At 63.6% G+C, this 461373-nt stretch carries 411 protein-coding genes, 3 tRNA genes, 12 pseudogenes and 1 riboswitch (2 of these 427 cut by a window edge); of the genes and pseudogenes, 203 read left to right on the top strand and 223 right to left on the bottom strand.

The annotated features are described in order from the left end of the window. Both LK03_RS17140 and LK03_RS17135 read right to left on the bottom strand, forming a co-directional pair. Nucleotides 1-426, bottom strand: the 5' end (the start) of a protein-coding gene (locus tag LK03_RS17140; protein WP_038413599.1) for a FecR domain-containing protein. The gene continues 522 nt to the left of window position 1, outside the view; only the first 426 of its 948 coding nucleotides appear in the window; it begins with the start codon at nt 424-426; its stop codon lies beyond the left edge, outside the window. Further along, complete coding sequence (locus LK03_RS17135; protein ID WP_038413598.1) at nt 423-938, bottom strand: sigma-70 family RNA polymerase sigma factor; 516 nt, start codon at nt 936-938, stop codon at nt 423-425. Before LK03_RS17135 ends, LK03_RS17140 begins: the two co-directional genes overlap by 4 nt. A gap of 169 nt (nt 939-1107) precedes the next feature. Here LK03_RS17135 and LK03_RS17130 point away from each other — a divergent pair, with 169 nt between their 5' ends. Next, the gene (locus LK03_RS17130; RefSeq protein ID WP_038413597.1) at nt 1108-1470 is read left to right on the top strand and encodes a glyoxalase superfamily protein; all 363 of its coding nucleotides are present in this window, start codon (nt 1108-1110) and stop codon (nt 1468-1470) included. Between the two features lie 155 nt (nt 1471-1625). Further along, nucleotides 1626-3203, top strand: coding sequence for an ABC-F family ATP-binding cassette domain-containing protein (locus LK03_RS17125; protein ID WP_038413596.1), 1578 nt, complete (start codon nt 1626-1628; stop codon nt 3201-3203). 33 nt (nt 3204-3236) lie between these two features. Here the strand turns inward: LK03_RS17125 and LK03_RS17120 are convergent. Beyond that, nucleotides 3237-4043: pseudogene (locus tag LK03_RS17120) on the bottom strand (sugar phosphate isomerase/epimerase family protein); the annotation flags it as partial. Between the two features lie 244 nt (nt 4044-4287). On the opposite strand from LK03_RS17120, the gene LK03_RS17115 reads away from it, so the two are divergent. The 3 genes from LK03_RS17115 (at nt 4288) to LK03_RS17105 (ending at nt 7983) form a co-directional block, all read left to right on the top strand. Continuing rightward, entirely contained in the window at nt 4288-5649 is a 1362-nt protein-coding gene (locus LK03_RS17115) for an MFS transporter (RefSeq protein ID WP_038413594.1), read from the top strand. Nucleotides 5650-5857: 208 nt separating this feature from the next. After that, nucleotides 5858-6454, top strand: a complete 597-nt coding sequence (locus tag LK03_RS17110) for a cation transporter (RefSeq protein WP_049870541.1) — start codon at nt 5858-5860, stop codon at nt 6452-6454. 167 nt (nt 6455-6621) lie between these two features. Then, nucleotides 6622-7983, top strand: coding sequence for an APC family permease (locus LK03_RS17105; RefSeq protein ID WP_038413593.1), 1362 nt, complete (start codon nt 6622-6624; stop codon nt 7981-7983). 63 nt (nt 7984-8046) lie between these two features. On the opposite strand, the gene LK03_RS17100 is transcribed toward LK03_RS17105, so the two are convergent. From LK03_RS17100 to LK03_RS17080, 5 genes are all read right to left on the bottom strand, one after another. Then, nucleotides 8047-8925: a DMT family transporter gene (locus LK03_RS17100; protein WP_038413592.1), complete on the bottom strand. Its 879-nt coding sequence runs from the start codon at nt 8923-8925 to the stop codon at nt 8047-8049. Nucleotides 8926-9109: 184 nt separating this feature from the next. After that, nucleotides 9110-11212 (bottom strand): putative bifunctional diguanylate cyclase/phosphodiesterase, encoded by a 2103-nt coding sequence (locus LK03_RS17095; RefSeq protein ID WP_038413591.1) that lies wholly within the window; start codon nt 11210-11212, stop codon nt 9110-9112. A gap of 129 nt (nt 11213-11341) precedes the next feature. Continuing rightward, a complete protein-coding gene (locus tag LK03_RS17090; protein WP_038413589.1) occupies nt 11342-11806 on the bottom strand; it encodes a GNAT family N-acetyltransferase in 465 nt (154 codons plus the stop codon). Between the two features lie 65 nt (nt 11807-11871). After that, nucleotides 11872-12624, bottom strand: a complete 753-nt coding sequence (locus LK03_RS17085; protein ID WP_038413587.1) for an anti-sigma factor family protein — start codon at nt 12622-12624, stop codon at nt 11872-11874. Further along, nucleotides 12621-13142: a sigma-70 family RNA polymerase sigma factor gene (locus LK03_RS17080; RefSeq protein ID WP_038413586.1), complete on the bottom strand. Its 522-nt coding sequence runs from the start codon at nt 13140-13142 to the stop codon at nt 12621-12623. Before LK03_RS17080 ends, LK03_RS17085 begins: the two co-directional genes overlap by 4 nt. A gap of 126 nt (nt 13143-13268) precedes the next feature. On the opposite strand from LK03_RS17080, the gene LK03_RS17075 reads away from it, so the two are divergent. The 8 genes and pseudogenes from LK03_RS17075 (at nt 13269) to LK03_RS17040 (ending at nt 24948) form a co-directional block, all read left to right on the top strand. Further along, complete coding sequence (locus LK03_RS17075; RefSeq protein WP_038413584.1) at nt 13269-14315, top strand: catalase family peroxidase; 1047 nt, start codon at nt 13269-13271, stop codon at nt 14313-14315. After that, nucleotides 14312-14851: a cytochrome b gene (locus LK03_RS17070; RefSeq protein ID WP_038413583.1), complete on the top strand. Its 540-nt coding sequence runs from the start codon at nt 14312-14314 to the stop codon at nt 14849-14851. Before LK03_RS17075 ends, LK03_RS17070 begins: the two co-directional genes overlap by 4 nt. 67 nt (nt 14852-14918) lie before the next feature. Further along, nucleotides 14919-16118 (top strand): MFS transporter, encoded by a 1200-nt coding sequence (locus LK03_RS17065; protein WP_038413582.1) that lies wholly within the window; start codon nt 14919-14921, stop codon nt 16116-16118. A gap of 79 nt (nt 16119-16197) precedes the next feature. Continuing rightward, nucleotides 16198-16743, top strand: coding sequence for a cupin domain-containing protein (locus tag LK03_RS17060; RefSeq protein WP_038414800.1), 546 nt, complete (start codon nt 16198-16200; stop codon nt 16741-16743). A 29-nt stretch (nt 16744-16772) separates the two neighbouring features. Then, on the top strand, nt 16773-17039 hold the full coding sequence (locus LK03_RS17055; protein ID WP_038413581.1) for a DUF7693 family protein: 267 nt from the start codon (nt 16773-16775) through the stop codon (nt 17037-17039). A 94-nt stretch (nt 17040-17133) separates the two neighbouring features. Further along, nucleotides 17134-22002 (top strand): annotated as a pseudogene (locus tag LK03_RS22735) (NEL-type E3 ubiquitin ligase domain-containing protein). Nucleotides 22003-22259: 257 nt separating this feature from the next. Continuing rightward, nucleotides 22260-23969, top strand: a complete 1710-nt coding sequence (locus LK03_RS17045) for an amidase (protein ID WP_038413580.1) — start codon at nt 22260-22262, stop codon at nt 23967-23969. 55 nt (nt 23970-24024) lie between these two features. Continuing rightward, entirely contained in the window at nt 24025-24948 is a 924-nt protein-coding gene (locus LK03_RS17040) for a pyridoxal-phosphate dependent enzyme (RefSeq protein WP_038413579.1), read from the top strand. A gap of 10 nt (nt 24949-24958) precedes the next feature. Here the strand turns inward: LK03_RS17040 and LK03_RS17035 are convergent, their stop codons facing one another. Next, on the bottom strand, nt 24959-25459 hold the full coding sequence (locus LK03_RS17035; protein ID WP_038413577.1) for a GNAT family N-acetyltransferase: 501 nt from the start codon (nt 25457-25459) through the stop codon (nt 24959-24961). A 132-nt stretch (nt 25460-25591) separates the two neighbouring features. Here LK03_RS17035 and LK03_RS17030 point away from each other — a divergent pair, with 132 nt between their 5' ends. Next, nucleotides 25592-26089, top strand: a complete 498-nt coding sequence (locus LK03_RS17030) for a hypothetical protein (protein WP_038413576.1) — start codon at nt 25592-25594, stop codon at nt 26087-26089. A gap of 15 nt (nt 26090-26104) precedes the next feature. Here the strand turns inward: LK03_RS17030 and LK03_RS17025 are convergent, their stop codons facing one another. Then, a complete protein-coding gene (locus LK03_RS17025) occupies nt 26105-26548 on the bottom strand; it encodes an NUDIX hydrolase (protein ID WP_038413575.1) in 444 nt (147 codons plus the stop codon). 146 nt (nt 26549-26694) lie between these two features. Between LK03_RS17025 and LK03_RS17020 the strand changes: the two genes are divergently transcribed. Continuing rightward, nucleotides 26695-27720, top strand: a complete 1026-nt coding sequence (locus tag LK03_RS17020) for a UV damage endonuclease UvsE (RefSeq protein WP_038413574.1) — start codon at nt 26695-26697, stop codon at nt 27718-27720. Between the two features lie 57 nt (nt 27721-27777). Next, complete coding sequence (locus LK03_RS17015; protein ID WP_038413573.1) at nt 27778-28248, top strand: hypothetical protein; 471 nt, start codon at nt 27778-27780, stop codon at nt 28246-28248. A gap of 94 nt (nt 28249-28342) precedes the next feature. Here LK03_RS17015 and LK03_RS17010 read toward each other — a convergent pair whose 3' ends face one another. The 3 genes from LK03_RS17010 to LK03_RS17000 all read right to left on the bottom strand — a co-directional run bounded on the left by LK03_RS17010 (nt 28343) and on the right by LK03_RS17000 (nt 31078). Beyond that, entirely contained in the window at nt 28343-28699 is a 357-nt protein-coding gene (locus tag LK03_RS17010; protein WP_038413572.1) for a VOC family protein, read from the bottom strand. Between the two features lie 82 nt (nt 28700-28781). Further along, nucleotides 28782-30107 (bottom strand): LLM class flavin-dependent oxidoreductase, encoded by a 1326-nt coding sequence (locus LK03_RS17005; RefSeq protein ID WP_038413571.1) that lies wholly within the window; start codon nt 30105-30107, stop codon nt 28782-28784. Next, on the bottom strand, nt 30104-31078 hold the full coding sequence (locus LK03_RS17000; RefSeq protein ID WP_038413569.1) for an ABC transporter substrate-binding protein: 975 nt from the start codon (nt 31076-31078) through the stop codon (nt 30104-30106). Before LK03_RS17000 ends, LK03_RS17005 begins: the two co-directional genes overlap by 4 nt. Nucleotides 31079-31377: 299 nt before the next feature. Between LK03_RS17000 and LK03_RS16995 the strand changes: the two genes are divergently transcribed. From LK03_RS16995 to LK03_RS16985, 3 genes are all read left to right on the top strand, one after another. Beyond that, nucleotides 31378-31986 carry a cysteine dioxygenase gene (locus LK03_RS16995; RefSeq protein ID WP_038413568.1) on the top strand — a complete coding sequence of 203 codons (609 nt, stop codon included), beginning with the start codon at nt 31378-31380 and terminating at the stop codon, nt 31984-31986. Next, nucleotides 31983-33602: a rhodanese-related sulfurtransferase gene (locus LK03_RS16990; RefSeq protein WP_049870538.1), complete on the top strand. Its 1620-nt coding sequence runs from the start codon at nt 31983-31985 to the stop codon at nt 33600-33602. Before LK03_RS16995 ends, LK03_RS16990 begins: the two co-directional genes overlap by 4 nt. Before the next feature lie 235 nt (nt 33603-33837). Continuing rightward, complete coding sequence (locus LK03_RS16985; protein ID WP_038413567.1) at nt 33838-34980, top strand: MFS transporter; 1143 nt, start codon at nt 33838-33840, stop codon at nt 34978-34980. Between the two features lie 11 nt (nt 34981-34991). Here LK03_RS16985 and LK03_RS16980 read toward each other — a convergent pair whose 3' ends face one another. Both LK03_RS16980 and LK03_RS16975 read right to left on the bottom strand, forming a co-directional pair. Continuing rightward, nucleotides 34992-36233, bottom strand: coding sequence for an MFS transporter (locus LK03_RS16980; RefSeq protein WP_049870537.1), 1242 nt, complete (start codon nt 36231-36233; stop codon nt 34992-34994). Nucleotides 36234-36396: 163 nt separating this feature from the next. Continuing rightward, complete coding sequence (locus LK03_RS16975) at nt 36397-38736, bottom strand: FdhF/YdeP family oxidoreductase (RefSeq protein WP_038413564.1); 2340 nt, start codon at nt 38734-38736, stop codon at nt 36397-36399. A 239-nt stretch (nt 38737-38975) separates the two neighbouring features. Between LK03_RS16975 and LK03_RS16970 the strand changes: the two genes are divergently transcribed. The 8 genes from LK03_RS16970 to LK03_RS22420 all read left to right on the top strand — a co-directional run bounded on the left by LK03_RS16970 (nt 38976) and on the right by LK03_RS22420 (nt 44836). Continuing rightward, a complete protein-coding gene (locus LK03_RS16970) occupies nt 38976-40097 on the top strand; it encodes a catalase family protein (RefSeq protein ID WP_038413563.1) in 1122 nt (373 codons plus the stop codon). Nucleotides 40098-40201: 104 nt separating this feature from the next. After that, on the top strand, nt 40202-40756 hold the full coding sequence (locus LK03_RS16965; RefSeq protein WP_038413562.1) for a type 1 glutamine amidotransferase domain-containing protein: 555 nt from the start codon (nt 40202-40204) through the stop codon (nt 40754-40756). A 153-nt stretch (nt 40757-40909) separates the two neighbouring features. Beyond that, the gene (locus LK03_RS16960) at nt 40910-41314 is read left to right on the top strand and encodes a response regulator (protein WP_049870536.1); all 405 of its coding nucleotides are present in this window, start codon (nt 40910-40912) and stop codon (nt 41312-41314) included. A 98-nt stretch (nt 41315-41412) separates the two neighbouring features. Continuing rightward, entirely contained in the window at nt 41413-42234 is an 822-nt protein-coding gene (locus tag LK03_RS16955; RefSeq protein ID WP_038413559.1) for an alpha/beta fold hydrolase, read from the top strand. Continuing rightward, complete coding sequence (locus tag LK03_RS16950) at nt 42221-43420, top strand: PAS domain-containing sensor histidine kinase (protein ID WP_049870535.1); 1200 nt, start codon at nt 42221-42223, stop codon at nt 43418-43420. Before LK03_RS16955 ends, LK03_RS16950 begins: the two co-directional genes overlap by 14 nt. Continuing rightward, nucleotides 43417-43647 (top strand): hypothetical protein, encoded by a 231-nt coding sequence (locus tag LK03_RS16945; protein ID WP_038413558.1) that lies wholly within the window; start codon nt 43417-43419, stop codon nt 43645-43647. Before LK03_RS16950 ends, LK03_RS16945 begins: the two co-directional genes overlap by 4 nt. 105 nt (nt 43648-43752) lie before the next feature. Further along, entirely contained in the window at nt 43753-44271 is a 519-nt protein-coding gene (locus tag LK03_RS22730; protein WP_038413556.1) for an alcohol dehydrogenase catalytic domain-containing protein, read from the top strand. Then, nucleotides 44258-44836, top strand: a complete 579-nt coding sequence (locus tag LK03_RS22420; protein ID WP_049870534.1) for a hypothetical protein — start codon at nt 44258-44260, stop codon at nt 44834-44836. Before LK03_RS22730 ends, LK03_RS22420 begins: the two co-directional genes overlap by 14 nt. A 128-nt stretch (nt 44837-44964) precedes the next feature. Here the strand turns inward: LK03_RS22420 and LK03_RS16930 are convergent, their stop codons facing one another. The 5 genes from LK03_RS16930 to LK03_RS16910 all read right to left on the bottom strand — a co-directional run bounded on the left by LK03_RS16930 (nt 44965) and on the right by LK03_RS16910 (nt 48570). Further along, nucleotides 44965-45474 (bottom strand): DUF4142 domain-containing protein, encoded by a 510-nt coding sequence (locus tag LK03_RS16930; protein WP_028694283.1) that lies wholly within the window; start codon nt 45472-45474, stop codon nt 44965-44967. 108 nt (nt 45475-45582) lie between these two features. Next, nucleotides 45583-46107 (bottom strand): hypothetical protein, encoded by a 525-nt coding sequence (locus LK03_RS16925; RefSeq protein ID WP_038413555.1) that lies wholly within the window; start codon nt 46105-46107, stop codon nt 45583-45585. 134 nt (nt 46108-46241) lie between these two features. Next, nucleotides 46242-46421: a hypothetical protein gene (locus LK03_RS16920; protein WP_038413554.1), complete on the bottom strand. Its 180-nt coding sequence runs from the start codon at nt 46419-46421 to the stop codon at nt 46242-46244. 53 nt (nt 46422-46474) lie between these two features. Continuing rightward, on the bottom strand, nt 46475-47581 hold the full coding sequence (locus LK03_RS16915; protein ID WP_038413553.1) for a Gfo/Idh/MocA family protein: 1107 nt from the start codon (nt 47579-47581) through the stop codon (nt 46475-46477). Nucleotides 47582-47676: 95 nt separating this feature from the next. Continuing rightward, nucleotides 47677-48570 (bottom strand): PA4780 family RIO1-like protein kinase, encoded by an 894-nt coding sequence (locus LK03_RS16910; RefSeq protein ID WP_038413551.1) that lies wholly within the window; start codon nt 48568-48570, stop codon nt 47677-47679. A 238-nt stretch (nt 48571-48808) separates the two neighbouring features. Here LK03_RS16910 and proP point away from each other — a divergent pair, with 238 nt between their 5' ends. Both proP and LK03_RS16900 read left to right on the top strand, forming a co-directional pair. After that, nucleotides 48809-50311 (top strand): glycine betaine/L-proline transporter ProP, encoded by a 1503-nt coding sequence (gene proP / locus LK03_RS16905; RefSeq protein ID WP_038413550.1) that lies wholly within the window; start codon nt 48809-48811, stop codon nt 50309-50311. A gap of 210 nt (nt 50312-50521) precedes the next feature. Next, the gene (locus tag LK03_RS16900) at nt 50522-51247 is read left to right on the top strand and encodes a TorF family putative porin (RefSeq protein ID WP_038413549.1); all 726 of its coding nucleotides are present in this window, start codon (nt 50522-50524) and stop codon (nt 51245-51247) included. Between the two features lie 72 nt (nt 51248-51319). On the opposite strand, the gene mqo is transcribed toward LK03_RS16900, so the two are convergent. Beyond that, nucleotides 51320-52966 carry a malate dehydrogenase (quinone) gene (gene mqo, locus LK03_RS16895; protein WP_038413547.1) on the bottom strand — a complete coding sequence of 549 codons (1647 nt, stop codon included), beginning with the start codon at nt 52964-52966 and terminating at the stop codon, nt 51320-51322. A gap of 337 nt (nt 52967-53303) precedes the next feature. On the opposite strand from mqo, the gene LK03_RS16890 reads away from it, so the two are divergent. Together LK03_RS16890 and LK03_RS16885 are read left to right on the top strand one after the other, a co-directional pair. Then, on the top strand, nt 53304-54524 hold the full coding sequence (locus LK03_RS16890) for a putative DNA modification/repair radical SAM protein (RefSeq protein WP_038413545.1): 1221 nt from the start codon (nt 53304-53306) through the stop codon (nt 54522-54524). Next, on the top strand, nt 54515-55354 hold the full coding sequence (locus LK03_RS16885) for a TIGR03915 family putative DNA repair protein (protein WP_038413544.1): 840 nt from the start codon (nt 54515-54517) through the stop codon (nt 55352-55354). The genes LK03_RS16890 and LK03_RS16885 overlap by 10 nt, the downstream gene beginning before the upstream one ends. A gap of 44 nt (nt 55355-55398) precedes the next feature. On the opposite strand, the gene LK03_RS16880 is transcribed toward LK03_RS16885, so the two are convergent. Further along, nucleotides 55399-56295: a polyprenyl synthetase family protein gene (locus LK03_RS16880; RefSeq protein ID WP_049870532.1), complete on the bottom strand. Its 897-nt coding sequence runs from the start codon at nt 56293-56295 to the stop codon at nt 55399-55401. Nucleotides 56296-56474: 179 nt separating this feature from the next. Here LK03_RS16880 and fni point away from each other — a divergent pair, with 179 nt between their 5' ends. From fni to LK03_RS16855, 5 genes and pseudogenes are all read left to right on the top strand, one after another. Continuing rightward, nucleotides 56475-57512: a type 2 isopentenyl-diphosphate Delta-isomerase gene (gene fni, locus LK03_RS16875; protein WP_038413542.1), complete on the top strand. Its 1038-nt coding sequence runs from the start codon at nt 56475-56477 to the stop codon at nt 57510-57512. After that, the gene (locus LK03_RS16870; RefSeq protein ID WP_038413541.1) at nt 57509-58774 is read left to right on the top strand and encodes a glycosyltransferase; all 1266 of its coding nucleotides are present in this window, start codon (nt 57509-57511) and stop codon (nt 58772-58774) included. The genes fni and LK03_RS16870 overlap by 4 nt, the downstream gene beginning before the upstream one ends. Continuing rightward, nucleotides 58761-59930, top strand: coding sequence for a lycopene beta-cyclase CrtY (gene crtY / locus LK03_RS16865; protein WP_430962049.1), 1170 nt, complete (start codon nt 58761-58763; stop codon nt 59928-59930). The genes LK03_RS16870 and crtY overlap by 14 nt, the downstream gene beginning before the upstream one ends. Beyond that, the gene (locus LK03_RS16860) at nt 59927-61417 is read left to right on the top strand and encodes a phytoene desaturase (RefSeq protein ID WP_038413538.1); all 1491 of its coding nucleotides are present in this window, start codon (nt 59927-59929) and stop codon (nt 61415-61417) included. The genes crtY and LK03_RS16860 overlap by 4 nt, the downstream gene beginning before the upstream one ends. Further along, nucleotides 61414-62346: pseudogene (locus LK03_RS16855) on the top strand (phytoene/squalene synthase family protein); the annotation flags it as partial. The gene LK03_RS16860 and the pseudogene LK03_RS16855, both read left to right, overlap by 4 nt. Here LK03_RS16855 and LK03_RS22040 read toward each other — a convergent pair. Then, complete coding sequence (locus LK03_RS22040; protein WP_038413537.1) at nt 62267-62824, bottom strand: sterol desaturase family protein; 558 nt, start codon at nt 62822-62824, stop codon at nt 62267-62269. The pseudogene LK03_RS16855 and the gene LK03_RS22040 sit on opposite strands and share 80 nt — an antisense overlap. 241 nt (nt 62825-63065) lie before the next feature. Here LK03_RS22040 and LK03_RS16845 point away from each other — a divergent pair, with 241 nt between their 5' ends. From LK03_RS16845 to LK03_RS16805, 9 genes are all read left to right on the top strand, one after another. Beyond that, a complete protein-coding gene (locus LK03_RS16845) occupies nt 63066-64232 on the top strand; it encodes a DUF1624 domain-containing protein (protein WP_038413535.1) in 1167 nt (388 codons plus the stop codon). Nucleotides 64233-64259: 27 nt separating this feature from the next. After that, a riboswitch (cobalamin riboswitch) is annotated at nt 64260-64458 on the top strand. A 127-nt stretch (nt 64459-64585) separates the two neighbouring features. Then, the gene (locus tag LK03_RS16840) at nt 64586-65593 is read left to right on the top strand and encodes an ABC transporter substrate-binding protein (protein ID WP_038413534.1); all 1008 of its coding nucleotides are present in this window, start codon (nt 64586-64588) and stop codon (nt 65591-65593) included. Between the two features lie 20 nt (nt 65594-65613). Then, the gene (locus tag LK03_RS16835; RefSeq protein WP_038414793.1) at nt 65614-66609 is read left to right on the top strand and encodes a FecCD family ABC transporter permease; all 996 of its coding nucleotides are present in this window, start codon (nt 65614-65616) and stop codon (nt 66607-66609) included. Continuing rightward, nucleotides 66606-67394 (top strand): ABC transporter ATP-binding protein, encoded by a 789-nt coding sequence (locus LK03_RS16830; protein ID WP_038413533.1) that lies wholly within the window; start codon nt 66606-66608, stop codon nt 67392-67394. The genes LK03_RS16835 and LK03_RS16830 overlap by 4 nt, the downstream gene beginning before the upstream one ends. Before the next feature lie 16 nt (nt 67395-67410). After that, nucleotides 67411-67851 carry a pseudoazurin gene (locus LK03_RS16825; protein ID WP_038413531.1) on the top strand — a complete coding sequence of 147 codons (441 nt, stop codon included), beginning with the start codon at nt 67411-67413 and terminating at the stop codon, nt 67849-67851. Beyond that, complete coding sequence (locus tag LK03_RS16820; protein ID WP_038413530.1) at nt 67848-69194, top strand: OprD family porin; 1347 nt, start codon at nt 67848-67850, stop codon at nt 69192-69194. The genes LK03_RS16825 and LK03_RS16820 overlap by 4 nt, the downstream gene beginning before the upstream one ends. A 1534-nt stretch (nt 69195-70728) precedes the next feature. Further along, the gene (gene nspC / locus LK03_RS16815) at nt 70729-71826 is read left to right on the top strand and encodes a carboxynorspermidine decarboxylase (protein ID WP_038414792.1); all 1098 of its coding nucleotides are present in this window, start codon (nt 70729-70731) and stop codon (nt 71824-71826) included. 30 nt (nt 71827-71856) lie between these two features. Further along, nucleotides 71857-73101 carry a saccharopine dehydrogenase family protein gene (locus tag LK03_RS16810; protein WP_038413528.1) on the top strand — a complete coding sequence of 415 codons (1245 nt, stop codon included), beginning with the start codon at nt 71857-71859 and terminating at the stop codon, nt 73099-73101. Between the two features lie 280 nt (nt 73102-73381). Beyond that, nucleotides 73382-74743 (top strand): hypothetical protein, encoded by a 1362-nt coding sequence (locus LK03_RS16805; protein WP_049870530.1) that lies wholly within the window; start codon nt 73382-73384, stop codon nt 74741-74743. A 9-nt stretch (nt 74744-74752) separates the two neighbouring features. On the opposite strand, the gene LK03_RS16800 is transcribed toward LK03_RS16805, so the two are convergent. From LK03_RS16800 to LK03_RS16780, 6 genes are all read right to left on the bottom strand, one after another. Continuing rightward, nucleotides 74753-77308 carry a bifunctional diguanylate cyclase/phosphodiesterase gene (locus tag LK03_RS16800; RefSeq protein WP_038413527.1) on the bottom strand — a complete coding sequence of 852 codons (2556 nt, stop codon included), beginning with the start codon at nt 77306-77308 and terminating at the stop codon, nt 74753-74755. Nucleotides 77309-77401: 93 nt separating this feature from the next. Beyond that, entirely contained in the window at nt 77402-77941 is a 540-nt protein-coding gene (locus LK03_RS16795; RefSeq protein ID WP_038413525.1) for a histidine phosphatase family protein, read from the bottom strand. 10 nt (nt 77942-77951) lie between these two features. Continuing rightward, nucleotides 77952-80156, bottom strand: coding sequence for an OsmC domain/YcaO domain-containing protein (locus LK03_RS16790; protein WP_038413524.1), 2205 nt, complete (start codon nt 80154-80156; stop codon nt 77952-77954). A 119-nt stretch (nt 80157-80275) separates the two neighbouring features. Further along, nucleotides 80276-82033, bottom strand: coding sequence for a BCCT family transporter (locus LK03_RS16785; protein WP_038413523.1), 1758 nt, complete (start codon nt 82031-82033; stop codon nt 80276-80278). Between the two features lie 243 nt (nt 82034-82276). Next, nucleotides 82277-82411, bottom strand: coding sequence for a hypothetical protein (locus tag LK03_RS22670; RefSeq protein ID WP_276203306.1), 135 nt, complete (start codon nt 82409-82411; stop codon nt 82277-82279). Continuing rightward, nucleotides 82398-83051 (bottom strand): TetR/AcrR family transcriptional regulator, encoded by a 654-nt coding sequence (locus tag LK03_RS16780; RefSeq protein WP_038413522.1) that lies wholly within the window; start codon nt 83049-83051, stop codon nt 82398-82400. Before LK03_RS16780 ends, LK03_RS22670 begins: the two co-directional genes overlap by 14 nt. Nucleotides 83052-83162: 111 nt before the next feature. Between LK03_RS16780 and LK03_RS16775 the strand changes: the two genes are divergently transcribed. From LK03_RS16775 to LK03_RS21625, 12 genes are all read left to right on the top strand, one after another. Then, nucleotides 83163-84950 (top strand): ABC transporter ATP-binding protein, encoded by a 1788-nt coding sequence (locus LK03_RS16775; protein ID WP_038413520.1) that lies wholly within the window; start codon nt 83163-83165, stop codon nt 84948-84950. Further along, the gene (locus LK03_RS16770; protein ID WP_038413519.1) at nt 84944-86701 is read left to right on the top strand and encodes an ABC transporter ATP-binding protein; all 1758 of its coding nucleotides are present in this window, start codon (nt 84944-84946) and stop codon (nt 86699-86701) included. Before LK03_RS16775 ends, LK03_RS16770 begins: the two co-directional genes overlap by 7 nt. Then, nucleotides 86698-87648 carry an ABC transporter permease gene (locus LK03_RS16765; protein WP_049870529.1) on the top strand — a complete coding sequence of 317 codons (951 nt, stop codon included), beginning with the start codon at nt 86698-86700 and terminating at the stop codon, nt 87646-87648. The genes LK03_RS16770 and LK03_RS16765 overlap by 4 nt, the downstream gene beginning before the upstream one ends. Continuing rightward, nucleotides 87633-88586, top strand: coding sequence for an iron chelate uptake ABC transporter family permease subunit (locus tag LK03_RS16760; RefSeq protein ID WP_081951627.1), 954 nt, complete (start codon nt 87633-87635; stop codon nt 88584-88586). The genes LK03_RS16765 and LK03_RS16760 overlap by 16 nt, the downstream gene beginning before the upstream one ends. Then, nucleotides 88583-89359: an iron ABC transporter ATP-binding protein gene (locus tag LK03_RS16755; RefSeq protein ID WP_038413516.1), complete on the top strand. Its 777-nt coding sequence runs from the start codon at nt 88583-88585 to the stop codon at nt 89357-89359. Before LK03_RS16760 ends, LK03_RS16755 begins: the two co-directional genes overlap by 4 nt. After that, complete coding sequence (locus LK03_RS16750) at nt 89356-90330, top strand: siderophore ABC transporter substrate-binding protein (protein ID WP_038413515.1); 975 nt, start codon at nt 89356-89358, stop codon at nt 90328-90330. The genes LK03_RS16755 and LK03_RS16750 overlap by 4 nt, the downstream gene beginning before the upstream one ends. Nucleotides 90331-90448: 118 nt before the next feature. Next, nucleotides 90449-92680, top strand: a complete 2232-nt coding sequence (locus LK03_RS16745) for a TonB-dependent receptor (protein WP_156109545.1) — start codon at nt 90449-90451, stop codon at nt 92678-92680. Nucleotides 92681-92755: 75 nt separating this feature from the next. Then, nucleotides 92756-92911 carry a DUF2986 domain-containing protein gene (locus LK03_RS22035; RefSeq protein ID WP_081951626.1) on the top strand — a complete coding sequence of 52 codons (156 nt, stop codon included), beginning with the start codon at nt 92756-92758 and terminating at the stop codon, nt 92909-92911. Nucleotides 92912-93091: 180 nt separating this feature from the next. Continuing rightward, nucleotides 93092-93316, top strand: a complete 225-nt coding sequence (locus LK03_RS16740) for a hypothetical protein (RefSeq protein WP_038413514.1) — start codon at nt 93092-93094, stop codon at nt 93314-93316. A 125-nt stretch (nt 93317-93441) separates the two neighbouring features. Further along, the gene (locus tag LK03_RS16735; RefSeq protein WP_038413512.1) at nt 93442-94293 is read left to right on the top strand and encodes a LysR family transcriptional regulator; all 852 of its coding nucleotides are present in this window, start codon (nt 93442-93444) and stop codon (nt 94291-94293) included. 117 nt (nt 94294-94410) lie between these two features. Beyond that, a complete protein-coding gene (locus LK03_RS16730; protein ID WP_038413511.1) occupies nt 94411-95406 on the top strand; it encodes an aldo/keto reductase in 996 nt (331 codons plus the stop codon). Nucleotides 95407-95704: 298 nt separating this feature from the next. Next, nucleotides 95705-96745 (top strand): hypothetical protein, encoded by a 1041-nt coding sequence (locus LK03_RS21625; RefSeq protein WP_049870528.1) that lies wholly within the window; start codon nt 95705-95707, stop codon nt 96743-96745. 4 nt (nt 96746-96749) lie between these two features. Here the strand turns inward: LK03_RS21625 and bla are convergent, their stop codons facing one another. Together bla and LK03_RS16715 are read right to left on the bottom strand one after the other, a co-directional pair. Next, on the bottom strand, nt 96750-97622 hold the full coding sequence (gene bla, locus LK03_RS16720; RefSeq protein ID WP_081951625.1) for a class A beta-lactamase: 873 nt from the start codon (nt 97620-97622) through the stop codon (nt 96750-96752). A gap of 78 nt (nt 97623-97700) precedes the next feature. Continuing rightward, nucleotides 97701-98105, bottom strand: coding sequence for a hypothetical protein (locus LK03_RS16715; protein WP_038413510.1), 405 nt, complete (start codon nt 98103-98105; stop codon nt 97701-97703). Between the two features lie 82 nt (nt 98106-98187). Between LK03_RS16715 and LK03_RS16710 the strand changes: the two genes are divergently transcribed. Then, nucleotides 98188-98553, top strand: a complete 366-nt coding sequence (locus LK03_RS16710; protein WP_038414786.1) for a MerR family transcriptional regulator — start codon at nt 98188-98190, stop codon at nt 98551-98553. 19 nt (nt 98554-98572) lie between these two features. Here LK03_RS16710 and LK03_RS16705 read toward each other — a convergent pair. Then, nucleotides 98573-99090, bottom strand: a pseudogene (locus LK03_RS16705) (MFS transporter); the annotation flags it as partial. Between LK03_RS16705 and LK03_RS16700 the strand changes: the two are divergent. Continuing rightward, nucleotides 99089-99529, top strand: a pseudogene (locus LK03_RS16700) (LysR substrate-binding domain-containing protein); the annotation flags it as partial. The pseudogenes LK03_RS16705 and LK03_RS16700 sit on opposite strands and share 2 nt — an antisense overlap. On the opposite strand, the gene LK03_RS16695 reads toward LK03_RS16700, so the two are convergent. After that, a complete protein-coding gene (locus tag LK03_RS16695; RefSeq protein ID WP_038413508.1) occupies nt 99526-100056 on the bottom strand; it encodes a helix-turn-helix domain-containing protein in 531 nt (176 codons plus the stop codon). The pseudogene LK03_RS16700 and the gene LK03_RS16695 overlap by 4 nt on opposite strands. A gap of 127 nt (nt 100057-100183) precedes the next feature. Between LK03_RS16695 and LK03_RS16690 the strand changes: the two genes are divergently transcribed. The 3 genes and pseudogenes from LK03_RS16690 to LK03_RS22565 form a co-directional block, all read left to right on the top strand. Further along, the gene (locus LK03_RS16690; protein WP_038413507.1) at nt 100184-100966 is read left to right on the top strand and encodes an aldolase; all 783 of its coding nucleotides are present in this window, start codon (nt 100184-100186) and stop codon (nt 100964-100966) included. Nucleotides 100967-101000: 34 nt separating this feature from the next. Beyond that, entirely contained in the window at nt 101001-101912 is a 912-nt protein-coding gene (locus LK03_RS16685; protein WP_038413506.1) for a dihydrodipicolinate synthase family protein, read from the top strand. A 224-nt stretch (nt 101913-102136) separates the two neighbouring features. Beyond that, nucleotides 102137-102574: pseudogene (locus tag LK03_RS22565) on the top strand (AraC family transcriptional regulator); the annotation flags it as partial. On the opposite strand, the gene LK03_RS16675 reads toward LK03_RS22565, so the two are convergent. Both LK03_RS16675 and LK03_RS16670 read right to left on the bottom strand, forming a co-directional pair. Further along, nucleotides 102530-103558 (bottom strand): sterol desaturase family protein, encoded by a 1029-nt coding sequence (locus LK03_RS16675; RefSeq protein WP_081951623.1) that lies wholly within the window; start codon nt 103556-103558, stop codon nt 102530-102532. The pseudogene LK03_RS22565 and the gene LK03_RS16675 overlap by 45 nt on opposite strands. Before the next feature lie 74 nt (nt 103559-103632). After that, nucleotides 103633-104397: a hypothetical protein gene (locus LK03_RS16670; RefSeq protein WP_038413504.1), complete on the bottom strand. Its 765-nt coding sequence runs from the start codon at nt 104395-104397 to the stop codon at nt 103633-103635. Nucleotides 104398-104527: 130 nt separating this feature from the next. Here LK03_RS16670 and LK03_RS16665 point away from each other — a divergent pair, with 130 nt between their 5' ends. After that, entirely contained in the window at nt 104528-105298 is a 771-nt protein-coding gene (locus LK03_RS16665; RefSeq protein WP_038413503.1) for an SDR family oxidoreductase, read from the top strand. A gap of 56 nt (nt 105299-105354) precedes the next feature. On the opposite strand, the gene LK03_RS22910 is transcribed toward LK03_RS16665, so the two are convergent. From LK03_RS22910 to LK03_RS16635, 7 genes and pseudogenes are all read right to left on the bottom strand, one after another. Next, nucleotides 105355-106218, bottom strand: a complete 864-nt coding sequence (locus LK03_RS22910; protein WP_430962083.1) for a methyl-accepting chemotaxis protein — start codon at nt 106216-106218, stop codon at nt 105355-105357. Further along, nucleotides 106210-106980: pseudogene (locus LK03_RS22905) on the bottom strand (MCP four helix bundle domain-containing protein); the annotation flags it as partial. The gene LK03_RS22910 and the pseudogene LK03_RS22905, both read right to left, overlap by 9 nt. A gap of 149 nt (nt 106981-107129) precedes the next feature. Beyond that, a complete protein-coding gene (locus LK03_RS16655; RefSeq protein ID WP_038413500.1) occupies nt 107130-107891 on the bottom strand; it encodes an amino acid ABC transporter ATP-binding protein in 762 nt (253 codons plus the stop codon). Beyond that, on the bottom strand, nt 107888-108790 hold the full coding sequence (locus LK03_RS16650) for an amino acid ABC transporter permease (protein ID WP_038413499.1): 903 nt from the start codon (nt 108788-108790) through the stop codon (nt 107888-107890). Before LK03_RS16650 ends, LK03_RS16655 begins: the two co-directional genes overlap by 4 nt. Further along, nucleotides 108787-109683: an ABC transporter substrate-binding protein gene (locus tag LK03_RS16645; protein ID WP_038413498.1), complete on the bottom strand. Its 897-nt coding sequence runs from the start codon at nt 109681-109683 to the stop codon at nt 108787-108789. The genes LK03_RS16650 and LK03_RS16645 overlap by 4 nt, the downstream gene beginning before the upstream one ends. Nucleotides 109684-109686: 3 nt before the next feature. Beyond that, nucleotides 109687-111036: an LLM class flavin-dependent oxidoreductase gene (locus LK03_RS16640; RefSeq protein ID WP_038413496.1), complete on the bottom strand. Its 1350-nt coding sequence runs from the start codon at nt 111034-111036 to the stop codon at nt 109687-109689. Between the two features lie 12 nt (nt 111037-111048). After that, complete coding sequence (locus LK03_RS16635; protein WP_038413495.1) at nt 111049-112362, bottom strand: MmgE/PrpD family protein; 1314 nt, start codon at nt 112360-112362, stop codon at nt 111049-111051. Between the two features lie 377 nt (nt 112363-112739). Here LK03_RS16635 and LK03_RS16630 point away from each other — a divergent pair, with 377 nt between their 5' ends. Further along, entirely contained in the window at nt 112740-113117 is a 378-nt protein-coding gene (locus LK03_RS16630) for a hypothetical protein (protein WP_081951622.1), read from the top strand. On the opposite strand, the gene LK03_RS16625 is transcribed toward LK03_RS16630, so the two are convergent. From LK03_RS16625 to pedF, 3 genes are all read right to left on the bottom strand, one after another. Beyond that, nucleotides 113103-114356, bottom strand: coding sequence for an arsenic transporter (locus LK03_RS16625; protein ID WP_038413494.1), 1254 nt, complete (start codon nt 114354-114356; stop codon nt 113103-113105). The two genes, LK03_RS16630 and LK03_RS16625, sit on opposite strands and share 15 nt — an antisense overlap. Before the next feature lie 176 nt (nt 114357-114532). After that, nucleotides 114533-115084, bottom strand: coding sequence for a hypothetical protein (locus LK03_RS16620; RefSeq protein ID WP_049870526.1), 552 nt, complete (start codon nt 115082-115084; stop codon nt 114533-114535). Nucleotides 115085-115357: 273 nt separating this feature from the next. Then, the gene (pedF, locus tag LK03_RS16615) at nt 115358-115795 is read right to left on the bottom strand and encodes a cytochrome c-550 PedF (RefSeq protein WP_038413491.1); all 438 of its coding nucleotides are present in this window, start codon (nt 115793-115795) and stop codon (nt 115358-115360) included. A gap of 259 nt (nt 115796-116054) precedes the next feature. On the opposite strand from pedF, the gene exaA reads away from it, so the two are divergent. Together exaA and LK03_RS16605 are read left to right on the top strand one after the other, a co-directional pair. Beyond that, complete coding sequence (exaA, locus tag LK03_RS16610) at nt 116055-117914, top strand: quinoprotein ethanol dehydrogenase (protein ID WP_038413490.1); 1860 nt, start codon at nt 116055-116057, stop codon at nt 117912-117914. A gap of 83 nt (nt 117915-117997) precedes the next feature. Beyond that, the gene (locus LK03_RS16605; protein ID WP_038413489.1) at nt 117998-118654 is read left to right on the top strand and encodes a pentapeptide repeat-containing protein; all 657 of its coding nucleotides are present in this window, start codon (nt 117998-118000) and stop codon (nt 118652-118654) included. Here LK03_RS16605 and LK03_RS16600 read toward each other — a convergent pair. Continuing rightward, nucleotides 118651-119286 (bottom strand): response regulator, encoded by a 636-nt coding sequence (locus tag LK03_RS16600; RefSeq protein ID WP_038413488.1) that lies wholly within the window; start codon nt 119284-119286, stop codon nt 118651-118653. The two genes, LK03_RS16605 and LK03_RS16600, sit on opposite strands and share 4 nt — an antisense overlap. 205 nt (nt 119287-119491) lie before the next feature. Here LK03_RS16600 and LK03_RS16595 point away from each other — a divergent pair, with 205 nt between their 5' ends. The 6 genes from LK03_RS16595 (at nt 119492) to LK03_RS16570 (ending at nt 126259) form a co-directional block, all read left to right on the top strand. Further along, nucleotides 119492-120157, top strand: a complete 666-nt coding sequence (locus LK03_RS16595; RefSeq protein ID WP_028694027.1) for a response regulator transcription factor — start codon at nt 119492-119494, stop codon at nt 120155-120157. 675 nt (nt 120158-120832) lie between these two features. Next, nucleotides 120833-121918 (top strand): 3-deoxy-7-phosphoheptulonate synthase, encoded by a 1086-nt coding sequence (locus LK03_RS16590; protein WP_038413486.1) that lies wholly within the window; start codon nt 120833-120835, stop codon nt 121916-121918. A gap of 106 nt (nt 121919-122024) precedes the next feature. Further along, nucleotides 122025-122306, top strand: coding sequence for a peptidylprolyl isomerase (locus tag LK03_RS16585; RefSeq protein WP_028694025.1), 282 nt, complete (start codon nt 122025-122027; stop codon nt 122304-122306). Nucleotides 122307-122376: 70 nt separating this feature from the next. Next, nucleotides 122377-124188, top strand: coding sequence for an extracellular solute-binding protein (locus LK03_RS16580; RefSeq protein WP_038414782.1), 1812 nt, complete (start codon nt 122377-122379; stop codon nt 124186-124188). Beyond that, entirely contained in the window at nt 124185-125243 is a 1059-nt protein-coding gene (locus LK03_RS16575) for a microcin C ABC transporter permease YejB (RefSeq protein ID WP_038413485.1), read from the top strand. The genes LK03_RS16580 and LK03_RS16575 overlap by 4 nt, the downstream gene beginning before the upstream one ends. Continuing rightward, a complete protein-coding gene (locus tag LK03_RS16570; protein ID WP_038413484.1) occupies nt 125243-126259 on the top strand; it encodes an ABC transporter permease in 1017 nt (338 codons plus the stop codon). The genes LK03_RS16575 and LK03_RS16570 overlap by 1 nt, the downstream gene beginning before the upstream one ends. Before the next feature lie 35 nt (nt 126260-126294). Here LK03_RS16570 and LK03_RS16565 read toward each other — a convergent pair whose 3' ends face one another. The 6 genes from LK03_RS16565 to LK03_RS16540 form a co-directional block, all read right to left on the bottom strand. Continuing rightward, the gene (locus LK03_RS16565) at nt 126295-126849 is read right to left on the bottom strand and encodes a DUF4174 domain-containing protein (protein ID WP_038413482.1); all 555 of its coding nucleotides are present in this window, start codon (nt 126847-126849) and stop codon (nt 126295-126297) included. 206 nt (nt 126850-127055) lie between these two features. After that, nucleotides 127056-131576 carry an NEL-type E3 ubiquitin ligase domain-containing protein gene (locus LK03_RS16560; RefSeq protein WP_038413480.1) on the bottom strand — a complete coding sequence of 1507 codons (4521 nt, stop codon included), beginning with the start codon at nt 131574-131576 and terminating at the stop codon, nt 127056-127058. A 73-nt stretch (nt 131577-131649) separates the two neighbouring features. Further along, a complete protein-coding gene (locus LK03_RS16555) occupies nt 131650-134010 on the bottom strand; it encodes a DNA polymerase II (protein WP_038413479.1) in 2361 nt (786 codons plus the stop codon). Between the two features lie 206 nt (nt 134011-134216). After that, nucleotides 134217-134948, bottom strand: a complete 732-nt coding sequence (locus LK03_RS16550; protein ID WP_038413478.1) for a hypothetical protein — start codon at nt 134946-134948, stop codon at nt 134217-134219. Between the two features lie 103 nt (nt 134949-135051). After that, on the bottom strand, nt 135052-135843 hold the full coding sequence (gene hisN, locus LK03_RS16545; protein ID WP_038413477.1) for a histidinol-phosphatase: 792 nt from the start codon (nt 135841-135843) through the stop codon (nt 135052-135054). A 49-nt stretch (nt 135844-135892) separates the two neighbouring features. Next, on the bottom strand, nt 135893-137218 hold the full coding sequence (locus LK03_RS16540; RefSeq protein WP_038413476.1) for a sigma-54 dependent transcriptional regulator: 1326 nt from the start codon (nt 137216-137218) through the stop codon (nt 135893-135895). A gap of 327 nt (nt 137219-137545) precedes the next feature. Here LK03_RS16540 and LK03_RS16535 point away from each other — a divergent pair, with 327 nt between their 5' ends. The 4 genes from LK03_RS16535 (at nt 137546) to LK03_RS16520 (ending at nt 144461) form a co-directional block, all read left to right on the top strand. Further along, nucleotides 137546-137812: a hypothetical protein gene (locus LK03_RS16535; RefSeq protein WP_028694015.1), complete on the top strand. Its 267-nt coding sequence runs from the start codon at nt 137546-137548 to the stop codon at nt 137810-137812. A gap of 209 nt (nt 137813-138021) precedes the next feature. Next, the gene (locus LK03_RS16530) at nt 138022-139671 is read left to right on the top strand and encodes an MFS transporter (RefSeq protein ID WP_038413475.1); all 1650 of its coding nucleotides are present in this window, start codon (nt 138022-138024) and stop codon (nt 139669-139671) included. Then, nucleotides 139668-140795, top strand: coding sequence for an HlyD family secretion protein (locus LK03_RS16525; protein WP_038413473.1), 1128 nt, complete (start codon nt 139668-139670; stop codon nt 140793-140795). The genes LK03_RS16530 and LK03_RS16525 overlap by 4 nt, the downstream gene beginning before the upstream one ends. A 2691-nt stretch (nt 140796-143486) precedes the next feature. After that, complete coding sequence (locus LK03_RS16520; RefSeq protein ID WP_038413472.1) at nt 143487-144461, top strand: endonuclease; 975 nt, start codon at nt 143487-143489, stop codon at nt 144459-144461. A 9-nt stretch (nt 144462-144470) separates the two neighbouring features. Here the strand turns inward: LK03_RS16520 and LK03_RS16515 are convergent, their stop codons facing one another. Next, nucleotides 144471-145550: a metal-dependent hydrolase gene (locus LK03_RS16515; protein ID WP_038413470.1), complete on the bottom strand. Its 1080-nt coding sequence runs from the start codon at nt 145548-145550 to the stop codon at nt 144471-144473. Between the two features lie 172 nt (nt 145551-145722). Here LK03_RS16515 and LK03_RS16510 point away from each other — a divergent pair, with 172 nt between their 5' ends. After that, nucleotides 145723-146481, top strand: coding sequence for a PIG-L deacetylase family protein (locus LK03_RS16510; protein WP_038413469.1), 759 nt, complete (start codon nt 145723-145725; stop codon nt 146479-146481). 12 nt (nt 146482-146493) lie between these two features. Here LK03_RS16510 and LK03_RS16505 read toward each other — a convergent pair whose 3' ends face one another. Next, nucleotides 146494-148194, bottom strand: coding sequence for a sulfatase-like hydrolase/transferase (locus tag LK03_RS16505; RefSeq protein WP_038413467.1), 1701 nt, complete (start codon nt 148192-148194; stop codon nt 146494-146496). A 382-nt stretch (nt 148195-148576) separates the two neighbouring features. On the opposite strand from LK03_RS16505, the gene LK03_RS16500 reads away from it, so the two are divergent. From LK03_RS16500 to LK03_RS16420, 17 genes are all read left to right on the top strand, one after another. Next, nucleotides 148577-149926, top strand: coding sequence for a UDP-glucose dehydrogenase family protein (locus tag LK03_RS16500; protein ID WP_038413465.1), 1350 nt, complete (start codon nt 148577-148579; stop codon nt 149924-149926). Continuing rightward, the gene (locus LK03_RS16495) at nt 149923-151017 is read left to right on the top strand and encodes an NAD-dependent epimerase (protein ID WP_038413462.1); all 1095 of its coding nucleotides are present in this window, start codon (nt 149923-149925) and stop codon (nt 151015-151017) included. Before LK03_RS16500 ends, LK03_RS16495 begins: the two co-directional genes overlap by 4 nt. Continuing rightward, the gene (locus tag LK03_RS16490; protein WP_038413461.1) at nt 151014-151760 is read left to right on the top strand and encodes a sugar transferase; all 747 of its coding nucleotides are present in this window, start codon (nt 151014-151016) and stop codon (nt 151758-151760) included. Before LK03_RS16495 ends, LK03_RS16490 begins: the two co-directional genes overlap by 4 nt. 1 nt (nt 151761) lies before the next feature. Beyond that, the gene (locus LK03_RS16485; RefSeq protein ID WP_038413460.1) at nt 151762-152409 is read left to right on the top strand and encodes a CpsD/CapB family tyrosine-protein kinase; all 648 of its coding nucleotides are present in this window, start codon (nt 151762-151764) and stop codon (nt 152407-152409) included. 21 nt (nt 152410-152430) lie between these two features. Further along, nucleotides 152431-153504: a polysaccharide biosynthesis/export family protein gene (locus LK03_RS16480; RefSeq protein ID WP_049870525.1), complete on the top strand. Its 1074-nt coding sequence runs from the start codon at nt 152431-152433 to the stop codon at nt 153502-153504. Beyond that, nucleotides 153501-155099, top strand: coding sequence for a GumC family protein (locus LK03_RS16475; RefSeq protein WP_038413458.1), 1599 nt, complete (start codon nt 153501-153503; stop codon nt 155097-155099). Before LK03_RS16480 ends, LK03_RS16475 begins: the two co-directional genes overlap by 4 nt. Further along, nucleotides 155096-156184, top strand: a complete 1089-nt coding sequence (locus LK03_RS16470; RefSeq protein ID WP_038413457.1) for a glycosyltransferase — start codon at nt 155096-155098, stop codon at nt 156182-156184. The genes LK03_RS16475 and LK03_RS16470 overlap by 4 nt, the downstream gene beginning before the upstream one ends. Beyond that, nucleotides 156181-157584, top strand: coding sequence for an O-antigen ligase family protein (locus tag LK03_RS16465; RefSeq protein ID WP_038413456.1), 1404 nt, complete (start codon nt 156181-156183; stop codon nt 157582-157584). The genes LK03_RS16470 and LK03_RS16465 overlap by 4 nt, the downstream gene beginning before the upstream one ends. Further along, nucleotides 157572-158537 (top strand): glycosyltransferase family 2 protein, encoded by a 966-nt coding sequence (locus LK03_RS16460; RefSeq protein WP_038413455.1) that lies wholly within the window; start codon nt 157572-157574, stop codon nt 158535-158537. Before LK03_RS16465 ends, LK03_RS16460 begins: the two co-directional genes overlap by 13 nt. Continuing rightward, nucleotides 158530-159666 (top strand): glycosyltransferase, encoded by a 1137-nt coding sequence (locus LK03_RS16455; protein WP_038413454.1) that lies wholly within the window; start codon nt 158530-158532, stop codon nt 159664-159666. The genes LK03_RS16460 and LK03_RS16455 overlap by 8 nt, the downstream gene beginning before the upstream one ends. A gap of 9 nt (nt 159667-159675) precedes the next feature. Further along, entirely contained in the window at nt 159676-160686 is a 1011-nt protein-coding gene (locus LK03_RS16450; RefSeq protein ID WP_038413453.1) for a polysaccharide deacetylase family protein, read from the top strand. After that, on the top strand, nt 160683-161987 hold the full coding sequence (locus LK03_RS16445; protein ID WP_038413452.1) for a lipopolysaccharide biosynthesis protein: 1305 nt from the start codon (nt 160683-160685) through the stop codon (nt 161985-161987). Before LK03_RS16450 ends, LK03_RS16445 begins: the two co-directional genes overlap by 4 nt. Next, nucleotides 161984-163942: a hypothetical protein gene (locus LK03_RS16440; RefSeq protein ID WP_038413451.1), complete on the top strand. Its 1959-nt coding sequence runs from the start codon at nt 161984-161986 to the stop codon at nt 163940-163942. The genes LK03_RS16445 and LK03_RS16440 overlap by 4 nt, the downstream gene beginning before the upstream one ends. Beyond that, a complete protein-coding gene (locus LK03_RS16435; protein WP_038413450.1) occupies nt 163939-164631 on the top strand; it encodes a GNAT family N-acetyltransferase in 693 nt (230 codons plus the stop codon). The genes LK03_RS16440 and LK03_RS16435 overlap by 4 nt, the downstream gene beginning before the upstream one ends. Nucleotides 164632-164634: 3 nt before the next feature. Then, the gene (locus LK03_RS16430) at nt 164635-165729 is read left to right on the top strand and encodes a GNAT family N-acetyltransferase (protein WP_049870524.1); all 1095 of its coding nucleotides are present in this window, start codon (nt 164635-164637) and stop codon (nt 165727-165729) included. A gap of 260 nt (nt 165730-165989) precedes the next feature. Then, nucleotides 165990-167060, top strand: a complete 1071-nt coding sequence (locus LK03_RS16425; protein WP_038413449.1) for an enoyl-CoA hydratase/isomerase family protein — start codon at nt 165990-165992, stop codon at nt 167058-167060. Between the two features lie 14 nt (nt 167061-167074). Further along, nucleotides 167075-168226: an acyl-CoA dehydrogenase family protein gene (locus LK03_RS16420; protein ID WP_038413448.1), complete on the top strand. Its 1152-nt coding sequence runs from the start codon at nt 167075-167077 to the stop codon at nt 168224-168226. Between the two features lie 1282 nt (nt 168227-169508). Here the strand turns inward: LK03_RS16420 and LK03_RS16415 are convergent. Further along, the gene (locus LK03_RS16415) at nt 169509-169706 is read right to left on the bottom strand and encodes a hypothetical protein (protein WP_038413447.1); all 198 of its coding nucleotides are present in this window, start codon (nt 169704-169706) and stop codon (nt 169509-169511) included. A 289-nt stretch (nt 169707-169995) separates the two neighbouring features. On the opposite strand from LK03_RS16415, the gene LK03_RS16410 reads away from it, so the two are divergent. Beyond that, the gene (locus LK03_RS16410; protein WP_038413446.1) at nt 169996-170811 is read left to right on the top strand and encodes an AraC family transcriptional regulator; all 816 of its coding nucleotides are present in this window, start codon (nt 169996-169998) and stop codon (nt 170809-170811) included. Between the two features lie 76 nt (nt 170812-170887). After that, on the top strand, nt 170888-171262 hold the full coding sequence (locus LK03_RS16405) for a cupin domain-containing protein (protein ID WP_038413445.1): 375 nt from the start codon (nt 170888-170890) through the stop codon (nt 171260-171262). 5 nt (nt 171263-171267) lie between these two features. Here LK03_RS16405 and LK03_RS16400 read toward each other — a convergent pair whose 3' ends face one another. The 4 genes from LK03_RS16400 to LK03_RS16385 all read right to left on the bottom strand — a co-directional run bounded on the left by LK03_RS16400 (nt 171268) and on the right by LK03_RS16385 (nt 176438). Continuing rightward, nucleotides 171268-172347 carry a lipocalin-like domain-containing protein gene (locus tag LK03_RS16400; protein WP_038413444.1) on the bottom strand — a complete coding sequence of 360 codons (1080 nt, stop codon included), beginning with the start codon at nt 172345-172347 and terminating at the stop codon, nt 171268-171270. Beyond that, entirely contained in the window at nt 172337-174799 is a 2463-nt protein-coding gene (locus tag LK03_RS16395) for an ABC transporter permease (RefSeq protein WP_038413443.1), read from the bottom strand. Before LK03_RS16395 ends, LK03_RS16400 begins: the two co-directional genes overlap by 11 nt. Further along, nucleotides 174796-175464 carry an ABC transporter ATP-binding protein gene (locus LK03_RS16390; protein WP_038413442.1) on the bottom strand — a complete coding sequence of 223 codons (669 nt, stop codon included), beginning with the start codon at nt 175462-175464 and terminating at the stop codon, nt 174796-174798. Before LK03_RS16390 ends, LK03_RS16395 begins: the two co-directional genes overlap by 4 nt. Before the next feature lie 86 nt (nt 175465-175550). After that, the gene (locus tag LK03_RS16385; protein ID WP_038414779.1) at nt 175551-176438 is read right to left on the bottom strand and encodes a LysR substrate-binding domain-containing protein; all 888 of its coding nucleotides are present in this window, start codon (nt 176436-176438) and stop codon (nt 175551-175553) included. Nucleotides 176439-176588: 150 nt separating this feature from the next. Here LK03_RS16385 and LK03_RS16380 point away from each other — a divergent pair, with 150 nt between their 5' ends. Further along, nucleotides 176589-176906, top strand: coding sequence for a DUF2388 domain-containing protein (locus LK03_RS16380; protein ID WP_038413440.1), 318 nt, complete (start codon nt 176589-176591; stop codon nt 176904-176906). A gap of 111 nt (nt 176907-177017) precedes the next feature. Here LK03_RS16380 and LK03_RS16375 read toward each other — a convergent pair whose 3' ends face one another. Further along, nucleotides 177018-178070, bottom strand: a complete 1053-nt coding sequence (locus tag LK03_RS16375; RefSeq protein ID WP_038413439.1) for an NAD(P)-dependent alcohol dehydrogenase — start codon at nt 178068-178070, stop codon at nt 177018-177020. Nucleotides 178071-178252: 182 nt separating this feature from the next. Here LK03_RS16375 and LK03_RS16370 point away from each other — a divergent pair, with 182 nt between their 5' ends. Then, complete coding sequence (locus LK03_RS16370) at nt 178253-179155, top strand: AraC family transcriptional regulator (RefSeq protein WP_038413438.1); 903 nt, start codon at nt 178253-178255, stop codon at nt 179153-179155. 5 nt (nt 179156-179160) lie between these two features. On the opposite strand, the gene LK03_RS16365 is transcribed toward LK03_RS16370, so the two are convergent. Beyond that, nucleotides 179161-179973, bottom strand: coding sequence for a substrate-binding periplasmic protein (locus LK03_RS16365; RefSeq protein ID WP_038413437.1), 813 nt, complete (start codon nt 179971-179973; stop codon nt 179161-179163). A gap of 148 nt (nt 179974-180121) precedes the next feature. Here LK03_RS16365 and LK03_RS16360 point away from each other — a divergent pair, with 148 nt between their 5' ends. From LK03_RS16360 to LK03_RS16350, 3 genes are read left to right on the top strand one after another with little or no spacing between them, the layout of a single operon-like run. Then, nucleotides 180122-180889 carry a 3-hydroxybutyrate dehydrogenase gene (locus tag LK03_RS16360; RefSeq protein ID WP_038413436.1) on the top strand — a complete coding sequence of 256 codons (768 nt, stop codon included), beginning with the start codon at nt 180122-180124 and terminating at the stop codon, nt 180887-180889. A 15-nt stretch (nt 180890-180904) separates the two neighbouring features. Next, the gene (locus tag LK03_RS16355; RefSeq protein WP_038413435.1) at nt 180905-182854 is read left to right on the top strand and encodes an acetoacetate--CoA ligase; all 1950 of its coding nucleotides are present in this window, start codon (nt 180905-180907) and stop codon (nt 182852-182854) included. 45 nt (nt 182855-182899) lie between these two features. Continuing rightward, nucleotides 182900-183175: a peptidylprolyl isomerase gene (locus LK03_RS16350; protein ID WP_028693992.1), complete on the top strand. Its 276-nt coding sequence runs from the start codon at nt 182900-182902 to the stop codon at nt 183173-183175. Between the two features lie 8 nt (nt 183176-183183). Here LK03_RS16350 and LK03_RS16345 read toward each other — a convergent pair whose 3' ends face one another. After that, the gene (locus tag LK03_RS16345; RefSeq protein WP_038413433.1) at nt 183184-183807 is read right to left on the bottom strand and encodes a LysE family translocator; all 624 of its coding nucleotides are present in this window, start codon (nt 183805-183807) and stop codon (nt 183184-183186) included. Between the two features lie 133 nt (nt 183808-183940). Here LK03_RS16345 and LK03_RS16340 point away from each other — a divergent pair, with 133 nt between their 5' ends. Then, a complete protein-coding gene (locus LK03_RS16340; protein WP_038413432.1) occupies nt 183941-184759 on the top strand; it encodes a helix-turn-helix transcriptional regulator in 819 nt (272 codons plus the stop codon). 79 nt (nt 184760-184838) lie between these two features. Beyond that, on the top strand, nt 184839-185462 hold the full coding sequence (locus tag LK03_RS16335) for a LysE family translocator (RefSeq protein ID WP_038413431.1): 624 nt from the start codon (nt 184839-184841) through the stop codon (nt 185460-185462). A gap of 6 nt (nt 185463-185468) precedes the next feature. Here the strand turns inward: LK03_RS16335 and LK03_RS16330 are convergent, their stop codons facing one another. The 5 genes from LK03_RS16330 to LK03_RS16310 form a co-directional block, all read right to left on the bottom strand. Beyond that, the gene (locus LK03_RS16330) at nt 185469-185969 is read right to left on the bottom strand and encodes a methylated-DNA--[protein]-cysteine S-methyltransferase (RefSeq protein ID WP_038413429.1); all 501 of its coding nucleotides are present in this window, start codon (nt 185967-185969) and stop codon (nt 185469-185471) included. Nucleotides 185970-186075: 106 nt separating this feature from the next. Beyond that, the gene (locus LK03_RS16325; protein ID WP_240478621.1) at nt 186076-186408 is read right to left on the bottom strand and encodes a hypothetical protein; all 333 of its coding nucleotides are present in this window, start codon (nt 186406-186408) and stop codon (nt 186076-186078) included. Between the two features lie 97 nt (nt 186409-186505). After that, entirely contained in the window at nt 186506-188707 is a 2202-nt protein-coding gene (locus LK03_RS16320) for a xanthine dehydrogenase family protein molybdopterin-binding subunit (protein ID WP_038413427.1), read from the bottom strand. Continuing rightward, entirely contained in the window at nt 188704-189696 is a 993-nt protein-coding gene (locus LK03_RS16315) for an FAD binding domain-containing protein (RefSeq protein WP_038413426.1), read from the bottom strand. The genes LK03_RS16320 and LK03_RS16315 overlap by 4 nt, the downstream gene beginning before the upstream one ends. After that, complete coding sequence (locus LK03_RS16310; protein ID WP_038413425.1) at nt 189693-190211, bottom strand: (2Fe-2S)-binding protein; 519 nt, start codon at nt 190209-190211, stop codon at nt 189693-189695. Before LK03_RS16310 ends, LK03_RS16315 begins: the two co-directional genes overlap by 4 nt. Before the next feature lie 80 nt (nt 190212-190291). On the opposite strand from LK03_RS16310, the gene LK03_RS16305 reads away from it, so the two are divergent. From LK03_RS16305 to LK03_RS16290, 4 genes are all read left to right on the top strand, one after another. Beyond that, nucleotides 190292-190903, top strand: a complete 612-nt coding sequence (locus tag LK03_RS16305; RefSeq protein WP_049870523.1) for a nucleotidyltransferase family protein — start codon at nt 190292-190294, stop codon at nt 190901-190903. A gap of 128 nt (nt 190904-191031) precedes the next feature. Continuing rightward, on the top strand, nt 191032-192051 hold the full coding sequence (locus LK03_RS16300; protein WP_038413424.1) for a branched-chain amino acid aminotransferase: 1020 nt from the start codon (nt 191032-191034) through the stop codon (nt 192049-192051). A 166-nt stretch (nt 192052-192217) separates the two neighbouring features. Further along, nucleotides 192218-192898, top strand: coding sequence for a response regulator transcription factor (locus LK03_RS16295; protein WP_028693980.1), 681 nt, complete (start codon nt 192218-192220; stop codon nt 192896-192898). Continuing rightward, nucleotides 192876-194273: a sensor histidine kinase gene (locus tag LK03_RS16290; RefSeq protein ID WP_038413423.1), complete on the top strand. Its 1398-nt coding sequence runs from the start codon at nt 192876-192878 to the stop codon at nt 194271-194273. The genes LK03_RS16295 and LK03_RS16290 overlap by 23 nt, the downstream gene beginning before the upstream one ends. Here LK03_RS16290 and LK03_RS16285 read toward each other — a convergent pair. From LK03_RS16285 to LK03_RS16250, 8 genes are all read right to left on the bottom strand, one after another. Continuing rightward, the gene (locus LK03_RS16285) at nt 194264-196210 is read right to left on the bottom strand and encodes a response regulator (protein WP_038413422.1); all 1947 of its coding nucleotides are present in this window, start codon (nt 196208-196210) and stop codon (nt 194264-194266) included. The two genes, LK03_RS16290 and LK03_RS16285, sit on opposite strands and share 10 nt — an antisense overlap. Then, a complete protein-coding gene (locus LK03_RS16280) occupies nt 196200-197075 on the bottom strand; it encodes a sensor histidine kinase (RefSeq protein ID WP_038413421.1) in 876 nt (291 codons plus the stop codon). The genes LK03_RS16285 and LK03_RS16280 overlap by 11 nt, the downstream gene beginning before the upstream one ends. Beyond that, entirely contained in the window at nt 197068-198081 is a 1014-nt protein-coding gene (locus LK03_RS16275; protein WP_038413419.1) for an ATP-binding protein, read from the bottom strand. Before LK03_RS16275 ends, LK03_RS16280 begins: the two co-directional genes overlap by 8 nt. Further along, entirely contained in the window at nt 198078-198488 is a 411-nt protein-coding gene (locus tag LK03_RS16270; RefSeq protein WP_038413418.1) for an anti-sigma regulatory factor, read from the bottom strand. The genes LK03_RS16275 and LK03_RS16270 overlap by 4 nt, the downstream gene beginning before the upstream one ends. Continuing rightward, nucleotides 198485-198847 (bottom strand): STAS domain-containing protein, encoded by a 363-nt coding sequence (locus LK03_RS16265; RefSeq protein WP_038413417.1) that lies wholly within the window; start codon nt 198845-198847, stop codon nt 198485-198487. Before LK03_RS16265 ends, LK03_RS16270 begins: the two co-directional genes overlap by 4 nt. A gap of 3 nt (nt 198848-198850) precedes the next feature. Next, a complete protein-coding gene (locus LK03_RS16260; protein WP_038413415.1) occupies nt 198851-199693 on the bottom strand; it encodes an STAS domain-containing protein in 843 nt (280 codons plus the stop codon). A 234-nt stretch (nt 199694-199927) separates the two neighbouring features. Continuing rightward, a complete protein-coding gene (locus tag LK03_RS16255; RefSeq protein WP_049870522.1) occupies nt 199928-202342 on the bottom strand; it encodes a TonB-dependent receptor in 2415 nt (804 codons plus the stop codon). 117 nt (nt 202343-202459) lie between these two features. Continuing rightward, nucleotides 202460-203209, bottom strand: a complete 750-nt coding sequence (locus tag LK03_RS16250) for a hypothetical protein (protein WP_038413414.1) — start codon at nt 203207-203209, stop codon at nt 202460-202462. A 202-nt stretch (nt 203210-203411) separates the two neighbouring features. Here LK03_RS16250 and treS point away from each other — a divergent pair, with 202 nt between their 5' ends. Together treS and LK03_RS16240 are read left to right on the top strand one after the other, a co-directional pair. After that, entirely contained in the window at nt 203412-205478 is a 2067-nt protein-coding gene (gene treS, locus LK03_RS16245; protein ID WP_038413413.1) for a maltose alpha-D-glucosyltransferase, read from the top strand. Between the two features lie 188 nt (nt 205479-205666). Further along, nucleotides 205667-205849, top strand: a complete 183-nt coding sequence (locus LK03_RS16240) for a hypothetical protein (RefSeq protein ID WP_038413412.1) — start codon at nt 205667-205669, stop codon at nt 205847-205849. Between the two features lie 114 nt (nt 205850-205963). On the opposite strand, the gene LK03_RS16235 is transcribed toward LK03_RS16240, so the two are convergent. Both LK03_RS16235 and LK03_RS16230 read right to left on the bottom strand, forming a co-directional pair. Further along, nucleotides 205964-206842 carry an alpha/beta fold hydrolase gene (locus tag LK03_RS16235; protein WP_038413411.1) on the bottom strand — a complete coding sequence of 293 codons (879 nt, stop codon included), beginning with the start codon at nt 206840-206842 and terminating at the stop codon, nt 205964-205966. Nucleotides 206843-206860: 18 nt separating this feature from the next. Beyond that, complete coding sequence (locus LK03_RS16230) at nt 206861-207481, bottom strand: LysE family translocator (protein WP_038413410.1); 621 nt, start codon at nt 207479-207481, stop codon at nt 206861-206863. A gap of 201 nt (nt 207482-207682) precedes the next feature. Between LK03_RS16230 and LK03_RS16225 the strand changes: the two genes are divergently transcribed. Together LK03_RS16225 and LK03_RS16220 are read left to right on the top strand one after the other, a co-directional pair. Continuing rightward, nucleotides 207683-208183 (top strand): GNAT family N-acetyltransferase, encoded by a 501-nt coding sequence (locus LK03_RS16225; RefSeq protein WP_038413409.1) that lies wholly within the window; start codon nt 207683-207685, stop codon nt 208181-208183. 60 nt (nt 208184-208243) lie between these two features. Then, nucleotides 208244-209191, top strand: coding sequence for a 5'-nucleotidase (locus tag LK03_RS16220; protein WP_038413407.1), 948 nt, complete (start codon nt 208244-208246; stop codon nt 209189-209191). Between the two features lie 53 nt (nt 209192-209244). On the opposite strand, the gene fdhE is transcribed toward LK03_RS16220, so the two are convergent. The 23 genes and pseudogenes from fdhE to LK03_RS16105 all read right to left on the bottom strand — a co-directional run bounded on the left by fdhE (nt 209245) and on the right by LK03_RS16105 (nt 237732). Then, the gene (gene fdhE / locus LK03_RS16215; RefSeq protein ID WP_038413406.1) at nt 209245-210153 is read right to left on the bottom strand and encodes a formate dehydrogenase accessory protein FdhE; all 909 of its coding nucleotides are present in this window, start codon (nt 210151-210153) and stop codon (nt 209245-209247) included. Then, the gene (locus LK03_RS16210) at nt 210150-210782 is read right to left on the bottom strand and encodes a formate dehydrogenase subunit gamma (protein WP_038413405.1); all 633 of its coding nucleotides are present in this window, start codon (nt 210780-210782) and stop codon (nt 210150-210152) included. Before LK03_RS16210 ends, fdhE begins: the two co-directional genes overlap by 4 nt. After that, nucleotides 210782-211663, bottom strand: a complete 882-nt coding sequence (gene fdxH, locus LK03_RS16205; protein WP_038413403.1) for a formate dehydrogenase subunit beta — start codon at nt 211661-211663, stop codon at nt 210782-210784. The genes LK03_RS16210 and fdxH overlap by 1 nt, the downstream gene beginning before the upstream one ends. A 13-nt stretch (nt 211664-211676) precedes the next feature. After that, nucleotides 211677-214727 carry a formate dehydrogenase-N subunit alpha gene (gene fdnG, locus LK03_RS16200; protein WP_081951621.1) on the bottom strand — a complete coding sequence of 1017 codons (3051 nt, stop codon included), beginning with the start codon at nt 214725-214727 and terminating at the stop codon, nt 211677-211679. Between the two features lie 431 nt (nt 214728-215158). Further along, nucleotides 215159-217306: a tail fiber domain-containing protein gene (locus LK03_RS16195; RefSeq protein WP_038413402.1), complete on the bottom strand. Its 2148-nt coding sequence runs from the start codon at nt 217304-217306 to the stop codon at nt 215159-215161. Nucleotides 217307-217581: 275 nt separating this feature from the next. Beyond that, on the bottom strand, nt 217582-218085 hold the full coding sequence (locus LK03_RS16190) for a DUF2514 family protein (RefSeq protein ID WP_038413400.1): 504 nt from the start codon (nt 218083-218085) through the stop codon (nt 217582-217584). Next, nucleotides 218082-218621, bottom strand: a complete 540-nt coding sequence (locus LK03_RS16185; RefSeq protein ID WP_038413399.1) for a glycoside hydrolase family 24 protein — start codon at nt 218619-218621, stop codon at nt 218082-218084. The genes LK03_RS16190 and LK03_RS16185 overlap by 4 nt, the downstream gene beginning before the upstream one ends. Before the next feature lie 226 nt (nt 218622-218847). Continuing rightward, nucleotides 218848-219084 carry a hypothetical protein gene (locus tag LK03_RS16180; RefSeq protein ID WP_038413397.1) on the bottom strand — a complete coding sequence of 79 codons (237 nt, stop codon included), beginning with the start codon at nt 219082-219084 and terminating at the stop codon, nt 218848-218850. 181 nt (nt 219085-219265) lie between these two features. Then, nucleotides 219266-219928 carry a hypothetical protein gene (locus tag LK03_RS16175; RefSeq protein ID WP_038413396.1) on the bottom strand — a complete coding sequence of 221 codons (663 nt, stop codon included), beginning with the start codon at nt 219926-219928 and terminating at the stop codon, nt 219266-219268. Further along, nucleotides 219928-220206 (bottom strand): hypothetical protein, encoded by a 279-nt coding sequence (locus LK03_RS16170; protein WP_038413395.1) that lies wholly within the window; start codon nt 220204-220206, stop codon nt 219928-219930. The genes LK03_RS16175 and LK03_RS16170 overlap by 1 nt, the downstream gene beginning before the upstream one ends. Further along, entirely contained in the window at nt 220206-229163 is an 8958-nt protein-coding gene (gpJ, locus tag LK03_RS16165; protein WP_038413394.1) for a TipJ family phage tail tip protein, read from the bottom strand. Before gpJ ends, LK03_RS16170 begins: the two co-directional genes overlap by 1 nt. Before the next feature lie 63 nt (nt 229164-229226). Then, nucleotides 229227-229837 (bottom strand): annotated as a pseudogene (locus tag LK03_RS16160) (tail assembly protein). Between the two features lie 26 nt (nt 229838-229863). Then, a complete protein-coding gene (locus LK03_RS16155; protein ID WP_038413393.1) occupies nt 229864-230493 on the bottom strand; it encodes a tail assembly protein in 630 nt (209 codons plus the stop codon). 122 nt (nt 230494-230615) lie between these two features. After that, entirely contained in the window at nt 230616-231380 is a 765-nt protein-coding gene (locus tag LK03_RS16150; RefSeq protein ID WP_038413392.1) for a C40 family peptidase, read from the bottom strand. Nucleotides 231381-231382: 2 nt separating this feature from the next. Beyond that, nucleotides 231383-232132 (bottom strand): phage minor tail protein L, encoded by a 750-nt coding sequence (locus LK03_RS16145; protein ID WP_038413391.1) that lies wholly within the window; start codon nt 232130-232132, stop codon nt 231383-231385. Between the two features lie 9 nt (nt 232133-232141). Then, nucleotides 232142-232480 carry a phage tail protein gene (locus LK03_RS16140; RefSeq protein WP_038413390.1) on the bottom strand — a complete coding sequence of 113 codons (339 nt, stop codon included), beginning with the start codon at nt 232478-232480 and terminating at the stop codon, nt 232142-232144. Continuing rightward, a complete protein-coding gene (locus tag LK03_RS22560) occupies nt 232480-234897 on the bottom strand; it encodes a phage tail length tape measure family protein (RefSeq protein ID WP_049870521.1) in 2418 nt (805 codons plus the stop codon). The genes LK03_RS16140 and LK03_RS22560 overlap by 1 nt, the downstream gene beginning before the upstream one ends. Nucleotides 234898-234900: 3 nt before the next feature. Further along, entirely contained in the window at nt 234901-235167 is a 267-nt protein-coding gene (locus tag LK03_RS16130; protein ID WP_038413389.1) for a DUF1799 domain-containing protein, read from the bottom strand. Nucleotides 235168-235214: 47 nt separating this feature from the next. After that, the gene (locus tag LK03_RS16125) at nt 235215-235598 is read right to left on the bottom strand and encodes a phage tail assembly chaperone (RefSeq protein ID WP_028693951.1); all 384 of its coding nucleotides are present in this window, start codon (nt 235596-235598) and stop codon (nt 235215-235217) included. Between the two features lie 9 nt (nt 235599-235607). Further along, nucleotides 235608-236264 carry a phage tail protein gene (locus tag LK03_RS16120; protein ID WP_038413388.1) on the bottom strand — a complete coding sequence of 219 codons (657 nt, stop codon included), beginning with the start codon at nt 236262-236264 and terminating at the stop codon, nt 235608-235610. Between the two features lie 74 nt (nt 236265-236338). Next, nucleotides 236339-236650, bottom strand: a complete 312-nt coding sequence (locus LK03_RS16115; RefSeq protein WP_038413387.1) for a hypothetical protein — start codon at nt 236648-236650, stop codon at nt 236339-236341. Next, the gene (locus LK03_RS16110; RefSeq protein ID WP_038413386.1) at nt 236647-236973 is read right to left on the bottom strand and encodes a hypothetical protein; all 327 of its coding nucleotides are present in this window, start codon (nt 236971-236973) and stop codon (nt 236647-236649) included. The genes LK03_RS16115 and LK03_RS16110 overlap by 4 nt, the downstream gene beginning before the upstream one ends. Before the next feature lie 171 nt (nt 236974-237144). After that, the gene (locus LK03_RS16105) at nt 237145-237732 is read right to left on the bottom strand and encodes a hypothetical protein (protein ID WP_038413384.1); all 588 of its coding nucleotides are present in this window, start codon (nt 237730-237732) and stop codon (nt 237145-237147) included. A gap of 300 nt (nt 237733-238032) precedes the next feature. Here LK03_RS16105 and LK03_RS16100 point away from each other — a divergent pair, with 300 nt between their 5' ends. Then, on the top strand, nt 238033-238839 hold the full coding sequence (locus tag LK03_RS16100) for an XRE family transcriptional regulator (protein ID WP_038413383.1): 807 nt from the start codon (nt 238033-238035) through the stop codon (nt 238837-238839). Between the two features lie 14 nt (nt 238840-238853). Here the strand turns inward: LK03_RS16100 and LK03_RS16095 are convergent, their stop codons facing one another. Further along, nucleotides 238854-239168, bottom strand: coding sequence for a DUF1654 domain-containing protein (locus LK03_RS16095; RefSeq protein ID WP_038413382.1), 315 nt, complete (start codon nt 239166-239168; stop codon nt 238854-238856). A gap of 260 nt (nt 239169-239428) precedes the next feature. On the opposite strand from LK03_RS16095, the gene LK03_RS16090 reads away from it, so the two are divergent. From LK03_RS16090 to LK03_RS16040, 12 genes and pseudogenes are all read left to right on the top strand, one after another. Then, the gene (locus tag LK03_RS16090; RefSeq protein ID WP_038413381.1) at nt 239429-239686 is read left to right on the top strand and encodes a hypothetical protein; all 258 of its coding nucleotides are present in this window, start codon (nt 239429-239431) and stop codon (nt 239684-239686) included. Between the two features lie 312 nt (nt 239687-239998). Next, nucleotides 239999-240964, top strand: coding sequence for a helix-turn-helix domain-containing protein (locus LK03_RS21615; protein ID WP_049870520.1), 966 nt, complete (start codon nt 239999-240001; stop codon nt 240962-240964). Nucleotides 240965-241010: 46 nt separating this feature from the next. Next, nucleotides 241011-243095 (top strand): TonB-dependent receptor, encoded by a 2085-nt coding sequence (locus LK03_RS16080; protein WP_038413380.1) that lies wholly within the window; start codon nt 241011-241013, stop codon nt 243093-243095. Beyond that, a complete protein-coding gene (locus LK03_RS16075) occupies nt 243095-244384 on the top strand; it encodes an MFS transporter (protein ID WP_049870519.1) in 1290 nt (429 codons plus the stop codon). The genes LK03_RS16080 and LK03_RS16075 overlap by 1 nt, the downstream gene beginning before the upstream one ends. After that, the gene (locus tag LK03_RS16070; RefSeq protein WP_038413379.1) at nt 244377-244760 is read left to right on the top strand and encodes a nuclear transport factor 2 family protein; all 384 of its coding nucleotides are present in this window, start codon (nt 244377-244379) and stop codon (nt 244758-244760) included. Before LK03_RS16075 ends, LK03_RS16070 begins: the two co-directional genes overlap by 8 nt. A 375-nt stretch (nt 244761-245135) precedes the next feature. Beyond that, nucleotides 245136-246737: pseudogene (locus LK03_RS22555) on the top strand ((2,3-dihydroxybenzoyl)adenylate synthase); the annotation flags it as partial. 84 nt (nt 246738-246821) lie between these two features. Further along, nucleotides 246822-248171, top strand: coding sequence for a salicylate synthase (locus LK03_RS22550; RefSeq protein WP_240478672.1), 1350 nt, complete (start codon nt 246822-246824; stop codon nt 248169-248171). Nucleotides 248172-248238: 67 nt separating this feature from the next. Then, nucleotides 248239-258045 (top strand): non-ribosomal peptide synthetase, encoded by a 9807-nt coding sequence (locus LK03_RS16060; protein WP_049870518.1) that lies wholly within the window; start codon nt 248239-248241, stop codon nt 258043-258045. Further along, on the top strand, nt 258042-259031 hold the full coding sequence (locus LK03_RS16055; protein ID WP_049870517.1) for an alpha/beta fold hydrolase: 990 nt from the start codon (nt 258042-258044) through the stop codon (nt 259029-259031). Before LK03_RS16060 ends, LK03_RS16055 begins: the two co-directional genes overlap by 4 nt. Before the next feature lie 128 nt (nt 259032-259159). Beyond that, nucleotides 259160-260308, top strand: a complete 1149-nt coding sequence (locus tag LK03_RS16050) for a saccharopine dehydrogenase family protein (RefSeq protein WP_049870516.1) — start codon at nt 259160-259162, stop codon at nt 260306-260308. Further along, complete coding sequence (locus tag LK03_RS16045; RefSeq protein WP_049870515.1) at nt 260305-262221, top strand: saccharopine dehydrogenase NADP-binding domain-containing protein; 1917 nt, start codon at nt 260305-260307, stop codon at nt 262219-262221. Before LK03_RS16050 ends, LK03_RS16045 begins: the two co-directional genes overlap by 4 nt. A gap of 33 nt (nt 262222-262254) precedes the next feature. Beyond that, nucleotides 262255-263097, top strand: coding sequence for a class I SAM-dependent methyltransferase (locus tag LK03_RS16040; protein ID WP_038413377.1), 843 nt, complete (start codon nt 262255-262257; stop codon nt 263095-263097). Nucleotides 263098-263106: 9 nt separating this feature from the next. Here LK03_RS16040 and LK03_RS16035 read toward each other — a convergent pair whose 3' ends face one another. The 10 genes from LK03_RS16035 to thrS all read right to left on the bottom strand — a co-directional run bounded on the left by LK03_RS16035 (nt 263107) and on the right by thrS (nt 272010). After that, on the bottom strand, nt 263107-264003 hold the full coding sequence (locus LK03_RS16035; RefSeq protein WP_049870514.1) for an AraC family transcriptional regulator: 897 nt from the start codon (nt 264001-264003) through the stop codon (nt 263107-263109). Nucleotides 264004-264536: 533 nt separating this feature from the next. Continuing rightward, nucleotides 264537-264613 (bottom strand) — tRNA-Pro (locus LK03_RS16030). 97 nt (nt 264614-264710) lie between these two features. After that, nucleotides 264711-265067: a MerR family transcriptional regulator gene (locus LK03_RS16025; RefSeq protein WP_038413374.1), complete on the bottom strand. Its 357-nt coding sequence runs from the start codon at nt 265065-265067 to the stop codon at nt 264711-264713. After that, nucleotides 265048-265350 carry an integration host factor subunit alpha gene (ihfA, locus tag LK03_RS16020; protein WP_009394049.1) on the bottom strand — a complete coding sequence of 101 codons (303 nt, stop codon included), beginning with the start codon at nt 265348-265350 and terminating at the stop codon, nt 265048-265050. Before ihfA ends, LK03_RS16025 begins: the two co-directional genes overlap by 20 nt. A gap of 3 nt (nt 265351-265353) precedes the next feature. Then, the gene (gene pheT, locus LK03_RS16015) at nt 265354-267735 is read right to left on the bottom strand and encodes a phenylalanine--tRNA ligase subunit beta (RefSeq protein ID WP_038413373.1); all 2382 of its coding nucleotides are present in this window, start codon (nt 267733-267735) and stop codon (nt 265354-265356) included. Nucleotides 267736-267767: 32 nt separating this feature from the next. After that, nucleotides 267768-268784, bottom strand: a complete 1017-nt coding sequence (gene pheS / locus LK03_RS16010; protein WP_038413372.1) for a phenylalanine--tRNA ligase subunit alpha — start codon at nt 268782-268784, stop codon at nt 267768-267770. A 111-nt stretch (nt 268785-268895) separates the two neighbouring features. Further along, complete coding sequence (gene rplT, locus LK03_RS16005) at nt 268896-269252, bottom strand: 50S ribosomal protein L20 (RefSeq protein WP_003250671.1); 357 nt, start codon at nt 269250-269252, stop codon at nt 268896-268898. A 28-nt stretch (nt 269253-269280) separates the two neighbouring features. Next, a complete protein-coding gene (gene rpmI, locus LK03_RS16000; protein WP_028696462.1) occupies nt 269281-269475 on the bottom strand; it encodes a 50S ribosomal protein L35 in 195 nt (64 codons plus the stop codon). A 61-nt stretch (nt 269476-269536) separates the two neighbouring features. Continuing rightward, complete coding sequence (infC, locus tag LK03_RS15995; RefSeq protein WP_205621218.1) at nt 269537-270088, bottom strand: translation initiation factor IF-3; 552 nt, start codon at nt 270086-270088, stop codon at nt 269537-269539. Then, complete coding sequence (gene thrS / locus LK03_RS15990) at nt 270088-272010, bottom strand: threonine--tRNA ligase (RefSeq protein ID WP_038413371.1); 1923 nt, start codon at nt 272008-272010, stop codon at nt 270088-270090. Before thrS ends, infC begins: the two co-directional genes overlap by 1 nt. 340 nt (nt 272011-272350) lie before the next feature. Here thrS and LK03_RS15985 point away from each other — a divergent pair, with 340 nt between their 5' ends. Both LK03_RS15985 and LK03_RS15980 read left to right on the top strand, forming a co-directional pair. Further along, nucleotides 272351-272653 (top strand): hypothetical protein, encoded by a 303-nt coding sequence (locus tag LK03_RS15985; RefSeq protein WP_038413370.1) that lies wholly within the window; start codon nt 272351-272353, stop codon nt 272651-272653. A gap of 157 nt (nt 272654-272810) precedes the next feature. Continuing rightward, nucleotides 272811-273023 (top strand): cold-shock protein, encoded by a 213-nt coding sequence (locus LK03_RS15980; protein WP_038413369.1) that lies wholly within the window; start codon nt 272811-272813, stop codon nt 273021-273023. A 71-nt stretch (nt 273024-273094) separates the two neighbouring features. Here the strand turns inward: LK03_RS15980 and LK03_RS15975 are convergent, their stop codons facing one another. Further along, nucleotides 273095-273430 (bottom strand): I78 family peptidase inhibitor, encoded by a 336-nt coding sequence (locus tag LK03_RS15975; RefSeq protein WP_038413368.1) that lies wholly within the window; start codon nt 273428-273430, stop codon nt 273095-273097. Nucleotides 273431-273711: 281 nt separating this feature from the next. On the opposite strand from LK03_RS15975, the gene LK03_RS15970 reads away from it, so the two are divergent. From LK03_RS15970 to LK03_RS15960, 3 genes are all read left to right on the top strand, one after another. Then, nucleotides 273712-273927 carry a hypothetical protein gene (locus LK03_RS15970; protein WP_038413366.1) on the top strand — a complete coding sequence of 72 codons (216 nt, stop codon included), beginning with the start codon at nt 273712-273714 and terminating at the stop codon, nt 273925-273927. A 249-nt stretch (nt 273928-274176) separates the two neighbouring features. After that, on the top strand, nt 274177-275265 hold the full coding sequence (locus tag LK03_RS15965; protein WP_038413364.1) for an asparaginase: 1089 nt from the start codon (nt 274177-274179) through the stop codon (nt 275263-275265). Nucleotides 275266-275477: 212 nt separating this feature from the next. Continuing rightward, nucleotides 275478-277661 carry a response regulator gene (locus tag LK03_RS15960; RefSeq protein WP_038413363.1) on the top strand — a complete coding sequence of 728 codons (2184 nt, stop codon included), beginning with the start codon at nt 275478-275480 and terminating at the stop codon, nt 277659-277661. Here the strand turns inward: LK03_RS15960 and LK03_RS15955 are convergent. Next, complete coding sequence (locus LK03_RS15955; protein WP_049870513.1) at nt 277650-278990, bottom strand: MFS transporter; 1341 nt, start codon at nt 278988-278990, stop codon at nt 277650-277652. The genes LK03_RS15960 and LK03_RS15955 overlap by 12 nt on opposite strands. A gap of 306 nt (nt 278991-279296) precedes the next feature. Between LK03_RS15955 and LK03_RS15950 the strand changes: the two genes are divergently transcribed. Beyond that, entirely contained in the window at nt 279297-280454 is a 1158-nt protein-coding gene (locus tag LK03_RS15950) for a cysteine desulfurase family protein (protein ID WP_038413361.1), read from the top strand. A gap of 100 nt (nt 280455-280554) precedes the next feature. Continuing rightward, nucleotides 280555-281241, top strand: a complete 687-nt coding sequence (locus LK03_RS15945) for a GNAT family N-acetyltransferase (RefSeq protein WP_038413360.1) — start codon at nt 280555-280557, stop codon at nt 281239-281241. Between the two features lie 14 nt (nt 281242-281255). Here LK03_RS15945 and LK03_RS15940 read toward each other — a convergent pair whose 3' ends face one another. Beyond that, nucleotides 281256-282176 (bottom strand): LysR substrate-binding domain-containing protein, encoded by a 921-nt coding sequence (locus LK03_RS15940; RefSeq protein WP_038413359.1) that lies wholly within the window; start codon nt 282174-282176, stop codon nt 281256-281258. Between the two features lie 158 nt (nt 282177-282334). On the opposite strand from LK03_RS15940, the gene LK03_RS15935 reads away from it, so the two are divergent. The 7 genes from LK03_RS15935 to LK03_RS15905 all read left to right on the top strand — a co-directional run bounded on the left by LK03_RS15935 (nt 282335) and on the right by LK03_RS15905 (nt 287652). Next, nucleotides 282335-283117, top strand: coding sequence for a YqcI/YcgG family protein (locus LK03_RS15935; protein WP_038413357.1), 783 nt, complete (start codon nt 282335-282337; stop codon nt 283115-283117). Further along, the gene (locus LK03_RS15930; RefSeq protein WP_038413356.1) at nt 283114-283749 is read left to right on the top strand and encodes a LysE family translocator; all 636 of its coding nucleotides are present in this window, start codon (nt 283114-283116) and stop codon (nt 283747-283749) included. The genes LK03_RS15935 and LK03_RS15930 overlap by 4 nt, the downstream gene beginning before the upstream one ends. A 13-nt stretch (nt 283750-283762) precedes the next feature. Further along, on the top strand, nt 283763-284857 hold the full coding sequence (locus LK03_RS15925) for a hypothetical protein (protein ID WP_038413355.1): 1095 nt from the start codon (nt 283763-283765) through the stop codon (nt 284855-284857). A 157-nt stretch (nt 284858-285014) separates the two neighbouring features. Beyond that, complete coding sequence (locus LK03_RS15920) at nt 285015-285707, top strand: hypothetical protein (RefSeq protein WP_038413354.1); 693 nt, start codon at nt 285015-285017, stop codon at nt 285705-285707. 84 nt (nt 285708-285791) lie between these two features. Continuing rightward, nucleotides 285792-286490: an AzlC family ABC transporter permease gene (locus LK03_RS15915; protein WP_038413353.1), complete on the top strand. Its 699-nt coding sequence runs from the start codon at nt 285792-285794 to the stop codon at nt 286488-286490. Next, a complete protein-coding gene (locus LK03_RS15910; protein ID WP_038413351.1) occupies nt 286487-286801 on the top strand; it encodes an AzlD domain-containing protein in 315 nt (104 codons plus the stop codon). The genes LK03_RS15915 and LK03_RS15910 overlap by 4 nt, the downstream gene beginning before the upstream one ends. Next, complete coding sequence (locus tag LK03_RS15905) at nt 286798-287652, top strand: helix-turn-helix transcriptional regulator (protein ID WP_038413350.1); 855 nt, start codon at nt 286798-286800, stop codon at nt 287650-287652. The genes LK03_RS15910 and LK03_RS15905 overlap by 4 nt, the downstream gene beginning before the upstream one ends. A gap of 20 nt (nt 287653-287672) precedes the next feature. On the opposite strand, the gene LK03_RS15900 is transcribed toward LK03_RS15905, so the two are convergent. Beyond that, nucleotides 287673-289745 (bottom strand): hypothetical protein, encoded by a 2073-nt coding sequence (locus tag LK03_RS15900; RefSeq protein ID WP_049870512.1) that lies wholly within the window; start codon nt 289743-289745, stop codon nt 287673-287675. A gap of 395 nt (nt 289746-290140) precedes the next feature. Between LK03_RS15900 and LK03_RS15895 the strand changes: the two genes are divergently transcribed. Beyond that, the gene (locus tag LK03_RS15895; RefSeq protein WP_038413349.1) at nt 290141-290368 is read left to right on the top strand and encodes a hypothetical protein; all 228 of its coding nucleotides are present in this window, start codon (nt 290141-290143) and stop codon (nt 290366-290368) included. A 53-nt stretch (nt 290369-290421) separates the two neighbouring features. On the opposite strand, the gene LK03_RS15890 is transcribed toward LK03_RS15895, so the two are convergent. The 5 genes from LK03_RS15890 to LK03_RS15870 form a co-directional block, all read right to left on the bottom strand. Beyond that, nucleotides 290422-290910 carry a copper chaperone PCu(A)C gene (locus LK03_RS15890; protein WP_038413348.1) on the bottom strand — a complete coding sequence of 163 codons (489 nt, stop codon included), beginning with the start codon at nt 290908-290910 and terminating at the stop codon, nt 290422-290424. Beyond that, nucleotides 290910-291515, bottom strand: coding sequence for an SCO family protein (locus LK03_RS15885; protein WP_038413347.1), 606 nt, complete (start codon nt 291513-291515; stop codon nt 290910-290912). Before LK03_RS15885 ends, LK03_RS15890 begins: the two co-directional genes overlap by 1 nt. A 243-nt stretch (nt 291516-291758) precedes the next feature. Further along, entirely contained in the window at nt 291759-292343 is a 585-nt protein-coding gene (gene nfuA, locus LK03_RS15880; protein WP_038413346.1) for a Fe-S biogenesis protein NfuA, read from the bottom strand. 70 nt (nt 292344-292413) lie between these two features. Further along, a complete protein-coding gene (locus LK03_RS15875) occupies nt 292414-293436 on the bottom strand; it encodes an acyltransferase family protein (protein ID WP_038413345.1) in 1023 nt (340 codons plus the stop codon). A gap of 128 nt (nt 293437-293564) precedes the next feature. Continuing rightward, on the bottom strand, nt 293565-295880 hold the full coding sequence (locus LK03_RS15870; RefSeq protein ID WP_156109572.1) for a fatty acid cis/trans isomerase: 2316 nt from the start codon (nt 295878-295880) through the stop codon (nt 293565-293567). Between the two features lie 178 nt (nt 295881-296058). On the opposite strand from LK03_RS15870, the gene metH reads away from it, so the two are divergent. Next, nucleotides 296059-299766, top strand: coding sequence for a methionine synthase (gene metH / locus LK03_RS15865; protein ID WP_038413343.1), 3708 nt, complete (start codon nt 296059-296061; stop codon nt 299764-299766). A gap of 45 nt (nt 299767-299811) precedes the next feature. Here the strand turns inward: metH and LK03_RS15860 are convergent, their stop codons facing one another. Continuing rightward, nucleotides 299812-300402 (bottom strand): TetR/AcrR family transcriptional regulator, encoded by a 591-nt coding sequence (locus LK03_RS15860; protein WP_038413342.1) that lies wholly within the window; start codon nt 300400-300402, stop codon nt 299812-299814. A 137-nt stretch (nt 300403-300539) separates the two neighbouring features. Here LK03_RS15860 and LK03_RS15855 point away from each other — a divergent pair, with 137 nt between their 5' ends. Both LK03_RS15855 and LK03_RS15850 read left to right on the top strand, forming a co-directional pair. After that, nucleotides 300540-301748: an MFS transporter gene (locus LK03_RS15855; protein ID WP_038413341.1), complete on the top strand. Its 1209-nt coding sequence runs from the start codon at nt 300540-300542 to the stop codon at nt 301746-301748. Between the two features lie 25 nt (nt 301749-301773). Beyond that, complete coding sequence (locus tag LK03_RS15850) at nt 301774-302979, top strand: MFS transporter (RefSeq protein WP_049870511.1); 1206 nt, start codon at nt 301774-301776, stop codon at nt 302977-302979. A 287-nt stretch (nt 302980-303266) separates the two neighbouring features. Here LK03_RS15850 and LK03_RS15845 read toward each other — a convergent pair whose 3' ends face one another. Together LK03_RS15845 and LK03_RS15840 are read right to left on the bottom strand one after the other, a co-directional pair. Then, nucleotides 303267-303677, bottom strand: a complete 411-nt coding sequence (locus LK03_RS15845; RefSeq protein WP_038413340.1) for a hypothetical protein — start codon at nt 303675-303677, stop codon at nt 303267-303269. A gap of 501 nt (nt 303678-304178) precedes the next feature. Next, nucleotides 304179-305246: an ABC transporter substrate-binding protein gene (locus tag LK03_RS15840; protein WP_038413339.1), complete on the bottom strand. Its 1068-nt coding sequence runs from the start codon at nt 305244-305246 to the stop codon at nt 304179-304181. 212 nt (nt 305247-305458) lie between these two features. Between LK03_RS15840 and LK03_RS15835 the strand changes: the two genes are divergently transcribed. Together LK03_RS15835 and LK03_RS15830 are read left to right on the top strand one after the other, a co-directional pair. Next, nucleotides 305459-307111 carry a nitrite/sulfite reductase gene (locus tag LK03_RS15835; protein ID WP_038413338.1) on the top strand — a complete coding sequence of 551 codons (1653 nt, stop codon included), beginning with the start codon at nt 305459-305461 and terminating at the stop codon, nt 307109-307111. Continuing rightward, entirely contained in the window at nt 307095-307589 is a 495-nt protein-coding gene (locus tag LK03_RS15830) for a DUF934 domain-containing protein (RefSeq protein ID WP_028696430.1), read from the top strand. Before LK03_RS15835 ends, LK03_RS15830 begins: the two co-directional genes overlap by 17 nt. 131 nt (nt 307590-307720) lie before the next feature. Here LK03_RS15830 and LK03_RS15825 read toward each other — a convergent pair whose 3' ends face one another. Further along, the gene (locus LK03_RS15825) at nt 307721-309079 is read right to left on the bottom strand and encodes a hypothetical protein (protein WP_156109544.1); all 1359 of its coding nucleotides are present in this window, start codon (nt 309077-309079) and stop codon (nt 307721-307723) included. Nucleotides 309080-309193: 114 nt separating this feature from the next. Between LK03_RS15825 and LK03_RS15820 the strand changes: the two genes are divergently transcribed. Further along, nucleotides 309194-309970, top strand: a complete 777-nt coding sequence (locus LK03_RS15820) for an alpha/beta fold hydrolase (protein ID WP_038413335.1) — start codon at nt 309194-309196, stop codon at nt 309968-309970. A 47-nt stretch (nt 309971-310017) separates the two neighbouring features. Here the strand turns inward: LK03_RS15820 and LK03_RS15815 are convergent, their stop codons facing one another. Continuing rightward, on the bottom strand, nt 310018-311811 hold the full coding sequence (locus tag LK03_RS15815; RefSeq protein ID WP_038413334.1) for a thiamine pyrophosphate-requiring protein: 1794 nt from the start codon (nt 311809-311811) through the stop codon (nt 310018-310020). 166 nt (nt 311812-311977) lie between these two features. Then, entirely contained in the window at nt 311978-312964 is a 987-nt protein-coding gene (locus LK03_RS15810; protein WP_038413333.1) for a zeta toxin family protein, read from the bottom strand. A 174-nt stretch (nt 312965-313138) separates the two neighbouring features. On the opposite strand from LK03_RS15810, the gene LK03_RS15805 reads away from it, so the two are divergent. Then, nucleotides 313139-313942: a class I SAM-dependent methyltransferase gene (locus tag LK03_RS15805; RefSeq protein ID WP_038413332.1), complete on the top strand. Its 804-nt coding sequence runs from the start codon at nt 313139-313141 to the stop codon at nt 313940-313942. A gap of 6 nt (nt 313943-313948) precedes the next feature. On the opposite strand, the gene LK03_RS15800 is transcribed toward LK03_RS15805, so the two are convergent. The 9 genes from LK03_RS15800 to LK03_RS15760 form a co-directional block, all read right to left on the bottom strand. Beyond that, nucleotides 313949-315244 (bottom strand): NAD(P)/FAD-dependent oxidoreductase, encoded by a 1296-nt coding sequence (locus LK03_RS15800; protein ID WP_038413331.1) that lies wholly within the window; start codon nt 315242-315244, stop codon nt 313949-313951. 43 nt (nt 315245-315287) lie between these two features. Further along, entirely contained in the window at nt 315288-315710 is a 423-nt protein-coding gene (locus LK03_RS15795) for a RidA family protein (RefSeq protein ID WP_038413329.1), read from the bottom strand. A gap of 27 nt (nt 315711-315737) precedes the next feature. After that, nucleotides 315738-316877 (bottom strand): tyramine oxidase subunit B, encoded by a 1140-nt coding sequence (locus LK03_RS15790; protein WP_038413327.1) that lies wholly within the window; start codon nt 316875-316877, stop codon nt 315738-315740. A gap of 265 nt (nt 316878-317142) precedes the next feature. Beyond that, nucleotides 317143-318081, bottom strand: coding sequence for a helix-turn-helix domain-containing protein (locus LK03_RS15785; protein WP_038413326.1), 939 nt, complete (start codon nt 318079-318081; stop codon nt 317143-317145). Nucleotides 318082-318336: 255 nt separating this feature from the next. Beyond that, on the bottom strand, nt 318337-319824 hold the full coding sequence (locus LK03_RS15780) for an aldehyde dehydrogenase family protein (protein WP_038413325.1): 1488 nt from the start codon (nt 319822-319824) through the stop codon (nt 318337-318339). A 124-nt stretch (nt 319825-319948) separates the two neighbouring features. Beyond that, nucleotides 319949-320848 (bottom strand): transcriptional regulator FeaR, encoded by a 900-nt coding sequence (feaR, locus tag LK03_RS15775; RefSeq protein ID WP_038413324.1) that lies wholly within the window; start codon nt 320846-320848, stop codon nt 319949-319951. 119 nt (nt 320849-320967) lie between these two features. Further along, nucleotides 320968-322176, bottom strand: a complete 1209-nt coding sequence (locus LK03_RS15770; RefSeq protein ID WP_038413323.1) for an MFS transporter — start codon at nt 322174-322176, stop codon at nt 320968-320970. Nucleotides 322177-322380: 204 nt separating this feature from the next. Beyond that, entirely contained in the window at nt 322381-322896 is a 516-nt protein-coding gene (locus LK03_RS15765) for a nuclear transport factor 2 family protein (protein ID WP_038413322.1), read from the bottom strand. Next, on the bottom strand, nt 322893-324029 hold the full coding sequence (locus LK03_RS15760; RefSeq protein ID WP_038413321.1) for an amidase: 1137 nt from the start codon (nt 324027-324029) through the stop codon (nt 322893-322895). The genes LK03_RS15765 and LK03_RS15760 overlap by 4 nt, the downstream gene beginning before the upstream one ends. Nucleotides 324030-324235: 206 nt before the next feature. On the opposite strand from LK03_RS15760, the gene LK03_RS15755 reads away from it, so the two are divergent. After that, nucleotides 324236-324715, top strand: coding sequence for a MarR family winged helix-turn-helix transcriptional regulator (locus LK03_RS15755; RefSeq protein WP_038413320.1), 480 nt, complete (start codon nt 324236-324238; stop codon nt 324713-324715). Nucleotides 324716-324726: 11 nt separating this feature from the next. Here LK03_RS15755 and LK03_RS15750 read toward each other — a convergent pair whose 3' ends face one another. From LK03_RS15750 to iacA, 7 genes are all read right to left on the bottom strand, one after another. After that, complete coding sequence (locus LK03_RS15750; protein WP_038413319.1) at nt 324727-325224, bottom strand: flavin reductase; 498 nt, start codon at nt 325222-325224, stop codon at nt 324727-324729. Nucleotides 325225-325235: 11 nt separating this feature from the next. Then, nucleotides 325236-326195, bottom strand: a complete 960-nt coding sequence (locus tag LK03_RS15745; protein ID WP_038413318.1) for a PDR/VanB family oxidoreductase — start codon at nt 326193-326195, stop codon at nt 325236-325238. Between the two features lie 51 nt (nt 326196-326246). After that, complete coding sequence (locus tag LK03_RS15740; protein ID WP_038413317.1) at nt 326247-326987, bottom strand: SDR family NAD(P)-dependent oxidoreductase; 741 nt, start codon at nt 326985-326987, stop codon at nt 326247-326249. A 10-nt stretch (nt 326988-326997) separates the two neighbouring features. After that, on the bottom strand, nt 326998-327474 hold the full coding sequence (locus tag LK03_RS15735; protein WP_038413315.1) for an aromatic-ring-hydroxylating dioxygenase subunit beta: 477 nt from the start codon (nt 327472-327474) through the stop codon (nt 326998-327000). After that, complete coding sequence (locus LK03_RS15730; RefSeq protein ID WP_038413314.1) at nt 327474-328757, bottom strand: aromatic ring-hydroxylating oxygenase subunit alpha; 1284 nt, start codon at nt 328755-328757, stop codon at nt 327474-327476. The genes LK03_RS15735 and LK03_RS15730 overlap by 1 nt, the downstream gene beginning before the upstream one ends. 64 nt (nt 328758-328821) lie before the next feature. Next, nucleotides 328822-329184, bottom strand: a complete 363-nt coding sequence (locus LK03_RS15725; RefSeq protein WP_038413313.1) for a hypothetical protein — start codon at nt 329182-329184, stop codon at nt 328822-328824. Nucleotides 329185-329201: 17 nt separating this feature from the next. After that, on the bottom strand, nt 329202-330371 hold the full coding sequence (gene iacA, locus LK03_RS15720; protein ID WP_038413312.1) for an indole-3-acetate monooxygenase: 1170 nt from the start codon (nt 330369-330371) through the stop codon (nt 329202-329204). 580 nt (nt 330372-330951) lie between these two features. Between iacA and LK03_RS15715 the strand changes: the two genes are divergently transcribed. Next, nucleotides 330952-331878: a LysR family transcriptional regulator gene (locus tag LK03_RS15715; protein WP_028696529.1), complete on the top strand. Its 927-nt coding sequence runs from the start codon at nt 330952-330954 to the stop codon at nt 331876-331878. Nucleotides 331879-331881: 3 nt separating this feature from the next. Here the strand turns inward: LK03_RS15715 and LK03_RS15710 are convergent, their stop codons facing one another. Continuing rightward, complete coding sequence (locus LK03_RS15710) at nt 331882-333081, bottom strand: multidrug effflux MFS transporter (protein ID WP_038413311.1); 1200 nt, start codon at nt 333079-333081, stop codon at nt 331882-331884. Between the two features lie 477 nt (nt 333082-333558). Here LK03_RS15710 and LK03_RS15705 point away from each other — a divergent pair, with 477 nt between their 5' ends. The 6 genes from LK03_RS15705 (at nt 333559) to LK03_RS15680 (ending at nt 339764) form a co-directional block, all read left to right on the top strand. After that, complete coding sequence (locus LK03_RS15705) at nt 333559-334842, top strand: aromatic ring-hydroxylating oxygenase subunit alpha (protein WP_038413309.1); 1284 nt, start codon at nt 333559-333561, stop codon at nt 334840-334842. Next, complete coding sequence (locus LK03_RS15700) at nt 334842-335318, top strand: aromatic-ring-hydroxylating dioxygenase subunit beta (protein WP_038413307.1); 477 nt, start codon at nt 334842-334844, stop codon at nt 335316-335318. The genes LK03_RS15705 and LK03_RS15700 overlap by 1 nt, the downstream gene beginning before the upstream one ends. A gap of 10 nt (nt 335319-335328) precedes the next feature. Next, complete coding sequence (locus LK03_RS15695; RefSeq protein ID WP_038413305.1) at nt 335329-336288, top strand: PDR/VanB family oxidoreductase; 960 nt, start codon at nt 335329-335331, stop codon at nt 336286-336288. Between the two features lie 109 nt (nt 336289-336397). Next, complete coding sequence (locus tag LK03_RS15690; RefSeq protein ID WP_038413303.1) at nt 336398-337642, top strand: OprD family porin; 1245 nt, start codon at nt 336398-336400, stop codon at nt 337640-337642. 18 nt (nt 337643-337660) lie between these two features. Next, nucleotides 337661-338962 carry an MFS transporter gene (locus LK03_RS15685; RefSeq protein ID WP_038413301.1) on the top strand — a complete coding sequence of 434 codons (1302 nt, stop codon included), beginning with the start codon at nt 337661-337663 and terminating at the stop codon, nt 338960-338962. 175 nt (nt 338963-339137) lie between these two features. Next, entirely contained in the window at nt 339138-339764 is a 627-nt protein-coding gene (locus tag LK03_RS15680; RefSeq protein WP_038413300.1) for an NIPSNAP family protein, read from the top strand. Nucleotides 339765-339777: 13 nt separating this feature from the next. On the opposite strand, the gene LK03_RS15675 is transcribed toward LK03_RS15680, so the two are convergent. The 8 genes and pseudogenes from LK03_RS15675 to LK03_RS15640 form a co-directional block, all read right to left on the bottom strand. Then, nucleotides 339778-340353, bottom strand: coding sequence for a PIN domain-containing protein (locus LK03_RS15675; protein ID WP_038413298.1), 576 nt, complete (start codon nt 340351-340353; stop codon nt 339778-339780). Then, on the bottom strand, nt 340353-340817 hold the full coding sequence (locus LK03_RS15670) for a helix-turn-helix domain-containing protein (protein ID WP_038413297.1): 465 nt from the start codon (nt 340815-340817) through the stop codon (nt 340353-340355). Before LK03_RS15670 ends, LK03_RS15675 begins: the two co-directional genes overlap by 1 nt. Nucleotides 340818-341111: 294 nt before the next feature. Then, nucleotides 341112-341867 (bottom strand): annotated as a pseudogene (locus tag LK03_RS15665) (3-hydroxyacyl-CoA dehydrogenase NAD-binding domain-containing protein); the annotation flags it as partial. Between the two features lie 38 nt (nt 341868-341905). After that, nucleotides 341906-343012 carry an NAD/NADP octopine/nopaline dehydrogenase family protein gene (locus LK03_RS15660; RefSeq protein WP_038413296.1) on the bottom strand — a complete coding sequence of 369 codons (1107 nt, stop codon included), beginning with the start codon at nt 343010-343012 and terminating at the stop codon, nt 341906-341908. 52 nt (nt 343013-343064) lie between these two features. After that, nucleotides 343065-344417, bottom strand: a complete 1353-nt coding sequence (locus tag LK03_RS15655) for a spinster family MFS transporter (RefSeq protein ID WP_038413294.1) — start codon at nt 344415-344417, stop codon at nt 343065-343067. Between the two features lie 259 nt (nt 344418-344676). Next, nucleotides 344677-345612 (bottom strand): catechol 1,2-dioxygenase, encoded by a 936-nt coding sequence (gene catA / locus LK03_RS15650; protein ID WP_038413292.1) that lies wholly within the window; start codon nt 345610-345612, stop codon nt 344677-344679. 54 nt (nt 345613-345666) lie between these two features. After that, on the bottom strand, nt 345667-345957 hold the full coding sequence (gene catC, locus LK03_RS15645) for a muconolactone Delta-isomerase (RefSeq protein ID WP_038413291.1): 291 nt from the start codon (nt 345955-345957) through the stop codon (nt 345667-345669). A gap of 24 nt (nt 345958-345981) precedes the next feature. After that, nucleotides 345982-347103: a muconate cycloisomerase family protein gene (locus LK03_RS15640; protein ID WP_038413290.1), complete on the bottom strand. Its 1122-nt coding sequence runs from the start codon at nt 347101-347103 to the stop codon at nt 345982-345984. Nucleotides 347104-347231: 128 nt separating this feature from the next. Here LK03_RS15640 and LK03_RS15635 point away from each other — a divergent pair, with 128 nt between their 5' ends. After that, nucleotides 347232-348104 carry a LysR family transcriptional regulator gene (locus LK03_RS15635; RefSeq protein WP_028696509.1) on the top strand — a complete coding sequence of 291 codons (873 nt, stop codon included), beginning with the start codon at nt 347232-347234 and terminating at the stop codon, nt 348102-348104. Here the strand turns inward: LK03_RS15635 and LK03_RS15630 are convergent. The 3 genes and pseudogenes from LK03_RS15630 to LK03_RS22220 form a co-directional block, all read right to left on the bottom strand. Then, a complete protein-coding gene (locus tag LK03_RS15630; protein ID WP_049870510.1) occupies nt 348098-350248 on the bottom strand; it encodes a TonB-dependent siderophore receptor in 2151 nt (716 codons plus the stop codon). The two genes, LK03_RS15635 and LK03_RS15630, sit on opposite strands and share 7 nt — an antisense overlap. 150 nt (nt 350249-350398) lie before the next feature. Next, the gene (locus tag LK03_RS22025) at nt 350399-350494 is read right to left on the bottom strand and encodes a proline racemase family protein (protein WP_240478671.1); all 96 of its coding nucleotides are present in this window, start codon (nt 350492-350494) and stop codon (nt 350399-350401) included. 14 nt (nt 350495-350508) lie between these two features. Next, nucleotides 350509-350756, bottom strand: a pseudogene (locus LK03_RS22220) (IS3 family transposase); the annotation flags it as partial. A gap of 503 nt (nt 350757-351259) precedes the next feature. Here LK03_RS22220 and LK03_RS15625 point away from each other — a divergent pair. The 4 genes from LK03_RS15625 to LK03_RS15610 all read left to right on the top strand — a co-directional run bounded on the left by LK03_RS15625 (nt 351260) and on the right by LK03_RS15610 (nt 355955). After that, on the top strand, nt 351260-352027 hold the full coding sequence (locus tag LK03_RS15625; protein WP_038413289.1) for an SDR family NAD(P)-dependent oxidoreductase: 768 nt from the start codon (nt 351260-351262) through the stop codon (nt 352025-352027). A 27-nt stretch (nt 352028-352054) separates the two neighbouring features. Beyond that, nucleotides 352055-353326, top strand: coding sequence for a D-arabinono-1,4-lactone oxidase (locus LK03_RS15620; RefSeq protein WP_038413288.1), 1272 nt, complete (start codon nt 352055-352057; stop codon nt 353324-353326). Nucleotides 353327-353731: 405 nt separating this feature from the next. Further along, complete coding sequence (gene eutH, locus LK03_RS15615; protein ID WP_038413287.1) at nt 353732-354970, top strand: ethanolamine utilization protein EutH; 1239 nt, start codon at nt 353732-353734, stop codon at nt 354968-354970. A gap of 181 nt (nt 354971-355151) precedes the next feature. After that, a complete protein-coding gene (locus tag LK03_RS15610; RefSeq protein ID WP_038413286.1) occupies nt 355152-355955 on the top strand; it encodes a helix-turn-helix domain-containing protein in 804 nt (267 codons plus the stop codon). A 200-nt stretch (nt 355956-356155) separates the two neighbouring features. Here the strand turns inward: LK03_RS15610 and LK03_RS15605 are convergent, their stop codons facing one another. The 3 genes from LK03_RS15605 to LK03_RS15595 are packed head-to-tail and all read right to left on the bottom strand — an operon-like array spanning nt 356156 to nt 358063. Then, nucleotides 356156-357004, bottom strand: coding sequence for an ABC transporter permease (locus LK03_RS15605; protein WP_038413285.1), 849 nt, complete (start codon nt 357002-357004; stop codon nt 356156-356158). Then, complete coding sequence (locus LK03_RS15600) at nt 356991-357851, bottom strand: ABC transporter permease (protein WP_038413284.1); 861 nt, start codon at nt 357849-357851, stop codon at nt 356991-356993. The genes LK03_RS15605 and LK03_RS15600 overlap by 14 nt, the downstream gene beginning before the upstream one ends. Continuing rightward, nucleotides 357848-358063: a CBS domain-containing protein gene (locus tag LK03_RS15595; protein ID WP_081951679.1), complete on the bottom strand. Its 216-nt coding sequence runs from the start codon at nt 358061-358063 to the stop codon at nt 357848-357850. The genes LK03_RS15600 and LK03_RS15595 overlap by 4 nt, the downstream gene beginning before the upstream one ends. Before the next feature lie 217 nt (nt 358064-358280). Here LK03_RS15595 and LK03_RS15590 point away from each other — a divergent pair, with 217 nt between their 5' ends. Continuing rightward, nucleotides 358281-359015 carry a GntR family transcriptional regulator gene (locus tag LK03_RS15590; protein WP_038413282.1) on the top strand — a complete coding sequence of 245 codons (735 nt, stop codon included), beginning with the start codon at nt 358281-358283 and terminating at the stop codon, nt 359013-359015. A gap of 21 nt (nt 359016-359036) precedes the next feature. Here LK03_RS15590 and LK03_RS15585 read toward each other — a convergent pair whose 3' ends face one another. Next, nucleotides 359037-359999, bottom strand: coding sequence for a GlxA family transcriptional regulator (locus LK03_RS15585; protein WP_038413281.1), 963 nt, complete (start codon nt 359997-359999; stop codon nt 359037-359039). Nucleotides 360000-360195: 196 nt separating this feature from the next. Between LK03_RS15585 and choX the strand changes: the two genes are divergently transcribed. From choX to LK03_RS15565, 4 genes are all read left to right on the top strand, one after another. Next, a complete protein-coding gene (gene choX / locus LK03_RS15580) occupies nt 360196-361146 on the top strand; it encodes a choline ABC transporter substrate-binding protein (protein ID WP_081951617.1) in 951 nt (316 codons plus the stop codon). A 105-nt stretch (nt 361147-361251) separates the two neighbouring features. After that, nucleotides 361252-362037 carry an HpcH/HpaI aldolase family protein gene (locus LK03_RS15575; protein WP_049870509.1) on the top strand — a complete coding sequence of 262 codons (786 nt, stop codon included), beginning with the start codon at nt 361252-361254 and terminating at the stop codon, nt 362035-362037. Then, nucleotides 362034-363425, top strand: coding sequence for an FAD-binding oxidoreductase (locus tag LK03_RS15570; protein WP_038413280.1), 1392 nt, complete (start codon nt 362034-362036; stop codon nt 363423-363425). The genes LK03_RS15575 and LK03_RS15570 overlap by 4 nt, the downstream gene beginning before the upstream one ends. Before the next feature lie 106 nt (nt 363426-363531). Continuing rightward, a complete protein-coding gene (locus tag LK03_RS15565; RefSeq protein ID WP_038413279.1) occupies nt 363532-363945 on the top strand; it encodes a hypothetical protein in 414 nt (137 codons plus the stop codon). Nucleotides 363946-364030: 85 nt separating this feature from the next. On the opposite strand, the gene LK03_RS15560 is transcribed toward LK03_RS15565, so the two are convergent. From LK03_RS15560 to vasI, 7 genes are all read right to left on the bottom strand, one after another. Then, a complete protein-coding gene (locus tag LK03_RS15560; protein ID WP_038413278.1) occupies nt 364031-365521 on the bottom strand; it encodes an aldehyde dehydrogenase in 1491 nt (496 codons plus the stop codon). Between the two features lie 12 nt (nt 365522-365533). Next, nucleotides 365534-366427 (bottom strand): dihydrodipicolinate synthase family protein, encoded by an 894-nt coding sequence (locus LK03_RS15555; RefSeq protein ID WP_038413277.1) that lies wholly within the window; start codon nt 366425-366427, stop codon nt 365534-365536. 60 nt (nt 366428-366487) lie between these two features. Continuing rightward, entirely contained in the window at nt 366488-367816 is a 1329-nt protein-coding gene (locus tag LK03_RS15550) for an MFS transporter (RefSeq protein WP_038413275.1), read from the bottom strand. Nucleotides 367817-367973: 157 nt separating this feature from the next. Beyond that, nucleotides 367974-369293 (bottom strand): NAD(P)/FAD-dependent oxidoreductase, encoded by a 1320-nt coding sequence (locus LK03_RS15545; RefSeq protein ID WP_038413274.1) that lies wholly within the window; start codon nt 369291-369293, stop codon nt 367974-367976. A gap of 863 nt (nt 369294-370156) precedes the next feature. After that, nucleotides 370157-373768 (bottom strand): type VI secretion system membrane subunit TssM, encoded by a 3612-nt coding sequence (gene tssM / locus LK03_RS15540; protein ID WP_038413273.1) that lies wholly within the window; start codon nt 373766-373768, stop codon nt 370157-370159. Further along, on the bottom strand, nt 373765-375225 hold the full coding sequence (gene tssA, locus LK03_RS15535; RefSeq protein ID WP_038413272.1) for a type VI secretion system protein TssA: 1461 nt from the start codon (nt 375223-375225) through the stop codon (nt 373765-373767). The genes tssM and tssA overlap by 4 nt, the downstream gene beginning before the upstream one ends. Beyond that, nucleotides 375213-375851, bottom strand: coding sequence for a type VI secretion system-associated protein VasI (gene vasI / locus LK03_RS15530; RefSeq protein WP_081951616.1), 639 nt, complete (start codon nt 375849-375851; stop codon nt 375213-375215). Before vasI ends, tssA begins: the two co-directional genes overlap by 13 nt. A 293-nt stretch (nt 375852-376144) precedes the next feature. On the opposite strand from vasI, the gene tssB reads away from it, so the two are divergent. The 22 genes from tssB (at nt 376145) to LK03_RS15430 (ending at nt 400939) form a co-directional block, all read left to right on the top strand. Beyond that, nucleotides 376145-376672, top strand: a complete 528-nt coding sequence (gene tssB, locus LK03_RS15525; RefSeq protein WP_038413271.1) for a type VI secretion system contractile sheath small subunit — start codon at nt 376145-376147, stop codon at nt 376670-376672. Then, nucleotides 376665-378155 carry a type VI secretion system contractile sheath large subunit gene (gene tssC, locus LK03_RS15520; RefSeq protein WP_038413269.1) on the top strand — a complete coding sequence of 497 codons (1491 nt, stop codon included), beginning with the start codon at nt 376665-376667 and terminating at the stop codon, nt 378153-378155. Before tssB ends, tssC begins: the two co-directional genes overlap by 8 nt. Then, nucleotides 378152-378562 (top strand): type VI secretion system baseplate subunit TssE, encoded by a 411-nt coding sequence (gene tssE, locus LK03_RS15515; protein WP_038413268.1) that lies wholly within the window; start codon nt 378152-378154, stop codon nt 378560-378562. The genes tssC and tssE overlap by 4 nt, the downstream gene beginning before the upstream one ends. 3 nt (nt 378563-378565) lie before the next feature. Next, the gene (gene tssF, locus LK03_RS15510) at nt 378566-380332 is read left to right on the top strand and encodes a type VI secretion system baseplate subunit TssF (RefSeq protein ID WP_038413266.1); all 1767 of its coding nucleotides are present in this window, start codon (nt 378566-378568) and stop codon (nt 380330-380332) included. Next, entirely contained in the window at nt 380296-381312 is a 1017-nt protein-coding gene (gene tssG, locus LK03_RS15505) for a type VI secretion system baseplate subunit TssG (protein ID WP_038413264.1), read from the top strand. The genes tssF and tssG overlap by 37 nt, the downstream gene beginning before the upstream one ends. Further along, nucleotides 381309-381869: an FHA domain-containing protein gene (locus LK03_RS15500; RefSeq protein WP_038413262.1), complete on the top strand. Its 561-nt coding sequence runs from the start codon at nt 381309-381311 to the stop codon at nt 381867-381869. Before tssG ends, LK03_RS15500 begins: the two co-directional genes overlap by 4 nt. After that, complete coding sequence (gene tssJ / locus LK03_RS15495; protein WP_038413260.1) at nt 381866-382654, top strand: type VI secretion system lipoprotein TssJ; 789 nt, start codon at nt 381866-381868, stop codon at nt 382652-382654. Before LK03_RS15500 ends, tssJ begins: the two co-directional genes overlap by 4 nt. A 42-nt stretch (nt 382655-382696) precedes the next feature. Next, complete coding sequence (gene tssK / locus LK03_RS15490) at nt 382697-384034, top strand: type VI secretion system baseplate subunit TssK (RefSeq protein WP_038413258.1); 1338 nt, start codon at nt 382697-382699, stop codon at nt 384032-384034. Nucleotides 384035-384089: 55 nt separating this feature from the next. Further along, nucleotides 384090-384872: a type IVB secretion system protein IcmH/DotU gene (icmH, locus tag LK03_RS15485; RefSeq protein ID WP_240478670.1), complete on the top strand. Its 783-nt coding sequence runs from the start codon at nt 384090-384092 to the stop codon at nt 384870-384872. Between the two features lie 132 nt (nt 384873-385004). After that, nucleotides 385005-385520: an Hcp family type VI secretion system effector gene (locus LK03_RS15480; RefSeq protein WP_038413256.1), complete on the top strand. Its 516-nt coding sequence runs from the start codon at nt 385005-385007 to the stop codon at nt 385518-385520. 208 nt (nt 385521-385728) lie between these two features. Beyond that, nucleotides 385729-388719 (top strand): T6SS effector BTH_I2691 family protein, encoded by a 2991-nt coding sequence (locus tag LK03_RS15475; RefSeq protein WP_038413254.1) that lies wholly within the window; start codon nt 385729-385731, stop codon nt 388717-388719. 2 nt (nt 388720-388721) lie between these two features. Then, a complete protein-coding gene (locus LK03_RS22020) occupies nt 388722-389615 on the top strand; it encodes a DUF6708 domain-containing protein (protein WP_081951614.1) in 894 nt (297 codons plus the stop codon). Beyond that, nucleotides 389612-389917: a hypothetical protein gene (locus LK03_RS22215; protein WP_156109543.1), complete on the top strand. Its 306-nt coding sequence runs from the start codon at nt 389612-389614 to the stop codon at nt 389915-389917. The genes LK03_RS22020 and LK03_RS22215 overlap by 4 nt, the downstream gene beginning before the upstream one ends. A 2-nt stretch (nt 389918-389919) precedes the next feature. Next, nucleotides 389920-390813, top strand: a complete 894-nt coding sequence (locus tag LK03_RS15465) for a DUF6708 domain-containing protein (RefSeq protein WP_038413252.1) — start codon at nt 389920-389922, stop codon at nt 390811-390813. Then, nucleotides 390810-391364: a PAAR domain-containing protein gene (locus LK03_RS22015; RefSeq protein WP_081951613.1), complete on the top strand. Its 555-nt coding sequence runs from the start codon at nt 390810-390812 to the stop codon at nt 391362-391364. Before LK03_RS15465 ends, LK03_RS22015 begins: the two co-directional genes overlap by 4 nt. Beyond that, a complete protein-coding gene (locus LK03_RS15460; protein ID WP_049870506.1) occupies nt 391365-392258 on the top strand; it encodes a DUF6708 domain-containing protein in 894 nt (297 codons plus the stop codon). Further along, complete coding sequence (locus LK03_RS22010; protein WP_038413250.1) at nt 392255-392512, top strand: PAAR domain-containing protein; 258 nt, start codon at nt 392255-392257, stop codon at nt 392510-392512. Before LK03_RS15460 ends, LK03_RS22010 begins: the two co-directional genes overlap by 4 nt. A gap of 21 nt (nt 392513-392533) precedes the next feature. Beyond that, nucleotides 392534-394702, top strand: a complete 2169-nt coding sequence (locus LK03_RS15450; protein ID WP_038413248.1) for a type VI secretion system Vgr family protein — start codon at nt 392534-392536, stop codon at nt 394700-394702. Beyond that, a complete protein-coding gene (locus tag LK03_RS15445; protein WP_049870505.1) occupies nt 394699-395625 on the top strand; it encodes a DUF4123 domain-containing protein in 927 nt (308 codons plus the stop codon). Before LK03_RS15450 ends, LK03_RS15445 begins: the two co-directional genes overlap by 4 nt. Further along, entirely contained in the window at nt 395618-398608 is a 2991-nt protein-coding gene (locus tag LK03_RS15440) for a T6SS effector BTH_I2691 family protein (protein ID WP_038413247.1), read from the top strand. The genes LK03_RS15445 and LK03_RS15440 overlap by 8 nt, the downstream gene beginning before the upstream one ends. A gap of 2 nt (nt 398609-398610) precedes the next feature. Next, the gene (locus LK03_RS15435) at nt 398611-399483 is read left to right on the top strand and encodes a DUF6708 domain-containing protein (protein ID WP_038413246.1); all 873 of its coding nucleotides are present in this window, start codon (nt 398611-398613) and stop codon (nt 399481-399483) included. 751 nt (nt 399484-400234) lie between these two features. Next, nucleotides 400235-400939, top strand: a complete 705-nt coding sequence (locus tag LK03_RS15430; protein WP_430962048.1) for a DUF6708 domain-containing protein — start codon at nt 400235-400237, stop codon at nt 400937-400939. A gap of 205 nt (nt 400940-401144) precedes the next feature. Here LK03_RS15430 and LK03_RS15425 read toward each other — a convergent pair. The 6 genes from LK03_RS15425 to LK03_RS15400 form a co-directional block, all read right to left on the bottom strand. Further along, nucleotides 401145-401220, bottom strand: a tRNA-Gly gene (locus tag LK03_RS15425). Between the two features lie 64 nt (nt 401221-401284). After that, on the bottom strand, nt 401285-401845 hold the full coding sequence (gene pgsA, locus LK03_RS15420; protein WP_028696043.1) for a CDP-diacylglycerol--glycerol-3-phosphate 3-phosphatidyltransferase: 561 nt from the start codon (nt 401843-401845) through the stop codon (nt 401285-401287). A 33-nt stretch (nt 401846-401878) separates the two neighbouring features. After that, a complete protein-coding gene (gene uvrC / locus LK03_RS15415; protein ID WP_038413242.1) occupies nt 401879-403702 on the bottom strand; it encodes an excinuclease ABC subunit UvrC in 1824 nt (607 codons plus the stop codon). Nucleotides 403703-403725: 23 nt separating this feature from the next. Beyond that, nucleotides 403726-404364 (bottom strand): response regulator transcription factor GacA, encoded by a 639-nt coding sequence (gacA, locus tag LK03_RS15410; RefSeq protein ID WP_038413241.1) that lies wholly within the window; start codon nt 404362-404364, stop codon nt 403726-403728. 103 nt (nt 404365-404467) lie between these two features. Then, the gene (locus LK03_RS15405) at nt 404468-404785 is read right to left on the bottom strand and encodes a helix-turn-helix domain-containing protein (RefSeq protein ID WP_033727737.1); all 318 of its coding nucleotides are present in this window, start codon (nt 404783-404785) and stop codon (nt 404468-404470) included. 159 nt (nt 404786-404944) lie between these two features. Next, nucleotides 404945-405406 (bottom strand): GNAT family N-acetyltransferase, encoded by a 462-nt coding sequence (locus tag LK03_RS15400; protein WP_081951612.1) that lies wholly within the window; start codon nt 405404-405406, stop codon nt 404945-404947. 223 nt (nt 405407-405629) lie between these two features. Here LK03_RS15400 and LK03_RS15395 point away from each other — a divergent pair, with 223 nt between their 5' ends. Then, nucleotides 405630-406409, top strand: a complete 780-nt coding sequence (locus LK03_RS15395) for a TSUP family transporter (RefSeq protein WP_038413240.1) — start codon at nt 405630-405632, stop codon at nt 406407-406409. Here the strand turns inward: LK03_RS15395 and nudC are convergent. The 7 genes from nudC to LK03_RS15360 form a co-directional block, all read right to left on the bottom strand. After that, the gene (gene nudC / locus LK03_RS15390) at nt 406377-407207 is read right to left on the bottom strand and encodes an NAD(+) diphosphatase (protein ID WP_038413239.1); all 831 of its coding nucleotides are present in this window, start codon (nt 407205-407207) and stop codon (nt 406377-406379) included. The two genes, LK03_RS15395 and nudC, sit on opposite strands and share 33 nt — an antisense overlap. 32 nt (nt 407208-407239) lie before the next feature. Next, on the bottom strand, nt 407240-408052 hold the full coding sequence (locus LK03_RS15385; RefSeq protein WP_038413237.1) for a crotonase/enoyl-CoA hydratase family protein: 813 nt from the start codon (nt 408050-408052) through the stop codon (nt 407240-407242). Nucleotides 408053-408172: 120 nt separating this feature from the next. Next, nucleotides 408173-409735, bottom strand: coding sequence for an alkyl hydroperoxide reductase subunit F (gene ahpF, locus LK03_RS15380; RefSeq protein ID WP_038413235.1), 1563 nt, complete (start codon nt 409733-409735; stop codon nt 408173-408175). Between the two features lie 141 nt (nt 409736-409876). After that, nucleotides 409877-410440: an alkyl hydroperoxide reductase subunit C gene (gene ahpC / locus LK03_RS15375; RefSeq protein WP_038413234.1), complete on the bottom strand. Its 564-nt coding sequence runs from the start codon at nt 410438-410440 to the stop codon at nt 409877-409879. Nucleotides 410441-410645: 205 nt separating this feature from the next. Beyond that, a complete protein-coding gene (gene gorA / locus LK03_RS15370; RefSeq protein WP_038413232.1) occupies nt 410646-412001 on the bottom strand; it encodes a glutathione-disulfide reductase in 1356 nt (451 codons plus the stop codon). A 183-nt stretch (nt 412002-412184) separates the two neighbouring features. Next, nucleotides 412185-413024, bottom strand: coding sequence for a UTP--glucose-1-phosphate uridylyltransferase GalU (galU, locus tag LK03_RS15365; RefSeq protein WP_038413230.1), 840 nt, complete (start codon nt 413022-413024; stop codon nt 412185-412187). Between the two features lie 171 nt (nt 413025-413195). Continuing rightward, entirely contained in the window at nt 413196-413555 is a 360-nt protein-coding gene (locus LK03_RS15360; RefSeq protein WP_038413228.1) for a hypothetical protein, read from the bottom strand. Between the two features lie 161 nt (nt 413556-413716). On the opposite strand from LK03_RS15360, the gene LK03_RS15355 reads away from it, so the two are divergent. The 9 genes from LK03_RS15355 (at nt 413717) to LK03_RS15320 (ending at nt 419944) form a co-directional block, all read left to right on the top strand. Next, nucleotides 413717-414019 (top strand): DUF1883 domain-containing protein, encoded by a 303-nt coding sequence (locus LK03_RS15355; RefSeq protein WP_038413226.1) that lies wholly within the window; start codon nt 413717-413719, stop codon nt 414017-414019. 6 nt (nt 414020-414025) lie between these two features. Beyond that, on the top strand, nt 414026-414196 hold the full coding sequence (locus tag LK03_RS22350) for a hypothetical protein (RefSeq protein WP_167334504.1): 171 nt from the start codon (nt 414026-414028) through the stop codon (nt 414194-414196). 31 nt (nt 414197-414227) lie between these two features. Then, nucleotides 414228-415301: an NAD(P)H-dependent flavin oxidoreductase gene (locus tag LK03_RS15350; RefSeq protein WP_038413225.1), complete on the top strand. Its 1074-nt coding sequence runs from the start codon at nt 414228-414230 to the stop codon at nt 415299-415301. Between the two features lie 116 nt (nt 415302-415417). Next, nucleotides 415418-416167 (top strand): molybdate ABC transporter substrate-binding protein, encoded by a 750-nt coding sequence (modA, locus tag LK03_RS15345; RefSeq protein WP_038413223.1) that lies wholly within the window; start codon nt 415418-415420, stop codon nt 416165-416167. Further along, on the top strand, nt 416167-416844 hold the full coding sequence (modB, locus tag LK03_RS15340) for a molybdate ABC transporter permease subunit (RefSeq protein WP_038413221.1): 678 nt from the start codon (nt 416167-416169) through the stop codon (nt 416842-416844). Before modA ends, modB begins: the two co-directional genes overlap by 1 nt. Nucleotide 416845: 1 nt before the next feature. Next, nucleotides 416846-417937 carry a molybdenum ABC transporter ATP-binding protein gene (gene modC / locus LK03_RS15335; RefSeq protein ID WP_038413219.1) on the top strand — a complete coding sequence of 364 codons (1092 nt, stop codon included), beginning with the start codon at nt 416846-416848 and terminating at the stop codon, nt 417935-417937. 52 nt (nt 417938-417989) lie between these two features. Next, entirely contained in the window at nt 417990-419015 is a 1026-nt protein-coding gene (locus tag LK03_RS15330) for a DNA topoisomerase IB (RefSeq protein ID WP_038413217.1), read from the top strand. A gap of 253 nt (nt 419016-419268) precedes the next feature. Next, complete coding sequence (csrA, locus tag LK03_RS15325; protein WP_038413215.1) at nt 419269-419466, top strand: carbon storage regulator CsrA; 198 nt, start codon at nt 419269-419271, stop codon at nt 419464-419466. A 393-nt stretch (nt 419467-419859) separates the two neighbouring features. Continuing rightward, nucleotides 419860-419944 (top strand) — tRNA-Leu (locus tag LK03_RS15320). An 89-nt stretch (nt 419945-420033) separates the two neighbouring features. Here LK03_RS15320 and LK03_RS22345 read toward each other — a convergent pair. Further along, entirely contained in the window at nt 420034-420207 is a 174-nt protein-coding gene (locus LK03_RS22345) for a hypothetical protein (RefSeq protein WP_167334503.1), read from the bottom strand. Nucleotides 420208-420617: 410 nt separating this feature from the next. On the opposite strand from LK03_RS22345, the gene LK03_RS22340 reads away from it, so the two are divergent. Next, the gene (locus tag LK03_RS22340) at nt 420618-420764 is read left to right on the top strand and encodes a hypothetical protein (protein WP_167334502.1); all 147 of its coding nucleotides are present in this window, start codon (nt 420618-420620) and stop codon (nt 420762-420764) included. 398 nt (nt 420765-421162) lie between these two features. Beyond that, entirely contained in the window at nt 421163-421897 is a 735-nt protein-coding gene (locus LK03_RS15315) for a hypothetical protein (protein WP_038413213.1), read from the top strand. 79 nt (nt 421898-421976) lie between these two features. Here the strand turns inward: LK03_RS15315 and soxR are convergent, their stop codons facing one another. Beyond that, the gene (gene soxR / locus LK03_RS15310; protein ID WP_049870504.1) at nt 421977-422381 is read right to left on the bottom strand and encodes a redox-sensitive transcriptional activator SoxR; all 405 of its coding nucleotides are present in this window, start codon (nt 422379-422381) and stop codon (nt 421977-421979) included. 68 nt (nt 422382-422449) lie between these two features. Between soxR and LK03_RS15305 the strand changes: the two genes are divergently transcribed. Next, nucleotides 422450-422869 carry a RidA family protein gene (locus LK03_RS15305; RefSeq protein ID WP_038413212.1) on the top strand — a complete coding sequence of 140 codons (420 nt, stop codon included), beginning with the start codon at nt 422450-422452 and terminating at the stop codon, nt 422867-422869. Between the two features lie 207 nt (nt 422870-423076). Here the strand turns inward: LK03_RS15305 and LK03_RS15300 are convergent, their stop codons facing one another. The 7 genes from LK03_RS15300 to LK03_RS15270 form a co-directional block, all read right to left on the bottom strand. Next, entirely contained in the window at nt 423077-423559 is a 483-nt protein-coding gene (locus LK03_RS15300) for a DUF3617 domain-containing protein (RefSeq protein ID WP_038413210.1), read from the bottom strand. A gap of 329 nt (nt 423560-423888) precedes the next feature. Continuing rightward, nucleotides 423889-426321, bottom strand: coding sequence for a TonB-dependent siderophore receptor (locus LK03_RS15295; RefSeq protein WP_038413208.1), 2433 nt, complete (start codon nt 426319-426321; stop codon nt 423889-423891). An 89-nt stretch (nt 426322-426410) separates the two neighbouring features. Beyond that, complete coding sequence (locus LK03_RS15290; protein WP_049870503.1) at nt 426411-427376, bottom strand: FecR domain-containing protein; 966 nt, start codon at nt 427374-427376, stop codon at nt 426411-426413. Continuing rightward, a complete protein-coding gene (locus tag LK03_RS15285) occupies nt 427376-427903 on the bottom strand; it encodes a sigma-70 family RNA polymerase sigma factor (protein WP_038413206.1) in 528 nt (175 codons plus the stop codon). Before LK03_RS15285 ends, LK03_RS15290 begins: the two co-directional genes overlap by 1 nt. Before the next feature lie 283 nt (nt 427904-428186). Beyond that, nucleotides 428187-430664, bottom strand: a complete 2478-nt coding sequence (locus LK03_RS15280; RefSeq protein WP_049870502.1) for a TonB-dependent siderophore receptor — start codon at nt 430662-430664, stop codon at nt 428187-428189. A gap of 118 nt (nt 430665-430782) precedes the next feature. Then, nucleotides 430783-431748 carry a FecR domain-containing protein gene (locus LK03_RS15275; RefSeq protein ID WP_038413204.1) on the bottom strand — a complete coding sequence of 322 codons (966 nt, stop codon included), beginning with the start codon at nt 431746-431748 and terminating at the stop codon, nt 430783-430785. Further along, nucleotides 431745-432248 carry a sigma-70 family RNA polymerase sigma factor gene (locus LK03_RS15270; protein ID WP_028696072.1) on the bottom strand — a complete coding sequence of 168 codons (504 nt, stop codon included), beginning with the start codon at nt 432246-432248 and terminating at the stop codon, nt 431745-431747. Before LK03_RS15270 ends, LK03_RS15275 begins: the two co-directional genes overlap by 4 nt. 739 nt (nt 432249-432987) lie before the next feature. Between LK03_RS15270 and LK03_RS22900 the strand changes: the two genes are divergently transcribed. Then, nucleotides 432988-433491 carry a topoisomerase DNA-binding C4 zinc finger domain-containing protein gene (locus LK03_RS22900; RefSeq protein ID WP_081951611.1) on the top strand — a complete coding sequence of 168 codons (504 nt, stop codon included), beginning with the start codon at nt 432988-432990 and terminating at the stop codon, nt 433489-433491. A gap of 172 nt (nt 433492-433663) precedes the next feature. Here LK03_RS22900 and LK03_RS22410 read toward each other — a convergent pair whose 3' ends face one another. From LK03_RS22410 to LK03_RS15240, 5 genes are all read right to left on the bottom strand, one after another. Further along, nucleotides 433664-434017 (bottom strand): hypothetical protein, encoded by a 354-nt coding sequence (locus LK03_RS22410; RefSeq protein ID WP_205621216.1) that lies wholly within the window; start codon nt 434015-434017, stop codon nt 433664-433666. Next, a complete protein-coding gene (locus LK03_RS15260; protein WP_038413202.1) occupies nt 434014-434310 on the bottom strand; it encodes a hypothetical protein in 297 nt (98 codons plus the stop codon). Before LK03_RS15260 ends, LK03_RS22410 begins: the two co-directional genes overlap by 4 nt. A 105-nt stretch (nt 434311-434415) precedes the next feature. After that, complete coding sequence (locus LK03_RS15255) at nt 434416-434625, bottom strand: hypothetical protein (protein WP_038413200.1); 210 nt, start codon at nt 434623-434625, stop codon at nt 434416-434418. 465 nt (nt 434626-435090) lie between these two features. Further along, nucleotides 435091-435591 (bottom strand): DUF2514 domain-containing protein, encoded by a 501-nt coding sequence (locus tag LK03_RS15245; RefSeq protein ID WP_038413197.1) that lies wholly within the window; start codon nt 435589-435591, stop codon nt 435091-435093. Then, complete coding sequence (locus LK03_RS15240; RefSeq protein ID WP_038413195.1) at nt 435588-436127, bottom strand: glycoside hydrolase family 24 protein; 540 nt, start codon at nt 436125-436127, stop codon at nt 435588-435590. Before LK03_RS15240 ends, LK03_RS15245 begins: the two co-directional genes overlap by 4 nt. A gap of 756 nt (nt 436128-436883) precedes the next feature. Here LK03_RS15240 and LK03_RS22895 point away from each other — a divergent pair. Continuing rightward, nucleotides 436884-437090: pseudogene (locus tag LK03_RS22895) on the top strand (CatB-related O-acetyltransferase); the annotation flags it as partial. A 195-nt stretch (nt 437091-437285) separates the two neighbouring features. On the opposite strand, the gene LK03_RS15230 reads toward LK03_RS22895, so the two are convergent. The 28 genes from LK03_RS15230 to LK03_RS15100 all read right to left on the bottom strand — a co-directional run bounded on the left by LK03_RS15230 (nt 437286) and on the right by LK03_RS15100 (nt 459674). Continuing rightward, nucleotides 437286-438035, bottom strand: a complete 750-nt coding sequence (locus tag LK03_RS15230) for a hypothetical protein (RefSeq protein ID WP_038413193.1) — start codon at nt 438033-438035, stop codon at nt 437286-437288. Between the two features lie 14 nt (nt 438036-438049). Continuing rightward, nucleotides 438050-439738, bottom strand: coding sequence for an SGNH/GDSL hydrolase family protein (locus tag LK03_RS21605; RefSeq protein ID WP_167334501.1), 1689 nt, complete (start codon nt 439736-439738; stop codon nt 438050-438052). 220 nt (nt 439739-439958) lie between these two features. Beyond that, nucleotides 439959-440870, bottom strand: coding sequence for a phage baseplate protein (locus tag LK03_RS21600; RefSeq protein WP_049870499.1), 912 nt, complete (start codon nt 440868-440870; stop codon nt 439959-439961). Between the two features lie 2 nt (nt 440871-440872). Continuing rightward, nucleotides 440873-441508: a putative phage tail protein gene (locus tag LK03_RS15215; RefSeq protein WP_240478620.1), complete on the bottom strand. Its 636-nt coding sequence runs from the start codon at nt 441506-441508 to the stop codon at nt 440873-440875. After that, entirely contained in the window at nt 441505-442548 is a 1044-nt protein-coding gene (locus LK03_RS15210) for a baseplate J/gp47 family protein (RefSeq protein WP_038413189.1), read from the bottom strand. Before LK03_RS15210 ends, LK03_RS15215 begins: the two co-directional genes overlap by 4 nt. Continuing rightward, on the bottom strand, nt 442538-442924 hold the full coding sequence (locus tag LK03_RS15205; RefSeq protein ID WP_038413187.1) for a phage GP46 family protein: 387 nt from the start codon (nt 442922-442924) through the stop codon (nt 442538-442540). Before LK03_RS15205 ends, LK03_RS15210 begins: the two co-directional genes overlap by 11 nt. After that, nucleotides 442921-443424, bottom strand: a complete 504-nt coding sequence (locus LK03_RS15200; RefSeq protein WP_038413185.1) for a phage baseplate assembly protein V — start codon at nt 443422-443424, stop codon at nt 442921-442923. Before LK03_RS15200 ends, LK03_RS15205 begins: the two co-directional genes overlap by 4 nt. 5 nt (nt 443425-443429) lie before the next feature. After that, nucleotides 443430-444539: a phage baseplate assembly protein gene (locus tag LK03_RS15195; protein ID WP_038413180.1), complete on the bottom strand. Its 1110-nt coding sequence runs from the start codon at nt 444537-444539 to the stop codon at nt 443430-443432. A 3-nt stretch (nt 444540-444542) separates the two neighbouring features. Next, on the bottom strand, nt 444543-445802 hold the full coding sequence (locus LK03_RS15190) for a DNA circularization protein (protein WP_038413179.1): 1260 nt from the start codon (nt 445800-445802) through the stop codon (nt 444543-444545). Beyond that, a complete protein-coding gene (locus LK03_RS15185; protein WP_038413178.1) occupies nt 445799-447712 on the bottom strand; it encodes a phage tail tape measure protein in 1914 nt (637 codons plus the stop codon). Before LK03_RS15185 ends, LK03_RS15190 begins: the two co-directional genes overlap by 4 nt. Nucleotides 447713-447793: 81 nt before the next feature. Further along, the gene (locus LK03_RS15180; protein ID WP_049870498.1) at nt 447794-448141 is read right to left on the bottom strand and encodes a phage tail assembly protein; all 348 of its coding nucleotides are present in this window, start codon (nt 448139-448141) and stop codon (nt 447794-447796) included. Continuing rightward, nucleotides 448132-448479, bottom strand: a complete 348-nt coding sequence (locus LK03_RS15175) for a phage tail tube protein (RefSeq protein ID WP_038413177.1) — start codon at nt 448477-448479, stop codon at nt 448132-448134. The genes LK03_RS15180 and LK03_RS15175 overlap by 10 nt, the downstream gene beginning before the upstream one ends. Nucleotides 448480-448533: 54 nt before the next feature. Beyond that, entirely contained in the window at nt 448534-450018 is a 1485-nt protein-coding gene (locus LK03_RS15170; protein WP_038413176.1) for a phage tail sheath subtilisin-like domain-containing protein, read from the bottom strand. Then, the gene (locus tag LK03_RS15165) at nt 450015-450218 is read right to left on the bottom strand and encodes a DUF2635 domain-containing protein (protein WP_038413175.1); all 204 of its coding nucleotides are present in this window, start codon (nt 450216-450218) and stop codon (nt 450015-450017) included. Before LK03_RS15165 ends, LK03_RS15170 begins: the two co-directional genes overlap by 4 nt. A 10-nt stretch (nt 450219-450228) precedes the next feature. Then, nucleotides 450229-450804 carry a phage tail terminator protein gene (locus LK03_RS15160; protein WP_038413174.1) on the bottom strand — a complete coding sequence of 192 codons (576 nt, stop codon included), beginning with the start codon at nt 450802-450804 and terminating at the stop codon, nt 450229-450231. 3 nt (nt 450805-450807) lie between these two features. Further along, nucleotides 450808-451317, bottom strand: coding sequence for a hypothetical protein (locus LK03_RS15155; protein WP_038413173.1), 510 nt, complete (start codon nt 451315-451317; stop codon nt 450808-450810). Continuing rightward, entirely contained in the window at nt 451307-451708 is a 402-nt protein-coding gene (locus LK03_RS15150; protein ID WP_081951609.1) for a head-tail adaptor protein, read from the bottom strand. The genes LK03_RS15155 and LK03_RS15150 overlap by 11 nt, the downstream gene beginning before the upstream one ends. 42 nt (nt 451709-451750) lie before the next feature. Beyond that, nucleotides 451751-452227, bottom strand: coding sequence for a head-tail connector protein (locus LK03_RS15145; protein WP_038413171.1), 477 nt, complete (start codon nt 452225-452227; stop codon nt 451751-451753). 2 nt (nt 452228-452229) lie between these two features. Next, entirely contained in the window at nt 452230-452739 is a 510-nt protein-coding gene (locus LK03_RS15140) for a hypothetical protein (protein ID WP_038413170.1), read from the bottom strand. 46 nt (nt 452740-452785) lie between these two features. Continuing rightward, nucleotides 452786-453976: a phage major capsid protein gene (locus LK03_RS15135; RefSeq protein ID WP_038413169.1), complete on the bottom strand. Its 1191-nt coding sequence runs from the start codon at nt 453974-453976 to the stop codon at nt 452786-452788. Further along, nucleotides 453973-454836, bottom strand: a complete 864-nt coding sequence (locus LK03_RS15130; protein ID WP_038413168.1) for a head maturation protease, ClpP-related — start codon at nt 454834-454836, stop codon at nt 453973-453975. Before LK03_RS15130 ends, LK03_RS15135 begins: the two co-directional genes overlap by 4 nt. A gap of 3 nt (nt 454837-454839) precedes the next feature. Beyond that, nucleotides 454840-456150: a phage portal protein gene (locus tag LK03_RS15125; protein ID WP_038413166.1), complete on the bottom strand. Its 1311-nt coding sequence runs from the start codon at nt 456148-456150 to the stop codon at nt 454840-454842. After that, complete coding sequence (locus LK03_RS22330; RefSeq protein WP_167334500.1) at nt 456143-456307, bottom strand: hypothetical protein; 165 nt, start codon at nt 456305-456307, stop codon at nt 456143-456145. The genes LK03_RS15125 and LK03_RS22330 overlap by 8 nt, the downstream gene beginning before the upstream one ends. Continuing rightward, nucleotides 456307-458034 (bottom strand): terminase large subunit, encoded by a 1728-nt coding sequence (locus LK03_RS15120; RefSeq protein WP_038413165.1) that lies wholly within the window; start codon nt 458032-458034, stop codon nt 456307-456309. Before LK03_RS15120 ends, LK03_RS22330 begins: the two co-directional genes overlap by 1 nt. Continuing rightward, nucleotides 458034-458513, bottom strand: a complete 480-nt coding sequence (locus tag LK03_RS15115; protein WP_038413164.1) for a phage terminase small subunit P27 family — start codon at nt 458511-458513, stop codon at nt 458034-458036. Before LK03_RS15115 ends, LK03_RS15120 begins: the two co-directional genes overlap by 1 nt. A gap of 100 nt (nt 458514-458613) precedes the next feature. Beyond that, nucleotides 458614-459018 (bottom strand): HNH endonuclease, encoded by a 405-nt coding sequence (locus LK03_RS21995; RefSeq protein ID WP_081951608.1) that lies wholly within the window; start codon nt 459016-459018, stop codon nt 458614-458616. A gap of 3 nt (nt 459019-459021) precedes the next feature. Continuing rightward, nucleotides 459022-459351, bottom strand: coding sequence for a hypothetical protein (locus tag LK03_RS15105; protein WP_038413162.1), 330 nt, complete (start codon nt 459349-459351; stop codon nt 459022-459024). Beyond that, nucleotides 459348-459674 carry a hypothetical protein gene (locus tag LK03_RS15100; protein WP_038413161.1) on the bottom strand — a complete coding sequence of 109 codons (327 nt, stop codon included), beginning with the start codon at nt 459672-459674 and terminating at the stop codon, nt 459348-459350. The genes LK03_RS15105 and LK03_RS15100 overlap by 4 nt, the downstream gene beginning before the upstream one ends. A gap of 95 nt (nt 459675-459769) precedes the next feature. Here LK03_RS15100 and LK03_RS15095 point away from each other — a divergent pair, with 95 nt between their 5' ends. Together LK03_RS15095 and LK03_RS15090 are read left to right on the top strand one after the other, a co-directional pair. Then, complete coding sequence (locus LK03_RS15095; RefSeq protein WP_038413159.1) at nt 459770-459949, top strand: type II toxin-antitoxin system HicA family toxin; 180 nt, start codon at nt 459770-459772, stop codon at nt 459947-459949. 51 nt (nt 459950-460000) lie between these two features. Next, nucleotides 460001-460426 carry a type II toxin-antitoxin system HicB family antitoxin gene (locus LK03_RS15090; protein ID WP_038413158.1) on the top strand — a complete coding sequence of 142 codons (426 nt, stop codon included), beginning with the start codon at nt 460001-460003 and terminating at the stop codon, nt 460424-460426. Nucleotides 460427-460552: 126 nt separating this feature from the next. Here LK03_RS15090 and LK03_RS15085 read toward each other — a convergent pair whose 3' ends face one another. The 3 genes in view from LK03_RS15085 to LK03_RS15075 are tightly spaced (at most 11 nt apart) and all read right to left on the bottom strand, a layout consistent with a single transcriptional unit that may run on beyond the window. After that, nucleotides 460553-460894: a hypothetical protein gene (locus tag LK03_RS15085; protein ID WP_038413157.1), complete on the bottom strand. Its 342-nt coding sequence runs from the start codon at nt 460892-460894 to the stop codon at nt 460553-460555. An 11-nt stretch (nt 460895-460905) separates the two neighbouring features. Then, complete coding sequence (locus LK03_RS15080) at nt 460906-461223, bottom strand: hypothetical protein (RefSeq protein WP_038413156.1); 318 nt, start codon at nt 461221-461223, stop codon at nt 460906-460908. Continuing rightward, nucleotides 461220-461373: the 3' portion of a hypothetical protein gene (locus LK03_RS15075; RefSeq protein WP_038413155.1), read on the bottom strand. It continues 95 nt past the right edge of the window; 154 of the gene's 249 nt are visible here — the last part of the coding sequence; its start codon lies off the right edge, out of view; its stop codon occupies nt 461220-461222. Before LK03_RS15075 ends, LK03_RS15080 begins: the two co-directional genes overlap by 4 nt.

The raw sequence follows: 461373 nt of genomic DNA, 5'->3' as shown, positions 1-461373 counted from the left end.
GAACGCTATGTTCACTGCGCTGGCGGTGTTGAGTTGTACGCGGCCGCCACCGGCCAGCTCGACGCCACGTCGCTCGCCGGTGGCGGTGGCCAGATCAGCGCCCCACCGCGTCATCGGCAGTTGCCGGTAGGCCACCCACGCCAGGGGCGCCACGGCGCCCAGCGCCAGGGCCTGGCCGAGCAACTTGCGCCGCTGCCGGTCAGGCCGGTCCAGGCAGCTCAGACCAATGGGCGGCGGCACCTGGCTGAAACGCTGGCGCAACTGCTCGGCCTTCTGCCACAACGCTTCATGGGCGGCGCTGCGGGCGCGCCAGTGTTGCAGTTGCAACGCGCCGTCAGCGTCCAGCTCACCGGCGTCCTGGCGCGCCAGCCACTGCGCGGCCTCGCGGGCGAGCTGGCGGGCCTGGCTGTCGAGCTGGACGCTCACAGCTCGACCAACAGGCAGTGCTCGTACGCCTGGGCCATGTAGCGTTTGACGGTGCGCTCGGAAACCTGCAAGCGGCTGGCGATACAGGCATAGCCGAGGCCTTCGAGCTGGGCCCAGAGAAACGCCCGGCGTACCACCAGCGGCAGCCCGTCGAGCAGTTCATCCAGCGCATGCAGCGCTTCGAGCAGCAGCCAGCGCTGCTCAGCCGAAGGTGCCAGCTCTTCGGGCAGGTGCTGCAAGGCCTCCAGATACGCACGCTCCAGACTGCGACGCTGGTAGTGATTGACCAGCAAGCGCTTGCCCACGGTCAGCAGGTAGGCGCGCGGCTCGCGCAGGCTCGGCAGGCTGTTGCTGCGCTCGGCTGCCAACACCCGCACGAAGGCATCCTGGGTCAGGTCAGCCGCCGTCCAGCGATCACCCAGGCGACTGCGCAACCAGCCTTCCAGCCAACTGCTGTGCTCACGGTAGAGGGTGTTCATGCAAGGTGAAGGCGCCGCAAAGGAATCGGTCATACACAGGCACGCAGGCAGAGTGGGTAAGGTGCAAATGCGAGTGATTCTAATTGCTTTAATAGCGTGCGCCAAGGTCTGCCATTGGTCGCTGCCTGGCGACCTGGGGACTGGCAGCGATGCCCGCGCCACGGCTATCCTTCCTGCAGCCTGACGCATACGGACCCTCATAATGAACTTCGCCCCCGCCATTCCGGTACTGCGCATCTTCAACGTCGACAAGGCCAAAGAGTTCTACCTGGACTTTCTCGGCTTCAGCCTCGACTGGGAACATCGCTTCGCCGCCGACCTGCCGCTGTATGCGCAAATACGCCGCGACGGGCTGATCGTGCACTTGTCCGAGCATTACGGCGATGCCACCCCCGGCTCGACGGTGTTCGCCCGGGTCAGCGACCTGCGGGCACTGGAGCAGGAGCTGCAAGCCAAGCGCTATGGCTACTCGCGGCCCAGCGCCGAGCAGGTCGACTGGGGCTGGCAGATGCAGATCGCCGACCCGTTCGGCAACCAGCTGCGCTTCTGCCAGCAAGACGACTGACACCTTTACCCTGCCGCCAGGGTTGGTTACCCTTGGCAGCCTTTCCTGTCCATGAGGTAGTGGTCCGATGCGCCATTGATGCCGCCGTCCAGTCGACGGCCAGTCTTCATTCCCTAGCCTGCTCTGGGGATGTCGCGGCATGCGTGGAGCTTTTCATGACCCCTTCTTCGCTTCTGACGCTCGACAGCGTCGCCTGCACCTTGCCCAACGGCCGGGTGCTGTTCTCAGATCTGACCGTCACTCTCGATCAGCGTCACACCGCCCTGGTGGGCCGCAACGGCGTGGGCAAAAGCCTGCTCGGGCAGATCCTCGCCGGGCAGCGGCTGCCCAGTGAAGGTCGCTGCCTGCGCTACGGTCGTATCCATTTGCTCGATCAGCAGATCATCCACCACAGTCGCAGCGTTGCCGAGCTGGCCCAGGTGGCCCCAGTGCTCGATGCCCTGCAGCGCATCGCCCAAGGCAGCACCGATCCGGCCGATTTCGACGCGGTAGGCGAGCGCTGGAACCTGGCTGAGCAATTGCAGATGCTGTTCGCCCGCCACGGCCTTGGCGCCCTCGACCCGCATGCCCCGGTCGATGTGCTGAGCCCCGGTCAGGCCATGCGCGTGGCCGTGCTGGGGGCGTTCCTCAGTGACGCCGACTACCTGATTCTCGATGAGCCCAGCAATCACCTCGATCACAACGCCCGCGAGCAATTGCAGACACTGATCAGCCAGTGGCCCAGAGGCCTGCTGCTGATCAGCCACGACCGTACCCTGCTCGAGCCGTTGCAACGCACCCTGGAACTCACCGCCCACGGCCTGCTGGATTTCACCGGCGGCTACAGCGCCTACCAGCGTGGCAAGGCCGAGCAGCAGGCGCGGGCCGAACAGGCACTGGGGGCGTTGAAGGCGCAATGCGAGCGCCAGGCACAGGCCGCTCGTCAGCAGCGCGAAAAACTGCAACGCCAGCAAAGTCGCGGGCAAAGCCAGGCGCGTCAGGCCAACCAGGCGCAAATCCTCCTCGATCGGCAGCAGCAGCGCAGTCAGACCAGTACCGGCAAACGCCAGCAGCAGTTGCAGCATGCCGAGGCGGCGTTGCAGGCCAAGGTGCGTGAAGCCGCCCAGCGCGTCGAACAGCCCCTGGCCATTCACCTGCGCCCGCCCGACGTCCAGCGCCATGCGGGTCGGCCGGTACTGCAGCTAGACCAGCTGCGACTGCCCTATGGCAATCCTGCGCCACTCGACCTGCGCTTGCTGGCAGGTGAACGAATGGCCGTGACCGGCGCCAATGGCAGCGGCAAATCCACCTTGTTGCAGGTCATCAGCGGTCAGCTCGCGCCGCGCGCGGGTGAGGTACGTGTGCACGGCAGCATCGCCCTGCTCGACCAGCACGCCAGCCTGCTGCCGGGTCAGTGCAGCGTCATCGAGTACCTGCGACGACACAGCCCTGGCCTGGACCACAGCCAATTGCGTACGCGCCTGGCGCAACTGGGTCTGGATGCGACGCGGGTCGAGCTGCCCAGCCACCTGCTCAGCGGCGGCGAGCGAGTCAAGGCGGCCCTCGCCGCCCTGCTCTACCGACCTGAACCCGTCGACCTGCTGTTGCTCGATGAACCTGGGAATCATCTCGACCTGCTGTCGTTGCAGGCGGTCGAGCAGATGCTCGGTCAATTTCGCGGCGCGCTGCTGGTGGTGTCCCATGACCAGGTTTTTCTCCAGCAGATCGCTCTCGACGGACGTCTGAGCCTGTGAGGCACGCTATCGGCGGGTGGCTCAACCCAGTGCACGCACCTGCTCCTGCAGTTGGCGCAGCGAGCGCAGCCCCTGCTCGGCGCTGACCTGCGCCGGCAAGCTGTCTTGCAAGTCGCTGAAGATTTCCAGCGACAGCGGCCCGCGGTAGCCGGTGGCAAGAATCGGTTGCAGAAAGCCGACCATGTCCAGTTCACCCTCGCCCGGGAAGCAGCGGTAGTGCCGGCTCCACTGCGAGACATCCATGCGCTTGAGCGGCGCATCGGCCATCTGCACGAAGGCGATCTTGTTCCCGGGAATCTCGGCGATGCCCTGTGGGTCGCCGTTCAGGGCCAAGGTATGGAAGCTGTCCAGCACCAGGCCCAGGGCCGGGTGATTGGCCTCGCGCACCAGCATCCAGGCCTGCTGGTAGGTATTGACCTGGCGCCCCCAGGCCAGCGCCTCATAGCCCAGCCGCAGGCCGCGGCGCTCGGCGCGCTCGGCCAGTTGCCGCAGGTCATCGATCAACTGCGCCGAGTCGCCGCTGGCGTCGGCCTGGGTATTGCTGCACACCAGCATGCGCGTGCAACCGAGGGTCTGCACGATGTCGAAGGTTCGCTCGGCGCGCTCGAGCTGGCTGGACAGTTGCTCCCGAGGACAACCTTCGAAGTCACGGAACGGCTGATACAGGCTGATTTCCACGCCCAGGTCGGCGCAGCGTTGACGCACCTCGGCGGCGCTGCCCGAATAGTCGAGCAGGTCGTTTTCGAACAGTTCCAGGCCGTCGAAGCCGGCTGCGGCGATGGCTTCGAGCTTATCCGGCAAGGCGCCGGCCAGAGATACCGTGGCAATACACTGTTGCATGGCAGATTCCTTGATTCGAGCAGGCGTATTGAGCAAAGGCCGACGCCGTGTTGGCGGTACGGCAGGTTCACAGGTAAAGTCGCGCCCGCCTTTGCTTTGTACGGAACACTGCCTCTTGCGTTCAACTTTCCACTGCCCTGGTGCCGCGCCTGCGTGCCCCGACGGTCCCCGACAAGTCTGCCGCGCCTTTTCCCTGCACCTCCGCCTGCCCGTAGCTGGCCGACACTGACCCCCGGAGAACACGATGTCCTCATCCCCCTCACAGGCCAAGAAGGCCACGGCCAGTGGCTGGATCGGCTCGGCGCTGGAGTACTACGACTTCTTCATCTATGCCCAGGCCGCGGCGCTGATCTTTCCGCAGATCTTCTTCCCGTCGATGGATCCGAGCATGGCCATCATCGCCTCGCTGGCCACCTACGGCGTGGGCTACCTGGCTCGCCCTCTGGGCGCCTTCGTGCTCGGCCACTGGGGCGACACCCGCGGGCGCAAGTATGTGCTGCTGCTGTGCATGTTCCTCATGGGCCTGTCGACCATGGCCGTCGGCCTGCTGCCGACTTACCACGACATCGGCATCGCCGCGCCGTTGATGCTGGTGCTGCTACGCCTGGTCCAGGGCTTTGCCGTGGCTGGGGAGATTTCCGGCGCCAGCTCGATGATCATGGAACACGCGCCCATGGGCCGGCGCGGCTATTACGCAAGCTTCGCCCTGCAAGGCGTGCAGGCTGGCCAGGTGCTGGCCGCGGCGGTGTTCCTGCCGCTGGCCTACTTCATGCCCGATCAGGCCTTCACTGACTGGGGCTGGCGCATTCCCTTCCTGCTCAGCGCCTTCGTGCTGGTGGCCGGGCTGATCATTCGCCGCGAGGTGCACGAAACGCCAGCCTTCGTCGAGGAAGAACAGACCGCACAGATTCCCCGCTCACCGGTTCGCGAGGCCTTTCGCTGCAGTTGGCGGCGCATGGCGCTGGTGGCCTGCATGGCGCTGATGAACGTGATTCCGGTGGTGGCGACCATCTTCGGCGCCGCCTACGCGGTGCAGCCAGCCTATGGCATCGGCATGGACAAGAGCGTGTACTTGTGGATTCCGGTGGTCGGCAACCTGGTCGCGGTACTGGCGATTCCGCTGGTCGGCGGCTGGTCCGACCGCGTCGGCCGACGTCCGCTGCTGATCGCAGGCTGCCTGGGCTCCGGCCTGATGGCCTTCGCCTACCTGCATGCGATCAGCGCCCAGCACGTACCGCTGGCGATGCTCACCTCGATTCTGATGTGGGGCTTGCTGTACCAGGGCTACAACGCGGTGTTCCCAAGTTTCTTCCCCGAGCTGTTCCAGACCCGCTACCGGGTCTCGGCCATGGCCATCGCGCAGAACCTGGGCACGCTGGTCACGGCCATGTTGCCGGCGCTGTTCGCCGCGCTGGCCCCGCCGGGTTCGTTGAACATTCCCTGGATCGTCGGCGGCCTGACCTTCGCCCTCACCTGCCTGTGCGCGCTGGCCGCCTGGCTGGCACCGGAAACCCACCGCCTGGCCATGGCCGACCTGGGCAAGCTCGATGCCGTGCCGCTGAGCGAGCAGGCGTTCGCCGAGGCGCGGCGCCAGGCTCGGCGCTGAATGGGGCGAGCCTTCTGACAGGCCGATGGCAGCCCGCCCGCTCAGGCGGGCGCCATCGGCTCGAGACTCAGCACCAGGCACCTCGCTCGTGCTGTTCACACCTGCAAGTACCCTATGCCAACACGCACATGGCGGCTGCCGCTGCGCTATCGATGATCGCCCGTTTCGCCTCGCCTCTCTTCTGCCCCCCTGCACAAGTATCCCTGTCGTGTGGACCGAATCCGCCGTCCTCAAACTCTCGATCGTCTGTACGGTGCTGCTGGCGGTGGCGGTCTGTGCGGGCATGGCGCTGTACGCCTACAAGGCCAAGCGGACCCTGCGCTCGGACTTCATTGCTCTGGATGTGAAGACGTGGATCCTGTCCAGCAGCATTTCCGCGGCCTTGCTGGTGGCCTTCGCCTTGGGCCTGCTGCTGGAGCAAACGCGCTGGGCCTGGCTGTTGCCCTATCTCGATCCCGCAGTGCTGGCGGTGATCTGCGCCTGCCTGATCCCGTTGCCGCTCAAGAACCTGCGCCAGGCTCTATCCGCTGTGCTGATGCTGACGCCCGCCGACCTCAAGCAACGGGTCGACGCGATCGCGGCTCAGGTGGTGACTGAACAGGGCTTTGTCGGGCATCAGAGCCACGTCGCCAAGGTCGGTCGAGCTCGGCAGATCGAGATCTACTTCATCGTCCCCAGCGACTGGCCGGCACAGACGCTTGAGCAATGGGACGCGCTGCGCGACCGCGTCGGCGAGGACATCGGTGGTGACCCGGCCAACCGCTGGCTGACCATCACCTTCACCACTGACCCGGGGTGGGCGTAGCAAGCGCCAGGCGTGCATGGCTACAAGCGGTGCTTGCAGCCATGCACGCATGCTCGGCATGACGTCTGCCAAAGTGCAGTGGTAGCGTGCTGCCGACGCCACGTCTTGCGCGTGGCACCATGCCTGCACGCATTTCCCTATAAAAAGCCAAGAACGGGACACGAATCATGAGTCACAGCACCGCTTCGCCGACGCCTCTGCCTGACCCTCGACTACGCCGGGTGCTTACCTTGCCCGCGCTGATCTTCTTCGGCTTGGTGTACATGGTTCCACTGACCGTCTTCACCACCTATGGCATCGTCACCCAGATCACCGGTGGGCGAACCGCTGGGGCCTATCTGATCACCTTGCTGGCCATGCTGTTCACGGCAGTCTCCTACGGCATCATGGTGCGCCGTCACCCAGTAGCAGGCTCCGCTTATTCCTATACCCACCTGGCGTTCGGCGCCAATGCCGGCTTCCTGGCCGGTTGGTCGCTGCTACTCGATTACCTGTTCATCCCGATGATCAACTACCTGCTCATCGGCCTGTTCCTCAACATTGCCTTCCCGGCGGTGCCGGCCTATGCCTTCGTCCTGGCGTCGATCGCGGTGGTCACGCTGCTCAACATCGGCGGCATTGGCTCGGTGGCCAAGACCAGCAACCTGATCGTCGGCGCGCAACTGGTGTTCATTGCGGTGTTCGTGGCGCTGTCCTGGGCGTCGCTGGGCAGTGCGCCGGTCGACTATCTGGGACCTCTGCTGGGCGATGGCAGTCAGCCAGGATTCGCACCGCTGATGGCGGGCGCGGCCATCCTCTGCCTGTCGTTCCTGGGCTTCGACGCCGTGTCGACGCTGGCCGAGGAAACCCGCGATCCGCGTCGTGACGTGCCGCGTGCAATCGTGTTGACCACGCTGCTGGCAGGCGCATTGTTCACCGCGCTGGCCTACCTGAGCCAACTGGTGTTACCCGGCAGCCACTTCGCCAACCCCGATGCAGCCGCCAACGAGGTGATGGTCCAGGCCGGCGGCAGCTTCCTGGCGAGCTTCTTCACCGCAGCCTTCGTGACCGGCAACCTGGGCTCGGCGCTTGCCTCCCAGGCGGCGGTCTCGCGCATTCTCTACAGCATGGGGCGCGACCGGCTGCTGCCGACGCGACTGTTCGGCACGCTCTCGCCGCGCTTCGGCACGCCCATCAACGCCACGCTGGCGGTGTCGGTGGTGTCCCTGGCGGCGCTGTTCGTTGACTTGGGTACACTGGCCTCGCTGATCAGCTTCGGCGCGCTGGTGGCGTTCTCTGCGGTCAACCTGGCCGTCTTGCGCACCCACCTGCTGAGCACACCCGCACCTGGCCAGACACGCCGTTGGGTCTTGCACGGCATCGTGCCGTTGGTGGGTCTGGGACTGACGCTGTGGTTGTGGACGAGCCTATCCGGCCTGACCCTGGCGATCGGGGTGGGCTGGTTCCTGATCGGGGTGGTGTACCTGGGGATGCTGACCGCAGGCTTCAGACGCACGGTTGCAGTGGCGGACTTTTCCGAGGTGGGCTGACCGCACGCCCCAATCCGCTGCAAACGGCTGTCGGGGCTGACTGGCAAAGTCTGGCGAGTCGACCTACCGCCGGCGCTGCATCCACGCAGCGCCCAGGCCGCTCAGGCAGATGATGGCAATGCCCAGCAAGCTGGTGGAATCGGGCACATGGCTGAAGAACAGCAGCCCGAGCAGGCCGGCGAAGACGATCTGGCAGTAGCTGAACGGTGCCAGCAACGCCGGCGCGGCGAAGCGGAAGGCCTGGGTCAGCAGCAGGTGCGCGCTCATGCCGAAGCCGCCCAGCGCCAGCATCAGCAAGGCGTGGTCCCAGCGCGGGGTCGACCAGAAGAACGGCACCAACGCGGTCATCACCACGGTGTTGCACAGCCCCGCGTAGAAGTTGCTGGTGGTCGGGCTGTCGATGCTCGCCAGTTGCCGGGTGAGCAACTGGTAGAAACAAAAGCCCAGCGCCGAGCCCAGCGGGAACAGAATCGCCGGCGTGAACATCTCGCCCCCCGGATGCACCACCACCAGCACACCGACGAAGCCCAGCACCACCGCGACCCACTGGCCGCGGGTCACCCGCTCCTTGAGCAGCGGTGCCGACAATGCCGTCACCAGCACCGGGGCCAGAAAGTTCACCGCCGTGGCTTCGGCCAGCGGCAGGTAGTGCACGCCGGTGGTGAACAGCAGGCTGGTGCTGAGCAGGCTCAGGGCGCGCAGGGTCTGCAGCAGCGGACGACGGGTGCGCAACACGTTCAGACCCGAGCGCGGCAGGAAGATGCCGGCCATCAGCAGGGTGTGCACGACATAGCGGGCCCAGACCACCATCACCACCGGGTAGAGCCCACCGAGGAATTTCGACAGGGCGTCGTGGCTGGCGAACAGCAGGGTCGCGCCAACCACCAATGCCATGCCGCGCAAGGGTTGGTTGACGCCGGACAACGGGGTAGTGGAACTCATGCAGGTCTCGTTGGGACGCCGCGAACGATCGACGTCGGCTGTACTGGGGCTGACCGGCTCGGGACACCGCCGGTGCGACACGGGGCGCGCAGCTTACTCTGTTTGCGCGTGCAGGTGGGGCTGCACGCGCGCAAGCGCACTGCTCACTCAGAGCGAGACCCGACCGCTCGGTTCCCGGCGCGCGTCAAAGGACTTCGCCGGACAGCCGTATGAGCCGCTCACTGGCTGGCACCGGGCGGCCATACAGATAGCCCTGCACGTGCGAGCAGCCTTCGGCGGCCAGGCGGCGCATCTGCTCGGCCGATTCCACACCCTCGGCAGTGGTCTTGATCATCAGGCTGTTGGACAGCTCGGTGATGGCGCGGATGATCGACATCGCTTCGCGGCTCTCGCACATGTCGTGGACGAACGACTTGTCGATCTTGATCCGGTCGAACGGGAACGAGCGCAGGTAGCCCAGCGATGAGTAGCCGGTGCCGAAATCGTCCAGGGAAATCGACACGCCCAGCGCCTTGAGGGCGCGCAGGGTCTGCACGTTCTCTTCACTGTTGCCCAGCAGCACCGACTCGGTGATCTCAAGCTCCAGGCGCTGGGGGGGCAAGCCGGAGTCAGCCAGGGCCAGGGCGACGATGTGGGTCAGGTTGGCATCACGGAACTGCACCGGTGACAGATTCACCGCGACGGTCTGCTCGCTGTCCCAACTGGCCGCTTCCTGGCAGGCCAGGTTCAGTGCCCGGATGCCGATATCGTGGATCAGCCCGGTTTCCTCGGCGATCGGGATGAAGTCCATGGGCATGATCATGCCGCGCTGTGGATGCTGCCAGCGCAGCAGCGCCTCATAGCCGGTCACGCAACCACGGTGGTGATCGACCACGGGCTGGTAGTGCATCTGCAACTGGCTCAAGTGCAGCGCAGTGCGCAGGTCGGTTTCTACCAGACGGCGCTGACGCGCGGCGACATCCAGCCCCACATGGAAGCACTCGAAGCGATTGCGTCCGTTGCGCTTGGCCTCGTACAACGCCATGTCGGCGTAGCACAGCAGTGGCTCGGCGTGCAGGTGGTCGTCCGGCGACAGCGCGACGCCGATGCTGACACCGACGCTGAACTGATGGCCCTCGATATGGAACGCCGGGCTGATCGCCGCGATCAGCCGCCGCGCGGTGTTGCAGGCCGCTTCACGGTTGTCCAGGCCGGTGAGCACCACGGCGAATTCATCGCCGCCCAGACGCGCCAGGGTGTCGTGCTCGCGCAGCTCGGCGCGCAGGCGCTTGCCCAAGGCACGCAGCAGTTTGTCGCCAAAAGCGTGACCGAGGGTGTCGTTGATGTTCTTGAAGTTGTCCAGGTCAAGGCACAGTGCTGCGGTCAGCTTGCCCTGCTCTTCCCCGCGCAGCAGCGCCTGGGTGAGGCGGTCGCTGAACAGCGTGCGGTTGGGCAGGCCGGTCAGCGCATCGTGGTGGGCCATGTGATGGATCTGCGCATGGGCGGCCAGTTGCTCGGTGGCATCTTCAGCGACGAACAGCACGTAGTCGCTGTGACCCTTGCCGTTGTTGCACAGCAGCGCGCGACTGCGCAGGGTCCGCGAACCGACGGCGGTGTCGACACGGGTTTCGGCGGCAAAGGCGCGGCCACTGCGCGCACCGCGCGACAGTTGCTGGCCCAGGTAGTCGGCAATGGCCGGCGCCGGGCATTGCGCCGGCAACAGGCCGATCATGCTCATGCCGTGGCCGCCGAACAGACGCTCGGCCTGCTGGTTGGCGAGCAGAATCTTCTCTGAACGGGCGTCCTGAACGATCACGCTGGCCGGGATATTGGCGATCACCGAATCGAGAAACTGCGACAGCCCGGCCATTTCCTGGCTGTATTGCTCAGCCAGTTCCTTGGCGCGCAACAGCTCTTGCTCGTAACGGCGCTGCTCGGTCATGTCGCGGGTGACCTTGCAAAAGCCCAGCAAGGTGCCGCTGGCTTCATCGACGATGGCTTCGATGACCACGCTGGTCCAGAAGTGCGAGCCGTCCTTGCGCTGGCGCCAGCCCTGTTCTTCGAAGCGGCCGGTGACCCGCGCTCGCTCCAGGTTCAGCGCCGGCAGCCCGGCCAGGCGCTCGGCGTCGGTGTAGAACATCGAATAGTGCTGGCCGACCACCTCCTCGGCGCTATAGCCCTTGGCCCGTTGCGCACCCGGATTCCAGTTGGCGACCACGCCTTCGGGGGTGAGCAGGTAGATGGCGTAGTCCACCACGCTCTGGATCAGTAACCGGTACATGGCGTCGGGGCTTGCAACTAGCGACATGGGAGCAACCTGCAGCAATCAGCTAAGGGAATACCAGCCCCTGTATCGGGGAGAGCCTGATGTTCTAGATGGTGGCACTATGCTACACCTGTCGCGCTACCCGCGCTGAAAAAAAGCGCGGCCCGCGTCCTAGAGCGCCTTGCGCATGGGAATACAGCGCAAAGCGAGTCCCGAGGGCGACTGGTAACAGGCAGGTGTATCGCCGATGAAGCCACAGCGGCGGTAGAACGGCGCCGCATTGAGGGTCGCGTCCAGTTGCAAGTGCGGCCAGCCGGCCTCACGCGCCAGTCCTTCGACATGGGCGACCAGGCGTCGGCCGATGCCCTGTCCCATCGCCTGCTCGGCGACGAACAAGGCGCCCAGTTCGCAGGGTTGTGGTCCAAGCATGATGGTGCCGAGTACCTCATTGCCACGACAGGCGAGGTAGAAATGCCGCTCCACCAGATCGGCGTACCACGGGCTGAGTTCGCCAGCGGTCCAGGCGAGCATGTCTTCACGCGAATAGGCGCCGATGCAGCGGGCGTGGATGGCCTCTCGACGAATGTCGAAGGCGGCCTGGGCATCGGCGCGGGTGGCGGGGCGAATCTCGATCATGCGGGGTTCCTTGTGCAGCCTGCGACAGTAAACGCTCGGGCTGCACCCACGACACCCCACGAACGTTATAAGCGCAGGTCCAGCGCCTGGCGCAATGGCTCACCGCGGGCATCATCCACCGCGCTGACCAGTGCGAAGTTGTACGCACCATGGGACCAGTAGCGCGCCTCCAGCGGACCGTCGCTACGCTGGCCGCTGGGCATGCGCGCAAAATGCTCGCCCGGCAAGCGCAGGAACAGGCTGATGCGCTGGCCCTGGGCATCTTCGAACACCAGCAGCGCCGCCGGGCCTTGCTCATTGCTGAGCAGGCGCGCACCGACCGGTTGCAGGCCGTAGCCGCTCAAGTCCGGCAACTGCCCGACCTGGCTGAAGTGGCCCTCCAGCCAGCGCTGCAACTGCGCAGGCTCGCGCGCCTGGATATCCAGGGCATCGCTGCGGGCGAACAGGCGATGGGCCTGCAGCGCATCGGCCATCGGCAAGGGTTGCTCGGCCAGGCTCGCGGTGCGTGCCTGCCAGCCGCCAAGCCCGCCCAGCCCCACCGCCAGCAGCAGCACTGCAGCGCTGGCCAGGCGCCGCTGACGGCGCTGGCGCAGGCTGCGTTGCACCTGCCTGAGGTCGAGCGGTTCAGCCAGGGACTGGACACTCGCCCCCGCCAGGGCGGCGCGCAGACGCCGGGCATCGTCCTGCCAGCCGCGCAGCCGCGCCGCCTGCGCTGGATTGGCCGCCAGCCAGGCCTGCACTTCGGCGCGCCGCGCCGGCGCCAGGCGCTCATCGACGAAGGCGTGCAGTTCTTCTTCACTGGGAATCAGCTGGGTCATTTCAGTCTCCGTAGCGCCGGCGGCCGCGGTTCGCCTTCGGTCAGTTCACGCAGCGCGGCGCGGGCGCGCGACAAGCGCGACATCACCGTGCCGATGGGAATCGCCAGCGCCTCGGCGGCCTCCTTGTAGCTCAGCCCTTCGACGCTGACCAGCAGCAACAGGGCACGTTGCTGGGTCGGTAACCGGGCGAAGGCTTGCAGATCGGCCTGGGCCAGCACCAGGCGCTCGGTGTCATCGCTGCTGGCAGGCTCGTCGTCATCGCGGCGGGCAAACCAGGCCAGCCAGCGCGCCTGCAGGCGCTCGCGGCGTTTGCCATCGAGAAACAGCCGATAAAGGATGGTGAACAACCACGGCCGCAGGCGTTCGGGGTCGTGCTGCTGGCTGCGCCGGGTCAGCGCGCGCTCGATCGTGGCCTGCACCAGATCGTCGGCGCTGGCGGCGTTACGTGTCAGCCACAAGGCAAAGCGCCGCAGGCGTTGCAGCAGGTCGCGCCATTGATGTTCGTCCAGCTCATGCATGATCGGTTCCGGCACACGGGCAGTCTGTGACTAGCAGACGCCGCCGGCAGAAAAGTATTCCCTGAGCGGGAATAAATACCTGGCACCTGCGTCGTACCGGCTCATCGACTGACGGAATGCACGCCCATGAACACTCCTCTGCACGGCTCGGCTGCGGCCGTGCGCCTTGCCGCCATCGGCCTTGGCCTGGCCACCTTGGCTGGCGCTTTCGCCTATGCTGCGGGCTGGCTCGGCACGCCGAAACTGACCCCGCAACGGATCATCGACACGTTCGAGGCGCAGGCCGGGCAACACCCTGGTTACCGCAAGAACCACGCCAAGGGCCTGTGCGTGAGCGGCTACTTCCAAAGCAGCGGGGCCGCCGCACAGCTTTCCACGGCGCGCGTGTTCAGCCAGCCACAGGTGCCAGTCATCGGCCGTTTCGCCATCGGCGGCGCCAACCCCTTCGCCCCTGATACCGCGGTGCCCGTACGCAGCCTGGCGCTGGACCTGCGCACCGATGATGGCGATACCTGGCGCACCGGCATGAACAACCCGCCACTGCTGGCGGTGAACACGGTGCAAGGCTTTTATGATCAAGTGCTGGCCAATGCGCCTGACCCGGCCACTGGCAAGCCCGATCCGGCGCGCCAGCAGGCGTTCTTTGCCGCGCACCCGGAAAGCGCGGCCTGGCGCCAGTGGGCGGGCAGCTACACACCCAGCGACAGCTTCGCCAGCACGCGTTATCACAGCATCAACGCCTTCCGCCTGATCGACCGCAACGGCAAGGCGCAGGCAGTGCGCTGGCAACTGCTGCCCGAGACGCCGTTCGCCGCGTTGCCAGGCAAGGTCGACGACCCGCTGTTGCTGCAACACGATCTGCGTGAGCGTCTGGCCCAAGGCCCGCTGCGCTGGACCCTACGCCTGAGCCTGGCCGGCCCGGGCGATGCCGAAGACGATCCTGCACGCCCCTGGCCCGAGGAGCGCCCGAGCATCGACGCCGGCACGCTGGTGCTCGAACAGGTCGATGCGCCAGAGCAAGGCGCCTGCCGTGACCTGAATTTCGACCCACTGATTCTGCCGCGCGGGATTCAGGCGTCCTCCGACCCGATCCTGGCAGCGCGCTCGGCCGCCTACTCGGTGTCGTTCAACCGCCGTAGCCAGGAATCGCTGAGCCCTGGAGGCCGACCATGAGCCGCACCACCTTCCATCCCCTGGCACGCCTGCTGCACTGGCTGATGGCGCTGCTGATCGTGGCGATGCTGTTCATCGGGGTCAGCATGGTCAGCGACCTGTCCCGCGCCCACCCGCTGCTGGTCGAGTTGCACAAGGCCACTGGCCTGGCCCTGCTGGCGCTGGTGGTACTGCGCATCGCCGTGCGCCTGAGTGTGGCGCATCCGCCGCTGCCGGCCGACCTGCCCCGGGTGCAACGCTGGGCGGCCGGTGCCTCGCACCTGGTGCTCTATGGGCTGATGCTGGGCATGCCGCTGCTGGGCTGGGCGATGCTCTCGGCAGGAGGCTACCCGCGGCCGCTCGAGCTGCCGGCGCTGCTGCCCCACGATCTGCAGCTGTACGCCGTGCTACGTGTGGCTCACGGCTGGGCGGGCTATGCCCTGTTCGCGGTGGTGCTGTTGCACCTGGGCGCCGCGCTGATGCATGCCTGGGTGCGCCGCGACGGGGTCTTGCAGAGCATGTTGCCGAGTGCGCGGCGACGCCGCACTCAAAGCTGATCCTCGACAAGTGTAAGCGGGTATTACTAACATCGGCGGTTCTGTCGTTTTGCATGGAATGCCGCCGATGTCCCGCGCTACCGATTCAACCTCGCCCGCCAGTACCCTCGACCTGCGTCCGCTGCTGCTGGTGAACATGACCTGCACCTTGTCGATGATGGCCTTCGTGGCCCTGATCGGCCCGATCTCGCGTCTGCTGCACATGGCCACCTGGCAGGCCGGCGCGGCGGTGACCGTGGCGGGCCTGGTGTGGGTCGCGCTGGCGCGGCCCTGGGGGCGTCTGTCTGACCGCTACGGCCGGCGCCGGGTGCTGTTGATCGGCAGTGCAGGTTTCACCGTTGCCTACTGGCTGATGTGCCTGTTCATCGACGGTGCGCTGCGCTGGTTGCCAAGCGCCGGGGTTGCCTTCGTTGGGTTGGTGCTGGTGCGTGGCCTGATCGGTGCGTTCTACGCCGCGCTGCCGGTGGCTGGCAACGCGCTGATCGCCGATCACGTGGCGCCCGAGCAGCGCGCCCGCAGCATGGCGCTGCTGGGCGCGGCCAACGCGGTCGGCCTGGTGCTGGGCCCGGCACTGGCGGCGCTGCTCGCTCGGCACAGCCTGAGCCTGCCGTTCTATGTGCTGTCGCTGCTGCCGGCGCTGGCCTGCCTGGTGCTGTGGCGCACCCTCAAGCCTGCGTCGCAGGCCATGCCCCACGCGCCGCTGCCGGTGCGCTTGGGCGACCCGCGCTTGCGCCGGCCTTTACTGGTGGCGTTCGTCGCCATGCTCTGCGTGACCCTGTCGCAGATCACCGTCGGCTTCTTCGCCCTCGATCGCCTGCACCTGCCAGCCGCTGAAGCGGCGCAGGCGGCAGGTATCGCCCTGACGTGCATCGGCGTGGCGCTGATTCTCTGCCAGTTGCTGATTCGCCGCCTGGAATGGCCGCCACAGCGGCTGATCGCGGTCGGCGCCAGTGTGTCCGCGCTGGGCTTTGCGGCTGCGGCCTGGTCGGCCAGTGCGCCGCAGTTGTGGGCGTGTATGTTCATCGCCGCGGTGGGCATGGGCATGGTCTTCCCGGCCTTCTCGGCGTTGGCGGCGAACGCCATGCACGCCTCCGAGCAAGGTGCCACCGCAGGCTCGGTGAGCGCTGCGCAAGGCATGGGCGCGGTGGTCGGCCCGCTGCTGGGCACCCTGCTGTACGACCTCGATCCACGCCTGCCGTATCTGACGGTGGCGTTGTCGTTGCTGCTGGTCGGCCTGTGGCCAGGTACGCGCCGCAGCCAAGGCTGAGACGCGCAGCGCGCCGCCTGTGAGAGTGTGTTTTAATGTTTCGCCCTTCATGAATGACACCTCTGACAACAAGGCGGCTATGGACACCGGGACTCGACTCAAACTGGTGCGTGAACGCAACAACCTTTCCCAACGTGAACTGGCTCGCCGCAGCGGACTGACCAACTCGACCATTTCCCAGATCGAGCAGAATCGCGTCAGCCCGTCAGTCAGTTCGCTGAAAAAGCTGCTCGAAGGCATCCCCATGTCGTTGGCCGAATTCTTCAGCTTCGACGAACCGCCGCGAGAGGAGCGTTTCGTCTTCCGCGCCGCCGAACAGCCCGACCTTGGCCGTAACGGTCTGCGCATGCTGCTGGTCGGCGCCAGTGTCGAAGGCCGGCAGATGCGCATGTTGCGCGAACTGTACGCACCGGGAGCCGATTCCGGCGAGCCGATCGTGCATGCCGAGGGCGAAGAGTGTGGTCTGGTCACCCGCGGCACCGTGGAGCTGTGGGTCGACGGCCAGGTCAGCGTGCTCAGTGCAGGCGACGGCTACTACATTCCCACCACCCTGCCCCACACCTTCAAGAACGTCGGCCCCGACGAGGCCGAGATCATCAGCGCCAATACCCCGGCCAACTTCTGAAGCGCCCGCCACCGCCCAGCGCCCGCGAGGTGTATCAACGCCTGCGCGACGCCGCGCTGGGTGTTCACGCACTGCGGGTCGAGCGGCGTCTGGAGCACGCCTGGGTACAGGTCGACATCGACGCGTGGTCACTGACCCTGGAGCTCGGCGAGCACGGTCTGGCGCGTTGTCTGGCCTGCCAGACCGCCGAGGGCGCCCACGCCGACAGCGAGCACTGGCCGCGTGCGGGGAGCGATCCTTGCGAACTGCTCAGCCAGTGGGAGCGCACGCGCATCGAGCATCTGCTGCGCGGCTGAAGAAACGATCATGCGCGGGTATTGACTGGATACCGCCTGGCGAATCCGAGGGTGACGTTTCATCGCGACTCCACCGTTCCCGGAGATTCGCGCCATGCCTGACTCATCCCCTCTGCATCACGCCCAGATACTGCGCACCCTGCCGCAATGGAGCACGCACCTGCCGGCCAGCGCCGTACCACTGCTCACCGGCGCCCAGCGCGCACCCTATGTTGATTCGAACGGCGTTGAGTACGCGTGGTACCGAGATGCGCCCAGCCTCGACCAGGAAAGTCTGCGCCGTGCCGTCGAGAGGCGCAGTGCAAGCCTGAGCCGCCTGACGCACCTGCTGACCCCGCTCCAAGGCATCAGCGCGTTCTGTGCGCCGCTGCTGCAACAAGGGCTGGGCATCAAAGCATCGGTATTGACCGCCCAGTACCGTTTTCAGGGCACCGAGGTACAGCGCCCCAGCACGCCCCCGGCAGGGCCTGGCGTGCCGAGCGATTCTCTGCCGGTGGTCGCCAAGGGCCAGCCACAACTGCGCAGCCTGCTCGAAGCCGCCTTGCACAATTTCGAAGGCATCGAGGACACCACCCGTCTCAGCGGCCTGCAAGCCAGCCGTAACGATATTCAGCGTCTGCCTGACCTGAGCCTGTCGGCCTTCATCAAGCAGTGCCGCGCACTCGATCTGGGTCAGCGCTACCAGGAGCACCTGCAAGCGGTGTGCGAAGGCGACAACGCCCAGGCGATTCATGCCACGGCGGTGCAGGCCCGTAAGGATGAGTTTCGGGTGCAGGTGCGCGTCGCCGCACTCAAGGCACTGATCAGCGGCAGTTGGTCCTTCGCCCTGCACGGCCTGTGCAACGACGTCCCTGCCGCGCGCGCGCTGCGCTGCTGGCAGATCTCGCTGTTCGGCGCGCCGATCCACGAACTGCTGCTGATCGCCCGCACCGGCGCCGACGATGACGGATCAGTGGTGCTTTACCTGCCCCATGAAGCCGACCCACTGCGCGAGTTCGCGTCGCTGTCGCAGGCCTACGCCCACCTGCGCAGCGCCTTGCTCGAGCCGGCGTTCCGCCAGCGCCTGGTAGCCATGGCGCCACAAGCGCTACAGGCCGAGCTGATGCGCGATCTCAAGCATGCGCTGTATGAAAACGCCGGCCAGGTCGAGCAACCGCTGGTGGCCCGTCACAGCGTGCACCTGGACAGCAGCGAGCATGTTCTGCCGTTCCCGGTGTGGGACACACTCGAACGTAAACACCTCATCCGCCTGAAGGGCGATGCACGGCACATCGCCGTGCCCACCGCCGACGTCGACCAGGCCCGGCGCCTGAAAACCCTCGAGTACTGGTTCGACATTGGCATGACCGTGCTCAACATCGCTGCCCTGTGCGTGCCGGCCCTCAATCCCGTGATGCTGGCCATCGGCGCGGCGCAGATCACCGGCAGCGTGTTCGAGGGCATTTCGGCCTGGGAAGCCGGCGACAACGCGACGGCCATGGCGCAACTCGAATCGATCGTGCTCAACGTGGTGGTCACCGGTGGCGTGGTGGCTGGCGGGGTGGTGTTGCAGGGCTCGGGCTTCGTCGATGCGCTGCGCAGCATCCGCGTGGCCGACGGCGAACGGCTGTGGCAACCGAGTCTGGCCGGCTACGCCAGCGACATCAGTCTGCCCGACGGTGCCCAAGCCAATGGGCTGGGGCAATTCAGCGTCGGGGAGCGCGTGCTGGTTCGCATCGACGGCCAGCTATACGAGCAGTTCCAGGCCGAAGACGGTACCTGGCACCTGCGTCATCCGCGCGACCCGCAGGCGTACGCGCCAGCGCTGCAACACAACGGCGCAGGTGCCTGGCGACTGGCCCTGGAATCGCCGCTGGACTGGGACACAGCCACCTTGCTACGTCGTTTTGGCGAGCCCTACCCCACGCTGGACGACGCCGCAGTAAATGCCGCCTGGGAGGCCACCGGGCTGCCTGGTGAGCGCTTGCAAGAACTGCACCTGAACAACCAGCCCATGCCAGCACGCCTGAGCGACGGCCTTGCCCGGCTCGAGGCCGACCAGCGCGTAGAGCACATCATTCAACGTATCGAACACGGTCAGCCGCTGCCGGCTGGCGACAACTTCGCCGCGCCTTCACTGGTGCAACTGCCTGGCTGGCCGGAAGATCACCTGCTGGAGGTATTCCAGGGCAGCGAGCGCGCCGGAGACTCGGTGCTGTACGGGCGCTTGCCGCGCGAACCTGGCGACCGCCTGATCCAAGTCAGCCGCGCCGAGCTCGAAGCCGGTCGGCTGGCCGAGGTGGTGCTTGCGCAAATGGAAGAGCCACAGGTGCTGGAGGTTGAAGCGGTCCCTGCCGACCAGCGCCCGCAAGCTTTGCAACGACGCCTGGCTGACAGCCTGCGCAACCAGTACAGCGCCCTGCAGCAACGTCTGTATGCGGCCGGCGAAGCGCCGCTGGACGCCGCCGGCCAGCGTCTGGCCAGCCAGTTTCCGGGACTGCCAAACGCGGCCGTGCGGGCCATCGTACGGGGCGCCAGTCTGAGCGAGACCGAACGAATGCTGGCAGGCGGGCGCATACCGCTGCGCGTGCTCGAAGAGGCGCGTGAGCTACAGGCACAGGTGCGCCTGGACCGCGCCCTGCTTGGCCTGTACCAAGCCACGCTGGCCAATGCCGATACCAGTCTCATCATCGAAGGTTTGCAAGCCCGTGAGCCAGGGCTTGCCGGCGCTGCGTTATGGCGCCGGGCAGTCATCGAGCGTGAGCTGTGCGCCGAGCTGATCGGCCAGCAACCGCTCAAGCCTGGCTATCGTTCGCCGCTGGGGTACAGTCATGGACGCATCGGCTATCCACTGAGCGGGCGTGGTGTTCCGCGGCGCTTGCGGGTAGCGGCGATGCGTCGGCTGCAGGCACTCTATCCCTCACTGGACGACGCCCAGATTGGCGAACTGCAAGCGCGCCTGGCCCAGCGCGGCGACTTGGTCGAGGTGCTGCGCGCACTGGAAAGCGAACACGCACAAATGGTCCATGACCTGTTCGAATGGGTAGCGAGCGCCCCCAGCGACGGTATTCAGGAAGAGCGTCTGCGCTGCGCCGAGCTAATCAACCGCAATTGGCGGCAAATAGGAGAACAGCCAAGTGTGCTCATGCTCGATCGCCTGCTGCTGCCGCGCTTGCCAGCCCTTACCGCACGCTTTCCCCACGTGCGCGTGCTGGCCCTGGAGGGGCTAGGCCTGCAGCAACTCGATGCCAGTTTTCTCGAATGCTTCCCCAACCTTGAGCAGTTGCGCATCGTGGAAAATTACGGTCTGCCTGCCGGTCCTTTGTTCACTGCGCTGCGCGCAGCGCCACAGTTGCTCGATCTCAACCTGGCGAGCAACGGGCTCTCGGTGCTTCCCGAGTCAGCCTTGCAGAGCCTGCGCAGCTTGCGCCGTCTGCGCGCACTGAACCTGAGCCGCAACCGTCTGGTGCTTAACGAGGCGACGATCGATGTACTCGCCGAGCTGCCGTTGAACAGCCTTGACCTGGGCAGCAACGGCCTGACGTTCAGCGCCGCCCAGGCCGAGCGCTTCGAGCGGGTAATTCATCCGCAGTTGCTGCGCCTGGACTTCAATCCGCTGCAGAGGGTACCGAATGTGCGCTACATGGCTCGATTGCGTCATCTGTCCATGGCCAATTGCGGTTTGCAGGCGATTCCCGAAGGGCTGCACGTGCTCATGAGCCAGCCGCAGTATCAACTGCGCGCGATCGATCTGTCGCTCAACCGCATTCATCAAGTGCCCGAGCTCGACCTGTTGCTCGACACGCCGTTTGGCCGCGATTTACAGGCGCGCGTGCCAGGTCGGCACCTGCGCCTGAACTACAACGGTCTGGAAGGTCCGCTGCGGGCGCGACTGTTCCGCGCCGGCGTGCAAGTCTTCGAACACCCGGCCGATCTGCCGGACTGGCAGATGGTCTGGCGCGGCACGGCCAGTGCCGCCCAGGAGGGCATTTGGGCCGATCTGTTCGAAGAGGACGCCAATCGTCCTTTGGCCCAGGTCCTGGAGTTGCTCAGCCGCTCGGCCGAAGCCCGCCAACACCCGGCCAAGCTGCGCCAGCAGGTGTGGACGCTGCTGGAGCGCGCTCATGGCGATGCAGCCCTGCTGGAAGAACTGAACGCCGAAGCCCAGGCCTTTCCCATCACCTGCGGCGATGCCGGTAGCGACGCCTTCAGCGCCCTGGAGGTGCGTCTGCTGACCCACGACATCGCTCTGAGCGGCGAGCCGTTGAGCCAGCAATGGCGTCTGTATCGACAGTAGTACCGGCGCGAACAGGTCAACGTGCTAGCCGAGCGTATCGCCTGGCGCCGCGGCCTGCGCAAAGCGGCCCTGCAGGACGCTGAAGTCACGGGGGATGAGGCCAACCTGCCTGACCTCGATCCGCTGGACGATCCGCAGGCCGTGCCCGACGCACTGTTGCTCGACGGGTTGGTCGACGACATCGAAATACGCCTGGCATTGCGCCAGGCGCTGGCCGAGAGGCTGAACTACCCGGAACCCAGCGTCGACATGCTGTACGAGCAAGTGGCTTATCTCAACGATCAGATCCGCCGCAACGTCGCCGAGGAGGTACGCCGGATCGACCAGGATCTGGCCGCATCACGTGGGTGGATGATCGAGCAGCCACACTGGCAGCGCACCCTGCGCAGGTCGTACGCCAGTCAGTTCGAAGCGCTGGCCGATTTCTGGCGCAGCGGCCTGGACTATCTGGATGACTGCCTGGACCCTGGGGCCGAGCCCGTCCGACAGCTGCCTGCGTCAGTCCGTACCACGCTAGAGGCAGCCCTGGGCGAGTCGTTGCTCGACGATGCTGGCCTGCCGCAGCGCGTCGAACTCAACTCCGAGCAGTTCCGCGTGGCCAGCAACCGTATCGTCGACCAACTCACAGAGGTCGAACGCGGTCTGCTCGAAAGCCTGACCCGCGCGCTCGAGGAAGGACCGGCCTGACCTCAACAGAGCCGAGCTGAACCTCGAACTGCACTGCCGGCCAGTCGCTCTTACAGATATCCCGCAAACCAAGGCCCTACGCTACCCCCTGTACGAGCGACTTCAGTGGCGAAGGCCTGCGCAGCAGGCCTGACCCAGGCAACGCACCGTTTCCGTGCCGGCCTGCAAGCAGGCCTTGCTGCCGCGCACGACTGCGTCACCCCGGGGCTTCTTGTACACTCGCGGCATTAGTCCCTCCTGTACAGTCTGGTGAACCCATGATCGAGGTAACCGAGGTTTCCATCGCTGCCCTGCGCGAAGCGCTGGTGGCTGGCCGCACCACTGCGGTTGAACTGGTCGAAGCCTATCTGGCGCGTATCGCAGCCTACGATGGCCAAGGCACTGCAACGGCGCTCAACGCCGTGGTGGTGCGCAATCCTGAAGCACTCAACGAAGCCGCCGCCTCCGATGCCCGCCGCGCCCGTGGCGAGTCGCTCGGGCCACTCGACGGCATCCCTTACACGGCCAAGGACAGCTATTTGGTCAAGGGCCTGACCGCCGCCTCCGGCAGCCCGGCATTCGAGCATCTGGTGGCGCAACGTGACGCCTTCACCGTCGAGCGCCTGCGCGCCGCCGGCGCCATCTGCCTGGGCAAGACCAACATGCCGCCGATGGCCAATGGCGGCATGCAGCGCGGCGTCTATGGCCGTGCCGAAAGCCCGTACAACGCCGCCTATCTCACCGCACCGTTTGCCTCTGGTTCATCCAACGGGGCGGGCACCGCCACGGCGGCCAGTTTCAGCGCCTTCGGCCTGGCCGAGGAAACCTGGTCGAGCGGGCGCGGGCCTGCTTCGAACAATGGCCTGTGCGCCTACACGCCTTCACGTGGGGTGATTTCGGTGCGTGGCAACTGGCCGCTGACGCCGACCATGGACGTGGTGGTGCCTTATGCACGGAGCATGGCCGACCTGCTGGAGGTGCTCGATGTCGTGGTGGCCGATGACGCCAATCCACGCGGCGACCTGTGGCGCCTGCAACCCTGGGTCGACATTCCACCCGCCAGCCGTATCCGTCCGCCCTCCTACCCGGCGCTGGCCGCAGGCGCCGAGGCCTTGGCTGGCAAGCGTTTCGGCGTGCCGCGCATGTACATCAATGCCGACGAACTGGCCGGCACTGCCGACAAGCCCGGTATTGGCGGCCCGACCGGCCAGCGCATCCATACCCGGGCCAGCGTCATCGCACTCTGGCAGGCGGCGCGCCAGGCGCTGGAAGCTGCCGGCGCCGAGGTCATCGAGGTCGACTTCCCGCTGGTGTCCAACTGCGAAGGCGACCGCCCCGGCGCGCCCACCGTGTACAACCGCGGCATCGTCAGCCCGGCGTTCCTGCATGACGAGCTGTGGGAGCTGTCGGGCTGGGCCTTCGATGATTTCCTGCAAGCCAACGGCGACCCGGCGCTCAACCGCCTGGCCGACGTCGACGGCGCGCTGATCTTCCCCCACGAGCCCGGCACCCTGCCCAATCGCGAAGACGATCTCGCCGCGGGCATGGACGAATACGTCAACATGGCCAAACGTGGGCTCAAGCGTTGGGACCAGATCGAGTCGTTGGAAGCCGGCCTGCGCGGCCTGGAGCAGACCCGCAAGCAAGACCTGGAAGACTGGATGCAGGGGCTTGGCCTGGACGCCGTGCTGTTCCCCACCGTGGCCGATGTCGGCCCGGCCGACGCCGACGTCAATCCGGCCTCGGCCGATATCGCCTGGAGCAACGGCGTGTGGGTGGCCAACGGCAACCTGGCGATCCGCCACCTTGGCGTGCCGACGGTAACGGTGCCGATGGGAGTGATGGCCGACATCGGCATGCCGGTGGGGCTGACCTTCGCTGGCAAGGCCTACGATGACTCGGCGCTGCTGCGCTATGCGTGCGCCTTCGAAGCCACTGGCCAACGCCGGCAGATTCCGCCACGCACCCCGCCGCTGACCCCGCGTTGAATGTTGTGCCGGGCAGCGCTATGGTCCAGAGCTGCCCTTTACATGGAATTTGTCGATGACGCTGCACATCAATACCCCCCTGCTCGAATCCCGCCCCCTTTCGCAGGCCACAGGCCGGCGTATCTGGCTCAAACTCGATGCGCTGCAACCGAGCGGCTCGTTCAAGCTGCGTGGTGTCGGCCACGCCTGTGAAAGCCATTTCGCCCGCGGTGCGCGGCGCTTCGTGTCGTCGTCCGGCGGCAACGCCGGGCTGGCGGTGGCCTACGCCGGGCGCCAGCTCGGCCTGCCGGTGACCGTGGTGGTGCCGGAAACCACCAGCGCCCATGCCAAGACCTTGCTGGCACTGGAAGATGCCGAGGTGATCGTGCACGGCAGCAGTTGGCATGAAGCCAACGCCCTGGCGCTGACGCTGGTCGGTGAAGACGCAGCGTTCATTCATCCCTTCGACGATCCGTTGCTGTGGACCGGCCACGCCAGCCTGGTCGACGAAGTCGCCAAAGCCGGCGTGGTGCCGGACGCGGTAGTGCTGGCGGTCGGCGGCGGGGGCTTGCTCAGCGGTGTGGTGGAGGGTCTGCAGCGCAATGGCTGGGAGCATGTGCCGGTGCTGGCGGTGGAGACCGAAGGGGCTGCCTCGTTCAATGCCTCGTTGCAGATCGACACGTTGGTCGAGCTGAAGCAGATCGAGTCGATCGCCACGTCCCTGGGCGCCAAGCGCGTGGCCGAGCAAGCGCTCGTGTGCGCTCGTCAGCATCCGGTGAGCAGCCATCTGGTCACTGACCTGCAAGCGGTGCGCGCCTGCGAGCGCTTCCTGCACGATCACCGCGTGCTGGTCGAGCCGGCCTGCGGCGCTGCGCTGGCGCTGGCCTACGATGGCCAACGCCTGGGCGAGGCGCAGAACGTGCTAGTGGTGGTCTGTGGCGGCGCCACCGCGACCTCGGAGCAGATCGTCGCCTGGCGCGAAGCGCTCACCCCGGCGTGACCGGCATCGCTCAAGGGGTCAGCGGTAACAGCATGTGCGTGGTCTGCCACAGCGGATCAGGCTCGATGTCGACGATGGCAAAACCCTGACGCTGCCAGAACTCGATGGCCCCCGGCAGGAACGGATGGGTGTGCAGATACAGACACTGCACGCCCATCCGCTGTGCCTGTTCGCGCAAGGCCGCGAACAGCGCCGCCGCCAGCCCGCCGCGACGGTATTGCGCCAGCACGAACAGCCGCACCACCTCCACCACCTTCAACCCTCGGTAATCGAGCTGGGCGAAGCGGTGGTCGTAGGGGACGTAACCGATTACCGCCACCAACGCGCCGTCGGCCCGCGCGGTGAGAAAATGCCCCTGTCCGTGCAGATACACTCCAGCGAAATCGAGCAGATCGGTCGGCATCGGTGAACGGGCAAGCTTGGGAAACATGTCCTTGCGTGCGCAGTTGACGAACTCGACGATGTCCTCGATGTGTTCGGCGCAGGCTTCATGCAGGGTCCAGGGCGTCATTGGCAGTCCAGGTCGGCAGCAGGCAATCGGTGGTTCTAACCCAGCCTGGCGCAGCAGGGCAAGCACAGCGCCGCGCCAAGTGCCTGTCGCTTGAGTACACTGGCGGCTCGTTTCCCAGCAAGGTTGTCGTCAATGCCGCGTTATTGCTCGATGCTCCTGGCCGTAGCGCTGGTCGCCCTTTGCGGTTGCGACCCGCAGACAAGCGAGCCGCACACCATCCGCCAGGAAAAGATTCTCGCCCAACTGCCGCTGGAAGACGCTTACGCCCACAACATCGAGCGCATGGCGCAGTTGTTGGCGCCACGCTTTGCTGGCGTGCCGCAGGCTGAAATCGATCAGGTACTGCGCAAGCACCTGACCGTCGAGGATCAACGCCAGGACCTGTTGCGTCTGTACAGCGAAGAGAACTTCAGCGATGCCGAATTCGAGCTGGTGATCGCTGCTACGGCTGATCCGGCCAAGGCGCGGGCGCTGGAGCAGAGCCTCGAAGGTCGGCAGTTGAGCGAGAAACTCACCCGCCTGATGCGCGCCAGCGCCAACGACCCTGCGGCCAAGCAACGTGCCGCGCAGCGCATGCAGGCGGTCGAGGACGAACTGCGCGAACGCCAGCAGCAACCCCCGGCGCCGTAGGTCGCCTGGTCTGATTCACAGCACCCGGGACAGCAACTCGACCAGATCGGCCGGCCAGACGATATCGTCGGTCTGGCGCAGTTGCTCGACCGACCACCAGCGATGGGCCGCCATCACCTCCAGCTCCAGATCGCTCCAGTTGACCTTCGACACCAGCACATCGGCCACCCGCACCACGAAGTACTGCTCGAACGCGGTGACCTGCTCGCCGCAGGGCAAAGTCATGACGAAGCGCCGCTGATCGATGGCATTGCCGACATCCTGCACCTGGATACCGGTTTCTTCCCACAGTTCGCGGCGCGCGGCCTCGGCGAAGGTTTCCCCGACCTCGACACCGCCCCCAGGGGTGGCCCAGCACGAGCTGCCGGCCAGGGCGCCATGGTGATGGACGAAGTGAAACAGCAGCACCCGCTGTTGCGGGTCGATGACCAGCAAACGGGCCGAGGGGCGTTGGCGCATGGCGGTGTCCTTCAGTGAGCGATGGCCGTGCAGTATAAGACTCGATAGCGGCGCAGGCAGTTCAGGCGTTCGCGCAGCGATCGAGGGATCGTTCTGCCATCGGCGGTGGTCAACTGCCTGCCTGCTCGTCGTCAACGGAGACTTCCATGCCCCGTCTGGGCTTTGCCTGCATGTACCGCCACCCGCACCGCGATCATTCGGCCAAAGAGCTGGAAGTCATCGAGCGCGCCTACAACCCGCGTACCACCACCTTGCGCTGGGTGTCTTCGGCCAGCGTCGAGGCCGCCCAGGAAAAACTCCTGAGCCTGGTGCAGCACAACCTCGAGGCACAGGTGCAGTTGCTCGACTATGTCGCCAGCTTGCCGGCACCGCTGCACATGCTGCGCCTGAGCAGCGACCTGCTGCCGCTGTACAGCCACTCGCAGGGCGCGCCGTTCTATCAGCACGGCGAGATGCGCCAGTTGCTCGAGCGCGGCTTCGCCGCCATCGGCCAGCGTGCGCGCGAGGCGGACATTCGCCTGTCGTTTCATCCAGGGCAGTTCTGCGTGCTCGGCTCGGATCGCCCTGAGGTGGTCGAAGCGAGCCTGGCCGAATTCGAATACCACGCCGACATGATCCGCCTGATGGGTTACGGCCAGCGTTTTCAGGACTTCAAGTGCAACGTGCACATCGCCGGGCGTCTCGGCGCTGCCGGGGTGCGCGCGATCTGGCCGCGGCTGTCGCAGGTGGCGCGCAACGTCATCACCTTCGAGAACGACGAAAAGACCTACGGCCTGGACGATTGCCTGGCGATCGCCGACCTCGCCCCGGTGGTGCTGGACATCCACCATATCTGGATCCACGAGAACCACTACATCGCCCGCCACGACCCGCGCGTCCAGCAGGTCATCGACAGCTGGCGCGGCGTGCGCCCGGTGCTGCATTACTCCCAACCCCCGGAAAGCTTGCAGGCGCTGGGTTTCGACGCCGGGCACAAGCTGGAAATCGAGCGCTTGCTCGAGGTGGTGAACAAACGTGATCTGTACGGTCATAGCCAGACCATGTGGAACGACTGGACCAACCGCTATGCCCTGCAGTTCTTCGATGCCTTCGATGTGATGTTCGAGGCCAAGCACAAGAACGTGGCGACCCTGGACTTCTACCAACGTTACCTGCGCCAGCCGGGGTTCTGAACCGTATCTGGCTGCTATGGTTTTCCCTTTTTCCTACGTCCTAATAAGGCTTTTCCCATGCTGCGTACTCCCCGCTTCGTACTTCCTCTGCTGCTCGCCGGCGCTTTGGCTGCCTGCGGCGGCAACGACCGCGATAAGCAGATCGACACCCAGTTCCCGCTGCAGAAACACTACCAGACCACCATCGACAGCATCGTGCCGCCGTTCGCCGCTGCGCACCCCAAGGTCTCCGAAGACAAGATCCAGTCGGTGGTGCGTGAACACTTCACCTTCGAGGAATACCGCACCGACATGCACAAGCTGTACGGCAAGGAGCACTTCAACGACGCCGAATTCGAGCAGATCGCGGGCTACATGAAAGATCCGGCCAAGGCCCAGCAGCTGGGTCAGACCCCCGACACCAAGGCCCTGGGCGAGAAGCTCAACGGCTACATGATGGAAACCGCCCGCGACGAAAACCTGCGCAAACAGGCCACCGAGCGTGTGCAGGCGATCAATGAAGAACTGGACAAGATCGAGAAGAAGTAAGGCAGTGCTGGGCGGTGCCGCGGCGGCTGAATCGATCAGCTACCGCCGCACCGGCTGCTGCCAAGGTCAGCCGCGGACCGATGGGCAAGGCGCTCTAGACAGCTGAGGTCCAGACCGCCAGCTCGTAGCCATCGGGGTCGCGAAAGTGAAAACGTCGCCCACCCGGAAAGGTGAACGTGGCGCGGCAGACCTCTCCCCCCGCGGCTTCGACACGTTGCTGAGTCGCTTCCAGGTCATCGGCGTACAAGATCACCAGTGGCCCACCGGGCCTTACCTCTTCACCCGTGGTGAACCCGCCGTGCAGGCGACCGTCGCTGAACTCACTGTAGGTCGGACCGTAGTCGGTGAAACTCCAGCCGAACGCGGCGTCGTAGAACGCCTTGCTGCGGGCGATATCGCTGACGTTGAATTCGATGTTGTCGATCTGCCGATCCTGCCCTTGCACACCCATTGTTATGTCCTTGGTGGATTGAGAGGCGCTGATTGCAGCACACCTCTGCCACCCGCCGCCAGTCGATCAGCCCTGGCTGTCCCTACACGCCATGGCGATTACGCGGTATCGCCAGCCCGAGGTGCTCGCGCAGGGTGCTGCCTTGATACTCGCGGCGGTACACCCCAAGCGCTTGCAACAGCGGTATCACTTCCTGGGTGAAGCGGCGGAACTGCTCGGGGTGGCCAATGTAGATGTTGAAGCCATCCAGCGCCCGCGCCTCGAACCAGTCGGCCATCTTGGTGGCGACCGTCTCGGCCGACCCGACGAAAGCGCCTGGGCGCAATTGGCGGCCGAACTCCACCGCCTGGCGCAAGGTGAAGTTGCGCTCACGGGCCTGCTCGGCGATGCGCCGGGCATTGGTGAAGAAGCTGCTGCGGGCGTATTCCAGGCTTTGCTGCGGGAACGGCGCATCGAGGTCGTACTGGCTGAAGTCGTGCCAGCCGAAGTTGCGCCCGAACTCCTTGAGCGCCAGCTCGAAGCTGTGGTCGACCTGGTGGTAATGCCGCTCGATCTCGCGGGCGTGCTCGTCGGTGTCGCCCACGTAGATTTCCGCGCCCGGCAGCACGAGCAGTTGCTCCGGGTCGCGCCCCAGGCGCGCGGCGCGTGCCTTGACGTCGCGGTAGAAGGCCTGGCCCTGCTCGATGCTGGCGGCATGGGTGAAGATCACATCGGCGGTCGCGGCCCCCAGTTCGCGGCCTTGCTCGGAGTCGCCGGCCTGGAAGATCACCGGCTGGCCCTGCGGCGAGCGCTCGATGTTCAGCGGGCCGACCACCTGGAAATGCTCGCCACGGTGGTGCAAGGCATGCAGCCTGGCAGGGTCGAGGAACTGTCCAGTCTCGCGATTGCGCGGCAGCGCCTGTTCTTCATACGACTGCCACAGCCCCTGAACCACCTCGACGTGTTCCTTGGCCCGCGCGTAGCGGGTGTCGTAATCATAGTGCTCATCGCGCCCGTAATTGCCGGCGGTGCCGGCATCGCCGCTGGTGACCACGTTCCAGCCTGCGCGGCCCTTGCTGATCAGGTCCAGCGAAGCCAGGCGGCGGGCGACGTTGTAGGGCGCGTTGTACGAGGTGGTCAGGGTGCCGACCAGGCCCAGTCGCTGGGTGCTGACCGCCAGCGCCGAGAGCAGCGTCAGCGGCTCCAGGCGACTCAGGTAATGCGAGGGCGAGCCCTCGGTGATGAACTGGCTGTCGACGATGAAGATCAGGTCGAACAGCGCCGCTTCAGCCTGGCGGGCGATGTCGATATACCAGTCGATATCGACGCTGGCATTGGCCGGCAACTGCGGGTCCAGCCACAGGTTGTGCCGCCCGGGACCGCCGCTGCCCATGGTCAGGGCGCCGAGTTTGATCTGCCTTTTGCTCATGGCGCGCGTACTCCCTGGGCCGTGGTGGGTTGCAGCGCTGCGGCGAACGATTCGTCGAACAGGCTGGCGGCGGGATACGCCTTGATCAGGCCAAGTCCTGCGAAGAAATCGACGGTTTTCTGCGCATCGACGATTGCCTGCGGGCTCAGTGGCCCCAGATCGGTGCGGGCACGGGCGAACCAGATTCGGGCGATGTCGCGGTCGGCGCGGGTACGCTTGGCCCAGGCGTCGGCATAGGCCTCAGTGTGGCCAGGATCGGAGACCGTCCATTCCCGGGCTTTTGTCAGCCGCTGGAGAAAATCGCTGATCTGCGCGCGCTTTGTATCCACTGCCTTGGCGTTGGCGACCACAAAACTCTGCGCCGGAATCAACCCCTCGGCGGTGGCCAGCACCCGAGCGCCCTGGCGCTCCTGCTGGGTGACGTAGGGTTCCCAGGTGGCGATGACATCGACCGAGCCGCCATCGAGCGCATGGGAAGCATCCAGGGCGCTGAGGTAGCGCAGCTCCAGCGCATCGCGCGGTACGCCGGCCTTGTCCAGCGCGGTGAACAGTAGTTGCTGGCTCCAGGAGCCCTTCCACACCGCAGCGCGCTTGCCGCGCAGGTCTTGCAGGCTATGGATGTCGGAATCCTTGCGCGCCAGAATCGCCACGCCGCCGAGGTCTTGCCGGCTCACGGCAATCACCTTGATCGGCGCGCCCAGGGCACCGAGGAACAGCGGTGGCGCGTCGCCAAGCAGGCCGACGTCCAAGCTGCCGACGTTCAGCGCCTCGGCCACTGGCGAGCCTGCAGTGAACTGTTTCCATTCGAGGGTATAGGGCAGATCATCGAGCACGCCGGCCGCTTCCATCACCGCACGGGTATTGAAGCTCTGGTCACCGACGACCAGGGTTTGCGCGGCAGCGGTGACGCTGAGGGTGGTGGCGAGCACGGTGACAGCCAGTTTGCCGGCCAGGTGTTTGAGGTAACGCACGGGGATCTCCAGATGCCCATTGGGCAAGTCGGGCCGATCCGCGCGTGCGGTCTCGAGCGCAGCCCCGCTGCGGGCCTCGACGAGGCGGCGTGCAACCGGGCGTGGTGTCTGTAACTACCGGGGTTTCTTATAAGTTAAAGCACCTAAAAAATATTGTGAAATTCCGTGTAAGCATAAGCTCATGTTCTAACCGCTATCGATTGATGCTTATTAAGCATATTAGCTTAGTACTATTTTGCATTTTGAGAATATTGAACCGCTTGCTAGGGTGGCCCTGAACTGTCTTCAAGAGCCTGCCCATGAGTACCCATCGTCACCCCGAACGCCTGCGCCGGTTCATTACCGGCTTCGCCGAGCTGCTTGACCAGCAAGCCGATGAAGCGGCCATTCTCGACCAAGGCCAGCGCTTGCTCGGCGAGCTGGTCGCCCATGATGACTGGCTGCCGGATGACCTGGCCCAGCCTGACCCTGAGCGTTACCAGCAGTTTCTGCTGCATTGCGATTCGCGCCAGCGCTTCTCGGTGGTGAGTTTCGTCTGGGGGCCGGGCCAGCGCACACCGATTCACGACCACCGTGTCTGGGGGCTGATCGGCATGTTGCGCGGCGCCGAACACGCTCAAGGCTTCAGCCGCGACGCGCACGGTGCGCTGCACCCTGAGGGCAGTGCCGTGCTGCTGCAGCCGGGCCAGGTCGAGGCGGTGTCGCCGCGCATTGGCGACGTGCATCAGGTCAGCAATGCCTTCGCTGATCGCGTGTCGATCAGCATCCATGTCTATGGCGGCAACATCGGCGCAGTCAGACGCGCCGTTTTCGCCGCCGACGGCAGTGAGAAGCCGTTCATCTCCGGTTATTCCAATGCCCACCTGCCCAATATCTGGGACCTGTCCAAAGAGAGCGCTGCCCCATGACTGCCACTGCCCACCGCAGCTTCCACGACATCCGCCAGGCGCTGTTGGCCGGTGAAGAGCTCGCGTTGATCGATGTCCGTGAAGAGGACCCGTTCGCTCAGGAACACCCGCTGTTCGCCGCTAACATCCCCTTGTCGAAACTGGAACTCGAGGTCTATGCGCGGGTGCCGCGGCGTGACACCGCGATTACCGTCTACGACGATGGTGAAGGCCTGGCGTCGATCGCTGCCGAGCGTTTGCAAACACTCGGCTACGTGGATGTCGCGTTGCTCGAAGGTGGCCTTGCCGGCTGGCGCGAGGCCGGTGGCGAGCTGTTTCGCGACGTCAACGTGCCCAGCAAAGCCTTTGGCGAGCTGGTCGAAAGCCAGCGCCACACCCCGTCACTGGCCGCTGAACAGGTCAAGCAGTTGCTCGATGCCAAGGCCGATGTGGTGGTGCTCGACGCCCGGCGTTTCGACGAATACCAGACCATGAGCATTCCTGGCGGCATCAGCGTGCCGGGTGCCGAGCTGGTGCTGCGGGTCGCAGAGCTGGCGCCCGACCCGCGCACCCAGGTGATCGTCAACTGCGCCGGGCGTACGCGCAGCATCATCGGCACGCAATCGCTGATCAACGCCGGCATCGCCAACCCGGTGGCGGCGCTGCGCAACGGCACCATCGGCTGGACCCTGGCCGGACAGAGCCTGGCCCATGGCCAGGCGCAGCAGTTCAGTGAGGTCAGCGCCGCGACCCGCAGCACCGCCGCGGCCCGCGCCCGGCAGGTGGCCGACCGCGCCGGGGTGCTGCGTGTGCAGCGTGAAGCACTGACGCAATGGCAGGCCGACCCGCGCCGCACCACCTACGTGTTCGATGTGCGCACCCCCGAGGAATACGCCGCCGGTCACTGGCCGCACAGCCGTAGCGTGCCAGGCGGCCAGCTGGTGCAGGAAACCGACCACGTCGCCAGCGTGCGTGGTGCGCGCATCGTGCTGATCGACGACGACGGTGTACGCGCCAACATGAGCGCGTCGTGGCTGGCCCAGATGGGCTGGCAGGTGGCGGTGCTCGACGGCCTTGGCGCCGATGACTTCAGCCAGACCGGCGACTGGCAGCCGCCACTGCCGGCGCAGCCCCAGGTGGACACTATCGACCCCGCACAGCTCGCGCAGTGGCTGCAACAGCCAGGCACCGTGCTGCTCGATTTCACCACCAGCGCCAACTACGTCAAACGCCATATCCCCGGCGCGCACTGGGTGATCCGCGCACAACTGGCGCAGGCGCTCGAGCGCCTGCCGGTGGCCGAGCGCTACGTGTTGACCTGCGGCAGCAGCGCGCTGGCGCGCTTGGCCAGCGGCGACCTCCAAGCCCTGACGCGCACCCCGGTGTACGTGCTGCAAGGCGGCACCGCGGCGTGGATCGCCGAACAGCGCCCGTTGGACAGTGGCGAGCGGCAGTTGGCTGTGCCGCGCAGCGACCGCTACCGACGTCCCTACGAGGGCACTGACAATGCCCACGCGGCGATGCAGGGGTATCTGGACTGGGAGTTCGGCCTGATCGAGCAGTTGCGCCGCGACGGTACTCATGGCTTCCGTGTGCTCGGCGCCGACGCAGCCTTGGCTCTGTCTGAAAAGCCCTGATACTTGGTGATCCTGCGTTAAAAACAGCCTCGGAATGCTCATTTACAACCAGTAAAGTCGAGCGCGACTCCGACCGCTTCCTCGGCTGTTTTCGCGGGGCCGCCATCGGCCTTGTCTCCCCGGCGTCTCAGAACTTTTCAGACAGAGCCTAGGGCCGCGACAAGCGCGCATTTCTTCGCGAACCCCACCCCTGGCATTCGGTCACAGCCCTACCCCGTCCACGGACCGACTGCCCATGCCTACCGCCTACGGCTCCAAGCCCTACCAGCGCGCCACGCGCCTGACGTTCTTCACCCTCGGCTTGACCATGGCCGCCTGGGCGCCGCTGGTGGCCTATGCCAAGCAGCGCTTGCAACTGGGCGACGGCGCCTTTGGCAGTGTGTTGCTGTGCATCGGCATTGGTTCGCTGCTGAGCATGCCGTTCGCCGGGCGCCTGGCGCGTGCACTGGGCCTGCGCCGGGTGATGCAGCTGGCCGGATTGTGCTTCAGCGCCACGCTGGTACTGCTGGCGTTGCTCGATTCGCCCGTGGCGTTCGGCGTCGCGCTACTGGTGTTCGGAGCGTGCCTGGGGGTCGGCGATATTTGCATGAACCTGCAAGCAGCCATCGTCGAGAAAGCCGCCGAACGGCCCTTGATGTCGGGTTTCCATGGTCTGTTCAGCGTCGGTGCATTTGCTGGCGCTGCTGGCGTGACCCTGTTGCTGCGCCAGGGTGCCACGCCGTTGCAGGCGGCCAGCGCGGCGGCGCTGGTGGCGGTGACGCTGCTGGGCTTGGCCTACCGCTATCAATTGCGTGATCTGCAAGTGCTGGACGATGCGGCATTCAGGTGGCCGCGTGGCGTGGTAGCGGTCATTGCCTTGCTGGCGTTCATCTGCCTGCTGGCAGAAGGTGCGATGCTCGACTGGAGCGCGCTGTACCTGCATGACGCCCACCAGGTCAGCCTGGCCTCTGCGGGCATCGCCTACAGTCTGTTCACCCTGAGCATGGCTGCCGCCCGACTGCTGGGCGATCGCCTGGCCCGCCATCTGGGTGACCTGCGTCTGCTGCGCGGCGGTGGCCTGCTGGCGCTGCTGGGTCTGCTGCTGGCGCAATGTTCGCCCTTGGGCGGCGCACTGCTGGGCTTTGCCCTGGCAGGACTGGGCCTGGCCAACGCCGTGCCGGTGCTGTTTCGCGCAGCGCTCAGCCAACAGCGCATGGCCGCCGCCAGCAGCCTGAGTGCGGTGGCGACCCTGGGTTATCTGGGGGTTCTGCTCGGACCGGGCTTCATCGGCCACCTGGCCGAAGTCACCTCGCTGCACAGCGCCTTCTGGGCCTTGGCTGCGGGGCTGCTGGTGCTGTGCCTGCTCAGCCGCAGCGCGCTCGCGGGCGGGCGCGGCTGAATCGCTGCCGGCTACTGCGCCGGGGCCATCGAGGCGCTCGGTTTATCGTCCAGATCACCCGTGTAGTTACGGGTTTCCGGCATGCCTAGCCAGAGCAGGCAGAACGCCGCTGCGGCAATCGCTGCCAAGGTCAGGAACGCCGCATTGTAGCCTTCACTCTGCACCACCAATCCGGCGAGCCCCGGACTCAGCGCGGCGCCAAGGCCGAATGCGGTGGACAAGGCGCCGAGGCTGACGTTGAAGCGGCCGGTGCCTTGAGTGAGGTCCTTGACCACCACTGGGAACATCGCACCGATCACCCCGGCGCCGATGCCGTCGAGCAGTTGCACCCCCACCAGCCAGAACGGGTTGTCCGATAACACGTACAGCGCGCCGCGCAGCGGCAGAATCACAAAGCCCACCAGCAGTAACGGCTTGCGCCCCCAGACATCAGCCTTCAGGCCCACCAGCATCGCCACCGGCACCATCACCAACTGCGCTGCAACGATGCAGGCCGAGGTCAGCGGGGTTGCCAGATGCAGGTTGACCTGCGACAGCTTCTGACTCACCAGCGGCAGCATCGCCGCATTGGCCAGGTGAAACAGCGCACAACACACCGCGAAGATCAGCAGCGGCCGGTTGCCGAGCAGCACGCGCAGGCCCGAGGCCTGGGCATGATCGCCCGCACCTGGGGTGAAACCGCGGGCAACGTCGTGGTCGATGGCTTCACTGCGCACCAGGCTGACCGCAACGATACTGCCGACGGTCATCGCGGCCATCAGGTAGAACACCACTACCGGGCCGTACAGCCAGGCGAGGCCTCCGGCGAGCAATGCCGAGAAGGCATTGCCGGCATGATTGAAGGTTTCGTTGCGCCCGGTGCGGCGGGTGAACGCCTTGGGCCCGGTGATGCCCAGCGAAATCGCGGCAATCGCCGGGGCGAACACCGAGCCTGCCACGGCGCTGACGGTTTGCGTCACCGCCACCCACGTGAAGGAAGTCAGCCACGGCAACAGCAGGCAACTGCCAGTGACCAGCAAGGCGGCGATCACCACCACGGCGCGCTTGGCCTTGGTGCGGTCGATCAACGCGCCGGCAGGCGTCTGAGTCAGCAGCGCGGTGATGCCGGCCAGGCTCATTACCAAACCAATGCTGGCCGGTTCCCATTTGTGCACCGCCAACAGGTAGATGGCCAAATACGGGCCGAGACCGTCGCGCACGTCGGCCAGAAAGAAGTTGAGCCAATCGAGGGAACGCTGATCGCGCTGCTGCATGATGGGTGGGCATCCAGGGGTGATTTTCAGGATAGACCCGGGGTCCTTGGGGAACGTTCTGGGGGGTGATGGGTATATTTTTTGCCGGTTTCGATCAGTCCTCTACAGGGTTTTTCGCGGCTAAAGCCGCGAACACCCTTGCCAAGAAACCTGCATCCACCGCTCAACGGACCTGATCGGCCTCATCCAGGGCATAGGCCAGATCCTCCTGGCCAGGTTCGGCGCGGTGCAGGGTCACCGGGATCGACTTGGCCGCAGGCACCTTGCTGCGCTCGGCGTGATGCCACAGTGGCACCAACGGATTGCACTCAGGGTAGTAGCCGGCCGCACAGCCCTCGGGGATGTCGTAGACCAGAATCTGCAACGGGCCGACCTCGCGGCGCACTTGCGGCTCGATGGCGGTGCGCACACTGACCCAATCACCGGCAGCAAAGCCCAGCCGCACGACATCGCTGCGGTTGAGAAACAGCACGCTGCGGGTGCCGCTGACGCCGCGGAAGCGATCTTCATAGCCATAGATGGTGGTGTTGAACTGGTCATTGCTGCGCAGCGTCATCAGGTTGAGCACATCGCGCCGATCGGCATCGACGCGGGTGTCGGGGTCTTCTTCCAGGCTCTGGGGCGCCAAAAAGCGTGCCTTGCCGGTGTCGGTGTGCCACTTGCGTTCGCTGGCAGCCAGTGGGCGACGGAAGCCCCCCTGCTGCCACATGCGGGTTTCCATGTCATGGAAGATGTCCGGGTAGGTTGCGCTGATCGCTGTGCGAATCAGCGCATAATCGTGGCGCCAGGCATCCCATGGCACCTGGCAATCGCCGTGCAGCGTGTGCTCGGCAAGCCCTGCGATGATCGCCACCTCCGAGCGCAGATGCTCGCTGGCAGGCTCGGTCGTGCCCTGCCAGGCGCGCATCACCCCGGTGCTGTCTTCGGTGCTGTAGACCTGCTCGATGCCTTCCTGACGATCGATCTCGATATGGCCCAGACACGGCAGCAACCAGGTGTGCTGGCCAGGCACCAGGTGCGTGCGGTTGAGCTTGGTCGCCACCTGCACGTTCAGGGTCAGGTCGGCCCACGCCGGTTCCATGCGGTCGGTGTCGGGAATGGCGCGCAGGAAGTTGCCGCCCATGCCGATGAAGCCTTTTACGCTGCCGTCGAGGATGCCCTCGCAGGTGTCCACCGTCGCCAGGCCCTTGCGCTCGGGCACGCGGATGTTGAACAGCGCGAGCAACTTGTCGGCCGGCACCTTTGCCGGATCTTCGGTGATGCCCACGGTACGCTGGCCTTGTACGTTGGAATGGCCGCGCACCGGGCAGATGCCTGCCCCAGGCCTGCCGATGTTGCCGCGCAACAGCAGCAGGTTGACCAGCATCTGCACCGCATCCACGCCCTTGCGGTGCTGGGTGATGCCCATGCCGAAAATCACCATCACCCGTTCGCTGCGCGCATATACGGTGGCGGCAGCTTCCATGGCCGTTCGGCTCAGGCCACTGTGACGCTCCAGTACCTCCCACGACTGGCTGTCTACCAGACCCCGCAGGCTGTCGATGCCGTCGGTGTGCTCGGCGATGAAGCCGTGGTCGAGCACACCGCCTTGCTGGGCTTCCAGCGCCAGCACCGCCTTGATGATGCCGGTGACAGCGGCCAGGTCGCCGCCGATCTTCACTTGGTGGTATTGAGTACTGATGACCGTCGACTCCGGACCGATCATCTCCACGGGCGACTGCGGATTGACGAAGCGCTCCAGGCCCCGCTCACGCAGCGGGTTGAAGGTGATGATGGGTACCTGACGCTTACGCGCCTCCTGCAGCGGATGGAGCATGCGCGGGCTGTTGCTGCCCACGTTCTGGCCGAAGAAGAAGATGCAGTCGGTGTGTTCGAAATCTTCCAGCGTCACGGTGCCGACCGGCACGCCGATGCTCTCCTGCAAGCCCACCGAGGTGCTCTCGTGGCACATGTTGGAGCTGTCCGGCAGGTTGTTGTTGCCGTAGGCGCGGGCGAGCAACTGGTACATGAACGACGCCTCCAGCGAAGCACGCCCCGAGGCGTAGAACACCACCTGTTCGGGGGGCAGCGCCTTGAGCTGGCGAGCGATGCCCGCGTAGGCCTCGGCCCAGGTGGTTTCCTGGTAGCGGTCGCTGAGCGGGTCGTAGCGCAGCGGATGGGTCAGGCGCCCGTGTTGCTCCAGCGCATTGTCGGTCCAGCCACGCAGCTCGGTCAGGCTGTGCCGGGCAAAGAACTCCGGACCTGTGCGCAGCCGGGTCACTTCCCACGCCGTGGCCTTGGCCCCGTTCTCGCAGAATTCCAGCGCGTGGGGGTTGCCCGGCTTGGCCCAGGCACAGCTGACACAGGCGAACCCCTTGGGCTTGTTCTGCTTCAATAGCGCGGGCGTGGCGGTGGTGAGCGCCTGCTCGTGCCAGAGGATATGCATGACCGAGCGGGCCGATCCCCAGCCGCCGGCGGCCGATTGATAGGGCTTGTAGTGCGGATGGGGATGAATGAGCGACATGGTCGGCACCTGGACAATGGATCACGGGGTATGCAAGGTTCGAAGCAGCGCCAGGCGCGAAAGTTCAAGCGCGCTGCGCGCCGCGAAACGCCTTCCACGCATCCACTGTCGCCGCCGGTCGGCAACTGCGCGCGGCGCCCTGAACCTCGGCCTGCGCGCTCAGCTCATCTAGTTACTCGCACCCAAAGAAGCATGGCCTGGACCGTGCCTGCGAGCACCCAGCCGAGCGGAGATAGCCCATGAGCGACCAACCAAGCCGTACCCCCTTGCCCTTCCAGTCGAGTTTCGAACAGGTTCCTGATGACGAGGCCCAGACCAGCCAGGAACTGGTCGACACTCTGCGCTCGATCATGCAGACCACCTACGAGCACCGTGGTCATTCCGATCGCAGCGTGCATGCCAAGGGCCATGGGTTGCTGGAAGGCGAGGTGATCGTGCTCGACAACCTGCCGCCGGCGCTGGCCCAGGGCGCCTTTGCCCGCCCCGGGCGCTACCCGGCGTATCTGCGGCTGTCGACCAACCCTGGCGACATCCTCGACGACAAGGTCTCCACCCCACGCGGTCTGGCGCTGAAGATGGTCGGTGTCGACGGGGCGCGCCTGCCCGGCAGCGAGGGTGAGCAGACCCAGGACTTCGTCATGCAGAACGCCAAGGCCTTCACCGCAGCGACGCCCAAGGACTTTCTCAAGACCCTCAAGCTGCTGGCCAAGACCACCGACAAGGCGCCTGGCAGCAAGAAGGTCATGTCGGCCGTGCTGCGCGGTGTCGAAGCCACGCTGGAAGCTGTGGGTATCGAAAGCGGCACGATCAAGAGCCTGGGTGGCCATCCGCAGACCCACCTGCTGGGCGAAAGCTACTCCACGGTAGTGCCGCTGCTGTACGGCTCGTACTACGCCAAGGTGGCGGTGGTGCCGATAGCGCCGCAGCTCACCGAACTCACCGACCAGCACCTGGACTTCGAAGGCAACCCTGACGGCCTGCGGGTGGCGGTCAGCGACTTCTTCCAGCAGCAGGGCGGCACGTGGGAAATCCGCGTGCAACTGGCCACCGACCTGGAAAAAATGCCCATCGAAGACGCCTCGGTACAGTGGCCAGAAGACCTTAGCCCCTACGTCACCGTGGCGCGCCTGGAAGTGCCGATGCAAGACACCTGGTCGGACGACAAGGTCAGGCAAATCGACGACGGCATGGCCTTCAGCCCCTGGCATGGCCTGGCCGCGCACCGCCCGCTGGGTGGTGTGATGCGCACGCGCAAACCGGCTTACACGATGTCCGCCAACTTCCGCAGCGAGCACAACGGCTGCCCTATCCATGAGCCGCGCAGTGGCTGCCCGATGCACGCCGCCGATAAAGAAAGTTAAACCTTTCGCCGCCTGGGCGGATCAACCGCAGGGCACGCAATTGCCCCTGCCTCACCACCCCCGAGCACAGGCGGCTTCATGATTCAATTGTTACTGGAGAAACCATGAGCTCAACACTGACCGGCAAACGCGTTCTGATCATCACCTCCGATACCGGTATCGAGCGCGACGAGTTGCTGTCCCCACTCAAGGCCCTGGCCGATCACGGCGCCAGCGTCACCCACGCCTCGATCAAGGGCGCCGAGGTGCAGACCTTCCTGCAAGACACCGAGAAAGATCGTATCGTCACGGCCAACGCCAAGCTGTCCGAGGTCAAGGCCGATGACTATCAGGCGCTGGTGATCCCAGGCGGTACGGTCAATGCCGACAACCTGCGTCAGGACGCCGACGCCCTGCGTCTGATAAAAGCCTTCGCCGATGCTGGCAAGGTAGTCGCCGCCATCTGTCACGGGCCGTGGGCGCTGATCGACGCAGGCGTCATCGAGGGCAAGACCCTCACTTCGTACCCCAGCGTCAAGACCGACCTGGTCAATGGCAAGGGGCAATGGGTCGACGCTGAAGTCAAGCAATGCAATGCCAACGGTTGGCACCTGATCACCTCACGCACCCCGGATGACCTCCCGGCTTTCAACCAGGCGATCGCCCAGGCCTTGGCTTGAACCTCTCCCCAACGCGGCGCCTGGTGCAGGCGCCGCGTTGGGGCGTTGAGGGAATTCCTGCATCAGCGTGATGTCACAGCGAAATCGGAGGATACGTCAGTGGCAGCCTCAGCCACCGGCGATCCGCATGTAACCGCATCAAGAGCACCTGCAATGACTGAATCGACTGTTATGGCCCGAGCACCGCATATCCTGCTGGTCGAAGACGAACGGATGATCCGTGACCTGATCGTTTTCGCCCTGGAGGATCTGGGCGCGACCGTCAAGGCAGTGGAAACCGCCGACGAAGGGCTGGCTGCGCTGGAGCAGGCGCCTTGGTCGCTGTTGCTGACCGATGTGCAGACCCCAGGCGAGCTCGATGGTCTTCAACTGGCCTGGCGCGCCCAGGCGCGCTCGCCCGACATGGGCCTGGTGGTGATGAGCGGATACCATGGCGGGCTCAATGCGCCTCTGCCTGACGGTGCGCTGTTCCTGCCAAAGCCTTGGTCGATGGATCAGTTTTATCAGGTCATCGAATCGCAATTGGCACGTCGCTCGGCGTACCGTCCGGCGGCTTGACGATGAGTGTTGCGCGGCAGTTCCCATCTGCTGCAATTTGAGGCAGTCTCGCCCGAGTCTGTAGTGCCCTTCAATCTCCTTGCGGTTTGGAATCCACCATGGATTTACAACGGCGTAACAACGTGCAAGTGCGCGGCAACGGGCCGTGCACCTTGTTTTTTTCCCATGGTTTTGGCTGCGATCAGTCGATGTGGCGTTTTGTGCTGCCGCACTTCGAACAGCGCTGGCGCACGGTCAGCTATGACCTGGTCGGTGCAGGCGCCTCTGACCTGAGCGCTTACGAGCGCAGCAAGTACGACACGCTGTCGGGCTATGCCGACGACCTCAACCAGTTGATCGATCACTATGCGCAAGGCCCGGTGGTGCTGATCGGGCATTCGGTGAGCGCGATGATCGGCGTGCTCGCCGATCGCCAGCGCAGTGGCGGCATCGCGGCACAGGTGATGATAGGCCCGTCGCCCTGCTACATCGACGACAACGACGGCTACGTAGGCGGCTTCAAGGAAGCCGACATCCAGTCATTGCTCGATACCCTCGACAGCAACTATCTGGGCTGGTCGAGCACCATGGCCCCGGTGATCATGGGCGCCCCAGGCGAGCCGGAGCTGAGCGAAGAGCTGACCAACAGTTTCTGTCGCACCGATCCTGACATCGCCCGGCAGTTCGCCCGCGTCACCTTCCTCTCCGACAACCGCAATGATGTGCAGGGGTTGCAAACCCCGACGCTGATCGTGCAATCGAGCGACGATCTGATCGCACCCCTGGCTGTTGGCCAGTACCTGCACCAGCACATGCCCAACAGCCAGCTGGCCCTGGTTCCCAACATCGGCCACTGTCCGCACATGAGCGCGCCCAGTGCCTGCACCGAAGCCATTGACGCGTTCCTGCACGAGCAATTGGGCCAGCATGGCCGGCGCTGAGCAGCTGCCCAGCGCCGAAGCGCTGTTCGAACGGGCGCCGTGCGGCCTGGTCGTGACGCTGGAAGACGGCACCATCCTGCGCAGCAACCATACGTTCGCCGAATGGATCGGTTTCCAGGCGCAGCAGTTGCTCGGTCAGCGCTTCCAGAACCTGCTGACCATGGGTGGGCGGATCTTTCACCAGACCCACTGGGCGCCGCTGATGCGCATGCAAGGCTCGGTCGCCGAGGTCAAGCTCGACCTGCTGCACCGCGATGGCCGCCTGGTGACCCTGCTGCTCAACGGCATTCGCCGCGAGCATGAACATGGGGTGTGTTACGAGTTGGCCTTGTTCGGGCTGGTCGAGCGGGACCGCTATGAGCGCGAACTGCTCGCCGCACGCAAGCGTGCAGAGCAGTTGTTGGCAGAACGCAGCAGCGCCGAACTTGCCCTGCAACAGGCCAAGACCGAGCTTGCCGTCGCCTATCGTCAGGCTCAGCGCAGGGCTTCGTTCGCCGAGCAGATGGTGGCCATCGCCAGTCACGACCTGAAGAACCCACTCACGGCCATCAAGATGGCCAGCGGCCTGCTCGGGCGGGGCGAACGCGGCGCCCGCGAGCAGCAACTGGTGGACAACATCCAGGTGTCGTGCGAACGCGCGCAGCGCATGATCGCCGACCTGCTCGACCTCGCATCGGTGCGCATCGGCCATGGCATCAGTATCCGGCGTCGCCCAGTGGTATTGCACGATCTGATCGCCGAAGGCGTAGCCGAATGGCGGGTGGCCTTCGCCCAGGCACAGGTGCGTTATCTGGGGCGCAACCGCGGCACCGTCATCATCGATCCGGATCGTCTGTATCAGGCGCTGGGCAACCTGGTGGCAAATAGCGCTACCTATGGTGACCTCAGCTACCCCATTACCCTCACCAGCGACGTGAGCGCGGCGTTTACCACCTTTACCGTGCACAACCACGGCCCGGTCATTCCGGCGCCGCAGATTGCTCGCCTGTTCGAACCCATGACCCGTGCCAGCGAGCGCAGCGCTGGCGTGCGCTCGGTCGGCCTGGGGCTGTTCATCGTCAAGGAAATCGTCAACGCCCATGGCGGCGAGATCGCCGTACATTCCTGCGAGGCAGCCGGCACCACCTTCACCCTGCGCCTGCCCGCGCTCCCGTCGACCGCCCCCAGCGAGGCTCTGGCACCATGAACCCGATCACCCAGCTCGAACAAAGCATCGAGCGTCTTGGCCGAGTGGCCGATGGACTCGATGCCATCAGCCCCTGCCCCACCTCACGCCTGCTGCTGGTGACCTGGCTCGCCGAGCGCCTGCGCAGCGAGGCCGAGCTGGAACGCGCCGAGCACCAACTGCCGGCATTGCCCGATACGCTGGTGGCCGATTACCGCGCCTGGATCGCCAAAGGTGGGCGTGACTAGGCCCGACCGGCAGAACCGCTGACCTGTTTCACCTGAACTTTATGCACCCGTATGGCTTCCTCTACCAAGAGGTCATTCCCGACCGGCTGACAGGAAGCGATCACCATGCGAGCACTGACCTACCACGGCGCCACCGATGTCAGGGTCGATACCGTCCCCGATCCGATCCTCGAAGCACCTGACGACATCATTCTGCGGGTCACCGCCACGGCGATCTGCGGTTCGGACCTGCACCTTTACCACGGCAAGATTCCCCAGACCGAAAGCGGCGACATTTTCGGCCACGAGTTCATGGGTGTGGTCGAGGAAGTGGGCAGCGAGGTCAGCGCTGTGTCGGGGGTCTATGCCGGGTTCATCCATGGCTTTCTGTTCGGGGATGCCTTCGACAAGGGACTGACGTTCAAGATGGGCCAGACCCACGTCCAGCGTTTCCTGCCTGAGCGGCTCGAACATATCGAGGCCGGGCGCCTGCAACCGGAGCTGATCATCACCCACCGCCTGGCCCTGGAAGAAGCACCGCTGGGCTATCAGCTGTTCGACAAGAAACAAGACGACTGCCGCAAGGTGATCCTGGTAACAGGGGCCGCTGCGGGCACATTGGGAGCCGACCATGAATACGCCTGAAACGCCACAGAGCAACAGCCTGATCGACCCGGCCACGGGCATGAAGCCTGGCGAGCGCTACCAGATCGAGCAGCGCGAGGGCGCGCATGCCTTCGACGGTTTCTTCCTCGATGGCAAGTACTTCCTCGAGGCCGATCTGCTCACCGCCGTCGGCTGGCTGGAGGACCAGCGCTTTATCTACGACCGGGTACAGGCCAGCGGCGAGCCAGAGTTCGCCGAGCGCCATGCCGGTGACATCAGCGACCTGAGCCTGACGCTGGTAGACGGTACGCTGCTGAAACTGACGCCGCTCGACGTCGAGGTGGCGGTCAAGGCTGATGTCGAGCGTGCCGGCGAGGATACAGCCCAGGCCCCTGCCCCGGCGCAAGCCGCAGGCTCACCCAGTGACGAGCCAGCCGAACAGTCCACGCAGTCCGAGTCCGATCAGGCGTCCCCCCAGCAGCCAGAGCAGGCCAAATCTCACGCCTGCCCAGCTTCGACCACCGTGCAGGTGCTGGCCGCAGCCGCCGCGGCACTGCTGGTCGGTGTGGCGGCAGGTGTCGCGCTGAGTCGCTGCCGGCGCTGAACCGCACGCCAGGCCTGCGCCTCCCGCACCTAAGCAGGCCCTGGCGCAGTTGGCTGCAGGCAAAAAAACGCCGGAGCCAATCGCCTCCGGCGTTTCTACAGGACTGCTGAGCGCTTGCAGCTCAGCCCTCACTGCTTGGCATCACCACCATGGGCGGCAGCCAATTTACGCGCTTCTTCCAGGTGTTTTTCCAGCTTGGGCAGGGTTTCGCTGGCAAAGGCTTTCAGCTCGGCATCCTTGCCATCCTTGACCTCTTCGTTGAACAGCTCGATGGTTTTCTCGTGGGCGTTGACCTGATTGTTGGCATACGAGCGGTCGAACGATTCTTCACGGATGTCGAGGATCAGCTTTTTGGCCTTGTCCAGCAGCTCGGCATCGGTGGCTACTTTCAGGCCTTTCTGCTGGGCGATGCCTCGCAGGGTCTGGTTGGCTTTGGTGTGGTCGTCGATCATCATCTGGGCGAAGCTCTTGACGTCGGCCGACTGGCTTTTCTGCAGCGCCAGCTTGCCGGCTTCAATCTCTGCAATGCCCTTGGCAGAGGCCTCATCGACAAAGTCGGCAGGCTCGGCGGCGAAGGCTGCATGGCTTGCGAAGGCGAACAGTACACCGCAGATACCGGCTTTCAATTTGCTGTTCATGGTGTAACTCCTTGGGCGTCGTTCCGTTGAGTGAAGTAGCACTCGTTGTGACTGAGCGCGCCCTGGGAGCGTTCAGCTTTTCTCGGCCCCGCGGGTCCGCCCTGCGCCTCAGGCCACCTGGATATACACGGCATAGGCGCCCAACAGCACCCAAAACCCGAGGAAGATCCAAGGCGTACGCAGCGAGAACAGCAATGACTTCTTGTGCCCGACGCGCGAGGTTTCCGCTTCGCTGAACAGCGGCGTCTCGTCGTACATCAGACCCATCATCGGCTGGCTACGCAGCAAGTGGCTCTGCTTGAGCTGCCAGTGGTCGATGATCTTGTAGGCCGCGCGGATACCTGGCCAGGCGTTCAGTGAGCTGAGCACCCCCAGTAGCGCCAGGAACGCCGGCACGATCATGGTGAACATCTTGCCCCACTCGGGGTTGAGGTTACCCATCGCCGAGACGAAAGCGATCACCAGAAACGACTGCGCCGCCAGGTAGGCATCGGTGCGGTTGGCCAGGATGCTGGTTTCGTACTGAATTTCACTGCGGTAGAAGTCCAGGCGCTCCTTGAGATTGCCGAACATCTGGGCGTTACGCGCTTCTATCTCATGCTCGGGGGTAGAAGGCGTGATGATGTGGGACACGACTCGGCTCCTGCAGGTCGGGCCTGCGTCTACATGGGTTGACGAGCGGTAGAGCCGGCCGGTCCGCAAAGATTCAGTTACATGTCACCAGCGGTACTGCCCTACCGCAAAGGGGCAAGGCAGACAGCGGCCGTTCAGTCACCCAGGCTTTCGGAATTGACGCGCCCCTGGCGACGCCCGGTGTCTTGCGCGGTCGATTCATGCTCGCCGTCGCGCGCGTGGTCCGGGCGCTGGGCATCGTTGTCGCGGGGCTGTTCCCCGGATGCATTGGAACCGCGGCCTGTGCGTTGGTCGTCTGGTGTAGGGTTGGACATGGTGCCTCCTCAGCCTTTGCTGTGTTCAGGGGAGCTTGGACCGCATCAGCGCTTCATTGAGTCGGCGACTCAGTGTTGATGTACGCCGGACGTGGCGCCAGGGTGAAGGCGCGGCGCTGCTCGCGCTTGGCATGCGCACGTGCTGGCAGCGGCTCGAGGGTTTGCGCCTTACCGGTCTCGAGCGCGCGCTCGATGGCCATGATCACCCGCACGTCGCGCCAGCCCTCCTCGCCATCGGGTTCGGGTGCCTGGTTGCGCAGGATGCAGTCGGAAAAGTACGCGGTCTCGCCGGCGAACTGATCGACCACCGGGCTGACGTGTACACGGTTATCGCCTTCCAGTTCCGCGTGGTACTTGATCGCCACACCTTCGCCGTAGCCAAAGCACGGCGAGGCATCGATCACCCCTTTATTGCCCAGCAGGGTGAAGCGCTCGACGTCGGGCAGCGTATAGCTGAGGGTGAACTGGGCCAGGCGCTCATCGGCGAAGCGCAGGCTGACGGTCACCGTGTCCCAGGTATTGATGCCGCTGTCAGGGCTGCGCACGCCCATGGCCATCACCTCGATGGGCTCGGCGTTGAACAACTGACGCACCATGTTCAGTGGATACGGCCCCATGTCCAGCACAGGACCTGCAGCGAAACCGTCCTGGGCGCGGTGATTGCTTGGTTTGACCGTCTGGGTGAAGGTCGAGGTGAACAGCCGTGGATCACCGAAGTCACCGGCCTGGACCCGCTCGATCATGTCCAGAGTGCCCGGCTCGCTGTGCAGGCGGTAGGCGATCATCAATTTGGCCCCCGAGCGGCGCGCCGCTTCGAGCATGGCCTGACAATCCTCTTCGGTGCTGGCCATGGGTTTTTCCAGCAACACGTGGATGCCGGCTTCCAATGCTGGGACCACGAACTCGCGGTGGCGGAAGTTGGGCGTGGCCACGTACAGCGCATCGACCACGTCGTCCGCCAGCAACTCGGCGAACTGCTCGTAGGCATAAGCCTTGAGGCCATAGCGCGGGGCGAGCAGCTGGGCCTTCTGCGCATCGCCGGTCACCAGCGCGGTCATCACCGAATTGTCGGTCTGACCCACGCCGGGCATGAACGCCCCTTGGGAAATCGAGCCGCCACCGACGACGCCGTAGCGAATCTTGCCATCTGCACTGGGCATGCGTGCCTCCTGTTCGCGATCAAAAAATGCATTCACGCAACAGTGGGCAATAGGCCGGGCAGGCCAGTTCCATCTTTATCCAGGCGTATTGCCCATCACTGCAACCAGGGCGGTGGTGGCTCATCACCCTTGCGCGGGCCGTGCTCGGCTTCTTCACGGGCGGCGCGGCGCCGAGCGTCATCAGCGCGGGCAGCATCGATTTCGCGCAGCACGCCGTCGACATCGGCGTGGTGATCGTCGTCGGCGAAGTGGCCGGTCAGCGCAGAATCAGGACGCAACTCACCGGCCTGGTACAGCGCCCACATTTCACGGGCATAACGCGTGGCCTTGAGTTCCGGGGCGAACTGGGCGAAGTAGTCGCGCATGTTGCCGACATCGCGCTCGAGCATGCTGAACGCATGGTTATTACCCGCGGCATCCACCGCCTGCGGCAAATCGATGATCACCGGGCCTTCAGGGCCCAGCAGCACGTTGAACTCGGAAAGGTCGCCATGCACCAGGCCTGCGCAGAGCATCAGCACGATCTGCTGGATGACGAAGGCGTGGTAGTCACGGGCCTGGTCGGCCTCGAGATGAACGTCGTTGAGCCGTGGCGCGGCGTTGCCGTTGTCATCGACCACCAGTTCCATGAGCAGCACACCGTCGAGAAAATCATAGGGCCTGGGTACCCGTACCCCGGCACTGGCCAGGCGGAACAGCGCCGCCACTTCGGCGTTCTGCCAAGCTTGCTCGGCTTCGCGGCGGCCGTACTTGGAGCCATTGCTCATGGCCCTGGCCTGACGACTGTTACGCACCTTGCGCCCTTCCTGGTACTGCGCGGCCTGGCGGAAGCTGCGCTTGCTGGCTTCCTTGTAGACCTTGGCGCAACGCACCTGATTGCCGCAACGTACGACGTATACGGCAGCTTCCTTGCCACTCATCAACGGGCGCAGGACCTCGTCGACCAGGCCGTCCTCAATCAGCGGTTCAATTCGTTTTGGCGTCTTCATCAGCTCTGCTTATTGGGGCCTGCCCGGGCGGCCGTGTCTGGATGGACGCCCATCCTCTCACAGCGGGGAGGAACTTGCTCGGGCGAGCGGCTGAGGGCGACTGGCCTAGAAAAAAATCGACAAGCTGCTGAATTATTTAGTGTCCAATTGTATCTCACCCCTTAGACCCGGGCCTCTGGCCAGCACCTTCGGTAGTGGCTGCTCGATCGAGCCCGGCACGTAAAAGGAAGAGAACGGTATGAAATCACGCAAGAAAAAGGTCAGCCCGATCGGACTCAAGGACATCACCATCGTCGACGATGTGAAGATGCGCAAAGCCATCTCCGCCGCGGCATTGGGCAACGCCATGGAGTGGTTCGACTTCGGCGTCTACGGCTTCGTCGCCTTCGTCCTCGGCAAGGTGTTCTTCCCCAACGCCGACCCCAGCGTGCAGATGATCGCAGCGCTGGCCACCTTCTCGGTCCCATTCCTGCTGCGCCCGCTGGGTGGCGTGGTGTTTGGCGCCATCGGTGATCGGCTCGGACGACAGAAAGTGCTGGCCGCCACCATCATCATCATGTCGCTGAGCACCTTCGCCATCGGCATCATTCCCTCGTATGAATCGATAGGCATCTGGGCGCCGATCCTGCTGTTACTGGCGAAGATGGCCCAGGGCTTCTCGGTCGGTGGCGAATACACCGGTGCCTCGATCTTCGTCGCCGAGTACGCTCCGGACCGCCGTCGCGGCTTTCTGGGCAGCTGGCTGGACTTCGGCTCGATTGCCGGCTTCGTGATGGGTGCGGGCCTGGTGGTGCTGATCCAGAGCGTGGTGACCGAAGAACAGTTCTTCGAGTGGGGCTGGCGCCTGCCGTTCCTGCTGGCACTGCCATTGGGTGTGATCGGCCTGTACCTGCGTCACGCCGCCGAAGAAACCCCGGCCTTCCAGCAGCACGTCGAGAGCCTCGAGCAGGGCGACCGCGACGGCCTGGCGTCTGGCCCGAAAGTGTCGTTCAAAGAGATCGCCACCAAGCACTGGCGTAGCCTGCTGACCTGTATCGGTGTGGTCATCGCGACCAACGTCACCTACTACATGCTGCTCACCTACATGCCCAGCTACCTCACCCACAACCTGCAATACAGCGAAAGCAACGGGGTGCTGATCATCATCGCGATCATGGTCGGCATGCTCTTCGTGCAGCCGGTGATCGGTTTCCTCAGCGATAAGTTTGGCCGTCGTCCGTTCATTCTGACCGGCAGCATCGGCCTGTTCGTGCTGGCCATTCCGGCCTTCCACATGATCACCAGCGGCAGCACCGGGCTGATCTTTGCCGGTTTGCTGATGCTGGCCATCCTGCTGAACTTCTTCATCGGCGTAATGGCCTCGACCTTGCCGGCCATGTTCCCGACGCACATTCGCTACAGCGCCCTGGCCAGTGCGTTCAACATCTCGGTATTGATCGCCGGTGTCACCCCCACCGTCGCCGCTTGGCTGGTGGAAACCACCGACAACCTGTTCATGCCGGCCTACTACCTGATGACCATCGCCGTAATTGGCTTCATCACCGCCGTGACCATGAAGGAAACCGCCAACAAGCCGCTGCGCGGTGCTGCTCCGGCCGCCTCGGACATCGAAGAAGCTCGTGAGCTGCTGCAAGAGCACCATGACACCATCGAGCAGAAGATCGAAGACATCGACACCCAGATCGCCGAGCTCGAAGCCAAGCGCGCCACCCTGGCGCAACAGCACCCGCGGATCGACTGATCCGCAGCGTTGACCACGGGCCGCCCTGCGGCCCATGGACTGCGCAGCAGTCCCTATCCCACCGGATCAACGCTGAGCGCCGACTCCAACACCAGCGCGACCTCCTCCCTCGCATTTCGTCCAAAATCGCCGACCGCTCAAGCTCAAGGGTTTGCCTATCGCCGATGGGCCGTTATCCTAGGCCACTCCCGCACAGGAGCCGCTTCCCCGATGATTGTTTTACGGCCTTTCTGGCTGCTCGGCGCAGCCCTGCTGCTGAGCCTGCCGGCGCAGGCCCAGCAAATCCAGCGTGAGCTGGGCGACTTCGATTTCAAGCTCGCCACCACCCCCACCCGCAGCATGGCCGAAGGGCTGATCTCACCGAGCGCGGTGGGCACCTTCCATGGTGGCGTCGACCTCAGCCATGCCAATGGCCTGTACTTCGGTCAGTACGCACCGAGCATGGGCCTGACCAAGACCTCGACCCTCAAGCTCGACAACTACGTCGGCTACAAGCAACCACTGGGCGGTGACCTGGGCTATGAGGTAGGGGTGATTCACTACAGTTATCCGACCCTGGCGGCGAACAACAGCTACGCCCTGTATGGCGGTCTGTCGCTGCTGGGTCGACGTATCGGCGGGGCATTGAATGACAAACCGAGCAACCGCACCGGCACGCTGTTTGCCAACCTGGGGCGGTTGCCGTTGTTCGGTGTCGACCTCAGCGTCAAGGTCGCCCATCACCAGTTCAGCACGCCCTACACCATTGGCGATGGCAGTCGAGTCGATGGCTTCAGCGACTGGTCACTGAAGTTCTCCAGGCCCTGGCGCGGCGTCGACCTCAACCTCACCTGGAGCAACTCCAACCTCTCGGGAAGCGGCTGTGACGCTTATTCAGGCATCAACACCACCTGCGACAGCATGGTCACACTGAAGGCCCAGCGCAGCTTTTTCTAGAGGTCGAGGCACTGGCAACAAGGGCGTTGCCGGGAGAACCCGCCCCCACAAGGTGAGAGCGAGCGGTGACGCTTACAGATTCAGGTCGGCATCGACATTCTTCTGTTTGAGCGGGTCGATCTGCTCCGGGTTGGCCGGGTCCTGACGCTTGTCGATCTGTGGCGGCGGGGTCAGTTGCAGAATCTCGCTGGTGTACTCCCACTCCTCCTGAACCTTGACCGGATCGTCGTTCAGATGAGTGCCATAGGACGGCACAATCTGCTTGACCTTGTCCTGCCACTCAGGCGACGCAAGACGATCCTTGAACACTCGCTGCAGCACGTCGAGCATGATCGGGGGCGCCGTCGAGGCACCTGGCGAGGCGCCCAGCAGACCAGCAATGCTGCCGTCCTTGGACGCTACCACTTCAGTACCGAGCTTGAGCACGCCGCCCAGCTCCGGGTCTTTCTTGATGATCTGCACGCGCTGGCCGGCCTGCCACAGACGCCAGTCTTCCTTCTTGGCATGGGGGAAGTAGGTCTGCAGGGCATTGAAGCGATCGTCATCGGACTGCATCACCTGACCGACCAGGTACTTGACCAGGTCGAACTCGCGCACCCCTACCCGCACCATCGGCCAAGTGTTGTGCAGCGACATGCTGCCGAACAGATCGAGCAGCGAGCTTTCCTTGAGGAATTTGGTCGAGAAGGTGGCGAAGGGCCCGAACAGGATCACGCGCTTGCCGTCCAGCACACGGGTGTCGAGGTGCGGCACCGACATGGGCGGCGCGCCGGAGGCGGCGATGCCGTAGGCCTTGGCCATGTGCTGCATGGCGATGTCCTGCTTGTCGGTGACCAGGAACGAGCCGCCGACCGGGAAGCCGGCGTAATCCTTGGCTTCCGGGATGCCGGATTTCTGCAGCAGGGTCAGCGCCTTGCCACCGGCGCCGATGAATAGGAACTTGGTATCGGTGGCGCCCTTGGTGCCATCCTTGAGGTTCTTGTACTCCACGCGCCAGGTGCCGTCATCGTTGCGCGAGATGTCCTGCACCTCGGTGGACACCTTGAGGTCGAAGTTCGGCAGGCTCTGCAGGTGGCTGACGTACTGACGCGTGATTTCGCCAAAGTTGACGTCGGTGCCGATCGGTGTCCAGGTCACGGCCAGCTTCTGGTTCGGGTCGCGCCCTTCCATCATCAGCGGCACCCACTTGGCGATCTGCGCATGGTCCTCGGAATACTGCATCGGCCGGAACAGCGGGCTGGCCTGCAACGCCTCATAGCGCTTCTTGAGGAAACGGATGTTGTCATCGCCCCAGACGAAGCTCATGTGCGGCGTCGAGTTGATGAACGAGCGCGGGTTCTTCAGCACACCTTGCTTGACCTGCCAGGCCAGAAACTGCCGGGTGATCTGGAACGACTCGTTGATCTCCACCGCCTTGGTGATGTCGATCTTGCCGTCTTTCTCCGGGGTGTAGTTCAACTCGGCCAGGGCCGAATGGCCGGTACCGGCGTTGTTCCAGCCGTTGGAGCTTTCCTCGGCGACCTTGTCCAGACGTTCGACCATTTCCATCGACCAGTCCGGCTGCAGCTCGTTGAGCCACACCGCCAGGGTCGAACTCATGATGCCGCCGCCGATTAGCAGCACGTCCACCTTCTTGGTGTCGGCCGCCTGGGCGTTACCTGCGGCAATCGCCAGGGCCAGCCCTGCCAGCGCCCCGTGCCTGATGTTTCTGACCTTCATGTTTTCTCCCTCGGGAACGACAGCGTCCCGAATTACCGTGTTTAACCCCATTCACGCGCCGCTGCTCACCTGCAGGGCAGACCGGGCAGCCGCCATAGCCTCCTGGCGATGGCGCACAAGCCGGGGCGAACACGCGCCCGCCGACCCGCGACGTGTGCTGTTGAGGCCCGCAGGCCGTCACTAGTTCCCCAGCGCAACGCTCGGCTATGACCAGGGTGCCCAGGGTCAGACTCTGCAAGACCCAGGGAACAGACGAACCAGCTCGTCCGACCACCAGCACTTGTCAGAGGCGCATTCTGCCAATACTGTATGAATATTCAGTATAGAGAGTAATCCCATGGAGTTGATCGCCAAGCTGGGCATCCTCGCCGATGCCGCCAAGTACGACGCATCCTGCGCCAGCAGCGGCGCGCCCAAGCGCAGCTCACGCGGACGCGACGGGCTGGGCGCGACCAACGGCATGGGCATCTGCCACAGCTACACCCCCGATGGGCGCTGCGTGTCGCTGCTGAAGATTCTGCTGACGAACTTTTGCCTGTACGACTGCCAGTACTGCGTCAACCGCCGCTCGAGCAATGTGCCCCGCGCGCGCTTCAGCCCGGAAGAGGTAGTGCGCCTGACCTTGGATTTCTATCGCCGTAACTGCATCAGCGGGCTGTTTCTGAGCTCGGGCATCATCCGTTCGGCCGACTACACCATGGAGCAGCTGATTCGTGTGGCGCGGCTGCTGCGTGAAGAGCACAACTTCCGTGGCTACATCCACCTCAAGACCATTCCCGATGCCGACCCGATGCTGATCGAAGAAGCCGGGCGGCTGGCTGATCGGCTGAGCGTCAACATCGAGCTGCCCACCGAGGAAAGCCTGCAACGCCTGGCCCCCGAAAAACAGGGCAGCACCATTCGCCAGGCCATGGGGGTGATTCATCGTGGTCAGCAGGCGGTGGCCGATCAGCCCAAGGCGCCGCGCTTCACCCCAGCCGGGCAAAGCACCCAGGTGATCGTCGGCGCCGATGCCACCGACGACAGCACGCTGCTGCGTAATGCCGAATCGCTGTACCAGGGCTTTGGCCTCAAGCGGGTGTACTACTCGGCGTTCAGCCCGATTCCCGACAGCCCCAACAGCGTGCCGCTGGCCGCCCCTCCCTTGCTGCGTGAGCACCGCCTGTATCAGGCAGATTTTCTGTTGCGTGGCTACGGCTACAACGCCGGTGAGCTGTTCAAGAAATCCACCAGCCTGGCGTTGGACATCGACCCCAAACTGGCCTGGGCGCTGGAGAATCGCGAGGTGTTCCCGATGGACCTCAATCGCGCGGAACCTGCGCTGATGGCGCGCATCCCCGGCATTGGCCTGCGCAGCGTGCAGCGCCTGGTGGCCCTGCGCCGCGAACGGCGCATTCGCTATGACGACTTGATCCAGTTGCGCTGTGTACTGGACAAAGCGCGGCCGTTCATCGTCACCAGCGATTACCGCCCCGCTGACGCCGAGCAGCGCAGCGGTATGCTGCGAGCGCGTCTGGGTGAGCCCCAGGCGCCGGTGCAGATGGGCTTGTGGGGATGATCGCGCTTGATTGCGATGACCTGTTCAGCACCTGGCGCAATCAGGCGCGCAGGCTGCTCAGCCATGGCATCGACCCGGCCCAGGTCACCTGGGCACAGGGCCCGACCGACGACCTGCTGGCCATCCCCGCGCCGTTGCCCGAGGCGCCCGGACCGTTCCAGGGCAAGGTGCCTGCGGCCTTGCTCGAGCAGTTGGAACAAGCGGCGCGCTACCACGGCGAACAGCGCTGGAACCTGCTGTATGAGGTGCTCTGGCGGGTGGCCCACGGCGACCGCACGGCGATGATGGCCGGTGACCGCCTGGGCAGTGAATTGCAGCGGCGAATCAAGCAGGTGCGCCGCGAAGCTCACCACTTGCATGCCTTCGCCCGCTTCGTGCCCTTGCCTGCGCCCCTGGCCGAGCAATTGCAGCTCGATCTGGTAGCGTGGCACGACCCGGCCCATGACATTCTGGCCAGCGCCAGCGGCCACTTCGCCGAGCGTCTCGGTCGGCAACGCTGGTTGATCGCCACACCGCGCGATGGCGTGCGCTTCGATGGCCAGCGCATGGATTACCAACGCCAGTGCCCGGCGCAGTGGCAGCAATGGGCACAACATGCCGACGACCCCGGCGCCGAGTTGTGGCGTACCTACTATCGGCACATCTTCAATCCGGCGCGGCTCAACCCGGATGTGCTACGTCAGCACATGCCGGGACGTTTCTGGCGTCATCTGCCTGAGGGCATGCTGATTCCGCAACTGGTCGGCCAGGCCCGCCACGGCAAGCAGCGCGACGGCCAGGCGCCTGAAGTGGCGCGCCAGCACGGCAAGCAGATCGGTAAACGCGAATGAGGGTTACAGGCGCCTGAACTGGCGCCAGTGAGGGCCTGGCGAGGTCAACAGGCGAACAGGCGGTGCAGCAGCAGACTGATGCTCTGTTCGCCCTGGAAGGCCTGGTCGAGCTGGGCCTGGGCCGCCGCCACATGGCCTTGCAGCCGGCGCTTGACCTGGGTCTCGCCGCACAGCGCCACCAGCGTCGACTTGCCGTCGTCCTTGCCTTGGTCCTTGCCGCTGTCCGGATCGCGGTCGCGCAGGTCGTCACGCAGTTGAAACGCATGTCCAAGCTCGACGGCGAAGGCCTGCAACGGGCTGCGCACGCCAGCCGGCGCATCACCGAGGTCGCACGCCATGTCGATGATCGCGGCGAACAGCACGCCGGTCTTGAGCTGGTTGGTCTGGGCGATTTCACCGGCACTGCGCGCAGTGCCGCCCTCGCGCAGGTCCTGCAACTGACCCTTGACCAGACCTTGCACGCCAATGGCCTGGGCCAAGGTCGCCACCAGGCGATTGCGCACCTCAGGTCTTACCCCTTCGATCACCGCCACCAGGCCGAAGGCATGGGTGAGCAAGGCGATGGCCGCCAGCACCGCGACGTCTTCACCAAACGCCAGGTGCACGGTGGCGCGGCCGCGGCGCAATTGGGCGTTGTCCATGCACGGCAGGTCGTCCAGCACCAGAGAAGCGGCATGCACCAGTTCCACCGCGCAGGCCAGGTCGAGGCTGGCCGCACGTGGCGCGCCCAGGCCCTCGGCGATGAGCATCAGCAGCATCGGGCGCAAGCGCTTGCCGGGGGCCAGTGTGCAGTCGCGCATGGCTGCGGTGACCAGGTCGCGGGCATTGCCGGCGACCGGAAGTACGCCCTCCAGGCGTGCCTCGAAGGCTTCGCGCAACTGCTCTAGTGGGTGCGCAACGTCGCCTTCGGCGGGCAGCGGCGTGGGTGCTGTGATCGTCATCCTGGCCTCATCATTGTTGGGGTGCAGCTTTACCGGTGGCGCAAGGAACGACTGGAACTCGCCGTTGCCTGATGCAATAACTCAGAGCTTAGCTGTACAAAGCGATGCATGTTGTACAACTATCACGAAGCACTGACCACAGTTGCAGACAAATGATTCACCGGCTCATGGAACCCGGCATGAAGAAAAACACGTTAAGCCAACGCAAGGACGACCACCTGGACATCGTGCTCGACCCACACCGCGCCACTTCCCACTGCCATGATGGCTGGGCGGCGGTGCGGTTCGAGCACTGCGCCCTACCCGAGCTTAGTCTCGATCAGGTCGATCTGGGCACTTCTTTTCTCGGCATGCGCCTGGGCGCGCCGCTGCTGATCAGTTCCATGACCGGCGGCGCCGCCCGCGCCGAACGCATCAACTACCACCTGGCCGAAGCCGCCCAGCATCTGGGTATCGCCATGGGCGTCGGTTCGCAGCGGGTCAGCCTGCGCGAAGGCGCCGACCAGGGCCTGACCACGGCCCTGCGTCGCCTGGCTCCGGATGTACCGCTGCTGGCCAACCTGGGAGCGGTACAGCTGCTGGAGGCCGACGGCTTCGAGCTGGCGCAACGCGCGGTCGACGGCTTGCAGGCCGATGCGTTGATACTGCATCTGAATCCTTTGCAGGAAGCCGTGCAGCCAGAAGGCGACCGCGACTGGCGCGGTGTGCTCGCGCGCATTGAACAGTTGTGCCAGCGTCTGCCAGTGCCGGTGATCGCCAAAGAAGTCGGCGCGGGCATCAGCGCTTCGGTGGCCATGCGCCTGGTCGACGCTGGCGTGCAGGTGATCGATGTTGCAGGGACGGGTGGCACCAGTTGGGCGGCGGTCGAAGGTGAGCGGGCGAATGAGCCGGCAGATCGCGCCGTGGCCATGGCCTTCGCCGACTGGGGTATGCCCACCGCGCAGTGCCTGCTCAGTGTGCGCCGCGCGCTGCCCGGCACGGCGCTGATCGCCTCGGGCGGGATTGCCGATGGTGTGCAGGCAGCCAAGGCCATTCGCCTCGGCGCACACCTGGTCGGGCAGGCGGCGAGCGTACTGCCGGCCGCCTTGCACTCCACCGAAGCGGTGCTGGCGCATTTCGATGTGCTGATGCGCCAGCTGCGCATCGCCTGCTTCTGCACCGGCTCGCGCAACCTCGACGCGCTACGCAGCGCGCGCCTGCAAGCGACCCACGGATGAGCCACTTCGCCGTCATCGCACCGCCCTACCCTAGTCACTATCAGGCGCTGCAAGCGGTGGCCGGGCAACTGCTGGAGCGCGGGCACCGGGTGACGTTCTTTCATCAGGCCGATGCCCGGCAGTGGCTGGACGATCCGCGCATCGGCTTCTGCACGCTCGGCGCCGCCAGTCATCCGCCCGGCAGCCTGCAGCAGGCGTTGCAGCTGGCGGCGCGGCCACATGGGCCACTGCGGCTGCGCCGGCTGATTCGCCAGTTGGCCGACACCACCGCCATGCTCTGCCGAGAACTGCCCGATGCGCTGCGTACGGCTCGGGTCGACGTGGTTCTGTGCGACCAGATAGAAGTGGCCGGCAGCCTGATCGGCGAAGCCCTCGGCCTGCCACGTGTCTCCATGGCCTGCGCACTGCCGGTCAACCGCGAGGCGGGCCTGCCGCTGCCGGTGATGCCGTTCGGCCCCGGACACAACCCGCGCCTGTACCGCGGCACCGAGCAAGTGCACGACTGGCTGATGAGACCGCTGCAACGGGTCATCGATGAGGTCTGCGAGCGTCACCAACTGCCAGGCCGTCAAGGCTTGCACGGCTGTTTATCGCCCCTGGCGCAGATCAGCCAGACGCTTGAAGCCTTCGATTTTCCGCGCCGGCAACTGCCGGCGTACTGCCACGCGACCGGCCCCTGGCGCCGCCCCACTGCCAGCGCCGACTGGGTGCTGAGCGACTCGCGGCCACTGGTGTTCGCCAGTCTGGGCACCTTGCAGGGTCATCGTTTCGGCCTGTTCATGCGCATCGCCCGCGCCTGCCGCACGCTGAACGTGCAACTGCTGCTGGCCCACTGCGGCGGCCTGGATGCCGATCAGCAAACGCAATTACGCGACAACGGCGCCACCTGGGTCACCGACTTCGCCCCGCAGCAGTGGGCGGTGCAGGCGGCGCAGGTGGTGATCAGCCATGGCGGCCTGAATACCGTGCTCGACGCGGTCGCCGCGCACACCCCGCTGCTGGTGCTGCCGATCGCCTTCGACCAGCCCGGGGTGGCCGCACGGGTGGCCTATCATCAGCTCGGTGGCGTGTTGCCACGCTGGGCCAGTAGCCGACGCATCGCTGCGGCGCTGCGGCCATTGCTGGCCGCCCCCTGCGTAGGCACAGGCAACCTGGACGGTGCCTTGCGCCAAGCCGGTGGTGCCCAGCGGGCTGCCGACCTCATCGAATCTGCGGTCGTCAACGGCCGCCTGCCAGTGAGTCATGACCTTGAACGATTTTGATCTGATTCTGGCCGGCGGCGGCCTGGCCAACGGCCTGATCGCCTGGCGTCTACGCCAAGTGCGCCCCGAGCTGCGCGTGCTGTGCCTGGAAAGCGCCGAGCGCCTGGGCGGCAACCACACCTGGTCGTTCCACGATGCCGACCTGAGTCAGGCGCAGCAGCGCTGGCTGGCACCGCTGGTCAGCCAGCGCTGGCCGAGCTACCAGGTGCACTTCCCAGGCTTGTCGCGACACCTGGCAAGCGGCTATGCGAGCATCACCAGCGAACGCTTCGCCCAGATCATTGGTAACGATCTTGGCCAGGCACTGCGCTGCAACAGTCGCATCGTGCAACTCGACCCGCACGGCGTGCAGCTCGACAGTGGCCTGCGCCTGAGCGCCGCTGCCGTGATCGATGGCCGCGGCGCCCAGCCCAGCCGGCACATGGTGCTCGGCCAACAGGCGTTTCTCGGCCAGGAACTGCAACTGCGCCAACCCCATGGCCTGGCCGCGCCCATCGTGATGGATGCGCGGGTGGCGCAGGGCGACGGCTATCGCTTCGTCTATGTGCTGCCGTTCAGTGCCGACACCCTGCTCATCGAAGACACCCACTACGTCGAACACTCACCCCCCAGCAGCGAGCAACTGCGCGAGCACATCGCCCAGTACCTGTGCCAGCACGGCTGGCAGGTGCAACGCCTGGTGCGTGAAGAGCGCGGCGTGCTGCCGATCACCCTGGCCGGCGATTTTCCCGCCTGGCAGGCCGCGCACGGCAACGCGCTGCAGGCTGGCCTGCGCGGCAACCTGTTCCACTGCACCACCGGCTATTCGCTGCCCGAGGCCGTGCGCCTGGCCGACTGGCTGGCGGACCAGACGCATCTGGACCACGCGCACCTGGCCCCGGCATTCGTCGCCTACCAGCGCCAGCGCTGGCAGCAGCAGGGCTTCTACCGCCTGCTCAATCGCATGCTGTTCCTGGCCGGTGATGCCGGACAGCGCTGGCAGGTCATGCAACGTTTCTACCGGCTGCCCGAGCCGCTGATCGCCCGTTTCTATGCTGGACGCAGCACCCTGGGCGACCGTCTACGGATTCTCACCGGCAAGCCGCCGGTACCTGTTGGACAGGCGTTGCGCGCCGCGCTGCGTCACTCCCCCCGTCATTTCGAGGAACATTCATGACCCCTGGTAAAACCGCCGTCGTCATCGGCGCTGGCCTCGGTGGCCTGGCCGTGGCCATTCGCCTGCAAGCTGCCGGCGTCGCCACCACCCTGCTGGAGCGCCGCGACCTGCCCGGTGGCCGCGCCTACGTGTACAAGGATCAAGGCTTCACCTTCGACGCAGGTCCGACGGTGATCACCGACCCGTCGGCCATCGAAGCGCTGTTCGAGGCGGCCGGCAAGCCGATGCGCGATTACGTCGAGCTGCTGCCGGTGGCGCCGTTCTACCGGCTGTGCTGGGAGGACGGCACGTTCTTCGACTACGGCAACGACCAGGCCGAGCTGGAGCGGCAGATCCACGCCATGGAACCGGCCGATGTCGAAGGCTACCGGCGCTTTCTGGAGTACTCCAAAGCGGTGCTTGCCGAGGGCTACATCAAGCTCGGCGCAGTGCCGTTCCTGTCGTTCAAGGACATGCTCCAGGCCGGCCCGCAATTGGCCCGTTTGCAAGCCTGGCGCAGCGTCTACGGCATGGTGGCGAAGTTCGTGCGCAACGAGAAACTGCGCCAGGCGTTCTCGTTCCATGCCCTGCTGGTGGGCGGCAACCCGTTCTCGACCTCGTCGATCTATACCCTGATTCACGCCCTGGAAAGGCAATGGGGGGTGTGGTTCCCGCGCGGCGGCACCGGCGCGCTGGTGCAAGGCCTGGCCAAGCTGTTCGAAGACCTCGGCGGACGCCTGGTACTCAATGCCGATGTCACCGCACTGGACACCGAAGGCGATCGCATCGTCGCGGCGCGCACCGCTGATGGCCAGCGCTGGCCGGCTGACGTGGTGGCCTCCAACGCCGACGTGGTGCACACCTATGGCGAGCTGCTCGGCCAGCATCCACGCGGTCAGCGCGAAGCCGAGCGGCTCAAAGGCAAGCGCTTCAGCAACTCGCTGTTCGTGGTGCATTTCGGCCTCAAGCGCGAGCAGCCGCAGTTGCAGCACCACACCGTGTGCTTCGGCGCGCGCTACCAGCCGCTGATCAAGGAAATCTTCAACGGCCCGCGCCTGCCGGATGATTTTTCGCTGTACCTGCACACCCCCTGCGCCACCGACCCGAGCCTGGCGCCGCCTGGCTGCTCCAGCCATTACGTGCTCGCACCGGTGCCACACCTGGGCAACGCCGACACCGACTGGGAAATCGAAGAGCCGCGCTACCGCGAACGCATTCTGAGTTACCTGGAACAGCGCTACATGCCCGGCCTGCGCGCAGACCTGGTGACCTGCCGCAGCTTCACCCCAGTGGATTTCCGCGATCAGCTCAATGCCCACCTGGGTTCGGCGTTCTCGCTCGAACCGGTGCTGACGCAAAGCGCCTGGTTCCGCCCGCACAACCGTGATCAGCAGGTCAACAACCTGTACCTGGTCGGCGCCGGCACTCACCCCGGTGCCGGCGTGCCAGGGGTGATCGCCTCGGCCAAGGCCACTGCCGGGCTGATGCTCGAGGATCTGCACGCATGAATGCACCTGCCGCCGACCCGTTGCTGGCGCACGCCCTGAACAGCATCGCCGTGGGCTCGAAGAGCTTTGCCAGCGCGTCACGGCTGTTCGACCCCGATACCCGGCGCAGCGCAGTGCTGCTGTATGCCTGGTGCCGGCACTGCGACGACGTCATCGACGGCCAGCAGGCCGGCCACGATGCCGTGCTGTTGACCCCAGCCCAGGCTCAGCAGCGCCTGGCCGAGCTGCGCGCACAGACCCATGACGTCTACCTTGGCGCCCCAGCCCGGGAGCCGGCGTTCGCCGCCTTGCAGGAGGTGCAGCAGCGCCATGGCATCCACCGCCAGGAAGCGCTCGACTTGCTCGAAGGCTTCGCCATGGATGTCGACGAGCGCCAGTACCAGACCCTGGAAGACACCCTGCAGTACTGCTACCACGTCGCCGGGGTGGTCGGGCTGATGATGGCGCGCATCATGGGCACCCAGCAGGCGCAGGTGCTGCACCGCGCCTGCGACCTGGGCCTGGCCATGCAGCTGACCAACATCGCCCGCGACATCATCGACGACGCCAAGGTCGGACGCTGCTACCTGCCGCGCCAGTGGCTGGATGAGTTCGACCTGACCCCGGCCACCTTGACGCAGCCCCAGCACCGCCCCGCCGTGGCGCAAATGGCCCGGCGCCTGGTGGATCACGCCGAGCCCTACTACGCCAGCGCCGAAGCCGGGCTGGCGGCGTTGCCGTGGCGGTCGGCCTGGGCGGTGGCCAGCGCCGGCGCGGTGTATCGGCGCATTGGCATCAAGGTGCGTGCCGCCGGGCCGCGGGCCTGGGATGCGCGCACCTCTACCGGCAAAGGGGAAAAACTCGCAGCCCTCAGTGCGGGGCTGTGGACGAGCCTGAATCGGCGCCTGCGGCGCTATCCGCCGCGTGATCCGCAGTTGTGGACGCGTCCTTCGCCGCCCGCAACGGGCCTTGATGATGGGCGCGCAACTGCGCCTTGAGGCGCTCGACCGATGGCGCATAGAGGAATCCGAACGACACGCAGCCTTCGCGCCCGTGCACCGCGTGGTGCATCAGGTGCGCCTGGTACAGACGCTTGAGGTAGCCGCTGCGCGGCACGAAACGGAACGGCCAGCGACGGTGTACCAGGCCGTCGTGGGCAATGAAATACAGCAGGCCGTAGGCCGTCATCCCTGCGCCGATCCATTGCAGCGGCGCCCAGCCAGCGTTGCCCAGGGCGATGAGGATGATCGCCAGCACGGCAAAGACAACGGCGTATAGGTCGTTCTTCTCGAACAGGCCATGGCGCGGCTCATGGTGCGAGCGGTGCCAGCCCCAGCCAATGCCATGCATCAGGTACTTGTGCGCCAGCCAGGCGACCCCTTCCATGGCAGCCAAGGTGGTGAGAAAGACGACGAGGTTGGTCAGCATGGTGTTCGATTCGGCTCGTGGTGATGGGGCTTGGAGTCAATCAGGCGCTGCGACGTTCCACGCCGTTTCAGCGCTGGCAAGGCGTTTCGCAGTGAGTGCTCGACCCTAGCATGACCAGGGTCGTAAGGCTTGACCTGTGTAGGACAATTCTTCACTCAGGCGAAAAAAGCGTAGTGGCTGTCGCGGTAAACGATATAAGATAACATTTCGTTTGCCATCAACCCCTTGCCTGCGATTGCCCATGACAAGTGCCAATGCCACTCCCACCCTGCTCACCCAGCGCCTGCAGAGCATCGACGCTCTGCGCGGCCTGGTGATGCTCTTCATGTTGCTCGACCACGTTCGCGAAACCTTCTTTCTGCATCACCAGGTCGGTGACCCCATGGCCGTGGCCAGCACCGAACCTGTGCTGTTCTTCAGCCGTACCCTGGCGCACCTGTGTGCCCCGGTGTTCGTCCTGCTCACCGGTCTCTCGGCCTGGCTGTATGGCGAAAAACAGCAGAGCCGCCAGGCGGTCTCGGCATTTCTGTTCAAACGCGGGTTGTTCCTGGTGCTGCTGGAATTCACCGTGGTCAATTTCGCCTGGACCTTCCAGCTGCCGCCCAGCGTCGTCTACCTGCAAGTGATCTGGGCCATCGGCCTGAGCATGATCGCCCTCGCCGCGCTGGTGTGGCTGCCGCGATCAGCGCTGATCGCCCTGGGTGTGCTGATCATCGCCGGGCACAACCTGCTCGACGGTGTGCACTTCGGCGCAGACTCGCTGATGCACGTGCCATGGGCGATCCTCCACGACCGTGGCTGGCTCGACGTCTCCGAACATATGCGCCTGCGCACCTCCTACCCGCTGCTGCCGTGGATCGGGGTGATCGCCCTGGGCTATGCCATGGGCCCCTGGTTCGCCCGTGGCGCCAATGCCCAGGTGCGCCAGCGGCGTCTGTTGCTGGCTGCGGCCGCGGCGCTGCTGGGCTTCGTGGTGCTGCGCCTGATCAACGGCTATGGCGAGGCGCCGTGGAACAGCTACCCAAGCCTGGTGCAGACGCTGATGAGCCTGTTCAACATCACCAAGTACCCGCCGTCGTTGCTGTTCCTGTGCCTGACCCTGGGCTGCGGCCTGTTGCTGCTGCGCGGTTTCGAGCGCGCCGGGCAGGCGCGCTGGGTCGGGGTGCTGGCGGTGCTGGGTGCGGCGCCGATGTTTTTCTACCTGCTGCACCTGTACGTACTGAAAGTGGCCTATGTGCTGTGCGTGGCGATCTTTGGTCTGAACCAGGGCGACTACTTCGGCTTCGACGGCATGGGCGCGGTGTGGCTGTGCGCCGTGCTGCTGAGCGTGGCGCTGTACCCTCCGGTGCGTGCCTTCGCTCGGCTCAAGGCGCGCCGGCGCGACATCGCCTGGCTCAAATACCTGTGAAAGCCGTTCCCTGCCAGCGGCCGATGGTCTACCATGCCGGCCGCCGGTTTCCACCCAGGAATTAATAGGGAATCCGTGGCTCGCCAACGGCTGAGCTAAACGGAACTGCCCCCGCAACTGTAGGTGCCGAGCCTGCTCCATCGATGCCACTGGGCCTGCGCCCGGGAAGGCTGGAGCCGGGCGAAGACGCATCAGTCAGGAGACCTGCCGGCACACATTCACCGACCGGCGGGGTGTCCGGGACGGCCATCTGCACCCTTCCCAGGGTGGCGCCGCCTGCCTTTGCGCAGGCGGCCTCGACGATGCCTGTCCGTGTCGCAGCCCTGCCGCTGTATTCGATAGGAGATCGCCCAATGCTACGTTTCGCCGCCCTGCTCGCGGGCCTGGGTTTGTCTGGCCTGGCCCAGGCAGCCGCCACCCACTACCCGCTCAAGATCGACAACTGTGGCCAGCCGCTGAGCTTCGCCCACGCCCCGCAGCGCGCCGTGACCATCGGCCAGGCCGGCACGGAAATCCTCTACGCGCTGGGCCTGGGCGACAAGCTGGCCGGCACCTCGCTGTGGTTCAACGACGTGCTGCCCGAGTTCAAGACCCTCAACGACAAGGTCGAGCGCCTGGCCGACAACGACCCAAGCTTCGAGGCCGTGGTCGGCAAACGCCCGCAACTGGTCACCGCGCAGTTCGAGTGGATGGTTGGCGCGCAAGGCGTGGTCGGCACCCGCGAGCAGTTCCATGAGCTGAACATTCCCACCTACCTGCTGCCCTCCGACTGCGAAGGCAAGGACAACCTCACCGGCGCCGATGGCACGCGCACCCAGCAGTTCCAGGTCGAGAGCATCTACAAGAGCGTCAGCCAGCTGGCCGAGATCTTCGACGTGCAGGACCGCGGCGCCGCGCTCAATACCGATCTGCAGGCACGCCTGGCCCAGGCCAAGCAGCGCCTGGCGGGCAAGGACCTGTCGGGCACCACCGCGCTGTTCTGGTTCTCCAGCGCCGATCTGGACATCGACCCCTACGTGGCCGGGCGTCAGGGCGTGGCCGACTTCATGCTGCAGACCCTGGGCGTGCGCAACGTGGTGGAGTCCACCGAAGAATGGCCGACCGTGGGTTGGGAAACCCTGGCCAAGGCCAATCCGACCTGGCTGATCATCGCGCGCATGGACCGCCGCCGCTTCCCCGCCGACGACTACCAGAAGAAGCTGGAGTTTCTCCGTAGCGATCCGGTGGCGAAGAACCTCGACGCGGTCAAGGCCGGGCGCATCATCGTCCTCGACGCCGAGGCCATGCAGGCCGGTATTCGCCTGTTCCGAGGTCTGGAGACGCTGTCCAGCGCCTTCGCCAGCGGTAAGCCCGCACCGTGAGTGCGCGCCTGTTGCCGGCCATGGCGCTGGCGCTGCTGGCCCTGCTGGCGGCGCTGCTGGCCGGGGTCGCCATCGGCGAAACGCCGATTTCCCTCAAGCTGGTGTACCAGGTGCTGGCCAATCATCTGTGGCAGGCCGGTTACCCGCTCGACCCGATCGACGCCGGCATCGTCTGGAACTACCGCCTGCCACGCACGCTGGTCGCTGCGGCGTGCGGCGCGGGCCTTGCGACCTGCGGGGTGATTCTGCAGGCGCTGCTGCGTAACGCGCTGGCCGAACCCTACCTGCTCGGGCTGTCCGCCGGCGCCTCGACCGGCGCGGTGGCGGTCGGTTTGCTGGGCATTGGCGGAGCGGCGCTGTCGCTCTCGGCGGGCGCCTTCATCGGCGCGCTGTTTGCTTTTGCCCTGGTGCTGCTGCTGGCCCGCGCGGCAGGGCCGACGCACAACAATGCCCAGGTGATTCTGGCCGGTATCGCCGGCTCGCAACTGTTCAATGCCATCACCGCGTTTCTCATCACCAAATCGGCCACCGCCGAGCAGGCGCGGGGCATTCTGTTCTGGCTGCTGGGCAATCTCAGTGGCGTGCGCTGGCCGTCGGTCAGCCTCGCACTGCCGGTGGCGCTGCTGGGCCTGGCGATCTGCCTGTGGCACCGGCGCAGCCTCGATGCCTTCACCTTCGGTGCCGATTCGGCGGCCTCGCTGGGGGTGCCGGTGCGCCGTACCCAGTTGCTGCTGATCAGCTGCGCGGCGCTGGTCACCGCGGTGATGGTGTCGATCGTCGGCGCCATCGGCTTCGTCGGGCTGGTGATTCCACACGCCCTGCGTCTGCTGCTGGGCCCCGGTCACAGCCGCCTGCTGCCGGCCAGCGCCCTGGGTGGCGCATTGTTCCTGATCAGCGCCGATGTGCTGTCGCGCACCCTCATCACTGGCCAGGTGATTCCAGTGGGCGTGGTCACCGCGCTGATTGGCGCGCCAGTGTTCGCGTTGATTCTGATCAGCCGTCGGGGGGCACGATGAGCAACCTCAGCGACGTGCACCTGGCGCCGTTGCGCTGCGTCGAGCTGGGCCTGCGCGTGCGCGGCCATCAGTTGCTGCACGGCATCGACTTGCAGGTGCTGGCCGGCGAAACCCTGGGCATCGTCGGCCCCAATGGCTCGGGCAAATCCACCCTGCTCAAGCTGCTGGCCGGCCTGCGTGCGCCCAGCAGCGGCGCCGTGCAGTTGTTCGGCGAGCCGCTCGACAGCCTGCCGCGCCGGCGGGTGGCGCAGCGTCTGGCGCTGGTCGAGCAGCAGGCCGATACCCACGAGGCGATCCGCGTGTATGACGCGGTCGCCTTAGGCCGCACGCCCTGGCTGTCGGCCCTGGCGCCGTTCGCAGGCCAAGACCATGCGATCGTCGAACAAGCCCTGCGCGATGTCGATGCGCTGCACTTGCAACAGCGCCTGTGGGGCGAGCTGTCCGGCGGTGAGCGCCAGCGCGTGCACATCGCCCGCGCCCTGGCCCAGCGCCCGCAGGTACTGCTGCTCGATGAGCCGACCAACCACCTCGACATCCAGCATCAGTTGAGCCTGCTGCACTGCGTGCAGGCGCTGCCGGTGACCACCCTGGTGGCCTTGCACGATCTCAATCAGGCGCTGACCTGCGACCGCCTGGCGGTGCTCGAAGGCGGTCGCCTGGTGGCCCTCGGCGCGCCGTTCGAGGTGCTGACCCCGGCGCGCCTGCTGAGCACCTTCGGCGTGCACGCCCACTACCTCACCGATCCCTATGACGGCGCCCGCGTACTGCGCGTGCGCGCCCCCTGAACCAGGACGTTCCGTTATGTCGCTGTCCCCCGTCGCCGTACTGCTTGCCGGCCTGTTGCTGACGCCTGTGGCCGCCGCCGAGGTGTTCGAAGTGAAAATGCTCAACCGCGGTGCCGAGGGCGCCATGGTCTACGAGCCCGACCACTTGCGCATCGCCCCCGGCGACACGGTGCGTTTCGTGCCTACCCATGCCAGCCACAATGCCGCCACCCTTCCCGGCCTGCTGCCGCAGGGCGCCGAAGCGTTCAAGAGCAAGCTCAACCAGCCTGCCGAACAGGCCTTCGACGTACCCGGCCTGTATGGCATTCAGTGCATCCCGCATCTGGCGATGGGCATGGTCATGCTGATCGAAGTCGGCGAACGCAGCGCCTCGCCGGTGAGCCTGCCGGACAACCTGCCGGCGCGGGCCAGGAGCCGCCTGGAGGCGCAGTTGAGCCAGCTGGAGGCCGAGCGATGAAACGCGTGGTCCGCAGTGCGGTGCTGCTGCCGCTATTGAGTGTCACACCGTTGGCCCTGGCCGAATCGGCGCAGTCCGAGAGCAACGGTTTCATCGAAGACAGCCGCTGGAACGTGCTCAACCGCAGCGTCTATGACCGCCGCGACTACCGCCACGGTGGGCGCAACGGCAGCGCACGCAACGCTTACAAACCGCGCGAGGCGCGCAGCGACCAGGCCGCCGAATGGGGCTACGGGCTGATGGGCAGTTTCAGCTCGGGCTTCACCCAGGGCACCGTGGGCGTGGGCGTCGATGCCCATGGCTATCTGGGCGTGCAACTGGACAGCGGCGGCGGTCGAGCCGGCAAGGCGCGCCTGCTCAGCCTGGACAACGACGGCCATCCCAAGCGCGACTACGGCCGCGCCGGCGCCGCGCTCAAGCTGCGCACCTCCAACACCGTGTTGTCCTACGGCGAGCAGCGCATCAAGACCCCGGTGTTCAGCGCCTCCGACAGCCGCCTGCTGCCCGAGACCTTCACCGGCTGGTTCCTCGACAGCAAGGAATTCGAACACCTGCGTCTGGTGGCCGGCCATTTCACCGAGAACGCCGACCGCAATGCGTCGAGCCACAAACGCGGTTTCGCGGTGAACTACTCCGATGCGCGCCAGGGCAAAGCCGTCGACCTTGCCGGCGCGGTGTGGAACCCCAGTGCGCAGTTCAGCGCCAGCCTGTACACCTCCCGCTACGAAGACACCTGGAACCAGCACTACCTGGGCAGCACCTTCAGCCACGCCCTGGACGATCAGCAAAGCCTCAGCCTGGACCTGAACCTGTACCGCACCACCGACACCGGCAAGGCGCTGTCGGGGCAGATCGACAACACCACCTGGAGCCTGGTCGGGCGCTTCGACCACGGCCCGCACGGCGTCAGCCTCGGCTGGCAGCAAGTGCATGGCGATACCCCGTTCGACTACGTCAGCCGCGGCGCCATCTACATTGCCAACGCCGTGCAGCTATCGGACTTCAACGCCCCCAACGAGAAATCCTGGCAAGTGCGCTACGACCTCGACATGGCCGGCTACGGCGTACCGGGCCTGAACCTCAGCGCGCTGTACGTGCGCGGCTTCGACATCGATGGCAGCCACGTCGACCGCAACGGCGGCTACGCCTACCTGGGCTATGGCACCGGCGGCAAGCACTGGGAACGGGACATGGAAGCCCGCTACGTGGTGCAGTCCGGACAGGCCAAGGGCACCACGTTCTCGCTGCGCTACAACACTCACCGCGGCAATACTGCGCAGGCGGAGCTGGACAGTGATCAGTTGCGTCTGGCGGTGGAGTATCCGTTGCAGGGGGGGTTGTAGGCGGTCTGTGCGTTGCTTGAGTGTATGGTGAGGGCTGGTGAGGGCGAGGTTGGTTTTACGGACCTCCATATCCAGAACCACCACAATATTTCTGGCCGCAGATGCTCACCCTTTTCCTGATCGGTGGATCGGTTTTGACACTGATGCGCCTGATACATCGCGGGCGAAACAGCGGTCTTGAAGCCAACGAATCTCTGCAGGCCATAGCGTTGGCCCTCCGCCCGGAAATACCTGAACATCCTTAGGGTCACCCGCTCGGAATTGATTGGTAGATCGGTAGATCGACATCGATGCCGATGCGCCTGTCATATCGCAGGTTTCGCCTGGCGGCGACCGACTTTTGGGGGCAAAAGTCGGCAAAACCCTGTGCTCCACTAGCCGGCCCTACACTACGCTGCGCTCCGTTTCGGGTTCCCTGCGTTCCGGCACTCTTCGGGCCAGCGCGGGCAAGGGTTGCTACGCAACCCTAACACCTCGCGTCCTCGGCTACGCCTCGGGTGCGCTGCGCGCACGGCCCTACGAGCACCTCCTCTCCGGCCGGCTACAGTCGCGATCTGTGTTGTCTGAGCGATCAGTGTGTGGGAGCGCTTGGCCGATGTTGTTGTGATCGGTCGTTCAGGTCGATTTCTACAGGCTTGCCGCACAGATATGCCTGGCCGCAGCGGCTCAGTTTCGTGATCGGCATCGACGCCAGAACTAGATCGTCGCCAGCGACAGCTGCGATGGCACAGGCGCGCAAAGGCTCTTGTATACCAATCGTCCAGGCGCCACAGATCGCGACTGTAGCCGGCCGGAGCGTAGGTGTTCGAAGGGGCGTGCGCGTCAGCGCACCCGAGGCGCAGCCGAGGACGCGAGGTGTTAAGGTTGCGCAGCAACCCTTGCCCGCGGCGCCCCGTAGAGCACCGGAGCGCAGGGGACCCGGAACGAAGCGCAGCGTAGTGTAGGGCCGGCTAGTGGAGCACGGCGGTTTTGCATCCTTTTGCCGCGTCAAAAGGATGTCGCCGCAGGCGAAACAGCGGTCTTGAAGCCAACATATCTCTACAGAGTACAGTCCGGTTTTCAGGCCCAGCACCACCAAGAAATCCATGGCCGTACCGGTTCAGTCTTGTGCTGATCGGCAGATCGATATCGGTACTGATGCGCCTGACACATCGCAAGTTTCGCCTTACGGCGACCGACTTTTGGGAGTCAGTCCACTCAGGCGAAACAGCGCCCTTGAACCCAGCCTCGCTCTGACTGATCGATCACAGCTACAGTCAGCGGATATGAATCGTTGACGTCGAAAGCCACGCAGATAAGTCGTGGCGGAGCACTCGCGATCCAGCCCGCAGCCTTGCCCCTTCAATCCCTTGCGAAGCACGCAACCACCCCTGCCACCATTGCGTCACACTCCCCTGAAATACTCGGCCCGGTCACCTGCCAACCGCGCCAGCGGCTCTAGGCTGACGAAAAGCGCCGCCTGCCCTTTCGGTCCGCGGCAAGTGAAGGCACAATGCGTGTCTTTTTTTTGGCCGGCCTGGCCGGAGGCCTTCAGATGATCAAGACGCCGTATTACCTCATCGACAAGACCAAGCTGCTCAGCAACATGCAGAAGATCGCCTACGTGCGCGAGCAGTCGGGTGCCAAGGCGCTGCTGGCGCTCAAGTGCTTCGCCACCTGGTCGGTGTTCGACCTGATGCAGCAGTACATGGACGGCACCACATCGTCCTCGCTCTACGAGCTCAAGCTCGGACGGCAGAAATTCGCCGGCGAAACCCACGCCTACAGCGTCGCCTGGGCCGACGATGAAGTCCAAGAGATGCTCGCCAACTGCGACAAGATCATCTTCAACTCCATCGGCCAGTTGCAGCGCTACGCCGAGCAGTCGGCCGGCAAGACCCGCGGCCTGCGCGTCAACCCGCAGGTCAGCAGCTCGGACTACCTGCTGGCCGACCCGGCGCGCCCGTTCAGCCGCCTGGGCGAATGGGACCCCGAGAAAATCGCCACCGTCATCGACGACATCTCAGGCTTCATGTTCCACAACAACTGCGAGAACGGTGACTTCGGCCTGTTCGACCAGATGCTCAGCCACATCGAGCAGCGCTTCGGTCATCTGCTGCACAAGGTGCAATGGGTCAGCCTGGGCGGCGGCATTCACTTCACCGGCGAAGGCTACGATGTCGATGCGTTCTGCCAGCGTCTCAAGCAGTTCGCCCAAACCTACGGCGTGCAGGTGTACCTGGAGCCGGGTGAAGCGGCCATCACCCAGAGCGCGTCGCTGGAAGTCACCGTGCTCGACACCCTGTACAACGGCAAGCACCTGGCGGTGGTCGACAGCTCCATCGAAGCGCACATGCTCGACCTGCTGATCTACCGCCTCAATGCCAAGCTGGCGCCGAGCGAGGGTGAGCACAGCTACATGATCTGCGGCAAGTCGTGCCTGGCCGGGGATATCTTCGGTGAGTATCAGTTCGACAAGCCGCTGGCCATCGGTGATCGTCTGTCGTTCGTCGACGCGGCCGGTTACACCATGGTCAAGAAGAATTGGTTCAATGGTCTGAAAATGCCTGCCATCGTCGTCAAGCAGCTCGATGGCAGTGTCGAAGTGGTCCGCGAGTTCGGTTTCGACGACTACGTTTCCAGCCTGTCGTAAGACGGCGTTCAGTAAGGAGCAACAGCTAAATTGAAGAAGAACGTTCTTATCATTGGTGCAGGAGGTGTCGCCAAGGTGGTGGCCCACAAGTGCGCACAGCATAACGACGAGCTGGGTCGTATTGCGATTGCGTCACGGAACATCTCCAAATGCCAGGCCATCATCGACAGCGTCAAGGCCAAGGGCAGCCTCAAGGTGCCCGCAGACATCCAGGCCTTCTCGCTCAATGCGCTCGATGTCGAAGCGACCAAGGCGTTGATCCGCGAAACCGAATCGCAGATCGTCATCAACGTCGGTTCCGCGTTCCTCAACATGTCGGTGCTGCGCGCCTGCATCGATACCGGTGTCGCCTACCTGGACACCGCGATTCACGAAGAGCCAGGCAAAATCTGCGAAACGCCGCCCTGGTATGGCAACTACGAGTGGAAACACACCGACGAGTGCCAGAAAAAGAACATCACGGCCATTCTCGGCGTCGGTTTCGACCCGGGTGTGGTCAACAGCTACGCGAAACTCGCGCAGCAGCAGTACTTCGACCGCATTGACTCGATCGACATCCTCGACGTCAATGCCGGCTCCCACGGCAAGTACTTCGCCACCAACTTCGATCCGGAAATCAACTTCCGCGAATTCACCGGGCAAGTCTGGAGCTGGCAGAACGCCCAGTGGACCAGCAACCGCATGTTCGAAGTCAAGCGCACCGACGACCTGCCAGTGGTCGGCGAACAGAACCTGTACCTGACCGGCCACGACGAAGTGCACTCGCTGTCGAAGAACCTCGACGTGCCCAACGTGCGCTTCTGGATGAGCTTCGGCGAGCACTACATCAATGTCTTCACCGTGCTGAACAACCTCGGCCTGCTCTCCGAGCAGCCGGTACGCACGGCTGAAGGTCTGGACGTGGTGCCATTGAAAGTGGTCAAGGCGGTGCTGCCCGACCCGGCCTCGCTGGCCCCCGGCTACACCGGCAAGACCTGCATCGGCGACCTGGTCAAAGGCACCAAGGACGGCCAGCCGCGTGAAGTGTTCATCTATAACGTGGCCGACCACGAAGATGCCTTCGCCGAAACCGAAAGCCAGGGTATTTCCTACACCGCCGGCGTACCGCCCGTCGCTGCTGCACTGCTGGTCGCCCGTGGCCAGTGGGATGTGCAACGCATGGTCAACGTCGAAGAACTGCCAGCCGAGCCGTTCCTCAAGGCGCTGGACGTCATGGGCCTGCCGACGCGGGTCAAGGACGAGCATGGCGACCGCGCCTGGGATGCCCAGGTCTGATCGCTGCGGCATGAGCGCACCGTGCGCTGAGCTCGACTGATCCCGGCGCTGCGCGCACAAGGGGCTGCCCAGGCAGCCCCTTGTCATTTTCCTCCTTCGCTCTCCCGCCCCTCTGCACGCAGCCGGTCTTGCCAGTGGCTGGCATGCCTTATTTTGAGTTTAGGAAACCTCCTACAGCTCAATGCGAAAAGCCCCTCGTCCCTAGCCTTTCTCCTTTGCCTACGCACTCCCATGATTCGACGCACACGTCTGCGGCACGTTGACACAGGGAGAATCAGAATTGACGGACTACCAGCACAAGCTCGGCCACCTCAGTGCCGGACAGATCGAAACGCTGTATCAGGAATACCTGGCCGGAGCACGCATTGCGCCACTGTTGGAGCGCTACGCCGTCGAGCTGCGCCCCAACAGCCTGGTCAAAGCCTTTCCCCCCAAGGCCTGCAGCGACCTGCAGTGTCCCTGGTGCCTGCAATCGCTGTACATCCGCCGCCGCGGCAAGACCGAGCCTGAGCACAGCGTCAACGAAGCTTTTTGCCTGAGCTGCCCGCACCGGCACTATTTTCCGGCCTACAACCGCCTGCAGCGCTACTGCATCTGCGCGCCCTGCGCCGCCAGTCGGGCACAGGCCAAGCAGAACCACGACGACGAACTGCGCGGTGAAATCGACGCCTACTGGGGCCTGCAGGGCCAGCCGTTGATACCCTACGAGCGCCTGAGCCTGGCGCAGAAAGTGGCCTTGATGGCCATCGTCGAAGCCCGTGGCAGCGCCCGCAGTGACCGCATCGAGGCGGTGCAAGCGAACGGCACTGGCCTGCGTCTGAGCCCCAGTCAGGGTATGGACGCGAGGTTGTTCGACGAGCTGCGCCAACAGCACCTGCTACTGCTCGATCCGGACTCGGACCTCGAAGCCTTCAGCCTGAATCCAGCGATGCCGCGCCTGGAACGGGTGCGCTGGGTCTGCAATGTCACCCTCGATGACCAGCGCCGGGCGCGGTTGACCGAGGTGTACCAGCGCCTGCATCAGGAGTTCGCTCGCGGGCCACAGCCTCAGTGGCAGCGCGAGCTGGGCGCGCTGGTGCGGCAACTGGCGGTTGAAGAGGTGCTCGGCCACCTGGAGCAGCGCTGCAGCGAACACGGCCTGGCGCTACGCGGGGTCGAGCACACTCGGGAAATCGCTGCGCAGCTGTTGCAGCGACTGCCGGTCTGCAGCGTCTGGTACTTGGCCAACAGTGCGCTGCGCAGCGCCGTTCAGTTCGCCGAGCGCTGCAACGTCAATGCCCTGCACGCTGCGCAGACGCTACCCGGCAAGCTTGGCGCGCTGGGCCAGCGCGCCATCGACGAGCAGTGGCCGCTAGAGGCTTCGCGGCACAGCGCCAATGCAGCACGCTCGGCCTACAGCCGGGTGCTGCATGGCCTGCTGCTGGGTCAGCACGATGGCGGTGTCGAACGGCCGCTTAGCGACTACCTCAAGGCCCTGCCCGAACCCCTGGATTCGGCGCCACGTGCCGGCGACACCTGGCACTGCAGCCGCTGCGGCTCCAGTGCCGTGAAAACACGCGTCGAGGCGCAACAGGTGAGCATCCGCTGCCGGTGCTGCGACGCCCGCAGTGTTCTGCTGGTCGAGCGCACGACCGCGCAGTGAAGCACCTTCTCAGTCGACCGGGCGTTGTGCTTGAGCGGCCATCAAGTCGACCAGCCGCTGATGGGGAACGGGCCGACTGAGCAGGTAGCCTTGCACCTCGTGACACTGATCGTCATTGAGCACTGCCAATTGCTCGGCCGTTTCCACGCCTTCGGCGGTCACGGTCATGTTCATCGCCCGGCCCAGGTTGATGATCGCCTGCACCACCCGGCGGTCGCTGGTGCTGCTTGCCAGCGACTGGATGAAGCGCTTGTCGATCTTGATGCTGTCGAACGGATAGGTGCGCAGATACCCCAGGGACGAGTAACCGGTGCCGAAGTCGTCCATGTTCAGGCGCACGCCCAGCTCCTTGAGGGCGTTCATGGTCTGCAGCGCACCTTCGATGTCGTTGAGCATCACGTTTTCGGTGATTTCCAGCTCCAGGCGCTGCGCGGGCAAGCCCGAATGAGTCAGCGCCTGGCGCACATCGCTGACCACATCGCTGCGGCTGAACTGCGCCGGCGACATGTTCACCGACACGCTCACCGGCAGCGGCCACTGGAGCGCGCGGCTGCAGGCTTGGGCAAGCACCCAGTTGCCCAGCAGCACGATCAGGTCGGATTCTTCGGCCAGGGCAATGAACTGGTCCGGCATCAGCAGCCCGTGCTCGGGATGCTGCCAGCGCACCAGCGCTTCCACCGAGGCGATGGTCACGCCGTCGACCTTGTAGCGTGGCTGGAAATGCAACACCAGTTCGTCACGGCCGATACCCTGACGCAGGTCGCGTTCCAGGACCCGGCGTTCAGCCAGCGTGCTGTTCATCTCGGCCGAGAAAAAGCGCCAGGTGTGTTTGCCATCGCGCTTGGCCTGATACAACGCGACATCCGCGCAGCGAATCAGCTCGGCTGGGCTGCCGGGGTACTGGCTCGACAGCGCGATGCCGATGCTCACGCCTACCTGCAAGCGGTGCCCCTCGAAGTCGATGGGCGCTTGCAGTGCGCTGATCACCCGCTGGCAGAAACGCTCGAGTTCGCTGCGCGCGCCGGGTCGCATCAGTACCACGACGAACTCGTCGCCGCCGAGCCGCGCCACCAGGTCGCAGTCGCGCACGCTGCGACTGAGGCGCGCCGCCAACTCGATCAACACCGCATCGCCGGCCGCATGCCCGAGCCCGTCGTTGACCGGCTTGAAGTTGTCCAGATCGAGCATCAGCACGGCCAACGGCACCTGACCGCTGCCTTGGCAATCCTGTTCGAGAAAGCGCATCAGTTGGTTGCGGTTGGGCAACCCGGTGAGTGCATCGTGTTGCGACAGATGCTGGATCTGCGCATGGGCGGCCACTTCGTCGGTGATATCACTGCAGGTACCCCGAAAGCCGAGACACTGGCCGCTGTCGACGATAGCCCGCGCCGCGATGCGGCAGATGCGCCGCTGTTGCAGACGGTCGTGGTATTGACAGCGCAGGCTGCCTGCGGCCTGTGACGTGGCCAGGCCCTGCAGCCAGCGACGCACATCGCCCGTGTCGCAGTCGAGCAAGGCAGTGATCGGACGTCCCAGCCAGTCCTCGACGGCGTGCCCGGTCAATTCGGCGAAGCGGGCCGAGAGGTAGGTCAGATGCAGGTCTGCGTCAGTCTCCCAAATCCAGTCCGAGGCGGCTTCAGCCACCGCCTTGAAGCGCGCCTCGCTGCTTTGCAAGGCCGCTTGCGAGGCGAGCATCTTCTGCTGGCTACGGTCGATGCTGGCGCTGGCGCGCATCGCATAGCGGGCGCTGATCGACAGGATCAGCGCCATGATCAACGCCGCCAGCGCCAGGGGCGGCAGCACGCTGCGCAGTAACTCGATGCCTGGCTGCAGCGTATGCCAGGTCAGTACATGGGCGCTGCCTTCGAGCGGTAGCTGATCGGGTTGATCCTCGGCAGCGGCGAGCGTGGCAGTGGCGAAACCCCGCAGACCGGCGCTGCGCCCCAGGCCATCGAGCACCGGCGCATCCAGCAGGCGGATGAACACCAGCACTGTAGAAGGTGCGGGCAAATGATGGGGCAAGGCCGGCGGACGAATCAGCGACGCCGCAAACAGGGCAGGCTGACCATCGAACAACAGGTAGCCGGAGGCCGCCTCACCGCGCTGCCCAGCCTGGCGCCCCTGGGCAAGCACACGCGCCGCGCTGTCGCTGTGCGCCGCCAGGCCCTGATCGCTCAATCGCCCGGCAAGCATAGCGTAGCGGCTGGTGTCCTGGTCGAGCACGTAAACCGCGTAGTAGCCGTCCTGGCTATACAAGGTCGGACCGATGTTGTCCTGATCGAACGCCCAGGCTGCCGCGTTGGGGCCGTTGAGGTGGTCGTAGGCGGCTTGCCAGAAGCCGTGACCCAGCACGTAGCTGCGCTCGCGCGCGTGAAGCTGATCGAGTGCCGATTGAGCATGGAAGCGACTTTGCGCGGCTTCGCGCTGATCCAGGCCTACGGCGATGCGCCATAGCGAGCCCAGGGCGATGGCCAGGGTCAGCACCAACAGTAGCGTGAACATCACGATCAACCGCCGGACCACCTGACTGCGCGGTGACAGACCTTTGCCCTGAAGAGAGTCCATTCCAGCACCCGGTTCGACCTGAGTTAGGGAGTTGACCCGGCTTTTTCAGGAGTGATCGATTGGGGTGACGACCGGGTGGCTCGCAACCGCGCCCTATCCAACCACCCTCATCCGCCAACGCCCATACCAACTCAAATGCAGCGCACCAAGCGGCTGGATATCCAGCCGCTGGCTTGCGGCAAACGACAGGTCGAGCACGTGCCGCGCTGCAGCACGTATCACCTGTGGATGGGTGATCGCCAACCAACGTCCCGGACCTAGGCCATGCTCCAGCCAGTCGCCAACGCGCTGTTGCAGCTGATGCAGCGACTCACCGCCATGGGGTGCGGCGTGCGGGTCGTCGAGCCAGTGCTGCAAGGCAGCGCCTGCGTCGCGTTGCAAGGCCTTGAGTGACTGGCCCTGCCATGCGCCAAGGTCACAATCGCGCAAGGCGTCGACCACCTCGCCGCTCAGCCCTAGCCCTTCAGCGGTCTGCCGCACGCGCAACTCCGGCGCCAGCAAGCAGCGCCAGCCTGCCAGCGCCGGGTCGAGCGCCGGCGGCTGGCTCAGCGGCTCATCGACCCGGTGGAAGTGGCCCAGGCGCTGCGCCGCGGTGCCGGCGTGGCAGCGCAAGACCAGCTCGATGGCGCGCATGGCCTGTGTCTCAGCCCTGCGCCGGGGCCATGCGTGCACGGGCGGCGTGGAGCTTTTTGTAACTGTCGAGCAGGCGCAGGTGGCGGTCGAGGCCTTCGAGCTTGAGACTGGTCGGGGTCAGGCCGTGGAAACGCACGCTGCCGTCCATCGAACCCAGCACCGCCTGCATGCGCGCCTCACCGAACATGCGCTGCAGGTTGGCCTGGTAGTCCTCAAGGTGCAGGTCGCGGTCGAGCTGGATTTCCAGCACCACGTTCAGCGCCTGGTAGAACAGCCCACGTTCGACGGTGTTGTCGTTGTATTGCAGGAACATCTCGACCCACTCCTTGGCCGGGTCCCACTGCTTGAGCGCCACGCAGATCAGCAGTTTGAGCTCCATCACGGTGAGCTGGCCCCAGGCGGTGTTGTCATCGAACTCGATACCGATCAGGGTCTTGATCTGGGTGTATTCGTCCAGCTCGCTGTTGTCCAGGCGTGACAGCAGCGCCTTGAGCGCACGGTCGTCGAGGCGGTGCAGGTTGAGGATGTCTTCGCGGAAGTACAGCGCCTTATTGGTGTTGTCCCAGATCAGGTCATCGACCGGGTAGATCTCCGAATAGCCCGGCACCAGAATGCGGCAGGCGGTGGCGCCCAGATGGGTGTACACGGCCATGTAAACCTCGTGGCCGAGGTCTTCGAGAATCGCCAGCAAGGTGGCCGCTTCCTCGGCCGTGGCGCGCTCGCCAGCGGCAGAGAAATCCCACTCGACGAAGTCATGGTCAGGCTTGGCGCCGAAGAAGCGCCACGACACCACGCCGCTGGAGTCGATGAAGTGCTCGACGAAGTTGTTCGGTTCGGTCAGCGCATGGCTGTCGAAGGTCGGTGCCGGCAGGTCGTTGAGGCCCTCGAAGCTGCGGCCCTGGAGCAGTTCGGTGAGGCTGCGCTCCAGCGCCACCTCAAGACTTGGGTGCGCGCCGAACGAGGCGAACACACCGCCGGTGCGCGGGTTCATCAGGGTCACGCACATGACCGGGAACTGCCCGCCGAGCGAAGCGTCCTTGACCAGCACCGGGAAGCCCTGGGCCTCCAGCGCCTCGATACCGGCCTGAATGCTCGGGTACTTGGCCAGCACGCTGGCCGGCACATCGGGCAGGCACAGTTCGTCTTCCAGAATCTGCTTTTTCACCGCCCGCTCGAAGATTTCCGACAGGCACTGCACCTGGGCTTCGGCCAAGGTGTTGCCGGCGCTCATGCCGTTGCTCAGGTAGAGGTTTTCGATCAGGTTGGAGGGGAAATACACCACCTCGCCGTCGGACTGGCGTACGAACGGCAGCGAGCACACGCCGCGGGCCTCGTTGCCGGAGTTGGTGTCGATCAGGTTCGAGGCGCGCAGCTCGTGCTCGGGATCGAAAATGGCGCGGCAGTGCTCATCGAGAATTTCCTCGGGCAGGCTGTCGTCGGCACCGGCCTGGAACCAACGTTCGTCGGGGTAATGCACGAACGGCGCGTTGGCCAGTTCCTCACCCCAGAACTGGTCGTTGTAGAAGAAGTTGCAGTTCAGGCGCTCGATGAACTCGCCCAGCGCCGAGGCCAGCGCGGCTTCCTTGGTGGCGCCCTTGCCGTTGGTGAAGCACATCGGCGACTGCGCATCGCGCAGGTGCAACGACCAGACATTGGGCACGATGTTGCGCCACGAGGCGATCTCGATCTTCATCCCTAAGCCTTCGAGGATCGCCGACATGTTGGCGATGGTCTGCTCCAGCGGCAGGTCCTTGCCGGCGATCAGCGTGCGGTTCTCGCCCTGGGCGCCGGGCATCAGCAGCGCCTGGGCGCTGGCATCGAGGTTTTCCACCTCTTCGATGATGAACTCAGGGCCAGTCTGCACCACCTTCTTCACGGTGCAGCGGTCGATCGAGCGCAGGATGCCCTGGCGGTCTTTGTCGGAGATGTCGGCGGGCAGTTCGACCTGGATCTTGAACACCTGCTGGTAGCGGTTTTCCGGGTCGACGATGTTGTTCTGCGACAGGCGAATGTTGTCGGTGGGAATGTTGCGGGTCTGGCAGTAGAGCTTGACGAAGTACGCCGCGCACAGCGCCGAAGAGGCCAGGAAGTAGTCGAACGGACCCGGCGCCGAGCCATCCCCCTTGTAGCGGATCGGCTGGTCGGCGATCACTGTGAAGTCGTCGAACTTGGCCTCAAGGCGCAGGTTGTCGAGAAAATTGACTTTGATTTCCATGGGCGCTTACCGGGTACCGTCATAACGTGAGTGGCGGCGATTATCCGGATTTTTCCCGTGGAAGTCTTGTCCGCGGCGCTGTGCTCTGGCGCCGCGGACTGGGTGAAAGCGGGCCTGGGTCAGCGCCCCGTCACCTCGGCCTCGTGCGGCTGGGCGTCACGCTCGGCCTTGGCGGGCTTTTTCTCCTGCACCACGATGTAGAACTCCTCGCCATGCTTGACCGCGCCGTACAGCACGGCTTTTTCGATCAGCTCGCCGGCGCGTACGTGACGCAGCATCATCGGGTCTTTGCGCAGGTCGCGGTACAGCGCCAGGCACAGCAGCACCATGACGATGACGAACGGCAGCGAGACGACGATGGTCAGGTTCTGCAGGCCGGTCAGCGCCTCGCCGGGATTGCTCGGGTCACCGATGGCCAGCATGATCGCCGCCACCGTGCCGGTCAGTGCGCCCCAGAAGATCACCGTGGCCCGCGACGGCTCGGTGGTGCCGTGCTCGGACAGCGTGCCCATGACCAGCGACGCGGCGTCGGCGCCGGAAACGAAGAAAATCCCCACCAGAATCATCACCAGCACCGAGGTGGCCGAAGCCCACGGGTAGCTGTCGAGCAACTGGTACAGGGCGTGGTTGCTGTTCACCGCACCGTCGACCAGGGTGAAGGCGCCCTGCTGCAGGGCATCGATGCTGGCGCCGCCGAAGATGGTGAACCACACCAGGCTGACCAGGCTGGGCACCAGCAGCACGCCGCTGACGAACTGGCGAATGCTGCGGCCGCGGCTGATACGGGCGATGAACATGCCGACGAAGGGTGTCCAGGAAATCCACCAGGCCCAGTAGAACACGGTCCAGCCGGCCAGCCAGTTGTCCATCGGCTCGCCGCCGCTGGCACTGGTGCGGGCCATCATGTCCGGCAGGTGCTTGAGGTAGACACCGAGCGAGGTCGGCAACAGGTTGAGCATGAGCAAGGTCGGCCCGACCAGGAAGACGAACAGCGCCAGGGCCAAGGCCAGCACCATGTTGGTGTTGGACAGCCACTGGATGCCCTTGCCAATGCCCGACACTGCCGAGGCGATGAAGGCAATGGTCAGCAACGTGATGATGGCGATGTAGAACAGCTTGCTCGGCTGTTCGATCCAGCCGTTGTACTCAAGGCCACCGGCGATCTGCAGCGCGCCAAGGCCCAGCGAGGCGGCCGAGCCGAACAGCGTGGCGAAGATCGCCATCATGTCGATCAGGCGCCCCAGCGGGCCATTGGCGTGTCGGCCGATCAGCGGCCGGAAGGCGGTGGAAATCAGTTGCGAACGACCACGGCGGAAGGTGCCGTAGGCGATCACCAGGCCGACGATGGCGTACATCGCCCAGGGGTGCAGAGTCCAGTGGAACAAGGTGGTGGCCATCGCCACCTGCATGGCTTCGCTGGTCTGCGGCGCAGCGGTGCCCGGTGGCGGGCTGACGTAGTGCGACAGCGGCTCGGCGACGCCGAAGAACATCAGGCCGATGCCCATGCCGGCGCTGAACATCATCGCCACCCACGACACCGTGCGAAATTCCGGCGCCTCGCCATCGCGGCCCAGCGGAATGCGCCCATAGCGGCTGGCCGCCAGCCACAGGACGAAGACCACGAAAATCGATGAGGTCAGCACGAAGAACCAGCCAAAGTTGACGATCACCCACGACTGCGCACTGGAGGCGCTGGCGGCGAGACTGGCCTGGTTGATGAAGCCCCAGACGATGAACGCAACCGCGCACACGCTGGTGATGCCGAAGACGATCCAGTCGACGGTGCCTTCAAGATGACGGTCCTGACGGGCTTCTTCGGTTTTCGACGGATCGGTGACGCCGAGCGCCAACGGCTCGGGCTGGGCAGGTGTTGCCATGGAGTGGCCCCCGTGTGGGTATGGGCAGGTTTGTTGTTGTTCTGGCGTTCACTCGGTTGCCTGCCCAGGCTTGATCGGCCTCGCTGCAGGCGGCGGAATTATCCGGCCCGCAGCCACCCGCTACGCGTTCCCATACCGTCCTGGCGTGTTCTGCCCGCGACGCCGTGGCAGGCATTCACGACAGCCCACGACGCGGGTAGATACGTGCGCCGCCCATCGGGCGCGGCGCACACGCTGGGGGGCTTAGGACGGCTTGAGACTCAGGCCGGTCTGCGCCGCGGCGGCCAGCCCACACAGCGCCTCGGCGTCGCTGATTGGCGCCTCATCGGGCGGTGACTGCCGGACGCGGCCGCCGAAGAGGCGATCAAACAGGCTCATGCAGCGGCCCGCGACGCTGCGTGTTGACTTGGTCGTGGTCAACCACGGTGAGCACGCCGACGACCAGCGCCTGCAAGCCTTGGTCGAGTTCGGCCTCCATCTCGGCCAGTTGCTCGGGGCTGTCGACGCCGGGCAAGGGCTCGCGGGCGGCGACCGAATACACCGTGTCGGCGGCAGCGAAGGCATGGAAGGCGACTGTGGCCAGCACCCAGCGGGCACGTTCCAGGCTCAGGCCGTAGGCCTCGGCGATGTGCTGCTGGTGGGCGATGATCTTGTCGATCATCGGCGCCGTGGCGGCCAGACGACGGATGACATACGGCGTGACGCCGGGGTGGGCCTTGACGAAGGCGGCGACCGAACCTGCGAACGCGCTGAGGTAGGCCTGCAAGCCTTCGCCGTCGCCACATTCACCAGCCTTGGGGATCTGCCAGCGCTGGAAGATTTCTTCGGCAGCCAGGGTCTTGAGCGCCTCGAGGCTGGCGACATGCTTGTACAGCGCCATATGGCTCACCCCCAACGCGGCGGCCACGCCGACCACGGTGAGGTTGGCCAGGCCGATTTCAACGCTGACGTCGGCGATGCGCTCGCGGGTGATGGTGCGGGGACGCCCGCGTCCTGCGCTGCGTTGCGGCGATTCCATGAAGCACTCCTGACACGGTTGAAGGTGGACTTGTAGCTGTCTTGTATGGATTTCGCAAATTAGTTTATAGTCATGCAACTAATTAATCCGACGTCGTTCGAAGCCGCTTCCATGACCCACGACCACGCCCCCGCACACCCTTCCCGCCCTCTCTCTACCCTGCTGGCGCCGATCCGCGGGCAACTGATCGCCGCCGCCCTGTTGGCGGCGCTGGGTGCGGCGCTGAGCCTGGTGCCGCTGGCCGGTGTCGCAGCGCTTGGCGCCAACCTGCTGAGCGAGCAGGCCAGCCCCTGGAGCAGCGGCGCAATCATCGCCGTCAGTGTCGCCTGCCTGTTCGCCAGCGGCGTGTTCAGCGTGCTGGCCGAACTGCTGGCGCATCTCGCCGACAACCGCATCACCGGGCACTTGCGCCTGGCCCTGGCCCGGCACCTGATGCAGGTGCCGCTGGGCTGGTTCGGGGGGCGCAGCTCCAGCGCGGTCAAGCGCGCGTTGCAGGATGACATCGGCACCCTGCACAGCCTGGTCGCGCATTTCTTCACCACCCTGGGGCGGGTGCTGGGCGCCGTCACTGCGGCGGTCGGCTACCTGATGCTGATGGACTGGCGCCTGGCGCTGCTGGCCCTGCTGCCCTTCCCAGGTTTTGTGCTGTTCCTGCGCCGAGCCATGGCCGCCAGTGCGCAACACATGGGCCCACTGGGCGAACGCATCGCCGAGCTGGAAAACGCGGTGGTCGAGTTCGTCAATGGCATGCCGGTGCTCAAGGCCTTCGGCAATCGCCACGACCCGCGCTACCAGCGCGCCGTCAGTGGCTTTGCGCACGCCTTCGACCAGTTCACCCGGCCTCTGGTAGTGGCGATGGCCAAGGCCAACGCGCTGATCGCGCCGGCAACCGTGCTCGGTGTGGTGCTGATCGGCGCGGTGCTGATGGTTGCCCTGGGCTGGATGACCCCACTGCAGGTGCTGCCATTCGTGCTGGTCACCCCCGGGCTATGCGCACCTTTGTTACTGCTGCACGCCATCACCCACGACCTGCACAACGCGGTAGCCGCGGCCCAGCGTGTGCTGGACCTGTTGCACACGCCGGTGCTGGCGCAACCTGTGCGCGCACAGCACCCACGCGACAACGAGCTGCGCGTCGAAGGCCTTGGCTTTGCCTATGACGCGCAAAAGCCGATCTTGAGCGGCATCGACTTCACCCTCCAGCCCGGCACCACCACTGCGGTGGTCGGCCCGTCCGGCTCGGGCAAGTCGACCCTGGCGCGCCTGCTGCTGCGCTTTCACGACCCCAGCCAGGGCCGCATCACCCTTGGCGGCGTCGACGTGCGGCACATCGACAGCGCCACCTTGTACGGCCGCATCGGTTTCGTCCTGCAGGACGTACGCCTGCTGCGCGCCAGCATCCGCGACAACATCGCCCTCGGCCGCCCCGACGCCAGCCAGGCCGACATCGAAGCCGCGGCGCAGGTGGCGAACATTCACCAGCGCATCCTGCAATTGCCACGCGGCTATGACGCGGTGATCGACGATGACGCGGTGCTTTCGGGCGGCGAGCGACAGCGCCTGAGCATCGCCCGCGCCGTGCTGATCGACCCGCCGCTGCTGGTGCTTGACGAGCCCACCGCAGCCGTCGATGCCGAGGGCGAAGTGGCCTTGCAGGAGGCGCTGGCGCGATTCGCCAAAGGCCGCAGCGTGCTGGTGATTGCCCATCGCCTGGATACGGTGATGCATGCCGAACAGATTCTGCTGCTCGAGCGCGGCGTGATCTGCGAACGCGGCAGCCACGCTGAGCTGCTCGCAGCCCACGGTCGCTATGCCCGGCTGTGGGCGCTCGGCGATTACGCCAGCGCGCTTGAACACGATTGCCAACAGCCACCGGCACAGGCCCCTGCTCCATGCTGAACACCTTGCGTACCCTGCTCGGCGAGCACACCTCGACACTGCGCCACTACCTACTGTGCAGCGTGCTGTACGGCCTGCTCAGCGGCTTGACCCTGTGCCTGCTGGTGCCGATCCTGCGTTGCCTGCTGCGTGGCGAACTGGCCGCGGCCAGCCTGTGGCTGCTGACCCTGGCCTGCACCATGCTGCTTGGCTGGCGCGGGCGTCTGGCGCTGGAAAGAACCGGCGTGGCGGTGGCCTTCGCCTTGCTGCGCGAGGGTCGCCAACGCCTGGGCGAGCATGTCGCGAGCCTGCCGCTGGGCTGGTTCAGCCCCGCCCACACGGCGCGTCTGGGGCAGTTGATCGGGCCGGGCATGATGGCCCTGGCGCAACTGCCGGCGCATGTGCTGACGCCGCTGATCAGTGGCGCGCTGGCCGTGTTGCCGGTGGTACTGCTGCTGAGCGTGCTGTCGTGGCCGCTGGGGCTGGTAGCGCTGGGCGGTGTGCCGCTGCTGCTGGCCAGCCTGCTGCTCAGTGCGCGTCTGGCGCGGCGCAGCGAGCAGGCCTACACCGCGCACTTTGCCGAGGTCAGCCAGCGCCTGCTGGAATTTGCCCAGCTGCAGCCGGTGCTGCGCGCCTTCAACGCCCAGGGCAGCGCCACCGCCCAGCTCGAGCAGGCACTGGCTGCGCAGCAACGCAGCGCCAGGCGGCTGATTCTGCGCTCGACCCTTGCGGTGGTGCTCAATGGCTGGGTGGTCCAGGGGCTGTTCGCCGCACTGTTGCTGGCCGCCGCCTGGCAAATCGACCCTGGCTTGCCCGCTGATCAGGCGCTGCTGTTGCTGCTGGCGCTGGTGCTGACCAGCCGCTACGTCGATCCGCTGCTGGATGTGATCAACCAGGTCGAGCTGCTGCGCAGCGCCGATGGCCCGCTGCAGGCCGCCACCGAGGTGCTCGCCGCGCAGCCCCTGCCCGCGCCGCGCCAGCCGCAGTCGCCAGCCCATGCCGGCGTCAGCTTCAGCGGCGTGCACCTGCGTTACGCCGATGATCAAGCCGAGGTGCTGCGCGGTGTCGACCTCATGTTGCCGCCCGGTAGCATGACCGCGCTGATTGGCGCCTCCGGGGCCGGCAAGACGTCGCTGATGCGGCTGATCGCACGCTTCTTCGAAGCGACCCAAGGCAGCGTGCGCATCGGCGATGTCGATGTGCGAGCGATGTCCAGCGAGGTGCTGGCAGCGCAGGTCAGCCAAGTGTTTCAGGATACCTGGCTGCAACAGGGCAGCATCGCCGACAACATCCTCATCGCCCGCCCCAACGCCAGCGCCACCGAGTTGCACGATGCAGTACAACGCGCTGGGGTCGAGGATATCATCGCGCGCTTGCCCGACGGGCTCGACACCCAGGTGGGTGAAGGCGGCGCGCGACTCTCGGGCGGCGAACGACAGCGCATCAGCATTGCCCGGGCACTGCTCAAGCAGGCGCCGATTCTGCTGCTCGACGAAGCCTGCGCGGCCTTGGACGCTGAAAACCAGGCCTTGATCGGCCGTACCCTGGCACGCCTGCGCGGACGCTGCACGGTGCTGGTGATCGCCCACCAGTTGTCCACCGTGGCCCTGGCTGACCAGATCGTGGTCCTGGAGCACGGCCAGGTCGTCGAAGCCGGCCCGGCGCCGCGCCTGCGCCATCAAGGCGGACGCTACGCCGCGTTCCTCGCCCAGCGCACGGCGGCCAAGCGCTGGCGGGTGAGCACCGCTGCGCCTGAGTCACCGACGCCATGATCCGCAGCCACCTGAACTGGGCCGTGGCGCTCGGCGTGCTGTGCGCGCTGTCGCTGCTGATCGGTGCCCGCGCGCTGCCCTTGAGCGGGCTGTGGCAGGGCTCGCCCGAGGCCTGGCTGACCCTCACCGCCAGCCGCCTGCCGCGCCTGCTGGCACTGCTGGTGACCGGCGCTGGGCTTGCGGTGTGCGGGCTGATCCTGCAGCACATCGTGCGCAACCGCTTCGTCGAGCCGGCCACCACCGGCGGGCTGGATGCGGCCAAGCTGGGCATTCTGCTGGCGCTGATCAGCCTGCCCGATGCGGGCGTCGGCCTGCGCATGCTCATCGCCCTGGCCGTGTGTCTGGGCAGCAGCCTGCTGTTTCTGGCCCTGGTGCGTCGGCTGCCGGCGCAGCAGACGGTGCTGGTGCCGGTGATCGGCCTGATGTACGGCGGCGTGCTCAGCGCCGTCGCCGAAGGCTACGCCTACCGCCACAACCTGCTGCAGAGCATGCAGGGCTGGTTGCTCGGCGATTTCTCCAAGGTGGTCCAGGGCAGCTATGAAGTGCTCTACCTGAGCGTGCCGGCGCTGCTGCTCAGCTACCTGTTCGCGCAGCGTTTTACCGTGGTCGGCATGGGTGAAGGCATCGCCACCAGCCTGGGCCTGAACTACCCGGCCAGCGTGGCGCTGGGGCTGCTGCTGGTGGCTGTGACGGTCTCGGCCACGGTCATCAGCGTCGGCGCGATTCCCTTCGTCGGCCTGGTGATCCCCAACCTGATCGCCCTGCGCCATGGCGACAACCTGCGCCGCAGCCTGCCTTGGGTCGCGCTGGGCGGAGCCGTACTGCTGCTGGCCTGTGACATCCTCGGCCGGCTGCTGATCTACCCCTTCGAGGTGCCGATCGGCCTCACCGCGGGCATCGTCGGCGGCGCGCTGTTCCTCAGCCTGCTGCTATGGCAGCGACGTTGATGGCGCGCCATGCGCCGTGGGCGCTGGTGCTGCTGCTGAGCAGCGCCTTCGTGCTGGTTGGCGCCGACTGGGACCTGACCTACGTGATTCCCCGGCGCCTGCTACGCCTGGGCGCCATGCTGGTAGGCGGGGTCTGTGTGGCGTGGTCGGCGATCACCTTCCAGACCCTCACCGGCAACCGCTTGCTGACCCCGGCGGTGATGGGCTATGAGGCCCTCTACCTGTTGCTGCAGGCGCTGCTGGTGCTGCTGCTGGGCAGCGCCGGCGTGGTGCTGCTGGGCGCCCAGGGCAATGTGCTGCTGGCCGCCAGCGTGATGTTCGGCTACTCGTGGGTGCTGCACCGCTGGCTACTGCGCGAGGGCCAGCACAACCTGTACTTCCTGCTGCTGGTGGGCCTGGTGCTGACCCTGCTGCTCGGCTCGCTGACCCAGTTCGTGCAGTTGAAGATCAGTCCCGGCGAGTTTTCCCTGCTGCAAGGCGTCAGCCAGACATCGTTCAACCGCGTGCAAGGTGCCCAGTTGCTGGTCGCGGCGCTGCTGGTCGGGGGCCTGGCGCTGCTCAACCGCAGTCAGCTGAACACCCTCGATGTGCTGGCCCTGGGCCGCGACCAGGCCAGGTCGCTGGGCGTCGATTATCCGCGCGTGTTGCGCCGGCAACTGGCGCTGATCGCCGCCCTGGTGGCGATCTCCACCAGCCTGCTCGGGCCAACGGCATTCATGGGCGTGCTGGTCGCCAACCTCGCCTATCGCCTGGCGACCAGCTACCGCCATCGCCTCACCCTGGCGCTGGGCAGCGCCATCGCCATTGTCGTGTTCCTCATCGCGCAACTGCTGGTGGAGCACCTATTCAATTACAAGACCACCGTCGGCCTGCTGATCAATCTGCTTTGCGGCGGCTACTTCCTGGTCTTGCTGACCCGCCAGCGGAGCCACCGATGATCAGCGTCCACGACCTGCACAAACACTACGGCCCACGCACGGTGCTCGATGGCGTCAGCCTGAGCTTTCCCGAGCGCCGCCTGACCTCGCTGATCGGCCCCAACGGCGCCGGCAAGAGCACCTTGCTGCTGATGATCGGCCGGCTGCTGGAGGCCAGTGCCGGTGAGGTTCGCCTGGCTGGCCAGCCGATCCAGCGCATTGCCAGCAATGCCTATGCACGGCGGGTGGCGACCTTGCGCCAAGCCACCGAGCTGAACCTGCGCCTGCGCGTCGAAGAGCTGGTCGAGTTCGGCCGCTTCCCCTACTGCGGCGGCCGCCTGCACGCCGACGACCACCGCGCGGTGGATCAGGCCATCGCCTTTCTCGGCCTCGATTCGCTGCGCCAGCGCTACGTCGACGAGCTCAGCGGCGGGCAGCGGCAGATGGCCCTGCTGGCCATGACCATCGCCCAGGAGACCGACTACCTGCTGCTCGATGAGCCGCTCAACAACCTCGACATGCGCCATGCCGTGCAGATCATGCGCGCCCTGCGCCGGCTGTGCGACGAGCGCGGCTGCACCGTGCTGCTGGTGGTCCACGACATCAACTTCGCTGCCAGCTATTCCGACCACATCGTCGCCCTCAAGGCCGGGCGCGTGCATTGCGCCGGCAGCGTCGCCGAGGTGGTCACCGAAACCCGTCTGCGCGCGCTGTACGACCTCGACTTCGCCATCAGCCACAGCGCGCGCGGGCCACTGTGCAACTACTTCAACCCACCCCGAGACTTGTCATGAAGCCGATCCATGCCATGCGCCCCTGGTCACTCACGTTGCTCAGCGCCGTCCTCAGCCTGTCGGGCTGTTTCGACGGCGAGCCAGCCTCACGCGCCACCGCCCCGCCCGCGCAGGCGCCTGTCACGGTGGAGCACGGCCTGGGCCGCACCGAGGTGCCGCGACCGGTGCTGCGCACGGTGGCGCTGGACATGAACGAAGTGGATTTTCTCGACCAATTGCAGGTGCCGATCGCGGCCATGCCCAAGGATTTCGTCCCCGATTATCTGGCACGTTACCGCGACGCCGCCGACACCCTCGACGCCGGGGCCATCGTGCAACCCAACCTGGAGCGGGTGCACGCGGCGCGGCCCGACCTGATCCTGATCACCTCGCTGCAGGCCAATCACTACCGGGCGCTCAGTGAAATCGCGCCCACCGTGCAGTACGACGTCGACTACCGCGACAGCCACAGCGGCTACACCGAGGTGATCCGCCAGCACCTGACCACCCTGGGGCAGATCTACGATAAACAAGCCCTGGCCGCCGAGAAGATCGCCGCCCTCGACGCCGACCTCGCCCGTGCCCGCGCGGTCACCACCGGGCGCAGCGAGCGGGCGCTGGTGGTGCTGCACAACAACGGCGCGTTCACTACCTTCGGCGTCAAGTCGCGTTATGGCTTCGTCTTCAGCGAACTGGGGGTGCAGCCGGCCAGCGCCGAGCTGGACACCGGGCTGCACGGCCAGCCGATCTCCAGCGAGTTCATCCAGCAGGCCAACCCGGACATCCTCTATGTGGTCGACCGTACCGCAGTGATGGAAGGCCGCCCGCGCCTGAATGCCGAGACCCTGAGCAATCCGCTGCTGCGCCAGACCAACGCCTGGCGCCAGGGTCGGGTGCGTTTCGTCGACCCGCAGGCCTGGTACGTCACCGCGGCCAGCCCGACGGCGCTGTCGCGCATCGTCGACGATGTGATCGAGGGCTATCAGGACTGAAGCCCGCCCAACAGCAGGGACGCTGACGGGTTCGTTCAGGGCTGATTCTCATTCGCCCTTCGACCTCGTCTTGCATTGCCAATAACCATTGCCCACTGACTTCATCGGAGACACCCACGTGTTCAACCGCTCATCGCCCCTGCGCGGCATACCCCTCTGCCACCTGCCGCGCACTCCGTTGGCCCACGCTGTATTGCTCGGTCTGAGCGTGTCTGCCACGGCCTTGCCGGTGGCTGCCGCCATCCCACAGGACTCATCCGCTATTCGCGAGTCTAGCGCTGCCAAGCCCGCGCCAACCGAACTGGAGGCCACACAGATCGACGCCCAGGCGCCGGTGCCCAATGCCCTGCCGCCCGCCTATGCCGGCGGCCAGGTGGCCTACGGCGGCCGGGTCGGCCTGCTCGGCAACAAGGACGTCATGGAGACGCCGTTCAGCACGGTCAACTACACCGACACCTACATCGCCGACCGCCAGGCCCGCGACATCACCGAGGTGATCGCCGCCACCGACCCGGCGGTGTTCAGCAACGGCATCACCGGCACCTACAGCGAGAACTACTCGATCCGGGGCTTTGCCTCGAACATCAACGACGTGTCGATCGGCGGGCTGTTCGGCGTAGCGCCGTACTACCGCACCTCGCCTGAGATGTACGAGCGCATCGAGGTAATCAAAGGCCCCTCGGCCCTGCTCAACGGCATGCCGCCGACCGGCTCGGTGGGTGGGGTCATCAACCTGGTGCCCAAGCGCGCAGGTGCCGAGCCGCTGACCCGGCTGACCGGCACCTATCAGTCCGACGCGCAGTTCGGCGGCCACCTCGATGTCGGGCGACGCTTTGGCAGCGAACAGCAGTTCGGCGTGCGCTTCAACAGCGTCTACCGCGATGGCGACACGCGTACCGACCATCAGCGGGTCAAGGCCGAACTCAACGCCCTGGCGCTCGACTGGCGCGGCGAGCAGGCGCGGCTGTCGCTCGATCTGTACCAGGCCGACGACTTCATTCGCGGGCAGAACCGTGGCGTCAGCCTGGCGCCGGGGGTGGCCGTGCCGAAACCGCCGAAACCGGGCACCCTGCTCAACCCCGACTGGGGCTATGTCGAGAGCAAGGACAAAGGCGGCATCCTGCGCGGCGAGTACGACCTCGGCGACCAGGTCACCGCCTATGCCGCGTTCGGCGCCAGCGAAACCCATTACGCCTACAACGGCACGCTGCTGGCCAACGTACTCAACGAGCAGGGTGATTTCCTCACCCGCATGGGCCAGTTGAAGATGGACCTGCACAAGCACAGTGCCGATGTCGGCCTGCGCGGCCACTTCGCTACGTGGGGCGTCAGCCATCAGTGGTCGGTCAATGCCACCCGCTACGCCGACACGCAAAAGGACTATGGTCGGCGCCACGTGGCAGACTACGACTGGATCACCAACATCCATCACCCGGTCTGGGGGCCAGAGGCGCCCGAGCAATGGCCCGCCGTGCAGCACGTGGAGAACCGCCTGACCAGCTATGGCGTGGCCGACACCCTGGGGCTTTTCGATGAGCGCCTGCAACTGACTCTCGGCGTGCGGCGACAGGAAGTGCGCACCGACAACTTCGACACCGACAACGGCGCGCGCCTGTCGCGCTACGACGAAAGCGCCAACACCCCCGCCGCTGCCGTGCTGTTCAAGCTCACCGATGAGGTGTCGCTGTACGCCAACTACATCGAAGGCCTGAGCAAGGGCGGCAAGGCGCCGTTCGACGCGCCCAACAGCGATGAGATCTTCCCGCCGTACAAGTCCAAACAGAAGGAGGTGGGGGTCAAGGTCGACCTGGGCACCTTCAGCCATACCCTGGCGCTGTACCAGATCGAGCGCCCCAGCGCCTACAGCGATCCGGTGACGCGGGTCTATTCGTTCGGTGGCAAGCAGCGTAACCGCGGCGTGGAATGGACCTTCTTCGGCGCGCCGCTGGATGACGTCCGGCTGATGGGCGGCGTGGCCTACGTGTCGCCCAAGCTGGTGGAAAGCGACGACGATGAGGAAAAGGGCAAGTACGCCACCGGCATTCCCAAGCTGCAAGGCAAGCTTGGCGTGGAATGGGACACTCCATGGATCGACCACCTGACCCTGACTGCCAATGCCACCTCGATGTCCAAACAGTACCTGAGCAGCGACAACAGCCAGTCCATCCCCGGCCACACGATCTACGGCCTCGGCGCCCGCTACGCGCTGGACATCGCCGGCCGCCCGGTGACCCTGCGCGGCACGGTGAACAACGTCACCAACAAGGCCTACTGGGGCACGCCTTTGCTGGCGAGTCTGGGCCTGGGTGAAGGTCGCACCGTGCAGGTGTCGGCTTCAGTCGATTTCTAGGGCCAGCAGCAGGCGCCAAGCGGCAAGCTTGGCGCTTGCTGCTATGCTGCGCCCTTGTCCGCACGAGTACCGACCATGAACCGCCGCAAGAAGATCAACCAACTGCTCAAGGCCAACGCCAAGAAAGCCAGCGCCAAGCTGGCCCCGCGCAGCAGCAAACCGCGCTACATCAGCAAGGCCGACCGCGCAAAGCTTGAAGCCGAGGCCGGGGCTGAAACCAGCGGTGAGTGAGCGTGATTGACCTGCGGCGCTGGCGCCGCTGGTCTTGCCAAGGTTGCTCCTTGGATCGCAGGTGAACCGCACCGGCGGCCCGCCCGCTCCTGAGGGGGGGCGGTGACGCGATCCAATCAAACTTTTCCAGCGTCACAGGTTCTGCTCTTAAGACACCTGATGCTTGTTAAGGAGCACCCCATGAAGCCCACCGACACCCATTCCGGGGACAAAGTCCCACGTCCTATTTCTTCCGATGAAGCCCAACGCGGCGAGGGTTCGCCTGACCCGGTGCTCGAGCCGGTCAACCCTGCCACGGAAGTGGTTGACAAGGTCATCACGCCGACTTCTGTGAAAGAGCTGGAAGAACAGACCCGCGAAATCAACGAACGTCTGGCCAACGTCGAGCCAAAACCCCAGCGCTGACGTCCCGCCCTGCCCCGCGCGCCGTCGCTGTACGGCGCCCGCCCTCGCTGCCTTGCCACGCGCCCAGCGTTTCCTCCTGCCCCGCTATGGCTTACCCTGCACGCCTACCGTTGCCGGGCCATGTCATGTTCGATTGGGAAGACCTCCGTTATTTCGCCGCCTTCGTCAACGCAGGCTCCCTGTCGGCTGCGGCAAAATCGTTGGCCGTGGACCACGCCACCGTGGCCCGGCGCATCGCGGCCCTGGAAGCGGCGCTTAACCTGAAGCTGGTCGATCGGCGGCCCCGCGCTTATGTGCTGACCGATCATGATCGGCGGGTCGGCGAGATGGCCCAGCAGATGGGCGAGGCATCTTTTGCCTTGGAGCACTTCGCCAATGCCGGGCAGCAGGCCATCGAAGGTCAGGTGGTGCTCAGCGCCCCACCGGCCCTGCTCGGCAGCCTGATCGCACGGCGCAGCGGAGAGTTGCTGGCGCGCTACCCGGCACTGGCGCTGAAGCTGATCGGCAGCAAGTCACGTGCCTCGCTGACCCGCCGCGAAGCCGACATCGCCATCAGCCTCAGCCGCCCCGGCGAGCCGACCTTGGTGGCGCAACTGCTCGGCCATCTCGACTACCGTCTGTACGCCGCAGCGAGCTACCTGCGTCGTGGCCTAGCGCCTGCGTACATCGGCTACGACCAGTCCCAGGCCAAGTCGCCGCAGCAGCGCTGGCTGCTGCAACAGGCCGGCGACGGGCCGTTCGTGCTGCACAGCAACGACTTGCGCATTCAGGCCGAGGCGGCCGCTGGTGGCGCTGGCATCGCTTGCCTGCCGACGTTCATGGCTAAGGAGCATCAACTGGAGCCGGCGCGTCCCGAGGCCGGGTCGATGAGCATCGAAATCTGGCTGGCGGTACACGAAGACGCCCGCGCCACGCCACGTATCCGCGCGGTGATGGACTTTGTGCAGCACTGTTTACGGCCATTGCTGCGCTTGTGAATTTATGCAGAGCCCAGGTGCGCGAATAGGGAATTTCCCTACACCTGCGGCGTCGGTATCGTCACCGCTACTGGTCGCCCGCCACCGTCGGCGAGCGAGGCTCTACAGGAGATTACGATGCGCTACGTCAAACTCGGCAACACGGGGCTGGACATCTCGCGGCTGTGCCTGGGCTGCATGACCTTTGGCGAGCCGGACGCCGGTACCCACCCCTGGACCCTCGGCGAAGAGGCCAGTCGGCCGATCATTCGCCATGCGGTCGAGCACGGCATCAACTTCTTCGATACCGCCAACAGCTACTCGGCCGGCACTTCCGAGCAGATCGTCGGCAAGCTGCTCAAGGAATTCACCCGCCGCGATGAAACGGTGATCGCCACCAAAGTGTTCTTCCCCGCCAACATGTGGCAGGGCGGCGACCGTCCCAACGAGCAGGGCCTGTCGCGCAAGGCGATCATGACCAGCATCGACGCCAGCTTGAGCCGCCTGGGCACTGACTATGTCGACCTCTACCAGATCCACCGCTGGGACTACCACACGCCCATCGAGGAGACGATGGAAGCCCTGCACGATGTGGTCAAGGCCGGCAAGGCGCGCTATATCGGCGCCTCGTCGATGTACGCCTGGCAGTTCGCCAAGGCCCAGCAGGTGGCCGCAAGTAACGGCTGGAGCCGCTTCGTGTCGATGCAGAACTACCTCAACCTGCTGTACCGCGAGGAGGAGCGCGAGATGATTCCGCTGTGCCGCGACCAGGGCGTCGGTCTGATGCCCTGGAGCCCCATGGCCCGCGGCCGGCTGACTCGCCCCCAGGGCGAGCAGACCGCGCGCATCCTCAGCGATGAATCGGGGGCGTCGTTCTACGCTGGCACCGAAGTCGAGGATGGCAAAGTAATCGATGTGGTCGAGCAGGTGGCGCTCGAGCGTGGCGTGCCGATGGCGCAGGTGGCCTTGGCCTGGGTGCTCAACACCCAAGGTGTGTCGGCGCCCATCGTCGGTGCCTCAAAGCCCGCGCAGCTCGACGATGCCATCGCCGCGCTGGAGCTGACCCTGAGCCCCGAGGACATCGCCCGCCTTGAGGCGCCCTACGTGCCGCACAAGGTCACAGGCTTCAAGTGATCGCCACAGCGCCTGGCCATGCGGCCGGGCGCTTTCACGCTGAAACGACCGTAGGTTCTGTATGAAAAGTCCTGAGACGCCGGGGAGACAAGGCCGATGGCGGCCCCGACTAGGCGTCCCCGCAAAAACAGCCGAGGAAGCGGTCGGAGTCGCGCTCGACTTTACTGAGTGTAAATGAGCATTCCGAGGCTGTTTTCAACGCAGTATCACCAAGTATCAAGGCTTTTCGTACGGAGCCTGGAATTCCCGCGGCGACGATTTCCCGCGCCGAATTTGCAGTCAAGGAAGATACCCCAGCATGTCGCAGTTTTCCCAATGCCGTGTACTCGGCACCGCCAGTGTGTTTGCCCTGAGCCTCAGTGGTTGCATGTTCAACGGTAATTACCCGGATGCCACGGGTGATGATGCGGCGAAACTTCGTTTCATCAGCAGCAACGAAAACACCGTCATGGCCTTGTTCGATGCCGAGCACTGCGATGGGCGCAGTACCGGCATGCTCAACAATATCTTCAGCGCCAATGCCAACCGCCGCGCCGACATGCGCGTGGCGCCCCCGGCAGGTGCCAAGGCCTATGTGGAAGTGCGCCTGCAACCGGGCGTGGACTACTCCGCCCAGGCCAATACCACTGGCACCGGCTATGCCTGCACCCTGCGCTTCAACCTTGTTCCGCAAAAGCACGGCGAATACGAAGTGTCGTTCGACTCTTCGCGCAGAGGCTGTGAATTGACCCTGAACGTGCTCACCGAGCAGAACGGTAAAGCCCTTCGCTCGCCGCTGCCGGTGGTCGAGCGAGGCCTGCCCAGTTGCGCTGGGGCGAACCGGCTCTTCCCGAACATCGAGCCGATCGCACCGCAGTCGCCCGAGCGCTCGGCACTGATCGAGCGAATCATCGACGCCAGCATCATCGACAAGATGAAGCCTGAGCTGAACCGCCCGCCGCAGTCGCTGCAAACCAGCATCGACAACACCGTGCAAACGCGCAAAACGCGCATGGGCATCGACCTGCCAGCGGCCTACTGGAGCGAATACCGCCGCAACATCGAGCGCTTCCTCGCCGATGCGCAACAGGCCAAGGTCGACGTCCTGCAGGGCTACAAAGAGTACTACCGCAGGCAATTGGCGCCGATGGACACCGCCGACCTCGAACGGCTGCTGCCCGACAACCCCAAGGCCGACCGCAGCGTTTCGGCTTCCAACAACAGCAACATGCTCGAGTTCTACAACCGCAGCGAGCAGCAAGCGCTCAGGGAAAACTACAGCGCCCACCAGGCACGCATGGCCGACCTCGACCGACGCTTCGATGTCTGCGAGCGCTTCGCCGGTTGCTGGCGCAACTGACCGCTCAGCCCAACGCCGATACCACTACCCGGGTGGCCTCGGCCAGGGCAGCATCGCGCCAGGCCGCCTTGGCCTCGGCGCTGCGGCTGAGCACGGCCAGCACCCAGGGCGCGCGCCCCGCTGGCCACAGCAGCGCCACGTCGTTGGCCACGCCGTAGTCACCGGAACCTGTCTTGTCGCCCACCGTCCACCCCGCCGGTACGCCTGCGCGAATGCGCTTGGCGCCGGTGGTGTTGCCTTTGAGCCAGGTTTGCAGTTGCCCACGGCCGGCGTGATCGAGCGCGTCACCCAGCGCCAGGCGCTGCAGGCTCAACGCCATTGCCTGAGCGCTGCTGGTGTCGCGCGGATCATCAGGCAGTGCGCTATTGAGGTCAGGTTCGATACGGTCGAGACGAAATACCGGGTCACCCAGGCGGCGGGCGAAAGCCGTCAGCTCGGCCGGACCGCCCAACAGTTCCAGCAGCAGATTGGCGGCGGTGTTGTCGCTGTATTGCAGGGCCGCAGCACACAGCTCGGCAACCCTCATGCCCTGCCCGACCTGGCGCTCGGTGACCGGCGAATACACCACCAGGGCGCTGGCCGGATAACGGATCACCCGCGCCAGCAGTTCCCGTTCAGTCTGGCTGCGTTGCAAAACGGCGCCGGCCAGCATCACTTTGAAGGTGCTGCACATCGGCAGACGCTGGTCGGCGCGGTAGGCCAACTGGCGGCCGCTGCCGGTGTCCAGGGCGAAGACGCCGAGGGTGATGCCATGCTCGCGCTCGATCCGTTGGAAGCGGGAGTCTGCCGAGTCGGCAGCCCAGCCTGGCAGCGCGAGCAGCGTCGAACCGGCGGCAGCGCCCTGAAGCACGCGGCGGCGAGAAAAATCAGCCTTCATGGCAAGGTTTTCGAGCGAGAAAGGGGCGCCAAGCCTAACCGCTGACGCCCTGCCCTCCAAGGCCGGGTTGGGCGCACCTCAGGCGCGCGCCGACCTTACCGGCCACAGTTGCGCCACCGCCCACAGCACCTCCAGCGCGAGAATCGGCGAGATCAGTGCCGTCGCACCCTGGCTCAGGGCGTAGCCCTGCCAGCAGGCGAACAGCACCCGGCCAGCAGCGTCATAACGGCCCAGGCGCTGCTGCGCATGGCGAATACGCAACCACGCCCAGACGCAGACGATCGACCCCATGAGGTTGGCCATCATCATCTGCACGGGGCCGAACGCCGGCAGCGTACCGGCCAGCCCCAACTGGCCGTGCAGATCGCCGAGCGCTGCGTGCAGCAGCCTGAAACTCCACGGTGTGACGAATGCCGCGGTGATCAGCAGGTCGTACAGCCCGCTTGCCCGCACCAGTTTCAAATACCCCGTTTCACTCCACATGTTGCCGTCCTTGTTGATCGATGAAGCGCGCAGGCTAAAGCCTGGAGTATGCTCCAGGGTCAAGTCTTTCCAGGGGGTGATGATGCGCATCGGTGAACTGGCCCAGGCCTGCGGCGTGAGCCGCGATACGCTGCGGTTCTATGAGGCCAGGGGGCTGATCAGCGCCCAGCGCCGGGCCAACGGTTATCGTGATTACCCGGTGGAAACCGTGCAGCTGATGCTGTTCATCCGCAACGCTCAGCGCCTGGGCTTCAGCCTCGAGGAAATCGGCAGCAACGTCGATGCGCTGTGGCAGGCCGCCGACCCGGATCAGGCCATTCGCCGGCTGTTGACGGAAAAACTGGCCCTGATCGAAGAACGCCTGCTGGCCCTGCAACAGCTGCGCGACGGCCTGCGCCAGAGCCTGACCCAGCAGTGTCCATTGCGTGAGGTGAGTGTGCCGGCCTGAGCCTTGCGCGAAGCAGTCTTCAGCCGTAATCGGCGGCGCAGCCCTGCAGTTGCCCGGCAGGTGTGCGCGCCGCCATCACCAGCACCATCACCAGGCCCAGCGCCGCCATGCCGGCGCCGGCCAGGGCGATTGCCGCATAGCCAAGCCCGGCCTGGATCACCGCCCCGCCAACCACCGCGCCAATCGCATTGCCCAGGTTGAAGGCGCCGATGTTCACTGCCGAAGCCAGGTTCGGTGCGGCCTTGGCCGCCTGCATCACGCGCATTTGTAGAGGCGGCACCAGGGCGAAGCTGGCCGCGCCCCACACCAGCACCGCCAGCGCCGTCGGCAGCGCCCAGCCGAGCACCAGCGGGAAGGCCAGCAATACCCCGATCAGCACAGCAACGACACGATCAGCGTGCGATTAACCGAGCGATCCGCCGCCTTGCCGCCGCACAGGTTGCCCAGGGTCAGGCCGATGCCGAACAGCACCAGCATCGCGGTGATGAACGTCGACGACGCACCCGCCTCGAGCTGCAAGATCGGCGCAATGTAGGTGATCGTCGCCTCGGCCGACTACCTGGCACGCTGCGGCACCCCCGAACACCCCGGCGACCTCGCCCGGCACAACTGCCTGCGCTTCAACTTTCGCCGGGCTGCGCCGGACTGGCCGTTTCGCATCGGGGGCGATGAACTCACCTTGAAGGTTGCCGGCAACATCGAGTGCAGCAGTGGCGAAGCCTTGGCCCAGTTCGCCCGGCTCGGCGCCGGGATTGCCCGCATCGGGCGCTTTTCGGTCAATGATGACCTGGCCAGCGGACGCCTTCAGGCGCTGCTGGAGCCATTCAACCCCGGCGATCAGGAACCGATCCATACGGTGTTCGTCGGCGGCCCGGCGATGCCGGCGCGGGTGCGCGTGTTCGTCGATTTTCTGGTGGCCCATCACCAGGCCGGGCACTGGTGCCAGCCGCTGGTCTTAGCGGCGCCGGCAGGCTAGTCGCTGCTGTGCACCACCACCAGCAGCTGCGCCTGCTGCTCGGACACGGTGCGGATGCGGTGGGATTTCTGCGCGTTGAAGTGCAAGGCATCACCCTCTTCGAGGATCAGCGACTCGTTGCCGAAATCCACTTCCACGGTGCCGCGGTGGACGAATACGAACTCTTCGCCCAGGTGTTCCTTGAACGCCGAATGGGCGAACGAGCGCGGTGGGTAGACCATGAACGGCAGCAATGCGCGGTCACCGATGTGCCGGGCCAGGGGCACGTGCGCCGGGCCACTGGCATCACTCTCGCGAGGCTGGGCGCGCACCAGGCTGTAACCCTCGGCCGGTAGCGCCTGGTCGCTGAACAGTTCCTCGGCCTGGGCGTTGAGCGCCTTGGCCAGTTTCAGCGCCACCGCAATCGAGGGTGAACTCAAGCCACGCTCGACCTTGGACAGGTAACTTTTCGTCAGCCCCGTCTGCTCGGCCAGTTGTTCCAGGGTCATGCCCATCTTCTTGCGCAACACTCTGAGCTGTACCGACATGCTGTTCCTTGACTCTGAATGACACATAATTGTTGCATATGACACAAAGTGTCATTAGATTGAGTGGGCGCCCCGCGTCATTGCCGTGACCGGTGGCCGCTTCACCCATTCGCCCGGGAGCTACCCCATGACTGCGACCCTAGACACCCCGAAAGAGCAACTGATTCAACTGGCCCAGCGGCAGATGCTCACGGCCCTTGCCGACTGCACCTACAGCACGCGGGAAAAACTCGCCCTGACCTGCCGGATTCTGTTCGACGCCGGCCATGATTCCGGCCTGGCCGGGCAGATCACCGCCCGCGCCGAACAGCCTGGCGCATATTACACCCAGCAGCTGGGCCTGGGTTTCGATGAAATCAGTGCCAGCAACCTGTTGCTGGTCGATGAAAACCTCAACCTGCTCAGTGGCGAGGGCATGGCCAACCCGGCCAACCGCTTCCACAGCTGGCTGTACCGCGCCCGCCCTGACGTCAACTGCATCATTCACACCCACCCGCTGCACAGCGCCGCGCTGTCGATGCTGGAAGTACCGCTGGCGGTGTCGCACATGGACCTGTGCCCGCTGTTCGACGACTGCGCCTTCCTCAAGGACTGGCCGGGCATTCCGGTGGGCAACGAGGAAGGCGAGCTGATCGCCGCGGCCATTGGCGACAAGCGCGCGATTCTGCTCTCGCACCATGGCCTGCTGGTGGCCGGCAGCAGCGTGGAAGAGGCCTGCGTGCTGGCCATGCTATTCGAGCGCGCCGCGAAGATGCAGTTGCTGGCGATGGCCGCAGGCGAGGTCCAGCCGATTCCCGCCGCCCTCGGCCAGCAGGCCCACGACTGGATTTCCACGCCCAAGCGCCACGGCGCCGCTTTCAACTACTACGCCCGGCGCGCCCTGCGCAGCCACGGCGACTGCCTGAACTGACCCTTGCCCCTTTTTGCTGATACAGGTGAATGACATGTCTAGTGCTCCAATCCGCGGCGTCATCGGCTACACCATCACCCCCTTCACCGCCCACGGTGCCCTCGACCTGGAAGCCCTCGGCCGCTCCATCGAGCGCATGATCGACGCCGGCGTTCACGCCATCGCTCCCTTGGGCAGCACCGGCGAAGGCGCCTACCTCAACGACAGCGAATGGGAGCAGGTGGTGCGCTACAGCCTGGCGACCATCGCCGGGCGCGTGCCGACGGTGGTCAGCGTGTCCGACCTGACCACCGCGCGCACCGTGCAGCGTGCACGCTTGGCCGCCGAGTGCGGCGCGACTGCAGTGATGGTGCTGCCGGTGTCGTACTGGAAACTCACCGACGCCGAGATCGTCCAGCACTACAAGGCCATCGGCGCGGCCATCGATATCCCGATCATGCTCTACAACAACCCCGGCACCAGCGGCACCGACCTCTCGGTGGAGGTGATCCTGCGCATTCTGGCCGAGGTCGACAACGTCACCATGGTCAAGGAGAGCACCGGTGACATCCAGCGCATGCACCGCCTGCACACCGCGAGCGCGGGCCGGGTGGCGTTCTACAACGGCTGCAACCCGCTGACCCTCGAAGCGCTGGTGGCTGGCGCCAGCGGCTGGTGCACGGCGGCGCCGAACCTGATTCCGGCGCTCAACCTGGCGCTCTGGCAGGCGGTGCAGGACGGCGCGCTGGAACAGGCGCGCAGCCTGTTCTACCAGCAATACGCGCTGCTCGACTACATCACCCGCCGCGGCCTGCCGAGCACGGTCAAGGCCGGCCTTGCGATGACCGGCCTGGTGGTCGGCGCCCCACGCCTGCCGCTGCAAGTGCTCGAAGCGCCTGAACAGGCGCACTTGCGCAGGCTGCTATCGGCACTCGACGTCGAGTTGCTGGCCGAGGCCAAAGACTGATTGCACCCAGGCGGCGATTGCTCGGCGCGGGGTATTCAGCGATCCTGACCACCCCTCATCCTTGAGCCTTTGCCGTGCCGCAACCCGTTGTCGAAACGCCCTGGCGAGGCGATGCCTGGCTTGCTCCGCACGCGCTGGTGTTCCATGGCGTGTGCGGGCATGCCCGCGCCCACGCCCATCATCCGCATCAGTGGTTAGCCCGTCTGGACGGTCAGCCACTGGTGATGTGGCTCGATGGGCAGCGCGTCGAAGCCGATCAGCTGTTCATTGCCTCGCGCTGCCCGCACGCCTTCGAGCAACCTGAACAGGCCGTGCTGGCGCTGTTCGCCGAACCCCACGCCTACGCTCAAGCCGCCCTGGCTGCAGCCCTTGCGTCAGCGCCACCGAACACGCCCGAGGCCTTGCTCGAGCGCCTGCGGCAGATCCCACCGCCGCCGCTCGACCGGCGCTTGCAACGCGCCCTCGACACCCTGCTCGCCGACCCCGCCGCCGCACCGGCACCGACCACCCTGGCGGCGCTGGCCGGGTTGTCGGCCAGTCAATTGCAGCGCCTGGCCGGCGCGCAACTGGGCATCTCCCTGCAGCGTCTGCTGCTCTGGCAACGCTTGCGCCTGGCGCTACGGGAGGTGCTCGCTGGATGCAGCCTGACCGTCGCCGCCCACGCGGCCGGCTTTGCCGACGGCGCCCACCTGTCGCGCAGCGTGCGCCGCCTGCTGGGCATTCGCGCCGACCTGAGCATGGGCAGCGTGCGCCTGGTCGACTGAGCGCAGCCGAGCGGGCAACGGTGGGCACGGCTGATGGGGCAAACGCTGCCACGGCGCCAGCAACTGTTGCAGATACCCGCGCGGGTAGTTCGGCTGGCTGCCGATGCCCAGGTCATCCTCGGCCAGTGCCTCAGGGTCGGCGGCGAACCAGGTGCCCAGCAGGCGATCCCAAAGAGTGAAGAACAACCCGAAATTGACATCCCCGGCACGGCCATAGCGCAGGTGGTGCCAACGGTGCACCGGCGCCCAGGCCATGACGCTTGCCGGGCCGCACCAGGCGATGTCGGCATTGCTGTGCTGCAGCAGCAATTGAATCGCCACGCTGAAGGCCAGCAGCACGGCCACCTCTTCGCCCATGCCCAGCAGCAACAGCGGCAGCACGCCGCCGCAGGCTTCGAGGGCTTGGTGCAAGGGGTGCTTCATCCAGCCGTTGAAGCCGTACATGCGCTCGACGCTATGGTGCACGGCATGCAAGCGCCACAGCCGCGCCGAGCGGTGGCTGGCCCAGTGCACCAGGGTGATGCCCAGGTCGGCGCAGACCAACGCCAGCAGCAGTTGCAGCGCAAGCGGCCAGTGCGCCGGCCACAGCGCCCAGAGCGTGACGTGCCCGCCCAGCGCCGACAGCCCCAGCAAGAACAGCACGTTGCCGCCTTCGATGGTCAGCGCATGCAAGGTGTCGCGCCAGGTGTCGTGGTGATCCTGATTCCAGCGCGGGCGAAACGGGATGCGCCGCTCCACCCACAGGTTCACGGCCAGGGCGCTCAGCAATACGGCCAGCAGCCACAGGGGATGGGCCTGGTGGGTATCGAGCAGCCAGACGGCCAGGCCGATGCTCAGGCCGAACAGCGACGGGGCGAAGCAGTAACGCAGGAAGGTGTTCATACGGACCTCGCAAGTGATGAAGGTCCAGCATGGGCGGTGGCGACGCGGCCGGCTTGAACCAGCCGCGCAAAGCGCTAACGGCGGTTGAGCAGCTTTGCCAGCACGAAGGTGACCAGCACCGCCAGCAGCACCGCCAGCGCCACGGCCAGGCCAATGCCCCAGGCCTGCAAGGTGCCGTGCAAGGTCAGGTAGAAACCGATCACCCCCACCGCGCCGATGGCATTGCCGCGCACGATGGTCGCCAGTTCATGGCGTCCGCCCTGCACATGGGCGAACACCGCCAAGGGCCAGGCGATCACCGGAATCGGCGCGAGCATGCCGCTGACCACAGGCCCCAGCCAGTGCGCGGTGGTGGTGATCAGCAGCAGCAGCGCGGTGGCGGTGGCCATGCGCATGGGAATCACCCACCGCGGCAAGGGCACGAACGAGGCGTTGCGCCCGGGCAGTTCCGCACGGGTCGCCAGCAGGTTGGCGAGCAGCATCGCCAGGGTCAGCAGCACCGGCAGCAGCAGGCCGCCGAACTGGCTGATGGCCCATCCCGCACAGCCATAGAACAGCAGCGCAGCGCAGCAACCGAGCCATGCCGAAACCTTGCGTGTGAACAGAAAGTAGAACAGATACGTGGCCTGGATCGCCGCCAGCCCCGCCAGCGCCCCCGGCACCGCCTGCCACGCGAATTGCGGCCCCTGCTCGAGGCTGACGAACAGCATCACCACCGCCGAGGTCAGCGGCAACCCGGACAACAGACCGCCCAGCTGCGGCCCCCAGCGCCGCCCGGCGAGGGAGATGGCGAGCATCAGCAAGGGGGTGATCACAAGCTTGAGGTAGAAGACGGTCATGGCGCAGGTAATGATGGCGAAAGGAGCTGCAGCATGCCGCAATCGACCCGCTTTGGGGAATCGACTTGGCCCTTGGCCGCAGCGTGCCGGCTGGGGCATGCTGACCTGCCCTGCCCCAAGGATGCTGACCGTGTCGCTGATCCCTTATCTAGATGAACCTGCCGAGGTGCTGATCGCCGGCGCCAGCCGCGGTATCGGACTGGCGCTGTGCCGCACATTACTGGCCCGTGACGATGTAGCCAGGGTCTGGGCCGTGTCGCGGCGCGCCAGTGAAGAGGCCGCGCTGGCCCAGCTGGCCGCCGCATACGGCGAGCGCCTGCAACGGCTCGACTGCGATGCCCGCGATGAAGAGCAACTGGCCACGCTGGGCAAGACGGTCGCCGGGCACTGCCCGCACCTGCACCTGGTGCTGTGCAGCCTGGGCACCCTGCATCAGGATGGCGCGGTGGCGGAGAAATCCCTGGCGCAACTGGATTTGGCCGGGCTGCACAGCAGCTTTGCCAGCAATGCGTTTGCGCCCATCCTGCTGCTCAAGCACCTGATGCCTTTGCTGCGCGGCCAGCCCAGCACCTTTGCCGCACTGTCGGCACGGGTCGGCTCGATCGGCGACAACCGCCTCGGCGGCTGGTACAGCTACCGCGCCAGCAAGGCCGCGCTGAACCAGTTGCTGCGCAGCGCCAGCATCGAACTGGCCCGGCTGAACCGCCAGTCCACCGTGCTGGCCCTGCACCCCGGCACCACCGATACCGAGTTGTCGCAGCCGTTCCAGGGCAATGTCCCGCCAGGCAAACTGTTCGAGCCCGAGTTCACTGCCCAACGTCTGCTAGCGCTGATCGCCGAGCACGGGCCGACGGACAGTGGCTCGTTTTGGGCGTGGGATGGGCAGCGGATCGAGTGGTGAGCGCGACGACGTCAGACCTGCACCGGGCCCTGTGAGCCCGGTGCAGCGCTGCGGCCTCAGGTACGGAAACGACCGACCATCGTGTTGAGGTCAACGGCCAGGCGCGACAGCTCGGCGCTGGCGGCAGTGGTCTGGTGGGCGCCAGCGGCGCTTTGTACCGACAGGTCATTGATGTTGACCAGGTTGCGGTCCACTTCCCGGGCGACCTGAGCCTGTTCTTCGGCAGCGCTGGCGATCACCAGGTTGCGTTCGTTGATCTGCGACACCGCGCCAGCGATGGTGTCCAGCGCCAGACCGGCGCCACGGGCCATGTTCAACGTTGACTCGGCGCGCTCGGTGCTGGTGCGCATCGACTCCACGGCATGCTCGGTGCCGCCCTGGATGCTGCCGATCATGCGTTCGATGTCGCTGGTCGACTGCTGCGTGCGATGGGCCAGCGCGCGGACTTCATCGGCCACCACGGCAAAGCCACGGCCCGCCTCCCCGGCGCGTGCGGCTTCGATGGCAGCGTTGAGCGCCAGCAGGTTGGTCTGGTCAGCCAGACCGCGGATCACATCGAGCACCTTGCCGATGTCACGCGACTGCCCGGCCAGATCCTCGACCAGCTTGCCGGTCGCCTGCACATCACCGCTCATGCGTTCGATGGCGCTGACCGTCTCCAGCACCAGGTCACGGCCATCACCGGCCGAGCGGCTGGCTTCGGCGGAGGCCTGGGAGGTGCTCACGGCGTTGCGCGCCACCTCTTCCACGGCGCTGGTCATTTCCGTCACAGCGGTAGCGGCCTGCTGGATTTCGGCGTTTTGCTGGGCAAGGCCGCGCGCGCCTTCATCGGTGACGCTGTTGAGCTCTTCTGCGGCAGAGGCCAGTTGCGTGGCCGAGCCGGCGATCTGCTGCAAGGTTTCGCGCAGACGCGCCTGCATGCTGGCCATGGCCTGCAACAGACGTGCGGCTTCGTCGGTGCCATCGGTTTCGATGCGGTGGGTCAGGTCGCCCACGGCGATCTGCTCGGCGGTACGCAGGGCATCTTCCACCGGTTTGACGATGCTGCGGGTCAGCACGAAGGCGAAGATGAAGGTCAGCAGCGTGGCCACGATCAGCAGCGCGATCACTAGGGTGATGGCGCTGTCGTAGCTGTTCTGGGCGGCGTCGTTGCTCTTGCGCGCCTGGTCGGTGTTGAACTGCACCAGCTCGCCCATCACCTGGTTGATCGCTTCGGAGTTCTTCAGCATGTCGCCGTTGAGCAAGGCGCGCAGCTCATCGAGGCGGTTGGCGCTGCTCAGCTCACGCACCCGCGCTTCCAGTTGCCGGTACTCGCCCAGCAACTGCCCGAAGTGATCGAAGATCACCTGCTCATTCTGCGCTTCCACCAGGTTCTGGTAGGTCTGGCGCGCCTTGTCGGTCTGCGCGTTGCGCTCGTCCATGCGCCGCAGGGTCTCGGCCTGGCTTTGCGGGTCACGGTTGGCGAGTAAGGTGTAGGTCAGCGTGCGCAGGCGCAGGTTGGCCGTGGTCAGCTCGTTGAGCGCCTTGATGCTGGGCACCCCGACGGTTTCGATCTTCACCCCGGCCTGACGGATATCACCCATCTGCACCAGGGAAAAGATGCCCAGGGCGAGCATCAGCACACCAATCAGAGAGAAGCCCAGCAGCGCGCGCGGAGCGATGTTCAAACGGCGAATAGACATGGATCAGATATCCGGAAAGGATCGCGATCCATGCGAAAAAGGAAGACATGCCAGCGTATCGGTTGGGGCTGGCAAGTCTTTAGTTACGCGGCGAGAAAATTCCGGGCTTTCTTCGGGGCAAAGAGGGGCCAGCTAGGCTGGCCCAATCCCTACAACACACTCGCCAGAAACTCCCGCAATCGCGGATGCTGCGGGTTGTCCAGCAAACGACGTGCATCACCGGCTTCGACCACCTGGCCCTGGTCCATGAACACGATGTTGTCGGCCACCTCGCGGGCGAAGCCGATCTCGTGGGTGACCACCACCATGGTGATGCCCGAGTGGGCCAACTGCTTCATCACCTGCAACACCTCGCCGACCAGTTCCGGGTCGAGGGCCGAGGTGGGCTCGTCGAACAGCATCACCTCAGGCTGCATCGCCAGGGCACGGGCGATCGCCACGCGCTGCTGCTGACCACCCGACAACTCACGCGGCCAGGCCTGGGCGCGGTGCGCCAGACCCACCTGTTCGAGCAAGGCCATGGCCCGTGCCTGCACCTCGGCGCGCTTTTGCCCGCGAATGCGCAGCGGTGCGTCGACGATGTTCTGCAACACCGTGCGGTGCGGGAACAGGTTGAATTGCTGGAACACCATGCCGATGCGCTGGCGCTGCTCGGCTACGCGCTTTTCCGGCAGCTCATGCAGTGTCTGGTCTTTGCGCTGATAGCCGATCAGCGTATCGCCGACGTGTACGGTGCCGCCGTCGAGTTTCTCCAGGTGGTTGATGCAGCGCAGCAAGGTCGACTTGCCCGAGCCGGACGGCCCGAGGATCACCGTCACCGAACCGGCGGCGATGTCCAGGTCGATACCCTTGAGCACCGGGTTGCCGGAGAACTGCTTGTGGATGCCGCGCAGGCGGATCGCTTCACTCATGCTTCAGACTCCTGACGCGGCACCGCGCGGCCCAACCAGTTGCGCCGGCGCTGACTGTTGCCGCGGCTGAAATGCACCTCGACGAAGTGCTGCAGCACCGACAGCAGCGAGGTCATCAGCAAGTACCAGGCGGTGGCCACCAGCAGTAGCGGAATCACCTCGTAGGTGCGCTGGTAGATGATCTGCGCCGAATACAGCACGTCCTGCAAGGCGATCACCGACACCACGGCGGTGGTCTTGAGTTGCCCAATCACCTCGTTGCCCGCCGGCGGCAGAATGGTGCGCATGGCCTGCGGCAGCACGGTCTGGCGGAAGATCTGCCCAGGCCGATAACCCAGCGCCTTGGCCGCTTCCAGCTGACCGGCGCCCACGCTTTGGATGCCGGCGCGGATGATCTCGGCGGCATACGCCGACTGGTGGATCACCAGGGCCAGCACCGCCGCGCTGAACGGGCTGATCACCTCGTTGGTGGCCGCGCTCCAGACCTCGCCGACGAAGGGCAGGCTCAGCGCCAGGCGCGGGTACAGCGCGGCGATGTTGTACCAGAGAAACAGCTGCACCAGCATCGGTACGGCGCGGAAGAACCAGGTGTAGGCCCAGCTGACGCTGACCAGCACCGGGTTGGACGACAGCCGCATCAGCGCCAGCACGGTACCGCCGGCAAAGCCGAACAGCACCGAGATGGCGGTGAGCTTGATGGTCATCAGCACGCCGTTGAGGATCGATTCCTCGGTGAGGTTGGCAGCCACCACGTCCCACTCGAAACGCGGGTTCTCCAGCATCGAATGCAGCACCAGCGCCAGCAGCAGCAACACCAGCACGGCACTGGCCCAACGCCCCCAGTGGCGGTTGCCGACGATGCGCAGGCCGGCGATGTCGTCGTCGGAGCGTGGCGTCATTTGGCGATTTCTTCGTTGCGGCCCGCCGACTGCACGGCGCCGAAGCCGATGTCCCATTTATCCAGAATCTGCTGGTAGGTGCCGTCCTTGATCAGCGAGTTCAGCGCGGCCTGGATCGGCTCGCCCAGCGGCGACTGCTTGGGCAGGGCGATGGCGACGATGGTGTCCTCGATGGTGATTTCCCCGGCCACGCTCAGCGCCTTGACCTGGCTGGCCTGGTAACGCAGGCCCTCGTAGGGGCCGAAGAACATCGGCACACGGCTGCTGATCACCGCCTGCACGCCGGCTGGGCGGTCAGGGAAAATCGGCACGCTGATGGCCGGCTTGCCGGCGGCCACACAGGCCTCGCTGGCTTGTTGCAGGCGGGTCACCTGGGAGGTGCCGGCGCCGGCGCCGACGGTTTGCCCGCACAGTGCGTCGAGGCTGTTGAACGGCCCCAGGTTGGCGTCGGCGCGGCCGATCAGCGCCAGCTTCGAGGCGTTGTAGTAACCGACGAAATCGACCTGCTCGAGACGCTTCTTGTTGGCGTCGATGTTGGCCAGGGCCGCGTCGTAGCGGCCCGATTTGAGCCCCGGAATGATGTTGTCGAAGCCGCCGGTGTCGCGCATCTGCAGCTTGAGCCCCAGGCGGTCGGCGACGGCACTGATGATGTCGATTTCACGCCCGGCCAGGGTCTTGTTGTCGGCCTGGTAGAAGGTGGTCGGCGGGGTGTTGGGGTTGGTCCCGGCCACCAGGTAGCCGCGTTTCTGGATCGCTTCGGGCAGGCTGGCGTGCAGCGCAGGGTCCGCGGCAGGCTTGGCGCTGGCCGCGAACGGTACGCCGCCTTCGGCAGCGAAGGCGCTGCCAGCGGCGCTGAGGGCGGCGACGGCGCCGATCAAGGTCAGAGGCTTCATGGGTTATTCCTTCTCGCTCGCCAGTGCGGCGACGGCGGCAAAGTTGTCGGTGACCGGCGGCAGGCCGAGGTTTTCACGCAGGGTCGAATACTGGTACTCGTCGCGGAACAGGCCGCGGCGCTGCAACTCAGGGATCACCAGTTCGACGAATAGCTGCAATTGCTCGGGCAGTACTGCCGGCATGATGTTGAAACCATCCGCGCCGCCCTGCTCGAGCCACTGCTGGAAGTCGTCGGCGATGTCTTGGGCGGTGCCGACCACCACGCGGTGCCCGCGCGACCCTGCGGCCACGGCGGCAAGCTGGCGCAAGGTGAGGTTTTCCCGCGCGGCCAGCTCGGTGAGCAGCTTGACCCGGCTCTGGCTGCCCTCGGTAGCCGCGATTTCCGGCACTGGGCCATCCAGCGGATAGGCGCGCATGTCGGTGCCAAAACGGGCCGACAGCTGTTCGATACCGTTGTCGATGTCCACCAGCTCGTTGAGCTGATCCCACACCGCCTGGGCCTGCTCACGGGTGCGGCCGACGATGGGCATCACCCCCGGCAGAATCAGCAGGTGATCGGGATTGCGCCCGGCGTCACGCACGAACTGCTTCTGGCTGCGGTAGAAGGCCTGGCCTTCCTCCAGCGACGCGGCTGCTGTGAACACCACCTCGGCGGTCTGCGCCGCCAGTTGCTGGCCGGCCGGCGAGGAGCCGGCCTCGATGATCACCGGACGGCCTTGCGGCGAGCGGGCGATGTTCAGCGGGCCCTGCACCTGGAAGTGCTTGCCCTTGTGGTTGGCCGGGTGAATCTTGCTTTCGTCGCTGTACTGGCCGCTGTGCTTGTCGCGCACGATGGCGCCCTCTTCCCAGCCATCCCAGAGCTTGAAGGCGACGTCGAGGAACTCGCGGGCCACTTCGTAGCGGTCGGCGTGGGACGGCAGGTCTTCACGGCTGAAGTTGCGCGCGGCATCGGCGGAGAACGAGGTGACCACGTTCCAGGCCATGCGCCCGCCGCTGATGTGGTCGACCGAGCACAGCGCACGGGCCAGGTGGAACGGCTCATCGAAGGTGGTCGAGGCGGTCGCGGCCAGGCCGATGTGACGGGTCTGCACGGCCAGGGCCGAGAGCAAGGTCAGCGGTTCCAGGCGCGACATGGTCGAGGGCAGGCGGTGCACGCTGGTGGCCAGGGCATCACCGACGAAGAACATGTCGAACTTGCCCTGCTCGGCGGTTTTGGCGATCCAGGTGAACCAGTCGATATCGGTCGGTGAGCCTTGCGCACCGTCGGCGCGCCAGCCGCCGACATGGTGCCCCAGCGCCTGCACGAACAGGCCAAGACGCAGTTGACGGGGTGATGTCTGTGACACGGACATAGCGAACGATCCTTATGGGCAACGAATGAGGGAAAGCAGCCGCTGCAACGCCGCATCGTCAGGCAGTTCAAGGTCTGCGGCCAGTGCCACGCGCTGCGCCTGCGGCCAGTCTTGCAGGTTGCGCTGCAGCTTGCCGCGCACGTCGGTGGGCAGCGCGACGGTCTGCATGCGGGTGACGCAGTGGCTGCGCTGGCTGCCATCTGTGAGGGTCAGGGTGAGGCGGTGGAAACGTTTGTCGGGGTCGAGTTCATCGGCCGGGGCGCTGAGGTCGGGCACGCGCTGCACCTTGCTCGCCAGCGCTGCGATCTGCGCATCGACCGGGCCGTCGGTGTAGCGCGGCAACGCCACCTCGCCGTTGCGCAAGGCATCGGCGATCACGTATTCCAGGCTGAAACGCGCCTCCACACCGGTGTGCGCCTGACGAATCGACGGCGCGGTGTCGGCGCCGGGTGGAAAGCTCACCTCGATGGCGGCGATCTGCTCGAGCGCGAAACCCTCGGCGGCGCGCAGCGCGAATGCCGCTTCGATGGCGCTGTGGGTGCCGCCGCAGGTGGGATAACGCTTGAATTCCAGGCCGGGGCTGACGATGCGCCAGGGCGCGCCCCAGTCAGCCAGCAGCGCCTCGGGCTGGGCAACGCCGAAGCCAAGCACCTCGAGCATTTGCTCGAGCACCTGCTGGGGTTGTGCTGCAAAACCACTGGCCGCCAGTTGCACACTGTTGACTGCCTGACGCGCCGCAAGGCCTGCGTGCAGCGCCTTGGCCGCACTGCCGAACTGCGCGCGCAGCCCCGCAGCCTGGGTTGCGGCCAGGCCCAGGGCGATTTGCGTGTGCTGGGCACTCAGTTGCAACAGGTGGCACGCCGCGCCCGTGGCGGCGATCACCCCCAGCGTTGCGGTGCTGTGCAGGCCGGCGGCGTAGTGCCGGGTGCCAATGGCCTTGCCCAGGCGCCCTGCCAACTCGACACCGATCACGTAGGCATCGAGTAAGCGCTCGTGTTGCGCGACCTCGGCAGGGTGCGCCAAAAACGCCAGCAGGGTCGAGAGCACCACCGTGCTCGGGTGGCCGCGGAAGGTGGCGTGATAATCGTCGAAGTCCAGCGCATGGCTCATGTAGCCCAGTTGCAGGGCGTGGTTGTCGACACTGTGCTGCGCCGGATAGACCTGACGCACCGGCGCAAGGCCAGCGTCCTGAAGCAGCCCCAGGTGCACCGGCAACAGGCAGGCAAAGTAGTCCACCAGCCCATCGCGGGCGAGCTGGCGTTCGAGGTCCCGTGGTCGGGTGTTCAATAGCGCGTCGGCCAGCCGCTCGCTCAGGGAATTACTCAAAAGGCACCTTTCACTGCAAGGCTTGACCTAGGTCAATCGATTCGGATGGATTGAGATTTTCCTGTTCTATAAATACTTTCGCCAATAACCAAAGGTTATTGGTTATTCCATATTGGCCTATGGCTATCGCAGAACGCGTCCCTGGGCAGGATCAGCCGCGAAAAGCGGCGTTCAATGCCCGCTACAAAGGGATTGGCTGAGGTGTTTGAAATGCCGCGAACACCCCGGTTCAACCTTTCTGCCCTGCGGCACGGGCCACGGTAGAAACAGGCGCTTGGCGGGACGTACGTGAGAACGTTTGTCAGGAGTGCGTTACAAATAGTTGATAAGACGAATAAAATAGTGCGCCCACGGAAATGGATCCGGGGCTTTTACTCATGGAGTTAGGCGTGAATTTCATCTCAAAATCGCTGGCCGCTGGCCTGTTCGCCATCACCCTGGCAGGCTGCACCGGCACCCCGATGACCACCCCGCACTACGACGCCAGCCAGTACACCGTGCTCGGCCACAGCGAAGCGTCGGCCACCGGCCTGATGCTGTTCAACCTCATCCCGATCCATCAGAACACCCGCTTCGTGCGCGCGCAGAACGCGGCGATCAAGGCCAAGGGCGGTGATGCACTGATCAACACCCAAGTGCAGGAAAAATGGTTCTGGGCCTGGGTCCTGAACGGCTACACCACCACCGTTTCCGGTGACGTGATCAAGCTCAAGACCCCGCCTGCCCCGCTCGCCCCTGCTTCAAACGTGAAGTAAGGCCAGCGCGCCGATCAGCGCTGGCGGCATCACCAGCAGGCCCAGGCGCAGGAAGTCCCAGGCCCCGACATGCTCACCTTCCCGGCGAATGGCTGCCAGCCACAGCAAGGTGGCCAAGGAACCTGTGATGGACAGGTTGGGGCCCAGGTCGACGCCGATCAGCAGCGCCCCGGTGGTCTGCGCGGGCAGGTCACTGAGGTTGCCGATCGAACCTGCCACCAGCCCGGTGGGCAGGTTGTTCATCAGGTTGCCGGCCAACGCCGACAACAGGCCAGCCGCCCAGCTCGCCTGCGCCGGAGAATGCGCCGCCAATTGCTGCAGGCCGTGCGCCAGACGTTCGATGACCCCGGTCTGCGCCACCGCCTCGACCAGCACGAACAAGCCCGCCACCAGCGGCAACACCCCCCACGCCACGTTCTTCAGCACCGGCACCGGCGAGCGCCGTTGGCGCAGGTGAATCAGCCCGGCAGTCAACAGCCCCGCGCAGAAGGTCGGCAGGCCCAGCTCCCAGTGCAGGGCCGAGGCCCCGAGCAGTACCGCTGCGGTGAGCGCGATGCCCAGCGCGCACAAGCGCCCGCCGCTGGACAGCGGTTGCAGCGTCACCTGTAGCGCCAACGGCTGGCGAATCTGCCCGCGCACGGCCCAGCGCAGCATCAGGTAGGTCAGGCCGATGGCGGCCAGCGACGGCAGGCTGAACAGGCGCAGCCAGTCGAGCAGCGCCGGCATGTCGCTGCCGAACACCACCAGGTTGGCCGGATTGGAGATCGGCAGCACGAAGCTTGCGGCATTGGCGATGAAGGCGCAGATGAACAGGTACGGCAGCGGCGGTGCCTTGGCCGCGCGGCAGGCGGCGTAGACCGCCGGTGTCAGCACCACGGCGGTGGCGTCGTTGGAAAGAAACACCGTGACCACGGTGCCGACTAGAAACACCAAGTCGAACAGACGCTGCCCCGAGCCTTTGGCGTGCTGCACCGCATACATCGCCAGCCAGTCGAACAGCCCCTGCTGACGCGACAGCTCAGCCAGCACCATCATCCCCACCAGAAACAAATACACGTCGCGCCCCTCGGCCACCGCTGCCAGCGCGGCGCGCGGCGCGATCAGGCCGATGACGGTCAACAGCACGGCACCGCTCACCGCCCAGATCCATTCCGGCACCCGCCAGGGGCGCAGAATGACCGCGGCGGTGGCGACGGCGGCGATGGTCCAGATGGCGACTGAAGAATCGAATGCAGGCATGGGCGAGGCTCAAGGGAAAGGCCGATGAAAGACAGCGTGGGAGAACAGCGATGCAGGATAACCACTGCGCGTGGCGTCCGTGCGCTTGAGCGTCAGACCTGAGGCTGGCCTGATCGCTCCACAGGTGGCGCGAATTTCATCCTGAAGCAGCGCCTACTCGCAGCCGGAGACCGGACTCAAGCCTGCCCAAACAGGCAAATCAGTGAAATCACCAGCCCGCCAATGGTCATGTGCGCGGCGACCAGGGTCGCCAGAATCAGCGGCACGAGCTTGAGCACCGGCACAACCGGTGCGACTTCAAGCTGATACTCATCGCGGATGGTTTCCGGGTTCAGGCAGGTGAGGGTGAAGTCCCCGGCCTGCGCGCAGTCGAACCTACCCAGCGGCATCGAGCGCTTACCGGCCATATCGGTACGATCGACGGTGAACAGCGCGCGCCCATAGGAGCGGTAGGTGAGCGGCTGAGCGGCGGCGGTGGTGATGGCGAAGCGCGCGGAAAAGTGCGCCACGCCAATCAGCAACTTCATCGGGGGAATCACGACATTCACCGCATACCGCCCCGGCTGCGGCAAGTGAAAGGCGAATGGCTCGGCGCTGGCGGCGAAGCGAATCTTCACGGCGGGAAAGATCATGCGCTTGGCCAGCCCGATACAGCGCACTAGCAGGTAGCCGCCCAGCAGCAGGCTGGCAGGTGCGAGAACAAAGACAACCGGATTCGAGAAGTTCACGCCAAGTCCCTGTAGAAAAAGGCGTTCATCCTACGGTACGAGCGTGCATCCGAACAGTCGCGCTGCTGGTTTGACCAGCCAATTTCACCCTGCAAATCACAGGCAAAGAAAAGCCCGCTGGGGAAGGCGGGCCAAGTGTTTCACGGATGTGGCTCTACCTTGCCAAGGCGCTGGTGAAAAGGGTGTGAAGAGGATGTCGTTAAATCGAAGAAAGGCGAACTGCATCACTACCGTGCAATGCCCGGTCTCAACCTCACACTCGGTAGCACGACGTCACTCGGTCACACGCACACTGTCCAGGTACGTGCGCACCGCCCATAGCGCTTCCTGGCTGAGGAAATCCGCCATCTTCGGCATGTACACCCGGCCATCACGCACCGCGCCGTTGCGCACCCGTTCGACGAACCACTCGTCCCCCGCTTCGCCCTCATCGAGCTGACGCAGGTCGGGCGCGATGCCGCCGGACTTGGCTTCCAGGCCGTGGCAGGCCGCGCAGTTCTGGTTGTAGGCCGAGGCACCGATTTCCACTGCCTTGTCGTGGTCCTTGCCGGTGCGATAAGGGTTTTCTGCGCGCCATTCGCTGCCCAGTGGCGTCAGGCCTTCGGTTTTGACCGCAGTGGGGGTGACATTGCCGTGGGCGAGCACGCTGCCGGCGGTGGTCAGGCCCAGCAGCAGCACGGCACGCTTCAGGGCCTTGGTAAGGGTTGTCATTGTTATTGTCCTCGACGTCTTCGGATAGCCCGCAATAGCCCTCCGGCGAGGGCCTGCCAGCATCCTAGGAAGGTGCTGCGCGCGACCCCATGCTGCCTTGGCGCGCGGCGAATGCTCCCTTGGTCGTAGTGCTTTCGAGGCAGTGCCAAATCATGTCCGAGCCGGGAAAAACTCCCGCAACAATCGGGAAATTTTCCGTATCTCGGCAGCGCCGTGCGTTTCAGGCTATGGCGGCACAACACCACTGGGAACAACAACCATGACAACAACGACGTTACCCACCCTGCTCTCGCCACTGGCCACTGCCCTGCTCTTGGCTGGCCTGACCTTCGGCGCCGCCGCCCAGGCAAAACCGGTGACCTGGGAAGACATCGCCGATGATCACAACACCACGCAGAACGTGCTGCAGTACGGCATGGGCACCAACGCCCAGCGCTGGAGCCCGCTGACCCAGGTCAACGACCAGAACGTGTTCAAGCTGACCCCGGCCTGGTCGTTTTCCTTCGGCGACGAGAAGCAGCGCGGCCAGGAATCCCAGGCCATCATCAACGACGGGGTGATCTACGTCACCGGCTCCTACTCGCGGGTGTTCGCCCTCGACGCCAAGACCGGCAAGCGCCTGTGGACCTACAACCACCGCCTGCCGGACAACATTCGCCCGTGCTGCGACGTGGTCAACCGCGGCGCGGCCATCTACGGTGACAAGATCTTCTTCGGCACCCTCGATGCGCGCGTCGTGGCGCTGAACAAGGACACCGGCAAGGTGGTGTGGAACAAGAAGTTCGGCGATCACAGCGCCGGCTACACCATGACCGGCGCGCCGACCCTGGTCAAAGACCAGAAAACCGGCAAGGTGCTGCTGATTCACGGCAGCTCCGGCGACGAGTTCGGCGTGGTCGGCCAGCTGTATGCACGCGATCCGGACACCGGTGAAGAGGTGTGGATGCGGCCCTTCGTCGAAGGCCACATGGGCCGCCTCAACGGCAAGGACAGCACCCCCACGGGCGATGTCAAGGCGCCGTCCTGGCCGGACGATCCGAGTAGCCCGACCGGCAAGGTCGAGGCCTGGAGCCATGGCGGCGGCGCACCCTGGCAGAGCGCAAGCTTCGATGCCGAAACCAACACCATCATCGTCGGTGCCGGCAACCCTGGGCCATGGAACACCTGGGCGCGCACCTCCAAGGACGGCAACCCCCACGACTTCGACAGCCTGTACACCTCCGGCCAGGTCGGCGTCGACCCAAGCACGGGTGAGGTGAAGTGGTTCTACCAGCACACCCCCAACGATGCCTGGGACTTCTCCGGCAACAACGAACTGGTGCTGTTCGACTACAAGGACAAGGACGGCAAACAGGTCAAGGCCACCGCCCACGCCGACCGCAACGGTTTCTTCTATGTGGTCGACCGCAGCAACGGCAAGCTGCAGAACGCCTTCCCGTTCGCCGACAACATCACCTGGGCCAGCCATATCGACCTCAAGACCGGCCGCCCGGTGGAAAACCCAGGCCAACGCCCGGCCAAGCCTGAACCGGGGCAGAGCAAAGGCAAGCCGGTGGAAGTCTCGCCGCCCTTCCTCGGCGGCAAGAACTGGAACCCCATGGCCTACAGCCAGGACACTGGCCTGTTCTACGTGCCGTCCAACCAGTGGAAAGAGGAATACTGGACCGAAGAGGTCAACTACAAGAAAGGCTCGGCCTACCTGGGCATGGGTTTTCGCATCAAGCGCATGTATGAAGACCACGTCGGTTCGCTGCGGGCGATGGACCCGACCACCGGCAAGATGGTCTGGGAACACAAGGAGCGCCTGCCGCTGTGGGCCGGGGTGCTGGCGACCAAGGGCAACCTGGTGTTCACCGGCACCGGTGATGGCTTCTTCAAGGCCTTCAACGCCAAGACCGGCGAGGAGCTGTGGAAATTCCAGACCGGCAGCGGCATCGTCTCGCCGCCGATCACCTGGGATCAGGACGGCGAGCAGTACATCGGCGTCACCGTCGGCTACGGCGGCGCGGTACCGCTGTGGGGCGGCGACATGGCCGAGCTGACCAAGCCGGTGGCCCAGGGCGGCTCGTTCTGGGTGTTCAAGATCCCGGCCTGGGACACCAAGACCGCGCAACGCTGAGTCCTGTCGCACCTGCGTGCGCCGGCCTGCCCTGGCGGCGTACGCAGGTGCGGTCTGAACCACGCCCTGTTTCGGGAGCCACCATGAACTACTTTCCCCTGGCTCTGGCACTGCTGATCAGCCCCGCCTTCGCCACCGAGAACGCCGAGCAAAACGACGACGCGCCACTGACCGTGAACGGTTGCCTGCTCGCCCCGGAAAGCCACTGCGCCAATGCCAAGCTGCGCGGCGCCGACCTGAGCAACCAGGACTTGCGCAAGATCGATCTCTCAGGCGCGGATCTGCGCCAGGCCAACCTGCGCCACGCCCGCCTCGACCTCGCCAATTTGGAAAACGCCGACTTGCGCGGCGCCAACCTGACCCGCGCCAGCCTGCAACAAAGCAACCTGCGCCTGGCGCAACTGCAAGGCGCGACCTTGCTCGCCGCCCAAGGCTGGGGCCTGTTCGCCCAGGGCGCCAACTTCGCCGACGCCGATTTGTCTGGCGCCTATCTGGAATTTGCCAGGCTGTCGGGCGCCAAGTTTCAGGGCGCGACATTCACCGCGGCGGACCTGGAAATGGCCTGGCTGAGCAAGGCCGACCTGACCGGCGCCATCCTCAGAGATGCCAATCTGCAAGAGGCCAAGTTCGGCGAAAGCAACCTCGAGCGTGCTGATCTGCGCGGAAGCCGTCAGCACTATGCCAACTTCCAGGACAGCAACATGGAAGGTTGCCAAGGCTGCCCGAGCAGTTGGAATTAGGCCGCCGGGCGCAGCAGGCCAGCGGCAATGGCCAGGTGCACCAGCTCGGCCTGGCCGCTGACCTGCAACTTGCTCTTGAGCAAGGTCAGCTGGTTGGACACGGTCTTGCTGCTGATGCACAGGCGTTCGGCGATCACCCGTACTGCGGTGCCCTTGGCCAGCATCACAAGGATTTCCGTTTCCCGCGGGGTCAGCGCCTGTAAACGGCGCTCGCCCGCACTGGGGGCCTGGCAGACCAGGGCACTGGCCAGCGATTGTTCGATGTAGGCATGCCCGCCGAGGATGCGCCGTACCGCATCGATCAGCACCGCCGGCGCCACCTGTTTCGACAGAAAACCACAGGCCCCCGCCGCCAGGGCCTGGCGCACCACGTTCAGCTCGCAATGCTCACTGAGAAACAGCACGCGCAACTGCGGCAGGCGCTGACGCAGGCGCCGGGTGGTTTCCAGGCCGCTGATGCCGGGCAGGTCGAAGTCCATGATCACCAGCGCCGGCACCTGCAACTGCGCCTCGCTCAGCGCCGCTTCGCCGCTGCCTGCGTGCAGCAGCGGCATGTCTGGCAGGGCCTGGCCGAGGGCCGCAGCAAGGCCCAGGCGCAACAGCGGGTGATCATCGACCAGCAGAATGCTCATGGCGCGGCTCCGGTTCCTTCGGCCCCTCATGCTAGGCCTGCGCCGTGGGCGCTCTTCTACTACTTTGGTGCCGGTTGCGGTGTCGATGGTCGCATTCACAAAAGCATTGCCCACAGCTCCTAATAGGCTCATAACACCAGGCGGGATCTACTCAGCCTTCGACCTTGCGCGCCAGCACACTCGAACAACAATAAGGTGCACAGCCATGTACAAAATTCTCATTGCCGACGACCACCCGCTGTTTCGCGAGGCCATTCACAACGTCATTGCCGACGGCTTTCCCGGTAGCGAAGTGATGGAATCGGCCGACCTCGACAGCGCCCTGGAGCTGACCCAGGACCACGACGACCTCGACCTGATTCTGCTCGACCTGAACATGCCCGGCATGCACGGCCTGGGCGGGCTGATGAACCTGCGCAACGAGGCGCCGACCATTCCAGTGGTGATCGTCTCTGCTGAGCAGGACAAGCAAGTGGTGCTGCAAGCCATCACCTATGGCGCGGTCGGCTTCATCACCAAATCGTCGCCACGCACGCAGATGACGGCGGCCATCGAGCAGATCCTCAACGGCAATGTCTACCTGCCCCCGGACATCATCCGCACCCAGCGACCCGGCCAGCGTCGGCAAAGCCCTGAACACCCAAGCTTCGCCCCGGAGCTGCTGCAAGCGCTGACGCGCAAGCAGTTGCTGGTGCTCGAGCGCATGACCAAGGGCGAATCGAACAAACAGATCGCCTACCATCTGGACATCGCAGAGACCACGGTCAAGGCCCATGTTTCGGCGATTTTGCGCAAACTCAATGTGCACAATCGGGTCCAGGCGATTCTCAGCGCAGGCGATATCGACTTCAGTGCCTACCTGCGTCGCTAGGCTCTGTACGAAAAGCCCTGATACTTGGTGATCCTGCGTTGAAAACAGCCTCGGAGTGCTCATTTACAACCAGTAAACTCCGCCTCCTCGGCTGTTTTCGCCTTGTCTCACCGGCGTCTCAGAACTTTTCGTACAGAGCCTAACCCATGTAGGAAAAAACTTCGTCTCGGCCATTGAATCGTTTGCAACGGGTGCAGTAAGCTCGGGACCATTCACTGGAGCGCAGCATGCACACTCACCGCCACTCTCTCAGCCTTGCCCAGCGCCGCGTCCAACGCGCGATGGCAGCCGGCTGCGTGTCGGTCTCCAGCGATTACTTCGGGTATTGGTTTAGCCATTAGGCGCCGCTGATACCCATCGCGGCGTCCACTTTCGAGGGGCCGCCGAACACGAGAATACTCAAACCCCCGGTCGGCCCCCCGACCGGGGGTTTTGCGTTTTCAGGCTTTTGAATTTCCACACACGTTTTCGAGGTTACCGACATGAACTACGCCACCTATTACCGCGCCAGCCCCGCTACCTGGCGATTTAGCCAGTCCCGTTCGGGCCAGTCTGCCGCCTCCGACCGGATCCGCCACGGTGGCACCGTTTCGCCCACACGCTCAACCTGTCGAACACTACGCTAGGGCCGGCGCTGCGCATCACAGCGCAGCGTCCGCCCAAGGAATCATTGCCATGCCCAGCGCCACCCTCGCCCTGCCCCTGAACACCGCCCAGCCACATCCCCAGGCGGCCAACAGCGCCCTCAGCCGGCGTCTGCCCAGTGCCCACCAGCTCAAACAGCAACTGCCCTTGCGCAGTGACCTCGCCGCGCAAGTCAGCCAGCACCGCGAGCAGGTGCGCGCCATTCTCGATGGCCACGACCCGCGCCTGCTGGTGATCGTCGGCCCCTGCTCGCTGCACGACCCGCATGCGGCCCTGGAATACGCCGACCGTCTGCAAGCCCTGGCCGCCGAGGTGGAGGATAGCGTGCTGCTGGTGATGCGCGCCTACGTCGAAAAACCGCGCACCACGGTGGGCTGGAAGGGCCTGGCGTACGATCCGCACCTCGATGGCAGCGACGACATGCACGCAGGTCTCACGCTGTGCCGCGAGCTGATGCTGGGCCTGCTCGAGCGCGGCCTGCCGATTGCTACCGAGCTGCTGCAACCGCTGGCGGCCGGCTACTTCGATGACCTGCTGAGCTGGGCCGCGATTGGCGCGCGCACCACCGAATCGCAGATTCACCGTGAACTGGTCAGCGGCCTGGGCTTGCCGGTGGGCTTCAAGAACGGCACCGATGGTGGCGTGGCCATCGCCTGCGACGCCATGCGCAGCGCCGCTCACCGCCACCGGCATTTCGGCGTCGATGCCCAGGGCCATCCGGCGATCGTGGAAACCCTTGGCAACCCTGACACCCACCTGGTCCTGCGCGGCGGCCACAGCGGCCCGAACTACAGCGCAGCGCACCTGGCCCAGGCGCGCCAGGGCCTGAGCCAGGCGGGCCTGGCCGCGCAGCTGGTGGTCGACTGCAGCCACGCCAACAGTGGCAAGGACCCGGCCCGGCAACCGGCAGTGTTCAACGACGTGCTGCAGCAGCGCCTGGACGGCGACCGCTCGGTGGTCGGCATGATGCTCGAAGGCCACCTGTTCGATGGCTGCCAGAGCCTTGGCAAGGCACCGCTGCAGTACGGCGTATCGATCACCGACGGCTGCCTGGGCTGGAGCGCCACCGAACAACTGCTGCGAGCTGCGGGCTGCAAGCTTCGAGCTGCAAGATAAAAGCCACAACCTGCGTAGCCGACGAAACCCGCTTGAAGCTCAAAGCTTGTGGCTTGCAGCTTCAAGCATGAGGTAGGCTTGGCGTTTCTCAAAAGGAGTAGTTCCCATGGCTAAAGCCACCGCCCGCCACATCCTGGTCAGCAGCGAAGAGAAGTGCAACGAGCTGAAGGCGCAGATCGAAGCCGGCGCCGACTTCGGTGAAGTCGCCAAAGCCAATTCCAGCTGCCCTTCCAGCCGCCAAGGCGGTGACCTGGGCTCGTTCGGTCCAGGCCAGATGGTCAAAGAGTTCGACACCGTGGTGTTCAGCGCGCCGGTCAACACCGTGCAAGGTCCGGTGAAGACCCAGTTCGGCTACCACCTGCTGGAAGTCACCAGCCGTCAGGACTGAACCTGAGTTGGCCCCTCGTCCCGCGCTGGGGTCGGCCTGGCAGCGCTGCAAGGCTCTTCTTGCAGCCTGCCTGCTCGGTTTCACTGCCACAGCGGCCCACGCTGCCGGCAGCCACGCCCTCACCGTCTACGGCGAGGCGCCGCGTTACCCCGAAGATTTCAGCCATTTCGACTACGTCAACCCGGATGCGCCCAAAGGCGGCAGCCTGCGCCGTTCGGCCATCGATCTTGGCCAGTTCGACCATATTCTTCCCTATATCGACAAAGGCACCGGCGTCCGGGCGGTCGACGGCTGGCTGTATGCGCCCCTAGCCACCCGCTCGCAGGATGAGCCGTACACCGTCTACGGACTGATCGCCCGGCGCATCGAGCGTGGTCCTGATGACGCATGGATACGCTTCGACATCGACCCCCGAGCGACCTTCGCCGATGGCCAACCGGTGCGTGCCGAGGATGTGCGCTTCAGCTTCGATACCCTGATGAGCCAAGGCAGCCTCAGCTACCGCGTGCAGTTCGCCGACGTGACCGGGGTCAGCGTCGAAGGCCCGCGCCGGGTGCGCTTCGACCTGCGCCAGCCCCATGGCCGCACCTTGCCGCTGGACCTGGCCAGCCTGCCGGTGCTGCCTGAGCACGACTGGCAAGATCGCGATTTCGCCAGCGGTGCAGGGTTCAGCCAACCGGTGGGCAGTGGCCCGTACCGCATCGGCAAGATCGACAACGGCCGCAGCATCACCTTCGTTCGCAATGACCACTGGTGGGCCAAAGACCTGCCGGTCAATCGCGGGCGCTACAACTTCGATCGCCTGCGCGTGGAGTACTTTTCCGACACCGAAGTCGCCCGCCAGGTGCTCAAGGGCGGGGGTTACGACTACAACCGCGAGTTCTCGGCCACTGCCTACACCTTGGGCTACACCGGTGCGCAGCTCAGCGACGGGCGTCTGCAGCGGGCGCATCTGGGCATGCACAAACCGCAGGACGCCCAAGGCTATGTGTTCAACCTCGACCGCGCGGTATTCCATGACCGTCGCACCCGCCAGGCACTGGCGCTGCTGTGGGATTTCCAGTGGAGCAACCGGCAGATGATGCGCCAGCTGTACATTCGCCAGCAGAGCTTTTTCTCCAACACGCCGTTGGCAGCACGCGAGCTGCCCGATCCCCAGGAGCTGACGCTGCTCGAAGGGCTGCGCGGGCGAGTGCCCAGTGAGGTCTTCGACCAGGTGTTCAGCGCCCCGGTCACTGACGGTAGCGGGCTGATTCGCCCGCAGCAGCTCAAGGCCCTGGCGCTGCTGCAAAGCGCTGGCTGGCGGGTGTCCGGCGACCAGTTGGTGAACGCCGCCGGCGAGCCGCTGAGTTTTACCTTCCTCAATGGCCAGCCCGGGCTGGAGCGGCTGCTGCTGCCGTGGAAGCGCAACCTAGCGCAGATCGGCGTGCAGATGACCATCCGCAATGTCGATTCGGCGCAGTACGTCAACCGACTGATGGCGCGTGACTACGACATGATCGTCACCGGTTACCCGGCCAGCCTGTCGCCGGGTGCCGAGCTGTACAGCTACTTCGGCTCGGCCGCTGCACGCGACCCGGGTTCGAACAACTTCATGGTGCTGCGCGACCCGGCTGTCGATCAGTTGATCGACGGCCTGGTCGGCGCCAGCAGTCAGACCGCAATGCGCCGCTACGCCCACGCGCTCGACCGGGTGCTGCAATGGAACTACTACTGGGTGCCGAACTACTACCCCCCGGGCAGCTCGACGCTGTGGTGGAACCGCTTCGGCCAACCCACGGTGGCGCCGCTGTACGATGAAGGCCTGGACACTTGGTGGGAGATCAGTCCCACGCCTTTAACCGACACGCAGATGGCCGAGCGGCGCAAGGTGAAGCCATGATCGGCTACATCCTGCGCCGCCTGCTGCTGATCGTTCCCACGCTGCTGGCGATCCTGCTACTCAATTTCGTCATCGTCCAGGCCGCACCGGGCGGTCCAGTGGAACAGGCCGTGGCCCGTCTGCAAGGGGTCGGCGGCGGCGCGGCAGGCGCCAGTGCCGATGTGCTGCGTGGCGAGTCGCGCGCCAGCCGCGGTCTCGATCCAAAACTGCTGGAGGACATCAAACGCCAGTACGGCTTCGACAAGAGCGCCTCCGAGCGCCTGTGGCTGATGCTTGGCAGTTATGCCCGCCTGGATTTCGGCCAGAGCTTCTTTCGCGGTGCCAAGGTCACCGACCTGATCCTCGAGAAGCTGCCGGTGACCCTGTCGCTCGGTTTCTGGGCGACGCTGATCACCTACCTGGTGTCGATTCCGCTGGGCATCGCCAAGGCGGTGCGCCACGGCAGTCGCTTCGACAGCTGGAGCAGCCTGCTGATCATCATCGGCTACGCCCTGCCCTCGTTCCTGTTCGCCCTGATGCTGATCGTGCTGTTCGCAGGGGGCACCTCGCTGAACTGGTTTCCGGTGCGCGGGCTGGTTTCGGAAGATTTCGACCAGCTCAGCCTGCTGGGCAAGGTGGCCGATTATTTCTGGCACCTAGTGCTGCCGGTGGGCGCACTGGTGATCGGCGGCTTCGCTACCTTGACGCTGCTGACCAAGAACGCCTTGCTCGATGAAATCGCCCGCCAGTATGTGGTCACGGCACGGGCCAAGGGCCTCAGCGAGCGCCGCGTACTGTACGGCCATGTGCTGCGCAACGCCATGCTGGTGGTGGTGGCCGGCTTGCCACAGGCGCTGGTCACGGTGTTCTTCGCCGGCTCATTGCTGATCGAGGTGATCTTCTCCCTCGACGGGCTCGGACGGCTGAGCTTCGATGCCGCCGTGTCGCGCGACTACCCGGTGGTGTTCGGCACCTTGTTCATTTTCACCCTGGCCGGCTTGCTGATTCGCCTGATCGGTGATGTCGCCTACACCGTGCTGGACCCACGTATCGACTTCGCCGCCAGGGGACACTGATGCTGTCAGCGCTGTCACGCCGCCGCCTGCAACGCTTTCGCCGCAACCGTCGCGGATGGGTGGCGCTATGGCTGTTCGCTGCGCTGTTCGGCCTGAGCCTGGGCGCCGAGCTGATCGCCAACGACAAGCCGCTGCTGCTCAGCTACCAGGGCCAGCTGTACGTGCCGGCGTTCAAGCGCTACAGCGAACAGCAGTTCGGCGGTGAGTTGCCGTTCCAGCCCGACTACCGTAGCCAGTACGTACGTCAGCTGATCGAGCGCCAGGGCGGCTGGATGCTGTTCGCGCCCATCCCGTTCAGCGCCGACACGCCCAACTACGACCTGCAGGTGCCCAGCCCCAGCCCGCCGAGCACGAGCAACTGGCTGGGCACCGACGATCAAGGCCGCGATGTGCTGGCGCGGGTGCTGTATGGAACACGGGTTTCACTGCTGTTCGCCCTGGCGCTGACGGCCGTCAGCGTGGTGATTGGGGTGCTGGCCGGCGCGCTGCAGGGCTACCACGGCGGCTGGGTCGATCTGCTCGGTCAGCGTGTGCTGGAGGTGTGGTCAGGTCTGCCGGTGCTGTATCTGCTGATCATCCTCAGCGGCTTCGTGGAGCCGAACTTCTGGTGGCTGCTGGGGATCATGGCGCTGTTTTCCTGGCTGGGCCTGGTCGATGTGGTGCGCGCCGAGTTTCTCCGTGGGCGCAACCTGGAGTACGTGCAGGCGGCGCGGGCGCTGGGGCTTGGCGACACCCAGGTGATGCTGCGACACATCCTGCCCAATGCGATGAGTGCCACGCTGACATTCATCCCGTTCATTCTCACCGGCGCCATCACCACCCTCACCGCACTGGATTTTCTCGGCTTCGGCATGCCGGCCGGCAGCGCTTCACTAGGCGAGCTGGTGACTCAGGGCAAGCAGCACCTTGAAGCGCCCTGGCTGGGTTTCACCGCGTTCTTCGTGCTGGCCCTGCTGCTGGCGCTGCTGGTGTTCATCGGTGAAGCCCTGCGCGAGGCCTTCGACCCGCGACGCTGAAGCGCACGCCCACGGCCAGAGGGGGGCGTGCAGATTCAGTCTTCCAGCGGCTTGGGCGGTGCAGCCGGTTTGGCCGGCTTGCTCGGCTTGCTGTCTTTTGCGGCGGCCTTGGCCGGCACTGTCGGAGTCGGCTCCGGGGCGGTCACGGCCTTCTCGCTGGCGGGCAGCTCGTCTACCGCGGTCAGTACGGCCTGTGGGTCGAGCGGCGTGCTGTTGTCGTCATCCTTGAGTACATGACGCTCACCGTCGCGGCCGATCAGAATCACCTTGGTGCCTTTGCTGGCGCCGAGCTTGAGCTCGCGGATCAGCGCCATGGTCGCCTGTTGTTCGAGGTTCTTGTCCTCACGCATGCCCATCATGTTGGCAACGCTGTAGAGCACGATGCCACGCTCTTTGAATGCAGCACCGGTGGCGGGGTCTTTGAGGGCCTCGTTCAGGCCGCGCAGGGTCGGGTCGGCTGAACTGGGCGCGATGACCACCAACGGTCGCGCCTTGCCCTGTTCACGGGCCAGCGGTGCGTCGCTGTCGGCGGCGAACGTTGGGCAGGCAACGCAGAGCAAGGTGGCGAGGGTCAGGGACCTGACGAGCATGGGCATCTCCTTGTTGATTCTCGTAACGCCAGACCCGGAAACAGGCCTGGCGCGGCGAGCCTAAACTACCCGCCGCCTGGGCGGGTCAGCTTAACGGTAACTTTCGATTTCAGATGTAACCTACAGCAATCTAGGAATTTTCCGCATCAGGCGACAGCATAGCCCAAGGTCTGCGCCGACCAAAACCTTGGGCCATGACTGAATCGTCAGCGCGCCAGGTGGGCGGGCAGCAGTTGCTCGGTCAGGGTTAGCATCAACGCGTGACGGGCCGCCTGGCGTTCGTCGCGCACGCTGTTCATCTGCTCGAGGTAGGCACCTTCCGCAGCAGCCCCGCCCTCGGCATCCGCCACTAATGCCTCAAGGCGCGCCTGGAAAGGCTCGTCGAGTGTCTGCAGACGCTCGGGGAAGCGTTGTTCCAGCCAGGTCTGCCAGAACTCGCGTTGCACCAACGAGGCTGCTAGCGCCTGCGGCGTTTCTGCCGCCAGCACCTGGTCGCGCGCCTGTTCCAGGCGGGCCTGGTCAACCCCCGACACCCCGGCGAACAGCATGTCCTGCGGCTGCGCTGGCAGGTCCAGCACCTCACGCAGGCCTACGCGGTATGCCAGGGCCACTTCGATCTGATCAGGGTCGGCGCCGTCGGCGCGACGCGCCTCGATGTCAGCCAGGGCGATGCGCTCGACCTCATCCAGGCGCCATAACTGACGACCCAGCTGCAGTAACGCGGCTTCCTCAGAGCGCCCGCCGGAGGTGGCCGACAGACGCGCCTTCCAGACCAGCAGATGCAGCTCCAACCCGCTGAATGACAGCGCTGCGCTGTCCTGGCAGGTCACCGGCAACTGGGCCAGATTGAACAGCTCTTCGCCCAACTGCGGATACTGTTCGATCGCCTCGAGTACAACCCACACCCGCTGGCTGAACGCGACAGGGTTATCAAAAAAGTCAGCGCTTTGCTGCAAGCGGCGAAGCAGCTCGAATAGCGCTGCAGCGCCAGTACGTTGCGCAACGGCATCCCAGGTGGCGGCGCGTGCATCGCGCAGCGTGGGCTCTACCGTATCCAGCCACGGCGCGCTCAACGCCAGGTCGGTGGCGACACCGGGCGATTCTTCGAGCGGACCGAACAGTAGTTGCAGATTCTGTGCGGTAGGCCCGTCCAATGGATTGTCGTCCAGCAACACCACACTGCTCAGCCATCGTGGAGCTCTGAAGAAGCGCTCGGGCAGTGTGCGAATCGCGTTGCCACGCACGTCGGCAATGAGCAATTCACCATGATCCAGCAATCCGTCGGGCAGGCTGGGCAACTGGGTGTTGCGCAGGTTGAGCGTGCGCAGATGCGACATGCGCGCCAACGAGGGCGCACGCGCCAGCGGATTACCCGCCAGATTGAGCGTGCGCAATTGCTCGCAGGCGGCCAGATGTCCGACTTGCTCGGCATCCAGGGCAATCAGGTTGTTCTCCAACGCCAGGTCACGTAAACGGCTCAAGCGCTCGATGCCCAAGGGCAGGCGCGTCAGGGCGTTGCCGCTGAGTTCCAGCGTGCGCAGCCCAGAGAAACTGCGCAGGAACTGTGGAGGAAACTCAGTCAGGCCTACATCTCGCAGAGACAGCACATCGACATGGGCGAAACTGACGCTTTCGGGCAAGTTGGGCAAGCTCGGCAAGTGTGTCCCGTACAGCCTCAGACGATAGCCGCCACCTAGATCGGCACCACTGGACAGCCGTGGCGTCATGCGCCGCCAGGCGCTGAGCAGGTGATCGCAGAAGCGGCTGCGATCGATCCGTGCCAGCAGACCGCTGCCTGAGGTCACCCAACGGCGCAGGGTGCTTTCCAGCTGCTGCATCTCAGTCCCCAGCCTATTCAGAACACGCTCGATCCGCTCGCCATTGGCGCGCAACTGCTGCGCCCACTGGTCGATCTCGGCATCACTCATCAGTGGGTAGAACATGCGCACTCGGGTATGCAGCGCCTGCGGCATGTCACGGCCCAGGCCGCGCCCGCTGAGCGGGTAGCCGATACGCCCGTCGGCCAGACGTCTGGGCAGGCGAAACCAACCGGTCGGCTGGCGCAATCCCAGCGCATGCTCGACCTGTGCCGGTTGCTGACCGCTCTGGCGCGCGATGAGGACTCGCAGGTTATGGGCAAATGGCTCGCCGACGCCGAGTGCCGCGCGGTCGGCGTCATCGTAGGCCAGTGCCAGTGTCTCGAACAGCTCTCCTGGGGCACTGCTCAAGGCGTTGCCCTGCTGGTCGAACAACTCGAAGCCTGCCGGGCTGTGCAGCAGGTCGAAGCCGCGCAGGCTTGCGCTCGCCCCAGCCGATTGGGGCTCGCCGAATTGTGCAAGGGGTGCCTGCCGGGTACCACTGAACAACCGCCACGTGAGCGTGCTCGGGGCGCCTGGCAGGCGCGTACTGACGTACAGCGAGAGTCGCGCCAAGTCGAGGTTCTGCCCTGTGTCCAGCATCAGTCCGGCCAGCGCGCGCGCCATTCTCGATGCCTCCAGATCGCGCCGAGCCATTTGAGCCATGGCCAAGGGCACCCGCCCACTGGCCAACAGCCGCTCCCGGTCCCCCGCACTGGCAACGGCGACGATCTGTTCGGCGCAGACCACGCTGAGGCCTGGAAAATCGCGGCGCAGTCTCTCGGCTTGGGGCGATGGCGTGTCTTGTACAGCGCGGTAGAGCTGCTCGAAGAGCTCGCGCCGGCCGAGCCAGATTCGCTCGGCCAAGGCTTGATCGGCCAGGTCCGCGGCCCCGGACAGGCGCCGCGCATGGGCGAGCACGGTGGAGTCGATCAGTGCGCTGCCCTGGCGTAACTGCGCAACCGCAAGGCGAATCCTTGCCACCAGCGCAACCTGCTGGGTGCTGTCGCGCAGCAGCGCGCCAGCGGGTCGATCATGCACGTGCAAGGCGCGCAGTTCATCGGCGGTGGTCTGCGTGCTGCGCAGGATGATGTCGATCTCTTCGTCGCTCAGGCTGACCTCGGTCAGTGCCAGGCGCTGGAACAGATAGTGGGCGTCCTGCCATTGCGCGGGTTGCTCGAACCACAGCCGCCACGCCCCCGCGCCGTTGTGGCGCAGGGCTGGCGCCAGGCCGTTGCGACTGCGCAAGGTCCAGGGCTGTTCGTCAGTGCCCGGGGTCACCTCATAGGCGTGGCCGTCGATGCGGATCCACCGCTGATCGCCGACGCGATAGACCCCTTGAGCGTCGCGCACGGCCTCGGCAGGCAACGCACTGCGAAAGTCTTCGAGCATGGGCTGGCCAAGGCGGATGCGCCCGTCCTGCAGGGTATGGGGCAACAGCTCATCGACCACTGCCGAGCGCGTCCACACTCGCGCCAGCGCCGTACCACCCGCCGCGACCGCAGCGGCCGAAGCGACATCCAGGGCGACGTTACACAGATGATCCATGGCTTCGCTGGTGTCGCCTTCGCGCCAGGCCTGCACGCCCAGGTACACCTCATCGAGCACTTGCCAGGCGGTGATGGCCAGCAACGCCAGGCCCAGGCCCGGCACGAACAGCCCGGCCAGGTTCAGGAGCGCCCAGCCCTCGGCAGCCAGACGCTGATCGTGTTCATGCTGCAGGCGTTGATCGAGCTGAGCGACCGGGGTCGCCAGCAGCGCGGCGTCATCCTTGATCTGGGCGATATGGGCCGTGGCCAGGCTGTCGAACAATGGCGTCGGCCAATCGCTCATATGCTCGCTCAGGGCGATGTTGGCCAGGTCCGAAACACCGTCATAGCCGCTGATGACTGCAGAAAAGAAGCGTTGGCTGTCGCGTCTGCGCACGAAGCGGGCGAAGAAGCGCTGGTACTCGGCGGTGCGCAAGCGGTGGCCGAGGTCGTTGGCGAAATGGCGCAGGCTGGGGTAGCTGCGCAGCGGCGTATGCGGGTCGCCGGCAATCCACACGATGACCCGACGCGATGAGGTCACCAACGGACTCCAGCTTTCATCTCGCACATCGAGCACGACGATCTGCTCCAGCGCACAGCCCAACAGGCTCAAGCGCCTGGCCTTGACCGGATCGCCGTGCAGACTCAGCGGCCAATGCAGGCCGCACAGACGGCTCAGCAGCTGATGCTCGGCGTCATCCACCGCGCCGTCGATCCAGGCGCGCTGGGCGTCGACCCACAGCGCATAGCGGTGATGTCGGGCCAGCACCGAACGCGCCTGCTCGCCGGCCTCACCTGGCGGTTCGAGCACACTGCTCAGGTGCTGCTGGTACTGCGCACCCAGGTCCAGGCTGCGGCAGAAGCGGGCAAATTGCGCCGGACTCGGCGCCCCGGGCACAGGCTCATCGTCCGCGCCCTGCAAGCGGTTACCGGCCAGCATGCCACCGGCCTCGGCCTGCTCGGCGCTGAAGTTGCGCAGCGCCGCTTCCAGCAGCGGCATCGTGCGGTACACCGCAGCCGTCACGGGCACGCCGATCGGCATCGAGGTGATGACCGGTTCGCGCTCGCCCTGGCGCCAGAGCCATGCCGAGGTGTCCAGATCTGGCCACCGCGTGAGCAACGCCTGTTGCAGCAGAGGCCGACAGAATGCCTCCACCCCCTGCAAAGGCGCCAGCAATTGCTGACAGCGTTCGCGCCAGTACAGGCTCAGGCTGCTGGCATCCTGCAACTGCTGTAGCTGTTCGATGCTGGCGGCACGTATCCAGGCCGGTAAAGCATCATGAATCAAACTGTCCTGATAGGCGGCCGCCTCGTGGTGGACTGCCTGTGATTGCTCGTTCATCCCCTACCCTCTTGGTCGAAAAGGCCGGCAAGGTACGGGTTCCACGGGCGGGGGCTGAGGTGCTTATGTAGGGTCAGAACAACGGTATCTGGCGCTCCACCAGCGCAGCGAAGCTGTCGTTGACGAAAGGCAGGATGGCATCGGCGATCGGCTGCAGTTGCCGGCTCAGGTAGTGGTCGTAGTCCACAGGCGATTGCCGGTGTTCTATCGGCTCAGGGCCTGCCACGGTCATCACGTAGCTGATCCAGCCGCCGTTGTGGTACTGCCGACCATGCCCCTGGCTGACATGGAACTCATCGGCCAGGCGCGCTGCGCGTACGTGCGGCGGGACATTGCGCTGGTACTCGGCCAACGGCCGGCGCAGACGCTTACGGTAGACCAGCAGCTCATCGAGTTCGCCTGCCAAGGTGCGCTGGACATAGTCGCGCACGTAGTCGCGATACGGCTGGTCGCGGAAGATGCGCGCGTACAGCGCCTGCTGGAACTCGCGGGCCAGCGGCGACCAATCGGTGCGCACCGACTCAAGGCCCTTGTAGACCATCTCATCACGCCCATCGGCACGCTGCACCAGCCCGGCGTAGCGTTTCTTGCTGCCCTCGTCGGCGCCACGGATGGTCGGCATCAAAAAGCGCTGGTAGTGGGTTTCGAACTGCAACTCCAGCGCACTGTCGAGGCGGTAGGTGTCTGCCAGGTGCTGACGCCACCACTGATTGACCTCGGCCACCAGCGTCTGGCCGATGGCGGCGGCCTGCTCCTGGCCGTGCGGGTGTTTGAGCCAGACGAAGGTCGAGTCGGTGTCGCCGTAGATCACCTCATAGCCGCGGGCCTCGATCAGCGCGCGGGTCTGGCGCATGATCTGGTGCCCACGCAGGGTGATCGACGACGCCAGACGGGTATCGAAAAACCGGCAACTGCTCGCCCCGAGCACGCCATAAAAGGCGTTCATGATGATCTTCAGCGCCTGTGACAGCGGTGCGTTGCCCTCCCGCTTGGCGGCCTCGCGGCCCTGCCAGACGCGCTCGACGATGGCCGGAAGGCAATGCTGGGTGCGGGAAAACCGGGCACCGAGAAAGCCTTCAACCGAGTGTTCATCGTCCGGTTCGCGCAACCCCTCCACCAGCCCCACCGGATCGATGCGAAAGGTGCGAATGATCGAGGGGTACAGGCTCTTGTAATCGAGCACCAGTACCGAGTGATACAGGCCTGGACGAGAATCCATGACGAAGCCGCCGGGGCTGCTTTGTTCGGCACGCCCGCCGCGGTTGGGCGCCACGAAGCCCAGTCGGTGCATGAATGGCATGTACAGATGGCTGAAGGCGGCGACCGAGCCGCCGCTGCGGTCGGCGGGCAGGCCGGTCACACTGGCCCGCTCGAGCAGGAAAGCGAGTAAGCGGGTGTGGGCAAAGATGCCCGTGACCAGTTCGCAGTCCTTGAGGTTGTAGCGCGCAAGACCCGGCTTGTCTTCGGCGAACAGGCGGTTGATTTCACCCATGCGCTGGTACGGCGTGGAAATCGCCTTGCCCTCGCCCAGCAGGGTACGGGCGACGTTCTCCAGGCTGAACGAGGGGAAGTTCCAGGTCGCCGAGCGCAGCCCTTCGATGCCATCGATCAACAGACGTCCCGCAGCGGCAGCGAAGAAATGACTGCGGCTGTCGTGCTCACGCAGGGTCATGGGCTGGCCATCACGGCCCAGGCACAATGGCACCTGGTACTTCTGCGCCTGTACGTGCAACACGCGCAGGTCGAACTGCACCACGTTCCAGCCGATGATCGCGTCGGGGTCGTGGCGCACCAGCCAGGCATTGAGACATTCGATCAGCTCGCCGCGGCTGTTGCAGTACTGCAGGTCGAAGTCCACGGTGCGAGCATCGCCATTGCCTGGGCCGAGCATATACACCTGGCGTTGTCCGCAGCCGTGCAGGCCGATGCTGTACAGCTCGCCACGCTCGGTGGTTTCGATGTCCAGCGATGCCAGACGCAAGTTCGGTCGATAGCCCTCGGCCGGCTTGAGCTGCGCGTTGCACAGCACACCGTGGGCATCGGCTTGCCCGGTGAATGACACCGCAGCAGTGATGAAACGCTCCATCAGGTAGCGCTCGGGGGGCTTGATGTCGGCCTCGTACACCTCGATGCCGGCGCTGCGCAGGCGCTTTTCCAGGGCCAGCAGGTGCCGGTAGCTGCGGCAGTACAGCCCCAGCACCGGGCGCTGCTCGAAGGTGCGCAACTGCAGCGTGCGCAGTTCGACCTGGGCTTCGTCGCGCAGCAGCACCTGGGCATGAGCGCGGTCGGCTTCGGCGATGAACGCCACCGAGGGCTGGGGCGCCAGACGCACGCAACGTGGCCCGTGCTCGGTGGCGAGCCAGAACTCGACCACCGTGCCTTCGGCGCTGTCGTACCAATGCCGGGTCAGAAGAAAACCCAGGGAAACTGCCAACGGTGGCCTCGTGCTGTATCGATGAACAGGTGCGCAGTCTACCCGCGAATGCCAGGCTCTGTCTGAAAAGCCCTGACACTTGGTGATCCTGCGTTGAAAACAGCCTCAGAATGCTCATTTACAACCAGTAAACTCCGCTTCCTCGGCTGTTTTCGCCTTGTCTCCCCGGCGTCTCAGGACTTTTCAGACAGAGCCTAAGGGCCGCTTCACTGCACCGGCAGGAAGTTCATCAGCAGCAGGCTCTGCGCGTAGTTCAGGCCGATGCGCCGATAACGCTCGTCGAGCATCTGCGCCACCAGGTCCAGGCGCGCGACGATCTTGCCGAACTCCACGGCGAAGCTGAGGTTGCTGCCCTCTTCGGAAATTTCGTTGGAGAACAGCAGCAGCACTCCGTTGGCGTCCTGGCGCTGGCTGAGCATCCAGGTGGCCTTCTCGATGTTGCGCGCCGCGTTGTTGATGAACAGCGGATCGAGCACATCGGTCATGTAGAACTCGCTGCGCCCGCCGTGGGAAGTGATCAGCATGCTGCCGATGGCATAGATGAACGCGCCGACCCGGTCGCCGCGAAACTCAGGATCAAGGGCATAGCTCAAGGCCGCGAGGTCGCGGCGATTGCCCAACTGCGCCAACGGCTGGCGCTGTTCGATGGCCAGGCGAATCTGCCGCTCGGCGGTGGCAGCGTCCAGATAGCCCGACTGCTTCCACTGGTTCGGATTGCGCTGGTACAGCTTGTTCATCAACAGGTAGAGGCTTTGCAGGTTGTCGCGCATGGCCAGGGTCGCCATGCGGTCGACACTGGTCTGGAACAACTCGCTGGGCTTGCCGTCACCGATCTGGTTGACGATGTCGCGGCCCTGCTGCTGGGTACAACCGCTCAGGCACGTGAGAACACCTGCGCACAGCAGGTACAGGGCGGGAAGACGTCTGCGAACAACCATCGGCACCGGTCGAGATCAGGCGGCCGCACCGGAAGCGTGCGACCTGACCAGACATAGAGCCCCGGCACCGGAAAAAGTGCGGCGGCGTACGCTGCGTGCCGCGTTACTGTGCGCTGCGTAACAGTTCGAGCACCTGCGCGTGCAAGGCAGGGTCGCCACAGGCCACCACGCAGCCGCCGTGTTGCGCGGTGCCGCCGTCCCAGGCAGTGATGACGCCACCGGCGCCTTCGATGATCGGCATCAGCGCCTGCACATCGTAGGGCTGCAGGCTGGCCTCGACGATCACATCGACGAAACCGCTGGCCAGCATGCAGTAGGCGTAGCAATCGCCGCCATAACGCAGCAGGCGCGCCTTGCCAGCCACGCGCTCGAATGCCGCCTTGCGGGCCGGGGTGTCGAACATGTCGGGGGTGGTGCACATCAGCGTGGCCGCGCCCAGGTCGGCGCAGGCACGGGTATGCAGGCGACGCTCGCCAAGCCAGGCGGCGTCGCCGGTGCCGATGAAACGCTCGCCGGTATAGGGCTGGTTCATCATGCCCAGCACTGGGCGCTTGCCGTCGTTGAGCGCGATCAACGTGCCCCACAGCGGCAGACCGGTGATGAATGCACGGGTGCCGTCGATGGGATCGAGCACCCAGGTCAGCGGGCTGCTGCCGCGCGCCTCGCCGTGTTCTTCACCGAGAATGCCGTGCTCGGGGTAGCGCTCCTGGATCAGCTCGCGCATGGCGTGTTCGGCCGCCTTGTCGGCCACAGTCACCGGGTCGTACAGGCGCCCGCCCTTGTCTTCAACCGTGAGCGCGGCGCGAAAGTGCGGCGCGATGGCGTCGGCGGCGGCATCTGCCAAGGTGTCGGCAAAGGCCCGGAACTCGCTGATCTGGACGGCGTTGAGGGACATGGAAGCTAGGCCTCGGTGCAGGAAAAGGGGCTGGCATCATACCCCAGGCTCAGCGGATCTGGTGCTTGTGCAGCAGCCGGTAGAAGGTCGGCCGCGACACGCCCAGCACCTTGGCGGCAAGGCTCAGGTTGTCGCTGTGGCGGTTGAGCACATCGCTCAGGGCCTGGCGCTCGGCGCGGTGCTTGTAGTCTTCCAACGTGCCGAACAGTTGTTCCTGACGCTCGACCTCCTGCAAGCCCAGATCCTGCGCCTCGATCTGCCGCCCCTCGGCCAGCACCAGCCCGCGGCGCACCCGATTGGCCAGTTCGCGGACATTGCCGGGCCAGTCGTGACGACCCATGGCTGCCAACGCACCATCGCTGAACGAGCGCGGCCGGCGCCCGGTCTCCAGGCTATAGAAGTGGGCGAAGTGACTGGCCAACATGGCCAGGTCGCCATGCCGCTCGCGCAGCGGCGCGGTGACCACCTGCAAGACGTTCAGCCGGTAGTACAGGTCTTCACGAAAGCGACCCAGGCCAATGGCCTTTTCCAGGTCGACGTGGGTGGCCGCCAGCACTCGCACATCGACCGCGATAGGCTGGCTGCCACCCACGCGCTCGATGTGCTTCTCTTGCAGAAAACGCAAGAGGTTGGCTTGCAGCTCCAGTGGCAGGTCACCGATTTCGTCGAGAAACAAGGTGCCGCCATGGGCCGCCTCGATGCGCCCGACCTTGCGCTGGTGCGCGCCGGTAAAGGCGCCCTTCTCGTGACCGAACAGCTCGGACTGAATCAGATGCTCGGGAATCGCGCCACAGTTGATGGCCACGAAGGGTTTGTCCCTGCGTTGTGACTGGCGATGCAGGGTCTTGGCTACCAGTTCCTTGCCAGTACCGCTTTCACCGCGAATCAGCACCGGCGACTCGGTGGGCGCCAACTTGCCCAGCAGCTTGCGCAGCTCACGGATCGGCCGGCTGTCGCCGAGCAGCTCGTGGTCCGGCAAGTCCACAGGCGCCGCGCCTTTGCCGCGCAGGCGCGCCATGCCGAAGGCGCGACCCAGTGTCACCTGTACGCGCGAGACATCGAACGGCAAGGTATGGAAATCGAAGAACCATTCGCAGACGAAATCGCCGACGTTCTGGGTGCGCAGCTCCTCGGCGCTGAGCACGGCGATCCACTCGGTGTTGCTGCGCTTGATCAGATCCTTCACCGCATCGGGGTGGCGCAGATGCGCTGCCTGCAGGCGCAGCACGCCGATATCGCAGGGATGCTCCAGGGCTGCAGCCAGGGTCGAACTGCGCACGTCCCAGCCTGCACTGCGCAGGCCCGGCAATAAACGGTGGCAGTCGTCACAAGGGTCGACGATCAGCAGGCGACGCAACGGTGCAGGTTCCGACATGTCCGTTCCTTGGCGTCAAATTCTGGTTTTCCGAATGGAAACAGTTAGTTGCGACGCCAAAATCAACAGTAGCAAGTAACTTGCAAACGCCCACTACCGTTTGTCTGCCAAATTCCCGACGTTCTGACCGAACAGGGAATTTTCACGGCTAAGTGACGTCCCAGGGGGTGTCGGAATTGTCATGAAAATGACACTGAAAAAAGTTGCGAAAAGTTGTGACTTCTTTCCTGCCGACGAGCATCAGTAGAAGTAACCCCGCACGGTGGTCCACTCTTGTCAATGCCGCGCGGACACATTTACGCAGTACAGGAATTTAGAGACCAACCTATGAACGCCCCGCTCCGTGTCAACGAAGCACTGCTGATCGCCGACCACGCTTTCGAGCCCTTCCAGTGTGTAGCCTGGGATGCGCCAAATGGAACTGGAGAGCTGAGCCTGGCGGTGATCGACCGGACCAACACGCGTATCGGCAGCAAGCACGTGTCGTCGCGCGCTTACTCCAACCTCACCCAGTGGGCCCGCCTGATCGAAGAGGTGCGCGCCGAATTGAGTGAAAAAGGTTACGACCTGCAACCGTGGTCCATGCCACGCTGATCGTTCTTGTCACGCAACAGAGGCGGGTTGATACCCGCCTTTTTTGTGCGCATCGCGGCTGTCGATGGCTGTCCAGCTAACGCCACCGTCGACCACCGCATCGCTGCTGACCTCGCGCCTCGAGTACCTTGGCGACAAGAGAATTTTTTCCGGGCCTGTCAGTCCATTACAGTCAATACTTCTTCTCTTCCAGCAGTACAGAGCGTTGCATGGACAAGTACGCCCCCCGCCAATGGCAGGAGCATGAACGGCCGGTGCTGCCAGGCTCGCCGTCGACACCGCTGCATGCGCCGAGCAAGCGCGTGGCCTATGGCCTGGTCGGTCTGCTGGTGGCGATCACCGGCGGGCTGGGCAACGCGCTGGTCACCGCCAACCTGGTGTTTCTGCAAGGCGCGCTGGGCGCCACCACCGCCGAGATGGCCTGGCTGCCCGCCGCCTACGTGATGACCAACGTGTCAATGAACCTGCTGCTGGTGAAGTTTCGCCAGGAGTTCGGCCTGCGCGCCTTCACCGAGGTGTTTCTGGTGCTGTACGCGCTGGTGACCTTCGCCCACCTGTTCGTCAATGACCTCAATTCCGCGGTGGCGGTACGCGCTGCCCACGGCATGGTCGGCGCGGCGCTCACCTCGCTGGGCCTGTACTACATGATCCAGGCCTTCCCGGCCAAATGGCGCCTCAAGGCCATGGTGCTGGGCCTGGGCGCCTCGCAGCTGGCCCTGCCGCTGGCGCGGATCTTTTCCGAAGACCTGCTGCAGATCGCCGAATGGCGCGGCCTGTACCTGTTCGAACTGGGCCTGGCGCTGGCAGCGTTGGGTTGCGTGCTGTTGCTCAAGTTGCCGCCCGGCGACCGCTTCAAGACCTTCGAACCATTGGATTTTCTGACCTTCTCCCTGATGGCCGGCGGCACCGCCCTGCTCTGCGCGGCGCTGTCATTGGGGCGCATCGAGTGGTGGCTGGAGACGCCGTGGATCGGCGTTGCCCTGGCGGCCTCGATCGCGTTGATCTGCGCGGGCCTGGCGATCGAGCACAACCGCCGCAACCCGCTGCTGATGACGCGCTGGCTGGGCAGCGCAGCGATCGTGCGGCTGGCCTTGTGCGTGGTGCTGATCCGCATGGTCACCTCTGAGCAGTCCACCGGCGCAGTGGGCTTTCTGCAGGCGCTGAACCTGGGCAGCGAGCAGATGCGCACGCTGTATGCGGTGATGCTGCTGGGCGCGGTGGCCGGGCTTGCCGTGAGCGCACTGACCATCAACCCGGTGCATCTGGTGTGGCCGCTGTTCATCTCGCTGGGGGCGATGGCCCTGGGCGCGTTCATGGACAGCACTTCGAGCAACCTGACCCGCCCGGCGCAGATGTACCTGAGCCAGTTCCTGCTGGCCTTCGGCAGTACCTTCTTTCTGGGCCCGTGCATGGTCATGGGCATCAGCCACGTGCGTGCCAACCCACGCAACCTCATCAGTTTTTCGGTGATGTTCGGCATCTGCAACAACCTCGGGGGCCTGCTCGGCGCAGCGCTGCTGGGCACCTTCCAGGTGTGGCGGGAGAAATTTCATTCCAGCCAGCTGACTGAGCAACTCAGCGCCTTCGACCCGCTGGTGGCCGCTCGGGTGCAAAGTGGCGCGGCCAGCTATGGCGGGCTGGTCAGCGACCCGGCCCTGCGCAGCGAGGTCGGCCTGCGGTTGCTGGCCAACGCTGCGACGCGCGAGGCCAACGTGCTGGCCTACAACGATGTGTTCATGCTCATTGGCGCCCTGGCGCTGTTGACCATGCTGTGGATCTTCCTGCGCCGCTCGTGGGTCTGGTACTCGACGCGCCGCACTCCCTCCGAACCCTTGACTGCCGGTGCCCCGACCCGATGACCCAGGACACGCCTTCGACCACCACCACTGCCCTGGCCGAAACCCCGGAGGGCAAAGCGCCGCCCAGCGAGCCGGAAAACCCCGGACGCACGCGCCGGGTACGGCTGCTGTCGACCTTGATCTTTGCCGGTATCGCCATCGCCGGCGTGCTGCTGGTGCTGTATGCCTGGCGTCTGCCGCCCTTCAGCAGCGCCGTGGAAAGCACCGAAAATGCACTGGTACGCGGCCAGGTCACGGTGATCGGGCCGCAGCTGGCCGGGTATATCGTCGAAGTGCCCGTGCACGACTTCCAGTTCGTCAAGGCCGGTGACCTGCTGGTGCGCCTGGATGACCGCATCTACCGCCAACGCCTGGCCCAGGCCAAGGCGCAGCTGCAGCAACAGCAGGCGGCGCTTGCCAACAACCTGCAACAGCGCAACAGCGCCGAGGCCACCATCGAGCAACGCCGCGCCGCCATCGCCGATGCTGCCGCCCAGGCCGACAAAGCCCAGGCCGACCTGCGCCGCAACCAGGCGCTGATCAGCGACGGCTCGGTGTCACGCCGCGAACTGGACATCACCCGCGCCGCCGCTGCCGCCGGTCAGGCCAGCGTCGCCCAGGCCAAGGCCGCCCTGGAGATTGCCCGCCAGGACCGCGAGTCGGTGGTGGTCAACCGCGCTGCGCTGCAAGCGGCGGTAGAGAACGCCAAGGCCGCTGTCGAGCTGGCCCGCATCGACCTGGACAACACCCGCGTGGTGGCACCACGCGATGGCCAGCTGGGACAGATCGGCACGCGTCTGGGCGCCTACGCCAACGCTGGCGCGCAGCTGATGGCGCTGGTGCCCGACACCTTGTGGGTGATCGCCAACATGAAGGAAACGCAAATGGCCGACGTGCGTGTCGGGCAAGCGGTGAGCTTCACCGTCGATGCCCTGAACCATCACACACTGCGCGGCCGCGTGGAGCAGATTTCCCCCGCTACCGGCTCGGAGTTCGCCCTACTGCAAGGCGACAACGCCACCGGCAACTTCGTCAAGATCGCCCAGCGCATTCCGGTGCGCATCAGTGTCGATGCCGATCAGGATGAGGCGCGGCGGCTTCGGCCTGGGATGTCGGTGGTGGTGAGTATCGATACGGCGCAGTGAGGGGTGTTGGGGTTTTGCTTCGACTTTCTCGGTGCCTGTCTGACCGACTTCAGTCGCGAAAAAGGTTGCGGCGAGCTCTGTCCGGCGACGGAGTCAGGCCGATACAGATCCATTTGTTTTAATTGCTCCAGTTTCGCCTGGCGGCGACCGACTTTTGAGGGCAAAAGTCGGCAAAACCCCGTGCTCCACTAGCCGGCCCTGCACTGCGCTTCGCTCCGTGCCGGGTTCCCTGCGCTCCGTTGCTCTACGGGGCGCCGCGGGCAAGGGTTGCTGCGCAACCCTCACACCTCGCGTCCTCGGCTACGCCTCGGGTGCGCTGACGCGCACGCCCCTTCGAACACCTCCGCTCCGGCCGGCTACAGTCGCGACCTGTGTCGCCTGGATGATTGATGTAAAAGAGCCCTAGGGCGCCTGTGCAATCGCAGCTGTCGCTGGCGACGATCTAGTTCTGACGTCGATGCCGATCACAAAGCTCAGCGGCTGCGACAGGGCATATTTGAGTAGTGAACTTGTCAGAATCCACCTGACTGACCGCAACAGCATCGGCAAAGCGCTCCCATACATCGATCGCTCAGGCCACACCGATCGCGACTGTAGCCGGCCGGAGTGGAGGTGCTCGTAGGGCCGTGCGCGAAGCGCACCCGAGGCGCAGCCGAGGACGCGAGGTGTTAGGGTTGCGCAGCAACCCTTGCCCGCGCTGGCCCGAAGAGTGCCGGAACGCAGGGGACCCGGAACGCAGCGAAGCGCAGTGTAGGGCCGGCTAGTGGAGCACAGGGTTTTCCCCCCTTTTTCCCCAAAAAGGGGGTCGCCGCAAGGCGAAACCTGTGATGTGACAAGCGCATCAGCATCGATGTCGATCTACCGATCTACCGATCTACCGATCAATTCTGAGCGGGTGAGCCTGAGGATATTCAGTTGTTTCCGGGTGGAGGGCCAACGCTATGACCTGCAGAGATTCGTTGGCTTCAAGACCGCTGTTTCGCCTGCGGCGACATCCTTTTGACGCGGCAAAAGGATGCAAAACCGCCATGCTCCACTAGCCGGCCCTGCACTGCGCTACGCTCCGTTCCGGGTCCCCTGCGCTCCGGCGCTCTACGGGGCGCCGCGGGCAAGGGTTGCTGCGCAACCCTAACACCTAGCGTCCTCGGCTACGCCTCGGGTGCGCTGACGCGCACGCCCCTTCGAACACCTACGCTCCGGCCGGCTACAGTCGCGATCTGTGTCGCCTGGATGATTGATGTACAAGAGCCCCAGCGCCTGGACCATCGCAGCTGTCGCTGCAGAGGATTGAGTGCTGGCGTCAATGCCAATCACGATGCTGAGCAGCTGCGGCCGGACTACTAGAGTCGTGAGTTTGTCGAAATCCACCTGACTGACCGCAACAACATCGGCAAAGCGCTTTTTGTACACAGATCGCTCAGACAACACCGATCGCGACTGTAGCCGGCCTTCGATCCGGTACTCGTAGGGCCGTGCGCGCAGCGCACCCGAGGCGTTAGCCGAGGACGCGAGGTGTTAGGGTTGCGCAGCAACCCTTGCCCGCGCTGGCCCGGAGAGTGCCGGAACGCAGGGAACCCGGAACGGAGCGAAGCGCAGTGTAGGGCCGGCTAGTGGAGCACAGGGTTTTCCCCCCTTTTTCCCCAAAAAGGGGGTCGCCGCAAGGCGAAACCTGTGATGTGACAAGCGCATCAGCATCGATGTCGATCTACCGATCAATTCTGAGCGGGTGAGCCTGAGGATATTCAGTTGTTTCCGGGTGGGGGGCCAACGCTATGACCTGCAGAGATTTGTTGGCTTCAAGACCGCTGTTTCGCCTGCGGCGACATCCTTTTGCGCAGGTCCGTCTCACGGGCAAAAGGATGCAAAACCGCCATGCTCCACTAGCCGGCCCTGCACTACGCTTCGCTCCGTTCCGGGTCCCCTGCGCTCCGGTGCTCTACGGGGCGCCGCGGGCAAGGGTTGCTGCGCAACCCTCACACCTCGCGTCCTCGGCTACGCCTCGGGTGCGCTGACGCGCACGCCCCTTCGAACACCTCCGCTCCGGCCGGCTACAGTCGCGATCTGTGTCGCCTGGACGATTGAGGTACAAGAGCCTTCGCGCGCTTGGGCCATCGCAGCTATCGCTGCACAGGACCAAGTGTTGGCGTCAATGCCAATCACTGGCACAGCGGCTGCGTCCATGAATATCTGTGCGGCAAGCCTGTAGAAATCGACTTGAACGACTGATCGCAACAACATCGGCCAACCGCTCTCATACACCAATCGCTCAGACAACACCGATCGCGACTGTAGCCGGCCGGAGAGGAGGTGCTCGTAGGGCCGTGCGCGCAGCGCACCCGAGGCTTTAGCCGAGGACGCGAGGTGTTAGGGTTGCGCAGCAACCCTTGCCCGCGCTGGCCCGAAGAGTGCCGGAACGCAGGGGACCCGGAACGGAGCGAAGCGCAGTGTAGGGCCGGCTAGTGGAGCACAGGGTTTTGCCGACTTTTGCCCCCAAAAGTCGGTCGCCGCCAGGCGAAACCTGCGATGTGACAGGCGCGCATCAATATCGAAGCCGATCTATCGATCAGGACAAAACCGAGCGGCTGCGGCCAGGAATGTCTTGGCGGTCTCTGCGACGCCCCTCAAAGCGCCCCCCCGCAAACATGCTGCAAGCCTATAATGCCCCCCCATTTTCCTGACCCACATTGACCCATGAATCGATTGTTGTCCGCTGTAACCCTAAGCCTCGCCGTCATCCTCCCCGCCTTCGCCAGCCCGCCCGACACCTTCACCCAGGCCAAAGTCGTCGCCAAGCAGCAGGTCTACCTCGACCAGGCCAGCAGCGCCACGGGCGATCTTTATTGCGGTTGCCAGTGGAGCTGGGTCGGCAAATCGGGCGGGCGTATCGACCCTGCTTCGTGCGGCCTGAGCGCGCGCAAGCAGCAGAACCGCGCCGAGCGCACCGAATGGGAACACATCGTGCCGGCCTGGACCTTTGGCCATCAGCGTCAGTGCTGGCAGAACGGCGGACGCAAACAGTGCGTGGACAACGACCCGGTGTTCCGCGCCATGGAAGCCGACCTGTTCAACCTCTACCCGGCCGTGGGCGAGGTCAATGGTGATCGCAGCAATTTCAACTACGGCATGGTCTCGGGCGTGGCGCCGCAGTACGGCCAGTGCAAGACGCGCATCGACTTCCAGCAGCGCACCGCCGAGCCGCGCGACGAGGTCAAGGGGTTGGTGGCGCGCACCACCTTCTACATGTTCGATCGCTACAAGCTGAACATGTCCAACCAGCAGCAACGCCTGCTGATGGCCTGGGACAAGCAGTACCCGGTCAGCGCCTGGGAGCGTCAGCGTGACCAGCGCATCGCCGCGGTCATGGGCCACGGCAATCCGTTCGTCAGCGGCGCGCGGCAGTGGAGCCAAGGCTACCGCCCAGTGGGCGATGGCTTGAATGCCAGCGCCGCCAGCAGCCCGGCAAAGTCCGGCGTGCCGGCCAGCGCCAAGGCCGATACCCGTGGCGCCACAGGCGGCAGCATCATCGGCAACCAGAACAGCCACGTGTATCACCTGCCCAGCGGCTGTCCGTCCTACACCCAGGTCGCGGCGAAGAATCGCATCAGCTTCGAGTCCGAAGCCCAGGCGCAGGCCCAGGGCTACAAGAAGGCCGGCAACTGCCGCTGAACCCGCGCCTCACTGCGCACCTTGCGGGCCCAGGAACCGGGTCTGCCAGGTCGCCAGCGGCAAGGGCGGCTGCGCAGTGAAGATGCGTCGCCAGATCAGCGTCAGTTGCTCACGGTCGAACATCGAACGGCCGTCGTCCTCACGCCAGCGCGATGGGGTGACGGCCTGCCATTGGCCTTGCGCATCGCGCCGGGCCATCTGGAAGCGGAAGTTGTAGTTGCCCGGCGTGCCCATGCGCAGATCGGTGACCACCAGCGCATCACCGATGATGTCGTAGCGCAACCAGTCATCGGTGAACCAGCGCAGGCGCTCGTGCAGCATTACCCCGTCGAGCAGGCGTGCGTCCTCGATGTGCCGTGACAGGCGCTGCATCTCGGGTGCATCGCGGTCCAGCACACTGCTCACCGCTTCGATGTAGTCACCGTCCGGGGTCTTGGCCAGCACCCGCCAGACCAGACTGGTAAACGCCATCGGCACCGCCTTGACCTCGCTCACCGTCACACCTTGTGCCTCGAGCGCCGCCTGCAAGCGTTGCTCGGCAGCCATTCGCCCGGCCAGCCCACCGCCCAGGTACAGGGTGCTGAACACCAGCGCCACCCCCAGCCACTGCCGACTGCGCAGACCCAGGCCACGCACGGCGGCATACGCCACCGCCAGCAGCAATGGCACGCTGTACACCGGATCGACGATGAACACGGCCGCCCAACTCTGTGGCGTCACACCGAGCGGCCAGAGCAATTGTGTGCCGTATACGGTGAAAGCATCGAGCAAGGGGTGGGTCACCAGCACCAGCCAGAAGGTCAGCATCAACCGCGGCCATCGGTAGCCGTGGTCGGGCCAGCGCCAGCGCGCCACGGCCATGACCAGTGTGGACAAGGCCAGCGCCAGTGCGGTGAGCACGAACAGCGAATGGGTAAAGCCACGATGGAACGTCATTTGCGACACCGGGTCGGCGTAGCGGATGAACACGTCAAGATCCGGCACAGTGGCCAGCGCCGCGCCGTATAGCAGCGCCCGACGGCCTTGAACACGGCCCAGCAGCGCGCCTTGCAGCGCAGCGCCAAGCAGCGCCTGGGTAATTGAATCCATAAGGTAAGGCTTCCTGATCAGTCTGCTGGCACGCTACCCGGATCGAGCCAGGCGTGCAAAGCCTTCTGCCGGCGCCCCGTGGTCAGGAGGGTTGAACTCCACAGGCGCAGCCGTCCTCTGAACTGGACAACGTCTCGGCAGCGAACTGCCGTGTTCTGGAGCCTGGCCAACCATGAGCGACGATAACCTGATCCAAGCCAGTCAAGGCACCCCCTGGCAGCAGTGGCAACAGTGTGCGCACTTGGCCCGTGCGCCTTGGATCGATCCGCAGCAGTTATGTCCACCCGGTCGTAGGCTGGTGCTGGTGGCGCCGCATCCGGACGATGAAATTCTCATGGCCGGTGGTCTGCTGGCAGGCTTTGCCGGCCGTGAGCATGACTTGCTGCTGATTTCCGCCACCGATGGCGAGGGCAGCCATCCCGACTCACAGCAGTGGAGTGAACGGCGACTGCGCCATCAGCGTCCCCTGGAAAGCCGCCACGCCTTGCAGGCGCTCAACCTCGACCTCTGTCACCTCGACTGGCGGCGCCTGAGCCTCAAGGACGGCGGCGTGCAACGCAACGAGGCGTACCTGGTCAGCCACCTGAGCCAATTGCTCAAGCCCGACGACCTGCTCATGGTGCCCTGGCGCAACGATGGTCATTGCGATCACGAAGCCATTGGCCGTGCCGGTGCCCAGGCGGCCCAGGCCCGCGGTGCGCAGCTGGCGGAGGTGCCGGTGTGGGCCTGGCACTGGGCAAGCGCTGATGACAACCGCCTGCCATGGGCACGGGCGCGGCGCATCCAGCTCGACGAGGCACGGGTGGCGCGCAAGCGCCAGGCCATCAGCGCCCACACCAGCCAGCTCAGCGCAGACGCGGGGCGCCCACCCGTGGTGCCGGCGACCTTGCTCGACTGCCTGCTGCAACCCTTCGAGCTGATACTGCTCTGAGCTGCCGGCGCCTCACGGCGCCTTGGATGCGGCAATGTCCCGCGCCTGGTCCGGCATCTGCAGTCGCTGCACGTCGATATGACGGAAGTCGGGCTTGGCGCCAAGGCGTGCGTTGAAACGGGCGTTGAAGGTGAAAGGATCAATGGTCGGCACATCCAGCGAGCGTCCGTACAGCGCGCTGACTTCACTTCGCCCGTAGCCCATCAGCAGCAGCAAGGTGGGGAAGATATTGTAGTGACTCGAAGCGTTGCGGTTTTGCGCCAAGTGCGCTTGCCAGTCGAGGCTGCGCAGACCCCTGCCCTGCAACACCAGCAGCGGCACCAGGCCTTCCTCGGGGTTTGGATCGCTGCCGCAGTGGGTATTCAGGCCAGGATTGCCGCGCTCGTGCAGGTCCTGACCGTGGTCGGAGGTATAGATCAGCACCGTGTCGCGGAAGTCTGCCTGGTGCAGCAGACGGTTGAAGAACTCCCCGACATTCCACAGCAAGGTATTGCGATACGCATTGCGGTAACGCTGCCAGTCGCTGGGGCTGCCGTCGAAACCGGCGCGTTCGCCGGTGTCGGCGACGTCGACGTAACGCCCGCGGGACAACGCCGGACGGTAGTGCATGAAAGCGTCCGGGTATTTGTCGTGCACCGGAAAATGTGCACCGACCTTGTTGATCACGATCAACTGCGGCTGGGGCGATGCCAATAGCTCGATCAGTCGTGCAGCGGCGGCCATGTCGCGCTCTTGCACCGACGTATCGTCGAACTGGATGAACTGGTCGATATCGTTCTGTTCGCTGCGGGTCATCAGGTTCTGCAAGGCCCCGCCGGTGCGCTGGCCGTCGATGTACACGGTATGCAGCCCGGCGGCCTTGGCGTATTGCCAGATCGAAGGCCCGGTGGCGTTGATGCGCAGATAGTCCTGGCGGGTGCCGCCGTAGCGCAGGGTGACATTGGTGTCGGCGCTGCAGTTGGCCACCGAGGCGGCGTAGCCGAAGTTGTACACCTCGACCTGCGGCAATGCCTGGCTGAGCGGCGTGCTGACGCCACCGGGCGTGTTGATGTCGAGGTAGTTGCCGGCGATGCTCTCATCGATGACCAGCACGATATGCCGAGCGCTCGGTGACTGCGCGGGCGTCAGGCTGACGGGCTGACGCGGGCCAAGGCCTGCGTGCAGCGATTCATAGCCCAGCAGTGTCAGATAGGCCAGCGGTGTATACATCACCGGCAAGCCGCGAGCGCCCTCCCCGGCACGCACGAACAGCACCGCGATCAACAACCCCAGCGCCAGCAACGGCGCGGCCACCGGCAGCCCGCGCGGCACACGCATCGCTGCGGGCGGACGGATGCCGATACCCAGCAGTACCAGCAGCGCCTTGCCCACGGCCAGGGCAATGGCATGGCCGTACTGCTGCAACGCTTCTAGGATGAAGCCCGCCGAATACACCATCGACACGAAGGCGCTGTAGGTCAGGTAGGACTCGGTGATCTGTCCATACGCGTCGAACATCGCCGCACTGCTTGCCAGCAGGATGGCCAGTGCCCAGCGCAGTGGCATCGGTCGGGTCCAGGCAGCGAGCCACAAGGCCGCTGCCAGCACCGAGAACATGCCCACAAACAACAGCAGCGCCAGGCCTGCGCCGAGCGCCTGCACACGGTCGGCGATGGCCTGATGGAAACAGCCTAGATAGGCCAGCAGCAGCAGTGCCTTGATCCACCCACGCATCGTTACGGCCCTCGGTTCACAGGATTTCACTGCAAACGTAGCAGCTGTGAAACAAAGCACAAGGTGAATATCGTCAAATTAATGACTATCTCAGGGCGCCTTATTTTGGCGTGCTGAAAAACACTTAGCGACACTGACTATCGAGCACAAACCCGATATATCAGTGACTTATGACCGCTCGTCGATTTATTGAATTCACTCCGCCATTCGATTGTCGCGCTAAGTCACGGATTGGAAAGGGGTTGATGGCCATTCGCCAAACTGTCATGTCCTGTAAATGCGCCGAAACATGCCATTGCTTTGACGCGCCGCCGATTTACTGCGCTATAACCATTCCACATTCGTGTTTCACCCTCCTTACTCAACCCTTGGGGCACGCGGCATGGACGTGAGTGTTTTTGGCAGCGGTTATGTGGGACTGGTGCAGGCTGCGGCGTTGGCAGACGTTGGCCATCGTGTGCTGTGCGTCGATGTCGACACGCACAAGATCGAACAGCTCAACCAGGGCGTACCGCCGATCAGCGAACCGGGGCTTTCCGAGGTGCTGGAAGACAATCTGCACAATGGTCGCCTGGCCTTCAGCACCCAGGCCAGCGACGCTGTGGCCCATGCCGAGCTGCTGTTCATCGCTGTCGGCACACCACCGGATGAAGACGGCTCGGCAGACCTTTCCCATGTACTGACGGTGACCCGGCAGATCGCAGCGCTGATGGAAGCGCCGCGCATCCTGGTGATCAAGTCGACTGTGCCGGTTGGTACCGCCGACCAGGTGCTGGCGCTGGCACGCAGCGAGCTGCAGCGACTGGGCAAGGCGCATCTGGACGTGCGCGTGGTGTCGAACCCGGAGTTTCTCAAGGAAGGCAGCGCCCTGGCCGACTGCATGCGTCCGGACCGGATCATCGTCGGCTGCAGCGACGAGCACACCCGCAACGTGCTCGGCCAGCTCTATGCGCCGTTCTGCCGCAACCACGAAAAACTCATGTTCATGGACAACCGCAGCGCCGAGCTGACCAAGTACGCGGCCAATGCCATGCTCGCCACGCGCATCAGTTTCATGAACGAGCTGGCCAACCTCAGCGAGCACCTGGGCGCCGATATCGAAGCGGTGCGCAAGGGCATCGGCTCCGACCCGCGGATCGGCTACCACTTCATCTACCCCGGCTGCGGCTTTGGTGGCTCGTGCTTCCCCAAGGATCTACGCGCCCTGCTGCACAGTGCCCAGCACAGCGGCATGCCGTTGCGCCTGCTGCAAAGCGTCAGCGAGGTCAACGACCGCCAGCGCCAGCTGTTGTTCGCCAAGTTGCAGCAGCACCTGGGTGAGCTCCAAGGCAAGTCCGTCGCCGTCTGGGGTCTGGCCTTCAAACCCAATACCGACGACATGCGCGAAGCGCCAAGCCGCTACCTGATCGAAGCCCTGTGGGCGGCCGGGGCCAGCGTGCGCGCCTATGATCCGCAGGCCATGGACGAGTGCCGCCGGCTCTATGGTTACCGCCCCGATCTGCACCTGTGCGCCACCCGCGACGACACCGTGCAGGATGCCGATGCGCTGGTGATCTGCACCGAGTGGAAACACTTTCGCGTGGTCGACTTCGCCCTGCTGGCGGGCAAGCTGCGCGAGCGCCTGATCGTCGATGGGCGCAATCTCTACGACCCTGCCCTGGTCGCCGCCCAGGGCCTGCGCTACGCCGGCATCGGTCGGCGTCAGGTGCAGCCAACGGCGCAGTCGAAATGAAAGTGCTGGTCACCGGCGTGGCCGGTTTCATCGGTGCCCATACCTGCCGCCGGCTGTTGCTCGACGGCCACGACGTACACGGCATTGATAATTTCAACGACTACTACGACCCGGCACTCAAACATGCGCGGGTGCAGTGGGTGCGCCGCGATGCCAGCAGCAATGCGATCAACGGTACCTCGGTGGGCAAGCTGACCCTCGACAGCCTGAACCTGGCCGACCGCAACGGCGTCGCCAGCCTGTTCGCCAGCCAGCGCCCCGATGTGGTGGTGCACCTGGCCGCGCAGGCCGGCGTGCGCTACTCGCTGCAAAACCCCCACGCCTACCTCGACAGCAACCTGGCCGGCTTTCTCAACGTGCTCGAAGGCTGCCGACGCAACCCGGTCAGCCACCTGCTGTACGCCTCGTCCAGCTCGGTGTATGGCGCCAACCTGAGTACGCCGTACCGGGTTCAGGACGCCGTCGACCACCCGCTGTCGTTGTACGCCGCAACCAAGAAAGCCAACGAGGCCATGGCCCACAGCTACAGCCACCTGTTCGGCATTCCCAGCAGCGGTCTGCGTTTTTTCACCGTGTACGGCCCGTGGGGCCGACCCGACATGTCACCGATGCTGTTCGCCCGGGCGATCAGCGAAGGCCGGCCGATCCAGCTGTTCAACGAAGGCCGCCACCAGCGCGACTTCACCTACATCGACGACATCGTCGAAAGCCTGGTGCGGCTGATTCCTTTGCCACCGACCAGCAATCCCGGCTGGAATTCGCACCGCCCCGACCCTGCCAGCAGCCACGCGCCATGGCGTCTGTACAACATTGGCGGGCAGCGCCCGGTGCAACTGCTCGACTACGTCGCGCTGCTGGAAAAACACCTGCAGCGTGGCGCGCACATCGAACTGCTGCCGCTGCAACCGGGGGATGTGCTGAGCACCTTCGCCGACGCCAGCGACCTGGCCGATGTCACCGGCTTCACCCCTGAAATCTCGTTGGACCAAGGGCTCGGGCGCTTCGTCGCCTGGTTCAAGAACCACTACTCGCCCAGCCCTGCGCCGTTTTCCCCGGCACGCGAGCAGTCGGACCGCAGGAGAACGCCATGACCGGCCAGACCCCCAGCATGCCTGACCCAGCGTTGTACCAGGAACAGCGCCTGGACCCGGCACACCGCCAGCGCATCGACGCGGCCATTCACAACCAGGGCCGCGGCTGGTTCAGCGGCCGCCCCGGTGGCCGGCCGTGGACGCTGTCGCGTACCAACCGCGTGCTCTCGTGTCTGGCCGCGCTGAGCTTGCTGGTGCTGCTGGCGCCCCTGCTGCTGGGGCTGGCGCTGCTGATCAAGTCCAGCAGTGAAGGCCCGGTGCTGTTCGTGCAAAAACGCACCGGCTACCGCGGCCGCACCTTCGGCATGTACAAGTTTCGCACCATGGTGGCCAACGCCGAGGCGCTCAAGGACTCGCTGCGCCACCTCAACAAGCACGGCGCCAACTCCATCGACTTCAAGCTCGAACGCGATCCGAGGGTCACGCCGATCGGCGCCTGGCTGCGGCGCAGCAGCCTCGACGAATTGCCCAACCTGATCAACGTGGTCACCGGCGACATGCGCCTGGTCGGCCCCAGACCGACCTCCTTCAACGCCTATCGCTACCACGACAGTCACCTCGCGCGGCTGTCGATCCATCCCGGCATGACTGGCCTGTGGCAGATCTCCGGGCGCAGTGACATCGACTTCGACCAGCGCGTCGAGCTCGACCTCAGCTACATCAACCAACAGAGCCTGATGCTGGACCTGAAGATCCTGCTCAAGACTCCCCTGAAAGTCTTCACTGGCCACGGAGCAAGTTGAGATGGACGGTTCGACATCAAGAAGCCTGAGCATCGCCACTCCCAGCGAAACCAACCTGAGCGCCACCGTCCTCGACCTCGAGCAACGCACCCTGATGCTGACCGCAGCCAACAGCGGCAGCGGCACCAGCACCAGCGCGCTGGCCTTCGCCAGCCAACTGGCGCTGATGAGCGCGGGCAACGTGTTGCTGATCGACAGCTGCACCCGCGGCAACAACCTCAGTCAGCAGCTGGGGCTGGGCAAGCTGCGCGGCTTCAGCGACCTGCTGTTCGACCACGACACGCCGCCCTTGAGCCATGACTGCATCGTGCGCCTGTCCGACCAACCCTTCGACGTGCTGCCGGCGGGCAACTACCGGCGTGGCCGCGAACGTCTCGACCCCGAGCACTTGCGCAGCCTGCTGGCCCAGCTCAGCGCCCGCTACCGCTTCGTGGTGATCGACAGCGAAGCGGTATACGCCAATGCCGACAGCCTGGCGATCGCCAGCCTGGTCGATGGCGTGATCCTGGTGATCACCGCCGAGCAGACTCGCCTGGAAGTCGCCCAGGCCACGACCCAACGCTTGCTGCAGGCCGGCGCCACGGTCATCGGCAGCGTCTTCAACCGGCGCAAGTACTACATGCCCAAGTGGCTGTACGACCACCTCTAGGCCAGCCCTCAGGAGCTCACCATGAACTATCCCGTGATAGCGCTGTGCCTGCTGACCCTCGCCGGTTGCACCAGCCAGCAACCCCGGCAGATGCCGGTGCAGATCATGACCGCTGCACCGGCCGATGCCCAGGCCAGTGAACTGCCGCGCCGTGATCAGGTGCTGCGCCCAGGCGATGTGCTCGATGTGATCTTCCACATCAGCAATGTCGGCTCTCAGGCCTACCGTATCCAGCCAGGCGACAGCGTCAGCCTGAGCTTTCTCTCGGCCGCCTCGCTCAACGGCAATCAGGTGGTGCTGCCCGATGGCAGCATCGAACTGCCGCGCGCCAACACCTCGGTGAACATCGCCGGGCAGACCCCGGAAGAAGCCCGCCGGACCATCCAGCAGGCCTACCGCAACAAGAGCCTGTTCCAACCCAACCGCGACCAGTTGGCGCTGCAAGTGCTGACGCCGATGAGCAACGAGCAGAACCTGCGCAGCTCGCTCAATCACCCGGCAACCGGCCTGAGTCGGGAAATCAGCGTGGGCACCGACGGACGCGCCAGTTTTCCGGAAATCGGCTCGCTGGCCCTGCAAGGCATGACCCTCGACCAGCTCCAGGCGCAACTGAACAAACGCTACGCCGAGCTGCCCGGACGCATGACCGTGGACGTGATGCTCAAGTCCACGGCGGCCAATGAAATCTACGTGCTTGGGGAAGTCGCCCAGCCTGGCGCCTACCCGATCCGTCGGCCGATCTCGGTGCTCGAGGCGCTGACCCTGGCGCGCGGCCCGAACATCAAGGCACGGCTCGACTCGGTGATGATCCTGCGGCGCAACGACAAGCAGGTGCTGGCCATTCCCTACAACGTCGACAAGGCCCTCGACGCCAGCGCCCCGCAAGTGGCCTTCCTGCAGCCGGACGACATGCTCTACGTGCCCAAGACCAAACTGGCCAGCGCCGGCGAACTGGCCCGGCAGTTGGCGGACGTCGTGCTGTTCCAGGGCTTTGGCTTCGGTTTCAGCTACCGCGTCGACAATAAGAAAAGCACCAGCTACCGCGAAGCAGAAGAAAACAACACAGCGAGTGCTCAGCCCGGGATCAGGCCATGAACAGTAAAGAAAACTACCTGCACGCGTTCTTCCGCATCCTGTTCGCCAACGCGCGGCTGGCCAAGCGGGTGTTCCTGATCTTCGCCCTGGCCGCGCTGGTGTTGCCGCTGGTGCTCACCGAAAGCTACGACATCAACGCCGAAGTCATCGTGCAGTCGAAGAAGCTCTCGCAGAGCGACACCAACAGCGCGCTGTCCCAGGAAAGCGACAAGTTCGTGCCGCCGAGCCTGTCGGACATGGAAACCGAAAGCAACATCCTGCGCTCGGCGACCCTGATTCGCGACACCATCGCGCAACTGCGCAGCGAAGGCCGCTACGACATCCCGCCGACCCTGCTTCAGCGCCTGTTGCTCGACCCGCTGCGCACCTACGTCACCCGACCGCTGCGCGAACAGGTGATCGCCCCCCTGAAGGGCTGGTTCGGCCTTGAGGTCGAGGCGCCGCGCGACACCGAACTGGACGCCCTGACCGACGATGCCATCAAGCACCTGAAGGTCGAGACCCTGCCCGGCTCGAACGTGGTGTCCGTGGCCTACAGCTCGCCAGATCCGCAACTGGGCACGGTGTTCGTGCAGCGCCTGCTCGACAACTACCTGCGCAACCGTCAGGACCTGCAATCCAACGAGCTGCCGCAGACCTTCTACGAACAGAAGAAACTGCAGTACCAGACGCGCATGGACAACCTCGAACAGCAGCGCCTGGCGCTGCTGCAAGGCATCGAGTCGTCCGAGCCGAAAGAGGAAATCACCTTCCGCCTCAACGCCATCAACACCGAGGAGCAGGCGCTCAACCAGTACCGCGACCGTCTGCTGCAGGGCGAGCAGTGGCTGGCCTACCTCAAGGCCAGCCTGGCCAGCGCACGCAGCGCCAACCTGCGCGACTACGCCTTCCCGTTCACCTTCACCACCGCCAACAACAACGACACGGTGTCGTTCGAAGACCGCGAGGTGAAGCTGCTCGGCGACCAGTTGACCAATCAGGTGCTGGCCTACGGCAATGATCTGTCGGTGTTCCAGGCCGGCAGCGAACAGATGCAGGTGCAGCGCGAGCAGATCGGCAAGACTCGCCAGCAGTTCCTCAAGGTGGTCGCCAACCGTGTTCAGGAGCGCGAGAAGGACCTGGCGGTGGTGCAAGGGGTGATCGCGCAGAAGAGCCAGCGCATCGCCGATTACCAGACTCGCGTGCATCAGCTGCAACAGGTGCAAAGCAAGGCGCGTCAGCTCGACACCGAGATCGACGCCCTGCACAAGGCCTTCTTCACCTATACCCAGCGCTATGAAGAGGCCCGTGGCGAGCGGCAACTGGCAGGTGATCTGTCCAACGCGCGCATCCTAAGCGCACCGTACGAGCCTGCGGAGCCGGCCTTCCCACGGCCGATCCTGATCATTCCGTTCGGGCTGCTCAGCGCCCTGCTGCTGGCGGTGGCGGTGGTGTATCTGCGCGAGTTCTTCGACCGTCGCTTCAAGCACCCGGCGCAGATTGGCCAGGAACTCGACCTGCCGGTGCTGCTGGTGCTCAACGATCAGACCCCGCAGCGGCGCAACCCCCACGGCAGCTGGTCGGTGCCGCGGCTGATGCATTGGGTGCGCAATTGAACAGCCCCACACACCTGAGCCAACCGGTGCTGCACCTGCTGGGCAGCGGCGGCTTCTATGGCGCCGAGCGCATGCTGCTGGACCATTGCCAGAGCGCGCCGGGACGCCATCAGGTGCTGTTTCTCGGCGCGCCGCACGCGTTGTTGGCGCGCTTTCGCAGCGCCGGCGTGGCCTGCGTCAACTGTCCGGGCCTGGGCGCGGCGCTGGCATACCTCGGCGCCCGCCGGCGCCAACGGCCGCTGCTCAACAGCCACAATTTTCGTGGCCTGGCGCTGGCCTGGCTGGCTGGGCTGCTGTGGCGGCTGCCGCTGATCAGCACCCAGCATGGGTTCACCCCCAGCAGCCGCAAGCAGCGGCTGTACGGCTGGCTCACCGTGCAGATGTGCCGCAGCGCGGTGGTCGATCAGGTGGTGTGCGTGGCCCGCAGCATCGCCGAGCAGTTGCGCACAGGCGGCGTCGCGCCGAACAAGCTGCAGGTGATCGCCAATGGCCTGCCCGACAGCGCCCCTGCACCCCAGGTCAGCACACCGAATGGGCAGTGGCTGGCGGGTTATGTGGGTCGTCTGAGTCAGGAAAAAGGCCCGGATCTGTTCCTCGATTGCCTGATCCCGCTCTGCCAGCGCTACCCCCAGTTGCACGCGGTGATGCTAGGCGACGGCCCGCAGCGCGCGGCGTTGCAGGCACGCATCGACGCTGCCGGGCTTGCCACGCGCATTCGCCTGCCCGGTTTTCAGGACGACATGCCGGCCTGGCTGGCGCAGCTCGATGCACTGGTGATCAGCTCGCGCACCGAGGGCACGCCGATGGTGCTGCTCGAGGCCATGCAGCAGCACCTGCCAGTCGTGGCGTTCGCTGTCGGCGGCATTCCGGATGTCATCGAGCACCGCCACAGCGGCCTGCTGGCTGCGCCTCTGGCCGTCGGCGAACTGGCCGAGCACCTGCAGACGCTGTTCGCCGACCCGGCGCTGGCCCGGCAGCTGGCCCAGGCAGCCTATGCCCGGCAGCGCCAGCACCATCACCTGCCGACCCTGGCACAGCGCTGGGAACGGGTGTACCTGGATGCCGCCCTGGAGGCCTGCCGATGATCCTGCCCCTGTCGTTGCTCAGCCTGTTGGGTCTGCTCAGCCTGGGCCTGCTCGCCAGCCCCTGGCCGTACCTGGCCCCTGGCGCGGTACTGGGGCTGGCCGGCCTGCTGGCGCTGTACCGCAAACCGGCCTGGGGGCTGCTGGCGATCATCGCCCTGGTGCCGTTCGAGGGTGTGTTCAAGGACAGCGAGCTGACCGGTGCCAAGCTGATTGGCGCCTCGCTGGCGGTGATTGTGCTGCTGCAACTGGCGGTCGGCCAGCTCAGCGGCGAGCGCCTGCGCAGCAATCAATGGCGCCTGCTGCTGCCCTTGCTGGCCTTGTACGGGCTGAGCCTGTGGCTGAGCGACGACAGCGGCGTGTCTTTGGGCCATCTGCGCATGATGGCGGTGGGCTTTGTGCTGTTCGCCATCACCTTGCTGGTCGGCCGCGAACTGAACCTGACGCTGTTGTGCCAGGCGATCAGCGTCAGCGTGGCCATCACCTGCGCGTTGGCGGTGTTCTCCGCACGCTTTCAGGAACTGGGCCGCGCCAGGGGCCTGCTGGACGATGCCAACGTCTTCGCCATGCTCATCGCTGTCGCCGTACCGCTGGCACTGTGGGCGCTGCTCAACAGCCGGCGATGGCTGCTGCGCCTGCTGTGGCTGACCTGCCTGGGACTGCTGCTGGTAGGCATGACCAAGACCGAATCGCGCTCGGGGCTGGTGGTGCTGCTGATCAGCCTGGGCATCGCGGTCGTGCACTACCGCGCCTGGTTCAAGCGCATTCGCCCGCGCCATCTGGGCTTCGTCATGCTTGGCCTGGCGCTGCTGCTGCCTGCGGTGGCCATGGTGATGCCGGCCAAGTACGTCGAGCGCATCGAGTCGCTGGTGCTGCTCAAGTCGGGTGCCAGCGGCAACAAGGATGATTCCCTGGGTCGGCGCACGTCCTATCTGGTGGTCGGCAGCCGGCTGATCCGCGACAACCCGATGCTCGGCGCAGGCCCTGGCACCTTCCCGCTGCACTACGCCACCACCGGCTACGCCAACCGCTTCGCACCCAACGCCAAGGCTTCGAACCTCTATCGCCAGGCCCACAACACCTATCTGGAGCTGTTCAGCGAACTCGGCATACCGGCCGGTCTGCTGTTCTGCGCGATGATCGCCCTGGCGCTGCACAACCTGTGGCAGGCCCGTGGGCTATGGCTGGCGCAGGGCGATCAGGGCCGTGCCGATCTGCTCACGCACCTGAGCATGAGCATGCTCGCCATCGGGCTGTTCCTGATGTTCCTCAGCGCGCCGAACCACAAGTACCTGTGGATCATGCTCGCGCTGTCGAGCGTGCTGCGGCTCCAGGCCGAGCAGGCCATGACCCGGTGGCGCACGCGGGCGCCGTCGCAGGAGGCTGCGCCATGGTCCAGCTGAGCGTGGTGGTGCCGATGTACAACGAGGCCCGGCACATCGCCCGCAGCCTTGCGGCCGTGCGCCGGGCGGCAGTGCGTGCAGGACTGTCCTTTGAGCTGATCGTGGTCGACAACGGCTCCGACGATGACGGTCCGCGCATCGCCCGCCAGGCCGGCGCACGGGTGCTGAGCCGGCCTGGCTTGCGCATCGGCGCCCTGCGCAACCAGGGCGCGGCGCTCAGTCGCGGCGAGTGGCTGGCGTTCATCGACGCTGACATCGAGGTGCCCGAGCGCTGGCTGACCCGCCTGCTGCGCCTGCACCGTGAGCAACGCGGCGAGGTGTTCGCGCTGGACTGCGATACGCCAGCGGCCGCGCCCTGGTATGCGCGCGCCTGGCAACGCCGAACCTTGCGCAGCGGCGCCTTGCAGCAGGCCGCGCGCTGGCTGCCCAGCGCCAATCTGCTGCTGCCACGGGACTGCTTCGAGGCGGTCGGCGGCTTCGACGAGGGCCTGACCACCGGCGAGGACAAAGACCTGACCGTGCGCCTGCACCAGGCCGGTGTACGCCTGCTGGCCGTGCGCGAACCGGTGGTGCTGCACTGGGGCTTCGAAGGCCGCTGGGGCGAGTGGCTGGGCAAGGAAATGTGGCGCCAGGGCAGCCATCTGCACCTGCTGCGCAGTCATGGCCACAGCGTGCGCATGCTGCGTTTCCCGCTGCTGTCGGTAGCGGTCTGGGCGGTCGATGGCGCAGCTGTGCTGAGCGCGTTTCTGGGCTACGTGCCCGTGGCGCTGGGCCTGCTGCTGCTCGGCACCCTGCCCGCGCTGATCCTCAGTGCCCGGCAAAGCCTGGGCCAGCGCGACCTGTTGCTGGGCCTGCAACTGTGGTGGCTGCACTGGATTCGTCTGCACCTGGCAGGCATCGCGCTGCTGCTGAGCCTGTTCAATCGCCCGACAAGGAGGCCTTCGCGTGGCTGAATCGATCTTCTGGAGCTGCCTGTTGCTGCCGCTGTACGCCTGGCTCGGCTACCCGCTGCTATTGGCCGTGCTGGCCCTGCGACGCCCGACGCGGCAGCTGCCCCCCATTACCCCGTTGCACGTCAGCGTGGTGGTGGCGGCGCACAATGAACAGCGTCACATCGAGGCCAAACTGGCTAATTTGTTAACCCAGGAGGTGCAGCTCGCCAGCCTGCAGATCGTCGTCGCCAGCGACGGCTCCAGCGACGCCACCGTGGCCCTGGCGCGCGGCCTGAACGATCCGCGCATCAGCGTGCTCGACCTGCCGCGCCAGGGCAAGAACGCCACCCTCAATGCTGCCGTGGCGCATTGTACCGGCGACATCCTGCTGTTCACCGACGCCGACGTGCAGTGGCAAGGCGGCGCCTTCGCCGCCTTGCTCGGCCCGTTCGCCGATGCGCAGGTCGGGGCCACGGCGGGCAACCTGCTGATGCCGCTCAGCGGCACGGGCATGAGCTATGGCGAAGCGCTGTACCGACGCCTGGAGGCCTGGCTGCGTCGGCTGGAGAACCGTGTCGGCTGCTGCGTGTCGGCCGATGGCGCCCTGCAGGCGCTGCGCCGCGAGCTGTTCCAACCGATTCCGCCGCGGGTCAACGACGATTTCTTCATCAGCACCTGCGCCCCGGCGGCCGGCCTGCGCCTGGTGTATGTGGATCAGGCGCGGGGCATCGACCATGGCACCGATGAGGTCGAGCGTCAGTTCAGCCGCCGTCAGCGCGTCACCGTCGGCGGGCTGCTCAGCCTCAAGGCACGCCGCGCGCTGCTCGATCCACGCCGCCATGGCCTGTACGCCATCGCCCTGATCAGCCACAAGCTGCTGCGTCGCCTGGCCCCGGTGCTGTTGCTGCCATTGCTGCTGAGCAACCTGTGGCTGTTGGATGAAAGCCCGTTCTACCGCCTGAGCCTGGGCGCGCAATTGCTTGGCTACGGCGCGGCGCTGCTCGGCCTGCTCGACCGCAGACGACGTCTGCCCCGCGTCTTTCGCCTGGCTGCCTTCGTGCTGGTCACCGTGGCCGGCATGAGCAGCGGCCTGTGGCAGTTTCTGCGCGGGCGCAGCTACACCCAGTGGAACCCCACCCAGACCCGTTGAGTGACTGCCATGTCGATCAAGACCTTCGTGAAGTGCGCCTGCGGCTGGCTGTACCTGAATTCGGCCAAGGGCCGTCGGCAGCTGCGCGAGCGCGGCGTCATCCTCATGCTGCACCGGGTGGTGCAGGACGATGCCAGCGCCGAACTGGCACACCGCAACGAGCTGTGCGTCGGCGCCGAAAGCTTCGCCGGTCTGCTGGAATGGCTACGCGAGCATTTCGACTGTGTGCCACTGATGACCTTGCTCGACCCGCCCACCGCACCCCGCCCCGGCCAGCGTCCGCCACTGGCGCTGACCTTCGATGATGGCTGGCGCGACAATGCCGTGCATGCCTTTCCGTTGCTGCGCCAGTACCAGGTGCCGGCGAGTATCTTCCTGTCCACCGACTACATCGACAGCCGCCAGCGCTTCTGGTGGGAAAGCATTGGCGAAACCCTCTGGGGCAGCCACGGCGTGGCCTCGATCAACCCGCTGCTCACGCAATTGCAGGCGCTCGGTCGGCCCGTGCCGGCAAGTGTTCTGCACAGCTTCTCGAATGAGGCACGCAGCCGCGTACTGGCCGGTTTTCTGCAGAGCCTGAAGTCACTGCCGCCGGCGCAGTTGCACGCGCTGACCGACGCCTGCCCGCTGGAGTCGCTGCCACAGGCGCTGGACTGGCACCAGGTGCGTCAACTGGAAGGCTCTGGGCTGATCAGCTTCGGGCCTCACGGTGCCAGCCATGCCCTGCTGCCGGGGCTGAGCGATGAGGCGCTGCACGCCGAGTTGAGCCGCTCCAGGGTGGCCTTGCAGGAAGGTTGCCTGCAGCCGCTGCCGGTGTACTGCTACCCCAACGGCGATCACGACGCGCGGGTGCGTCGCCAGGTGGCTGCGCAGCAGTACCGCTACGCCCTGGGCACCCGCGCCGCAGTGTGCGCCGTCAACGACGACCCCCTGGCATTGCCGCGCATCGGCGTCAGCCAGCGCAGCGCCCGGCATCCGTCGCTATTGGCCTGGCGCATGAGCCGCGGGGTACCGGCATGAAGCGCGATGGCTACCTGCGTCACCTGGCGCTGAGCCTGGGTACCAACCTGGCCATGCTGGTCCTGCGCCTGCTGCGCAATGTGCTGCTGGCGCGGGTGCTGGGGCCTGCCGAGCGCGGGGTGTTCGCCCTGCTCAGCACCCTGCCCGATCTGATCAGCGCCGCCACCAGCGGCGGCCTCAACACCGCGCTCGGCTACCAGGCGGCCAAGCAGCGCAGCATGGGTCTGCTGCTGACCCAGGTGCTGGTGTACGGCTGCCTGCTCGCAGGGCTGATGACGTTGCTGTGCATCCTCGTCGCGCGCCAGTTCGGCACTCACCTGGAGGCCAACGCGCAGTTGGGGCTGCTGGTCTGGTTGCTGTTGCTGGCGGTGCCGCTGTCGGTGCTCAAGACCGCCCTGCTGACCCTGCACAATGCCTGCGGTGCCACCGGCACCTACAACGCCCTGCGCCTGCTCGAGTCGCTGCTGCCACTGCTGCTGTTCGGCGCGCTGCTGTGGCTGTGGCGCGATGCCGCGCTGGAGGCGGCGGTGCTCAGCTGGCTGTGCGGCCTGGGCCTGTTGGCAAGCCTTGGGGTTTACTGGCTGGGCCGCCAGCACTCGATCGCCCTGTGCTGGGACCGCGCCGGCCAGCGCGAACTGCTTGCCTACAGCGCCAAGAGTCATCCCGACGTGCTGCTGCGCCAGGCCGTGCTGCGGGGCGATTACCTGTTGATCAGCGCCATGCTCGGCAGTGCCAGCCTGGGTCAGTACGCCATGGCCACCGCCGCCGCCGAGCTGCTGTTCATCGTCCCCGAGGCGGTGACCACCCCGTTGATGAAGCGCCTGCTGCAACAGGAAACGGTGATGAGCAAGCTGACCCCGCTGGCCCTGCGCCTGACCTCGACGATCATGCTCGGCGCGTGCCTGTTCATGGCGCTGATCGGCGAATGGCTGATCGTCACCTTGTTCGGTGCCGAGTATCGGCCGGCCTATCCGGCGCTGCTCGGGCTGCTGCCGGGGCTGCTCGGCATGAGCCACGCGAGCATCCTGCGCCTCGACCTGCTGGGCAAGGGGCGTCCAGGCGCGGTGTCATGGATCATGGGGCTGGGCGCAGCGCTGAACCTGGTGCTGAACCTGCTGCTGATTCCGCACCTTGGCATCCTCGGCGCCGCGCTGAGCTCGTCGGCGGCCTACCTGGCCGCGGCGCTGGTGATGCTGGGGATGTACTGCCGGCTGAGCGGCGTGTCGATCTGGCAGACCCTGGTGGTGCTGCCCAGCGACTTGGGGCCACTGCGGCAACTGCTGCAACGGCGGCCGGCATGAAGCGCCTGCTGCTGTGCGGCCTGTGCGCGCTGGCCGTCAACGCCCACGGCCAGGTGCTGAGCTGGGCCGACATCCGCGATGGCAGCCTGTACTTGCAGCCTGCCCAGAACGACACCGTGCAGGTGCGCTGGCAGCCGGCGTGGCAGGCCGATGCCGTCGAGGAATCGCTCTACCTGCTCGATGGCCAGGGCCGCTTGCAGGGCGAGCGACCTATAAGCCGTCAGCAGACCCGCGGCGAGCAGGACTGGCCGCTGGCCGCCAGCGCCGGACCCTATCAGCTGGAAGTGCCCGGCTACAGTTTCCGTCGCTACAGCGTGACCCACGACGCCGACACGCGCGCGCTGTTCGCTCCGGCCAAGGTGCATTTCAGCGTGCAGGCGCAACCCGACACCGAGTTGTACTTCCAGGTGCCTGCCGGTGAACAGGCGAGCCTGGCCGGCAAGTACCATGGCGGCGTGCGCGCGCTGGAGGTCGAGCGCCTTGGCGATGGGCGGCGCTGGCACCTGGCACTGCTGCCCCACCAGGCCTACTGGGAGTTCGAGCGCCTGGCGCTGCCGCAGGCAAGCACCCCGCAAGTCTTCCGCCTGCGTTTGTCCGGCCAAGGCAAGGCCGCTTTCTGGCTCGACGGCAGCGCCAACCTGTTCGCCCAGCGCGTCGAGCACCTCGGACCGCTGGCGCAACGCGAGGGTCAGGTGCATCTGCGAGTCGGCAATACGCGCCGCGGCAGCAGCGCCCGCCTTGGGGTCAACCTGCCCTACCTGCTGCCGCCCAAGGCCAGCCATGCCGTGCTCGATGAGGTGCAGCCACACGCCGCCGGCTGGTACAGCTTCGTCGACGTGTTACAGCGCAAGCCCGACTACGAGCAAGCGTTTCGGCGGTTCTACCTGCAGCGCTATCCGATCGACCAGGACATCACCCTGCTTGCCGCCACCGGGCGCCGCTCGGTGCTCGACGCCGAACCCACCACCAGTGCAGGGCTCGATGCCTGGCTGCGCAGTGCCACGCAATGGCCCGGCCACGCCCTTCATTACCTGGCCTTCAGCGACGAGCCGAACCTCAGCTACCCGGACTACGCCAGCTACGCGCGTTATTTCGCGGCGATGCTGGAACAGGTGCAGCGCTTTCCCGGCGCCCGCGACGCCGGGGTGCGCATTGCCATGCCGGCCAGCTCCAACCTGGTCAATGGCCCGATGCGCGAAGGCAGCCGAGAGCGCGTCGGCCTGGACTGGGCGCGGCGGCTGCTGGCCGAACACGGCGAGGGGATCGACGCGCTGGCCTGGCACACCTGGATGGTCCGCGACCTGCTGGCCACCCGCAGCTACCGCCAGCAGGTACGCGCCGCCGCCGAACTGGTTGGCCTGGATGCCAATGGCCGGCCACGCAAGGCGCTGTTGCTCGACCAGACCAACATTTCCAGCGGTTCGAGCCTGAGCCCCTACGAACAGGACACCCAGTTCGCCGCATTGTGGTGGGCATCGGTGGCGATCAACGCCTCGGCCGATGGCCTGCTGGACATGCTCAACTGGTTTCAGCTGGCCGATGAGCCACAGTGGCCCAAGGGCATGATTCAGGTGCACGGCGAAGGCGCCGGGTTTTCCGCCAAACCGGTGGCCCTGGCCCATCGGTTCATGCAACGCCACTGGTTGCCCGAGGTGCTGAGCCTGGATAACGACGCCTTCGAGGTCGATGCCCTGGCCATGGCCGAGGGCGACCAGCGCAGCCTGCTCGGGGTGAACAAGGCCACGCGCCGGCAGCAGTTGCAGGTCGACGGCCTGGGGGCGGCGTGTAGCCGGGCGCAATTGCAGCTGCTGGGCGCCGACGACCCGCCGCGCACCGCCAGCCTGGACTGTCACCAGGGCCGCGCGCATTTCATCGTTCCTGGGCAAACGCTGTTTGCCCTGACCTGGCAAACAGCCGACACCCACCCCGCCACACGATCCAAGGAGGCACCATGATTCTTGCCCTCGACACCCTCAAGCGCGCACTGCAGCGCAAAGGACTACGCGGTATCTGCGTCAGTGCCTTTCGGCATTTCGTGTATCGCCAAGAGCAATTGCTGTGGCTGGAGCGCGATCTGGTTACCCCGCCTCCGCCGCATCAGCTCAGGCCATCGCCGCCGCTGCGCATGGCGCGCATCAGTGCCGACAACGCACCGGCCTTCGCCCGCCACTTCGGCGATCGTGTCGAGACCATGCGCGAATTGGCGCAGGAGGGCCATATTGGCCTGATGTGGCTCGATGAGGACGACGATGCCTGTGCCTTCGTCTGGGCCAGCCCTGGCGACTATCACGACCATCACTATTACGGTTGCTGGTTCCGGGTACAGCCGGGGGAATACTTTCAGTTCGGCGGCGAGTCGATCCGTCGCTGCTGGGGCACACAGATTTCCACCGATGCGCAATTGACGCTGTGGCAGGAAATGGCCGGGCGCGGCTACCGCAAGGTGGTGGATGTCTGCGAGAGCCAGAACATTCCGGCCCTGCGCCTGCACTTGCGCATGGGCTACCGCGAACAGGGGCGGATTCAACATGTGCACTACCTGTTCGGGCGCTGGAAGCTGTTCCATCAGAGTCGCTACAGCGGTTCGCGCATCGAGCATCTGCGCAACCTGTCGCGTCCGCCGCAAGCGGCCACACAGGACTGAAACATGGCCATCGAACTGCGCTGGTGCGCCTCGCTCCTTGACCCGAGCTTTCCTGCCGAGCACTACGAGGCGCTGCGCCAGCGACTGGCGGCCAGCACCCCGTTCAATCACCTGGGCTGGCTGCACGCGGCCGAACAGGCGCTGCAACCTGGCCAGCGCCTGGCCGTCCTGCTCGGCTGGCAGGGCGAGCAGTTGCGAATGTGTCTGCCGCTGGTACACAGCCGTGAGGCGTTCGGCCCGGTGCGCCTGGCGGTGGTGCGCCACTTGGGCTATCCACTGAGCGACCGCATCGGCCTGCTCAACGAGCTGCCCGCCGCGGCTGCCGCGCAGGCCCTGCGCGCGATCCGCCGGCACCTGCCGCACGCCGTGCTGCAACTGAACGAAATCCCCGATGCCCAGGCCAGTACGCCATGGCTGGCATGCTGGGCGCGGCGCAGCTCGACTTTCGAGCGGCGCCTGGCGTGCCGCGTGCCGGTGCACCAGATCAGCGCTGCCGATGCCCAGGAAGTGAGCGGCGACCCGCGTTACAAATTGCGCCGTGCGCGCAAACGCATTACCGCTTGCGGCGCGGTGCAGCGCCGGGTGCTGGCCGACGCGAGCAACATCGACGCCCTGCTCGACGCCATCAGCGCGGTGGAAGCAGCCAGCTGGAAAGGTGACGATGAAGTGGGGATTTTTTCCGGCCCGCAACGCAGGCTGTGGATGTACCAGGCGCTGCGCGCCCTGGCCGAACAGGGCATGGTGTGTCTGGTGCTGCTGGAGCTGGACGGTCGCTGCATCAGCTACCGCCTGGGCTTGCTGGAGCGCGGCCGGGTCTATGACTACAACCTGGCCTTCTGCCCGGAGTATCGCGAACTAGGCAGTGGTCGCGTGCTGCTCGATGAACTGATCCGCTGGGGCCTGGAGGCCGGCTGGCAGCACATCGACGCCTCGCGGGTGAGCCTGGACAATTCCAGCCATCAGTTGCACGAACGCCAGAGCGCCAGCATCGCGCACTGGCGCCTGAGTTGCTGCAGCTGGCGCCCGAGCGGCATCTGCCTGGGGCTGGCGCTGCGCAGTTGGCAATGGATCAAACCGCGCCTGCGTGCAATGCGCTGACTGTTCATGCAGCTTCGAGCTTTTCGCGGCTGACGCCGCGCCTACAAGCCTGCAACGCAGGCCCAGCATGAGCAATCCCCCTCCCCACACGGTCACACCCGCAAGCGGCAGCAGCCGTTTGCAAGGCAAATCTGCATGAATCCACTGCATATTTATCGATTGTGTGGCGCAAATGCGCGTGCCAGCATCGGCCTGCTACTCTGCGCCGCCGGACCACCGGTTTCATTCGGAACAATCAATAACAAGGCAGGGAGATCACCATGACCGCGTCCACTCCACCGTTGCAGGCCAGCCAAGTGCTGGCGACGGTGCGCAACCGCATCGGCCACCTCACCCTCAATCGCCCCGCCGGGCTCAACGCGCTGACCCTGGACATGGTGCGCAGCCTGAAAAGGCAACTCGACGCCTGGCGCAATGATCCGCAGGTGCTGGCCGTGATGCTGCGCGGTGAAGGACCCAAGGGCTTCTGCGCCGGCGGCGACATCCGCTCGCTGCACGACAGCTACAAGGCCGGCGATACCCTGCACGAAACGTTCTTCGTCGAGGAATACGCCCTTGACCTGACCCTGCATCGCTATCCCAAACCGCTCATGGTGCTGATGGACGGCTTCACCCTGGGCGGTGGCATGGGCCTGGCCCAGGGCTGTGATCTGCGCATCGTCACCGAACGCAGCCGGCTGGGCATGCCGGAAGTGGGCATCGGTTACTTCCCGGATGTCGGCGGCAGCTATTTCCTCTCGCGCCTGCCCGGCGAGTTGGGCATCTACCTGGGCGTCAGCGGTAATCAGATCGGCGCGGCCGATGCGCTGTACTGCGGTCTGGCCGACTGGTACCTGCACAGCGAAGCGCTGCCAGCACTGGACAGCGGCCTCGATCAACTGCACTTCGGCGACCATCCGCTCAAAGACCTGCAAGGCCTGCTCGCCAGCCTTGGCCAGCAGATCCTCGACGCGCCGCCGCTGGCCGAACTGCGACCGGCCATCGATCACTATTTCGCCCAACCCGACATCCCCTCCATCATCGAGCAACTGCGTGAGGTCAACCTCGGCAACAGCCATGACTGGGCGCTGGCCACCGCTGAGCTGCTGGAACAGCGCTCGCCGCTGGCCATGGCCGTCACCTTGGAGCTGCTGCGCCGCGGTCGGCAGTTGAACCTGGAACACTGCTTCGCCCAGGAACTGCACGTCGACCGCCAGTGGTTCGCCCATGGCGACATCATCGAAGGCGTGCGTGCGCTGATCATCCACAAGGACAAACAGCCACGCTGGAACCCGCCACGCCCCTCCGACGTGACGGCGGCGCAGGTCAACCGATTCTTCGACGGCCTGTGAGCCGGGAGGCAGCCATGCAAGACCTGGAACTGAACGAAGAGCAGATCATGATCCGCGACATGGCGCGCGATTTCGCCCGCAACGAAATCGCCCCCCACGCCCAGGCCTGGGAGAAAGCCGCGTGGATCGACGACGGTGTGGTGCGCAGCATGGGTGAGCTGGGCCTGCTGGGCATGGTCGTGCCTGAGGAGCACGGCGGCAGCTACACCGACTATGTCGCCTACGCCTTGGCAGTCGAGGAAATCTCGGTCGGCGATGGCGCCACCGGCGCGCTGATGAGCATCCACAACTCGGTCGGCTGTGGTCCGCTGCTGGCCTATGGCAGCGCCGAGCAGCAACAGGCATGGCTGCCGCGCCTGGCCAGCGGTGAGGTGATCGGCTGTTTCTGCCTGACCGAACCGCAAGCCGGCTCGGAAGCGCACAACCTGCGCACCCGTGCCGAGCGCGTGGGTGATCAATGGGTGCTCAATGGCGCCAAGCAGTTCGTCAGCAATGCACGGCGGGCGGGGCTGGCGATCGTCTTCGCCGTGACTGACCCTGAGCTTGGCAAGAAAGGCCTGTCGGCATTTCTGGTTCCGACCGACAACCCTGGCTTCAAGGTCGAGCGCAGCGAACACAAGATGGGCATCCGCGCCAGCGACACCTGCGCAGTGAGCCTGGACGACTGCCACATTCCCGCGGGCAACCTGCTGGGTGAGCGCGGCAAAGGCTTGGCGATTGCCTTGTCGAACCTGGAAGGCGGGCGTATCGGCATCGCGGCCCAGGCCCTGGGCATTGCCCGGGCAGCGTTCGAGGCTGCGCTGGTATACGCCCGTGAGCGGGTGCAGTTCGGCAAGCCCATCAACGAACACCAGAGCATCGCCAACCTGCTGGCCGACATGCAGGTCCAGGTCAATGCTGCGCGCCTGCTGATTCTGCATGCCGCGCGCCTGCGCAGTGCTGGCAAGCCGTGCCTGTCAGAGGCCTCGCAGGCCAAGCTGTTCGCCTCGGAAATGGCCGAGCGGGTGTGTTCCATGGCCATTCAGGTGCACGGCGGGTATGGGTATCTGGAAGATTATCCGGTCGAGCGCTACTACCGCGACGCGCGCATCACGCAGATCTACGAAGGCTCCAGCGAAATTCAGCGGCTGCTGATCGCCCGCGAGCTCAAGCACTATCCGATCTAGATCGACGCGCTTTGGCGCGCCGCAGCCGGCACAGGCGCTGCGCGCTCCACTAGCCAGCGACGGTCGCGATCTGTGGTGCCTAGATGATTGATGTACGAGAGCCTTTGCGCGCGTGGACCATCGCAGTTCTCGCGCCGATGCCGACCACAAAGCTGAGTGGATGCGACCGGGCATATTTGAGTCGTGAACTTGTCGAAATCCACCTGACTGACCGCAACAGCATCGGCAAAGCGCTTTTTGTACACAGATCGCGACTGTATCTACTGATCTACTGATCAATCCTGAGCGAGTGAGCCTAAGGATATTCATGTGCTTCCGGGTAGAGGGCCAACGCTATGACCTGTAGAGATTCGTTGGCTTCAGGACCGCTGTTTCGCCTGCGGCGACATCCTTTTGCGCAGGTCCGTCTCACGGGCAAAAGGATGCAAAACCGCCGTGCTCCACTAGCCGGCCCTGCACTGCGCTGCGCTCCGTTCCGGGTCCCCTGCGCTCCGGTGCTCTACGGGGCGCCGCGGGCAAGGGTTGCTGCGCAACCCTAACACCTCGCGTCCTCGGCTGCGCCTCGGGTGCGCTGACGCGCACGCCCCTTCGAACACCTACGCTCCGGCCGGCTACAGTCGCGATCTGTGGCGTCTGGACGATTGAGGTACAAAAGCGTTAACGCGCTTGGGACATCGCAGCTGTCGCTGGCGAGTATCTGGTGCTGGCGTCACGAGGCTGAGCGGCTGCGGCCGGACTAATAGAGTCGTGAACTTGTCGAAATCTACCTGACTGCCCGCAACAACATCGGCAAAGCGCTTTTTGTACACAGATCGCTCAGGCGACACCGATCGCGACTGTAGCCGGCCTTCGTTCCGGTACTCGTAGGGCCGTGCGCGAAGCGCACCCGAGGCGCAGCCGAGGACGCGAGGTGTTAGGGTTGCGTAGCAACCCTTGCCCGCGCTGGCCCGAAGAGTGCCGGAACGCAGGGAACCCGAAACGGAGCGCAGCGTAGTGTAGGGCCGGCTAGTGGAGCACAGGGTTTTGCCGACTTTTGCCCCCAAAAGTCGGTCGCCGCAAGGCGAAACCTGCGATGTAACGCCCATCAGCATCGATGTCGATCTACCGATCAATTCTGAGCGGGTGAGCCTAGGGATATTCAGGTGTTTACGGATAGTGGCGCCTTGATGATTGATGTACAAGAGCCATCACGCGCCTGGGCCATCGCAGCAGTCGCTGGCAAGGATCTAATGCTGGCGTCATTGCCGATCCTGGCGCTGAGCGGCTGCGGTCAGAGATCCGCTCACCCTGCACAATTGCGTCTGGAGCACTCCGCCTCGGCATCGGGGCGGCTTTGCAGGCTCAGCGTCAGGCGCTGTTTTTCCAGATTGTCGTAGAGATCGAAGCGCGCCGTTGAAACACCACTCCAGACCGTGGTCTTGCGCTGAATCACATCCTTTTCCTTCGGCAATGCCGGCACGATGACGAATCGCTGTTGCATTTCTTACAGCCTCCCCCTGGCAATGTGCTCACTATTAGCCAGACTCTGTTAAACCTTCAAGCTGCCTAATGATGAAGCGACGAGCGGAAGGCAGCTCGGCGACATGGCCATCCGCTTGCGTGCTTCAAACGGCTGATAAACACTCAAGCGAGTGGCCCGGCTGTAGCCCTCCAAGACCGGCATTTGCCCTGACTCGTGGCGACCGACGCACGAGCGACTTGGCTAATTAGCGGCGCTGCGGTAAACCGTCTGCTCGCCCGCTACCTCCCAACGTTTGCCGAGACGTCCCATGAGCGATCACGCCCTTCCCTCGCCCCATGACTGGGTCCGACGCCACAGCCCGCCTGGCGGCATCGAGCGTATCGAGGCCTGGTTCGGCGGGCATGGGTACGACCCCCATCGCCACGACACCTACGCCATTGGCCAGACCCTGGCCGGAGTGCAGAGCTTTCACTACAGCGGTGCGCTGCGCCACAGCCTGCCGGGCGCCACCATGGTGCTGCACCCGGATGAACTGCACGACGGCATGGCCGGCAGCGCAGCAGGCTTTCGCTATCGCATGGCCTATATCGACCCGGCCTCGATTCAGCAGGCGCTGGGCGGCGAGACGCTGCCGTACATTCGTGGTGGGCTGTCCGACGACCTGCGCCTGCGCTGCGCCAGCCAGGTCTTCGTGCAGGCCCTGGAGCATCCGTTGCAGGCTCTGGAAGAACAGGACGCGCTGTACGACCTGGCAGTGGCCCTGCGCGTGGTCGCCGGCAAGCCGCGCGGGCGCAAGCGCCCGGACTACCAGGCGGCCGAGCGCGCGCGCGGGTTCATCCTCGAACATGCCGAGCAGGACATCACCCTGGAGGCGCTGGAGCAGGTCAGTGGCCGCGAACGCTGGAGCCTGTCGCGCGACTTTCGTGCGCTGTACGGCACCAGTCCCTACCGCTACGTCACCCTGCGCCGGCTGGATCGGGTCAGGGCAATGCTGCTCGACGGTTTCAGCCTGGTCGACGCCGCGCTGGCTGCAGGCTTTCACGACCAGAGCCACATGACTCGCTACTTCACCCGCGCCTATGGCGTTCCGCCGGCGCGCTGGTTGCAGCGCCTGCGCGCCTGACTTGCAGGATCGTACAAGAATGGTCGTCGCGGCCTGTCTACTCTGGCGCCTCACTGCAAACCGATGAGGACGCCCCATGAACACGCCCGTACCCGTTCCAGTCAACCCGCTGCACAAAGCCGGACTGATCGATCGGCAATGGTCACCCCGGGTGATCGCCGAACTCAACGACTACCAGTTCAAGGTGGTGCGCATCGAAGGCGAATTCATCTGGCATGACCACCCGGAAACCGACGAAGCCTTCATCGTCCTCGACGGCACCCTGCGCATCGACTTCGAGCACGGGCCGGTGTACGTCGCGCCCGGCGAGTTGTTCGTGGTGCCGCGCGGTATCAGCCACCGCACCGCCGCCGAAGGCGAGGCGCGCCTGCTGATGATCGAGCCGCGCGGGGTACTCAACACCGGCCATGAAGGTGGCGAACGCACGGCGACTAACGACGTGTGGATCTGAGACGTCTAGCGCTCAGGATCGTAACCGGTCATCTCCAGGTATCCCCGCCCGCCGCTGCTGCCCTGTATCTGCAGCGGCCCTTCCCAATAGGCGAAGCGGGTATTCATCCAGGCCCTGGGCTGCAGCGCCTGCACCTCGACATCCACGCCTTTGCCAGCGACCTGCACCCGCCAGCGGGTCGGTACGCGCTGGCCGCCGCTCTGGCGGGTCCAGGCCAAGGGCTGCAGCTCGACCTGCTCGGCGGCCAGCGCCTGGCTGCGGCCATCGGCGTCGATCCAGGTGCCGGCGCGGTACGGCGCCTGGCTGTCCTGGCGCACCTGAAACAGCATCAGCTTGGCGCCGCTGTCCAGGTGCAGGGAAAACCAGTCCCAGCCCGACTGCCCCTCGGCCAGGGGCTGACTGCTCCACTCGCGGTCGAGCCAGGCGTTGCCGCGTACCGCCAGGCACTGCCCGGCGTGCTCGATCACCCCGCTCACCTGGTAGAACGGTTGGCTGTAGTAATACGAGGCCTGACCGTGCCCGGATTTTTCGCTGTAGCCACCGTCGCCGTGCAGCACCAGCGGGCGCTGGGTGGACAGATCGAGGTCATAGGCGAACCCCTCACCCTGGGCGCGCATGTTCAGCCGGGCGATGGTCGGGTCACCCGTCAGCACCCAGTCATCGATCCAGGCGCGAAACGGCGCAGTGCTCACCCCGGCCTGGCCGATACCGCCACGGGCCAGCCGTTCGGCCGACTGGTGTCCGTCCGGTCCCGTCAGCGCGGCATGGGCCATCCACAGGTTGGGACTATTCCAGTCGCCGGTTTCCGCGCCAGGGCCCAGCGCCGAGCGGAACAGCGTCCACTGCGCGCCCCAGTCGCGGCCCTGCATGTCGTGCAGGTTGCTGGTGACGTACCACCATTCGATGCGAAAGCCATCATGGGCGCCGTGGTCGCGCGGGAACACCAGCGGCTGGCCGCGCTGCACCTGGCGAAAGGCTGCCGCGTCCTGACCGAGACCTGCATAGCTGGCCGGCGGTGCCGCGGGCTGATCGCAAGCGCTCAGGCCCAACGCCAGCAGCACACTGCACAATCCCTTAGCGCTCATCACTGAATTGCCTCAACAGATCCACCGGACGCTGGCGCGTCAATCGCCACAGCGGCCAGGCACTGGCCAGCAGGCTGGTCAACAGCCCAAGGCCGGCCAATTGCAGCAACTGCAGCGGGAACACCTGCAGCGGCAGGCGCCAGCCGAAGGCCTGCACATTGACCATCGCCACCAGGCACCAGGCCAACAACACGCCCAGCGGCAAGGCCAGCAGCACGGTCAAGGTGGCGAGCAGCAGGGTCTGGGCCAACGCCAGCAGCACCAGCCTGGGCCGCGACACACCCAGCGCCCACAGCGGTGCCAACTGGCCAAGGCGGCTCTGGGCCAAGGTCAGCAAGCCCAGCAGCAAGGCGACCCCGGCGATGCCCAAGGTCAAACCATTGAGCGCAGTGGTGGCGGCGAAGGTGCGGCTGAACACCTCGCTGGACCAGGCTTTGAGGCTGGCCTGTTCGACCATGCGGCTGTCGTCCAGGGCGAAACGTTCTCGCAACTGCGCTTGCACTGCCGACAACTGCCCGGGTGCGACAGTCAGCGCAATGCCACTGAGGCTGGCCTGCGGCCAATGGCTGCGCAGCCAGTCGGCGTTGAGCAGGATATGGCCCTTGGGATTGCCGTAGTCGGCATACAGACCGACCACGTTCAGGCTGACGGTCGGGTGCAGCGGCAAACTCAAGCGCTGGCCGAGCCCCACATGCAGGCGCCGCGCCAGCTGTTCGCTGAGCATCACCCCGCGCCCCTCGCCCAGCGCCGTCCAGGCATCGGCGGTGTGGCTGAGCAGCGGCCAGTGCTGCCGATACCAGGGCGCATCGAGTACCCCTTGCACCTGCGCCGGCCAGCCTTGCACGTGGATTTCGCTGCGCCAGGTGGGCAAATGCAGGGTCACCGCAGCCTGCTGGTCCAGCCACTGGTCGATGCTGGCCGCCTGATCGCTGTCGCCCAGGGTCAGGTACAGGTCAGCCGACAGGCGTTGCTCCAGCCAGCCATTGAAGGTGTTGCGAAAGCCCTCGGTCATGCTGCCTACGCCCACGCTTGCGGCCAGCGCCAGGAGCAAGGCCATCAGCGCCAGGCTCAGCGCTGGCAACTGTTGCCGGCTGTCGGCGACGAACCACTGCGCCAGCGGGCGTCGCGCCCAGCGGCCCAAGCCTGCCAGCATGTGATCGAGCAGCACCGGCAATGCCAGCGCCGCGGCCAGCAGCAGGCTGGCGAGCAAGGTGAAGGCGGCCGGCAGGCTCGCGCCCCAGTACCCGCAGCCCAGCGCCAGCAGCCCCAGGCCCAGTGCCGCGAGGGCCTGACGGCGCAGCCACGGACCCTGCGCGCTGCGCCAGGCCTGGGCCTGAGCCAAGGCCAGCAGCGGCAGACGTGCTGCACGCAGCACCGCACTGACCCCGGCCAGCAAGGCACCGACCACACTGACCAGCACGCCGGTGGCCCACCAGCTGGCCGGCAGGCTCAAGTGCCCGGCCACTTGCGCGCCATACAGGCCACCCACGCTGGCGGCAAAATCCGGCAACAGCGCGGCAGCCAGCAGATAACCGCCCGCCACCCCAAGCAACCCACCGAGCACGGCGAAGCCGCCCAGCTCCAGGCTCAACGCCAGCAGCACAGTGCGCAGGCTGACGCCACAGGCGCGCAAGGTACGAATCAGCCCGCGGCGTTGCTCCAGCGCCAGCCCAATGGCGGCATGGGCGATGAACAGGCCGACCACGAAGGCCAGCAAACCCAGTGCGCTGAGGTTGAGGTGGAAGCTCTCGGTCAGCCGTTGCAGATCGCCCTCGTCACTGGCAGGCGCCACGCTCAGCCAATGCGCCAGTTCATCCGGCAGGCCAGGCGCCGGGCCGTCCAGCAACAGTCGCGACACCTGCCCAGGGGCTTGCAACAGGCGTTGCGCCTGACCGATGTCGACCAGCACCACCCCCGGCGCCAACTCGGCCTGCACCTGCAGCGACGGCAAGGCCAGGCCCTGAGCACTGTACGCGGTCTGCCCCGGCGCCAGGCCGAGCCGGCGCAGCGTATCGGGGCCGATCCAGGCTTGCCCCGGCGGGCCGATGAAGGCCTGTATATCCAGGCGCTCGGCGCTGCTTCCTGCCAGGCGCAGGTCGTGGGGCAGCGTCAGTGGCTCGATACCGATCAGACGCAGGCTCGGTGCACCCTCCCCAGCCATCACCAGGCGGCCTTCGAGCACCGGGCTGACCGCCCAGCCGAGGCTGCGCAGCTCAAGGTACAGCGCTTGTGACAGATGCTGGCCGGTTCGCGGTAGCAGTTGCACCTGGCTCGGCGCGGCCAATACCGCGCTGGCGCGAGCGTAATCGTTACGGGCCTGGCTGTTGAGCGCCTGCACGCCGGTCCACAACGTGGTCGCCAGACACAGGCCAAGGAAGATGCTCACGCCCTGCACGCGATGCCGGCGCCAGTGGCTGAGCAGCGCCTGCAGGGCCACCACCAGCCCGGTCATGGCCTCGACTCGGCCAAGACCCGCCCGGCTTGCAGACGGCAGCTGCGTTGCAGGCGTGCGGCCATGCGCGCGCTGTGGGTCACCATCAGCACGCTGCTGCCGGCCTCGCCGATCAGGTGCAGCAGCAGCGCCAGCACCTCTTCGCTGCTGCCTTCATCGAGGCTTCCGGTCGGTTCGTCGGCCAGCACCAGCGGCGGTCGCGGCGCCAGTGCGCGGCCAATCGCCACGCGCTGCTGCTGGCCGCCAGAGAGCTGCTCCGGGTAGCGCTGCAACAGGCCGCTCAGGCCCAGGCGTTCGGCCAGGTGGCGGCTCCAGGCTGGGTCATGGCGCCCGGCCAGACGCGCCTGGAAGCTCAGGTTGCTGGTCACATCCAGGCTGGGGATGAGGTTGTACTGCTGGAACACCAGGCCGATGGAGTCGCGCCGCCACTGCGCCAAGGCCATCTCGCTGCGAGCGTCCAGGGCTTGGCCGTGGATCAGAATGCGCCCGCGATCAGCCCTGTCGAGACCGGCAATCAGATGCAGCAAGGTGCTCTTGCCGCTGCCCGATTCGCCCATCAGGGCCAGGCTGCTCTGCGCCTCCAGGCGCAGGTCGACCCCCTGCAGCACCGGCAGCGGGCCTTGCGCAGTCAGGTAGTGCTTGTGCAGGTCTTCGATCAGCAGCATGGCGCTTCCTTGGCGGCAATGGGGTGAGCAAGTGATTGGCACAGGCCGCATCCGGCTTGGACAGCGGGGTCATGCTGGCGGTGCGATCAGGCGCTGGCGAGCTGGCTGTGCAACAGCTCGCCGAGCACCTCAGCCAGGGCCTTGACCAGCGGATCGGCGGTGGTGCGGTGGACGATGACGATTTCATAGCTGTCGATCACCGGCAAACCCTCGGCAGCACCCAGCACTCGGTGGCCGGGACCGGCGGCGCGCGGCGGCAGCAGGCTGATGCCCATGCCGTCGGCCACCGCCGCCTGAATGCCACTGAGGCTGGAGCTGGTGAAACTGATGCGCCAGCGCCGTCCCAGCCCCTCCAGGGCGTTGATCATGTCGTCGCGGTACAGCCCGCGCGGCGGAAAGGTCACCAGCGGCAGCGGGTCGATGGCAAACGTCGGCGTGCGCGCGCTGTCGATCCATTCCAGACGCTCGGGCCAGCGCGCCACGCCTTCGCGGCTGCCGCGGCGCTGCTTGAGCAGCATCAGGTCGAGCTCGCCGTTGTCGTAGGCCTGGCTAAGGTCGCGGCACAGGCCACTGGTGACCTCCAGCTTGACCTGTGGCTGACGCCGGCTGAAGGCTGCCAAGGCGCCGGTAGTGGCACCGCCGACGAAATCTTCCGGCACGCCGAGACGTACGCTGGTACCGACCCGCGCACCGGCCAGGGCTTCGAGCATCTGGTCATTGAGCGCCAGCATGTGCCGGGCGTAGCCCAGCAAGGTCTGCCCGGCGTCGGTGGGCAGCACGTCGCGGTTGCCGCGCACCAGCAGGCGCTGGCCGACCATGTCTTCCAGACGCCGAACTTTCTGGCTGATGGTCGATTGGGTGGAGTGCAGGCGAGTCGCAGCGGTGGTGAAACTGCCGCAGTCGGCAACCACCACAATCGCGCGGAGCAGGTCGAGGTCGAACAGTGGGCTATTCGATTTGGCAATGGAGGGCATGGAGACATTCAGCGAAACGATGGCGATGCAGGGTTCTAACATGCTCACCAGGCGGCGGCAATGCCGGTGGAACTCAAGTCATGGCGCAGCCTCTTAAAGAGGAGTGGATGGCCGGATGGCCCCACCTTTTTCCCTTCGGAGGATACGTCCATGCGTCACCTTATGCTGGTACCTGCTTTGCTGCTTCTGCTGCCTGCGGGCGCTGCCCTGGCCCGTGTCGATGGTCGTGATGTCGCGACCTCCGCCGGGATCTCGGCGTCGCTGTACTCAACCTTCAAAGATGACAAACGCATCATCCCTGCTCGCGATGAGCTGTCGGCCTTCGTCGCCAGCAACGGCGCTATCCGTGGTGCCTATGTGGAGTCGGCGCTGCAGCAAGTACGCCAGGCCAATCCGGGCTTGCAGATTGGCGATGAGGAGTTGGCACAGGCCATCTTGTCGCAGGAAGATCCGCTGGCTGCCAACTGAGGTGTAGCGTTGCGGTTTTGGGGCATTCGCGGGTGAACCGCAGCGGCGGACCGTCCGTTCCTACAGGGGTTATAGCGACCCGCGAAATGCCTTAGGCAGACCTTGCCCTGATTATTTCTGCAACGTCGCCATGTCGATCACGAATCGATACTTCACGTCCCCGGCGATCATGCGTTCGTACGCTTCATTGATATTGCGGATATCGAGCATCTCGATGTCGCAGGTGATGTTGTGCTCGGCGCAGAAATCCAGCACTTCCTGGGTTTCGGCGATGCCGCCGATCAACGAGCCTGCCAACACCCGACGCTTCATCACCAGATTGGCCGCATGCACGGGCGGCTCCACCGGCTCGATCAGACCGACCAGGATGTGCACGCCGTCGAAGGTCAGGGTTTCCAGGTAGGGGTTCAGATCGTGCGGCACCGGAATGGTGTCCAGCAGGAAGTCGAAACGCCCGGCTGCGGCGCGCATCTGCTCGGCATCAGTCGAGACGATCACGTGGTCCGCGCCCTGGCGGCGGGCTTCTTCAGCCTTGGCCTGCGAGCGGGTGAACAGCGTCACCTCGGCGCCCAGTGCCTTGGCCAGCTTGATGCCCATGTGGCCCAGACCACCCATGCCCAGTACACCGACCTTGTGCCCAGGGCCTACGCCGTGGTGCTTGAGCGGCGAATAGGTGGTGATGCCGGCGCACAGAATGGGGGCGGCGCTGGCCGGGTCCAGGCCTTCGGGGATGCGCACCACGAAGTGCTCGCTGACCACGATGCTGCTCGAATAGCCGCCCATGGTGTTGCTGCCATCGACCCGGTCGGGGGTGGCGTAGGTCATGGTCGGACCTTCTTCGCAGTACTGCTCCAGGTCCGACTGGCACGCCCGGCACTGGCGGCACGAGTCGACCATGCAGCCGACACCGACCAGATCACCCACCTGGTAGGCGCTGACATCGGCGCCGACTGCCGTGACGCGACCGATGATTTCGTGGCCCGGCATCAGCGGGTAGACGGCAATGCCCCACTCGTTGCGCGCCTGGTGGATGTCGGAGTGGCACACGCCGCAGTAGAGGATGTCGAGGGCGACATCGTCGGCACGTGGGCTGCGGCGCTGGAACTGCATGGGCGCCAGTGGGCTGGTGGGGGATTGGGCGGCGTAACCGATGGCGGTGTACATGCGGACCTCTCAGGCAAGTTAAACGATTCAGTTTGGGCAACAGTGTGCTCGCGCCAGCCGCCACCGCCCACCGACGATTCTCCGGCATGCATGCCTTTTTCTCCGAAAGTCGCCGACAACCGCTGGCGCCCGCCGTTCAACCTGCGATGATGCCAGTGTCTGATTCTCTACCCAGGTGCCCCATGCAGCTGACCCGCTACGTCGATGCCAACGCCCCGCTCTGCCGCCTGATCAGCGCCCTGGCCTGGCGTCCGGGTTTCGTCCCCACGCACCTGCCGCAGGTGCAGGTGCTGAGCTGGGACCACTATGTGGCCAGCAGTCCGCAGATCTACGAACCGAGCCTGATGATTCTCGCCCAAGGCAGCAAACTGGCACGTCTCGGCCCGCGCACTTTGGAATACGGGGCGGGACACTACCTGGTGCAGGCGCTGTCGGTGCCGTTCATGTGCGAAACCTTCGCCACTGCGCAGGCGCCGCTGCTCGGGGTGGCGGTGGACATTGACCGGACGGTGCTGGCCGAACTGGTCCAGCACCTGCCCGCCGAAACCCCGGCGCCGCAGGCGCAGACCCCGCAGTCGATGACCTCGGCGGCACTCGATGCACCGATGCGCGCCAGCGTCGAGCGCCTGCTCGAATGCCTGCAAGATCCGCTGGACGCTCAGGTGCTGGGCCCGGCGCGAGTGCGCGAAGTGCTCTATACGGCCCTGCGCGGGCCGCAGGCCGGGGTGCTGCGGGCGTTGGTGGAACAACAGGGGCATTTCGCGCGCATTGGCGCGGCATTGAGTTTTCTGCGCGAACACTACAGCGAGCCGTTGGGCGTCGAGGCGCTGGCCGAGCGGGCCAACATGAGCGTGTCGACCTTCCACGAGCACTTCAAACGCTGCACCGAGCTTGCCCCGATGCAGTACCTCAAGCGCCTGCGCCTGCTCAAGGCGCAACAGATGCTGCTGGGTGAAGGCGTCGGTGTGGCCCAGGCAGCGCACCGCGTGGGCTACCAGAGCAGCTCGCAGTTCAGCCGCGAATACAAACGCCAGTTCGCCCGCAGCCCAGGGGAAGAACAGCCCTACCAGAGCCTGCCGGTGTAGGCGGGCTAACGGTCCAGACCAAGGCGCTGCTGGCGCTTCCAGCGCTCGAGATTGCGTTGCACCAGGCGCTCGGCCAGTGGGCTGTTGACCAGCGCCTGCATCAGCGTCGCCAGGCGCTCGCGCAGCGCAGCGCTGTTGCACAGCGAACGCTTGGACAGCGCCAGGTACAGCGGCTCGCTGGACACCGGCGGTTCGAGCACGCTGAGCTGTTCGTCGATGCCCAGCGCCTGAGTCAGCGCAGCGCCTGGATGGCGTTCGTACAGCAGGTAGTCGTTGCGTTTGTGCAGCAGCTTTTCGAACGCCTGGCTGGCACCCGGCACGGCCTCCAGTTGCAGGTGGGCGCTGGCGTATTCGTCGAAGCGCTGGCCGTGACTGTTGTTGACCAGGGTTCCGCCGATGCGGCCTTGCAGATCGTCCCAGCCGGTATAGGCAAAAGCACCGTCACTGCGCACCCAGACCACGCTGTCGGTGGTCAGGAAGGCCGGGGCGATGAAATCCATCTGCTGCTCGCGGGCATCGGTGCGAAAGTACCCCGCCAGCCAGTCGACCCGTCCCAGGCGCACTTCTTCCTGCGCCCGCGACCACGGCCCGGCATCGATCACGGTCACTTCGATGCCCAGTTGCCCGGCCAGATAGTCGAGCAATTCGGCATTGGCGCCGATCAGCCGTCCGGGGTGATTGGGATCGCGCCACAGGTACGGCGGATATTCCGGGTTGCCGGTGGCGCGCAGGTGCTGGCAATCGTCGGCCGCCCGTGCCGGCAGCAGGCCCAGCAACAGCGGTAGCAGCAGACACAGACTTGCGCGACGCTTGACCACTGGCGACCCCCGGCAGATGACCGATGAACAGCAGTGATGCTAGTACAGAGTGAATATTCCGTTCGTTGCGCTGCGACAGTTTTGCCACAGGTAGCCGCGTGCCAGCGGCTATTCTCATGACTGTGCCCCCTCGCTTACGGAGCCCCGCATGCAACTGACCGGCAAAACCGCACTGATCACCGGTTCTACCAGCGGCATCGGCCTGGGTATTGCCCAGGTGCTGGCCGAGGCCGGTGCCGACATCCTGCTCAATGGCTTCGGCGATCCGGCCCCGGCACTGGAGCAGATCGCCGCCTGCGGGGTCAGGGTCGCGCATCATCCGGCCGACCTTGCGCAGCCGGCGCAGATCGCCGAGCTGTTCGCCTGGGCCGGCGAGCACGGCGGCGTCGATATTCTGCTGAACAACGCCGGCATCCAGCACGTCGCGCCCGTAGAGCAATTTCCGCCGCAGGCCTGGGACAGCATCCTGGCGATCAATCTGTCGGCGGTATTCCACTGCACCCGGCTGGCGCTGCCGGGCATGCGGGAACGTGGCTGGGGACGGATCATCAACATCGCCTCGGTGCATGGCCTGGTCGGCTCGCTGGGCAAGGCGGCGTATGTGGCGGCCAAGCATGGGGTGATCGGCCTGAGCAAAGTGGTGGGCCTGGAAACGGCCACCAGCAACGTCACCTGCAATGCGCTGTGCCCAGGCTTCGTCCTGACGCCGCTGGTGCAGCGACAAATCGATCAGCGCATCACCGAGGGCGTCGATTCGCAGCAGGCGCAACAGCAATTGCTGGCCGAAAAACAGCCTTCCGGGGCGTTCGTGACACCCCGCCAGCTGGGCGAGTTGGCGCTTTTCCTCTGCAGCGAGGCCGGCGCCCAGGTGCGCGGCGCGGCCTGGAACGTCGATGGCGGTTGGCTGGCGCAGTGAGTGGGGAGGCAGGTCATGAACGAAATACTCTGGCGCCCGCAGCGCGGGCAGATCGACGCCAGTCGCATGAACGCCCTGCGCCGCCGAATCAACGTGCGCTTCGGCCTGGCGCTGGATGACTACCCGGCGCTGCATCGCTGGAGTGTCGAACAGCGCGCCGCGTTCTGGCAGACCCTGAGCGAGCACTTCAAGGTGCGCTGGCACAGCCGCGCAGCCCAGGTGCTGGAGGAACCGGGCGCGATGCATGAAGCGCGCTGGTTCACAGGCGCTACGCTCAATTACGCCGAGCACCTGTTGCAGCGCCGCGATGAACAGCCGGCACTGGTCTCGATCAACGAAGACGGCCAGCGCCAGGTACTCAGCTTCCGCCAGCTCGCACAGCATGTGGCGGGTCTGCAACGGGCGCTGGAAGAGCTGGGGATAGGCGCCGGCGACCGCGTGGCGGCGATGATGCCCAACCGTTGGGAAACCGTGGTGGGCTTTCTCGCTTGCGCCAGCCTGGGGGCGGTGTGGTCCAGTGCGTCGCCGGAATTCGGCGGCGCGGGGCTGATCGACCGCTTCGGCCAGATCGAGCCGAAACTGCTGATCGCCTGCGCTGCCTATCAGTACGCCGGCAAGACCCTGGATCAAGTGCAGAAGATCGACGCACTGGTGGCCGCCCTGCCCAGCCTTGAGCACCTGCTGGTAGTGCCCTGTGCAGCCAAGGACATCGCCGCTGAGGCGTTCACCGGGGTGCCAACCTCGCTGTGGAGCGACTTCTACCAGGCCAGCGGCACCCCGCGCTTCGCCTCGCTGGACTTCGATCACCCGCTGTACATCCTCTACTCCAGTGGCACCACTGGGCTGCCCAAGTGCATCGTCCACCGCGCCGGCGGTGTATTGTTGCAACACCTCAAGGAGCATGGCCTGCACTGCGACTTGAAGGCTGATGAAGGCCTGTTCTACTACACCACCTGCGGCTGGATGATGTGGAACTGGCTGGTCAGTGGCCTGGCCCTGGGCGCACGCCTGGTGCTGTATGACGGCTCACCCTTTCACCCTGCCCCGCAGCGCCTGTTCGACCTGATCGACGCCGAACGCATCAACGTCTTCGGCACCAGCGCCAAGTACCTGGCGGCGATCGAGCAGGCCGGGGTGGAACCTGCCCACAGTCATCGCCTGGACAGCCTGCGGATGATGCTCTCCACAGGTTCGCCACTCTCGCCCCACAGCTACGACTACGTCTACGCCAAGGTCAAGGCCGAGGTATGCCTGGCATCGATGTCCGGCGGCACCGACATCGTTTCCTGTTTCGTGCTCGGCAACCCGCTGCTACCGGTGCGCCGGGGCGAAATCCAGTGCCGCGGGCTGGGCATGGACGTGCAGGTATGGAATGCGCAGGGTCAGCCGGTAGTGGACGAAAAGGGCGAGCTGGTGTGTACCCGCAGCTTCCCCAGCATGCCGCTGGGCTTCTGGGGCGATGCCGACGGCAGCCGCTACCGCGCCGCCTATTTCAGCCAGTTCGACGGGGTGTGGGCGCAGGGTGATTACGCTGAAGCCTGCGCCGAGGGCGGGCTGGTCATTCACGGTCGATCGGATGCGGTGCTCAACCCCGGTGGCGTACGCATCGGCACGGCGGAAATCTATCGCCAGGTGGAGAAGGTCGATGAGGTGCTGGAGAGCATCGCCATTGGCCAGGCGTGGCAAGGCGATGTGCGCGTGGTGCTGTTCGTGCGCCTGCGCGACGGCCTGAGCCTGGATGAAGGGCTGAGCCTGCGCATCCGCCAGGTGATTCGCCAGTACACCACGCCACGGCATGTCCCGGCGGTGATCGCTCAGGTCACTGACCTGCCGCGCACCCTCAGCGGCAAGCTGGTGGAACTGGCAGTGCGCGAAGTGGTGCATGGGCGTGCGGTGAACAACACCGATGCGCTGGCTAATCCTGAATCACTGGCGCAGTTTGCTGATCGTGCAGAGCTGAGGTAGCAGGCATAATGTCGGCTTTTTTTCACCCGCCCCGCAGGTATCCACATGAAAGCCCAAGCCCGCCATATCCTGGTCAAGACCGCCGCCGAGGCCGAACAGCTCAAGCAGCGCATCGACAAGGGCGAGGCCTTCGACGTGCTGGCCAAGCGTTATTCCACCTGCCCTTCAGGCAAGCGCGGTGGCGATCTTGGCGAAATTCGCCCGGGGCAGATGGTCGGCGCCATCGACCAGGTGATCTTCAGGAAACCCCTGCGGGTCGTGCATGGACCGATCAAGAGCAAGTTCGGTTATCACCTGGTACAGGTGTTCTACCGCGACTGAATCCGCCCTCAACGTCGCGCCGCCAGCAGCCCCAGCCCGGCACAGCCAAGCAACCCGGCACTGATACGGTTGAACAGTCGGCGCGGGCGTGGCTGCTGGAACCAGCGCTGCATATAGGCACCCAACCCTGCATAGAGGGCGATGGCCGCCCACTCCAGCAGCAGGAACAGCACGCCCAGGTAAAGGAACTGTTCGGCCACAGGCGTTGGACTGTCGAGCCGGACGAACTGCGGCAGGAAGGCGGTGAAGATCAGAATCGCCTTGGGGTTGCCCGCCGCCACCAGAAACTCCTGGCGCGCCAGTTGCCAGCCACTATGGCTGACCGCGTTGGCCTGCGCCGCCTCGCCCACCGGCGCTCGCCACAGTTGCCAGGCGATGTAGAACAGGTACGCCGCACCGAGCAGCTTGATTGCCAGGAACAGGTATTGGCTGGTGTGCAGCACCACGGCCAGGCCCATGGCCGCCAGGGCGATCATGCCGCTGAAGGCCAGCAGTCGACCGCTGCCGGCCAGGCACGCGCGGCGCAGGCCATAGCGGCTGGCGTTGTGCAGCGATAACAGGTTGTTCGGGCCTGGGGCCATGTTCAGGGCAAAGCAGGCAGGTACGAACAGCAGCAGGCTGGACAGGTCCATTGGTGTTCTCCGTGGCGACCGCTGGAGTGTCGATCGCGGCTGTATGAAGGGTCAAACACAGTCACGCGGCGAATGACCGCAACAGTGCAACGCGGCTAGACTGGCCCTTCTTCTCCGACCCTTGCCTCAGCCCATGTCCACCTCCTCGACCGATCACTGGCACGACCCCGCCCTGCCCTTCGTCGAAGCGCGACGGGCCTGCCACAGCCGCGCCTGCTACAAGGCGCACAGCCATCCGAGCTTCTCCATCGGCGCGGTCGATGAAGGCTTCAGCCACTTCCGCGGCGCCGGGCATGGCAGCCAACGACTGTGCCCAGGCACCCTGGTGCTGGTCCCGGCGCACCGCGTGCACGCCTGCAACCCTGAGCCGAACAGCGCCTGGAGCTACCAGATGCTGCACCTGGACGCCGAATGGCTGCAGCGTCTGCGCGGCGAATGCGGTTTGCCGGACGAACCTCGAGGTGCGCCAGCGCGGATCAGCGCCGAGCCTGGGTTGTACCGGCAGTTCTGCCAGTTGGTGGAGCGTTTGTTTTCGGCTGCTGGCGCGCTGGAAAAGGAAACCGCGCTGGTGACCTTTCTCAGCGAACAGGCCTGGGACGACTGCGCGCCGTTGCCCATGGCCCCTGCCGCCGATAGCGCTGCGCTGGAGCTGGATGACGCGCTGCACACGCTCGACGATGAGCGACTGGCGCAACTGACCCTCGCTGAGCTGGCGGCCATGGCCGGGCTTGGGCGCTATGCGCTGATTCGCAGCTTCCGCCGCGCCACTGGCCTTACACCCCACGCCTGGCTGCTCAACGCGCGGGTCAACCGCGCCCGGCAATTGCTGCGCGAGGGCGGCGAACTGGCCGAGGTCGCCTACCGCCTGGGCTTTGCCGACCAGAGCCATTTCCAGCGGGTGTTCAAGACCCACGCCGGCACCACACCTGGCCTGTATCGCCGCACGCGCTGACTGCCGCGCGCACTATTGTCCAATACAGCCGCCCAAGCCCGCGCCATCCTCCGGCCTTTGCAGCCTGAGGACCCGAGCCATGCAGTTGTTTCTGATCATCGCCACCGCCCATTTTCTCGCCTTGCTGTCACCGGGCCCCGACTTTTTCCTGGTGGCGCGCAACGCCGCCAGCAGCGGCTGGAAGATCGCCAGTGGCGCTTGCCTGGGGATTGCCCTGGCCAATGGCCTGTTCATTGCCGTGGCTTTCGCCGGGCTGTCATTGCTGCGTGAGGGCAGCGCGTGGTTCATCGCACTGCAACTGGCCGGTGGGGTGTACCTGGTGTATGTCGGCTGGCTGTTCATCCGCCATGCCAACAGCAGTGACCTGGGCGCACTACCCACCGCGCAGGCAGCCCGGCGCGGCTGGCTGCGAGGGGTGCTGGCGGGTTTCCTGTGCGCCGTGCTCAACCCCAAGAACGCGCTGTTCTACGCAAGCCTGGCGAGCCTGGTCAGCGCCAGCAGTGCTGGCTGGAAATGGCTGTACGCGCTGTGGATGTTCAGCGTGGTGCTGCTCTGGGACCTGCTGGTGGCCATCGCCATCGGCCATCCACGGGTGCTGCGCCGCTTTGGCGCGGCGTTGCCGTGGCTGCAAAAGGTCTCTGGCGGGTTGCTGTTGTTGCTCGGCCTGCTGGTACTGCTGCATGTGTGGCTGGCCTGGGAGTGATGCCCGTTACAGCGCCAGTGCCAGCGATTCACGCCCTTCCAGGCTCAGCAGATGCTGCTTGACCGGCAGCCCACCGGCAAACCCGGTGAGGCTGCCCGACGCGCCGATGACCCGGTGGCAGGGCGCGATGATGGAAATAGGGTTGCGTCCGTTCGCGGCGCCCACTGCGCGCACCGCCTGGGGTCGGCCGATCTGCTGAGCGATCTGCGCGTAGCTGCGGGTTTCACCGAAGGGAATGGTCAGCAACGCCGCCCACACCTCACGCTGGAATTCAGTGCCCTGGAAGTCCAGCGGCAATTCGAACCGCTGACGTCGACCGGCAAAGTAGTCGCCCAGTTGCCGCGCTGTTTCCTGCAGCAATGGGTGCTGATCGTCACGCTGCAGCTCGCCCAGGCGCACCCGGTTCTCCCGTTCGTTCTCCCACAGCACGGCGGCCAGGCAGTCGCCACGGGCAACCAGGGTCAACGTGCCGACGGGGGAATCCATCAATGTGTAGGCGCAGGACATGGCAGTGTTCTCTCGGTGGTGGGCGGCGACTTGATGGTGTACGAAGCGCTGAGCATGGCGCATCAGACAGATGTCAGACGCCAACCCCGACCAGTGGCAGCTGAGGTCATTTCGGGTTGAGGCGACTGCGTACTACCCACGCGCCCGCCCAACCTGCGAAGGCGTAAAACGCATCGAGGTAGAACCGGCCCAGGTAGTTGGGTTGCAGCGCGCCAGATTCGACCGGAGCCGTACCGGGCAACGCCGCATACAGGGCGTTGGGCGCAAACGCCAGGGCCAACAGCAGGCCGTAGCTGACGCTGCGCCACAGCCGTTGCCCGCCAGGCGAGGCATCGGCCTGGCGCAGACCGAAATAGGCGATCAGCCCCGCCACCGGCAGCACCCAGAGCTGGATCGGCATCGACAAGAACATTTCCGCGACCAGGTTTCTTGTTTGCATGGCGAGCCCCTAGGACAAAGCCGCGGATTATCGCCATGCAACCGGTGCCAATGCAAACTGCCGGGCCCTGATGCCGATCTGCGCCTAGTCGTACGCCTCAGCCGAGGATCTTGTCCACGGTCAGCGGAAAATCCCTGACCCGCCGCCCGGTGGCGTGGTACAGGGCGTTGGCCACCGCTGCCGCTACACCGACCACACCAATTTCGCCGACGCCCTTGGAGCCGAGCTCGTTGACGATATCGTCCGGCTCGTCGACGAAGATCACCTCGACCTCGCCCATGTCGGCGTTTACTGGAATGTGGTACTCGGCCAGGTTGTGGTTCATCGTGCGGCCCAGGTTGTGGTCCACCTCAGCCTGCTCATGCAAGGCCATGCCCACGCCCCACACCACACCGCCGAGAATCTGGCTGCGTGCGGTCTTGGGGTTGATCACCCGGCCCGCGGCCACCGCGCTGACCACCCGGCTGACCCGCAAGGTGCCCAGCGCTTCATCGACGCGCACCTCGACGAACACCGCCGAATGGGTGGCGCAGGCAAAGCCCTCGCGCTTGGTGCCTGGCTCTGCGGTGATCTGCACCTGCAGTGCGTCCTCGCCAGCGCCTTGCAGCAGGTCGGCGAAGGCGAACCGCTGCTCACCCACCTGCAACTGCCCATCGGCCACCACGAAACGTTCGGCCGGCTCGCCTGCCAACGCCGGATAGCGCGCCTGGGCGAGCGTCACCAATTTGCTGCGCAGCACCTGGCAGGCCTGGCGCACCGCCGAGCCGACCGACGACACGGTGAACGAGCCGCCTTGCAGGGGCGCTGTGGGCAGCGAGCTGTCACCGAGCTGGAAGGTGATGTCTTGAACCGCCATGCCAGCGGCATCAGCGGCGATTTGCGTCATGACGGTGTAGGTGCCGGTGCCGATGTCGGTGGTGGCGCTGCTTACCCACAGGTGGCCGTCGGCATCGAGCCGCGCCTTGGCGCTGGCTTTCATCTGCATGGCCTCCCACACACCACCGGCCATGCCCCAGCCGATCAGCTCATCGCCCTCCTGTTGGCTGCGCGGAACGGGATTGCGCTGTTGCCAGCCGAAGCGCTCAGCCCCCTGCTCATAGCATTCGCGCAGGGCCTTGCTCGAATAGGGTTTGCCCTCGTTGCCGTTGCTGTCGGCGAAGTTGACCTGACGCAGTGCCACCGGGTCGAGGCCAACCTGCTCGGCCAGCTCGTCCATGGCGCACTCCAGACCGATCAGGCCCAGCGCCGCGCCGGGCGCACGCATGTCCAGCGGGGTGTAGACGTCCAGCGGCACCAGTTGATAGGCCATGGCGACGTTGTCGCAGCGATAGAGCATGCCGCTCCACTCCACCACGTGCTCGCTGAAATCTTCGAAGCGCGAGGTCTGACCGGTGGCTTGGTGGTGGATGGCAAGCAAGCGGCCATCCGCGTCAGCGCCCAGTTGCAGGCGCTGCAAGGTGCGTGGACGGTAGCCGAAGGTGAACATCTGCTGGCGGGTCAGGGTCACCCGCACCGAGCGCTTGAGCTTGAGCGCGCCCATCACCGCCAGGGCCAGCTGGTACTGCGGACGCAGGCCCGAGCCGAACGCACCGCCAACGAACGCCGCGCACACCCGCACCTGTTCCTTGGGCAGCTTGAACACCTCCTGCACATAGGCCTGGCTGTTTTGCGTGCCCTGGGTCTTGTCATGGATCAGCAGGCTGCCATCGGCTTGGACGATCACCGTCGAGGCGTGGGGCTCCATCGGGTTGTGGTGCTCGTTGGGGGTGCTGTACTGCGCATCGATGCTAAACGGCGCAGCACTGAACGCTGCGGCAAAATCACCCCGCGGCTTGGGCAGTTCGGCGGGGGCGTCATAGCCCTGGTCGCGGGCGGCGCAGAGGTCGGTCTGGTGTGAATCGGCCTCGATATCGACGCGCACCAGGCTGCCGGCATAGCGCGCCAGTTCGAGGTTCTCGGCGATGACCAGGGCCACCGGCTGACCGCTGTACAGCACACGATCGTTGAACAGTGGGCGGAATGGATGACCATCGGCCGCATCGTCGTCTTCGTAGGGCTCATCATCGGCCGCCATCGGCGGTCGATTGCCGTGGTGCAGCACCTCGAGCACGCCCGGCAAGGCCAAGGCGTCCTGGCAGTCGATATGGCGGATGCGGCCGTGGGCCACAGCGCTTGAGACCACACTGCCGTAAAGCAGACCCTCGGCGGGATACTCGCCGGCATAGCGGGCCTTGCCGGTGACTTTCGCCGGGCCATCGGTGCGGTCCAGTGGCTGGCCGCTGATCGCTTGCGCACTCATGCTGTGGCTCCTTGTCGACGCTGGGCCTGGCCCAGCGCGCGGATGATCGCGTTGTGCGCCAGGGTGACCTTGAAGGCGTTGTGCGCAAGCGGCTGTGCGCCGCTGAGCATGGCCTGGGCAATCTGGGTGTAGGTGGCGGGGGTGGCCGGCTGGCCCTGGAAGCGTGCCTCCAGGGCCGGGTCGCGCCAGGGTTTGTGCGCGACACCGCCCAAGGCCAGGCGCAACTCGCCGATGCGCTCGCCCTCCAGGCGCAACGCCGCCGCCACCGAAATCAGGGCGAAGGCATACGAGGCGCGGTCGCGCACCTTGAGGTAATGCACATGCTCGGCAAAACTCGGGGCCGGCAGCTCGATGGCGGTGATCAGTTCGTTGTCGGCCAGCGTATTGTCGCGCTCGGGCTGCTCGCCCGGCAGACGGTGGAAGTCGGCAAAGGCAATCTGCCGGCTACCGGCCGGTCCTTGCACCTGCACCGTCGCCTCCAGTGCCGCCAGGGCCACGCACATGTCCGAGGGGTGGACGGCGACGCAGTGTTGGCTGGCACCGAAGATTGCATGGTTGCGGTTCAGACCGCTGCGCGCCGGGCAGCCACTGCCTGGGGCGCGTTTGTTGCACGGCACGTTGCTGTCGTAGAAGTAGGCGCAGCGGGTGCGTTGCAGCAGGTTGCCACCGCTGCTGGCCATGTTGCGCAGCTGTGGCGAGGCGCCGGCCAGAATGGCTTGGGCAAGCAGCGGGTAGTCGGCCTCAATGCGTGGGTGGCGGGCCAGTTCGGCATTGCCGACCAACGCGCCGATCGACAACCCGCCGCTGTCCGTGAGGGTGACCTCACGCAGCGGCAGCCCGGTGATGTCGATCAGCCGCTGGGGCTGGGCGACGTTTTCTTTCATCAGGTCGAGCAGGTTGGTGCCGCCGGCGATAAAGTGCGAATCAGGGCCGGCCAGTTGCAGGGCGCCGGCGACATCGGTGGGTTTGCTGTAGGCGAAGGGGATCATGCGTGCGGCCCTCCCTGATTGCTGGCAATCATGTGCGGCAGCGCTTCTTCAACGGCCGCGACGATATTGCCGTAGGCACCGCAGCGGCACAGGTTGCCGCTCATGCCTTCCTGGATCTCGGCGCGCGACAGCGCCCGGCCTTCGCTGGCCAGCGCCACCGCCGAGCAAATCTGCCCAGGGGTGCAGTAACCGCACTGGAAGGCGTCGTGGCGAATGAACGCCTGTTGCAAAGGGTGCAGGCGCTCATCCTCGGCCAGCCCTTCGATGGTGGTGATGCGATCGCCCTCGCACATGATCGCCAGGGTCAGGCAGGCGTTGACCCGCTGCCCGTTACGCAGCACGGTGCAAGCGCCGCACTGGCCATGGTCGCAGCCTTTCTTGCTGCCGGTCAGGTCGAGTTGGTCGCGCAGCAGGTCAAGCAAGGTCATCCACGGTGCCACCTGCAACTGATGGCGCTGGCCGTTGATCGACAGCTCGAGCGGCTGGTGCGCCGGTATGCAGTCTGAATCGCTCATTGTTCATGCCTCACGGTCGGTATGCTCATCGTCATGTGCAGTCTTGGCTGCATTTTCAGGTCCGACCGGGAGCCAACGGCATGCGTTCAAAGCAACTCCAATCCATCTGCCCAGAGGCGCAAGCACGCTGCGTGGCGCTGTTGCTGGCCGCCGGCAAAGGGCGACGCTTCGGCAGCGACAAACGCCAGGCACAGCTGAGCGACGGACAGACCCTGTTAGCCGCCAGCGTCAGCAACGCGCAGGCGCAGTTCGCCGAGGTGTGGGTGGTGATAGGCGCCGATGACGACCCACAGGCCCTGGGCTTGCCGGCGTCAGTGCAGCTGGCACGCGCACCGCGCGGCAGCGATGGCATGGGCGCCAGCCTGGCCGCAGGCATCCAGGCCCTGGCCGGCTCTGCGGCCGAGGCGGTGGCGGTGCTGTTGGGCGACATGCCGTGGATCGCCAGCGCCACCCTCGCCCGCCTGCAACAGGCCGCAGGCGCCGAGGTCATCGTCATGCCGCAGTACCAGGGCCAACGTGGCCATCCGGTGCTGTTTGGCCGGCATTTCTGGCAGGCGCTCGGCCAGGCGACGGGTGACCAGGGCGGGCGCCATGTGCTGCACGACAACCCTGCTGCCTGTCAGCGGGTGAAGGTGGATGACCCAGGGGTACTGCGCGACGTCGATACCCCTGACGATCTTTCCCCGCCCTGAGCCGACCGCAACGGGGCAGGCAATTGCCCGGCAGGCGTTTCCGAACCTGCCCGGTTTGTATTATCGTGACGCGTGCGCATCAACCGCAGCCCGCACGCAACGGGCGCTGCAAGACAATCGAGGGTGTCATGAGCAACGAAAGCATTAACTGGGACAAGCTGGGCTTTGACTACATCAAGACCGACAAGCGCTACCTGTCCGTCTGGCGCAATGGCGAGTGGGACAACGGCACCCTGACCGAAGACAACGTGCTGCACATCAGTGAAGGCTCCACCGCCCTGCACTATGGCCAGCAGTGCTTCGAAGGCCTGAAGGCCTACCGCTGCAAGGACGGCTCGATCAACCTGTTCCGCCCCGAGCAGAACGCCGCGCGCATGGCCCGCAGCTGCGCCCGCCTGTTGATGCCCCAGGTGCCCAGCGAGGTCTTCGTCGAAGCCTGCAAGCAGGTGGTCAAGGCCAACGAAAAGTTCGTGCCACCCCACGGCAAAGGCGCGCTGTACCTGCGCCCGTTCGTCATCGGCACCGGTGACAACATCGGCGTGCGCACCGCCCCCGAGTTCATCTTCTCGATCTTCGCCATCCCGGTCGGCTCGTACTTCAAGGGCGGCATGAAGCCGCACAACTTCCAGATCTCAAGCTTCGACCGTGCCGCGCCGCAGGGCACCGGCGCTGCCAAGGTCGGCGGCAACTATGCCGCCAGCCTGCAACCGGGTCTGGACGCGAAGAAGGCCAACTTCGCCGATGCCATCTACCTCGACCCGCTGACCCACACCAAGATCGAGGAAGTCGGTTCGGCCAACTTCTTCGGCATCACCGCCAACAACGAGTTCGTCACGCCCAAGTCCGCGTCGGTCCTGCCAGGCATCACCCGCCTGTCGCTGATGGAACTGGCGCAATCGCGCCTGGGCCTGACGGTCATCGAAGGCGATGTCGAAATCAGCAAGCTCGACCGCTTCGTCGAAGCCGGCGCCTGCGGTACCGCGGCGGTCATCACGCCGATTGGCGGCATCGAGTACAACGGCAAGCTGCACGTTTTCCATGACCTGGAAAAAGTCGGCCCGGTGACCCAGAAGCTGTACAACGAGCTGACCGGCATCCAGAGCGGTGACGTCGAAGCCCCAGCCGGCTGGATCGTCAAGGTCGTCTGATTCGTCGGCGCCGCCCCGCGCGGGGTGCCCTGGCCGCGGCCGATGCCTGACATCGGCGGCAGTCAAGGCACCCCGCGCTGCATGTGCGCAGATGAATTTTTCTTAAATCGACCAGCGGCTATTCTTTGGCACAATCGACTCTCCACACCGTTGCCCAGGTATAAGCATGCCCCGCGTACTGACCATCGAAGACGACGCCGTCACCGCCCAGGAAATCGTCGCTGAATTGTCCAGCCACGGCCTGGAAGTCGACTGGGCCGACAACGGCCGCGAGGGGCTGTCCAAGGCCATCGGCGGCGGTTACGACCTGATCACCCTCGACCGCATGCTGCCCGAGGTCGATGGCCTGACCATCGTCACCACCCTGCGCAGCCTGAAGATCACCACCCCGATTCTGATGATCAGCGCGCTGTCGGATGTCGACGAGCGTGTCCGCGGCCTGCGCGCTGGCGGTGACGACTACCTGACCAAGCCGTTCGCCTCGGATGAAATGGCCGCCCGCGTCGAGGTACTGCTGCGCCGTAACAGCGTCCCGGTGACGCAGACCCGCCTGCAGGTCTGCGACCTGGAGCTTGACCTGATCAGCCATGAAGCGCGGCGTGGCGAGCAGGCGCTGAACCTGCTGCCCACCGAGTACAAACTGCTCGAATACCTGATGCGCCACGCTGGCCAGGTGATTACCCGCATGATGATTTTCGAGGAAGTCTGGGGTTATCACTTCGACCCAGGCACCAACTTGATCGATGTGCACATCGGCCGCCTGCGCAAGAAGATCGACTCGCCTGGCCAGACCCCGCTGATTCGCACGGTACGGGGCTCGGGCTATGCCATTGCCGAACCCGTCTAAGGGCTGGAGTTCGTCGACTAGCCGGCTGCTGGCGCTGTACAGCTTTCTCTTCGTGGCCTGGAGCAGCATCCTGATGGGGGTGTTGTACTTCGAGGTGTACAGCTACCTGAACAAGCTGACCCGCCATTCCATGCTGCAACGCCAGCACCTGTTCGCCCACATGAGCGGCAAGCAACTGGACGACGCGCTGCTGGCCAGCGAGGCGTTCGAGCAACGCTCGTTCGATGCCTACGGGCTGTTCGACGCGAAGCTGCAACCGCTGGGCGGGCGCATCGGTGCCTTCCCGGCCGGCCTGCAGCTGGATGGTCGCATCCACGAACTCAACCAGTGCCTGGTCGATACCCCACACCTGCCGCAAGACAGTTGTGACGCGGTGGCGATCCACATCGCCGACGGCCGCTGGCTGGTGCTGATCCGCGACAACGGCTCGCTGTTCGTGGTCACGCGGATCATTCTCGACGCCTTGCTGTGGGGCATTTCCCTGACCCTCATCCCCGGTTTTGCCGGCTGGTACCTGCTGCGCCGCCGCCCGCTCAAGCGCATTCGCGCGGTGCAAGCCAGCGCCGAATTGATCGTCGCCGGCGACCTCACCCACCGCCTGCCACTGTCGGCGCGGCGCGACGAGCTGGACATGCTGGCAGCCATCGTTAACGCCATGCTCGACCGCATCGAGCGGCTGATGCATGAGGTAAAAGGTGTGTGCGACAACATCGCCCACGACCTGCGCACGCCCCTGACGCGCCTGCGCGCCCAGCTCTACCGCATCCGCCAGCAGAGTGGCGACGACGATCCGCTGGCCGAGCCGCTGGACCAGGCCATCGGGGACACCGACACCTTGATGGCGCGTTTCCGTGGCCTGCTGCGCATCAGCGAGCTGGAGGACCGCCGCCGCCGCGCAGGGTTCGTCGAGCTCGACCCCCATGGCCTGCTGCTGGAGTTGCACGATTTCTACCTGCCACTGGCCGAAGATGGCGGTATCAGCCTGAGCCTCGAACTGCCGTCACGCCTGCCGGCACTCAACGGCGACCGTGAACTGCTGTTCGAAGCGCTGGCCAACCTGGTCGGCAACGCCATCAAGTTCACCCCTGAAGGCGGCCAGGTGCGCATCGTCGCCAGTGTCGATGAACAGGCGGTCAGCGTCGCGGTTGACGACAGCGGTCCGGGCATTCCGGCAGAGGAACGCGAAGCGGTGCTCAAGCGCTTCTACCGCAGCGAGGAAGGCCATCGCCATGCCGGCTTCGGTCTGGGCCTGTCGATCGTCTCGGCCATCGTCGACCTGCATGGCTACCGCCTGTTGATCGATGCCAGCCCGCTTGGCGGTGCGCGTCTGGTGCTGCGTTGCGCAAGGCCGCTGAGCCCGGCCGCTCAGGCGTGACGGTTCAGGGCCTGACTGACCTTGTCCAGCAGGTCGGCGATATGGAAAGGTTTGATCAGCAGGTCCATGTCCTCACCGAGAAAGGCCTGGCGGTCCAGGGCCGTTTCCGCGTAGCCGGTCATCAGTAGCACGGGCAATCCGGGACGGTAGGTACGCGCCATATCGGCCAGCTCACGGCCGCTCATGGCCGGCAGGCCTACGTCGGTCAGCAGTAGCGCGATGCCTGGATTTTCCCGCAGTTGGTCGAGGGCCTGTTCGATGGTCTCGGCCTGACTGCACTGATAACCGGCATCGAGCAGCACCTCGGCCACCGATGAGCGCACAGAGGGCATGTCCTCGACGATCAGCACGTGCTCACCGTGGCCAGGCTGCTCGATACGTCCCAGCGGCGTGCCGCTGTCGGCAGCCTCGCCGCTGGCCGGCAGCATCAGGGTGACTTCGGTTCCGCGCCCCACCAGACTGCGCAGCGCCACATGACCGCCCGATTGCCGGGCAAAACCATAAATGGTCGACAGCCCCAGCCCCGTGCCCTGGCCCAGCGGCTTGGTGGTGAAGAACGGGTCGAAGACTTTGTCCTGCACTGCCGGATCGATGCCCATGCCGTCGTCGCGAACGCTCACCGAGACGTACGGGCCGTCCTTGAGATGCGGATCACCCGAGGCCCAGGCCGCCGAGGTGTTGACCCAGATGGTGCCACCCTTGGGCAGCGCATCCCGTGCGTTGATCACCAGGTTGAGCACGGCGCTTTCCAGTTGCACCGGATCGACCAGGGCGATGGCCGGACGGCTCGACAGCGACAGCTCCAGACGGATGCGCTCGCCGATAGTGCGGGCCAGCAGGTCTTGCAACGACAGCACGTGACGATTGACGTCCACCGGCCGGGTGTCGAGCGGTTGCTGGCGGGCGAACGCCAGCAGACGGTGGGTCAGCGAGGCGGCGCTCATGGCGGAATTGAGCGCAGCATCGGTGTAGGCCGGAATCTTCTCCAGGCGCCCTTCACCGACCCGTTTGCGGATCAGCTCCAGGCTGGTGATGATGCCGGTCAGCAAGTTGTTGAAGTCATGGGCGATACCCCCGGTGAGGCGGCCGAGGCCGTCCATCTTCTGCAACTGCAGCAACTGCGCTTCGGTGCGCACGCGCTCGGCGACTTCCCGGGCCAACTGACTGTTGGCATCGTCCAGCTGCGCCAGGTGCGAACGTTCGCGGTGGCGGTGCTCGGTAATGTCCTCGACGAACACCAGCGACAACCCCGGCACGCGATACGGCGACAGCTGCCATTCGGTTTCCCGCGGCTGACCATGCTGGGCCATCGCTACCGTACCGCGCCAACGCGCGCCGGCGGCAAGATGCACCCGCAGCTCTTGCAACATCGCTTCCTGGCCGGTGCCGAAGCACTCATCGAGACGTTCGGCGTTGCAATTGTCCTGCACCAGCGTGGCGAAGGCGTGGTTGCACTCATGCACCTTGAGCTGGGCGTCGAGCAAGGCGATGGGGGCAGACACGTTGTTGAAAATTTCCCGGAAGCTCGCCTCGCTTTCGCGCAGCGCACGCTCACTGTCACGCACCCGCAGCAGGGTGCGCAAGGTGGCCAGCAGTACGTCAGGGTCAACGGGGTGAATCAGGTAGGCATCAGCGCCATTGTCCAGGCCGGTGATGATGTCGCCCGTCTGGATCGATGCCGCAGAGACATGAATGATTGGCAACAGCGCCGTCTCCGGCGCCTGACGCAGAATGCGCACCACGTCGAAGCCGCTCATGTCGGGCAGGTTGACGTCGAGAATCAGCGCATCCACCGCCGTTTCCGCCAGCACCGCCAGACCTTCGGTGCCTGTGCCGGCTTCGAGCACCTCGAACCCGTGCATGGCCAGACGCCGGCGCAGGGCGTAGCGGGTGACGATGTTGTCGTCGACGATCAGCAGGCGCACGTCATTGCCCATCGGCGCCCTCCTGCTCCAGGGCCAGAGGAATGGTCACGTAGAACGACGAACCCACGTTCGGCTCACTGTGCACCCCCACTTCCCCGCCCAGCAGCTCGGCGAAGCGCTTGCACAGTGAAAGCCCAAGGCCAGTGCCGCGCAGGCGTTTCTGCAACGGCGACTCGACCTGGCTGAAGTCCTCGAACAGCGAGGCCAGCAAATCAGGGGCGATACCGATGCCAGTGTCGCTCACGGTGAAGCGCACCCGGTCGTCACCCACGCGCTGGGCCGACACCCGCACTTCCCCGCGCACGGTGAACTTCAGCGCATTGGCGATGAAGTTGCGCAGGATCTGCGACAGCTTCTTGTCATCGCTGTAGAGCTGCGGCAGGCCTTGTGGTTCTTCGAAGATCAGGTCGACGGCAGTGGCGTTGACGATGGGCCGGAACATGCCGCGCAAGGCAGCGAACAAATCCAGCATGTCGAACCAGGCTGGCGAAATGCTGATGCGTCCGGCCTCGATCTTGGCAAGGTCGAGCAGGTCGTCGACCATGTCCGACAACTCTCGGGTAGCCGTGCTGACGAATGCCACCTGCTTGTGTTGCTCATCCGACAGCGGCCCGTCCAGTTCGTCGGCGAGCAGACGAGTGATGCTCAGGATCGAGCCCAGGGGGGTGCGAAATTCATGGCTCATGTATGACAGGAACCGGCTTTTCAGGTCGGACGCCTGACGCAACTGTTCGGCCTGATTGTCCAGTTCGGCGTACAACGCCAACACGCCCTGGTTGGTTTCATCCAGCTCGGCGCGCAGGGCCTGGGTCTCGGCCTGCAGGCGGGTGATCAGCGCCGCCTGGGCGGCGCCGTCGAGGGAAAGCGGGTCAGGCATGGCTGAACTCCAGGTCGATGACCAGCACCGTCACGTCATCACGGCCACGGCAGAAATCGCGGTGCAGCACAGCGGCGATGACGGCGGGATGGCGATGGACCAGACCGGGGTAGGTGTGCAGGTTCCAGCGCGACTGCAGGCCGTCGCTGTACATGATCAGCAAATGGTGGTTGAGGTGAGCGTAGTCGAACACCTGGCTCTTGCGGTATTGCCCGCCGACGATGCCCGGCAGCGAGGCCAGGCCGTGGCTGTGTTGGGCGTCGGCCAGGGTAGCGCCGATGTTGCCAACGCCGACGTAGTGCAGTGTGCCCTGTGTGGCATCGAACTGCGCGATGGCCACCGCGCCGCCGCGGGTACCGTTCATGTCCACGTGCAGCCGCTCGAGCACGGTCTGCGGCGGGTCGAACGGCGCCTCGGCAAAGCTCCGTGCGCCGGCCAGCGCGGCCTGTTCGGCCTCTGCGCCATGGCCCAGGCCATCGATCACCAGGGCACTGAGCAGTGGACCGTGGAATGCGACTTGCCAGGTATCGCCGCAGGCCGGATCGTCGTGCAGCGAGTGCTGGCTGACGCCGATTCGCACATCGTCGCTGCCCTGCCCAGCCGGGTACAGCCGGGCCAGCACTACCGAGCCGTGGTCGTCGCTGTAAAGGTCGAATACTTGGGCTGAACGCGACACGCTGCCCAGACCAATGCCCTGAGTGCCGCCGGTGGAAAAGCCATCGGTCATGCATTGCGAGCGATCGAAACCGGCAGCGCCATCGACGCTCAGTAGCTCCACCCCCGCCACGCCATCGGCGCGGCTCAGCGCACGCAGGTGCAGCGCGCCGCGCTGGGCGTGCTTGAGCACGTTGCTGGCAAGCTCGGTGGCGACCAGCGCCACCCGTCCGGCATCGGCCTCATCGAAACCCAGCCGCTCGGCCAGGCGCTGGGCGACCCGCCGCGCATGGCCGACCTGGCTGGAATCGTCGAGGGCCAGCACCTGGGTCAGACTGGCGGTCAGGGTCATAACCATCGCGTGATGGTGATCCGCGTGCCCTGGCCAGGCGCCGTGTCCAGGTCGAATTCATCGACCAGACGCCGTGCGCCGGTCAGGCCCAGTCCCAGGCCAGAGCCCGACGTCCAGCCGTCGGTCAGGGCCAGGCGGGTATCGGCGATGCCTGGCCCTTCGTCGCGAAACAGAATGCGTACGCCGGCACGCCCGGTCTGCTCGATGACCTGCCAGTCCATATCGCCACCACCGCCGTAGACCACGGTGTTGCGGGCCAGCTCGCTGACTGCGGTGACCAGCTTGGTCAGGTCGACCAGGCGCATGCCCTGCTCACTGGCGATCTTGCGCGCCTGTTGCCGGGCCAGCACCACGTCCTGTTCGACACGCACCGGCAGGCTGCCGCTCTGGTTGACGTTGACGTTCATCGACCAGCCACCCGTTTGCGCAGCACCTGCATGCCGCGCTCGACCGTGAGCGCGGTGCTGACGCCCGGCAAGGTCAGGCCCAGCTCGACCAGGGTAATGGCCACCGCCGGCTGCATGCCGACCACCATGGTTTCGGCGTCCATGATGCGCGACAGCCCGGAAATGCTGGCGATCATGCGGCCGATGAACGAATCGACCATGTCCAGCGCGGAAATATCGATCAGCACGCCGCGCGCCGAAGTGCGGCTGATGCGATCGGTGAGGTCTTCCTGCAGGTTCAGGGCCAGTTGGTCATGCATGTCGACCTGAATGGTCACCAGCAGGAACTCGCCCATCTGCAGAATCGGAATCCGTTCCATGGCTCAACCCCGCGCGGCGTCGCCGACATCCAGGCGTTTGATCGCCAGCTTCAGGGCATCGGCCAGGTTGGCCTTGGTGGTGATGCTGCTCAGGTCCAGACCGAGGTGGACGATGGTCTGCGCGATCTGCGGACGCACGCCGCTGATGATGCAATCAGCGCCCATCAGGCGAATGGCGGTGACGGTCTTGAGCAGGTGCTGGGCGACCAGGGTGTCGACGGTTGGCACACCCGTGATGTCGATGATGGCGATTTCAGAGCCAGTGTCGACGATGCGTTGCAACAGCGACTCCATGACGGTCTGGCTGCGCTGCGAATCGAGGGTGCCGATCAGCGGCAGGGCCAGTACCCCATCCCACAGCTTGACCACCGGGGTGGACAGCTCCAGCAGTTCTTCCTGCTGACGGCGGATCACCGCTTCGCGGGTGATCTGGTACGCGCGCACGGTATGCATGCCGAGGCTGTCGAGCAGCTCGGAGATCACCAGCAGCTGTTCGGCGAGCAGCGCAGGCTGATCGGCGTAGAGGCGTTGCAACAGGCTGAACAGCGGACCTTTGAGGGCGAAGATGAAGAACGCCGTCTGGTGGGAATCATGGCCCAGTTGCGCACGCGAGGCCGAGAGTTTTTCCAGGAAGCGACGCACCTCTTCGGCGTTGCTGACCTGCCCATCGGCAGACTGCATGCCGTCGGCGAGCAGTTGAAGGAAACCGCGGGTCTGCTGACGCAGATCCTGCTCCTTGAGGTTGCGGGTGGCGCCGTTGCTTTCGAGGCTGGCGATCCATTCATCCAGTAGCTGGTCTTGGTTGTTCTTGATCGCTTCCAACGTACTGCCCTGCAATGTCGCCATAAACCCTGTGCTCCAGAATGGAAGAAACCCGAAAACGTTCTGTCTGCAGTGAATGACACTGGCAGGTTCGAATAGTTTGTGCAGATTCAAACAGATAATCGCAATGCGCCATCGCGAGTGCGGCGCATTCTAGGTTATCGGCAGGATTTTGCCGAAGATTATTACAGACAGTTCGCCTTGGACTGCCTCCACTGATTTCCGTGGGGCAGTCCAGTCTGAGGCTCGATACGAGGCTTAGAACGCCACGGTGGTCGACAGCAACCAGGTGCGTGGTGCCGACAGGGTCAGGCCGGCTTCGCTGTCGTCGGAGGCACCGGCCGAGGCCCAGTAACGGTCGTTGAGCACGTTCTCGACGCTGGCGCGCAGGGTCACGTCGCGACCTTCGACCTTGAAGGCATAGCGCGCACCAAGGTCGTAGCGCTCCCAGCCGTCGATCTTCTTGCTGTTGGCCTGGTCGAGGTACTGCGAGCTGGAATGAATACCCCGCGCGGTCAGGGTCAGACCCTCGACCGTGGGCACGTCCCATTCGGCACCGAGGTTGACGTTGTAGCTCGGGGTGGCCGGGGCGCGGTTGCCGTCGAAGCGGCTGTCGAGGGTGTCCTTGAGCTCGCTGTGGATGTACATCACCCCACCGAGCAGGCGCACGCCCTTGACCGGTTCGCCGAACAGGCTCAACTCAAGACCGGTGTTCTCGCGCTTGCCATTGGGGCCGAACACCCGCGTGACGGCGTTGGTCTCGTAGGCCGGCTGCTTGATGCGAAAGGCGCTGGCGGTCAGCGCGTAGCGGCCAAAATCGTACTTGGCGCCCACCTCCAGCTGACGGCTGATGAACGGCGGGAAGATTTCGTCTTCGTTGCTCGCTGTGCCGGGTGCGATCTTGCCCTGGCTCAGGCCTTCCATGTAGTTGGCGTACAACGACAATTGATCGGTGGCCTTGAACAGAATGCCGCCGGACGGCGAGAGCTTTTCTTCGTCGTAGGCGGTCTCGCCCTTGACGCCGTCTTCCCAGTCATCCACCTGCACCCGCTGCCAGCGCGCGCCGAGGGTCAGCAGCAGGCGGTCATCGAGAAAGCCCAGGGTGTCGGACAGTGCCACGCCGGTGAAGCGGTTTTCCGTGTAGGTGGACGACGATGGCCGGGTCGGCAACCCGGGTTTGGGCGTTGCCACCGGGTCGTACAGGTTGCTGTTGCCGGTGGCGTAGCGGGTGTCGCCGTTCTCGAAGTCCATGTAGAAGTAGCTGGCCGAGAGGTTCACCTCATGGCTGACCGAGCCGGTATCGAACCAGTTGCGCAGACCCGCTATGGCGGTGCGCACGCTCTCGTCGCGGGTGAAGCCGCGGGGGGCGACGACGAAGTCGCCGGCATCGTTGCTGATCGGCACATTGTGGCGCAGGAAGTCGTGGTTGCTTTCGCGTGCGCCCACGGCGCCGTAGACCATCAGCGAGTCGTTGACATCGAACTCACCGTTGATCATGCCAAAGGTGTCATGGGTGCGCGCCTTGCTCCACTTCTGCGCATAGTTGTGGCGCACCTTGTCGGCGTCCGGCACCTTGGCCAGGGCGCCGACCAGCACCCGTTCCTGCGGCGCATCGGTATAGCGCTCGGTGTGACCGAAGTCGGTCGACAGGCGCAGCCGCTCACCGCGAAAATCCAGGCCGACCACGGCCATCTGGCGATCGACGCTCTGCTTGTCCCACGGGGTATCGCCGGCCTGTTTGACGCCGTTGAAGCGCACGCCGAACTGGTCTTGGTCGCCAAAGCGGCGGCTGACGTCCACCGCGCCGCCCAGTTGACTGTCAGAGGCGTAGCTGGCGGTGAATTCGCTGAGCGGTGCGTCGCCTGCGTGCTTGGGCACGATGTTGATGCCGCCGCCGACGCTGCCGCGCGGCGAGATGCCGTTGATCAGCTGACTCGGACCTTTGATGATGTCGACCCGGTCGGCCATTTCCATGTCGATGCTGTAGGTCGGCAGCACGCCGTACAGACCGCCATAGGAGACATCGCTGTTGAACAGGCTGAAACCGCGTACGGTGAACTGCTCGAAACGTCCACCGGCCGGGTTGGTGGTGCGCACCGAAGGGTCACTGGCGACCATGTCGCTCAGGGTGCGCGCCTGCTGGGCCTTGATCGACTCGCTGCTGTAGGTGGTCATGCTGAACGGCGTGTCCATGAAGTCCCGCGAGCCCAGCAGCCCCTGGGAACCGCGCCGCACCACCTGGCCGCCGGCATAGCGCTCGCCCTCCAGCGCCGCGCCGGCTTGCAGGCTCTGGATGGTGGTCGGCGCGATTTCCAGGGCGGCGCCTTCGCTGGCGATCGGCACCAGGGTGTAGCTGTCGGTGCCAACCGCCTGCAGTTGCAGGCCAGTGCCTTGCAGCAAACGCGCAAAGCCTTCCTGCACGCTGTACTGCCCGGACAGCACCGGGCTCTGCTTGCCAGCCACCAGAGCAGGGTCGACCGACAGGCTGACCCCGGCCTGTCCGGCAAAACGGGTCAGCGCGCTGCTCAGGGTGCCGGCAGGAATCTGGAAGTGGCGCGGCTGCGTCTCGGCCAGCGCCAGCTCGGGCACGGCGCTCAGGCCCAGGACCAGACACAAGGTGGGCATGGAAATCGAAGACGCCAGGCGCGGGTGCTGGCGCGGCAATAAGGACATGGTAGGGCTCTCGTGTGGGGCTCAATTGCCCTACATGACAGCCGACTTGAAAAAAGGGGACACGCAAGCTGCATTTTTTGCAGATGCCGTGTGGGCGTCGGGCACCAGGGTGCGTTCTCAGTCCCGCCCGCTCTTGTTCTTCGCCGCGAGTGCCCGGTGTTGCAGCAGGCAGATGTAGCCCAGACCGAACAGGGTCAGCAGCAGCCAGCCGAGGGCCACGATCAGTTCCACCGCATAGCGGGCAACGCTCGCCTGCAGGCCGGCGAAGGCTTCATGCACGCGCACTTCGGTGTCACCGTCGGCATGGCTGATGCGTGCGCCGGCCTGGGTGATCTGCCCATAGTCGCCGTCGAAATAGATCCATACCCGGGTCTGGGCCTGCGGCCCGATCAGCGGAATGTCGACGCTGCTGGTCGCGGCTTCGAGGAGGGTGTCGTTGCCGGCTTCATCGCGGACCTGCACCAGGCCCTTGGCGGGCAGGCGGATGCGCACGTCCTTGATGGGCGTGTCGCCGGCATTGTGCAAGGTGATGAACAGGCCAGTACGGTGATCGACCAGGCCTGCCTCGAAGGGTTTGGCGAACAGCCTTCGGTACGGGGCCTGGGCCAGGTCGACCAGCTTGTCGAGTTGCTCGTGGCTCAGCGTGTTGTCACTGATACTGCGGGCACGGTCGTAAAGTTGCTCGTACTTGAGCGCATCGTTGGTCTGGGTGATACGTTCGCTGAATTGGCTGGGATAGGTGAGCGTCTGGTAGGTCAGGTCAGCCTCGAGCCGGGCATTGTCCCTGAACAGCAGGAACAAGGCGGCGATGCACAGCAGCGCGAGCAGCACGCCGGCGAGGGTCTTACCGACTTTTTCCCAGTTCAAGCGCAAGCTTCCTTCAGGTGGAGAGGTGAAACGGCGCAGCAAGCGTGCCAACTTCGGAGGGTCTGCGCAACACGCATCTGCGCGGCGTGCCACTCCAGCAGCGTGGCACGCCCGTCGCCTTCATCTGCCAAGCCGGACGAACGACCACGTCGCAGCGTCGTCATACAGGGACACCCGGAACCCGCGCAGAAGAGGACGCCCGATGTCGCACCCTGATCCGTCGTACGTGAACTGGCTCGAACAGCAATCGATGCTCAAGGTCTCGCAGGACCGCGCCCGCCAGTATTCCGGGCAGTCGCGGCTGTGGCTCAACCCCTACGCCGAAGCCCAGCCGCGGCGCGCTACGCAGATTGCCTCGGTATGGCTGACCGTCTATCCCGATGCGATCATCGCCCCCGAGGGTTGCTCGGTGCTCGCAGCACTGGGCCATGAAGCGCTGTGGAAGCGCCTGTCGGAAATCGGCGTGCAAGGGATTCACACAGGTCCCATCAAGCAGTCGGGCGGCGTGCAGGGGCGCGGCTTCACGCCCAGCGTCGATGGCAACTTCGACCGTATCAGTTTCGACATCGACCCGTTGTATGGCACCGAGCAGGAGCTGGTGCAGATGAGCCGCCTGGCCGCCGCGCACAACGCCGTGACCATCGATGACCTGATCCCCTCGCACACCGGCAAGGGCGCCGACTTCCGCCTTGCACAGATGGGCCACGGCGCTTACCCCGGCCTGTACCACATGGTCGAGATTCGCCAGGAGGACTGGCACCTGCTGCCCGATGTACCGCCCGGCCGCGATACGCTCAACCTGCTGCCGGCGCAGTGCGACGAGCTCAAGGCGCGGCATTACATCGTCGGCCAGTTGCAACGGGTGATCTTCTTCGAGCCGGGGGTCAAGGAAACCGACTGGAGCGTCACCGCACCGGTGACGGGCAGTGACGGCGTGGTCCGGCGGTGGGTCTACCTGCATTACTTCAAGGAAGGTCAGCCTTCGCTCAACTGGCTCGACCCCAGTTTCAGTGCCCAGCAGATGATCATTGGCGATGCCCTGCACGCCCTCGATTGCCTCGGCGCCCGCGGCTTGCGCCTGGACGCCAACGGCTTTCTCGGCGTGGAAATCCGCGCCGAAGGGACCGCCTGGTCGGAGAGCCATCCGCTGTCGCTGGTGGGCAACCAGCTGATCGGCGGCATGATTCGCAAGGCCGGCGGCTTCAGCTTCCAGGAACTGAACCTGACCCTCGACGACATTGCGCAGATGTCCAAGGGTGGCGCGGATCTGTCCTACGACTTCATCACCCGTCCGGCTTACCAGCATGCGTTGCTGACTGGCGATACGGAGTTCCTGCGGCTGATGTTCAAGGAGATGCAGGCGTTTGACATCGACCCCGCCTCCCTGATTCACGCCTTGCAGAACCACGATGAGCTGACCGTGGAACTGGTGCACTTCTGGACCCTGCATGCCCACGACATGTACCACTACAAGGGCCAGACCCTGCCGGGCAACATCCTGCGCGAGCACATCCGTGAAGAGATCTACGAACGGTTGTCCGGTGAACACGCGCCCTACAACCTGCGTTTCGTCACCAACGGCATCTCGTGCACCACCGCCAGCCTGATCACCGCAGCCCTGGGCATCCGCGACCTGGACCAGATCAGCGCCGCCGACATCGAGCAGATCCAGAAGGTGCACCTGCTGCTGGTGATGTACAACGCCATGCAGCCAGGGGTGGTGGCGCTATCGGGCTGGGATATGGTCGGCGCCCTGCCCTTGCCAGCTGAAGCCGTGGCCGAGCGCATGCTCGATGGCGACACCCGCTGGATTCACCGTGGCGGGTACGACCTGGCCGGCCTTGCCCATGACGCCGAGCACTCGGTACGCGGCATGCCCCGTGCACGCGCGCTGTATGGCAGCCTGGATGAACAGCTGGACGATCCCGATTCGTTCGCCAGCAAGGTGAAGAAGCTGCTGGCGGTACGCCAGGCCTACGGCATCGCCACCAGCCGCCAGGTGCTGGTGCCAGACGTCGCGAGCCCTGGCCTGCTGGTGATGGTCCACGAATTGCCTGCAGGGCGCGGCATTCAGATCAGCGCGTTGAACTTCGGCCAGAGCGTGATCGCCGAAGAGCTGCAACTGAGCGGTTTCACACCCGGCACGGTGGTGGACATGATCAACGAGACGGTCGAGGGCGACCTCACCGAAGACGGCCGGCTGATGATCAACCTCGATCCGTTCGAGGCGCTGTGTCTGCGCATCGTCAACAGCAGTGGGCATGTGTGAGGGCAAGCGTGCGCGCTGCACACGTGCGGGGGCGGCCAATAGCCGTTCCTGCTGTGAAGGAGCGCCATACCTGGCTGGATGTACGCCCGTTCATCCAGTAGATACAACGACTTGGCAAGTTTTTTTGAATCCCTCATACCCCCGCCAGTCAGTCATTAGGAGAGGACCACAAAGCAAAGGAGCTTTATATGAGCCTGGCGATGACCCTTTTGAGCCTGATGAGTGCCTGGGTAGCGGTAGCACTGGCGATGTTGTGGGGTGTGATGCGCATCGTGCGCCGTCATGCAGTCCCTGCCGAACCATCACAGCCCGCGCGTCGTGTGTATCGCCCGATCCGTCGGCCCGTACATATGATCTACGCCCACGGCTGATGGAGCCGCCGTTCGAGCGCGCATCGATCAGACTGATTCGAACCAGGGGCGCAAGCCCCGTTCTTTTTCCCCACTACCCCACGCACGGGTGCGTTGAGCCCGCCCAGACGTCGTCTATCGCCCCGCGTATAGAAAGCCGCGTACCTGTGCGGCGGTGGCCTCGACATGCTCCTGCATGAAACAGTGTCCGCCTGGCACCTGCCGCTGCTGCACCTGCGGGTTGATCCGCGCCAGGCGCTGAGCTGACGGGCCGACGAAGGGGTAGCTCCCCTGGCCATGCAGGATCAGGGTGGCGCTGTCGATACGTTGCAAGCTAGGCCAGAGCCGCTGCGGCATGCTGGCAAACACATCCGCTTCGCGGCTGGGCCGGCACTTGAGCACCACGCCTTCGGGACCGTCGCCCAGGGCATGCTCGACATAGGCTTGCAAAGCCTCGTCCTGCCAGCCCTTGAAGATGCCTCGCCCGCGCAGGCCGGCAAGCGCCGCCGCGCGGTCAGGCCAGTGGCTGCGGCGCTGGGCGGCCTTGCGCGCCAGGCCATGGCGACGTTCCAGACCAAGCAGGCTGGCGACTTTCATCAGACCGATCATGCGGCGGCTGAACAGCACCGGATCGAGCAGCACCGCGCGCTGGAACAACCGGGGATGTGCGGCCAGTATCAAACCGCTCAACACACCGCCAAAGCTGTGGCCTATGGCATAGCGTGGCACGTCGCCGTACTCGCCACGTCCGGCCTGGAACGCCTCGACCGCCAGCGCTGCGGTGCGGTCCCAGCCACGAAACGCGCCGCCATGGTCGCTGTCGCCGTGGCCCTGGACATCGCTCAGCCACAGGTCGAAATGCCCGCTCAACTGCAGCAGCAGCGGCTGATACACCAGGCAGCAAAAGCCGTTGCCATGCAGCACATGCAACAGCGGCTTGCCGCTGGCCGGTGAGCGCCAGCCGCGCAAGGTAAAGCCTTCGGAGCTGCGGTGGGACCACGGGATCAGATGCATGGCAGATGGCGCTCGCGCTCAGGAAAACCCTGATTCTACGAACAGCAGCGGGTACAGCGATATCACCAGCAAGGCGGCCATCAGGACATTGAACAGCACCAGCCAACGCGGGTTGCGCAGCACGTTGCGCAAGGCGCTGCCGCACATCACCCAGACGCCAACGCTGGGCAGGTTGACCAGCATGAAGATCAACCCGATCAACAGCACGTTGAGCAGATAACCCTGCGCCGGCACGTAGGTGGCGATAGCGCCCACTGCCATCACCCAGGCCTTTGGGTTGACCCACTGAAATGCCGCGGCGCCGAGAAAGCTCAGCGGCTTGCGCGTGCTGCCATCGTCTTCGGACATCGGCCCAGACGTGGCGATCTTCCAGGCCAGGTACAGCAGGTAAGCGGCGCCGACGTAGCGCAGCACGGTGTAGAGCACCGGCCAGAGCTTGAACACTTCGCCCAGGCCAAGGCCCACGGCAATCACCATGACCATGAAGCCAATGCTTACCCCCAACGCATGGGGCAGCGTACGCCACGCGCCGAAATTGACCCCAGAGGCCAGCAGCATGGTGTTGTTCGGGCCGGGGGTGATGGAGGAAACGAAGGCATAGAGCACGAAGGCAGTGAGCAAATCATAGGAGCCAAGCATGGCGAGAGGTCCGCACGGGTTGTCGTTGTCAGTGCACGGTAACGGAGCGGCGCCCCTCTCAGACATGTACAGTTACCTTATATTTTTCCAATACACCTGACTGTACTGCCAGCAGAACGCCGCTATTTGCCTCCAAAGCATCGTCAGCACGGCCTGGCGCCGCTAGAATGGCCCCCCCCCCCGCACTGAGGAAGCCTTGTCATGTCCGTCTCGATCCGCCCGGCGCAGCGCAGTGACGCTGCACAGATTCTGGCTTTCATCATCGAACTCGCCGAATACGAGCGGGCGCGGCACGAGGTCATCGCCTCGGTGGCCGACATCGAGCGCAGTCTGTTCGATGAAGGCAGCAACGTCTGCAGCCTGATCTGCGAGCGCGACGGTGTGGCGATCGGCTATGCCGTGTACTTCTACAGCTACTCGACCTGGCTGGGTCGGCGCGGCATCTACCTGGAAGACCTGTACATCACCCCCGAGCAACGTGGCGCCGGCGCTGGCCGTGAACTGCTGCGGCACATCGCCCAAGAGGCTGTGGCCAACGACTGCGGACGCCTTGAGTGGAGCGTGCTGGACTGGAACGCCCCGGCCATCGGCTTCTATCAGTCACTGGGCGCCGAGCCGCAGGATGAGTGGATCAAATACCGCTTGGAAGGCGAACGCCTGCTCGGCTTCGCCGAAGGCCGCAAGCCTCAGGCCAGCCGTTGACCCTGTCGCATCGACCACTGCGCGAGCACGCCTGAGCGGCTCGCCTCCCGGGAGCCTGGCATGCCCTACCCCATCGAGGAAAAACTGGTGGTCGGCGTCGCCTCCAGCGCGCTGTTCGACCTCACCGAATCAGACCACATCTACGCCACCGAAGGCGTCGAGGCGTATCGCCTGCACCACGAGCAGAACATCGATACGCCGTTCGCCACCGGTGTAGCGTTCCCGTTCATTCGCCGTTTTCTCAGCATCAATCAGGCGTTTCCCCAGCAGTTGCCCGTGGAGGTGGTGCTGCTCTCGCGCAACTCGCCGGAAACCGGCCTGCGGGTGTTTCGCTCCATCGAGCACTATGGGCTGGACATCAGCCGCGCAGCGTTCATGTCGGGACGCTCGCCGTACGAGTACATCCCGGCGTTCAATGCGTCGCTGTTTCTGAGCGCCAACGAGAGCGATGTGCAGCGCGCCATCGATGCCAGCTACCCGGCCGGCCGTGTGCTGCCCTCGCGCATCTACGACGACGCGCTGGACAACGAGCTGCGCGTGGCCTTCGACTTCGATGGGGTGATAGCCGACGACGAGGCCGAGGCCGTGTACAAGCAGGCGCTGGACCTGGTCGCCTTCCAACACCACGAGCAGACGCGCAAGGCCATCCCGCACCAGCCCGGGCCACTGGCCGACCTGTTCCGCAAGCTCTCGCTGATTCGCGGCCTGGAAGACCAGAAGCTTGCCGAAAACCCTGACTACCAGCGCATTCTGCGCATCGCCATCATCACCGCGCGCAACGCACCCTCCCACGAACGCCTGGTGACTACGCTGAAAGACTGGGGCGTGTCGCCGGATGAATCGTTCTTCCTCGGCGGCATGGACAAGCGGCGGGTGCTGTCGATCCTCAAGCCGCACATGTTCTTCGACGACCAGCGCAGCCACCTCGACTCCGCCGCAGCGGACCTGCCGATGGTGCATGTACCGTTCGGGATCGCCAATCGGGTGGTGAAGGACGGGGATGAGTGAGGGTCGCCCCTACAGGTGCTGCGCCCCTGTAGACGCGGCCCTGGCCACGAACCTCACCCCGGAAACACGAACGGATTCAGGCTGCTGCGGGCAAAGCCCTGCTGTTCCAGCTCGGCATCCAACGCCAGCGAGGCGAGGTCATCGGCCACCGGGTCAACCGCCGGGTCGTGCTCGCTGTACATCACCTTCAAGTAGCTGTCGCAGTCGCCGCAGCTTTCCGCTTTTACCGCGCTGTCGTGCTGATCGAGCGACCAGTAGTCGAGCTTGCCGGTGGCCTCGCAGTTGCTGCACTTGACCCGCACCATGTGCCAGCGGCTTTCGCACAGGCCGCAGTGCAGATAGCGCAGACCGGCCTGCTTGCCGCTGAGAATCACGCTGGCCACCGGGGCGCTGCTGCACACCGGGCACAGCTGGCGTTGCTCGCCCACCGCCGCCTGGGCGCTGAGCGGCAAGGCCGCGGCGATCTGCGTGAAGTACACCATCAACGCCGCCCACAGCAGCACCGCCTGGCCGCTTTCTACCTGCCCGTAACGACCCTGCAACAGGTGCTCTGCGCACACTTCGCGCTGCTCCGGGCCCATGGCCAACAGCCCTTGAATCACCTCATCCAACGCGCCATCAGGCTGAGCGTCGAGTTGGCCGAGCAGGTACTCCAGCGCCATCTGCCAGTAGCCCGAGCGCTTCAGCCGATACACGTCCAGCGGTGCGCCGTGGCCGAAGTTGGCCAGCAGCGGCTGCACGCTCTCGGCCCGCAGCGGCAGGCTATCGAGCAACGCTTGCTGGGCCTCGGCCACCTGCGCGGCAAAGCCCAGGTAAGCGCCATGCTCGTGGGCCTCGGCCAGTCGTCGCAGGCGTACGGCGCGGCGCCCGTAGTGCTGACGCAGGTCGGGCAGGAGCAAGGCGGCGATATCGCCGACGCCACCGCTGGGCTGCTCGACGGCGCTGAGGGTGATACTGCTCACTGTTCGTCACCTTTGGAGATCTGCTGGTACCAGCGGTCGTGGTGGGATTTGGCCCAGCGCCGCGAGACATAGCCGGTGACCATGCCGCGAATCGAGCCTTTGACCCAGAACGCCAGGTAGGCATGGCCAATGATCAACAGCATCAGGGAAATCCCGGCCAGGGCATGGGTGAACAGCGCCAGACGAATCATCGGAATGCTGAAGTAGTGGGCGAACCACGGTCGCCAGATCACCACGCCGCTGAGCAGCAATACGCTGATCAGCGCCATGATTCCCCAGAACAACACCTTCTGCCCGGCGTTGTACTTGCCGATCTGCAACGGCTTGCTGTGGTCGCCGGCCAGCACGCTTTTGACATTGCGAAACCAGATCGCATCCTCGCGCTCGGGCAAGTTGTACCTGACGAAACGGGCGAACAGGAACATCAGCACCACGAACACCACCACGCCGAGGAACGGGTGGAAGATCCGCGCCAGCTGCGGCGTGCCGAACACGCCGCTCAGCCAGTTCAACGAGGGGAAGAACCACGACAGCCCGGACAGCGCCACCAGGAAGAAGCAGATCACCATGAACCAGTGGCTGGCGCGGTCGATGAAGCGGGTGCGCAGAATCAGTTTGTCCTTGTTCATCACACGTGCTCCTGCTGGTCTTCTTCGACCTCGTTGGGGCCGACGCCGATGTAGTGGAAAATCGTCCCGGCCAGGGTGGCGAAGAACGCCGCGGCCGCCACCGGCTTGAGCCAGCCCTTCCAGCCCTCGACGGCATTGCTGATGCGCGGGTCGGTGTTGAGCTTGTGGTACAGCTGCGGCTTGTCGGCGTGTTGCAACACGTAGAACACGTGGGTGCCGCCCACCGCTTGCGGGTCATAGATGCCGGCGCCGGCATAGCCGCGGCCCTGCAGCTCGGTGACGCGGCCTTCGGCCTGCACCAGCATGTCGGCCTTGCTGCCGAAGTTGATCGCACCGGTGGGGCAGGTCTTCACGCAAGCCGGCTCCTGGCCGACGCTGACGCGGTCGACGCACAGCGTGCACTTGTAGGCCTTGTTGTCCTTCTTGCTGATGCGCGGCACATCGAACGGGCAACCGGCCACGCAGTAGCCGCAGCCGATGCAGTGCTCGGACTGGAAATCGACGATGCCGTTGGCGTACTGGATGATCGCCCCCGGTTGCGGGCAGGCCTTCAGGCACCCCGGGTCGGCGCAGTGCATGCAGCCGTCCTTGCGAATCAGCCATTCCAGTTTGCCGGCCTCGTTTTCGTGCTCGTCGAAGCGCATCAGGGTCCAGGTGTCCGGGGTCAGGTCAGCCGGGTTGTCGTACACGCCGACGTTGTGGCCGACCTCGTCGCGCAGGTCGTTCCATTCGTTGCAGGCGACCTGGCAGGCCTTGCAGCCGATGCAGATGCTGACATCGATCAGCTTGGCCACCTCGGCCTGATGGTCGCGGGCGCGCGGCGCCGGGGTGAAGGCATTCGTCGCTGAACGACGAATGATGTCTTGGGATTGCAGGGACATGTTCGGTCGCTCCTCAGGCCTTTTCCACGCTCACCAGGAACGCCTTGTATTCCGGGGTATTGGTATTCGATTCGCCGACCCCAGGGGTCAGCGTGTTGGCCAGAAAGCCCTTGCGCGTCGCCCCTTCGAAGCCCCAGTGGCAGGGAATACCGATGGTGTCGACGGGCTGACCGTCGATTTGCAGACGACGAATGCGCTTGGTCACCACGGCCTTGGCCTTGATGTAGCCGCGCTTGGTACTGACCTTGACCAGATCGCCCTGAACGATGCCCTTGTCCCGGGCCAGCGCCTCGCCGATCTCGACGAACTGCTCGGGCTGAACGATGGCGTTGAGCCGCGAATGCTTGGTCCAGTGGCGGAACAGTTCGGTGATCGAATAGGTGGTCGCCACGTGCGGGAACTCCTCGCGGCTGCCCATGCGCGCCCGGTCGCCGTCGTACAGCCGCGCGGTCGGACTCTTGCTCACCGCCGGGTGCAGCGGGTTGCTCGCCAGCGGGCTTTCGGTGGGTTCGTAGTGCTCTGGGAACGGGCCGTCATTCATCGCCCCCACCGAAAACAACCGCCCTACCCCTTCGGGCAGCATGATGAACGGGCTAGTCTGCGTGCCAGGGGCGACCGTGACCGGGAAGTCCGGCACGTCGATGCCGCTCCAGCGCTCGCCGTCCCAACTGATGACCTTGCGCTTGGGGTCCCACGGCTTGCCTTGCGGGTCAGCCGAGGCGCGGTTGTAGAGAATGCGCCGGTTCTGCGGCCAGGCCCAGGCCCAGCCCGGTGTGCAGCCCAGGCCGCTGTCGGCGTTGTCGCGCCGGGCCATCTGGTTGCCCGCCTCGGTCCAGCAGCCGGCGAACACCCAGTTGAAGCACTGGGTGCTGCCGTCGTCACGCAGCTGGCCGAAGTTATCGAGCAACTGACCCTTGCGCAGAATCAGCTTGCCTTGCTCGTCGTGCAGATCGGCCAGGGCGTAGCCGTTGGATTCCTTGGCCACCTCTTCCGGGTCGGGGTCGTAAGGGTCTTTGTAGTCCCAGGCCATGTTCAGCACCTGCTCTGGACAGGCGCCGCCTTCCTGGCGATACAGCTCGCGCAGCTTCATGAACAGGTGGCCGAGAATCTTGCCGTCGTGCCAGGCCTCGCCCGGTGGCGCAGCACCGGCCCAGTGCCATTGCAGCCAGCGCCCGGAATTGACGATCGAGCCGTTTTCTTCGGCAAAGCAGCTGGACGGCAGGCGGAACACCTCGGTCTGAATCTGCGCCGGGTCGACGTCGTTGGACTCGCCATGGTTCTGCCAGAAACTCGAGGTTTCCGTGGCCAGCGGGTCGATGATCACCAGGAACTTGAGCTTGGCCAGCGCGGCCGCGGCCTTGTTCTTGTCGGGAAACGCCGCGATCGGGTTGAAGCCCTGGGCGATGTAGCCGTTGACCTTGCCGTCGTACATGCGGTTGGCGAAGTTCAGTACGTCGTAGCTTTCATCCCACTTGGGCAACCAGTCGAAGCCCCAGTCGTTGGCTGCGGTGGCCTTTTCGCCATACAGGCTCTTCATCAGGCTGACGAAGAATTTGGGCGTGTGCTGGTAGTAGTTGACCTGCTCGGGCAACTGCGCCGCCGGGGTGGTCTGCGCCAGGTAGGTGGCCAGGTCGTGCTGCTCGTCGGACGGCAGGTTCATGTAGCCCGGCAGGCGCTGGGACAACAGCCCCAAGTCGGTGTAGCCCTGGATGTTGGAGTGGCCCCGCAAGGCGTTGACCCCGCCGCCAGCCATACCGACGTTGCCCAGCAGCAGCTGGATCATCCCTGAGCCACGGATCATCTGCGCACCGGTGGTGTGGTGGGTCCAGCCCAGGGCGTAGAGGAAGGTCGCGGTCTTGTCCGGCACGCTGGTGCTGGCCATGATCTCGCAGATTTCGAGGAAGTCCTCCACCGGCGTGCCGCACAGCTGGCTGACCATGTCCGGGGTGTAGCGGCTGACGTGCTGCTTGAGCAGGTTGAACACGCAGCGCGGGTGACTCAGGCTCAAGTCGCGTCGGGCGTGGCCCTGGGCGTCGAGCTCATAGGCCCAGGAGCTACGGTCGTAGCGCTTGGTCTTGGCGTCGTAGCCGCTGAACAGGCCGTCGTCGAAACGGTAGTCGTCACGAACGATCAACGAGGCGTTGGTGTAGGCGCGCACGTATTCGTGCTGGATGCGGTCGTGGGTCAGCAGGTAGTTGACCATGCCCATCAGGAAGGTGATGTCGGAGCCGGCGCGCACTGGCGCGTAGATGTCCGCCACCGAGGCGCTGCGGTTGAAGCGCGGGTCGACCACGATGACCTTGGCGCCGTTGCGAATCTTCGCCTCGATCACCCACTTGAAGCCCACCGGATGCGCCTCGGCCGGGTTGCCGCCCATGATGAGCACGACGTTGGCGTTCTTGATGTCGACCCAGTTGTTGGTCATCGCCCCGCGGCCGAAGGTCGGCGCCAGGGCCGCCACCGTCGGCGCATGGCAGACCCGCGCCTGGCTGTCGGTGCCAAGGATGCCCAGTGCACGGGTGAAGCGCTGGTCGAGGGCGCCGGTTTCACTGCTGGCGGCCGACGAGCAGAGCATGCCGGTGGACAGCCAGCGGTTGACCGTCACGCCCTTGGCGTTAGTGGCGATGAAGTTGGCGTCGCGGTCGTCTTTCATCAGTCGGGCGATGCGCTCGATGGCGTAGTCCCAGGTGATGCGCTGCCAGGTGCTCGAACCCGGCGCGCGGTATTCGGGGTAAAGCAGGCGCTGTTCGCTGTGGATGTAGTCCACCAAGCCTGCGCCCTTGGGGCACAACGAGCCGCGGCTGACCGGATGATCCGGGTCGCCCTCGATGTGGAAAATCCGCGCCTTGGCGTTCTTGGCACCGTCGCCCAGGCTGTACATGAGGATGCCGCAGCCCACCGAGCAGTACGTGCAGTTGTTGCGCGTTTCCTTGGCCCGCAGCAGCTTGTACTGACGGGACTGGCTGGCATTGGCCACGGCTGGCGCGAAGCCCAGTGAAGCGGTGGTGGCCGCTGCCGCACCGGCGGTGCAAAGTTTGAAAAACTGTCTTCGGCCAAGTGCCATGAACCATCCCTCGTGCACACCCGCGACTTTATTCAGGTCGAACGGGCGCGGTGGCAGAAGCCACGCAATAAAGAAGTGCGAAAAGTGCGGCGTGAAGTTCAAGGCTCAGTTGAAAGTTTTATCAGCGGAGCAGAGTATTTATTTCACGCCGACTAAATGTTCGGGCGAACGATGCGTCAATAAGGCGCGGTCGCCATTCTAATAACCCTACGGGGAACAAGCCAATTTACAGCGTCAATTGACTGATAAATAAAATTGATGAACTGACTGATATGCCTATTTTATTTGAAACTGTATTGATTCAGATCAAGTGGCCACGTTATTTATCCCGAAAGTTGCCAGTTCAATACGACTATTGGCGCAGACGTTTAACAGCCCCATTGGCCATCTAAACACCCGACTCGGTACTAAACCGAGTCGGGTGTGGCGTTTCAAGGCCGCAGCAAGGCGTCCAGCGCATCCAGACGAGTCTGGTTGTCTTTGCTCATGTGCACCAGCCCACGGGTGATGAACAGAATCAGACCCGAGATGCGGAAGCTGAACTCATCACCGGCCGATCGCGTCTGCACCCGCTGACCCTCCACCGTCTCGAACTCGTCGTCCCAGCAGTCGTGGCAGATGAACGAATAGTTGAACGGGTCCAGGCCGTGTTCCTGAAACACTTCGATCACCCGCTGCACTGTCATGCCGCAGTGTTCACGCGCGTTCTCACCTGCCTTGCGCTTGTCCTCGATCGCGGCGAGGAACTGGTAGAAACCGATTTCACCGCCCAGTGCCATAGCTGCGCCCAACTCCTGCGCAGTGAAGGCACGCACTGGCGTTTTCAAGCGCGCATCCGAGGTGCTGATCGAGCCGGTTCTGGCGAACACGGTGCCGCATTTGCGCGACGCTGAGCCCAGGTTCATTTCGTTGTAGCTTTCCAGGCTGGTACCCAGGTAGCGCATGCGGTAGGTGCTGAGGTCGGCGTTGAAGCCGTAGCGGTTCACGAATACGTTGAATTGAGGGCTATCGCAGTTGAACGACACCTCGTCACTGGCCGTGGCCAGCAGTTGCCTGCTCGTCGAGGCAAGGCCTGCGGTGCGTAGATAGCGAGTGTGGGTGGTTGGACCAAAGAAGGCGTTCAACGGGCCGGCAGTCTTGAATGCCGTCTGCCCAGAGGTTTGCACCGCCTCACTACGGTCAGTGGCATAGAAGCCGCCGTTGGCCGCAGTCTGCCCGGCTGCTTGACTGAGCGCCTGCCCCGCGCTGATCGAGCCCTGGACTGCGCTGGTCATCAAGTAGGCGCGGCCAGTGACCTGATCGAAGTTGACCCCGCTCAGCACGAAGCTACCCGTTTCGGTCGTCCATGTGGCGCCGATCCTGACGGCCTGCTGGAGCACGTCGATCCGACTGGAATCAGTCAGATACACCCGATAGGTCACCGGGTTACCGTTGCCCCAGTCACCGCCAAAGTTGGCAGGCACCGCGACCACGCCAAGATCGCCAATCGTCTTCTCGACAGCTTGAGTGACACAGCGCTCAGCGCGGGTCTCCCCATAAAAACCGTCGAACTGCTCGAAGCGGCCGCGATCGAGAAAGATGCCGTAGGCGGACTGACTGCCGATCCGGCAACTGAAATGCCGCCTGTTCTGAAAACCGTTGTGGAAGTCGCGATAGTAGCCACCCGAATCTTCAGGAAAGTTGGGACGCTCGCCCAACGGCGTGTTGTCGATACGACTGGCGAACCCGACCAGATCGGAGACACCGCCAGGTGACCAGATATCCGCACTGGTATCGGTGCGGTCCGTACCTTTGGCGTACAGGCCCCAGTTACCGCCTTTGAACCAGCAGTTCTGATAAGTGAACTCGTTCGAGGCCTGGTCTGACGGCACGTCGCGCCCGTAGGTATCGCGGTGAATGTTGCGCAGTGCCGTGTTGGTTTTCGACCAGGTACCGTCGACATATACACCAGCCTTTAGAAAAGTACCTACGACGTCGATGCGATCGAGCAGCGTTCGTCGTACGCCCGCGTTGAAGATGCCCGCGAACCAAGTGTCGGAGCCATCGGTTGCTGAACCACCCTCGACAGCGAAGTTGGACAACATGATGCCCGAACCACACAACGCGAACATGATGGCCACCGGCGCGTCGACCAGGGTACCGGCAGGCGTGTCCGGCGCACCGACATCGGTCCAGATACGTTTCACCCCCTCACCCGACAGCTTGAATCGTGCCCCCTTGACAGATGAAGTCACCGCCCAGTTATCGCCCACCCCTACGCCATAAACGGTGGTTCCCGCATTGACGTAGCAGGTATCGGTCAGCAGATAGGTGCCTTGGGGTACGCGAAGCGCCGAGCCCGCACAAGCATCCAGGCCGGCCTGGGTAGCGGCCCAGTCGATCGAATCGGAAGATTGCCGTACATGGGGATAGTCGACTTGAACGGCGGCCAGGTCGGCATATCCGCGATAGGCTGCAGCGCCCGGCGTATACCATTCCGAAACGAGGTGCAACGTGCCGTCACCGATGGCGCCGAAGTCTTTGATACTTGGCTGATCGGCAGTAATCGCTTGCAGTGTTACTTGAGTGTCATCAGACATTTTTCGTATTCCTTAAGTAAGAAACTACAACGGTGTGCTGGGTGAAACAGTCGCGAATACTGCTAGAGAGAAACAACGACGTGGAGGCTTACGCGCTCAACGATCGGGCGGTCAATGAATGCGATTCAGGCAGCCCCGACACGTCTTGAAAAAGGTCGGAAAAACAAACACTGAGAAGCTGGATTGCGCGCAAAAACCAATAGGCCCTTGAACTGAACAGCAACTTTTTGATTGATAGAGCCGTATGTTCAATGATCCGGAATCGATGACGGGAGTTATTCGAGCGGACGGGCCAATGCAGTGTAAGACGCTTCACACAGCGAACCGGCTATTCGGGCTGCGTCATAAGCCTTCGCCAGTTCTCCCGCTCGCGCATCAGCCCGTGCGAGCAGCTCGGAGAGCACCATGGCGGCGCGGGTGGCTGCCTTGCCTCGAGTGGCAGCGGCGGTATCCACGCCTGGGCACTCGGCGCGGGCAGCGAGCTGGGCCGCGGCGTGCTGCAGGCGCTGACCAGCAGCGGCAGCAGCACTAGCCTCAGCAGTCGCTGCCTGTCGTTGTTCGTAAGCATGGGTTCTGACCTGCTCCTGAGCTTGTGCGCGTTGCTGCTCGAACGCGCGCGCACTGCGCTGTGCCCTCGCTTCGGCCCGGCTAGCGGCGCTGGCACGTTCGGCGGCTACGAGGCTGGCCTGGGCACGCTCCACCGAGCGGCCATGCTGATATGCGCCCCAGCAGGACGCCAGGATCAACAGCAACGCGGTGCCTTGGGCCCAGGCGATCATGTGAGTACGTTTCCGCCGCAGGCGGTGAACATGGCTAACAAATCGGCCTCAGGTGTGGTCTCGGTACTACGCTGCGCCTCGAAGATACCGAGCAGTACCGCCAGCTTGTGCTCGCGCTGGCCGTAACCGGCGCCGGGCAGGCTGGCCCAGATCGGCGCGGCCTTGGTGATGGCATGACTGATCTCGCCGTCCTGGATCAACGGCAGCGCGCTGCATTCACCGAGCAGCTTGATCGCAGCCAGGTCTTGCGCTTCGGGAATGAAGCGACCCTTGAAGCCGTAGTTCTTGACGATGGCGTCCCAGGTGCGGGCCAGAAATTGGTAGCGACCGGCCGCAGTGCTGTGAATGCCGTACTTGGGTAGCCAGACCTTGATTCGCGGATGCTGGCTGTAGTCGGTAAAGAGCTTGCCGCCGACCAAGACGTTATAGCCGTCGTCGCTGGCGCGCAGGATTGAAGTGCCTTCCGACCACGCGAGCATGTCGAGGAAGGCGAGTACGTCGGGGCCACCAGCCTGGGCGGCGGAAAGTCTGGCCATGGGGTTCTCCAGCTGTAAGTAAGCCCGCGCTGACCGTAACAGGGTTCATTTGAACCATTAGGGCCGCCAGGCGGCCCATCGCGGCTAAAGCCACTCCTACAATCCACCTGTATCCCGTAGGAGCGGCGTTAGCCGCAATGGACCGCGCAGCAGTCTTGGCGCATGTCGTTTCAAACGTGAATGAACCGCGTCAGGCCAGGACAGGCTTGAAGATTGACGATTCGAGTCAGGCCGCGGATTCGTCGACCGGCGGTTGCAGATCAGATGCGGGTTCAAGCGGATCTTTTGCAATGATGGACACGTGAGCGCTGTACTCCTTCAGCACCTGTGCCACAAATACCTGTGCCGAGGGCGCGAGGCCGAGAATGTCTCGGGCGCGGGCGTCTGCTTCTTCCTGAGTGGCGTAACGGGTCTTGTTGGACTCGTCATAGTTGTTGCTGGCGTTCACTGCGATATAGCGCATAGGGATTTCTCCGGGCAAAAAAATACCGCCAACCGGCGGCATGGAAAGACTGCCGAGTCATTGGAAACGGCAGGATTGAGCAGCTGACCTTGAAGGTACAGCTTGCGTATAACTCGTTACGTTGACCGTAACTCAGCAGCGCTTACAGCATTGACCCAGACGGTTTTATTCCAGGCCTGCATCAATAATTCTCGACATCGATAACCATATGACAGGCATTGCCCCCATAGATGTATTTCTGCCAGTCGTACGGCCCTGCCCGACGGCTCGAAGTCACCCGGTGCTGGGAAAAGACCTCACCGCCATTGACCCAAAGCATCGAAGAAAGCGTGCTCTGCACCACCTGATTGGCTTTGATCTCCCACGCTCGATTGACCATGATGACGGCAGGAAGATTTGCGTACAGCGTGCGTCGAGGCGCCTTCTCGGGAGCAGCCTCCTGCACAAAGTCCATGACCTTCAAGTATTTGTTTCTGGAATCGAAAACCAATTGCTGGTCGCTCGGGCGCCGGATCAGCATTTTACCGGCGGTTGCAAAGTGCTGTGCGTACTGCGGTAGATCAAAAAGCCACCAATCAACCGCAATGGGCCCTGAGGAATGGATGCCTTGAAAAAGATACTCAAAGCGCCCCTCTTTCCGAACACCTCTGTTGACCGCTACAGGGTGCTCGGCCCGGTAGGCGATTATTGCCTGATCGCCCTGCACGCTGAGCGTTCCCCACCACAGTGATTGCTCACCCCCCGATGCCAAACTCAGCGAGCCCTTTGCCCTCAATGCCAGATTGAAATAATCGGCGTCGATAGCAACACTGCCATCGGGTCTGCACACGCGAAATCCAGCCATCAGTAAATCCCCCAGACAAGTAACGAACCTAGCGGCATTCGTAGCCATTCCAGACGACGCTCCTTGAGTTCAATACTGCGTCCTGGCCCAATACCTTCACCTCCATCCTCGCTGAAAGAGCAGTAGTAAAAGGGATGACCTCGCACAGTCTCAGGAATATCCAGATAACCTGAGGTGTTGTCGGCGGTGATAACCACACTGCCCATCAACACGACCATGCGATCAGTCAGTTCAAAGGTGACGCGCCCTTGCGCGTCCCTGATCGTGAACCCGGCCATCAATCGAGACTCATCTCGACCATGACCACACCGTTGGCGATAATGAACACTCCGTTATCCTTGATCACTGTGTAACTCCCACTCGAAGTTTTACTGCGCAATACAATTTCGCCGCTGTTGTAGTTGGTGCTCAGTGCTGCCTGGCCATTTGCCGCTCGCTCGGCGGAGACGATGCTGCTGCCCACCACTGCATTGGTAATCATCGCCTTATTGATCAATGCCTCGTTCAAGAACACTTGTCCGTCTTGCACAACGAACGGCAATGAGACCTCGTTCTTTCCTCCAGGGTTGACGATGGCGAACCGATTGGCATAAGCGAGAATCTCCGACGTGTTCGCGCCACTGCCCAATGTCAGCCCGGCCAAGACCTTGCGGCCGTCTACCAGTGTTTCGGTTTTGATGGAGGTCATTGCAGCGACCCGCCCATCAAGACTGCTCAGAACTTGGCTGCTTTGGCTGATTGAAGCTGCGTTACTGCCGGACTGGGCCGTCAACAGGTCGAGCCGGCTGGTTTGAGCAGTGACAGTGCTACCCATCTGCTCAGTCTGAGTCTGTAACTGGCTGATTGCCGTTGCCTGACTCGCTGCCTGATAACTCGATGTCCCTGGTGTGAATGAGCTAGGCACTGCGCTCGCGCCGATTTGCTCTTCCAGCATGAAGCCATCCCACCAACTCTCTTGCGACCTCGGGCCAGGCACCGTAAAAATCAGCAAACCGGCGCGATCGACCAACTCCGCAGGGCTCGTGAACGGGACAGCCACACGGGTGCGCTGGGTAGTCAATGGGAAATTCGCGAGCTGAACTTCGACCTGCTCGCCTGATGAGTTGACGTAGCGCTGGCGCAATCGTGCAGTGCGGGCCTCCCCGGCGCTCTGCACCCAGGCGGAGAAGATGTACCGGGTATCAGGCTTCAACCGCAGATTCAGCATCTCGTTGTTGGCGTACAAGGAGAAGTAGCCTGTGCCATTGCTCGTAGAATCAGACACCTTGAGCCGCTGTGTCGAATAGGCGGCCGCATAAGACTCCGCAGCGACGAGCGTTGTGGATCTGCGCTGTATGACGGGCAGCGTTTCGCTGAACGAGCAATACTCAGCCGGGATCAGATTCGCTCCACTGCCGCTGATCGAGTCCAGGCTACTCTGCAGTCGAGTGACCGCCGTCCCCTGCGCAGTCAACGATTCCCCCTGCTTGCCGACCGCTGAAACCAGACTCTGCAAAGCGCTGTTGTCCGCCTTACCCGCCAGCGTATTGCTCAACTGCGTAAGCTGACTGCTCTGGCTGGTAAGGCCTTGTTCGGTCTGAGTGACTCGCCCTTCCAAGGCCGTGGTAGCCGTAGCCTGGGTGATGGCCTGGTAACTGGAGGTTCCTGGCGTAAATGAGCTGGGAAAGGCGTTGGCCCCTACTTGCTCTTCGAGCATGAAGCCATCCCACCAGCTGTCCTGCGATCCACTCGCCGGGTTGGTGAAGATCAACAGTTCAGCGCGATCCACCAGCGCGGCCGGCGTGATGAACGATACAGAGATGCGCGTCCACTCGGTGGTCAGCGGCAGGTTGGCGAGGTGGACTTCCACCTGTCCGCCGTCAGAAGTCACGTAGCGCTGACGCAAGCGCGCCAGGCGCGCTTGCGAAGCACTTTGTACCCAGGCCGAGAAGAGGTATCGCGTGCTCGGTTTCAACCTCAGGTTGAGCATGGCGTTGTTGGCGTACAGGCAGAAGTAACCGGTGCCGTCATCCACAGACTCCCTAACTTTGAGTCGGTGGGTCGAATAGGCCGCCGCAAAAGGTTCTGCCGTTACCAGGGTGGTAGATCTGCGCTGAATCACAGGCAGCTTGTCGGTGAACGAGCAGTACTCTGCGGGGATCAGGTTGGTGCCGACGCCGCCGAGCCCGCCCAGTGTGCTTTGTAGCTGAGTGACCGCCGTGCCCTGTGCCGCGAGCGTGGTGCCTTGCTGGTTGACCGAATTGGACAGCGCCTGGAGCGCCGTGGACTCAGCCTTGGTGGCAACCTGGCTCAACGCTGAGGCGGCGGCCGCCGCCGCATCGCTGGCCACCTTGTCGGTCACCGTCACCCAGGCCGAGCCGGCCCAGCGCTTGGGCGTATTGGCATTGCCCGTGGTATCGATCCAGAGGTTCTGGGCCAGGCGGTCAGCTGCTACCGGGGTGGCCGGCTGCACGATGACCTTGCCTTTGCTGCCGGCCAGCTCCGACGCAGCCTGAGCGGCTTGCTGTGCAGCGCTGACGCTGCCATTGGTGGTCGTCAGGCTGTTCTGCAAGTCGGTGAGCGACTTACCTTGGGATAGCATGCCGCCTTCGGTTTTCTCGACGCGACTGGTCAGTGCCTGTACCGTCGCCGCCTCGGCCTTGTTCGCCACCTGACTCAGTGCCGACGCCGCCGCTGCAGCGGCGTCACTCGCCACTTTGTCAGTGACCCCAACCCAGGCGCTGCCGTTCCAGCGTTTAGGCGTATTCGCGCCACCTGTGGTATCGATCCAGAGATTCTGCACCAAGCGATCGGCACTGCCTGGCGCTGGACTCTGCACGATGACCCTGCCTTTGCTGCCAGCCAGGTCCGAGGCCGCCTGAGCGGCCTGTTGCGCTGCGGCGGCATTGCCGGTCGCGGCCTGCAATGAGTTACTCAGTTGCGTCAGAGACTGGCTCTGCGAATTCAGCCCCGATTCAGTCTGCTGGACCCGGTTGGTCAGCGCCTCGGTCGCAGAAGCCAGCGCAGTCTGTGCTGCCGTGCGCCGGGTCAGGCGAGGATTGGCAACCCACATCTTGAAGCCAATGGGCGCGCCGCCGTCGTTAGGCACCAGATAAATCGACAAACGACCGGCGGTGGCGGGTACGGTGTGTTCGATCGACAGTGTCTGCCAGCCACCCTGGGACCAGTTGTAATTGAGCAAGCGCTGATTACCGTTGACCCACTGCGCACCGCTGTCGCCCTCCCAGTACGTGAAAGCGACACGGCCAATGGACTGACCGTTGTTTTCACACAGCATCTGGCATTCGAAACACATCACTTCGCCCGGTGTCACCGGGGTCTGCTCGGTGCCATTGCTGGCGATCAGACTGAAGCCGCCCCAGCCGGTGAACTCACCCGTCTTTTCATAGCGCAGCAGCCTGTCGGCTGGCGCACCGGCTGGGGTATCGGCGGTGCCCCGGTCGAAGTAGGACAACGTCGAGGTCGAGGTAGAGAAGCTTTTCAGCTCACCGCCAGCGTTGAACGCCGGGTTGCGCAACAAGTTGTCGTGGCCGGTATTACCGATGCTGGTGGCAAGCGACACCAGCGACTGGCCTTGTGCAGTCAGGCCTTGCTCGGTCTGACTCACGCGGTTGCCCAACTGACTGACCGACGCGGCGTCGGCCTTGCCGTCGAGCGTACCGTTCAAGCGCGTGAGCGTCTCTGCCTGACTGGTGGTGATGCCTTCATTGCGCGTCACCCGGGCGTCCAGCGCCTGGGTAGCCGTCGCCACGCTGGTCAACGCCTGCGCCGACGGGCCCGCGACGAAGGCTGACGGCGCGCTGCCATCGCCCAGCTGGCGCTCCAACATGATCGAATCGATCCAGAGCACGTCACCTTCGCTGCCTGTGGGCACATAGAACAGCACTGCCGCCACCGTCTCGGCACTGACAGCGACGACCGAGGTGTAGCGTGTGCGCCTGGTGGTCAGGGCGAAGTCGGTGAGGCCGAAGCTGCGGCTGTCACGCAAGGCGCTACGCAGCGTCAAGCCATTGGCAATCGCTGCAGGATTGCCATTGGCCCAGAACGACAGCAAATAGTTGCCTGCAACGAGCGGGATATTCCAACCTGCGGAATCGTTGGACGGGCAGAGCATCACCCAACCGTTGGCCGCCGCCGAGCGCACCAGGCGCAGCCGATAGCCGCTGGCCGCAACCGGATCAGCCGCCGCGCGTACGTCTCCGATGCCATTGGTCATCAAGCCCGGCAGCGCCGCCGAAGACAACCAACTGTAGGCATCCGGCAGCAGGTTGGTGCCCGCCCCACCTAGGCCGCCCAGCGTGGCCTGCACACGGGTCAGCGCGCTGCCCTGTGCGTTGAGCACCTCACCTTGCCGGCTGACACCAGAGGCCAGGCTTTGCAACGCGCTGTTGTCCGCTTTGCCTGCCACAGTGTTGCCCAGTTGGGTGATCTGGCTGCTCTGGCTGGTAATGCTCTGTTCGGTCTGCGTGACGCGGCCATCGAGTGCAGTGGTGGCGCTGGCCTGGGCATGGTCAAGGCTCTGGCGCCGACGCACCCCGGGCGCAGCGATGAACACCTCGGTTGCGTCGCCCTGCGAAACACGCAGGGCAACGGTCATGCGCACGCCATTGGCAGGTACCGTGAGCGACCCACTGAGCCGGCTCCAAGTGCCAGCGACGCTGGTCGCACGCACGCCATCGCCACTGCTGTTGGCCCAGCTCTGCGCCAGGTTGGTGCCAGCGGCATCGTAAAACTGAATCCACAGGCCCTGCTGACGTGCCGTGCTGCTGAAGGCGTACAGCTCGAAGTCATAGACCTCGCCTGCTGCCACCGCGATGTGGGTGGCAGTGCGGCCTTCAGGGGCGCGGGCGTTGTCGGCGGGCAGGAACGACCAGTACTGGTTCCCAGCCGTACTCGCCGGCAGTGCCTCATAGAGCACCCGCGCACTGGGCGCACCTGCCGGTACTGGCGTCTCGGTGCGCAGCAATACGCGGGTGCCCGCGCGACTGGCGATGCCAATGCCCTGAGCAAACGTCGGATCAGCCAACAGATTGTCACTGCCCAATGCCCCGACACTGGCCTTGAGCGTGGTCAGCTCGCTGCCCTGGGCATTGAGCGTGGCGCCTTGCTGGCTCACCGTGTTGCTCAACGCCTGGACGCTGGACGCCTCGGCCTTGCTCGCCACCTGGCTCAGTGCCGAGGCTGCAGCCTGGGCGGCGTCGCTGGCGACCTTGTCGGTCACCGCAGTCCACGCCGAGCCGTTCCAGCGCTTGGGGGTGTTGGCATTGCCGGTGGTGTCGATCCACAGGTTCTGCGCCAGGCGTTCGGCCGCCGCCGGTGCAGCGTTCTGCACGATGACCTTGCCTTTGCTGCCGGCCAGCTCAGTTGCGGCCTGGGCTGCCTGCTGCGCTTTGCCGACATTGCCGTCGGTGCTACTCAAGCTGTTCTGCAGGCCGGTCATGGCCTGGCTTTGCGAAGACAAGCCGCGCTCGTTTTGCTCGACCCGGCCAGTCAGTGCTTGCACCACCGACGACTCGGCCTTGCTCGCCACCTGGCTCAAGGCGGCCGCAGCCGCTGTCGCCGCGTCGCTTGCGACTTTGTCGGTGACGGCCAGCCAGGCGCTGCCGTTCCAGCGTTTCGGGGTGTTGGCTCCAGCGCTGGTGTCGATCCACAGGTTCTGCCCCAGGCGTTCGGCAGCAGCAGGTGCAGTGTTCTGCACGATCACCTTGCCTTTGCTGCCAGCCAGGTCCGAGGCGGCTTGCGCCGCCTGCTGCGCTGCAGTGACGTTGCCATTGGTGCTGACCAGGCTGTTTTGCAGGCCGGTCAGCGCCTGGCCCTGACTGCTCAGGGTGGTGCCCTGCTCGCTTACCCTGGAGGACAGCGAATCGACCACCGAGGCATCGGCTTTGCTGCGCGCCAGGGCCAGCGCATCGGCAGCTGCGGCTGCGGCGTCGCTGGCGGCCTTGTCGGTCACCGCCAGCCAGGCTGAACCGGACCAGCGCTTGGGGGTGTTGGCATTTGCGGTGGTGTCGATCCACAGGTTCTGCGCCAGACGATCCGCCGCCACCGGCTGCGAAGACTGCACCAGCACCTTTCCCTTGCCACCGGCCAGCGCGTTGGCGGCATCGGCCGCCGATTGCGCGGCACTAACGTTCCTGTCGGTGCTGAGCAGGCTGGCTTGCAGCCCCGACAGCTGCGAAGCCTGGGCCGTGAGCGTGCCGTTGACCGAGCTGACATCGCTCTCGACCTTCTGCACCCGGCCGGCCAGCCCATTGACGCTGCCGACCGTCTGCCCGACATCCAGCCAGTACCGGGTATCGGGTGGCGGACTGTCGACCGGCACCGCCTTGATTGCCTGGTACAACCTGCCGTCGGCGCCCTGCACGCTCTGTCCGCTGCTGTAGACCTTGCCCTTGGCATAAGGCACTGAGCGGGCAATGGCGTCGAGGTCGGTAATCTGCGTTTGCAGGTTGCCGCGCACCTGCTCCAGTTGCTGGCCAACCTGCCGCACATTGGCGTCTAGGCTGGCTGCACTGCGATCAATCTCGGCCTCCAGCGTACTGACGCTGCGCTCAAGCTCGGCATCGAGGTTTTGCACGGTCTGCCTGACCTGGCCGACGTCGTTGCGCACAGTGCCCAGATCGGTCTGCACCTGGGTCTGCACCTCGCTTAGCCGGGCATTGACCGAGCCGGCAAGTGTCGCTGGCGCGGAGATCTTGTCGATTTCCTTGAGCAGTTCCTTGCCCAGCTCGCTGGCGGTGATCTGCTCTTTGATCTGTTCGAGAATAGGCCCGGCCTCGGCGCTGGCCACGCCGGTGACCAGCTTGCCGTCAGCCGGGAACCAGGCGCCGAGGTTGCCCAGGCGGTCGACCAGACGCGCCCAGAAGAAGAAGCGTTGCCCGGCACGCAGGCCTTGCAGCACATGCTTGTCCTGCGGGTAAGCGAGGTCGGCCAGCTTGCTGGCCTTGGCCCGGTCGCTGCCCTCGCTGTACCACAGCTCGGTGCGCTGGGTATCTTCGGCGCCGTTCGGCAAGGTCCATTTCAGGGCGATGCCGAACAGCTGGCTCTGGGTGGTCAGGCTGGTCACCGCTGGCGGCACGCCCTGCTTGCCCTTGAGCGTGGTCAAGGGCGAGTCGCGCCAGCTGGAGCTGATCTCCAGGGCGCTGACCGCACGCACCCGGGCCTGGTAATCGCCGGCATAGATGCCCACCACCTCGACCGAGGTGGCACCTGTGCGCGGCAAACGGATCCAGTTGCCGTTGTCCTTGCGCCACTCCACCTCATAACCGCCCGCGCCGGCTACCGCAGGCCAGGCGATGGTCAGGGTAGTGACGGCGATGCCCTGGTCCACCGCATGGGCGGCGCTCAGGGCAACGCTGGCAGGCGCTGCCACGGTGCTGCTCGGCAGCACACTGACCGGGGTCGCGTCGAGCTTGGCACCGGTGTCGATGGCGGCGAACTTGCTGGGGTTGAACTCCAGCGCGGTGATCTCGAAATCGCCTTGGGCGGTGCGAGTGGTCTTGAGCACACGGAACAGTTGCACCGCAAGGTCGGCGTAGTCGATGGCCCATTGCAGGTGCGGCTCGGGCTGCACGCTATAGGCCACCGTCAGCGTCACCGCACGGCCACGCACCGAGCGCACGGTGCGCGCCTGGGCCGTGCCGTTGGGCAGGTTGACGATCAGGCGATCGCCGGCCTTGATCGGCGTATCGCGGTCGAGGGTGACGACGCGCCCGCTGGCAGCGCTGATGCGTCCGCCGTTGGCACGCCCGGCGACCAGCTCATCGGCCACCGGAATGACGTGCCCTGGCAGCGGGATGCGCCCTTCCATGCCGGTGCGGAAGGTCACGGTGCGGTCCTGGTCGTTGCTCAGCAGCGCCCATTTGCCACGGCGCTGGGCTTCGGAGGCGCGGGTACAGGCGATGGCCGACAGCTCGATCGGGCGGTCGCGGTAGCGACGTTGCAGGGCTGGGTCGGTGACTGCGATGACATCGGTGTCGTAATTGTTCGCCGGGTTGTCGTAGCTGACCAGCGCGCGGCTGTAGTGGCTGCTGCGCTCGGCACCGCCATAGATGAACTCGCCGTCGATGACGTTGGCGCGGGTGAAGACATAGTCGATGTCCCGCGCGCGGGGCATGTCGGCCTGCATGAACAGGGCGCCATGGGCCCAATAGACCATGCCGCGGTAGATCGCCGACAGATCGCGCAGCAGGGTCCAGGCCTCGGCGCGGCCCTGCAGGTTGAGGTCGCAGAGAAACCGCGGTTCCTCCCCGCCGGTGCCGTCAGGGACGCGCTGGTCACAGTACTGGGCGATGCGGTACATCTCCCATTTGTCGACCATCCACGGCTTGATGCGCTTGCCCAGGCCGAAGCGGTTTTCCACGCACAGGCCATAGGTGACCAGGGCCGGGTTGTTGGTCCAGGCCTGTTTGAAAGTGCCGTCCCAGATGCCGCTGTAGGTGCGCGCGATGGGGTCGTAGTTGCTGGGCACCGGCCAGCGTTTGGCCTTGCAGTTGACCGTCACCGCGGGGATGTTCTGGAACTGCTGGGCATCGAACTCCAGGTACAGCAACGCGGTGTTCGGGTAGCGCAGCTTATGGTCGATGATTTCGGTGTAGCCGGCGATGTTCATGGTGTCGGCGATACTGCCGCTGTTGGCGTTGGCGGTCAGGCGGCGCACGCGCAGCATCCAGCCGGAACTGGCCGACGGCAGGTTGACCCGCACCGAGCGCTGGTAGCCGTTGTTGGTCTTGCCGTCCACCGCCCCGCGGTGCGCCTCGACGTAGGCACCGCCGTCGGTGGCGATGTCGATGGCGTATTCAATGCGATAGCCATTGGTGTTGCCGTTGCTGTCCTGGCGCAGCAGCCGTGGCCAGGCCAGGCGCACCCGCACGGCCGACAGTTTCGGGTCGCTGAGGGCGCGGCTGAACGGATTGTCGCTGCGCAGCTCAAGGCCGACGCTGATCTCGTTCTCCACCGCCGGGATGCCCTGGATGTAGGCCTGTTCGACGCTGCCGCTGCGCCATTCCCATTTCACCCCAGGGAAGTTGACGGTGCCGTTGGCGTCTCTGATCGGCGTGTTGTCCAGGTAAATGTCGCGGTCGGTCGGAACGCCGTCGAACTCGCCTTCACCGACGGCCAGAAGAATCTTGGCGATGTTGGTCGATTGTAGGCTGTCGGGGGCCTCGACCGGGGCCTTGGGCTGTTTCTGGCCGCCTTTGGCGCCAGTGATGTCCAGGTGAGCTGATCCGCCCATGCTTTCCTCCGGGCAATAAAAAACCGCCCTAGGGCGGCGGGTTGACGAGTCAGGCTTGAGGCCTCAGGCCTTGTCCTGCGCCTCGATCGAGGCAGAAATGATGGCCCCACCCCAGCGCCGCTGGCCGATGCAGATCGGCACCGGGTTGCCGCTGGCGGTGGTGTTGCGGGCGCTGCCGAAGGCGTATGACGGCAGGTTGCGGGGTGAGCCGCTCATCGACAGGCCCTTGGCCTGGGGGCTGAGCATCTGCACCACGCCGCCGAGCAGCATGACGGCGCCGGCCTTGTAGAGAAATGGCGACACCCCGCGAACGGGGTGAAGCTCAGTACGAACGCTGCAGCCACCAGCACCGCGCCGATGACCGTCTGCAGCGTGCCGGCGCGCTTGCTGCCCTGGGCAACCGGCACGATGCGGATTTCGCGGATGCCGCCGCGCTGGAACTCCTCTGCGGTGATGTTGCGCCCGTTGCGAAAGATGGCGAAGGTCATGCCCAGGCGGTCGAGTCGGCTGATGGCCTCGTCGAAGCCTGGCAGGGTCACGCTGAGGGCGCGATAGGCATCGCCGACGTTGCGCACCTGCAGCACCCGCCGATGAACCTTGCCGAACGCCTTGCCCAGCGCCCCGTACAACTTGATTACGGTGATGGGCTCGTAATGAGCCGCAGTTGCGTTCATGGTGTCATTCCTGTGATGAAAGCGGCCTAGGCTTTGTCCTGCGCCTCGATGGAAGCGGAAATGATCGCCCCGCCCCAGCGCCGCTGGCCGATGCAGATCGGCACCGGATTGCCGCTGGCGGTGGTGTTGCGCGCCGAACCGAAGGCATAGGACGGCCGATTCTCGGCAGCGGCGCTGGTCGACAGGCCCTGAGCCTGCGGGCTGAGCAGCTGCATCACCCCGCCCAGTGCCATGGATGCCCCGGCCACGGCCACCGAGCCCCAGCCACCGGCGCTGGCGGCAAATGCTGCGCCCAGGCCGCCCGAGGCGATCGACGCGACGATGATCAGCGCCAGGCCAATGACCGTCTGCATGCCACCGGCGCGCTTGCTGCCACCGAGCACCGGCACGATGCGCAGCTCGCGGGTGCCGGAACGGGCGAAGGCATCGGCACCGACATTCTGCTGGTTGCGGAACACCGCAAAGCGCAGGCCCAGGCGGTCGAGGCGCCTGATCTCTTGCTCGAAGCCTGCCAGGGTACTTTTCAGCGCCTGGAACACCTCCCAGCTGGAGCCTGAATCGATCGCCCGTCGATGGGTGCGGCCGAAACGCCTGGCCAGGGAACCGGAGAGTTTGATCACGGTAAGGGGCTCGTAATGAGCCGCGGTTGCGTTCATGGTCTTTCTCCAAACGAAAAAAACCGCCTTGCGGCGGCTCGATAGACGTGCGTTCGATCAAGGGCACGACTGGGCAAGGGCCTGCAATGGGCAGCAAATGCGCCGTGCTCGGACGCAGTCGATCATGAATCGGTTGTGGCGCTTTCATGCCGCAACACCAACCGCGTCCGCTCAAGCCAGGGCCCGCCAAACACGATCAGTTCCGAAGGTCGGCCCAGCAGGTGATGCAGCAAAAAGGGCCCGGCGCCATACACCTCGCTGGACTCTTCAGGCAAACCCGGATCGTTGCCCAGGTAGATACCCGCGTGGTTCGGGTGGGCGGTGCGGCCGATGGCCATGACGATCAGGTCGCCGCGCTGTGGCTCGCTGACCTGATGAAAGCCCGCCGCCGCATAGGCCTGCTCGTACAGACTGGGACCGTCGGCGTGCTCCCACCAACCCTCCTCCCTTGCATAGCTGGGAAAGCTCAGGCCCCACTCACGCTGGTACCAGTCGGCGCAGACCTGCCAGCAATCCCAGGCGCCGTGAACGAACGGGCGTCCGAGCAAGGGCGTATGGCCGGTGGGGGTCAGCGTGCGCAGATCGCCTTCCGGCCAGGACAGGATGTGCCACGGTAGGCCACTGGCTTCGCACATCGCCAGGTCACGGGGCGATGGCTGGCTGGTGGCGTCAGGATGGGAATGGACGATGGCGATGATCTCGCCAGTGTCCTCTGCCTCGGCGTACTGCTCGGGGCTGATGCGAAATGCCTCGCTGGGGTCGCCGGCGACGTTGTCGCACGGCAGGTAGCGCTGCTGCTCGCCGACGGCAACCACCAGCCCGCAACACTCGCGGGGGTACTGCGCGGCGGCGTGCAGCTGCACGGCGTGGAGAAGCTCAGGGTGCATGATCAACTCCGCGCAATCAGCGAGACGGCGGGAAAGCCGCCGAAAGGGATAGGGTTGCCACGGCCCCAGCGCACCGTGCAGCCTGAGTCCAGGCAACCGTTGCAGTGGTCTTTGGCAGGATCGTCGGTGGGCTTGCCGTCCAGGTCGAAATAGGCGCCGGTGTAACCGCAATCAGGGCCACGGTAGCCCGCGGTCATCGCCCAGTGGCAGAGCTGAGTCATCTGTCGGCCAATGCTCTCGCCGCCCACATCGCCGGGGCTGGCCAGCTCCCAGCTGACCGCAGTACCGTTCTCCGAGACTTTCTGATCGATGTACCAGACCTCGATGGCCTCCTCGTTGGGGTCGGCCTGGGTGTTGCCCTCGGGGAAATTGGCGGCATCCAGGTAATGCGCCAGGGTATGGCGGATGGTCAGGCGAAACTCCAGCAGGTTGTCGAAGGCCAGGCACAGCGCGGTGATGCGCCCGCCGATGTTGCCGACGGTGAGCGTGGGTCGCACTGCCGTGCCATCGCCATTGGCGGCGATGCCGTCGAGCTGCATCGGCCAGGCGGCGTATTCCTGGCCCTGCCACCAGATCGACTTGGCCGGCAGTTGGTCGGCATCGGCGCCGGCCTGGCGCAGTTCTTCAGCGCTGTGGGCAATGGCATGGCCGTGGAAGCGCAGCACGTCGGTGCCGAATTCCGAGCCATCGAGCTCGAACAACAGCACCTCGTTGCCCGGCTCCAGGCTCTGCAGGTCTTTGATCAATGACATATGACCTCCTCAGGGATGAAACGCACGGGCGAAGGTGGCGCTGAGCTTGAACAGGCCGGCACCGATCGGCGTCGGACGCGGATCGGCGCAGGTGAACAAACCGGTGCCACCCAGCGGTGGCGTCCACAGGAAGGCCTTGGCGCCAGCATGCCGATCGAAAAATGCCAGGATCGTGCGCAACTCGGCCGCCGAGCCGGTGAGGGTCACCGGGTAACGGTCTTCGCGGTTGTTCGGGCCGTCGCCGACCACTTGCCGGTAGCCCCCGGCGAAGCGTGCTTCGCGGGTGCGGTATTGAATCTCGGCGGCCTCGCCACGCTCGGTCGGCCAGGTAAAGGTTTCGATTGCCATCAGCGCCTCCCTTGACTGCTGCGATGACTCAGGCCGCCCGGTCGCCAGGAATCGGCCACCGCCCGTTCTGCTGCGCTTTTCATCTGTTTCTCCATCTGCTGTTGCAGGGTCTGCTGGTCGAGCTGCATGCCCTGCCCGCTGCGATCCTGGGTATGGACGTTGACCTGCGTGCTGACCTGAATCGCCGTGCCACCGCCCGTCGTCATCTGCATCAGCAAGGGCTGGCTGGCACTGCCGCCACCACTGTCGATGGCGCCGCCGCCGTTAAGGTTTTCCAGGTAGTCGCGCATGCCGGGACGGCTGACGATTTCCTTGCGCAGGACGAACTCACCGCCATGGACGATGCCGGCAGGCTCGTACTTGCCGCCGTTGCCGGTGTAGCCGCCTTTGGAAAAAGGGGTGTTCGGCACGAAGTCCGGGCCCGGCTCGAGTGCGAAGTTGAAATTGTCCATAGTGGGAAATGTGGCTGGAGTTGCCGCAGGTGTACTGGTGAACATGTTGATCGCCGCCCCGGCCAGGCTCGACAACAAGCTCGACGCAGCCTGGCGCGCCGCCAGCTTGGCCATGTCGGCCAACACCGACTGAGCGAAGTCAGAGAACGAAAACTTGCCGGTGGTGGCGAAGGCAACCACGGCGTCTTCCATCGAGGTGAAGGTCCTGGCGAACAGCTCCTCGGTGTCCTTGGCGACGTCCTGTCCCTGGTTGCGGAATTTTTCGAAGGCCTTCGACGCGCTCTCACCCCAGATGACTGCGATCTCGCCCAGACTGTGCGCGGTCTTGGATGCGTCCTTCTCACCCTTCTCGTCATCCTTGTCCGCAGGCGGCTCCAGGCCTGGCAACGGCGTGAACAGCGGCTTGCCGAGGCGATAATCGACGTTCTCCATTGGCTCATTTGCGCAGGCCGTAGCTGGCACCTTTGCCGGACGCGCGGTCTCGCCAGGGCAGGTGCAGGGCTTGGCCTCCAGTGCACTGACTGCGCGCGCCTGGGCTGCAGGGCGGGGGGCGGCCGACCGAGGCGCTGGGGTTGTAGTCTGGCGTTTGGCGCGCTCGATCTGCGCCTGCAAGGCCCGGTCGCTGCGTTCAAATTGCGCCTGTACATCAGAAGCGATCCCGCCGACCGCGCCTGCCGCCTTGTTGCGTGCTGCATGCAAATCGTCGAGACGGTTCTGCAACCGTTCGACCTGCGTGATCGATGCCTTGGCCTCGCGGGCGATCACTTGCACACCCGCCATGGCCTCGTCCTCAGTGCGCTGTTTCTGCGCTTTGAGTCGAGCCGCCTCCTCGGACTGCTTGAGCTCAAGCTTCAGGCGCTCCAGCTCCTGCTCATCCGCCTTGCGGTTACTGCCAGGCCCAAAGTACGGATGCGTGGAATAGTTCGCTGGCCGCGCCAGCTTGGCTTCAAGCTTGGCGATCTGCTGGGCTTCGGTGGTCTGGCGCCCGATATCGAGTACTGTGTCCAGTGCCCCTGCCGCTTCGTTCTTGATGCTGCGCCAGGCACGTTGCACCGCGCCGAGGTTCTCGGTGACTTGCGCCGAGCGGCTTTCAAGAGTCTGCGCGTAGGTCTCGGTGAGCAACTGCGCCGCGCCGGTTTCATCGCCCTGTTCCTGCAGCGCAGCGATTTGCGAATACACCGAAGCCGTCAGGAAGTGGTATTGGTCGTTGAGCGCCTGGGCAGCACTGACCGGGTCCTCGGCGATTTTCACGAACTCGTCGACGGTGGTGGACACTGCCTTGCCGGTGGCGTCTTCCATGGCCAGCGCCGCGCTGGCGATCTGCTCGAAGTTATCCCCGGCGATCTTGCCGCTGCCGGCCAGCTGGGCGAGTGCCGCTGCGGCTTCGCCCACCGTGGCGCTGCCGCCACCCAGACGCTCGGCCATGTCGGCCAGGGCATTGGCACTCACCCCCGCGACTTCGCCGCTGAGAATCAACGCCCGGTTGTACGCCTCGGTTTCCTGCATGCCGGCGACATAGCCATAGGCCAGTGCCCCGATCGCGGCGACCGCCGCTCCAGCGCCGGCAGCGACCGTACCCACGCCCATGGCCAGCGGCGGCATCATTCCGCTCACTTCGTTGACCGCATCGCGGGCATTCCTGAAGGCGTCGGCTGTGGTGTTGGCGCCTTCGAGCACGCCCATCAGCCCGCCACCGTCAGTGCTCGCTGCCGATGGCGCCGTGTTGCCTAGGCTGGCCCTTTGCTGCGGCAGGTCGAGGGCGGTGAACTGTAATGTTTCGAGCTGCTGCTGCAGGGACTCACTGCTACGTTGCAGGCCGCTCAGGGTCAGGTCCCAGGCGCGACCGGCCTGGACGGCTGCCTCGCCGCTGCGTTTGACCGCAGCGGTATATTTGTCGAGATTGATGGCCGCCTGGGCGGCCTGTGTGGAGTCAATCCGGATCCCCAATTCGGCAATCGTTGTCATTGTCTACTCCATGGATTGCGTCATGACGGCCAACGCTTCGGCCTCCATGACTCGCAGGTCGGGAAACAGCGCAGCCAGGTCGCGGCGCCCGATGCCAAGCATCGAGGCCACGACCGGCAGCGTGGTGTAATCCAGACCCGATGGCCCCCTGGGTGCCAGCCGCCACTGGGTGCCCAGCGCTTCGAACAAACGAAACGCCGGCCATCCATCGGCCCAGACCTCGACCTCGTCAGCGACCAGGTCGGACGAGGTCAGGCCGAACGCGGCCAACTGCTCCAGCCGGGGACTGGGGCTGTAGAGCGCGCGGGCGGCGGCCCTCAGTTTCCCAGGCGAGCCGAGCTGTAGGCGCCCTGATAGGCATCGATGACCGCCTTGGGTGCGCCAGCGCAGGTCTGCACCAGCTCACGCAAGGCGGCATCGTCGAACGGATCGTCCAGCTCCCAGCCCAGCACGATCGCCTTGAGCTGTTCGGCCTGGAAGGCGATCTCGTCGGCGGTCATCTCAGCCCAGCGGGTATCGGGTTGCGCTGCACGTGCCGCCAGCGTCTCCCGGGTGCTGTTCCACTGATCGAACAACTCGGCCAGGGCCAGGCGATCGAGGTAACGGAACTGGAACTGCACCGCCACCGCTTCGCCGCCCACCCGCGGCAGCTGCACGGCAGCGCTGAACGTAGGATTTTGCGCAATGCTGATCTTCGCCATGGGAACTCCTTAAGCTGCCAGGTAGCGCACGGGGCGGTTGGACAGCGCAATGCTGACGGTGCGGGTCATCAGGTTGTTGCGCTCCATGGTCGGCGAGCTGGTGATGGTCACGTAGCCGGTGTAGAGAATCTGATCGCCGCTTGGCAGCTTCAGACGCACCACCGCCAACTGGCGGGCGTCACCGTAACCTTCGACCAGGCCGACATAGGCCGCCGAAGGCTGGTCTTCGACCGTGATCGCCAGGGTGGTCGGGGTACGGTTGGTGGGGTACTGGCGGTCGTCATCGTCATCCAGGTAGCCGACGGTGAGGTACTGCTGCTCACCGCCACTGGAAGCGAAGGCCGTGACCTTGGAGATCTGCGTCCAGTTGGACGCTGCCACCACCTTGCCGATACCGGCACCTGGGGTGTAACGGGCAACGCTGGAGGTGTCCAGGCCGTCGAGGACGAAGGTATCGGTCGCCACGTCGCTGACGCGGGTGGCGCGGTTGTTGACCAGCGACCAACCTGAGTTGATCAGCACGATGTCGCCGTTTTTCAAGGTGTGGCCTTTGGCGGTCGCTGCCGGTTTGGCCGCGTTGCTCAGGGCGCTGAAGGGGACGGCCTGGCCGAGGGTGCCAGCGATTTCCAGTACGGCGCCATTGGGCAGAGGGAAGCGTTCAGTCATGGTGTTTTCCTTTGGATAGAAACGAAAAAACCCGCTCGGGGCGGGTTGTGGGTGTTGCGGTGCAGCGGTGGAACTCAGTGGTCGCGCTTGCAGTGCGCGCCGGTGATACGTCGCTCAAGCCAGCGCCTGAACGCTGGCCAGTAAGTGAGCATGAACATGTGCCGCAGACCGGCAAGCGCAAGGGCGATGTGCAAGGTCACCCCTGCCGTGCCGACGCTGAACAGCGGGTACTCGGCGCGGGCCAGCAGCGCATAGCCGCTCAGGGCGATCACCACATAGAGCAGCTTGCCGATGACCCCGTCGCGAACCTTGCCGCTCAGTACCGCCCAGGTCGCCCACCAGGCGATCGCACCGGCGGCAGCGGCATTGCTGTATTCGAGGATCATGCGCTTGGCCCTCCGAACTTCGACTTGATCACCGCCCACAGATCGGCGGCCTTGATCGCACGGGTGATGGCGGCGATCAGCGAACCGCCGAAGGTTCCGAGCAAAAAGCCCACACCTGCCACGCTGCGCGGTTCGCTGATGGCGAAATAGCTGCTGACCATGCCGGTCAGATAATGCGCGCAGGCCATGCCCGTGAGCAGAAACAGCAGCCAGGACTTGCGATCGGTGAGGTCATCCTTGTGCCAGCGGGTGGCGATCAGCGCGCCCATCAGGCCGGCAATGCCCAGATCGAACTTGTCGAGCAGGCGGTGAAAAAAATCCATGCGCTCGGCTCCTGTGGCGGGCAAGAAAACGGTCGGTGGTCACAGCACATTCTCCATAGGCAGAAAAAACCCGGCGCGTTGGCCGGGTCTGTGTCAGTGCGGGTCTGGAGGTAAATCTGTGACGATGGAGAAATACTGCCACCAACCGAGCTTAAACACAATACGTGATTGTCACTTTTTTTTCATTGCGTGGATTCTTGTGGCTATTGGCGCCAGTGCCTGCTTGTCCAGGTCCTCGCAGCAGTCGAACGCCAGGCGTACATAGCCGCCCCACTCCCGTTCCCAGCGCACCGCGCTCAGGCTGAGTTGGTAGTGTGCTTGCAGCCAGCCGCGAAACGCTTCCGGGGCGGCCAATGGATCGACATTGGCCGACTGTCCGCCCTGGTGCATGTAGCGGTAGCGAAGCAGTACGCCCTTGACCAGCACCTCGAGCTTTTCGCGCTTGGTGGCGGTCATGCGCTTGCCGCGCTGCTGGACCAGCAAGAACACGGCCAGTTCAGCGGCTTGCTGTTCCCACGCTTCCACGTGCGGCGCATAAAGGTAGTTGCCGAACGCTCGCAAAGGCCGGCTCAAGCTGGCGATGGCGGCCTGAATAGCGCCGGCCAGCGCCTGATGCACGGCGCGTGCGGCATGTCGCTGGCCGGTGGTGGTCTGGATGCGCGTGCCCAACTGAGTCAACTGAGCTGCGAAGGCGCTCTGCGCGCCCCAACTGCCGTAGGTGCAGTCATGCCAGGCTTGACGAGCGGTGTTCAGTTGCATGGCGCGGCCTCCTGGGTGGCGTTGCCAACTCGGAGCGTGGTGGGGACCGGTCGAGGGTTGAGGTTGCGACTCCAGAGTGAAGATGCAACGCGGGGAGATGAGTGATGCATGGTGGGCCTCGGATTCGTGCCCTGCCCCACCGGATGTGAAGCGCAGGCTGGCGGATGAATTCAAGCGCCTGGTGGGAAATGCGGTGACCTCGGCACGGGCGCTGAGGCGGCAGAATAATCACTATTCGTGGTCAATGTAAACACGATAAGTGAAAGCCAGATATCTCGTTTCGTGATGAAATTCGACCCTATGAATGAATCGTTGAGTCAACGCATCAAGCGTCTGCGCAATGCCTGCGGGCTGTCCCAAGCACAGCTGGCCGAGGCCTGTGGCTGGAAATCCCAGTCGCGCGTCGGCAACTACGAGGCAGGCACCCGTGAGCCCACCCTGGCAGACATCTCGGCCATGGCCGCTGCACTGGGCGTCGACCCTTCGCAATTGCTGTTGGACACTCCAGCACCCAGTGCAGCGTCGACGACGCCCCTGAGTGCAGCCGACATGGTCAGGGAAATGCTCGCCAAGAAAGGCACCGCACTTTCCAGCCAGGCCCGCGAGCGGCTGCTGGCGGCCGCAGAAGAACCCGCCACTGGCAATCTGCTTGCCGAGGTCGACTCGGGCACCCGCCTGGTGGGCGATGAAGTCTGGGTCGCCCACTACGACATCCGCGCTGCCATGGGCGGCGGCCAGGTGCCCCACGACTATCCCGAGATGCTGCAGGATGTGCGGGTGAGCCCCAAGCGTCTACGCGAGATGGGCGTGTCGTTCACCGAGCACTACCACCTGAAGCTGGTCACCGGCTGGGGTCAGTCGATGGCGCCGACCATCAAGCATCGCGATCCGTTGCTGGTGGACATGAGCATTCGCGAGTTCGTCGGCGATGGCATCTACCTGTTCTCCCATCACGACATGCTCTACATCAAGCGCCTGCAACGCAAAGGTCGTGACCACTTCAAGATGATTTCCGACAACACCCATCACCCGGTGGAAGACATCCGCGTCGACGACACCTACATTCAGGCGCGCGTGCTGTTGGTGTGGAACGCGCATCTGGTCTAGCGCTCACCCTGCGCTCAAAACGGTGGCGTGGCTGTGGAGTCTTCGTCGCCGTCCCGCTCACCGTCGCCCAGCGCGCCTGCCCCACGCTGCCAGCGCACCGTCACGGTACCATCAGCGTGATGCTGCAATTGCAACTCCGGCGTCTCGTCCAGTTGCCCCAGCACCTCCTGCCAGTCGGCCTGGGCGTCCGAGTCCAGTGGGTGGATCGTCACCCAGCGCTGCATCTGCGCCACCGGATGGTTGATCATCGAGGAAATCCTCAGACTCAGACGCTCAACGCCGGTCATCTCTTCGCGCAGCGTCGGCGTTGAAGTCCATTGCGTAGCCATGCCCCACTCCTTTAACTGTATATCTATCCAGTAATGTGGCGAGCATACCTTACCCCTGCGGAAACGTGAACCTGGTCTGTAAGGAAAATAACTCGGGAATGTAGGCGCAGCCGCTACATGACGGCTGGCCGCGCATCCAGCCTGGACGCAAAGCCAGTACCCCTCTCAATCAGGTCCGTAGTAGCGTCTGCCTTCCAACGAACTTCCAGGCCCGTTGCCTGCAAGCCAGCGGGTCTGGACGATTCCGACCAGGAGGTCAAATGCAACAGGTTCACGAAGTCGATCAAGCCGCGCTGGACTCGGCACTGATAGCGTTCACCCGCTTCAAGATCGGCGAGATCAAACTGTTCGATCTGGAACAGGCCATGAGTTTCGAAGTGGGAGAAGCCCTGTCCAGGAGCGGGCTGGTCAGGTTCTCCATCAGCAAACTGCCTTCAGGTCGCTACCGCATCAGCGACGACGGAGAAACCGCCATCACCGATGCCGGACGCGCTCGCCTGCAGCGGATTCGCGGGTAGTAGCGCAGCGTGTGAAGTGTCCTGGTTCCGATCGACTGCCTGACGTCTAGCGTGTTGTTGGAATGGGCTTGCAAGGAATCGGGACACCTGTGAAAGCAATGGCATTCAACCCGCTTCAATTAACCTGTTCGTCTGTAGACGCAGTCCTTGCCCTGCAGTGAATCGCCCCTGGTGTACTGAACACTCCCCAAACGCTGCTCACCTCACCCCCCGCTTCCGCGCCGCATAACAGAAATGATTTTCATTTGATAACAAGTTGCATTGCGACTTGATTTTTCCTACCGTGGCCTTCTGATATCTACCGAGGTTTCCATGGACCGCCCTGCCTCTGCCCCTGCTCTTCGGATCCAGCCACTGCAAGGCGGTGGCAGCCTGCGCTATGAACAGGTCGAAAGCGCCAATGGTCTGAAGCTGCCGATAGGCCTGATCGAAACCCATGTCGAAGCGCATTGGAGCAGCGAAACCTGCGCCGGTATCTGTGCCGGGTTTCTGGTGGGCAGTGGCATCAGTTTCAGCCTCGGCCAGCATCAAGTGATCGATTGCAGCGGCGCGCGCAGTTTCGTCGTCCACGCGCTACAGCCTTGGCAGGCGCGGCATCAGGTCACCCGTAACAGCCGCGTACAGGCGGTGTTTCTGCAGTTTCCCACGCAATTACTGCACGCGCTTGAGGCAGACATACATCACGCGTCACTGGCCGTGGTGCATGACTGGGTGCCTGATTACCGGCTGATGGCCATGCTGGAACAGATCGTCTCCTGCCCGTTTCAAGGGGTCGCCCGCACGCTGTACATGCAGGGTAAATCCCTTGAGCTTTTGGCCACGGTGATCGACAGCCTGAGCGAAAAGGGCCGCGAACAGCGGCAACACAACGCCCTGCCACGTCCGGAGGTCGAGCGTCTGCAACAGGCTTACGAGCTCTTGCAGAACCATCTGGACAAACCGCCAGGGCTCGAAGAACTGGCCCGTCAGGTGGGCATGTGCAGCAGTCGGCTGACCGCAGGTTTTCGCCGCCAGTTCGGCCAGTCGGTCACCGAATGCCTGCAGGATCTGCGCCTGGCCCAGGCCTACCAAGACCTGCAATCCGGGCGTTTGAGCAGTTCCCAGGCCGCGTACCGCATAGGCTACAGCCCGGCCTATTTCTCGACCCTGTTCAAACGCAAATACGCCTGCTCGCCCCGCGACGTGGCGCGGGCCAAACCGTCGCGGTGCCAACCACTGGCGGATCGCGAAAAACAAACAGCAGATTGCGAAAGATTCTCATTTGAAGCCCCATGCTGAGCCTGCCACCATCGCCGCACTTCAGATCTGAAAGGGGAAAGGCGGCATGGGTGTTCCAATTTCGCGCGGTGCATCGTGGGTATTCGCGGTGCTGCCACTGGTAACGGCACTGGACGCCATCGCCGCGTCCAATGCCACGCAGCAAGACACCGCGCCTCAGGTGGTAGAGCTTGACCCCACGCGCCTGAACGCCAGCCAGCAACTGGGTCGCGAGCAAGCCGAGAAGGCTCAGGCGGCGCCGTCGTCGATTTCGGTGGTATCGCGCAAAGACATCGACGATGCCGGTTTGACGACCCTGACCGACATCGCCGGACGCACGCCGAACCTGGTGCTGACCCATCAAGGCTCGCAACGCTTTTCCATGACTTCAGTGCGCGGCATCGGCAGCACCGTGCGTGAGGACTACTTCAACAGCACCTTGGGCGTGTACCTGGACGGCGTGCCGCTGACCAACGCCGAATACACCCGCCGCCTCGGTGACCTGGAGTCGGTGCACGTGCTGCGCGGCCCCCAAGGCACGCTGTACGGACCCAACACCAACGCCGGGGTGATCGAGCTGACCAGCCGCGAGCCGGGTCACGAGCCCGAGGCCAACCTGCACGGCAGCGTCGGCAACCACGGTCAGCGCGAGGCCAGCGTTGCCGCCAGCGCCCCCTTGGTCGAGGACACAGTCTTCGGCCAGGTGTTCTTCGATCATGCGCAGAACGACGGTTTCACCGACTACGCCGATAACGGTCATGGCATCGACGACCTGGACGCCTGGTCGGGCAGCGGGCGCCTGCGCATCCGTCCGGGCGATGACTGGTCGCTGGACTTGGCAGCCTCCGCCGAGCGAGTCAATCAGGGCGGCTATGCCTACCTGCCGTTCGATGACTACAAAAAGCGCAAGGTTGACATCCAGCCGAAGAACGACGAAGTGCGCGACGCCCATGCCGCCAGCGCCACCCTGAATTACGACCTGGGCTGGGCGCAACTGCGCACCATCAGCGCCTGGCGCGACTACGACATCACCGGGCATCAGGATTTGAGCTACAGCCCGATGGTGGCCCAGACCGGTGGCGGCAAGGCCGACTCCAAGGAGTGGGGTCGGCAGTTTTCCCAGGACGTGCGTCTGCAAGGCGGCGAAAGAGGTCACCTGACCTGGCTGGCCGGTGTGTATTGGGAAAAGAAAGACCTGACCTACGACTACCTGATGGATGTGGCCATGTACGGCGGCCCGTTCACCAGCACCAGCAAGTACCAGACCAAAAGCACCGCGGCCTACGGCGAAACCACCCTGAGCCTGACCGACCAGCTGGACCTGACCCTGGGCGCGCGCGTGTCCCATGACAAGTACAAGATGGAGAACAACAACCCATTCTCCGGCAGCGGCTCGGCGACCATGACCACGCCCAAGCTCGCCCTCGCCTACCACCTGGATGAGGACCGCCAGGTGTATGCCTCCGCCACTCGCGGCGCGCGCTCCGGTGGCTTCGACCGGCTGACCTCCAACGTGCGCGAGTACGACCCTGAATACCTGTGGAGCTACGAAACCGGCTTCAAGTCGCAGTGGCTCGACAACACGCTGATGTTCAACGCTGCCCTGTTCTACATCGACTGGCGCGACCTGCAGATCAAGTCCGTCGCCGGACCTGGCCAGGTGGTCACCGACAATGCCGGTAAAGCCCATAGCCAAGGGCTGGAGCTGGAGTCGCGCTGGGCGCCCACTGAAGGTCTGGAGTTCTCTGGTTTCTTTGCCGCCACCCACGGCAAGTACGACGACCTGACCGACGCCAAGGGTGTCAGCCAGTCCGGCAACCGCCTGGTCTACACCCCCGACATCAGCGCAGGAGTTGCCGCGCAGTACAGCTGGCCGCTGCAGAGCCTGCCGGTACGTGCGCAGGTTCGCGCCGAATACCAGTACACCGGCAAGCAGTATTTCGACATCCAGAACGAGCTCCAACAGAACGCCTACGGCCTGACCAACGTGCGCGCGGGCCTGAGCAAGGACGGTGTGGGCGTCAGCGTGTTCGTCAACAACCTGTTCGACAAGGACTACCGCACCTTCGCCGCCCTGGACAACTGGGGCTTTGACTACACAACCGCTGGCGAGCCGCGAACCGTGGGCGTCGCTGTGGACTGGAAGCTCTGATGAAAGACACGACACAACATTCGCCGCGCCAGCGGACCCGACGCACGTTGATCATGCTCGGTGCGCTGTACGTCTCGCAGGGCTTGCCCATCGGCCTGGGCTTCGTAGCACTGCCGGTCATCCTGCGGGCTCAGGGCGTTTCACTGCAAATGATCGGCATGCTCGGTCTGCTGGTGCTGCCGTGGGCGGTGAAGTTCCTCTGGGCGCCGTGGGTCGACCGCTTCGACGGCGGGCGGCTTGGCCCCCGACGCAGCTGGATCGTGCCCATGCAGGTGGGCCTTGCGGCGATCTTCTTGGTCATCGCGCTGTTGCCGCAAAGCGGCGGCGTCGGGGCCTGGATGCTGGCGCTGCTGTTTCTGGCCAACACGCTCAGTGCAACACAGGACATCGCCACCGATGGCTTGGCCATCGAGCTGCTGCAAGGCCGCGCACTGGGCTGGGCCAACGCCCTGCAGATCGGCGGGTTCTCGGTGGGCATGATGCTCGGCGGCGCCTTGACCGTGACCCTGTACGAACACGGTGGGCAAGCCCTGACCTTCGTCATTCTGGGCGCGCTGGTCTTGTTGTGCACGGCGCCGGTGATCGGCGGCCCGGACGCGCCCCGACAGCCTCGCGCCGTGGGGCCTGAAGGCAGCGGCGCACGACACGCCAGCCTCTGGCGCATGCTCGCAAGGCCGGGTGCCGGTTGGGCGATTCTGGTGGCGGCAACGTTCTTCTTCGCCACCACCATGAAAGGCAGCATGATCGGCCCACTGATGGTCGACGGCGGCCTGTCGATGAGCGAGATCGGCACCATCAACGGTGCGGGCACGCTGTGCATCGCCCTGTTCAGCGCGCCCTTCGGCAGCCTGTTGATCGAGCGTTTCGGCGTACGCCGGGTGGCCTGGATCGCCGGTCTGCTGTCGGCCTGCTCGATCCTGCTGTGGCTGTTGCCCGCCACGGGGCTGAAACTGGACTTCAACCTGGCGCTGGTGGTCGAGCTGATCAACTCGGTGGCCGCAGGCGTCGCCTACGTGGCGTTCTTCACACTGTTCATGCGCTGGGCGTCCACTGAACAGGCCGGCACTGACTTCACCGTGCTGCAATGCACCGAGCAGGTGTTCAACATCGGCGCTGGCATGCTGGCCGGCATGCTGGCCGGTTGGCTGGGTTATGCCAGCCTGTTCATCTGCACCGCAGGGCTGGGCCTGGTGCTGATGATCGTGATCGGCATCGCCCTGCAACGCATGCCGCTGCGCGAGGGCACTCACCCATCCGCCAACACCGCACTGGAGGTACGAAATGCCTGATAAGGACATCATCGAGCAACTGATTCGCTACACCGTCGAGGGCCGATCCGAAGCCGCCTTGCTGGCGTTCTACGCTGAAGACGTGGTTATTCAGGAGAACAACCAGCCACCGCGTATCGGCCGTGCCGCGAGCCTTGCGCGCAACACAGAAGCTGCCGAGTGGACCAGCGCCGTCCATGAAATCAGCGCACCCAGCGTGCTGATCGACGGCAACCTGGTGGTTATCGAATGGCACGCCGAATGGACGCTGAAGAACGGCGAGCGGGTACGGATCGAAGAGCTGGCCCTGCAATCCTGGAAAGGCAATCAGGTGGTGTTCGAACGTTTTTTCTATGACCCGACGCCGCTGTTGAAGGCAGGCTTTGCGATCAACTGAGTGATCTGAAGCCCCGGACTGCAAGGGTCCGGGGCTTGGTTTTGTCTGCTGTCCGTGCCGGATTCGCGTCGCCAGACATGAAATGCGGCACCTGCAAGCGTCGTCGCAAAAGCAAACTCCAGATCAGCTGCAGCGGCAAGCACGCTCCCGCTGTAGCTGCGCAGTTGTTTGGTTATGACCACCAAGCCAATGGTTCTAAAAAATCCGGATCGGGTTACGCAAAACCGGTTTTGGGTATTGGCCTGATATGCGAATCATTATTGTTTGTTTTTGCGTGCCGAACAGCGCAAGGGCCTGTGTATTTGCGCCGTGAATCGGCACCGTCACTCACGCAGCCGGGCCTCGTGCCGGGTGCGGTTCTTCTGGAGAGCAGCGATGACGAACACCGACTTCACTTTCTGGCCCGATGCCCAGTGCGATGAGTTCGAGCGCCGGGGCCACTGGCAGCCCTTCACCTTGGGGCAATGCCTGCGGCAGTGGGCGCAGGCTCGGGGCGAAGCGGTGGCGCTGGTTGAACAGGACACCCGCCTGAGCTACGCGCAGCTCGACCGGCAGGCCGATCACCTGGCGTGGGGGTTCGCCCGCCAAGGCATCCAAAAAGGTGACCGGGTGTTGTTGCAACTGCCCAATGGCATCGCCTTCGTCACCACGCTGTTCGGCCTGCTGCGTCTGGGCGCGCTGCCGATTCTGGCCATGCCTGCGCAACGCCGCAGCGACATCGGTGCGCTGTGCGATCTGGCCGAGCCGGTGGCCTATATCTGTAAAGAGCGCTTCATGGGGTTCGACTACGCAGCCCTGGCACGGGAGGTCGCTGCCGAACGGCCCTGCATCAAGCAGGTGATCCTCGACAGCGATGAGGCCGCTGGACCGACCCTGACCAAGATCGCGCACAGCGGTAGCCAGTGGGCCGGGCAACCGCCGGCGCTGCCCGAGCCGCACCACCGCGATCCGGCATTGCTGTTGCTGTCAGGTGGCACCACCGGCACGCCGAAACTCATTCCGCGGACCCACGCCGACTACGCCTACAACGCTCGCGCCTCGGCCGCACTGTGTGGCCTCGACGAACACAGCGTGTACCTCGCGGCTCTGCCCGTCGCGCATAATTTTCCGCTGGCATGCCCCGGCGTGCTGGGCACATTGTCCAGCGGCGGCACAGCGGTGTTGGCGCACACACCCGGGCCTGATGAGTGCTTTGCGCTGATCGAGCGCGAAGGCGTCACCCTCACCTCGCTGGTGCCACCGCTGGTGCAGGTCTGGCTGGAAGCGCGGGAATGGGACGACGCCGATCTCGGCAGCCTGAAATACCTGCAAGTCGGCGGCGCCCGCTGCGAGTCGTTGCTGGCCAGCAAAGTCACGCCAGGCCTGGGCTGTGGCCTGCAACAGGTGTTTGGCATGGCCGAAGGTCTGCTCTGCTACACCCGGCTGGACGATCCGCTGGAGCAAGTCCTGCACAGTCAGGGTCGGCCGCTGTGCGCCGATGACCAAGTACGGCTGGTGAACGAGGACGGTCTCGACGTCGCGCCTGGTGAAACAGGTGAGCTGCTGACGCGCGGCCCTTACACCCTGCGCGGTTACTACCGTGCTCCGGCGCAAAACGCTCGGTCGTTCACCCCGGACGGTTACTACCGCTCCGGCGATCTGGCGCGCTGGACCGCCGACGGCAACCTGGTGGTCGAAGGGCGCATCAAGGAACAGGTCAACCGTGCGGGCGAAAAGATCGCGACCGAAGAGGTCGAGCAGGCGCTGTGTTTCCACCCCTCTATCGTCAGCGCCGCACTGGTGGGCCTGCCGGACGAGCGCCTCGGTGAGCGCAGTTGTGCGTTTCTGATCACCGACGGTCAACGACCGGACCTTGCGCAGGTGCGGGCATTGCTCATGGCCAGGGGCCTGGCAGGGTTCAAATGCCCGGACCAGATCGAATTCGTTGATCACTGGCCACTCACGCCCATCGGCAAGGTCGACAAGCGCCGCCTGGCCCGCAGCCTGGAACCACGCCCGGTCGAAACCCGCGCGCCACTGGACACCTTCATCGAACAGGCACTGCCACTGACCGCCAACCCCATGGAGCTGGCCAGTGAGTTGCTGCGCCGCCACCTGCAAGATGACGCCACGCTCTACGAGCGCGAGGGTGTCTGGCACGTGGCGCTCGGACGCAAGGCGAGCCTGCTGGCCAGCGGCAACCGCGTCACCCTGCACCACGGCGAGCAAGAGTTGACACTGCACGCGGACGATCCCTGTCAGATGATCGCCCAGGCATTGGGCACCCTCTCGCTGCAAGGCTGGCGCGCCTACGGTGCCGCCCGCTTCGAAATGGCCAGCGTGATTCACGGCGTCGACAACCCCGCCAGCCAAGAGACCCTGCTGGAACTGGTGGTGCCACAACGGGAAGTGCGCTTTTGCGCCAACCAGGCGCTGGTGCGCGCACTCGATCCTCAGACCCTCGCCGCGCTCTGCGAAGAAGTCGCCGCGCTTGACCGCCTGCTGAGTGTGCCGGGCAATCTCCCGGCATTGGCAGGCCGCGCTTTGCTGGTGCCTGCGATCGAAAGCCACGGCGCGGCGCAGTATCAGGCCCAAGTGGCACGCGCCGTGGACGAGATTCACGCCGGGCGTTATGACAAAGTCATCTTGTCACGCAAGGTGCCGGTGCCCGGTGACGTCGATCTGCTGGCGAGCTACCGCCTGGGCCGCAGCCAGAACACGCCGGCGCGCTCCTTCGTGCTCAACCGCAGCACCTTGCAGATCGTCGGCTTCAGCCCGGAAACCGTGGTCGAGGTCAGCGCCACTGGCCAGGTCAGCACCCAACCCCTGGCCGGCACCCGGGCGATGGGCGAGACCTTCGAGCAGACCCTGGACCTGCGCCGCGATCTGCTGCGCGACGTCAAGGAAATCGCTGAACACGCGGTGTCGGTGAAGCTTGCCGTCGAAGAACTGCAGGCCATCTGCGAGGCCAATTCGGTGCAAGTCTGCGAGTTCATGACGGTCAGCGAACGCGGTCCGGTGCAGCACCTGGCGTCGCGGGTCAAGGGCCAGTTGCGCGCCAGCGCCAACGCCTGGCACGCCTTCGCGGCGCTGTTCCCGGCGGTGACCGCATCGGGTATCCCGAAACAACCGGCCATCGAGGCCATACAACGCCTGGAAGACCAGCCGCGCGGCCCTTACAGCGGCAGCATGATGATGGTCGATTGCGACGGCTCGCTGGATGCCGCGCTGGTGCTGCGCTCGCTGTTCCGGCAGAGCGACCAGACCTGGCTGCAAGCCGGGGCCGGCATCGTCGCGCCGTCCACGCCTGCGCGCGAGTTGCAGGAAACCATCGAGAAATTCGCCAGCATTTCCCGTTGTCTGGTGGCCGTCGAGGCGCCTGCCGATGCGCCTGCGCGCAGTGCGCGGACGTTGACCTCGGCGCTGCAGTGATGGGCCCGCACGCTGTTGTATTGATCGCTGCATTCATTGACTTTCGCACCATCGAGGGACCGAGCACGTGAACACCCGACCCACCGCACCCAGTACTCGCCCGCTCAGCAAAGCGGCTCTGACCGAGCAGGTGCAGGCTTTGTTGCCCGAAGCACAGACCGAGATCGCCGAGCACGATAATCTGATCGAACGCGGGCTCGACTCCCTCAGTGTCATGCGTCTGGCCAGCGTCTGGCGCAAGCTCGGCGCAGCGGTCAGCTTTGCCCATTTGATGGAAACCCCGAGCGTGGCCGCCTGGTGGGCGCTGATGGGCCAAGTGCAGGCAGACAGTGCCAGGATCGAGCCTTTGGCGCCGGTGACCGGGTTCGATCCACAGGCACCGTTCGCCCTGACCGATGTGCAGCATGCCTACTGGATCGGGCGTCAGGATCAACAGACCCTGGGCGGCGTCGGCTGCCATGCGTATCTGGAGCTGACCGGCCCCACGCTCGAACCACAGCGCCTGGAGAATGCCTGGCACCGCCTGCGCTGTACCCACGGCATGCTACGCGCGCACTTCGATGAAGACGGCCAGCAACGCATCGCGGCCAAGGCGTCGCGCCTGAAGCTGCCGGTGCACGACCTGCGACAGTTCGACGAACAGGCCACCACGGCGGCGCTCACTCAGGTTCGTGAGCGGTTGTCCCATCGCCGCCTGAACGTCGCGGACGGTCAGGTGATGGGCCTTGAATTGAGCCTGCTGGGCAGCGGACGCAGCTGCCTGCACGTGGACATCGACCTGCTGGTGGCCGATGTGCAAAGCCTGAACATCGTGCTGCGTGACCTGGCGCGCTGCTACGCCACCGATGCCGACTCAGACACGCTCGAGCCAGAGCCGACAAGGTGGCATTTCGGCGAGTATCTCGCGCAGGAACAGCGCCTGCGCAGCCAGGCACGAGCGCAGGCCCAAGCGTATTGGCAGGCCCGCTTGGACAGCCTGCCGGGCGGCCCTGAACTGCCGCTGGCGGTCGCGCCGCAAACGCTCGAGCAGACCCGCTTCACTCGACGCACTCACACGCTGCCGATGCCGGTCTGGCACGCCTTGCGCCAGCGCGCGGCCGAACAGCAGATCACCCCGGCAGTGCTATTGCTCAGCGCCTACGCCGAGGTGTTGGCGCGTTGGAGTTCGCACTCGCGGTTTCTGATCAACATTCCATTGTTCGACCGCCAGATCGAACACCCCGGCATCGATGACGCCATCGCTGACTTCACCAGCCTGGTGCTGCTGGAGTGCGATTGCCGCACGCCGCAAACCTTCAGCCAACGCGCCCGACAATTGCAGAGCCAGCTGCACGCGGACGTGGCCCACGGCAGTTACTCGGGGGTCAGCGTGCTGCGCGATCTGGCCCGAGCACGCCCTGATGAACAGCTCGTCGCGCCGGTGGTATTCGCCTGCAACCTGGGCACTGCGCTGGTGGGCAGCGACTGCGCTGCCCATTTGGGCGAGCTGTCGTACATGATTTCGCAGACGCCGCAGGTCTGGCTGGATCATCAAGTGTATGAAACCGATCAGGGCCTGCTGCTGGCCTGGGACGCGGTTGAGGCGCTGTTCCCCGAGGCCCTGCTGGATGACATGTTCGTCGCCTACACCCACCTGCTGAACGGGCTGGCAAGCGACGCCGATGCCTGGCGAAACGCGGCCGTTGAGCGACTGCCTGAGCGCCAGGCACGGGTGAGGGCGCAGGCCAATGCCAGCGAGCGGCCGCGCCGCGTGCGCACGCTGCATGCCGATGTTTTCGCCTGCGCCCTGCACGCCCCCGAACGCACCGCGCTGATCGACGATGCGGGCGCCCTGAGCTTTGCTGACCTGACTCAACGCGCCCTCGCCGTCGCCGCCTGCCTGATCGAATCAGGCGTACAGCCGCACATGCCGGTCGCCGTCAGCCTGCCGCGCGGGCGTCAGCAGATCATCGCAGTACTTGGCGTGCTGGCCGCAGGCGCCTGCTATGTGCCCATTGGCATCAAACAACCGGCCAGCCGCCGGGCGAAGATCCACCGCACAGCAGGCATTGCCCATGTGCTGTGCAGCGCTGAACACTGCCCCGAACTGCTCGCCGATGATCAGGTGACACTGATTTCAGTGGAGCAAGCGCAGAAGTTCACCCCGCTGGCAACAGCGATGGACGTCGATCCAGCGGGACCTGCCTACGTGATCTTCACTTCAGGCTCGACCGGTGAACCCAAGGGCGTGCAGATCGCGCACCACGCCGCAGCCAACACCATCGATGATCTCAACCGCCGCTACGACATCGATCAGTCGAGCCGTGGCCTGGCCGTCTCGGCACTGGATTTCGACCTGTCGGTGTATGACCTCTTCGGCCTGCTGGGCGCCGGTGGTTCGCTGGTGCTGCTCAATGAGGAGCAGCATCGCGATGCCGCCAGCTGGCTGGGATTGATCCAGCGCTACCAGGTCAACCTGTGGAACTCGGTGCCGGTGCTGCTGGACATGCTGTTGGTGGTCGCGCGGCACGAGCAGGCGCTGTTGCCGCTGCGCAACGTGATGCTGTCGGGCGACTGGATAGGCCTGGATCTCCCGGCTCGCTTGCAGCACTGCACCCAGGGCCAGGCGCGGATGATCGCCATGGGCGGCGCCACCGAGGCGTCGATCTGGTCCAACGTCTTCGACGTGCCCGCCCAGTTGCCTGCCCACTGGACCTCGATCCCGTACGGCAAACCGTTGGCCAACCAGCACTACCGCGTGGTCGACGAGCTGGGCCGCGACTGCCCGGACTGGGTGGCGGGCGAGCTGTGGATTGGTGGTGTCGGGGTGGCCGACGGGTATCGCGGTGCGCCGGAGCTCACCGCCCAGCGCTTCGTCGAGCACGATGGCCAGCGCTGGTACCGCACCGGAGATCGCGGGCGCTACTGGCCGGACGGCAACCTGGAGTTTCTCGGTCGGCTCGACCATCAGGTCAAGGTACGTGGCCACCGCATCGAACTGGGCGAAATTGAAACCGCCCTCGCCGCCTTGCCGGGTGTCGACCATGCCATCGCGGTGACCCTGGGCTCACCACTGACCCTGGCCGCCGCACTGGTGGTGCCTTGCCTGCCGGAGAATGAAACGGCCTGGATTGCTGAGGTCAAACTGCAGTTGTCTGCCCGGCTGCCGGATTACATGGTGCCGTCTTGCCTGAGCCTGTTGAGCGCGCTGCCGTTAAGCGCCAACGGCAAAGTTGACCGCAAGCAAGTGCTGCAAAGCCTCCAGGCGCAAGCCACGCAGGTCACCGTTGACCATGAGCCACCCCAAGGTGAGCGGGAACGGCGGGTCGCCGAGGTCTGGCAGCAGATCCTGCAGCGCAACGACATCAGCCGTCAGCAGAGCTTCTTCGCCTTGGGTGGCGACAGCCTGCTGGCCACGCAAGTCATCACCCAACTCAAACGGCTTGGATGGGGCACGGCGCACGGCCTGCGCGTGCTGTTCGCTCAGCCCAGACTCGCTGATTTCGCTGCGCAGTTGCAGCCGATGCAGGCGGGCGAGTCGGTGGCACCGGTGCTGGCCGAACCGGCCCAGCGCCATGCGCCCTTCCCGCTCACCGAAGTCCAACGCGCTTACTGGATGGGCCAGCGCAGCGGTCTGCCGCTCAACTGCGGCACCCACTACCTGGTGGAGCTGGACGGCCAGGATGTCGATCTATCGCGCATCGAACAGGCCTGGAACCGCTTGCTGCTGCAACACGACATGCTGCGGGCGGTGATTGACGAAGACGGTCAACAGCGAATCCTGCCACACGTACCTGCCGCGTCCATTGAGCAGCAACAGCTCGGTACCGTCGATGCAGAACAACTGGCGGCGCACGTGAACCAGGCCTGGCAACAGGCCTGCTGCCACACCGCGCCAAAGCACGGCCTGCACGCCTTCCTTTACGGCGACCGGCGCTGTCGGCTGGCGATCATCTTCAACTACATGACACTCGACGGGTTCAGCATCAAGCGCGTACTGGAGCAGCTGGCGCGATTGTATGCCGACCCGCAAGCAGTCACAGAAGTGCCGGGTTTGACTTTCCGTGACTACGTCAATCAGGTCCGGCCCTCGGCCAGCGCGATCGAGCGCGCCGAAGCGTACTGGCGCGCCCGCCTGGAGGATCTGCCCGGCGCCGCAGCGCTGCCACTGGCCTGCGACCCGCAGAGCCTGGGCACCGTGCACTTTCACCGGCGCCAGGTGGTACTGCCTGCGGCAGACTGGCAGGCCCTGTGCAATCGGGCGCGGCAGCACGACATCACGCCGTCGGTGCTGTTGCTCACCGCCTATGCGCAGACGCTCAGCCGCTGGAGCGGCGGTACCTCGCACACGCTGAACCTGACCCTGTTCGACCGTCAGGAGGTGCACCCTGACATTCATCAGGTGCTCGGTGACTTCACCTCGCTGGCGCCGGTGGCGTTTCATCCACAAAAGGATGCGGGACTGCTGGCTCATGCCCGGGCTCTGCAACAAGGCATCGTTGACGCACTGGAGCACCGGGAGGTCTCCTCGATCTGGATTCAGCGCGAACGCAGCCGTACCGGCGACCGGGCCAGCGCCGCCCTGCCCATCGTCTTCACCAGCACGCTTGGGCTTGGGGGCGGCCTGTTCGAACGTCCGGCACCCGGTTTCCCGGAGATGGTGGCAGCGGGCATGTCCGAGACACCGCAAGTCTGGCTCGATCATCAGGTATACGAGTACAACGGCGCGCTGGTGCTCACCTGGGACGCGGTCGATGCATTGTTCCCCGCAGGTCTGCTGGACGACATGTTCGGCGCTTATCAGGCGCTGCTGGCGCAACTTCAGCACGCCACCTGGGAACAGCCGTTGCACCTGGCGCTGCCCCAGACTCAGCGCCAGGTGCGTCAGCGGGTCAACGCCAGCGAAGACCCACGCCGCCTGCGCACCCTGCACGCCGACACCTTCGCCCAGGCCATGGCCCACCCGCAGCGCCCGGCGCTGATCGACGAAACCGGCGTGATGACGTTCGGCCGATTGCGACAGGCCGCGCTGGCCGTGGCTGCCTGCCTGGTCGACGCAGGTGTGCAGGCCCACATGCCGGTCGCGGTGAGCCTGCCTCGGGGTCGCCTGCAGGTCATCGCGGTGCTCGGCGTGCTGGCCGCTGGCGCCTGCTATGTGCCCGTTGGCATCAAGCAACCGGCCAGCCGCCGGGCGAAAATCCACCGGACAGCGGACATCGGTCATGTGCTGTGCAGCATCGAGCAGCGCCCCGAGCTGGAAGCGGGCGACGCAGTGGCACTGATGCCAGTCGAGCAGGCGCTGACCTTCAAGCCCTTGCCAGCGCCGGTGGATGTGCCCCACAGCGCTGCCGCCTATGTGATCTTCACCTCAGGCTCGACCGGTGAACCCAAGGGCGTGCAGATCGCGCACCACGCCGCAGCCAATACCATCGATGATCTGAACAGCCGCTACGGCATCGATCGGTCGAGCCGTGGCCTGGCTGTCTCGGCACTGGACTTCGATCTTTCCGTGTATGACCTGTTCGGCCTGCTGGGGGCCGGCGGCTCGCTGGTGCTGCTCAATGAGCAGCAGCAACGCGATGCCGCAAGCTGGCTGGGATTGATCCAGCGCTACCAGGTCAACCTGTGGAACTCGGTGCCGGTGCTGCTGGACATGCTGTTGGTGGTCGCGCGGCACGAGCAGGCGGTGTTGCCGCTGCGCAACGTGATGCTGTCGGGTGACTGGATCGGCCTGGATCTCCCGGCTCGCTTGCAGCACTGCACCCAGGGTCAGGCGCGGATGATCGCCATGGGCGGCGCCACCGAGGCGTCGATCTGGTCCAACGTCTTCGACGTGCCCGCCCAGTTGCCTGCCCACTGGACCTCGATCCCGTATGGCAAACCGTTGAGCAACCAGCACTACCGCGTGGTCGACGAGCTGGGCCGCGACTGCCCGGACTGGGTGGCGGGCGAGCTGTGGATTGGCGGCGTGGGCGTGGCCGACGGTTATCGCGGCGCGCCGGAGCTGACCGCGCAGCGCTTCGTCGAGCACGATGGCCTGCGCTGGTATCGCACTGGCGACCGCGGGCGCTACTGGCCGGACGGAAACCTGGAGTTTCTCGGCCGCCTCGATCATCAGGTCAAGGTGCGTGGCCACCGCATCGAACTGGGCGAAATCGAGACCGCCCTCAGTGCATTGCCCGGGGTCGATCACGCCATTGCCGTGACCACCGGCTCACCGGCATCCCTGGCCGCGGCGCTGGTGGTCGAGCGCCGGCCAGTCGACGAACGCGCCTACCTTCGGCAACTTAACCAGCAATTGAGCGCAGCGCTGCCCGATTACATGGTGCCCAGCGCCCTGGTGCTGCTCGATGAACTACCGCTAAGCGCCAACGGCAAGGTGGATCGCAAGCGGGTGCTGGCCAGCCTCGCGCAGCGGGCGCAACCTGCGAGCGATGCCTACGAGGCGCCGCAGGACGCCCGTGAGCGACAGGTCGCGGCAGTCTGGGAAGAGGTCTTGCAACAACCTCGCGTGGGTCGCCGTGACAGTTTCTTCGCCCTCGGTGGCGACAGTCTCTCGGGCACTCAGGTCATCGCCCGCCTCAAGCAATCGGGACTTGGCAGCGAGCAAGGCTTGCGCCAGTTGTTCGCCAACCCGCAACTGCCTGACTTCGCTGCACGGCTAGGCACCCAAACGCTGAGCGACACGCCCCGCCGGCTCACGGCCAACATCGAGGCGCGCCATGCGCCGTTCCCGCTCACCGAGGTGCAACGGGCGTACTGGATGGGTCAACACGGCGACCTGCCGTTGAGCTGTGGCAGCCATTATCTGCTGGAGCTGGACGGTGAGCAGGTCGATCTGCCGCGCCTCGAACAGGCGTGGAATCACCTGGTGCAACGTCACGACATGCTGCGCGTGGTGTTCGACGCCAACCGCACGCAACGGGTGCTGGCCCAGGTGCCGCCAGTGCGCATCGACATCGACAGCCAGGCCGCCCCGGATCTTGCCCAGGCCCGCGCTCGCCTGCATCAGGCCTGGCACGGTCAGCCGGTCAAGCTGGGGCACTGGCCACTGTTCGCCCTGCGCGCCGTGCCCTATGGCCAGGCACGCTGGCGGTTGGGCATTTTCCTCAACTACATGGCGCTGGACGGCTACAGCATCAAGCTGCTGCTCAATGAACTGGCCACGCTGTTCGCTCGGCCGGGCCAGGCGCTGCCCGACATCGGCATCGGCTTTCGGGACTACGTCGAGCAGGTACGTCCCGACCCCGTGGCCCTACGCCGGGCGCAAGCCTGGTGGCGAGCGAAACTCGAGCACTTGCCCGCCGCTGCCGCCCTGCCTCTGGCCTGTGATCCGCAGACACTCACCGACGTGCAGTTCACCCGCCGTTCGGGGCGGCTCGATCAGACCACCTGGCAACAGCTGCGCAGCCTGGCCCGCCAACACGCGGTCACACCGAGCGTACTGGTACTGGTGGCCTACGCCCAGGTCTTGAGCCAATGGAGCGGTGGCACTGCCCACACCCTGAACATGACTTTGTTCGACCGCCAGGATGTGCATCCGGACATCCATCGTGTGCTGGGCGACTTCACCTCGCTGGCGCCGGTGGCCTATGACCCGCACAACGGTGCCAGCCTGTTGCAGCAGGCCCAGGCCATGCAGCAGGAGATCGCCGACGCGCTGGACCACCGCGAAGTGTCCTCGATCTGGGTGCAGCGCGAGCGTGCCCGGCGTCTGGGATCGAGCGGCGCCGCACTGCCGGTGGTGTTCACCAGCACCCTGGGGATCTCCGACAGCCTGTTCGATCAAGCACTGCCAGACGGTTTCCCGGACCTGGCCGACGGTGGCCTGTCGCAGACGCCGCAAGTCTGGCTCGATCATCAAATGTACGAACACCATGGCGAGCTGCTGTTTTCCTGGGACGTGGTCGAAGCGCTGTTCCCCGAGGGGCTGATCGACAGCCTGTTTGCCGCATTCGTGGCGCGGCTGGAGGGGTTGGTAGAACAGGATTGGAGCGCACCGACCTCACTGGTCCTGCCGCCCCGTCACCTCGACGCGCGGCTAAAAGCCAACGCCACTGAACGCCCGCGCCGCTTGCGCGGCCTGCATACCGATATCTTCGCCCGCGCCCTGCACGCCCCCGAACGCACCGCGCTGATCGATGATGCAGGCACCCTGAGCTTTGCTGACCTGACTCAACGCGCCCTCGCCGTCGCCGCCTGCCTGATCGAATCAGGCGTACAGCCGCACATGCCGGTCGCCGTCAGCCTACCTCGCGGGCGTCAGCAGATCATCGCCGTGCTCGGCGTGCTGGCCGCAGGCGCCTGCTATGTGCCCATTGGCATCAAACAACCGGCCAGCCGCCGGGCGAAGATCCACCGCACAGCGGGCATTGCCCATGTGCTGTGCAGCGCTGAACACTGGCCCGAACTGCTCGCCGATGATCAGGTGAGATTGATTGCGGTGGAGCAGGCGCAGGAGTTCACCCCGCTGGCACAAGCGCTGGACGTGGATCCAGCGGCGCCTGCCTACGTGATCTTCACTTCAGGCTCGACCGGTGAACCCAAGGGCGTGCAGATCGCGCACCACGCCGCAGCCAATACCATCGATGATCTGAACAGCCGCTACGGCATCGATCAGTCGAGCCGTGGCCTGGCCGTCTCGGCACTGGATTTCGACCTGTCGGTGTATGACCTCTTCGGCCTGCTGGGCGCCGGTGGTTCGCTGGTGCTCATCAGCGACGAACAGCAACGCGATGCCGCCAGCTGGCTGACGTTGATCCAGGTCCATCAGGTCAACCTGTGGAACTCGGTGCCGGTGCTGCTGGACATGCTGCTAGTGGTCGCGCGGCACGAGCAGGCGGTCTTGCCGCTGCGCAACGTGATGCTGTCGGGCGACTGGATCGGCCTGGATCTACCGGCTCGCTTGCAGCACTGCACCCAGGGTCAGGCGCGGATGATCGCCATGGGCGGCGCCACCGAGGCGTCGATCTGGTCCAACGTCTTCGACGTGCCCGCCCAGTTGCCTGCCCACTGGACCTCGATCCCGTACGGCAAACCGTTGGCCAACCAGCACTACCGCGTGGTCGACGAGCTGGGCCGCGACTGCCCGGACTGGGTGGCGGGCGAGCTGTGGATTGGCGGCGTGGGCGTGGCCGACGGTTATCGCGGTGCGCCGGAGCTGACCGCCCAGCGCTTCGTCGAGCACGATGGCCAGCGCTGGTACCGCACCGGGGATCGCGGGCGCTACTGGCGGGACGGCAACCTGGAGTTTCTCGGTCGGCTCGACCATCAGGTCAAGGTGCGCGGCCACCGCATCGAACTGGGCGAAATCGAAACTGCCCTGGCCGCCCTGCCGGGTGTCGACCACGCGATTGCCGTGACCACTGGCTCGCCGGCAACGCTGGCAGCGGCGCTGGTCATGGCCGTTGTGCCAACCGATCCGGCGCCGTGCATCGGCGCCTTCAAGCAGCGGCTGGGCGAAGTGCTGCCGGACTACATGGTCCCCGCACACCTGCTGTTACTGGCGCAACTGCCGCTCAGTGCCAACGGCAAGGTCGACCGTGCCACGGTGCTCGCGCAGCTCGCTGATGTGCACCCGCAAGGCAGCGGTCATCAAGCGCCACTGGCAGGCCTGGAAAGCGAAATCGCTGCAGTGTGGCGCGCGGTACTGCAGCGCTCGGCCGTGTCACGCCATGAGGATTTCTTCGCCATGGGCGGCGACAGCCTCAGTGCCACGCGCATCGTCACCCTGCTGCAGGAGCGTCTTGGCGCCCAAGCGGTGACGTTGCGCACACTCTACGCCCAGGCACACACAGTGGCCGCGCTGGCCGCTCATATCCAAGCCTGCGGGCGATCCCATCCATTGCGTCCTGCGCACGTTGAACAGGCGCTTTACGAAGAGGGCATCCTGTGAACACTGCCACCCCATCCGTTCCGGCCGACGACAGCATCGCCGCGATACTCGCCAACGCCCGCAGCCTGGGCGTGGACCTGTGGAATCAAAACGGTCAATTGCGCTTTCGTGCGCCGCAAGGCGCGCTGACCGATGCGTTGCGCGAGCAGCTCAAACGCAACCGGCAGCAGGTGCTGGCGTGCCTGGCAGGCACCGCGCCTGGGCCTGCGGACACGCCCCAGGGCGGCATCGCGGCGGACTGGTTCAAGACCTGGCAGCCACGCCCACACGCCACGCAGCGGGTGATCTGTCTGCCCCATGCCGGGGGTGCGGCCAGTTTCTTTCGCCACTGGGGTGCGGCCTTGCCCGCCCATGTCGAGCTGATCGCGGTGCAATACCCGGGCCGTGAAGAACGCATCGACGCCCCTCTGATCAGTGACCTGACGCTGCTGGTGGCGGCCATTGCCGATGCCCTGCAGCGGACGCCTCACCTGTTGCAGCAACCGTACCTGTTGTTCGGCCACAGCATGGGTTCGGCGCTGGCGTATGAACTGCATCGCGCCTTGCAACAGCGCGGCTTGCCGCTGGCGCGGCACCTGTTGCTGTCTGCCTGCGAAGCGCCCAGCCGGCGCAAGGCCGAGGCGTTTCACCTGGCGAGCGACCAGCGCTTGATGGACGAAATGTTGCGCCTGGGCGGCACGCAAAACGCCATGGCGCACTCGCCGGAACTGATGGAACTGGTGCTACCAGCGACCCGCAGCGATTACCAGGCCATCGAGACGTACGTGCCGGACCCGCAACGCTCGCCCGTGTCCGTACCGATCACCGCCTTGACCGGCGACCAGTTCCACGAGCTGGACCTGGACGATGCGCTGGCGTGGGCCGATGAAACCACGGCGGGGTTCGTTCATCGCGGCTTTCCCGGCGGGCATTTCTACCTCATGCAACAGCAGGACGGCGTGCTGGACGTGGTCAGGGCGGCACTGGAACAACTGCCACGGGGCTGAAAAGCTCCGGATCCGGGGGGGCCACTCCCGGATCGGGTGGTCGGCGCTGGCTGGCGATTCCATAGTCGGATTTCTTGAGAACGATTCCCATTGAATCGAGCACTCTCCCCTCTTGTCGGGATAGCAGCATGCACAATCAAACAAACAACCGCCCCATCATCGTCATGGGCGGCAACGGGCGGGTCGGACGCGAAGTCGTAAGGTACCTGCTGCGGCACACCTACCACGAAATCATCATTGCCTCGCGCAGCGCGCACTCGGCATCCGTTACGACACCGAACGAGCCGCGCCTGGCCAACCTGGTGCTGGACGCCAACGATCATCAGGCGATGAGGCAGGCGTTTGCCGAGGCGGCCTTGGTGATCGCCTGCATCGGACCTTCCGGGGTGCTCGGTGAACGGGTCGCGCGCGCCTGTATCGAGATGGACACGCCCTTGATTGACGCCGGGGGCTACGACCCGTTGCTCAAGGCCCTGGAAGCACGCCAGCGCCAGGAGCCGGTCAATGTGCCGTTGATCATCAGCGTCGGCCTGATGCCCGGCCTGACCGGGCTGTTTCCCAAGTACGTGATCGATTCCACGGCCCACGGACGTACTCCGCTGCGCCTTGATACCTGCTGCATTGGCCGCGATGCCTGGACCTACAACTCGGCGTGGGACATCGTCCACAGCCTCGGCGACTTTGGCCAGGACCGTGGTTTTCCGATCATCCGTCACGGCGCACATCAGTCGGTGGGCTTTTTCAGGGCCATGCGCAAGGTGAACTTTCCCGGGCAGATTGGCCGCGTCAGCACAATGCTGATGCCCAGCGAAGAACTGGCGCGCCTGGCCGGGCGGCTGAAGATCCCCGAGGCCCGCGCCTACGGCAGCAACGTCGGTCCGCGGGCGGCGCTGGCGTGTCTGCGGGCCAAACTGTTCGGCCAATTCCGCACCCCCGAGCAGATCCACCGTGCCGCACAACGTCTGGCCAGAGCATCGGCACGGGACTTGCGCAATCTGCAGCCGGTGTATGGCTTACGGGTCGATGTGACCTATGCCGATGAACAGCGCGAAAGCGCCACCTTGGTGATCGCCGACACCTACCAGGCCACTGGCGTTGCAATCGCCATCACCGCGCGCTGCCTGCTGGAAGGTGATCCGCTGGCCAACGGCGTACAGCTGCTGCACGAGGCCATCGACAGTCGCCGCTTCATGCAGCTGTTCAGGGCCGAAGGCTTGCTCGCTATCGACGGCCTCACGGCGCAGCCCCACCCCGAATGGCAAGGAGGTTTGTCATGAACGCGTTGGACAACGGCGTACCGCCCTCCAGGAACGTCATCGTGATCGGCGGCACCGGCGAAACCGGACGCCGCATTCTGCGCGCATTGCACAGGCGCTGCCCGCACGTACGCCTGAGCTGCGCGTCACGCCGCCCGGAGCGCGGCGCCCCCCTGCCCGCCGGAGTCTCACGGGTGGGGCTGGACATCGATGACAGCCAGAGCGCCGTGGCGGTGCTTCGCCAGTTCGACCTGGCGATCATCGCGCTGGGGCCGATGGATGCCTATGGGGCGCGTCCCCACGCCCTGTGCCTGCAAGCGGGCATCGATTGCGTGGACGTCAACGACAGCCTGAGCGCCGCCGACGCCATTCAGGCTCTGAACCCCAGCGCACGTGCGCTGGGTCGCCGAGTGCTGACCGGCATGGGACTGACGCCCGGGCTGTCCGGCATCCTGTTGATGAAACTGGTCCGCGAACAGGCGTCCGCCAGCGGCACCTACCGCAGCCGGTTCTATGCGGGCGCAGCCTACGGCGGAGGCGAAGCCAGCCCCTACGTGCTGCTGGACAGTTTCAAGCCAACGCTGACGGCCTTCATCGACGGCAAACGCCAGACCCAGCCTGCGCCCTGGGGCGATGCCCACAGTCGGTTCACCTTCCCTGGCCACGCCGCGCCTGCGCCCCTGATCGCCTACTCGGCACCGGAAATCGCGACCCTGGGCGAGCGTGACACCAGCCAAGCGACCCATACGATCAACACCCTGGATTACCGTTACAGCATTCAATTCCTCTCGCCACGCAGCGCCCGGTTGATGGGCCGCTTGAGCCGCTGGAAAGGCTTGCGCGAACGGCTGGCGAAGATGTTCTACAGCAGCGGCCAGTCGATGAAAAAGCGCAAGAAAGCCGACCCCGACTGCTGCCTGTGGGTCTACCCCGACAATCGCCCGGAGGACGGATGGGTGGTGCATGGCTGCATCTCCTCCTACGACTTCACCGCCCTCACCGCCTGCGCGGCAGTGCAGTGGTTATTGGCCGAATCGGGCGAGATCGGCGCCGGCGTCTACAGCATGGAACAACTGCCCGCCAGCGCTCATCAGGCGATGGAAACGATTCTGCGCCAGCACGGCATCAGCGCACGCCGGGCCAATGAACTCGACACCGCCAAGGACCCGTTGCAGTTCGGCTGGTGCCAGGTGGTCAGCGGCAGCAGCCATGAGTTGGCGCATTTCGGCCAGTGCTGGTACGACGCCGCGATGCATCCGCGCATGCCCGCTTTGCAGACCACTTACCTCACCGATTCGGCCGTGTGGGCACGCCTGCGTGAGAAAAAACCCGGGCTGGCCCTGGGCGGTTTCGTGGCCAGCTTTGTGTGGCGCTGGCGGGACCATCACCGGCGCCTTGCCAGCTTTCGCAGCCGTCACCCGACCTACGCCGCCGAATGGGCGAAGATCACCCGCGATATGAGCATGTTCACCGCAGGTTACAGCCGCGTACGCGACCTGCTGGGCCAGCAGCAGGCCTATGCCTTGTATCGGGAGATGTTCCTGGCCACGGGTAAGATGGAAATGCGCTGGCTGTGGCCGGTACCTGAAGTCATCGCCGCCACGGACGATCCGTCGGATACGGTGCGCCGCTACTGGCAGGCCTTCATGGCACGCTATCAGACCTTGGGGTTGCTCGAGGGCCAGCGCACCGAGGACGGCTATCGCATCGACCACTGCACCTTCGCCGAAATGTTCACGCTTCTGGGCTGCCCTGAGCTGAGCACCCTGATGCGGGAAATGGAACATGAAGCGCTGTCGTATATGGCGCGCCTGACACCGCTGGAAATCGACTGGCAATCGGCTGCCGACGGCTGTGCCATCGTCAGCTTGACCGCCCCCGCCGCCGCAGCGTTGCCCGGCCTCACCACTACCCCGCTGGCCGCCTCGCTATGAGGCTGGATCTGGCTTGTCAACAAGGAACCCACCATGAACGCTGCGGTTGACCTCGAACGCCTCTCACCGGGCTTGCAAGGCGTGCCGGAAACCATGCTGCTGACCATCTGGACTCGCTCGGCCTATTCCGACGGCCCGCACAGCCTGCTCAACGACCCGCTGCTGATGGCGCTGATGCAGCGCATCGACTACGACTTTCGCGGGCGTTTCGGCCCGCCGACCCCTGTGCATGCCGTGCGCTCGCGCTACGCCGATGAACGCATCCATGCCTTTCTTGCGCGGGAACCTGAAGGGTCGGTGGTGGTGTTGGGCGAAGGCCTGGAGACCCAGTTCTGGCGCGTCGCTCATCCCCGGGTGCAGTGGTATTCGGTTGATCTTGCCGAGTCGATCGGCATTCGTCAGCGTCTGCTCCCCGCTCACGAACGCAACCACCTGATCGCCTGCTCGGCACTGGACGATCAGTGGCTCGACCAGGTCGCGCAACAGATCAGGGGCCCGGTGTTCATCAGCGCGGCGGGGTTGCTGATGTACTTCACCGAAGCGCAGGTGCTGGCATTGTTGGAAAAGATCACTCGTCGTTTCGGACGCGGCGAAGCGTTCTTCGACACCATTCCGCCATGGTTCTCGCGCAAGACGCTCAGAGGCTGGAAGCTGTCAACCGGCTACACCGCGCCGCCCATGCCGTTTGGCATGCCGCTGGGCCGGGTGCCGTCATTCGTGAAGCAGGTGCCAGGGCTGCGGCTGTTGTCCTGCCCGACCTTTGCCCAGCCCTACCCGCGCTATATGCGCCTGTTCGCCCTGCTGTCGCATATCGGCTACCTGCGCAGGCGCTTTGCGCCGGGGTTGATTCACTGCGCGTTCGACAGCGGCAACTGAGCCACTCGCTCAACGCTGGGGCGGCGCACCGAACAGCAGGCTGTCCGGATCCTGGCGCAAGCTGCCGGGCAGCACGCCAAACTGTTTGCGAAACGCGCTGCTGAAATGACTGACGTTGCTGTAACCGAGGATCATCGCGGTTTCAGTGACGTTGTGCTGTTGCAGCAGCGCCTGCGCTTTCTTCATCCGCTCACCCTGAAAGTAGGCGTAGATGCTGTTGTTGAAGAGCTTCTTGAAGCCTTGTTTGAGCTTGAACTCATTCAGCCCGACCTTCTGCGCGATCTGCGCGATAGTGGGCGGCGAACCGAGATCCTGCAGCAGGAAATCACGCGCTTCGAGCAACCGGCGCCGCTCGAACTGTGCCACCGGCTCATCGTCAGGTTCGCCCTTGAAGGCGTGCAGATGCCAATACAGATAGTCCAGCGCAGCCGAGTGGATGAGCAATTGCGGGTACTGCGGGCTGCTCAGGTGGTAGCACAGTTGCGCCGCCGCAAAGCGCGCCCGGTTGCTGGCCGGGCAACTGAGCGTGAAAAAGCGTCCGAGCGTGGTCGGTGTCACCAGGTGGCAATCCTCGCCGGCCAGAGACAACAACAATTCGGGGTCGACCAGCAGCTCGATATTGGACAGGTCAGAGCAATGGGCCACATTGAAGTGTTCACCATTGGCATACCCCACGTTCAGGTCACCGGTTGATAATGAAATCTCGTGGTTTCTGACCTTCGCCTGAAAGCTGCCCTGCAACAGGCAATTGAAGTGGATGTACTCGCTGGTGTGCTGGTAGGACGTCCGCGTGACGCTGGTGTTGTCGGGGTTGGCGCAAGTCAGGTTGACGATGAGCCCGGGCTGAAGCTGCAGGCCCTTACTGGTGATTTGCAGTTGGGTGTGCGTCGCTTCTCGATGCTCCATAAGCATGCCCTCGAGCCTGACCGATATCGTTAATGATTCTCATTGGCGTCGATGGTAAGGCGAGGCTGCGGCGATGTAAATCGAATGTGTAGGAAATTTCCACATGGACTACGCTCCCCCTTGAACGCGGGAAGTGCCCAAACTCCCAACCAGTGCGTTAGATCCCGTGATGAATAACTGCCCGGTGTGGTGGTCTACCTACCCCGGAGGCCCTTCCAGGCGAGAATGCTTGCCACAGGGAGGTGCTGGATGACCCAGCACGCCGTACCTTTACGCCTTGATTCAACCGCGAAGCTGCGTGTTTGGTGCTGAGGTATGCGCCCTCTCCCTGCACCTGTACAAGCGAGCGAGTTGGAAAAGACGGTTAGAAGATCGCTGGCCATGCAACCGAAGGCATGACCAGACATTACGAGGAAGATCGAGGTGGGCCTGGGTATCGGCGATATCGCCAGGTATGTTTACGTGGGTTTTGCGCACACTCGCCCATAAAAAAATCCAGTCACCGTTAAGTGACTGGATTTTCTAGGGTATTTTGGTCGGGACGGAGTGATTCGAACACTCGACCCCTTGCACCCCATGCAAGTGCGCTACCGGGCTGCGCTACGCCCCGAACTGTTCTCGATGTTGCCGAGAACGAGAAGAAAGGTACCCTAACCTTTTGATAATTGAAAGCTTTTTCTCAAAAAACTTTCACTCTTAAAGCAGGTTTACTTCTTCAGCACTACCAGCACATCCTCCAACTCGACAATCATCTGTCGAATCAGCTGCTTGTACTGAGTCGTGTCTTCCTTGGCTTCATCGCTGGACATGCGCAGTCGCGCGCCGCCGATGGTGAAGCCCTGATCATACAGCAAGGCGCGGATCTGGCGGATCATCAGCACGTCCTGGCGCTGATAGTACCTGCGGTTTCCGCGGCGCTTGACCGGGTTGAGCTGTGGAAATTCCTGTTCCCAGTACCGCAACACGTGCGGCTTTACCGCGCAAAGCTCACTGACTTCACCGATGGTGAAGTAGCGTTTGCCCGGGATGGGGGGCAGCTCGTCGTTATGGCTTGGTTCCAGCATAGGCCTCAACCCGGGCTTTCAGTTTCTGCCCTGGACGAAAGGTGACGACTCGGCGTGCGGTGATCGGGATCTCTTCCCCTGTCTTGGGGTTGCGGCCCGGCCGCTGGCGTTTGTCGCGAAGATCAAAGTTGCCGAAACCGGACAGTTTGACCTGCTCGTTATCTTCAAGTGCGTGGCGAATTTCTTCGAAAAACAACTCGACCAACTCTTTGGCTTCGCGCTTGTTGAGCCCCAGCTCCTCGTACAGCCGTTCGGCCATCTCAGCTTTCGTCAGAGCACCCATACGCTATTTCCTTAACGTGGTGTTCAACCTTTGTTCGAGCGAGGTGAGAATGGTTTGCAGGGTGGCGTTCACCTCATCGTCGTTAAGAGTGCGCGATGGATGCTGCCAGGTCAAGCCGACCGCCAGGCTTTTTCTATCAGGATCAATACCTTTACCTTGATAGACATCAAACAGCCTCAGGTCTGTCAGCCATTCCCCAGCATTGTCACGAATGATGTCAAGCACATCGTTGGCCGCCACTTCCCGACCGGCAATAAGGGCTAGGTCGCGACGGGTTTCCGGGAACTTCGACAATTCGCTGAACGCGGGCACCTGACCCTCGACCACATGGGCCAGAACCATCTCGAAGACGAATACCGGACGATCCAGGTCCAGTGCCTTGGCCAGCTCCGGATGCAGAGCACCGAGGTAGCCAACCTCCTCGCCGTCTCGTTCGATGCGAGCGGTTTGGCCGGGGTGCAAGGCGGGGTGCTGCGCCGCGGTGAACGTGAAGCGATGCAGCGCGCCGGCGTACCCCAGAACGGCCTCGACATCAGCCTTGATGTCGAAGAAATCGACACCCTCGCGACCGTTGGCCCAGCCCTCAGGCAGGCGGCTGCCGCTGATCAGGCCAGCGAGCATCGGCTCCTGCTTGAGATCGCCCAATTGACCGACGAAGCGAAGCCCGCTTTCGAACAGGCGTACGCGGTCTTGCTGACGGTTCAGGTTGTGCTGCAATGCCTTGACCAGGCCCGGCAACAAGGAACCGCGCATCGCCGCCATGTCATTGGAGATCGGGTTGGCCAACAGCAGAGGCTCAACGCCCGGATTGAACAGCTCGAACAACTTGGCATCGATGAAGCTGTAGGTGATCGCTTCCTGATAGCCACGCGCTACCAGCAAACGTCGCAGGGTTGGCAGTTCGCTGCGCGACTCAGGGCGCGCCTGAGGCGCCAGACGCGCCTGGGGATAACGCACAGGCAGACGGTTGTAGCCGTACAACCGGGCGAGTTCCTCGATCAGATCGACTTCCAGGCTGACGTCGAAACGATGGCTAGGGACGCTGACAGTCCACTGCCCTGCCCCGTCAGCCTGAGTGGTCAAGCCCAAGGCATTGAGCAGTTGCTCGATCTGCGCAGGCTCCATCTCCATGCCCAGCATCTGGCTGACACGCTCGGCGCGCAGGGTGATGGGTGCGATCTGCGGCAGGTGCTCGGCACTGACACTTTCGATGACAGGACCGGCGTCACCACCCACGATGTCGATGATCAGACGCGTAGCACGCTCCATCGCTTCACGGGCGAGCTGTGAATCCACGCCACGCTCGAAGCGGTGCGAGGCATCGGTGTGCAAGCCGTAGGAACGCGCCTTGCCAGCAACCGATACAGGCTCGAAGAACGCGCTTTCAAGGAACAGGTCGCGGGTCTTGTGCGTATCGACGCCGCTGTGCTCGCCACCCATGACGCCGGCGATCGCCAGCGGCCGCGCGTGGTCGGCAATGACCAAGGTGTCGCTGCGCAGGACGACTTCCTGACCATCCAGCAGCACGAGTTTCTCGCCCTCTTCGGCCATGCGCACACGAATGCCGCCATTGATTTCGGCGAGATCGAAGGCATGCATTGGTTGCCCGAGTTCGAGCATCACGTAGTTGGTGATGTCGACGGCGGCGTCGATGCTGCGCACATCACTGCGGCGTAGCCGCTCGACCATCCACAGCGGCGTCGGCCTGGACAGATCGACGTTGCGAATGACCCGCCCCAGATAACGTGGGCAGGCGGCAGGCGCGGTCACCTCGACCGAGCGCACTTCGTCGTGGCTGGCAGCAACTGCCGGCACCTCAGGGCGCTGCACGGCGACATCGTAGAGCGCGCTGACGTCACGTGCCAGGCCGGCGATTGACAGGCAGTCACCACGGTTCGGGGTCAGGCCGATCTCGATGCTGGCATCATCGAGGCTCAGGTACTGACGGATGTCCTGGCCGACTGGCGCGTCACCGGCAAGCTCCAGCAGACCGTCGTTTTCTTCGCTGATCTGCAGTTCGGCCGCCGAACAGAGCATGCCGAACGACTCGACGCCGCGCAGCTTGGCCTTCTTGATCTTGAAATCGCCAGGCAGCTCGGCACCGATCATGGCGAAAGGAATCTTGATGCCTGGGCGAGCATTGGGCGCGCCACACACCACCTGGAAGGTGTCCTTGCCGTCGCTGACCTGGCAGACGCGCAATTTGTCGGCGTCCGGGTGCTGTTCGGTGGCAAGGATTTCACCGACCACGATGCCGCTGAACTGGCCGGCGGCAGGCGTGACACTGTCGACTTCCAGGCCGGCCATGGACAGGCGGGCGACCAGATCGTCGCGGGAGACTTGCGGGTTTACCCAACCACGCAGCCACTGTTCACTGAATTTCATGCTGTTCTCCTAAATGTGCGTCAAGTGCGGACCTAGCGAAATTGCGCGAGGAACCGCAGGTCGTTGTCGAAGAACAGACGCAAATCATTGACACCGTAACGCAGCATCGCCAAGCGCTCTGCACCCATGCCGAAGGCGAACCCTTGATAGGTTTCCGGATCGATGCCGGACATGCGCAACACGTTCGGATGCACCATGCCGCAGCCCATCACTTCCAGCCAGCCAGTCTGCTTGCACACCCGGCAGCCCTTGCCCGAGCACATGACGCACTGGATATCCACCTCGGCGGACGGCTCGGTGAAAGGGAAGAAGGATGGGCGGAAACGTACCGCCAGCTCTTTCTCGAAGAACACCCGAAGAAACTCTTCGATGGTGCCTTTGAGGTCAGCGAAGTTGATATCCCGGTCGATCAACAAGCCTTCGACCTGATGGAACATCGGGGAATGGGTGATATCCGAGTCGCAGCGATAGACACGCCCTGGGCAGACAATCCGAATGGGCGGTTGGCTGGACTCCATGGTCCGCACTTGCACCGGCGAGGTATGCGTGCGCAGCAACATGTTGGCGTTGAAATAGAAGGTGTCATGCATCGCCCGCGCCGGATGGTGGCCAGGGATGTTGAGCGCTTCGAAGTTGTGGTAGTCGTCTTCAACTTCAGGGCCTTCGGCGATGCCGTAGCCGATATGCGTGAAGAACTGCTCGATGCGCTCGAGGGTGCGGGTGATCGGATGCAGCCCGCCAGTGGTCTGTCCGCGGCCCGGCAAGGTCACATCGATACGCTCTGCCGCCAGACGGCCGTTTAGCTCAGCGGCTTCGAATGCCGCCTTGCGCGTGTTGAGCACGACGGTGACGCGTTCCTTGGCATCGTTGATCAGCGCTCCGACCTTGGGGCGCTCTTCGGCCGGCAGATTGCCCAGGGTCTTCATCACCTGAGTCAGCTCGCCTTTCTTGCCGAGAAACTGGACCCGGATCTGTTCCAGGGCATTGATGTCTTCAGCGCGCTCCACCGCCTCAAGGGCTTGGGAGACCAGCGCGTCCAGGTTTTCCATGTACAGACTCCAGATACAAAAATAGGGGAAGAGCTTTTGAAGGCTCTTCCCCTATCGATGACGTTCTACACCCGCCAGCGCGAGGCGCCAGCGGATGATTGTCGTGGGTACTTAAGCCAGAACGGCTTTAGCTTTCTCGACAATTGCAGCAAACGCCGCTTTTTCGTTCACTGCCAGGTCAGCCAGAACCTTGCGGTCGATTTCGATCGACGCTTTTTTCAGGCCAGCAATCAGACGGCTGTAGGACAGACCGTTGGTGCGTGCACCGGCGTTGATACGAGCGATCCACAGTGCGCGGAACTGACGTTTTTTCTGGCGACGGTCACGGTAGGCATATTGACCAGCCTTGATGACAGCCTGCTTGGCAACACGGAATACGCGCGAACGGGCGCCGTAGTAGCCTTTAGCCAGCTTCAGGATTTTCTTGTGACGCTTACGAGCGATAACGCCGCGCTTTACACGAGCCATGAGTAACTTCCTCTATCTTTGACCAGAATTAACGAACGCGCAGCATGCGCGCGACTTTTGCGACGTCAGACGGATGCAGCATGCTGCTACCGCGCAGTTGACGCTTACGCTTGGTCGACATTTTGGTCAGGATGTGGCTCTTGAAAGCGTGCTTGTGCTTGAAGCCGGTTGCCGTTTTCAGGAAACGCTTCGCAGCACCGCTCTTGGTTTTCATTTTTGGCATGTTGGAACTCCGCATTCGATAAAATTACACAATAATCATCAGGCCTGCCGTGCCCGGGAGATTACTTCTTCTTTTTGGGGGCGATGACCATCATCAGCTGGCGTCCTTCCATCTTCGGATGCTGTTCAACAGAGCCGTATTCGACGAGGTCGGCTTCGACCCGCTTCAACAGCTCCATGCCCAGCTCCTGGTGGGCCATCTCACGACCACGGAATCTCAGAGAGATCTTGGCCTTGTCCCCATCGGCAAGGAAACGTACCAGGTTGCGTAGTTTTACCTGGTAATCCCCTTCTTCCGTCCCTGGACGAAACTTGATTTCTTTAATCTGGATCTGCTTCTGGTTCTTCTTGGCTTCGTTGGCCTGCTTCTTCTTCTCGAAGAGGTGCTTGCCGTAGTCCATGACCTTGCAAACAGGCGGTACAGCGTCTGCAGAAATTTCCACCAGATCCAGCTTCGCTTCTTCAGCGATACGAAGCGCTTCATCGATCGAGACGATGCCAATCTGCTCGCCATCAGCACCAATTAACCGAACCTCGCGGGCCGAGATATTCTCGTTGATCGGTGCTTTCGGTGCAGCTCGTTTATCGTTTCTCATATCACGCTTAATAGTCATTACTCCGATTCTTGGCGACCACGCCGGGAAACCGCTTGCGAGAGGTGCTCAGCGAACTGCGCGACGGACATCGAGCCCAGGTCAGCGCCTTCGCGGGTGCGCACGGCAACGGTTTGCGTTTCGACTTCGCGATCCCCTATAACCAAAAGGAACGGGACCTTGAGCAAAGTATGCTCGCGGATTTTAAAGCCGATCTTTTCATTTCTCAAGTCGGACTTGGCACGCAAGCCGCGATCAGCCAGGTTTTTTTCCACCTCGAGGGCAAAATCGGCCTGTTTGTCGGTGATATTCATGATCACCGCCTGGGTCGGCGCCAGCCATGCGGGGAAGACCCCGGCATAGTGCTCGATCAGCATGCCGATGAAGCGCTCGAACGAACCCAGGATGGCACGGTGCAGCATGACCGGGCGCTTGCGGGCGTTATCTTCAGCGATGTAGCTGGCGTCCAGACGCTCGGGCAGGTTCGGATCGTACTGCAAGGTACCGCACTGCCAGTTCCGTCCCAGGCAATCGCGCAGGGTGAATTCGATCTTCGGACCATAGAACGCGCCCTCGCCCGGCTGGTATTCCCACTCCAGACCCGACTCGTTCAAGGCGTCGGCCAGCGCAGTCTCGGCGCGATCCCACAGCTCTTCGGAACCGACTCGTTTGGCAGGACGGGTAGACAGCTTCATGGCGATATCGGTGAAGCCGAAGTCCTTGTACACATCCAGGGTCAGCTTGATGAAGTCAGCGGCTTCTTTCTTCACCTGCTCTTCGGTGCAGAAGATATGCGCATCGTCCTGGGTGAAGCCGCGCACGCGCATGATGCCGTGCAGCGCCCCGGAAGGCTCGTTACGGTGACAGGCGCCGAACTCGGCCAGACGCAGCGGCAGGTCACGGTAGGACTTCAGGCCCTGGTTGAACACCTGCACGTGACACGGGCAGTTCATCGGCTTGACCGCATAGTCGCGGCTCTCGGACGAGGTGGTGAACATGTTTTCCGCATAGTTCGACCAGTGCCCGGAGCGCTCCCAAAGAATGCGATCGACCACTTGCGGGGTCTTGATTTCCAGGTAGCCGTTGATGCGCTGCACGGTACGCATGTACTGCTCGAGCACCTGATAGACGGTCCAGCCGTCCGGATGCCAGAACACCATGCCCGGCGCTTCTTCCTGCAGGTGGAACAGATCGAGCTGCTTGCCGATCTTGCGATGATCGCGCTTTTCGGCTTCTTCGATGCGCTGGATATAGGCGGCCAGTTGCTTCTTGTCAGCCCAGGCCGTGCCATAGACGCGCTGCAGCTGCTCGTTCTTGGCATCGCCGCGCCAGTAGGCGCCCGACAGCTTGGTCAGCTTGAACGCTTTGAGGAAGCGGGTGTTGGGCACGTGCGGGCCGCGGCACATGTCCACGTACTCTTCGTGGTAGTACAGGCCCATGGCCTGCTCGTCGGGCATGTCTTCGACCAGACGCAGCTTGTACTCCTCGCCACGGGCGGCGAACACCTCAATGACCTCGTCGCGCGGGGTCATTTTCTTGATGACGTCGTAGTCCTTGTCGATCAACTGATGCATGCGCTTCTCGATCGCAGCCAGGTCGTCCGGGGTGAAGGGACGCTCATACGCGATGTCGTAGTAGAAGCCTTCGTCGATCACAGGGCCGATCACCATGCGCGCGGTCGGATACAGCTGCTTGACTGCATGGCCGATCAGGTGAGCGCACGAGTGACGGATGATCTCCAGTCCCTCTTCATCCTTGGGGGTGATGATCTGCAACGTGGCATCGCGCTCGATCAGCTCGCAGGCATCGACCAGCTTGCCGTCGACCTTGCCGGCCAGGGTGGCCTTAGCCAGACCTGCACCAATGGATGCGGCGACTTGAGCCACGGTTACGGCATCGTCGAACGAACGCTGACTGCCATCGGGAAGAGTAATGGTGGGCATGGCGCCTCCTCTCCTAGTGGTGACCCCTACCAAAGGTCACGTGGGTTGGGATGAGCCAGTACAAGATCCGACCTGCCCTCGCTGAAGCGAAGCCTGCCTCACAGTGGCAGAAGCCTTTCGGCATGTCAGGGACGAACCAGAGTGACTGGAGAAATAAAAGGTGAGATCGCCAGCACGCCATCATCACTGGCGCGCTGCGAGCCGAGCATGCTAGCACGCGGGTTTGCGATGGCGCAGGATTATTTGAACGCCGTCGCCTGCGGTGAACTCTTGGGGATTCTTCGCCTCTGACCTACTGAACGTCCCGTCATTGATGAATCACCCAAAGGAGTTTCAAGCTATGCGACTTAAACCGCTTCTGGCCATCGTCGCTGCGACCGCCCTGTCTCTGCCACTGGCGGCACATGCCGGCAAGTTCTCTGCAGAGGCCGAGCGCTCGTACACTGCATCCTGCGTCAAGTCCTCGACCGACAACGGCCTCAGTGCCGAGGCCGCCAAGCAGCATTGCGAGTGTGGCAAGAAAGTACTGGAGAAAGACTTCAGCGATGCGCAACTCAAGGAATTGAACGGGCAGAACCCCAAGCCGACCCTGGTCGAGCAGGCCCAGACTGCGGTAGCCATGGCGTGCTCGAAGAAAAGCTGAGTCGGCGCACTGAAAAACCGACTCCGCGATTGACCTCAATCAATGTTCGAACAAGGTAATTGGCGCTAGATGCGAGGAAATGCACTATCATGCCCCTCGTGCTCAGTGGCCTCGGCAACACTGCACTACTGAAAAACTAATGTCTGGAGATCCACCCATGTCCAATCGCCAAACCGGCACCGTCAAATGGTTCAATGATGAGAAAGGCTACGGCTTCATCACTCCACAAGGCGGCGGCGACGACCTGTTCGTTCACTTCAAAGCCATCGAAAGCGACGGTTTCAAGTCTTTGAAAGAAGGCCAGACCGTTTCGTTCGTCGCTGAGCGTGGCCAGAAAGGCATGCAGGCAGCGCAGGTTCGTCCGGAATAATTCGGCTCGTCCTACAAAAAACCCGCCAGCGATGGCGGGTTTTTTGTTGCCCTCCAATCGGGCGATGCGCCTCAACCGCAATTGACGCGATTGACCACACCCTGCTCGTTGACGTTTAGGTTCAAGCGCTCGGAGCGATACTCCAGGGTGACCATGTCGCGGGGCGTAAGCAATCGGGCAATCTGCGCACCGCTGGCAGCGCGTGCTTGCTCAAGCAGCTCAGGCGTACCCTGTTTGCCAATGGCGAAGTCTGCGCCGCTGGCCTGGCAGCGGCCATCGTTTGCCTGTGCGGCGTCAGCCGCCGGCGCCGCATCGCGGCCTGCGTCCGTGGTGCTGCCGCCCGTGCTGCAACCAGCCAACATAGCCAGCACCAGTAGCGACGCCAGAGAAGCGCGAGTACCAAGCATGAACCCTCCTAATCAATAACGGAAACTGCCTAATGCGACAGCCCACAGCTCTTTTCGTTGCACAATCGCGCAATTCTGCCTGCCGAAGCGTCGCCAAGGCTCAACGTAATCGTGACTGAATTTTGCACGACATGATAACTTTGCCAGTACTGACCTGATGCCTTGGTCGCAGCGCTTGCACGCCAAAGGCATGATTCAATGCGAGAAAAGTCGCTGAGTTCGTTGCTTCAAGCAGCGCCAGCGCCCGAACGCCTTATCCGCGCCTGCCACGAGAGCCGCACATGAGCACCATCACCATCGATGCCGACATCAAGGTCAAACTGGCCGGCGGCCATCGCGCCTACAGCCCGGCGAGCCCGGAAGAGCTCATGCTCATCGCCGTCGACCTGTTGGTCCGGGAACTGGGCAGCGATGCCGCGCGCAGCTTCATCGAGCAGGTCATAGAACGGCATTCGCCGGCCGCTCAGGACGACGCTGCCAGACTTCCGACTGCCTGACTCGACGACGCATGGCGGTCGCCATGCTGCACATGCCCAGTGCGATCGGAAACCCGACCGAGCGCAGCAGTCGAAGTCGGGATTCCGAACGCTCAGCACGTCGCACGCCTCCCCTTCATCGGAGTATCACCCGACGTTGGACCCCTTGCCCCGAAAATGGCGGTGCAGCCTCGCAATTGGTACGAAATCTGCGTGGTCGTGCTTGCGATACAGCAAACGCTATCTCAACGGAAAAGAGAGCCAACAATAATGAATGCTGCACTAAAGACATTTGCCCCCAGCGCACTGGCGCTGCTTTTGCTAATCCCGGCCGGTGTTTCGGCCCAGGAAGCACAGACTCAACAAAAACGCGCCAACGTGGTCATCCTTGCAACTGGCGGCACCATCGCCGGTGCTGGGGCCAGCGCGGCCAACAGTGCCACCTACCAGGCAGCGAAACTGGGCGTCGACAAGCTGATTGCCGGCGTCCCGGAACTGGCTGACCTGGCCAACGTACGTGGCGAACAGGTCATGCAGATCGCCTCGGAAAGCATTGGCAACGAGGACTTGCTCAAGCTCGCCAAACGTGTCGCCGAACTGGCTGACAGCGCGGACGTGGACGGCATCGTCATCACCCACGGCACCGATACCCTCGAAGAAACGGCCTACTTCCTCAACCTGGTCGAGAAAACCGAGAAGCCGATCGTGGTCGTCGGCTCGATGCGCCCAGGCACGGCAATGTCGGCCGATGGCATGCTCAACCTGTACAACGCGGTAGCGGTGGCCGGGGACAAACAATCCTGGGGCAAAGGCGTGCTGGTTACCATGAACGACGAGATCCAGTCGGGTCGCGACGTCAGCAAGGCGGTCAACATCAAGACCGAGGCCTTCAAGAGCGCCTGGGGCCCGATGGGCATGGTCGTCGAGGGCAAATCGTACTGGTTCCGCCTGCCGGCCAAGCGCCACACGATCAACTCCGAATTCGACATCAAACAGATCACCAGCCTGCCGGCAGTGGATATCGCCTATGGCTACGGCAACGTGACCGACACCGCGTACAAGGCCCTGGCCCAGAACGGTGCCAAAGCGTTGATCCACGCAGGTACAGGCAACGGCTCGGTGTCGTCGCGGGTGGTGCCGGCGCTGCAGGAATTGCGTCATAACGGTGTGCAGATCATCCGCTCGTCCCACGTCAATCAGGGCGGTTTCGTACTGCGTAACGCCGAACAGCCTGATGACAAGAACGACTGGGTCGTCGCCCATGACCTTAACCCACAGAAGGCACGTATTTTGGCCATGGTCGCCCTGACCAAGACCCAAGACAGCAAAGAGCTGCAGCGCATCTTCTGGGAGTACTGAGTCCGCCCCGTCAGCACGTGCTCGGCCGCCCTTCGTGCGGTGGTCGAGCCCCCTCCCCTCAGCGCCTGTCGACATCCTGCGTCGGCAAAACCTTTCGACTCCGCTACGCCAAGCTTTTCAGACCGCGTTAAACTGCCTGGCGCTGCTGCGTCAGGAACGGACGATGCGCCGCGGCGTACTTCAATGGGTCTGGTAAAGGGATGTGCGCGAGCATGGCTAAGTGGCTGGTAGGCAGTGGCATGATGGCGGAGCGGATCAGGCACCACGATTGGTCTGCCACCCCGCTAGGGCCTTTGCATAGCTGGCCACAGGTGCTCAGCACCAGCGTGGCGTTGTGTCTGGCTTCACGGTTTCCCCAGGCCATCCTATGGGGGGAGCAGTTGATCACCCTGCACAATGACGCGTTCACCGAAATCCTTGGCGACAAGCCGGCAGCCATCGGCCGACCTTTCAATGAGGTGTGGCAGGAAGCCTGGAGTGACATCGGCCCCATGGTCAGTCATGCGATGAGCGGCGAAGCCGTGTTCATTCAGGATTTTCCGCTGCTGATCGAGCGTCAGGCACGTCCCGAACGAGCCTACTTCACCTTCTGCTACAGCCCGATCCGTGACGCCGAAGGCACCGTCGTCGGCATGCTCGATACGGTTGCCGAAACCACTGCCACCGTGCTCGCCAACCAGCGGCTGACGTTCCTCGATGCCCTCGGACGAGCGGTCGCCAACGCCAACGATCCTTCACGGATTCTCGACATCAGCACGCAAATGCTCGGGCAATACCTGCAATTGGCCAGCTGTGCCTACGCGCTGATGGATGATGACCAGGACGGGTTCACCATCAGCGGCGAGTGGGTAGCCGATGCCTCGACCCATCTGCTGGGCCGCTATCGCCTCAGGGACTTCGGCGAGCTGGCGTTGCAACGTCTGCGCGACGGGCTGCCCGTAGTGATCAGCGATACGCTGCGAGAACTGCCCAGCGAGGCGGCCGCGACCTTTGGCGATATCGGCGCACGTGCCACCGTGTGCGTGCCCTTGGTCAAGAATGGGCGGCTGACCGCGCTGATGGCCGTCCACGACAGCCGGCCCCGTTGCTGGACCGCTGCCGAGCAGAGCCTGATCAGTGAAGTCATCGAACGCAGTTGGGCACACATTCAGCGCATCCAGGCGCACCTCGAAGTACGCAATACCATGGCCGCCATGGAAGCGCTCAATGCCACCCTGGAGCAACGCGTGCAAGAACGCACTGACCAACTGCTGCACACCGAGGCGGTACTGCGTCAGAGCCAGAAGCTCGAAGCGATCGGTCAGCTCACTGGCGGCGTTGCCCACGACTTCAATAACCTGCTGACCATCATTCGCTCATCGCTGCACTTTCTGCAACGCCCGGAACTGGATGCCGAGCGGCGCAGCCGTTACCTCACGACCATGGTCGACACGGTAGACCGCGGCGCCAAGCTCACCGGCCAGTTGCTGGCCTTCGCTCGCCGTCAGGCGCTCAGCCCGCAGATATTCGATGCCGGGCAACGACTGTCGGCGATCAGTGAAATGCTCGACACCGTCACCGGCGCCAGGTTGCAGGTGTCGCTGGAGCTGCCGCAAACGCCCTGCTATATCTGCGCAGATCTTGGTCAGCTGGAAACCGCGGTGATCAACATGGTGATCAACGGCCGCGATGCCATGGCCGGAGAAGGCGCCTTACGCCTGCGCCTGACGGCCAATCAGCAGCCGCACCTGCCGGGCCAGCCGAGCCTGATCGGGCCGTTTGCCGCCATCGCCGTGATCGATCAGGGCCCAGGCATCGCACCGGAGCTGCTCGAACGCATTTTCGACCCCTTCTTCACCACCAAGGCGCTGGGCCAAGGTACCGGTCTGGGCCTGTCTCAGGTATTTGGTTTCGCGCGGCAATCGGGTGGCGATGTGCAGGTCAGGAGTGTGCCGGGCGAGGGAGCGACGTTCGTTCTTTACCTGCCACAGACCCACGCACCGCAGGCAACGTCGGCAAGCACTCTGGCACCGACCCGGAGCGTGTCCGGCCAGACTTCGGCCAAGCGAATACTGGTGGTTGAGGACAATCCTGACGTCGGCAACTTCACCACACAGATTCTGAGCGAGCATGGCTTTCAGGTCAGCTGGGCCGACTGCGGTGAAGATGCACTGGTGCAACTGGAGCATGCGCAGGTGCCGTTCGACGCAGTGTTTTCCGATGTCCTGATGCCCGGTATGGGCGGACTGGCAATGGCCCAGGAGATTCGCCGGCGCTACCCCGAGCTACCGGTAGTCCTCACCTCCGGCTACAGCGAGGCTGTTGCCGGAGGTGGACATGCGGGCTTCGCATTTCTGGCCAAGCCCTATTCCGCTCAGCAGGTCTGCGCCCTGCTCGCCGAGGTATCAGGCACCTGATGCCGCATGATGGGGCGTCGTACCTGCATGGGGGGTGTCGTCATGCAGTGAGATGCGCGAGGTTTCCGGTAAGGCCAAGCCGCCCACCAGCGCCAGCAAGGCGATGACCACCAGGTAGAACGCAGGTGCCAGGCTGCTGCCGGTCTGGCTGATGAGCCAGGTCGCGACCAAGGGTGCAGTACCTCCGAACAGCGTATAGGCGACGTTGTAGGTAATGGCCGATGCGGTGTAGCGGCTGCGAGTAGGGAAACTTTCCGAAAGCAAGGCAGCGGTCACGACGCCACTGGTCAATGCACCAACGGCGAGCAGAATGACGCCTACCAAGGCGTAGGGCAGCGACCCAGAGCTGGCCAGCCAGTAAGCGGGGAACACACAGGCGATGACCCAGAAGCAGGTGAACATGATCGTCCGGCGCCGGCCAAATCGATCGGACAGTGCACCCGCCAGAGGACAACCACCCGCTGCGAACAACAACGCGACGGTGGTCACCAGCAGCGACTGGGCGCGGCTGAGATGGCCGACCAGTTGCAGATAAGTGGCGAAATACGTGGTGAACATATAGAACGACAGCGCCGTCAGCGAAATGAACGCGCCCAGGTTGCAGATGGTGCGCCCGTGATGGCGCAGGGTGTCCTTGAGCGGCGAATGCTCATGCTGCTTGCCTTCGGCCATGGCGGCGCGAAACGCTGGGGTTTCTTCCATGCGCCAGCGCAGGTAGAGCCCCACCAGACCCAGCGGCGCTGCCACCAGGAAAGGCACGCGCCAGCCCCAGCTGGCCATGGCTTCGGCGGACAGACTGGCCTCCAGGCCATAGGCCAGCACCGCAGCGCAGGCGAAGGCCGAGAAGGTCGAGACGGGCACGAAACTGCCGTAGAACGCGCGTTTTTCACGGGGTGCGTGCTCCATCAGGTAGGCGCAGGCACCGGCGTATTCGCCACCTGCCGAGAAGCCCTGAATGCAGCGGGCCAGGGTCAGCAGCACTGGCGCCAGCAAGCCGATGCTGGCATAGGTAGGCAGTAGACCGATCAAAGTGGTCGAGCCGGCCATCATCAGGATGGTCATCGACAGCACGCGCTTGCGGCCAAGGCGGTCACCCAGCGCACCGAATACCACGCCGCCCAACGGACGCAAGGCGAAGGCCACGGCGAATACGGCGAAGGTCTTGAGCAACCCGACACCGGGGTCGGAACTGGCGAAGAACTGGCTGGCGATCAGGGTGGCGAGGAAGCCATAGACTGCAAAGTCGAACCACTCGACGAAATTGCCGACCGCTGATGCGGCGATTACCCTGCGAAGGGTGGCTGGGGGAACCTCATGTGTGACGGACATGCGCGTGCTCTCCGGTTTCCATAGGCAGCCTGTGGGGTGTGCTGCAAATGGGCAGCGTTATCGTTGTTGTGCACCCAGTAAAGCGCCTGCGAACGACCTGCACTTCTACGTGAGCGACACCGGGATATCTGTTTGAACCCACCGCTGTACTGCAAAGGGAGAATTTTCTACGCAAGAGGATATTTCAGGAATTTTTGTTCTGCATCAGCGCCACACCTGACAACAAAATGAAAAACTTCCACCGCGCTCTCCCCGTAGCCTGTCCACTCACCAGCATCTCCACCTTGCACGGACCTGCACAGCACCATGAACTCGCACTTGCCTCTGTATTTCGACTACGCCGCCACCACCCCTGTCGATGACCGTGTCATCGAAATGATGCTCACCTGCCTGGGTCGGCAGGGCGACTTCGGCAATCCGGCATCCTCCGGCCACGCCTACGGCAGCGCTGCGCGGGCACGGGTCGAGCAGGCTCGCCAGCAGGTGGCGATGTGCATCAATGCTACGGCCGGGCAAATCGTCTGGACCTCCGGCGCCACCGAATCGAACAACCTGGCACTCAAGGGCGCCGCCGAGGCCTTCGCGCAGCCCGGGCATCTGCTCACCAGTGCCCTTGAGCATAAAGCGGTACTGGACACTGCAGCGCAGCTCGAGCAGCAGGGCTGGACGGTGACTCGGCTGCTGCCGGATGCCGACGGCCTGATCCAGCCCCATGCCGTGAGCGCTGCGCTGCGCCCCGATACCCGGCTGGTATCGTTGATGGCGGTCAATAACGAGCTGGGCACCCTCACCGACTTTGCCGCCATCGGCGAGCGGGTGCGGGCCCACGGGGCGCTGATGCATGTCGATGCGGCGCAGGCGGTGGGCAAGCTGGAGATCGATGTTGCGCGTCAGCCGGTAGACTTGATGTCGTTCTCGGCACACAAGGCCTACGGCCCCAAAGGCATTGGTGCGCTGTACGTCGGGCCGCGTGCGCAGCCGGTTCTGCGCGCGCAGATGCACGGCGGGGGCCATGAGTTCGGGCTGCGCTCAGGCACGCTGGCCAGCCACCAGATCGTCGGCATGGGCTATGCCTTCGAACTGGCTGGCAAACCCGGCGATGCCGAGTATCAAAAGCTGCAGCGACTCAGCCAGCGCCTGCATGAGGGCTTGCTGGCGCTGCCTGGCGCAAGCGTCAACGGCAGTATCGCCCAGCGAGTACCGCACACCTTGAACCTGCGCATCGCGGCGACCGGGTTCAAGCCTGCCGCGTTGAGCACTGAACTGGCGTTGTCGACCACCTCTGCCTGCAATTCGGCCAGCAATGCGGCATCCCATGTGCTGCTCGCGCTAGGGCTCGATGAGCAGGCGGCGCGCAGCAGCGTGCGCCTTAGCCTGGGTCGCTACAGCAGTGAGGCTGAGGTGGACGCCGCCATTGCGGTGTTCACCCGGGTTATCACTGCGGGGACCAAGGCGCTCTGGTAGACGTTGTCAGGGCCGACCCGCCAAGGGTGGAAAAACGGTAGACTGACGGACCCGCGTCACCGTGCGCGGGTCAGTCAGTCCTGCCGGAGCCGTAACTGCGATGTTCATTCTTCACCGCCTCGACGGTGTCCCCCCTGAATCCTTCCAGAACCAGATTCGCCAACTGGTGATCGACCATGTGGGTGAGCTGAGCAGCGTCGCCATCAGCGCCGACAACCCGCTGTATCCGCTGTATCAGTACGGCGTTGGTCTGGAGGTACATCAGTACCTGCAGGCTCTGGACGGCACGCGCGGGTTGTCAGTGGTACTGACCTTGGCGCTGGACGCCGAGGCTCCAGAGCGCCTGCTCGGGTTCGCCCTCGCGATCAGCGCAACTGACGACCCGCAGGCCTGTGCCGTGGCCTTCCTGGCGGTCGACCCCAGCCACCGTCGGCAAGGTATCGCCCAGGCCCTGCTGGCTGACCTGCGCACGCGTTATCCCCGTCTGGAACTCAGCGCCCTGCCCCATCAGGTGCCCTGGTTCGAAGGCATGGGCCTGCAAGTGGTGCACGCCAGTGGCCCACAGGTCTTGATGAGCAGCACCGGCCAGGCCATTGGCGCGCTGATCGGTCGACTTGACATCGCGCCGATCTACCAGACCGTCGAGGTCCGCCAGATTCATGCGTACCTGCTCAAACAGCATGGGGAGCAGGCCATGATCGCCGCGCAAGATCAGCGCGACGAACGCCTCGACCAACTGACCGAACGCGCTGCAGCCTGTGTTGGTGAGCGGCGCAGCCTGCACTGAGTGCGGGTGCCGGCTTAGGCGTACAGGTAGTTCAGGTCACGGTTCAGCGCTTGCGGCACCTGGCTCAGCAGGTAGTCGCGCAGCTTGTGCATCTGCCGCGCCTTGGGGCTGGATTTGAGCCACGTCATGTAATAACCGTCGCCGGTCGACACCGCCTGCTTGAACGGCGTGATCAGACGCCCGCCCGCCACGTCGGCACTGGCCAGCACCAGGTCGACCACCGAAATGCCGAGGCCCTGCTGCGCGGCGGAAATCCCCTGGTCGAGGGTATCGAACACCTGGCCGCGGTCGATACCGATGTGCAGCGCGTCCAAACGCGCCAGCCAGCGCCGCCAGTCGCGCCGGTCAGGTGATGGGTGCAACAGATCGCAGTGCGCGAGCACTTCAAGATCAGCAGACGGATTGGGCAGGTAGTCCGGGTGACAGACTGGAATCAGCCATTCATCGAACAGTTTGCAGCTCTCCACATCGGCGGGGAATCGACCATTGCCCAGCAGGATCGCGCAGTCATAAGGCTCGGAGTAGAAGTCCACCGAGTCGATGTCCATCCACACGCTGGACAACTGCACGCTGCAGGTGTCGTCGAGCTTCTTGAAACCATCCAGGGCACGCAGCAGCCAGCGCACCGTCAGCGTCGAGGGTGCCTTGAGTCGCAAACCGTAACGGTCCTGGCGCAGCAGCGCGCAGGCGTTCTCGATGATCTTGAAGCCGACCTTGAGTTCCTGGGCGAGCAAACGCCCGTGCTCGGTCAGGTGCAGCTTGGGTCCGCGGCGCTCGAACAGGCTGCAGCCGAAGAGGTCCTCCAGGGTCTTGACGTGATGACTGACCGCGCCCTGGGTGAGTGCCAGCTCCTGGGCGGCGCGGGTAAAGGAGCCATACCGAGAAGCGACTTCGAACGCGCGAAGGGCGTGAAGAGCTTGAATCCGTTCCGACATGACCACCCTTCCATCATGAGTAAAACTAATATTAGGTCATAGTTCCACCGGTTTTACAACGCCTGGGGCATCTCTGAAAATGCGGTGATTACCTACTACCTCTGTCTCAGGCGCCCTGGCGGCGCCTGCGAGCAGTGGGCGACGCCCTTGAGGGAATAATGTTTACGGGTTATGGAAAATGCTATCGCCTGGATGCGCTAGAGCTGGCCGATGAACATGCCGATGATCAGCAGCACTGGACCTGCACTGCCTTGCGCCAGTTGCGCGCACGCCTTGCCGACCCTGCCTTTCCGTGCCTGTTCGGGCGCAAGGCGGTAGCGGCACAGACCTGCCACCTGGTGTTCGCCCGCGCCGGGGCGCTGGCAGCGGATATCGCCAATGGGCTGCGCAGCTATGTCGAGCTGCTGCAGCCAATCGCCCTCAAACAGCGTATCGGCAATCCTCTGCTGGTGTTCCTGCAGACCGAGCCCGACAGCGATCTGGCCGACCAGCAGTCGCTGGCGTGGGGCGTCTTGCAGCAGGTGCATAGGCTCGACCCCTACCCCTGGCCGGATGAAGTCGCTCGCGACCCCCATGACACGCAATGGGCATTCTGTTTCAACGGCATGCCCCTGTTCATCAACATGAGCTTTCCCGGCCATGTGCGGATGCGCAGCCGCAACCTGGGTCCGCACACGGTCTTCGTCATCAACCCCAGAGAAAGCTTCGATGAGGTAGCGAGCGCCCATAGCGAAAGCGGTCGACGCATCCGTGAGCGAATCCGCCAGCGGGTCGCTGACTACAACGACGGAACCATACCCGCAAGCCTCGGTTTCTTTGGCGCTGCGGACAACTATGAATGGCAGCAATACCAATTGCAGGAGCCCGGCTCGCTGAACCCGCAGCGTTGCCCGTTCCGTGCGCTGCATGCCGACGACACCCTCAACGAGAACGAACCGTGAATACCGCGCTGACCGCCACCTACGCCCTGACTGTCCTGCTGCTGATCGCCACGCCTGGCCCGGTGGTGGCGCTGATCGTCAACACTGCCGCCGCATCCGGCTCGCGCAAGGCATTGTTCACCGCACTTGGCACGAACTGGGCATCACTGGTGCTGATCGCTGCGGCGGCGTGGATCATCATGACCAGCGCGGCCATCGACCGCGCCTGGCTCAGTGGCATGAGCCTGCTGGGCTGCCTGTTCATCGGCTATATCGCCTTCGGCACCCTGAGGGAGGCCCTTCAGCAGCCGGCGCCCGCAGCACAGGTGTCTGCGCACGAGCTGCCACGTCAAGGTCGCGGCGGGCTGTGGCAAGGTTTCATGGTGGGCATCTCCAACCCCAAGGACATCATCTTCTTCATCTCGTTCTTCCCGCAGTTCATCCAGATCACCGAGTCGTTCGAAAAAAGCATGGTGGTGCTGTCGCTGCTGTGGATCGCCATCGACTTCGCCGTACTGAGCCTGTACATCTTCGCCATCGGCAAGATCGCGTCGCCGCGCAGCAATCGCCTCATCACCCTGGTGTCGGGGGTCATGCTGATGTTGATCGCTGCTGCAGGTCTGGCCTACAACCTGCGCGCCTTGCTGGAATGAGGATCAGGCTGCAATGACTCAGCCGTCGATCCCGCCTACCGAACCAGGCGCTGCCAGCGCGGCAGCGCTGGCCGAGGACTACCAGCGTTTCATAAGGCTTGGCCACCGGCGCCTGCCGCTGACCCTGTACATGCAAGAGCGTGACTACCGGTCGGCAACGCTCAACACCGACGCGCTCGGGCTACGCTACAGCCACTGGTCGAGCAAACGGCTTTCTCTGGCCGAGCGCGGCGGGCTGGCGCGAGTGAATTTGCTGGTCGGGGGCTCGACGGCACAAGGCATCGGCGCCAGCTGCGACGCCCGCACAGTGGCTTCGTTTCTCTCGACCTTGAGCGGCGAAGCCTGGTTGAGCCTGGCCGGATGCGGACTGAACGCGACCCAGGAACTGATGCTGTTCCTCACCCATCAGCATCGGCTGAGCAAGGTTGGCCACGTAGTCGTGCTGAGCGGGCTCAATACTCTGGCCCACGAGGCGCTGGCAGAATGGGTCGGCAGCGATCCGGCGCAGACCGAGTTGCGAGCCTGCGAGCAGTTCCTCAGCACCTTTCACGAAGGCATGCAGGTACAGCCGCGTGCCGACTCGATCTGGCAACGTCTGCGTGAGCGGTGGTTCTGCACGCCTGCGCCGCTGCGGATCGCCGCAGCGCCCTGCACGCCCCCCGAACAACGGCTGATGCGTGCGGCCGACTGCATTGGCCGAACCCTGCGACAATGGCAGCAGTTGCTGGCCGGCAGCGATACCACCCTGACCTTCATGCTGCAACCGTGGCTACCCTGGTGCCGCGAAGAGCTGCCGCCCGGCGAGCAGGTCATGCTCGCCGCCTTGCAACGACAGGCAAAGCCTTTCGACGGCCTGCTGGCGGGCATTGGCGCCGAACACCACGCCGGTTTCTTTCGGCGCATCAAGCGTCAGGCCGACGAGGTGCCCTGTTATGACATGAATGGCATGCTCAGCAGTTCGCCCGTCTTCGCCGAGCAGTTGTTCATCGATCGCCTGCACTTCAACGACCTGGGAAACAACGCGCTGGCCAAGGTAATCACTGCCAAGCTGGGACTCGCCCAGGAAAAACACCCGGGACGCAAAGGCGTGCCAGTCAAGCTCGTCTGATTCCCATGACCCGGACTTTCGACATTGCGCAAAGCGTGTCTAGAATAGGCCGCAGATTCTGTCAGGCTCGAGGCATACGTTTGTCATCCATGAACTCCCCAATCGTTGTCCTGCCACACGCTCCCGTTCGCGCCTGGCAAACAGCCGAGGCTGGCCTGTGATTCGCCGCTCGCGGGCCACGTTGCTGGTGCTGGCGTGCGCCCCCTTCACCGTGCAGGCACTGGAGGTGCAGATCGACGCCCATGCCGATCTGCTCTACCGCCAGGCATTGCCGTTGCTCGAGAAGGCCGACGCCCAGGGCAACGGTAACCCATTGCTGCCCGTGCTCGACAGCGATCCAGAGCTGACCCGCCAAGGCCAGGCCATGGCGCACACATTGCCGGCAGCGGTGGCGCTGCTGAAAAAGTCCGTGGCGCTGGATCATCCGGTCGCCAAGTACCGCCTGGCCCTCTACTACATGACCTACCTGCCTGCCGCGCAGATTCCTGACGCCGCCTGCCCGCTGCTGGAACAAAGCCTCAGCCAGGGCTTCGCTCCCCCCGCTTCGGCCATTGCTACCTGGTGCCCGCCCTACAACGCCAGCCAGGCGTACCGCGATGCGCTGGATGCACTGCCGGGCATGGCCTCCGTCTACGCCTCGTATTATCCGCAGCCTGCTGCGGTGCTGGCCTGTAGTCGCAGCCGTCCGCAGGGTTTGCAGATGCAATGGGGCCGCCAGCGTGATTTCCAGGCCGAGGTCTACCGCTTGCTGGGCGACCTGGACCCTGCCCGACGCCAGGCACTGCTGCAAAAGGCAGTAGAGATCAACGGCTGTGCCACCGCCCAGCGCCTGCTCACCAGCTACCGTTGAAGCGCCGCTTGAGCAAGAACGTTCAAGCCCGCGCCGCGAAGGTTCAGGCATGCTGAACGTCCTTGCCCAGTCGTTGCCCTGCCCATGAAAACTTCTACCCTCGCCCGCCAGGCTTTTCTGCGTGGCGCCATTGCCATCCTGCCGCTGAGCCTGGCCGTTGCCCCCTGGGGCCTGCTTGCCGGCTCAATGGCTATCGAGGCTGACCTCAGCGCGTGGCAGGGCCAAGGCCTGTCGGCCATCGTGTTCGCCGGCGCCGCGCAGCTCGTGGCCATCGGCATGCTCAAGAGCGGGGCCGGTCTGTTATCGATTCTGCTCACCTGCCTGCTCTTGACCTCACAGCACCTGCTGTACGGGCTGTCGATGCGCCCGGTTCTGGCAGAGCAGCCCCTGCGCTGGCGGCTGGGTCTGGGATTTCTGCTGACGGACGAATTCTTCGCCCTGATCAGCCAGCATGACGCCCGTCAGTTCAACCGCTGGTATGCCCTGGGCGTGGGCCTGACCTTCTATATCGCCTGGAACCTGTTCACATTCGCCGGCATCGTGTTGGGTCAACGCATTCCCAACCTGCAGGGCCTGGGTCTGGACTTTTCCATCGTCGCCACGTTCGTCGCCCTGATCGCACCACGGGTGCGCGATGTGCCCACTGCCGTGTGCGTTGCAGTGTCACTGTTCTGTTCGGTGTTGTTCAGCCTCTGGCACTGGGAGACCGCGCTTGTCGCCGCGGGTCTGCTGGGCATGGCCGCAGGCTTCGCCTGCCAGAAACTGCAAGGGGTACGCCGATGATCTGGTTGCTCATCGTTGCCTTGGGGATTGTCGTGTTCCTCAATCGCTATGCCTTTCTCGAACCTCGCCTGCCGCTGCGCCTGAGCTCCAACACACGGCAGTTCCTGGGCTTCGCCGTGCCCGGTATGCTCACCGCCATCTGCGGACCGATCATCTTTCTACCTGAGCATCAGCTCAATCTCGACCCGCTCAACCCCTACCTGCTCGGTGCGCTCGCCGCCGTAGCGCTGATGCTGTGGACCGGCCGGGTGTTGCTCAGCCTGTTGCTGAGCATGGGACTGTTCCTGATCCTGCGCGCGGCACTGACATGAGCACCTCATCCGGCGAGCGTACGCACCTGTGGCAGGCGCCAGCGCTGGGTGACGTGGAAATGCTCCATGCCCGGTACTTGCAACAGCGCTTCGCCCCGCATGTGCACGAAGGCTATGTGTTTACCGTGATCGAATCCGGCGCGCAGCGCTTCTGCCACCGCGGCAGTGAGCATCTGGCGCCGGTAGGCAGCATGGTGCTGATCAACCCGGACGAACTGCACACCGGCGCCAAAGCCCACGAAGCGGGCTGGGGCTATCGGGGTTTCTATCCCGACATCGAGCGGGTCACAGGGGTTCTGGACGAGTTGCAAGTGTCCCGCCGCGGCACGCCGTTGTTCAAGGACAGCGTCATCCATGACCCACCCCTGGCCCGCGCCTTGAGCCAGGTGCACCAGCTGTGCGAAGCACAGGCCAGCGCCTTGCAGCAGCAGACTGCCTGGCGCCAGGCCGTGCTGATGCTGGTGCAGCGCCATGCCCAGGGCCCTGGGCTGAGCCTGGCCACACCGGGGCGCGAGCCGCTGGCGGTGGCGCGGGCGCGCGAGCTGCTGGACAGCCAGTTGGCCAACCCGCCGTCCCTTGAGGCGCTGGCCAGCGCGGTCAACCTCTCGCCATTTCACTTCGCCCGGGTGTTTCGCCAGGCCACCGGTTTGCCGCCCCATGCCTGGCTCAAGCAACGCCGCCTGATGCGCGCGCGGGAGCTGCTCAAGCACGCGGCGTCTGCGTTGGAAGTCGCCTGCTTGCTGGGTTTTGCCGATCAGAGTCACCTCACCCGGCAGTTCAAACAGGCCTACGGCGTGACGCCCGGCGCTTACCGCCTGGCATGTGGCAGAGCCCTGAGCGCTTCGGTGTGATTCAAGCTGCCAAACCTGACTCAATCGAGCACGTAGACCCCCACGCTGCGGATGCCGTTGTCGTCACGTCGGGAATGCACGCCCTGCACTTGCGGGGCGAACTGCGGGTAGTGCGCCTGCAGCGCTTCGATGCCCTCGAGGTACGCCAGCAGCGCTGATGTCCAGCGCTCGCCGGGCGCTATGCAAACGCAGCCGCTTGGCAACGCAATCACCGCTTCGGCAGCCACACATCCAGGGGCCTCGCCGAGGCTGATCCAGCGCGTGGCGTTGCCGATGAACAGCTGGTTGGCGTGGTAGGGCGAACACACGTAGGAAGCTTGCTCGTCGGTGCTGAAGATCGCCGCCTGCAAGTAGCCCAGACCGTGTACGGCCATCAGTCCATTGAGGCGGCTGCACAGGTCGGTCAAGCTCATGCCGGCATACCGCGCGCAATCGCGCCGCAGCGAAGGCAGGACTTCGAGCACGTCGGTCTGCAACTGCACATGCTGCTCGAAGGCCACCAGGCAATCGACCAGCCGCGCGAGCCCGGCCTGATCGCTGAAAGGCGTTACCACCAGGGTGAAGCTGTAGAGCTCAGGGCGGTCGACGGTAAAGCCGTGGTCATGCAGATACGCCACCAGTACGGCTGCCGGAATGGCTACGGCTTGACCCGCGCCGTCGCTGATCAAGGTGACCTTGCAGGGGTCATGGTAGTGCAGGCGTGGCTCCTGGGACTGTGCCTCGTCGCCGCTCACGGCCAGGTACTCGCAGACCGCCGCGTGCGCTTGAGCGCTCGCCAGTGGCCGCAGCAGGCGGCAACGCGCGCTTACCGCCAGACACAACTCTTGGGCACTGAGCAGCGCCTGCTGCCACAGGCGCTGGCCCTCTCCTGCAGCGAACATGGCGGCGTTGATTTCCAGCGACATCAACGGCGGGCAAGACAGATTCGCCGAAGCGTGCTGCCCACAGGCGCTGCTGAACACCGCCGCACTGCAGTAGCGCGGCAGGTGGCGCAGGTGCCGATCCTGTTTGTGAATTTGCGCCGCCGTGGTCAGCCCAGCCATCTGCTGGTGTACCGAATGGGTGACGATGATGCCAGGTGAGGTGTCATCCACCGGCGCTGCCAGCGGTGAGAGGTGCGCCAGACGGTCGATGAACGCCTCGTGTCCACCGCAGCCGGCATCGAACAGCACGTAGTCACACAGATGCCCGACGCGTGCCAGCCAGGCTGCGGCATCGAGCAGCACACCGGTGCGCGTGACGGCCTGCACCACGGCCAGCCGGAACGGTCTGCGGCGACTGCCCTGGGCATCACTGCGGGCAGCCGCAGCCTGGCGCAGGCGCCCTTCCTGCAACGTGCCGCAACGATAGCCGGCCAGAATGCCACGGGCGTCATGCAGGGTATCGAGGTACACCGGCAAGGCACCGCTCTGTAACAAGGCCCCCTGAAACACCGAAACATGGCACGCGCGATCCATCAGGATCAGGTCACCTGCGCGCAGCAGCGCACTGGCCACGATGCGGTTGGCGGTGGCGGCGCCGTTGAGCACGAACCACGTCTGTTCAGCGCCGAATACCCTCGCTACCAGACGCTGGGCGTCATGCACCAGACCCGCCTGCCAGTCCAGTGCGCAGTTCTCGACGGTGCCTTGAGAAAGGTCGGCCTCGAACACCTGGCGGCCCAGCAGGCGTCTGAAACGGGCACCGGCCGGATGCTGACTCAGCGCCGAACCGCCCCGATGGCCGGGGCCGGCGTAGCGTTCGGTGGTGGCTGCGATGAGCCCTGCCAATGCCCGGGTCAAGGGCGGCAAGGCCTGCTGCTCGTAGGCCCGCGCTGACGCGATGATGCGCGGATAATCACTGGCCCGCAGGGGTAGACTCAGGTGCACTGCCCCTGGCACTTGCAGCCGCGCAGGCTCGGTGCCGATCACGATGAACAGCGGCAGCGCCCAACGTGCTACCGCATCGGCGACGCCTGGGTGCCGCGCGTCGTCCTCGCTCAGCAGCAGCGCCGACGCCTCAGCCAGGCACGCCGGCGCATCGAATACCCGTCCTGTCGCATCACACCATTGCGGCAGCACCAGTTCGGCGCTGTGCACGATCAATACACTCACGGCGAAACCCTCCTATCAGACCACACGACGGGGAGCCCCTCGCTTCCACGCTAGGAGTCGATGAACGACACTGAAAGGCCCAGCGAGGTAACAAAATGTGTACGATCACCTCGGCCATCTCGTGGGCAGCGGCAGGCCGCTTTGACCAAACGGGGCGTTCACTCGGCCAGCGTTGCAGGATCGGCGGTCAACGGAGGGGAAGGTGCAGACGGGTTGTCAGACGGGGGCGTAGACGAACGATCCGTTGTAAACGTAGGCGGGCCTGTAGGATCGGTCTGATAAGCGTGCGGAGGTGCTCGGCTGGAGCTGCGGTACGGCGACGCTCGCCCGTCCGCCTGTGGCAGCGCTTGCCCAGGCCACTGCTACACTGTCTGGGCCGACCGGAGGAACTTGCCATGTCTGCCAAAGAGATCAACACACTGCTCACTCTGATGAACCAGCGCCAGGCTCGTCTGACCAGCACTTGCAAGCAAATCGCCGAGTGGATCGATCGTCAGGGCGACGTACCGACTGCCGGACAGATCCGCGCCAGCCTAAGGGCCCTGGAAGAAGAAGAAGCGCAGGTACGCAAGACGCTGTCCAGCCTCAGGCAAGACCGGCCACTGCCGCGTTTTCGCAGTTGAGTTTGCCTGGTACATCAAGCGACGGGGCCGGCTGAGCGACCCCGCCAAGCGTATCAGTGCATGCTGCCGTGGTCGTGACCATGATCCGAGGATTGGCTAGTCAACCCGCGCACGGGAGCCTGTACCTTGAGGGTCTGGGTTTCGCCCGCGGCGGTCTTGATGGTCAGGGTCAACGGCACGTGCTCACCTTCTTTCACTTGTTGCTTGAGCCCCATCAGCATCACGTGATAACCGTTGGGATCGAGGGTCACCGGCTTGCCGGCAGGCAGGGCCAGCACTTTGACCTGCTGCATGCCCATTACGTCGCCATTCATGGTCATCTGGTGAATCTGCACGGTCTTGGCCACTGGCGAAGCCACGCTGACCAGCGCGCTGTCGCGCTCGGCCGTCAACACCATGAATGCGCCAGTCGCCTGTTGCTGCGGCACGCTGGCGCGGACCCACGGCTCACTGACGGTGGTGTCGGCCATGGCCGAGATCGAGCAGCTCAACAGCGCCACGGCGGCCAGACGACGGGTGAACGAATGCAGCGAAACAGCCATTAGCAGATCTCCATCAGGGTGAGCAGGTCTTCGGTGCATTCCTTGGCGTTGAGCGAATGGCCCAGGCTCAGGCGCAACGTACCGCGAGAATCATAGACGTAGCTGGTGGACGTATGCGAGATGGTGTAGGTATCACCGGCCGGCACTTTCTCGTAGTACACCTTGAATTCACGGGCCACCTGATCGATTTCTTCCGGTGTGCCGGTGAGCGCGGTGAACGAGGGATCGAAGGCTTTGACATAGGCATCGAGCACTTCGGGTGTGTCACGTTCCGGGTCGAGGGTAATGAACACCACTTGCAGGAAACCGGCATCGCGGCCCATCAGCTTCTTGATCTGTGCGGCGCGGGCCAGCGCTGTCGGACACACGGCCGGGCACTGGGTGAAGCCGAAGAAGATCATCGGCATGGTGCCGTAGAAACTGGACAAGGTGCGGACGTTGCCTTGCGGGTCCTTGAGGCTGAACGAGCGACCGAGAATTTCGTTGCTCATGTTCTTGCCGTACTTGAACTCGAGTCCGCGCGCCGGGTTGCAGCCTGCCAGCAGGCCAAGCCCGAGGACGCCCATTCCGGCGACCACGGCGCGCCGGCTCAACAGATCAGTCATGAAACCATCCTTTACAGGGAAGGTGCCGGCCCCTCGACGGGGCTGGTCGGAAAACCGGGGCATTCTTGCATGACGTCTCCAGCACAACCACCGGGCATTGCCCTGATCGGCCGCAAAGCCCCGTGAAATCAGGCTGCGGCCTGTTGTCGCAGCGCTTGTAAAAGTAACAGTTTGTTGCTATCGGCCACTGGAAACGCAACGGGCCCGGTGCTGCAAGCGCCGGGCCCGTTGCGTGTCACCCACTTAGTAGTAGGCGTTTTCTTTCTGCGTATGATCGGTCACGTCACGCACGCCCTTGAGCTCGGGAACGCGCTCGAGCAAGGTGCGCTCGATGCCATCGCGCAGCGTCACATCGGCCTGACCACAACCCTGGCAACCACCACCGAACTGCAGCACCGCAATGCCGTCGTCGACCACATCGATCAGGCTGACCTGGCCGCCGTGGCTGGCAAGACCCGGATTGATTTCGGTTTGCAGGTAGTAGTTGATGCGCTCGTTGAGCGGGCTGTCGTCACTGACCATCGGCACCTTGGCATTCGGCGCCTTGATGGTCAGCTGGCCGCCCATGCGGTCGGTGGCGTAATCGACCAGCGCGTCCTCCAGGAACGGCTCGCTCAGTGCATCGATGTAGGCGGTGAAACTCTTCAGGCCCACCGCGGTGTCTTCAGGCTTTTCCTCACCCGGCTTGCAGTAGGCGATGCAGGTTTCTGCGTACTGGGTGCCTGGCTGGGTGATGAATACGCGAATGCCGATGCCCGGCGTGTTCTGCTTGGAGAGCAGATCGGCCAGGTAGTCATGGGCGGCGTCGGTAATGGTTATAGCGCTCATGGAAGTTCCTCACAGACTTGCCGGCAAGTGTACGCCAACCGGCTCGACGAACAAAGTCCTAGCATTCTAGTCAGGAAAGCGCAGGCTGGCGGTTTTCCTCGGCCCGCGCCTCCATCAGCGCCCTGCCCTTGCGGTACAGGCCGCGCTCCAGCCACTGGTAGCTGGCCCACGACGCCAGGGCGATCAACGGCACGCAGAAGGCGAAGGTCAGGTACGGGTCCAGTTGCAGGCGCTGGCTGATCAACCAGCCGCTCCAGAGCACCAGCACGTGGATCAAATACACCGAGTACGAGCAGTCGCCAAGCACCTTGAGCAGCTGATTACCGCGGAAGTACGGCTCGAGGGCGATGAATGCCAGCACGATCAGCGCGCTGGGCAGGCCCCAGTGCAACAGGCGACTGGAGGCATCGAGGTGATAGATCGCGTAGCACGCGGCGGCCAGCACCGTGAGCGGCAGCCATAGCCCTTCACGGATCAGACCACGGCGGTAGGCCACCCCGATCCCGATGCCCAGGAGGAACTCATAGATGATGTTGTTGCTGTAGAACGTGCTGAGCACACCGAAACGTCCCAGCACCTCGCTGGCGATCAGCAGCGCAACGCTGACCAGTATCAGTTGATGCCGCTGACGCACGAAGAAAGCCAGGGCGAACAGCGCGTAGAAGAACATCTCGAAATTGAGCGTCCAGCCGACGTTGAGGGTCGGGTACATGCCGTACCCCCCCGGATTCTCCGCCGGGATGAACAACAGCGACAGCAGCAGGTGTTGCCATTCGAACACCTGATGGGGCATCCAGCGACTCGCGGCCAGCATCAGCAGGCCCATCAGCGCGGTGTAGAACCAGTAGGCCGGAACGATGCGCAGCAGGCGTTGCAGCATGAATTGGCGCGGAGCGATGTCTTTGTCGCGGGTGGAGAGGTAGATCACCAGCCCGCTGATGACGAAGAAGATGTCCACCCCCACCGCACCGCGTTCGGTGAACAGACGGCCGATGGGGCCGGAGGCATGGAAGTCGAAAAAGATCTGCATGAAGTGATGGCAAACCACCACCCAGGCGGCGAACGCCCGCAGTGCCTGAAGGGAATACAGCATGCGTGTTCCTGCGTCGTTGGTGCATTGCTGCCCCGACGGGCCGGTCGCGATGACCAGGCTGTCAGGGCGATTCAGGCAATACGACCGCAACAGGCCAGGAAAGGTCAGTGCCCTCCCCGGCCTTTGTCTTACAGGTTCTCGTAGCGGTTCATGTCCAGCACCCCGGCCTCGACCGGCTGGGTCTGCTCGATGTAACGGCTCAGGTCGTGGAAATAGTCCCAGAATTGCGGGTGGCTGCGGCGAATGCCCCAACGCTCGACGATGGCTTCGAAAGCCTGTTTGTCATCGCGCGCGTTCTGCAGCGCATCGACGAACGCCGGCACCTGATCACTCGGAATATTGAACATGAAGTTGGGGTAGCTGCTGAGCACCCCTGGGTACAGTGTCAGGGTGTCCAGCCCTGGCTGGTAGCGGTAGGCCTCGCCGAGCAGGAAGGCGACGTTGCTGTGGGCGCGGTTACGCAGCAGGCTGTACACCTCACGCTGGCCGTTGGGCAGCTCGATGCGCAGCATGGTCGCTTCGGGCAACTGGCCAATCACCTCCAGGCCCGCTGCCGGTCGCGACACCAGGCGGCTGAGCGACTGTTCGGCATTGCGCAGCGCCTCGGGCTGATCCGGACGCGAGCAATACGCGCCCGTGCAGCGGTTGATCGGATCAGGTGCGACGTTCAGGCCAGCGGTGCGCTGCAGCAACTTCAGGCCGAAGTCGCGGGTGGCGTGGTGCGGGTCGATGCCCAACGCACTCGCGGTGCTGGTGTCGATATCCTCATAGTCGAGCCACATCTTCAGCTTGCCGCTGTTCTGGTACCAGTCGCTGAGGATGTCGCCGCGCTTGCTGGCCGGCAGCAGGCGCAGGAAGTTGACCTCGGCGCCGTTGCGAATCAGGTCGAAGTACAGCCGCGTCTGCAGTTGGTGCGAAACGTTGCCGAACACGTCGAAGTTGACCGCCAACTGGTAATAGGTGCGTTCCAGCAACGGGTAGTCGAACAGCCAGGTGGTCAGTGGCACGTCGCCGATCAGGCCCTTGGTCACCGAGGCGCTGTCGAAGTGCCGGAAGATGCTCAGCAGTGCGTTGTCGTTGCCGCTCCACAAGGTTTCCCAGGTCGGCGGTGGCGTGTCGGCATAGGCGTCGCGGCGCAGCATCTCGTAGTCGTTGCGCTTGTCGCGATAGGCGCGCCACAGGCCGAGCACGCTGCCGACATCGTCGTTCTGTCCGGGCATGGCCAGCAATGGCGTGGCCTCGCCGCGGTAGCGGGCATCGGTGATGTACAGGTCGTGCTCCGGGTCCTGGAACAGCGCCCAGAAATTGTCGCGAATGACATCGGTGGCGATCTGCCCGCGGCACACCGAGCCGCGAATGAACGTGCGCACGAAGTACTCGGCGTTGTCGAGCATGAACTGATAGCGCGAGCGCGCCGGAATGGCCTCGAAGGTTTCGAACGGGTTGGCCCGACGCTGCGGGCCATAGCCAGGCAGCGAAGCCACTTGCCAGTCCCCGGCATAGAACAGTTGCTTGATTCGCGCGAGCTTGTCGGGGCTTGCCGGATAAGTGATGTGGGTCTTGTGAACGATCACCCCCTGCACCGGCACCAGGCGGTAGTAGAAATCGCTGCCCGGCGGGTCATTGGGGCGGCGGCTGGCGATGATGTCCACCGGCTGACCCGATGGCGTGCGCGAACGCACCCACTGGAAGAAGTGCCCGCGCTCACCGTTCTGGAAGTGGATGTGGGCCAGGAACAAATGCTCGTACAACCAGCGCGCCGCCAGCGCCTCGCTGGCCCCCGGACGGTTGAGCAAAGCCTCCCAGTCGGCGATCTGCCGGGCTTCGGCGGCGCTTGGCTTGACCGCGCTAGATTCCACCGGCGCACCGGCGGCCAGCCAGCGTTGCAGGGTCTGGTGTTCCTGATCGGTCAGGCCAGTGACCGCCAGCGGCATGCCTTCCCTGGGATGAGCGCCGGCGTAGGCGTCGAACTCGATGGGCGCCGGGCACATGTTCGTGCGGTTCAGGCCCAGCACGATGTCATCGGGAATCTTGGCGTTGGGCGTCAGCGGGGTCTTGTGCCCCAGTTCGAGCATGCGCGCCATCAGCGCCGCTTGGCTGCCCTGTTGGTCGAGCACCGAGTAAAAGCCCTTCTTGCGCCAGCCTTCTTCGCTGGTCGCGTCGTAGAACAGCCGCGTGGTGGGCACCGCGGAACTGCGCTCGCCCTGGTACACCGGCACCTTGGAACCGCCGCGCTGCACGCCCTCGGCACTGCCCAGGTTGAGCTGGCAAGCGGCATCGTTGCAGGCATGGCAGGCAACGCACTTCTCGGTGAGGATGGGCTGGATGTCACGGGTATAGGAAATCACCGGCGATGACTGAGGGCCACCCGCCAGGCCCGCAGGGCTCAGCAGCAAGGCCAGGGCGCAGACCACGGCGCTGGCAAGGGTACGACAACGATGCATCATGTACGGAGAATCCTGGTTCTAGAAGGCCATCACGATTAAGGACGGTTGGAGCACTTGCGCGGCGTGGGTGCGTGAACATGAGCGTCCTTCATGCAAAGGCACGGATCGTCTAAAAACCGTGCAACTTTGCTATCATCCCGCACCTTCTGATATCCGCCCGACCAGGTAGTTTGCCATGTCCGACCGCAGCGTTCGCCTTCAAGCCCTCCAGCATGCACTCAAGGAGCGCATCCTGATTCTTGACGGCGGCATGGGCACCATGATCCAGAGCTACCGCCTGGAAGAAGGCGACTATCGTGGCACGCGCTTCGCCGATTGGCCAAGCGATCTCAAAGGCAACAACGATTTACTGCTGCTGACCCAGCCGGACATCATCGCCGCCATCGAGAAAGCCTACCTCGATGCGGGCGCCGACATCCTCGAAACCAACACCTTCAACGCCACGCAGATTTCCCAGGCCGACTACGGCATGGAAAGCCTGGTGTACGAGCTGAACGTACAGGGCGCGCGCATCGCCCGCCAGGTGGCCGACGCCAAGACCCTGGAAACGCCCGATCGGCCGCGCTTCGTCGCCGGCGTGCTCGGCCCGACCAGCCGCACCTGTTCGATCTCCCCGGACGTCAACGACCCAGGCTACCGCAACGTCACCTTCGACGAGCTGGTCGAGAACTACATCGAAGCCACCCGCGGCCTGATCGAGGGCGGCGCCGACCTGATCCTGATCGAGACGATCTTCGACACCCTCAACGCCAAAGCGGCGATCTTCGCCGTGCAGCAGGTGTTCGAAGACGACGGCGTGGAACTGCCGATCATGATTTCCGGGACCATCACCGATGCATCCGGCCGGACCCTTTCAGGCCAGACCACCGAGGCGTTCTGGAACTCGGTGCGCCACGCCAAACCGATTTCCGTGGGTCTGAACTGCGCCCTCGGCGCCAAGGACCTGCGCCCCTACCTGGAAGAGCTGTCGAGCAAGGCCGACACCCATGTCTCGGCCCACCCCAACGCCGGCCTGCCCAACGCCTTCGGCGAATACGACGAGACCCCGGCAGAAATGGCCGCAGTGGTCGAAGAGTTTGCCGCCAGCGGCTTTCTCAACATCATCGGCGGTTGCTGCGGCACCACCCCTGGGCACATCCAGGCGATCGCCGAGGCGGTCGGCAAGTACGCGCCGCGGGCCATTCCCGATATTGCCAAGGCCTGCCGCCTGTCGGGCCTCGAGCCGTTCACCATCGACCGGCAGTCGCTGTTCGTCAACGTCGGCGAGCGCACCAACATCACAGGTTCGGCCAAGTTCGCCCGGCTGATCCGCGAGGAAAACTACACCGAAGCGCTGGAAGTGGCCCTGCAGCAGGTCGAGGCCGGTGCCCAGGTGATCGACATCAACATGGACGAAGGGATGCTCGACTCCCAGGCGGCCATGGTCCGTTTCCTCAACCTGATCGCCGGGGAGCCTGATATTTCCCGGGTGCCAATCATGATCGACTCCTCCAAGTGGGAGGTGATCGAGGCGGGCCTGAAGTGCATTCAGGGCAAGGGCATCGTCAACTCGATCTCGATGAAGGAAGGCGTCGAGCAGTTCAAGCACCACGCTCGCCTGTGCAAGCGCTACGGCGCTGCAGTGGTGGTGATGGCGTTCGATGAAGTCGGTCAGGCCGACACCGCCGAGCGCAAGCGGGAAATCTGCCAGCGCAGCTACGACATTCTGGTCGATGAAGTGGGCTTCCCGCCGGAAGACATCATCTTCGACCCGAACATCTTCGCCGTCGCCACGGGTATCGAAGAGCACAACAACTACGCCGTCGACTTCATTGAAGCCTGTGCCTATATCCGCGACCACCTGCCCCATGCGCTGACCTCCGGCGGTGTGTCCAACGTGTCGTTCTCGTTCCGCGGCAACAACCCGGTGCGCGAGGCGATCCACTCGGTGTTCCTCTTCCACGCCATCCAGAACGGCCTGACCATGGGCATCGTCAACGCCGGGCAGTTGGAAATCTACGACGAGATCCCGACCCAGTTGCGGGAAAAAGTCGAGGACGTGGTACTCAACCGCACGCCCGAAGGCACCGATGCGCTGCTGGCCATTGCCGACGACTACAAAGGCGGCGGGGCGGTCAAGGAAGTGGAAAACGAAGCCTGGCGCTCGCTGCCGGTCGATAAACGCCTGGAACACGCGCTGGTAAAAGGCATCACCGCGTTCATCGTCGAAGACACCGAGGAGTGCCGCCAGCAGTGCGCGCGGCCGATCGAGGTGATCGAAGGCCCGCTGATGAGCGGCATGAACGTGGTCGGCGACCTGTTCGGTGCGGGCAAGATGTTCCTGCCCCAGGTGGTCAAGTCGGCGCGGGTGATGAAGCAGGCGGTGGCCCACCTGATTCCGTTCATCGAAGCCGAAAAAGGCGACAAGCCCGAAGCCAAGGGCAAGATTCTGATGGCCACGGTGAAAGGCGATGTCCATGACATCGGCAAGAACATCGTCGGCGTGGTGCTCGGGTGCAACGGCTACGACATCGTCGACCTCGGCGTGATGGTGCCGGCCGAGAAGATCCTGCAGACCGCCCGCGAGCAGAAGTGCGACATCATCGGCCTGTCCGGGCTGATCACCCCATCGCTGGATGAAATGGTTCACGTTGCCCGGGAAATGCAGCGCCAGGACTTCTGCCTGCCGTTGATGATCGGCGGCGCCACCACCTCCAAGGCGCACACGGCGGTGAAGATCGAGCCCAGGTACAGCAACGATGCGGTGGTGTATGTCACCGATGCCTCGCGGGCCGTGGGTGTCGCCACCCAGCTGCTGTCCAAGGAGCTCAAGCCTTCCTTCGTCGACAAGACCCGCCAGGAATACGTCGAGGTGCGAGAGCGCACCGCCAACCGCAGCGCCCGTACCGAGCGCCTGAGCTATGCCCAGGCGGTTGCCGCCAAGCCGCAGTACGACTGGGCCACCTACCAGCCGACGGTGCCCAGCTTCACGGGCGTCAAAGTGCTGGAAGATATCGATCTGCGCACCTTGAGCGAGTACATCGACTGGACGCCGTTCTTCATTTCCTGGGACCTGGCCGGCAAATTCCCGCGTATTCTCAGCGATGAGGTGGTGGGTGAAGCGGCGACGGCGCTGTATCAGGATGCCCGCGAGATGCTCGACAAGCTGATCGACGAAAAACTCATCAGCGCCCGCGCCGTGTTCGGTTTCTGGCCCGCCAGCCAGGTGATGGACGACGACATCGAAGTCTACGGCGACGATGGTCAGCCGCTTGCCACCCTCCACCATCTGCGTCAGCAGACCATCAAGCCCGATGGCAAGCCGAACTGGTCGCTGGCCGACTTCGTCGCACCGAAAGACAGCGGCCTTACCGATTACGTCGGCGGCTTCATCACCACCGCGGGCATCGGCGCTGAGGAAGTAGCCAAGGCTTACCAGGACAAGGGCGACGACTACAACTCGATCATGGTCAAAGCGCTCGCCGACCGACTGGCCGAGGCTTGCGCCGAGTGGTTGCATGAACAGGTGCGCAAGGAGCATTGGGGTTATGCCCGCGACGAACAGCTGGACAACGAGGCGCTCATCAAGGAGCAGTACCGCGGTATCCGCCCTGCCCCCGGCTACCCGGCCTGCCCCGATCACACCGAGAAGCAAACCCTGTTCCGCCTGCTCGACGGCACCGCCATCGGCGAAACCGGCCCCAGCGGCGTGTTTCTTACCGAGCACTTCGCCATGTTCCCGGCCGCAGCGGTCAGCGGTTGGTACTTCGCCCATCCGCAGGCGCAGTATTTCGCCGTCGGCAAGGTCGACAAGGACCAGATCGAGCGCTACAGCGCACGCAAAGGGCAAGAGGTCAGCCTTAGCGAGCGCTGGCTGGCGCCGAACCTGGGCTACGATCACTGACCGATCCCAGCGCTCGTCGCCTACCGCGCCGAGCGCTTGCCCCGATCACGCCGAGGGGTGCAGCAAACCGCGCAACAGCAAGTCCAGCGCAGCACTGCAACGCTGCAGCCGCGCGGCACCCTCCTCGCCCTCGGCAATCCAGAACGCCGCTTCGGCCAGGCTACCGTAGATCAGCGATGCCAGGGCCTGAGCGTCGGCATGGGCGACCACTCGTTGCTGCATGAGGTTGTCGATCAGCCGCTGCATCGAATCGATGCAGTGGCGTTGCGAATCGGGCGAGGCGCCGCCCAGCGTCGCCCGTGCATCACGCAGCACGATTCGCTGGATTTCCGGCTCCAGGGCCATGCGCAAATACCCGTGACAGCGCTGGCGAAAACCTTCCCAGGCGTCTGCGCTGCCCTCTGAAATCGCCTGCAGGCGCGCATCCATTTCGCCATCGAGCTGCTCGACCACCGCGACCAGCAAGCCCTTCTTGTCGCCGAAATGGTGATACAGCGCCCCACGGGTCAAGCCCGCCCGAGCCGTAAGATCATCCATCGAGGTGGCCGCATAGCCCAGCTCACTGAAGCACTGGCGTGCGGTGGCCAGCAACGTGGCGCGGGTCTGTTCCATTTCGGCGCGGGTGCGGCGAACCATTTCCAGGACTCCTTACATACGAAGCGCATGATTATTTACAAACAGTTCGTATGAATATAGGCTCATATTCATACGCGATGTACGTATTGTTCCTGCCACGCCTGCCCAGGGCAAGCTTTCGCTTCGAGGAGACCGACATGCTCACCCCCTACAAAGAGCTCTTTTCCGCGCCCGGCACGCTGGGCTTCACGCTGGCGGGCCTGCTGGCACGGCTTGCCCTGCCAATGACGGGCATCGGCATCATCACCATGCTCGCACAGCTACAGGGGAGCTACACGCTGGCTGGGCGTGTCTGCGCGGTGTTCGTGTTGAGTTACGCGGTGGCGTCGCCGCAGATTTCCAGGCTGGTCGACCGTCGTGGACAGCGTCGCATACTCCCGGTGGCCACCGCCGTCAGCGTGCTCGGCTTCGCTATTCTGCTGGCCGGTGCGTGGCGGCAGACTGTCGACTGGCCGCTGTATCTTGGCGCCGTGCTGGCTGGCTGCATGCCGAGCGTGTCGGCCATGGTGCGTGCTCGCTGGACCGCGCTGTATCGCGGCCAGCCTCGCCTGCAGACTGCCTATTCCCTGGAAGCCGTGCTGGACGAGGTCACCTTCATCATCGGGCCGCCGCTGTCGGTCGGGTTGTCCATCGCGGTGCTGCCCCAAGCCGGCCCAGTGGCCGCCGCCGTGTTGCTGGTGATCGGAATCGCGGCACTGGCGGCACAGACGTGCAGCGCGCCAGCACCCGAGGCGCAGGTCGAAACCTCCGAAAACGCCACGTCGCTGTTGCGCCAGCCGAGCGTGCAACTGCTCGCAGCGCTGATGATGGCCATGGGCGTGATCGTTGGCAGCGTGGACATCGTCAGCGTGGCTTTCGCCGAGCATGTCGGCCAACCGGCTGCGGCCAGCCTGGTGCTGTCGGCCTACGCCGTAGGCTCATGCGTGGCAGGCCTGTTGTTCGGCACTCTCGAACTGCGAACGCCGTTGCCCCGGCTGCTCGTGCTTGGGGCCCTGGCGACCGCCGTTGCCACTTTGCCGCTGACGCAGGTAGAGAGCATTGGCGCAATGGCGCTGGCGGTGCTGCTGGCAGGGTTGTTCTTCGCACCGACGCTGATCGTGGCCATGTCACTGGTCGAACGGCTGGTGCCCGAGCACAGGCTCACCGAAGGCCTGACCTGGTTGCTCGCGGGACTGAACGTTGGTGTCGCGCTGGGCGCAGCCGCCGCGGGCCAGGTGGTCGATGGCAACGGCGCACAGGCAGGATCGGCCGTTGCAGTGTGCGCTGGCGCAGCAGTGGTCATCACCGCGCTGGCGGGGTATCTACACCTTCGCCCACGGCGCCTGGCAGCGCCGGACATCGCCTGATTTCAGCGCGCGGAGGATTCAAAGCATGACTACCCCCCTCGCAGTGCCTGCTGGCACCGGTACGCTTCAACGTTGGTCGGCGGTGCTCGCCGTGGGCCTGGCAACCTTCTCGGTAGTGACCACGGAAATGCTGGCAGTTGGACTGCTGACGCCGATTGCCGACACCTTGGCGACATCCACCGGCAGCGCTGGGCTGATGGTTTCGTTGCCGGCGTTGCTGGCGGCGTTGTTCGCGCCTCTGGTGGTGCTGGCGTGTGGCGGCATGGACCGGCGCTGGATTCTCTGTGGCTTGCTGGGGCTGCTGGTGGTTGCCAATAGCGCCTCGGCGGTCGCGCCGACCCTGGGTTGGATGCTGGCCGCCAGGGTTCTGTTGGGACTGTGCATGGGCGGTATCTGGGCCATCGCCGGGGGGCTTGCGGCGCGACTGGTGCCCAGCGATGCGGTGGGTCTTGCGACGTCGATCATCTTTGGTGGGGTCGCGGCAGCGTCGGTGCTGGGGGTGCCCATCGGTGCATTGATCGGTGAGTGGCTCGGATGGCGCTGGGCATTCGCCAGCATGGCAGCATTCAGTGCCTTGGTATTGGCCATGCAGATGCTGGCCCTGCCGCCGTTACCGGTCAGCGCCTCGGCGACGATGGCAGCCTTCGTGCAACAGTTGGGCAATCGCCGGGTGCAGCTCGGGCTGCTGCTGACCCTGCTGCTTGTGGCCGGACACTTCGCGGCCTTCACCTTCGTCCGTCCATTGCTGCAAGCGTCCGGTTTCGCCGGGCACTGGGTCGGCGCACTGTTGCTCGCCTACGGCGTGGCCGGCATCCTCGGCAACTTCCTTGCAGGCCTTGGCGCCACACGGCACCTGCTCCTGAGCGTCGGCATCATTGCGCTGGGTTTGACGCTGACGCCTGCGCTGCTGCTGGGCGTTGGCCACTCGCCGTTTGGCGGTGGCGTGATGTTGCTGATCTGGGGGCTGGCCTATGGCGGCGTGTCGGTCGGCCTGATGACCTGGATGATGCGCGCCGCACCGCAGGCCGTCGAAATAGCCAGTGCCCTGTATGTAGGGATATTCAACATAGGGATCGCCTTAGGCGCCTGGGCCGGTGGGCAGGCAGTGGATGGCTGGGGGCTGACGGCGTGTCTGTGGTTAGCCGGTGGTCTTGCAGCCAGCGCATCGTTACTGCTGTTGGCGATCGCCAGAAGTCCGCTGCGCCCGGCCAGTTCGGACACCCCGTGCTGATGGCAACGCGCCCGGCTGATCGCTCGGCCGGGCGTCGGTGATGCCAGCACCGGATAACGACGATGCTACAGGCGGCTGACCCAATATGCGGCAGTGACCACCACCAGCACGATCAGGCACAGAATCGCCCAGGTATCGACACTGCTGGCAGGCTTGCGGACCTTGCTTGGATTACCCATTTGCTGGCCTCTTGTCGTTGCAATGAACGTGTCTGTACACAGTTAAGACGAGCTATTCCCTTCCTTCAAGCAGGGTCTTTAGCCAACCGACCGGCCGCACAGGTTCGCTCAGCCATTGGGCAATCCCACATCACGCGCAACCGAATCGCTCAAGGCGAGCAAGAACCCATTGCTGCGGTTCTCCATGACATGCTCACGAACCTGGGTGATGAAATTCACCTCGTCAGCGTACACATGGCTGAAGTGCCCGCTCACGATTGCCAGGTCACCCAGGTTATCTCTGCCCTGCTCGACACTCAGCATCTGCCAACCGTCGCCGGTCGAGAAATGTGTCTGGGCGTTCTGTTCGCCGTGCAGGTAGCTGAGGTAGTTCAAGCCGTCGAGGTTGGCCAGACCCTTGCCCAGCATCAGCACGGCACCGGCGCCGCCGTCCTTCAGCACAATGGCCATGGGCAGGTCGAGGCGGCCCACATCGTTGATACGCACCGCTGCATTGTTGACCGAACTGTTGCACTGCATGATGTAGAACGCGGCGGCAATGTAGGCCCGAGCCTGAGCCTCGCCATGGACGGGTCGAGCACAAAGGCCGAGTGCGGTGATATCTGGATATCGTCATTGACCAGGATGTACTGGGTCTCCACGGTCGAGTGAAAGTAGTGGCGGACATCGTTGCGAAAACGTGTGACGGCATCCGAGTTGACGAATGCGGTCGCCGCTGCAACGTCGGGGAAGTTGATACGCAGCGTGTTCGGGTCGAACTGCGGCGGATTGTTCACCGCCCGGAGTTCGACCAACGCCTGCTTGATCGCCAGGATATGTGCCTTGACTGCATCCGGTGCGCAGCGTGCGCCAAATCGCTGGCGAGTCGCTCGTCAGCGTTCATCAGGATCGGCTCGAAGCCTTGCGCATGCACCGTCACTGATGGATCGCCAGCAGTGTGCGTTGGCTCTGCGGGAGGGGTGGCAAACACTGTGGACATGGGGCGAGTCCTCGGGAAATGAGACGCGGCCAGGATCGGGATCAGAGCTGCGGCGGTTGCAGAAACGGATAGCGATAGTCTGGCCCTCTCCCTTCGGCGCTGAGGGGGCGAAAACGTACCCCCAGGTCGGGCCGTCGCAGCCGCTGCAACCAGCGCTGCGCACCGGCGGCATCGATCAGTTGCAGGGCCGGCACGGTGTGCTCGCGCTGTCCGTCGCGATCCACCGGCACGCCATGGGCGTCGTCATGCAGCATCACCATGGCCCAGCCACCGACGGTGAAGTGGCCGCCGACCAGCACGCTGAGGCGGCCGTCGATACGCGCCTGCAAGGCTTGCGGGGAGGCATTGACCGCACTGAACAGCACATCGCGCCCCGGCTCGCGCCCAGCCTCAGCGAAGGCTTGCATGGCACCGAAGGCCATTTCGTCGTTGGCGCACCAGACCAGGCGTGCATCCGGATAACGCTGCACCAGCACCTGCGCCTGCTCGTAGGCGCGTTGCCGGCTCCAGCCACCGTACACGACCTGGCGCAGGCGCACCTGCGGGTAGTCGGCCAAGGCCCGGCGCATGCCATCCTCACGTGCTTGCGAGGCGGGCGTGTTCTTCACCGCCGAAAAGGCCAGCAGGTCAATGGTGCCATTACTGGCCGGCAGTTTCGCCAGCAAGCCGTGAAGCATCTGGAAACCGGCCTGCTCGTCGTTGACGGTCAAGGTGCCGAGCACCGGCGCATAGACCTGCGGCTGGGCGTCGATGGTGTGGGTTTGCGCAGGGGTCAGCGGGTTGTTGACCAGGAACATCTTGACCCCGCTGTCGTGTGCCAAACGCAGGATCTGCGGCGCTACGTACTGCTCGTTGACCATCACCAGATAATCGGGCTTGTCGGCAGATTCCAGCACCTGACGCGCCTGATCACGCGTGGTCGCGACCTCGCGGTCGCTGTACTCGACGCGCAGATGCATGCCCAGCTCATCTGCCGCGGCCTGCATGAAGGCCGCGTAGCGCACCCAGTAGTCTTCCTTGCCGTGGCCAGGGTTGAGGAACACCACCGACGCTCCTTGGGCGACAACGGGGAACAACACGCCAAGCCACAGGCCGAGGGCCTTGAGCATCGAGATACATTCCTGCAGAGCAAACGCCGGATTATAGACCTACTGGCGCAAGACACAAATAACAGTCAGTCTCGTTTAGTTCGACTGGTTATTTGCATATGCAAAAACATCACTTTAGCGCATAAACGCAACCTGATACATTTCCCCGGCTCCGAGACGGAGTGCGCGGCCGTGCGCGCGAATAGCTGCATGCAGCCTGAGACAGGACTTTTATGTACGTATACGACGAGTACGATCAGCGGATCATCGAGGACCGCGTCAAGCAGTTCCGTGATCAGACCCGCCGCTATCTGGCCGGGGAACTGAGCGAAGAAGAATTCCGCCCTCTGCGTCTGCAGAACGGCCTGTACATCCAACGTTTCGCGCCGATGCTGCGTGTCGCTGTGCCTTACGGCCAGCTGAACGCCACCCAGGTTCGTACCCTGGCCAAGATCGCCCGCGACTACGACAAGGGCTATGCCCACATCAGTACCCGGCAGAACGTGCAGTACAACTGGCCGGCCCTGGAAGACATTCCGGACATCCTCGCCGAACTGGCCACCGTGCAGATGCACGCCATCCAGACCAGCGGCAACTGCCTGCGCAACACCACCACCGACCAATTTGCCGGCGTCGCTGCCGACGAGCTGGTCGACCCGCGTCCATGGTGCGAAATCGTCCGTCAGTGGACCACCTTCCACCCCGAGTTCGCCTACCTGCCGCGCAAGTTCAAGATCGCCATCAACGGCTCGAAAGACGACCGCGCAGCCATCGAAGTGCACGACATCGGCCTGGAGCCGGTGCGCAACGAAGCCGGCGAACTGGGCTTCCGGGTGCTGGTCGGTGGTGGCCTGGGCCGTACCCCGGTGGTGGGTTCGTTCATCAACGAGTTCCTGCCCTGGCAAGACCTGATCAGCTACCTCGACGCCATCCTGCGCGTGTACAACCGTTACGGCCGCCGTGACAACAAGTACAAGGCGCGGATCAAGATTCTGGTCAAGGCACTGACCCCGGAAGTCTTCGCCGAGAAAGTCGAGGCCGAAATGGTCCACCTGCGCGGCGGTGACAGCACCCTGACCGAGGCTGAAGTCGAGCGCGTCTCGCGGCACTTCGTCGACCCGGCCTACCAGGCCCTGGACAACGTCGACTACAGCGCCCTCGACCAGGACTTCCCAGGCTTTGCCCGCTGGCGTTCGCGCAACACCCGTGCGCACAAGCGCCCCGGTTACGTGGCCGTGACCCTGTCGCTCAAGCCCACCGGCATCGCCCCGGGCGATCTGACCGACAAGCAGCTCGATGCCGTGGCCGATCTGGCCGAGCGCTACAGCTTCGGCTTCCTGCGCACTTCGCACGAGCAGAACATCATCCTCGCCGACGTCGAGCAGCGTCAGTTGCACACGTTGTGGCAGGAACTGCGCGAGAGCGGCTTCGCCACGCCGAACATCGGCCTGCTGACCGACATCATCTGCTGCCCTGGCGGCGATTACTGCTCGCTGGCCAACGCCAAGTCGATCCCGATCGCCGAATCCATCCAGCGCCGCTTCGATGACCTCGACTACCTGTTCGACATCGGTGAGCTCGACCTGAACATCTCCGGCTGCATGAACGCCTGTGGTCACCACCACGTCGGGCACATCGGCATTCTTGGCGTCGACAAGAAGGGCGAAGAGTTCTATCAGGTGTCGCTGGGCGGCAGTGCTTCGCGCGACGCCAGCCTGGGCAAGATCCTTGGCCCCTCGTTCGCCCAGGAGCAGATGGCCGAGGTGATCGGCAAGCTGATCGATGTCTACGTCGAGAAACGCACCGAAGACGAACGCTTCATCGACACCTACCAGCGGATCGGGATCGACCCCTTCAAGGAGCGCGTCTATGCAGCGAATCATTAAGAACCAGCAGATCATCGATGAAACCTGGCACCTGCTACCCAAGGACGCTTCGTTCGATGAACTGAGCAACTGCGATGACTACATCGTGCCGTTGCAGATGTGGCGCGACCATGGCCATGCCCTCAAGGCCCGTGACGGCGGCTTGGGTGTGTGGCTGGATGCCGACGAAGAGGCCGAGGAAATCGGTGAGCACGTCGCCGACTTCCAGGTGATCGCCCTGAACTTCCCGGCCTTCACCGACGGGCGCAACTACTCCAACGCGCGCCTGCTGCGTGACCGCTACAAGTTCACCGGCGAGCTGCGCGCCATCGGCGATGTGCTGCGCGACCAGTTGTTCTACATGGCCCGCTGCGGTTTCGATGCGTTCGCCATTCGCGCCGACAAAGACCCGGTCGATGCACTGGAGGGGCTGAAGGACTTCTCGGTAACCTATCAAGGCGCCACCGATCAGCCGCTGCCACTGTTCCGCCGCCGCTAAGGCCGAGTAGGAGCGAGTTCACTCGCGATGGGCCGCAAAGCGGCCCCAACGGCCGTTACGCTATTCTGGCAGGCATATCCCGGCCGCCTGGGTTGGGGCTGCTTGGCAGGCCATCGCGGCTGAAGCCGCTCCTACAAATAGTCGCTTATCACGTGCTCCACGCGTGGATCTTTCCACTCGCGCAACTGCGCAAGAAAGGCGTCAGGCAATCTGCCGTCCTCCGGAAACGTCATCTGCAGCAGCCCCGGGATGTACTGGTCGAGGGTGGTCTTGCCGCCTGAAACCATCTGCAGGGTGCGATCCAGCTCAGACCAGAACGCTGCCCCCTGGTGATAGGCCAACTCCAGAGCCCGTGGCCGGTCACTGGCAAACAGCGCTTCAATCTCGGCAAAACGGTGCTCAACTGGCCTGCTCGGCGCAATGAAGCGCTGGGTCAGCCTGGCCACCGCCACCTCATCATCGATAGCCCGGTGCATGGCACGCAATCCATAGTATTGAGCGAGGCTCTCATTGACCCACGCAGGCAACGCAGGTAGTTGGCCGCGCCGTGCATTGGCCAGTTGATGGAACTGTTCATGGGCCAGAATCATGAAGGTCGCGGCGCGATGGTGACGCGCGTTGGCCGCATCGCCAATCACGTAGTTGGCCAGAAAACTCCGCTCTCCGGCTGCCCCACCGGCACGCCCATGCTGCGCATCGATACCCACCCAGACCACCATCAATGAACGCGCGTTCTCAGGCACTTCAGCTGCGCCATAGACCACCTCGCCGAGGTAGCGCAGGGCCTTCTCATGCGCGCTCAACAACTCGAGCCTGCCGACCCGTGGCCAGTCATCGGCCACATAGCGTACCGAGAAGTCACCGACCTGCCGAGGTTCGATGCGCGGCGTTCCGACGATGAAGAACTCCGGTGCGCTGTCGCTGGCCGGAAGCTGCCAGTGCCCCTGCGCAGCAGGTGTGGCGCCCAGCACCGACGTGTGCGCATCACCCGCCCGCAAGGTGTCGTGCCCGGTACTGCCGTTGACCAGGCGCAACAGTGAGCTGGGCTCGGAAAGCAACGCCCACTCAGCCTTCAGCAACAGCCTGCTGGCCTGGCTGGAAACATCGAATTCACCGTCCTGCACGACCGGCGTGTCCACCGTCCAGCTGACCTGACGGCAGCCAGGAGGTGCCAGCCAGTAGCCATGCTCATCCTGAGCCAGCGCAAAGCCACCGTCACAGACCGGCGCGCGCACTTGCGCGGCGAGGCTCCAATAGACGCCACGTGCCTCGAGCTTGCGCAGTTCGAAGTTGTATTCGGGGTCCAGCGTCATCGTGACCCGCAGACCGGGAGAGCCACCCTGCACCCAATCCACTGTGTAACTATTATCGGCCTGGGCGCATGTAGCCATGGCGGCCAGCAGTTGCAGGGCTATCAGTCGGCGAAACAGTGGTCGGCGCCTGGGTAATTGCGGGGCATTCATTCTGAAAATCGTCACCGCGGGGAACAAGGCACAGACGGTAACTCAAATGGCACTGCCCAGGCATCAAACCACACGCAGCAACGGCTGCGCAGTAAAATGCACCGCGCATAACGCCACAGCTCGCGGGAAAGGATGAAACCCATGACGCGCTTCAATCACCACGACGGCAACTCTCTGCAGATCGGAGATGCACGTATCTATTACGAGCAACAGGGTAACCCCCACGGCCCCACCGTGCTCCTGCTGCACGGCGGAATGGGCACTCTGGATAGCTTCACTGCGCTCACCCCGCACTTGAGCCAACAGTACCGCCTGATCAGCGTCGACAGCCGTGGACATGGCAAGTCCACGCTGGGCTCAGCCGCCCTCACCTATCAACGCCTGCAGCACGACGTCGAAGCGCTGATCGACCATCTGCACCTGCGCCGCGTCAGTGTCATCGGCCACAGCGACGGCGGGATCGTTGGCTTGCGTCTGGCGGCCGCTCGGGCCGTGCAGGTCGACAAACTGGTGACCCTTGGCGCGCACTGGACACTGCACGCTGATGACCCTGTGCGGGGAATGTACGCCGGGATCACTGCCGAGCGCTGGCGCCAGATGTTCACCGCGGAGGTGGAGCGCTATGAGGCGACGAATCCCCAGCCAGGCTTCGACAGGCTCATGGAGGCAGTAAAGGCGATGTGGCTGGACGAGAGCGACACCGGCTACCCAGGCGAAACGGTGCGTGACATCACCGCAGAACTGCTGGTGGTACGCGGTGACGACGATCATCTGGTGTCACGCAGCAACGCGGTGGAACTGGCAGACAGGGTGCCGGGCGCTCGCCTGCTGAACCTGCCCTACGCCGACCACTCGGTCCATGAAACCCAGGCGCCGTGGCTGCTGCCGGTGCTTGACAGGTTCCTGCAGTCAGCCTGACAGCCTGCCTGAGCCCGTCAGCCTTGCGCCGACGGGCTCAACCGCTTTCAGTCGCCCTTTTTGCCCGGCAGCACACTGCTCAGCAACTGCTTGGCCGTCTGCTTGATGATCCCCGCTTCGTTCGGGTCGCCCTTGAGCAGGGTCGAGGTGAGTTTTTTCGCCTGTTCCAATTTGATGTGCGGCGGCAACGGCGCGACGTTGGGATCGGTCTTGAACTCGATCAACACCGGCACATCGCTGGCCAGCGCTTTTTCCCAGGCTGCGGCAACGTCTTCTTCGCGGTCGACGAAAATGCCCTTCAGGCCAATGGAAATGGCGAATAGGTGATACGGCACATCGGGGATGTCCTGGGAAGCGGAGAACTTCGGATCGCCCTCCATCACCCGCTGCTCCCAGGTCACCTGATTAAGGTCTTCGTTGTTGAACACCGCGCAGATCCAGCGGCCATTGCCCCAGCGCTGCCAGTACTTGGCGACGGTGATCAGCTCGGCGAGGTTGTTCATCTGCATGGCGCCGTCACCGACCAGGGCGATCACCGGCCGCTCGGGATGGGCGAACTTGGCGGCGATGGCATAGGGCACTGCAGCGCCCATCGAGGCCAGACCTCCCGACAACGAGCACATCATGCCTTCGCGGATTTTCAGGTCGCGGGCGAACCAGTTGGCGCACGAGCCTGAGTCGCTGGTGATGATCGAGGCGTCCGGCAACTGCGCCGACAACTCGTGCACCACGCGTTGCGGGTTGATCGGGTCAGCGCTGGTCAGGGCACGCTTGTTCAGTTTCTTGTCCCAGGCCGCATGCCAGCGTTCGACCTTCTGCTGCCACTTGCGCTCGGCCTTGCGCTCGATCAGCGGCAGCAAGGCGCTCAAGGTATCGGCGGCATCACCGGCCAGGCACACCTCCATCGGGTAACGCAGGCTGAGCATGCCCGGGCTGATGTCGATCTGTACGCCGCGGGCCTGGCCTTCCTTGGGCAGGAATTCGGCGTAGGGGAAGCCCGAGCCGATCATCAGCAGGGTGTCGCACTCCTCCATCAACTGGTAGCTCGGCTCGGTACCGAGCAGCCCGATGCTGCCGGTGACCCACGGCAGGTCATCGGGCAGCACTGCCTTGCCCAGCAACGCCTTGGCCACGCCGGCGCCAAGCTTTTCGGCGATGGCGCGCACCTGCTCGCTGGCGCCCAAGGCCCCGGCACCGACCAGAATCGCCACCCGCTTACCCTCGTTGAGCACCTGCGCGGCGCGCTCCAGGTCGTGCTCGTAGGGCACGGTTTTCGGCCGGCTGTAACCCACCCCGGAATGCACCGTGCCGTGGGCGCGGGCGGGTTCTTCGTAGGGCAGGTCTTGCAGGTCGTTGGGCAAAATCAAGGTGGTGACGCGGCGCTCGCCAATGGCGATGCGCACCGCGCGATCGAGCAGGTGGCGCACCTGCGACACCTCGGACGCCTGTTGCACGAAGGCCCCGGAGACATCCTTGAACATCGACAGCAGGTCCAGCTCTTGCTGGTAATGACCGCCGATGGCGGTGCGCGCTTGCTGCCCGGCAATCGCCAGCACCGGCATGTGGTCCATGCGCGCGTCGTACAGGCCGGTCAGCAGGTGCGAAGCCCCTGGCCCGGAGGTGGCGATGCACACCCCCAGCTCGCCGGTGAACTTGGCATGGGCGCTGGCCATGAACGCGGCCATTTCTTCATGCCGGCATTGCACGAACTCGATCTTTCCCGGCGCCCGACGCATGGCGCCGAACACCCCGTTGATGCCGTCGCCCGGGTAGCCAAAGATGCGCGTGACACCCCACTGGGTGAGTCGCTCGATCAGGAAGTCGCCTACGGTGATGGTCATGGCCCAGATCCTCGGTAGCTGCGTGTGCGGTGTGTGTAAGACAGGTACGTGGAGGTTGTGACCGGGCATGGCGATGGGGTGTTCAGAGAAATGTTAACGCAGATGGCGAGCCACAGCGTCTGGGCACCCGCCTCGCCATCTGCCCGTGACCTCGATTGCAGATCGCTCAGGGATACACGTAGGTGAGCACGTACAGGCTCAGCTCACGAAACACCGACGCCGGCACCTTGGGCATCTGCGCCTGGGCACGCGCCAGGCTGTTGCAGCAGGCCTGCACCAAGTGCTGGCGCTGCGCCGCCTCGATGATGCCGGCATGCACCACCTGGGCATATTGCAGATAGCTGCACGGCGCATTGGCCTGTGGGTCGCGACGAATCTCGAAGGACGGGTTGAGCTGCGGCAGGGTGATGAATGGCACGCCCTGGTAATCGGCTTGCGGCAGCAGTTCGCTGGGGTTGACGCAGCGACTGTGGCACAGCGGCTGGCTCTGCAGGTTGGTGTCGAAACCACGGTGGTAAAGGGTGATCTGCGAGCCGGGCACTTGCAGGCAGGCATTTTCGAAGGCATCGAGGATGGCCCGGGCGTTGAGCTGTGAGGCCTCGATGCTCGACAGCGGCACGAAGCGCTCCAGCTCGTCACGGGCCAGGCTCTTGATACAGCGGTCCAGGGTGGACCAATGGCTGAAGACTTTCTGGCAGGCGATCATGTGCACCTCGAACTGGTAGCCCTGCTCCACCGCAGCCGGTGGAAATTGCGCGAACAGCGGGCTATCCAGTGCGGTTTCCATGATGATGTTGTACTGATTGTCGAAGGCATACTGGAACACCCGCCTGCCCAGTGCCCAGACGAACGCCTCGGTGTGCTCGTAGACATGCAGCGTGCCGTGCGCCTGCATCGCTGCGTAGTGCGGATGCAGTTCGCGAAACGTCGGCAGGTACAGGCGCACGTAGTTGTCGTAGCGCCCGCTGGGCAGCAGGCTGTTCTCTAGCAGGTAGGTCTTGCCCGAGCCCTGCGCGCCGGCCACGATCAGCAGCTTGGGCGCTGGAGGGCAAGTTTCGCACTCGCTGTCACGGGTGGTATCGAACAGCGTGGTAGCCAAGGTTTCAAACGCTTGGGTGACATCACTGTCGCTGAAAGAATAGAGGGTGTCCATGCGGGAAGACTCCAGAGAAAGACGGCCGGAAGTGGCCGGCGTCACTCTAGGCAAGCTCCTCACACTGGAACGGGTACTTAACTAATGCCAGCACCAGGCGCTTGCAGGAATGCGGTCCGCTGGCCACCATCGGCGCGTCCCCCAAACGCCGGATCAACAGGAGTGATCGACGCCATGCCCTGCACCGATGATGTGATTGCCCATAACCGCGAGGCCTGGAACGCTTCTGCCCCGCAACACCGCGATACGCCCGCCTGGCAGCGGCTGTGCGATGCGGTGCGCAACGAGCGCTTCAACTGCTTCGACGCCACACTCAATACTCTGCTCAGCCAGCTCGACCTGAGCGGCAAGCGGGTTATCCAGCTGGGCTGCAACAATGGCCGCGAGGTGCTGTCGCTGTTCGCGCTGGGTGCGCGCGAGGCGGTCGGGGTCGATCAGTCGGCAGCGTTCCTTGAGCACGCGCAGGCACTGAGCGCGCTGTCACCCCATGCGCCGACCTTCATCGAAGCGGATATTCATCACCTGCCAGCCTCGCTCACGCAGCACTTCGATGTGGCGCTGATCACCATCGGCGTACTCAACTGGATGCCGGATCTGGGCGCGTTCCTGCGCCATGTCGCCAGCACCCTGGTGCCGGGCGGGCATCTGGTGATCTACGAAACTCACCCGTTCCTGGAGGTGTTCGAACCCAGCGCCGCCGACCCTTGGCAGGTGGCCCGTTCGTACTTCCAGCGCGAACCACTGGTCGAGGACGGCGCCATCGTCTACGAGGGACAAGGCCAGGCCATCGGCCTACCCTCGTACTGGCACCTGTACACCCTCGGTGATCTATTCAACGGGCTTCTGGCTGCGGGACTGCACTTACGCGGCTTCGCGGAGTACGCCCACTCCAACCGCGAGGACCTCTACGATCTGTACGAACAGGGTGGCGAACGGCAAGTGCCGATGTGCTACACCCTGGTCGCGCAGAAGGCCTGAGCCGGTTCAGACGAAACGGTCGAAATGATACGGCGCAGGATCGATGATCGGCGTCTGCCCGGATACCAGGTCGGCGGCCAGTTGCCCGGCAGCCGGTGAGGTGCCGAAGCCGTGGCCGGAGAAGCCGGTGGCCACGGTCAGCCCCGGAATAGCCGCCACCGGACCGATCACCGGGTTGGAATCGGGGGTGATGTCGATGGTGCCGGCCCAGGCCTGCTCGACTGTCGCCTGCTCGAACACCGGCCAGGCGGCGCGCAGGTTGCGCAAGGCCTCATCGTTGAGTTTGGGGTTGGCCTGTGGGTCTTTGATGCGCACCTTCTCGAACGGCGACACCTGGTCGCCCCGCCAGCGCCGCGCCAGGGCCAGGTCGGCGAACAGGTCGCGGCCCACGCCTACGCGCAGAAAACTGCGCTGGGCACGTAGCGCGGGCATGTATTTGGGCGCCAGCAGGAAGTGATCGAGGGTCAGCGAGGCATCCAGGGCGCCGCGCTGGGTGACGATGAAGCCGCCCTCCTTGTGCTTGCGGAACGAGAAATCCGGCGCACCGACGGCGATTTCGGTCGGCCCGGCCATTGGCGCGGTGCGCATCACCGAGCAGATCAGCGGCAAGGTCGGCAAGCTCACGCCTTCGTTGCCCAGGAAGCGCCGCGACCACAACCCACCGGCCAAAAGCACTTGGCTGCAGCGCACCTCGCCGACCTCGGTGAGCACGCCACTGACCTGCCCCGCCGAGCGCACCAGCGCACGCACCGCGCACTGTTCGACGATGATCGCGCCCTTGGCCATGGCCGCAGCGGCAATGGCACTGGAAGCGAGGGTCGGTTCGGCACGGCCATCGGAGCCGGTGTAGATGCCACCGACCCATGGCTCGCGCCCCCCCGGCACCAGTTGTTCGATCTCGCGCCGGCTGAGCAGTCGCGAATCCAGATCGAGCCCGCCAACACTGTGCATCCAGCCCTCGTGCATGGCCATCTGCGCGCTGTTGCGGGCGACGAACATGATCCCGGCCTGGCGGTAGCCGACATCAGCGCCGACCCGCTCCGGCATCCCCGCCCACAACCGGTCGGCCGCCTGGGCCAGGGGAATGTCGTGGCTGTGGCGGCTGGTCTTGCGAATCCAGCCCAGGTTACGCGATGACTGCTCGGCGGCGATGCGGCCCTTTTCCAGCACCAGCACCGGGATACCGCGCTCGCTCAGCGCCAAAGCTGCGGTCAGCCCGATGATGCCGCCGCCGATGATCACCACCGTAGTCTCGCGCGGCAGCTGTTGGGAGGTGTTTACGGGGGCGATGGTCGGTGCCATGGACTGAACTCGATGCAGGGGAAGAAAAGACGCCGGACCAGTCTTACTGGCCCAGGTTGATGCGGGTGACGTTGGCGCGCCCGGCACCGCGGTAGGCGGTGACTTCCAGCTCGACTTTGTAGACGGTCGAACCCAGCGGCGGGCAGGTCACCGTGCTGGCCGGATCGATGCCGCGGAATTTCTCACCGACCACGCCCATCACCTGGGCCACATCCGCCGGGTTCTGGATGAATACCCGCGAACACACCACATCGGCCAGGCTGGCATCGACTGCGGCCAGTGCCGCTTCGATATTGGCGAACACCTGGTGGGTCTGCTCGATCAGGTCGTCGGAGATTTCCTTGGTCTGCGGATGACGGCCAGCGGTATTGGACACATGAATCCAATTGTCCACCGCGACCAGTCGCGAGTAACTTCCCATCTCTTCGTACTTGGAACCGGTTTTAACTTTGATGATGTCAGTCACGAAATAACTCCTTGATCAATGTCGCACTCAGCTCAGCGCCGGCACGTCCCACAAGTTCAACTTCACGCCAATGTTCTGCGCCACCGCATTGCGATAGATGACGGTGCCCCAGGCGACATCTTCGACCGGCATGCCGCCGACCGACAGGACGATGATTTCTTCATCGTTAGTGCGCGCAGGTGCTTCACCGGCAATGATCTTGCCGAGGTCTTCGATTTGCTCGAGGCGCAACTTGCCTTCATCGATCATGTCGAGAAAACGCACCCCCAGCAGCGGCACATGCTGATGGCCGGGTTTGGGCAGTTCTTCATGCCAGGCCTGGTACAGGCCGGTGTTGTCGACCACCTTGCGCACGTCGTCCTGCTCCATGCCCTCGTCCATGTTGGTAGCGGCGGGCATGGCCAGGAAGGCGCCGGGTTTGACCCAGGCACGCTCGATCATCGGGTATTGGCTGACGTCACCGGTGGCGCACGAGTTGCAGAATGTCACCAGGTCGGAATCGCGCACCACTGCCTCGATGCTGTCGACCACCGTGACGGTGGTGATCTGCGGGTACGTCTGCCTGACCCACTCGACGAAGTTGTTCAGGTTGTGCGCGCCGCGGCCCTTGATCTTCAGCGTGTCGATGTTCGGGCACACGGCCATGAACGCAGCCACGGTGGTCTTGCCCATCACCCCTGGGCCGAGCAGGCCGATGACGCGCGAGTCCTTGCGCGCCAGATGCCGCGCACCGACACCCGGAATGGCGCCGGTGCGGTAGGCCGACAGCAGGTTGGCCGACATGTGCGCCAGCGGCGCGCCGGTGTCCGGGTCGTTGAGGGTGAACATCAGAATCGAGCGCGGCAGGCCTTTTTCGCGGTTGGCGATGTTCGAGCCATACCACTTCACCCCGGCGGTGCAGAAGTTGCCACCCAGGTACGCCGGCATGGCCATCATGCGCCGGTCGGCGGTGGGCTTGGGCATGTTGGGGAATGGCGAATTCTCGGGAAAGATGACCATCGCGCCGTGGGAATCGTTATTCGGCCCGGCCATGCGGTAATCACCGTGGTACAACAGGCCAAACATCTCTTCCATGGTATTGACGCAACCGAGCATGTCGGTAACGCCGGCGCGGATCATGTCCTGTTCGGACAAGTAGATGAAGTCGATCTTAGTATTGTGGTTCATGCTCAGCCAGGCTCCGAACTTCGGAAAATAGAAAGGCCGTTATGGAATGCAGGCCTGTTCTTTGACGACCCGTTTCAATCGGCCGCGCCTGGCGACTGATTGAAGGACTGAGATCGATGATAAGGAGCGGGCCGATAAGCAGCTATCCCGAATCGGCAACAGTGCATGGCGAGGGGCAAGGGGATTATTTGCAGGTCAATGGATAACACAGGGGGCGTTGATCAACGCCCCGCTTATTTTTCAACCCTGGCGAGCGTTCCTCGAATCAGTGCGCCCCAGCCGCCGCGCCAAGGGTGTGCGATGGCCGCTCACCGAACAGGCGCTTGTACTGCACGGCGAAATGGCTGAGGTGGGTGAAACCCAGGTCGTTGGCGACCCGCGAGACACTGGTGTCTGGCGCTGGCTGGTCGCGCAGGCGGCGCCGCGCTTCGTTCAGGCGCACGGCTCGCAGGTATTCGACCGGGCGCATGCCGGTGGCATCGTGAAAGGCGCTTTGCAGGGTGCGGCGGCTGACCTTCAATTGCTCGCACAGCTCAAGAATGCCCAGCGGCTCATCGGCCTGGGCCATCACCAGTTCCTGGCAGCGACGTACCAGGTACGCACCTACCGCCTTGTTGCCACTGCGCCGGCGGCTGATGTCGTCGGCCTGCCCCAGCACATCGAGCAAGGCCTCCAGCACCTGCTGCTCGACCCAGCGCTCGTCGAGCGCGTGGTCGTGCACCTCGAGCAGTCGCTGCAAGCGCTGGGTCGCCTGCTGCAACTGCGCGGCAGGCACTTGCAGCCGGGTGCTGTGGCCCAGGCGGTGCAACTGCTCGTCGCTCAGTTCGAAGGCAGCCACGCGGGCAAAGCGCGCCAGGTCGACGGTGATCGCCAGCAGGCGCATGCCCGCCTCGGCCTGGACGAAAAACGTCTCGCCGCCGCGCAGCAACGCCACCTGTTCGCTGCCCAGGTTCTGCCCCTGGAACATGCCGCTGCGCGCCTGCCCCAGCGGGATGGCCAGGCACAAACGGCCCTCTGGCGCTTTGCCGCGCTGTACCACGCGGGTGTCGAGGGTTTCCTGAAAGAGCTGGAAGCGCTCACCGGTCACGTGCCGCAGGAAAGTGTGCGGGTGTCCTTCGCTCAATTGATCGTAGGTCTGCTGCCAGCCGACGATGGCGCCGGCGTGCAGGTGGACATCATCGAAATGGGCGCTTGAACAGTGCATGGTAAGGTACTCGATTATTAGAATTTTCCACTGAATCAAAAGCCATATTCGTGCCACATCGGCGCACCCTCGCCGATAATGGCCACTTGCCTCTAGCCACCCTCGTGCTAGAGCCTCTGCCGGGGAAAGATCGATCATGGTGAGTGCGCGTGGTCCGCTTAGCGTAGAACGCTGCAGGGATATGGCTGCCACTTTTTGGTGACAGCAACGGCGCACTGTTCCCGAATGCCCCGTTGCCGTGCGCTGGCCGCCACCTCAGAAGCGCATCATCACCGACTTGAGCTCAGTGTAATCGTCGATGAACGCGCTACCGAACTCGCGCCCTACCCCCGACCCCTTGACCCCGCCGAACGGCACCGCCGGGTCGAGGAAGGTGTGCATGTTGATCCACACGGTTCCTGCTTCGATGCGCGGAATCAGGCGCATGGCCTTGCTCAGGTCGTTGGTCCAGACGCTGGCGCCGAGGCCGAACGGCGAATCGTTCATCAGCCTGACCAGCTCTTCTTCATCGTCGAACGGCTGCACGCAGACGATCGGGCCAAAGGTTTCTTCGCGCATGAACGGGTCATCCGCGCCCTGAGCCAGCAGCAAGGTGGGCTCGACGAAGTAGCCCGGCCCCGGCAGCGCGTTGCCGCCGCACATGACCTGTCCACGGGACCTGGCCTGGTCGAGCAAGGCGACGATCTTGCGGTGATGGGTCTGGTTGGCCAGCGGGCCGAACTGGGCGGCCTCATCCATCGCATGCCCCACCTGCATCTGCCCCAGGCGTTCGGCCAGACCCGCGCAGATCGCCTCGACCTTGCTGCGGTGGATGTACAACCGCTCAGGCGCCGCGCAGACCTGGCCCTGGTGCACGTAGGCGGTCTGCACGATGCCCTGCACCGCCGCCTCGACGTCCACATCGGCGAGAAACGCCGCCGGGTTCTTGCCGCCCAGCTCGAGGGTGACGCGGGTCAGGTTGGCGTCGAACGCCGCCTTGCCCACGGCCACTCCGGTGGGCACGGAACCGGTGAACGAGACCTTGGCCACCTGCGGATGGGCGATCAACTGTTGCCCCACCGCGCCGCGACCATTGACCACGTTCAGCGTGCCGGGCGGGATACCCGCGTCGACCGCCAGTTGCGCCAGGCGCAGCAACGACAGCGGGGTGAACTCGCTGGGCTTAATCACCACGCTGCAGCCGCAGGTCAGCGCCGAGCCGATTTTCCAGATGCCGATCATCAGCGAGAAATTCCACGGCGTGATGCCGGCCACCACCCCGACCGCTTCGCGGCGGGTGAAGGCGGCATACTGCTCGCCGTGCAACGAAGGCAGCGAAGGGGTCATGGTCTGCCCGGTGATCTTGCTCGCCCAGCCGGCGAAGTAACGCAGGAAGGCCACGCTCTGCGGCACTTCCAGTTGCCGGGTCAGGTGAATCGACTTGCCCGAGCTGAGCGATTCGAGCTGCGCCAGCTCTTCGCCGTTGGCCTCGATCAGATCGGCCAGGCGGTTGAGCAGCACGCCGCGCTGGTAAGGCGTGGTGCTGCCCCAGGCGTGCTCGAAGGCCCGGCGTGCCGACACCACGGCCTGCGCGACCAGCGCCGGGCTGGCTTCACGCAGCTCGGTCAGCGGCTTGCCGCTGGACGGGTCGACCACCGCCAGCGAAGGTTGCTCGGCTTCAATGACGGACTGGCCGTCGACGAAGCTGCCCAAGGGGCCACGCAGAAAAGTGTCGACACTGGCTAACACGGGTACTTGGCTCATAGCGGTCCTGTGCGGGGAGACGGTCTGGCCCCGGATGAGCGGCCAGAGTAGGCAGCTCACCGCGACGCGTCTTGTCTACCCATGCCAGCGCCTTGTATGCCCCTGACACCCTGCGCGGCATCGCTCAGTGGCTGCCTGCGCGGTAGTCGCGCGGGGTTACGCCCATCTGCTTCTTGAAGGTCTTGGAGAAGTGCGCCGAGTCGGCAAAGCCCCAGGCGGCGCCGATGTCGGTGATCGAGCGGTGCATGCAGGCCGGGTTGCGCAGGTCTTGCGCGGCCCTGCGCAGACGCTCGCGCAGGATGTAGCGGCAGACGCTGTCGCCACGCGCTTCGAACAGCCGGTACAGCTGCCGGCTGGAGATGCCCAGCTCGTCGGCCAGCGACGCCGGGCTCAGGCGCAGGGAGTCGAGGCGCTGCTGAATCAACGCCTGCACTTCGTGCAAATGCAGGCTGGCAGCAGGGTCGCTGGCGCGGTACTGCAACACCGAACCGAGCAAGGCCAGCAAGGCGTCCTGCAAGCCCGCACCGTCTTCGTTGCAGGCCCATTGACCCAGCTCACCGCCGGCCACCTGGCGCACCAGCGTGCTGAGCAACTGGCCGCAGGCACCGGTGCTGGAGAGCTTGCCGAACTGCTCGGGGCCAATGCCGGCCAGGCGCGCCTTGGGCAAATGAATCGACACATGGCCGAACAGCCCCTTGGGCATCATCTTCAGCGACGTGGCGCAGTCGAGCAGCGCCAGGTCACCCTCGCGCAGCTGCACCACGCGGTCGCCGAGTTCGATGTCCATCTCGCCGTGCTGCTGTAACACAAGGAAACAGTACGGATCAGGCTCGGCTCCGGCCGCGTGTCGCGACTTGGCGATCACGCTGGCGTTGCTGCGGATATACGCTACCTCAGTGCTGCCCAGCATGACTTTGTGCAACTCACCGATGAACAGGCTCTGGCAGTGGTCATAGCGGGTTTCGAAGCGTCCGCAGACGCTGTGCACGCGCTCGTTCCAGATGTTCAACGGTGCAGCATTCATGTCTCACCTCCGCCGATACACGCCCCATATTAGTGCGCTTTTCACGTGATTTTGGGTAACAAATACCCGACGCAAGAAGGGCCAAGCATGGAGCGGGCCAACTGGCCTGGGCAGTGCCGTCACAGCCGCGACAGCACCGCACCCTCACCCGGTTGCTCGCGGCGCAGGATGTGCTGTGAGCGCAGCACTGCGGCGCCGTAGGCGGCCAGCGCGACCACCGAGCAGGCCGCCGAGAACATCAACGCTGCCGAATAGCCATAGCGCTCGATCAGCAGGCCGCTGATGGCCGGGCCGAACGCTGCGCCGGCCGACAGGCACAGGGCGCCCAAGGCAACGAGTTTTCCCGAGACATCGAACTCGGCCATGATGCCGAAGGTGTAGGCCAGCACGAAGCTGATGGAGAACAGGAACAGCACCGCGCCGATCACGTAACTGGTCAGCGAGGCGAACTGGCCGAGCATCACCAGGCCCACGCATTCGGCCAGAATGATGGCTGCCACCGGCAGGAAGCGACCGGCCTTCAGGCCAATCGATGAGGCGATGAAACCGCCGCCAGCATTGATGATGAAGCCCACCGCCAGCACCGTGCCGATGGTGTCGGAGGCGAGGCCGGTCTTCTTGCCGATCAGTTCCAGAAACGCCCAGACCGCCATGATCCCGGTGAGGAACACCAGACTCGAGAGCAGGCTCAACCAGACGATCGGCCGGCGCAGCGCATACGCCTCGGCGGAAAACCCTGCGGCCTGCACCGGTCGTTCGCTGCGCACCGGCACCCAGGCCAGCGGCACGATACCCATCAGCAGCATCGACAGAGCGATGGTCACCAGCATGCCGTGAAAGCCCCACACCGGCATCACCGCCACCGGCAGCAGCACCAGCAGCAAGGCTCCCGGCACGGTTTCGATACCCAGTTTGAAGCCGAAGGCCCGCTCTGGCTGCGAACTGTCACCGAAGATGGTCATGGCCAGCGCATACAGCGCGCCGGTGCCCGCCCCCGCCAACGCCATGACCAGAAACAGTGCTTCGAACGAGGGTTCGAGCACCACGTACAGCACCATGGCGATCACCAGCAGCGATGACAACGCCGAGATCACCCGCCAGCTCACTCGTCGCACCCACAGCAACGAGGCCAAGCCCAGCAGGCCGAAGCCCAGGTTCATGGCCAGCGCCAGGTTGCCGAGCTGGTTCTCCCCGAGGGCGAACTTCTCCGCCAGGGCGCCGAACAGCAGCGGCAACACGTTCAACAACAGCGCACCCGCGCCGGACACCAGCCCAGCGGCGATGTACACCGAGACCTTGTCAATCGGATTAGCCTTGATCGAGCTCATACGTGAATCCTGCTTTTATTATCGTGGTTGGTTCACACGCAACGGCGCCGCCCTCATCGGGCGGCCACACCGCATCCAGGCAATGGCCACGCCAGGCGTGGCCATCATCACGGCATCAGTGTGCGGGGATCACCCGGCGCGGTCATGTTCGACCTTGCCGGGGATTTGGTCAGGCCTGCCAGGCGACAGGCGTACGGCAAGCGCTCAGCGCTGGCCAGGCACCGGCAGCGGCGCGCTGTCATCCCAGGCCCGGGTCGGGCGGCTGAACAGGTTTTCGGTCTGGAAATGCGCGATGCGCCATTGCCCGTCTTCGACCGCAAAGCGCACGCTCAAGCGCGCAGCGTTAAGGTGCGACGCGCCATCGGCGAAGCTGCTGGTCTGCAGCATCACCCAACTGCCCTGCCCCTGCTGGCTGTCGACCTCGATCACTTCGCTGGTGAGGAAATGCACGTTGAGGGCGAAGTGCGCCGGGGTCTTCATGTAGGTGGCGAACATGGCGCGGATCGCCTCGCGGCCCTGATAGCCGCCAAAACTCGACGCATAGCGCGCGCCCTTGCCTTCCCAGCGGGCATCAGCGGTGAACAACCCGGCCAGTTCGTCCAGCGGGGTGTCGGCATCCAATGCATCGCACAGCGTCATGTAGCGGTTGATGCACACGCGAATCGCCTGCTGGTCTTCCAACACTTGCAGGCGTGCCTTGAGGCTGGCGAGCTCGCTCATGCCGATTCTCCTGGACGCTCGGCGCCACACAGGTTGAGCAACAACCGCTCGGCGACGGCCAGCAGCTGCGCGTCGGCACCCTTGGCGGCGATCAGTTGCAGCCCCACCGGCAGCCCGCTGGCGCTGCCCAGCGGCACGCTCAGGGCCGGGTGGCCCGAGAGATTGAACGGCCGCACCAGCGAGGTCATGCCTAGCACGGCGCGGGTGTCGGCGGCATCGACAACACGCAGGGGAAAGTCGGGCATGGTCGGCAGAGCCAGCACGTCGAAGCGGCTCAGGGCCTGATCGACCTGGGCGGTGAAGCGCTGGCGCACCTGCTCGGCTTCGGCCAGCGCCTGATCGCTGGTTTGCCCGGCAGCAGCCAGACGCCCGGCGATGTCGGCACCGACACCGTCACCGGCCAGCAGGTGGCCGCAGGCGTCGAACGTTTCGCGGTTGATCAACACCATGCCAGCCGCGTAGGCAGGCACGAAGTCGTCCAGCTCCACTTCACCCAGGCTCAGGCCACTGGCCCCGAGCGCCGCCTGCACGGTGTCGGCCACCGCCGCTTCGGCAGGCACCGTGACCACGCCGATGCTCACGGCATCCGGCACGGGCGCCGGCTGGAAGGTCGGGTCGATCATGCCCATCGCGCGAATCAGCATCGGCAGGCTGGCAGCCAGCGGGCCGACGCAATCAAGGCTGCTTTGCGCCGGCATCACCCCGACGCGGCTGATCCGGCCAAAACTGGGCTTGAAGCCAAACACCCCGCAGCAGCAGGCCGGGATGCGAATCGAGCCGCCGGTGTCGGTGCCCAGGCTGAAGTCCACCAGCCCGGCGGCCACGGCCGCGGCCGAGCCGCTCGACGAGCCCCCCGGAATGCGCTCGGGGTATCGCGGGTTGCGCGGCGTTCCGGTGTAGTGGTTGATGCCGGTGGTGCCGAAGGCCAGCTCGTGCAGGCCGACCTTGGCGGTCAGGCGCGCCCCGGCGGCCAGCAGGTGTTCCACCACCTCGGCATGCCGCTCGGCCGGCGCCGCATCACGCAAAGCGCGGCTGGAGGCCTGGGTCGGTGTGCCGGCGACGTCGATGGTGTCTTTCAATGCGACGCGTGGGCCGTCGCCGCCCAAGGCCAGCGACTGGATGATGATTGTCATTGTTGTAATCCTTCTGTGGCTCGCGAAGCGCTGTTGCAGCGCCGCACCAAGGTTGTACCAGATACGTGAATTGTCAATTGAATAGTCCTGCGACCTTCCACCACGCGGACGCGTCATCACAGGCCTGACAGCGTAACCAGGCGGTGCTCGAACGGCGCGAAACGTCTATCATGTCGCCACTCTTTCCGCACATGTGTATAGCCCCCATGACCACCCGCAAGAGCAAGAGCCCCAGCCACCACGACCCGGCCAGCGAAGACTTCCGCAAAGAGGACTTCCCCTTCTACTGGCTGGCCCGGGCGCACGGTCGCTACACCCAGAACATGGAGCGCCTGCTGAAGAAGGTCGACCTCGACGTGCCGCGCTGGCGGGTGCTGTGGATCCTCAACGAGAACGGCGAGTCGAGCATTTCGGAAATCTCCACCCACGCCATCGCCAAGCTCTCGACCATCACCAAGATCGTCTACCGCATGAAAGACGACGGCTTGGTCGACACCGCGCAAAGCGCCGAGGATGGCCGGGTTACCCAAGTGCGTATCACCGACACCGGCCTGCAGGCCATCGCACGCATGCAGGAGGTGACCCACGAGTTATTCCAGCGCAGCTTCAAGGGCCTCACCGAAGCCCAGGTGCAGCGGCTCAACCGCATGCTCGAAACCGTCTTCCATAACCTCGAAACGCTCTGAATCGGGCCTGCTCAGCAGGCCTTGGAGGTCTCGCAAACGCGGTGGTAGGCGCGGTTGAAATACACCAGGCCATCGTCGGCGCCGCCCTGGCGGATGTCCTGGATTTCGCAGTAGAAGATGCTGTGCGAACCCACTTCATGCACCTGAACGATGCGGCAGTCGAAGTTCACCAGGGCGTCGAGCATCACCGGCGCGCCACTTTCCAGCACCGTCCAGTCAGCGCTGGCGAAGCGTTCGTCCATGCTCAGGGTGCGGTTGGCGAATGCCCCGGACAGCTCCTGGTGGGTGCCGGCCAGCACGTTCACACACAAGGCGCCATTGGCCTTGAACTGGGCGTTGGAATGCGAGGCGCGGTTCATGCACACCAGCAAGGTGGGCGGTGAGTCGGTGACGCTGCACACTGCCGAGGCAGTGAAGCCGAAGCGCCCGGCCTCGCCATCGGTGGTAATCACGGAAACGGCGCCACCGAGCATGGCCATTGCATTGCGAAAGCGAGTGGTGTCGACCATGGTCGTTCTCCTCAAATATCCAGCACGAGCTTGTTGGATTTGGCCCGCGAGCAACACACCAGAATCTGGTCGTTGGCGGCTTTTTCGTCTTCGGTCAGGTACACGTCGCGGTGGTCGGGTTCGCCTTCGAGCACCTCGCACAGGCAGGTGCCACACACTCCCTGCTCGCAAGAGATTTCGATCTTGATGCCGACCCCGGCCAGGGCGTCGAGAATGCTCTGGCCTTCGGCGACGTGGACGGTCTTGTTGCTGCGCGCGGCGACCACCTCGAAACCGGCGCCGCTGCTGTCGACCTCCACCTGGAAATACTCCTTGTGGATGTGGTCTTCGGCATACCCCTGCTGGCGTGCGCCCTCGATCACCCAGTCCATGAAGCCGGACGGCCCGCAGGTGTACATATGCGTGCCCGGCGCGGCGTGGCCGAACACCTTGGCCAGGTCCAGGCGCTGTTCCAGCCCTTCATCGTCGAAATGGGTGAACACCCGGCTGGCGAACGGCGCCTGGGCCAGCTCGGCGAGAAAGGCACTGCGCGAGCGCGAGCGGCCGCAGTAGTGCAGCTCGAACGCGGCGCCCTGCTGATGCAGCACGTAGGCCATGGCGATCATCGGGGTGATGCCGATACCACCGCCCAGCAGCACGCTGCGCTGCGCATCGGCGGCCAGCGGAAACAGATTGCGCGGCGCGCTGATCTGCACTTCACGGCCTTCCAGCAAAGCCTCGTGCACGGCCTGGGAACCGCCACGCGAGGCCGGGTCCTTGAGCACGCCAAGGCGGTAGCAGCGCACATCGTTGGGGTCGCTGCACAGCGAATACTGGCGCACCAGGCCGGGTGCTACGTGGATATCCACGTGGGCGCCGGCATCGAAGCGCGGCAGGGGCGCGCCATCGGCGCTTTCCAGGTCGAGCACGACGACATCGACCCCCTGGATGTCGCGCTTGCGCACGACGACGTTCAACAGTTGTTCATTCATGGCGGGTGTCCCGTAAATCTTCAAGGCGCCGAGGCAACCGGCGCACGGTGGTCAACGCATGAACAGCCCGCCGTTCACGTCCCAGGTCGCCCCGGTGGTGAAGTAGGCTTCAGGCCGCGCCAGTTGCACGATCAGGTCGCCAAGGAAATCGGCGTCGCCCAGGCGTTGCACGGGGATGTTGCCGAGCAGCCCGGCCATGCGCTCGGCTGGCACCGCGGCATGCACCGCCGGCGAGTCGATCGGGCCCGGGGCGATGGCATTGACCGTGACCCCGCGGCTGGCCAGCTCCTTGGCAAAGACCTTGGTCAGGGTGACGATGGCGCCTTTGCTCGCCGCGTAGTGGGCGCCGGTGGCGGTGCCGCCGTTCTGCCCGGCCAGCGAGGCCATGTTGATGATGCGCCCGTAGCCGGCCTCGGCCAGATACGCACCGAACACCTGGCAACCGAGGAACACGCTGCGCAGGTTGAGGCCGACCACGGCGTCGAATTCTTCCGGACTGATCTGCATCAGCGGCGTGGTCTTGGTCACGGCGGCGTTGTTGACCACCACGTGCAAAGCGCCGAAGCGCTCCAGCACCTGGGCCAGCGCGGCTTCAAAATCAGCCTTGCTGGCGACATCGAGCTTTACCGCCAGGGTATTGCCGCCCTGCCCTTGCAGTTGCGCGGCAGCCGCTTGCGCAGCGTCGAGGTCGCGGTCGCTGACCACCACGTCGAAGCCTGCCGCCAGCAGCCGGGCGCAGAAGCGCAGGCCCAGACCCTGGGCAGCGCCGGTCACCAGTGCAATCTGTTTCATCTCGGCGTCCTCAGAGGATGTAGCCGATACCCGCCAGGGCATCGTCACTGTTGATCAGGCTGATGACCTTGCGCTGAATCTTCAGCCCGCTTTCGCTGCGCAGCAGCGTGTAGGTCAGGTCGGCGCTGTAATGCTTGAGGCTTTCCTTGCGGAACTCGCGCACGTTCTGCGCGCAGCGCACGGTGAGGGTCTGGCCGTCTTCGCCGAGAATGCGAAAGCGCGACAGCGTGCGCACGGTGCGCGGCTGCGGGCTGGTGGAAATCGACTCGCCGCCGATCAGCCGCTGCACGCGCAGCTCGCGCATGTGGTGGTCGTCGTAGGCGTAGTTGAGGGTGTTCTCGTAGTCGGTTTCCTTGGGGTTGATGGGGATGATGTACGTCCCTTTCTCAGCCCACAGGTTGAGCCATTCGGTGTATTCACCGTGGTCGAGCATGTCGCCTTCCTGCCAGATGAAGGCGGTCACTTCGTTAAGCAGTTGCAGGTTCATCATTGCGCCTCCACCGACATCATCTTCTTCCACTGCTGGTACGCCGCGCGCATGCCGGTCTCGGCGCTCACATCCGAAATGCGCCCATCGGCGCTGGCACGTTCCCCGGGCAGGCCGCGGTTGAGCATGATCCACAGCTCGTCACCGGCACTGGCGCCTTTTTGCACCCGTTCCCAGGCCTCGGAGTCATCCGGGGTGCCAAAGCCCATCGGGCCCTGGAAGTGCTCGTGCAAACGCAGGCGGTAGCGGTTGGCCGCCGCCGGGCCGCCGTCCATGGTGATCACCGAGTGGTGGATTTCCGTTTCGGTCACCGACAGCGGTTGCAGCACGCGGAAGAACGCCATCGAGCAGGCGACGTTGGGGAACAGGTTGAGGTTGAAACCGGTGCCGCCGACCGCACGGACGATGCGCCGGACTTGCTGCTCGTCGATGCCTTCCTCGCGCAACTCGCCGGCCAGCGCCTCGAAGCGCTCCGGGATCGGCTTGTCGAGGTCGGCTTCAAGGTCCACCAGGTCGGGAATCATCACCATCACGCTGTGGCCATTGCCCAGGTCTTCGACGTAGCCGGGGCCTTTGACGAAGTCGAACAGCGCCAGGGTCTGTTCATCGACCGATGACAGAAAACTCTTGTGCACCAGCGGGAAGTGGTAGGCGTCGGTGGTGTTTTCCAGCTGGATTTTCCAGTTGCCGGGGAAGCGGAAGCGGTGCTCGCCGGGCACCTTGATGCCGTAGCCGGCGCCCTGTTTCATGAACAGGTCCATCCATTTTTTCGCCGGGCCGAGGAAGTCCACCAGCGGCTCGATGTCGTCCTTGAAGGTGGCGAAGATCATCCCGGCATACGATTCGACCCGCAGGCTGACCAGCGGCAGCTCGGATTTATCCAGGCAATCACCATAGCTTTCCGGGTGCGGGATACCGCGCAGCGAGCCGTCCAGGGCATAGCCCCAGCCGTGGTAGGGGCAGACGAAGCTATTGGTCTTGCCCTTCTTGTGCTCGCACACCGTCGCGCCACGGTGGCGGCAGCGGTTGAGCAGCACGTGGACGTCTTTCTTGCGGTCGCGCACGACGATCACCGGCTGCTTGCCGATGTAGGTGGTCTTGTAGCTGCCGGACTCTGGGATTTCGCTCTCGTGGGCGACCCAGATCCAGGTGCTGGAGAAGATCTTGTCCAGCTCGGCGTCGAACAGCGCTGGGTCGGTGTAGAGGGAGGTGTGCACGCGGTCGGCCTGCACCAGATCGGCGGGGTCGACGGACAGGTTGACAGCAGGAATCAGGTTACTCACGGGGTGCTCCTTGCCAGCTACGCAGGCTGGCAGTGATCGGTCTCGATGGCGAAGGCAGCGCGGCTCAACTGCGCTGGATGATCAGTTCGCGGCCCATCCGCGCCTCGATCTTCACGTAGCGCCACAGCTTGTACGGCCCCTCGCCCACTGCCGTGGTGCGCAGCAGGTTGCAGGCCGCGTGGACGGTCTCGACATCGGGCACATCGGCCAGCAGGTAAGTGGTCCAGGGGAAGCCATCGGAGGGGCCGACCATGCTCTGATCGTCATCCATGTTGCCCAGCACCTTGACCCCGGCCAGGTCATGGATGCCGTTCCACATCGCGCTGAAGGCGGCCCACACTTGTAGCTGTTCATCCCGTGCGGCATCGAAGAAGTTCTGGTTGATGCCCATGCAGAACAGCACGCGCAAGGTCTTTTTATCGCTCATGAGTAATACCCCGAAAGTTACAGATAGCCTGGAAGAGGCGCTTTGCCGAAGAACATCGCTCCGGCGTTCTGGTAAGTGACGTCGCCCATGAAGGCATGCTGGGTGACCACCTGGGCATCGTTGACGCAGCGCGCCAGCGGGCTGTCGTTGTAGATGCCGGTCATGCCCGAAAGCATCTGCGCACTGCGCGCGACCTCGGCCGCCACCCGGGTGGCGTGGGTCGACGACAGGCGCAGCAGGTTGACCGCCTCGGGCGGCACCGGATCACCCGCCAGCACGTGCTGCCAGGCAGCGTCGATGGATTCGTAGAAGAACGCCCGTGCCGAGCGTAGTGCGGCTTCGGCGCGGGCCACGTCGACCTGGGCCAGGGGCCGCTCGGCCAATGCCGGGGCGCCGGTCACCGAAATCCGCCCGCTGGCCATGCCGGCCAGCTCGTCGAGCGCAGCGCGGGCCACGCCCAGGCCCACCACCGACAGGACTTGGGTGGCGAACGACAGCGACGGGTAACGGAAGAACGGCTCGTCGAGGTTGGGCTTGCCGCCGCGCACGAAGGTCCATTCCTCACCGACCACCACGTTCTCGACCACCAGGTCGTGGCTGCCAGTGCCGAGCAGGCCGACGGTGTCCCAGGTCGCCTCGATGCGCGCGCTGCGCTGCGGCAGCACCGCCAGGCGCGGCAGGTCGAGCTTGTCGCCGTTGCGCGGGGCGATGCCGACACCGACGATGTCGGCGCCCATCGAGCCACTGGAGTATTTCCAGCGGCCATTGACCCTGAAGCCGCCGGTCACCACCTCAGCCGGTTGCGGCGGGAAGATGCCGCCAGCGAACACCGTGTCAGGGTTGGCGTTGTACAGCGCGGTGATGGTCTCGAGCGGCAAGGCCGCCAAGTACACCGGGCTCATGCCGAAGCTTGCCACCCAGCCGGCAGAGCCATCGGCATGGGACACGCGCTCGACCATCTGGCAGAACTCGCCGGGCGAGCACTCCAGCCCACCAAAGCGTTTCGGCACCAGAGCGCGGTACACGCCGTGGGCCTTGAAGGCGTCGATCACGTCAGCCGAGATATGCCGCTGGCGGTCGAACTCACCGCTGCGCGCCCGTTGGCGCAGGGTGTCGAGCAGCGTGTCGAAGGCCGGGCCGGAGGCGAGCGCAGCACTGGAGGCTGCGCGCAGGCAATGCGAATCCATGGAGTTTCTCCGTATCAGGACGGTAGGCATCTAGGCAGAGGGACTAGGCAGGTTGCCTGGGGCAGCCGGCAGCCGTGAACGGCGGGTGTGCGAAGGCGTGGCGCCCCGAATACGGGCGCCCGCCACCGGGGAGGTGAGCAAGGTCAGGCGGCATGGTCTGTCTCTCTTGTTTTGGTTGCCGATGGCTGGAATGTGCGAGCATTTACGTGAATTGTCAATTGAATATTCACGCGTATAGGGTGGTGGTCGTATGGATGGAAAACACCGCAAAGCCTTGCCGATAATTGATCTAGATCATTGTTTTTAAAGGTTTTATATCAATATGCCGAGCTTGAAAAAGCCATTTTCATCAAGCAAATCGCTCTAAAAAATCGCTTCAGCCATATCAAAATATTGTCAAAAAAATTGCTGCGCGCGACTCATGCACACAGTTTCAAGCGCCCATTGTCGCGTCCGGGAAAGCGCGACATACTCCGGCAACTAATGGATTTTTCACGTGATAGGGATTGTTGGCAGGCCCCTTGCGGCGCTGTCAGTGGCAGGGACCGCCGATTCCACAGCGCCGCGCACGAGGTCTCGTATGGCTACGCCTGCTCACCGTCCCATCACCTTGCAGGACCATCGCCTGCACTACCTGCACCTGAGCCACGAACACGGCTCGATGCGTGCGGCTGCGGAAATGCTGGGGGTGGCCACCTCATCGGTGAGCCGACAGATCGCCCGCCTCGAGCAGGAACTGGACATCGCCCTGGTCGAGCAAGGCACCCACCGCATTCGTCTGACCGCCGCCGGCCAGGCGGCAGTGGCCTACTACGCAAGACGCCTGCACGAACACACCGCATTGCTGGAGACCCTCGACAGTCTGCGCAGCCAGCAGGCCGCGACCACGGTCATGGCCATCGGCGAAGGCTTGCTCGGGGCGCGGGCGATCCATTCCCTGCAGGCGTTTCTGCGCGAGCACGGCGCGCATCAGGCCGAGATCATCAGCGCGCCCTCGCTCGAGGTGCAGCGCATGGTCTCGGCCGACGAGGCGCACCTGGGCGTGGTCTTCTCGCCCAGCGCGACCGGACGGCTGACGCGCCTGTTCAGCCTGGCGCAACCGTTGCGCCTGATCGTGCACCGCAGTCATCCGCTGGCAGCGCGCAGCATGGTCACCCTCGAGGAGCTGGCGCAGACCTCGCTGGCCCTGCCCGGCCCGCGCTTTCGCGTGCGCGAACTGGTCGATGGCGCCTGCCGTGGGCGCGACTTCGAGATCACCCCGAGCCTGACTTCCAACTCGCTGGTGGTACTGCTCGACTATGTGCGCTCAGGGCTGGGCGCCACCTTGCTGGCCGAGCTGCCGATCAGCGACGAGCTCAAGGGCGGCACGCTGCGCGCCATCGCCATCGACTGCCCGGCCATGCAGGCCACCGACATTCAGATCGTCGCGCGCCGCGGGCGTGTGCTGGAGGCGCTCGACCGCGCCTTGGCCCAGGAGATGGCCAAGGCCATGCGCCTGGCCCTGTGAGCGTCAGCGACTGACCAGCCTGGCCCGTCGCCGCCAGGCCAGCACCAGGCCATAGCAGGCAGCGCTGCCGACCCCGGCACAGACCATCACCAGCGCCAGGCGGCCTGGGTCGTTGCCCACCACCCGTGCAGTGATGCCACTGCACAGCGACGCCAGGGCGAACTGCGCGGAAATCGCCAATCCCGCCGCCGCCCCCGAGCGATTGGGGAACAGCGCCATTAGGCAGGCGATGCTGTTGGCGCCGAGCAAGCCGGTGGCGCCGATGTACAGCATCACGCACAGCACCAGTTGCACCAGGCCGACCGACTCGGCCAGCGCGGCGTGCAACAGCCCGGCGCAGGCGAGCAAGGTCAGCAGCACGCCGATGCCGATCATTCGCTGCGGCCCATGGCGCCTGACCAGACGCGCATTGATCAGGGTCAGGCCGATGATCGAGACGAAGTTCAGCGCCATCAGCCAGGCGTACTGCCCGGGCGACAGGCCAAAGTGCTCGGCATAGACGAATGGCGAGCCGGTCATGAAGCCGAACATGCCGCCCAGCGCCAGGCCCATGCAGCCCATGTAGGCCAGCGCCAACGGCGCGCGCAGCACGCCCAGGTAGGCCAGAAACGCCGAGCCCAGCGAGGCGCTGCGCCGGCTCGGCGGCAGGCTTTCCTGCAAGCGCCAGGCGGTGCTGGCCATAACCACCGCGACGAACAGCCCAAGCGCGACGAAGATGCTGCGCCAACCGGTCAGGGCCAGCAGCGCACTGCCGACGATCGGCGACAGCAGCGTGGCGATCATGGTCACCAGGTGCATGAGGGTCAGTACCCGCGCCGCCTCGGTGAGGGCAAAGCGGTCACTGACCACCGCGCGCCCCAGCACCGACGCCGCCGCCCCGCCCAGGGCCTGGAAGAAGCGCGCCAGCACCAGCTGATCGATGTCGCTGGCGAAGATGCACGCCAGGGTCGCCACCAGGTACACCGCGCCACCTGCCAGCAGCAATGGGCGCCTGCCAAAGCGGTCGGCCAGCGGGCCATAGCAGAGCATGCCCAGGCACAGACCCAGCAAAAAGGTGCCGACGGTCGATTGCACGCTACTGCTGCTGGCCTGCAGATCGGCGGCGATGGCCGGCATGGCCGGCAGGTTGATATCGATCGACAGCGGCACGATGGCGGTCAGCGAGGCCAGCAGCAGGACGGTGCCGACAGGGGTTCGGGACATGGGCGCTTCACAGGTTGAGGCCAGCCACGACAAGGCGCCTGGCCGGGGTGGGCAAGGCTGGAAGAGTGGGAAATATTACGTGAAATGTCAATAAATAAGCGGAGCCGTTCACGGGTAAGCCGCGGCGGCGGATCGTCCGCGCCCACAGCGAACCCATACGTTCACGTCGGACGTTGCACAAAACGCAACATACTTGCCCAGCGCTGTCATTGAGTGGCCTTGCCCGGCGTTTTAGCGTGTAGCCCATAAAGCCACCGGCACACCGGGGCGCAAAAAAACAAAAGAGGCATCGCCATGACCGTGCGCACACTCCCCGCTTCGCAGCCCCCGTCCGTTGGCAGACCACGCCTTGTGTGGTCATTGCCGCAGCTCGACTAGTTCCTTCCGCCAACACCCGCCAGCCCCTGCTCCAGCCGCTCCCAGAGGCGGCGGAACGCCGCTGGACGACTCACCTACGTGAACCTGCAGAGGTGCCCGATGAACCACCTGATTCCTGCTGTCAACCTGTCCGTCGACCCCGCCGATCTGGTGCAGGCCGACCGCGTGCACACCTCCCTCTACACCGACCCGGCGCTGTTCGACGCCGAGCTGGAAAGGATCTTCTCCAGCACCTGGATCTGGGTCGCCCATGAAAGAGAAATCCCCGACTCCGGCAGCTACAAGACCACCTACATCGGCAAGCAGCCGGTGATCGTCGTGCGCGACCGCAAGAAAGACGTCCACGTGCTGCTCAACCGCTGCCGCCACCGCGGCGCCACCGTGTGCGAGCACAAGAAGGGCAAGACCAATAGCTTCGTCTGCCCCTACCACGGCTGGGGCTATGCCCTGGACGGCTCGCTGCGCGGTATCCCGCACCCGGAAAGCTACGGCGACTGCCTGGATAAATCCGAGCTGCCGCTGGTCAGCCTGCGGGTCGAGTCGTATGCCGGGATGATCTTCGCCACTTTCAAGGACGACATCGAGCCACTGGTGGACTTCCTCGGCCCAGCCAAGAAGTGGATGGACCTGTTCATGAAACAGGGCGCCGGCTACGGCATCAAGGTGCCCGGCGAGCACCGCTTCCGCTTCCCTGGCAACTGGAAAATCCAGCTGGAAAACACCACCGACGCCTACCACTTCCCGCTGGTGCACAAGAGTTTTCTGTCATCGGTCGATGAACAGACCCTGGCGCTGTTCGACTTCGTCAAAGGCCCCGGCTACGTCGAGGACCTGGGCAATGGCCACAGCGTGATGGTGATGATTCCCGACCTGGTGGACCTTGAAGCCGACCTCGACAAGCCGATCCCGGAGCGCTTCGAGGCGCTGGCCGGCGAGTTGCGCGAGGAAGGCATCGACGAGCAGCAAGTCCGGCGCATCGTCCGTGCGGTCGGCGGCACCGGTTTCAACCTCAACCTGTTCCCCAACGTCGCCTGCTCGATGGCGTTCTTCCGCGTGCTGCAACCGCTGTCGGTGACCGAGACGGAAATCCACCACTCGGTGATCACCATGGACGGCGGCCCGGCGGCGGCCAACCGCTACCGCCTGCGTTTGCACGAGCACTTCCAGGGCCCGATGGGCTTTGGCACCCCGGATGACTCCGAGGCCTGGGAACGGGTGCAGAAAGGCGCCAGTGCCGGTGACGAGCTGTGGATCATGCTCAACCGCGGCCTGCCCGGTGAACGTGACAGCGCCGATGGACGCATTTCGGATGTGAGCGCCGAGACCGGCATGCGCGCGGCGTACCAGCAGTGGAAGAAGATGATGTCGGTGGAGGCGCAATGATGAACCTGCAACTGCTCAACGAAGTGACCGCCTTCATCTGGCAGGAAGGCGACATGCTCGACCACGGTGAATACACCGAATGGCTCAACCTGTGGGCCGAGAAAGGCACCTACATCATCCCCATCAACCCCAAGGAAACCGACTACGAGAACACCCTCAACTACGCCTACGACGACCATCACATGCGCGAGCTGCGCGTGCAGCGGCTGATCGGCGGCGAGTCGATTTCCACCAGCCCGCAGCCGCGCACCGTGCGCACGCTGTCGCGCTTTCGCATCCTCGGTGAAGACGGCCAGCAGCTCACCGTGCGCTGCGCGCAGAACGTGCGCGAGTTCCGCAAGGAAAGCCTCAAGCATTACAGCGCCGACCTGACCTACACGCTGCTGCGCAGCGAAAGCGGGCTGAAGATTCAGCGCAAGGTCATCAGCCTGATCAACAGTGACGATGCCCTGGCGGGTATCGGCTACATCCTCTGAGGAACTGACGATGAACGACGCCTTGCTCGATGTCATCGTCCAGACCCGCGAGGTCCAGGGCGCCGATGTCGCCGTGCTGGAACTGGCGGCGCTCGACGGCCAGGCGCTGCCGCGCTTCGCCGCAGGCGCCCATGTCGATGTGCACCTAGCCCCTGGCGTGGTACGCCAGTACTCGCTGTGCGGCGACCCGGCGCGGGCCAATGTCTACCGGCTTGGCGTCTTGCGTGAGGCGCAATCGCGCGGCGGCTCGGCGGCGGTGCATGTGCAGTTGCAGGCTGGCGCCCTCACGCGCATCAGCGCGCCGCGCAATCTGTTCCCGCTGGTGGCCGACGCGCAGCGCAGCATCCTTCTGGGCGGCGGCATCGGCATCACCCCGCTGATCGCCATGGCCCATACCCTGCACGCCCGCGGCGAGGCCTTCGAGCTGCATTACCGGGCACGCTCGCGCAGCCGCTGCGCGTTCGTCGACGAACTGCTGGCCGCGCCATTCGCCGCCAGCGTGTTCACCCATTTCAGCGACGAGGGCGACGACCAGCGCCTGGACCTGGCCCAAGTGCTGGGCGACCCCGCCCCCGGCACGCACCTGTACACCTGTGGCCCGACCGGGTTCATGGACTGGGTGATTGCCGGCGCCCGCGCGCAGGGTTTCAGCGCCGAGCAGATCCACCACGAATATTTCCAAGTCGAGGTCGACAGCGCTGGGGCGGGCTTTGAGGTGCAGGCCGTGCGCAGCGGCAAGACGCTTCAGGTGGCGCCCGAGCAATCGTTGCTGGCGGCGCTGCGCGAGGCCGGCATCGCCGTGGAGGTGTCGTGCGAGCAAGGCGTGTGCGGCACCTGCCTGTGCGATGTGCTGGAGGGCGAACCCGACCACCGTGACCACTACCTGACCGATGAGGAGAAGCAGAGCAACGAACAGATCGTCGTGTGCTGTTCCCGGGCGCGCAGTGCGCGCCTGGTGCTGGATATCTGAAAACAACAAAAACAATACGTGACGGACAGGCAGGCGCAGACCTGCACGCCTTTGCTGCCGGTGAACCCCTGCCCATGCCCTGTACCGATCACATTTCCAGGACTACCCCATGCAAGCGAAACGGCCGTTACGTGCGAAAACCCTGTGCCTGAGTGTCGGCGCCCTGCTCCCGCTGAGCGCCTGGGCCGATCTGGTGGATGACAGTCACCTGTCGCTCAATTTCAGAAACCTGTACCTGAACCGCAACTTCACCCAGTCCGACGCCCCGGTGTCGAAGGTCGGCAACTGGTCGCAAGGCTTCGACCTGCAATTTGAATCCGGTTACACCGACACGCCGATCGCGCTCGGCCTCGACCTCAATGGTCAGTACGCCCTGCGCCTGGACTCCAGCGGCAATGACGGCTCGCTGCCGTTCAGTCGCTCGCGGCAGAAAGCTGCCGACGACTATGGCCGCGCCGGTGCAACACTGAAACTCAAGTACGCCAAGACCTTGGTGAAGATCGGCGACCAGAAGCCCAACTACCCGGTCGCCTCCAACGACCCCAGCCGCCAGCTCGACACGATCTACCAGGGCGCGGTGATCGAATCGCGCGACATCGACCGGTTGACCCTGGTCGGCGGGCGCTTCTGGTCGATCGTCACCCGCGAGTCATCGAACCACGAGCGGCTGTACCGCTTCGGCACCAGCGACCGCCAGGACAGCGATGGCCTGGACTTCGTCGGCGCCACCTACGCGCTGACCCCAGGCCTGCAAGCCAGCTACTTCCATGGCGTGCTCAACGACATCTATCGCCAGGACTACGGCGGCCTCAAGCACAGCCTGACCTTCGCCGACGACTACCTGCTGAAAACCGACGTGGGCTACTTCAACAACCGCGAGGACGGCGCCGCACGCGGCGGCGCGGTGGACAACCGTGCCTACTACGGCCTGGTCACCCTGGAAAACAACGGCCATATGGTCGGCGCCAGCTACCAGCGCATGACCGGCGACACGGTGTTCCCGACCATCAACGGCTACGTGCCGCAGTTCTACCTGCCGAACTGGGCGGGCCTGCCGTTCATTCGCCCGGACGAGCGTAGCTGGTCAGTGCGCTATGGCTACAACTTCGCCGCTGTCGGCATTCCCGGGCTCAAACTGTTCACCCGCTATATCAAAGGCACCGATATCGACCGCGGCGCCGGGCTGTCCCGCGACCAGGAAAACGAGCGCGACATCATGCTCTCGTACGTGGTGCAAAGCGGCCCGTTCAAGGACCTGGGCCTGGAGTTGAAAAACCTGCGCACACAGACGCGCTATGGCAACGACTACGACGAGTACCGGTTCATCACCTCCTACACCTGGAAATTCTGGTAACGGCCGCGGAGCGCAATCATGTCCAATCCACAGACCAACATCAGCACCGATACCGACCCACGCACTCTGCGCCGCATCGTCGTCGCCTCAGCACTGGGCAATGCCCTGGAGTGGTACGACTTCTTCCTGTATGGCACGGCGGCGGCGCTGATCTTCGGCCCGCTGTTCTTCCCCGCCGGCACCGACCCGGTGCTCGGCACCATGGCCGCCTTCGCCGGGTTCGCCGTGGGCTTTCTGGCGCGCCCGCTGGGTGGGCTGATCTTCGGCCACATCGGCGACAAGGCCGGACGCAAGACCGCCCTGGTGATGACCCTGGGCATCATGGGCGCGGCGACTTTCGCCATGGGCCTGTTGCCGACCTTCGAACAGGCCGGCTACCTGGCGCCGATCTGCCTGGTACTGCTGCGTATCCTGCAAGGGGTGGCCTCGGGCGGTGAATGGGGTGGCGGCGTGCTGATGCTCAGCGAAAACGCGCCCAAGGGCCGGGTGGGCTTTTTCGCTGCCTGGAGCCAGTTGGGTGTCTCCGGCGGCTTCGTGCTGTCTGCCGCCGCGTTCTACCTGGTGCAGATGCTGCCCCACGAAGACATGATGAGCTGGGGCTGGCGCATCCCGTTCCTGGCCAGCATCCTGATCTTCGGCGTCGGCGTGTACATTCGCCGGCAGTTGCCGGAGAGCAAGGCCTTCGTCGAGGAACAGGCGCAGCAGGATGCCCCCAGGCACCTGCCGGCCATGCAGGTGCTGCGCGAGCACCCCAAGGCAGTGCTGCAAGCCATGGGCATTCGCATCGCCGAGAACGGCAGTGCCTACCTGTTCCTGGCTTTCACCATCGCCTATGCCAAGTTCACCGGGCTGGACACGCAACTGGTGCTGGCCAGCGTGATGCTGGCGATGATCGTCGAGGCGTTCACCATCGTCTTCTGGGGCTGGCTGTCCGATCGGATTGGCCGGCGCACGGTGTATGCCATCGGTTCGGTGGGGTTGATGTTGCTGGCCTTTCCGTTCTTCTGGATGCTCGATACCCATTCGACCTTCTGGGTGTACCTGGCGGCGCTGCTGGGCATGGCGTTCTGTCATGGCGCGATGATCGGCACCCAGCCGGCGCTGATGGGCGAGCTGTTCCCAGCCAAGGTGCGCTACACCGGCATGGCCATGGGGCATGAAGTGGCCTCGATCTTCTCCGGCGGCCTCGCGCCGCTGGCCGCCACCGCGCTATTCAGCCTGTATCAGGATGCCTGGCCAGTGGCGGTGATGCTGATCGTCATGGGCGCCATCACCACCCTCACCCTGCTGACCATCAAGCCCGGTGAGCACCTGTCCTGATCGACTGTGGGAGCGGCTTTAGCCGCGATGGCCTGCGCAGCAGGCCCAATTCAGACAGCGCGTAGACACCGGGATATTGCGTACCTGGATTGGGGCCGCTTTGCGGCCCATCGCGGCTGACGCCGCTCCTACGGGGACCGCTCGAAACAAATCGCCCATGAAGGAAACCCTGAGCATGTCACACGACTACGAACTGATCCGCTTCACCCTGCGCGTGCGTACCCCGGCGCAAGCCTTGCCCCGGCTGCAACAGGCCCTGGCCGAGGCGCTGGAGGGGGTGGAGCTGGTCGGCTGCTGGCTCTCGGAGATCGGCCCGCAGAACACCGTGGCGCTGCTGCGCCGCTTCGCCAGCCCGGCCATCAAGGCTGCCGAGCGCAGCCGGGTGCTGGAAGCGGCCGACGGCTTCGGCATCGGTGAATGGATTCTCGAACAGCACATCGACGACTACCGTCTGTTCCCCTTCCTCGAACCGCTAGCCCCCGGCGCACACGGCCCGTTCTACGAACTGCGCGAGTACGACCTGGTGCCCTCGGGCCTGGCCCCGACCCTGGCCGGGTGGCGCAAGGCGGTCGGCCCACGCACCGCGCCAGGCTACTCCGCGGTGTTCGCCGCCTTCTACGCCACCAGCGGCCGGGTGCCGCGCTACCTGCACATCTGGCCCTACGCAACCCTGGAACAACGCCTCGAGGTGCGCACCCGCGCCGTCCACGACGGCGTCTGGCCCCCGGAAAACTCCGCGCCGCAATTGCAGAAGATGAATTCGGTGGTGTACCTGCCGGCGGGGTTTTCGCCGTTGCAGTAAGTTGGGCGAGGCTTCAGATCAATAGTTCGTAGTCAGATAGACGTTTCACCAGCTCTGGCAGTTGCTGCTTGAGCAATGTGTCCAGCAACTGCCGCGGCGCGTAAGGGGGGTTCTTCAGCATCGCCCGCTGCCCCCGAGCCGCCTGCAGCACTGCCGCCTGATCGAGATCCCAGATATCGGACAGAAATACATCCGGATGCAGCGCCTCGATTTCGAAACCTCTCAACACCTCTGCGGGGAAGTCTTTCAGGTTGTAGGTCACGATGACCGATGCGTTGCATCTGATCGCAGCCGCCAGCACGTGGCGATCATCCGCGTCTGGCAACTGCAGGCCAGGTATCAGCGACTGATAGTCGCTGACCACAGAATCAGCGATCACATCATTCATGCATTTGACGGTCCAGGCCAGTTGCTCAGGCCTGAGCTCAGGGCGGTTCTTGAGCAGGTTGCGTGTCCATTCGGCGTGGATGTCTTCAGACCAGCGTGCTCGATACACACCGGTCAAGGCCAGGTGCATCAATAGATCACGCAGCGGGGCGGGGTACAGAACACAAGCGTCGTAAACGACGGTGAAGGGCGACTGCCTCATCAGTACCCCAGATCGAGTTCTTGGGCTTGCGCGGCCAGGGCCTGCATGGACGACTGGCTGGCCCTGTCACGCTGGGCTTTGTAGGCCATGAGGTCAGTGAAGCGAACGCGACGGTGGGTGCCGGTCTTGCTGTGAGGTATCACCCCTTCGTCAAGCAGTCTGACCAGATGCGGGCGCGATACGTTGAGCATGTCGGCGCCCTCCTGGGTAGTCAGCTCGGCGTGGATGGGTACGACTTTGACCGTATTGCCCATGGCCAGCTCGCTGAGAATGTCGCCCAGCAGCCTAAGCGCGAAGGTCGGTAGCTCAACGCTGTGACGCTGCTGACACTCGTCAACCAGCTCGATTCGCTGGGTTTCCAAGGTAGTCGAAACGAAGGCAGCAAGCTGGCGGCTCGATTCGACGGCAGCGCCGATGGTTTTTGAATCGGGCAGGACGCTCTGTGAATAATCGGCAGTGTTCATGAGTGATCTCCAACAACGCACCGAGGCAGTGCCTCGCGAATAGATTGCCTCGTTATATTCGAAACAAACGAAACACTCAATAGACGAAACAAACGAAACGTCCCGTCCTGCGTTCATCCAATCCGCGGCAACAACCCACCCTGCTTCAAACGCTCGATGAAGCGCTGCATCCGTTGCGCGCGGTAGGCGCTGATGTCTTGCTCGCGGTAGTCGTAGAAGCCCACGCGATCGCGCAGGCCGTCGCGCTTGTGGGCGGCGTTGCTGAGCACCTGGGGGGGCGGCGGCGAAGCGTTCGCCCAGGTGCTCGGTGAGGTAACGCGAGGCATGCACCAAGGTGTCGTTGCCGCCCCAGTCGATGAACTCCAGCGGGCCCAGCACCGAGAAGCGCAGGCCCAGGCCGGTGCGCACGGCAGTGTCGATGGCCTCGCTACTTGCCACACCTTCGGCGACCATGCGCGCCGCTTCGTTCATCACCAGCGCCTGCAAACGCGGGACGATATACCCCGGCGCGATGGCGCAGCGCACCGGGACCTTGCCCAGCCCTTGCAGCAGTTGCTCGAAGCGCTGCAACAGCGCCAGGTCGACCTGCGGGTCGTGGCTGATTTCCACCAGCGGCATGAGGTGCGCCGGATTGAGCCAGTGGGCGTTGAGCAGCCGCTGTGGCGCATTGACCACGGGCATCAGTTCGCTGAGCAGAAAGGTCGAGGTCGTCGAGGCGATGATCGCCTCAGCGGGGGCATGTTGGCTGATCCAGCCCAGCGCCTGGCGTTTGACTTCGATGATTTCCGGCACCGCCTCGAACACCACGCTGCTGGCCGCCAGGGCTGCGCCGCTGTGCTGGCAGGCGACCTGCTCGATGCGCTCGAGCACCGCCCGAGACTGCTCGGCATCCAGCAACTGTGCAGCCTCAAGACAATCCAGTTGCTCGGCCAGACTGCTGCGCGCCTGTTGCCACAACGCCGCTTGGGCCTGCGCTTCGCGGGGTTTGAGGTCGAGCAACGCCACCGCGTGCCCGGCCAGGGCGAAGGCCAGGGCAATGCCCTCGCCCATGCGCCCGGCGCCGGCGACGGCAATCACCGCTGCGCGGCTCACCGCCGTGGCCCCTGGATCAGCAGCGCCTGCATCTGCTCGCGGTCGAGCGCGTCCAGACCGAGACGTTCCAAGGTGCGGCCCTGGGCGTAGAGATCGTTGCCGGTGACGGCACTGGCCAGTGCCAGCAAGCCTGAGGCCAGCGGCGTCGGCAGGCCGATCCAGCGCCCGAGCGAGACCAGCAGCGACAGCCCCAGGCGGGTGTCTTCGAGCATGTAGCGGTGGCTGTGCAGGTCGATCTTCTCACGCCAATCACCGCTGTCGGTCAGCTTGCCGTGGGCGCCATGGCCGTACATCCACGGCTCGCCCTGCTCGCTGTAGTGGTCGGCCAGGGGGAAATGCGGCGCGCCGTAGCCCAGCGCCTCGCGCAGCGCCATGCGTTCGGCATCCAGGGCGCTGGTGACACGGCGGATCGCCGGCTGCGTGCCTTCGTGGTGAATGTCCCAGGCCTCGAAGTGTTCGAGCGGCCCGGCATTCATCAGGATCAGCGGCGGGTGGATGATCGGCCCTGCGTTCATCAGCGCAGCGCTCAAGGCATCTGCGCAAGGCTCGACGCTGGGATACGCCTGCTTGAGCACCTCCATCGCCTGCGGCGCCAGCCTGGCCGGCAGCACGCCCGTTGGCAGGCGTGTGGCGTAGGCGCTGATCACCAGTTGATTGACGCCGTGCTTGCGCACCAGGTACGGCAAGGTGCCGGTCTCGGCAAAGGCCACCTCGGCCGGATTGGCGCTGTCGCGCAGGGCTTTGGCGAACAGGTAACTGCCGAAGGTGCCAGGCGGCAGGAACACCACCTGGCCGTCTTCCAGCAGGGGCGCAAGCTGAGCCGCCAGCGCCTCATGACTGGTCGCCGGCAGCGGTATCAGGATCAACTCGGCGCCGCGCAGCGCCTGGCCCAGCTCGTGGTGCAACTGCACCTGGGCGTCCTCGCCGCCGACGCTGACCTGGCGGCTGCCGCGGTAATCGCTCACCTCCAGGTGGCCGCAAGCGGCCAGCGCCTGCAACGCGGCGGCGTCGCGGCGCCATAAACGGGTGGTGTGGCCGCGTTCGGCCATCTCTACGGCGGCGGCATAGCAGCCATGGCCACCGCCCAGCACTGTCACGATCATCGGCGTTCTCCGGGGTGCGGCCGCCGAGCACAGTCGGCGGCGTAGGTCGGGTTCACTGCGGGTATTCACGTTGCAGGCTACGGCGGAAATGCCGGCAGCCCAGGTACAGCAGCGCGATGGCCAGCAGCGAGGCGATGCAACTGACGATCGCCATCGACTGCCCGACCGCCAACGGCGAGCCGAAATAGCGGTCGGTGAGTAGCGCCACCAGAGTGGTGCCCAGGCCCAGCGCCAGCAGGTTGTTGATCAGCAGGAACACCGCCGACACCTGCGCGCGCACCTGGTTGGGCGAAAGAATCTGCATCGCTGCGGTGGAGGCCGGCATCGGGAACGAGGCGAAGAACATGGCCGGCACCAGCAGGGTCACCGACAGCCACAGGCTGTCGACCTGCGAATACAGGGTTGCCGGCACCAGCATGCCCAGCGCGCCGATCACCCCGGTGCGCATGGCGCCGTCGCTGTAGCCGCGCTTGCTCAGGTAGTCGGTCAGCCAGCCGCCGAAGAACACCCCACTGGTGTTGGCCAGCAGGAGGATGGTGCCGAGCATGAAGCCGGCGTCCTGAGGGCTCATGCCGAACTTGCGGATGTACAGCGCCGGGGTCCAGCTCATCATGCAGAACAGCGCCATGGCGTAGAACGAGAAGCCCAGGTAATGGCAGCTGAAGGTGGCGCGGTGGCGGCCGATGAAGCGCAGGCCGTCGGTGAGCCTGAGCTTGCGCGGCTGGCCATGCTCATCGAGCTGCGCGCCCTTGCGCTGCGGGTCGCGCACGGTCAACCAGATCAGCAGCCCCACCACTACCCCTGGCAGGCCGACCAGAATGAATGCCAGTTGCCAGGCCTTCATCGCGCCAAGCACGGCCACCTCGATGGTGTCGGCATTCTTCAGCAAGGCGATCACGTAGGCACCGACCAGAAACGCCACGCCGCCACCGACGAACGAGCCGATGGAATAGATGCCCACCGCGCGGCCGAGTTTGTCCTTGGGGAACAGGTCGCTGAACATCGAGTAGGCCGACGGCGACAACGCCGCCTCCCCCACACCGACGCCGATACGGGCAAGGAACATCTGCAGGAAGTTCTTGCTCAGCCCGCAGGCGGCGGTGGCCAGGCTCCAGAACACCACGCCCAGGGCGATGATCTTCGGCCGCGAGAAGCGGTCGGCCAGGTAGGCGATGGGCATGCCCATGAAGGCGTAGAACAAGGAAAAGGCCAGGCCGTGGAGCAGGCTGAACTGGGTGTCGCTGAGGTTGAGGTCGGCTTTGATCGGCTCGATCATCAGCGCCAGGATCTGCCGGTCAACGAACGAAAAGATGTAGGCGATCATGCACAGCACCACTACGTACCATTCGTAGACGTAGCGTTTCTGGCGCTGCCCGGTGGGCGAAGCGTTGGCGACGGTGTTCATCTGTCTGAATTCCTGAGTGAGGACAGCCCGGGTTGCTCTGCCTGGCGCGCAGCCGAAAAGGCCAGCCGGCGGCAAGCAGAGATGTGCTAAAGGCAGAAACCTGTCAGTAACAGGCAGACGGCGAAGGTCTGGCGGAGGTATGCGGGGTCATGGCGAAGCCTTTGTTGTTATAGGAATGGCGAAGCGTCGGGTGCAAGGGATTAGGGTGCGGCGATCACCTGCCGATGATCGCCGGGGTAAAACGCTGCGTTGCCTGGGTTCAGGCGTCCTGCAAGGCCCGCGGACGCTCACTGCGTTCTTCTGCGGCGGGCGCCTGCGCGGCTTGCAGGTGGAAGTCGAAAGCAAGGTCAGCGAAGGTGTCGCCCTCGACCCCACGGTCGCGGGCCTTGGCCGGGTCGGTGACGAACTGCAACGCGCCGATCAGGCCATCGCGGGTGGCGTAGGCGAAGTCGTCCCACAGGTATTGGTCGCCTTCGAAGTTGATCTGCGTGGTCAGGTGACGGCAGCCCGGCGCGGAAATGAAGAAGTGCACGTGCGCCGGGCGCTGGCCGTGGCGGCCGAGCAGGTTCAGGCATTCCTGGGTCGGACCCTGGGGGTTGCAGCCGTAGCCGGACGGCACGATGCTGCGGGCGCGGTAGCGGCCTTCGGCGTCGGTGACGATGCGCCGGCGCAGGTTGTAGTCCGACTGACGGCTGTCGAAATAGGAATAGGTGCCCTGGGTGTTGGCGTGCCACAGATCGACCACGGCACCGGCCAGCGGCTGGCCGGCCGGATCGAACACCTGGCCGTGGATGAACAGCACGGTGCCTGGGTCCTGGCCATCGTCCATGCGCGCTTCACCGTCCGAGATCGGCGCACCGGCCACGTACAGCGGGCCTTCGATGGTGCGCGGGGTGCCGCCGGTGAGACCGGCCTGCTGGTCCTTGGCGTCCTGCAGCAGGTCGAGGAAGTGCTCGATGCCCAGGCCCGCGGCGGCCAGCCCGGCCTCGTTCTGCCCGCCAAGACGGTTGAGGTAGTCCACCGCCTTCCAGAACTCGTTGTCAGTGATCTCCAGGTCTTCGATCAGCCGCGCGACGTCTTGCAGCAGGCGCAGCATGATCTGCTTGAAGCGCGGGCTGCCTTGTGCGTTGCCTAGGCCGGCGACGGTTTCGAAGAAGGCTTGCACCTCGGCGGTGTGGGAGATTTTCACGGTCATGGCTCGTTACCTCGAATTGTTCTTGTCAGGCATACAGGGCTGGGCGGGTGGCGCTCAGCGGTCGTCGGCATGGATCGACGAGGGGTGACGGCAGAGGCCGTCGATGTCGATCTCCATGTACGGGAACAACGGCAGTTGCATCAGGGTGTCGTGCAGGGTTTCGACATCGGCGACATCGAACACGCTGTAGTTGGCGTAGTGCCCGGCGATGCGCCACAGGTGGCGCCAGGTGCCCTCCTGTTGCAGGCGCTGGGCCAGGGCCTTTTCATCGGCCTTGAGCTGGGCGGCCTTGGCCGGGTCCATGTCGAGCGGCAGCTTCACGGTCATCTTCACGTGGAACAGCATGGCAATCTCCTTGTGGCGAACAGCCTAGCGGCGGGCGAAGCGCGCCAGGCGGGTTTCATCGAGGGTCAGCCCCAGGCCTGGGGTGGCCGGCACGTGCAGGGCGAAGTCGCGGTACTGCGGCGCCTCGGTGACGATCTCTTCGGTGAGCAGCAGCGGCCCGAACAGCTCGGTGCCCCAGGTCAGCTGGCGCAGGGTCAAAAACGCATGGGCCGAGGCCAGGGTGCCGACCGAGCCTTCCAGCATGGTGCCGCCGTACAGGGCGATACCTGCCGCTTCGGCGATCTGCGCGGTGCGCAGCACGGCCCGCGGTCCGCCGTTCTTGGCGATCTTCAGGGCGAACACGCTGGCAGCACCGGTGGCCGCCAACTGCAAGGCGTCGTCGACGCTTTCGATCGACTCATCGGCCATGATCGGCGCCGGACTGCGCTGGTTCAGGCGCACCTGCCCTGCCCGGTTGATGCGCGAGATCGGCTGTTCGATCAGGTCGACACCGTTGTCGCCCAGCACCTGGCAGGCACGGATCGCCTGCGACTCGTCCCAGTACTGATTGACGTCGACGCGCACGCTGGCGCGATCGCCCAGTTCGCGCTTGATGGCGATGACGTGGTCGAGGTCCTGTTGCAGCGGGTTGGCGCCGATCTTGAGCTTGAACAGGCGGTGGCGGCGAATCTCGAGCATGTGCTCGGCTTCGGCGATGTCCCGTGCGGTGTCGCCGCTGGCGAGCGTCCAGGCCACTTCCAGGCTGTCGCGCACGCGCCCGCCGAGCAGTTCACTGACAGCCAGGCCCAGGCGCTTGCCCTGGGCATCGAGCAAGGCGCTTTCCAGACCCGACTTGGCGAAGGTATTACCCTTGGCGATGAGGTCCAGGCGCAGCATGGCGGCGTTGACGTTGCCCGCCGGCAGACCGATCAGGGCCGGGGCCAGGTAGCGGTCGATGTTGGCCTTGATCCCTTCCGGGCTTTCGTAGCCGTAGGCCAGGCCGCCGATGGTGGTGGCCTCACCGATGCCCTCGACCCCATCGCTGCAGTGCAGGCGGATGATCACCAGGGTCTGCTGCTGCATCGTGTGCATCGCCAGCTTGTGCGGGCGGATGGTGGGCAGATCGACGATCAGGGTGTCGACGCGTTGGATTACAGGATTGCTCATTGCCAGGGCTTCTCGTCGCGCCAGCACGGGGGTCCGGGCCGGAGGATTTACTTGATTGTTCAAGCATTGCGCGACACGCTTGGGGCGTCCAATACCGATTGCATCTGCGACCATACCCGGGAGGTCTGATGGAGCTTCGTCACCTGCGCTACTTCAAGGTCCTGGCTGAAACCCTGAATTTCACCAAGGCTGCGCAGTTGCTGCACATCGCCCAGCCGCCGCTGAGCCGGCAGATCATCCAGCTCGAGGAGCAACTCGGCACCCAGCTGGTGCTGCGCGACCGCCCGCTGCGCCTGACCGAGGCCGGGCATTATTTCCATAAACAGGTGTGTGTACTGCTCGAGCAGCTCGAGGGCATCAGCGACAACACCCGGCGCATCGGCCAAGGGCAACGGCGCTGGCTGGGCATCGGCTTCGCCCCCTCGACGCTGTACGGCGCCCTGCCCGACCTGATCCGCAGCCTGCGCGGCGACAGCGAGCTGGAACTGGGGCTGCGGGAAATGACCACCCTGGAGCAGATCGAGGCGCTCAAGAGCGGGCGCATCGACATCGCCTTCGGACGTTTGCAGGTGGAAGATTCGGCCATCGTCCAGCGCGTGCTGAGCCAGGACCGCCTGGTCGCCGCGCTGCCCAGCGGCCACCCGCTGGCCGGGCAGCCGCTGCGCCTCGAGCAACTGGGCAGCGAGCCGTTCGTGCTGTACCCGGCGCAACCGCGGCCGAGCTACGCCGACCATGTGCTGGGGCTGTTCGCCGCCCAGGGCATCAGCCTCAAGGTCAGCCAGTGGGCCAACGAGATGCAGACAGCCATCGGCCTGGTGGCTGCGGGGCTGGGCGTGACCCTGGTGCCGGCCTCGGTGCAGCAGCAGCACCGCACCGACGTCGACTACGCCGAACTGCTCGACGACAGCGCGGTGAGCCCCATCGTCATCAGTGTGCGCAGCGGTGATGTCAGCCCGCTGGTGCAGCGCTGCATCACCTGGCTGGCGCAGTCGGCTCAGTAGTTGTAGCTGACCGACATGATCGCCGTACGGTCATTGCCCAGTGCCACCGCCTGGCGCAGACCGCCGGCGTAGTACTGGCGGTCGAACAGGTTGTTGACGTTCAGCGCCGCGCGCCAGTGTTCGGCGCCATAGGCCACGCCAACGTTGGCGACGGCATAGCCTGGCAAGTAATAGCCGCTGGTGTAGCGCTCGCTCATGGCGTTGATCCCGCCATTGACCTCCCAGCCACGCGGGCTGCCGTTGAAGCGGTAGCGGGCGAACAGGTTGGCGGTGTGGCGCGGCACGTTGTTCAGGCGATCACCGACGCTGATGGCCGTGGCTGCGGTCTGCCCGCCATCATCGGTGACCGTGGCCCACGTGTAGGCGTAGCCGGCGTTGACGCTGAGGCGGTCGGAAATGTCGGCGGTCAGGTCGATTTCCGCGCCCTGGCTGCGCTGTTCGCCGATGGCGATCTGCGAGCCGTTGTTGCGCGGGTCTTGTTGCAGCACGTTCTGCCGGCGCAGGTCGAACAGCGCCATGCTGAGCAAGGTGCGCCCAGGCACCAGGTCGAACTTGACCCCCGCTTCCCACTGCTCGCCCTCTTCGGGCTTGAAGGTGTTGCCGTCGAAGTCCATCCCGGTGTTGGGGTAGAACGAGGTGGCATAGCTCAGGTACGGCCGCACGTTGGGCAGCAGTTCATACATCACCGCCACGGCGCCGGTGGTCTTGTCAGCCGGGCTTGCATTGCGCGCGCCGGTGAGCTTGTCGGTGCCGTAGGTATCGCTGATGTCGTGACGCAGGCCGGCGGTGACCAGCCAGCGGTCGGTGATGCGGTAGTTGTCACGCACGTAGGCGCCGATCATGCGCACGGTGCTGTCCTGCCATTCGCGCGGGGTGTCCGGGCAGTTGATGCTGGCGCCGTACACCGGCTGGTAGACATCCAGCGCCGCCACCCGACAAGCGTAATGCCGGGTGCTTTCCCGCGAGCGCAGGTAGTCGACACCCACCGTCAGGTCGTGGCTGCCGTAGGGGGTGTCGAACAGGTGCTGGAGGTTGTTGTCCAGGCTCAGGGTATCGCCGTCGAAATGCTGCTGCTGTGCAGTGCGCGCCAGGGTGCGGTTGTCGGCGCCCATGTTGCCATTGGCGACCAGTTGGCCATCGAGGCGGAAGGTCTGCCAGCGCAGGTTCTGATTGAAGGTCCAGTCGTTGCCGAAACGGTGGGTCAGGCTGTAGCCGACGCGGTTGGCGACACCGTGGTAAGGGTCTTGCCCCGGCTCGCCGGTGAAGCGATGACGGGGGATGTCGCCGTTGGGGTTGGCGTTGATCGAGCCAGACAACGGCAAGCCCTGCTGGCGGGTGTATTGGCGATCCTGATGGCTGGCGAGCAGGGTCAGGTCGGTGTCCGGGCCCAGGTCCAGGCTCAGCGACGGCGCGAGATAGTTGTTGCGAAAGCCGACATGGTCGGTGGCGTCGTTGCTGTCCGAGAGCAAGCCGTTGACCCGCAGCGCCGCCTTGCCGTTTTCTGACAACGGCGTGCCGACATCGAAGGTACCCTGGCGAAAATCATCGGTGCCATAGCTCAGCCCGACGGTGGCGAACGGATCGGCCTTGGGCCTTTTGCTGACCATGTTGACCACGCCACCGGGCATGACCAGACCGTATTCCATCGAGGCCGGGCCCTTGAGCACCTCGACCTGCTCGAGACCGAAGATCTGCTCGGCCACCCGGTTTGAGGCGCTGGTGCGCAGGCCGTCGAGGAACAGCGAATCGGAAGCGACTTGCCCGCGAATGATCAGGTCGTCCCAGCCGCGTCGGCCATACTGCCCGGCGGTCACTCCGGGCACGTTGCCGAGCACGTCTGCCAGGCTCTGCGACTGCTGGCTGTCCATTACCGCGCGCGATACCACCTTGACGCTGCGCGGCGTTTCGGCGAGCGGCAGGTTGCTCTTGCCGACCTGCGCCGGCGCGCCGCTGAAGGTTTCGCTGTCGCTGCTGGCGTCGCTTACGCCTTCGATGGTGCTGCTGGGCAACACCAGCGAGCCGGCAGCCTGGGGGGCATCGGAAACAGGCGGCGTGGCCGCCCAGGAAATACTCGCCGTTGTCGCCAACGCCACGCACAGGGCGGGCGACACCAGACCATTGCGGGCTTTGCTGACAGCCTTCATGAATGTCCCAATCGTTCGTTGCCCGCCCTTGGCAGGCGGGTTCACGCCACGCCCAGCGAATGGGCGGCGCGCCGGTTTTTCAAACGGCGCGACGATACAGCGCCAGCGCAATGAATACAAACGATTTGCATTTGCTAAGGCATTGACAACTCACACTACCTGAAAGCCGTTCGCAAGCGGATCGCGCTCGTCGACAACTATCGTGTCCAGCCCAGTCACCTGCGCCCAGCCGCTGACGCTGGGCACGACACCTGGGTACTCGCCCACCCGACACGCCGCCTCGACCACGCCCAGAGACCACTACCAGATAGCTCCATCGACCCTCTGCCCAGATATACGTGATGTCGCCACACCAGGCCTTGTTTGGCGCAGCCACGGTGGACTTGCGATCAAGCACATTGGGAATGTCGGGGCGCTCGACCGTGGCTTTCTGGTACGCATGAGAACCGGGCTGTTTGCTGATCAGTCCTTGTTCCTTCATCAATCTTCTGACTCCGAAACACCCGACGTTTTGGATAGGCGTGTCTACACCTCTTTGGAAAACCGTCCATTGATAGTGTCGAGGGCAGCGTGTCAGGGAAATTGATTGAGGTGGATTATGAAAGCGTGGAGCCAAGCAAACTATCAGGATAGGCCTAAAAGTGATTTTTTTACGTACGCCATTCACGCTTGGGCGTATCCCTATATCAAAGGTTTAGGCTGGCATCACACACTGGAAGTGCTTGTTATCACAGGTACCAGATCCAGACGAATCTGATTCCCTAAGTCGTTCATTCCGGCGACGCACGAGGCTCTCTAATTGTGCAGCCACTTTTTAGATGCCTCAGTGCGTAGCATCTTCAAGTATTTCTTAATCCCCTTCGAAAAACTGAGTTTGTATACCGATTGGTATATGGAACTTAAATCGCAAAAGACTCATGCTGCAACCATCGGTTCAGGACAAACCGTGACATAAAAACAACTCACATAGTTGAAGCCGCGTCGTTCATCGCCGCAGCTCGGAGTCTACTCATGACGGGACGTTTGCAAGGCAAAGTAGCTTTGATCACAGGCGGTGCAGGTGGATGCGGCCTTGCCGCATCAGAGCTCTTCGCAGCAGAAGGGGCTAAGGTAGGCATCGTCGATCTTCCCTCCAGCAACGGCGCCGAGGTGGCCAGTCGGCTTCGCGATGAAGGCTACGACGTTGTTTTCTCACCAGCGGATGTGTCGGACGCTGCTCAGGTGAAGGTGGCTGTGGCCGCCATCGAGGAAGCATTCGGACCGATCACTGTTCTCATGAACCACGCCGGCATTCTCTCGGCACTGCCCTTCCTGGAAATCAGCGAAGCAGAATGGGACCGCATCATGGCGGTGAACGTCAAGAGCATGTTCCTAGTCACTCAGGCGGTGTTGCCAGGGATGATTGCAGCCGGCGGTGGCAGCATCGTATGCACATCCTCCATTTCGGCCATGGTCGGCACACCCATGGAAGTCCTCTACTGCACCAGCAAAGGTGCGACGCACATGTTCGCAAGGGCGATCGCGGTTGAGTTCAGAGATCGAGGCATCCGCTCCAACGCGATTTGTCCCGGCTTCATTGCGACAGCACATGGTCTGCGGGAGATCGAGACCTTGCAAAAGCACGGGGTGGACGTTACCGAGGAAGCCATTGCGGCTGCGCAGGGTCGTCTTTGCAAACCTTCCGAAGTGGCTACAGCAGCACTCTTTCTCGCCAGTGATGATGCTAGCTTCGTGAATGGAGCACATTTGTTCGCCGACAATGGCTACACCGCAATTTAATCATGGGAAAATGGCAGGAGATCCATCGTGACAACATCTTCGAACAACATGCACATCAACGAGTTCGGACTCGAACACGCCCACTGGCGTAACTGGGCGGGTAACCAGTCCTGCATCCGTTCAGCACGCGGCGCGCCCACGAGCGAGGATGAGCTTTGCTCGATGGTCAACGATGCCTCCAGAAAAGGCATGAACGTGCGTGTGGCCGGCTCTGGCCACTCCTTCACCGCCGTGGCACTCACCAATGGATTGCACCTCACGCTGGGCAATATGTCCGGTGTGCGTCACATCGATTACGACAAGAAGCGAGTCACCGCTTCTGCGGGTACAACCATCAACGCCTTCGGGAAAGCCTTGCGCGAGGCCGGTCTGTCGATGGTTAACCAGGGCGATATCGATAGCCAATCGATCGCCGGGGCACTGACCACTGGCACTCATGGCACGGGCCTAACCCTTGGTAACCTGGCGTCGTCTATTGTGGGTATGAAACTGGTTCAGCCAGATGGTCGCATCATCGTCGTCGACGAGAGCACCCCGGACCTTCTGCACGCTGGCCGCGTGTCGATGGGCGTGCTCGGGATTGTCTCCGAGATCACCCTGAAGGTAACCGACAGCTTCAACTTGCACGAGCGCATCTGGCGTGAAGACTTCGAAAGCGTCATGGAAAAGCACGATGAGCTCGCCCGCACGCACCGGCACTTCAGCTTCTTCTGGTGTCCGTATGAACAGAGCCGGCATTGCTATTGTCTGCCGGATACTGCTGCGACTTCGAAGACTGGCCGAACCACCGATGTCTGCGAAGTGAAGGTGATGGACATCACTGATCGCGCGCCCTTCGAAAGCCCATTCGAAAAAGTCGCCTACAGCTCGGATGTGTACCCGATCGAATATTTGCCGAACTTCCACGAACTGGAATACGCGGTGCCGATCAAGTACTGCAAGGAGGCGCTGCGGGCGGTTCGCAAGCTGATGCTTGAGGACTTCCCCCAAGCCATCTACCCCATCGAGTACCGTTTTACTGCCGGGGACGGAGCTTGGATGAGCCCGTTCTTTGAGCAGGACAGTGTGACCATCTCGGTGTCAGGCCAGCCAGGGACCGACTACTGGGACTACCTACGTGCGGTTGATGCAATCCTTCGCGCCTATGGTGCCAGACCGCACTGGGGCAAGCTGCACTTCTTGACCGGCGATGACGTAACGGGGATCTACCCGCGTGCCACCGACTTCCGGCAACTTCGACGCGAGCTCGATCCGCAAGGCATCTTCCTCAGCGAACACCTCAGTCCCTACTTCAAATAGCTATCGGCCTTTGAGCATCTCAGCGGCTTAGCAACCACCAGCTTGCTGAGATGCAGACGCTTAGAACGGTATGTCGAATTGGTGACGACATGAAGTGCGGGACATTTCATCCCTATCGGTACCAGTTGATGTATCCGACGCTGAAAACCTTGATCATCCCCACGATCTTGGCAGTGCACTCCGGAAGAGGCGCCTACCTGTGCTGGGTGAAGGTAAACTCCTGCTCCATGACTTTTACGAACGCAATCAGCCAGTTAACGCCACGTATATCGGTCGATATATAGACACCTCCGGCACAATGGATCTAGCCTGACGTCGGCGCATTCGCGAGCACCAATCAAAACAAGAACGACTACATCCTTTCAGTCCTGCCATTCCACAACACGTACAAGAATGAGGCAGCAAATGGAAAACATAGGCACCTACGTCATCTATGTGATTATGGTGTGTGCCGTCATCGGCGCCATAGCATCCATGATCAATCCGGAAGGCGAGTTGGGTCAGGAGTTCATCGCCGGGCTTCACAGCATCGGGCCCATCTTCATACCTGTGGCAGGCATTATGGCCGCCATTCCCTTCATCTCCAGCGGCATCAGCCATGTGATCGCGCCCCTGTTTCAGCTCATCGGCGCTGACCCTGGTATAGCCGGTCCCATCTTCATCGCTTCTGACATGGGGGGCTATCAGCTGGCCAAGGCCCTCGCACAGAGCCCCGAAGGCTGGATTCTGGGCCTGATCACTGGCTTCCAATCTGGTGCCACCATTATTTTCGTGATCCCTGTCGGTTTGGCCATGTTGCGCAAAGTCGACCACAAGTACATGGCTCTGGGCATCATGGCCGGCCTGCTCACCATTCCAGTCAGCATCATGGTAATCGCCATGATGATGCAGGTCTTGGGTCTCAACGTCCGGCCTGATATCGCCACCACCGGTGCCGCGACCGAGGCCTTGCACTTCACGCTTCCAATGCTGCTGCGGAATCTGATGCCGCTGATTCTGTTTTGCTTTGCCCTGGCCGCAGCACTACGGTACTTCCCGAACGTCATGGTGTACCTGTTCCTCAAGCTCGGACAGCTCATGTACATCTTGGTGGTGCTGGTTCTGGTGGCCTCAATCGTCCAGTACTTCACCGGCTTCTTCAGCAAAGTATTTGGCGTGTGGGGATTCGCTCCGATCATTGCCGACGCTGACGACCAGTTCCGGGCGCTGGAGATTGCCGGCTACATCGGGCTGATGCTGTGCGGTGCATTTCCGATGGTTTACCTGCTCAAGCGCTTCCTGTCCAAGCCCATCGAGAAGGTCGCGTCCCGCTTCGGCATGTCCGGGGTCGGGGCTGCCGGTGTGCTCGCTTCCTCGGCTAACATCCTGGCCATGTTTCGCCTGGTCAGCGACATGCCACCCAAGGACAAAGTTTTGGTCATCGCTTTCTCAGTCTGTGCCGCGTTCACCTTTGGCGATCACATGGCGTTCTCGGCAAACTTCCAACCGTCGCTCATTCTGCCTTTGATGATCGGCAAGCTCAGCGGCGGCCTGATCGCCATGGTGTTGGCTTACTGGCTTGCGGTACCGAAAGCCAGGGAGATGGGCCTGCAGGATGAAGCAGCTACCGCTGGCGCTTTGCGAACCAGCGCTGAACCGGCTTGATCCGAGAATATCCTCAAGCTTATCCGGAGCATCATGGATCTGCGGATTTACTGGAAGTGAAGCACCCATTGTCGTGTTCATCTGGACGAACAGATAAGGTGCTTGGACCACACCGGCATGTTTGCCTGGCAAGTGCCAGCTGACACCGGTAGCGCCCCGAGAACACACAAGCGTGGTGATCATGGAAATTGAAGAGGCGAGAGCACTGTCCTCGGTCATTCAGGCTTTAGGGACCGACGGTTTTGGGCCGGCCATCGATGCCCTGCTTCGCGAGAAAGTAGCGTTCGACATGAGCTGTGGTTACCTTTTTCAGTTCAACCAGAGCGCTATCCTCGTACACAATGGTTACGGTCTATCCGTCAGCGAAAAGATCCTCAACGCTTATCTGCGCGGTGGCTACTTACTTGATCCGTTCTACGTGGCCTGCGTGAACAGCCATCCCGCAGGCCTGTGGCGTATGACCGATCTGGCCCCCGACAGCTTCCTTACGTCAGGATTCTCGATATCGAAGGACATCCATCCCTGTGTCTCCTCTGAGCACGGGACCGCCATCGAGGAAGTAGGTTTTATTATTCCGATACGACCCCAGGTTGCGATCGTATACTCGGTGATGAAGTACCTGTGCAACGGGGAGTTCACACAGGAAGAAGTGCAGGATCTGACGGTGATGGGGCCGATCATGACGGCGCTGTTCGACAAGCATTGCCAGATGAGCTACTCCTCCCATCTCAAGGAGGAGCAACCGGCCGACATCATGCTTGAGGATGCCTTTGTAGACATCCTCCAAGGCCAACTCACCGGCACACAACGCTACATTGCCAAATTACTGCTGCAGGGCCACAGCAATGCATCCGTTGCCAAGCTACTCAATATCTCGGATGGTACGGTGAAAGTGCACAAGCACAACATCTACCAGCGGCTCGGAATCTCAACCAACGCCGAATTATTCCGCTTGTTCATCGATTACTTGGCCAAGGTTGCGTAAGGATTGCCAGCTATCCTGGTTCGCTGAGATCGCGGCGGTTTCCTGGATTAGAACACCGATCTCACATCCGCCAAACGGCTTAGGCTCTGTACGAAACGTTCTGAGACGCCGGGGAGACAAGGCCGATGGCGTCCCCGACTAGGCGCCCCCAGCTGTTTTCAACGCAAGGTCACCAAGTATCAGGGCTCTTCGTACAGAGCCTAGCGTCGTTGAATCGGTTTACGTTGCAACAAGCCCCGCGACAGGAGATCGAGCAACAAGGCCACCGCCACGATGGCCAGCCCCGCGCGCAGGCCCAGGCCCATTTCCATACGCGTCAGGCCGCGCGTCACCTCGGCACCCAGACCGCCGGCACCGACCAGACCCGCCAGCACCACCATCGCCAGCGACAGCAGAATGCATTGGTTGAGGCCAACCAGCAGCGTTGGCACGGCGCAGGGGATTTCGATCTTCAGCAAAATCACCCGAGGCGTAGCGCCCAAGGCCTGACCCAGCTCCAGCAGGTTGCGCGGCACCTGACGAAACGCCAGGGTGGTCAGGCGCATCATCGGCGCGACGCCGTAGATGACCGTTGCCATGATCGCCGGCACCTTGCCGAGGCTGAAGATCATCACCGCCGGAATCAGGTAGACCCACGGAGGTACGGTTTGCATGATGTTCAGCACCGGGCTGGATACCTGCTCGAAGCGCTTGAACCGCGCCGCGAGAATGCCCAGCGGGAAAGCGATCAGCACCGACAGCAGCACCGACACCGACACCAGCGCCAGGGTCTGCATCGACGCCGTCCACAGTCCCGACAGCCAGCAGAAACCAAGCATCGCCGCCGCCAGCACCGCGGTCCGCAGATTGATCAGCAACAATGCAAGAAGCGTCACCAGGGCGATCACGCCCCAGGCCGGCAAGGCCAGCAGCAGCGTCTCGAAGGCGCCCAGCACGGTGTCGACCACGCGGCTGATGAAGGCGAACAGCGGGTGGAAATTGGCATTGAGCCAGTCGATTGCAGCTGCCAGCCAGGCGCCAGGAGAAACGCGCATGTCAGTGGGATTCATGCTGAGCCTCGCGCTGCAAAGAGGTGGCGTTCTGCGCCAGTCGATCGAGGATCAGCGTCAGAATGACGATAGCCAGGGCGGCATCGATCGAGCGCGCGATGTCCAGCGTGCGAATGGCGCCATAGATGGCTTCACCCAAGCCGCCGGAGCCAACGATACCGGCGATCACCACCATGCCGAAGGCCATCATCAGGCTCTGGTTTATGCCGGTCATGATGCTCGGCATGGCGAACGGCAAGCGGATCTTGAAGAACAACTGCACAGGGCTGGTGCCGCTGGCCTCACCCAGTTCGATGAACGCGCGTGGCGTCATGCGAATACCCAGTGCGGTGAGCCGCAGCACGGGCGCGATGGCGACGATGAACGTTGCCACCAGCGCGGTGGCCGAGCCGTAACCGAGCAGGGCACTGACCGGTAGCAGGTAGATGTAGGGCGGCAGGGTCTGCAACAGGTCGAGCACAGGCTGTACGACCCCATCGAGCTTTGGCCAAAGTCCCCCGAGCACACCGCAGGGAATCCCCACCAGCAGCGCCAGCGTAGTGGCGGCAAGCACCAGCGCCAGGGTGCTCATGGTTTCGCTCCACAAGCCGATGGAGGCGCACACCAAGAGCCCCGCGATGCTCAGCACGGCCGAGCGCCAGTGCCCGGACAGTCGCCAGGCCAGAAGGCCAATGAGCACGGCGACGACGTAGTATGGCGCCAGGTTCAGCAGCCAGGTCAGTGCCTGGAGCAGACCTGTAAGCACTTGGTTGATGAAGTCGAACACCTGCGCGCCGCTGTCGGTAAGCCATTCCAGGCCCGCGTCCACCGCTGCATCGAAGTCGCTCGGAAAAGTACTCGGATTCATGCCTGCACCTCAGGCGCGAGCACCACTGCGCCCTCCTCCGGCTCGCTGCCCTGCACGCCACGCAGCAGGTCGGTCGGCGTGACCACGCCCAGAGGCTGGCCACCCTCGACGATCAGCAGTGCCTCGGCTCCCGACTGAATCAGCAGGTTGATCAACTCATCGAGGTCGGCCTGCGGCCCTGCCACTGGCAGCGCACAGGGCGCCTTTTTCATGTAATGCACTGGCTCGTACCTTTTTTAGCGTTGTCAGTGCCGCCCTTGGGCTGTTGGGCGCCATGCCGCAGGGTGAGGGGGGGCAACGCGCTGGGAGGCACGGATTGTTTCGTCGCTCCATCGCGGTACACTACGGCCCACACATTTCTCGATGAAAGTCTGTAGACCTGTTGTCTACCTGGATTTCATAATCACTAGGCAACGGTAGACCCCCTCCATGGCCAGCAAGAAATCCCCCGCAGCGGCGCCCACCGATACTGATACGGCCATTCCTATCGACCGCAAGGTGGTGCTGGGCGATACCCTGCGTCGGCGCATCCTGAGCATGGAGCTGGCGCCGGGCGCGGTAGTCGACGAGATTGCCTTGGGCAATGAGTTCGGCCTGTCGCGGCCGCCGGTGCGCGAACTGCTGCGCCAGATCGCCGCCGAAGGCTACATCGAGCTGGAAACCAACCGTGCTCCACGGGTGGCGGCAATGAACCACGACTCGTTGCGCAGCTTCTTCCTCGCCGCGCCGCTGATCTACATCGCCACCACTCAACTGGCTGCGCTGCATGCCAGCCCCAGCGAAGTCGAACAGCTCAAACGCATCCAGGCGCAATTCCGTCAGGCCATCGAAGACAAGGACGTGGAAAACCGCGTCATCCACAACGACGCCTTCCATCTGGAAATCGGCAAGATGGCGCACAACGACTACCTCATGCCGAGTCTGCGCCGCCTGCTCATCGACCACGCCCGGCTGGGACGTATCTTCTATCGCCACCCCACCACCGATGACATGCAGCGCGACCTTGAGCTGGCCTGCGACCAGCACGACCAGATGATCGCCGCCATCGAGCGGCGCGACCCCCAGGGCGCCACCGAAATCGTCCAGGCGCACTGGGAACTGTCGCGCCGGCGCATGGCCGAGTACACCGCGCCCAGCGGCGTCGAGGTGGCACTGGCGTACTGAGCCGCCGCGCGCGCCTGGCGCTCAGTGCAGGTGAGTGTTGACCTGGGTGGGAAATGCCCGATCCTGGCGCGGGGTGCAAGCGAACCGCGCGCTGTAGCGCCGGGCCAGATACGAGGCCGACTCGAAGCCGCAGGCAAGACTTACCTCGGTGATGCTCAGCTCGGTCTGGCGCAGTAGTTGGCGGGCCTTGTCCAGGCGCAGGTCGAGGTAGAAACGTTTCGGCGTAGTGCTCAGGTGCAGACGAAACAGCCGCTCCAGCTGCCGCGCGGTGATCGACACCATGCTCGCCAGCGCCTCGGTGCTCAATGGCTGCTCCATGCGCTCGCTCATCAACCGAATCACGTTGACCAGCTTCTTGTTGCTGGTGCCGTAGCGGCCGACGATGTGCGTGCGCTGGGGAAACTGCGCCAGGCGCACCGACCCCATCACCAACTGTTCAGACACCCGCACCGCCAGTTGCGAGCCGTGCTGCAGGCTGATCAGGTGCAGCATCATGTCGAGTGTCGCGGCGCCGCCGGCACAGGTGATGCGGTCGCGGTCGATTTCGAACGATTCCAGGCTGGTGGGAATGCCCGGAAACGACTCGCGAAATGCCTCCAGTGCTTCCCAGTGCACGGTCACCTTGTAGCCGTTGAGCACGCCGGCGCGGGCCAGCGGAAATACCCCGGTATCCACCGCACCCAGCGCCACCCGCGCCGCGGCCAGCTGGCGCAGCCAGGCTTGCAGCGCGTCGCTGTAACAGGCAAGCGGCTCATAGCCGGCCACCACAATGACCATGCAGTCGAGCGGCATGGTCCCTAAGGCCTGGTCGGCAGCGATGCTCATGCCACTGCACGACTGCACCGCTGCGCCATCGAGGCTGAGGATGCGCCAACGGTAGTAGTCGGGCTGAAAGCGGTTGGCGATGCGCAGCACTTCCACCGCATTGACGAAGGCCGACGGCGGAAAGCCCGGCAACAGCAGGAAGCGGAAATCCCGTGGCATGACATCCTCCATGACCCGCCCAGCGCCCGGCTCGCTGATGGCAAGTGGCAAGTAAAGAAGTCGGAAAAGTACCTGAATACGTCGGAAAAGTCCGCTCCTTGCTAAGCACACTGCCGTAGCTTTGCATTCACCAGCAGACAGTGACGTCTGCTCGGCCAGCTTATGGATTTCACCACGTGCGCAGGATGACAAGAGCATGAAGACACCCCGATCCCCATCATCGACGCCAGCCCGTTCGCTGGGCCGCTGGCTACTACTGGGTGCTCTCGCCAGCGCACCGCTGGCCTCGCTCCAGGCGGCCGAAGCCGAGAGCTGCAAGACCGTTCGCATGGGCCTGGTGAGCTGGACGGATGTGATCGCCACCAGCGCCATCGCCAAGCACCTGCTCGAAGAGCTCGGCTACGAGGTCAAGCAAACCACCGCCTCGCAGCAGATCATCATGGCCGGCATCCGTGACAAACGCCTGGATATCTACCTGGGCTACTGGCAGCCGTTGATGACCCCGGTGGTGCAGCCGTTCCTCGATGCAGGCCAGGCCACGCAACTGCCACAACCGAGCCTGCGCGATGCACGCACCACCCTGGCGGTGCCCACCTACCTGTACGACAAGGGCCTGAAGAGCTTCAGCGACATCGCGCGTTTCCAGAAGAGCCTGGGCGGCAAGATCTATGGGCTGGAGGCGGGTGTCGGCTCCAACCAGATCATCAAGCAGATGATCGCCGACGATAAGTTCGGGCTAAAGGACTTCCGCCTGATCGAATCGGGTGAAATCGGCATCGTCTCGACCCTCAAGCGTGCCGTGGCGCGCGAGGACGATGTAGTGTTCTTCGGCTGGACCCCGCACCCGATGAACGTCAACTTCGATATCTCGTTCCTCAGCGGCAGCGAGGACGTGTTCGCCCCCAACGACGGCAAGGCCACTGTCAGCACCCTGACCGCACCGAACTACAAGACGCAATGCCCGAACGTTCAGCGCCTGCTGGAGAATCTGACCTTCACCGCCGAAGAGGAAAGCGAAATGATGATCCCCATCATGGATCGCGCCCCGGCAGAGCAGGTGGCGGCGCAGTGGCTGGCCAAGCACCCGCAGCGCCGTGACACCTGGCTGCAAGGCGTGACCCGCGTCGACGGCACGCCGCTGCGCTAGCCGCCCGGGGCGCCGCGCCCCCCTGTTGATGCAACTGCGCCCCGCAACCGCTTGCGTGCCTTGGCACGCAACGTCTGCGTGTGGCCCCGACACGAGAGCAAGCGCATGAACCCTGCACCGCACCTCCCCGCCGCGCTGGCCGACGGCGCGCGCCTGATCGGCCCGTGGGTGGGCATCCCCGACCCTACGGTGGTCGAGCTGATGGCCGCCCTGGACAACGACTTCCTGTTGCTCGACGGTGAACACACACCGATTCCCCCCACGGCCCTGCGCGGTCTGCTGCCGTGCGCAGAACGCTATGGCAAGCCGGTACTGTACCGCGTGCCCTCCCATGCCCCGGAGCACATCAAGCAGGCGCTGGATGCCGGCGTCGCCGGGCTGATGCTGCCGATGGTCGAGACCGCGGCACAGGCCGCCGCCATCGTCGATGCCAGCCGTTACGCCCCGCTCGGAACCCGCGGCATCGGCCCGTGGCGCGCGTCGGGCTATTACCAGCACTTTACCGACTACCTGCAACAGGCCAACGCGCGCACGCTGCTGATCGTGCAGATAGAGAGCCGCCTGGGCCTGGACAACCTCGAGGCGATTGCCTCGGTGCCCGGCATCGATGTGCTCTACGTCGGCCCCAGCGACCTGGCGCAGTCGCTAGGCCTGGCCCCGGGGCCCTTTCGCCCGGCGCTGCTGGCGGCCTTGCAGCGGGTCTGCGCCGTGGGCCGGGCGGCCGGGAAGACGCTGGGCATCGATGTGCCTTCGGCAGCCGAGCTGCCGGCACTGCGGGCCATGGGTTTCAGTCTGTTCACCCTCGGTTCGGACATCGGTTTCATCACTCAGGCAGGCCAGGCACAAGCCCGCCAACTGGCCGAGCTGTCATCAGGAGCACCCTGCCCATGAACCTCTGCGAACGCATCAAAGCCATCGTCGGCGCCAACGGCTGGATCGACGCCGCCGAGCTGCGCCAGCGGCCAGTGGACTTCTGGAACGCCACGCCGACCCATGCCCTGGGCCTGGCACGCCCGGCCAGTACCGAGGCGCTGTCGGCGCTGCTGGCGCTGTGCAACGAGGCGCGCCAGCCGCTGATCATCGAAGGCGGACGCACCAACCTGGTCAGCGCCACGCTCGGCGATGCGCAGACGCTGCTGGTCTCGCTGGAGCGCCTCAACGCCATCGGCAGGCCTGATGCCGGCGCCATGACCCTGGAGGTCGGTGCCGGGGCGGTTCTTGAGCACGTGCAACAGGTGTGCGCGGCGGCCGACCTGCGCTTTGGCCTGGACTTCGGCGCCCGTGGCAGCGCCAGCATCGGCGGCGCGTTGTCGACCAATGCCGGGGGTTTTCAGGCACTGCGCTACGGGGTAGCCCGCGACCAGGTGCTGGGCCTGGAATGCGTGCTGGCCGACGGCACCGTGCTCAGCCACCTGAGCAGCTACGCCAAGGACAACACCGGCTACGACCTCAAGCACCTGTTCATCGGTTCGGAAGGCACCTTGGGTGTAATCACCAAGGCGGTGCTCAAGCTGCAGCCCAAGCCCACCTCCTGCCATACCGCGCTGCTGGCCTTCGCCAGCTTCGAGCAGGTCATCGCCACCCTCACCGCCCTGCGCCGCTCGCTCAACGGCACGCTGTCGGCGTTCGAGCTGATGTGGCAGGAGTTCTTTCAGTTCAACGTCGACGCGTTACTGCAAGGCCGCGCGCCGCTGGACGCCAGCTATCCGTATTACGCGCTGTGCGAGGTCGAAGGGTTCGCCGGCGAACACGACGGCGAGCACTTCCAGACGCTGATCAGCGACCTGTTCGACAGCGGCAGTGTGGTCGATGCGGTGATCGCCAACTCCGAGCGCCAGCGCGCCGAGCTGTGGCGCATTCGTGAAGAATTCGAAGATGAAATTCAGCTGTTCAGCACGCTGATCGATTTCGACGTGTCGCTGCCGCTGCCGCGCATCGAGCACTTTGCCGATCAGGTACGTGAAGCCCTGGCCCTGCAGTTTCCGGAAAACCTCGGCCTGCACGTGCTGGCGCACTTGGGCGATGGTAACGTACACGTCACCACCGGCCTGCCGAGCGCGGCGCGCAAGGATGACCTCAAGCGCTGCGTGTACCGCATCATCGCCGAGCTGGGTGGCTCGATTTCCGCCGAGCACGGCATCGGTCTGGCGAAGAAGGCCTACCTGCACTACTCGCGCAGCCCAGGCGAGCTGGCGCTGATGCGCACCCTCAAGGGGGCGCTGGACCCGCACAACATCCTCAACCCGGGCAAGGTGATCGACGCTGCGACACCCAACTGACCGACCTCAAGGCCAGGCGACTGATATTTATGTCAGTTTCGCCTGACCCACCTTGGGGGCTACCTTTGCCTGGTAGGTGACCTCAATCCCACTAGGTACATACATCATGACACTTGCCTTGCAATCGACCGACAAAGCACTGGACGCGATCATCCAGAACATTCTTTCCGACAGCAACGTCAGCCTTGAAGAGTTCCGCCAGGTCCGCGACAGCGCCGATGCCGCCGTGAATACGCTCAAACAGGACGCACCCACCTTGGTCACGTCGCTGGACGCCTTTCAGTCTGCCGCCGACCAACTGACCGATAGCCTACAAAAGTTGGCCCTGGCAATCCGTAAAGCCAAGCCGGACGATGCCGCGTTCGTCGTCATGAAATCGGCCATCGAACATCAGTTGGCATATGTGGTGTTGTCCTACGCTTCTTCGGTGGAGCGCTACAGCGTGCTGAAAACCGGGGTTAACCAATGGGCCGACAAGGCCAACGCATTGAAGAACGGTGCCGACAAGAAAGCTGAGTAGCATGCGAAAAAAAACCACTGCCCCTTGCGAGGCAGTGGTCAGCGCGGTGCCGAACTCCGTCAGAACAGCACCATTACTGCTCGGCTCACGAAGCGTTGATCCAGATGGTCTTGAGCTCCGTGTATTGATCGTGGGCCCAGATCGACTTGTCGCGCCCGCCAAAACCTGACTCCTTGTAGCCACCGAACGGCGTCGAGGCATCGCCCTCGCCGAAACAGTTGACCGTCACAACACCCGCACGAATCTCACGGGACAAGCGCAGCGCATTGCGCAGGCTGCCGGTGTAGGCCGATGCGGCCAAACCGTAAATCGTGTCGTTGGCCAGCTCGATGGCTTCATCCAGGGTGGTGAAGCTGGTCACGCTCAGCACCGGGCCGAAAATCTCTTCGACGAACAGTTTGTCGTCGCGCGCGACACCATCGACGATGGTCGGCTGCACGTACACCCCGTGTTCGGTTTGGCCGCCCTGTACGATGCTCAGTTTCCGCTCGGCAGCGTGGTCCAGATACGACTTGACCTTCTCGAAGTGCGACCTACTGACCATCGCGCCCAGGCGGTTGTCCGGGTCCAGCGGGTCACCCAGCTGCCAATCCTTCAGGTGCTTGCCGATCAGCGCCAGCAACGGGTCCTTGACGTCTTCATGCACGATCAAGCGCGACGACGCCGAGCAGTTCTCGCCCATGTTCCAGAACGCGCCTGCGGTGACGAACTGCGCCACTTCATCGAGGTCTTCGCAATCGTTCATGACCACCGCAGGGTTCTTGCCGCCCAGCTCCAGCACGATGCGCTTGAGGTTGGACTCGGCGGCGTACTTGAGGAACAGGCGCCCGGTGTCGGTGGAGCCGGTGAAGCTGACCATGGGGATGTCCATGTGCCGGCCGATGGCCTCGCCCACTTCCCGCCCGCCACCAGGCACCAGGTTGAACACGCCAGCCGGAATCCCGGCCTGGTGCGCCAGCTCGGCCACACGCAGGGCGCTCAAGGTGGTTTCCTTGGCTGGCTTGACCACAACGGAACAGCCGGCGGCCAGCGACGGCGCGATCTTCCAGGCCAGCATCAGCAGCGGGAAATTCCACGGCAGGACCAGGCCGACCACACCGATGGCTTCACGTACCACCAGGGTCACCGCCGCAGTGCCGGTCGGCGCGGTGGCGTCGTAGATCTTGTCGATCAGCTCGGCGTGCCAGCGGATGGTGTGAATGGTTTCCGGCACATCGACGTTCTGGCACTCGCTGACCGGCTTGCCGCTGTCCAGGCTTTCCAGCACGGCCAGCTCGTGGGCGTGATCTTCCAGCAGTTGGGCGAATTTGAGCAGTACGTGCTTGCGCTCGCCGGGTTGCCGTTTCGACCAGGCGCCCTGCTCGAACACACGCTTGGCCGCAGCGACCGCCAGGTTGACGTCGTCGACGTCGCACGCAGCGACTTCTGCCAGCGGCTGGCCGGTCGCCGGGTTGGTGGTGACGAAGGTACGGCCAGAAATGGCATCGCGAAACTCACCGTCGATGAACGCCTGGTTACGCAGTTGCAGGTCGGCGGCGATGGCCGCGTATTGAGCCTTGCTCAGCAATTGAGCCATGGTTCGGGCTCCTTATTTGATCTGTGCGATGGTGGCCTTGAGCTCACTGACGACCTGCTTGAGTGCCTGTTTCTCGGCCTCGCTCAGGTCGGACAGTGGCTTGCGTACGCCACCGGTCTTCAGGCCGTTGAGGGCCACACCGTGCTTGATCGCCTGGACGAACTTGCCACCTTCGAGAAAGTCCATCAGCGGCATCATCGCGGCCATGATCTTGCGGCCTTTATCGAAGTTCTTCTCGATCACGCAGGCTTCATACAGTGCGATGTGTTCGCGTGGAATGAAGTTGGAACCGGCGCAGACCCAGCTTTTCGCGCCCCAGGCGAAGAATTCCAGCGCCTGGTCGTCCCAGCCGCACGACAGTTGAATCGTCGGGCGATCAATTGCCAGACGGTGCAATTGCGCCATGTCGCCGGAGCTTTCCTTGATCGCAACGATGTTCTTCACATCCGCCACGGCGTCGAAGAATGCCTCGCCCATGCTCACGCCCATGCGCCCTGGGTAGTTGTAGAGCATGATCGGCAGGCCAGCGGCAGCGTCGACCGCTTTGACGTGATCAGCGATTTCCTGCTGGGTCGGCAGCGAATACGGCGGGGTACCGACCAGCAGGGCATCGGCCTTGATTTCCTTGGCGTGCTGAGCGAACGCAACAGCATCTTCGGTGCGAATGCCGCCAGTGCCGACGATCAGCGGCAGACGACCGTTGAGCACGTCCTTGGCCTGCGCGGCCAGGTCGATACGCTCCTGGCTGGTGTGGGCGTAGTACTCACCGGTGGAGCCGCCGATGATGATGCCGTGAACGCCGGATTCGACCAGGTACTCGAGGACGTTGGCGAAGGCCGCCGTGTCGATGCTGCCATCGGCGGCCAGGGGGGTGATTGCCGGGGTATAGATGCCTTCGAATTTCACGTTGGATCTCCAGACTAATGAACATGGGTACGCGCGCGACGCCGCGCAGGGTCAGTCAGATCAGGCCAGCGAGGCCGCCTGTTGCAGGTTCAGCGAACGGGTTTCCGGGGCCAGCAGGTAAGAGAACGCCAGGCCGACGAAGGTGACTGCGGCGGCGGCGTACATGGTTGCGCCAATGCCATAGGTGTCCAGGCCGATCGGCACCAGCCAGGTGCCTACGGCAGCACCGACCCGCGACAGTGAAGTGCCCACGCCCACCGCGCCTGCGCGAATTTCGGTGGGGAACAGCTCGTTGGGGTACACCAGTTGCAACACCTGGGCACCGCCGATGAGCAGCGCATAGGCGCCGAACAACAGCAGAATCACCGGCTCGGAGGCGCCGCTGAACAGGCCTAGGCCGAGCAAGGCCAGCCCCGACCAGAAGAAGCTGTGCAAAAGCGTGGTGCGCCGGCCGAGGGTGTTGAGCAGGCGCGTGGCGATAATGCAGCCGACCACGAACAGGCTGGTGATGGCCACCGAGCCGATCGACGCCCACTCGCCCTTGAGGTTCAGCGCGCCCAGCACCTTCGGCGCGAAGGCGTAAACGGCGAACACCGGAATCACCGAGCAGGTCCAGAACATGGTCACGAACAGCATGCGCTTGCCATAACCGGAATGCAGCAGGCTGAGGAACGACAGCCTGCGGGTCTTGAGTTCCTCCGGCAGGTTGGCCAGCGAGAAGCCAACGCCATACACCTGGGCGATGACCTGTTCGGCCTCTTGCTTGCGGCCTTTGCTGAGCAGCCAGCGCGGCGATTCCGGAGTACCCAGGCGCAAGGCGAACAACAGCGCGCCGACCACTGCAGCGCTGGCCATCACCAGGCGCCAGGCGTCATCGCCGCCATGGTGCAGAATCGCCTCGCCGATCATGTAGGCAGTGGCCGCGCCAGCGAACCACAGCACGGTCAAGGTGGCCAGGCGCGGGCCACGGCTTTTCTTCGGCAGAAACTCCACCAGCAGCGAGGTGGCCACCGGGTACTCGATGCCCACTGCGATGCCGATGGAGAAGCGCAACAGGAACAGCGCCACGGCCGATTCGACCCATAGCTGCGCCAGGGAGGCGAGAATGAACAGCGTCGGGCCGACGAAGAACACCCGTCTGCGGCCGAAGCGGTCGGTCAGCCAACCGCCGCAGAAGCCGCCAAAAAAGATGCCGATCAGTGCCGAGGCGGCGATCATGCCCTGCCAGAAGCTGGTCAGGCCAAGGCCAACGGACATCTGCGCCATAGCCACCCCGACAATGCTCAGCACATAGCCGTCGACGAACGAGCCACCCCCGGAGCGTACGGTGAGCAACTGATGAAAGCGGTTAATCGGGACGTCTTCGATCGATACATTAGAGTTTGTCATTATTTTCTCCTGCTACCACCGTAGTGCCGGGTTACAGACGCGAGCGTCGCGCTGACGCAACTGCACGTAGCACGCAGGCAGAGCGTGCAGGCGGGACGGGCGATCACTCGGCGACTCTCAAGGGTTGTTCGTGGCTCGAAGCGACTCGGCGCGTCGCTCAGCTTTCTTTGCCGGCGCGGTACTGCCCCCATTTCAGGTTCATGTTCAGACCCAACGCCATCAGGGGCGCAGGCGGGTTGGCACACGGCCCTGGGGTCTGGCGGACGAAGTCGATCAGCTCGCTGCGCTCGCCCCCCAGCCAGTCGGCCAGCAACGCACCGGTGGCCGTACCGCGGGTAACGCCCAGCCCGTTGCAGCACAGCGCGCCATAGACATGTGGCGCCAGTTCGCCGAAATAACCCATGTGATTGCGCGACATCGCCAGCGCGCCGCCCCAGGTGTATTCGAACGGCACGTCGGGAAGCATGGGGAAGCGCCGTTGGAACGCCTCGCGATGGCGCACGGCGAAGCGCTCCAGGTACTTGCGGTTGGCGCGACCATCGGGGTTGAAGCTGAAGCTGTTGCGAATCAGCAAACGGTTGTCGGGCGTACGCCGCACCGTGGTGCCGAACGGGTCGGCGGGAATCAGCCCCCAGTAGGGCTTGCCGCCAAGCCGCGCCTGCTCCTGCTCGGTCATCGGCCGGGTCAGGCTGGCGTAAGTGAACACCGACAGCATCCGGCCCTTAAGGAAGCCAAAGCTCATGCCGAAGGCGTTGGTGGTCAGTACCAGATTGTCGGCGGTGATCGAACCATGGGCGTGCTTGAGCACCGACTTGGCGCCGTAGACGACCTCGCTGATGGGCGTGCGCTCGTACAGGGTGACGTTGGCCGGCAGATTGTCGGCCAGTCCCTTGACCAGCGCCGAGGGCTGCACCAGCGAAGTACCCGGTGTGAACAGCGCCTTGCGGTAAAAGTGGGTGCCGATGTGCTCGGGCAAGGCGTTGGCATCGATCATCTGATAGGGCTGATCGAGCTTGTCCAGACCACGCCGATAGGCGTCGAGCACAGCGATGCCACGCGGCTCGACCGCCGCCTGGTACTTGCCGCAGTGCTTGATCTGACAATCGATCTGGTAGCGCTCAACCCACTGTTTGAGCAGCGCCTGGCCACTGAGGTTGAGCTTGAGGATGGAGCGGGCGATGGCGATGTCGCCGATGTAATCTTCCGCGCCGATGTCGTGGGGCAGATCGATGGCAAAACCGGCATTGCGCCCGGACGAGCCAAAGCCCACTTCCTGCGCTTCGATCAGCACGATCTGATCGTCGGGAAAATGCTCGGCCAGTCGCCGAGCGGCCGCAAGACCGGTGAAACCGGCGCCGACCACCACCCAGCGGGCGCTGCTGTGACCGCTATGCGGCGCTTTGATCTGCCGTCCCTTGCTCAGGTGATACCAGCCGCAAGTGCTGTCGTCCGCGGGCAGCGAATTCATCTTTGTCATGTCAGGAACCAGAGGTGTTGTTGTTAGCGTCTGTTGCTCATCACGCCCTGCTTCACCGCGCCTGCGGCGGGTCATGGCAGCGCGGTGAGCGTACCTGGCCAGGCCCCGATTGCCGCGAGTCGAGCAGTGTGCGTTGTCAGCCTTGCCGACACCCACCCACTCGCTGCAAACGAGCTATGTCTACAGTTTGTATAATGAATATAGGTATCGTTAGACAGTGTGTCTACAGATTTTTCGGGCTCTGTGTGGCGCAGGTCCAGGACCGTACAAAGAGCTTTCTGAGAACGACTTGAGCATGCCTTTAAGCGACTTGAAGCATCCCTCAGAGGCGTCTTGTGTACGCCGACGGGTTTATCCATGGGCGCGGAAGAAGCTCTGTGCATTGGTTTTAGCAACGCGGCTTCGTCCCTTCGATGCTGACCAATCTGCCGCAACGACCCTACTGTTCCTTCCTTTGCCCGACCCTCGAGAAACCAGCCGTGCAACCAAGTCGCAGGTTCAGCAGTGCTCTGAAGGGGCACAAGCCTTGCTCACAGCCTTGATCTGCCGGTGATGTGTGGCGGCCTGTGTACCACCCTGGGGCTTCAAAGCAACATCAGTGAACCGCTGCGCGAAGCGATCAATCTGATGAGTGTCAATCTTGAGAGGTGGGTGCTGGACACGTGACCGAAGGTGAACGGCACCATCAACGTTGCCACCACCCTGTTCTGCCAGAAGGCCACTGCAGCGCCTTCATGCTTTGGGTGTGACGGCGATTGACCAGCGCCAGCGCGATGAACCGTCGGTCGTTCGAGCAAGACCTGGCTTTGCTCAGAAAGGACGTGCGCAGGCCTTGCCCAGCGCACACCCTCCACTCCCCTCGCCTACAGCGCTGAACTGCCCACACCCCCGGCCTGGGCCACATCCGCGCTGAGTTGCAACAGCCCCCTCGGCAAGCGGAAGTGCTTGAACGGCTGTTGGGTGATCGGGTTGAAGGCCTTTTCCGCGTTGACCCGGTAGCGCATGACGCCGTCCCCGGTCTTGAAGCTCAAGTCCACGCTGGTCGCGGTCCGCCCGTTGAGCGAACCACGACTGAGCAACCGAAACATTGACCACGGACCGCGGTATTCAAGGCTGCTGCTGTTGCCGTTCTGCCTGAGCAGCGTGAGGTTGCTGCGCACCTGTTGGCCCAGCGTGTTGGGCCAGACGATACCGGTAATCTGACCAGGCCCGTGGGTGTAGGCAATCAGCTGGCCATCCAGGTCGAGCAAGCTGGTGCGCTGATTCGCGCTCAAGCCCAACGGCTCGATACTCAACTGCACGCTCAGGTTGCCGCGCTGATCGAAGAAGGTCTCGCGAATGCGCTCTGCCAGCGCCAATTGCTCGATGACATCGCTGCGGATCAGCGACTGCCCCTGCTGCCCGGACTGCAACGCCTCCAGGTTGTCCTCGAGGAAGAGCTTCAAATACTGCTGATGGAACTGCTGCAGCCGGCCCTTGGGCCCGAAGAACGCTTCGAAGTCATCCAGCGACGCGTCAGGCGCTCTGAGCGTGAAGGGATAACGCTCGGCCAGGCGCTGCTGGAAGAAGCTGTACACCTCGCTGTCCCAACGCCGCTCGAGCTCGCGCAGGGCTTCGACATTCAGTACGCGCGCAGTTTGCTCGGCGACTTTCCTGACCTGATGGTTGAGAGGTTCAGGCAGCCCTGTCGCCACCCTCTGCAACGTGCTGAGCGGGTCGCTGCCGGTCATCGAAAAGCGCTGATGCACCGCCTGCAGCGCCGCCTTGCCGCGGTCGGGACTGGTCTGCACGGCCTTGGCGTAGTCGTGGACGGCGCTGATGGCACTGAGCATCTCATCGTAGTAGCTCGGCTTTTCAGCGGATGATTGCAACAGCCCACTGAGCCCTGCGAACGCACGCTCGATGGTCGACGCCAGCTGCTGCTCGACGTCACCGCTGGCCAGCTGCTGACTCTCGGCCCCGCTCGCCAGTGCACGTGCGGGCGCCGACAGCGAAGTGTTTTCCTGCACCGTCTCCAGCAAACGTTGCAACGGCGCCGCAGGCCCGGTCAGTTGCTGGAGAATCGACACAGCCTGGTCAAGGTCGCGGAAGTCAGCGATGGCGAACGCGTTCAAGCCCCGCCGCCAGCTGTCGATGTAGTCGGCACTGTACAGGCTACGCAGTCGCTCGCTGAGCGCCTGGCGGTCAGCCGCAGAGTAATCCAACTGCGCGCGCTCGCCCAACGCCCACTGATCGACCATGGCCATCTCTGCGAACTGTCGGCTGCGCGGCTCGAAATACTCCCTGAAACCTTTGGCCGTGAGCATTGGGGCAAGGAGTACACCCTCCTCGATCCGCGCTGATGAAGAAGCCGGCTGATACACCACATCGAATGCCGGCCCGACCTGCTGACGCAGGTCAAGGCCTCTTTGCAGTTGTTCCTGGGCCTGTTGCTTGAGGCCGGCGTAGACACGTTGAGGCAGCGGCACCTGACGCAACGTCTGCTGCACCTGCACCACCCGTTCGCGGTAGTGCGACAGGTCGGTGTCGGCGTAGGCCAAGGCGTATTGCAGGTGCTGCATGAGGTCGCGCTGCAGCTGACCCTGGCCGGGAAACGCCTGCTGCCACTGGCGGGCCATCCAGTCCTGGACCCACTCGGGACGCCGGTTGCGCCGGTCCTCCAGCATCCGATAGACCCTCAGCGCCGCCATCTGCTGTTCACTGCCGGGCGGGGCGGCGTTCATGGCGTCGACCACGCCGCTGGCCAAGGCCGGTAGAAACCGTCGCGAGAGCAAACTCAGATAGGCCTCATCGACCCGCGGGCCGATGGCGTGGCCCTGGTACAGGCCCAGATCAGCAACGGCCGGCCAGGCGGCACGGTAGTCACCGAACACTGCGACGGCATCGCGGATCCGATCCAGTGGCTCGAGCAGGTTGCGTCCGGTGGGGTCGATCTTCTGGTCGACTTGGTAATGGCTGTACTCGCGGCTCTTGGCGAGCACGTTGGCTGCCTTGGCCGCGTTGATGGCAAAGTAGTGCTGCCAGCTGGCGATGACCACGCAGACCGCCAGCCCACCGACACTCGCGCTGAGCCAGAGCAACTGGCGCTTGCGCCGGGCGACCCTGATGTTGTCTCCGGCCAGACCGGCTTCCTGGAGAATGACGCGCTTAAAGGCATGCCGGATGAAATAGGCCAGCGGTTTGGCCGATACCTTGCCTTCACGCAGGGGGCGTTTGGTCTTGTAGGGTTGCGCGGCCTCGCGAATGAACGCATTGAGCACATCGCCCTGCTGTGCTACCGAAGACCAATACACGCCACGCACCAGGGCAGGCGTAGTGAAGCGGTCACTGGCCAGCGTTTCACCGAGAAAATGCTTCAACACCGGGCGCAGACCGGCCAGTTGGGCATGCAGCGAGAACAGCCGCGTGCGCGCCGCTGCACTGCCGAGTTCGTCGATTCGATCCACCACCTGCTCGAACAGTTGGCTGATCATCCGCTGGTAGTGATCGTCGTACTCGTCCAGCCAGGCGTCGAAGCTGCCACTTGCGTCGAGCTTGAAAGTGAAGCCCAGCATGTCCTCTCGTCTGGCAGGCGCGAGACTGCCATACAGTTGGTCGAAGCCCTCCACCAGGTCGAGTTTGGTCAACATCACATACAGCGGCAGACGCGAACCCAACCGGCTACTGACCTCATGGAGACGTGCGCGCAGGACATGTGCCAGCGCAGCACGTTGCTCAGGGCTTGCATGCAACAGTGCCGGCAGGTCGATGGTCAGCAACAGGCCATTGAGCGCACGCTCGCTACGGTTGCTCAGCAACCAGCCCAACAGGTGCTGCCACAATCTTGCCGTGGTCGCCGGCGGTGGCGTCGATTCGTCTGCGCCGTGCTGTTTTAAGAGCCCCTCCTGGCGAATGAAAGCACCGGGCGGATCGATGATCACCGCGTCATCGCTCACCCACCAGTGCACCGGATACGGCAGCGCCTGAACGTGCTTGCCCTGCTTCTGGGCCTTGTCGATGCGCGTCAGGGAAAAATTCTGATCGCTGCGATCGATGAACGTGCTTTTTCCGACACCCTCGTCACCGACCAGCAAATACCAGGGCAGCCGATACAGCGCGCGGCGACCTCCGGCGTTGTCCAGGTAATGGGCAAGACCCTGATCGAGTGCTGCCTGTTGTGCATCGATCAGGGGCAGCACTTGGTCAAGCTCGGCGGCGCTCGCCTGCTGATTCTGCGCCTGCAACCGGCGAAAGCGCGTGCCGAGCACCACCAGCCAGCACAGCAGAGGCACCAGTATCAGCAACAGACTCGCCAGGCTGCGATGGGCCATGCTGGCCAGCGGTTGCTGCCCGCGCCAGGTCCACAGCGGGCCGAGCCACCAGATGGCGACGAGCATCAGCACAGCGCCGAGCACGAGCAGAAGCGGCATCGCCAGACCGATACGCGTGAGCAGCGGCAGGCCACAGCGTCTGAGTAGCTTCCACAGTTGATTCATCGTGACTCCTTGTGTCGATCGGCCAGCATGGGGGGGGTGGCAGACTGCTGAAGTCGCCGAAACACTTCAGGTTCCCAGGCACTGGCCGTGGTGTGCTGCATGAGGTGTGCGACGTTTGCGAACAGGTCCTGGGCCAGCCATGACACACCGCGCGCGGCCAGCAGGTCGGCGGCGATCAGCGTGGTGTGGCAGCGCTCTCGGGGCGTTCGCAGCTCGGTCTGCATGCCTTGCAGTTTGAGCAGCACCGACTCGACGCCAGCGCTTTCCAACTGCGCGACCATCTCCTCGCGCAGGCTCGCGAACTCCTGAGTGCCTGGGTCCTGCTCGCACGGCATTTGTGATGCCTTGAGCCAGGCCAGACACTGGTCATCCACGAACACGCTGCCGTCGCTGAAACACAGCGCTTGCAGCGCCGGTACACGCAGTACGAACCTGCCGGTCGCGCAGCGGATCGCCTCAGCCACCTCGCCCATTGCCAGCCGCGTTGCGGCAGCGGCTGCAAGGTAACTGCCGCGAATCCAGTACGGGCAGGCGGTGACGCTCTTTTCGATACGCAGCAGCAATGCAGCGTCGACCGTGGTACCGGCGATAGCCTCTTCGTAGTCACCGACAATGTCCTGCGGCACGGCCATCAGTTCCGTTCGGCTGTCCTGTCTGGCTTGTGGGGCCGTCTGGATGTGTGCCCACAGCCCAAAGCGACGAAGCTGATAGCCCGTTGGGTCGTAGGGGTCTTGTCGATTGATGAGTTCAGCCATGCCCAGTACGGCGCGACGGGTTTCTCGTTCGTTACCCACGGCAATCCGCGGCATCGGCGCGGCAACGGTCTCGAGCGGTGCAGTCGGCGTGCTGCTTGGGGCGCAAGGGGTCGAACGGGCAGGTTCAACGGCGCCGCTGACAAGCGCCGCATGCTGACCCAGCAAACGCTCCAGGTCGGCTAGAACCGTTGCATCCAACTGAGCGGTGTCTCGCTGCGACTGCAGGCACCTCAACCCATCCTGAGCCGTGGCGAAATGTGTGGCGTCATAGGTGAAGCGGTCCAGCCGTGGCATAGCGTCGATCAGACGGGTGAGCACCATGCCAACCAGTTTGCGCTTGCCGATAAAACCGGTAGGGCCCGGTTTTGGACACGCCGTTTCCCAATAGCGCTCGATGACACCGGCAAGCAACGCCAGTGTGAACCCCCAACGCTGCCAGCAGCCGCTACGCAGCCACGCAGCGCTCAAATGGGCGACGATGCGCAGATGCTTGCACTGATGAGCCAGGTACTGGCAGGCGGCTTCTTCGATATAGGCCCAGTCGATCGAGGCTTCCTGCAACCCGCCCAGCTTGACCATCTCCTGGTCGATCGCCTGGTAGGTCTCATCCTCTACATCGAACAGGCCGGCCGGTGCCTGGGGATCGACAGGCGCCAGCAAGCGAGCCAACTCCTTTCCTGCGCCCGGCGCTACCAGCGACATGTCTTGCGCGCCTGGTCGATGAGCGGGTCAAGCCCTTGTGCGTCGAACACCAAACCATCGACGCTCGGGTGATCGCCCTCCACCTGAATCCGGTGAGCACCGATCAGTTGCTTGATTTGCTCGATTCCCGGCAAACCACGACCGCCATCGAGTACCTGGCCGTTCTCCATGACCTGCCATGGCGTTGCATGGGTGGCGCGGCGCTCACTCTGCAGGCGCACCACGACCCGCCCTGCATCGAGGGGCTGGCCAAGGACCAACTGCAGTCTGGAAATATTCTGCACACAGCTGATGACCAGGTACGCAGAGGGCGTTGCGATTGCGGGCGCGGATATCAGCACCCCCTCGGGCTCGGCGCTGAGACGAAAGGTGAGGTCATCTGCCTTTCGACGGGCCTCATGAGCCATCACCCGACGCCAGGTAGGCGAGTCCTGCTCTGGCGCGGACCATTTCATTCGGTCCAGCCGAGCCGGGGTGCCGGCAGACTTGTCGAAACATGCCAGGCGTTCAAGGTTCGACACAATGTTTGCACAGTCTTGAACAGCGTATGCGGATATCGGCAGACAACTGAGTAGCAGGAATAGACCTGCGCCATATGTATTCCGAGCGTTCACGGCAAACCACATCCCTTTTCCTACACTCATTTAGCCATATACAGACTTGCACACCCCTCACTGGGCGCAGCCCTTGCCTGCAAACTGGCGAAATCCTAGACCATCAAAACAACTGACCACAAATAAATATTTCGTTGCACTTTCTTTCTCGACTAATCAACTCTCCCCAATGCAGTTTTTAAAAGTGAAATCCGCCCTAGCGGTCGACACTAGCGAATCTGAACTTCGAGAGAAACTTCCTACAGCTTATTGTAGGAACTAACAATCTTTACGGAAACTTCCTACAACTCAAGGAGAGACTGTTGATGGCTAAGAACCTAGGCTCAGTCGCCCCCAAGGAACGTATAAACATCAAATACGTACCCGCTACTGGCGACGAGCAGGCTGAGATAGAGCTGCCACACAAGGTGTTGGTGCTGGGCGACTTCGGCCTGAATGACCACCGTGCGCTGGAAGACCGTCCGGTGATGCGCATTGATAAACACACGTTCAACAACGTGCTGAGCGATGCCGAGGTCACTCTGGCCATGTCGGTGCCTTCGATGCTCGATCCCGCTCCAGGCGCGGAACTGGCCGTGGCCCTGCAATTGAGGTCGATCAGCGACTTCGGACCCGACCGAATCGCCCACCAGGTGCCCGAACTGAACAAGCTGCTGGAGCTGCGCGAAGCCTTGGTGGCACTCAAAGGCCCGCTGGGCAACGCCCCCGCCTTTCGCAAACAGTTACAGCACTTGTTGAGCAACGAGCAGGCGCGCAAGCAGCTGGCCAAAGAACTGGAGCAGGCGCTGGAAGCGCCAAATGAAGATCAAGACAGCGGAGAGTCCCATGCCTGAACAGAACACCATTCCCGTGGCCGCCGATACCACCATCGACACAATTGGCCATGCCAGCCTGCTCGAACAAATCATGGCAGAAACCAAACTGATGCCCGCGCAAGAGGGATACCAAGTCGCCAAACACGGCGTCGTGGCATTTATCTCGGAAATCCTCAAAAGTCATGATCCAGATCAACTTATAAACAAACATCGTGTCGACCAGATGATCGCCGAAGTGGATCGCGTGCTGGGCAGGCAAATGGATGCAATTTTGCATCACCCTGAGTTTCAGCGCCTGGAGAGTGCCTGGCGCAGCCTTAAACTCCTGGTCGACCGCACGGATTTTCGAGAGAACATCAAACTTGAACTTCTCCATGTCAGCAAAGAGGACCTGCTCGACGACTTCGACAATGCTGCAGATATCACCTGCAGTGGCATGTACAAGCATGTTTACAGCGCAGGCTATGGCCAGTTCGGTGGCGAACCCGTCGCCGCCATGCTGGGCAACTATGACTTCGGCCCCTCGTCGCCTGACATTAAACTCCTGAACTACATGGCGTCGGTAGGCGCCATGTCCCACGCGCCGTTCCTGACCGCCTCCTCGCCCGAGTTCTTCAACTTGAGCAGCTTCGAGGAGTTGCCCAACCTCAAAGAGATCAAAGACATCTTCGCCGGGCCACGTCATGCCAAGTGGCGTGCCTTCCGTGAGAGCGAGGATGCACGCCACGTGGCATTGACCGGGCCGCGCTTCATGCTGCGCTCGGCCTATCACCCCCAGGAGCATCCTGTCACCAGCTTCAACTATCAGGAAGATATCGCGGGTCGTCACGACAACTACCTGTGGGGCAATTCGGCGTTCCTGCTGACCAGTTGCATCAACGACAGCTTTGCCCGCTATCGCTGGTGCCCGAACATCATCGGTCCGCAATCAGGCGGTGCCGTCGAAGACCTGCCGGTGCATTTGTATGAATCCCTGGGGCAGTTGCAGGCCAAGATCCCTACCGAGGTGTTGATTTCCGATCGCAAGGAATTCGAGCTGGCCGAAGAAGGCTTCATCGCGCTGACCATGCGCAAGGACAGTGACAACGCCGCGTTCTTCTCTGCCAACTCGGTACAGAAGCCGAAACACTTTCCCAAGACCCCTGAGGGTTTTCAGGCGCAGACCAACTACAAGCTCGGCACACAGCTGCCCTACCTGTTCATCGTCAACCGCCTGGCCCACTACATCAAGGTGCTCCAGCGCGAGCAGATCGGCAGCTGGAAGGAGCGTCGCGATCTTGAGTCAGAGCTCAACAAGTGGATCAAGCAGTACGTCGCAGACCAAGAGAACCCCTCTGCCGACGTGCGCAGCCGACGACCACTGCGCGCCGCCAGGGTCGAGGTAGCGGATGTTGCCGGTGACCCCGGTTGGTATCAGGTGTCGCTCACCGTTCGTCCCCACTTCAAGTACATGGGTGCCAACTTCGAAATCTCCCTCGTCGGGCGGCTGGACGCGCAATGAGTGGATTGTTCGATCGCCTGACTGCAGATCAGTCCGCCTGCCGGGAAACCTCCCGGCAGGAGAGCGCCAGCTACAAGTTCGCCATCATCAAACGCCACCTCGAAACGTTGCTCAATGCTCGCCAGGGGTGCTCCCAGAGCAGCCCTGATCTGGGACTGCAGGACTTCAACGGACATGACCGCAGCAGTGGCGAATTGCTGCAGCAGATCAGCGCCGACATTCGCCGCACCATCCAGCGCTTCGAGCCACGCATTCAGGTACATGCGCTCAAGGCGGTGCCCGATTGCCATGCGCCTCAGGAGCTGCATTTCAGGCTGGACTGCCAGGTTCAGGTCAACGACCACGCCGAGCAGCTCGACCTGGATCTGATGGTCAACGGCCATAGCCGTCATACCCGAGTGAGGTGAGGGATGTCTCTCAAGGAAAGATTCGCCGAAGAGCTGCGCTATTTGCATGAACTAGGCGATGACTTCGCCCGGGACAACCCGCAGCTTGCACGGTTTCTCGGAAGCAAGGGCAGCGACCCTGACGTGGAGCGGCTGATGGAGGCCTTCGCCTTTCTGACCGCCAAGCTGCGGCTCAAACTGGAAGACGACCTTCCAGAACTGACCCATCCGATGTTGCAACTGCTGTGGCCCAACTACCTGCGGCCACTGCCGAGCGTCACGATCATCCGCTTCACTCCACGCCAGCAATCGCTTAGCCAGACGCAGCAGATCGCCAAAGGTTCGAGGCTGTTCTCCAGGCCTGTCGATGGCGTGGCGTGCGAGTTTCGGACCTGCACACCGGTAAGTCTGTACCCGTTCGAAATCAGCACGGTGACCGCAACCCAGACGCTCGATAACTCGATGGTGCGCATCGCCCTGGCGAGCGTGATCGAGCGACCACTGGACACCCTCGGATGCTCGTCACTGGAATTTCATCTGAGCGGCGACACCCGTACCGCCCGAACACTGTACCTGTGGATTTCGCAGTACCTCAGACACGTCAGCATCACTATCAATGGCGAGGTAAGCCGGCTGCCCGCCAGCAGCATTGCCTTCCCCGGTTTCACCCCCGATGAGGCTTTGCTGCCCTACCCGCGCAACGTGTTCGATGGCTACCGGATTCTGCAGGAGTACTTCATTTTCCCGCAGCGCTTCCACTTCTTCACCCTGACCGGACTCGACAAGGTCTGGCCAAGCGCACACGCCAGCCAGTTCGACATCGAATTTAATTTCAGTCGCCAGTTGCCGGATACCCTGCGAATCGGCAACGCCGATTTCAGCCTGTTCTGCACCCCGGCAGTCAATCTGTTCGCCCACAGCGCCGAGCCCATCGACCTCTCCGGGCGCGCCGCGCAGATGGAACTCAAGCCCAAAGGCGCGCAGCGCAAGGCCTATGAAATTTTCAGCGTTGATCAGGTCATCAGCACGCGCACCACCGGCAACGGCGAGGGCGGCGAACATCTGCGCACCTTCCGCGCCTTTGAATCGTTCGCCCATGAGATCGAACATGTGCAGGGGCGCACCGCCCTTTACTACCGACACATGCTCGAAGCATCGCTGAACGAGGAGGGTGTCACGCACCGCATCGCCTTCGTGCGGGGCGATGCCAACACCTATATCGGTGAGCTGGAAACAGCCTCCATCGATCTCACCTGCAGCAACCGCGACCTGCCCCTGGCGTTGGGCATCGGTGATATCAGCGAGCTCACCGAAGCCACGCCGCCCCTGGCTGACTACACCAACCTATGCGCGCCTACCCGTCCTTACCGACCAGTGCTTGACGGCCAGTTGCAGTGGGCGCTGGTCTCCAACATGTCGCTCAATTACCTCTCGCTGCTTGCAGCCGAGCCGCTCAAAGCGGTCATCCGCACCTACGACTTCGCCGCCCTGCACGATATTCAGCAGGCGCGCACCACGCGCAAACGCCTCGACGGTATCCAGGACGTGCAGACAGCGCCGCTGGATTGGCTGATCAATGGGCAACCGATTCGCGGCCTGTACAGCCAACTGAAGCTGGATCAGTCCGCCTTTCTCTGCGAGGGCGACCTGTACCTGTTCAGCTGTGTGCTGGCGCACTTCTTCGCCCTGTACGCCAGCATCAATTCCTTCCATCAACTGGAAGTGATCAACACCACCAACAACGAGCACTACACATGGCCCCTTCAGACCGGCAAGCAACCGCTGATCTAGCCGACAAGCTGCTCGCCGATGCGCACCAGTACAACTTCTTCCAGTTGCTGGAACGACTGCATGGGCTGCACGGTGACGACCTCGAGCCGCGTTGGCCAGACCACGCCACACGCCTGCGCGTGCGCCTGGCCAGCGATCCACGGCTGAGCTTCCCGGTCACCGATGTCTACAGGGCAGCACGGATGCCCGGTGAGCACCAGCGCTATCGCGTATGCACCACCTTCATGGGCCTGCACGGCAGCGACTCGCCCTTACCCACCTACTATCTGGAGCAGGTGGCCTATGAACATGCCCAAGGCCTGGGCGTGCGGCCGGCCTTCTTCGATTTCTTCAACCACTATCTGCTCAGCCTGTTGCACCGCATCTGGCGTAAATACCGCTACTACATCCGCTTCCAGTCTGGAGCCCGCGACAGGTTTTCCCAGTACATCTTTGCCCTGCTCGGACTCAACGACCAACAGCTGCGCGGTGCCACCGAACTGCCCTGGAGTCGACTGCTCAGCTTTGCCGGTGTGATCGCCAGCCGCAGCCGAGCACCCGGCACGGTGGCCGGCATCATTGCCCATTGCTTCGACTTGCAGCAGGTGCGGATTCGCGAATTCGAAACCCGAGCGGTGCCCATCGCCATTGGACAGCGGGTTAGCCTGGGGCGTGACAACGGTGCTCTTGGCCGCACCTTCTCGATCGGCAGCCGCACACGCACTCGCAGCAGCAAATTCGTCATCGTCATCAGCGGACTCGACCAGACGCAACTGCTGGATCTGTTGCCCAGCGGTAGCAATTTCGGTCGCCTGCGGGCGCTGATCGACTTTCTGCTACGCGATGGGCTGGCCTACGACCTGGAGTTGCACCTCAAGCACAACGCCCTTTCGCCGTTCTGCCTGCACCGCAACCAGGGCGCCTACCTGGGCTGGACCAGCTTTGTCGACGACAGGCACGGCGCGATCCGCCCCGTGGTGCGTTTCAGGGGGCGCTCATGAGCCAGTTGATCCTGAGCATCGTCAACCTCGATCAATTGCTGCCCACGGTCATCGCCCGCCACTCTTTCGACCGAACCGGCGGCACCATCGGCAGCGCGTGCGCCGACTGGCTGATGGACGATCGCGAACACAGCATTGCACCTGCGCACTGTGAAATTCGCTGGATCGAGGGCGGCTTCTGCGTGATCGACTGCTGCCAGCGCACTTACCTGAACGACAGCGCCCTCGCCCTGGATGGCTGGTCGGCCCGACGTCTGGCGGAGGGTGACCAACTGCACATCGGCGCCTACCGAATCCGGGTGCAACACTCGCCGAACGAAGCGCAGGCCTTGGACGACGCGTTCGACCCCAACCTGCGAGGCATTGACACGCTGATCGGCGAATGGCCTGAACATGTCCAGCCTGAGCAGAACCATGCCTGCCTGGTCAGCGACCTCTGTGCACTCTTACAACCCTGCGCCGACAGCGACCCGCTCGCTGCCATGCCTGGTCTCAAGGATGAAGAGGGTTGGTCAAAGGATGCCCTTGAGCGTCTGCTGGACGGAGAGCGTCCATGAATCGGCAGGCCCGCATCCTCACACTGTTTGCACTGACGCTGATGCTCTCGGCCTGCACGGCGCTGAGCAAAATAGGCCAGGTGGTGATGAACCCATCCTTGCCCATAGGCCCGCCCGCGGACCATCCCACGCAAATCGCCTTCAGCATCAATGCCAGCCCTACCGTCAATGGCAACCCGAACAGCGCAGCGCCGTGGGCCGAACCGAACGACGCCCTGGAGCCCAGCCCCTATGCCGTCAGCCTCAGCGCTGGCGACCCTTACGCACTGACGGAGAAAGTCGGGGAACTGCTCGAGTACCTTCAAGAACAATTCCCTGCAATGTCCCCCGTGTCCTCGCCTGAGGAGGATGCTCCGGCACATTCACCCCTGCAAGAAAGCACGCCTGGCAGCTACGGCGACCCCGAGGTGCTGCTGACCCTGCCGAATACGCCCCAGGTGGCCACAGAGCCTGTCGCCACGCCGATCGCCATCAAGATCCTGCAACTGCGCGACGACTCTCTGCTGCGCAACAGCCTGTATCAACTACTGGACCAGGACCCTGCCAGAACGCTGCGCAGCACCTACGTGCGCGATGACGACTACCTGCTGCACCCCGGCCAGTTCAAGTTCATCCCATTCGTCGCGATCGACGCCGAGACACGCTACGTCGCAGTGATCGCCGACTACCGCAACCAAGACGACGCCACCTGGCAGCAGGTGCTGCGTATCCCGCCGCGCGGTCGGCAGATCGTGCTTTCGGTGCTGCTCAACGACACCCAGGTCGTGCTCAAGGAAGAAGACTGATGGTGCCGCTGCTCTCGTTACTTACCCTGACATGGAACGCTCATGAGCTCTCGTAACCCTGTTCTCTGGCCTGAAGGCCTGTTCGTCAAACCGCAGCATTTCCAGCATGCCTTCAGGTCTGGCGAGGCCGCACTTCATCAACGCCTCGCCAGCCTCAATGCCGCCTTCTATGGCTTCAGCGAACTGCAGTTGAACGACGAATACCTGAGCCTCGGCAAGATTGCCATCACTCGCGCGCGAGGCATCATGCCCGATGGTACGGTGTTCGACATTCCCGCTGACCTGCCCCCTCCACCGCCGCTGGAAATTCACGACGACGATTCAAAGGACAGCGCGGTGTACTTGTGCCTGCCATTGCGCACCGAGGGCGGCCGTGAGGTGAGCTGGCCCGACGATGCGGCCAATCTCCGTTACCGCGCCGAGACACAAGAGATCAAAGACACCCACAGTGCCGACGGTGACCTGGTAAAGATCGACCTGGCCGTGCCCAACCTGCAACTCAAACGCTCCGCCCAGAACAGTAGTGCCTACACCCATCTGGTCCTGACACGCATCCTTGAACGTCGTCCCGACGGCAGCCTGCGATTGGACGAAGCGTTTTATCCTGCCAGCGTGTCGGTGCGGGCAGTGCCGGCCTTGCAGCGTTTTCTCGAGGAAATCACCAACACCCTGCGCGAGCGGGCGCGCAACCTCGCCGCACGCATCGGGGCTGGCGGTCAGTCAGGCATCGCCGATATCCGCGACTTCAACCTGTTGCAAGCCATGAATCGCTGGTGGCCTTGTTTCCTGCATCTGTCCAGGCAAGCCCAGATCCATCCAGAACAGCTTTACCTGTGCATGAGCCAGGCCTGCGGTGAGCTTGTGACATTCACCGATGAAACCCGATTGCCGCAGCAATACCCCGCCTATCTGCACACGGCGCTGTACGAGTCATTCAAACCCCTTCAGGACACCCTGCGCAGAGCGCTGAGCACGGTCCTGCAACCACGTGCCGTATCGCTGCCCCTGCAGGCGCTGGAGTATGGGGTGCTGACCAGCACGCTGGAAGACCGGCGTCTGATCGACGAAGCGGAGTTCATCCTCGCCGTACGCGCGCACTTGCCTGCGCACACCTTGCGCCAGATGTTCGTGCAGAAAGCCAAGATCACCTCCCTGGAATCGCTGAACGAACTGGTGCCACTGCAACTGCCGGGCATCGCTCTGGTGCCCTTGCCGGTCGCCCCCCGCGACCTGCCTTTCCACGCGGGCTTCAGCTATTTCGAACTGAACCGGCGTGATCCGTCGTGGGCATGCATGAAGTCGGCCAATGGCTTCGGTATCCACATCGCTGGGGACTTCCCCGGGCTTGAGCTGCAGTTCTGGGCCATTAGGAGTGAATGAAATGGAAGCCTGCAACGGTGCGCAGACACCCTTGGAAACAGCTCAAGCCACGGAAATGCAATGGGGCACGCCAGACCTTACCGGCTCAGACCCGAAATCACCCCGCGAACCTGTCGATGAAGGCTACCCCGCCGATCCGCAGTTCCAGCTGAGAGGCATTCACGCCAACAAGATGCTGGATGCCGCATTACCCCTGCTAGGGCTGGTGATGCGCCTGCGCACCCTCGACTCTCTGCCGAACATCAGCGCCGTACACCAGCAGGTGATCGGGCAGATCAACAACATCCGCGAAGAGATGCGCCAGCAAGGCTACGACCCTGCTCAACTGGTGGCGTACTCGTACGTTCAGTGCCTGCACATCGATGAGGCCGTGATGGAGCGCCCCTGGGGCAGAAGCAGCTGTTGGAGCCAGAGACCTCTGCTGAGCATCTTTCACGACGAAACTTGGGGCGGGGAGAAGGTCTTCACAGTGCTCAGCCGACTGATGCAAGAGCCTGAGCGCTTCCAGGACGTACTGGAGTTCACCTACTTCGCTTTGTGTCTGGGCCTGAAGGGCAAGTACGCCATCGCCCCGAAGGGTGAAGAAACCCTCAACAGCCTGATTCACCAACTCCACGGGATCATCCGCGAGCGTCGCGGGCCTACCCTGCAAGAGGTCGGTGCGCCCTATGCCAACGTTGCCCCACGCAACTTTCGCATGCATCGACGATGGCCTTGGTGGAGCCCGTTGGCTATCTGCGCACTGGTCATGGCACTGGCCTACGGCCTCTACAGCCACCGTCTGAACCAGATCACCACCGAGGTGCTGGGTTCGCTCAACGGCATCTTGCTGCAGTAAGTCGACGGACGCCGGCACCACTGACTTCAACCGACTAGCGAGGCCATCGCCTCGTTGACAAGCCCATCGCTCCCGATGGCCACGCCACCCCCGGTGCGCGTGCTTATCCACATGGACGCAGGAGAGACTGCCATGCCAACACCCGCTTACATCAAGATCACCGGCACCACCCAAGGCAACATCACCCAAGGTGCTTTCACCGCCGACTCCGTGGGCAATATCTATCAGGAAGGCCACGAGGACCAAATCCTGGTGCACCAAATCAAGCACCGCATCAGCGTCCCGACTGACCCTCACAACGGTCAGCCATCAGGCCAGCGCGTGCACGGACCGCTGATTTTCACATGTGCGTTGAACAAGGCGGTACCTCTGCTCTACAGCGCCCTCTCGACCGGCGAGGTGCTCACCGAAGTGGAACTCAGTTGGTACCGGACCTCGGTCGAAGGCATTCAAGAGCATTTTTTCACGACCAAGCTCACTGATGCAGTGATCGTCGATATGGATCTGGAAATGCCGCATATCCAGGACGAAGCAAACAAACCATTCACGCAGTTCCTCAGGGTCTCGTTGGCCTATCGGGGAATCGAGTGGGAGCACCTCATCGCAAGCACGGCAGGCGCGGACGACTGGCGCAAACCGAAGGAGTGAGTTTGATCTAGCAACGTTCGGACCGGATGGGTCATGCCTGTCTGGTCCGTCCTGAACGTTAGCCGGCGACGAGGAGCGCTCATGCCTGCCCACTCTGAACTTCCCTTGCAACTTCCGACCTCAGACTGGCTAAGCCCAGTCCGGTCTGCGTTGACCTCAAACCTGCCCGCGAGCACAGCTGGCGTTGGAACACGGTCGGGATGCGCCCATGACTGACGCTAACGTAAGCAGCGCAACCTCAAAACGCGCCTGCAGCGTGCGCGTACCGATTCTTCCGGTGCGCTACGCCATCGTTCCACGCAACAGCGATGCCCCCGCAGTGCGCTACGCCGAGGCCGGTTTTGCGCTCGAACAACAGTTTCCATCCCTGAAGCATTCCGCCTACACCCTGCGTGCCCTTCGTCCTGGCTACATCTACGTGTTCATGACGGGCACAGAGGGTAGCAAGCTGATCGTCCACGAGTACGACGGTGAAGGCAACTACAGGGAGTTGCGCTACCGCGGCCTGGAAAACTACGACCAGCGCAGCAGCTATCTGCCCGGCCTTGCCATGGGCTGGGTGTGGGCCGAAACAGATAAGGACATCGCCAGCGAGGTGTGGATCGGCTACAGCCCACACCTGTGGACCAACGCCGTCACCGCGCGCATTACCACATCGCTGACGCTGCGCAAACGGCACCTGCGCCAGTTGAACATCGCCGAGCTGATCGACGGCACCCCGGATCACTCCCGCCAGCCTCACGTCCTGCCGGTCAGCGCCCTGCAGCGCTGGGTGGAAGACTTCAAACCCGCCGATCAACGTATGCCATTGAGCTGGAGCAGCCATGCGCCAGCCGATACGTTGCACATCGGCAACCTTATGGGCATGGCCAAGGCCTACCCGTCGACCCGCCCTAAAGTCCCGGCCGTGGTGGTGCTGGCCGATGCCGAAGGCCTGGCAATGGACCTGAGCCTGTCAGCATCAGCCTTCCAGCATCAACTGCGCGACCTGATGCCCAGCGAGCAGTTGGAACACACCGCGCCTGCGCGCAGTGCCGAGAACGACCAGGTGCCGATGTGCTATCGGCAGGATGTGGAGCGCATCAGCCAAAAGAGCCAGGATTTTCACCATCGAAACCTGATCGCCCTGCTGCTCAACAAAACCTTGGAGAGCCTCTACCCAGCCGAGTCGCCACCCCCACAACTGGCAGGCTTCAGGCTCAAGCCGACCCACGACAACCCGATGCATTCGCTCGCCGCAGCGCGCTACCGCGCCCTCACCGATGAAGACTATTCACCCGATGGCGCACGCCTCGGGCTGCGCATCGACACGGCCAAGTACCTGGCGTATCTCGATGAGCGCGACGCACTGGAAGCGCAGTTAGCGGCCCTGCGCACACGGGCCCTGGAAGCCAGTCGTGACCACGACCTGTGGCTGGCTACCGCCGAGCCCCGCTACATCGACAACCCATACAGCCTGGCAGCCGCGCTGGCCAGCTACGACCGCGACAACCAGCGCTCGGCCCTGGGCCTGGAAATCACCTTGTCGCTGATGATCCTGCCAATGAGCCAACCCGCCATCGGCACCGAAGAGCAGGACAGCCGCTTCAAGCGGCTCGAGCAATGGCTCGACCAACACGACAGCCCGCTGTACACCGCCGTCGCGCCGTTTAACCCATTCAAGGACAAGGCCGATGCAGTGGGAAGCCTGCTGGGCGCGACCGACAGCCTGCTCGCAGGCCTGGCCGGACGTTTCCCTGCCCATGCCGGAGTCACCGATCTCACCGCACAAGCAGTCAATACCGTGATGTCCAAGCGCCTCAAGGGCAAGACGCGCTGGGACAAAAGCCAGGGATTGAAAAATCGCGTGCTGGCCGCTGCTGCCGAAGCCAACTCCGAAAAAATCATGGGGTTGCTGGCTGCGCGCTATCGCATCACCGATCAGGCAATCAAAGCGGATGCCTTCAGTCAGGAAGTGGAGGAATTCCTGAAAAAGGGCATGACCGAGGTTGAAGAGCTGAAACAGGTGCGGGTAACGGGAAGCAGGGAGGTCGCCGTGGAAACTACCACGACGACACGGGTGAAGCCCAAGTTCATTGCACTGCTGACCTCAGGCGCGGGCAGCGCGCTGAATGCAGGAATGTTGTGGTTCAACTTAATCTCTTTGAACGTTGCATACAAAAACTTGCAGAACGATCGTTCGTTGGAGACAGGCACGGGGTTTGCTGCATCGATCTTCGGCGTAATCGGCGCGACAGCGGCAGCGCTAGTGAGTGCGCGTGCTGCGCACAAACTGGTGGCACTGAAGTTTAGAGCGACAGCACCGGGCATGGCGTTTGGTAATGGAATTGTTAAGTTCTTGGGAAGCAACCTTTTTGCGCGGATTACAGGATATCCGGCAACTGCATTTGGCCTGGTTTCAGACATCTTTAAAGGATCACGCCAGCTTGATAATGGAGACCATACCGCGGGTTCTTATACTATCGCCGGTGCATTCACCACTGCTGCAGGCTCAATCATCACTCTGGAAGCGGCGTTGGCGATAGCAGGACCTACAGCTTTCATCCCTTTTGCCGGATTGGCTGCAGGTGCCTTAGTCCTGGTAGGCGCAGCGGTGATTATCGGAGGCATGTATTTTCACGCGAAAGCAAGTGAACGCCTTCATAGCCCATTAGAATTCTGGGCTGCGCGCAGTATATTTGGCAGCGGCCAAAATGATGGTGAAATTCGCGCCGGTATCGTTCTGGATAACAATCAGAGGCTACCTAGGTTTTTGTCGTTGCAAACTGAAGTCACAGCATGGCAGTCCGAGACATATAGACCAAGACTAATTACAGCACAGGAAGCTCTAAGTCTTGGAGTGTCCGGTATCGACACTCAATGGCATGAAGACACTGATTGGCAGTACAGAGTTCTCGAAATCATAACCACCACCGGGACCGCAAAGTCCAACTCAAAGGTCGAACTTGCTGTACTGCTACCGGGATTCACTGTCGGGATAAGTCAGTGGTCAGTAATAAAGGCTAGAGCACATGACCGCTACGAACTAGATATTTCGTCCGTACACCCTAAAGCGTACAGCGTGAATGCCGGCCTGATACTTCACTTTGAAAGCATTACATCCAACTTCCAGCACGTCTCATTGCGCATCAATTATGCAATCAATGAAGGGATGATTGAAGACATTGAAATCACTACAACTCTCCGTCTCGAGCGATAACCATGACCACCCTCTGGATATTTAACTCAAATCAACGGTGCAACACGAAACCGGTCATAAAAGGACAGGTTTCACACATGTCGAAACATGCTTTATTTCTTCGTAATCCTTGGGTGATCGACTCTGTTTTCATGGGAAAGATTTACTGCGCCATGCTGATTGCAACTCTGATCACAACATACCCATTTGTCTTTTCACTGAGAAACTGGAGCGAGCCTCGATTTGATGCTGTTTTCATGTCTTTGATGATATTAGGCCCCAGTATCTTTTTACCGTTTATTTTATATAGAATCCGGTACATCAAAGGCCTCTCCACCGTCTGCTTCAACCGCTCCACTCGAAAAATCTACTACAAGCGCTTCCGCAAACTATTTATCTTCGACTGGGACAAAACCGCCGGCGGCCTTATGCAACGCACCGAGTTCGGCGGCTCATCCTTCAGTACCATGTATTCGCTCGCCTTCGCCCCCTATCGCGAAGACGGCACCCTCCATCAGAAAGACTGCCTCTGGATCGACAGCAACGAACCCACCGAATCCGATGTGCAATACGTCGCCGAGGTCTGGGAATACCTGCGTCAGTTCATGGACCACGGCCCGGACAACCTTCCCCCGCCCGGTCCCGCCAATTGGTGGCATAAACCCCTTCACGCCATCTGCCTGACCCCGGCCGAAGCCTGGCGCCATTACGCGCCCTGGCGCACCGGCGAGCCTGGCGAAATGCAGGGCAAAAAGAACTGGCAACTGCCGTTCTGGGCGGTGCTGTTTCCCTACAACCTCACCGTCGCCATCTGCTGGTACGGGGTCTGCAAGCTGTTCAATGTCAAAGCCGCGCCGCCGCCGCCAGAAGCGCTTGAAGAACTGTCTACCCCAAAAAAAGGCGGCAGAATGAAATGAGCGCCTGGGCCTACTCGGTACATCCCAACAAGTTGGCATCGTTTGCCAGATGCTCAAACCAGAATGCATCGCGCTATGCAGCCCGGGCGGATGTAGCCCAATCACCGCCGCAACCAGTTAATCGCTTGAGGAAGGTCGCACTCACCAAGCCTGTAAATTATCTGGTTGGCGTCGAAATGATTCTTCATTTTTTCGCCACAGCATCGAATCAAAGAGATGCCTTCCTTGGCCTTAGATACCAGATGAATCAGGGCTTTTCCCAAGAAACCGAAATCACATCAGACTTCCGTCTTGAGCGATAGATATGTCAACCGTATGGATGTTCAAATCAGATTCTAGCTACACAAAGACACCAGCGATAAATGGGCAGGCATCGAGCATAACCCACCTCAACTTGAGCCTCCACAACCCCTGGGTTACCGACTCAGTTTTCATGGCAAAACTATATTGCGCAATGATCATGACCACAATGACAGGACTATACCCTTTCATCTTCGCAGGCGAAAACTGGACCCCACAACGATTTGATTTATTCCTAATAATTGGAATGACTTTGGGGCCATTCATCTTCCTTCCGTTTTTAATGTATAGGATATGGCTGATCAAAGGCCTCTCCACCGTCTGCTTCAACCGCTCCATTCGAAAAATCTACTACAAGCGCTTCCGCAAACTATTCATCTTCGACTGGGACAATACCGCCGGCGGCCTCATGCAACGCACTGAGTTCGGCGGCTCATCCTTCAGTACCATGTACTCACTCGCCTTCGCCCCCTACCGCGAAGACGGCACCCTGCACCAAAAAGACGCCCTCTGGATCGACAGCAACGAACCCACCGAATCCGATGTGCAATACGTCGCCGAAGTCTGGGAATACCTACGTCAGTTCATGGACCACGGCCCGGATAACCTCCCTCCACCGGGCCCAGCCAACTGGTGGCACAAACCCCTTCATGCGATCTGCCTGACTCCGGCTGAAGCCTGGCGCCATTACGCGCCCTGGCGCACCGGCGAGTCTGGAGAAATGCAGGGCAAGAAGAACTGGCAACTGCCGTTCTGGGCGGTGCTGTTTCCCTACAACCTCACCGTCGCCATCTGCTGGTACGGGGTCTGCAAGCTGTTCAACGTCAAAGCCGCGCCGCCGCCGCCAGAAGCACTTGAGCCGGTAGCTCCCGAGCGCACCGGGGGCTCGCGTCCATGAAACCCATCGTACTGGTCGGTCATGCGCACAGCTGTCCAATTCTCGGCGTAGGCACCGTCGAGACAGGTGACAGCGCCACTCTAGTAGATGGCAAGCCTGGCGCACGCGCAGGCGACCGCATCAGTTGTACGGTATGGGATATTGAGCACTACAAGCCTCGGCTACTGTCGACATTACAGGTAATGGAACTAAGCATAGTACAGGCCAAGAGACATGACCTGTCGCCTACCATCCACGCTCCTTTAACCTCAATCATATACCACCCACCTATAGCCGCTTCGGCCTTAGTTGAACTTTCCATTCTGCTGCCGGGATTTGTACTGGGCACTAGCCAGTGGTTCGGGGGATTTGACTATAGCCCTGAACTTGACAAGCCCGGCGGCGTAGCAAACCCACCAAACAGTTACATCACAGACGCAGGCCTTGCCCTGCACTTTCGACATCTATCCTCCAACGCCACACAAGTTCGCCTGACCATTTCTTACAAGCCTAACCATGGCATTGATGAAATGGATACGCTTTCTCAAACCTTTCGACTGGAGAGCATTTAATTGTCAGTAATTTGGCTATTTCGCCCCAACGGAAATTATCCTTTCAACGCTACCATCAACGGGCAAATTTCGCGCAGCTCCGAAACCACAATACAACTACGCAACCCAGTTACTGCCGATTGTGTATTGATGGGGAAAATGCACTGCGTATTTTCACTAACACTAACCATTACTCTTTTGATGACTTCAACTCCCGAAGAAATCTTAAATGAGATATTTTACGAGCCATCGTTGACCGCTCTTATATTTCTCATGCCATTTATCCCTCTTCCCGTCCTAGCCTATGAGATCTGGATCATTAGATCTTTATCAAGTATTTGCTTCAACCGCTCCACCCAAAAAATCTATTACCAACGTTTCAGCCAAGTCCTGATCTTCGAATGGAAAAACACCGCTGGCGGCCTATTCAAGCGTAGGGAATTCGGCGGCTCATCCTTCAGCACCTCTTACGCCCTTGCCTTCGCCCCCTACCGAGAAGACGGCACCCTCCACGAAAAAGACGCCCTCTGGATCGACAGCAACGAACCCACCGAATCCGACATTCAATACGTCGCCGAAGTCTGGGAATACCTGCGTCAGTTCATGGACCACGGCCCGGACAACCTTCCCCCGCCCGGTCCCGCCAATTGGTGGCATAAACCCCTTCACGCCATCTGCCTAACCCCGGCCGAAGCCTGGCGCCATTACGCGCCCTGGCGCACCGGCGAGCCTGGCGAAATGCAGGGCAAAAAGAACTGGCAACTGCCGTTCTGGGCGGTGCTGTTTCCTTACAACCTCATCGTCGCCATCTGCTGGTACGGGGTCTGCAAGCTGTTCAACGTCAGGGCCGCGCCGCCTCCGCCAGAGGCGCTTGAGTCGATAGCGCTCGAACGCACGGAGGGCTCTCGCCCATGAAACCCATCGTATTGGTCGGTCATGCGCACAGCTGTCCGCTTCACGGCCAAGGTGCCGTCGAGACAGGCTCAAGCGCCACGCTGGTTGATGACAGGCCCGTTGCACGCGCAGGCGACCGCATCAGTTGTGGTGCCGTGATCGAAACCGGCGCCGCCTGCACCATCATCGAAGGTCGACCGGTTGCTCGAGAGGGCGATAGAACGAGCCATGGCGGCACATTGGTAGAAGGAGACTCAGGTTGGCTCGTGGACTAACGAAAGGAGAAGGGATCGCTCATGACTAGACAATCCGACCTGCGTTACAGCTTTCAGCCGTTGCAGGGTAACGCTCACTTCGAAGTGGTGTCGTTCGACCTTCATGAGGCGATCAGCACACCCTTTCAATTGCAGTTGAAGCTGATCAGCTTCGACAACGACATCGACTTTGCGCAACTGCTCGATAAACCTGCGTTGTTTACGATCTTGGATGGCGCTCGACCGTTGCGCTATGTACATGGTCTGGTAAGCCAGCTCAGCCAGGGCGAGAGCGGCTTTCATCGAACGTATTACCATGCGCTGATCGAGCCGCAGCTGGCCCGTGCCGAGCTACGCTCGAACTGGCGCATCTTCCAGCACAAGACGGTCGTGCAGATTCTGGAACTGATGCTGCAACGCCAAGGCATCAGCCACTATGAAGTGCGCGCCAGCATGCCCCACCAAAGCCGTGAGTTCTGTGTGCAGGCCGGCGAAACAGACCTTGCCTTCATCGCGCGTCTGGCTGCCGAGGAAGGTTTCGTCTACCGCTTCGCGCACACCGCCACGCAGCACACGCTGATCGTCACCGATCGCCTGCAATCGCTGGGGCTGATCAGCCTGGGCGCCATCAAACGCCCAGGTGAAGAGCAGGACGCGTTCGACCAGGACCCTGAGTTCGATCCGAACAGCGTGCTGTATCACGCCAACAGGGGTGGCGATCAGGCTCAACCCTGCCTGCATCGCCTGCACTACAGCGAACAGGTGCGCACCGCTCGCCAGGTGCAACGCGACTACACCTTCACCCACCCGGCTTATCGTCAGGAGCACAACGCCGCAGGACACGGCCTGGAGCATCAGTCCAGCGACTACGAGCGCTTCGATTATCCTGGCCGCTACAAACGTGATGCTGTCGGTAAACCTTTTACCGAACACCGCATCACCGCCCTGCGTCATGACGTACGTATCGCGCAGGTGCAAGGGGATGACGTTCGCCTGCAACCGGGCCTGAGCTTCAACCTCACGGGCCACCCGCGACAGGATCTCAACGCCCACTGGCGTGTGGACAGGGTTAGCCACGAAGGCAGTCAACTCACCAGCTTGGAGGAAGAGGCCGCAGGCCTCGATCGCAGCACGCGCTATGCGCAGAGCGCACACCTGGTGCCCGGCAGAATCGAGTGGCGCCCTGCTCCACTGCCCAGGCCGCGAGTCGACGGGCCGCACATGGCCACCGTGGTCGGTCCGCCTGGTGAAGAGATCTATTGCGATGAGTGGGGCCGGGTCAAGGTCAGCTTTCCATGGGACCGCGAGAGCCGCGACAACGAGTTCAGCTCTTGCTGGATACGGGTGTCACAGGGTTGGGCTGGTGGTGGCTGGGGAGCGATGGCCATTCCGCGTATAGGTCAGGACGTGATCATCCACTACGTCAACGGCGATCCCGACCAACCCATGATCACCGGGCGAACCTATTGCGGCAATCAGCTACCGCCCTATGACCTGCCCGAGCACAAGACCCGCATGACCATCAAGAGCCAGACCCACAAAGGGCCTGGATTCAATGAGCTGCGCTTCGACGATGAGCTGGGCCGCCAGGAAGTGTTCATCCATGCCGAGCGGGACCAGAACAATGTCGTCAAGCATGATGAAACCACCCAGGTCGGCCATGACCGCACCGAGGAAGTGGGCAACGACGAGTCCATCACCATCGGCAACGACCGCGACAAGATTGTTGGCAACGACGAACGCATCACCATCAGGCACGACGCCTTTGTCGATATAGAGCGAAATCAGACGATCAACATCGGCAAGGATCGCATCGAGTCGATTGGCAATCATCGCCATGACAGCATCACCGCCAATCACCACAGCCGCGTCGGTGGCAACTTGCAACAGCAGGTGGAAGGTTACGCCGAGCTCAACGCCAAAGCCGAGATCCGCAGACAGACGCGCCACTACGAGTTGCGTTGCGGCGAATCCTTCACTGTCCATGGGCCTGGCGGCTCGATCCGCATAGACGAAGCGGGCATTACTCTGGACGGCCCAACGATTCGCATTAACGGGCAACTGCTCAAGTCAGCCAGCGGTTCGGCCAACTCACTGGCCATCACCAGCGCGCCTACCTCAGGCAAGCTTGTCGATCCGCAGTGCGGACTGCGCGCCGACGGTACGTGTCCGTTGTCCGACTGTCGTTGCATCAAGAGGGCGAAGAAATGACCCCACACCCTCTGCAACACCACTGCGCGCTAGGCCTCGCAAACGAATGCCGGTATCTGCTGCTGATGACCGAAACACTGGAATACCTGGCCTATCGACCGACCACCCTGGTGGACGGCGAATGGAAGCTCGCCTACGTGCCCAGCGTGCTCGATCTGGCCAAGGATGTGAGCAGCGACTTCTGGCATGCATGGCCATGGAAACGCAGCGTGCTGGATGAGCAGCATGACTTTGGCCCGGTGCTGATCGATACCGCGCGCGCGCCCGAGCTGCGTGCTCATGCGTTCAACACCTGGATGCCGATCAACGGTGCGATCGCGCTGGACGCTGAGGTCGAGCTTGACGTGTTGAACGAGCACCTCACCAGCCTGGTACAGATCACCCTCGCCGATCAGAGCGATGGCATCCATCACCTGAATCCCAACCACCTCAGCGCCTGGCTGGATGCGCTGGATGAAACCAATCGAGATCGCTGGCTGGGGCCGATTTCTCGGCTGGTGTGGCGCACCAACTGGGGACCTGCGCACCAGTGGCACTCGCTGCAACGAGCGCCTACGACAGCTCGCGTGCTGAACGACCCTGCCTGGCACCTGAGTGCGCAGGAGCAGCAGCGTTTGGACGAGCGCTTGCACGAGCACTTCGTGTTGACCTTGATCCACGACATTCTGGCCGCGCCACACCCTGCAGAGGATGAACTCACCGCAGTGCGTCGGTGGGTCGAGGAACTGTTACCCCAGCTCAAGGCACTCAACTTCCACAGCGAGGAAACCGCGGGTTCATTCATCCGCCTCGCTGCACAGCACCAGTGGTTGCTCAGCGATAAACGGGCGGCAGAGATCTTCACCAACGTCAAAGAAGCCCCGGAAAGCCGTCTGTACCAGTTGCAGGAATTGGTCGACAGCCGGGAGATCCGCCATGACTGACGCCCGCGTAAGCAGCACAACCTCCAAACGCGCCTGCAGCGTGCGCGTGCCGATTCTTCCGGTGCGCTACGCCATCGTTCCACGCAGCGGCGATGCCCCTACAGTGCGCTACGCCGAGGCCGGTTTTGCGCTCGAACAACAGTTTCCATCCCTGAAGCATTCCGCCTACACCCTGCGTGCCCTTCGTCCTGGCTACATCTACGTGTTCATGACGGGCACAGAGGGTAGCAAGCTGATCGTCCACGAGTACGACGGTGAAGGCAACTACAGGGAGTTGCGCTACCGCGGCTTGGAAAGCTACGACCAGCGCAGCAGCTATCTGCCCGGCCTTGCCATGGGCTGGGTGTGGGCCGAAACAGATAAGGACATCGCCAACGAGGTGTGGATCGGCTACAGCCCACACTTGTGGACCAACGCCGTCACCGCGCGCATTACCGCATCGCTGACGCTGCGCAAACGGCACCTGCGCCAGTTGAACATCGCCGAGCTGATCGACGGCACCCCGGATCACTCCCGCCAGCCTCACGTCCTGCCGGTCAGCGCCCTGCAGCGCTGGGTGGAAGACTTCAAACCCGCCGATCAACGCATGCCGCTGAGCTGGAGCAGCCATGCACCGGCCGACACCTTGCATATCGGCAACCTCATGGGCATGGCCAAGGCCTATCCGTCGACCCGCCCGAAAGTCCCGGCCGTGGTGGTGCTGGCCGATGCAGAAGGCCTGGCGCTGGACCTGAGCCTGTCAGCATCAGCCTTTCAGCATCAGCTGCGCGACCTGATGCCCAGCGAGCAGCTGGAACACACCGCGCCTGCGCGCAGTGCCGAGAACGACCAGGTGCCGATGTGCTATCGGCAGGATGTGGAGCGCATCAGCCAGAAGAGCCAGGATTTTCACCATCGAAACCTCATCGCCTTGTTGCTCAACAAAACCTTGGAGAGCCTCTACCCAGCCGAGTCGCCACCCCCGCAGTTGGCAGGCTCCAGGCTCAAGCCGACCCACGACAACCCGATGCATTCGCTCGCCGCAGCGCGCTACCGCGCCCTCACCGATGAAGACTATTCACCCGATGGCGCACGCCTCGGGCTGCGCATCGACACGGCCAAGTACCTGGCGTATCTCGATGAGCGCGACGCACTGGAAGCGCAGTTAGCGGCCCTGCGCACACGGGCCCTGGAAGCCAGTCGTGACCACGACCTGTGGCTTGCCACCGCCGAGCCCCGCTACATCGACAACCCATACAGCCTGGCAGCCGCGCTGGCCAGCTACGACCGCGACAACCAGCGCTCGGCCCTGGGCCTGGAAATCACCTTGTCGCTGATGATCCTGCCAATGAGCCAACCCGCCATCGGCACCGAAGAGCAGGACAGCCGCTTCAAGCGGCTCGAGCAATGGCTCGACCAACACGACAGCCCGCTGTACACCGCCGTCGCGCCGTTCAACCCATTCAAGGACAAGGCCGATGCCGTGGGAAGCCTGCTGGGCGCGACCGACAGCCTGCTCGCAGGCCTGGCCGGACGTTTCCCTGCCCATGCCGGAGTCACCGATCTCACCGCACAAGCAGTCAATACCGTGATGTCCAAGCGCCTCAAGGGCAAGACGCGCTGGGACAAAAGCCAGGGATTGAAAAATCGCGTGCTGGCCGCTGCTGCCGAAGCCAACTCCGAAAAAATCATGGGGCTGCTGGCTGCGCGCTATCGCATCACCGATCAGGCCATCAAAGCCGATGCCTTCAGTCAGGAAGTTGAGGAATTCCTGAAAAAGGGCATGGCCGAGGTTGAAGAGCTGAAACAGGTGCGGGTAACGGGAAGTAGGGAGGTCGCCGTGGAAACTACCACGACGACACGGGTGAAGCCCAAGTTCATTGCGCTGCTGACCTCAGGCGCGGGTAGCGCACTGAATGCAGGAATGTTGTGGTTCAACTTAATTTCTTTGAACGTTGCATACAAAAACTTGCAGAACGATCGTTCGTTGGAGACAGGCACGGGGTTTGCTGCATCGATCTTCGGCGTAATCGGCGCGACAGCGGCAGCGCTAGTGAGTGCGCGTGCTGCGCACAAACTGGTGGCACTGAAGTTTAGAGCGACAGCACCGGGCATGGCGTTTGGTAATGGAATTATAAAGTTTTTGGGAAGCAAGCTGTTTGCGCGACTGACCGGGTATTCAGCGATTGGATTAGGAATAGCGTCTGATCTCTCAAAAGCTCAAAGACAGTACGATAACGGTGACTCAATTTCTACCGCTTATACCCTAGCAGCCAGCTTCACAACAGCTGCAGGTTCAATAATCACGCTTGAGGCGGCCCTTGCGATCGCAGGACCTACGGTAGTAGTGCCGTTTGCCGGATTAGCTGCTGCGGCAATAGTACTCGTAGGCGCGGCACTGATAATCGGCGGAATGTATTTTTACGCAAAAGCAGATGAGCGTCGCCATAGTCCTATTGAACTGTGGGTTGCACGAAGCGTATTCGGAAATCGCCAAAACGATGGAGAGTTCCGCACTGGTATCACCTTAGACAAACAGCTCAAGCTTCCCAATTTTTCGTCGCTACAAGCCGAGGTTCTTGCTTGGCACTGCGAAACCTATCGGCCAAGGTTACTATCAGCTAAGGACACCCGCAGTCTCGGCCTCCCACATCTAGATACTAAGTGGCATGATAGTTCCAACTGGACCGAAGAGAAACCAGGCTCAATAGTTTCGTATTATAAATTCGAACCCAACTCTACGGTTGAACTTTCAATACTACTCCCAGGATTCATTTCCGGAACCAGTGAGTGGTCAAACGTACCAGACCAGAAATCAAATCCTGACGAATTGGATTTCATGCTCAGCAAACCTTCGACGTATTTGGTTCGCGCAGGACTGGTTCTTAGTTTTGTCGCGATAGCATCAAATCAAAAAAAAGCCTCTCTTAGCATAAGCTACAGCGCCAATCAAGGACTGGCCGAAGAAGAGATTATAACTTCGAAATTTCGACTGGAACGCTAAACATGGCTACTCTATGGATGTTCAATTCGCATTCAGACCCAGGAAGAAAACCGGCAATAAACGGACAGATTTCAACCGTAACCGGTGACACCTTACTACTTCACAACCCATGGGTAATCGACTCGGTTTTCATGGCCAAGCTTTACTGCGCCATGTTCCTGTGTGCATCCACTTTTACTTACCCCTTTCTACTAGCAACCGAAAACTGGAGATTCAATCTTATTGATTTGTCAGTATTGATTGCGATGGGAGCATTTCCTTTTTTATTTGTTCCTTTCCTCTTCTATCGGATATGGTTCATCAAAGGCCTCTCCACCGTCTGCTTTAACCGCTCCACTCGAAAAATCTACTACAAACGCTTCCGCAAACTCTTCGTCTTCGACTGGGACAACACAGCCGGAGGGCTTATGCAACGCACCGAATTCGGTGGCTCATCCTTCAGCACCTCCTATGCCCTCGCCTTCGCCCCCTACCGCGAAGACGGCACTCTCCACCAAAAGGACGCTCTCTGGATCGACAGCAACGAACCCACCGAATCCGATGTGCAATACGTCGCCGAAGTCTGGGAATACCTGCGCCAATTCATGGACCACGGCCCGGACAACCTCCCTCCACCCGGCCCCGCCAACTGGTGGCACAAACCTCTTCACGCGATCTGCCTGACCCCGGCCGAAGCCTGGCGCCATTACGCACCCTGGCGCACCGGCGAGCCTGGCGAAATGCAGGGTAAAAAGAATTGGCAACTGCCGTTCTGGGCGGTGCTGTTTCCCTACAACATTACCGTCGCGATCTGCTGGTACGGGATCTGCAAACTGTTCAACGTCAGGGCCGCACCATTGCCGCCGGAAGCGATTAGGGAGGGTCGTCCCGACTAAGCGGAGAAAGCTGTACATGAATATTGGTCTTTTGTAGGCATATCACCGCGAGTTGAAGCGGCGAGGCATCAATAGGAAAGCCCGAGCACCCCGTGTCAGGGCTAACTCCTATCAAGCCCAAAGGATGCCGGTGACTCGCTACGGCGTTACCCGTCGTGCCATCAAAGCTGATGCTTTCAGTCGGAAATGGAGAAATACATGACCCCCCCTGAGCAGCATGAATCATCGTTCCCGCATCAGGCGCCGCTTACGTGGAGCATGTATTTTCCTGAGTAAACTTACCCAAACACCCTAGCGGTCAGGTTGTATTTACCCGGATAGCTTCAGGGAATAAGCGAATGGTCAGGCGAATTGAGGATCGTGCGCGGCTACAAAAGAATTTAGGCCACTACCGTAAAGCCTGATACGCACTTGGCAAGCGGAGGCCTGATAGTAATTTTTCAATATAAAAAACTAACCATGATCATGCCTTACTGATCATACACCACCAATCAAGAATGACCTGAGAACCAAACAACTAAAATTAATTTTCGGATTGAGCGTTTTTATGGCAGTGGCTTGGATACTGAACACCAACAGAAAAACTAATTACAAACCTTCCACCAACGGACAACTACTAGACATATCTCGACATGTGCTCCAGATGCGCAACCCAATAATCACAGATTCGGTGTTCCAAGGGAAAATCTATTGCGCAATGACACTGACAGCAATGACCGGAATTTACTAAAACTTTCTGTCTGGAAAATTTTTGGAAAACTTCCTATACGCACCCTTGGTGGTTTCACTACTCATTTTTATGCCCTTCATGTTCCTGCCATTTTTACTCTACAGAGTCTTGCTTATCAAACGCCTTTCCAGCTTCTGCCTTAACCGCTCCACCCAAAAAATCTATTACCAACGTTTCAGCCAAGTCCTAATCTTCGACTGGAAAAACACCGCCGGTGGTCTCTTCAAACGCAGAGAGTTCGGTGGCTCATCCTTCAGCACCTCCTACGCCCTCGCCTTCGCCCCCTACCGAGAAGACGGCACCCTCCACGAAAAAGACGCCCTCTGGATCGACAGCAACGAACCCACCGAATCCGATGTGCAATACGTCGCCGAAGTCTGGGAATACCTACGTCAGTTCATGGACCACGGCCCGGACAACCTACCTCCACCCGGCCCTGCCAACTGGTGGCACAAACCCCTTCACGCGATCTGCCTGACCCCGGCCGAAGCCTGGCGCCATTACGCGCCCTGGCGCACCGGCGAGCCTGGCGAAATGCAAGGCAAAAAGAATTGGCAACTGCCGTTCTGGGCGGTGCTGTTTCCCTACAACCTTACCGTCGCCATCTGCTGGTACGGGGTCTGCAAGCTGTTCAACGTCAGGGCCGCGCCCCCGCCGGCTGAGGCACTTCAGGAAGGGGCTGTTCAGCCAGACGGTCGTGAGGGTAAAGGCGGTCGGCGCAGCTGACAGATTTCAGGCTCTTGCGCGGTTTTTGATACACCGCGCAAGCCAAGGGTGAAACGCACCGTGCTGCGCAGCCGGAGCGATGTTGCGCGATCAGGAGCGTTGCGTAAGGAATGGAAGGCGTTCAAGCGAGCGGAAACGAAAAAAGACGCCGAAGCGTCTTTTTTCGATGACGTACAGACTTCGATGAAATCTGTAGTCCTGTAAATGGAGCGGGAAACGAGACTCGAACTCGCGACCCCGACCTTGGCAAGGTCGTGCTCTACCAACTGAGCTATTCCCGCGTCGTGATAGGTTGCCATTCTAGCGATCTCGCTGCTGACGTCAACCCCTTGATTCAAAAAACCTTTATTTGGATTCGCTGCCTTCACGCAGGTGCGGCCAGGCGGCGACGAGGTAGTGCACCATCGACCACAGGGTCAAGGCCGCAGACACCAGCAGCAAGCCATAGCCGAGTACGACCCAGACGCTGAGCACCGGTGGATTACCCAGCAGGATGACCAGCGCCAGCATCTGCGCTGCGGTCTTCCACTTACCGAGGTTGGAGACCGCGACGTGGGCGCGCGCACCGATTTCCGCCATCCACTCGCGCAGCGCAGAAACGACGATTTCGCGGCAGATGATGATCGCAGCCGGCAAGGTCAGCCAGAAATTGGCGTGGACCTGCACCAGCAATACCAGCGCCACCGCCACCATCAGCTTGTCGGCCACCGGGTCGAGAAACGCGCCGAATGGCGTGCTCTGTTGCAGGCGGCGCGCCAGGTAACCGTCGAGCCAGTCGGTTGCCGCGGCAATGGCGAACACCGTACTCGCTGCGCTGTAGCTCCAGTGATAGGGCATATAGAACAGCAGGATGAAGATCGGGATGAGCAGAACCCGGAGAACGGTGAGCAGGTTTGGAATATTCATCGGTACGACTGGCTGCGAGTTGAACCCGGCATTCTACTCGCTATGCAGGCTGGCATAAATCGACTCGGCGAGCTTTTTACTGATGCCCGGCGCTTTGGCAATTTCCTCGACGCTGGCGCGGTTGAGCTCTTGCAGGCCGCCGAAGTGCTTGAGCAGTTCTCGGCGGCGCTTTGGCCCCACGCCCACAACGTCTTCCAGGCTCGAGGTGCGTCTGGCCTTGCCACGCCGCGCGCGGTGGCCGGTGATGGCAAAACGGTGGGCTTCGTCGCGAATCTGCTGAATCAAGTGCAGCGCCGGCGAGTCGCCTTTGAGCGTGAACTCGTGGGCAGCGTCGTTCAGATAGAGCGTTTCGAAACCAGCCTTGCGGGTGACGCCCTTGGCTACGCCGAGCAAGGTCAGGTCGCCGAATGCCAGCTCCTGCATGACCTCACGGGCCATGTTCAACTGCCCCTTGCCACCGTCGACCAGCAACACATCAGGCAACTTGCCCTCACCGTCCTTGATTCGCGAGAAGCGTCGAGTCAGGGCCTGCTGCATGGCGGCGTAGTCGTCGCCGGCGGTCACGCCTTCGATATTGAAGCGTCGGTAGTCGGACTTGATCGGCCCTTCGGGACCGAACACCACGCACGACGCCACGGTGGCCTCGCCGCTGGAGTGACTGATGTCGTAGCACTCCAGGCGTTGCGGCACTTCATCGAGATCGAGCACTTGGGCCAAGGCTTCGAAGCGCGCGGCCATGTGCTGTCGGTTGGCCAGGCGCGCATTGAGCGCCAGCTCGGCGTTGGTCACCGCCATCTGCTGCCAGCGCGCGCGGGTGCCACGCACTCGATGACTGATCGCCAGCTCGCGCCCGCGCAGGCTGTCGATGGCCTCGATAAGGGTTGGGAAGTCCTCATGCACGACATTGACGATCAGCTCGTTGGGCAACTCACGCTCTGGATTGCCGACATAGTACTGGGCGAGAAACGCCTGCATGACCTCGGTTACGTCTTCCTCGATACCCACCTGCGGGAAGACGTTCTTGCTGCCCAGCACTCGCCCGCCGCGCACGCTGATCAGATGCAAGCAGGCGCCGCCCGGGTTGACGAAGGCGGCGATCACGTCGACGTCACTGGAACCGCCTTCGATGTGCTGTTGATCCTGGACACGGCGCAAGAGACCGATCTGGTCGCGCAGCTCGGCAGCCTTCTCGAAATTCAGGCTCATGGCCGCGCGCTCCATTTCCGCGTTCAGCTCATTGCCAAGCTGCTGGCTGCGCCCCTCCAGGAACATCACCGAGTGGCGCACGTCTTCGGCATACTCCTCCTGGCTGACCAGCCCGGTGCAGGGACCCTTGCAGCGTTTGATCTGGTACTGCAGGCACGGACGGGTGCGGTTGGCGTAATAGCTGTCTTCGCATTGGCGTACGGAAAAAGTCTTCTGCAGCACGCTCAGGCTTTCACGTATCGCCCCAGCGCTTGGATAGGGGCCGAAGTATCGACCCTTGGCTTTTTTCGCACCCCGATGAATGCCCAAACGCGGAAAAGGCCCGTCAGACAGGAACACGTAGGGGTAGGACTTGTCGTCACGCAGCAGGATGTTGTACGGCGGGCGCCACTGCTTGATCAGGTTCTGCTCCAGCAGCAGCGCCTCGGTTTCGTTGCTGGTGACGGTGGTTTCGACCTGTGCGATACGCGCGACCAGGGCCGAGGTTTTCGGCGCCAGACCGCTCTTGCGGAAATAGCTGGCCAGGCGTTTCTTGAGGTTTTTCGCCTTGCCCACGTAGAGCAGGCGCGACTCGGCGTCGAACATACGGTACACGCCCGGACGACCACTGCAGGTCGCCAGGAACGCGCTGGCATCGAAGGTGTGAGGCATCAGGGTACTTCGCAAGCGGGCGGCTAAAGGCTGGCGTCGACCATTCCGTGGCGGACGGCGAGTAATGTGAGTTCGACGTCACTGGTGACCGAAAGTTTTTCGAAGATGCGGTAGCGGTAGGTATTCACCGTCTTGGGTGACAGGCACAGTTTGTCAGAGATGATCTGCACCTTCTGGCAACCGACGATCATCAAGGCGATCTGGATTTCCCGCTCCGACAGACTGTCGAACGGCGATGCCTGGGGCTGGAAGGATTTGAGCGCCAGTTGCTGGGCAATCTGCGGGCTGATGTAGCGCTGTCCGGCGAAGGCCAGGCGAATTGCCTGCACCATTTCGTCGAGCGCAGCGCCCTTGGTCAGGTAGCCTGCGGCGCCGGCTTGCAGCAAGCGCGTGGGAAAAGGATCCTCTTCGCACACAGTGACCGCCACGACCTTGATATCGGGATGGCTGCGCAGCAGCTTGCGGGTGGCTTCAAGGCCTCCAATGCCAGGCATCTTGACATCCATCAGCACGACATCGGGCTTCAGCTCGCGGGCATGCTTGAGGGCCGACTCGCCGGAATCTGCCTCACCCACCACCTCCAAGCCCTCTATATCGCTGAGCATGCGGGTGATACCTGTGCGTACCAGATCGTGATCGTCGACCACCAGGACCCTAATCAAGCAGATACCTCGTCATTGGGGCGATGTTGGATGGCGCCACCTTATCAAAATTTTTCAACGCCAGCCTAACGCTACGCGCCACAGAGGTTGCTGACGTGCTGCGCTAACCGGCCAGGCGGCTCAGTACATGCCACAGCGCCGCTCGGTCGGCCTCGGGCAGCCGGCGAAATGCTGCAAGCAGGCGGTCTTCGTCGCCGCTGAGGCTATCGAGCGGCAGCGGCGTCGGCAAGCCGGTGAGCACATACAGCGGATCCACGCCCTTGGCCGCGACCGCAGCCAGATAATCCAGGCGGGGTGTGCGATCACCGTTTTCATATTTGCCCTGGGCGTTGGGCTCAACGCCGCCGATATCCCCAAACACGCGCTGGGTGAGGCCCAAACGCTCACGCTCCTGGCGCAGGCGCATGCCGAATCCTTTCATCTGGCTTCCTTCCTGTAAGCATTATCAAACAAGGATGTATCCCACATCCGCAGATGAAATCACTCCTGCAATCACGGCACTATGCCGATTGCCTCAAGGGCAGGCAAGCCTGAACTGGTGTGCGTCTGGCGCAGTGCGACACATGCCGAGCGACGCCCCTCATTGGCTTGGGCCGAGCGTGCGTTGCATGCGCACGAAACAGCCGTCACTGCCCACCTCGATGAAGCCGGCGCGCTGATAGAGACGCCGCGCCGGGTTGCTGCTGAACACCATCAGGCGCAGCAACGGCAGATGACGCTGCACCGCCCATAGCGCCAGTTGCTCCAGCACCCAGCCACCGACACCCTGCCCGCGGTAATCGGGCAGCAGGTGCAGCTCACGAATGAACAGTGCCTGGCGATCCTGGCTGAGGCTGCAATAGCCCAGTCGCTCGTTGCCCGCCATGATTCGCCATTGCTCACGCCACCCCCATGCTTCGTCAAACGCTGCCTCGACCCAGCGCAGGCTGAATTGCTGGTAGTAGCTGAGCATGGCGCGCCGGGTCAGATCGCGGGCGAAAGGTAGGTCGTCGCTGCAGGCTGGCTCCAGCCTCCAGGCCGGCGCAGCGACGTCAGCGTGCATTGGGAAAACCGTTCGACGATGGCGATCGTCGCCGTAACCTGTTTTGCATCGGATCATCCCTGTAGTTGCCGCTTAACTTGCAGCCTAGATTGCCAACCGGGTCGGGTCACCTGCGCAGCCATCCGAGGCGCAGCCCCCAGCACTGGATACCCCGTGCCAGACCCTTTACCATGTTGCGTTTTGCGCGACCTTTTGTCGCGCTCTGCCTTGCAAGATACTGCCAATGCCTTTCGAACTGTCCGTAGAACCGCTCACCCTGCTGATCCTGGCGCTGGTCGCCTTCGTCGCCGGTTTCATCGACGCCATCGCCGGTGGCGGCGGACTGCTCACCACGCCGGCCCTGCTCACCGCCGGCATGCCCCCACACCTGGTGCTGGGGACCAACAAGCTGAGTTCGACCTTCGGTTCTGCAACCGCCAGCTTCACCTACTATCGACGCAAGCTGTTCCACCCCGTGCAATGGCGCCGGGCGTTGATCGGAACACTTTTCGGTGCCCTGTTGGGCGCAGTGGTGGCGCATTACCTGCCGGCCGAATGGCTGAACAAGATGCTGCCGGTGGTGGTATTCGCATGCGGCATCTACCTGCTGTTCGGCGGCACGCCCAAGGCCCCGCTGGATGCCGATGTGCCGATCAAGAAGACCTGGCAAGTACCACAGGGCTTCACCCTCGGTTTCTACGACGGCGTCGCCGGGCCAGGCACCGGCGCATTCTGGACCGTCAGTACCCTCTTGCTGTACCCCATCGACCTGGTGCGGGCCAGCGGCGTGGCTCGAACCATGAACTTCGTCAGCAACGTCGCGGCCCTGACCGTGTTCATGATTTCCGGTCAGGTCGATTACCTGGTCGGGCTGGCCATGGGCATGTCGGTCATGGTCGGTGCCTTTTTCGGTGCCCGTACTGCGATCAAGGGTGGCAACAAGTTCATCCGCCCGGTGTTCATCGCCGTGGTACTGGCCCTGACCGTACGCTTAGCCTGGCAGCACTGGTTCGGCCAGGCCTAAGCGCCGCGCCACGTAGAGGTCGATCAGGTAGCGGGCGATCGAACGCGGCGCTGGCAGCGGTGGCAGTTCATGCACGCTGAACCAGCGCGCGTCCTCGATTTCATCAGGCTGCATGACGATCTCGCCACCGGCATATTCGGCGTGAAAGCCCAGCATCATCGAGTGCGGGAATGGCCAGCACTGGCTGCCCACATACTCAATGTTGCGCACCTCTACCGCCACCTCCTCACGCACCTCGCGCACCAGGCACTGCTCGGCCGACTCACCGGGCTCGGCAAAGCCGGCCAGCGTGCTGTAGACGCCAGTGACGAAACGCGGCGAGCGTGCCAGAAGGATCTCGTCACCGCGGGTCACCAGCACGATCATACTCGGTGAAATCCGCGGGTAGTTACGCAGGTCGCAGGCCGCGCAGTGCATCGCCCGCTCCCAGCGCACCTGCTTCATGGCCTGCCCACAGCTACCACAGAAGCGATGCTCACGGGCCCAGGTGCCGATCTGCGCAGCATAGGCCAGCACCGTATAACGCAGAAAATCCCCTTCCAGCATGAACTGGCGCAGGCCTCGCCAGCTGTAGCCAGGCAACTGCACGGCGCTGCGCAACTCATACAGAAACACCGGCTGCCCGTCCAGGTAGCCGATGCCATGCTCTGCCAGCACCTCGAAGCTTTGCCGGACCAGCCACTGGCGCGGGAACAGCACCCCGTGCGCATCGGCCAGAAAGCCCTCTGGGCTACGGGCGACGGCAAGGCCACCCGGGGTGTTCGGATCAATTACTGCTGTGGTCCAGCGTGCTGTCATAGCGAGTTTCCTTCACACGTTCGGCCACTGCGTCAGTCGGCGAACGTCGGTTTCTGTTTGCCCAGGTGCGCGGCCATGGCGATGCGCAAGTCTTCGGACTGCAACATGGCGGCGTTCCAAGTGGCGATATAGTCCAGGCCATCATCGACACGGTGATCGCGCATGTAGGCCAGCATGGCTTTGGTGCCACTGACCGCAATCGGCGATTTACCCGCAATGTCGGCCGCGATCGCCAGCACGCCCTGGCGCAGCGCCTGTGGGTCGTCGTACACACGATTCACCAGGCCCAGGCGCAACGCTTCGCTGGCCTCGAACATCCGTGCGGTATAGGCCAGCTCGCGCAGCGGACCGTCGCCGATGATCCGCGGCAGGCGCTGCAAGGTGCCCACATCGGCAGCCATACCCATGTCGACCTCTTTGATCGAGAACTGTGCGTCAAGGCTGCAATAACGCATGTCACAGGCGGCGATCAGGTCCACTGCGCCACCGATGCAATAGCCGTGGATGGCTGCCAGTACCGGTTTTCGGCAATTGTCGACCGCGTTGAACGAGGCCTGCATACGTACGATGGTGCGCTTGAGCAAACGTGCGTTACGGCCGACATCGGCGCCCAACTGCCCGGCGATGGAGGCCAGCAGGGTAAGGTCGATACCGGCCGAGAAATGCTTGCCCGCGCCACTGATGACCACCACGCGCACGGCGTCGGTGTCGTCGATCCAGCGGAAGATGTCGACGATTTCTTCCCAGAACGCCGCGTTCATGGCGTTGGCTTTTTCCGGGCGATTGATCTGCACGTGGGCAATGTGCTCGGTCAGTTCGACCGTGAAGGCACTGTAGTCGGACACAGGCGGTGCTCCATCAGGCGGGGTCAGCGCCGAACTATAGCGCAGCCTGACGAGCAAAAGCCGCACAGCACGACGCCGCCCGGCTTACGCGAGGCGGCGTCTTGCTGTGCGGCGGATGACTCAGGCCGGTGCCGAGGTGCGGATCAGGTGATCGAAGGCAGCCAGCGAGGCCTTGGCGCCCTCACCCACGGCGATGACGATCTGCTTGTAAGGCACGGTGGTCACATCGCCCGCGGCGAACACGCCAGGGATGTTGGTCTGGCCCTTGGCGTCGACGATGATCTCACCGCGCGGCGACAGCTCCACTGTGCCCTTGAGCCAATCGGTATTGGGCAGCAGTCCGATCTGCACGAAGATGCCTTCCAGGGCCAGCTCGTGCTCGGTATCGCTGGTGCGGTCCTGATAACGCAGGCCGTTGACCTTCTCGCCATCGCCAAGCACTTCGCGGGTCAGCGCACTGGTGATGACTTTGACGTTGCCCAAGCTGTGCAGCTTGCGCTGCAACACCGCATCGGCGCGCAACTGGCTGTCGAACTCGATCAAGATCACATGGGCCACGATGCCGGCCAGATCGATGGCTGCCTCGACGCCTGAGTTGCCGCCACCAATCACCGCCACGCGCTTGCCCTTGAACAGCGGCCCATCGCAGTGCGGGCAGTAGGCGACACCGCGATTACGATACTGCTGCTCGCCAGGCACGTTCATTTCCCGCCAGCGCGCACCGGTTGCCAGCACCACAGTCTTGGCGCGCAGCGTCGCGCCGCTGGCCAGGCGCACCTGGTGCAGGCCGCCGTCGCTGGCGGGCAGCAAGGCCTCGCTGCGCTGCAGGTTCATGATATCGACGTCGTACTGTTTGACATGCTCTTCAAGGGCGGTGGCAAGCTTGGGCCCTTCGGTTTCCTGCACCGAGATGAAGTTCTCGATGGCCAGAGTATCGAGCACCTGACCGCCAAAGCGTTCGGCCGCAACGCCGGTACGAATGCCCTTGCGCGCCGCGTAGATCGCTGCGGCAGCGCCTGCAGGACCACCGCCAACCACCAGCATGTCGAACGCTTGCTTGGCATCGAGCTTTTGCGCCTGACGGCTACCGGCATTGGTGTCGAGTTTGTTGACGATCTCATCCAGGCCCATGCGGCCCTGACCGAACGGTTCGCCGTTGAGGTAGACGCTCGGCACCGCCATGATCTGCCGCGCCTCGACCTCGGCCTGGAACAGCGCGCCATCGATGGCGACATGGCGCACGTTGGGGTTGAGCACCGCCATCAGGTTCAGCGCCTGGACCACGTCCGGGCAGTTCTGGCACGACAGCGAGAAGTAGGTCTCGAAGACGAACTCACCGTCCAGCCCCTGAATCTGCTCGATCAGTTCGGCACTGGCCTTTGACGGGTGGCCGCCCACTTGCAGTAGCGCCAGCACCAGGGAGGTGAATTCGTGGCCCATGGGGATACCGGCGAAGCGCAGGCCGATGTCAGCCCCGGGGCGATTGAGCGAGAACGATGGGCGACGGGCATCTTCACCGTCGGCGCGCAGCGTGATCAGCTCGGACAAGCTGGCGATTTCCACCAGCAGGTCGTGAAGTTCGCGGGATTTTGCGCCGTCGTCGAGGGACGCAACGATCTCGATCGGCTGGCTGACTCGCTGCAGATAAGTGTTGAGTTGCGATTTGAGGGTGGCGTCCAACATACGGGCATTTCCTTTATTGACTCGGTAGTAAGTTCACACGCTGTAAATGAAAACGCCCAGGCAGGTTCGCCCGGGCGCTTCAACGGGGCGGGGCAACACTAGAAGTGGCGGTGCTGCACCGCCCGCGTCCGACTCACAGATTCAGATCTTGCCGACCAGGTCCAGCGAAGGGGCCAGGGTGGCTTCGCCTTCCTTCCACTTGGCTGGGCAGACTTCACCTGGGTGAGCGGCAACGTACTGGGCGGCCTTGACCTTGCGCAGCAGTTCGCTGGCGTCACGGCCTACACCACCGTCGTTGATCTCGACGATCTTGATCTGGCCTTCGGGGTTGATCACGAAGGTGCCACGATCCGCCAGACCGGCTTCTTCGATCAGCACGTCGAAGTTACGCGAGATGACGTGGGTCGGGTCACCGATCAGCGGGTACTTGATCTTGCCGATGGTGTCGGAGGTGTCGTGCCAGGCTTTGTGGGTAAAGTGGGTGTCGGTGGACACGCCGTAGATTTCCACGCCCAGTTTCTGGAACTCAGCGTAGTTGTCAGCCAGGTCGCCCAGCTCGGTCGGGCAGACGAAGGTGAAGTCGGCTGGGTAGAAGAACACCACGGACCATTTACCTTGCAGGTCGGCTTCGCTCACTGGAACGAACTCGCCGTTGTGGTAGGCAGTGGCGTTGAACGGTTTGACCCGGCTATTGATGATTGGCATTAGAGGTTTCCTCGGATGAGTTGAAATCAGTTGACGGAGGGAATCCTATCCAAGGCAGGTGCAGAACGCTCATTGGCAAAGCTGATGCGCGCAATTGGTTTTCGCTATAAAGCGGCTATTAGATAGAAGCGATGACGATGAGCGCGGGTATAAGGGGCGGCAGGCTATGCCAGCTCAGCACGGCCTGCCACTGCTGAGCGCAGGGTCAGCGGGTGGGGGTACGCAGGGTGACGAACTCTTCGGCTGAGGTGGGATGCACGCCAATGGTCTCGTCGAACTGTTGCTTGGTGGCGCCCGCTTTCAGCGCAACGCCAAGGCCCTGGATGATCTCGCCGGCGTCCGGTCCGACCATGTGGCACCCCAGCACGCGATCGTTGTCGGCGTCGACCACCAGCTTCATCAGGGTCTTCTCCTGAATGTCGGTCAGGGTCAGCTTCATCGGCCGGAAACGGCTTTCGAAGATCTTCACCGAGTGGCCGTTGTCGCGCGCTTGCTCTTCGGTGAGGCCGACGGTGCCGATGGGCGGCTGGCTGAACACCGCGGTGGGGATGTTCTGATAGTCCACCGGGCGGAACTGCTCAGGCTTGAACAGCCTGCGCGCCACGGCCATCCCTTCGGCCAGTGCCACGGGCGTGAGTTGCACCCGGCCAATGACATCACCGATGGCCAGGATCGACGATTCGGTGGTCTGGTAGTGCTCGTCGACCTTGATGAAGCCACGCTCGTCCAACTCGACACCGGTGTGCTCCAGGCCGAGGTCATCGAGCATAGGGCGTCTGCCGGTGGCGTAGAACACGCAATCGGTGATCAGTTCGCCTCCATCCTTGAGGGTGGCCTTGAGGCTGCCATCGTCGAGCTTTTCGATGCGCCTGATGTCGCTGTTGAACTGCAAATCGAGGCCGCGTTTTTCCAGTTCTTCCTTGAGGTGCTCGCGTACCGAGCCGTCGAAGCCGCGCAGGAACAGGTCGCCGCGATACAGCAAGGTCGTTGCGCTGCCCAGCCCCTGGAAGATGCCGGCGAACTCGACGGCAATGTAACCACCCCCGACCACCAGCATGCGCCGCGGCAACTGCTTGAGGTAGAAGGCTTCGTTGGAGGTGATGGCCAGTTCCTTGCCGGGAATGTCCGGCACCTGCGGCCAGCCACCGACAGCGATGAGGATACGCTCGGCGCTGTAGCGCTGCCCTTCGACTTCCACCTCATTGGCGCCCGTGATACGCGCATGGCCCTGCAGCAGGGTGACCCCACTGTCGACCAGCAGCTTGCGATAGATGCCATTGAGGCGCTGGATTTCACGGTCCTTGTTGGCGATCAGGGTGCCCCAGTCGAAATGCCCCTCTTCCAGGCTCCAGCCAAAGCCGCGTGCCTGTTCGAGCTCATCGGCGACGTGGGCGCCGTACACCAGCAATTTCTTCGGCACACAGCCAACGTTGACGCAGGTCCCGCCCAGGTAACGGCTTTCGGCAACCGCCACCTTGGCGCCAAACCCTGCCGCGAACCGAGCGGCGCGCACACCACCGGAACCGGCACCAATTACGAACAGATCAAAATCGTAGGCCACAATTCACACTCCCAAATAAGCGACCCGGAGGGTGCATGTCGCTAGCTAAGCAGTTGGGGCCGCCAGGCGGCCCATCGCGGCTGAGGCCGCTCCTACAGACAATCGCGTATCCCTGTAGGGGCGGCTTGAGCCGCGACGGGCTGCCAAGCAGCCCCAATCAATGTTGCGCGCCCGACAATCGACTCAGTAAGCCTTGCCAGACTTGTAGTAGTTCTCGAAGCAGAAGTTGGTCGCGTCGATGTAACCTTCTGCGCCACCGCAGTCAAAGCGCTTGCCTTTGAACTTGTAGGCGATCACGCAGCCATTCTGGGCCTGCTGCATCAGTGCATCGGTGATCTGCACTTCGCCGCCTTTGCCCGGCTCGGTGTTCTTGATGATGTCGAAGATGTCCGGGGTGAGGATGTAGCGACCGATGATCGCCAGGTTGGACGGCGCATCTTCCGGCTTGGGCTTTTCCACCATGTTGGTGACGCGGTAGATGTCGTCACGAATCATGTCGCCGGCGATCACGCCGTACTTGTTGGTTTCCTGCGGGTCGACTTCCTGAATGGCAACGATCGAGCAGCGGAACTGGTTGTACAGCTTGACCATCTGGGTTAGCACGCCGTCACCCTCGGGGTTGACGCACAGGTCGTCCGCCAGCACGACGGCAAAGGGTTCGTCGCCGATCAGCGGGCGACCGGTGAGGATGGCGTGGCCCAGGCCTTTCATTTCAGTCTGGCGGGTGTACGAGAACGAACACTCATCGAGCAGACGACGGATGCCGACCAGGTATTTTTCCTTGTCGGTGCCCTTGATCTGGTTTTCCAGCTCGTAGCTGATGTCGAAGTGATCTTCCAGGGCGCGTTTGCCGCGACCGGTGACGATGGAAATCTCGCTCAGGCCGGCATCCAGGGCTTCTTCGACGCCGTACTGGATCAGCGGCTTGTTCACCACCGGCAGCATTTCCTTGGGCATGGCTTTGGTAGCGGGCAGGAAGCGGGTGCCGTAACCGGCGGCCGGGAACAAGCATTTCTTGATCATAAACATCCTTAACGAGGGTATGGCCGTTTGGCACTTGGCGAAGTCTAATCAGGCGGCACTCAGCTTACAATGCCCCGCCCGATGTCGCTTGACGCCTAGGTAGAGAGTCATCGGAAGGTATAGTTCAACCCCACCCGGGGCGGGGATATTTCAAACCCGTCGCCACGCGCATCACGACCCGGAAATGCACTCGGTGGCGGCGCTGCGTACATCACCTGGACGCAAAGGGAAGTTGCTCAGCCGCTCATGCACCTTGATGGCGCTGCCGTTGCTGCGTTTCTGGATATCCACCAGCGCCGCCGGGGTGGAACCTGCAGGCAACTTCTGCGGCACGATCAGGCGCAGGCCATCGCCATGCTGCTCCTCCTGCAGCTCACCGCGGCTCTTGGCCAATTGCGCTTTGACGCAATCAGCGTACTCGCGCGGCGACTTGCCTGAAATGACATCCATGGTTTCATGGGACTGTTCAAGGTCGGATACGCTCGCGCATCCACCAAGCACCACCGCCAGAGCTGCTATACACCATTTCATCGGCTGATCCTGCGCAGTTGCAAAGAAGCTATTGACCGTCGGTCAGCGATTTTGCTCCCCAAGGTTTTCAAATTGCCTGGCCCACGCAGGGCAGCGCGGCTCGCCTGGCAACAACGTGATAAAGTCGCGCCTTTGTAGATCGTGAACGTGCGGAGCAACACATGAAATTCGTCCACCAGCGTGAACACTTGAATGAAGACGATATCGTCGTCATCGAGTCTTCCCAGCCGTGCAACATCCGTCTGATGAACGACGCCAACTTCCGCAGCTTCAAGAACGGCGGCCGGCACACCTATCACGGCGGCGCATTCGACAAGTTTCCGGCGAAGATCACCGTGCCCAGCACCGGCTTCTGGAACATCACCCTCGATACCGTCACCGCGCGGGCGATTTCGGTCACGCGCAAACCGACGTTCACCCACAAGATCAAGATCATTCGACGCTCGTCGTCCTCATTGAGATAAGCCGCCATGACCCAGAACGTGAAATACGTGATCAAGTACAAGCTCGACGGTGAACGCCGCTGGGACTTCGCTGTGATGAGCGACGCCTCCGAGGCCCAGGCTCTGGAGGCGCTGCGCAAGATCCATGGCGAAGATGTGGCGAACGTCAGCGACATTCAGGTGAGCAAAGCGCTGTAACCCTTCATTTATGACGTGAGCAGGAGTCGCCATGCAGCGCTGGCCCGATCGACGCATCCTTGACCTGCTGGCTATCGAGTTACCCATTCTCCAGGCGCCGATGGCGGGCGCCAGCGGCTCGGCAATGGCCATCGCGGTCGGCAACGCCGGCGGGCTCGGTGCCCTGCCCTGCGCCATGCTCGATGCAACCCAGGCCGACCATGAGGTGGCGGCTTTCCGTGCGGCATGCAGCGCACCGCTGAACCTCAACTTCTTCTGCCATACACCACCCCTGGCCGACCCTGAACGCGCCGAGCGCTGGAAGCAGGCGCTGCGCGGCTACTACACCGAACTGGGCGCAGATTTCGACGCGCCCACCCCGGTATCCAATCGCCGACCCTTCGACGAAACCAGCTGCCTGTTGGTTGAAGCACTGCGCCCCGAGGTGGTCAGTTTCCACTTTGGCCTGCCTGAGCCAGCCTTGCTGCAACGGGTCAAAGCCTGCGGCGCGAAGGTGCTGTCCAGCGCCACCACAGTGGCGGAGGCTGTGTGGCTCCAGGCCCACGGCTGCGATGCGATCATCGCCATGGGCTATGAAGCGGGCGGGCATCGCGGCATGTTCCTGCATCACGACATCACCTCGCAGATCGGCACCTTGGCCTTGGTGCCGCAGGTGGTGGATGCGGTCAAGGTACCTGTCATTGCAGCCGGCGGCATCGGCGACCACCGCGGCCTGATGGCGGCACTGGCCCTGGGCGCCTCGGCGGTGCAGATCGGCACCGCGTATCTGTTCTGCCCTGAAGCCAAGGTCTCAGCGGCCCATTGCCAGGCGCTGCGTTCAGCCAGCGCGGCGGATACCGCGCTGACCAACCTGTTCACCGGGCGCCCCGCACGCGGCATCAGCACCCGCCTGATGCGCGAACTGGGGCCCATGAGCCCGCTGGCACCCGCGTTTCCCCTGGCAGGCGGCGCGCTGATGCCCCTGCGCGCAATCAGCGAGCCCCAGGGTAGCAGCGACTTCAGCAACCTGTGGGCCGGGCAAGGACTGCGCGTGTGCCAGGAGCTGCCTGCCCAAACCCTCACCCGGCAAATAGCGGAAAAGGCACTGGCGGCACTCGCCTGCTAGATAACGACACCCGGACCCGTGCCCGCATCGGCTTGAGGAAATGCCGCTTCCCCCATGCCGGCCTATCGCTATATAGTCAGCTCCACAACGAAAATCCTGCCCGCTGGAGCTGTCCCATGTTCATGCGCCCCACCCTGCTCGCGATCGCCACCCTGCTTACCTTCAACACCGCCTGCGCCGACGAAGTCCAAGTCGCCGTAGCTGCCAACTTCACCGCGCCGATCAAGGCACTGGCAGCGGACTTCCAGAAAGACACCGGCCATACTTTGGTCGCCTCCTACGGCGCCACGGGGCAGTTCTACGCACAGATCAACAATGGCGCGCCGTTCGATGTCTTCCTCGCCGCCGACGACACCACCCCGGCCAAGCTCGAGCAGGAAAAGGCCATCGTCCCGGGTTCGCGCTTCACCTACGCTATCGGCACCCTGGCGCTGTGGTCTGCCAAGACCGGCTATGTCGACGCCAAAGGCGACGTACTGCGCAAAGGCGACTACAAGCACCTGGCCATCGCCAACCCCAAAGCTGCTCCCTACGGGCTTGCGGCCACTCAGGTACTGGAAAAGCTGAAACTCACCGAAGCCACCAAGCCCAAGCTGGTCGAAGGCCAGAACATCACCCAGACCTACCAGTTCGTTTCCACCGGTAACGCCGAGCTGGGCTTCGTAGCCCTGTCGCAGATCTATAAGGACGGCAAGATCAGCGAAGGTTCTGCGTGGATCGTGCCAGCCACCGACCACGAGCCGATTCGTCAGGATGCGGTGATCCTCAACAAGGGCAAGGACAACCCGGCAGCCCAGGCCCTGGTCGACTACCTCAAGACGCCCAAAGCCACTGCGCTGATCAAATCCTACGGCTATGAAATCTGATGTTCGACGCCAGTGACCTGGGCGCCATCTGGCTGACCCTGAAACTGGCCAGCGTCACCACGCTGATCCTGCTGCTGGTCGGCACGCCTCTGGCGTGGTGGCTGGCGCGCACGCGCTCCTGGTGGCGCGGGCCGATCGGCGCGGTGGTGGCTTTGCCATTGGTGCTACCGCCCACGGTGATCGGCTTCTACCTGCTACTGGCACTGGGCCCCAACGGGCTGATCGGCCAGACCACCGCAGCGCTGGGTCTGGGCAGCGTGGTATTCAGCTTCACCGGCCTGGTGATCGGCTCAGTGGTCTATTCCCTGCCGTTCGTGGTGCAGCCCTTGCAGAATGCCTTCGGCGCCATAGGCCGACGGCCACTGGAAGTCGCTGCCACCTTGCGCGCAAGCCCCTGGGACAGTTTCATTCATGTGGCCTTGCCGCTGGCCAGGCCTGGATTCATCACCGCGAGCATTCTGGGCTTTGCCCACACCGTGGGTGAGTTCGGCGTGGTGCTGATGATCGGCGGCAATATCCCCGACAAGACCCGCGTGGTGTCGGTGCAGATCTTCGATCATGTCGAGGCCATGGAATATGCCCAGGCACACTGGTTGGCCGGAGCCATGCTGGTGTTCTCCTTCCTCGTGCTGCTGATGCTGTATGCCGGCCGCCGCGACAAAGCCGGCTGGAGTTGACATGAGCCAGAGCATCCATGCGCGCCTACAACTGCGCCGCGACACCTTTACCCTGGACGTCGACCTGCAACTGCCGGGACGCGGTATCAGCGCCTTGTTCGGTCATTCTGGATCAGGCAAGACCACCTGCCTGCGCTGCCTGGCAGGGCTCGAGCGGGCCAGTGATGGCCGCGTCGAAGTCAATGGCGAAGTCTGGCAGGACGACGCCCAGCGCATTTTCATCCCCCCTCACCGCCGCCCGCTTGGCTACGTCTTCCAGGAGGCCAGCCTGTTTGCACACCTGTCGGTGCGGGACAACCTGGAGTTCGGCTGGCGCCGGGTCGCTCGCGAGCAGCGCAAGGTGAGTCTCGACCAGGCCTGCGAACTGCTCGGTATCGGGCACCTGCTGACGCGCAAGCCGGCAACTCTTTCCGGCGGCGAGGCGCAGCGGGTAGGCATCGCCCGTGCCTTGCTGAGCAGCCCGCGTCTGCTGTTGATGGACGAGCCGCTGGCCGCACTGGATGGACCGCGCAAGCGCGAGATCCTGCCCTACCTGGAACGCCTGCACCGCGAGCTGGACATTCCACTGGTGTATGTCAGCCACAGCCAGGACGAAGTGGCGCGCCTGGCCGATCACCTGGTGCTGCTCGAACAGGGTCGCGCCGTGGCCAGCGGGCCTATCGCCGACATGCTGGCGCGCCTCGATCTGTCGCTCAGCCAGAGCGAGGACGCAGGCGTGGTTCTGGAAGGGGTCGTAAGCGGCCATGACGCGACGTATCAGTTGCTCGATCTGCGTCTGCCCGGAACCGACGCGCCGCTGCTGCGCATCGCCCATCCGCCTCAGGCGATCGGCTCGCGCCTGCGGGTCAAGGTGCAGGCGCGCGATGTCAGCCTGAGCCTGGATGCCAACAGTGCATCGAGCATTCTCAACCGCATCGCCGTGCGGGTGCGCGAGTGCCGACCGGCAGAAAACCCCGCCCACGTGCTGGTTGCCCTGGAAGCGGCGGGCAGCGCGTTGCTGGCGCGCATCACGCGCTATTCGGCCGACCAGTTGCAGATTCATCCCGGGCAGGCGTTGTGGGCGCAAATCAAGTCGGTGGCGATATTGGGCTGAGCATCCGGCACCGGCGTGCTGTCCACCGTGTAACCCACCACTGGACGCCGCCATGCTCGACTGCCCCCTGCCTGCGTCACTGCACTACGTCGATGACAGCCACACCGGGCTGACCCGCAAACGTTGGCGCGACCGCTTCATTTACCACGATGCCGATGGCAATCGCATCAGTGACGAGCCCACCTTAAAGCGCATCGCCGCGCTGGCGATTCCACCTGCCTATACGCAGGTGTGGATTTGCGTTGATCCAAAAGGCCATTTGCAGGCCACTGGCCTCGATGCGCGGGGACGCAAGCAATATCGCTACCACCCCGAGTGGCGTGAGCTGCGTGACGCCCATAAGTACGGGCGCATGCTGGCCTTCGCTGAAGCGTTGCCTGCGCTGCGCAAGGCGGTTGAACGCGACCTCACCCGGCCTGGGCTCGACCGAAACAAGGTACTGGCGCTGGTGGTGACGCTGATCGATCACACGCTGATCCGCGTCGGTAACCAGCGCTATCTCAAAGACAACCAATCCTACGGGCTGACCACGCTGCGCAATCGTCACGCCAAGGTCAAGGGCAGCACCGTACGCTTCGAGTTTCGCGGCAAACGCGGCGTGCAGCACAGCATCACCCTGCGCGATCGACGCCTTGCCGGGCTGGTCAAGCGCTGTCAGGAATTGCCGGGCCAGGAACTGTTTCAGTACGTGGACAGTGACGGCGAACGTCACCGAATCGGATCCAGCGACGTCAACCAATACCTGCAAGCGCTGACCGGCGCCGATTTCACGGCCAAGGATTACCGCACCTGGGCTGGCAGCAGCATGGCGCTGAGCCTACTGCGTCCGCTTGCCTGGCAGCCGGAAACCCATGCCAAGCGCCACGTTGCCGATATCGTCAAGCAAGTCGCCTCGCGTCTAGGCAATACGCCTGCGGTGTGCCGCAAGTCGTATATCCACCCCGCGGTGCTCGAGCACTTCATTCTGGGTCATCTGGAAGCCATGCCGCGTTCGCGCAAACGCAAGGGCATGCAGATGGAGGAAGTCGCCCTGCTGAAATTCCTGCAGGGGTTGGAGCAGGCCGTTGTCGTCGATTGAAAAGGCCAATATCCCCAATCATTCAGAGAAATTTCACATAGCGGCCTATTGCCCCTATTCTGCAATCACCCGACACGTCTTCTACGTTGATTGGAACGACTGTGCGGACAAGCGAGGCGTTCAATGCACCAGAGAATGTCTCTGCGGTGGAATTCCCTTCCGATCGGGGCGTCTCTTACTTAGAAGGAAGAGTGCCTGGTCCTCATTTCGAGGCAATCGCCCGCTGGCTTTAGACACCACCAAGGAGAAATACATGCTGATACTGACCCGCAAGGTTGGCGAAGTCATCGTCATCAACGACGACATCAAGGTCACCATTCTGGGCGTCAAAGGGATGCAGGTAAGGATTGGCATCGACGCCCCGAAAGATATTCAGGTGCATCGTGAAGAGATCTACAATCGCATTCAGGCCGGAAAACCGGCGCCTGACACATCCGACGACCAGCACTAAGCATCTCGCGACGTATCGCTCGCATTGCGCTGCCTGTGCAGAGCGTCGATGGCACTTCCGTGCTTCAGCAAAGAATGATGATGACCGCCAACCATCGCCTGCGCGGCTTGCGCGACGAGCTGATGTCCACTGCGGTGCAACTCGATGCCATCTGCCAGAACCTGGAGGGGCATACTCGCCATCGGTAGCACGCGACCCGCAGTCAGGAAACTTGCGCGATCACGTGGAGCATCAGCGAACTGCGCTTATCGGCCATGGCGTTGCGTCGGGCTGCAAGCGATATAGGCGAATGACCCTTCCGGGTTGACGCGACTATAACAACAGGTTATAAAGCGCGCTTGAATGCAATGCACTTCCTTGCAAGCGCGCTGGTCCCAAGACCCATTCAAGTGTGCGAGTGTGGTGGAATTGGTATACACAGCAGACTTAAAATCTGTCGGCGTGAGCCTTGCGGGTTCGAGTCCCGCCACTCGTACCATCTGAATCACTGAAAAACGCCCTTCGTGGGCGTTTTTTTATGCCTGCATGCTCAGTACTTGACCGTCAGGACCGCGATGAATCTGCGCTTCAGTCGTCGGGCTGATCAAGCCAACCTGCGGCATCGTCCTCGTATTCGTCGACATCGTCACCTTCATCGTCAAAGCTGCTTGCCTCTGGCTCGGCAGCGGACTGCTCATCGAAAAACTCACGATCGAGCAGGTGATCGTGTTCGGGTTCGTGCAACTCGTCATCATCGTGCATAGCGGACTCCCATTCGGCGCTGCGTCTGTATAAGGCTTGACTCCCTTCAAGGTCAATCCTGAGGGCTGTTAATCCTCGGCTAATGCTCGCTGAGTTAAGGTGACCGCGCTCCCTTCAAGCGCTTATGGCCCGCTCCCGCAGCGGGCTTTTTTCGTCCGTAAAGAATCCCCCCACACCGATCACGCCGACGCGACAGAATATTCACGAAATGCTGACATCTGCTTAGGCATTCTGAAACTGCTTCGTACGTTCTGATCGTTTAACCCGCCGCGCTCCCGGCGGGTTTTCTTTTTTTTGCCGTCTTATCAGCGATTTACGCCGTTCGGCAAATTATTTTAAAAAAACTGAATCTCCGCCCACACGCCTCAGTCAAGAACTATGTATGCAGTTCTATTGATGAGGTGGTAGTAATGACATTCGAAGCCGATACACTCGTACAGTTGGCCGCCAAACTGAAGAAACAGGGCCTCAAGCGCATCGCCGATATCATCTTCCTTCGTGCACCCTGCCGGGTCGACCACAAGTGGGTGTGTACCGTACTCAGGCGCAAACCGTAATGTATTGCGCGCACGCCTTTATTGCGATGGACAGCTCTCTAAAGCCCGCCCCCAACCCGGCGGGCTTTTGCTATAAAGGGCATGAAGTCAAACAGGCACATCAATAACTTTTACACTAACTAACCCTTCCCCGTTATTTAAACGTTCTTGCTTATTCCTCCCTCGAATCGCCCCTCCTCCACAAGCACTGTCCCAACTTCGTGAACCGTGTCAGCTTCGCCCACCCTCGCCGCACGCGTGGAACTTAACCGCTGCCCGCACCTCGAAACGGCGCGATTCGGCCGTTGCCAACGCTGCCGACCATTCGTGGTACTCTCCCGCGTCGCCCGCCCGCGCGGGGCTCATGGAACCATGCTCATACCCTCGGGCTATGCAGTTCATTCACAAGGATCAATTCGATGCGTTTCAACCTCTCCCCTATTCCCGCACTTCTCGCCGCGCTGGTCTGTATCCCAGCCTTGGCAGCAGACGATGTTTCAGGCGTGAAGTTGGGCAGTACTCTTGCCGAAGCCACCGCGGCGATCAGCAACATCAATGACCAGTACAAGGTCTCGCCCCTGAAGTTGCAGGACGGCAGTGAAGCCGGTGTAAGCGCGGTAACCGACGAACAAAGCCAAGGCACAGGCTTCACGGACTTCCGCGGCCCTGTGGACCAGTTCCTGGCACTGCAAAACGATGCAAAGGCTGTATGGTTCATCGGTCGCGCGCAAGCATTGAAGGAAGGCAGCCGCATGCCGCTCGACACACTCGAGACGGCACTCAAGGAAAAATACGGGCCCTTCTCTGGCGCGGACAACGGCATGGGCAAGCGGTATGTCTGGCAGTACGACCGCAAAGGCAAACTCTACATCGGCATCAACAGTGGCGGCCCATGCGCGGACCTGTACGATTTTCGTAGCCGTGTGCCGGGGGTAGCCATCACTACCCCAGCATCGTTCAATGCCAAGTGCAGCAAACTCATTGTCGTGCAGACCGGGTTCGCTCCCGATGATCTGACTGCGTCGTACACCGTCAGCATCGCGGACATGGCCTCGATGTACGATCAACTGCAAGCAGAACAGCAGGCAGCCAAGGATGCGGAAGCCAAGAAGATCGCCGATGAAAAAGCCAAAGGTGTGAAGCCTAATCTTTGAGCCCAGCCTCGCCCCCGGCAACATGAGCAAGCAGTCACTACGCTGCTGACTGCCTGCTCACTTCAGAACATGCCTGGGCCTACACACCGGGCGGCTGCCTCAGCGGACACTCCTTGAGTGACAGGCAACCGCAATCGATGCAGCCACTGAGACTATCTCTCAGCAATAACAACGCGTCGATACGGCTGTCCAGCTCGCTGCGCCATTGCCTGGATAACTGCGTCCACTGCCTGGCGTTCGGCGCCCGATCGGTTGGCAACTGCGCAAGTCGCTGCGCTATATCCCTCAATGAAATCCCCACCTGCTGCGCGATTTTGATCACCGCCACCCGGCGCAACACATCGTTGCGATAACGACGCTGATTACCTGCGTTGCGCTCGGCCGTAATCAAACCCTCACGCTCATAGAAATGCAGCGTCGAAATCGCCACACCGGCTGCCTTGGCGACCTGCGAGGGGCTCAACAGCCGGTTACCTTGGTGCATGCCTACACCCTTGACCTCAAGTTGACTTGAGGTCGCAGACTAGCCGCTCTTTCCTCTGGAGCAGCATCATGTCCGAAGATTCCCGCCCGGTGTTCGAACTGAGCAACCCGCCCGGGCTGTACGACCCCAGTAATAACGGCTATTCCCACGTCGCAGTGGTGCCAGCAGCAACGAAACTGCTGTTCATCGCTGGTCAAGGGGGCGAATACACCGATGGACAGCTACCTGCACACTTCTGCGAACAGGCCCGCCAGGCACTGTCGAACTTTGAGACCGCGCTGCGGGCACAGGGGAGCAACTTACAGCAAGTCTTCAAAATCACCCTACTGATCGTTGACCATGACGAGCACCATCTAGGCGAGTGGGTGAACGAAGCGAATAAGGTGTGGCAGAAAGGTGCACACCCGGTCTGCACCTTGATCCCAGTGCCTCGTCTTGCGCTGGACGGGATGCTGGTAGAGATTGAGGCGGTGGCTGCGTGCTACTAGCGGGCTGATTCGGAGTTGGCGGTCGCCGACCACTGCCCTGACTGTCCGCTGCCGACCCGAAGCAGGCATTGGGTTCTACTTCGCCACACGCGCACGTCAGAGTCGTTAGAAAAACGTGCCTCCCGTTAGCGTTCCTAGCACGTATTCATGCGCGAAGAACGCTACCGAGAAAACACTGTGCTGATGCGATGCACAACCGTTAAGCGCTTATCGGTTTAAGTACAGGCTGTTCAACTTCATACCGCCGCGCATTTTTTTGACCCCCGGTTCCATGTCCGCAGGGCATGCGCCTTGAAAGACACCATTGACGACGTAGTGCTGCGTTTCGAGTTTCCCGTTCAAGTCAAACGAAGTATCGGCCGTCAGTACATAGGATTTAGCAAGATCGCCGCGGAACGAGCCTGACATCTTCGCGTCCGGGCAGGTTGATGTAAACGTGTAGCCGTCGCCTTTGCCGCTTTCCGATTCGATCTTGCATTCTTGCTCGAAGCCGGCCCACAAGTCGTCATCGATTAGCCTGTCCTTTGACTGATCGACGCAGATCTCCCAGGAAAACGGCGAGGTGGCCGGTGTTACCTTCCACAAACCTGAGGCGCGCTGAAGACGGTGAGTGGGTTCTACCGCCGCAGCCGGCAATGTGACTGCAAGTGCTATAACGGGAACCCACAAGAACATGGCGGAACACTTCATCACGATTCCTTTCTCTAGAGCATTGAATTGAGGCTCGACAAAGCATTTCCACGCCTTCAAGCCCCCGAGTGTTTTAGGGTTGTTTGGAACTACTTCGCCCATCAGAGTTTAGGATTTTGACAGAGTTCCAGGCTCATGGGCGACGGCTTGCAGCCCATTACGGCCTTGCCCATAAGACGACTATTGGCCAGACGCGATCACTGTCGAAGCGTCTGTAGTCGGTCCCCGCTTCTACAGAACCATCCCCCGTCTGCAGGTTCGCGCCCTACCTGTACGAGCCGCAGTTGCCTGCGAGGCTTGTAGGTCGTCGTTGCTCGGGCATGACACACTCAGAACCTGGCCCGCACTGTCATGTTGAAATTGCGTGGTTCACCGTAGAAGTTCCAGTAATTGGTATTGCCCAGCGTCTGGTAGTACTTCTTGTCGAACACGTTATCTAGATTGTACTGAAGCTCAAGGTTGCGGTTGATCTCGTAGATCGCGTGGAGGTTGGTCAAGTGATAGGCATCTTGCTGAATATTGTAGTCCTCGCCCACCTCGGTCTGTGTCATCTTGCTCTGGGCGTAAAAGCTACCGCCGACCCGTACCTGTTCGAGCGTCCCCGGCAGGCGATAGTCTGTGGCCACTTTGAACAGATGCCGGGGTGACGCACCGTTGAAGTCATCACCTTTCTGCTGGCCGCCGATGTATTTCGACTGGGTGTAGGTGTAGCCCGCAGACACGTTCCAGTCCGGCAGAATCTCGCCTGTCAGCTCAAGCTCGATACCCTTGTTACGAACTTTGTCCGAGGCCCGGTAACAACCGTCAGGGCAGCTATCTACCGTTACCAACTCGGCGCGCCCGGTCTGGTCTGCCTGGAACAGCGCCGCCGAGGCCTGTAGTCTTTTGTCGAGGAATTCGCCCTTGAGGCCGACTTCGTAGTTGGTACCGGTCATCGGCTTAAGCATGGCACCATTGCCGTCTCTCACACCCTGCGGCTTGAAGATCTCGGTGTAGCTGGCATAGGCGGACCAGTGCTCGTCCAGGTCCTGCACCAGGCCTGCGTAGGGTGTGATCTCACCGCTTTTGGAGTAATGGTCGCGGTCTTCGGGGCTGCGCACGCCGTCGGTATCGTTCAGCGTATCGTAGCTCACCCAGCTCAGGCGGCTGCCCACGATGAAATGGGTGTTGTCGGTCAGGCTGAAACGACTGGCCACATACACGCCTTTCTGCTCCTGAGTACGGTTGTACTGCCACTGGTTGACGCTCAAGCCGGTGGGTGCAGGCGGATTGAACCCGGCCAGGTCGTTCACATCGACGATGTAGCGGTAACCTGCATCACGGCCACCGTGGTAGTCGAAGTCGTCCTTGCGCCAATTGCCACCGACAATCAGGTCGTGCTGACGGCCCAGCAACTGGAACGGGCCGCTCAGGTAGCCATCGAGACTGGTCTGCGTATCGTCATAGCGAAACAGGCGCGGGTTCAGCGTAAACAGGTCGGCGCCACCCCCGGGGAAGGTGTAGTTACCCAGAAAGTCCGATTTGGCCCACATCTGGTTCACTGCCACCACCGCCTTCCAGTCGTTGGCGAAGCGGTGCTGAATATCGGCGAATACCGTGGTGTTGCGCTTGTCGAGGTGGTTCCAATCGCCGGTCAGTGACGTGGCGCGCGACAGGGGGTAAAAAGCGCCGTTTTCCCGGGTCGGCAGGCCCGACCAGTCGTAACCCGAGTTACGCTCCTTCTGGTAGCTGAAGCCGACGGTAGCCAGGGTCGACTCGCTGAGGTCGGCCTCGAGGATGCCGTACAACAGTTGGTTCTCTTTTTGCGCGGTGTCCAGGTAGCTGTTGGCAGTGTTGTATGAAATCACCGTACGGCCGCGCAGCGTATTGTCTGCATTGAGCGGCGAGGACAGGTCGACCATGGTTTTATAGTCGTCCCAGGAGCCGGCCGACATGTCGATCAGGGCTTGGCGCTCGGCGGTCGGGCGCTTGCGGATCAGGTTGATCGACGCCGACGGATTACCCGCGCCCTCCATCAGACCCGTTGCGCCGCGCACGATCTCGACGCGGTCGTAGATGTCAGTGTTCGGCTTGGAAATGGCGTCCATGGAGTAGGCGCTGCTGATGTTGGTCGGCACGCCATCGATCTGCAGATTGTCCACCAGCTGGCCACGCGCCTGATACACAGAGCGCTCGCCGCCGTTCTTGACGATGGTGATGCCGGTGGCGTTCTGCATCACATCATCGAGGTTCTTCATGGCCTGGTCGTCCATGCGCTGACGGGTGACCACGGTTACCGACTGCGGCGTTTCACGCAGTGACAGCGGCAATTTGGTGGCGGTGGCAGAGCGGCCGGACGCGTAGGAATGGGTGCCCTCCGTCACTTCCCCCAATCCCTGGCCGTCGATGGTGGTGCTGTCCAAGGTCAGGGCCGTACCATCGACTCGGCGCACCAGTTGAAACTCACGCGTCCCCGTGCGCACCGCCTCCACCCCGCTGCCAGCCAGCATCTGCGCCAGCGCCTGTTCCACGCTGGCGGCGTGCACAGGTTGGCTGTGCTGGTTGGCAGTGAGCGTGGCATCGCCGCCGATCAGAAGGCCGGCTTGGCTGGCCAGCAGATTCAACTGTCGGGCCAGAGGGCCGGCGGGGATGTCGATGGTCTTGCGCTGTGCAGTTGCCTGAGCGCTATCGGCCGAGACGCTCGCGCCATGGCTGGTCAGTGCCAGGAAAACGGCCAGAGCAAGTGGATGGCGGCGCAGGAAGACGGAGTCGCGAGCAAACATGGGCGGATCCTTTGCAAGTTCGATGAAGTGGCTTCAACCCACCAAGCGAACGAGCGATCCAAAACCGGAAAAAGAATTTCAGATTATTTTCAGCCTGCTTCGACCGAGACCCACCATGGCAGGGTGCGCACGACCCGGATCGGCAATGCACGCTCGAGCATGGCCAACGCTCGGTCAGTGTCGAGCAGCGGATAGGTGCCCACGACGCGCAAGTCGTCAAGGCCGGGGTCGATTCCCAAGTGCCCATGGCGATAGTCCTTCAACACCGCGACCACCTGGCCGAGCGGCATATCTTCTGCAACCAGCACGCCACGACTCCAGTCCTGCCGCAGGGCGGTTGCAGAACCAGACGCAGTGCCTTGCTGCACATCGAACACGACCATCTGCCCAGCCTCCGCGCGCAGTGTTCGACCACTCTCTGCGCAGGTGGCCTGTACCGCGCCGGCGAACACGCTCAGGGTCGTGCGCAAGCCCTGATCACGCACGCTGAAGCGTGTGCCAAACGGTTGCATGCGGCCTGCGCGGGTCACGACCTCGAGCGGCCGAGTATCGGCGCCGGTCTCGATCAGGATTTCGCCGCGATACAGGCGCAGTCGACGAACAGCGTCATCGAACTGCACATCCAGTGCCGTCTGGCCGTTCAACCACACTCGGCTGCCATCACGAAGGGTCAGCGGCCGCACCTCGGCCAGGCCGGTGCGGTAGGTGGCGAACCAGGCCCGAGGCGAGTCGATCCAACCCTGTCGCCAACTTCCCCAACCCAGCAGGCCTGCGGTACTGGCAATGCACAGGCTGCCGAGTACGCTGCGGCGCGAGTGGCGTTCACGGTGTGCCGCGCTGAGCACCTGATGTGCATGGTCGGCGTCGGCGTGCAGGTTGCCGAAGCGCTGGTTAATGGCTTCAACGTAGCGCCAGGCCAGGCGATGCCGCGCATCCTCGGCCAGCCACGCGTTCCATTGCGCAACGATGCCGGGGTCGTCTGCGGCGCCATGCAGGCGTGCGAACCAGGACGCAGCGGCTTGCAGCACCGCATGGTCGAGCGGCGTAGTGTTCATCACAGCGACGCGTCCAGTTCCACTTCCAGCAGCAGGCACTGATACATCGCCTGGGCCAGGTAGTTGTTCACGCTGCGCTCGCTCACTTTCAACTGCACGGCAATTTCCCGTTGTTTCATGCCTTGCAGTTGTGCCAGACAAAAAGCCTGCGCAACGCGCTTGGGCATACGGTCGATCATCGCCTGCAGTTGGGCCAGGGTTTCCAGGATGATGGCTTGGTGCTCAAGCGAGGGCAGCAGTTGTTCAGGCTGAGCCGCCAACACTTCCATGTAGGCCTGTTCGATTCGCCGGCGACGCCAGAAGTCAACGCAAGCATTGCGCGACACTCGTCCCAGGTAAGCCTTGGCATGCTCGGCATCATTGAACGACCTGGGCTTGCTCAGTAAGCGGACGAACACATCCTGTGCCAGCTCCGCGGCATCATGGGCATTGCCCAGTTTGCGCTGGAGCCATTGGCGGATCCAGCCGTGATGAGCACGGTAGAGGTTCTCCAGGTCGGAGCCAGCGGTGCCGGGAGAAGCGGTCATGGGATGCCGAGCCTTGATTGCTAATGCGAATAATTAGCAATTCTAGCGTTTCTTCAACGATTCGAGCAATTGGCCATATGGGCTAGCGCAGGCGAACGGCTGCTATCGACCCATAGTTGCCGTTCGCAACCGCCAGGACAATCTGCACTCGCTTGATGAATGGACTCTTCCATATCGGGAACCGCGCCAGGGACGACAGCATCCCGCACAGGGTGTACTTGCGGCCCGACCGGTCCCGAACAGGTGTTTGCCACCGCATTGGCCGTACCCAGTTTATTCTTTCTCAGAAGGTTGCACGTAAGGTCAGCATGTAATTGCGCGGAGCCCCGTACCAGTTGCCGCCGTCGCTGGCGTCCACTGTCTGATAGTAGGTCTTGTCGAAAAGATTATTGGCGTTGACCTGTGCGGTCCAGTGCTCGTCGATCTTGTATTCGACCATGCTATTCCACACGGCATAGCCGGCTTGTTCAAAAGAATACGCTTCGCCTTCGCTCAGGCTGCCATCACTCAGGCGTCGCTGGACGGTGCCGCTTTTGTAGGTGTCGCTCTGGATAGTCGCGCCAAGGCCAACTTTCCAGCGTTCGAACTCACCCGGCAGTTGATAAGTAGTGAAGAACTTGAACAGATGCTTAGGCGTCTGCGAACTCATCGGTTTGCCGGTGTTATTAGGGTTACCGGCGGTGCGCTGCTTGTTGATGTTGAGGGTATAGCCGACGATGGCCTGCCAGCCAGGGGCCAGCTCACCGGATATCTCGGTGTCGATACCTTTGCTCACCACTTCGCCAGTGGCTGCGTAGTAACCACCGCCAACGCTCACCGCTTCGTTTTCGCGCTTGGTGTAGTAGAGCGCCGAGGAGATGTTCAGGAGACCTGCGAACAGCTCACCCTTGGTACCGAACTCATAGGTCTCACCCTCGATCGGGTCCAGTGGGTGGGCGTCGATAGATTTGTAAGCGGTCTGCGGATTGAAGATCTCGGCGTAGCTGGTGTACAGCGACCACTGGTCCGTGACATCCAGCACCAATGCGCCAAAGGGTGTGACCTCGCCGCGGTTGCTTTCCTTGACCGGCGTATCCATGTTGAAACGCGGCACCACGGTTCGTACGTAGTCGCGGTAGTCTGAGTAGCGGGCGCCAAGGGTCAGATGCAGCGGTTCGGCCAGTTGGGCCTTGAACGTCGCGTAGGCGCCGCTTTTACGCTGGTTCCAGTCGGGGCTGAAGTAGTAGATGTCCGGCCTGGCAGGCTTGGCAATGGCGCCTGCGTCATCATTGATGACATCGAAAGGCACCGTGGCATCGCTGTGATCGGAGTAGAAGCGCGTTACTTCGGAATAGTCAGCGCCGACCAGCAGTTCGTGGGTCAGGCCAAACGCTTGGAAATTGCCGGCGAGGTTCACATCGAACAGGTCCTGCTCGTTGGTGTAGCCGCGTATCAGGCGGCCGAACACCGAGCCATCGGGCGAGCGCGGATTCTCGGGGTCAGCGGCCCAAGCCACTTCGCCAATATCCTGGGTGGAGTCGAACTTGGTCTTGGTGTAGCTGCTGTTGATCTTCCAGTTTTCATCCAAGGCGTGTTCGAGCTTGGCGAAGTACTCGGTACGCTTGTAGTTGTTCGACGACCAATCCGCGGCGAACGATTTAGTGCGCGACGTACTGATGTCCCGTCCATCCTTGTAGCGCACCAGGCCGCGATCCCAGTAGCCGTCCATGTCGCGCCACTCATGGCTGCCACCCACAGCCAGCAGCGTGTCGGGTGTCAGGTCGGCTTCAAGGGTGGCGAAAATGACGTGTTTTTCACTGTCGGCGCGATCGTAGAAGTAGTTCTTGTCCTCGTAGGACATGGCCACGCGACCACGTAGCGCGCCGTCGAAGCCCAATGGACCGGTGAGGTCCACATCTGTGCGGTAGTTGTCCCAACTGCCTGCGGATTGACTGATCTTCAACTGGTTATAGGGCAGTGCACGCTTGCGCACCAGGTTGATGCTACCGCCCGGATCGCCAGTGCCGCCGTACAGGCCGTCGGAACCACGCAACACTTCGACATGGTCATAAGCCGTCATGTCCGGCAGAGAGTCGTAGGTCTCGTTACGGAACAGTGGCGCGCCGCTGTCGGTCTGGATACTGCGAATGACGAAACCGCGCGAGTAGAATTCGTTTTTCGAATCGTTTCCGCCGACTACGGTGATGCCGGTGGTCTGGTCCAGCACTTGGGTCAGGCTGGTAAGATTCTGGTCTTCCATGCGCTGTTTGGTCATGACCGAGACGGATTGTGGCGTCTCTCGCAGGGTCTTCTGAGTCTTGCCGCCGATGCTGGTGGTGCCGGTGGTGTAAGAGCCTGTGCCTTCAGTGGTGGTGCCGAGTTGAGCGCCCACCACATCTATCGGGTCCAGTGCCACGGCGCCGTTGTCAGGTGTATTCGGGATCGGCACCAGGTGATATCCACCATTGTGCTGCGCTATGGCATGCAGGCCGCTGCCGGCCAGCAGCTGTCGCAGCGCCTGCTCGTTGCTGAAGCGGCCTTGCAGCCCCGTCGTGTACTTGCCAGCCATGTCACCTTGGGCGAACGTGATGTTCAAGCCAGTGACACGGCTGAGCGCGCTCAGCGCGGTATCCAGAGATCCGGCTGGCACTGTCAGATCATGGCTCATATCGGCCTGGCCGGCTGCAGCCGCCTGAGCCAGCAAGGGAATGGCACCGAACCCGAGGCTGGCGCAAAGTACGGCATGGCGAATGGCGATGCGAATGGGGGACAGTTGGGGCACGTGAAAGTCTCGCTGGCAATTGAGTTGTTCTGAGGGGTATGCCGGGCGAGAAAGGAAATCCCTTCACATCACACAAAATGATTTTCTGTAGATGTAAAAACCGTCTTTTCAGACAGTGTCAAACGCTGAACCGCATCCAATATCGAGTCAACGTCTGCAAGCGAAGATCGTGGGTCTGAGCGATGAAGGCCAGCGTTGCATCCATATCATCGAGGTTGAAATTACCGCTGATTATACGTTGCGTTATGCGCGGGTCGCATCCCAGGTAGCCGTTACGGTAACGGCCAAGCTCACCGACCAGAGTCCCCAGCGGCATCGAACGTGCGATCAACAGTCCATCGCGCCAGGCTGGTTCCTGTGCTCTGGCGGCTAGGCGCTGCACGCCGTTGTGCAGCATTGCCCAGGTTTCGCCCGCTTGGGCAATGGCCCCCTTGCCGCCAAGGGATAGCAACTGAACGGCGCCCTCGTTCACTTCCAGCTTGCAGCTGTGCGGGTACTGGCGCACACCGAACCGGGTGCCGAGCGCTTCGAAGCTACCGAAAGGGTTGATGACTCGCAGGGGGCGGTGACGGGCGCTGGCGCTATCGGCGCCGCTGGTCAGGTAAAGCTCTCCCCGCAACAGCTCAATCACTCGTGCATCGGCGCTGAAATGCAGGCGTACCGCGGTGTCGGTGTTGAGCTCCAGCACGCTGCCGTCGCTGAGTGTCCAACGCCGATGCTCGCCAACGCGGGTACTGTAGTCGGCAAGCAGTCGCTGCCAAGGCGCGGCGTCGCGCGCGGTCCATACTGCCGTTGCGGATATACCGCACAGTGCCAGCAAATTGAGCATCTGCCTGCGTCGAAGCCGAGCCTGCGGTAGTTTTTCAAGCGCCTGGCGCCCCATTGCGGCGGGCACGTCATCGAAGCGACTGCTCAAGCCTTGCAAACGAGTCCAGGCCAGCTGGTGAGATTCGTCACTGCTCAGCCACATCTCGAAAGCCTTGCACGTATCCGGGTCGGGGCGATTGTAGGTCATCCGGATGGACCACTGGATGGCCTGTTCGAGCGTCTCATCGGGCAGACTGTGCAGCCCGGAAGTGGTCATGGTTGTGGCTCGTAGGCTAGCTGGTAGCAATGGCGCAGTGCCTTGGCCAGATCGCGCTCGATGGTCGACAGCGACACGCCCAGTCGTTCGGCGATACGCGGGCATGGCAGCCCATCGAGCTGAGCCATCAGGAAGATGGTGCGCATGCGTGCAGGGAGCGCATCGAGCATACGGTCGATGCTGATCAGCGCCTCGATGGCCAAAGCACTGACCTCCGGTGAAGGCATCTGTGCCTCAGGCAGCCCTGCCACGGTTTCCAGCCATGCTTGTTCGATGTCGCGATGCCGCCAAAGATCGATCACCAGGCCGCGAGCGATAGTGCGCAGGTACGCACGTGGCTCGACCATGACGGGCGCTTGACGACGCTGCAAGATGCGCAGGAACGTGTCATGCGCAAGATCTGCGGCATCCGTCGCGTTATTCAGGCGGGTGCGCAGCCAGCCTTGCAGCCAGCTGTGGTGCTCAACGTAAAGCTGCTCGATAGGGGGCGTAGCGGGCATGGCGAAGCTTCCATTTCGCTGTTTATGATAATAAGTCTCATTAGATCACAGTGACCTCGATGCTTTCGAGTACTTGACCGCAATTGGCCAGAGCCAGCGGCATCGAACAGAGGTATGTCTACACGCTGGACGATTTCAATCACACGCTATTTTGATCGCGTCGAGCCCACTTCCATGAAAAGGACGCTTATGAAATCAAGCGACTACGGGCGTGAACGAGCATTGGGAGCATATGGGCCGGAGCATGCTGCGGAACCGATGGAGTGAGGAACGGACGTCCGCGTGGGCATTCGAAGGAAGCGATCACCAAGGCGGTTTACCGTCGTGTCGGCGAGGTCGTTAGCCCTACCAAATAGGGCTGATGCGGAAACGATCCCGCTTAATGCGGAAACGATCAGGTTTTTCCCGCACAAAGAAAAGCCCCGCAGACCTGAATCTGCGGGGCTTTCGAATATGGAGGCCGAGGTCGGAATCGAACCGGCGTAGACGGATTTGCAATCCGATAGCTGAATTGCCGCCTGATGCGCCTTGGTGAGCGTAATCCGTTCCGAAACATTCCTCATTTCGAGTGGCTGTAGGCCAGGTATTTCGAAGGTCAGCCAGTTTGTTTCGGAACTGATTTTGGCCCATTTGCCCCGCCAACCTCTGCTTTCAACTGGGCCATATTCATCAATCTGCCATCCAGCCCAAGTGTGTGCCCTAGGTAAATCCGCACTGATTGCTTCAGTCCGAGTGTTCCATGATGATGGCTACTGATCTATACCTACAGGGGTATTCGATGGACCGAAAAGACCTTTCTCGCAGGGCAATACTGGTCAGCGTTCTCGCTTTAGCCAGCGGTACCGCACTCGCACGCGGAGGCGGGCGAGGTGGTGGTCGAAGCGGTGGCTGGCGAGGTGGTCGGGGCCGTAGCGGTGGAGGTGGATTTGGAGGCCTCGCTTTCATCTTGGGAATAGGCTGCGCATTTTGGCTTTGGGTTAAAATTACCGACAGAAAGTCGAAGACCCAAGCGTCCAAATATCCAACCCCAAGTCAATTGCAAAGGCAGGAGATTCTGCCAACGCAGCCGCCGGGACCGAATGTACAAACAGAAAGCTGCGTACAAACGGAACACCCTCGCCTGTGTCCTGAATGCGGCAGCCCGATGCTGCTGAGGACGGCCAGCAAGGGAAGACATGTTGGGAAGAAATTCATGGGCTGCTCGAAGTTTCCGCGTTGCCGCGGAATCCGGACTGTCCAGTGATCAATTTTGCAGTAAAGCTGGGTGTGGAGCTGCCAGAACCACTGGAACCTAAATCATAGCTGGCACCTGCCAGCCCTTTGAAATCAACAACTTGAGCCGCCCGCAGCCGTTCATTTTGTCTCAAGAAAGCAACAGAAGTACACGCTCGCAAACCGCGTGATTCACGATTTGTTCACGCACGGTTTCCCGCGCCATCCGCATTGACCACTGGGATATCCAGATGGTCCCAGCCTCCCGTGAGCCGTCCAGGCTCGACCCGCTCCGTTCTGGAAAGCGGTACACCCCACCCGTCTTTTTGCTCACCTACAGCAGGCATCGGAAACACTGTTTCCAAGTCCTCCATCGCCCATAGCCTGCCCGCCTCTGCCAGCTCCAGCATGTCGGCCAGCACGCAGGCATCGATGCGGCCGGCCCGGTGCGCCGCAACCGCCATTTCGCTGAGCACGGCTTCACGGCCGTCTGGGTCCATCAGGAACGCGACCTGATCATCCAGTTCATCCATCCACGCCGTAGGGATTCGACTCATGAGTCCACCCTGCACCACCAAGACTGGGCGTACAGCACTCCGTCGATTTCCTCGACGCCGCTGATGTTCATGCCCTGCTGGGCCATGCCGGTGATCTTCGCGTCGTGCAGCCGAGGTATCACGTCGGCGCCTGGCGCTGGGTTGAAGACCCAGGCCTGTGTCGACACTCGGCCCAGCAGTTCGCTCTGATGCTCTCCAATGTGAACGTCAGCACGGATGGGATTCTGTTGGCGCAGCTGCTCAGGCTGCAGCGCCGCACCGCGGGAGCGGCGGCGTACGACAAGGAAATACATATGGCACCAAATACTGTACATATAAACAGTATCGTAGCCAGTATTTCGGGCGCTCGACAATCACCGCTGGGCAGGACAGCTGATATTCAATGCTCGTAGCAGGTTTCAGTGCTTGGTTATGGGCTGCAGGCCGCGCGCGTAGAGCTGGTAGTCGGTGACCGCTTGGAAAGCCGACTCGGCGATCAGCCGGAGTCGTTCAACCTGCTCGAACGGATCGCCTGCCGCCTGTGCTTCACGGTACCGACGAAGCGCAGCGATTGCCTCTTGAATCAGCGGCTCGCCGGCATCTGCCAAGCCTTGTATGGTGCGCTTCATCGCGCTACACCCGCATCTTCGGTTACTCATTCAGCACAGTAGGTGCGCCTCTGTCTTCAGCTAGAAGCGCCCTGCTGCCAGAGCAGAGCCGAATCGGCCTGACTGTAATGATGAACCCGATCAGATCTTCCTGAATTCCCAGACTGCGCACATCTCGAGCGCTCTATCGCAGGCTCTCCAGAACGCGACCAGAGCATTGATAGCTTCATCGGCAGTCTGGTAATTCCCGTCAGGCTCATCTACCCCATCGACTCTGGCGTCGACCTGACACTTGAAGTGTCCAGAATTCAGATCTTTGACAACCCGACCAGTGGAGGATCTTTCGCTATTGATGAAATTACTAGCTCGCAATTCCGAAACGACTTCTACAACGTCCACCATCGAAAACCTCCTTTAGCACAAGCCCATGAATTTATCACATTCCTGTGGGAGGTGAGGACACCTCTCGTACACGCTGACAGGCGATCAAGAGCCTTTGATAAGAGAGTCGTATTCCTGCTGGCACTGCTCCCCGGCTACTCTGGCGCGGTCATACGCTTTCGCCAGATCTCCCGCTCGAGCATCAGCCCGTGCGAGCAGGTCGGAGAGCACCATGGCGGCGCGGGTGGCTGCCTGGCCTCGGGCGATAGCGGCGGTATCCGGGCCGGCGCAACTGACGGCGGCGGCGAACTGGGCGGCGTCGTGCTGCAACCGCTGGCCAGCAGCATCGGCGCCATCAGCGCCAGCGTCAGCCACCTGGTGTTGTTCGTGTGCATGGGCTCTCGCCTCCTCCTGCGCCTGGGCGCGTCTTTGTTCTTCGGCACGCGCGGCGCGCTCGCCGATGACTTCAGCTTTGCGGTCGCCGCTGTCGCGATTGGCGGATACCGTCGCGGCTACTGCTCTTTCCACCGACCGGCCATGCTGGTAGGCGCCCCAGTACGACGCCAGCACCAGCGCCAATAGAGCAATCTGCGCCGGCCGGCTCACGCTACCGCCTCACCACCGCAGGCGACATACATCGCCAGCAGGTCGCTGGAAGGCTTGGCCTCGACCGCCCTCTCGCTTTCGTAGATGCCAAGCAGCGCCGCCAGCTTGTGCTCGCGCTGGCCGTACCCGGCGCCTGGCAGACTGGCCCAGATCGGCGCGGCCTTGGCGATCGCGTCACTGATCCGACCAGCCTTGATCAGCGGCAGCGCGCCGCACTCGGCCAGCAGCTTGATCGCGGCCAGATCCTGGGCTTCGGGAATGAAGCGGCCCTTGAACCCGTAGTTCTTGACGATGGCATCCCAGGTGCGGGCCAAGACTTGGTAGCGACCGGCAGCCGTCGACTTGATGCCGTAGCGCGGCAGCGGTACCAGCACGCGCGGGTGCTGGCTGTAGTCGGTGAACAGCTTGCCGCCCACCAGCACGTTGTAGCCGTCGTCACTGGCTTTAATGGTCGAAGTGCCCTCAGACCAGGCGAGCATGTCGAGGAAGGCGATCACATTGATACCGCCAGCAGCTTCGGAAGAGATTTGAGCCATAGAGCCTCCAGATACAGGAATTAGCGGAATTTGCGGGGAGTCCGCGCGCTGGCAGCTACGAGGATTTGATACGAATGGACGTCACCATCCATTGCAGCACTCCCGTAATCTCAACTGCTGCGGGGCCTCTGAACGATGAAACGAGGAAGGAATGTTTTGAAGCCGGGGTTTATGAATGCTTGTCTCTAGGTTATCTTTGGCGACAGATTTGACTTGACTTCCGCAAGAAGACTAGATCCAAAGAAATCAAAACAGAATTAGTTACTACCTAGAAAACGGCCAGGAATAGAAACTGTGATAAAGATCGAAAGCGAGCATGCACACCACTACAGGATAAAGGCCGACAACTACTTTCTTGACCTACTAGCATCCTATAGCATATTCGACAAAAGAAACTCAGACCCTGGCGCAAAGAACAGGTGGGCTCCGGGCCATTTTCTCTCTATCCCAAAAGATTGGTCAGCAGAAGAGCACTGTACTTTTGGGCAAGGTGGAAATCTCTGCAATATTGGTTCATTCTCAGAAACAATGTCTCAGTTCCCAATGAATGCGTCTATTGGTAGATACTGCTCAATATCCACCGATATAAAATTTCTAGCATTCAGGCATCCGATGGATGCCGCAATCATGTCTTCTGCCTCGTTTAACTCATCTAGAGAGTTTATCCAGTCATACACATCGTCCCTAAAAGCTAAGGGGATTAATTTCGAATTCAACAGAGTTTTAACACCCCAACCGCAAAACGCCCCAATCAAGATCGGGCATGACGTATGGATTGGCGCGAATGTGCGACTGAGAGGCGGCCTATCAATAGGCAACGGCGCAATTATCGCATCAGACTCGGTAGTTACTAAAGACGTGCCACCTTTCGCCGTAGTCGGAGGAAATCCTGCGAAAGTGATTAAGTTCAGGTTCGACCCTGAAACAGTAGCACTTCTAGAGGAAAGTGAATGGTGGAAGTACGAACTGTACGAACTTCACAAACTCGACATGAAAAATCCTAAAAAATTCGCCGATAGCGTCATTTCTAGAAGCGGGGAGCTAGCAATCTACAACCCAAGAGTCTTCAAGATCAAAGACTACCTGTAGTCCCTATTCTCAGGCCGGGCGGTTGCATCCTAAGTGCGCTCTTCGGAGCGCACATTGATTGAGAATAGTTTACGCCGGAATGCCGAGACGGTTGGCGCGAATACGCATCCAGTCGGCGAACGCCGTGATCTGCGCGTCACTCAAGGCGACGGAGAAGATTGCCACCGCTGAAATGTCCGCCTGGGCGGCGAACTGCGTGTAGGCACCGCCGATACGCATCTTCCTGGAGTTGAGCAAGCGGGCATTGCTGTAGGCCAGAGTCGAGGACAGGCCAGTGGTGAGGTTGAGCACCTTCGAGCCTACCGCGGCGTCGACACGAACCGCACGAATACCCCACTGAGTGGGCGTGTCATTGGTAATCGTGGAGCCGCCCGTTACCGCCCCGCCAGAACCGTTCGAACGACAGCCCGTGCCATTCAGTGCCGTTGGGCCGTTGTGGTAGAGCGAAGTGCCCGTGGTGGTACCGGTGAACCCGGGCGTGATGGATGGCCCGTTGAAGTTGCTGACGTAGCAAGTGCTCGCTTCGATGGTGCTGCCGGGCACATCGACCGCCTTGCCCAGGCAGATGATGGTCATGCTGTCGGTTTCGGCGATGTTGGTCTGAATGAAGTTCGCCAGGCTGGTGAATCGGCCGTGGGTGGGGAACGCCTGAGGATTGCCCACCAGGGATGCGCCAGGCTTGCCCGGTACCCGATTGAACGCGAAGCGGGAAGCGTCGGTATCGAAGGTGAAGTACCCCTCGAGGCCATTGGTGATTGGCGCGATAACCTTGCGGTTCCACGGCGCGATGTTCTGTTGGTCGATCAGCTTGATGCCCATTGATGGTTCCCTTGTTAGATGAGGTCGAGTGCAGCGCCCGCGATGAACGGCGCCAGCGATGCGAAGAGCGAGTGGCGAGAGGAACCCTGCGGGTGGGTGGGATCGCTGAAGTTCCCCGAGACAAAGCCATCGGTACCCGGCGCAGATGCGCTGATCGGGTAGCCGCTTTCCGGGTCGGTCATGGCCCATACCGGCGCGACGATCACCGCTGCATTTCCCGCTGCGGCATCCTTGATGGCTCGGATAACCGGCGCGTAGCGCGTAGACCACAACGCGTTCCTGGTGGTATCGAACGAGGTTCCGGGTACCGATCTGATGATCTTCGCGTCAGGCCAAGCAGCAGCGATCTGCGAGTGCATCAAGGTGTCGTTGGCAAAGACCTCGGCGTACACCGTGGCGTCCGTGCGGTGGCTCGCGTCGTTGGTGCCGAGCAGGTTGACCACGACGTCTGGAGCCTGAAGGCCGAAACGCGACTGGTAGAAGGCAGGATCGAACACGCACCCGTTCCTGACGATGGCCGGGTTATCGCTTTCGGTCGCGGCGCGCAGGAATGGATTTCGGGAATACTTGTAGGCTTTCGAACCTGAGAGGTAGGCGGCCTCTCCACCAGGAGCGACGATGTTTGCCATGTCGGTCTGGGCGTAGGTGTAGTCACCCGTTTCCCAGCCCTCGCGCGCTTCGCCCAGTCCGCCGCTCGCGTTGTTTGGGTCGTTCGGCAGCGCTGATCCGGGCATGGTGCCGACAAGCGTCACGCTGAACCCCTGCGCCTCCAGGTACTGCTTGGTCAGGGTTGCGCCCTGCCGGTTGCCGATGCTGTCACCAATCACCAAGACCTTGATCGGCGTGGGCTGTGCCTGCACAGGGACGTTGACCAAGGTGAGCGGCATGAAACGATGATCGCTCGGGAGATCAAGCCGCCTGAGGCCAAGCATGGCCGCAGGTCCGTAGCGCTCGGCGTCAACGGACATTGCCCGACCGCTTGAGGATGCGGTGGTGCTGAGGCTGGCCAGGGTGGCCACTAGCGCGGTGTCCCGCTCTCGGTACTGGAGGATGTTCTGCGGATAGATCACCGACCTGATCGCCGGGCTTGTGGCAATCAATGGCGAAAACAGCAGGCCGCCATCGAAAGGCGACTGCGCCACCACCTCGTCTTCAACCCCGAGCAGCGCGCCCTCGATGTCAGTGGCGAATACCCCAGGGGCGTCCGTGACCTGCATTTCAAAAGGCCCGACGATTGTCCGGCCTGGCTCGTCCAGTAACACCACGGAGCCTTCAGAGTCGAGGATCGCTGTCGATCCCGCATCCACCAGGATCGTGAAAGGGATCGTTCTCAGCGCACTGTCTGACAACTGCGCGATCAAGCCGCCCTCGGTGTCCAGCTGCCTCAGGCGTACCACATCCGTTTCCTCGGATGGGAACGGCTTGATCTGGCTGCTGACCTGATCGATGGCAACGGTCGCTGAATCGACTTGCTGCTTCACCGCCTTCACCGCCTGGGCGTTCGGGTAGGTGCTGATTTTTATCGCCAGACCATTATCGTTTCTATAGAGGATCACGTATTCCGCTTCGTCCGATGACGGTACGCTGAAGTAGGAACCGGACGTGGTGTTAGCAATACCCTGAGCCGCGGAGCTATAGATCATGGCGCCGCGCATCTGAACAGCAACATCTTCCAAGGCGGAACTAATCTTCGCCTGGGTCATTAGCGCCTGCTTCGCTAGCGAAGGAACCGAGCCCGACTCGGTAAGCACGTCTGTAGTCGCATCCCCGTGAATTACCTGATGCTGAAGATCCGCTGCAGAGTTCGCCTTTCTCGCCGCTTGAGAAAGCTGGCCGGCATATGCCTCCATTGAAGAAACGTCTGTCATCATGCCTCCGGGCATAAAAAAACCCGCCGTAGCGGGTGCAATGAAGGTTCATCCCTTAGCTGGCGCGTTTCCACATGTGCACGGCCAAGTAAGGTGGCAAGTTGTTATGTGCCTGTCCGCCACCGGACTTGCCGCTAGACGGTTGCTCACCCGCCTCGGGAGAGTGCGTCGCGTCATCACCTGAGCTGTAGATGGGCCCAGTCTCCCCCTCTGGTACAACGCTGCCTTGCGGCATTTTGTGATCGTGCTGCGGCATCTCAGCGATTGAGAGCGCGTGCTCGTACTCGCCTCCAGTCTCGCCAAGCTCAAATGACTTGGCCTGACCGCGAACATCGTTTCCGCTGCCAACACCCATCAGCATCCGGCCTGTGCCCAACGCTACCCAAGTGCCGAAACCCAGCAGAACTGCCGGATTGGTAGCGTCGCTTGCGTTCATGTAGATCGATCCCACGGGGTACACCACAGCCAGCATCGCCGGCTTGTTGCCGGTGTGGTACGGCGCATGGGAGCCGGCGATGGTCAGGGTGCCGTCACTTTTCAATCGCAACACCTCAACGCCATCGACCACCACCACAACGGCAGAGCCGTCGTCATCGTTCCCTCCTGTCGCGTAGAGTCCGGTGTCACCGTCCCCGGCGAAACCATATCCAACCAGGCTGGCGTTTCCGGCCAGTGGCATGCCTTTGGCCACGCGTACGCCTTTGGTGGCCTTAAGCAGCCCAGTCAGCGTGCCGCCGGTCAGGGGCAGGTAGCCGGACAGCATCTGTGCAATGGCCTGCTGTAATTGGTTTTCCTGATCAGCGCGCAGCTCGATACCCGCAGCCAGTACCACGTTGCTGATTTCCTCCTGCACCATGTTTAGCCATTCGGCCTGAATCGGTGTAGGGGCCACGCCCCCGACCACCGACCCATAGCGAAAACGGCCAAACGCGGCCACCAAGTCGGTCCAGCTGGAAATCCGTTGCATAGTTAATCCTCGAGGCCGGCAATAGCGGCCGGCATCACATAATGAATTGCGGTGAAAAGCTGATCGACGTGCGCTGCGATTCGCTCGGCTTCGGCTTTCCCATAGCCGATCTCGACATCGGTGTACTCCGGCGCCTCAAGGCGCAGGCGGCACTCCATCGCAGCGCCTTGCGGCGTGCCATAGGCCGCTAGCGGCGCGGACGCCAGCCAGGCCCAAGACCAGGCACCGCCGTACAGAAACCCGCCGGCGACGGTTGGTCCGACTCTGGCCGGGCGAAACTCATCGATGGTGACCACCACGCCTGACTGCCTTGCCCTGCGCTTGTAATACGCCACTTGGGGAGCGCCCGAGGCTGTCAGCTTGTCGATCACCGCCTGACGGCGCTGCTCTACGGTCTGGGAGCCCGGCACCGTGCAGGCATCCGGCAAGCCCAAATAAGCCTCCCAGTCGGTCAGCAGGGCATCGACAGTGGCCGGATTCATCTCCAGTTGCAGAGCGTCCAGCGCCTGGTCAACCCTGGCCAGCTCTGGCGCGAGGCCGGCCAACAGTTGAGCCACGTCAGGCTGCAGACCTGGGTCGAAAGCCGGGCCCGGTGGCATCAGCCCACGCAGACCCTCCCTGTAATCGTCTTCGGTCATAGCCATGTGATCGCCCCCAGCACAGCGACCTGGTTGCGCGCCACGCTCACATCGTCGGTTGGCGTTTCCAGTCGGTGATCCGTTTCGCCAGGGGCATTGCTGATGGCCGCCTGGATATGCGTGAGCGGGATGACCGAACCAGCCCCGCCCACGTCGCTGATCAGGTCTGCCAGTGCTTTCTCGACGGCCTGACGGACCGTCGTGGTATCTGGCACCAGTCGCAGGCGCAGATTAACGTCCAGGCGCTGTGCAGCGAACACATACACTTCGCTGGTCACTGGTCGCTTGCGCTCAAGGTACGCCTGAACCTCTGCCACCTTTGCCTCGGTAGGAAAGATGTCCACGTCCCCGTCGCAGACAAAGGTCAGGCCGAACGTACCCGGCCCCAGCCATCGCGGAAGTGCCCAGGCGCGCGTGACTCCAGGTACCTCCAGCGCCCACTCCTCGAAGTCATCGGCGTTGCCCACTTTGCTGGGGTTCTTGAAGGCTGCCCGCACGCGCCCGCGCAGCGCCTCGATGTCCTCCTGATGAGCGCCACCAGTGATGCCATCGACGTCTATGACCGCCCGTGGATTGACGCCAAGCACCGGAGTGACGGTAGTGAGCTCGCCAGCCTGGATGTTGCCCTCCGGGCCGAGCATTTCCGACGCCACTTGCACTTGGGCTGCACCATTGACCAACGTTGCACCTACAACCACCACGTAACGACGCCCGTCATCAGCCTGATAGACGACCCCGGCGTCGACCAGGAACCCGGAAGACCCGGTCACGCCTACCAGGCCGGTAGCTGCTACGGCTGGCTTGCGGCCTTCTTCAAGGCGCCAGTCCGCCCACAACAAAACCTGCTCGTCATCGCAGGTCGCCGGATGGGCTTGCCTGGCCACCCAGTTCTGGTAGCCGAACAGCTGATAGGCCGCACCGCTGAGCGCCCTGGCCGCGACCTTGGCGTCCGACCTGCGCAACGCATCCGGGGCATTGCGCTCGAAATCTGCCTCAGTACGCTGGATCAGCACCGGCAGGGTTGGAATTTCATACGGCATTGATCAGGCTCCATGTGTCCTCGAAGACCAGTTGCAGGGTCTCGCCGTTTTGCTCGGTCAGCGTCACGCGCAGGTTCACCCGTTCGTTATCCTGCCGCTCGACCGTGACCGTGACGGCGGTGACGATCTCGTCGTCGATTAGCCAGGCCAGCGCTTCTTCGGCGTACTCCCGCGCATCGCGCAGGGTCTGCGCGGTGATGGTGCGCCGCTGCAGCAGCCACAGGCGCGAGCCGATGCGGTCGCCGGTCACGGTCGGTGTGCAGTCGCCCCACCAGCCTTTTCGGTCGGTGTCGTCCAGCGCATCGTCGGCTTCAGCCCGGCGCCAGGTGAACAGGCTGATGGTGACCGCCCGGCGCAGCAGCGCCTCGCGGCTCAATCGCCACCGCCCGCCGGCGCGCCGGACTGTTCGTTGCCCGACTTGACGGTCGTGTGGACGTGGTTGATCTGGCTAATGCCGCCGGCGATCTGGTCACCGGTCGACTCGATACGGCCGGTGGCCGTGATCAGCGGCGTTTCGAAATTCACCGAATCCTGCGCCCGGACATTGAGCGTGCCTGTCTCGATATCGATCACACGCCCGCGCTTGAGGTGGATCTTGTCGCCCTCGTCGGTGTAGATGGCCACCTCGCCGCCCTGCAGGCCGGCCAGACGGTACCGACGATCAGCAACCACGATGACCACGCCGTGGCTGCGATCACCAATGAACCCGGCCAGGCCCTCGGCACCAGGCAGCGGGCTGGAGGTGAAGCCGTAGGGTTCAAGGTGTTCCATGTCGTCTTTGACCTCGTCGGCTGTCAGACGCATCTGCAGGCTCTGCAGCTTGCGCGCCGAGTCGGCGAGCACGACCACGCCCCGGGCGAGCGCCCCGGTAATCATCTTTCTCATGGCTTGTAGTCCGCAGGAATGAGGTATTCGAAGTTGTCGGTATTCTTGCCCTTTTTGAGCTTGCGCCGCTCGTAGGCGTCGTTCGGCTCGGGCAGGAAACCATCAGGCGGCGCGAGCGCCATCTTGGCCAGGGTGCCTGCCTCGGTGAGCTCGTACTTGATCTCGATGATCAGCATGTCGCGGTCCAGGCCGATCAGTGGGTCGACCACGCGCACGATCATGTTGTGCCGCCACAACTCCCCGCTGCTCTGGCGCCAGCCCTTGACCACGTAGTTGACCAGCATGGCGCGGCTCATGGCGTTGCCGCGTTCCCACTCCACACGATCGCGCGCCATCTTGGTCGTCATCTGGCCGGACTGGTAGATCACCTTCACGCGCCTGCGCTTAACCCGCTCGTCCTTGACGCTGGCTTTCACCTCTGTGGCCTGGGTACCGAACGAATCATCGGTGCCCTTGCGCTGGCCGCGGCTGATGTATTCCGAGTAGACGCTAGAGAAATCCAGCTCGGTGTCGGCATTGAGGATGTTCTCTCCAAGCACCAGCCGGTCCACTGCCCTTCCGGCGGCGCCCGGCGACGCCATGACCAGCCGGCCCTGGCCGTCGTCCGTGCTGAAAAGACGCGACAGGCTCAGTAGCCGATCGATGCTTTCGAACGCAGTTTCGCCTGGTTCGATGGTGTGATCATCCAGGCCCAGGGTGGTGGCTGACTGGTTGATGACCTTGATGCCATATTCGCCGGCGAGCGCTTCGACGATCTTCTGCACGCTCTGCCCGCGCCATTGCCCCGGCGAGTTGATCGCGGCGCAGTCCACCAGATCGGCCGTCTTGGACCTACCGGCAATGCTCAGCTTGATCATCTTGCTGTCGTAGCTGATCGGCGTACTGAAGACATAGCCTGTGATGAGCAGGTCGGCGCCGATTCGGACTTCGACGGCCTCACCCTGCTCGATGCGAACCGGGACTTCGCTGCTGCCTGGCCACTGCCAAGTGACCCCAACAGTGAAGTCCCGCGCCTGGCGTTCGAGACCGGCGCTGATGCTTACGTCCAGCCAGCCGCCATAGTCATGCCCCCCGACGCTCAGGGTGACCTCGTTTTCTGGTTGCATGGATCAACTCTTGGCGACTTGCAGCTCGGTGGCAGGCACAAAGCCTGGGTGGCGGATGGCGTTGCGAGAGACGATTTCAGCGCCGCGCATGGCATCGCCGTAGAGTTTGTGCGCGAGCACCAGTGATGACACGGTTTCTCGGGGCCTGAACGTGCGCAGCCAGACGCCGCTGCGCGCCACCTGGGTCAGGTGGCGATCGAGCGCCAGTCGCGCATCGCTGATCACGCCGAAGTGCTCGGGCTGGCTTTCTCCGGCAATTACCCACATGGCGTCGCTGATCGCGTCACGCACTGCCAGCACATCATCGGCCACAGGGACGCCGGCTTCTGCTGTCGCGCCAGCTTCGGTGGTAGAGCCTTCCTGTTCGAGCTGAATGCTCAATGCAGCAGGCTGTTCCACACTCTGAGCCACAGCGATGGGCACCTCGGCCATGTCCAGTAGCAAGTCCAGCAACGCGGCATCCTGCAGCAGCCCGATCAACGCCGCCTGTAGCGCAGCGACATCGGGGTCATCGGCAGTCGGTGATTGCTCGGATAGATCGCTGATTGCCTGTCCCGTGATCTTTGCCTTGTGCAGTGACCCGGTCGAGCCATAGCCGGTGAACGCTCGCTCGACGCTGGCAATGTCGCTGAGCAGGCTGGCCGCTAAAGCGCCGGGCGCATTGATCACCGAGTAGACCAGGCTGCTCAGGTCGGTGAACAACGATGTCATGGGGCTGAGGCAGGTGATGGCGAATGCGTAGGCGCTGGAAATCGCCCTGCGCACGGCATTGACCCGTAGCCTCACACTGTCCACCAGAGCCATAGCGCTTGCAAACCGCGCCTCGATCGATTCCAGCAGGGTCGGCACCTGCGCCGCCAGTTGCCGGCGGGTGTTGACCGTCTGCACTGGGAAGGCCGCAGCACCATCGATGAACACCAGACTGAAACGCACCATGCCCAGCTCGTTGCGAGCATGCGAGACCTCGCAGTCACCGGCGGTGACCATTAGGCGGCCGAACCACGGGTGCACCAGCTCGCCGGGTCCAGGCGTGTCCAACGCGGCCAGCAGCCGGTCGCGCTGGGCGATGAAGTCACCGCCCACAATGAAGCCGGCAAACTTGAACTCCCGCGTGCGTCTGCCCATGTCCTCTACCGAGGGCTGGTCACGCTTGGGGTATTCATGGATGTGGGTACGGCGCCCGACCGGCACACTGTCGCTGTCGACCCAGAACTGCACGCCGCGGAATGAGGCCTCCCGCCTCAGGTCGCGCCACTCGCTCATGACTCATTCCCCACGGTCCGATAGCCCACCTTGGCCTTTACGGTGACGCCCGGCTGGCTGGTGCGCGTGGACTCGACGCGCATGCCTGCAGGCGGATTTTCGAAACGCACCCGCAGCTCCCCATCCAGTTGAGTCTTGTTGGTGGCTGTTGACTGACGCAGCAGCGAGCCAGGCGCGGGCAGTTGGCCAGGCGCCTGCAGCAGCGCACGGTTGTCGATGCCGAATGCACGCGAGTTTTCGTCGAGGCGAATTTTCGCAACAGCACCTGCGTCAAACGCAAGCAACTCGCCGGTGCCGCGGCGATCGCCAGCATTGCGTGCTCGCTGCTCTTGGGCCATCCGCTGTACGTTCTCGGTCAGGCCCTTCCCTTCTTCGTAGCCGAACAGCTTGAACAGCGGCATGACGTAGGGCTTGACCTTCTCCCACAGACCTTTGAAGTAGGCCGTGATCGGCTGCCAGTTCTTGATGATCCGCCCCATCGGGCTCCAGTCGAAGAGCTTCCCCATGAATTCCATGAACGGCTTGGTGTAGGCCTTGATCAGGTCCCACAGTGCCGTGAAGAAAGGGCCGACCTTTTCCCAGTTGGCAATGATCAGTCCCGCCGCCGCCGCGATGCCGACAGCGATCAGCCCCACAGGTGTGGCTGCGAATGCCAGGCCCATGATTCTGGCGGCAACGCCGGCCGCAAAGACTGCGCCGCGCAGGGCAGTGAAGGCGATACCAGCAGCAGCAATACCCTGAACCAGCTTCGGGTTCTCGCTGATCATCTTCGACACTTGCGTCAGCCATGGCCGGATCTGATCGACCACCGCATTGATGCCTGGCAGCAGCGCGTTGCCCAACGCAATGGCATTACTCATCACGCCATTTTTCAGCAGGCCCAAGTTGTTCTCGGTCGTGGCCGCTCTTGCTGCGAACTCTTTCTGCATCGACCCCGCGTACAGGCTCGAGTCGCCCACCTTTTTGAGGTTGCTCTTGAGCAGTTCCAGGTTGGTCAGCAGCGGTGCAATCGCGCTGATGGACTCGGTACCGAACAGGGTGGAAAGCACCCCAGCCTGCTTGTCTTTATCGACCCGGCCAATCCGCTCCAGGATATTCAGTACCGTGCCCTGCGCATCCTTCTGCATGTCCTTGGCCACCTGCTTGGAATCAAGCCGAAGCGACTTGAAGGCGGTGGCCTGAGCCTTGGTCGCCGCCGATCCTTTGGTCATAGCGAGCATGAAGTTCTTGATACCGGTTGCGGCAACTTCCTGCTCAATGCCCACACCGGCCATCGTCGCTCCCAAGGCCGCGATCTGCCCTGACGCCAGACCGGCAATCTCGCCCAGCGGGCCGATGCGGGTGACAATGTCGGATATCTGCTTGTTAGTGGCTGGACCGGTATTGCCCAGATAGTTGATCTTGTCAGCCAGCTCCTCCACGCCGCCCTGCGTCATACGAAACGCAGTGCGCCACTTGGCCATCATGCTGCCGCTTTCATCTGCAGTCTGGTCGAACGCCACGCCCATCTTGACTGCCGATTCGGCAAAGCCCAGCAGTTCTTTGCGGGCGATGCCGGACTGGCCGCCGGCGGCAACGATCTTGGCGATATCGGTGGCAGCCATTGGCAGCGTGTCAGTGAGGCGAACGATGTCGTCGCCCATCTGCTTGAACTGCTCAGGGGTGTCAAAATCGACCACCTTGCGCACATCAGCCATTTGCGACTCGAGATCGATTGCAGCCTTTGCGCCGGCAATGAACGGGGCAGCGATTGCCCCGCCGGTGACGATATCGCGGAAGCCGATCTTCCCCAGCCCCGTGCTTTCAAGGTTCTTGCGAAACGCTGCGATGTTCTTGCGTGCGCCCTGCAGGGTGGGCGACAGCTTGTCGACGCCAGTGATCAGCGCCTTGAGTTGGAATTTATCAGCCATCGTCCTCTTCCCTCAGCGCGCTGGAGATGCGTTGACTCTGGGCGCACGACTCGATCAGCACGTCGAGAGTGCGCCCCATCATCAGTTCAGGGTCGGTTCGCCAGAACCAGGCGAGGTCGTAGGCGGCTGCGACAAGTTGGTCAGTGCTTTCGACGCCGGCGTCATAAAAAACCCGGTGATCTGCCAGCCAAGTTGATTGAGGTCATTCAAATCCAACTGATCGACAGCACTTGGCGGAATACCCGTGCACACCACGACGTACTTGGCCACCGCATCGAGATCGAGACAGACCGCTTCGTCTTTGTCGAGCTTGTAGGGCAAGGCGCGGATTTTTTGCGCTTCGCGCGACGTAGGGCGGCGCAGGGTCAGCTCATCGATTTCAGCGCCATGCGCATTGATTGGAGCATTCAATAGAAACTTCACAGCCATACCCCCTTGGTGCCTTCCCAGTTCAGATCGATCGTGCCGTCATCGCCCTTAGCGATCGGCTCGTCGACGATGTAGGCCCCGGACAGAACGTAGGTTGTGCCGTTGCCGAACTCGAACGTTACGGTCTGATCGGTGGCGTTCATGATCTTGTCGATGGGCAGATCGGGGTCATTGACCACCGTGGCCTTGATGAAAGGCACCCGATCTTCTTCCTTGAAAAAGCCCACTGCGACGGTTTCGCGCTTGGTGCTACTCAGCGGTGCCTCGGCGCCGCCGGTGGTGGTGAATTGGGTACCGTCCGCCTTGATGTAGGCGGTACCCGCGACTTTCTTGCCCATGGGGCGTCTCCCACAAAAAAGCCCGCATGCGGCGGGCTGGGGTGAATAGTTGGGTCAGACCGAGTACTGCAGGCGGAACTGGTACTGCAGCGCGAACACACGCAGCTGGTTGACCAAGTCCGGCGGATACAGCACGTTGACCCGGTTGGGATCGGTGCTCGAGCGCTCCACCACCAGGAACTTGGCGAAGGCCTCGGCGTTCTCCACAACGCCCAGCTCTTCGAGGGCGTAGTAGCCTGCAATGAGCTCGGCGCGGATCACGCTCGGCGTGACGATGGCCTGGCCAGCACCGAAGCGCGTGCCGTCGTTGGCCAGCTTGTGCCGGCCATACTTGCTGGTCACCCGGGTTTTCAGCGCGTTGATGACATACGCCGACTGGTGCAGCGTCTCGCTGTCCAGGTAGGAGTTGTCGGCCTGGCCCAGTGCGTTGGTCTGGTAAGTGGTGATGCCCCGCTCGATGCGCTGCACGCCGCCTGAGCTGTAACCAGTGGCGATGCCGTGGCTGAGCAGCGATTGCCGCTCGGTCAGGATGAAACGCGTGCCTGCCGGTGCCGGCGTGATACCCACCAGCTCACCCGTCTGGGTCGGCCTGGCCGGGTCGGCCGAGATGAACACCGCCGTTCGCGCCGCGTAGGCAGCGGCCTGACGCCAGACTGGGTCGGGGCTGGTCTTTTCGAAGCCGTAAATGGTCATGTGCGCATCGTTGCGCGTGGTGCCCACGGCCACCAGTTCGCCCAGCGTACCGCGCAACGCGGTGTAAACATGGCCGTACAACTGACGCGCCCAGCTCCAGCGCCCGCTGCTTTCGTCCATGAACGAGCGCCACGCATTGAGCGAAGCAGTGTCCGCCCAAGGCGCGCAGATGAATTCGAAAGGCTCATCGCCCAGGGCCGCCAGCGCCAGCGTGACATCAGGCGTGCCCACGCCGCCGGCCATGGCAGCCAGGGTTACGGTCAGGCCATTCGGGGTGGACTCGCCCCCACCGACGCCCAGGCGGTTCAGCTCCAACTGAATGTCGTTACCGCTCACACCGGACCATCGGCAGGTCAGCGTCACCACGCCCGCCTCGGCCGTAGCCACCAGGGCCAGACCCGCGGCGTTGATTGCCGCGACCAGCGCAGCAGCTGCCGCCGTGGCGGTACCGCCGCTCGCCACGGTGGCGCGCACGCGATCGCCGGCGATGTACAGGCTGATCTGCCCGCCGACCGTGGCCGTGCCGGTGATGGTGACTTTGCCGGAGGCCTTGGTGCCGGTGGTCTTGATCGGCAGGCACCAGACCTCGCCGGCAGGATCGCTTCGACGCCAGGTCTCGTACATGTCGGCCAGCATCGAGCCGAGCCCGCCGATCTGCGCTGCCTGGCTTTGGCTCGACACCAGAGTCAGCTTGCCGATTTCAGGCGCGGTCGCATCGTCGTTGACCTGGCCGAGGATCAGGCGCACCAGCGGGCTGCTGGCAGTGTTGGCCTGGCTGTTGTCCATCTCGGTGTAGAACAGCGGCACTCGCAGGTCGCTGGGAATGGTGTTGAAGCTGACGCTCATTGGTCATCGCTCCCGGTCTTGGTGGTTTTCGAGACCTTCGTGGGCTCGGTCGGCGCCGCTTCTTTCACATCGCCGTCGAGCAGGCGGCGCTGCCAGTACGGATCGAGGGTGACAGTGCGGCCTTCTTTGGACAGCAGCGTGCCCAGCTCCGGGTCGGGCACAGCGCGCCCGGCCACCGGAGTGACGGTGATTTGAGTCATGGGAGAACCTTTAGGGAAGTTCGACGGAAGTTTTCAAAGCGCCCTGGCTATCAGGGGTCGGGCCGGTGTCGCCGGGAATCAGCTGGGCATACTCGACATCCAGCCCTTTGAAGTCCGGCAAGTGATCGAGCTTGTATTCCTGCCAGGTCTCAGCGGGTGCGCCCGGGCGCGTGCGGCCGATCTGGCTCTCGGCCTCGAAACCGAAGCGATACACCACCCGCGCCCGGTCGATCGCCGTGAGGCTGCCGCCTGTATAGGCAATCGGTTCGTGATCGTTTGATTCAAGCCCGACCAGCGCCCGGAACAGCTCGGCGCGCAGGACGTGCACCAGGTCCACTGCCTGCTGGCCGCGCTCGTCGGTGGTCTGCATGGCCACCAGCACATCGAACTGATCGGTCAGGCCCTGCACCACCTTGTTCGAGGACTGGGTCTCGGTGGTCTCGTCACCGGTGTAGATCACATAGGCAGCCGGCAAGGCCAGCTTGGCCGAGGTCATCACCGATTCGATATCGATGCCGCCGCTCACCCGCTTGGAGAACGAAGGGCAGTGGGTCTTGATGTGTTCGATCAATGGGGTCAGACGCATGGATCACCCCCCCAGCGCGCTGGCGAATGCTGCGGTCAGGATGCGCCGCACGTCTTCCTTGGAGTCGTCCAGCGTTTCGGCCATGTAGTTGGCTCGCGGCTTGATCCGCCATTCACCGGCAGCGCGAGCTGCCACAAGGCGTGCCCGCTGGCCGCGGCGGAAGCGCCTGCCACCTGGTGCTCTTGCCCTGACGCGCCGCCCCGCCTTGACCCCGTAATGCAGGTAGGCCGGATAGTACTCCGACATCCGATCGGTCTTCTTCGGCGCGACCCGCACCAGGAAGCCGGAGCGGGAAACCTTGAAGCTGATGGATTCAAGCGTTGCACCAGTACGGCTGACCGGATAGTTGTGCTGCCCGCGGGCCAGTGCCAGCGCAAGCTGCGCACGCTGGGTGATCAGCTTGCCGACCTTGCGCATGCCGGCCCGGACTTTGCGCTTGTCGAAGAAGTCCTTAGGCAGGTTGTCGAAGCCCTCGATGTGCATGTAGGGCTGAATGCTTGCCTCAGTAGACATAGCCACCTCCTGCAGGTGTATCGGGCATCGGAATCGCGGCCGGATCGAGCGCCTGGCCGAGTTCTTCGACCTCCAGTACCGTGAACAGCCGGTTGCCGAGATCGCTCACCCGGCGCACCCGGTAGACGATATCGACGCCCCGGTACGTCTCCACCACCTCATGCGCATCGGTGATTCCGGACCGGAAGCGCAGGATGATCCGGTGCGTCACCGCCTTGCCGGTCTGGACTGAACCGCTGTAGATAGCGTTACCCACAGGCTGAATCTTCGCCCAGGTCTTGGGAGCAGGCAGGTACTGTGATTGCAGGCCAGGATCATCAGGATTGGCAATGTCCTCGCGCACGCGCAGGTAGACACGGCGAGTCAGCTCACCGATCCGAGGTATTTGCATGATTACTCCAGGGAGGATGTGGCCTGGCGAATAGCCAGATCGCTAAACGCCCATGCGCACGCGGTGCGGCATGAGCAAGTGCTGAGATGCCAGCGGCAGCTCGTTAGCGGTCGCTGCAACCACCACCTCTTCGCGATTGACGAACAGATGGCCGAGTTTCAGAAGACATGCAGATTGAATGGAGGGATTCAGCACCATGCCGTAGGCGATGGCATCGGCCTGGTCGTAGGCCTCCGCCAGGGCAGAGCGAGCATGCTCCAGCAGACGGCAGCGCAGACTGTGGTCCTGCTCCAAGTCAGCTGCAGCAATCGCTGCAAGATTGGCGTCCTTGGCCTGCCGCATCGTCTCAGCCACGCCCGCCCGCGCTACGTCGAGCGCAACCTGATCGATATAGAAACGGCGGTTGAGGAAACCCATCGCCGCATCCTCGGCAGCGTCGAGGTAGGACTGCACCAGCAACTCGTCGTCCGGATCTGCTCGCACGTGACGCATCGCGACTTCGATGGCGATCACAGACATGCTTACTCCTCCAGCGGCTCAAGAGACGCCAGGCCCTTTTGCACCAACTGCTCGGCGTGGCGCCGAGGCACGCTATAACCAGCGCCGGACCGGCGACGCAATTCGCCTTCGTCCATGTAGGACCGAAGCGGATAGATCACCAAATTGACTGGGTTCGGATTTGCAACGGCAGGTTTCCCGGCCTCGGGGGATTCACCAGTCGATCCGGCTTCTGCACCGGCGGCATCTTCGGAAACGGTTTCATCTCCAGTGGAGTCGCCCGACGACAACCCCTGCTTCAGGTCCGCCGATGATGTGCCAAGACTAACCGGGTTGGCGGTACCAACTTCTGGAGCGGAGCCAACCGAGACGCCGGTGGTTATTGCTTGCTGCGGGTCCGGCTCAATCGTTGAAGCCTGGCTGGATTCGCCTGACGGTACCTCAGTGGTCTGCGGTGCCTCCGCAACGCCCTGGCTTGGGGTGTCGCTCTGCTCGCCCGCGCTGCGGGCAGGGGTTTGCTTCTTGCGAGCCATAGAGTTCTCCAGACGTGCGCCGGTTACAGCGCCGTCATCTGATTGATTAGGGGTTGGTGCCGGTCAGCGGCCCGGTAACGAACGCTTCGTCGCGGTAGATGGCGAATGCCAGGCGCTCCTCGGCGCGGATGGTCGCCATGTTGTTCTCGAAGTCCTTGTCGTTCTCGGTCGAGATCAGCACTTCGATTTCCATGCGGTCGTAGATCTGCGCGCCCAGCTTGAAGGCGCCGACCAGGAAGTCGTTCTGCGTGATGGCTTGGGTGTTGACCACGGGACGATTCCACAGGCGCGGCGTGGTGCCGTCCTGAGGCTGACCGATGATGTAGCGGCCCTCGCCGTCCTTGGTCAGCTCGATCGCCGCCCAGTCGATCGGGTTGAGCACGATGCCGTCTGACGGGAACTCGGCCAGCTCGGCCTGCAGCAGCGCCAGGCGCAGGCGGTCGATTCGTTGCTCGCCGACCACAGTCACGCCGGTGGGAGCAGCGTACAGCTGCGCGACGGTCATGAGCCCTTGCAGGTTGGCCCCGGTACCGCTGCCATACAGCAACTGGGCTTCCTCGGCCATCATCAGGCCGTAGCGCGCGCGGCCGTCGATGTAGCTTTGCAGTGCCTTCGCGTCGTCCAGCATCTGGCGACTGGCCTTAAACAGGTGCGCGATGGTGCGCACGTTGGCGGTGGTCAGCGCGAAGGTCAGGTCAGAGTACGGCTTGGCGGTGGTCTCCGCCACGGTGCGTGCATTGTTGGTGAAACCGGTCTCGCGAATGTACTCGATCGAGTTCGACTCCGTGGTCCCAGGCGCCACCAGGTCGCGGATGGTCAGACGGCGCGGAGGGGGCGCGGCGATGGTGTCCAAGCGCTGAGGCGCGACCAGGCCGCCACCGGTGGCGGTCGTAATCGCGGCGCGAGGAACGGATACCCGGCGCGAGCCACGGAAGGACGAGTTCATGTCCTTCATCTCTTCGCTCTCGATGACCAGGGCGCCGACAGACTTCTGAGGCTCTTCCTGGTGCTGCTGGCCGCGGCCGGCATTGACGAGTTTCTGCTCGGCTTCGCCCAGGCGCGCGTTAAGCTCGCCTTGTTTGGAGAGCAACTCGTCCACCTTGGCACGGGTCTCGGCATTCATCTCGCCGGAAGCCTTGATCTGCTTTTCGCTGGCTTCAGCCTGCGCTTTGATCTGATCGCCGATCGTTTTCAGGCTGGCGTTCAGTTCGTTGTACTGCTTTTCGTAGTCGCTCATCGCGAAGTTCCTTTAAGGAGATTGGAGATTGCTGCGACCTGGGCAAGAGAGGCCGACAGGTCGGGAGCGACAGCGTTCGGCTTGTCGGTCAGGGCAGCGCGAGGCGTACCCCCGCCAGCAGCGCGAGGCATGCTGGACTTGAAACTGGCGAACAGTTCACGGCGCTCGGACCGGGGCATGCCGGCTTTGGCCAATGCCGTGTCCATGGCTTTCAGGGCATTGGCCTGGGCAGTCTCTTCGGTTTCGCGCTCAGTGACTTCGCCTGCGGCCAGGATGCTGGTGGCCAGACCGAGCTCCACGGCACGCTTGCCGCGGATGAACGTCTCGTCATCCATCAGCTCCGCCATGCTGTCAGGCGTCTGGCCGCTAGTCTCGGCGTAGAGGTCGGCCATGGCGGCATCGAACTCTTCCATGTCATCGGCTACGTCGCGCAGGTAGTGGCGGTTGCCGGCGAGGAAGGTCCAGCAGTTGTGGATCATCAGGAAGGCGCTACTGGCGACCTGACGCTCGGCGCCAGCCAGGTAGATGATCGACGCGGCGCTGGCCGCCATCCCCAGCACCTTGGTGGTGACCTTGTGGCTGTGCTCGAGCAGGCGGTTGTAGATAGCGATACCCTCGAACATGTCACCGCCGGGCGAGTTGATGTATACGGTCACATCACGCTCGCCGATAGCCCGCAGCGCGGCGTCGATGCGTTTGAGGGTAACGCCTTCCCCGTACCAGTCCTCACCGATCACGCCATACACGGTGATGGTCTCGGCGGTGCTTTCGACGGCGGCCTGAATAGCCGGATTCCATTTGTCGAGCGCGCGCGGGCTCACCTCGCTGCGCAAGCCGCGAGATTGAATCTTGTGCTTCATGGGTTACTCCTGAGAGGCGTTGCCTGACTCGCCGAGCCAGTTCTTCAAAGCGTTGCGGGCGGTTTCCTGGGTGTCCTGCTTGCCGAGCTGGTCCAGCGGTACCAGGTTCGACTGCACCGTCAGCACGTCACCGCCTGGCATGCTTGGCAGGTTTTCCTTGCGGCGCCCTTCGTTGCGAGTCATGTAGCCGTTCTGGCCCATGGTGCTGAGGTAGGCGGCGCGGCCGGCGCTGTCGGCGCGCAGGAACGCTTCCAGGGAGTACTCGGCGTAGTAGCTGATGCGATCGGTTGCCGTCAGGCAGAACTTGTTGATGCACTGCTCGATCGGCGCGGTGTAGGACATGATGCAGTAGGTCAGGAACGCGATCTGCTGCTGCTCCAGACCCGTGCCCCAGTTACTGCCCTTGTCGGTCTTCATCACCATCCAGGGCGGTACACCAAACCAGCGGCAGATTTCCTCGACGCTGTGTCCGCGGGACTCCAGCAGTTGAGCGTCGGCAGGCTTGATACCCAACTGCTCGGGTTTCACTCCCTGCTCAAAAACGGGACTCTTGCCGGCGTTGAGTGCGCCACTGATGGTCTTTACGTACTCGCGAAAGTCTTCCCGCTGGGCGGGCGTCAAGGTGCGGTCGACCGAAAAGCCCACCGTGGGCATCATGCCGTTCTTGAACGTGCTGTTTGCCGCGTCATCCGCCGACATCGCCGCGCCGAACACATCGGCACCGTAGCGAATGGCGGACATACCCATCCGACCGTCCAGCGTGAACGCCGGAATGTGCAACATGTCTGCCCGCTCGATCTGGCGTCGGGCACCCTTGCGGGGCTTGAAATAGTAAATCAGGCGACCATCGTCATCGGTTTCCACATCCACCCGAGAGGGCAGCAGGAAATCAAGGGCGACCACCCTTCCCCCGTTCCGGTGAATCTCGCAAAACGCGTTGCCCCATAACAGCATCGAGGCCACCACTGACTGCCAGAACTGAAATGCCGCCATGTCTTCGTTCGGACTGCTGTGGAGCACGTCGTACAGGCGGAAATCCCGAGCGTTTTCGCGCCCGCCATCAGGCAGGCGGCGATAGATGTTCAACGGCAGGCCAGCAACCGAAGTCGAGATGATGCGCACGCATGCCCATACCGCAGAAAGGCGCATGGCCTTGTCGACGGTTACGGCCTTGCCGCTGCTGGACTGCGTGCCGATGAAGCTGCTCCAGAAGCCGCCGTCGCTCAAGCGGATTTTCTTGCCCACCCAGTCGCTGATACTCGCCTTGGGTCGGCTGGCTGCAGCGCCCAGCGCCCGCGTGAGTGAGTTAGCCACTGATCAGCCCCTGACGAACAAAGGCCGCAATGCAAAAGAGGCTGCATGCGGCAGTGATGAGAGCCCAGCCGGTACCGGCCAGAGTGAATACACCCGCCACCATCAGGGCGAAGCCCAGCAGCGCGGTGACCAGGTAGAGGATCGTCGCGGCGTTCATCAGTAGATTGGGTTCCGAATGGCATCCATGAAGTTATCGACGCTGTTACCCGACTGGGCCTGCGCCATGACTCGGCCTGTGGCCATGATCAGCGCCACGGCGCCGTCGATCTTGTTGTCTTCGCCCTGCTTGATAGGGCGCACCACATCGTCATTGCCAGGCAGGTTTTTGCCGATCACGTTGCCGATGCACCAGGTCATGATCGGGTTGCCGTCATGGTGGAAGCGCCCCGCCTCGATCGCCGCCTCTAGTTCCTTCATGCCGTCGGACATGTTCGTGTAGTTCTGGGTGATGGTGATCGGGTTGAAGCCTTCGTCGTCCAGGTCGTGGCTGAGGCCAGTGGCGCCGTGCGGGTCGATCGGGCTTTCCCTGATCGGCGCCAGCTTATTGGCTTCCTTGGTGTCTTCGAGGATTTCCCGGTAATCCACTTCGGCGCCGGGCGTGGCCGTGAGGTGGCCGGTGTTGACCCAGGCCTGGAAGCGCTCGGTCATGCGTTTGTTGTCCACGTCGTTGGCCGTGTCTTCCGGTACCCAGAAGGCCGGGGCCACGCTGTAGTAGTGAATCTTTCCGTCGATCTCCCGCCAGAACAGACGCGCCCGCGAGTTCATGTCCAGCTTGCGCGCCAGGTCGAAGCCTGCAACCCACTCCTGGCCCTCGAACTGCTCGAGCGTGAGCGACTTGTCCTCGCAGGCCTTCCAGCTCTCCATGTTGAAGAAGCCGGTTTTCGCGCTCACCCAAAGGTTCAGGTGCTTAGTCTTGAAGGTGTTTGTAAATCGCGCTGACCGGAGCGCCTTGGCCAGCATGCTCTCCAGATACTCTTGGAATACCGACACCCCTATGCAGGGGTTGGCCTTGGCCAGATTTTTCGGGTCGGTCCAGTCGTCACCCTCATCCAGGGTCCAGATGTAGCCGAACAACTCGTCGTCAGGGACAGTTCTGTTCAGCATCTCAATGACCTGGCGGCGCTTGTCATAACACGGCCCCGCGATGTTTGGACCGGCCGTAGTGATGATGAACATCAGCGGCTGTCGACGGGCGCCCATGCCGGTGAGCATGGTGTCGTACTGGGCGGCGGTATCGTGTTCGTGGAATTCGTCGATGATGGCGCAGGACGGTGAAGCACCGTCGCCAGGGTTGCCGATCAATGGTTCGAAGCGGCTGCCGTTGGACGGAATGTTCAGGTTTGAGGCGTTGACCTCGATACCGGCCGCCTCGATCAGCATCGGCGAGCGGCTGACCATCAGCCGGGCCGGCCGGAATACCTCCCACGCTTGTTTCTCCGTGGTGGCGCCTGAGTACACCTCGGCGCCGAACTCGTTGTCGGCGGTGAACATACTGATGCCGACGCCGGCGGCGATCACCGACTTGCCGTTCTTGCGCGGCACTTCCCAGTAGCTTTCGCGGAAGCGGCGGTACCCGCCTTTCTTGCGCACCCAACCGAACGTGCAGGCCAGGCCGAACAACTGCCAAGGCTCAAGGGTGATCAGCTGCCGCTTGAACGCCCACTCGCCCTTGGTGTGCGGCAGCAGCTGTATTAGCCGCAACTTCTTCTCGGCCTTGGCCGGGTCGAACTTGTAGGGGTAGTTCTTCGCGCGGCTCGCCGCGACGTCTTCGAAGTGCCGCTCGATGGCCTGATGAATGTAGCGGCACGCTGGAAACTTGCCCTTGAGAACGGACCTTGCCCACGTCATCGCCTTGTCGACGTTGGTGTACTTGGCTCTGGCCATCAGATACTCAGTAGGGCTGCGAACTCGTTGGTGGTTTTCTGCTTGTTGCCGCCGATGATCCGCGTGCGGCTGGCCGGGTCCAGGCCCAGCATCGAGCCGAAGGTGACCATCTGGCGCATCGCTTCATTCGCCGCGGTGAGCGCCGGATTCTTCACCGGTCCGCCCGTGGCGCCGGCAACGACGATGCCGTGATTGCGCACCGACTCCTGGGCCATGCGCCAGTTGCCATAGGCTGTGCAAAAGGCCTCGACGTTGTGCAGGTCAGTGAGCGCCAGCACCTTCGCCTTCAGCAGCTCGGGCACCAGCATCTGCCACACCCTGGTAGCGTGCTCACACAGCCATTCGGGGGGATCGACGTTGGTCACAAGGGCGAAATCAGGCTCGTCCTTGTTCAGCTTCCGCTTGCCGGGATTGCCGGCCAGCGCCTTCTGGGCCGTGGGTTTTGGGCGACGGCCGGAGCGCCCGGCAACCCCTGGCATCGGCGCCTCCACTAAACTTTATATTTCGCGGGTGTAAAAAAACGACTGGGCGGACGGTGTCCGGCCGAAAAGGTCTGAACTTTTGACCCTCCCCCCTGCATTATTGGTAATAATTCTCATTTAATGAGATTTCTGGTGAGTTTTTGACCATTTTTCGCTCTGCATGGGATTTCCTGCGGTGACAGTCGCTATTGATCGCCCTCAGGTTGTCATCCGCGTCAGAACCGCCCTTCGCAACAGCCAGGATGTGGTCAACCTCATCCGCCTCCCGCACTCTGCCAAGCCGCACGCACTCATCGCAGCGACACAGGTATCCGTCGCGCTTCAGGATGTACTCTCGCTTGCGCCTCCACGGCCTGCCGCCTCGCCCCGATCCTTTCCGACTCGCCCAAGCCTTGGTCTTTTCTTCGGCGATTCCCGCGTGCGTGTCGCAGTAGCCATGCGCGTTACGGTGAAGGGCACGGCAGCCTTGGGCGTTGCAAGGTCTTTGGGGTCTTTGCGGCATCAGTCAGCTCCCCGGCTTTTGCTGATCAACCCGCTTGCACAGGTCGCAGTCCAGGCGCCGGCAGATCCAGCGCTTCACTCGCGGCCAATAGGTCAGCATGAACATGTGACGGAGACCGGCCAGGGCCAGGGCAACGTGCATCGTGACGCCGGCTGTGTTGGGCGTGAAGAACATGCGGTCCGAGCGGGCCAGTATGGCGTAGCCGCTCAGGGCGATGACCGCATAGAGAATCTTGCCGATCACACCGTCGCGTACCTTGCCGCTCAGCACCGCCCAGGAAGCCCACAGCGCGATAACGCCCGCAGCCAACGCATTCACATATTCAAGGATCATTGGGAAGGCCCTCCGAACTTGGACCTGATGACAGACCAGAGATCAGCGGCCTTGATGGCGCGCGTCACGGCGGCGATCAGCGAGCCGCCGAACGTGCCGAGCAGGAACCCGACGCCGGCAACACTGCGCGGCTCGACGATCCCGAAGTAGGCGCTGACCATGCCCGTCAGGTAGTGCGCGCAGGCCATCCCGGTAAGCAGGAACAGAAACCAGGCCTTTCGGTCCAGCAAGTCGTCTTTGTGCCAGCGTGTGGCTACAAGGGCGCCGAGCAAGCCTGCGATGCCCAAGTCCCACTTTTCGAGCAGGCGGTGAAAGAAATCCATGCGCTCGACTCCCCGGCAGCAAGAAATATAACTTTAATGTTGTATTAAACCAGAAGTGTTGTATAATAGAATCATCCAAACAACGAGGCGAGGTGATGAAGTTCAGCGAGTTCAGACGATGGTTGAAGGCCCAAGGGGTGACCTTCGAAGCAGGCAAAGGAAGCCACTTCAAAGTCACCGCCCCGAACGGCAACAGGACAACGTTTGCGGACCACGGATCAAAGGAAATGCCCGAACCGACCCGCAAAGCGATCATTAAACAACTGGGGCTCTGAGAGCCCCTTCACCCTATCTGAATGCTGGACGATCACCTCCGAGGAGTGACCATGTACAACTACGCAATCCGCTTCGAGCAAGACTCCACGCCGGGCCTGGCGGTGTTCTGCCGCGACCTTCCAGAGCTGAACAGCTACGGCGATGACCGGGAGCACGCGATAAGCGAGGCCGTCGACGCCATCGAAGTGACACTCTCGATCTATGTTGATCAGCGCAGACCTATTCCAGAATCCAGCGAGCCACTTCCAGGGGAGCAGGTCATTTACCTGCCAGCCGTGACCGTGGCGAAGATCTTGCTTTGGAACACGATGATGGAACGTGGCATGCGTAAGGCCGACCTGCGCCGGTTGCTTGGCGTTCACCAGTCACAAGGCGATCGACTGGTAGATTTCATGCACACATCGAAGATGGAGCAGATTGAAGCGGCTTTGGCAGCGCTTGGTAAACGGTTGGCTGTCACGGTCCAAGCTGCATGAATGCATGCGGACAAAAACGAAAAAGCCCCGGCGATTGCCGAGGCTTGATGAAAGAGTCGGTCAGGTGTTTGCTCTAGCGCACCTACCGCAAAGTAGCACGGAAGATACGTTACGGGACCGGGGAAGTCAAGCTGCTTGGCGTCTCGTTTCCAGAGCCCCATCTACCCAGGCCACGCCAGCCTTCCACAACTGCCGGGTTTTCTCTTCCTTGAAGCCAAGCTTCTTGCCAGCATCCTTGAGCGATAGATCACGCGCCATGTAATACGTCCTCAACACTGCGCCGCACTCGGCGTAGCGCAGGCAGAGGCGGCCCATGAGACGGTCGATAACCAGCGCCTCATCATCGGTGATGCTCGCATCTAGAGCAGTGTTCTCTCTCGATGCACAGCCAGCCACGCCGGAACCCATAAGCGCCCAGCGCCCCCAGTTTTCCAGCAGTTCTTCAGCACTTCTTTGCAGATGGCTCATGCCCTCTCCCCTCAATCCCCGGTGTAATTGGTGCCGCCGGCGCCGCGGCGGTTATTCGTTTGATACTGAGATTCCGGGCCGCCGGTCGTGCTCGGGCGCTGGCGCCCGGCCTGCTGCTCCAGCTCACGCACCCGCAGCCCCAACTGCGTCACAAGTTCTTCCAGCGGCAGCGGCTCGCCGGTGAGCGCTGATACCCAGCCGGAGGCGTTGCACTGGCCGCAAGGCAGTTCGTAGAAGACCCCCTTCACTACTGCTCTGCCCCGACAATCCGGGCAGCGCGCCAGGACGATCTGTTGTTTGTGCAGAGCCGGGCCGTAGGTTTTTCTCATTGGCGGACACGCCCCTTTTTGGCTCGAAGCCAAGGCTTGGCCGCTCGGCTGCGCGGCACGACTGCCCTGCCAGCCACAATCGGCTTGTCGAAAGGCCGCAGGCCAAACAAGCCCCCTTTCCGCGGTTCCACGGTACCTTCCTCGCCGAGG

This window comes from Pseudomonas cremoricolorata, from assembly GCF_000759535.1.
GTDB classification, from domain to species: Bacteria; Pseudomonadota; Gammaproteobacteria; order Pseudomonadales; family Pseudomonadaceae; genus Aquipseudomonas; species Aquipseudomonas cremoricolorata_A.
The sequence above is the reverse complement of the archived record's forward strand: the minus strand, read 5'-3'. Positions and strand labels throughout refer to the sequence as shown.

Excerpts from the sequence above, each read along its gene's own strand:
- tssF (WP_038413266.1), top strand. The coding sequence starts at position 378,566 with ATGTCTCTCAAGGAAAGATTCGCCGAAGAGCTGCGCTATTTGCATGAA.
- LK03_RS15085 (WP_038413157.1), bottom strand. The coding sequence starts at position 460,894 with ATGAGCCATCTGCAAAGAAGTGCTGAAGAACTGCTGGAAAACTGGGGG.
- LK03_RS17005 (WP_038413571.1), bottom strand. The coding sequence starts at position 30,107 with ATGAGCAAAAGGCAGATCAAACTCGGCGCCCTGACCATGGGCAGCGGC.
- LK03_RS15965 (WP_038413364.1), top strand. The coding sequence starts at position 274,177 with ATGAATGCTGCACTAAAGACATTTGCCCCCAGCGCACTGGCGCTGCTT.
- LK03_RS16560 (WP_038413480.1), bottom strand. The coding sequence starts at position 131,576 with ATGAACGAGCAATCACAGGCAGTCCACCACGAGGCGGCCGCCTATCAG.
- LK03_RS22035 (WP_081951626.1), top strand. The coding sequence starts at position 92,756 with ATGAACCGCCGCAAGAAGATCAACCAACTGCTCAAGGCCAACGCCAAG.
- LK03_RS17100 (WP_038413592.1), bottom strand. The coding sequence starts at position 8,925 with ATGAGTTCCACTACCCCGTTGTCCGGCGTCAACCAACCCTTGCGCGGC.
- LK03_RS16180 (WP_038413397.1), bottom strand. The coding sequence starts at position 219,084 with ATGCGCTATATCGCAGTGAACGCCAGCAACAACTATGACGAGTCCAAC.
- LK03_RS16110 (WP_038413386.1), bottom strand. The coding sequence starts at position 236,973 with ATGGATTTTTTTCACCGCCTGCTCGACAAGTTCGATCTGGGCATTGCC.
- LK03_RS15145 (WP_038413171.1), bottom strand. The coding sequence starts at position 452,227 with ATGTCTGTGATCGCCATCGAAGTCGCGATGCGTCACGTGCGAGCAGAT.
- LK03_RS15700 (WP_038413307.1), top strand. The coding sequence starts at position 334,842 with ATGAACCTGCAACTGCTCAACGAAGTGACCGCCTTCATCTGGCAGGAA.
- LK03_RS15185 (WP_038413178.1), bottom strand. The coding sequence starts at position 447,712 with ATGGCTGATAAATTCCAACTCAAGGCGCTGATCACTGGCGTCGACAAG.
- LK03_RS15935 (WP_038413357.1), top strand. The coding sequence starts at position 282,335 with ATGTTTACGGGTTATGGAAAATGCTATCGCCTGGATGCGCTAGAGCTG.
- tssM (WP_038413273.1), bottom strand. The coding sequence starts at position 373,768 with ATGAATCAACTGTGGAAGCTACTCAGACGCTGTGGCCTGCCGCTGCTC.
- LK03_RS16345 (WP_038413433.1), bottom strand. The coding sequence starts at position 183,807 with ATGGACCTGTCCAGCCTGCTGCTGTTCGTACCTGCCTGCTTTGCCCTG.
- LK03_RS15140 (WP_038413170.1), bottom strand. The coding sequence starts at position 452,739 with ATGGCTCGCAAGAAGCAAACCCCTGCCCGCAGCGCGGGCGAGCAGAGC.
- LK03_RS16220 (WP_038413407.1), top strand. The coding sequence starts at position 208,244 with ATGCCCTACCCCATCGAGGAAAAACTGGTGGTCGGCGTCGCCTCCAGC.
- LK03_RS15835 (WP_038413338.1), top strand. The coding sequence starts at position 305,459 with ATGTACGTATACGACGAGTACGATCAGCGGATCATCGAGGACCGCGTC.
- LK03_RS16510 (WP_038413469.1), top strand. The coding sequence starts at position 145,723 with ATGAGCGACGATAACCTGATCCAAGCCAGTCAAGGCACCCCCTGGCAG.
- LK03_RS16760 (WP_081951627.1), top strand. The coding sequence starts at position 87,633 with ATGGCAGCGACGTTGATGGCGCGCCATGCGCCGTGGGCGCTGGTGCTG.
- LK03_RS22900 (WP_081951611.1), top strand. The coding sequence starts at position 432,988 with ATGATGATGGCTACTGATCTATACCTACAGGGGTATTCGATGGACCGA.
- LK03_RS15395 (WP_038413240.1), top strand. The coding sequence starts at position 405,630 with ATGCCTTTCGAACTGTCCGTAGAACCGCTCACCCTGCTGATCCTGGCG.
- LK03_RS16335 (WP_038413431.1), top strand. The coding sequence starts at position 184,839 with ATGCAGTTGTTTCTGATCATCGCCACCGCCCATTTTCTCGCCTTGCTG.
- LK03_RS16040 (WP_038413377.1), top strand. The coding sequence starts at position 262,255 with ATGAACGCTGCGGTTGACCTCGAACGCCTCTCACCGGGCTTGCAAGGC.
- LK03_RS16360 (WP_038413436.1), top strand. The coding sequence starts at position 180,122 with ATGCAACTGACCGGCAAAACCGCACTGATCACCGGTTCTACCAGCGGC.
- LK03_RS16695 (WP_038413508.1), bottom strand. The coding sequence starts at position 100,056 with ATGTCGGTACAGCTCAGAGTGTTGCGCAAGAAGATGGGCATGACCCTG.
- nspC (WP_038414792.1), top strand. The coding sequence starts at position 70,729 with ATGATCAAGACGCCGTATTACCTCATCGACAAGACCAAGCTGCTCAGC.
- LK03_RS16930 (WP_028694283.1), bottom strand. The coding sequence starts at position 45,474 with ATGAACAGCAAATTGAAAGCCGGTATCTGCGGTGTACTGTTCGCCTTC.
- LK03_RS15760 (WP_038413321.1), bottom strand. The coding sequence starts at position 324,029 with ATGACAATCATCATCCAGTCGCTGGCCTTGGGCGGCGACGGCCCACGC.
- LK03_RS22350 (WP_167334504.1), top strand. The coding sequence starts at position 414,026 with ATGACCCAGAACGTGAAATACGTGATCAAGTACAAGCTCGACGGTGAA.
- LK03_RS16500 (WP_038413465.1), top strand. The coding sequence starts at position 148,577 with ATGGACGTGAGTGTTTTTGGCAGCGGTTATGTGGGACTGGTGCAGGCT.
- LK03_RS16535 (WP_028694015.1), top strand. The coding sequence starts at position 137,546 with ATGAACGCCCCGCTCCGTGTCAACGAAGCACTGCTGATCGCCGACCAC.
- LK03_RS16385 (WP_038414779.1), bottom strand. The coding sequence starts at position 176,438 with ATGCCCTCCATTGCCAAATCGAATAGCCCACTGTTCGACCTCGACCTG.
- choX (WP_081951617.1), top strand. The coding sequence starts at position 360,196 with ATGAAGACACCCCGATCCCCATCATCGACGCCAGCCCGTTCGCTGGGC.
- fdnG (WP_081951621.1), bottom strand. The coding sequence starts at position 214,727 with ATGGCACTTGGCCGAAGACAGTTTTTCAAACTTTGCACCGCCGGTGCG.
- LK03_RS15105 (WP_038413162.1), bottom strand. The coding sequence starts at position 459,351 with ATGATCCTTGAATATGTGAATGCGTTGGCTGCGGGCGTTATCGCGCTG.
- LK03_RS16240 (WP_038413412.1), top strand. The coding sequence starts at position 205,667 with ATGAGCCTGGCGATGACCCTTTTGAGCCTGATGAGTGCCTGGGTAGCG.
- LK03_RS16175 (WP_038413396.1), bottom strand. The coding sequence starts at position 219,928 with ATGGCTGGATTTCGCGTGTGCAGACCCGATGGCAGTGTTGCTATCGAC.
- LK03_RS16420 (WP_038413448.1), top strand. The coding sequence starts at position 167,075 with ATGCAAGACCTGGAACTGAACGAAGAGCAGATCATGATCCGCGACATG.
- LK03_RS15200 (WP_038413185.1), bottom strand. The coding sequence starts at position 443,424 with ATGATTACCGGGGCGCTCGCCCGGGGCGTGGTCGTGCTCGCCGACTCG.
- LK03_RS16950 (WP_049870535.1), top strand. The coding sequence starts at position 42,221 with ATGGCCGGCGCTGAGCAGCTGCCCAGCGCCGAAGCGCTGTTCGAACGG.
- LK03_RS15480 (WP_038413256.1), top strand. The coding sequence starts at position 385,005 with ATGCCAACACCCGCTTACATCAAGATCACCGGCACCACCCAAGGCAAC.
- LK03_RS15290 (WP_049870503.1), bottom strand. The coding sequence starts at position 427,376 with ATGAACACTACGCCGCTCGACCATGCGGTGCTGCAAGCCGCTGCGTCC.
- LK03_RS15405 (WP_033727737.1), bottom strand. The coding sequence starts at position 404,785 with ATGAAAGGATTCGGCATGCGCCTGCGCCAGGAGCGTGAGCGTTTGGGC.
- modB (WP_038413221.1), top strand. The coding sequence starts at position 416,167 with ATGTTCGACGCCAGTGACCTGGGCGCCATCTGGCTGACCCTGAAACTG.
- LK03_RS15670 (WP_038413297.1), bottom strand. The coding sequence starts at position 340,817 with ATGAACACTGCCGATTATTCACAGAGCGTCCTGCCCGATTCAAAAACC.
- feaR (WP_038413324.1), bottom strand. The coding sequence starts at position 320,848 with ATGAATGCTGCACCGTTGAACATCTGGAACGAGCGCGTGCACAGCGTC.
- LK03_RS16570 (WP_038413484.1), top strand. The coding sequence starts at position 125,243 with ATGCTGTCAGCGCTGTCACGCCGCCGCCTGCAACGCTTTCGCCGCAAC.
- LK03_RS16370 (WP_038413438.1), top strand. The coding sequence starts at position 178,253 with ATGCAGCTGACCCGCTACGTCGATGCCAACGCCCCGCTCTGCCGCCTG.
- iacA (WP_038413312.1), bottom strand. The coding sequence starts at position 330,371 with ATGGATTCGCATTGCCTGCGCGCAGCCTCCAGTGCTGCGCTCGCCTCC.
- LK03_RS16800 (WP_038413527.1), bottom strand. The coding sequence starts at position 77,308 with ATGGACTCTCTTCAGGGCAAAGGTCTGTCACCGCGCAGTCAGGTGGTC.
- LK03_RS22215 (WP_156109543.1), top strand. The coding sequence starts at position 389,612 with ATGAGCGCCTGGGCCTACTCGGTACATCCCAACAAGTTGGCATCGTTT.
- LK03_RS15625 (WP_038413289.1), top strand. The coding sequence starts at position 351,260 with ATGACGGGACGTTTGCAAGGCAAAGTAGCTTTGATCACAGGCGGTGCA.
- LK03_RS16445 (WP_038413452.1), top strand. The coding sequence starts at position 160,683 with ATGAAGCGCGATGGCTACCTGCGTCACCTGGCGCTGAGCCTGGGTACC.
- LK03_RS22670 (WP_276203306.1), bottom strand. The coding sequence starts at position 82,411 with ATGAGCCTGTTTGATCGCCTCTTCGGCGGCCGCGTCCGGCAGTCACCG.
- LK03_RS15570 (WP_038413280.1), top strand. The coding sequence starts at position 362,034 with ATGAACCTCTGCGAACGCATCAAAGCCATCGTCGGCGCCAACGGCTGG.
- LK03_RS15155 (WP_038413173.1), bottom strand. The coding sequence starts at position 451,317 with ATGTCTACTGAGGCAAGCATTCAGCCCTACATGCACATCGAGGGCTTC.
- LK03_RS16920 (WP_038413554.1), bottom strand. The coding sequence starts at position 46,421 with ATGTCCAACCCTACACCAGACGACCAACGCACAGGCCGCGGTTCCAAT.
- LK03_RS16475 (WP_038413458.1), top strand. The coding sequence starts at position 153,501 with ATGAACAGTAAAGAAAACTACCTGCACGCGTTCTTCCGCATCCTGTTC.
- LK03_RS16395 (WP_038413443.1), bottom strand. The coding sequence starts at position 174,799 with ATGACCGGGCTGGTGGTGGCCCTGCAGGCGCTGCTCAGCCACTGGCGC.
- LK03_RS16575 (WP_038413485.1), top strand. The coding sequence starts at position 124,185 with ATGATCGGCTACATCCTGCGCCGCCTGCTGCTGATCGTTCCCACGCTG.
- LK03_RS16590 (WP_038413486.1), top strand. The coding sequence starts at position 120,833 with ATGCCCAGCGCCACCCTCGCCCTGCCCCTGAACACCGCCCAGCCACAT.
- LK03_RS16440 (WP_038413451.1), top strand. The coding sequence starts at position 161,984 with ATGAAGCGCCTGCTGCTGTGCGGCCTGTGCGCGCTGGCCGTCAACGCC.
- LK03_RS15945 (WP_038413360.1), top strand. The coding sequence starts at position 280,555 with ATGTTCATTCTTCACCGCCTCGACGGTGTCCCCCCTGAATCCTTCCAG.
- LK03_RS17115 (WP_038413594.1), top strand. The coding sequence starts at position 4,288 with ATGTCCTCATCCCCCTCACAGGCCAAGAAGGCCACGGCCAGTGGCTGG.
- LK03_RS16210 (WP_038413405.1), bottom strand. The coding sequence starts at position 210,782 with ATGAACAAGGACAAACTGATTCTGCGCACCCGCTTCATCGACCGCGCC.
- LK03_RS16775 (WP_038413520.1), top strand. The coding sequence starts at position 83,163 with ATGACCCACGACCACGCCCCCGCACACCCTTCCCGCCCTCTCTCTACC.
- LK03_RS16145 (WP_038413391.1), bottom strand. The coding sequence starts at position 232,132 with ATGTCATTGATCAAAGACCTGCAGAGCCTGGAGCCGGGCAACGAGGTG.
- LK03_RS22345 (WP_167334503.1), bottom strand. The coding sequence starts at position 420,207 with ATGCACGATGATGACGAGTTGCACGAACCCGAACACGATCACCTGCTC.
- rplT (WP_003250671.1), bottom strand. The coding sequence starts at position 269,252 with ATGGCTCGTGTAAAGCGCGGCGTTATCGCTCGTAAGCGTCACAAGAAA.
- LK03_RS17045 (WP_038413580.1), top strand. The coding sequence starts at position 22,260 with ATGATCGAGGTAACCGAGGTTTCCATCGCTGCCCTGCGCGAAGCGCTG.
- LK03_RS15685 (WP_038413301.1), top strand. The coding sequence starts at position 337,661 with ATGTCCAATCCACAGACCAACATCAGCACCGATACCGACCCACGCACT.
- LK03_RS22020 (WP_081951614.1), top strand. The coding sequence starts at position 388,722 with ATGACCACCCTCTGGATATTTAACTCAAATCAACGGTGCAACACGAAA.
- LK03_RS15660 (WP_038413296.1), bottom strand. The coding sequence starts at position 343,012 with ATGATCGTGACAGTGCTGGGCGGTGGCCATGGCTGCTATGCCGCCGCC.
- LK03_RS15330 (WP_038413217.1), top strand. The coding sequence starts at position 417,990 with ATGCTCGACTGCCCCCTGCCTGCGTCACTGCACTACGTCGATGACAGC.
- icmH (WP_240478670.1), top strand. The coding sequence starts at position 384,090 with ATGCAATGGGGCACGCCAGACCTTACCGGCTCAGACCCGAAATCACCC.
- LK03_RS17075 (WP_038413584.1), top strand. The coding sequence starts at position 13,269 with ATGAACACTCCTCTGCACGGCTCGGCTGCGGCCGTGCGCCTTGCCGCC.
- LK03_RS16605 (WP_038413489.1), top strand. The coding sequence starts at position 117,998 with ATGAACTACTTTCCCCTGGCTCTGGCACTGCTGATCAGCCCCGCCTTC.
- LK03_RS22730 (WP_038413556.1), top strand. The coding sequence starts at position 43,753 with ATGCGAGCACTGACCTACCACGGCGCCACCGATGTCAGGGTCGATACC.
- LK03_RS15755 (WP_038413320.1), top strand. The coding sequence starts at position 324,236 with ATGACCACCCGCAAGAGCAAGAGCCCCAGCCACCACGACCCGGCCAGC.
- LK03_RS15765 (WP_038413322.1), bottom strand. The coding sequence starts at position 322,896 with ATGAGCGAGCTCGCCAGCCTCAAGGCACGCCTGCAAGTGTTGGAAGAC.
- LK03_RS16260 (WP_038413415.1), bottom strand. The coding sequence starts at position 199,693 with ATGGCGACATTGCAGGGCAGTACGTTGGAAGCGATCAAGAACAACCAA.
- LK03_RS15215 (WP_240478620.1), bottom strand. The coding sequence starts at position 441,508 with ATGACCGAAGACGATTACAGGGAGGGTCTGCGTGGGCTGATGCCACCG.
- LK03_RS15800 (WP_038413331.1), bottom strand. The coding sequence starts at position 315,244 with ATGGCACCGACCATCGCCCCCGTAAACACCTCCCAACAGCTGCCGCGC.
- tssJ (WP_038413260.1), top strand. The coding sequence starts at position 381,866 with ATGAATCGGCAGGCCCGCATCCTCACACTGTTTGCACTGACGCTGATG.
- LK03_RS16600 (WP_038413488.1), bottom strand. The coding sequence starts at position 119,286 with ATGAGCATTCTGCTGGTCGATGATCACCCGCTGTTGCGCCTGGGCCTT.
- LK03_RS16325 (WP_240478621.1), bottom strand. The coding sequence starts at position 186,408 with ATGCAAACAAGAAACCTGGTCGCGGAAATGTTCTTGTCGATGCCGATC.
- LK03_RS16990 (WP_049870538.1), top strand. The coding sequence starts at position 31,983 with ATGACTGCCACTGCCCACCGCAGCTTCCACGACATCCGCCAGGCGCTG.
- LK03_RS22040 (WP_038413537.1), bottom strand. The coding sequence starts at position 62,824 with ATGCTGACCAACCTCGTCGTCTTTCTCACCACCTTGGCTGCCATGGAA.
- csrA (WP_038413215.1), top strand. The coding sequence starts at position 419,269 with ATGCTGATACTGACCCGCAAGGTTGGCGAAGTCATCGTCATCAACGAC.
- LK03_RS16625 (WP_038413494.1), bottom strand. The coding sequence starts at position 114,356 with ATGCCTGCATTCGATTCTTCAGTCGCCATCTGGACCATCGCCGCCGTC.
- rpmI (WP_028696462.1), bottom strand. The coding sequence starts at position 269,475 with ATGCCAAAAATGAAAACCAAGAGCGGTGCTGCGAAGCGTTTCCTGAAA.
- LK03_RS17015 (WP_038413573.1), top strand. The coding sequence starts at position 27,778 with ATGCTGCGTACTCCCCGCTTCGTACTTCCTCTGCTGCTCGCCGGCGCT.
- LK03_RS16330 (WP_038413429.1), bottom strand. The coding sequence starts at position 185,969 with ATGTCCTGCGCCTACACATTGATGGATTCCCCCGTCGGCACGTTGACC.
- LK03_RS16080 (WP_038413380.1), top strand. The coding sequence starts at position 241,011 with ATGGGTGTTCCAATTTCGCGCGGTGCATCGTGGGTATTCGCGGTGCTG.
- LK03_RS16320 (WP_038413427.1), bottom strand. The coding sequence starts at position 188,707 with ATGAGTGCGCAAGCGATCAGCGGCCAGCCACTGGACCGCACCGATGGC.
- LK03_RS16355 (WP_038413435.1), top strand. The coding sequence starts at position 180,905 with ATGAACGAAATACTCTGGCGCCCGCAGCGCGGGCAGATCGACGCCAGT.
- LK03_RS15260 (WP_038413202.1), bottom strand. The coding sequence starts at position 434,310 with ATGTATTTCCTTGTCGTACGCCGCCGCTCCCGCGGTGCGGCGCTGCAG.
- modC (WP_038413219.1), top strand. The coding sequence starts at position 416,846 with ATGAGCCAGAGCATCCATGCGCGCCTACAACTGCGCCGCGACACCTTT.
- LK03_RS15255 (WP_038413200.1), bottom strand. The coding sequence starts at position 434,625 with ATGAAGCGCACCATACAAGGCTTGGCAGATGCCGGCGAGCCGCTGATT.
- LK03_RS15770 (WP_038413323.1), bottom strand. The coding sequence starts at position 322,176 with ATGAGCTCGATCAAGGCTAATCCGATTGACAAGGTCTCGGTGTACATC.
- LK03_RS16155 (WP_038413393.1), bottom strand. The coding sequence starts at position 230,493 with ATGAACGCAACCGCGGCTCATTACGAGCCCCTTACCGTGATCAAACTC.
- LK03_RS16400 (WP_038413444.1), bottom strand. The coding sequence starts at position 172,347 with ATGAGCGCTAAGGGATTGTGCAGTGTGCTGCTGGCGTTGGGCCTGAGC.
- LK03_RS22015 (WP_081951613.1), top strand. The coding sequence starts at position 390,810 with ATGAAACCCATCGTACTGGTCGGTCATGCGCACAGCTGTCCAATTCTC.
- LK03_RS16670 (WP_038413504.1), bottom strand. The coding sequence starts at position 104,397 with ATGACCGTCTTCTACCTCAAGCTTGTGATCACCCCCTTGCTGATGCTC.
- LK03_RS17080 (WP_038413586.1), bottom strand. The coding sequence starts at position 13,142 with ATGCATGAGCTGGACGAACATCAATGGCGCGACCTGCTGCAACGCCTG.
- LK03_RS16070 (WP_038413379.1), top strand. The coding sequence starts at position 244,377 with ATGCCTGATAAGGACATCATCGAGCAACTGATTCGCTACACCGTCGAG.
- LK03_RS17095 (WP_038413591.1), bottom strand. The coding sequence starts at position 11,212 with ATGTCGCTAGTTGCAAGCCCCGACGCCATGTACCGGTTACTGATCCAG.
- metH (WP_038413343.1), top strand. The coding sequence starts at position 296,059 with ATGTCCGACCGCAGCGTTCGCCTTCAAGCCCTCCAGCATGCACTCAAG.
- LK03_RS17065 (WP_038413582.1), top strand. The coding sequence starts at position 14,919 with ATGTCCCGCGCTACCGATTCAACCTCGCCCGCCAGTACCCTCGACCTG.
- LK03_RS15475 (WP_038413254.1), top strand. The coding sequence starts at position 385,729 with ATGACTGACGCTAACGTAAGCAGCGCAACCTCAAAACGCGCCTGCAGC.
- LK03_RS15600 (WP_038413284.1), bottom strand. The coding sequence starts at position 357,851 with ATGAATCCGAGTACTTTTCCGAGCGACTTCGATGCAGCGGTGGACGCG.
- LK03_RS15295 (WP_038413208.1), bottom strand. The coding sequence starts at position 426,321 with ATGTTTGCTCGCGACTCCGTCTTCCTGCGCCGCCATCCACTTGCTCTG.
- LK03_RS17085 (WP_038413587.1), bottom strand. The coding sequence starts at position 12,624 with ATGACCCAGCTGATTCCCAGTGAAGAAGAACTGCACGCCTTCGTCGAT.
- LK03_RS15940 (WP_038413359.1), bottom strand. The coding sequence starts at position 282,176 with ATGTCGGAACGGATTCAAGCTCTTCACGCCCTTCGCGCGTTCGAAGTC.
- LK03_RS15655 (WP_038413294.1), bottom strand. The coding sequence starts at position 344,417 with ATGAACACCGTCGCCAACGCTTCGCCCACCGGGCAGCGCCAGAAACGC.
- pheS (WP_038413372.1), bottom strand. The coding sequence starts at position 268,784 with ATGGAAAACCTGGACGCGCTGGTCTCCCAAGCCCTTGAGGCGGTGGAG.
- LK03_RS16595 (WP_028694027.1), top strand. The coding sequence starts at position 119,492 with ATGTACAAAATTCTCATTGCCGACGACCACCCGCTGTTTCGCGAGGCC.
- LK03_RS16685 (WP_038413506.1), top strand. The coding sequence starts at position 101,001 with ATGTCTAGTGCTCCAATCCGCGGCGTCATCGGCTACACCATCACCCCC.
- LK03_RS16435 (WP_038413450.1), top strand. The coding sequence starts at position 163,939 with ATGATTCTTGCCCTCGACACCCTCAAGCGCGCACTGCAGCGCAAAGGA.
- LK03_RS16730 (WP_038413511.1), top strand. The coding sequence starts at position 94,411 with ATGCGCTACGTCAAACTCGGCAACACGGGGCTGGACATCTCGCGGCTG.
- LK03_RS16075 (WP_049870519.1), top strand. The coding sequence starts at position 243,095 with ATGAAAGACACGACACAACATTCGCCGCGCCAGCGGACCCGACGCACG.
- LK03_RS17135 (WP_038413598.1), bottom strand. The coding sequence starts at position 938 with ATGACCGATTCCTTTGCGGCGCCTTCACCTTGCATGAACACCCTCTAC.
- LK03_RS15435 (WP_038413246.1), top strand. The coding sequence starts at position 398,611 with ATGGCTACTCTATGGATGTTCAATTCGCATTCAGACCCAGGAAGAAAA.
- LK03_RS15960 (WP_038413363.1), top strand. The coding sequence starts at position 275,478 with ATGGCTAAGTGGCTGGTAGGCAGTGGCATGATGGCGGAGCGGATCAGG.
- LK03_RS17035 (WP_038413577.1), bottom strand. The coding sequence starts at position 25,459 with ATGACGCCCTGGACCCTGCATGAAGCCTGCGCCGAACACATCGAGGAC.
- ahpC (WP_038413234.1), bottom strand. The coding sequence starts at position 410,440 with ATGCCAATCATCAATAGCCGGGTCAAACCGTTCAACGCCACTGCCTAC.
- LK03_RS16525 (WP_038413473.1), top strand. The coding sequence starts at position 139,668 with ATGACCCAGGACACGCCTTCGACCACCACCACTGCCCTGGCCGAAACC.
- LK03_RS16340 (WP_038413432.1), top strand. The coding sequence starts at position 183,941 with ATGTCCACCTCCTCGACCGATCACTGGCACGACCCCGCCCTGCCCTTC.
- ahpF (WP_038413235.1), bottom strand. The coding sequence starts at position 409,735 with ATGTTGGACGCCACCCTCAAATCGCAACTCAACACTTATCTGCAGCGA.
- pedF (WP_038413491.1), bottom strand. The coding sequence starts at position 115,795 with ATGACAACCCTTACCAAGGCCCTGAAGCGTGCCGTGCTGCTGCTGGGC.
- LK03_RS21615 (WP_049870520.1), top strand. The coding sequence starts at position 239,999 with ATGGACCGCCCTGCCTCTGCCCCTGCTCTTCGGATCCAGCCACTGCAA.
- LK03_RS15150 (WP_081951609.1), bottom strand. The coding sequence starts at position 451,708 with ATGCAAATACCTCGGATCGGTGAGCTGACTCGCCGTGTCTACCTGCGC.
- LK03_RS15595 (WP_081951679.1), bottom strand. The coding sequence starts at position 358,063 with ATGAAAAAGGCGCCCTGTGCGCTGCCAGTGGCAGGGCCGCAGGCCGAC.
- LK03_RS16310 (WP_038413425.1), bottom strand. The coding sequence starts at position 190,211 with ATGAGCGATTCAGACTGCATACCGGCGCACCAGCCGCTCGAGCTGTCG.
- mqo (WP_038413547.1), bottom strand. The coding sequence starts at position 52,966 with ATGAAGGTCAGAAACATCAGGCACGGGGCGCTGGCAGGGCTGGCCCTG.
- LK03_RS16235 (WP_038413411.1), bottom strand. The coding sequence starts at position 206,842 with ATGCATCTGATCCCGTGGTCCCACCGCAGCTCCGAAGGCTTTACCTTG.
- LK03_RS16120 (WP_038413388.1), bottom strand. The coding sequence starts at position 236,264 with ATGACTGAACGCTTCCCTCTGCCCAATGGCGCCGTACTGGAAATCGCT.
- LK03_RS16630 (WP_081951622.1), top strand. The coding sequence starts at position 112,740 with ATGGAGTTAGGCGTGAATTTCATCTCAAAATCGCTGGCCGCTGGCCTG.
- soxR (WP_049870504.1), bottom strand. The coding sequence starts at position 422,381 with ATGCACCAAGGTAACCGGCTGTTGAGCCCCTCGCAGGTCGCCAAGGCA.
- thrS (WP_038413371.1), bottom strand. The coding sequence starts at position 272,010 with ATGCCCACCATTACTCTTCCCGATGGCAGTCAGCGTTCGTTCGACGAT.
- LK03_RS15690 (WP_038413303.1), top strand. The coding sequence starts at position 336,398 with ATGCAAGCGAAACGGCCGTTACGTGCGAAAACCCTGTGCCTGAGTGTC.
- LK03_RS16750 (WP_038413515.1), top strand. The coding sequence starts at position 89,356 with ATGAAGCCGATCCATGCCATGCGCCCCTGGTCACTCACGTTGCTCAGC.
- LK03_RS16985 (WP_038413567.1), top strand. The coding sequence starts at position 33,838 with ATGCCTACCGCCTACGGCTCCAAGCCCTACCAGCGCGCCACGCGCCTG.
- LK03_RS16550 (WP_038413478.1), bottom strand. The coding sequence starts at position 134,948 with ATGGTTGTTCGCAGACGTCTTCCCGCCCTGTACCTGCTGTGCGCAGGT.
- LK03_RS15855 (WP_038413341.1), top strand. The coding sequence starts at position 300,540 with ATGCTCACCCCCTACAAAGAGCTCTTTTCCGCGCCCGGCACGCTGGGC.
- gpJ (WP_038413394.1), bottom strand. The coding sequence starts at position 229,163 with ATGGGCGGATCAGCTCACCTGGACATCACTGGCGCCAAAGGCGGCCAG.
- tssK (WP_038413258.1), top strand. The coding sequence starts at position 382,697 with ATGAGCTCTCGTAACCCTGTTCTCTGGCCTGAAGGCCTGTTCGTCAAA.
- LK03_RS16860 (WP_038413538.1), top strand. The coding sequence starts at position 59,927 with ATGACCCCTGGTAAAACCGCCGTCGTCATCGGCGCTGGCCTCGGTGGC.
- LK03_RS16170 (WP_038413395.1), bottom strand. The coding sequence starts at position 220,206 with ATGGCCGGGTTCACGATCAGGGACGCGCAAGGGCGCGTCACCTTTGAA.
- nudC (WP_038413239.1), bottom strand. The coding sequence starts at position 407,207 with ATGACAGCACGCTGGACCACAGCAGTAATTGATCCGAACACCCCGGGT.
- LK03_RS21605 (WP_167334501.1), bottom strand. The coding sequence starts at position 439,738 with ATGACCCAGGCGAAGATTAGTTCCGCCTTGGAAGATGTTGCTGTTCAG.
- infC (WP_205621218.1), bottom strand. The coding sequence starts at position 270,088 with ATGACTATTAAGCGTGATATGAGAAACGATAAACGAGCTGCACCGAAA.
- LK03_RS16540 (WP_038413476.1), bottom strand. The coding sequence starts at position 137,218 with ATGTCGGAACCTGCACCGTTGCGTCGCCTGCTGATCGTCGACCCTTGT.
- LK03_RS16275 (WP_038413419.1), bottom strand. The coding sequence starts at position 198,081 with ATGACCCTGACCGCCAGTCTGACCCAGGTGCTGGCCCTCGACGATTCC.
- LK03_RS15915 (WP_038413353.1), top strand. The coding sequence starts at position 285,792 with ATGAAAACTTCTACCCTCGCCCGCCAGGCTTTTCTGCGTGGCGCCATT.
- LK03_RS16375 (WP_038413439.1), bottom strand. The coding sequence starts at position 178,070 with ATGTACACCGCCATCGGTTACGCCGCCCAATCCCCCACCAGCCCACTG.
- LK03_RS16845 (WP_038413535.1), top strand. The coding sequence starts at position 63,066 with ATGACAAGTGCCAATGCCACTCCCACCCTGCTCACCCAGCGCCTGCAG.
- LK03_RS16820 (WP_038413530.1), top strand. The coding sequence starts at position 67,848 with ATGAAACGCGTGGTCCGCAGTGCGGTGCTGCTGCCGCTATTGAGTGTC.
- eutH (WP_038413287.1), top strand. The coding sequence starts at position 353,732 with ATGGAAAACATAGGCACCTACGTCATCTATGTGATTATGGTGTGTGCC.
- LK03_RS15165 (WP_038413175.1), bottom strand. The coding sequence starts at position 450,218 with ATGACTCAAATCACCGTCACTCCGGTGGCCGGGCGCGCTGTGCCCGAC.
- LK03_RS16430 (WP_049870524.1), top strand. The coding sequence starts at position 164,635 with ATGGCCATCGAACTGCGCTGGTGCGCCTCGCTCCTTGACCCGAGCTTT.
- LK03_RS15970 (WP_038413366.1), top strand. The coding sequence starts at position 273,712 with ATGAGCACCATCACCATCGATGCCGACATCAAGGTCAAACTGGCCGGC.
- LK03_RS15735 (WP_038413315.1), bottom strand. The coding sequence starts at position 327,474 with ATGAACCTGCAACTGCTTAACGAAGTGACCGCCTTCATCTGGCAGGAA.
- LK03_RS16115 (WP_038413387.1), bottom strand. The coding sequence starts at position 236,650 with ATGATCCTCGAATACAGCAATGCCGCTGCCGCCGGTGCGATCGCCTGG.
- LK03_RS16955 (WP_038413559.1), top strand. The coding sequence starts at position 41,413 with ATGGATTTACAACGGCGTAACAACGTGCAAGTGCGCGGCAACGGGCCG.
- LK03_RS15750 (WP_038413319.1), bottom strand. The coding sequence starts at position 325,224 with ATGGTCGACACCACTCGCTTTCGCAATGCAATGGCCATGCTCGGTGGC.
- LK03_RS16795 (WP_038413525.1), bottom strand. The coding sequence starts at position 77,941 with ATGCGCGCCATCGAGCTGGTCTTGCGCTGCCACGCCGGCACCGCGGCG.
- LK03_RS21995 (WP_081951608.1), bottom strand. The coding sequence starts at position 459,018 with ATGCCGCAAAGACCCCAAAGACCTTGCAACGCCCAAGGCTGCCGTGCC.
- LK03_RS22340 (WP_167334502.1), top strand. The coding sequence starts at position 420,618 with ATGACATTCGAAGCCGATACACTCGTACAGTTGGCCGCCAAACTGAAG.
- LK03_RS16910 (WP_038413551.1), bottom strand. The coding sequence starts at position 48,570 with ATGAAGACGCCAAAACGAATTGAACCGCTGATTGAGGACGGCCTGGTC.
- LK03_RS15890 (WP_038413348.1), bottom strand. The coding sequence starts at position 290,910 with ATGGCTGTTTCGCTGCATTCGTTCACCCGTCGTCTGGCCGCCGTGGCG.
- LK03_RS15610 (WP_038413286.1), top strand. The coding sequence starts at position 355,152 with ATGGAAATTGAAGAGGCGAGAGCACTGTCCTCGGTCATTCAGGCTTTA.
- LK03_RS22420 (WP_049870534.1), top strand. The coding sequence starts at position 44,258 with ATGAATACGCCTGAAACGCCACAGAGCAACAGCCTGATCGACCCGGCC.
- LK03_RS16025 (WP_038413374.1), bottom strand. The coding sequence starts at position 265,067 with ATGCTGGAACCAAGCCATAACGACGAGCTGCCCCCCATCCCGGGCAAA.
- exaA (WP_038413490.1), top strand. The coding sequence starts at position 116,055 with ATGACAACAACGACGTTACCCACCCTGCTCTCGCCACTGGCCACTGCC.
- LK03_RS15560 (WP_038413278.1), bottom strand. The coding sequence starts at position 365,521 with ATGGCTCAATTGCTGAGCAAGGCTCAATACGCGGCCATCGCCGCCGAC.
- LK03_RS16960 (WP_049870536.1), top strand. The coding sequence starts at position 40,910 with ATGACTGAATCGACTGTTATGGCCCGAGCACCGCATATCCTGCTGGTC.
- LK03_RS15500 (WP_038413262.1), top strand. The coding sequence starts at position 381,309 with ATGAGCCAGTTGATCCTGAGCATCGTCAACCTCGATCAATTGCTGCCC.
- LK03_RS15195 (WP_038413180.1), bottom strand. The coding sequence starts at position 444,539 with ATGCAACCAGAAAACGAGGTCACCCTGAGCGTCGGGGGGCATGACTAT.
- LK03_RS15860 (WP_038413342.1), bottom strand. The coding sequence starts at position 300,402 with ATGGTTCGCCGCACCCGCGCCGAAATGGAACAGACCCGCGCCACGTTG.
- LK03_RS16285 (WP_038413422.1), bottom strand. The coding sequence starts at position 196,210 with ATGGGCAATGACGTGCGCCTGCTGATCGTCGACGACAACATCGTCACC.
- LK03_RS15745 (WP_038413318.1), bottom strand. The coding sequence starts at position 326,195 with ATGAATGAACAACTGTTGAACGTCGTCGTGCGCAAGCGCGACATCCAG.
- LK03_RS15180 (WP_049870498.1), bottom strand. The coding sequence starts at position 448,141 with ATGGCTGTGAAGTTTCTATTGAATGCTCCAATCAATGCGCATGGCGCT.
- LK03_RS16655 (WP_038413500.1), bottom strand. The coding sequence starts at position 107,891 with ATGAGTGAAGCGATCCGCCTGCGCGGCATCCACAAGCAGTTCTCCGGC.
- LK03_RS16045 (WP_049870515.1), top strand. The coding sequence starts at position 260,305 with ATGAACGCGTTGGACAACGGCGTACCGCCCTCCAGGAACGTCATCGTG.
- LK03_RS15585 (WP_038413281.1), bottom strand. The coding sequence starts at position 359,999 with ATGCCACGGGATTTCCGCTTCCTGCTGTTGCCGGGCTTTCCGCCGTCG.
- LK03_RS15815 (WP_038413334.1), bottom strand. The coding sequence starts at position 311,811 with ATGACCATCACCGTAGGCGACTTCCTGATCGAGCGACTCACCCAGTGG.
- LK03_RS16915 (WP_038413553.1), bottom strand. The coding sequence starts at position 47,581 with ATGCCCAGTGCAGATGGCAAGATTCGCTACGGCGTCGTCGGTGGCGGC.
- LK03_RS16835 (WP_038414793.1), top strand. The coding sequence starts at position 65,614 with ATGGCGCTGGCGCTGCTGGCCCTGCTGGCGGCGCTGCTGGCCGGGGTC.
- LK03_RS15315 (WP_038413213.1), top strand. The coding sequence starts at position 421,163 with ATGCGTTTCAACCTCTCCCCTATTCCCGCACTTCTCGCCGCGCTGGTC.
- pgsA (WP_028696043.1), bottom strand. The coding sequence starts at position 401,845 with ATGAATATTCCAAACCTGCTCACCGTTCTCCGGGTTCTGCTCATCCCG.
- LK03_RS15550 (WP_038413275.1), bottom strand. The coding sequence starts at position 367,816 with ATGACAAACTCTAATGTATCGATCGAAGACGTCCCGATTAACCGCTTT.
- fdxH (WP_038413403.1), bottom strand. The coding sequence starts at position 211,663 with ATGTCCCTGCAATCCCAAGACATCATTCGTCGTTCAGCGACGAATGCC.
- hisN (WP_038413477.1), bottom strand. The coding sequence starts at position 135,843 with ATGTCCCTCAACGCCGTCCAGATCAGCGAGTTCCGGGCCTTTGCCGAC.
- LK03_RS15705 (WP_038413309.1), top strand. The coding sequence starts at position 333,559 with ATGAACCACCTGATTCCTGCTGTCAACCTGTCCGTCGACCCCGCCGAT.
- LK03_RS16390 (WP_038413442.1), bottom strand. The coding sequence starts at position 175,464 with ATGCTGCTGATCGAAGACCTGCACAAGCACTACCTGACTGCGCAAGGC.
- treS (WP_038413413.1), top strand. The coding sequence starts at position 203,412 with ATGTCGCACCCTGATCCGTCGTACGTGAACTGGCTCGAACAGCAATCG.
- LK03_RS15925 (WP_038413355.1), top strand. The coding sequence starts at position 283,763 with ATGACTCAGCCGTCGATCCCGCCTACCGAACCAGGCGCTGCCAGCGCG.
- LK03_RS15695 (WP_038413305.1), top strand. The coding sequence starts at position 335,329 with ATGAACGACGCCTTGCTCGATGTCATCGTCCAGACCCGCGAGGTCCAG.
- LK03_RS15715 (WP_028696529.1), top strand. The coding sequence starts at position 330,952 with ATGGCTACGCCTGCTCACCGTCCCATCACCTTGCAGGACCATCGCCTG.
- galU (WP_038413230.1), bottom strand. The coding sequence starts at position 413,024 with ATGATCAAGAAATGCTTGTTCCCGGCCGCCGGTTACGGCACCCGCTTC.
- modA (WP_038413223.1), top strand. The coding sequence starts at position 415,418 with ATGTTCATGCGCCCCACCCTGCTCGCGATCGCCACCCTGCTTACCTTC.
- LK03_RS16460 (WP_038413455.1), top strand. The coding sequence starts at position 157,572 with ATGGTCCAGCTGAGCGTGGTGGTGCCGATGTACAACGAGGCCCGGCAC.
- LK03_RS15080 (WP_038413156.1), bottom strand. The coding sequence starts at position 461,223 with ATGAGAAAAACCTACGGCCCGGCTCTGCACAAACAACAGATCGTCCTG.
- LK03_RS16410 (WP_038413446.1), top strand. The coding sequence starts at position 169,996 with ATGAGCGATCACGCCCTTCCCTCGCCCCATGACTGGGTCCGACGCCAC.
- bla (WP_081951625.1), bottom strand. The coding sequence starts at position 97,622 with ATGAAGGCTGATTTTTCTCGCCGCCGCGTGCTTCAGGGCGCTGCCGCC.
- LK03_RS15820 (WP_038413335.1), top strand. The coding sequence starts at position 309,194 with ATGACGCGCTTCAATCACCACGACGGCAACTCTCTGCAGATCGGAGAT.
- LK03_RS22910 (WP_430962083.1), bottom strand. The coding sequence starts at position 106,218 with ATGCAGGCGCGTCTGCGCGAAACCTTGCAGCAGATCGCCGGCTCGGCC.
- LK03_RS22550 (WP_240478672.1), top strand. The coding sequence starts at position 246,822 with ATGGAGCTGGCCAGTGAGTTGCTGCGCCGCCACCTGCAAGATGACGCC.
- LK03_RS15190 (WP_038413179.1), bottom strand. The coding sequence starts at position 445,802 with ATGAGCGAGTGGCGCGACCTGAGGCGGGAGGCCTCATTCCGCGGCGTG.
- fni (WP_038413542.1), top strand. The coding sequence starts at position 56,475 with ATGAAGAAAAACACGTTAAGCCAACGCAAGGACGACCACCTGGACATC.
- LK03_RS16770 (WP_038413519.1), top strand. The coding sequence starts at position 84,944 with ATGCTGAACACCTTGCGTACCCTGCTCGGCGAGCACACCTCGACACTG.
- LK03_RS16450 (WP_038413453.1), top strand. The coding sequence starts at position 159,676 with ATGTCGATCAAGACCTTCGTGAAGTGCGCCTGCGGCTGGCTGTACCTG.
- LK03_RS16350 (WP_028693992.1), top strand. The coding sequence starts at position 182,900 with ATGAAAGCCCAAGCCCGCCATATCCTGGTCAAGACCGCCGCCGAGGCC.
- LK03_RS21600 (WP_049870499.1), bottom strand. The coding sequence starts at position 440,870 with ATGCAACGGATTTCCAGCTGGACCGACTTGGTGGCCGCGTTTGGCCGT.
- LK03_RS16735 (WP_038413512.1), top strand. The coding sequence starts at position 93,442 with ATGTTCGATTGGGAAGACCTCCGTTATTTCGCCGCCTTCGTCAACGCA.
- LK03_RS15270 (WP_028696072.1), bottom strand. The coding sequence starts at position 432,248 with ATGCCCGCTACGCCCCCTATCGAGCAGCTTTACGTTGAGCACCACAGC.
- LK03_RS17020 (WP_038413574.1), top strand. The coding sequence starts at position 26,695 with ATGCCCCGTCTGGGCTTTGCCTGCATGTACCGCCACCCGCACCGCGAT.
- LK03_RS15955 (WP_049870513.1), bottom strand. The coding sequence starts at position 278,990 with ATGTCCGTCACACATGAGGTTCCCCCAGCCACCCTTCGCAGGGTAATC.
- LK03_RS16880 (WP_049870532.1), bottom strand. The coding sequence starts at position 56,295 with ATGACGATCACAGCACCCACGCCGCTGCCCGCCGAAGGCGACGTTGCG.
- LK03_RS15175 (WP_038413177.1), bottom strand. The coding sequence starts at position 448,479 with ATGGGCAAGAAAGTCGCGGGTACCGCCTACATCAAGGCGGACGGTACC.
- LK03_RS16825 (WP_038413531.1), top strand. The coding sequence starts at position 67,411 with ATGTCGCTGTCCCCCGTCGCCGTACTGCTTGCCGGCCTGTTGCTGACG.
- tssA (WP_038413272.1), bottom strand. The coding sequence starts at position 375,225 with ATGTCGCTGGTAGCGCCGGGCGCAGGAAAGGAGTTGGCTCGCTTGCTG.
- LK03_RS16290 (WP_038413423.1), top strand. The coding sequence starts at position 192,876 with ATGCCATTGCCGAACCCGTCTAAGGGCTGGAGTTCGTCGACTAGCCGG.
- LK03_RS15355 (WP_038413226.1), top strand. The coding sequence starts at position 413,717 with ATGAAATTCGTCCACCAGCGTGAACACTTGAATGAAGACGATATCGTC.
- LK03_RS16195 (WP_038413402.1), bottom strand. The coding sequence starts at position 217,306 with ATGTCTGATGACACTCAAGTAACACTGCAAGCGATTACTGCCGATCAG.
- LK03_RS16870 (WP_038413541.1), top strand. The coding sequence starts at position 57,509 with ATGAGCCACTTCGCCGTCATCGCACCGCCCTACCCTAGTCACTATCAG.
- catC (WP_038413291.1), bottom strand. The coding sequence starts at position 345,957 with ATGCTGTTCCACGTGAAGATGACCGTGAAGCTGCCGCTCGACATGGAC.
- LK03_RS16515 (WP_038413470.1), bottom strand. The coding sequence starts at position 145,550 with ATGGATTCAATTACCCAGGCGCTGCTTGGCGCTGCGCTGCAAGGCGCG.
- LK03_RS15725 (WP_038413313.1), bottom strand. The coding sequence starts at position 329,184 with ATGAGCGATAAAAAGACCTTGCGCGTGCTGTTCTGCATGGGCATCAAC.
- LK03_RS16495 (WP_038413462.1), top strand. The coding sequence starts at position 149,923 with ATGAAAGTGCTGGTCACCGGCGTGGCCGGTTTCATCGGTGCCCATACC.
- LK03_RS16645 (WP_038413498.1), bottom strand. The coding sequence starts at position 109,683 with ATGAAGCCTCTGACCTTGATCGGCGCCGTCGCCGCCCTCAGCGCCGCT.
- LK03_RS22330 (WP_167334500.1), bottom strand. The coding sequence starts at position 456,307 with ATGAACGCCGCGACGATCCTCTACCTGGTCACCGCGCTGCTGGGCTTC.
- LK03_RS15545 (WP_038413274.1), bottom strand. The coding sequence starts at position 369,293 with ATGACAAAGATGAATTCGCTGCCCGCGGACGACAGCACTTGCGGCTGG.
- LK03_RS15135 (WP_038413169.1), bottom strand. The coding sequence starts at position 453,976 with ATGAGCGACTACGAAAAGCAGTACAACGAACTGAACGCCAGCCTGAAA.
- tssB (WP_038413271.1), top strand. The coding sequence starts at position 376,145 with ATGGCTAAGAACCTAGGCTCAGTCGCCCCCAAGGAACGTATAAACATC.
- LK03_RS16830 (WP_038413533.1), top strand. The coding sequence starts at position 66,606 with ATGAGCAACCTCAGCGACGTGCACCTGGCGCCGTTGCGCTGCGTCGAG.
- LK03_RS17125 (WP_038413596.1), top strand. The coding sequence starts at position 1,626 with ATGACCCCTTCTTCGCTTCTGACGCTCGACAGCGTCGCCTGCACCTTG.
- LK03_RS16095 (WP_038413382.1), bottom strand. The coding sequence starts at position 239,168 with ATGGCTACGCAATGGACTTCAACGCCGACGCTGCGCGAAGAGATGACC.
- LK03_RS15170 (WP_038413176.1), bottom strand. The coding sequence starts at position 450,018 with ATGAGCGTCAGCTTCAACACCATTCCCAGCGACCTGCGAGTGCCGCTG.
- LK03_RS16105 (WP_038413384.1), bottom strand. The coding sequence starts at position 237,732 with ATGCAACTGAACACCGCTCGTCAAGCCTGGCATGACTGCACCTACGGC.
- LK03_RS16505 (WP_038413467.1), bottom strand. The coding sequence starts at position 148,194 with ATGCGTGGGTGGATCAAGGCACTGCTGCTGCTGGCCTATCTAGGCTGT.
- LK03_RS17030 (WP_038413576.1), top strand. The coding sequence starts at position 25,592 with ATGCCGCGTTATTGCTCGATGCTCCTGGCCGTAGCGCTGGTCGCCCTT.
- LK03_RS17010 (WP_038413572.1), bottom strand. The coding sequence starts at position 28,699 with ATGGGTGTGCAAGGGCAGGATCGGCAGATCGACAACATCGAATTCAAC.
- LK03_RS15675 (WP_038413298.1), bottom strand. The coding sequence starts at position 340,353 with ATGAGGCAGTCGCCCTTCACCGTCGTTTACGACGCTTGTGTTCTGTAC.
- LK03_RS16890 (WP_038413545.1), top strand. The coding sequence starts at position 53,304 with ATGGAGTTGATCGCCAAGCTGGGCATCCTCGCCGATGCCGCCAAGTAC.
- LK03_RS15635 (WP_028696509.1), top strand. The coding sequence starts at position 347,232 with ATGGAGCTTCGTCACCTGCGCTACTTCAAGGTCCTGGCTGAAACCCTG.
- LK03_RS15210 (WP_038413189.1), bottom strand. The coding sequence starts at position 442,548 with ATGCCGTATGAAATTCCAACCCTGCCGGTGCTGATCCAGCGTACTGAG.
- LK03_RS16265 (WP_038413417.1), bottom strand. The coding sequence starts at position 198,847 with ATGGAACGGATTCCGATTCTGCAGATGGGCGAGTTCCTGCTGGTGACC.
- LK03_RS16640 (WP_038413496.1), bottom strand. The coding sequence starts at position 111,036 with ATGTCCGTGTCACAGACATCACCCCGTCAACTGCGTCTTGGCCTGTTC.
- LK03_RS21625 (WP_049870528.1), top strand. The coding sequence starts at position 95,705 with ATGTCGCAGTTTTCCCAATGCCGTGTACTCGGCACCGCCAGTGTGTTT.
- LK03_RS15885 (WP_038413347.1), bottom strand. The coding sequence starts at position 291,515 with ATGACTGATCTGTTGAGCCGGCGCGCCGTGGTCGCCGGAATGGGCGTC.
- nfuA (WP_038413346.1), bottom strand. The coding sequence starts at position 292,343 with ATGAGCGCTATAACCATTACCGACGCCGCCCATGACTACCTGGCCGAT.
- LK03_RS17070 (WP_038413583.1), top strand. The coding sequence starts at position 14,312 with ATGAGCCGCACCACCTTCCATCCCCTGGCACGCCTGCTGCACTGGCTG.
- proP (WP_038413550.1), top strand. The coding sequence starts at position 48,809 with ATGAAATCACGCAAGAAAAAGGTCAGCCCGATCGGACTCAAGGACATC.
- LK03_RS16765 (WP_049870529.1), top strand. The coding sequence starts at position 86,698 with ATGATCCGCAGCCACCTGAACTGGGCCGTGGCGCTCGGCGTGCTGTGC.
- LK03_RS15840 (WP_038413339.1), bottom strand. The coding sequence starts at position 305,246 with ATGCTCAAGGCCCTCGGCCTGTGGCTTGGCGTGTTGTTCCCCGTTGTC.
- LK03_RS15850 (WP_049870511.1), top strand. The coding sequence starts at position 301,774 with ATGACTACCCCCCTCGCAGTGCCTGCTGGCACCGGTACGCTTCAACGT.
- LK03_RS15810 (WP_038413333.1), bottom strand. The coding sequence starts at position 312,964 with ATGGACACCCTCTATTCTTTCAGCGACAGTGATGTCACCCAAGCGTTT.
- LK03_RS15785 (WP_038413326.1), bottom strand. The coding sequence starts at position 318,081 with ATGCACTGTTCAAGCGCCCATTTCGATGATGTCCACCTGCACGCCGGC.
- LK03_RS16790 (WP_038413524.1), bottom strand. The coding sequence starts at position 80,156 with ATGGAAATCAAAGTCAATTTTCTCGACAACCTGCGCCTTGAGGCCAAG.
- LK03_RS15120 (WP_038413165.1), bottom strand. The coding sequence starts at position 458,034 with ATGGCCAGAGCCAAGTACACCAACGTCGACAAGGCGATGACGTGGGCA.
- LK03_RS15640 (WP_038413290.1), bottom strand. The coding sequence starts at position 347,103 with ATGAGCAATCCTGTAATCCAACGCGTCGACACCCTGATCGTCGATCTG.
- LK03_RS16405 (WP_038413445.1), top strand. The coding sequence starts at position 170,888 with ATGAACACGCCCGTACCCGTTCCAGTCAACCCGCTGCACAAAGCCGGA.
- LK03_RS16785 (WP_038413523.1), bottom strand. The coding sequence starts at position 82,033 with ATGGCAACACCTGCCCAGCCCGAGCCGTTGGCGCTCGGCGTCACCGAT.
- LK03_RS16485 (WP_038413460.1), top strand. The coding sequence starts at position 151,762 with ATGGACGGTTCGACATCAAGAAGCCTGAGCATCGCCACTCCCAGCGAA.
- LK03_RS17105 (WP_038413593.1), top strand. The coding sequence starts at position 6,622 with ATGAGTCACAGCACCGCTTCGCCGACGCCTCTGCCTGACCCTCGACTA.
- LK03_RS15465 (WP_038413252.1), top strand. The coding sequence starts at position 389,920 with ATGTCAACCGTATGGATGTTCAAATCAGATTCTAGCTACACAAAGACA.
- LK03_RS15305 (WP_038413212.1), top strand. The coding sequence starts at position 422,450 with ATGTCCGAAGATTCCCGCCCGGTGTTCGAACTGAGCAACCCGCCCGGG.
- LK03_RS16490 (WP_038413461.1), top strand. The coding sequence starts at position 151,014 with ATGACCGGCCAGACCCCCAGCATGCCTGACCCAGCGTTGTACCAGGAA.
- LK03_RS16900 (WP_038413549.1), top strand. The coding sequence starts at position 50,522 with ATGATTGTTTTACGGCCTTTCTGGCTGCTCGGCGCAGCCCTGCTGCTG.
- LK03_RS16980 (WP_049870537.1), bottom strand. The coding sequence starts at position 36,233 with ATGCAGCAGCGCGATCAGCGTTCCCTCGATTGGCTCAACTTCTTTCTG.
- LK03_RS15160 (WP_038413174.1), bottom strand. The coding sequence starts at position 450,804 with ATGCGTCTGACCCCATTGATCGAACACATCAAGACCCACTGCCCTTCG.
- LK03_RS16585 (WP_028694025.1), top strand. The coding sequence starts at position 122,025 with ATGGCTAAAGCCACCGCCCGCCACATCCTGGTCAGCAGCGAAGAGAAG.
- LK03_RS16315 (WP_038413426.1), bottom strand. The coding sequence starts at position 189,696 with ATGATCCCCTTCGCCTACAGCAAACCCACCGATGTCGCCGGCGCCCTG.
- LK03_RS15240 (WP_038413195.1), bottom strand. The coding sequence starts at position 436,127 with ATGGCTCAAATCTCTTCCGAAGCTGCTGGCGGTATCAATGTGATCGCC.
- pheT (WP_038413373.1), bottom strand. The coding sequence starts at position 267,735 with ATGAAATTCAGTGAACAGTGGCTGCGTGGTTGGGTAAACCCGCAAGTC.
- LK03_RS16225 (WP_038413409.1), top strand. The coding sequence starts at position 207,683 with ATGTCCGTCTCGATCCGCCCGGCGCAGCGCAGTGACGCTGCACAGATT.
- LK03_RS17130 (WP_038413597.1), top strand. The coding sequence starts at position 1,108 with ATGAACTTCGCCCCCGCCATTCCGGTACTGCGCATCTTCAACGTCGAC.
- uvrC (WP_038413242.1), bottom strand. The coding sequence starts at position 403,702 with ATGCCTCACACCTTCGATGCCAGCGCGTTCCTGGCGACCTGCAGTGGT.
- tssG (WP_038413264.1), top strand. The coding sequence starts at position 380,296 with ATGGCCCCTTCAGACCGGCAAGCAACCGCTGATCTAGCCGACAAGCTG.
- LK03_RS15445 (WP_049870505.1), top strand. The coding sequence starts at position 394,699 with ATGACCCCACACCCTCTGCAACACCACTGCGCGCTAGGCCTCGCAAAC.
- LK03_RS16050 (WP_049870516.1), top strand. The coding sequence starts at position 259,160 with ATGCACAATCAAACAAACAACCGCCCCATCATCGTCATGGGCGGCAAC.
- LK03_RS16690 (WP_038413507.1), top strand. The coding sequence starts at position 100,184 with ATGACTGCGACCCTAGACACCCCGAAAGAGCAACTGATTCAACTGGCC.
- LK03_RS15975 (WP_038413368.1), bottom strand. The coding sequence starts at position 273,430 with ATGCTTGGTACTCGCGCTTCTCTGGCGTCGCTACTGGTGCTGGCTATG.
- LK03_RS16755 (WP_038413516.1), top strand. The coding sequence starts at position 88,583 with ATGATCAGCGTCCACGACCTGCACAAACACTACGGCCCACGCACGGTG.
- LK03_RS17025 (WP_038413575.1), bottom strand. The coding sequence starts at position 26,548 with ATGCGCCAACGCCCCTCGGCCCGTTTGCTGGTCATCGACCCGCAACAG.
- LK03_RS16995 (WP_038413568.1), top strand. The coding sequence starts at position 31,378 with ATGAGTACCCATCGTCACCCCGAACGCCTGCGCCGGTTCATTACCGGC.
- LK03_RS16125 (WP_028693951.1), bottom strand. The coding sequence starts at position 235,598 with ATGGCGAAGATCAGCATTGCGCAAAATCCTACGTTCAGCGCTGCCGTG.
- LK03_RS15115 (WP_038413164.1), bottom strand. The coding sequence starts at position 458,513 with ATGCCAGGGGTTGCCGGGCGCTCCGGCCGTCGCCCAAAACCCACGGCC.
- LK03_RS16945 (WP_038413558.1), top strand. The coding sequence starts at position 43,417 with ATGAACCCGATCACCCAGCTCGAACAAAGCATCGAGCGTCTTGGCCGA.
- LK03_RS16975 (WP_038413564.1), bottom strand. The coding sequence starts at position 38,736 with ATGTCGCTCATTCATCCCCATCCGCACTACAAGCCCTATCAATCGGCC.
- LK03_RS16740 (WP_038413514.1), top strand. The coding sequence starts at position 93,092 with ATGAAGCCCACCGACACCCATTCCGGGGACAAAGTCCCACGTCCTATT.
- LK03_RS15870 (WP_156109572.1), bottom strand. The coding sequence starts at position 295,880 with ATGCATCGTTGTCGTACCCTTGCCAGCGCCGTGGTCTGCGCCCTGGCC.
- LK03_RS22560 (WP_049870521.1), bottom strand. The coding sequence starts at position 234,897 with ATGACAACGATTGCCGAATTGGGGATCCGGATTGACTCCACACAGGCC.
- catA (WP_038413292.1), bottom strand. The coding sequence starts at position 345,612 with ATGACCGTGAAAATCTCCCACACCGCCGAGGTGCAAGCCTTCTTCGAA.
- LK03_RS16150 (WP_038413392.1), bottom strand. The coding sequence starts at position 231,380 with ATGCACCCTGAGCTTCTCCACGCCGTGCAGCTGCACGCCGCCGCGCAG.
- LK03_RS16380 (WP_038413440.1), top strand. The coding sequence starts at position 176,589 with ATGCGTCACCTTATGCTGGTACCTGCTTTGCTGCTTCTGCTGCCTGCG.
- LK03_RS15450 (WP_038413248.1), top strand. The coding sequence starts at position 392,534 with ATGACTAGACAATCCGACCTGCGTTACAGCTTTCAGCCGTTGCAGGGT.
- LK03_RS16425 (WP_038413449.1), top strand. The coding sequence starts at position 165,990 with ATGACCGCGTCCACTCCACCGTTGCAGGCCAGCCAAGTGCTGGCGACG.
- LK03_RS15910 (WP_038413351.1), top strand. The coding sequence starts at position 286,487 with ATGATCTGGTTGCTCATCGTTGCCTTGGGGATTGTCGTGTTCCTCAAT.
- LK03_RS15605 (WP_038413285.1), bottom strand. The coding sequence starts at position 357,004 with ATGAATCCCACTGACATGCGCGTTTCTCCTGGCGCCTGGCTGGCAGCT.
- LK03_RS16965 (WP_038413562.1), top strand. The coding sequence starts at position 40,202 with ATGAGCTCAACACTGACCGGCAAACGCGTTCTGATCATCACCTCCGAT.
- LK03_RS15680 (WP_038413300.1), top strand. The coding sequence starts at position 339,138 with ATGTCACACGACTACGAACTGATCCGCTTCACCCTGCGCGTGCGTACC.
- LK03_RS15100 (WP_038413161.1), bottom strand. The coding sequence starts at position 459,674 with ATGGATTTCTTTCACCGCCTGCTCGAAAAGTGGGACTTGGGCATCGCA.
- LK03_RS15300 (WP_038413210.1), bottom strand. The coding sequence starts at position 423,559 with ATGAAGTGTTCCGCCATGTTCTTGTGGGTTCCCGTTATAGCACTTGCA.
- LK03_RS15630 (WP_049870510.1), bottom strand. The coding sequence starts at position 350,248 with ATGAAGGCTGTCAGCAAAGCCCGCAATGGTCTGGTGTCGCCCGCCCTG.
- LK03_RS16090 (WP_038413381.1), top strand. The coding sequence starts at position 239,429 with ATGCAACAGGTTCACGAAGTCGATCAAGCCGCGCTGGACTCGGCACTG.
- LK03_RS16840 (WP_038413534.1), top strand. The coding sequence starts at position 64,586 with ATGCTACGTTTCGCCGCCCTGCTCGCGGGCCTGGGTTTGTCTGGCCTG.
- LK03_RS22410 (WP_205621216.1), bottom strand. The coding sequence starts at position 434,017 with ATGAGTCGAATCCCTACGGCGTGGATGGATGAACTGGATGATCAGGTC.
- LK03_RS15830 (WP_028696430.1), top strand. The coding sequence starts at position 307,095 with ATGCAGCGAATCATTAAGAACCAGCAGATCATCGATGAAACCTGGCAC.
- LK03_RS16715 (WP_038413510.1), bottom strand. The coding sequence starts at position 98,105 with ATGTGGAGTGAAACGGGGTATTTGAAACTGGTGCGGGCAAGCGGGCTG.
- LK03_RS16305 (WP_049870523.1), top strand. The coding sequence starts at position 190,292 with ATGCGTTCAAAGCAACTCCAATCCATCTGCCCAGAGGCGCAAGCACGC.
- LK03_RS15710 (WP_038413311.1), bottom strand. The coding sequence starts at position 333,081 with ATGTCCCGAACCCCTGTCGGCACCGTCCTGCTGCTGGCCTCGCTGACC.
- LK03_RS16190 (WP_038413400.1), bottom strand. The coding sequence starts at position 218,085 with ATGATCGCCTGGGCCCAAGGCACCGCGTTGCTGTTGATCCTGGCGTCC.
- LK03_RS22010 (WP_038413250.1), top strand. The coding sequence starts at position 392,255 with ATGAAACCCATCGTATTGGTCGGTCATGCGCACAGCTGTCCGCTTCAC.
- LK03_RS15790 (WP_038413327.1), bottom strand. The coding sequence starts at position 316,877 with ATGAACCACAATACTAAGATCGACTTCATCTACTTGTCCGAACAGGAC.
- LK03_RS16140 (WP_038413390.1), bottom strand. The coding sequence starts at position 232,480 with ATGGCAATCGAAACCTTTACCTGGCCGACCGAGCGTGGCGAGGCCGCC.
- LK03_RS16970 (WP_038413563.1), top strand. The coding sequence starts at position 38,976 with ATGAGCGACCAACCAAGCCGTACCCCCTTGCCCTTCCAGTCGAGTTTC.
- LK03_RS16465 (WP_038413456.1), top strand. The coding sequence starts at position 156,181 with ATGATCCTGCCCCTGTCGTTGCTCAGCCTGTTGGGTCTGCTCAGCCTG.
- LK03_RS16710 (WP_038414786.1), top strand. The coding sequence starts at position 98,188 with ATGCGCATCGGTGAACTGGCCCAGGCCTGCGGCGTGAGCCGCGATACG.
- LK03_RS15985 (WP_038413370.1), top strand. The coding sequence starts at position 272,351 with ATGCGACTTAAACCGCTTCTGGCCATCGTCGCTGCGACCGCCCTGTCT.
- LK03_RS15275 (WP_038413204.1), bottom strand. The coding sequence starts at position 431,748 with ATGACCACTTCCGGGCTGCACAGTCTGCCCGATGAGACGCTCGAACAG.
- tssC (WP_038413269.1), top strand. The coding sequence starts at position 376,665 with ATGCCTGAACAGAACACCATTCCCGTGGCCGCCGATACCACCATCGAC.
- LK03_RS15780 (WP_038413325.1), bottom strand. The coding sequence starts at position 319,824 with ATGAGCCAAGTACCCGTGTTAGCCAGTGTCGACACTTTTCTGCGTGGC.
- LK03_RS15400 (WP_081951612.1), bottom strand. The coding sequence starts at position 405,406 with ATGCACGCTGACGTCGCTGCGCCGGCCTGGAGGCTGGAGCCAGCCTGC.
- LK03_RS16255 (WP_049870522.1), bottom strand. The coding sequence starts at position 202,342 with ATGTCCTTATTGCCGCGCCAGCACCCGCGCCTGGCGTCTTCGATTTCC.
- LK03_RS16650 (WP_038413499.1), bottom strand. The coding sequence starts at position 108,790 with ATGACGCCACGCTCCGACGACGACATCGCCGGCCTGCGCATCGTCGGC.
- LK03_RS16270 (WP_038413418.1), bottom strand. The coding sequence starts at position 198,488 with ATGAACGTCAACGTCAACCAGAGCGGCAGCCTGCCGGTGCGTGTCGAA.
- LK03_RS15095 (WP_038413159.1), top strand. The coding sequence starts at position 459,770 with ATGAAGTTCAGCGAGTTCAGACGATGGTTGAAGGCCCAAGGGGTGACC.
- LK03_RS15905 (WP_038413350.1), top strand. The coding sequence starts at position 286,798 with ATGAGCACCTCATCCGGCGAGCGTACGCACCTGTGGCAGGCGCCAGCG.
- LK03_RS16565 (WP_038413482.1), bottom strand. The coding sequence starts at position 126,849 with ATGCTCGTCAGGTCCCTGACCCTCGCCACCTTGCTCTGCGTTGCCTGC.
- LK03_RS15440 (WP_038413247.1), top strand. The coding sequence starts at position 395,618 with ATGACTGACGCCCGCGTAAGCAGCACAACCTCCAAACGCGCCTGCAGC.
- LK03_RS15565 (WP_038413279.1), top strand. The coding sequence starts at position 363,532 with ATGACACTTGCCTTGCAATCGACCGACAAAGCACTGGACGCGATCATC.
- LK03_RS16520 (WP_038413472.1), top strand. The coding sequence starts at position 143,487 with ATGAATCGATTGTTGTCCGCTGTAACCCTAAGCCTCGCCGTCATCCTC.
- LK03_RS15980 (WP_038413369.1), top strand. The coding sequence starts at position 272,811 with ATGTCCAATCGCCAAACCGGCACCGTCAAATGGTTCAATGATGAGAAA.
- LK03_RS15575 (WP_049870509.1), top strand. The coding sequence starts at position 361,252 with ATGAACCCTGCACCGCACCTCCCCGCCGCGCTGGCCGACGGCGCGCGC.
- LK03_RS15805 (WP_038413332.1), top strand. The coding sequence starts at position 313,139 with ATGCCCTGCACCGATGATGTGATTGCCCATAACCGCGAGGCCTGGAAC.
- LK03_RS16480 (WP_049870525.1), top strand. The coding sequence starts at position 152,431 with ATGAACTATCCCGTGATAGCGCTGTGCCTGCTGACCCTCGCCGGTTGC.
- LK03_RS15350 (WP_038413225.1), top strand. The coding sequence starts at position 414,228 with ATGCAGCGCTGGCCCGATCGACGCATCCTTGACCTGCTGGCTATCGAG.
- LK03_RS15590 (WP_038413282.1), top strand. The coding sequence starts at position 358,281 with ATGGCCAGCAAGAAATCCCCCGCAGCGGCGCCCACCGATACTGATACG.
- LK03_RS15950 (WP_038413361.1), top strand. The coding sequence starts at position 279,297 with ATGAACTCGCACTTGCCTCTGTATTTCGACTACGCCGCCACCACCCCT.
- LK03_RS15285 (WP_038413206.1), bottom strand. The coding sequence starts at position 427,903 with ATGACCGCTTCTCCCGGCACCGCTGGCTCCGACCTGGAGAACCTCTAC.
- LK03_RS15090 (WP_038413158.1), top strand. The coding sequence starts at position 460,001 with ATGTACAACTACGCAATCCGCTTCGAGCAAGACTCCACGCCGGGCCTG.
- LK03_RS16530 (WP_038413475.1), top strand. The coding sequence starts at position 138,022 with ATGGACAAGTACGCCCCCCGCCAATGGCAGGAGCATGAACGGCCGGTG.
- LK03_RS16100 (WP_038413383.1), top strand. The coding sequence starts at position 238,033 with ATGAATGAATCGTTGAGTCAACGCATCAAGCGTCTGCGCAATGCCTGC.
- LK03_RS16300 (WP_038413424.1), top strand. The coding sequence starts at position 191,032 with ATGAGCAACGAAAGCATTAACTGGGACAAGCTGGGCTTTGACTACATC.
- vasI (WP_081951616.1), bottom strand. The coding sequence starts at position 375,851 with ATGTGGTTTGCCGTGAACGCTCGGAATACATATGGCGCAGGTCTATTC.
- LK03_RS15230 (WP_038413193.1), bottom strand. The coding sequence starts at position 438,035 with ATGGGCATCAAGCTGATCGACCAACAGAACATCGCGCCGTGGAACCGC.
- LK03_RS15895 (WP_038413349.1), top strand. The coding sequence starts at position 290,141 with ATGTCTGCCAAAGAGATCAACACACTGCTCACTCTGATGAACCAGCGC.
- LK03_RS16280 (WP_038413421.1), bottom strand. The coding sequence starts at position 197,075 with ATGCCTGACCCGCTTTCCCTCGACGGCGCCGCCCAGGCGGCGCTGATC.
- LK03_RS16415 (WP_038413447.1), bottom strand. The coding sequence starts at position 169,706 with ATGCAACAGCGATTCGTCATCGTGCCGGCATTGCCGAAGGAAAAGGAT.
- ihfA (WP_009394049.1), bottom strand. The coding sequence starts at position 265,350 with ATGGGTGCTCTGACGAAAGCTGAGATGGCCGAACGGCTGTACGAGGAG.
- LK03_RS17040 (WP_038413579.1), top strand. The coding sequence starts at position 24,025 with ATGACGCTGCACATCAATACCCCCCTGCTCGAATCCCGCCCCCTTTCG.
- LK03_RS16035 (WP_049870514.1), bottom strand. The coding sequence starts at position 264,003 with ATGGAGCATCGAGAAGCGACGCACACCCAACTGCAAATCACCAGTAAG.
- LK03_RS16295 (WP_028693980.1), top strand. The coding sequence starts at position 192,218 with ATGCCCCGCGTACTGACCATCGAAGACGACGCCGTCACCGCCCAGGAA.
- LK03_RS16230 (WP_038413410.1), bottom strand. The coding sequence starts at position 207,481 with ATGCTTGGCTCCTATGATTTGCTCACTGCCTTCGTGCTCTATGCCTTC.
- LK03_RS16780 (WP_038413522.1), bottom strand. The coding sequence starts at position 83,051 with ATGGAATCGCCGCAACGCAGCGCAGGACGCGGGCGTCCCCGCACCATC.
- LK03_RS15845 (WP_038413340.1), bottom strand. The coding sequence starts at position 303,677 with ATGCAGTGCAACAGTTCGGTCAACAATGCAGCGGTGCGTATCAACGAT.
- LK03_RS16185 (WP_038413399.1), bottom strand. The coding sequence starts at position 218,621 with ATGGCCAGACTTTCCGCCGCCCAGGCTGGTGGCCCCGACGTACTCGCC.
- LK03_RS15360 (WP_038413228.1), bottom strand. The coding sequence starts at position 413,555 with ATGAAATGGTGTATAGCAGCTCTGGCGGTGGTGCTTGGTGGATGCGCG.
- LK03_RS17090 (WP_038413589.1), bottom strand. The coding sequence starts at position 11,806 with ATGATCGAGATTCGCCCCGCCACCCGCGCCGATGCCCAGGCCGCCTTC.
- LK03_RS15740 (WP_038413317.1), bottom strand. The coding sequence starts at position 326,987 with ATGAAACAGATTGCACTGGTGACCGGCGCTGCCCAGGGTCTGGGCCTG.
- LK03_RS15130 (WP_038413168.1), bottom strand. The coding sequence starts at position 454,836 with ATGAAGCACAAGATTCAATCTCGCGGCTTGCGCAGCGAGGTGAGCCCG.
- LK03_RS17060 (WP_038414800.1), top strand. The coding sequence starts at position 16,198 with ATGGACACCGGGACTCGACTCAAACTGGTGCGTGAACGCAACAACCTT.
- LK03_RS16675 (WP_081951623.1), bottom strand. The coding sequence starts at position 103,558 with ATGAACACCTTCCTGCGTTACTGCTTCGCCCCGTCGCTGTTCGGCCTG.
- tssE (WP_038413268.1), top strand. The coding sequence starts at position 378,152 with ATGAGTGGATTGTTCGATCGCCTGACTGCAGATCAGTCCGCCTGCCGG.
- LK03_RS15875 (WP_038413345.1), bottom strand. The coding sequence starts at position 293,436 with ATGCTGTATTCCCTTCAGGCACTGCGGGCGTTCGCCGCCTGGGTGGTG.